The organism is Cyanobacterium sp. uoEpiScrs1 (assembly GCF_947331815.1).
Taxonomy (GTDB): domain Bacteria; phylum Cyanobacteriota; class Cyanobacteriia; order Cyanobacteriales; family Microcystaceae; genus Rippkaea.
The window spans coordinates 1,672,468-2,133,840 of record NZ_OX373462.1; the positions used below are offsets into that span (position 1 = coordinate 1,672,468).

Annotated in this window: 291 protein-coding genes, 9 tRNA genes, 3 rRNA genes, 2 other RNA genes, 4 pseudogenes and 1 riboswitch (2 of these 310 cut by a window edge); of the genes and pseudogenes, 146 read left to right on the plus strand and 163 right to left on the minus strand. The window is 33.3% G+C overall.

Translation table 11 applies throughout. The features are described 5' to 3' along the window. From OXU93_RS05835 to OXU93_RS05855, 5 genes are all read left to right on the plus strand, one after another. A protein-coding gene (locus tag OXU93_RS05835) for a GNAT family N-acetyltransferase (protein WP_267383208.1) crosses the window boundary here: on the plus strand, window positions 1-1,053 show its 3' portion. 120 nt of this gene lie to the left of the window's left edge; the window shows 1,053 of its 1,173 coding nt (coding positions 121-1,173); the start codon falls outside the window, past its left edge; the stop codon is at window positions 1,051-1,053. Between the two features lie 1,752 nt (window positions 1,054-2,805). Then, complete coding sequence (locus OXU93_RS05840) at window positions 2,806-3,147, plus strand: histidine triad nucleotide-binding protein (RefSeq protein WP_267383209.1); 342 nt, start codon at window positions 2,806-2,808, stop codon at window positions 3,145-3,147. 979 nt (window positions 3,148-4,126) lie between these two features. Continuing rightward, window positions 4,127-4,483, plus strand: coding sequence for a HesB/IscA family protein (locus OXU93_RS05845; protein ID WP_267383211.1), 357 nt, complete (start codon window positions 4,127-4,129; stop codon window positions 4,481-4,483). A 124-nt stretch (window positions 4,484-4,607) separates the two neighbouring features. After that, window positions 4,608-5,030 (plus strand): tetratricopeptide repeat protein, encoded by a 423-nt coding sequence (locus tag OXU93_RS05850; RefSeq protein ID WP_267383213.1) that lies wholly within the window; start codon window positions 4,608-4,610, stop codon window positions 5,028-5,030. Between the two features lie 802 nt (window positions 5,031-5,832). Beyond that, a tRNA-Leu gene (locus OXU93_RS05855) sits at window positions 5,833-5,914 on the plus strand. A gap of 130 nt (window positions 5,915-6,044) precedes the next feature. Here OXU93_RS05855 and OXU93_RS05860 read toward each other — a convergent pair. The 4 genes from OXU93_RS05860 to OXU93_RS05875 form a co-directional block, all read right to left on the minus strand. Further along, complete coding sequence (locus OXU93_RS05860) at window positions 6,045-7,253, minus strand: class I SAM-dependent methyltransferase (RefSeq protein WP_267383215.1); 1,209 nt, start codon at window positions 7,251-7,253, stop codon at window positions 6,045-6,047. Window positions 7,254-8,060: 807 nt separating this feature from the next. Then, entirely contained in the window at window positions 8,061-9,755 is a 1,695-nt protein-coding gene (locus OXU93_RS05865; RefSeq protein WP_267383217.1) for a hypothetical protein, read from the minus strand. A gap of 273 nt (window positions 9,756-10,028) precedes the next feature. Then, on the minus strand, window positions 10,029-11,411 hold the full coding sequence (locus tag OXU93_RS05870; RefSeq protein WP_267383218.1) for an NAD(P)/FAD-dependent oxidoreductase: 1,383 nt from the start codon (window positions 11,409-11,411) through the stop codon (window positions 10,029-10,031). A 260-nt stretch (window positions 11,412-11,671) separates the two neighbouring features. After that, window positions 11,672-12,604 (minus strand): glycosyltransferase family 2 protein, encoded by a 933-nt coding sequence (locus OXU93_RS05875; protein WP_267383219.1) that lies wholly within the window; start codon window positions 12,602-12,604, stop codon window positions 11,672-11,674. A 322-nt stretch (window positions 12,605-12,926) separates the two neighbouring features. Here OXU93_RS05875 and OXU93_RS05880 point away from each other — a divergent pair, with 322 nt between their 5' ends. The 4 genes from OXU93_RS05880 to OXU93_RS05895 are packed head-to-tail and all read left to right on the plus strand — an operon-like array spanning window position 12,927 to window position 19,823. After that, window positions 12,927-14,723, plus strand: coding sequence for a hypothetical protein (locus OXU93_RS05880; RefSeq protein WP_267383221.1), 1,797 nt, complete (start codon window positions 12,927-12,929; stop codon window positions 14,721-14,723). Window positions 14,724-14,726: 3 nt separating this feature from the next. Beyond that, window positions 14,727-16,931: a hypothetical protein gene (locus OXU93_RS05885; RefSeq protein ID WP_267383223.1), complete on the plus strand. Its 2,205-nt coding sequence runs from the start codon at window positions 14,727-14,729 to the stop codon at window positions 16,929-16,931. 21 nt (window positions 16,932-16,952) lie between these two features. Then, on the plus strand, window positions 16,953-17,684 hold the full coding sequence (locus OXU93_RS05890) for a class I SAM-dependent methyltransferase (RefSeq protein ID WP_267383225.1): 732 nt from the start codon (window positions 16,953-16,955) through the stop codon (window positions 17,682-17,684). A gap of 12 nt (window positions 17,685-17,696) precedes the next feature. Continuing rightward, on the plus strand, window positions 17,697-19,823 hold the full coding sequence (locus OXU93_RS05895; protein WP_267383226.1) for a hypothetical protein: 2,127 nt from the start codon (window positions 17,697-17,699) through the stop codon (window positions 19,821-19,823). A gap of 66 nt (window positions 19,824-19,889) precedes the next feature. On the opposite strand, the gene OXU93_RS05900 is transcribed toward OXU93_RS05895, so the two are convergent. The 7 genes from OXU93_RS05900 to OXU93_RS05930 all read right to left on the minus strand — a co-directional run bounded on the left by OXU93_RS05900 (window position 19,890) and on the right by OXU93_RS05930 (window position 30,392). Then, window positions 19,890-21,458 carry an ArnT family glycosyltransferase gene (locus OXU93_RS05900; protein WP_267383228.1) on the minus strand — a complete coding sequence of 523 codons (1,569 nt, stop codon included), beginning with the start codon at window positions 21,456-21,458 and terminating at the stop codon, window positions 19,890-19,892. Window positions 21,459-21,615: 157 nt separating this feature from the next. Next, window positions 21,616-23,451 (minus strand): hypothetical protein, encoded by a 1,836-nt coding sequence (locus tag OXU93_RS05905; protein ID WP_267383229.1) that lies wholly within the window; start codon window positions 23,449-23,451, stop codon window positions 21,616-21,618. Window positions 23,452-23,497: 46 nt separating this feature from the next. After that, window positions 23,498-24,661, minus strand: coding sequence for an FkbM family methyltransferase (locus OXU93_RS05910; protein WP_267383230.1), 1,164 nt, complete (start codon window positions 24,659-24,661; stop codon window positions 23,498-23,500). After that, complete coding sequence (locus OXU93_RS05915; protein ID WP_267383232.1) at window positions 24,661-27,666, minus strand: glycosyltransferase; 3,006 nt, start codon at window positions 27,664-27,666, stop codon at window positions 24,661-24,663. The genes OXU93_RS05910 and OXU93_RS05915 overlap by 1 nt, the downstream gene beginning before the upstream one ends. 447 nt (window positions 27,667-28,113) lie before the next feature. Then, window positions 28,114-28,389 carry a hypothetical protein gene (locus OXU93_RS05920; protein WP_267383233.1) on the minus strand — a complete coding sequence of 92 codons (276 nt, stop codon included), beginning with the start codon at window positions 28,387-28,389 and terminating at the stop codon, window positions 28,114-28,116. Between the two features lie 611 nt (window positions 28,390-29,000). After that, window positions 29,001-29,240 (minus strand): hypothetical protein, encoded by a 240-nt coding sequence (locus OXU93_RS05925; protein ID WP_267383234.1) that lies wholly within the window; start codon window positions 29,238-29,240, stop codon window positions 29,001-29,003. A 993-nt stretch (window positions 29,241-30,233) separates the two neighbouring features. Beyond that, window positions 30,234-30,392, minus strand: a complete 159-nt coding sequence (locus OXU93_RS05930; protein ID WP_267383235.1) for a hypothetical protein — start codon at window positions 30,390-30,392, stop codon at window positions 30,234-30,236. A gap of 1,866 nt (window positions 30,393-32,258) precedes the next feature. Between OXU93_RS05930 and OXU93_RS05935 the strand changes: the two genes are divergently transcribed. Further along, window positions 32,259-32,522, plus strand: a complete 264-nt coding sequence (locus OXU93_RS05935; RefSeq protein ID WP_267383237.1) for a DUF3146 family protein — start codon at window positions 32,259-32,261, stop codon at window positions 32,520-32,522. 555 nt (window positions 32,523-33,077) lie between these two features. Here OXU93_RS05935 and OXU93_RS05940 read toward each other — a convergent pair. Then, window positions 33,078-34,073: a Gfo/Idh/MocA family protein gene (locus OXU93_RS05940; protein ID WP_267383238.1), complete on the minus strand. Its 996-nt coding sequence runs from the start codon at window positions 34,071-34,073 to the stop codon at window positions 33,078-33,080. 352 nt (window positions 34,074-34,425) lie between these two features. Here OXU93_RS05940 and OXU93_RS05945 point away from each other — a divergent pair, with 352 nt between their 5' ends. Beyond that, window positions 34,426-34,725, plus strand: a complete 300-nt coding sequence (locus OXU93_RS05945; RefSeq protein WP_267383240.1) for a ferredoxin — start codon at window positions 34,426-34,428, stop codon at window positions 34,723-34,725. Window positions 34,726-35,375: 650 nt separating this feature from the next. Here OXU93_RS05945 and OXU93_RS05950 read toward each other — a convergent pair. Continuing rightward, the gene (locus OXU93_RS05950; protein ID WP_267383241.1) at window positions 35,376-36,875 is read right to left on the minus strand and encodes a helicase C-terminal domain-containing protein; all 1,500 of its coding nucleotides are present in this window, start codon (window positions 36,873-36,875) and stop codon (window positions 35,376-35,378) included. An 855-nt stretch (window positions 36,876-37,730) separates the two neighbouring features. Here OXU93_RS05950 and OXU93_RS05955 point away from each other — a divergent pair. Together OXU93_RS05955 and OXU93_RS05960 are read left to right on the plus strand one after the other, a co-directional pair. Next, window positions 37,731-37,916, plus strand: a complete 186-nt coding sequence (locus OXU93_RS05955; protein ID WP_267383243.1) for a PCP reductase family protein — start codon at window positions 37,731-37,733, stop codon at window positions 37,914-37,916. 863 nt (window positions 37,917-38,779) lie between these two features. Then, window positions 38,780-39,514, plus strand: a pseudogene (locus tag OXU93_RS05960) (2-phosphosulfolactate phosphatase family protein). Between the two features lie 646 nt (window positions 39,515-40,160). Here the strand turns inward: OXU93_RS05960 and OXU93_RS05965 are convergent. After that, window positions 40,161-41,390: an acetate kinase gene (locus tag OXU93_RS05965; protein ID WP_267383244.1), complete on the minus strand. Its 1,230-nt coding sequence runs from the start codon at window positions 41,388-41,390 to the stop codon at window positions 40,161-40,163. Window positions 41,391-42,138: 748 nt separating this feature from the next. Next, window positions 42,139-42,435, minus strand: coding sequence for a hypothetical protein (locus OXU93_RS05970; RefSeq protein WP_267383246.1), 297 nt, complete (start codon window positions 42,433-42,435; stop codon window positions 42,139-42,141). Window positions 42,436-43,176: 741 nt separating this feature from the next. On the opposite strand from OXU93_RS05970, the gene OXU93_RS05975 reads away from it, so the two are divergent. Next, window positions 43,177-44,226, plus strand: a complete 1,050-nt coding sequence (locus tag OXU93_RS05975) for a helix-turn-helix domain-containing protein (RefSeq protein ID WP_267383248.1) — start codon at window positions 43,177-43,179, stop codon at window positions 44,224-44,226. Window positions 44,227-44,281: 55 nt separating this feature from the next. Here the strand turns inward: OXU93_RS05975 and OXU93_RS05980 are convergent, their stop codons facing one another. The 3 genes from OXU93_RS05980 to OXU93_RS05990 form a co-directional block, all read right to left on the minus strand. Beyond that, complete coding sequence (locus OXU93_RS05980; RefSeq protein ID WP_267383249.1) at window positions 44,282-44,608, minus strand: MgPME-cyclase complex family protein; 327 nt, start codon at window positions 44,606-44,608, stop codon at window positions 44,282-44,284. 82 nt (window positions 44,609-44,690) lie between these two features. Beyond that, window positions 44,691-45,413: a pyridoxine 5'-phosphate synthase gene (locus OXU93_RS05985; protein WP_267383253.1), complete on the minus strand. Its 723-nt coding sequence runs from the start codon at window positions 45,411-45,413 to the stop codon at window positions 44,691-44,693. Between the two features lie 1,216 nt (window positions 45,414-46,629). Next, window positions 46,630-47,364: an ABC transporter ATP-binding protein gene (locus OXU93_RS05990; protein WP_267383254.1), complete on the minus strand. Its 735-nt coding sequence runs from the start codon at window positions 47,362-47,364 to the stop codon at window positions 46,630-46,632. Window positions 47,365-47,862: 498 nt separating this feature from the next. Between OXU93_RS05990 and ruvB the strand changes: the two genes are divergently transcribed. Next, entirely contained in the window at window positions 47,863-48,939 is a 1,077-nt protein-coding gene (gene ruvB / locus OXU93_RS05995; RefSeq protein ID WP_324126994.1) for a Holliday junction branch migration DNA helicase RuvB, read from the plus strand. Window positions 48,940-49,230: 291 nt separating this feature from the next. On the opposite strand, the gene OXU93_RS06000 is transcribed toward ruvB, so the two are convergent. The 3 genes from OXU93_RS06000 to OXU93_RS06010 form a co-directional block, all read right to left on the minus strand. Further along, window positions 49,231-50,043: a phytoene/squalene synthase family protein gene (locus OXU93_RS06000; protein ID WP_267383255.1), complete on the minus strand. Its 813-nt coding sequence runs from the start codon at window positions 50,041-50,043 to the stop codon at window positions 49,231-49,233. 962 nt (window positions 50,044-51,005) lie between these two features. Further along, window positions 51,006-51,878 carry a glycine--tRNA ligase subunit alpha gene (gene glyQ, locus OXU93_RS06005; protein WP_267383256.1) on the minus strand — a complete coding sequence of 291 codons (873 nt, stop codon included), beginning with the start codon at window positions 51,876-51,878 and terminating at the stop codon, window positions 51,006-51,008. A 777-nt stretch (window positions 51,879-52,655) separates the two neighbouring features. Then, window positions 52,656-53,798 carry a CO2 hydration protein gene (locus tag OXU93_RS06010; RefSeq protein ID WP_267383257.1) on the minus strand — a complete coding sequence of 381 codons (1,143 nt, stop codon included), beginning with the start codon at window positions 53,796-53,798 and terminating at the stop codon, window positions 52,656-52,658. 151 nt (window positions 53,799-53,949) lie between these two features. On the opposite strand from OXU93_RS06010, the gene trmH reads away from it, so the two are divergent. Continuing rightward, the gene (trmH, locus tag OXU93_RS06015) at window positions 53,950-54,624 is read left to right on the plus strand and encodes a tRNA (guanosine(18)-2'-O)-methyltransferase TrmH (protein WP_416378763.1); all 675 of its coding nucleotides are present in this window, start codon (window positions 53,950-53,952) and stop codon (window positions 54,622-54,624) included. A 387-nt stretch (window positions 54,625-55,011) separates the two neighbouring features. Here the strand turns inward: trmH and selD are convergent, their stop codons facing one another. Continuing rightward, window positions 55,012-57,276, minus strand: coding sequence for a selenide, water dikinase SelD (gene selD / locus OXU93_RS06020; RefSeq protein WP_267383261.1), 2,265 nt, complete (start codon window positions 57,274-57,276; stop codon window positions 55,012-55,014). A gap of 395 nt (window positions 57,277-57,671) precedes the next feature. Here selD and OXU93_RS06025 point away from each other — a divergent pair, with 395 nt between their 5' ends. Both OXU93_RS06025 and gatA read left to right on the plus strand, forming a co-directional pair. Continuing rightward, window positions 57,672-59,066: a TldD/PmbA family protein gene (locus OXU93_RS06025; RefSeq protein WP_267383262.1), complete on the plus strand. Its 1,395-nt coding sequence runs from the start codon at window positions 57,672-57,674 to the stop codon at window positions 59,064-59,066. 1,173 nt (window positions 59,067-60,239) lie between these two features. Then, window positions 60,240-61,688, plus strand: coding sequence for an Asp-tRNA(Asn)/Glu-tRNA(Gln) amidotransferase subunit GatA (gatA, locus tag OXU93_RS06030; RefSeq protein ID WP_267383264.1), 1,449 nt, complete (start codon window positions 60,240-60,242; stop codon window positions 61,686-61,688). 601 nt (window positions 61,689-62,289) lie between these two features. Here the strand turns inward: gatA and OXU93_RS06035 are convergent. Then, entirely contained in the window at window positions 62,290-64,011 is a 1,722-nt protein-coding gene (locus tag OXU93_RS06035; protein ID WP_267383265.1) for an iron uptake porin, read from the minus strand. A 1,176-nt stretch (window positions 64,012-65,187) separates the two neighbouring features. Here OXU93_RS06035 and OXU93_RS06040 point away from each other — a divergent pair. The 3 genes from OXU93_RS06040 to obgE all read left to right on the plus strand — a co-directional run bounded on the left by OXU93_RS06040 (window position 65,188) and on the right by obgE (window position 67,690). Then, window positions 65,188-65,787, plus strand: a complete 600-nt coding sequence (locus OXU93_RS06040; RefSeq protein WP_416378764.1) for a L,D-transpeptidase — start codon at window positions 65,188-65,190, stop codon at window positions 65,785-65,787. Between the two features lie 111 nt (window positions 65,788-65,898). Beyond that, window positions 65,899-66,600, plus strand: a complete 702-nt coding sequence (locus OXU93_RS06045; RefSeq protein WP_267383266.1) for a Mo-dependent nitrogenase C-terminal domain-containing protein — start codon at window positions 65,899-65,901, stop codon at window positions 66,598-66,600. Between the two features lie 88 nt (window positions 66,601-66,688). After that, window positions 66,689-67,690: a GTPase ObgE gene (gene obgE, locus OXU93_RS06050; protein WP_267383267.1), complete on the plus strand. Its 1,002-nt coding sequence runs from the start codon at window positions 66,689-66,691 to the stop codon at window positions 67,688-67,690. Between the two features lie 13 nt (window positions 67,691-67,703). Here the strand turns inward: obgE and modA are convergent, their stop codons facing one another. After that, entirely contained in the window at window positions 67,704-68,501 is a 798-nt protein-coding gene (modA, locus tag OXU93_RS06055; RefSeq protein ID WP_267383269.1) for a molybdate ABC transporter substrate-binding protein, read from the minus strand. A gap of 372 nt (window positions 68,502-68,873) precedes the next feature. Between modA and OXU93_RS06060 the strand changes: the two genes are divergently transcribed. The 8 genes from OXU93_RS06060 (at window position 68,874) to OXU93_RS06095 (ending at window position 78,689) form a co-directional block, all read left to right on the plus strand. Then, window positions 68,874-69,011 carry a hypothetical protein gene (locus tag OXU93_RS06060; protein ID WP_267383270.1) on the plus strand — a complete coding sequence of 46 codons (138 nt, stop codon included), beginning with the start codon at window positions 68,874-68,876 and terminating at the stop codon, window positions 69,009-69,011. A gap of 19 nt (window positions 69,012-69,030) precedes the next feature. Further along, on the plus strand, window positions 69,031-70,188 hold the full coding sequence (locus OXU93_RS06065; RefSeq protein ID WP_267383272.1) for a Re/Si-specific NAD(P)(+) transhydrogenase subunit alpha: 1,158 nt from the start codon (window positions 69,031-69,033) through the stop codon (window positions 70,186-70,188). 99 nt (window positions 70,189-70,287) lie between these two features. Next, window positions 70,288-70,575, plus strand: coding sequence for an NAD(P) transhydrogenase subunit alpha (locus tag OXU93_RS06070; protein ID WP_267383273.1), 288 nt, complete (start codon window positions 70,288-70,290; stop codon window positions 70,573-70,575). 57 nt (window positions 70,576-70,632) lie between these two features. Further along, entirely contained in the window at window positions 70,633-72,012 is a 1,380-nt protein-coding gene (locus tag OXU93_RS06075) for an NAD(P)(+) transhydrogenase (Re/Si-specific) subunit beta (RefSeq protein WP_416378795.1), read from the plus strand. 326 nt (window positions 72,013-72,338) lie between these two features. After that, window positions 72,339-73,730, plus strand: coding sequence for a malic enzyme-like NAD(P)-binding protein (locus OXU93_RS06080; protein ID WP_267383274.1), 1,392 nt, complete (start codon window positions 72,339-72,341; stop codon window positions 73,728-73,730). A 1,054-nt stretch (window positions 73,731-74,784) separates the two neighbouring features. Beyond that, window positions 74,785-75,558: a M15 family metallopeptidase gene (locus OXU93_RS06085; RefSeq protein ID WP_267383275.1), complete on the plus strand. Its 774-nt coding sequence runs from the start codon at window positions 74,785-74,787 to the stop codon at window positions 75,556-75,558. A 12-nt stretch (window positions 75,559-75,570) separates the two neighbouring features. Beyond that, window positions 75,571-76,434: an SWIM zinc finger family protein gene (locus OXU93_RS06090; protein WP_267383277.1), complete on the plus strand. Its 864-nt coding sequence runs from the start codon at window positions 75,571-75,573 to the stop codon at window positions 76,432-76,434. A 971-nt stretch (window positions 76,435-77,405) separates the two neighbouring features. Beyond that, window positions 77,406-78,689, plus strand: a complete 1,284-nt coding sequence (locus tag OXU93_RS06095; RefSeq protein WP_267383278.1) for an ATP-binding protein — start codon at window positions 77,406-77,408, stop codon at window positions 78,687-78,689. A 2,026-nt stretch (window positions 78,690-80,715) separates the two neighbouring features. On the opposite strand, the gene argH is transcribed toward OXU93_RS06095, so the two are convergent. The 4 genes from argH to OXU93_RS06115 form a co-directional block, all read right to left on the minus strand. Next, window positions 80,716-82,104, minus strand: coding sequence for an argininosuccinate lyase (argH, locus tag OXU93_RS06100; protein WP_267383279.1), 1,389 nt, complete (start codon window positions 82,102-82,104; stop codon window positions 80,716-80,718). Between the two features lie 865 nt (window positions 82,105-82,969). After that, complete coding sequence (locus OXU93_RS06105) at window positions 82,970-84,388, minus strand: PP2C family protein-serine/threonine phosphatase (RefSeq protein WP_267383281.1); 1,419 nt, start codon at window positions 84,386-84,388, stop codon at window positions 82,970-82,972. 392 nt (window positions 84,389-84,780) lie between these two features. Continuing rightward, window positions 84,781-85,836, minus strand: a complete 1,056-nt coding sequence (locus tag OXU93_RS06110) for a hypothetical protein (protein WP_267383282.1) — start codon at window positions 85,834-85,836, stop codon at window positions 84,781-84,783. 340 nt (window positions 85,837-86,176) lie between these two features. Further along, the gene (locus OXU93_RS06115) at window positions 86,177-87,109 is read right to left on the minus strand and encodes a glycosyltransferase family 2 protein (RefSeq protein WP_267384827.1); all 933 of its coding nucleotides are present in this window, start codon (window positions 87,107-87,109) and stop codon (window positions 86,177-86,179) included. 783 nt (window positions 87,110-87,892) lie between these two features. Between OXU93_RS06115 and mrdA the strand changes: the two genes are divergently transcribed. Beyond that, window positions 87,893-89,719 (plus strand): penicillin-binding protein 2, encoded by a 1,827-nt coding sequence (gene mrdA / locus OXU93_RS06120; RefSeq protein WP_267383283.1) that lies wholly within the window; start codon window positions 87,893-87,895, stop codon window positions 89,717-89,719. Window positions 89,720-90,829: 1,110 nt separating this feature from the next. Here mrdA and OXU93_RS06125 read toward each other — a convergent pair. Beyond that, window positions 90,830-91,816: a methyltransferase domain-containing protein gene (locus OXU93_RS06125; protein ID WP_267383284.1), complete on the minus strand. Its 987-nt coding sequence runs from the start codon at window positions 91,814-91,816 to the stop codon at window positions 90,830-90,832. 1,934 nt (window positions 91,817-93,750) lie between these two features. Between OXU93_RS06125 and ssrA the strand changes: the two genes are divergently transcribed. Further along, window positions 93,751-94,138: a transfer-messenger RNA gene (gene ssrA, locus OXU93_RS06130) on the plus strand. A gap of 207 nt (window positions 94,139-94,345) precedes the next feature. On the opposite strand, the gene OXU93_RS06135 is transcribed toward ssrA, so the two are convergent. The 7 genes from OXU93_RS06135 to OXU93_RS06165 form a co-directional block, all read right to left on the minus strand. Continuing rightward, window positions 94,346-95,767, minus strand: coding sequence for a protein adenylyltransferase SelO (locus OXU93_RS06135; protein WP_267383285.1), 1,422 nt, complete (start codon window positions 95,765-95,767; stop codon window positions 94,346-94,348). Between the two features lie 111 nt (window positions 95,768-95,878). Further along, window positions 95,879-96,952 carry a phosphotransacetylase family protein gene (locus OXU93_RS06140; protein ID WP_267383286.1) on the minus strand — a complete coding sequence of 358 codons (1,074 nt, stop codon included), beginning with the start codon at window positions 96,950-96,952 and terminating at the stop codon, window positions 95,879-95,881. 507 nt (window positions 96,953-97,459) lie between these two features. Next, window positions 97,460-98,962 carry a glycerol kinase GlpK gene (gene glpK, locus OXU93_RS06145; RefSeq protein WP_267383287.1) on the minus strand — a complete coding sequence of 501 codons (1,503 nt, stop codon included), beginning with the start codon at window positions 98,960-98,962 and terminating at the stop codon, window positions 97,460-97,462. Between the two features lie 759 nt (window positions 98,963-99,721). Beyond that, window positions 99,722-103,408, minus strand: coding sequence for a chromosome segregation protein SMC (gene smc, locus OXU93_RS06150; RefSeq protein ID WP_267383288.1), 3,687 nt, complete (start codon window positions 103,406-103,408; stop codon window positions 99,722-99,724). 1,472 nt (window positions 103,409-104,880) lie between these two features. Continuing rightward, window positions 104,881-105,288: a hypothetical protein gene (locus OXU93_RS06155; RefSeq protein WP_267384829.1), complete on the minus strand. Its 408-nt coding sequence runs from the start codon at window positions 105,286-105,288 to the stop codon at window positions 104,881-104,883. 657 nt (window positions 105,289-105,945) lie between these two features. Then, window positions 105,946-106,584 (minus strand): DUF4335 domain-containing protein, encoded by a 639-nt coding sequence (locus OXU93_RS06160; protein WP_267383289.1) that lies wholly within the window; start codon window positions 106,582-106,584, stop codon window positions 105,946-105,948. Further along, window positions 106,581-107,210 (minus strand): DUF3038 domain-containing protein, encoded by a 630-nt coding sequence (locus OXU93_RS06165; protein WP_267383290.1) that lies wholly within the window; start codon window positions 107,208-107,210, stop codon window positions 106,581-106,583. The genes OXU93_RS06160 and OXU93_RS06165 overlap by 4 nt, the downstream gene beginning before the upstream one ends. Before the next feature lie 528 nt (window positions 107,211-107,738). On the opposite strand from OXU93_RS06165, the gene OXU93_RS06170 reads away from it, so the two are divergent. The 5 genes from OXU93_RS06170 (at window position 107,739) to OXU93_RS06190 (ending at window position 112,615) form a co-directional block, all read left to right on the plus strand. After that, a complete protein-coding gene (locus OXU93_RS06170) occupies window positions 107,739-108,257 on the plus strand; it encodes an adenine phosphoribosyltransferase (RefSeq protein WP_267383291.1) in 519 nt (172 codons plus the stop codon). Between the two features lie 156 nt (window positions 108,258-108,413). Then, on the plus strand, window positions 108,414-109,463 hold the full coding sequence (locus OXU93_RS06175) for an ABC transporter permease (RefSeq protein ID WP_267383292.1): 1,050 nt from the start codon (window positions 108,414-108,416) through the stop codon (window positions 109,461-109,463). Between the two features lie 1,205 nt (window positions 109,464-110,668). Continuing rightward, complete coding sequence (locus OXU93_RS06180; protein WP_267383294.1) at window positions 110,669-111,247, plus strand: glyoxalase-like domain protein; 579 nt, start codon at window positions 110,669-110,671, stop codon at window positions 111,245-111,247. Between the two features lie 683 nt (window positions 111,248-111,930). Next, window positions 111,931-112,437 carry an NAD(P)H-quinone oxidoreductase subunit N gene (locus OXU93_RS06185; RefSeq protein WP_267383295.1) on the plus strand — a complete coding sequence of 169 codons (507 nt, stop codon included), beginning with the start codon at window positions 111,931-111,933 and terminating at the stop codon, window positions 112,435-112,437. Between the two features lie 107 nt (window positions 112,438-112,544). Continuing rightward, a tRNA-Gly gene (locus OXU93_RS06190) sits at window positions 112,545-112,615 on the plus strand. Window positions 112,616-114,003: 1,388 nt separating this feature from the next. Here OXU93_RS06190 and OXU93_RS06195 read toward each other — a convergent pair. The 5 genes from OXU93_RS06195 to OXU93_RS06215 form a co-directional block, all read right to left on the minus strand. Continuing rightward, a complete protein-coding gene (locus tag OXU93_RS06195) occupies window positions 114,004-114,378 on the minus strand; it encodes a hypothetical protein (protein ID WP_267383296.1) in 375 nt (124 codons plus the stop codon). Window positions 114,379-114,801: 423 nt separating this feature from the next. Continuing rightward, complete coding sequence (locus OXU93_RS06200) at window positions 114,802-116,292, minus strand: TolB family protein (protein WP_267383297.1); 1,491 nt, start codon at window positions 116,290-116,292, stop codon at window positions 114,802-114,804. A 1,286-nt stretch (window positions 116,293-117,578) separates the two neighbouring features. Beyond that, window positions 117,579-118,712 (minus strand): threonine synthase, encoded by a 1,134-nt coding sequence (thrC, locus tag OXU93_RS06205; protein WP_267383298.1) that lies wholly within the window; start codon window positions 118,710-118,712, stop codon window positions 117,579-117,581. A gap of 313 nt (window positions 118,713-119,025) precedes the next feature. Beyond that, window positions 119,026-119,099 (minus strand) — tRNA-Arg (locus OXU93_RS06210). Between the two features lie 148 nt (window positions 119,100-119,247). Beyond that, a complete protein-coding gene (locus OXU93_RS06215; protein ID WP_267384830.1) occupies window positions 119,248-119,616 on the minus strand; it encodes an EamA family transporter in 369 nt (122 codons plus the stop codon). A 126-nt stretch (window positions 119,617-119,742) separates the two neighbouring features. On the opposite strand from OXU93_RS06215, the gene cobJ reads away from it, so the two are divergent. The 5 genes from cobJ (at window position 119,743) to OXU93_RS06240 (ending at window position 128,825) form a co-directional block, all read left to right on the plus strand. Then, window positions 119,743-121,587, plus strand: coding sequence for a precorrin-3B C(17)-methyltransferase (gene cobJ / locus OXU93_RS06220; protein WP_267383299.1), 1,845 nt, complete (start codon window positions 119,743-119,745; stop codon window positions 121,585-121,587). A gap of 1,905 nt (window positions 121,588-123,492) precedes the next feature. Continuing rightward, on the plus strand, window positions 123,493-124,797 hold the full coding sequence (gene proA / locus OXU93_RS06225) for a glutamate-5-semialdehyde dehydrogenase (RefSeq protein WP_267383303.1): 1,305 nt from the start codon (window positions 123,493-123,495) through the stop codon (window positions 124,795-124,797). A 625-nt stretch (window positions 124,798-125,422) separates the two neighbouring features. Then, window positions 125,423-126,184, plus strand: a complete 762-nt coding sequence (locus tag OXU93_RS06230) for a YebC/PmpR family DNA-binding transcriptional regulator (RefSeq protein ID WP_267383304.1) — start codon at window positions 125,423-125,425, stop codon at window positions 126,182-126,184. Between the two features lie 647 nt (window positions 126,185-126,831). Beyond that, window positions 126,832-127,818: a hopanoid-associated sugar epimerase gene (hpnA, locus tag OXU93_RS06235; protein WP_267383307.1), complete on the plus strand. Its 987-nt coding sequence runs from the start codon at window positions 126,832-126,834 to the stop codon at window positions 127,816-127,818. Window positions 127,819-127,847: 29 nt separating this feature from the next. Beyond that, window positions 127,848-128,825, plus strand: coding sequence for an ABC transporter ATP-binding protein (locus OXU93_RS06240; protein ID WP_267383308.1), 978 nt, complete (start codon window positions 127,848-127,850; stop codon window positions 128,823-128,825). Window positions 128,826-129,376: 551 nt separating this feature from the next. Here the strand turns inward: OXU93_RS06240 and OXU93_RS06245 are convergent. The 4 genes from OXU93_RS06245 to wecB form a co-directional block, all read right to left on the minus strand. Further along, the gene (locus OXU93_RS06245) at window positions 129,377-130,555 is read right to left on the minus strand and encodes an LptF/LptG family permease (RefSeq protein ID WP_267383310.1); all 1,179 of its coding nucleotides are present in this window, start codon (window positions 130,553-130,555) and stop codon (window positions 129,377-129,379) included. Between the two features lie 21 nt (window positions 130,556-130,576). Then, window positions 130,577-131,305 carry an LPS export ABC transporter ATP-binding protein gene (gene lptB, locus OXU93_RS06250; RefSeq protein WP_267383312.1) on the minus strand — a complete coding sequence of 243 codons (729 nt, stop codon included), beginning with the start codon at window positions 131,303-131,305 and terminating at the stop codon, window positions 130,577-130,579. Window positions 131,306-131,383: 78 nt separating this feature from the next. After that, a complete protein-coding gene (locus OXU93_RS06255; protein ID WP_267383314.1) occupies window positions 131,384-131,887 on the minus strand; it encodes an LptA/OstA family protein in 504 nt (167 codons plus the stop codon). Window positions 131,888-132,527: 640 nt separating this feature from the next. Continuing rightward, window positions 132,528-133,670: a non-hydrolyzing UDP-N-acetylglucosamine 2-epimerase gene (wecB, locus tag OXU93_RS06260; protein WP_267384831.1), complete on the minus strand. Its 1,143-nt coding sequence runs from the start codon at window positions 133,668-133,670 to the stop codon at window positions 132,528-132,530. A 923-nt stretch (window positions 133,671-134,593) separates the two neighbouring features. Between wecB and OXU93_RS06265 the strand changes: the two genes are divergently transcribed. Beyond that, window positions 134,594-135,514, plus strand: a complete 921-nt coding sequence (locus OXU93_RS06265) for an NAD(+) kinase (protein WP_267383316.1) — start codon at window positions 134,594-134,596, stop codon at window positions 135,512-135,514. A 405-nt stretch (window positions 135,515-135,919) separates the two neighbouring features. Here the strand turns inward: OXU93_RS06265 and OXU93_RS06270 are convergent, their stop codons facing one another. Both OXU93_RS06270 and OXU93_RS06275 read right to left on the minus strand, forming a co-directional pair. Continuing rightward, complete coding sequence (locus OXU93_RS06270) at window positions 135,920-138,562, minus strand: chloride channel protein (RefSeq protein ID WP_267383317.1); 2,643 nt, start codon at window positions 138,560-138,562, stop codon at window positions 135,920-135,922. A 1,585-nt stretch (window positions 138,563-140,147) separates the two neighbouring features. Continuing rightward, a complete protein-coding gene (locus OXU93_RS06275) occupies window positions 140,148-140,345 on the minus strand; it encodes a hypothetical protein (protein WP_267383318.1) in 198 nt (65 codons plus the stop codon). A gap of 333 nt (window positions 140,346-140,678) precedes the next feature. Between OXU93_RS06275 and OXU93_RS06280 the strand changes: the two genes are divergently transcribed. Continuing rightward, entirely contained in the window at window positions 140,679-141,488 is an 810-nt protein-coding gene (locus OXU93_RS06280) for an inositol monophosphatase family protein (protein WP_267383319.1), read from the plus strand. 1,133 nt (window positions 141,489-142,621) lie between these two features. Here OXU93_RS06280 and OXU93_RS06285 read toward each other — a convergent pair. After that, complete coding sequence (locus OXU93_RS06285; RefSeq protein ID WP_267383320.1) at window positions 142,622-144,310, minus strand: TolC family protein; 1,689 nt, start codon at window positions 144,308-144,310, stop codon at window positions 142,622-142,624. Between the two features lie 1,184 nt (window positions 144,311-145,494). On the opposite strand from OXU93_RS06285, the gene dusB reads away from it, so the two are divergent. Continuing rightward, on the plus strand, window positions 145,495-146,502 hold the full coding sequence (gene dusB / locus OXU93_RS06290; RefSeq protein ID WP_267383321.1) for a tRNA dihydrouridine synthase DusB: 1,008 nt from the start codon (window positions 145,495-145,497) through the stop codon (window positions 146,500-146,502). Window positions 146,503-147,814: 1,312 nt separating this feature from the next. On the opposite strand, the gene OXU93_RS06295 is transcribed toward dusB, so the two are convergent. After that, window positions 147,815-148,600 carry an alpha/beta fold hydrolase gene (locus tag OXU93_RS06295; RefSeq protein ID WP_267383322.1) on the minus strand — a complete coding sequence of 262 codons (786 nt, stop codon included), beginning with the start codon at window positions 148,598-148,600 and terminating at the stop codon, window positions 147,815-147,817. Window positions 148,601-149,836: 1,236 nt separating this feature from the next. On the opposite strand from OXU93_RS06295, the gene OXU93_RS06300 reads away from it, so the two are divergent. Then, window positions 149,837-151,201: a UDP-N-acetylmuramoyl-tripeptide--D-alanyl-D-alanine ligase gene (locus tag OXU93_RS06300; RefSeq protein ID WP_267383325.1), complete on the plus strand. Its 1,365-nt coding sequence runs from the start codon at window positions 149,837-149,839 to the stop codon at window positions 151,199-151,201. Between the two features lie 132 nt (window positions 151,202-151,333). Here the strand turns inward: OXU93_RS06300 and ppk1 are convergent, their stop codons facing one another. The 6 genes from ppk1 to priA all read right to left on the minus strand — a co-directional run bounded on the left by ppk1 (window position 151,334) and on the right by priA (window position 164,568). Then, entirely contained in the window at window positions 151,334-153,517 is a 2,184-nt protein-coding gene (ppk1, locus tag OXU93_RS06305) for a polyphosphate kinase 1 (RefSeq protein WP_267383327.1), read from the minus strand. A 1,137-nt stretch (window positions 153,518-154,654) separates the two neighbouring features. After that, window positions 154,655-155,398 (minus strand): peptidylprolyl isomerase, encoded by a 744-nt coding sequence (locus OXU93_RS06310; RefSeq protein WP_267383328.1) that lies wholly within the window; start codon window positions 155,396-155,398, stop codon window positions 154,655-154,657. A 543-nt stretch (window positions 155,399-155,941) separates the two neighbouring features. Further along, window positions 155,942-157,612 carry an acetolactate synthase large subunit gene (locus OXU93_RS06315; protein ID WP_267383329.1) on the minus strand — a complete coding sequence of 557 codons (1,671 nt, stop codon included), beginning with the start codon at window positions 157,610-157,612 and terminating at the stop codon, window positions 155,942-155,944. Between the two features lie 171 nt (window positions 157,613-157,783). Further along, window positions 157,784-159,151, minus strand: coding sequence for an NAD-dependent succinate-semialdehyde dehydrogenase (locus tag OXU93_RS06320; RefSeq protein WP_267383330.1), 1,368 nt, complete (start codon window positions 159,149-159,151; stop codon window positions 157,784-157,786). 1,056 nt (window positions 159,152-160,207) lie between these two features. Further along, entirely contained in the window at window positions 160,208-161,164 is a 957-nt protein-coding gene (locus tag OXU93_RS06325; protein ID WP_267383332.1) for an RluA family pseudouridine synthase, read from the minus strand. Between the two features lie 881 nt (window positions 161,165-162,045). Further along, window positions 162,046-164,568 (minus strand): primosomal protein N', encoded by a 2,523-nt coding sequence (gene priA, locus OXU93_RS06330; RefSeq protein ID WP_267383334.1) that lies wholly within the window; start codon window positions 164,566-164,568, stop codon window positions 162,046-162,048. Window positions 164,569-165,363: 795 nt separating this feature from the next. Between priA and OXU93_RS06335 the strand changes: the two genes are divergently transcribed. After that, complete coding sequence (locus OXU93_RS06335) at window positions 165,364-166,491, plus strand: RNA polymerase sigma factor, RpoD/SigA family (RefSeq protein ID WP_267383335.1); 1,128 nt, start codon at window positions 165,364-165,366, stop codon at window positions 166,489-166,491. Window positions 166,492-167,791: 1,300 nt separating this feature from the next. Here the strand turns inward: OXU93_RS06335 and OXU93_RS06340 are convergent. From OXU93_RS06340 to OXU93_RS06350, 3 genes are all read right to left on the minus strand, one after another. Continuing rightward, window positions 167,792-168,538, minus strand: a complete 747-nt coding sequence (locus tag OXU93_RS06340) for a Stp1/IreP family PP2C-type Ser/Thr phosphatase (RefSeq protein ID WP_267383337.1) — start codon at window positions 168,536-168,538, stop codon at window positions 167,792-167,794. A gap of 45 nt (window positions 168,539-168,583) precedes the next feature. After that, window positions 168,584-170,215, minus strand: coding sequence for an ABC1 kinase family protein (locus OXU93_RS06345; protein WP_267384832.1), 1,632 nt, complete (start codon window positions 170,213-170,215; stop codon window positions 168,584-168,586). Window positions 170,216-170,399: 184 nt separating this feature from the next. After that, window positions 170,400-170,714: a DUF6825 family protein gene (locus OXU93_RS06350; RefSeq protein ID WP_267384833.1), complete on the minus strand. Its 315-nt coding sequence runs from the start codon at window positions 170,712-170,714 to the stop codon at window positions 170,400-170,402. Window positions 170,715-171,304: 590 nt separating this feature from the next. Here OXU93_RS06350 and OXU93_RS06355 point away from each other — a divergent pair. After that, window positions 171,305-172,843, plus strand: coding sequence for a M16 family metallopeptidase (locus tag OXU93_RS06355; protein ID WP_267383338.1), 1,539 nt, complete (start codon window positions 171,305-171,307; stop codon window positions 172,841-172,843). A 66-nt stretch (window positions 172,844-172,909) separates the two neighbouring features. On the opposite strand, the gene patD is transcribed toward OXU93_RS06355, so the two are convergent. After that, the gene (patD, locus tag OXU93_RS06360) at window positions 172,910-173,266 is read right to left on the minus strand and encodes a heterocyst frequency control protein PatD (RefSeq protein WP_267383339.1); all 357 of its coding nucleotides are present in this window, start codon (window positions 173,264-173,266) and stop codon (window positions 172,910-172,912) included. 274 nt (window positions 173,267-173,540) lie between these two features. Between patD and OXU93_RS06365 the strand changes: the two genes are divergently transcribed. The 3 genes from OXU93_RS06365 (at window position 173,541) to OXU93_RS06375 (ending at window position 176,434) form a co-directional block, all read left to right on the plus strand. After that, window positions 173,541-175,781 carry a RelA/SpoT family protein gene (locus OXU93_RS06365; protein WP_267383341.1) on the plus strand — a complete coding sequence of 747 codons (2,241 nt, stop codon included), beginning with the start codon at window positions 173,541-173,543 and terminating at the stop codon, window positions 175,779-175,781. A 36-nt stretch (window positions 175,782-175,817) separates the two neighbouring features. Further along, a complete protein-coding gene (crcB, locus tag OXU93_RS06370; protein WP_267383342.1) occupies window positions 175,818-176,201 on the plus strand; it encodes a fluoride efflux transporter CrcB in 384 nt (127 codons plus the stop codon). 110 nt (window positions 176,202-176,311) lie between these two features. After that, window positions 176,312-176,434, plus strand: coding sequence for a hypothetical protein (locus tag OXU93_RS06375; RefSeq protein ID WP_267383343.1), 123 nt, complete (start codon window positions 176,312-176,314; stop codon window positions 176,432-176,434). A gap of 16 nt (window positions 176,435-176,450) precedes the next feature. On the opposite strand, the gene def is transcribed toward OXU93_RS06375, so the two are convergent. The 3 genes from def to OXU93_RS06390 form a co-directional block, all read right to left on the minus strand. Further along, complete coding sequence (gene def, locus OXU93_RS06380) at window positions 176,451-177,014, minus strand: peptide deformylase (RefSeq protein WP_267383345.1); 564 nt, start codon at window positions 177,012-177,014, stop codon at window positions 176,451-176,453. Window positions 177,015-177,330: 316 nt separating this feature from the next. Then, window positions 177,331-178,407, minus strand: coding sequence for a magnesium chelatase ATPase subunit I (bchI, locus tag OXU93_RS06385; protein WP_267383346.1), 1,077 nt, complete (start codon window positions 178,405-178,407; stop codon window positions 177,331-177,333). 1,111 nt (window positions 178,408-179,518) lie between these two features. Next, window positions 179,519-179,881, minus strand: a complete 363-nt coding sequence (locus OXU93_RS06390) for a hypothetical protein (protein WP_267383347.1) — start codon at window positions 179,879-179,881, stop codon at window positions 179,519-179,521. 882 nt (window positions 179,882-180,763) lie between these two features. Here OXU93_RS06390 and OXU93_RS06395 point away from each other — a divergent pair. The 3 genes from OXU93_RS06395 to cysS all read left to right on the plus strand — a co-directional run bounded on the left by OXU93_RS06395 (window position 180,764) and on the right by cysS (window position 186,508). Then, the gene (locus tag OXU93_RS06395) at window positions 180,764-181,543 is read left to right on the plus strand and encodes an amino acid ABC transporter ATP-binding protein (protein WP_267383348.1); all 780 of its coding nucleotides are present in this window, start codon (window positions 180,764-180,766) and stop codon (window positions 181,541-181,543) included. 645 nt (window positions 181,544-182,188) lie between these two features. Next, window positions 182,189-184,021 (plus strand): threonine--tRNA ligase, encoded by a 1,833-nt coding sequence (gene thrS / locus OXU93_RS06400; RefSeq protein ID WP_267383349.1) that lies wholly within the window; start codon window positions 182,189-182,191, stop codon window positions 184,019-184,021. Window positions 184,022-185,065: 1,044 nt separating this feature from the next. Beyond that, window positions 185,066-186,508 (plus strand): cysteine--tRNA ligase, encoded by a 1,443-nt coding sequence (gene cysS, locus OXU93_RS06405; RefSeq protein WP_267383351.1) that lies wholly within the window; start codon window positions 185,066-185,068, stop codon window positions 186,506-186,508. A 1,427-nt stretch (window positions 186,509-187,935) separates the two neighbouring features. On the opposite strand, the gene OXU93_RS06410 is transcribed toward cysS, so the two are convergent. The 3 genes from OXU93_RS06410 to OXU93_RS06420 all read right to left on the minus strand — a co-directional run bounded on the left by OXU93_RS06410 (window position 187,936) and on the right by OXU93_RS06420 (window position 190,442). Further along, window positions 187,936-188,166: a riboflavin synthase subunit alpha gene (locus OXU93_RS06410; protein WP_267383352.1), complete on the minus strand. Its 231-nt coding sequence runs from the start codon at window positions 188,164-188,166 to the stop codon at window positions 187,936-187,938. Between the two features lie 37 nt (window positions 188,167-188,203). Further along, a riboswitch (Glutamine riboswitch) is annotated at window positions 188,204-188,281 on the minus strand. 458 nt (window positions 188,282-188,739) lie between these two features. Next, the gene (locus OXU93_RS06415; RefSeq protein ID WP_267383353.1) at window positions 188,740-189,429 is read right to left on the minus strand and encodes a riboflavin synthase; all 690 of its coding nucleotides are present in this window, start codon (window positions 189,427-189,429) and stop codon (window positions 188,740-188,742) included. A gap of 707 nt (window positions 189,430-190,136) precedes the next feature. Further along, entirely contained in the window at window positions 190,137-190,442 is a 306-nt protein-coding gene (locus OXU93_RS06420) for a hypothetical protein (protein ID WP_267383354.1), read from the minus strand. 323 nt (window positions 190,443-190,765) lie between these two features. On the opposite strand from OXU93_RS06420, the gene acsF reads away from it, so the two are divergent. From acsF to OXU93_RS06445, 5 genes and pseudogenes are all read left to right on the plus strand, one after another. Beyond that, window positions 190,766-191,845, plus strand: a complete 1,080-nt coding sequence (acsF, locus tag OXU93_RS06425; RefSeq protein WP_267383356.1) for a magnesium-protoporphyrin IX monomethyl ester (oxidative) cyclase — start codon at window positions 190,766-190,768, stop codon at window positions 191,843-191,845. Between the two features lie 187 nt (window positions 191,846-192,032). Continuing rightward, a complete protein-coding gene (gene hisA, locus OXU93_RS06430; RefSeq protein ID WP_267383357.1) occupies window positions 192,033-192,806 on the plus strand; it encodes a 1-(5-phosphoribosyl)-5-[(5-phosphoribosylamino)methylideneamino]imidazole-4-carboxamide isomerase in 774 nt (257 codons plus the stop codon). Window positions 192,807-192,950: 144 nt separating this feature from the next. Beyond that, entirely contained in the window at window positions 192,951-193,343 is a 393-nt protein-coding gene (rbfA, locus tag OXU93_RS06435) for a 30S ribosome-binding factor RbfA (RefSeq protein ID WP_267383358.1), read from the plus strand. A 5-nt stretch (window positions 193,344-193,348) separates the two neighbouring features. Next, window positions 193,349-194,971: a glycoside hydrolase family 3 N-terminal domain-containing protein gene (locus tag OXU93_RS06440; RefSeq protein WP_267383359.1), complete on the plus strand. Its 1,623-nt coding sequence runs from the start codon at window positions 193,349-193,351 to the stop codon at window positions 194,969-194,971. A gap of 268 nt (window positions 194,972-195,239) precedes the next feature. Further along, window positions 195,240-196,303 (plus strand): annotated as a pseudogene (locus OXU93_RS06445) (S-(hydroxymethyl)glutathione dehydrogenase/class III alcohol dehydrogenase). 74 nt (window positions 196,304-196,377) lie between these two features. Here OXU93_RS06445 and OXU93_RS06450 read toward each other — a convergent pair. Together OXU93_RS06450 and rlmN are read right to left on the minus strand one after the other, a co-directional pair. Continuing rightward, window positions 196,378-197,145 (minus strand): hypothetical protein, encoded by a 768-nt coding sequence (locus OXU93_RS06450; RefSeq protein WP_267383360.1) that lies wholly within the window; start codon window positions 197,143-197,145, stop codon window positions 196,378-196,380. Between the two features lie 840 nt (window positions 197,146-197,985). Beyond that, window positions 197,986-199,011: a 23S rRNA (adenine(2503)-C(2))-methyltransferase RlmN gene (gene rlmN, locus OXU93_RS06455; protein ID WP_267383361.1), complete on the minus strand. Its 1,026-nt coding sequence runs from the start codon at window positions 199,009-199,011 to the stop codon at window positions 197,986-197,988. 629 nt (window positions 199,012-199,640) lie between these two features. Here rlmN and remA point away from each other — a divergent pair. After that, window positions 199,641-199,910 (plus strand): extracellular matrix/biofilm regulator RemA, encoded by a 270-nt coding sequence (gene remA, locus OXU93_RS06460; protein WP_267383362.1) that lies wholly within the window; start codon window positions 199,641-199,643, stop codon window positions 199,908-199,910. Window positions 199,911-199,924: 14 nt separating this feature from the next. Beyond that, window positions 199,925-200,488, plus strand: a complete 564-nt coding sequence (gene gmk / locus OXU93_RS06465) for a guanylate kinase (RefSeq protein ID WP_267383364.1) — start codon at window positions 199,925-199,927, stop codon at window positions 200,486-200,488. A gap of 922 nt (window positions 200,489-201,410) precedes the next feature. Here the strand turns inward: gmk and OXU93_RS06470 are convergent. After that, entirely contained in the window at window positions 201,411-202,658 is a 1,248-nt protein-coding gene (locus OXU93_RS06470; protein WP_267383366.1) for an HhoA/HhoB/HtrA family serine endopeptidase, read from the minus strand. Between the two features lie 683 nt (window positions 202,659-203,341). On the opposite strand from OXU93_RS06470, the gene glgA reads away from it, so the two are divergent. Next, window positions 203,342-204,775 carry a glycogen synthase GlgA gene (gene glgA, locus OXU93_RS06475; RefSeq protein WP_267384835.1) on the plus strand — a complete coding sequence of 478 codons (1,434 nt, stop codon included), beginning with the start codon at window positions 203,342-203,344 and terminating at the stop codon, window positions 204,773-204,775. A gap of 49 nt (window positions 204,776-204,824) precedes the next feature. On the opposite strand, the gene trxA is transcribed toward glgA, so the two are convergent. Further along, window positions 204,825-205,142 carry a thioredoxin gene (trxA, locus tag OXU93_RS06480; protein WP_267383367.1) on the minus strand — a complete coding sequence of 106 codons (318 nt, stop codon included), beginning with the start codon at window positions 205,140-205,142 and terminating at the stop codon, window positions 204,825-204,827. 589 nt (window positions 205,143-205,731) lie between these two features. Between trxA and ggpS the strand changes: the two genes are divergently transcribed. The 5 genes from ggpS (at window position 205,732) to OXU93_RS06505 (ending at window position 213,209) form a co-directional block, all read left to right on the plus strand. Next, on the plus strand, window positions 205,732-207,225 hold the full coding sequence (gene ggpS, locus OXU93_RS06485) for a glucosylglycerol-phosphate synthase (protein WP_267383368.1): 1,494 nt from the start codon (window positions 205,732-205,734) through the stop codon (window positions 207,223-207,225). Window positions 207,226-207,379: 154 nt separating this feature from the next. Next, window positions 207,380-209,053 (plus strand): glycerol-3-phosphate dehydrogenase, encoded by a 1,674-nt coding sequence (gene glpD, locus OXU93_RS06490; protein WP_267383369.1) that lies wholly within the window; start codon window positions 207,380-207,382, stop codon window positions 209,051-209,053. A gap of 828 nt (window positions 209,054-209,881) precedes the next feature. Next, window positions 209,882-210,790 carry an acetylglutamate kinase gene (gene argB / locus OXU93_RS06495; RefSeq protein WP_267383370.1) on the plus strand — a complete coding sequence of 303 codons (909 nt, stop codon included), beginning with the start codon at window positions 209,882-209,884 and terminating at the stop codon, window positions 210,788-210,790. Window positions 210,791-211,019: 229 nt separating this feature from the next. Continuing rightward, entirely contained in the window at window positions 211,020-211,238 is a 219-nt protein-coding gene (locus OXU93_RS06500) for a DUF4327 family protein (protein WP_267383371.1), read from the plus strand. A gap of 42 nt (window positions 211,239-211,280) precedes the next feature. Continuing rightward, a complete protein-coding gene (locus tag OXU93_RS06505; RefSeq protein WP_267383372.1) occupies window positions 211,281-213,209 on the plus strand; it encodes an ABC-F family ATP-binding cassette domain-containing protein in 1,929 nt (642 codons plus the stop codon). A 1,285-nt stretch (window positions 213,210-214,494) separates the two neighbouring features. Here the strand turns inward: OXU93_RS06505 and OXU93_RS06510 are convergent. The 3 genes from OXU93_RS06510 to OXU93_RS06520 all read right to left on the minus strand — a co-directional run bounded on the left by OXU93_RS06510 (window position 214,495) and on the right by OXU93_RS06520 (window position 216,665). After that, entirely contained in the window at window positions 214,495-215,307 is an 813-nt protein-coding gene (locus tag OXU93_RS06510) for a tetratricopeptide repeat protein (protein ID WP_267383374.1), read from the minus strand. 152 nt (window positions 215,308-215,459) lie between these two features. Further along, window positions 215,460-215,921 carry a CBS domain-containing protein gene (locus OXU93_RS06515; RefSeq protein WP_267383375.1) on the minus strand — a complete coding sequence of 154 codons (462 nt, stop codon included), beginning with the start codon at window positions 215,919-215,921 and terminating at the stop codon, window positions 215,460-215,462. 231 nt (window positions 215,922-216,152) lie between these two features. Continuing rightward, on the minus strand, window positions 216,153-216,665 hold the full coding sequence (locus tag OXU93_RS06520; protein ID WP_267383376.1) for a DUF2062 domain-containing protein: 513 nt from the start codon (window positions 216,663-216,665) through the stop codon (window positions 216,153-216,155). A 503-nt stretch (window positions 216,666-217,168) separates the two neighbouring features. On the opposite strand from OXU93_RS06520, the gene crtR reads away from it, so the two are divergent. After that, window positions 217,169-218,053 carry a beta-carotene hydroxylase gene (gene crtR, locus OXU93_RS06525; RefSeq protein ID WP_267383377.1) on the plus strand — a complete coding sequence of 295 codons (885 nt, stop codon included), beginning with the start codon at window positions 217,169-217,171 and terminating at the stop codon, window positions 218,051-218,053. A gap of 156 nt (window positions 218,054-218,209) precedes the next feature. Here the strand turns inward: crtR and OXU93_RS06530 are convergent, their stop codons facing one another. The 3 genes from OXU93_RS06530 to OXU93_RS06540 all read right to left on the minus strand — a co-directional run bounded on the left by OXU93_RS06530 (window position 218,210) and on the right by OXU93_RS06540 (window position 220,753). Beyond that, window positions 218,210-218,980 (minus strand): carbonic anhydrase, encoded by a 771-nt coding sequence (locus OXU93_RS06530; RefSeq protein WP_267383378.1) that lies wholly within the window; start codon window positions 218,978-218,980, stop codon window positions 218,210-218,212. Between the two features lie 121 nt (window positions 218,981-219,101). Continuing rightward, window positions 219,102-220,253, minus strand: coding sequence for a hypothetical protein (locus OXU93_RS06535; protein WP_267383380.1), 1,152 nt, complete (start codon window positions 220,251-220,253; stop codon window positions 219,102-219,104). Between the two features lie 110 nt (window positions 220,254-220,363). Further along, a complete protein-coding gene (locus OXU93_RS06540) occupies window positions 220,364-220,753 on the minus strand; it encodes a hypothetical protein (RefSeq protein ID WP_267383381.1) in 390 nt (129 codons plus the stop codon). 926 nt (window positions 220,754-221,679) lie between these two features. On the opposite strand from OXU93_RS06540, the gene OXU93_RS06545 reads away from it, so the two are divergent. The 7 genes from OXU93_RS06545 to OXU93_RS06575 all read left to right on the plus strand — a co-directional run bounded on the left by OXU93_RS06545 (window position 221,680) and on the right by OXU93_RS06575 (window position 232,791). Continuing rightward, window positions 221,680-224,088, plus strand: a complete 2,409-nt coding sequence (locus OXU93_RS06545; RefSeq protein WP_267383382.1) for a GH116 family glycosyl hydrolase — start codon at window positions 221,680-221,682, stop codon at window positions 224,086-224,088. A 461-nt stretch (window positions 224,089-224,549) separates the two neighbouring features. Further along, the gene (locus OXU93_RS06550) at window positions 224,550-225,074 is read left to right on the plus strand and encodes a DUF4168 domain-containing protein (protein ID WP_267383383.1); all 525 of its coding nucleotides are present in this window, start codon (window positions 224,550-224,552) and stop codon (window positions 225,072-225,074) included. Between the two features lie 275 nt (window positions 225,075-225,349). Then, window positions 225,350-227,839 carry a glycogen/starch/alpha-glucan phosphorylase gene (locus tag OXU93_RS06555; RefSeq protein WP_267383384.1) on the plus strand — a complete coding sequence of 830 codons (2,490 nt, stop codon included), beginning with the start codon at window positions 225,350-225,352 and terminating at the stop codon, window positions 227,837-227,839. Between the two features lie 1,537 nt (window positions 227,840-229,376). Then, the gene (locus OXU93_RS06560; RefSeq protein ID WP_267383385.1) at window positions 229,377-229,865 is read left to right on the plus strand and encodes a DUF4168 domain-containing protein; all 489 of its coding nucleotides are present in this window, start codon (window positions 229,377-229,379) and stop codon (window positions 229,863-229,865) included. A 524-nt stretch (window positions 229,866-230,389) separates the two neighbouring features. After that, a complete protein-coding gene (petN, locus tag OXU93_RS06565; protein WP_044105772.1) occupies window positions 230,390-230,479 on the plus strand; it encodes a cytochrome b6-f complex subunit PetN in 90 nt (29 codons plus the stop codon). Window positions 230,480-230,827: 348 nt separating this feature from the next. After that, window positions 230,828-231,838 carry a tryptophan--tRNA ligase gene (gene trpS / locus OXU93_RS06570; protein WP_267383387.1) on the plus strand — a complete coding sequence of 337 codons (1,011 nt, stop codon included), beginning with the start codon at window positions 230,828-230,830 and terminating at the stop codon, window positions 231,836-231,838. A 41-nt stretch (window positions 231,839-231,879) separates the two neighbouring features. Further along, the gene (locus OXU93_RS06575; protein ID WP_267383388.1) at window positions 231,880-232,791 is read left to right on the plus strand and encodes a methylenetetrahydrofolate reductase; all 912 of its coding nucleotides are present in this window, start codon (window positions 231,880-231,882) and stop codon (window positions 232,789-232,791) included. A gap of 701 nt (window positions 232,792-233,492) precedes the next feature. Here the strand turns inward: OXU93_RS06575 and tyrS are convergent. Continuing rightward, window positions 233,493-234,707, minus strand: a complete 1,215-nt coding sequence (tyrS, locus tag OXU93_RS06580; RefSeq protein WP_267384837.1) for a tyrosine--tRNA ligase — start codon at window positions 234,705-234,707, stop codon at window positions 233,493-233,495. 147 nt (window positions 234,708-234,854) lie between these two features. Continuing rightward, window positions 234,855-236,264 (minus strand): hypothetical protein, encoded by a 1,410-nt coding sequence (locus tag OXU93_RS06585; protein ID WP_267383389.1) that lies wholly within the window; start codon window positions 236,262-236,264, stop codon window positions 234,855-234,857. Between the two features lie 1,249 nt (window positions 236,265-237,513). Between OXU93_RS06585 and OXU93_RS06590 the strand changes: the two genes are divergently transcribed. Further along, a complete protein-coding gene (locus tag OXU93_RS06590; RefSeq protein WP_267383391.1) occupies window positions 237,514-238,110 on the plus strand; it encodes an L-threonylcarbamoyladenylate synthase in 597 nt (198 codons plus the stop codon). 828 nt (window positions 238,111-238,938) lie between these two features. On the opposite strand, the gene OXU93_RS06595 is transcribed toward OXU93_RS06590, so the two are convergent. Next, window positions 238,939-239,430 (minus strand): GNAT family N-acetyltransferase, encoded by a 492-nt coding sequence (locus tag OXU93_RS06595; protein ID WP_267383392.1) that lies wholly within the window; start codon window positions 239,428-239,430, stop codon window positions 238,939-238,941. Between the two features lie 302 nt (window positions 239,431-239,732). On the opposite strand from OXU93_RS06595, the gene OXU93_RS06600 reads away from it, so the two are divergent. After that, the gene (locus OXU93_RS06600) at window positions 239,733-240,434 is read left to right on the plus strand and encodes a C40 family peptidase (protein WP_267383393.1); all 702 of its coding nucleotides are present in this window, start codon (window positions 239,733-239,735) and stop codon (window positions 240,432-240,434) included. A gap of 67 nt (window positions 240,435-240,501) precedes the next feature. Here OXU93_RS06600 and OXU93_RS06605 read toward each other — a convergent pair whose 3' ends face one another. After that, entirely contained in the window at window positions 240,502-241,905 is a 1,404-nt protein-coding gene (locus OXU93_RS06605) for an amidase (RefSeq protein WP_267383394.1), read from the minus strand. A 271-nt stretch (window positions 241,906-242,176) separates the two neighbouring features. On the opposite strand from OXU93_RS06605, the gene petC reads away from it, so the two are divergent. Both petC and petA read left to right on the plus strand, forming a co-directional pair. Continuing rightward, window positions 242,177-242,719 carry a cytochrome b6-f complex iron-sulfur subunit gene (gene petC / locus OXU93_RS06610; RefSeq protein ID WP_267383396.1) on the plus strand — a complete coding sequence of 181 codons (543 nt, stop codon included), beginning with the start codon at window positions 242,177-242,179 and terminating at the stop codon, window positions 242,717-242,719. A gap of 64 nt (window positions 242,720-242,783) precedes the next feature. Then, window positions 242,784-243,770, plus strand: a complete 987-nt coding sequence (petA, locus tag OXU93_RS06615) for a cytochrome f (RefSeq protein ID WP_267383397.1) — start codon at window positions 242,784-242,786, stop codon at window positions 243,768-243,770. A 227-nt stretch (window positions 243,771-243,997) separates the two neighbouring features. Here petA and OXU93_RS06620 read toward each other — a convergent pair whose 3' ends face one another. The 8 genes from OXU93_RS06620 to OXU93_RS06655 form a co-directional block, all read right to left on the minus strand. After that, a complete protein-coding gene (locus tag OXU93_RS06620; RefSeq protein ID WP_267383398.1) occupies window positions 243,998-245,347 on the minus strand; it encodes a TIGR03279 family radical SAM protein in 1,350 nt (449 codons plus the stop codon). A gap of 47 nt (window positions 245,348-245,394) precedes the next feature. After that, window positions 245,395-246,018 (minus strand): exopolysaccharide biosynthesis protein, encoded by a 624-nt coding sequence (locus OXU93_RS06625; RefSeq protein ID WP_267383399.1) that lies wholly within the window; start codon window positions 246,016-246,018, stop codon window positions 245,395-245,397. A gap of 98 nt (window positions 246,019-246,116) precedes the next feature. Then, window positions 246,117-247,394: an adenosylhomocysteinase gene (gene ahcY, locus OXU93_RS06630; protein WP_267383401.1), complete on the minus strand. Its 1,278-nt coding sequence runs from the start codon at window positions 247,392-247,394 to the stop codon at window positions 246,117-246,119. A gap of 223 nt (window positions 247,395-247,617) precedes the next feature. Continuing rightward, window positions 247,618-248,739: a TIGR00341 family protein gene (locus tag OXU93_RS06635; protein ID WP_267383403.1), complete on the minus strand. Its 1,122-nt coding sequence runs from the start codon at window positions 248,737-248,739 to the stop codon at window positions 247,618-247,620. A gap of 1,176 nt (window positions 248,740-249,915) precedes the next feature. Then, window positions 249,916-253,089: a DEAD/DEAH box helicase gene (locus OXU93_RS06640; RefSeq protein WP_267383404.1), complete on the minus strand. Its 3,174-nt coding sequence runs from the start codon at window positions 253,087-253,089 to the stop codon at window positions 249,916-249,918. Between the two features lie 307 nt (window positions 253,090-253,396). Continuing rightward, window positions 253,397-254,788 (minus strand): collagen-like protein, encoded by a 1,392-nt coding sequence (locus OXU93_RS06645; protein ID WP_267383405.1) that lies wholly within the window; start codon window positions 254,786-254,788, stop codon window positions 253,397-253,399. Between the two features lie 99 nt (window positions 254,789-254,887). Next, window positions 254,888-255,145 (minus strand): chlororespiratory reduction protein 7, encoded by a 258-nt coding sequence (locus OXU93_RS06650; protein ID WP_267383406.1) that lies wholly within the window; start codon window positions 255,143-255,145, stop codon window positions 254,888-254,890. Window positions 255,146-255,203: 58 nt separating this feature from the next. Beyond that, a complete protein-coding gene (locus OXU93_RS06655; protein ID WP_267383407.1) occupies window positions 255,204-256,094 on the minus strand; it encodes a hypothetical protein in 891 nt (296 codons plus the stop codon). A gap of 706 nt (window positions 256,095-256,800) precedes the next feature. Here OXU93_RS06655 and OXU93_RS06660 point away from each other — a divergent pair. Beyond that, window positions 256,801-257,106, plus strand: a complete 306-nt coding sequence (locus tag OXU93_RS06660; RefSeq protein WP_267384889.1) for a hypothetical protein — start codon at window positions 256,801-256,803, stop codon at window positions 257,104-257,106. Window positions 257,107-257,340: 234 nt separating this feature from the next. On the opposite strand, the gene murJ is transcribed toward OXU93_RS06660, so the two are convergent. Both murJ and OXU93_RS06670 read right to left on the minus strand, forming a co-directional pair. Beyond that, the gene (gene murJ / locus OXU93_RS06665; protein WP_267383408.1) at window positions 257,341-258,942 is read right to left on the minus strand and encodes a murein biosynthesis integral membrane protein MurJ; all 1,602 of its coding nucleotides are present in this window, start codon (window positions 258,940-258,942) and stop codon (window positions 257,341-257,343) included. Between the two features lie 719 nt (window positions 258,943-259,661). Next, window positions 259,662-259,826 carry a hypothetical protein gene (locus OXU93_RS06670; protein ID WP_267383409.1) on the minus strand — a complete coding sequence of 55 codons (165 nt, stop codon included), beginning with the start codon at window positions 259,824-259,826 and terminating at the stop codon, window positions 259,662-259,664. Window positions 259,827-260,509: 683 nt separating this feature from the next. Here OXU93_RS06670 and OXU93_RS06675 point away from each other — a divergent pair. The 3 genes from OXU93_RS06675 to OXU93_RS06685 all read left to right on the plus strand — a co-directional run bounded on the left by OXU93_RS06675 (window position 260,510) and on the right by OXU93_RS06685 (window position 264,282). Beyond that, a complete protein-coding gene (locus tag OXU93_RS06675; RefSeq protein WP_267383411.1) occupies window positions 260,510-261,529 on the plus strand; it encodes a long-chain acyl-[acyl-carrier-protein] reductase in 1,020 nt (339 codons plus the stop codon). 329 nt (window positions 261,530-261,858) lie between these two features. After that, the gene (dacB, locus tag OXU93_RS06680; RefSeq protein WP_267383412.1) at window positions 261,859-262,737 is read left to right on the plus strand and encodes a D-alanyl-D-alanine carboxypeptidase/D-alanyl-D-alanine-endopeptidase; all 879 of its coding nucleotides are present in this window, start codon (window positions 261,859-261,861) and stop codon (window positions 262,735-262,737) included. A gap of 255 nt (window positions 262,738-262,992) precedes the next feature. Then, the gene (locus OXU93_RS06685; protein ID WP_267383413.1) at window positions 262,993-264,282 is read left to right on the plus strand and encodes a glucose-1-phosphate adenylyltransferase; all 1,290 of its coding nucleotides are present in this window, start codon (window positions 262,993-262,995) and stop codon (window positions 264,280-264,282) included. A 139-nt stretch (window positions 264,283-264,421) separates the two neighbouring features. Here the strand turns inward: OXU93_RS06685 and OXU93_RS06690 are convergent, their stop codons facing one another. Next, window positions 264,422-265,681 (minus strand): DUF3747 domain-containing protein, encoded by a 1,260-nt coding sequence (locus OXU93_RS06690; RefSeq protein WP_267383414.1) that lies wholly within the window; start codon window positions 265,679-265,681, stop codon window positions 264,422-264,424. A gap of 290 nt (window positions 265,682-265,971) precedes the next feature. On the opposite strand from OXU93_RS06690, the gene OXU93_RS06695 reads away from it, so the two are divergent. Continuing rightward, on the plus strand, window positions 265,972-268,038 hold the full coding sequence (locus OXU93_RS06695) for a thioredoxin domain-containing protein (protein WP_267383415.1): 2,067 nt from the start codon (window positions 265,972-265,974) through the stop codon (window positions 268,036-268,038). Between the two features lie 939 nt (window positions 268,039-268,977). Continuing rightward, window positions 268,978-270,171, plus strand: a complete 1,194-nt coding sequence (locus OXU93_RS06700) for a glycosyltransferase (protein ID WP_267383416.1) — start codon at window positions 268,978-268,980, stop codon at window positions 270,169-270,171. Between the two features lie 100 nt (window positions 270,172-270,271). Here the strand turns inward: OXU93_RS06700 and OXU93_RS06705 are convergent. The 6 genes and pseudogenes from OXU93_RS06705 to OXU93_RS06730 form a co-directional block, all read right to left on the minus strand. Then, a pseudogene (locus OXU93_RS06705) lies at window positions 270,272-271,999 on the minus strand (succinate dehydrogenase/fumarate reductase flavoprotein subunit). A 255-nt stretch (window positions 272,000-272,254) separates the two neighbouring features. Then, window positions 272,255-272,326, minus strand: a tRNA-Asn gene (locus tag OXU93_RS06710). Window positions 272,327-272,545: 219 nt separating this feature from the next. Next, window positions 272,546-274,552, minus strand: coding sequence for a transketolase (gene tkt / locus OXU93_RS06715; protein WP_267383417.1), 2,007 nt, complete (start codon window positions 274,550-274,552; stop codon window positions 272,546-272,548). Then, on the minus strand, window positions 274,512-274,775 hold the full coding sequence (locus OXU93_RS06720) for a hypothetical protein (RefSeq protein ID WP_267383418.1): 264 nt from the start codon (window positions 274,773-274,775) through the stop codon (window positions 274,512-274,514). Before OXU93_RS06720 ends, tkt begins: the two co-directional genes overlap by 41 nt. Before the next feature lie 140 nt (window positions 274,776-274,915). Then, complete coding sequence (gene cysC, locus OXU93_RS06725; RefSeq protein ID WP_267383419.1) at window positions 274,916-275,452, minus strand: adenylyl-sulfate kinase; 537 nt, start codon at window positions 275,450-275,452, stop codon at window positions 274,916-274,918. Window positions 275,453-275,574: 122 nt separating this feature from the next. Then, entirely contained in the window at window positions 275,575-276,780 is a 1,206-nt protein-coding gene (locus tag OXU93_RS06730) for a lipid-A-disaccharide synthase-related protein (protein WP_267383421.1), read from the minus strand. 421 nt (window positions 276,781-277,201) lie between these two features. Here OXU93_RS06730 and thrC (OXU93_RS06735) point away from each other — a divergent pair, with 421 nt between their 5' ends. Beyond that, on the plus strand, window positions 277,202-278,506 hold the full coding sequence (gene thrC / locus OXU93_RS06735) for a threonine synthase (RefSeq protein WP_267383422.1): 1,305 nt from the start codon (window positions 277,202-277,204) through the stop codon (window positions 278,504-278,506). 105 nt (window positions 278,507-278,611) lie between these two features. Then, a complete protein-coding gene (locus OXU93_RS06740) occupies window positions 278,612-278,887 on the plus strand; it encodes a MoaD/ThiS family protein (protein ID WP_267383423.1) in 276 nt (91 codons plus the stop codon). A gap of 261 nt (window positions 278,888-279,148) precedes the next feature. On the opposite strand, the gene OXU93_RS06745 is transcribed toward OXU93_RS06740, so the two are convergent. The 3 genes from OXU93_RS06745 to OXU93_RS06755 all read right to left on the minus strand — a co-directional run bounded on the left by OXU93_RS06745 (window position 279,149) and on the right by OXU93_RS06755 (window position 280,503). Then, window positions 279,149-279,517, minus strand: coding sequence for a DUF1818 family protein (locus OXU93_RS06745; protein ID WP_267383424.1), 369 nt, complete (start codon window positions 279,515-279,517; stop codon window positions 279,149-279,151). After that, window positions 279,514-280,161, minus strand: a complete 648-nt coding sequence (locus OXU93_RS06750) for a hypothetical protein (protein ID WP_267383425.1) — start codon at window positions 280,159-280,161, stop codon at window positions 279,514-279,516. Before OXU93_RS06750 ends, OXU93_RS06745 begins: the two co-directional genes overlap by 4 nt. Before the next feature lie 111 nt (window positions 280,162-280,272). Next, the gene (locus OXU93_RS06755; protein WP_267383426.1) at window positions 280,273-280,503 is read right to left on the minus strand and encodes a DNA-directed RNA polymerase subunit omega; all 231 of its coding nucleotides are present in this window, start codon (window positions 280,501-280,503) and stop codon (window positions 280,273-280,275) included. A gap of 171 nt (window positions 280,504-280,674) precedes the next feature. Here OXU93_RS06755 and OXU93_RS06760 point away from each other — a divergent pair, with 171 nt between their 5' ends. The 4 genes from OXU93_RS06760 (at window position 280,675) to OXU93_RS06775 (ending at window position 285,961) form a co-directional block, all read left to right on the plus strand. Beyond that, window positions 280,675-281,373: a GDSL-type esterase/lipase family protein gene (locus tag OXU93_RS06760; RefSeq protein ID WP_267383427.1), complete on the plus strand. Its 699-nt coding sequence runs from the start codon at window positions 280,675-280,677 to the stop codon at window positions 281,371-281,373. 416 nt (window positions 281,374-281,789) lie between these two features. Next, the gene (locus OXU93_RS06765) at window positions 281,790-283,403 is read left to right on the plus strand and encodes a SpoIID/LytB domain-containing protein (protein WP_267383429.1); all 1,614 of its coding nucleotides are present in this window, start codon (window positions 281,790-281,792) and stop codon (window positions 283,401-283,403) included. Window positions 283,404-283,808: 405 nt separating this feature from the next. Continuing rightward, on the plus strand, window positions 283,809-285,173 hold the full coding sequence (locus OXU93_RS06770; protein WP_267383430.1) for a TrkH family potassium uptake protein: 1,365 nt from the start codon (window positions 283,809-283,811) through the stop codon (window positions 285,171-285,173). A gap of 98 nt (window positions 285,174-285,271) precedes the next feature. Next, on the plus strand, window positions 285,272-285,961 hold the full coding sequence (locus OXU93_RS06775) for a potassium channel family protein (RefSeq protein ID WP_267383431.1): 690 nt from the start codon (window positions 285,272-285,274) through the stop codon (window positions 285,959-285,961). Window positions 285,962-286,239: 278 nt separating this feature from the next. Here the strand turns inward: OXU93_RS06775 and OXU93_RS06780 are convergent, their stop codons facing one another. The 3 genes from OXU93_RS06780 to leuB form a co-directional block, all read right to left on the minus strand. Further along, entirely contained in the window at window positions 286,240-287,910 is a 1,671-nt protein-coding gene (locus OXU93_RS06780; protein WP_267383432.1) for an alpha-glucosidase family protein, read from the minus strand. 863 nt (window positions 287,911-288,773) lie between these two features. Next, a complete protein-coding gene (locus OXU93_RS06785) occupies window positions 288,774-289,034 on the minus strand; it encodes a hypothetical protein (RefSeq protein ID WP_267383433.1) in 261 nt (86 codons plus the stop codon). A gap of 66 nt (window positions 289,035-289,100) precedes the next feature. Further along, a complete protein-coding gene (gene leuB / locus OXU93_RS06790) occupies window positions 289,101-290,186 on the minus strand; it encodes a 3-isopropylmalate dehydrogenase (protein ID WP_267383434.1) in 1,086 nt (361 codons plus the stop codon). A gap of 984 nt (window positions 290,187-291,170) precedes the next feature. Here leuB and OXU93_RS06795 point away from each other — a divergent pair. Then, a complete protein-coding gene (locus tag OXU93_RS06795; RefSeq protein WP_267383436.1) occupies window positions 291,171-292,796 on the plus strand; it encodes an NADP-dependent glyceraldehyde-3-phosphate dehydrogenase in 1,626 nt (541 codons plus the stop codon). A gap of 278 nt (window positions 292,797-293,074) precedes the next feature. Here OXU93_RS06795 and aspS read toward each other — a convergent pair whose 3' ends face one another. After that, window positions 293,075-294,871: an aspartate--tRNA ligase gene (gene aspS / locus OXU93_RS06800; protein WP_267383437.1), complete on the minus strand. Its 1,797-nt coding sequence runs from the start codon at window positions 294,869-294,871 to the stop codon at window positions 293,075-293,077. Window positions 294,872-295,090: 219 nt separating this feature from the next. Then, a complete protein-coding gene (locus OXU93_RS06805; RefSeq protein WP_267383438.1) occupies window positions 295,091-295,489 on the minus strand; it encodes a tyrosine-type recombinase/integrase in 399 nt (132 codons plus the stop codon). Window positions 295,490-295,789: 300 nt separating this feature from the next. Here OXU93_RS06805 and OXU93_RS06810 point away from each other — a divergent pair, with 300 nt between their 5' ends. Together OXU93_RS06810 and OXU93_RS06815 are read left to right on the plus strand one after the other, a co-directional pair. After that, window positions 295,790-296,083 (plus strand): RNA recognition motif domain-containing protein, encoded by a 294-nt coding sequence (locus OXU93_RS06810; RefSeq protein ID WP_119259368.1) that lies wholly within the window; start codon window positions 295,790-295,792, stop codon window positions 296,081-296,083. A gap of 589 nt (window positions 296,084-296,672) precedes the next feature. Then, window positions 296,673-297,296 (plus strand): TIGR04282 family arsenosugar biosynthesis glycosyltransferase, encoded by a 624-nt coding sequence (locus OXU93_RS06815; protein WP_267383440.1) that lies wholly within the window; start codon window positions 296,673-296,675, stop codon window positions 297,294-297,296. 75 nt (window positions 297,297-297,371) lie between these two features. Here the strand turns inward: OXU93_RS06815 and OXU93_RS06820 are convergent, their stop codons facing one another. Further along, window positions 297,372-298,496, minus strand: coding sequence for an aldo/keto reductase (locus OXU93_RS06820; RefSeq protein ID WP_267383442.1), 1,125 nt, complete (start codon window positions 298,494-298,496; stop codon window positions 297,372-297,374). Window positions 298,497-298,546: 50 nt separating this feature from the next. Then, entirely contained in the window at window positions 298,547-299,062 is a 516-nt protein-coding gene (locus OXU93_RS06825; protein WP_267383443.1) for a bifunctional nuclease family protein, read from the minus strand. A gap of 1,086 nt (window positions 299,063-300,148) precedes the next feature. Between OXU93_RS06825 and hemN the strand changes: the two genes are divergently transcribed. Together hemN and OXU93_RS06835 are read left to right on the plus strand one after the other, a co-directional pair. Next, window positions 300,149-301,546, plus strand: coding sequence for an oxygen-independent coproporphyrinogen III oxidase (gene hemN, locus OXU93_RS06830; RefSeq protein ID WP_267383444.1), 1,398 nt, complete (start codon window positions 300,149-300,151; stop codon window positions 301,544-301,546). Between the two features lie 524 nt (window positions 301,547-302,070). Next, window positions 302,071-303,579, plus strand: coding sequence for a SulP family inorganic anion transporter (locus OXU93_RS06835; protein WP_267383446.1), 1,509 nt, complete (start codon window positions 302,071-302,073; stop codon window positions 303,577-303,579). Window positions 303,580-304,090: 511 nt separating this feature from the next. Here OXU93_RS06835 and OXU93_RS06840 read toward each other — a convergent pair. The 6 genes from OXU93_RS06840 to nadA all read right to left on the minus strand — a co-directional run bounded on the left by OXU93_RS06840 (window position 304,091) and on the right by nadA (window position 309,921). After that, the gene (locus OXU93_RS06840) at window positions 304,091-304,378 is read right to left on the minus strand and encodes a cell division protein SepF (RefSeq protein WP_267383447.1); all 288 of its coding nucleotides are present in this window, start codon (window positions 304,376-304,378) and stop codon (window positions 304,091-304,093) included. Between the two features lie 551 nt (window positions 304,379-304,929). After that, entirely contained in the window at window positions 304,930-305,319 is a 390-nt protein-coding gene (locus OXU93_RS06845; RefSeq protein WP_267384838.1) for a Mini-ribonuclease 3, read from the minus strand. 141 nt (window positions 305,320-305,460) lie between these two features. Continuing rightward, window positions 305,461-305,808 carry an STAS domain-containing protein gene (locus OXU93_RS06850; RefSeq protein ID WP_267383448.1) on the minus strand — a complete coding sequence of 116 codons (348 nt, stop codon included), beginning with the start codon at window positions 305,806-305,808 and terminating at the stop codon, window positions 305,461-305,463. Window positions 305,809-306,550: 742 nt separating this feature from the next. Then, entirely contained in the window at window positions 306,551-306,673 is a 123-nt protein-coding gene (locus tag OXU93_RS06855; protein ID WP_267383449.1) for a hypothetical protein, read from the minus strand. A gap of 28 nt (window positions 306,674-306,701) precedes the next feature. Then, window positions 306,702-307,487: an MBL fold metallo-hydrolase gene (locus OXU93_RS06860; protein ID WP_267383450.1), complete on the minus strand. Its 786-nt coding sequence runs from the start codon at window positions 307,485-307,487 to the stop codon at window positions 306,702-306,704. A gap of 1,462 nt (window positions 307,488-308,949) precedes the next feature. After that, the gene (nadA, locus tag OXU93_RS06865; protein ID WP_267383451.1) at window positions 308,950-309,921 is read right to left on the minus strand and encodes a quinolinate synthase NadA; all 972 of its coding nucleotides are present in this window, start codon (window positions 309,919-309,921) and stop codon (window positions 308,950-308,952) included. Window positions 309,922-311,137: 1,216 nt separating this feature from the next. Between nadA and secA the strand changes: the two genes are divergently transcribed. Both secA and OXU93_RS06875 read left to right on the plus strand, forming a co-directional pair. Beyond that, entirely contained in the window at window positions 311,138-313,948 is a 2,811-nt protein-coding gene (gene secA / locus OXU93_RS06870) for a preprotein translocase subunit SecA (RefSeq protein WP_267383453.1), read from the plus strand. 1,317 nt (window positions 313,949-315,265) lie between these two features. After that, window positions 315,266-316,450, plus strand: coding sequence for a M20 family metallopeptidase (locus OXU93_RS06875; protein ID WP_267383454.1), 1,185 nt, complete (start codon window positions 315,266-315,268; stop codon window positions 316,448-316,450). 54 nt (window positions 316,451-316,504) lie between these two features. Here the strand turns inward: OXU93_RS06875 and OXU93_RS06880 are convergent, their stop codons facing one another. Next, window positions 316,505-317,266 carry a hypothetical protein gene (locus OXU93_RS06880; protein ID WP_267383456.1) on the minus strand — a complete coding sequence of 254 codons (762 nt, stop codon included), beginning with the start codon at window positions 317,264-317,266 and terminating at the stop codon, window positions 316,505-316,507. Between the two features lie 1,142 nt (window positions 317,267-318,408). Continuing rightward, on the minus strand, window positions 318,409-320,421 hold the full coding sequence (locus OXU93_RS06885; RefSeq protein ID WP_267383457.1) for an NAD(P)H-quinone oxidoreductase subunit 5: 2,013 nt from the start codon (window positions 320,419-320,421) through the stop codon (window positions 318,409-318,411). A gap of 375 nt (window positions 320,422-320,796) precedes the next feature. On the opposite strand from OXU93_RS06885, the gene OXU93_RS06890 reads away from it, so the two are divergent. Then, on the plus strand, window positions 320,797-321,240 hold the full coding sequence (locus tag OXU93_RS06890; protein WP_267383458.1) for an Hsp20/alpha crystallin family protein: 444 nt from the start codon (window positions 320,797-320,799) through the stop codon (window positions 321,238-321,240). Window positions 321,241-321,417: 177 nt separating this feature from the next. Here OXU93_RS06890 and OXU93_RS06895 read toward each other — a convergent pair whose 3' ends face one another. Further along, complete coding sequence (locus OXU93_RS06895; protein WP_267383459.1) at window positions 321,418-322,380, minus strand: lysylphosphatidylglycerol synthase domain-containing protein; 963 nt, start codon at window positions 322,378-322,380, stop codon at window positions 321,418-321,420. 921 nt (window positions 322,381-323,301) lie between these two features. Here OXU93_RS06895 and OXU93_RS06900 point away from each other — a divergent pair. Continuing rightward, window positions 323,302-323,799, plus strand: coding sequence for an SH3 domain-containing protein (locus tag OXU93_RS06900; RefSeq protein WP_267383460.1), 498 nt, complete (start codon window positions 323,302-323,304; stop codon window positions 323,797-323,799). 963 nt (window positions 323,800-324,762) lie between these two features. On the opposite strand, the gene arsS is transcribed toward OXU93_RS06900, so the two are convergent. Together arsS and OXU93_RS06910 are read right to left on the minus strand one after the other, a co-directional pair. After that, on the minus strand, window positions 324,763-325,752 hold the full coding sequence (gene arsS, locus OXU93_RS06905; protein WP_267383462.1) for an arsenosugar biosynthesis radical SAM (seleno)protein ArsS: 990 nt from the start codon (window positions 325,750-325,752) through the stop codon (window positions 324,763-324,765). Window positions 325,753-326,420: 668 nt separating this feature from the next. Next, the gene (locus OXU93_RS06910) at window positions 326,421-327,470 is read right to left on the minus strand and encodes a Rieske 2Fe-2S domain-containing protein (protein ID WP_267383463.1); all 1,050 of its coding nucleotides are present in this window, start codon (window positions 327,468-327,470) and stop codon (window positions 326,421-326,423) included. A 3,202-nt stretch (window positions 327,471-330,672) separates the two neighbouring features. Between OXU93_RS06910 and OXU93_RS06915 the strand changes: the two genes are divergently transcribed. The 4 genes from OXU93_RS06915 (at window position 330,673) to mfd (ending at window position 338,425) form a co-directional block, all read left to right on the plus strand. Further along, window positions 330,673-332,256 carry an NAD(P)H-quinone oxidoreductase subunit 4 gene (locus OXU93_RS06915; protein WP_267384839.1) on the plus strand — a complete coding sequence of 528 codons (1,584 nt, stop codon included), beginning with the start codon at window positions 330,673-330,675 and terminating at the stop codon, window positions 332,254-332,256. Window positions 332,257-333,127: 871 nt separating this feature from the next. Continuing rightward, a complete protein-coding gene (gene rpsP / locus OXU93_RS06920) occupies window positions 333,128-333,382 on the plus strand; it encodes a 30S ribosomal protein S16 (protein ID WP_267383464.1) in 255 nt (84 codons plus the stop codon). Further along, window positions 333,369-333,785 (plus strand): KH domain-containing protein, encoded by a 417-nt coding sequence (locus OXU93_RS06925; protein WP_267383465.1) that lies wholly within the window; start codon window positions 333,369-333,371, stop codon window positions 333,783-333,785. Before rpsP ends, OXU93_RS06925 begins: the two co-directional genes overlap by 14 nt. Before the next feature lie 1,160 nt (window positions 333,786-334,945). After that, the gene (gene mfd, locus OXU93_RS06930) at window positions 334,946-338,425 is read left to right on the plus strand and encodes a transcription-repair coupling factor (RefSeq protein WP_267383466.1); all 3,480 of its coding nucleotides are present in this window, start codon (window positions 334,946-334,948) and stop codon (window positions 338,423-338,425) included. Window positions 338,426-338,519: 94 nt separating this feature from the next. On the opposite strand, the gene rnpB is transcribed toward mfd, so the two are convergent. The 6 genes from rnpB to OXU93_RS06960 form a co-directional block, all read right to left on the minus strand. After that, an RNA gene (gene rnpB, locus OXU93_RS06935) (RNase P RNA component class A) lies at window positions 338,520-338,901 on the minus strand. Between the two features lie 692 nt (window positions 338,902-339,593). Next, complete coding sequence (corA, locus tag OXU93_RS06940; protein WP_267383468.1) at window positions 339,594-340,736, minus strand: magnesium/cobalt transporter CorA; 1,143 nt, start codon at window positions 340,734-340,736, stop codon at window positions 339,594-339,596. A gap of 1,190 nt (window positions 340,737-341,926) precedes the next feature. After that, window positions 341,927-342,340 carry a TerB family tellurite resistance protein gene (locus OXU93_RS06945; RefSeq protein WP_267383469.1) on the minus strand — a complete coding sequence of 138 codons (414 nt, stop codon included), beginning with the start codon at window positions 342,338-342,340 and terminating at the stop codon, window positions 341,927-341,929. A 76-nt stretch (window positions 342,341-342,416) separates the two neighbouring features. Continuing rightward, a complete protein-coding gene (locus tag OXU93_RS06950; protein WP_267383471.1) occupies window positions 342,417-343,778 on the minus strand; it encodes a 16S rRNA (cytosine(967)-C(5))-methyltransferase in 1,362 nt (453 codons plus the stop codon). A 1,237-nt stretch (window positions 343,779-345,015) separates the two neighbouring features. Then, window positions 345,016-346,281, minus strand: a complete 1,266-nt coding sequence (ftsZ, locus tag OXU93_RS06955) for a cell division protein FtsZ (protein WP_267383472.1) — start codon at window positions 346,279-346,281, stop codon at window positions 345,016-345,018. Between the two features lie 296 nt (window positions 346,282-346,577). Continuing rightward, entirely contained in the window at window positions 346,578-347,357 is a 780-nt protein-coding gene (locus tag OXU93_RS06960) for a cell division protein FtsQ/DivIB (protein ID WP_267383473.1), read from the minus strand. 212 nt (window positions 347,358-347,569) lie between these two features. Here OXU93_RS06960 and ctpC point away from each other — a divergent pair, with 212 nt between their 5' ends. Both ctpC and OXU93_RS06970 read left to right on the plus strand, forming a co-directional pair. After that, entirely contained in the window at window positions 347,570-348,862 is a 1,293-nt protein-coding gene (gene ctpC / locus OXU93_RS06965; RefSeq protein ID WP_267383475.1) for a carboxyl-terminal processing protease CtpC, read from the plus strand. Between the two features lie 587 nt (window positions 348,863-349,449). Continuing rightward, window positions 349,450-350,439 carry an adenosine kinase gene (locus tag OXU93_RS06970; RefSeq protein WP_267383476.1) on the plus strand — a complete coding sequence of 330 codons (990 nt, stop codon included), beginning with the start codon at window positions 349,450-349,452 and terminating at the stop codon, window positions 350,437-350,439. 335 nt (window positions 350,440-350,774) lie between these two features. Here OXU93_RS06970 and OXU93_RS06975 read toward each other — a convergent pair whose 3' ends face one another. After that, on the minus strand, window positions 350,775-351,284 hold the full coding sequence (locus OXU93_RS06975; protein ID WP_267383477.1) for a YqeG family HAD IIIA-type phosphatase: 510 nt from the start codon (window positions 351,282-351,284) through the stop codon (window positions 350,775-350,777). Between the two features lie 774 nt (window positions 351,285-352,058). Between OXU93_RS06975 and hemH the strand changes: the two genes are divergently transcribed. The 3 genes from hemH to OXU93_RS06990 all read left to right on the plus strand — a co-directional run bounded on the left by hemH (window position 352,059) and on the right by OXU93_RS06990 (window position 356,867). Next, window positions 352,059-353,222, plus strand: coding sequence for a ferrochelatase (gene hemH / locus OXU93_RS06980; protein WP_267383479.1), 1,164 nt, complete (start codon window positions 352,059-352,061; stop codon window positions 353,220-353,222). A 1,074-nt stretch (window positions 353,223-354,296) separates the two neighbouring features. Continuing rightward, complete coding sequence (locus OXU93_RS06985) at window positions 354,297-354,941, plus strand: phosphatase PAP2 family protein (RefSeq protein ID WP_267383480.1); 645 nt, start codon at window positions 354,297-354,299, stop codon at window positions 354,939-354,941. Window positions 354,942-354,980: 39 nt separating this feature from the next. Further along, window positions 354,981-356,867, plus strand: coding sequence for an ArnT family glycosyltransferase (locus tag OXU93_RS06990; protein WP_267383481.1), 1,887 nt, complete (start codon window positions 354,981-354,983; stop codon window positions 356,865-356,867). Here OXU93_RS06990 and prmC read toward each other — a convergent pair. The 5 genes from prmC to OXU93_RS07015 form a co-directional block, all read right to left on the minus strand. Then, window positions 356,864-357,796, minus strand: a complete 933-nt coding sequence (prmC, locus tag OXU93_RS06995; RefSeq protein ID WP_267384841.1) for a peptide chain release factor N(5)-glutamine methyltransferase — start codon at window positions 357,794-357,796, stop codon at window positions 356,864-356,866. The two genes, OXU93_RS06990 and prmC, sit on opposite strands and share 4 nt — an antisense overlap. Then, complete coding sequence (locus OXU93_RS07000) at window positions 357,793-358,524, minus strand: Tic22 family protein (RefSeq protein ID WP_267383483.1); 732 nt, start codon at window positions 358,522-358,524, stop codon at window positions 357,793-357,795. Before OXU93_RS07000 ends, prmC begins: the two co-directional genes overlap by 4 nt. A gap of 99 nt (window positions 358,525-358,623) precedes the next feature. Further along, window positions 358,624-359,379, minus strand: a complete 756-nt coding sequence (locus OXU93_RS07005) for a Tic22 family protein (RefSeq protein ID WP_267383484.1) — start codon at window positions 359,377-359,379, stop codon at window positions 358,624-358,626. Between the two features lie 315 nt (window positions 359,380-359,694). Beyond that, window positions 359,695-359,768: transfer RNA gene (locus OXU93_RS07010), tRNA-Pro, on the minus strand. Window positions 359,769-359,868: 100 nt separating this feature from the next. Beyond that, window positions 359,869-360,396: a GNAT family N-acetyltransferase gene (locus tag OXU93_RS07015; RefSeq protein WP_267383485.1), complete on the minus strand. Its 528-nt coding sequence runs from the start codon at window positions 360,394-360,396 to the stop codon at window positions 359,869-359,871. Between the two features lie 147 nt (window positions 360,397-360,543). Here OXU93_RS07015 and OXU93_RS07020 point away from each other — a divergent pair, with 147 nt between their 5' ends. The 4 genes from OXU93_RS07020 to rsmD all read left to right on the plus strand — a co-directional run bounded on the left by OXU93_RS07020 (window position 360,544) and on the right by rsmD (window position 365,645). Then, a complete protein-coding gene (locus tag OXU93_RS07020) occupies window positions 360,544-361,458 on the plus strand; it encodes an alpha/beta fold hydrolase (RefSeq protein ID WP_267383486.1) in 915 nt (304 codons plus the stop codon). Between the two features lie 1,064 nt (window positions 361,459-362,522). Continuing rightward, complete coding sequence (locus OXU93_RS07025; RefSeq protein WP_267383487.1) at window positions 362,523-363,764, plus strand: FAD-dependent hydroxylase; 1,242 nt, start codon at window positions 362,523-362,525, stop codon at window positions 363,762-363,764. A gap of 495 nt (window positions 363,765-364,259) precedes the next feature. After that, complete coding sequence (gene hisH, locus OXU93_RS07030; RefSeq protein WP_267383489.1) at window positions 364,260-364,880, plus strand: imidazole glycerol phosphate synthase subunit HisH; 621 nt, start codon at window positions 364,260-364,262, stop codon at window positions 364,878-364,880. Window positions 364,881-365,093: 213 nt separating this feature from the next. After that, window positions 365,094-365,645, plus strand: a complete 552-nt coding sequence (rsmD, locus tag OXU93_RS07035; protein WP_267383490.1) for a 16S rRNA (guanine(966)-N(2))-methyltransferase RsmD — start codon at window positions 365,094-365,096, stop codon at window positions 365,643-365,645. 734 nt (window positions 365,646-366,379) lie between these two features. Here the strand turns inward: rsmD and OXU93_RS07040 are convergent. The 7 genes from OXU93_RS07040 to OXU93_RS07070 form a co-directional block, all read right to left on the minus strand. Further along, a complete protein-coding gene (locus OXU93_RS07040; protein WP_267383492.1) occupies window positions 366,380-366,634 on the minus strand; it encodes a DUF1049 domain-containing protein in 255 nt (84 codons plus the stop codon). Between the two features lie 57 nt (window positions 366,635-366,691). Continuing rightward, entirely contained in the window at window positions 366,692-369,025 is a 2,334-nt protein-coding gene (gene recJ / locus OXU93_RS07045; protein WP_267383493.1) for a single-stranded-DNA-specific exonuclease RecJ, read from the minus strand. 1,434 nt (window positions 369,026-370,459) lie between these two features. After that, window positions 370,460-372,205, minus strand: coding sequence for an ABC transporter ATP-binding protein (locus OXU93_RS07050; RefSeq protein ID WP_267383494.1), 1,746 nt, complete (start codon window positions 372,203-372,205; stop codon window positions 370,460-370,462). A gap of 234 nt (window positions 372,206-372,439) precedes the next feature. After that, window positions 372,440-372,886: a DUF3531 family protein gene (locus OXU93_RS07055; RefSeq protein ID WP_267383495.1), complete on the minus strand. Its 447-nt coding sequence runs from the start codon at window positions 372,884-372,886 to the stop codon at window positions 372,440-372,442. An 18-nt stretch (window positions 372,887-372,904) separates the two neighbouring features. Next, window positions 372,905-373,498, minus strand: coding sequence for a CPBP family intramembrane glutamic endopeptidase (locus tag OXU93_RS07060; RefSeq protein WP_267383497.1), 594 nt, complete (start codon window positions 373,496-373,498; stop codon window positions 372,905-372,907). Further along, window positions 373,491-374,576 carry a DUF3326 domain-containing protein gene (locus OXU93_RS07065; protein ID WP_267383499.1) on the minus strand — a complete coding sequence of 362 codons (1,086 nt, stop codon included), beginning with the start codon at window positions 374,574-374,576 and terminating at the stop codon, window positions 373,491-373,493. Before OXU93_RS07065 ends, OXU93_RS07060 begins: the two co-directional genes overlap by 8 nt. Before the next feature lie 21 nt (window positions 374,577-374,597). After that, window positions 374,598-374,768 (minus strand): hypothetical protein, encoded by a 171-nt coding sequence (locus OXU93_RS07070; RefSeq protein ID WP_267383500.1) that lies wholly within the window; start codon window positions 374,766-374,768, stop codon window positions 374,598-374,600. A gap of 621 nt (window positions 374,769-375,389) precedes the next feature. Here OXU93_RS07070 and OXU93_RS07075 point away from each other — a divergent pair. Next, on the plus strand, window positions 375,390-375,797 hold the full coding sequence (locus OXU93_RS07075) for an ArsR/SmtB family transcription factor (RefSeq protein ID WP_416378765.1): 408 nt from the start codon (window positions 375,390-375,392) through the stop codon (window positions 375,795-375,797). Window positions 375,798-376,133: 336 nt separating this feature from the next. Here OXU93_RS07075 and OXU93_RS07080 read toward each other — a convergent pair whose 3' ends face one another. The 3 genes from OXU93_RS07080 to OXU93_RS07090 all read right to left on the minus strand — a co-directional run bounded on the left by OXU93_RS07080 (window position 376,134) and on the right by OXU93_RS07090 (window position 380,097). After that, window positions 376,134-376,763, minus strand: a complete 630-nt coding sequence (locus tag OXU93_RS07080) for a DUF3177 family protein (RefSeq protein WP_267383502.1) — start codon at window positions 376,761-376,763, stop codon at window positions 376,134-376,136. 150 nt (window positions 376,764-376,913) lie between these two features. Next, window positions 376,914-377,138: a Calvin cycle protein CP12 gene (locus OXU93_RS07085; protein WP_267383503.1), complete on the minus strand. Its 225-nt coding sequence runs from the start codon at window positions 377,136-377,138 to the stop codon at window positions 376,914-376,916. Window positions 377,139-378,330: 1,192 nt separating this feature from the next. Then, window positions 378,331-380,097 carry a S8 family peptidase gene (locus OXU93_RS07090; RefSeq protein WP_267383504.1) on the minus strand — a complete coding sequence of 589 codons (1,767 nt, stop codon included), beginning with the start codon at window positions 380,095-380,097 and terminating at the stop codon, window positions 378,331-378,333. A 192-nt stretch (window positions 380,098-380,289) separates the two neighbouring features. Between OXU93_RS07090 and grxC the strand changes: the two genes are divergently transcribed. Then, window positions 380,290-380,556 (plus strand): glutaredoxin 3, encoded by a 267-nt coding sequence (grxC, locus tag OXU93_RS07095; RefSeq protein WP_267383505.1) that lies wholly within the window; start codon window positions 380,290-380,292, stop codon window positions 380,554-380,556. A 1,162-nt stretch (window positions 380,557-381,718) separates the two neighbouring features. On the opposite strand, the gene dxs is transcribed toward grxC, so the two are convergent. Next, window positions 381,719-383,629, minus strand: a complete 1,911-nt coding sequence (dxs, locus tag OXU93_RS07100; protein WP_267383507.1) for a 1-deoxy-D-xylulose-5-phosphate synthase — start codon at window positions 383,627-383,629, stop codon at window positions 381,719-381,721. 719 nt (window positions 383,630-384,348) lie between these two features. Between dxs and OXU93_RS07105 the strand changes: the two genes are divergently transcribed. Then, window positions 384,349-385,311 (plus strand): undecaprenyl-diphosphate phosphatase, encoded by a 963-nt coding sequence (locus OXU93_RS07105; protein ID WP_416378766.1) that lies wholly within the window; start codon window positions 384,349-384,351, stop codon window positions 385,309-385,311. A 147-nt stretch (window positions 385,312-385,458) separates the two neighbouring features. After that, on the plus strand, window positions 385,459-386,490 hold the full coding sequence (gene cobW, locus OXU93_RS07110) for a cobalamin biosynthesis protein CobW (RefSeq protein ID WP_267383509.1): 1,032 nt from the start codon (window positions 385,459-385,461) through the stop codon (window positions 386,488-386,490). Window positions 386,491-386,574: 84 nt separating this feature from the next. On the opposite strand, the gene OXU93_RS07115 is transcribed toward cobW, so the two are convergent. The 3 genes from OXU93_RS07115 to fghA form a co-directional block, all read right to left on the minus strand. Then, window positions 386,575-387,126 carry a Dps family protein gene (locus OXU93_RS07115; protein WP_267383510.1) on the minus strand — a complete coding sequence of 184 codons (552 nt, stop codon included), beginning with the start codon at window positions 387,124-387,126 and terminating at the stop codon, window positions 386,575-386,577. Between the two features lie 832 nt (window positions 387,127-387,958). Beyond that, a complete protein-coding gene (locus tag OXU93_RS07120; RefSeq protein ID WP_267383512.1) occupies window positions 387,959-388,420 on the minus strand; it encodes a hydrogenase maturation protease in 462 nt (153 codons plus the stop codon). Between the two features lie 531 nt (window positions 388,421-388,951). Further along, window positions 388,952-389,803 carry an S-formylglutathione hydrolase gene (gene fghA / locus OXU93_RS07125; RefSeq protein ID WP_267383513.1) on the minus strand — a complete coding sequence of 284 codons (852 nt, stop codon included), beginning with the start codon at window positions 389,801-389,803 and terminating at the stop codon, window positions 388,952-388,954. Between the two features lie 852 nt (window positions 389,804-390,655). Between fghA and OXU93_RS07130 the strand changes: the two genes are divergently transcribed. From OXU93_RS07130 to OXU93_RS07145, 4 genes are all read left to right on the plus strand, one after another. Continuing rightward, the gene (locus OXU93_RS07130) at window positions 390,656-391,519 is read left to right on the plus strand and encodes a tetratricopeptide repeat protein (protein ID WP_267383515.1); all 864 of its coding nucleotides are present in this window, start codon (window positions 390,656-390,658) and stop codon (window positions 391,517-391,519) included. Between the two features lie 1,191 nt (window positions 391,520-392,710). Then, window positions 392,711-393,952: a nickel pincer cofactor biosynthesis protein LarC gene (larC, locus tag OXU93_RS07135; protein ID WP_267383516.1), complete on the plus strand. Its 1,242-nt coding sequence runs from the start codon at window positions 392,711-392,713 to the stop codon at window positions 393,950-393,952. A gap of 63 nt (window positions 393,953-394,015) precedes the next feature. Then, a complete protein-coding gene (locus tag OXU93_RS07140) occupies window positions 394,016-394,939 on the plus strand; it encodes a lysylphosphatidylglycerol synthase transmembrane domain-containing protein (protein WP_267383518.1) in 924 nt (307 codons plus the stop codon). A gap of 507 nt (window positions 394,940-395,446) precedes the next feature. Then, window positions 395,447-396,157, plus strand: coding sequence for a lysophospholipid acyltransferase family protein (locus tag OXU93_RS07145; RefSeq protein ID WP_267383520.1), 711 nt, complete (start codon window positions 395,447-395,449; stop codon window positions 396,155-396,157). A 142-nt stretch (window positions 396,158-396,299) separates the two neighbouring features. Here the strand turns inward: OXU93_RS07145 and OXU93_RS07150 are convergent, their stop codons facing one another. Continuing rightward, window positions 396,300-396,671, minus strand: coding sequence for a YkgJ family cysteine cluster protein (locus tag OXU93_RS07150; protein ID WP_267383521.1), 372 nt, complete (start codon window positions 396,669-396,671; stop codon window positions 396,300-396,302). Between the two features lie 1,362 nt (window positions 396,672-398,033). On the opposite strand from OXU93_RS07150, the gene OXU93_RS07155 reads away from it, so the two are divergent. Together OXU93_RS07155 and OXU93_RS07160 are read left to right on the plus strand one after the other, a co-directional pair. Beyond that, complete coding sequence (locus OXU93_RS07155) at window positions 398,034-398,810, plus strand: cobalt-precorrin-6A reductase (protein WP_267383523.1); 777 nt, start codon at window positions 398,034-398,036, stop codon at window positions 398,808-398,810. A 1,144-nt stretch (window positions 398,811-399,954) separates the two neighbouring features. Then, a tRNA-Ser gene (locus tag OXU93_RS07160) sits at window positions 399,955-400,041 on the plus strand. A gap of 394 nt (window positions 400,042-400,435) precedes the next feature. On the opposite strand, the gene OXU93_RS07165 is transcribed toward OXU93_RS07160, so the two are convergent. The 3 genes from OXU93_RS07165 to OXU93_RS07175 all read right to left on the minus strand — a co-directional run bounded on the left by OXU93_RS07165 (window position 400,436) and on the right by OXU93_RS07175 (window position 402,684). Next, entirely contained in the window at window positions 400,436-400,675 is a 240-nt protein-coding gene (locus OXU93_RS07165) for a 2Fe-2S iron-sulfur cluster-binding protein (protein ID WP_267383525.1), read from the minus strand. Window positions 400,676-400,710: 35 nt separating this feature from the next. Next, entirely contained in the window at window positions 400,711-402,195 is a 1,485-nt protein-coding gene (gene cobQ / locus OXU93_RS07170) for a cobyric acid synthase CobQ (RefSeq protein ID WP_267383526.1), read from the minus strand. Between the two features lie 69 nt (window positions 402,196-402,264). Then, window positions 402,265-402,684 (minus strand): Npun_F0494 family protein, encoded by a 420-nt coding sequence (locus OXU93_RS07175; protein ID WP_267383527.1) that lies wholly within the window; start codon window positions 402,682-402,684, stop codon window positions 402,265-402,267. A 106-nt stretch (window positions 402,685-402,790) separates the two neighbouring features. Here OXU93_RS07175 and OXU93_RS07180 point away from each other — a divergent pair, with 106 nt between their 5' ends. Then, window positions 402,791-403,225, plus strand: coding sequence for a peroxiredoxin (locus OXU93_RS07180; protein ID WP_267383528.1), 435 nt, complete (start codon window positions 402,791-402,793; stop codon window positions 403,223-403,225). 53 nt (window positions 403,226-403,278) lie between these two features. Here OXU93_RS07180 and OXU93_RS07185 read toward each other — a convergent pair. From OXU93_RS07185 to mnmE, 3 genes are all read right to left on the minus strand, one after another. After that, a tRNA-Ser gene (locus OXU93_RS07185) sits at window positions 403,279-403,365 on the minus strand. A gap of 479 nt (window positions 403,366-403,844) precedes the next feature. After that, a complete protein-coding gene (locus OXU93_RS07190) occupies window positions 403,845-406,757 on the minus strand; it encodes a DEAD/DEAH box helicase (protein WP_267383530.1) in 2,913 nt (970 codons plus the stop codon). Window positions 406,758-407,147: 390 nt separating this feature from the next. Next, window positions 407,148-408,521, minus strand: coding sequence for a tRNA uridine-5-carboxymethylaminomethyl(34) synthesis GTPase MnmE (mnmE, locus tag OXU93_RS07195; protein WP_267384845.1), 1,374 nt, complete (start codon window positions 408,519-408,521; stop codon window positions 407,148-407,150). A gap of 332 nt (window positions 408,522-408,853) precedes the next feature. On the opposite strand from mnmE, the gene rimI reads away from it, so the two are divergent. Further along, a complete protein-coding gene (gene rimI, locus OXU93_RS07200; protein WP_267383532.1) occupies window positions 408,854-409,396 on the plus strand; it encodes a ribosomal protein S18-alanine N-acetyltransferase in 543 nt (180 codons plus the stop codon). Between the two features lie 206 nt (window positions 409,397-409,602). Next, the gene (locus tag OXU93_RS07205) at window positions 409,603-412,071 is read left to right on the plus strand and encodes an ATP-dependent Clp protease ATP-binding subunit (RefSeq protein ID WP_267383534.1); all 2,469 of its coding nucleotides are present in this window, start codon (window positions 409,603-409,605) and stop codon (window positions 412,069-412,071) included. A 260-nt stretch (window positions 412,072-412,331) separates the two neighbouring features. On the opposite strand, the gene OXU93_RS07210 is transcribed toward OXU93_RS07205, so the two are convergent. Beyond that, window positions 412,332-413,930, minus strand: a complete 1,599-nt coding sequence (locus OXU93_RS07210) for a S8 family serine peptidase (RefSeq protein WP_267383535.1) — start codon at window positions 413,928-413,930, stop codon at window positions 412,332-412,334. A gap of 928 nt (window positions 413,931-414,858) precedes the next feature. Here OXU93_RS07210 and OXU93_RS07215 point away from each other — a divergent pair. The 5 genes from OXU93_RS07215 (at window position 414,859) to OXU93_RS07235 (ending at window position 418,375) form a co-directional block, all read left to right on the plus strand. Continuing rightward, window positions 414,859-415,359, plus strand: a complete 501-nt coding sequence (locus OXU93_RS07215; RefSeq protein WP_267383536.1) for a tetratricopeptide repeat protein — start codon at window positions 414,859-414,861, stop codon at window positions 415,357-415,359. Window positions 415,360-416,289: 930 nt separating this feature from the next. After that, entirely contained in the window at window positions 416,290-416,712 is a 423-nt protein-coding gene (rsfS, locus tag OXU93_RS07220) for a ribosome silencing factor (RefSeq protein ID WP_267383537.1), read from the plus strand. Between the two features lie 26 nt (window positions 416,713-416,738). Then, a complete protein-coding gene (locus OXU93_RS07225; protein ID WP_267383538.1) occupies window positions 416,739-417,239 on the plus strand; it encodes a CGLD27 family protein in 501 nt (166 codons plus the stop codon). A gap of 49 nt (window positions 417,240-417,288) precedes the next feature. After that, window positions 417,289-418,242 (plus strand): asparaginase, encoded by a 954-nt coding sequence (locus OXU93_RS07230; RefSeq protein WP_267383539.1) that lies wholly within the window; start codon window positions 417,289-417,291, stop codon window positions 418,240-418,242. Between the two features lie 59 nt (window positions 418,243-418,301). After that, window positions 418,302-418,375 (plus strand) — tRNA-Met (locus OXU93_RS07235). Window positions 418,376-419,203: 828 nt separating this feature from the next. Here the strand turns inward: OXU93_RS07235 and OXU93_RS07240 are convergent. Further along, entirely contained in the window at window positions 419,204-420,079 is an 876-nt protein-coding gene (locus OXU93_RS07240; RefSeq protein ID WP_267383540.1) for a 4-hydroxybenzoate solanesyltransferase, read from the minus strand. A 495-nt stretch (window positions 420,080-420,574) separates the two neighbouring features. On the opposite strand from OXU93_RS07240, the gene OXU93_RS07245 reads away from it, so the two are divergent. The 3 genes from OXU93_RS07245 (at window position 420,575) to atpC (ending at window position 425,200) form a co-directional block, all read left to right on the plus strand. Continuing rightward, entirely contained in the window at window positions 420,575-422,191 is a 1,617-nt protein-coding gene (locus tag OXU93_RS07245) for a Ppx/GppA phosphatase family protein (RefSeq protein ID WP_267383541.1), read from the plus strand. A 1,054-nt stretch (window positions 422,192-423,245) separates the two neighbouring features. After that, on the plus strand, window positions 423,246-424,697 hold the full coding sequence (atpD, locus tag OXU93_RS07250; protein ID WP_267383542.1) for a F0F1 ATP synthase subunit beta: 1,452 nt from the start codon (window positions 423,246-423,248) through the stop codon (window positions 424,695-424,697). A gap of 92 nt (window positions 424,698-424,789) precedes the next feature. Continuing rightward, window positions 424,790-425,200 carry an ATP synthase F1 subunit epsilon gene (gene atpC / locus OXU93_RS07255; RefSeq protein ID WP_267383543.1) on the plus strand — a complete coding sequence of 137 codons (411 nt, stop codon included), beginning with the start codon at window positions 424,790-424,792 and terminating at the stop codon, window positions 425,198-425,200. A 75-nt stretch (window positions 425,201-425,275) separates the two neighbouring features. Here atpC and OXU93_RS07260 read toward each other — a convergent pair whose 3' ends face one another. Together OXU93_RS07260 and pth are read right to left on the minus strand one after the other, a co-directional pair. Then, window positions 425,276-425,605: a 30S ribosomal protein PSRP-3 gene (locus OXU93_RS07260; protein WP_267383544.1), complete on the minus strand. Its 330-nt coding sequence runs from the start codon at window positions 425,603-425,605 to the stop codon at window positions 425,276-425,278. A 48-nt stretch (window positions 425,606-425,653) separates the two neighbouring features. Continuing rightward, on the minus strand, window positions 425,654-426,268 hold the full coding sequence (gene pth / locus OXU93_RS07265; protein ID WP_267383545.1) for an aminoacyl-tRNA hydrolase: 615 nt from the start codon (window positions 426,266-426,268) through the stop codon (window positions 425,654-425,656). A 194-nt stretch (window positions 426,269-426,462) separates the two neighbouring features. Between pth and OXU93_RS07270 the strand changes: the two genes are divergently transcribed. After that, the gene (locus OXU93_RS07270) at window positions 426,463-428,097 is read left to right on the plus strand and encodes an alpha-D-glucose phosphate-specific phosphoglucomutase (protein ID WP_267383546.1); all 1,635 of its coding nucleotides are present in this window, start codon (window positions 426,463-426,465) and stop codon (window positions 428,095-428,097) included. Window positions 428,098-428,537: 440 nt separating this feature from the next. On the opposite strand, the gene OXU93_RS07275 is transcribed toward OXU93_RS07270, so the two are convergent. Beyond that, window positions 428,538-429,380 (minus strand): tetratricopeptide repeat protein, encoded by an 843-nt coding sequence (locus OXU93_RS07275; protein WP_267383547.1) that lies wholly within the window; start codon window positions 429,378-429,380, stop codon window positions 428,538-428,540. Between the two features lie 1,083 nt (window positions 429,381-430,463). Between OXU93_RS07275 and OXU93_RS07280 the strand changes: the two genes are divergently transcribed. From OXU93_RS07280 to OXU93_RS07300, 5 genes are all read left to right on the plus strand, one after another. Beyond that, a 16S ribosomal RNA gene (locus OXU93_RS07280) occupies window positions 430,464-431,950 on the plus strand. Between the two features lie 153 nt (window positions 431,951-432,103). After that, window positions 432,104-432,177: transfer RNA gene (locus OXU93_RS07285), tRNA-Ile, on the plus strand. A gap of 179 nt (window positions 432,178-432,356) precedes the next feature. Then, window positions 432,357-435,231 (plus strand): 23S ribosomal RNA (locus tag OXU93_RS07290). Window positions 435,232-435,308: 77 nt separating this feature from the next. Next, window positions 435,309-435,426 (plus strand): 5S ribosomal RNA (gene rrf / locus OXU93_RS07295). Together the 16S, 23S and 5S rRNA genes with 1 tRNA gene alongside form the textbook arrangement of a ribosomal RNA operon. Before the next feature lie 156 nt (window positions 435,427-435,582). Then, a complete protein-coding gene (locus OXU93_RS07300) occupies window positions 435,583-436,818 on the plus strand; it encodes an LL-diaminopimelate aminotransferase (protein ID WP_267383548.1) in 1,236 nt (411 codons plus the stop codon). Between the two features lie 105 nt (window positions 436,819-436,923). Here OXU93_RS07300 and gnd read toward each other — a convergent pair whose 3' ends face one another. After that, window positions 436,924-438,345 carry a decarboxylating NADP(+)-dependent phosphogluconate dehydrogenase gene (gnd, locus tag OXU93_RS07305; protein WP_267383549.1) on the minus strand — a complete coding sequence of 474 codons (1,422 nt, stop codon included), beginning with the start codon at window positions 438,343-438,345 and terminating at the stop codon, window positions 436,924-436,926. A gap of 787 nt (window positions 438,346-439,132) precedes the next feature. On the opposite strand from gnd, the gene cobU reads away from it, so the two are divergent. Both cobU and OXU93_RS07315 read left to right on the plus strand, forming a co-directional pair. Further along, window positions 439,133-439,708 carry a bifunctional adenosylcobinamide kinase/adenosylcobinamide-phosphate guanylyltransferase gene (cobU, locus tag OXU93_RS07310; protein WP_267383550.1) on the plus strand — a complete coding sequence of 192 codons (576 nt, stop codon included), beginning with the start codon at window positions 439,133-439,135 and terminating at the stop codon, window positions 439,706-439,708. A gap of 82 nt (window positions 439,709-439,790) precedes the next feature. Further along, window positions 439,791-440,210 (plus strand): hypothetical protein, encoded by a 420-nt coding sequence (locus OXU93_RS07315; RefSeq protein ID WP_267383551.1) that lies wholly within the window; start codon window positions 439,791-439,793, stop codon window positions 440,208-440,210. Between the two features lie 34 nt (window positions 440,211-440,244). On the opposite strand, the pseudogene OXU93_RS07320 reads toward OXU93_RS07315, so the two are convergent. The 3 genes and pseudogenes from OXU93_RS07320 to OXU93_RS07330 all read right to left on the minus strand — a co-directional run bounded on the left by OXU93_RS07320 (window position 440,245) and on the right by OXU93_RS07330 (window position 443,057). Beyond that, a pseudogene (locus tag OXU93_RS07320) lies at window positions 440,245-440,729 on the minus strand (SRPBCC family protein). A gap of 847 nt (window positions 440,730-441,576) precedes the next feature. Continuing rightward, complete coding sequence (locus tag OXU93_RS07325) at window positions 441,577-442,359, minus strand: ABC transporter permease (RefSeq protein ID WP_267383552.1); 783 nt, start codon at window positions 442,357-442,359, stop codon at window positions 441,577-441,579. Between the two features lie 32 nt (window positions 442,360-442,391). After that, window positions 442,392-443,057, minus strand: a complete 666-nt coding sequence (locus tag OXU93_RS07330) for a hypothetical protein (RefSeq protein WP_416378796.1) — start codon at window positions 443,055-443,057, stop codon at window positions 442,392-442,394. 556 nt (window positions 443,058-443,613) lie between these two features. Here OXU93_RS07330 and OXU93_RS07335 point away from each other — a divergent pair. Then, the gene (locus OXU93_RS07335) at window positions 443,614-444,663 is read left to right on the plus strand and encodes a YgfZ/GcvT domain-containing protein (RefSeq protein WP_267383554.1); all 1,050 of its coding nucleotides are present in this window, start codon (window positions 443,614-443,616) and stop codon (window positions 444,661-444,663) included. A gap of 479 nt (window positions 444,664-445,142) precedes the next feature. On the opposite strand, the gene OXU93_RS07340 is transcribed toward OXU93_RS07335, so the two are convergent. Both OXU93_RS07340 and gap read right to left on the minus strand, forming a co-directional pair. Then, the gene (locus OXU93_RS07340; RefSeq protein WP_267383555.1) at window positions 445,143-447,464 is read right to left on the minus strand and encodes a putative PEP-binding protein; all 2,322 of its coding nucleotides are present in this window, start codon (window positions 447,462-447,464) and stop codon (window positions 445,143-445,145) included. Between the two features lie 934 nt (window positions 447,465-448,398). Beyond that, window positions 448,399-449,415 carry a type I glyceraldehyde-3-phosphate dehydrogenase gene (gap, locus tag OXU93_RS07345; protein ID WP_267383556.1) on the minus strand — a complete coding sequence of 339 codons (1,017 nt, stop codon included), beginning with the start codon at window positions 449,413-449,415 and terminating at the stop codon, window positions 448,399-448,401. Window positions 449,416-449,972: 557 nt separating this feature from the next. Between gap and OXU93_RS07350 the strand changes: the two genes are divergently transcribed. Both OXU93_RS07350 and OXU93_RS07355 read left to right on the plus strand, forming a co-directional pair. After that, window positions 449,973-452,354 carry a phosphoketolase gene (locus OXU93_RS07350; protein ID WP_267384846.1) on the plus strand — a complete coding sequence of 794 codons (2,382 nt, stop codon included), beginning with the start codon at window positions 449,973-449,975 and terminating at the stop codon, window positions 452,352-452,354. Between the two features lie 114 nt (window positions 452,355-452,468). Then, window positions 452,469-452,813, plus strand: coding sequence for a phage holin family protein (locus OXU93_RS07355; RefSeq protein ID WP_267383557.1), 345 nt, complete (start codon window positions 452,469-452,471; stop codon window positions 452,811-452,813). Window positions 452,814-453,016: 203 nt separating this feature from the next. Here OXU93_RS07355 and OXU93_RS07360 read toward each other — a convergent pair whose 3' ends face one another. Then, entirely contained in the window at window positions 453,017-454,099 is a 1,083-nt protein-coding gene (locus OXU93_RS07360; RefSeq protein WP_267383558.1) for a calcium/sodium antiporter, read from the minus strand. A gap of 1,035 nt (window positions 454,100-455,134) precedes the next feature. On the opposite strand from OXU93_RS07360, the gene OXU93_RS07365 reads away from it, so the two are divergent. Continuing rightward, complete coding sequence (locus tag OXU93_RS07365) at window positions 455,135-456,199, plus strand: LOG family protein (RefSeq protein ID WP_267383559.1); 1,065 nt, start codon at window positions 455,135-455,137, stop codon at window positions 456,197-456,199. A gap of 151 nt (window positions 456,200-456,350) precedes the next feature. Next, window positions 456,351-457,202, plus strand: a complete 852-nt coding sequence (lgt, locus tag OXU93_RS07370) for a prolipoprotein diacylglyceryl transferase (RefSeq protein ID WP_267383560.1) — start codon at window positions 456,351-456,353, stop codon at window positions 457,200-457,202. Window positions 457,203-457,727: 525 nt separating this feature from the next. Here the strand turns inward: lgt and OXU93_RS07375 are convergent. Beyond that, window positions 457,728-461,373, minus strand: the 3' portion of a protein-coding gene (locus tag OXU93_RS07375; protein WP_267383561.1) for a translocation/assembly module TamB domain-containing protein. Its footprint extends 2,045 nt past the window's final position; the window shows 3,646 of its 5,691 coding nt (coding positions 2,046-5,691); the start codon falls outside the window, past its right edge — the gene reads right to left on this strand; the stop codon is at window positions 457,728-457,730.

Here is a 461,373-nt window from a genome sequence, read left to right on the forward strand (position 1 = left end):
TGGCTTAATAATATTGAAGTATCCCGAAGTGTCATTGCCGGTACTGGATGGCAACCTAATCATCTTACAATATGGAAAGATGAACAACTTATTGGCGCGGCACCTCTCTACATTAAAAGTCATAGTTATGGAGAGTTCGTCTTTGATCACAAATGGGCAGATTTGTCCTATCGATTAGGTATTTCTTATTATCCTAAATTATTAGGAATGACTCCTTTTACCCCAGTAGTGGGATATCGTTTTTTAATTACACCTAAGGAAAACGAAGTAGAGATCACCCAATTAATGATAACTGCGATTGACCATTTTTGTAATCGCAATCGACTATCAGGATGTCATTTCTTGTTTGTTGATCCTGACTGGCAGCACTTGATGGAAAATAATGGGTTTAGTTCGTGGCTTCATCATAATTATATTTGGTCTAATAAAGAATTCAATAGTTTTGACGATTATCTAGCCGTTTTTAACGCTAATCAGCGCCGTAACATTAAGCGGGAACGAAAGGCAATTACTAAAGCAGGTTTAAATGTTAGAGTCTTTGTAGGAAAAAATATCCCCCATGATCTTTTTCCTTTAATTTATAAATTTTATAGTAGTACTTGTGGAAAATTTTCTTGGGGAAGTCAGTATTTAACTAGTAAGTTTTTTGAACAACTCTATCCACATTATTCGCATCGAATAGTTTTGATAGCTGCTTATACCAAAGATAATAATAAATCTCCTGTGGGAATGTCTTTTTGTATTAGAAAGGGAGAAAAATTATATGGGCGTTATTGGGGTTGTTTAGAGGAATATAACTATCTTCATTTTGAAGCTTGTTATTACAAACCTATTCAATGGGCAATTCAACAGGGAATCTCTACATTTGATCCCGGGGCAGGAGGGTTACATAAACAACGCAGAGGTTTTATAGCGACTCCTAACAATAGTTTACACCGTTTTTACAATCAAAAAATGAATGGGATTTTTAGACACTATATTGGGGAGGTAAACGAGATAGAAAAGGAAGAAATTTGTAGTACTAACCTAAACTTACCCTTCAGTAAACACTAAATTGAGAGTCTTATCAGATTGCTAGTGCTTCAATCTGTACTTTTGGTTGAGGTAAACCTCATAAGTTTACAATCTGTGTACCACTATTACTTTATGGTAAAAGTTAACTTTTATTTGTATCTTTTTCTTTTGTTAGATATCTTTTTCATGGATTTTAATTGATAAAGTAAAGAAGTTTTTAAATAAAAAAAGTCAGAGATTTTTGATACGTAGTCTTTAGATCCAATCATACAAAAAATCGCTATGATTAGAAAGAGTAAGATGTATCTAACATTAGATGCTTAAATAAGCATCTAATGTTAGATCGAAATATATAGATTCACAGTATATACTTTTATGATTAAATCATTTGTTACTATTCTTGAGGAAATACAGTTAACCAATGAAAACGAATTATCGAAATTGAAAATCTCTAATAGGAGATTACCTAATTACTGGCTCGGCTAATGGATATTAATGCTAGTGCAGTAACCAGTTGAAGTGAACATTGGTCTTGGTGCAACTGGATAACATCACGAGTAAGAAGAGAAGGGAATCAGATTCTTTGAAAACTTGAACGAATTAATTTAAAGTAGAGACAGATAGACCTTACTCCACATTTAGAACTTAAAAGTAATTTGATTATTATCTATCCTTCCATTATATTTGATAATATCCCTATATAAAAAGTGAAATAACTACATTTTTATATTAACTATTGAACTAAGATTTGAGAAACTATTACTGTCAATTATTTATTTATAACTTCTTATATATTTATTATAATACGAATTAGTTATCTTTGTTGAAGATAGTTAATAAATTAATACTTAAAGCATTTATTAACTAATATAGAATCTTTATAATTGCGGTAGCTATTTTTTTACATGGGAAATATTTTATATAAATTTTTACTAAAAAATGCTCGCTAATTTTACTGTATAGCTATCCAATATATTTCGAAATACTATAAAAGTAAATACTTATAAATTACTAGATATAAAATAACTAGAAGTAATTACAGTAGTCTCTACTGTAATTACCGATTTTTTATTTGAAATAATTATATGTAGTCTTATTGATTATCATTAAAAACTATGTATTTTTTTTAATTAAAGTTTCGTTAATAAGAAACGATAATTAGCTAGTAATGGTTTTAAACAGTTGGCTTTAACTTCTTAATTGATTGTTAATAATCTATATTATAAATTACAAATATTTACATCTTCTGGAGAAAGGATAAATAATTTTACTTTTGGTAAAGAGAAATATAAATGTCATAAAAAAATCTGTATAAGATAGAGAGTTAATTTTAATTTTGATTAAACTAACGCTTAAAATTATAAACTTGTATCTAATCACTTCAGAACTTTTAGAACAGCGATTCCTGTTATGTTAGACTATCTTAAGATTCGCCCTAATAAGGATCGTAAGAATTAGAGAAAAAGAGTAATGGTATAATTCATCATCTAAGATTGTTTTAATTAATGAAAGCTGCTATTTAATCGTACTATTTCCTTTTTTGGATTGCTGGGAGGAGAACCGAGAATAGCAAGTAAAAACCATGTAGTCAGGGAAAAAGAAAAAATTGCAGAATCAGCCAGAAACAAGCATAACCTACATTAAACTAGAAAATATTTTTGTTATTAAAATTACCGAAAGAGATGGATATAGAAATTCATAATTGAGTATATATAATGATGAAATTTAAAAATTAAAATGATTTAAGCAAGTACAATAATAGTATTCTAGGTAAATTTAGTTAGTTTTGTTATGAGTGAAACAGTTTTTGCCAAAATTATTCGTAAAGAAATTCCTGTGGATATTGTTTATGAAGATGATGTGTCCTTAGCATTTAAAGATATTAATCCTCAAGCACCTGTTCATATTCTAGTTATTCCTAAAAAGTCAATTACTAAATTAGAGATAGTAACTGAAGAGGATATAACTTTATTAGGGCATTTGTTACTAATAGTTAAAAAAATAGCCCAAGAAGTAGGATTAGATAATGGCTATCGGGTTGTTATTAATAATGGTAATGATGGGGGACAAACAGTAAACCATCTACACTTGCATATTTTAGGAAAACGTAAGATGACTTGGCCACCAGGTTAATGCTAACTTTATTAATTAATAAAGTTAGCATTATTCGTTAAATTGCTCATTAGCCGTAAATAATAACAATTGTATTTTCTAATTGCTGTCATTTGTATTGGTTATTATCAAAAAGTAATTTCCTAAAATCACAATGTAGTTGATTATATTACTAATAGTCTTCAGGGAGCATAAATACAAGCAAACCCTAATAATTTTACAATTAGACTCAAGATTTTAGCCTAACTTTTCGGGATAATTAGAAATTGAATAATAAAGGTAAATTCATTAAAAAATAAAAAGAGGTATTTACATGTTAATGTAAAAAATATTAATAATAATTTTGAAGTTAAACCTCCCACAATCTAACTAATGAGATTGTCTAAGATTTTTTCAAAGTTAGTATAAATAACACAATGTCTATATTTTAAGCCAAATATGTCAGAAAAACAAATGATTTTACTAAAGTTGAATGCTAAATTTGTCAACAATTTATTTGAGATATGATTTAATTTAAAAGGTTGATTTTTAATAAAATCCACGTGCACTCATCGCTTCATAAAAAACTACTGATAAATGTAGAGTAGGAGTTAGTCTATTTCACTTTTAAGGTTACTTATTCTGAACTAGCTATAACCATAGTTTAAAATAAAAATAGCAATCATGTAAAAAAATATAAATGGGGTAATGACAATATAACTCTATAAAAACAATTTTTTCAAGCTTAAAATTATTAGCTTGTGGTCAAGAAAACCCTATAAAGATTGTGGCTACAATGGTATCATATGAATGATAATCAAGATAAATAATGGTAAATTTCAAATACTGAGTTTGTTTGAGATGAGTTTTGCTGTTAGTATAATTAATTATGAATTTAACTGGTAATTAGTTAATTAATTTAAAAGTTATCGAAACTAGTATCAAACTCAGGACAATAACTCGCTATTATAGAGACTGGAAAGCTTGTATAGTTTATAGCTTTTAGGAGTCACCATCACTGATGACACAAGTTACTCAAACTCAGTTTAAAGGAATTCAACTTACAGAAAATGCCCTGAAGCATGTTCTGATGTTACGCGAACAACAAGGGACAGATCTCTGTCTGCGTGTCGGTGTCCGTCAAGGAGGATGTTCCGGAATGTCTTATACAATGGACTTTGAAGACGAATGTAAAATTACTGAGCACGATCAGGTGTTTGATTACGAAGGATTTAAAATTGTTTGCGATTGCAAAAGCATTCTCTACTTATACGGACTTATTTTAGACTACAGTGATGCTATGATCGGTGGTGGTTTTCAATTTACTAACCCCAATGCTAGTCAGACCTGTGGTTGCGGCACCTCGTTTGCAGTTTAAAAACATCGCTTTTTAGAAGTTGTATTGTACTTTTGACAAGGAAAGGATCGGGATAGGCTAATTGACTAAAATGTCTGTCTCGGTTGTTTCCTGATATGTATAAATTTATCTGCCATAAATTTTTATGACTGACTCTCTTGAAACTGTTTTCGAACAGGGATTAAAACGTTATAAACAAGGGGAATCTCCCGAAACACTAATCCCTCATTTTAAGGATATTTGTGATCGCGCGCCAAAAAATAGCACTGCTTGGACCTGTTTAGCCTGGCTTTACCTTCTTATCGATAAACCTGAAAGTGCCCTCAAAGCTGCTAATAAAAGTATTAAAATCAATGATAGGCCTCCCCAAGCAAGGATAAACTTAGCTCTCGCCATGCTAGATATTGGAGCTAAGGGAGTTCGTGACCATATTGAAGCAGCTGAACGAATGATGTCTCTTGATGACGGAATTCGTCAAGATATTAAAGAAAATATTGAAGATGGCTTAGCCCGTAAACCAGACTGGAAGAATCTCCAGCGAGTTAAACAATGGTTATTCCCTATATAATGACAATGGCGTGGATTTCTAAAAGAATTTTGCATTACCCCAAAAAATGACGATTTTTATAGTCCCCTCGATATACAAATTACTACTGCTCTCAAACAACTTTCTGGGCTCGACATAGTAGTACATAATTTGCTATGATCAATAATTTTTTACGTAAGTAACATCGCTTGAAGTATTTGCGTAAGTGACAGGTAACTTCCCAAGGTCCACATTCTATAGAAGCTTCTCCTCTCTTGGTTTTTGAGCAATCTCAACTTCTCTTATCCCAAAGAACTATCTGTTATATGTAAAAAACAGATTTTCATTATAATCAATACTTTTTTGATGGAAATTTTGATTACTAAATAAATTTAAGAGATGATGACCAATAAATTAGAATGCTTCAAATGCGACCATGAGGTTTATTTGGTATGGTCCCATATTATGGGTGTTGGCGACAAGATTTTGACTTATTTAGGGAGTGCCTATTGCTTGATTATTCACAAAGTAAAATTCTAAATAGTTCTGTTGGTATCGTTTTGTTAGTAAACAAAAACCGTAAAATAATAATGTCGATGTTAATCAAATGAGTTAGTATTTTTTTAACTATTTTTCCTCAACTAAGTTTGAATGAATTTATCCAACAGGGAGAAGACGAAGAAAATATTAATAATACCTTCTTAGGAAGAAGAACAAAAACAGTACAAACTGAGCAACTAATGAGATTGCCAAGAACTTGTATAATGATCGAGTTCTTGGCAATCTCATTAGTTGCTAAAAACTGGAAAAACAAAGTATAATCGAAAGCGCGTACCAAAGCTGAGGGCGGATGGCGAAATTGGTAGACGCACCACACTCAAAATGTGGCGGCTTCGGTCATGGGGGTTCGAGTCCCCCTCTGCCCACTCAAGAGTTAAGGGGTTGTAAGTTTTAACTTTTAGAGAGATAGCTACGAAATCAATTGAGAGAAAGAGCTAGAAAAGCACTAAAAATTTCCTTTCTCCATACTATGGTCTACTGAACTATACTTTTTGATTAAATTTCAGAAGGATTTACGGGAAAATAAAACTCCGTTCCCTGCTCAACAAGATGTTGATTGTTAGCTAAAATTTCTTTTTTGAAATTCCAGGCTAATACGTAGTAAATATCAGGAAGTTCTTTTAATTCCTTTTCTATAAGGATGGGAATGTGCATTCCAGGTGAGTAGAGTCCTCGTCGTAGCTCGTTCTTTTCGACCAAATAATCGAGATATTGGGTTCCAATTCCAAAATAATTCAACATAGTATTCCCTTTAACCGGTGCACCAAACCCCCAAATTTGCTTACCGTCTTTTTTCGCTTTTTCAAGATAGACTAAATTATCTACTTTCATTTGTTCGATACGCTCAGCGAAATCTAAATAGGTAGATAATTCATTACTTTTTTCATCTACTTCTGCTTTTCTCATTTTAAGAAGACGATCACTGGGTTTTTTAGTCCCTTTATGAGTAACAAATCCGATAATTGAACCTCCGTGAATAGGAGATAAATAGGCATCAAACATGGAGAGTCCATGACGGTTAAGTAATATTTCAATGGTTTTGAGATTATAGTAAAGTAAATGTTCGTGATAAATCTGATCAAAAGCTAGATTATCAACAATACGTTTCATATAAAGAAACTGTACTATAAATACTCCATCTTTATGTAATGCTTCTCTAATTCCTTCAGTAACTGAGTGGAGTTCCTCAAGATGAAAAAATACACCGGCTGCATTGATAACGTGAAACTTACGGTCAATATGTTTAACTACTGTTAAGTTAAAGAAATCATTGAGAGTAGGAATACCCACATCATTAGCAATTTTAGCTGTAGTTTTTGATGATTCCACTCCTAGAACATCATAACCAAGAGTTTGAAAATGTTTTAATTGTGTTCCATCATTAGAGCCAATATCTAAGACAGATTTGTTAGGGGTTTTTTTGAAAAAACGATCATCAATTTCATAAGCAACTTGTTTAAAATGTTCACTTAAAGACTTTGTTACGCCAGATAAATAAGTATGATTTCCAAACATGATTTCTTTTTTAACAGTATAATCAAGTTGAACAGTTCCACAGTCGTGGCAGTAAAGCACTCGTAAGGGGTAGAAAGGTTCTGTTCCGACTTCTTCAGATTTTAAAAAATGATTACACCAAGGTTGAGTTCCTAAGTCAATCGCTAATTCTAAATTACTAGAGTCACAGACACGACAGATAGTATTCAAGTTGATTTTCTCTCCTAAGTTAATTTAGTAAACTATGATAGTTCATCTTAAGAACTGATAATTAATTTAATCGATAACCAAATTTATTATTTTTGTAGATTTATTTTGTTCATTTTTACTGACTATCATCTATCTATACAAGAGAACTGTAAAGAGCTTCCTCCTAGCTAAATATTTTCATCTGTTTTCTAGTTTTGAATAATTGAGAAAAATATTGTTTCTAGTTAGGGGAGATAAGGGTATCAATAGGTCTTAAGCTAAGATTTTAACTTGATTGTCAGTCGCTAATAAATAGACTCCTAACATATATTGTTCGTTCCAATACTAGTTTTTAAACTTATCAGGATAACCATAAGGAGACATAATATCATAGATTTTAATAACAAGATCATACTTTAGCATAAGGACAACGTTTGTTGTAAATACAATAGCATTAAAGATCAATGATAAAAAAATATGTTTATTCCAATTTTAAAAAATACATAAATTCCATATTTATAATTATCTAGCTAACTGCAAATAATTATAAATATCCACTCAGAATAGTTTTCAAAATTCGTTTATTAAGTTTTTAAATTGTATTAATTAATAATAAAAACGAGTAGTGTTAGTGCTGATAAATTAATTTAAATATAAAGTAATTAATTATAGAAGTTGGGCTTTAATTGATAACATGACTCAACAATCTAATATCTACAAAACTGAATATAGTACAAAGTGTAGTTTTTAAGGTATTCTGATTCAGAATAATAATAGTTAAAACGGTGTATAATCTACTAGGGGTATAAATAATTTATAAATTATACTCTAATATGTTGATGTAATTTTGTCTAGAGAATTATAAAAATCACCAAAAAATTTTTTTAATACTTGAGGATCTTTACTGCTTATGTAAGGAACCTTAATTATGGCAGTTTTTTCACGATTAATATCTAAGTATTTTTCATATTCTTCTTCATTAACTTTTTTCATAGTTACTGTTTTTTCCGCAGATGATAAGACTATTTTATTATTTCGATCATAATGTTTAACTTGATATCCTTCAAGCTCAAGATAAAAAGTAGTAAATGTCCAAATCCATACTTCTTTAGCAAAATTATCAGATTTATCTGAATAAATTACAGTAACATTTTTGTCTATTTCTTGGATAATCTGTGCCATTTTACGAGACAGCTTAATAGGTATATGATGACTATTAAGCTGTGCTTTTCTTACTTCATTATATCCTTGTAAGTATCCTCCAGGTACTCTAGTTCCATCATGAGTATATATATAGTTTGGATTAGCTGTAATTTCTATAAAAGGAATTCTAGGAACCCATTGTATAGCGACACTTTGCAGAAAAAAACTTAGAATTATAAAACCAAAAACTAAAGATCTAAATTTATTTTGATCCAGCCTAAATTTTATTTTTAAAGTAATTACAGCACATAAAAAAGGCAAAAAAATAATTCCAGGCATCAAATATTTAGGACTAGTCAAAGTTGGTAAAGGAGACAATAATGGCAAAATGCATAAAATAAGTAAAATTAGTCTATAGTCTTTATTCTTTGCCTTTGTTAGTATAAAACAAATTGAGCTTATTATTAAAATAATCCAGATTACTAAATTAGTAATACTAAATAAGTTAACTAATGATTTTTGAATTGTCCAAGTATTAACTCCTTCATGATGACTAGTAGCAATATAAATAATTTTATCTAAGTTAAAAATATCAGTAACTAGGAAGACTAGCAATAAACTAAAACTAGTTAAAATATAAATAAAATAAACTTTTAATCTTTGTTCTAATTTCTGTCCTAGAGACTTGTCAAATAACATTAAATACCACAATAGTGGTAGAGAAAGTAAAAAATCAATTCTAAAAAATATTGAAAAAACTGAGGTTATACCAATTGTAAAATAGCGAAAATTATTCCATATCTTTTTTGTTTTAATAGGATTATCTGTCCAAAATAAAAGCAAAATAGTTATAGACATAGGAAACATGGCAAAAACAGTTGAATTATAATATAAACTACAAAATAAAATTTCTGGAAAAATAATTAAAAAGCAAAAACATAAAACTAAATTTAGATTTTTCTTGGCAAAAATATAGATAGCTATCAATAAAATAGAAATATTCGCTGCACCAATTATTTGAGGAATTAAAAAAAGATGTTTAGGATTATTTAGCCAAGAATTAAGCCAGAGATTGAATTGATAAGTTAAAGGTTGCCAATAATAACGATAAACTAAATCTTTACCCTTGTGAGAAAAATTTATAATCCCATCAAGCTGATCAATGTCATCTCCCTCCCATCCGACGCGATCACCAAAAAATAAAAAGAACAGCAAAATTGTAATATAAAAAATAATAATTCCTAAAAAAGGATAAATTTTTGAAAATAATTTTTTATCTATTATAAAAATTGTAGAAAAATAAGATACAAAAAATATTTTTTTTATATATTGAAAGCTCTGGACTACAAATAAGCTGATATAATACCAACTTCCAGTCAACAAAAGGAATCGTATTGTTCTTAAAAGAGAGGGGTGAATGTAATTCAGCTGTCCAATTATACTTAATATTAGACTTAAGGAAAGACAACTAAAACTAATAAGAAATAAATTATCTCTTCTTAGTTTTAAAAATAAATGAATGCCATGGAAAATAGAATGACCTTTATATATTAGAATAGTAAAAACTAATACTAGTATTCCAAGAATTAAACTTGCTATGGGAATTAGCATAATATATAGAAAAATTAATAAAAGTTGTCAGTAGCTAATGACCTAATTACCTAATTTAGTTAATTTTATTTGATTGTCAACAAAATTACCTATTTTTCGTCCTTCACGAATTGCATAATTAGTCCCCCTATCTTCGGGATAAATTTGGGACATTGTACAAATATAGAAATTATTCAATGGAGTTGTTGTCTCAGGAATTAGTTGACTATAGTTATTTAAAACAATTGGTTGTGAGTACCGTGCTTTCCATAAATGATAATCAACAATCCAGTCACGATTAAATTCAGGAAACATTTTTATTAAATAAGGAATTGAGTAATCCAAAGCTTCTTCCTTACTTCTTTGATAAAGATCTTCTGTTTCTAATAGATATTTAGACAAGTAGATAATATGTCGTCCACCATAAATTTTCTCAGATTCAAAGTTAGTATGTTCAATTACTCCTACAAAAGGAAAATTAGGGTCATTAACATTAAGCCAATAGGTTTTAGATAAACTTCGATTTAATTCTAAGACCAAACAAACATTGGCTAAGTATTTAATTTGTCGAAGTCGCTCGACATATTCAGCATTAACGTGAGGAGCCATCAGATCAGCAATAATAGGTAAAGCAGGAGTTGCAATTACTGCATCAGCATTAACACGTCCTTGTGAGGTTTCAATAGCTATTACGTGGTTATCTTCTACTATTAATTCTTTCACAATTACATTAGTTTTTATTTCACCACCACTGATATCAATTTTAGTCTTTAAACATTCAGCTAAAGCTGCAAATCCTCCACGATAATAAGCCAACATTTCCTCCCCATTTTTATTACGACTTCCTCCTCTCAACTTAACTTTATTCCAAAACCAAACAGCAGATATACTTTCGGCAAATATGCCAAATTTTCCTCTTAATAAAGGTTCCCAAACCACCTGATAAACTTGTCTTCCACAAACTTTTGATAACCATTCTTTAGCATAAATTGATTCTAATTTTTTCCAATTTTTAATACGGCGAACCCAGAGAACAAAAAGTCCTAAACGAATCCTGTTTAATAAGTGTAAAGGCTTAAAATTTAATAAATCAAAGGGTGAACTAAGTTTAAAAAAATTCTTGGAATAATAAACTCCTGTACGAGTTGGTCTATAGGTAACTTGATCTTCAACATTTAGTTCTTTAACTAATTCCATGATATATTTATCATTGGTAAACCAATGGTGGTAGAATTTCTCTAATTTTTCTCCGTTAACATTAAAACTACCTGCTAATCCGCCTACCTCTTCTTCTTTTTCTAAAATAGTTACCCTATATCCTTGACGAGTTAATTGGTAAGCGGCAGTTAATCCAGTAAATCCTCCACCAATAATAACAATGTGAGGAGCAATTTTATTACGATTTTTTGAAAAATGATGATGATCAATAGATGAGTTTTTTAACATAAAAAATTAAAATAATTATAAATTAGTTATTTTACTGTTTTTATATAGCGTCTTTTTCCTGTTAGCTAATACTGAAAACTAATGCATTCTACAGATGTAGCACCTGTTATATGAAACTTAAGCATTAAAACTATAAATAGTAGTATAAATTGTAAAAATCTTATAGCAAAATAATTATAGCTTTTACGATAAAATAATTACCTATTTTTCAGATTTTACTAAACTAAAGATAGTTAATATCCGTATTTTTTACGACTTAGTCATTTTTTATCAAAACCCAATCGTTCTCGAATTAAATATAAAGGACGTTGTTTATTTTCTCGATAAATACGTCCAGTATATTCACCAATCACTCCTAAAAAAACTAGTTGAATTCCTCCAATAAATAACACAGAAATAAAAAGTAATGTCCACCCTGGCACCCAAATTGAAGTAAACAAACGGAGAACTAAAGCATAGATAATACCAATTAAAGAGAATCCGAAGGTAAAAATACCAATCCAAATAGCCATTCTTAACGGAATTAATGAAAAAGAAAGAATACCATCGGCAGCAAAACGAAGCATTTTCCATAAAGAATACTTACTTACACCTGCAAGTCGAGGAGATCTTTGGTAGGGAATAGCAATTTGTCGAAAACCAACCCAACTAACCATTCCCCTCAAAAAGCGATCACGTTCAGGCATGATTTTCAAAGCTTCAACTACTTGACGGTCCATTAAGCGGAAATCTCCAGTATCAAGGGGAATTTGAACATCAGATAAGCAATTAATTAACCGGTAAAAAACTTTTGCAGTCCAACGTTTAAAAGCGGTTTCTCCTGTCCTCTCTGTTCGAACTCCATAGGCAACATGATACCCTTGACTCCATTGGTAGACCATTTCTTTAATTACTTCAGGAGGATCTTGTAAATCCGCATCGATTAAAACAATAGCATCTCCAGCTGCATAGTCTAAACCTGCAGTTACAGCCATTTGGTGCCCAAAATTGCGGGATAATAAAATAGCATGAACTCTTGGATCCGCTTGTTGTAATTGGCGTAGCAAATGGGGAGTTTGATCATAGCTACCATCATCAACGTAAATTAGTTCAAATTGAGGAGTGAGATTTTCTATAACATTTACTAAGCGATGATTAGTTTCGTTGATAACTTCTTCTTCGTTGTAGCAGGGAATAATTACTGAAATAAACAAATCTAGTTCCTCCTTGAGGTGATAAGGGGTTAAGTTTTAAATAAAAAGGTTCAACTCCAAACAACACTGATTTTCTACTTCTAATGTTTTCATCAATATTAAGAGCCTTTCAGTTGGCTAAATTCATTAAGTATTCCTCTAACAGTTTTTCGGGATGGAATTAGCTAACTAGTATGTCAGTCTACTGTCAATTGCTTTAATTGACTATCCGTTCAGTATTAATGTACAAAATAATTGAGACAATGGGCAACACAAACTAATATTTTATGATTATTTTTGAGTTTTTAGCTAATTCGTCATTCTTAACTTACTTATTACTTTTATGAATTTAAAAAAAATAAACTTATATGCTTTGCCAAATAGATTAATTTTTACGGTATTTATATTAGTATATTTTATATTAGGAATTTACTTAATTAATCAAACTTCTATTACTTCTGACGAGTCTGCTTATATTGGAGCCGCTTATTCTTATACTCAAGGACTGGGGTTGAACCAGGAACATCCTCTCTTTTTTAAGTTAGTTAATTCTCTAATTATTAACCTTTTTTTTTCTGATTATCAGATAGTAGTTCCTCCTGTAAATATTATCAGTGGCGAAGAAAATAGAGAGGTGCGTCTAGCCGCTTTTAATCTTGGTTATAGTTTTTTACTGGAACATCCAGAAAATTTCAAAAAAATAGTTTTTATCTTAAGATATTGTTATCTATTTATCAATAGTATATTTTTAATTTGGATATATTTTTTTACTTTTATATTTCCACAGATACCTTTTAAACTCTCTATATGTCTAGAAATATTGTATGTATTTTCTCCTAGTTTTTATAGCCATAATTTTTTAATATCTTTTGATGTTCCTGTTAGTATTTATGCTTTATTATCTATCTGGACAGTTATTATTATAATTCATAAATCAGAATTATTTAAAATGACTGAGCTAATAATTTGCTTCTTTATTCTGAATCTTGTTTTTTTTCTTGCAATTAATGCTAAATTTAGTAATCTTATTTTGACTCCTATAATTCTATCTGCCTATTTAATTAATCTAATTTATTTAGCAAGAAAAAATCTTAAAATTTTAGCAATTAAATTCGGTATTTTAGGCTTTGTTAGTTTGTTGATACAACCGATATTAATTGTTTTGATGTATGGCTATGCTTTTCGCAATTTACCAAATCAATCAATTATCGATAATCTGCTACGTTATATACAGGGAATACAAATGAACTTAAGTACAGTAGGAGGAATTCGTAAACCTTTTTGGGACAAAAATTTTGTATCTATAACTTCCTTTGAATATCTAAACAAAATATTTTGGTTCAAAGAAAATCCTGCTCTTTTTGTGCTTATTATATTTGTCATTATTATGATTGTTTATCAACTGATCATAAAGTATCGTCATATTCCACGTATTTATCAAAAATTAGTAAATACAAAAAAATATATCGTTCGTCTATCTTTTTTTGTATTATGTATCTCTTATCCGTTAACTTATTTTCTTTTAATCTATAAAAGTCGTTTTATTATTGGCTATCGATATTTTTATCCTTTGATTATTTTTATTTATTCTGGTATTGCCTATCTTACAATTTTTTTTAATAAAAAATGGCAACAGTATATTTTAATAGGTAGTTTTAGTTTGTATATATATTTTGGATTATTAGGAATTCCTCAATCTTTGAGTTATGTTAATCCTCTATGGACCCTAGAAAAATGGCGCTTAACAGATGATTCAACTATTAACTGGGGACAAGAAACTCAACATGCTGTTGAATATTTACTGAATAATCATCTTTTACCAGAAAAAAATGTTGATGCTATTGTTCATAAGACTTTTGGTGTTAACATCAACTTTGTCCAATATTTATATATATTAAGCCAGCAAAAAAAATATACAATTGACATTCAATCCTATCATAGTTATGATAATTTCAATCCAGAAACTACAAACATTACTGAATTAAACGCAAAGTATTTATTAATTGATAGTACTGTCAAACAACAAATTGTTTCCCAATCTTTTAATAATTATATAGCGACTAATAACCGGAATTTTTTAGATAATCACGTCCCTATTTACTCACGAAATGACATAATTTTTATTTACCAACTTAGATAGCAAATGAATTTTAAATTAAATTTACATATATCGCAATTTATCTCATTACTTAAATTGTTGGTTATTCGTTACCGCAAGAATTTATTAGTAATTTTTCTTTATAGTATAATTGCTGTTGGATTAATGGGACCAATGGCTTCAGATTCTGTTATTTTCTCTACAGGAGAAACTCAGTCCCATTTAGCATATCTTATTCAGGGTAGAATGGCGTTAGAAAATGGACAATTTCCATTACGAATCGCTCCCTATGAAAATAATGGTTTGCGTTATGCTAGCTTTCAATTTTATAGTCAAATACCCTATACTTTAGGGGGATTAATTTATAAGTTTATCACCCCAAATAATCCTTATATAGCATATAAAATTATGCTCTGGGGGGCTTTATTTCTTGGAGGTATATTTATATACCGTCTAAGTCATTGGTTAACTGGGGATAGAATCGCCGCCGTTTTGGCGGGACTATCTTATATGTCGGCTCCCTATTTTCTCAACACAGTACATGCCCGTGGAGCCTTTCCTGAAGCGATTGCCCAAGGTATTTTACCTATCGTTTTATACTACACTATTTGCGCCTATAATAGTCCAAAAGTTTACTACATTTTACTTAGCAGCATAGCTTGGTTTGCTCTAGCAACAACCCACATTATTACTTTTGTTTATGGATCTTTATTCTTTGGTATTTTTGGACTATTACTTGTTTTAAAAACTCCTAAAAATATTACTTTAATAAATCAGTTAGTCCGAGTTACTATAAGTTATATTTCAGGATGGCTTCTAGGAATGTATTTTCTAATGCCTGTTGTCCTGGAATCTAAGTACGTTAGTATGAGATTTTATGTTGATCAAATTAGTCCTTATTTCACTAATTGGATGACTCCCTTGGTCAACTTATTTTCTCCTACTGCTCTTCCACCTATCCCTACAGGAGAAGGAATTACCTACGGGTTGACTCCTGCCGTTGGGTGGATTTTTTTAACTGCTTGGATAGTCGTTTTTTATTACTATTCTCCCTTAAAAACTTTGCCCTCTCGTTTAAGTGCCACTCGTCCTTATATATTTGCACTACTTTGTATTTTTCCTCTGGTTTTATTTATTGCCTGGAGCCCCATCAATTTTTGGCATTTCTTACCAAGATCATTGTGGGTAACACAATTTACTTTTCGTTTTTTAATTCATGTTATGTGGAGTGGATCCTTATTAATAGGGTTTGCTTCAGTTGTACTATGTAAATGGCGTTTAAATAGCCGTCATTTACTAATAGGTATTTTAGTAATTATCATAGCTAATCGTTCTTGGTTACCAACTCCTAAAGGCAATATCACTGTCAATGAAGTACTTGAAGATCCTAAATTTGGTTATTCAGGTGCTGTCGATTATCTAAATCGTAGTTCTGTAGATACCTTATATGGTAACGCCCAATTACCTTTATTGGCTAATACTTGGGTTCCTAGTCATGGAAGTTGGGATCATATCACTCGTAGGCTTTTACCAGTGGTTTTAGAAGATGAACCCAGTTGGCGTGTTTTACCTATGTGGAAAGAAACAGACAATCCTGTTCTCGTCTTAGAAGGAAAAATAGTTCAAGATACTGTACCCAATTCAAGCACTTTATTAGTGACAGTATTAGAGTTACATTCGGACGAAAATAAAGAAATTCTTGGAAAAATTTCTTTAAATCAATCCAGAATAAGTGCGCGAATTCCTTTTACTTCAAAGAAACTAAAAAATTTGAAATTTCATGAAGGGTTGTTCCGTCTCAAATTCATTGTTCAAGGAGATATTGAACAAGGTCAACGCCCTAGAATTGAACTAGACAATTTCGCTTTTGAAGGAATGTCTGTTGAAGATACTATCATTCCCCTTGATATGACTAAAGATAAATGTGTGTCACAAGGAACGAAAACTAGTTGCGAAGTATCTGTAGGAGCACAAGCAGGAGTAGTTCAACTCCCAGCAATATACTATCCTAGAATGCAACGTGTGACAATTAATGGCAGACTAGTCGAATATTTTCCTGTAAACTATTACGATTATAATCTAGTTGGTTTACGTCTAAAACCTGGCAATCATAATATTCAAGTTACCTTTACTGGATTGGACTGGGCTAACTCAATCAGTTTTATTGCTTGGCTTAGTGTTATTGTAATTGCAGTAACTTTAAATACAAACAATATCAAGAAAATGTCTAATAAAATTAGAGAAAATTAATCAAGTAATTTTGAGAGTTATATGGGTGAGTGTCTGTCAAATAATCGCTATCAGTATGTAGGGTCAGAACTGGAAATTGCCCGCGAAGCAAAAAACTGGAAAACTTACTTTTGTAATCTAATTGAGCAGTATCTAGGCAACGAGGTTTTAGAAGTGGGTGCTGGAATGGGAGGGACAACTAAAGTTCTTTGTAAGACTGACCATAAACACTGGATTTGTTTAGAGCCAGATCCTCAATTAGCATCCGTAATTCAAGGTTTAATTTCTCGAGGAGAATTGCCAAATTTTTGTTTAGTCAAAAATGGAACTTTAATTGATTTAAAAGATTCAGATCAATTTGACTCTCTAATTTATATAGACGTTTTAGAGCATATTGAAGATGACAAAAATGAAGTTTATTTAGCGACTAATTATCTAAAAACAGGAGGATATTTAATTATTCTTTGTCCGGCTCATCAATGGCTTTTTACTCCTTTTGATCTAGCCCTTGGACATTATCGTCGTTATGATAAACAAACCTTGTTATCAATAATGCCTGATAATTTAGACTGTCAAAAACTAAACTATTTAGATTCTGTCGGAGTTTTAGCTTCTTTAGGGAATCGTTTACTTTTGAAAAGTTCTAGTCCAACCCCCAAACAAATTAAATTTTGGGATACTTTGATGGTGCCATTATCAAAAAAGATAGATCCTTTGATTAGCTATTCTTTAGGTAAATCAATTCTAGGGATTTGGAAAAAGGTTAATAATTAGGGATAGTTTTTAATGAAAATTAGAAAAATTTATCACACAGTAACTACATTTTTACAACCGTATAAAACTAATTTGTTAATCATTTTTCTTTATGGTGTGATTGCTATTGGATTGATGGGACCGATGGCTTCATCAGAAATTATTTTTCCCCATCCTGACCCTCAGTCTCATATTGGCTATGTTCACCAAGCACGTCTGGCTTTAGAAGAAGGCCAATTTCCCTTGAGAGTTGCTCCTATTGAAAATCATGGCTTGCGTTATCCAGGGTTTCAATTCTACAGCCAGATTCCCTATCTTTTCGGTGCATTACTCTATAAATTTATTACTCCATCAAACCCATATGATGCCTATAAGTTAGTCATTTGGACATCATTTTTAGTAGGAGGTCTTTATATCTACCGCCTTAGCCTCTGGTTAATTGACTCTCGAATTGGAGCAATTTTGTCCGGGGTATCTTATATCTCAGCTCCTTATTTCCTTAATAATATCCATGCCAGAGGGGCTTTTACTGAAGCGATTGCCCAAGGTATTTTACCCGTTGTTCTTTATTACACTATTCAATGCTACGCAACGGGAAAAAGACGTTATCTCCTTATGAGTAGTTTGAGTTGGTTTTTATTAGCAACCACCCATATTATCACCTTTATCTATACTACTCTAGCGGTAGGAGTATTAAGTTTCATTGTTTTTTTCAAAACCCGTAAAACAGAGTTTAAATGGTCCCAACTATTTCCTCCTCTGTCCGCTTATGGACTAGGGTGGCTATTAGCCTTCTATTTTCTTATTCCCGTAGTTTTTATGTCAGGCAACCTAGCTGTTGGTCAGCAAGTAGGAGGTTCTAATCCCTTTCATAGTCGTTGGTACACCCCCTTATCTACTCTAATTTCCCCTACTTCTTTACCTCCTGCACCTTCGGAAACTGGGTTTGCACCTACCTATGGATTACACCCCGCCGTTGGATGGATTTTTCTAGCTGCTTGGGGAGTAGTGATTTACTATTGCTACTTCTTCCGTCGAGTCCCTTCTAAATTACAGTCAACCCAACCCTATCTTATCGGGTTACTATGGGTCTTTTTAATTGCCTTGTTTGCGACTTGGAGTCCAATCGATTTCTGGAAAGTTCTACCTCGTCAATTGTGGGTAACTCAATTCACCTTCCGTATTTTGACTCATGTTATGTGGTCAGGGGCATTATTAACAGGTTACGCAGCAGTGTTGATATTTCGCCAACGGTTAGATCGTCGCCATTTAGTTATCGGTATTTTAATTATCGTTATTGCAAGTCGTCCTTGGCTTCCTATTCCTCGCAGTACAGCTACAGTTACAGACTTGATTAAAGAACCTCTATTTCGGTATTCTGGCGCACTTGATTATTTATATCGCACCCCTATTACTACATTGTACGGAGGAGCAGAATTACCTTTACTTCCACAGGACTGGCTTCCTGGATATGCCACTTGGGATGTTTTTGTCAACCATCCGTTATTATTAGATGCTGAGTTTCGTTACCCTTTATGGCAAGACAATGAAAAACCAATTCTCCACCTTCAAGGAGAGGTTGATATAAATAATATTAAGGGAACAGCCTCGCTTGAGATTCAGTCTGATGGTAGACCATTTGATACGGTTCCTTTAACTTCCCGTACATTGAATTGGGCAATTCCCTTTGATAAAGCTCCCGTTTTTGGGAAAGATTTTGGACTTAAATTTGTACTTAAAGGATCAACTAATGATGATCAAATGTTGAAAATACGGGTTAATCGACTCTCTTTTGAAGGAATGTCTCCAGAACATATGGTCGTCCCTGTTTTTGTTACCAACAGTAACTGTTCCCAACAAGGCATAAGCACTTTTTGTGAAATTACTGTTAACCAAGATGCTCAGATCATTCAACTTCCTATTTTATATTATCCCCAAATGTTGAGAGTTTTGGTTGATGATCAGTCAGTACAATACTTCCCTGTAAATCATAGAGATTATAATTTAGTTGGATTAAATTTAAAGCCAGGAATTCATAAGATTCATGTAACCTTTCATGGTTTGGCTTGGACTAATTGGATTAGTTGTCTGGCTTGGTTATATTTTACTTTTATAAGTATCACTCTTTTTGTCCGAAATAAACTAAACATAGAGGCTTAGTTTTTCCACAAAAGATTTGAATAAAAAACTTAAAAAGTAGTTTAAATATACAGCAATTAATGGTGATCAATCTTTAATTAATTTAACTAATCGGTAATATTGTTCACCATTAATTGTCTTGAACGTCTTAATATCCTGCCAATGATATCCTTCTTTGTCTAAAACATTTTGATCACGATAAAAATGCAATAAATAAAGACAATTATTGTTTAAATTATGCTTAATTTTTGGTAAGTTTCCTTGATTATAAGGTTCAAAATCTATGATTTTCCATCGTTTCATATCTAGTCTATCAGCAGTAACGTCAATATTAAGTTTTTGATATTCTGCTGCTGGCATTTTTGTATAAAATGGAATCAATATATAAACATACTTACTCTCAATATTATCACTAATAAGTATACAATCAGTTTTACTATTATCTGCCTCAGAAATAACCTCCTGAAAAGTTGGTAACCAAGCATCAGACTTTAACTTAGGATAGTCAACAAAATAATGTTTAGTAAATATAGTGAAATTAGCGAAAATAATCAATAAACTTGTCCATCTTAATATAGGCTTGAACGTACCATTTAACTCATCTAACAAAAAGACCATTCCATAGCCAGATATTATTGCAAAGAGAGGTGCCCCGACACAAGTTCTAACAGCACTATACGGACTAACTAATGCTGCTGGAATAGGATATAAAAATAACCATAGAATAAGTATTGGTCTATAGTTAATTTGATTTCTAATTAATCCTACTACTCCTAAGATCAAAGTCACTATTTCAAATAAATATAACTCTCCCATGTTATTAATAGTGTGTCTAGGAATAGTATCTCCTTTAAAAAATAAATAGTTAGGACTAAAATAGGAAAAGTATTGACCAACAATTTGAGGAATATTGTTTAAAATCCCCACTTCGTTAGCTCTAGCCATTCCTTGAGGTGAAAGTTGATATATAAATTGAGGAATAAATAAAATAGCAAAAAGTATCAATGCAAGAATCGTTTGATTTGTATGTTTAATGAAGTATTGTCTATAAACGATTACTGAGCCGATCATAAAAAGAGGAACAAATACCCTGGCGGAGTAAAAAGTATAGATGCTGATTGCAAATAATAAACCTGATACAGAAATTAATTTAGGGGTTTTTAGACTTTTCAAAAAAATCAGTAACGTAATACAAAATAATAAAGGAAATAAGATAGCTCTAAAAGTAATCCTACTAAATTGAATATGCCAAGGAGAAATCGCTAAAAATAAAGCAGAAAATAAGGCAATACGTTGAGAAAAGATTTCTTTAGTTAAATAGTATAAAACGAAAACAGTCAAAGTTCCGATAACAGCCGAAGTTATTCTGGACCCAAATATATTAAGTCCAAAAATTTTAATAAAAGGGATTATAAGATATATATATAATCCTTCACGATAATCGTTAGCTGACCTAAAATATGCTGGGAGAAATTCTCCGTACTGATCTCTTAAGGTGTTAATTATAGAATAGGCATCATAGGCATTAGAGGCCTCATCAGGAAAAAATCCATTGGGAATACTTCCCAAAAATACTACTCTCAATAAGAATCCTAAAATAATAATTCCCAAGAGGTAAAAAATACTGAGATTTTTAATCTTAGTATATTTAAACATATTAAAAATTAAGCTCCAGAATACATACTACATACTTATATTTTAATAACCTAATTTATATTAAATCCCATCTAATAATTTACTTATCTTTATAAGCTATATGGATAAAGTTTTTATCTATATAAACAACTAGGCGAAATAATGTAATCAATAGCAGTTATCGAACGATTCTTTTCCCTTTACATTTCTCTTCTATATACTCTGGTGACATATCAAATTCTGCCTTAATTGAATAATTAGAGTAAGGGTGGAAATAAGAATTATAAAGAAAAGAATGGGGAACTTTTGCTACTAGACAGATCTGCTCCCCATCTTCAAAACTTTTTAGTAGATCTTGATTAATAATATCAGTTCTTTGAACCTGATCATAAAATGATGAAAATTCTGGCATTGTAAAAAAGTATCGAGTTTTAGTAACAAAAATTATCATAAAACCAGCAGCAATCAAAGCTAAATTTTTAGGATTAATCCATGGTATTTTTGGAGAATGACTTTCTGCCAAATGGCAAATCAGATAACAATTTAAGGAAACAAAAACAATTATCCAGTACATATAATACCGAAGTTCGTAAGACTGAGGCATAATTGATGTAAGTAGGGTCATAACAACCATCAATGCAGTAGCCACTTTTGACTCAATATTGTTACCTTTCCAAGAAAGATAGATGAATAATAATATGTTAAAAACTACATATCCACCAAAATATCCCCCCATTCCAAATCTTTCTTCATTCCAGGAAATAAAGTCCATTCCTAGAGTCCATTGCCAGGGTCTTCTTGAATCAAAAGCATCAATTTCTAGAACTGACTTTGCCCAACGAAAAGTAGGAGGAAGTTTTTTAATATTTTCATGCATAAAGTCTGGTGCCGCTTCATTGTGGTTAAGAACCACTCCAGCAATTTCCACTTTAACGGGATAAAATGGATTTTGATACAAAACTAAATTTTTAATCGGTGTAGCAAAAATTATTAGACCAGCAACAAAGCTAATTAATAATGGTTTTGTTAAACCGATTATCCTATGTTTTCTTTGGGTATTATTCTTCCAAAATTGAATTAGGACTTTAGCTAAAGTGAAACAGAGTATTATAAAAGTAACAGGAATAAGTTGAAACTTTATATTTGCTGCTAAAGTGGCAGACAAGAATATAACCAATAAGTTTTTAAAGTTAATATTAATTCTATTCACATAGAAAAGATAAGTTGTCAAGATAAGAATTGAAACGGCAACATTTCCAGGTAGATCAATATAACTTCTAGCTGCATGCATATGAATCATAGGAACTGCTAAAAGAGCAATTGTTCCTAAATAGAAAGGAATTTTTAAATAAAAAATTAGATAAACGATGAAACCTATCAAGCTGACATAACACAATAAGTTAGTAGCTTCTGGTCTTTGGAAAATAAACCAAAAGAAACCTTGTAGAAAGTTAGCTAATAAAGGAAATCCTAGAAAACGGTGTTCTGTGTTGTATTCAAAAGCATATTGCTCTACTGGAATAATGCCCCAAATTCTAGCTGCAAAGGGGATGTGGTACATAAAGGCATCGCCACCATAATTAGCATCGAAGAAACTAATTAAAAATATAGAAAATAAGATCAAACTTGAAACAATTGTCAGAAGGATCTTGACATTAAAATATTTTAAAAATGTTGTGGCTGCATTAATAATTTTATCTGATCGATTATATTGGTTAAATACTTTAGAATCCTTAATATTTTCTAGAAAACTTAAACCAATAAAACCTAACCCCAATCCCCCTAAGCAAATCCTCATTATTCTGAGAATCGAAGCATCAGCATAATTTAAGTAACCAGCAATTCCTAAGATTAAAGCTAAGGAAACTAAACTAATACCTCCGGCAAAACGTGGCTCATTCTTTAACTTCAATAGCCAGGAGATACTTTGAGGGATAGGAAATCCTAAATAAACTAGTACAGTTATGCTCAACAAAGCAATACCTAAGATAAGGCTCAATAATGGGACTAGCATAATTTTAAATTTTAAAGTAATTCCTGAAAAAACTTGACTATATTTTTTATATATAAAGGTTGGTTGATTGATGGTAAAAATTAGTTACTTTTCTAATTTTGGCTCCTTGCACCGACAGAGTGTGGTCTTTTGTCCCATTAAGAAATTCAAAATAAAAATTAACTTTTGAAGTTTCGGACAAATGTATTACCCAGTCACGATAACTAGAAGCTAGTAAATTGCTATAAGCATGATAACGAAAAATAGTCTTTTTCCCTACTCTAACACCACAGGTTAGGTCATTATCTTTACCCTGAGCCACAAAATCAATATCAATCAGATAACGTCCTTTATCTAGTATCAAAGGTGTTTTTAGATAAATTGAGCCGCCAGTTGTGGATTCAAAATCTGTTGCTTCTAAGAAAGCATATTGCTCAAAATTAAAGGGGGGATTATAAACTACTTCAGACAACCTATCTTTATGAATATAAAGGTTATTCCTAATTCCCACCCCTTTGGGATAGTCTTGTGGACTCTCAATGATTTGATAGGTGTTTAAATCAATAGAAATGTAACCAGCTTCTTTCAAAAAATTAAGACAGTTAGTATCCTCTGGTTGAGTTTCTAAAATAAGATGAGGTTTAGCTAATTTTATAGTTTTGTTCATTCCTTTTATTGCATCAAATTCAGCTCCCTCAATATCCATTTTTACTAGTTCAGGAACTAGCTTAGTGTGTTCCACAAAATCATCTAAGGCAATAGTTGAAACCTGATAAGTAGCAGACTCATCTTGTTTATCTGTATAGATACTATCGTTAAGATGACTACCTAAATAAATGGGAACAGTCCCATAGGATTTAGAATAAACTGCAGTGTGAAAAAGTTGTACATTACTACAGCCACTCAAAACTATGTTACGTTGACATTTATCAACAATTCGAGGACTAGCTTCAAAAGAACACACCACTCCCTTTGGTCCCACCATACGAGACATAATAGTGGTTAACCCCCCAAAATTAGCTCCTACATCAAACACTACATGTCCAGGACGACATAGGTCTCGTAATGCTAGTTGGACAGGCGGTTCCCAGAAGTTCTCTTTATACCAAGGAGCAACACCATAGAGTCTGACCTCTTCTAATTTTTGATTAACTCCCAATTGTTGATCAATTTCTGGAGCTAATGCTCTACTTAGACGAACTTTTAACCAGTCTTTAAATTGATTAATCATTAACTTTTTTCTACCTCAGTGAACCAAAGAAAAGCGTGTTGTTCATGACGATTGTCATTGAAGATTTTATAGTTTGGCTGTAATCCAAAACTTTTATCTGAATTCCAATATTTTAGATGTTCTTGCTCAACTTTATGAGCAATATTTCTAGTTTGTAACATACTCCCTAGAGGAGAAAGATGAGAAAGTTTAGGCATCCAATCTAACTCTCGATATGCATTAAGTAAAGTTTTTATTCCAGGTGAATATTTGAGAGCTTGAGATTCTGGAGCAATCTCTTTTAGATATAAACTTAAGTTGTAAGCATACTCTAAATCGGTACTGGTATGACGACAGTAAGATTTGCGATAACCTAAGCATAGATGAAGTAATTGCTCTATTTCCTGAGGTTTTCGATTAACAAAAGCATAGCGTACACCCGCTAAGGTTCGATGAATATACCAGGCTCGCAAATCTTCAATTTCTGCTTGAGGACTTTGAGTAGTTCGTTCATCAGGATAGTTCCAAAAAACTCCTAAAGTTCGATCAATGACTTTGCTTTTGATAAAGGGCAAAACTCTACTCTTAAACTCTGTATCTCCTGCTCCTCGAAATGTTCCATCATAGTATCCAAAACGATCATGAATTGAACGACGATATAATGCCCCTACCCAAGATAAATAACAAGTTTCTAGATAAACTAAATCTTGTTTATATTTACTTCGATGATAGGGCATTATATCCTCAATCCAACTGCCTTGTTTATCCACATTTGTAACTAGACTGTTACCAATTACCCAGTCAAGTTTAGGATCTTTATCTAGTTCTTCTGCTAGAACTTCTAAACACTCAGGAAGAATGGTTTCATCTACTCCTAAAAAAGACAAATAAGGAGCTCTAGAAAGAGATATGCCACGATTCCAAGCGGACTGGATAGTTTCTCGTTTGTGCGATCTTACATAAATAATTGGTAGATTAAGTTTAGGTACTAACTGTTGAAAAATCGCGTATTCATCCCCTGGAGAGCCACTATCCACTAGAATAACTTCCCCACATCCTGATTGTATCAAAGTCTGATGATGTAAGGTTTTCAGGAATAATGGTAGTTTTTCTGCCGCATTATAGAGAGAAACAATAACACTTACACGATAGTTAGACTTTTCTCGACGATCATCAATAATTTCATAATTACCGTCAGGATTATTGTGTTTATTGTCGTTAAAAGCCTCCTCGATTAGAGTTTTACACCGACTATCTCGTTCAGCTAAGTTGCCATACATTGCTTGTAAAACTTGTGCTTCACGAGTTAACCCTTTATTTTCTAATGTTTGTAGGACAAAGGGGAGATCGCCAAAGTTATCGCTATCTAATAAACGCATTCCCCGAACTTTATAAGTAGCAGCAACAAAGTCATTACCCCGCAATTCTTCAAGTCTAGCAATTTCTCTCCACAAACGCACTCTATCAATACGATAGCCATTCTCTAATCGAGAGCGCCAATTTTGAATATCTGCTTCAAAAGCTGATCCTAATTTCCAGCATTCTTTAACTTTATTAGCCAAATCTTTCTGGGTTAATTCTGATGTATTAAATAGGTGTTTGTAACGTCTGGTTAATTTAGAAGCTTTTAATACTTGAGCGTTACTTGTTTCCTCTAACGGTTTTCTTAGTTGTTCTTTTACCTCTCCAATAGTTTGTTTAAGTTGCTTATAGGCAGGTTTAATTTTAGACTTAACCTTAGATTTTGTCACTTTAATAATTGAAAGATTGGAGAAGCTAAAACTAGATTGACCTGACTCCCAATAATCAATAAGTTTAGAATACCATTGGTCTAATTCATCTCCAATTTGTACATCAGCTACAGAAGATTGATTATAAATTTCTTCTAGGGTAGGATCATTGATTTCTAAATTAGTATTGAAAATCGTGTCTACTAAGTTTTGGCGGTATTCTTCATAGTTTTCTAATACCTGAGTAATTGCGGGCAGACTTGAATAAATATCGTTAATGTCAATGATTATAAAAGGTATTTTGGGAAACTGTTCTTTTAAGAAGTGACAGACTCCGGCTCCATTACCTACTACTGTTGGGCAACCAGAAAATAAAGATTCTAAAGCGACTAAATTAAAAGTATCATATCTTGACGGTACAAAAGTAATAGATTTACTTGCAAATAATTCTAGCAATCCCCCCTTGCTAACTGGAGGACTAATACAGAGATCCTTAAGTCGGTTTTTCAACATCTTTTCAAGATAAAATTGAGAAGATATTGTATTGTTGTAGTTATAACTATGAGGTCCAATGATTTGAGCTTTAGTATAGCTAGATCGGGGTAACCACCATACTAAATCAATAAAAATATCGGGTCCTTTTCTCTTTTCTGTTCGTCCAATAAAATTTAAGTTTGGGGCAGTTTCTGATGTTAAACATTGGGTGGGCTTAGGAAGATCAAAAAAGTGGAGAGGATTATAATAATGTGATGGTAGTTCGGAAATTTCTCTCCATTCATCTAGATAACTTTTACTAATACCATAGCGAATATCTACAGCTTTGTACTGCATTACTTCTTGAATATTTAGGGGTATATTATCTCTTCCAAAATCAAACCAATCTAACCGTAAGGTCTTAGATATTTTTCCATGCATTGATAGAGCAATACTTTTGAAATTGACTTTATAACGATTTAGTGCTGGTCGTAAAAAAATCCCCCATTGTTCATAATCTGGGACGTCAACAATATCAAATTGTTGGCCAGCAATAGAAGCAGCAATATTGCTAGCCATAACACAAGATCTTTCAACCCATTTAGGAGGAGTTACTTCAAAAAAATTTTTAAAGTCAGTAACTAGAAATTTCTCCTGATACTCAAAAACGTTAGCATTATGCGGACGATCAGTATTTAAAGGTTCTTTTGCAATAAGATAATAAAATTCAATCTGAGGATTTTTTCTAATGATACTTTTGTAAAAGGTTTGTCCACCTCCTACTTTACTGAATAGGTCAAAATCTGCAATCAAAACTTTCATAATATTTCTGTTAATAACGCTCTTCTAGTTTAAACATATTTTTTTATTTGTAATAAATCTCCAAGGGGCTTATTCCATAGGGCTAAAACATTTAGGGCAAATTTTATAAGAAAAAAACAGCTAATTTTGCTTTGGAACTGATTTAGTGGATTAAAATCATTGCACTCGTAAAATCTTAGGCACAAGAGTCAAGTAAGTCAACTCATAACTGGTCAATAAGATTAATGTCTGACCTAATTTAGCTTTAAAATGCTTAATCATTCATATTGATCAAATTTACATCCCTAAAAAGTAACAAATTCAATAACTATCAGACTTTTTACTAGTCGACCTAGTCGACGCGTTAGTTTCAAAGTAGGTTCCTTCTGAAGGAGAAAGAGAGTGATACAAATAACTAATTAGATATAAACGAAATTTACATTCCTCGAATGCTCCCGAAAGTAATTGTTAAAGTTCAATCAATTCTTTATATAAAGAATATAAAGTGCGGTAATCGTAATCTTGAGCAAATTCTCTAGTATTACACCCAATTCCTTGTTTTTTTTGTTCATCATGTAGTAAATTAGCTATATGCGAAAGAAAATTATCCAAGCAGTCACATATAATAACTTCATGTTGTGATTTTACGGGATAACCTCTAAATGCAACAGTAGTCCCTAAAATAACTTTTCCATAGTCCGTCCCCTCTATGATTTTTAAGGAAGTTCCCGTTCCCGACATCATGGGTGAAATAATTAAATAGACTTTCTGATAGAGTAGTGATAATACTTGATTTTCAACTTTTCCCAAGGAAAAAAGTTATCTTGATGTTCCCGTTTCCAGCAACTTCCAACTACGACAAAATTACAATCAATATCGGGATATTCTTGAGCGAAAGATTGCGCTATTTGATTGATTTTTTTACTCCTTCTATATTAGGTGGATGCTGACTATCTACGAATAAACAAAATGGTTTGGTAAACAATTTTAGACATTTTTTATCTAACTCTTGAATTATCTTTTCCTGATTATCTACAAATTTATTCAAATCTAAATCAACAGGATTAGGAATTATCTGAGCATCTAATTTATACTTTTTAAGAAAATCCTTATCATCTTGGGAAACACAAACTAAATGTTCAGCCTGTTTAAGTCCTTCAATTTCTTCAACTAAAGCAATTCTCCCTGAAAGAGTTGAACTATCTAATTGTTGTGAAATAACGTCATGGGCTGCTATGATTAGTTTTGTCTTATATTGACGACAAATATTAGTAACTATTGAAGACTAAAAAGGATATTCTAAGATAACTACATCGGCCCATTCTACTATGGTTTCTACTTGGCTAATAAAATTACTATCGAAACGATACTAATAATAAGTATAGCAGGTCGAAAATCTTTTTTTCTCCCGTTGTAAATAACCAAACTTGATATGATTCTGATTTAAGATAATCTGTTAATAGTCCTACTCGTTTACTCGCTCCACTTTTACGTTCTAAAATATATCCCCAAGGATATAAAATAGCAATTTTTTTATAGTTATTTTGCAAGGATAGAGCTTGTCTTTTAAGTAATGAAGATAATACATCATCCATTAAATTATAATATTTTTCATTTAGACAATAGTTGTCTTCTTTTGTTTTACTAGAAGGTAAAATATAGACGGAAGAATCTTTTATCTTTTCTTTGGTTTTTTATAAATCATAATCATAGTGAAATACTAGTGAACTACACTTATTAAGTAATTCGTATTCTAGTTCATATTCAGTGATATTAATATCTCTATGATTGTTTAAAGCATACTGATAAAACAAAATATCATAAACTTAACAAACAATTGGAATTTTATCTAAAAAATATCTTTTAATAATACTCAAATTAGTAATGGAGTTCATAAAAATAAGATCAAATTGATTATCTCTTAATAAGAACTGAATATCTAAATTATATTTTTTGACTAGATCTCGTTCTAAGCTTGTTTGTTTTGTATAAAAATATTGAGCGTATTTACGAGCATTAATATTTTCAGGAAATAAATCAGGAGTTCTATAATTAATAATGTTACTTTGAGCTAGAAAAAATTTTTAATTAATTTGGGTAATTACTTGATTTAATTTATTCTTAAAACTCTCAAACTCATCTTGTATTTCATTTTGATAGTTAGGAAAAAACAATCCATATATTTTGTAGCCGCAACGAGATAAGTATTCAATTTATTTTAATATCAATTTTGTCTTATTACTCTGTTCTAATAAACAGTCACTGTCTATAAAAAGAATTAAACAAAGGAATAAATTGTAAAAGCCTAATATCTTTTTTGAAGGAATTCCACATTCTCAAGGTGCTTCCTTGAACTTTTTCTAGAAAAAACGTAATTTAGGTTTAATCAAACTTCAATAAATTAAGTTGACTTTTAAGGTTGATTCTACTTTTTGATAAAATTTATATAATAGTTTATATTTGAATATTTCTCTTAATTTATGTAAATATAGTTTCCACCCTCGAAATATTTGAATATAAACATAGTTGTTAAACCAATCTACTTCAAAAATAGGAAGTATCTTAATATGGGGATGATATAGTTTTTCTTAAAAATTACGATTAGCAATAATAATTGGTTGATAACCCTGTCTCGCAGCCGCCTCAGCAATAGACATACTATATTCATAGTGATGTCCTTGAAGATTAGATAGTGAATGGTCAATAATCAAAAATTTTTTCATAAAAAATCTAGGATAAAAATCCATAATGATAAACTCCCTATATGTTATAAACGACTAGAGGAGTAATATTTTAATTGATAATCAGTAATTAGTGAGTATGACTTAAAATAACAGCTTGACAAAGTCTGTAACGGTGAGATTAATTAGAGTAGTATTTAACACTCTAAGAATCATACTCTATCAGCATCATTACTTATTTTACCTAATCTTAGTTACAGTATCAAAATTAATACTTTTAGATAAACTAGTATGATATTCAACATCATTAATAGTGTCAAACTTATCTGAACTTATAAGAGTTAACAAGATAAAAATATTTTATTTATCACCACTAATTAGTTTGTATGATTCACTGTTACTAGCCTTAATATCATGGTCGATACATTTACTAACACTATTATTTCCTTTAAAATATCTGTCTCTTAATTACCGATAGGTAATCCATTATCTCTGTATTTATTAGTATAACTATTCCCATGGGAGTCAATCAAGAGGTCATTATTATTTTTTCTAGAGACAAGCTTAATATCGTCACTTTTATACATTTTATCGATATCAGTATTAAAGTCTTAATTTATCAAATTTATCGATGATGTTGTTCTACTGTCACTCACAAAAAAATTGTCGCTAATACTCGCTAAGAACAAGTCTGCACTACCATCTTTCCTGGAAGTATCATCTTCTTGATAACCATTCAAGGAGTCCTAACCTTGTATTCATTTAAATTAATCACTTTCATTGTTTTTCATTAAAAGATTATGGCTAACTACACCAATGAGCAAGTCTTTATCCTTTGAAATCTAACTTATATTGTTCGATTGCACGTTAGTTAGGATAACATTTTTAATAGTTATAAAAAAATCAGCCATAATTTGTAAAATAATTAACTCGTATGTTTAATTGTCAACTTTAAAATCATGAGCCCTCTTTATAAAGAGGGCTAAGTAAGTAGTTCTCAATAAATTACATAAAATATAAAAATATTATACCTTGTGTAAACAGTCTATATTAAAGTTCATATTATTTTGATTTAGTCTTGTAATATTATTACAGTAATAATATGGAGATTAATTCTATCTAATTTTTTTTATCTCAGCTATTTTTCAAATTTATCTTTTGATTTGTAAAACTGCTTTTATAATTATTTCTCTTGGATGAATAAATAATTTTACCACTATTATAGTTATTGATTATTTCTAATGTCAAAAAAATATAAGTATTTTAATCGTTTTCTTTTTTTAAACTATATCTCAGACATAAATAAACACCTAAATATTATTTCATAAGTATGTTTTTTTGAGCTTTATATACTTTAAAGTAAAAAGTAATATTTTTTACCTTAGTTTTTTCTCATTCTGTAAGCTATTTTTAGTACAGGTAAACTTAAATAGTTTTTGTATTTATATCAAGCACTTTCCTGTTTCACTCTTCTTGAAACTTGTCTAACTATATATTTTTAAATTATTGTGAGTATATAGTGATTGCTTTAATTATTTTAGCCAAAACATTATATTTTGAGCATTATAGTTTACTTTATACAATTTTTGTATTAGGGAAAATAGATTAGTTAACTTGACCTTGTAATTTGATATTTTCCCTCAATGTTTTTTGTAAAAGTTACTAGAGTTACAGTAACAATACTGATTTACTATCCAATACATTCAATTATTACTCGATAAATGGCTTTTGAATAAGCTAGGACAATCATCCAGTATTTTTGGGGAAGATTTTTATCACACAGAAAAACTAAGTCTAGAATCATCTGTAGAATGGTAGTAACTGAAGAAGTTTCAACTAAATTACAGATAGCATAATTAAATTTCTTTTAAATAATCCCTGTATCTTTTAGCATGGAGAGGATATCAAAGCCAATTATAGATTGACGTTATTGTGAATTCTCAACATCGGTTAGAAACCATTGCTTATGTATGCATAGTCCAGCAGTCTTGGACGCATGGACAAATTGAAGGAGAAGTTAGGGCATCTCAGTATAAATGGCGATTCAAGTGGCATTTTAAGCGGGGTCGTTTATGGGTTCATCCAGCCTTAGGACGAGCTTTAATTTATGAACCGTTAGAACGTTTTTTAGAACACTGCGACTATCAGCTAGAACCAGGAGGAAATTATCAGTTTACAATGAGAGCTGAACTTTAATCCTAATAACAGTTAAACAAATTGTCAAAGAAATTTCTAATTAGTTTGAATTAAGACTATTTTTTATGTTATAAGGTAGGATACTTATACTTAATTTCAAAATCAAAATAAATAGTTCCCAATTAATTTAGGAGTAGTGTACAGCGAGTTTTATAAATATTAAATAAAAACAAGTCCAAAATAGTTTCCTAAGACCAACTAGTCTAGATCTCTTAAAACAGGACAAGTTACTTTTACCCAGTTTACTGATAATCTTAGTCAAGACAAAATAGAAAATCTATTGCTATGCTTTATTACGTGCAGATTAATATAAATGAACTGTTGGATAAACATTGCCACTGCAGTATTGTCTAGTATTTAACGATGTTAATGACACTGTAGTCGAGTTATTAGGTGCGGATACACCATTTTTTAAAAGGAACAGAGTTCTTTACTTCTCAGAATTAAATAATGATTAAGGTATCTTTGATTGCTCCTATTAAGTTTTTAGTATTGTAGATGATGGTTTGTTTATTATGGTTGAATATGAAGTGGCATAGTAACCCTATGTTAATCTCACTTAACATTCAATTTAAGGCCTAACTGAGAAGACTGGTAAGCAAGATCAGCGACTTGAAGTGCATAAAGACTTGATTGCGGCTTAACATAAAGAGGATGTTCTTCGAACAGATGATCTAAAATCTGCTTAGTATCTCGAGCAAATAAACCGCGACGACTGCCTAATTCGATAGTTTTAGTACCTTCTTCCGTAATTAACGTTCCTAAATTACCATCAAAACTTAAAGTTCCACAACTGCCATATAACTTAAAGGTTCGTTCACTTTTCCAAAACACCTCTCCTTTTCCATATACCACATCAACCTTTAACTGATTATTAAATTCTAATTGAGCACTGCATAAACAAGCTGTAAAATATCCCTTTTCCGGAGCATCCCAATAGCGAATATTAGAGTACACACTATAAACTGTGCCAAATAAGTCGGTAAAACGATGAATACGGGGTAAGGCAGCTATCAGAGGAAAACCAAACATTTCTCGATGGTAAGTCCAACGGCGTGGGGCCAACTTTTGAGAGGTAATCGTTTTATAACGACCATAGAAGACTTGACCTAATTGAGGAAGATATTGATAAATTTTTTGATGCATTTGCCCCAAAAGTTCAATATGTTCAATGTGTAAAAGTGTTTTTTGTTGAATGGCTAAGGATAGTAATTCAGCTCCTTCAGTAAAATTGAGGGCTAATGGATATTCTAAAACTACGTGTTTTCCAGCTTTAAGAGCTGCGCGAGCGATCAAAGCATGATCTTGATTAATGGTACAAATAACTACTAAATCAACTTCTCGATTGTTAATCATTGTTTCCCAAGACTTACAAGTAGAAATACTGTAGGTCTGTCCAAAATCAGCTGTTTTGTTTGGGGTATTTCCTGTAACACAACACAATTTTGCTCGATCATCTTGGAGAAACGCCTCTACTCGTCTCTGGGCTACATATCCTGTGCCAATAATGCCGACTTTTATGGGTTGTGGGAGGGAATATATTTTCCTCATTGAATTTATTATCTATTGATTAGTATCTTATTTGTACAGTACAGGTAATTAATTATAGTCATAACTATAATTAATAGTATTGGAGCATAACTTTTTGAAAGATAGTTTTCCGATATAAAATCAATCAAATCACCTTGAATACAAGACAATGGAAATTTTTATTAAACTAAATTATGGTAGCTTTGCCTTGAATCAAACATAAGAAAAACTTATTTTAAGTGTATTTAAAAATCTCATTACTAATCCTTTCCTAACTCTGGTTGTTTTTCCCTTAGTATCAAATATGGGACTTGCAATCAAGTTTTGCTCAATAACAGTTAATAGCTGCCTTACTTAAAAAGAGGAATTACACATGGCAACCTACAAAGTAACCTTGAAAAACGAAGCAGAAGGAATCAACACCACCCTCGAAGTACCTGATGATGAGTACATCCTAGACGTGGCAGAAGAGCAAGGGTTAGATCTTCCATTCTCTTGCCGTGCAGGTGCCTGCTCTACTTGTGCTGGTACAATCGTTTCAGGCACTATTGATCAGTCTGACCAGTCTTTCTTAGATGATGACCAAATTGAGGCAGGGTTTGTTCTTACCTGTGTTTCTTATCCAACTTCTGATTGTGTTATCGAGACTCACCAAGAAGAATCTCTATACTAACTCTTTAACAAGAGTTTGATCTCCATTAATTTTGACTATAATTGAATGCGGTTCAGCAGGGCTAGATTAAACTATAATTCCTGCTGTATCATTTTGTTCGACATTTACTGTTAATTTTTTATTAGAGTCAGGACAAATAATTTTAACTATAAGACTAGTTAAAATTATTTGTCCTGACTCTAATAAAAAATTAAACTCTCTTGAAAGAAAAGAAAATTGAACTATATTCCGTTGCTATCAAGCATATATTTAGGTTGTCATCCGTATTTGCCATTTAACTTTAGGATAGTAATTTAAAAATAAAAGTTGAGGTTAAATTTGGATGGTCGCACTTTTATTAATCTTTGAAGATTTTTTAAGTTAATTGAATAAAATAGCTTAAGATGTATAAAATATTTTCTATACTTCCATTTACAAAACAAATTTCGAGGTTTAGAGAAAACAGATTTTTAAGTTGTTTCAGTAATTTAATAGGTAGGTATTGAGTTAGTATTATATTCTATTGCTTTTTATAAAAAGTATTTTAAGAGAGTATGTCACCTAAGAAAATAATTTCTAAAATTACGTTAATTATTGAGAATATAAGCCTAATAAAAATTTCAATAGAAAAAATAACAACAAACACTTAACAAGTATACAATAGTAAGTGTTTAATGTTGGAACCAACTAACATCAAGATAGTTTATTTTTGCGAAAGGTTCCAAAGCTGTTAATATTCGACTGCCATAACTTCTATAATTAACCCGGTTATCTAATATAGCTACCACGCCTTGAGGTTCTCTTAACGGCATTACTACCCGTTGAATTATCTTGATAGCTGTTGGTAAAAGATAAAAGCGAAACCAATCTTTATGTTGTTTTTTATAAAAGCTAACACGAGCAGCTACTAAAGGATTTTCTAAGGAAGGAATTGGTAAAGTTGCTATTACCAATAATTGAGGTATGGGCAATGTTTCATTATTATGATACCAAAAGTCCCAGCCACTAATTAAAATTCCATTATTAGGAATTTGAGTTTTTTCTACTTGTACTCGCGAGCCAAATTCAGCGGCTAAAGCCGTTCCAATTCGTGCTTTTAAAGGTACATCGTCAGTTAGAATAATAATTAGTTGTGAACGATGACAACATAAGGTGACAAGACGATGCACTTGGTCGAGCATTACTCCCTGGAATTCGGGGGTGTTTGGCATGGGCAGGCGGTCACGAATATACAATTTAATAAATTCATTTTGTCTATTAGGAGAGAATCTAAGACACAGAATATTATTTGTAAATCCGATGCTATCACGATAAGTCGCTGCAATTTTATCACTATCAAGGACTCCTCCCATTAAAACAACGGGGGATCTTTGCCAAATTGGCTGTAGCAGAGAACCTACTTCTAAGGGACTACTATGAAGAGAAAAATCTTTAGCATCATCATCTATAGAAGCCCAAAGCAATTGACTTTGCATTGACATTTTTCCCCAGAATTGTTTAAAAGATGATTCTCCTGTAAGTACTTCTCCTAAATGTTGTAGAGTCTTATGTTCCTCTTGACTTAAAAGATAACATCGATAAGGATTAATGGAACGGCTTAAAATTTTTTTTGTCAAGTAAAGACGTACTTCTTGAATTAAATTGCCATACGCAGAGTATTTTTTTTGTAACTGTTGCCAATGATGTGGTCTAAGAGTGTTAGTATAATACTCTCTTGTCCAATGTTCTAATTCATCAGCATTATCGATTAAAGTAGGAATTTTAAGGAGAGAATAACTGTTTTTTTTCAGGCGAGTACTTAACCAAGTTTGAGGCGATACCATTAATATTCCTTCAAAATTATCCCAGGTTAATTTTTCATCTTCTGTATGGATAACTTGGTCAGTTTTTAACCACTCTTGCAGCCGGGGAATAATTCCTGTTAATAATTTTTTTTGAAGTGTGGAAGAGGCAACCAACAAAACAGGGTGAGCGCTCAATAATGCTGGCATTAAGTAACTATATCCATAACAAGATACAGTACTTCCAGTTTGAATAATTGCTGAACGTCCCAAACGCAAACCCCTTGAGACTAATCTTGCCATACTGAGATGGTGATCCCATGAAGGCAATCCTTGCTGGCGTAAAAACGCTCGCAGTGAGGCATGGACTTCTGCTTCAAGTATGGTCATTGATAATTGTTTTTTCTACCAAAATATATCCTAGCATTTTTATAAAAAAACATACAATTTATTTTTAGTATCAAACTAAATTTATTTTTAAGTTTTGTTATTTCTATTTTATTTATTTGTTTTATCTTAATTAGTTAAAAAATAATTTTAGCAATTTTTTTGTATACAATATTTATCTTGATGTACTTAAAAAGCACTCATGAATATTATTAAATAAATATAATTTTATGACTATTTTAGTTCATAAAATATAAAATTATAGCTAACAAAAGTTTAGTTTTTTAATAAATGCTTCGAAAAAAGATCTCTGGAAGTTATTGTCTATAAAATTATCACATTTAGTCTGAAAAGATCAGTTGATACTGTATGTTGCTTGAACAATATTTATCGATACATTTTTTTTACTGAAATTTTATTCGACTGCGTTGTTTAAATCGTATTCATATACAAACACATTTTTGATAGTTTTATAGACTTTTATTTTAAATTATTTTTTATATTGATATTTAGCTGTTATTTAACAAAAATACATATTGCTTATTATAATACTATAGTTTTGATTCTTACTTTTGATAGTATCCCTCAATTATTTTATAGCTTTTGCCTTTATTTATTATTATTTAAATTTACAGAGTAAGTAGTAAGTTACTTTATTTTTACCTGCTGGCTTTAACAGATAAATATACCAACAGAAGTAAAAGTTAAGACATAAATAATCGTATATAATTTTTTATTCATTTTAAACTTATCTAAATTAATAAGCATCTTGAAAGTTAAATTTGTATTAAGAAGACAGTTTTTGTGAAAGTAGTTGATAAGATGCCTGTTTAGATGAATAAATTTTTGGAGACTAACATGGAAGAAATAGATTTAGATGATGTTCTACATTGGACTCCTGAGGCCAAGAGAAAATTAGAAAATATTCCTTTTTTTGTACGCACTCAAGCTCGCCAGCGGATTGAAGCATTTGCTAGAAAAGCAGGTTCTCATGATGTTACAGTTGAGATCGTCGAACAAACTCGGTTAGAATTTGGACAGTAATTCTTCTAAAAAACTTAAATATTTTCTTTTTGCGAATATTGTTTATCTGGTTAATCTTAAAATAGTTGCCGAATATTTCAAGTTGCGTTGAGCAGATAAACTTAAGGTAGTGTTGCATCTAAAAATGCTTAAATAAAAAAAGTAGTCGTTAGATATTAGTCATACTAAAAACCTAACTAATGTGATTGAAGTAATTAGTAACTATCAAAGTTTGTTCGTGACTAACAGACTTCTTATTATATAAAAATTAAAATATAAATTTTATATTCACAGGAGAATACAAACTTGCAAAAGTAGAAACTGTAGACTACGTATCCTCATCATAAAAAATAATTTTCAGATCAATTATTTAAGAATTAAAATGATTATAGATAAAATCTATAAAAATAACAAATAACTCATAAGGAGGAAGCTATTAAATCTTATTCAAAATTCTCAAAAAAAATGAAGTGAGCTAATAATAGTCAACCATTATTTAAGATAATAAAAAAAGGAGTCAAAAACAACAACAAAATAAAGAAAGTATAAGATAATAATTAGGCTATATCGTAAGAATATAAAATAATTTGTTAAAAAATTTTACTAGAATTGATGTATAGAATTAACTAATAATACGCTAGGTAAAGATAGTTCGGAGTTAAAAGTCTATTATTGTTTAATCCATAGACTTCTATTTTAATTAATTGATATTTTTTAAGTTATTGAATGTGAAAAAGTTTAAACTATTATTTAATAATTTTTTGAACTCTTTTGAATTAAATTAATTACCTAAAACTCATGCATAATACTTTATTTTTAGAGAAGTATATCCATATTATGTCTATTCATATGCCCTAAAACTTAACTCCTTTTATCTTCATAAAATGAAGCTTTTCGTCTATCGTACTCCTGAACTAACTCCACTCAATAATTTGCTGGAATGTACTGTAGTAATTGACGTTTTGCGAGCCACAACTACAATAGCCACTGCCTTAGACGCCGGTGCAGAAGCAGTACAAGTGTTCAGTGACATTGATAATTGGATAATTTGAGAGAAACAAACGATCTACTGGCTCCCAGAAAAAAGTCTTCGGGCTGGTGAGAGAGGAGGAGTCAAAATAGAAGGGTTCGATTTAGATAATTAGCTACTTAATTGTAGCCCTGAAATAGTGGGAAATAAACAATTATTTTTGACTACCACTAATGGTACTCGTGCTTTACAAAAAGTAGAAAACTCTACTACGGTGATCACCGCTGATATGGTTAATCGTCAGGCAACTGTGCGCTATTTGTTAGGTGCGCAATCAGCAGCCATTGCTTTAGTTGGATCGGGATAGCAGGAAGGCTATTCTATCGAAGATACAATATGTGCAGGAGCAATTGCCCCTGCTTTACTATTAACTAATACCCTAACTGTAGGAAACGATGAAGTAATCGCTTCAGTTGCTCTTTATACCCAATGGCAAGAAAATTTACTTGAACTGTTTTGTCAAGCAAGTCATGGACAACGATTGCTAAGATCGAAACATGAAAAAGATTTAATATACTGTGCCAAAATCGATATCATAGAGGTGTTTCCAATTCAAAAAGAACCAGGGATTTTAGTAAAATTCTCCTAGTTGCTTCTATGGAATTGAGTAATTAATAAAATAAATTTTTAAAAAATTAGTGACTTTACGTTAAGCTCAAGTCAATGTGGTTGAGTTTAAGAATATTATAAAATATAAATTAGTGAAAAAATTGATGTTTATTGCATTACTCTTGCTAAGATAGATGATTTTCCCATTTGGTTGCCAAAATAAACGATAATATTATTTATAGAATAAAAATTTTATTCTAAGTGTCTATTATTGTTTTGAAAAAGATAATGGCGAGAATATTGATCATATAAATAAAATCAAATAACTTCTCTTAACAAATTTTTTGTTTCATTAAAAAATATAGTTAATCAATAATACTTACAAAAACATTGAATAGTATTTTGTTTATATGAGATTGAAACATTACGTCTAAATAGACTATTGTTTAGTGTATAAAATAAAAGTTATTACTTGCCGGAATATAACTGAAAAGATTATTAGGTAAATACAATCACCCTTCTCAATCTAATTAAGTAATTTAAAATATTTCCATAAAATGGAGTTATGTGTTATAAACGAGAGGCATGCATAATTTATAACCATAATGTATATAAGGAATATAATATGATATTTATTTTGCCTAACTAACTAAATGTTCTAGTCCTAGAATATTGAATTTATACACCTATAAATGTAAATCTTTTTGATTAAATATACTCCAACATTCCTGAGCAATTGCCAAGTCTTCTTCGGTATGAATAACAATAATTCTGACAGTTGAATCATCGGTTGCAATATCAGTATTGACTGGAGAATTATTATTTTTTTTTCTGTCTAATTTTAATCCTAAGAATCTAAATGCTTCACAAGTTTTCTCACGTACAATTGCCGAATTTTCTCCTACTCCTGCAGTAAAAACCAGTGTATCTAATCCACCTAAACTACCTAGCATTGCGCCTAGATGTAATCGTAGACGATGAATATACATGTCAAAAGCTAATTGTGCGCGAGAATTTCCTTCATTAACTGCTTGAATAATGGATCGTAGATCAGAAGAAATCCCTGAAATTCCTTGAAACCCTGATTTTGTGTTTAACATTGTATTTAATTGATTGGCCGTAAAATCATATTTATGTATTAAGTGAATTAAAATAGCAGGATCAATGGAACCACTACGGGTTCCCATCATTAAACCTTCAAGGGGAGTAAATCCCATCGTTGTATCAATACTAATTCCATTTTTGATCGCGGCTAAAGAACAGCCGTTGCCTAAATGACAGGTAACTAATTTCAAAGATGTTAGAGGTCTATTTAAAATTTGAGATGCTTTTTCAGCACAATACTTATGACTTATTCCATGAAAACCATAGCGACGAATCCCTTTTTCTAACCATTCATAAGGAATGGGATAAGCTGCTGATTTCAGCGGGATGTGACAATGAAAAGCTGTGTCAAACACTGCTACTTGTGGAATCTTTCCTAAGATCTGTTCAATAGCTTGTATTCCCTGTAGGTTCAATGAATTATGGGTTGGAGCTAACGGAATTAAACTAGCTATTGCTGCCTTAACATCCGGAGTAATTAAGGTTGCTGCAGAATAATCTTTACCTCCATAAACTATTCTATGTCCGACAATATCAATCTCTGAAAAATTTTTAAGTACTCGTGTTTTTCCTTGAATTAAGGTATTAAGTATTTTTGATATCTGTTGACAATAATTATCATAGTTTATGATATCGTTTGTTATAGTTCCATTGGCTTTAACTGTTAAAATTCCTTGATGTTTAGCTTCTGTCCAATCAATATCAGCTATCCAGATGGGTTCTATAGAATGTTTAGATAAATGATTATCAGTCAAATCATATAGGCAACTTTTTTGACTGCTTGAACCTGCATTAATGACTAGTATTTTCACAGCTAGTTTGTTAGTAAAAATTAATATTTTTTCTCTGTAAAAATTTTACTGAATTTAACTAAGTCGATAGCAAATCAAGAGTAATATCTTTACAGTCAATGTAGAATCAATATATATTTATTGTATTGATTCTACATGATAAAAAATATTAAAAAAATCAAATATCCTAATGATCATATAATTGAAAGTGATTATAAATATCATAAGCCATTAACTAGCCTAAACCAATTGCATTAGCTTAATATTGTTTGTTATTAGTTTTTTAAATATTTAAATCGCCTATTTTATAATTAATTTATATTGTTTTATTTGAGAATTAATCTTGCTCTTCATCTCTTTTCTTTTTGTAAAAAAATAATTGCTAGCTATATTCATGGCTAGGGTAAAAATGTACTATTAGGCAAATAATATCTTATATTGAAACTAAAAATTATTCTTATCTTTTTTACTAAAAAAAATTAAATATACATTCTAAACTATCAATTTATCTATATTTTAGCCACGGGTATCATTGTTATAAGTATTATGCTATTAATGATTAATATTCTAATTTTGTACTTTAAACACTTAGCTTATATAATTATTACTCAGTAATATAAAAATCATTACTGCTATTTTTTATACTCTATTTATTTTACTAACTATATAAACTCATCAGCCAATTTTGTGTAGTTTACATAGAGTAATGATTTTTATATTCCCTATGAGCAAATACTTACATTTTGTATTTTATTGATTTATTTTTGGTCTATAAATCATTACTATTTTTTAGCTTAGCATGAACTATTTTAAGTTTTAAAAAACCCCCTAATCCTGCCATTATCAAGAAAAAAATAACAGTGATAGATTGAGGAATAGCTAAAGACATAATTGGATTTTGCACCTCTATAACAGTCTTCGTCCCTGACAGTGTAGAATGTCTTCGAATCAACTTTGTAGAAGGAGATTGTAAATTATCTTTAGTTTTATCCTGGCTTAAATTAGTGTAACTTTCAGTTAAAAAACTTCCTATAGTCGAAGTAAAAGTAGTGGTGGAAGTAACCATAATAAACCTATCGATTATAACTATTTACATAAATATAACTATTTATATAAAAATTTTAATAAAAAAAAAGTATCTTGGCGAAGATTATAAATGATTGTTTATATACAATTATATTTCTTCATATTTTTTTTATCTTTAAATCAATTCAGCAAGTATTAATCGTTACAATATCTGAAAGACATTTCCTCAATACAGAATAATATAGAGACTTTGTCTTTATATACGACTAAAATTTTTAGTGCTTAAAGCCTATTAAGTCCTTTTAACTTTACAAGAAAGATAGTGTTTATCTTAAAAAGAAGTAAACAAATTGTCAGTTGACCTGTGTGTACTTCAAAAAACTTAATTTGTTGTGGACAAAAAATAGCACCGAGAGGAGTAATCTGTCCATTGCCAGTGAAGAAAGAAGAATTAGGCTTAGTCAAATATTACGTCTATTAACAAATTTCTCAAAACAGAATCGATATCGATATAGGAGTAATTTGGGAGATTAGCATCGGAATCAGACAGAGTATCAAATTTAGAAAATTGGTTAATATTTTTGATGCCTCAGATAATCAAGAAAAGGTAAAAAGAAAAGAAATGCTACCTTGTCGAAATGTTTGAAACAACGTCAGGTTAATTACACATGCACTATCAATACTCGTCAAGTGACCATAACTGACGCTACGATACAATGACTGAGAGCAAACTGTACTCTAAAATTCTTATCCTGTCCTATCTTAGATATAAAGAAGGCTAATGAGTAACTATAATTCCAGCCAAATTCAACAACTCCGAGAACTGGGGGCTTATTTATGCCAACAGCGATTAGATCAATCTTTAACTCTAGAACAAATATCGACAAGTACCTTCATTAATTTATCTGTTTTACAAGCCCTCGAGCAAGGGCTGGTGGATCAGTTACCTGAACTAATCTATGTGCAGGGCTTTGTACGCCGTTATGGAGAAACTTTAAGTCTCGACGGACACAGCTTAGCTAATCAACTTCTCCCCCAGCGAATCGAGGAGTCTTCTCCTAAAATATCTTCTGAATTAGCGATACTGTCGCCCATTAAATCTTTAAGAGAAAATTTTTTATTTCTCCCCTTAGTAGGTATACAGACAACTGTAAACATACCTAAAAAAGCATTTTACTTCCTAAAAAATTTAATCTCTATAACCTCTATAACCTCTGAAAAAGCATTGACTATTCCTATCTTATTACCGCATAAACTTAGAGTTTATGGATTTATTTTAGTATCGCTAGGAGCTATAACGGGGCTTTTTCATCTTTTCTCTGTCTCTCAATCATCTAAATCTTTTTCCCAAAAAAATATCTCTGAAGTGGTAACAAGACTTTCAATAAAGGCTAAAAACTTAGAAAATCAAAAACCAAAGACTGTTTCCACTTCTAACCCTAATGCCACTTCAGAGGCTAAAAAGATCAGTCAAAAGTCAGTTAGGGATAAAAAGGAAAAATCATCAGCTCCTACTGTGGTAAACACAAACACGAAAGAGAATAATGCCCTCAATAAGAATAATTCTACCTCTAATCTTGAGTTAGATGCCCCCGTAGCCGCTGCCATCATCTTAGAAGGTGATTCTTGGATAAGGGTTAAGATAGATGGTAAGATTGAATACGAAGGTATTTTAAGAAAAGGCACTCAGCAAACTTGGACTGCCCAAAAGAGTTTAACTATCCGGGCTGGTAATGCGGGGGCAATCGGTCTTGCTGTTAATAACCAGCCCAGCCAGAAGCTAGGAAATATTGGCGAAGTACAAGAAGTAACTTTAACTGCCAATAATTGAACGTTAGTTTTTGGTCCAGACTAAATCGCTTTTTACTTCTGTTTTACAATTTTTCTTAAACTGTCTCAAGGGAAGCTAAAGGATTGGGAATAGAGCCCGATGGGGCTTCAAATTCACCCTTAATAACATATTCTAAACGTAACTTTAGCCAAGTAATAAACTCAGAATTTAGGGATATTATAGCAACAGATGGTTGGGGGCATTTACTCTTAATTTCTGCAAATTCTAGGATTTCTATAAAAGCAGGTTGTCTAATCAACCAAAAATCAATTTTTTTATTTGTCTCTTTATAGTTCCGCGTTCTTTCCCGAAAAACCTCATCAAGGGGCTCTTCGTCCAAGAGAAAGTGTTGACTGGCTAAAATGTAATAGTAGGTCGTCATTAGTTAGTAATTAATTTCTAAATTTATTCAAGATTAATTATTAATCTTGAATAAATTTTCTAAGTTAAGGATTATTAATGATTTAGAATTCTCCTCTCATGGCTAGTTTCATTTCTCGGACTGCTCGTTCCATCCCCACTAAAACTGCACGACTAACAATAGTATGGCCGATATTCAATTCCTCTATACCTGGTAAACAAGTAATAGGGTAAATATTCCAGTAGGTTAAACCATGACCAGCATTTATCCGTAATCCTAAGTCTAACGCTTGTTCACATCCTTGTCTTAAAAATTCTAACTCTCTTTCGCGTATCCTAGCATTAGGAGCATCTGCATATTTACCAGTATGAAGTTCAATAAATTGAGCTTTGATATCAGCTGATGCCTGAATCTGGTTTTCTTGTGCATCTATGAACAAGCTCACCGGAATGTCTGCACTTTGCAGATGGGCAACAATTTCTTTTAGACGATAATAATTTCTTACAATATCTAACCCTCCTTCGGTAGTTACTTCTTCTCTCTTCTCGGGCACTAAAGTCACGTAATCTGGTTTAATATCGAGAGCTATGACAATCATTTCATCAGTGGGAGCCATTTCTAAATTTAGATGAGTGCGGACGGTTTTACGTAATAACCGTACGTCCATCTCTTGAATATGACGACGATCTTCTCGAAGATGTGTAGTAATACCATTTGCCCCTCCTAATTCTGCCAAAATGGCAGCAGCGACGGGATTAGGTTCTACAGTACGTCTTGCTTGGCGAATAGTGGCTATATGATCGATATTTACACCGAGAGTCAGCAATTAATTTAACCTCGTCTTTAAAACTTATGCGTATCCTAATATCTACCATCCTAACTGAACTTCTTATCATTATTACTGTTAATGATATAATCAAATCAATTTATTTTTTATGTAAAATATTGTAATAAAAATAGGACATCAGTATAGTAAGTAAATGACCATAATTTTTTGGGAAACAATACGACAATAGAACTTAGAATTATTTCAATATAAATTAGTAAACTATCTGATTAATATCATATGAGTTTAAAATTTAAAAATAGATAAGTAAATTATTTTTTGCTTTTGGTCGTTTTGTAAAAAACAGTAGAGCTAAGCAGCAATAAAAAATAAATATTGACCTATTTATATACTCAAACACTAGACTCAAGCCATACTTTTTTAGTATGTAGCTATAAGTTATTTATTTTATAACTTTATAAAGATTTATATAACTAATGTAATAAAAAAACTCAATTTTTAATGGCAGACTTATAAAAAAACGATAAAAGTTAACAATTCATCTAATTAAAGCAATAAAGCTTGAATTTTGCAAAAACTATTATATGCTATCCAGCTTAGAAATAAATAAAGCTAGTTAGTGTTTAAAAACTATACTTCAAAGTAACTTATATATCGTATAATACAACTACAGAAACAACGAATTAATTATGATAATATTTATATTATAGTTAAAAACTAGTATGTTTGGTATTGACTATTATCATATTTCTTATAAATTGGATAAAAAAGATAAACAAAAAATATGTACTTAAAGAATTGATATCGAATCTTGATAAAATTAATATTTCGAATTACTAAAGTTAAATATTGTTCTTAAAAACTCATTTTTTATTTATAAAGTATATAAAGTAGACGACAAATTTTATACTATTTTTATATTTAAATAGTATAAAATTACTTAAATATATAGCATTTAATAGTCATTGAAATAATGTATTTTTTTATAAAAAAGCTTATCATTACTGCTAAGTTATTGTAAATAAAATTCTTAACACTATGTAATTAAACGAATAAACGAAATTATATAAATTAATTTTGGAATCGATTAATTATCCATTTAGTGAACTTAGTTTGACTATTTTTGTATGATTATTTTTATGGGTATATAACTGAATCGTTATTTATTAACTTTCGTAGAAACTATGAAACTATCCTTACTTAATTATCAAATTTTGTTGTAGACAGAAATGTTTCCTGCATTCTACTAATAATTTTAACAAATTTGCCCATCCCGAAACCAAATAGTCCGTTGACAGTGACTAGCTACTTCAGACTCGTGAGTCACCATTACTAGAGTAATACCAGTATCATTGAGTTCTTGAAAAAGTTTCAGAATTTCTTGAGTAGTTTGGGAATCGAGAGCTCCTGTCGGTTCATCGGCCAGAAGTAACAAAGGATTATTAACAATAGCTCGAGCTATAGCTACCCGTTGTTGCTGTCCTCCAGATAGTTGATTAGGCTTATTGTGAAGGCGATTTTTCAGTCCTACTTTTTCTAAAGCTACAATAGCGCGCTCGCGCCGCTTTCGAGTAGCAATTCCCGCATAAATCATTGGCAGGATGACATTTTCCAAGGCTGTCATCTGGGTTAAAAGGTGAAATTGCTGAAAAACAAAACCAATTTTGCTATTACGAATGGCAGCTAATTGTGTTTCTCCCAGTCCCGATATATTCACACTATCGAGATAATAATAACCTGAAGTAGGACGATCCAGACAGCCAATAATATTCATTAAAGTCGACTTTCCTGAGCCTGATGCACCCATAATAGCACAAGATTCTCCTTTTTTTATAGTTAGACTAACGTTTGTGAGGGCATGGACAGCGGCACCGCCACTACCATAAATTTTAGAAATTTTTTCTAAGTAGATAATGGTAGAGTTCTGTTCATTAATCTTATTGGAGTACCTCAATACTTTCCGGGGAAACGATAGATTATTAGAGTCCATTGTTAAGTAAGCTTTAATCTAAAATTATGTTTGTCTTGTATTATGGCGTACATCAGAAGAATGAGACATTTTTTGATAGATAGTTACCAATCACTGTGTTGAGATAATTTTCATCAAGTAAAAACTTGTAGCAAATTCGAGTATTTCTGTTAGATATTGATTATGACATTTTTGATTTATTTAGCAATTTATTTTGTATACTTAACAAATAAATTGCCATTTATCTTATACTATATATTTTAATTATTTAGTTCATATACATAGTTTTTACTACTAATAAACGACTATTGATTTAAGTTATTTAAAATGTCTTTTCTTATTAAATATCATTCAAATCCAGTCTTTAGATAAATATGTCGTTAGATTATAATAAATTAAAATCTTTTTTATTTCCATACCTAACTAATTGGTTTACCATAAGCGAAAAGAAACTTATCATTATTTTATTTTCAATAGCCATATAGTAAGAATAATTCATTGACAACTTAACTAGTTCAAATGACAGTCCAACGCCTAGCTAATTCTCAGTTATCTGTTTCTCAATCATCATCTAGACAGAGGAAATCTTCCACATCTTCTACAATCGCACTGTCAGGTAAAGCCACAAACCAAGAAAAACAAAGCATAGACGAGATACTTCGTCCTAGTTGTTTAGCTGACTATATCGGACAAGAAAACCTTAAAAAGATTTTATCTATTGCAATAGGAGCCGCTAAAACTAGACAAGACGTTCTTGACCACTTGCTCTTGTATGGACCCCCCGGACTAGGAAAAACAACTATTTCTTTGATTATAGCTAGAGAAATGGGAGTTGACTGTAAAATCACATCTGCTCCTGCTTTAGAGCGTCCTAGGGATATTACAGGACTGCTAGTTAACCTTAAACCAGGGGATATTCTCTTTGTTGATGAAATTCATCGTCTTAACCGATTGACTGAAGAATTACTTTACCCAGCAATGGAAGATTATCGCCTTGATATTACTCTTGGAAAGGGACAAGCTGCTAGAATTCGCTCTATCCCTCTGCCCAAGTTTACTTTAGTTGGAGCAACGACTAAGATCGGGGCACTAACATTTCCCTTACGTGATCGCTTTGGGCTCATCCAACGATTACAATTCTACAAAACACATGAATTGACGTTAATAGTATCACGGACTGCCAAAATTCTGAACACGGAAATTACCACGGATGGAGCGGCAGAAATAGCTCATCGTTCGCGAGGCACTCCTAGAATTGCCAATCGTTTATTACGACGAGTTAGAGATTATATGCAAGTTAAAAAACTCGATTGTATTAGTAAACAATTAGCAGCAGAAGCCTTAGATATTTATCAAGTCGATATTCAAGGACTTGATTGGACGGATCGCTTAATCTTAGAAACTATGATTAATCAATTTCAGGGAGGTCCAATTGGGCTAGAAGCGATAGCGGCTGCTACAGGAGAAGATTCAAAAACTATTGAAGAAGTTCATGAACCCTATTTACTACAAATTGGTTATCTTCGTCGCACCCTGAGAGGGAGAGTCGTTACAGACCGAGCCTACCGACATTTAGGACAAACAACTGAGGTATAGTTACCTATTTTTAATAAATAGTTAATAAAAACTTCTGAATTAGTCAGTTTTTCTATAATAGGCATAGTAAAGTAATACAATAAAAAATTGAGAATCTTGCTTTATGAAGATTATAAGATTCAAAGATCTTTGTATGTGTAAGGATAAAGCTTTTGGAGTTACTGTTAACTTATCTATCATCAGTTGATTTAAAAGCTGAAATAGATTGTCGATTTAATCACTAAAAAAATAATCTCTCTTCGGAGAGAGATTATTTTTTCAACTTAATCACTACTTTTTAAATTAATGATTCTAACCTGTTACTTGTTGGACTAAAGCAATCACATCACTACGGCTTAGTTTTCTTTTGCCTAAAGCCATTACTTCTAAAGTTCCATAGGCTAATGCCAACGGGATTTTACAGAAATCTAAAGCTGGGCCTGGAGGCAAGGACTTAGTGTAATAGTCAGCTAATGTAAGGTTATAACGAGCATATTGATGAATATCTTGTTCCAACCATCCTTGGGGCAGAAAATTAACTCCACGTTGCAAATCTTCGCGGTGATTACGAATAATATTAACTGCTTGTAACCCTCTACCAAATCCAATAGCATAGGTTCGATTAGTTTGAGTCCCATCATACCAAGTCCACAAGTCAGATAAAAGCAACCCTACTGCTCCAGCTACACTAAAAGTATATTGATCTAAGTTAGCTTTCGTATGGATTGTCCAATTATTTTCAGCCCAATAGGCCATACGATCAGCCATTGCTGCTGTAGCATCCCAAATACGAGGAGCAATAGAGTTAGGAGCTAATAAAGCCCATTCCCCTACCCGTAAGCTGACATCAGGCAAAATAGCATTGTGGGAGATTAATCCGGCTGAAAAATCCTCAATCTTAGTGTTTTCTGTTCCTGACTGTAAATTGAGACTCATGCGGCGTAATAGTTTAGCCTTCGTAAAATTATCAAGTTGAGGATGATCTTCTACTTCATCAATAGCCCGCATACATAAATAAGCAGAGGAGACGGCCTCCTGTAATCTATCTGGGAGACGACTAATAGGGATGTAAAATGTTCTACTGGTTTCTTTGAGAGTTTTTAGGGCATTATTTCGTAAAGTCATTTATTCAACTCCTCACATCGATTTAGGCAATGGCATAGACTTACTTATTTGAGAGATCTAACTAAACTATTATGAAGTTCCTAACTAAAGGAAAATTTACTATCTATACATGTCGGATATTTTAAAGACGGTCTCTATTGTATTATGCCTAAGTAAAATTTGCCTTAATACAGATGTTTGTTTTGAATAAATTGCATCTGATTTGAGTAGACAATGGCTCTTCATTCTAAATCAAACAAAAAGTCAATGAGCCCTAAAGATTTAGTCGTCACTCACGGCACAAATAAATCTTATCTAAGATGAGACGAACTATTAAGGGGTTCTCGATATTAAAACTATTCTCCGACTTAATCAAAATATAATTGTGGTTTCTATAGAAATATATCTCCTGAATTGGTGCAGTTGAGCAGAGTGTCATCGTTGATTTTTATTTAGAATTGCAATAACAGGACTAACGATAATTACAGTTCAAATAATATTTCGGTTAAACTCTTGCCAATTTGTTCTTCTAATTACCTCAGCTATTATTATTATAATTAGTCTGATTAGTTATTAATTTGTGCTGCTCAAAGAGCCATACCCCACAGATAATTCTACCTAAGATGGTCAAGTCAATTATCGGGTCCTATTAATTTTTATTCCTTTGATGAAGCAGTAACTAGCATTAATCCTTGAAGGTCACCTATTGTTAGTTTGTGAGTTTGCACAAAATTCCATGACTGTACTAAAAAATAAAAATCTACCTCATAGATATATTCATCATTTTTTTCTAGTCACACGTAAAAGTTTTCCCGTTAAGGTAACAGATAGAAATTGAACCATCCTAATCACTACTTTTAACATGACATCGTTAACGCTTTCTTTCATCAATATCCAACTTGAGCCTTGCTAAGTTATCCTGATCTGATGTGTTTACATCGTAAATGATCTTTCATATTAGAAACTAGAAATTGTTATCTATCCTATTTAGCTAGAGGAAATCCTAATTCCTTTCTTTGTTGTAAGTATAATTTGGCAACTTCTCTAGCTAAATAGCGAATGCGTCCAATATAACGAGTTCTTTCAGTTACTGAGATAACTCCCCGTGAGTCCAATAGATTAAAGCTATGGGAGCATTTAAGAATATAATCTAAACTCGGTGACACTAAACTTCGTTCAAGGAGTTGTTTTGCTTCCTGTTCGTATAGTTCAAATAATTTGAATAATAATTCCGGATCGGAGGCTTCAAAATTGTATGTACACTGCTCTACTTCACTTTTGAGAAAAATATCACCATAACTTATCTGATCGTTCCATTTAATTTTGATGATGGCTTCTACATCTTGAAGATACATGGCTAACCGTTCTAACCCATAGGTAATTTCGATAGAGACAGGACGACAATCAATCCCTCCACATTGTTGAAAATAGGTAAACTGGGTAATTTCCATACCGTCCAACCAAACTTCCCAACCCACGCCCCAGGCTCCTAGAGTAGGAGACTCCCAATTATCCTCGACAAAACGAATATCATGATCTTCAGGATAAATTCCTAACTTTCTGAGGGAATCAAGATAAATTTCTTGAATATTGTCGGGTGATGGTTTAATAATTACTTGATATTGAAAATAGTGCTGAAAACGATTAGGATTTTCTCCATAGCGTCCATCTGTAGGTCGACGACAAGGTTCTACATAGGCTACTGCCCAAGGTTCTGGTCCTATTGTCCGTAAGAAAGTATAAGGACTCATAGTTCCTGCTCCTTTCTCTGTGTCGTAGGGTTGAGTTATCAAGCATCCGTAATCGCCCCAAAACTCGTGTAATTTAGTAATGATTTTTTGAAAGTTAATCGACACCTAAATATCCTCGCGCCCCAAAGTAAATTTCAATAAATCGCCCAATGTCTATTCTGACATCCTAACCATTACATTTTCAAGAGCGCTCTTGAGTTATGTTAATTACTATTCGTAATAGTAAAGTACTGAAGCAAGTATGATAAACCCAAAATGGGTAATGTTTCTTCCTTTTTTGTGGGGTGGGATGTGAGGCGACTTAATTAGCATCTATTGAACCTGTTCAAGTTAATTGTCAGTTACCTTGATAGGTTATTTATCCAACGTACTAATAAGTTACTTAAAAACTTTAATCAGTGGATATATTGCTGATTTTAATCTTTTGGTAAAAATTTCCAGCTGATGTAATTGTTCATACATTTATCTCAATTAAATTGAAGATAAAAAATATATAAATATGAAACAAACTAATGTAAGAAAGTAAATCAATAAATATTAAATATTATAAGGAACCATTTCCATAATTGGCTTCGAATTTAACGACAGTCTTGTTGCTTATCATTATCATATCATATTAAGAACTTGTCATAAACAACATATTAATAAAATGGATTAAACTGATTGTTATTAGTCTCAAGATAATAACCAATATAAAATCACAGTTTAATGTTTTAAAATTAATTGATTTAAAGTATTATATATAACTTGCTATAATTAGTAATATTTATTAAAATAAAAGCCTTTTATAAAAATCAAATTGTTGATAGTATTTAGCAATCAATACTTAGGAAAGTTGACTTATGGTGTTATTGGGAATAGGATATATTTTGATATAAAAATTTAAGGTTCTAATTCTTGATTAGCTATTACTAAGCGAGAGGTTAACAGCCTATCCATCCATGCTTCTAAATAAACTCTATTCTCTTTTTTTTGCTCAACTTTAGTTGTATTTAAGGAATGGGGTGCTAACTCTTTTATAGCAGCTGTCATTACACAAAACATAGATTTTTGAAAAGTATTACAAATTTTTACTAATAAGTCATCTTCTTGACGAACACTTTTTTGGTAAAATTGATAGAGGTAGTTTGGCAAGTAATGTATCATATCCTGCATAAGTAAAGTTGGTGGTATTCCTGCACATCCCACGGAGAGGGGATCTGCGTATAAAGCACCGTAAGTAAATAAACTTTGTTCTTGGGGGATTTGATAAGCTTGTGCATTGTAGGAAATAGTCCCTAAAAAGGGAGTCCCTCGAAGGAAAATGGCTTCTATGTAGGGAACTGCCGTGTCAGATAAAAAGGTTAATCCAACAGATTTAGGAATAATATCGTAGCTCTTATTAAAGATAATTACTTGGTAAATAATCGGTTTATTAGCATTTTCAACTAACTTATCTGAGATATGTTTAACTACTTGTGAAATTGACTTAATTTTGTCTTTATCATAGCTCTCAGAAAGAGATAAAAATATACCAGCCATGACCTGCCAAAATTGTCCAAGAGCAATATGATAGGCCATCATTCTTATCTGTTCAGGAAAAAATTGAGGGAAAACTTTATCTAGAGCTAACATTAAAAAATTATTTTTAAGCTTAGCTTGAATAATCCGTTGAACAGTCTTTTTAAACTCCAGTGTATCTAAATATCTATCTAATTCTCCTCCTCCATGCCACATCATAGATTTCATACAATATTCAGCATACTCGAAATTAATCCGAGCATGACCCCAATGGTGAAATAATTTCTGGAACGAAATCTCACCATTAAAATACTTAAAAAAGGGAAATATAATGAAAAGTTGCTTTTCAGCAATGTAAATTAAATTACGGGAATAAATATCTAATATCATGCCATAACTCTTTAAAATACCTACCACTTCAAGGACATTGTTAGGAGAGTTTTTGATAAGCGCTTCCCCTTGTTCTAGACGATAGATATACTCAGCAAGAGGATGGAAAGAAGGTTCTAGTTGGTTAACGACCATAATACACTTATCAACTTTTTATTGAGCATTTACTTGAGTATTTAATTTAATAATCACAGAAAAGTAATTACCCTCTATAGTTATATATAAAAAAGTTCAGGTATCTCACCTTGCGTATTAATTTATCCGCATCAATGGTACATATTGTTATATGATCGGAGATGTGATTCCTAAACGATACCATCGATTAAAACAAGTTTTAGACCGACGGCAACCGGATTTGACCGTCCTGACCGAGGATGTCCATAAGCCTCATAATTTATCTGCTATTATACGCACTTGCGACGCCGTAGGGATTTTAGAAGTACATAGTGTTAATGTTACGGCAAAATTACCCACTTTTTCTCAGGTATCTCAAGGGAGCGAAAAATGGATTTTTTTAAACACTCATCCTGATATCAAAACAGCAATAAGTCACCTTAAAAAACGAAATTTTAAGGTCTATGCCGCTCATTTTAGTTCCAAATCCATAGACTATCGCCAGATAGACTATACTCGGCCTAGTGCCATTGTTTTTGGATCAGAAAAATGGGGAGTTACTCAAGAAGCAGCCCAACTGGCCGATGAGCATATTATTATACCCATGTTGGGAATGGTGCAATCTTTAAACGTGTCTGTGGCCGCTGCAGTAATTTTATTTGAAGCTCAACGTCAACGATTAGCAGCAAGAATATATGACAGTATCCGTCTAGATTCTAGAAGATATGATCAGATTTTATTTGAATGGGGTTATCCTGAGATGGCACGAGTCTGCCGCCAAGAAGGGAAATCCTATCCTACTTTGGGAGAAAATGGAGAAATTAAAGAAAATTATCCTAAGAAATAGTATATCAACGAATTCTAATTATTATTTTACCGTTAAAATAATTCTTGTTATGGATAGCTAGCAAAATTATTATCTCTAGATATATCCTCAAAAATAAGAATACTTAAAAAACTAAATTACCTTGACATAGATAATAAAAAAATGTTCTGATTAGAGTTTAGACATTTTTTATTTCAGTAGAATAATTAATCTTTTAAAATCTAATAATTTTCATTTTTCTACAAATAGAGTTAGAAAATTTAGTAATTTCAGAAAAAATTTTATGGTTATTGTGATGTTAATCTTAAAAAAGATTTCATTAAAATTAACTAATTATTTTTGTCGTAAATTATTCCCAGACACAAAAAATATCAACACCTCAAGAGTATAAGTATAATAACTGTTATCTTAATTGACTATAACAAAAGGATGAGTGACATTTTCTTCTAAAACTTTGCCTATAATACAGCTATCTTTAAATCCTGATTGAATTAGATCAGATAGGCATTTATCAGCCTTATCTGAGGGGATTGAAGCAAGTAGTCCTCCGGAAGTTTGGGGATCAAACAGTAATGGAAATTTATTTTTATGCTTAGCTTCTTCTTCATTAAAAATATAACAACTTGCTTGTAAATTTTGAGGGTATAAAGAGCTAGTAGTTCCCTGTTTTGTTGTTTGTAATGCCCCTTCTAGTAATGCAATATTTTCTAAGTCTAGACTAACCGAGACTTTAGAGGCTTTAATCATTTCTACTATATGTCCTAGCAATCCAAAACCAGTTATATCTGTACATGCTGTTGCTCCAAATTTTAAGAAAATTTTTACTGCTTTTTCGTTTGAAAGTAACATAGACTCGACAGCATTATCGATCCATCGTCCTTTGACTTGATAATTCATCTCAGCTGCAAATAAAGTACCTGTCCCAATCCCTTTAGTTAAAATTAATTTATTTTCTGAACTCATACCACTTTTTTTTAGGCTACTATCTGAAGATATAAAACCATTACATGATAATCCCAAGGCAAGTTCTGACGATTCTATCGTATGACCACCAATCAAAGAAATTTGAGATTTATTTAAAACTTTAATAATTCCAGAAAGTAATTGATATAGAGTTTCTTCTAGTTTTTTTTCTAATCCATAAGGAAGAGTAACAACTGCTAAAACACTATGAGGAATCGCACCCATCGCAAAAATATCACTTAGACAATGATGAGCAGTAATCTGTCCAAATATAAAAGGGTCATTAATTAGTGTTGAAAAAAAATCAATAGTTTGCACTAGTAAATTTTTATTTTTTAAAAGTATTATTGCTGCATCATCAGGCTTACTTAACCCAATTAAAATATTTTCATTTTGTCTTATTTCCAAACGAGCTAAAACTTTTTCTAAAATAGAATTTCCTACTTTTGATCCACATCCAGAACAAGGGCTAAAACTACTTCTTGTTGAGTCTATTTTATTAAAAGGAATAACTTGATTATTATTCTGTAAAGAATATTGTTGAAACTGTCGTATAAATCGCTGATCAATATAATTTTTCCAATGCCATAAAATAGGAGATTCCCATCCTAAATAACCCCAAGAGGCGATCGCTCTTTTATTTCCCATTCCAATTAGACTTAAAAAATGTTTTTGAGGTCTATAAGATATTAAAGGTTTTCTTAAAATAGCTTTCTGTAAGTTTGTAAATAAAGGTTTTCCTTGTCGAACGGCAAAAACCCCCGCTTTGGGATAAGAGGTATCTTGAATTGTAGCAATATCACCAGCTGCAAATATATTGGTGTGGGAAACGGATTGTAAGTTCTTATTAACTAAGATAAATCCTCTATCATCAGTTTTTAATCCACAATTTTTAACCCAACTAGGTGCTGATGCCTGAGTTACACAGAAGATAAAATCACAGTCAACAGTTAAACCTTTATTACAATGAACTTTATAATTATTAGAATTGTCGGATGTTACTTCTACTACCTTCTCATTAAGAAATAATTTTATTTTTCTTTTTTGTAAAATAGTTTTTGATCTCTGACTAACCCAATAATTATGATTAATCAGTAAAGTTTCTCCTTGATGAAATAGATTAATTCTTATTTTAGATAAAGGTTGATTGAATTTTTGTAAAATTTTAGTTAAACGACTGTGTATATTCAAAGCTAACTCAACGCCTCCTGCACCACCACCAATAATACCGATAGAATATTGTTTGTGAGGCTCGCTGGTAACCATTTTAACTAATTTATTCCAAACTATTAAAAACTTTTGAACAGGTTTAACAGCAATTACATGTTGAGAAGCACCAGGAATATTAACTGTTTTTGGGGTACTTCCAATATCGATAGATAAGTAGTCAAAATCTACTGGTGGATGATTAGCACAAATTACTTTATTATTAACTAAATCTAAATTGATTGCTTTATCAAGATAAAATTGAGCTCGAGAAAACCGAGCAAGACAACGCAGATCAATATGAGTTTCATCAAAACTGTAAAAGCCAGCTATATGACCTGGTAACATTCCTGAATAGGGGGCATGAGAGGTATCTGAAATTAAAGTGAGTCGTACTCCAGGAATTGGTTTCATTCCCCATAATTTTAATGTTATTGCATGACTGTGCCCCCCCCCAATTAGGACTAAATCATGAGTAATTGGGATTGGTTTTGATTGCATCATTCTGTTTTGGATAAAAACTAATTTATATAAAAATTTTGGTAACTATATCTATCTAACTTATCTTATTTTTTCTCTAAAAGAGAATATCTAGTATGTGTTAGAGGATAAGTAGGCTAACTTAAACATATATAGGTTAGAAGATTTGCTAAAAAGAGAAACTAATACATATCACTGTAATATAACAAGGAATAGTATTTCATTTCTATCCTTATAATTTAAATTATTGTTAAACTATTAATTAGTCTGTAAGTCTACATTTTTTATTATTATAAAATAATTCTAAAAAAACTAAAGTTTAATGATATTGTAAGTTAACACTTATAAAAAAGCGGAGCTATAGTATATATATTTTAAATTACAATAAACATGATTTAGAATTAACTACAGCTTCTCCTATGACTGAGATTGCCACTTACAAAAATCTACTAACAGAAATTATCTACCGTTACCGCAATTGCGTTGATTTTTTAGCAATTCGAGTTGAATACTCCGAAGAGACGAATATTACATTGCGAGGGCATAAAATAGATACTCTGAGTGAAGGTATTATCAGTGGAGGTCAAGTCAGAGCTTGTTACAGAGGGGGATGGGGTTTCGCTACTTTTAATGAATTATCAACTCTAAGCCAGCAAGTAGAAGAGGTGGTCACCTTAGCACGTTTTGTGGGCTGTGGAGCAACTCAGTTAGCTTCTATTGAACCAGTCCAAGTTAATTGCCAATTACCTTTAACCGGCACTGACCCTCGTCAGGTCCCTTTAGTACAAAAAAAAGTTCTGTGTGATCATTACAATACCATCCTCCTTAGTTTGAGTGACAAAATTACGACCACCTCAGTTCGCTATAAGGACAATACCCAACATATTCTCCTAGCTACTTCTGAAGGAACATTAATTGAACAGTCTTGGGCAGATTTAGAAATGCGGTTTTCAGCAACGGCTAGAAATGGTGAAATCTTACAAACAGGACGGGAGACTATAGGGTCCCGTCAGGGATATGAAGATTTGATAGGCTTAGAAAAACAGATAGAGGGAGCAGCTCAACGTGCATTAAATGCTTTAGTTTTGCCCTCTGTGAAAGGAAATAACTATACAGTTGTGATAGACCCAGTTCTTACAGGTTTGTTTGTTCATGAGGCATTTGGCCACCTTTCTGAGGCAGACATGTTATACGACAATCCCAAGCTCTTAGAGTTAATGAGTATGGGTAGACAATTTGGACCTGAAATTTTACAAATTTTTGATGGGGCTGCGCCTCAAGGACACAGGGGGAGTTATTTCTATGATGATGAAGGAGTTCCCTCAACTAGCACTCAATTAATTCACAATGGGGTTTTAGTAGGACGATTACACTCACGGGAAACTGCTGGAAAATTAAATGAACGGCCTACTGGAAATGCTCGTTGTTTGAACTATCGTTATCCTCCTTTAGTACGAATGACAAATACTTGGATCGAACGAGGAGAAACTCCGGTAGAAGATTTATTTATGGATATTCGAGAGGGAATTTATGCCAAAAATTGGTTAGGGGGAATGACAAATGGAGAAATGTTTACTTTTAGTGCAGGGGAAGCTTGGATGATCCGGAATGGAAAGCTGGCTGAACCTATCAGAGATGTAACTTTATCAGGGAATGTATTCAAAACATTAAGTAGTATCGAAGCGATCGGGGATGATTTTTATTGGGATGAATCAGGAGGTTGTGGGAAAGGAGGACAAAGTGGGCTAGCTGTTGGTTGTGGTGGACCAAGTCTACGGATTAAAGAAGTTATGGTAGGGGGAGAAATAACTTGATATTTATCATATTAATTCATCTAAGACTATAATGTCTTGAAAATATTCCACAGAGATAATTTAAACATGTGTTATTGTCAAATGGTTTTATAGCTAATTCTATGTGGGGTATTAGCATTTTATTCGTTTATTTTTTCAATGAAGATTAATTACTATAAGTTTTATTTGTGCTTTCTAGTATGATTTTCATAAATTATTAACTATTATCAGTATACTACTAGCAAGAGTCTAAATTTTAATTGATAATAATCTAACAAATCAAACTCAAGAAAAAATAATAATTGGATATATATTCTATAGACAAAGTAATTATATAAGTATGGACCTATGATTTCTATATATTTGTTCAAAAAATATGTTGTATAGATAATTTCCAAATTTTAAATATGAAATTTTTGGATAATAAATACATCAAATACATTGCTTGTTTTTACCAAAATAAGCAATGTGGATAAAGCCAATACAAAAATTTAATAGCTATCTATTATTTTAATCTGAAACTAAGGCAAGCAATAATTTAAAATTTCAAAAGAATATAGTTTCATATTTTTTTAAAATTTTATAAAGATTATGATAGTTAATCAACTATCATATGTTCGCTCTGGTAAAAGACTTATATTTTAAGATTATTCATTATTAAATGAGAAGTAATCAATATGCTGTAAAAACTAAGGCAGCAGTAGATATCCTCTAAGTAAATAAAGTTTCTCTAAGTGGGGTCTTGAAGAGCTTAAAAATTAATTATGTATACAAAGTTATGTCGTTGTTAAACAAAAGTAAGTATATCTAATTTAAAATGCTAAAATAACAGCCAGGTAGAAAATTTTAAGTCGTAGTATAAAAAAGATAGCAATTAGTTTTTTTAGATAATTGAAAGGCGAAGTGTATCATACTACAATTCAAAATAAAAAATTAAGAAAGAAAGAAAACAGAATTCTCCATAGAGAATTCTGTTTGCCATAAACTAGTCTGAGTCGTGTTACCTTAAAATACCATTTGTTATAATATAAACTTAGCTAGACTTATTGAATAATCTAGACTTATCATTAATCTATTCTTTTAAATATAAATTGTTAATGACTCACTCTCTAAAAGGTGATAGCATAAGATGCTATCATCATCTGGACTATGGGAGTGTTTAGTTATCCCATCCAAAGCACACAGGTTATATCTATGGCATCTATCCGCGAATTACATAAACAATTAATTAACAAAGAACGTTCTGCTGTCGAAATTACCATAGAAGTATTAGAACATATCAAGGTAGTAGAACCTAAGATCAAAAGTTTTCTCTGTATTACTACCAAGCGCGCTTTAGAAACTGCTAAGGAAGTAGATAGGAGAATCGCTGCCAAAGAAGAAATAGGACTGTTAGCAGGTATCCCTATAGGCATTAAGGATAATCTTTGCACTATAGGTGTTCCTACTACTTGTGCTTCAAGAATATTAGAAAATTTTATTCCTCCATACGAATCTACTGTTACCCGAAAATTACAGAAAATTGGGGCAGTTATGGTAGGGAAAACTAACTTAGATGAGTTTGCTATGGGAAGTTCTACAGAAAACTCCAGTTATCAAGTAACTGCTAACCCCTGGGATCTCGAGCGGGTCCCAGGAGGGTCCTCTGGCGGGTCCGCAGCGGCAGTAGCGGCTAATGAGTGCGTTGTTGCTTTGGGCTCGGATACGGGAGGATCTATTCGCCAGCCAGCCTCTTTTTGTGGTGTCGTCGGATTAAAGCCAACTTATGGATTAGTCTCAAGGTTTGGTTTAGTTGCCTATGGATCATCCTTAGATCAAATCGGTCCATTGTCGAGAAGCGTTGAAGATGCTGCAATTTTATTAGGGGCGATCGCCGGACACGATGCTAACGATTCTACTAGTCTTAATGTTCCTATTCCGGATTACACTACTTTTCTGAAGACTAGTTTAAAAGGGTTGACAGTTGGTATTATCGAAGAAACTCTTGAAGAAGGGTTAGATCCTGTAGTTACTCAAACCTTTAATAACGCTATTGATCAATTAAAAGTATTAGGTGCAAAAGTTAACATAGTTTCCTGTCCTCATTTTCGTTATGGTCTACCTGCCTATTATATTATTGCACCTTCGGAAGCGTCAGCTAATTTAGCCCGTTACGATGCAGTTAGATACGGTATTCGAGAACAAGCAGAAAATCTTTTAGAAATGTATACTAAAACCCGTGCCAAAGGCTTGGGTCCCGAAGTTAAAAGACGCATTATGATTGGGACTTATGCATTGTCTGCAGGTTACTATGATGATTTTTATTTGAAAGCACAAAAAGTTCGTACTTTAATTAAACGCGATTTTGATAAAGCTTTTGAAACTGTTGATGTTTTAGTCTGTCCTACGTCTCCTACTACAGCATTTAAAGCAGGTGAAAAAATTGATGATCCCCTGAGTATGTATCTGTCTGATTTAATGACAATTCCTGTTAATCTAGCCGGACTTCCAGGAATGAGTATTCCTTGCGGGTTCGACAAGAGTGGTTTACCAGTTGGATTACAGTTAATTGGAAATGTCTTAGAAGAGGGAAAACTGTTCAAAGTCGGTTATGCTTATGAACAAGCCACTAGTTGGTATAGTCAAAAAACAACATTGAGATAATAAATAATTGATTTTTTATAAAAACATAGAATACGTATTATTAATTTATTGCCTTAATCGATAAATATAAAAATAGTTATTTAGAAAATACTTTCTCTTGGATAAGTATTTTGTGGACTTAATAAGCAAAATTTAATTTTTAAAGATTGTGATTAAGTTATTAGGATATTTTGCTAGTTATATTGATAGTAGGTTGTGAAAATTGATTCTAGAATGATATCCTAAGAAAATACATAAGTTAAAAAACTTAAAAAGCAGAATAATTTCGAACAAAAAGAGATATAAAATATAACATCCGGTTAGCAAAAAAGAACAGGTATGGTGATTATTTTGAATCTAATAAATTTAGAATAACAAAAAGTTACTTGATATTAGCTGAGCTTAATTCGGTATTATTAATATTAATACTAGATTAGTTGTTAAGAACTCAAAGTTCATAGTTGTTCTAAGATAAGACTTTGAAAATGCCAGTAACAATTATTACACTGAGCTAGCTCAGTGTAATAATTGTTACTGGCTGTAAGATGACAATTCAATTTTTAATTTTACTTGGAGTTTTTATTTGCAATAAAAATTAGTGTGAAGAGACGATTTTCATTAATTAGAAAGTGAAAGTTGTGCGAATTGTTCCAATGACCAGGGTATTGTTACTATTATCATAATCTGGGGAGGTTATAATAGTGAGCCCAGGAGTAATTGCAATGTTGTCACTAATGGGATATTTATAAATTGCTTCCAGGTGAAAAGAACTATCGCGGTCATTATTTCTTAACCCGTTAGGCAATACAATATTAGATTTAGAAACCCAGGGTTCCATTCCAATAATAATTCCAGCGGTATCTCCCTCAACAATAGCATCAGGAAAAGCTAAAGTTACTGCCCAATTCCAAATATCTATATTTCCTCTATTTATAGGCTCTAAATCTCCCCCTAAATCAATTGATCCTAAAGTTTTAGTTGTAGTAAAACCTCCCCAGCCGCCTAGGACAAATTGATCAAAAACATGCCAACTAAACTCCATCCTGTAGGAATTGTTAATTGTCTTAACAGAGGCATCAAACTCTTCTTCAATAAAGCTTTGGAAATTGGCACGACGACTACCAGTTCCTGAATCAAGATTGTTATATCCATGTAAATAGGTAAAGGCTATTTTAAAATTGTCATTTGGTTCATAGGCTAATTGTCCCATCACACCATAAGGACCATTAAACATCCCCGCACCTAAATCAGGATTAGCACCTTTGTCAGCTAAATAACCTCCACTCCATTCAAATACTTCAAAAAGCTGCCCTCGTAAACCAATACCTGGTCCCCCAGGCATATAATAAAGGGGGTTACGAGTACCGAATGCAGATAGTGCACCAGATGCCGCATCTCCATCAAGGAAGTTTACCGTGGGAACGAAGTCATCGAAAGCCCCTCCAACGGGTTCAACAAACATTCGTACATTTTCTGCGATTGCAAAATCATAAATAATTAATTGTATAGCTAAATCACTCTCATAAGGGTGTGTAAAACTTAATTTTCCCTCAAATGTATCTGTAATGTCAGAATAAGATGGTGTAGTCCCTGCAGTGAAACGGATATAGAGTGAGTCATTGCCATCAAAAGTGGTGTTTAATTTGATTCGTCCCCGATACCCTATGTTATTCACCTTAAAGATATCTTTAGTCCCTTCCTCTTTTTCTCCACTGGTGATCCCAGCTAATCCCATAATCATTTCTCCAGTGAGACTTGTAGTGGTGGAGAATTGATGATTTTCAGAAAATGCTACCCGTGACTCTAAATTGCCAGCTCGTGATCCCAGGGATTTTATTTCTCCTTCAAACTCGTACGCTATTTTTTTGAGTTTTTCTATATCTTCTCGTAGAATCCCAGCATTTTCCTGTAATAACCTTTCCATGGTACTTAAACAGGTATTGAGCGCAGCACTAAATTCATGACGGGATAGAGTGCGGTCTCCTCTAAAAGTGCGATCCGGAAATCCGGCAATGCAACCATAGCGCTCCACTAAACTCCGTAATCCTTCATAAGACCATTCTGTGGGAGAAATATCTTGCAAACTTGAAACATTGACTATATTTTGTGATTGATGATGATCACTAGTTTCATCTAAAAGTCCATTTTTTAGCTCTGAAACATTGATTATTTGTGATTGCCGACGGCTGCCAATTCTATCTAAAAAACCATCTCTTGATTGTTGTAGTCTCAAGTTATTGTCAGGCAACTTAGGGAAAGATAAAGCTCGGGAATTAGATGAGACAATCATCATGATTCCTAGGATAAATAGAGGAAATTGAAGTATATATCGGACTTTTAACATTGTTTAAATTAACTCTCACACCAAATTTATTAACAATGGCCGTTATTGTACTATGTTTTATCGAAAATAGTGAATATATTATATGTATCTAGTTGGATAAACTCTATGGTTTTGTTGTCTGTTCTGACTACATACTCCTTGAAAAACTAAATTCAACTAGAATAGAAGTGATAGTAGACATGTCTCTATACGGGGATCAGAGGCTGTTTTAATTGAACTGGCAGTACTAATATTGACGCATACTCTTTACCTATTTCACGGAATTTTTATAATCTACTAACTGAGTCGGCTAAATAATAACTATCGGCTAGAGTTACATCAGAAACCAGAGAGTTAATGTTAATGATTAGTTATTTATATTATTTTTCTGTTGCTCATTTTCTATTTATACCCAAAAAATAATCATCAAGATAATGACGATGAATATCTACTAAGCAGTAAATATTCACTATTTTTGGTAGAGTTGATATTAGTTTGGTGAAAAAAAATTTACATAAATGAACATCAGCACTTACGGTAATGAGTTTACCACAGGATAGCTTATTAATTCTTGTTAAATACTTTGATATAAGTCGATATATTAACCGACTCCTAAGAACTTCAAATGTTGAACTTTATTCAAAAAATAATACTGATTAATTGTTAACAGATAAATATTATAAATGTTACTTCTATATAGTAATAATTAAAATGTCAAACACAGTTTTTTTGGCAACTAATTTTAAATTCTCTATATCAATAAAAAATATTTTTTACTTTTATTATTAGTTAGTCATCGACAACATATATTTTTGTTTTATGCCAAACAGCTAAGTTGTTACAAATAATATTTATCTTGATAAAGTCTGTTTAAATTAATGTTCTATGAAGCAAATACAACCCAAATTCTGCAATTATAACTTTACTTCAAAAAACTTATTATAATTTTTGTAAAGTTTATATACGGTAACAGTCTACAAAACAAAGAGATTAGGATGCTAGAAATTACTGTGATTATCAAAATAAGTTTGAAAAGGATTTAGATAAAGTAGAGTTGGAAATATAAAGAAGGAACTACGGAGAAAATAATATTTAATTTATATCTTACCTTCCGAGATATCTTCTAAAATGTTGGTGAGACGGGATAATTCTTGCTTATAAACCAACTATTGGCGGTTCACGTAGAACTATAAGACAATGAAATTCAGACAACTTTTAATATCATTGACCTTGGCTGGTGGGAGTCTTTTTTTTCCCATCTCCCTGATCAATAAGCGGGTTGATGCAGGGGGAATGGCCATACTATCAAAGATAGAAATAACAAAAAATATCACTTCTCTCATCACGCCGGCAATTTCAGAAAAAGTTAGTTTGACGGATAAAATATCTTGGGCAGAAAGCAGGGTATTAGCAACACGTTTAGTGCTAAAACTGAAAGAGCGTAGAGTCTATGCCTATCAAGATGATAGGCTGTTAGCTAGTTACCGGGTAGCAATTGGGAAAAAAGGTTGGGAAACTCCACAAGGAAAATTCGAGATTACTCAAATGGTGAAAAACCCAAAATGGGAAAATCCTTGGAACGGAAGAATAAGTGCACCAGGTCCGAACAGTCCTCTCGGAGAGCGTTGGATAGGCTTCTGGACGGACGGAAAGGATTCTATTGGGTTCCATGGAACTCCGGGAGAACATTTGATGGGTCAGGCAGTTTCTCATGGTTGTGTTCGAATGAAAAATGCTGATGTGAGAGCTTTATTTGAATTAGTAGATAAGGGAATTCTAGTTATTGTTCAACCATAGAGTAACGCACAAAGTTAAACTCGTAAGATAGAGAGACAGAAAAAACTGATCATTTATCGTACGAAAAGCTGTCTCCATTTTTTACTTAATGCGTTTGGTTAGAATATTATTATGGCTAGCGTCGCTCAATCTCCTTATACTGAAATTCAGATTTCTGCTTGGTTACGAGGTTTGTTGACTATTGCTTGGGCTGATGGGCATTATGATGTCGAAGAACAAGATTTAATCGCTCAACTTACTCAAGATTTAGCCCTAGAAAATACAATGGATGTAGCCTTTGAGGCGATCACTCCTAAACAGTTATCTAGATCGCTCGGGTCTGACAGGGATACTGCAGAAAATTTTTTAAGAACTGCTGTTTTAGTGGCAATTGCTGATGGGATTTACTCCCCTTCTGAAGCGGAATTGTTATATCAGTTTAGCAGTGCTTTAGGACTCGATATAGAAGCTCTAAAATCTCTAGAACACACCTTGTGCAATACTTCAAACAAACAACACCCACAAGCACAAGCGAACGAGGCAGTCGTCTCTTTATCCAGTCCTCCTTATTCCAATCCCGATCTCTTGCATCCTCTCAAGGACTGGCTTGATGCAATGGATATTCACGACCCTCGTCTTGCTAGATTTATTTGTAAGATGGTTCCCCCCCAATGTCCCTTTGAACGAGATATTAAACTTTTTGGCCATAAAATAGTTCATATTCCTGCCCTATGTAAACTTAATCCCCTTTATGAGCAATTAGTTGGGTTACGTTTTCGCGCTCTATGTTATCTATCTGATGATTGTAAAGAAGACATTTCAGAGTACATTTAGAATTGAGTAAACAATAAACCCAGGTAGGGGTCGACGGGTGTTGACCCTTTATAAAGACAAATTTAGAAACTTATAATGATAATTTTTTATGCAATTTATTGATTACGCTGAAATTGAAGTTGAAGCAGGTACAGGAGGAGATGGGATAGTCGCCTTCCGACGGGAAAAATATGTTCCAGCTGGAGGACCTGCGGGGGGTAATGGAGGATGGGGAGGCTCAGTGATTTTCGTAGCGAATAAAAACCTACAAACTTTACTGGACTTCCGCTATGCGCGTTGTTTTAAAGCTGATGATGGCAAACGAGGGGGACCTAGTAACCGGACAGGGGCTAACGGGCAAAACCGTGTTATAGAAGTCCCCTGTGGAACTCTTATCTACGACAGGGAAACCGGAGAAATTTTGGGAGACTTAGTAGAAAAGGGACAAACTCTTTGTGTAGCAGCTGGAGGTAAAGGAGGACTCGGCAATAAACACTTTCTCAGTAATCAAAATCGTGCCCCCGACTATGCCCTCAATGGGCTCCCAGGGGAACATCGTTCGTTACGTCTCGAACTAAAATTACTAGCCGAGGTGGGAATTATTGGATTACCTAACGCGGGTAAATCTACCTTAATAGCTGCACTGTCGGACGCTCGTCCTAAAATTGCTAACTATCCTTTTACTACTCTAATTCCCAACCTAGGAGTAGTACGCAAACCAACAGGAGATGGTACAGTTTTTGCAGATATTCCAGGATTAGTTAAGGGAGCTCATGAGGGAATTGGGTTAGGTCACGAATTTCTGCGTCATATTGAACGAACTCGTCTACTACTGCATTTGGTAGATATAACTTCTATTGATCCGATCACTGATTATCAGACTATTCAAGAAGAACTAGAGGCTTATGGTAGAGGGTTAAGCAACCGTCCCCAGATTATTGCTCTTAATAAAGTTGATGCGGCAGATGAAGAAACTATTCAATTTATTAAAACAGAGTTAGGTAATTTTAATTCGTATCCAATTATCACTATTTCTGCAGTAACAAAAATGAGATTAGAAGAACTTCTCCAAATTATTTGGCAAACCCTAGAATTAAGTAGAGAAAGTTGATTAGTTTCCCTTCTTAATCTTTTATTAAGCCAAATCCACAATCCTTAAAAATATCCTTCGCTTTTCTACTGAACAGAAATGCTGTAAACTCTTTAGCTTCTTTTGGATGCTTGCTCCGTTTAATGACAGAAATAGGATAAATGATTGGGGAATGATAATTCTCGGGAGCCATATCTACTATTCTAACTTTTTCAGAAACTATTACATCAGTTTTATAAACTAATCCTGCATCAACATTACCTGTTTCCACATATAACACAATCTGACGAGTGTTCTTTGCGAAAATCAACTTATGGTCAACTTTTTCATACAGTCCGATGGAAATTAAAACTTCTTTCCCATACTGTCCCGCAGGAACACTGGCTGGGTCTCCTAAAGAAATTTTTCGAAGATCAGCCTTATTTAGGTTGTTAAAAGTCATGCCATCACCCACCCTTTTGGGAACAATTAATACAACTCTATTTTTAAGTAAATTTTGTCTAGTTTCTATTAGTAGTAGTTCTTTTTTTTGTAAGTTATTCATTTGTTTGGGAGCAGCAGAAATAAAAATATCAGTTGGAGCTCCCTGTTCAATTTGTTGTTGTAAAGAACCAGAAGAACCAAAATTATAATTAATATTAACATTGGGGTTTTCCTGTTGATAAAGAACTAGAATATCCTTCATTGCATCTTGGAGACTTGATGCAGCTGAGACAGTTAAAGTTATTTTTTTTTGCTTTTTATATAAATTAAAATTTGTACAAGCAGTCGCCAAAAAAGCTATATTAAAAGCTACAAAACTTCTCCTGTTTATGGGCATAGTTTGTTTCATAAACCCTTAAGATAATTATTTTAAAAAGTAATTGACTGGAAGTTAGAATAACTATTGTCTATTACTAATAGTATCTTATTTTAGTAATTCTGGGCTGTCAACTCTACAGTTATTGAATATTTAGTAGATCACGCCTATAAATTGTGTTATTGGATAGCTATAGAATATATAGCTCTTACTTATAAAATAAACTGATTATCTTACGTATTATAAATCAAATAACACGTTTTTTATAAGTCAAGTGATGGCAAAAATATTTACTTAAACATAAATAATTAAACAACTAGCTATAAGAATTTGTGTAGCTAGTTGTTTATAGAATAGAACTATAATTTAAATTTGTTTATGGTTCAATGTATGATTACTTAATTAATGGGTAAACGCGAATCAAGTTTTGCTAGACTTTATAAAGCAAACATTCTCAAAAACGAAGAAGGGTTTAAGGTTTACTCTCAACCAAGAGATAACCCTCAAAATACTAGCAATACCCTTTGTAACCAAAATAAATAGTATGGAAGGAAGGTTGAGCATGATTAAAATTGCTGTTCCGAAGGAAAGTGAAATAGGAGAATTGCGAGTAGCTCTAGTACCCGATACTGTCGCCCGTTGTATTAAGTTAGGGTTTGAGGTGTCAGTTCAATCAGGAGCGGGACTCGGAGGTCATTTTACCGATACTGAGTACGCAGAAGCCGGAGCACAAATCGTTAGTTCTCCAAAACAATTGTGGGGAGAGTCCGATATTCTCCTCAAAGTTGCTCCTCCAGGAGAACAGCATGGAGAAATGGAAATGGACTGGCTTAAATCAGGATCTAAGATTATAAGTTTTCTTGATCCACTGGGAAACCCAAGTAAAATCCAAGAATTAGCACAACGTAAAATCACTGCCTTTAGTATGGAGTTGATACCTCGTACCAGTCGCGCTCAAAGTATGGATGCTCTTTCATCTCAAGCCAATATTGCTGGTTATAAGGCTGCTCTAATCGCTTCGGCTTCTCTCCCTCGATTATTTCCAATGATGACAACGGCAGCTGGAACTATTCCTCCTGCTAAGGTTTTAGTGATTGGAGCAGGAGTTGCTGGATTACAAGCAATTGCCACTGCACGTCGTTTGGGAGCCGTAGTAGAAGCGTTTGATATTCGTCCTACTGTTAAGGAGGAAGTACAAAGTGTTGGAGCTAAATTTGTGGAAATTCCTATACAGGAAAGTACTGCCACTACAGGGGGCTATGCTAAAGAAGTTACAGAAAATACCCAAGAACTTATCCGTAAGGTATTGACCGAGCATGTTAAAAAGTCCAATGTAGTGATTACTACCGCTCAAGTTCAAGGCAAACGAGCTCCTGTTATTGTTTCCGAAGAAATGGTCGCAGAAATGAAAGTAGGCTCGGTAATTGTCGATATTGCAGCTGATCGTGGAGGCAACTGTGCCTGTACTGAACCTGGAAAAAATATATGTTACAACGGAGTTCATGTAATTGGACCCTTGAACTTACCATCTAGTCTTCCTGTTGATGCCAGCCAAGTTTATGCAAAGAATCTTTTAACATTGGTGAAATACTTAGTTAAGGACGGAGTGATGCAGCTTAATTTTGACGATGATATCATCGATGGAGCTTGTGTCACCCATGAAGGACAACTGCGTCATCCCAAAGTCAAAGAAGCCCTATTACATTTTGCAAAAGCCTAAGGTCAGTCTGCAAGAAAAGCAAAAGTCTAGACATATCAAGTTTTGAGTCTTTTGTCCCAACATTATAATCCTTAATTCTGATTAGGAGTGAAATCGTTTATGACAACCGGACTGTTGGTTGGTTTAGTAGTATTCGTTTTGGCCTCGTTTGTGGGGTTCGAGGTAATTAATAAAGTTCCCCCCACTTTGCATACTCCTCTAATGTCAGGAGCCAATGCAATTTCAGGTATTGCCGTTGTTGGAGCATTATTAATTGCTGGACCTAAGGAATGGAATCTTACCGTTATTTTGGGTTTGATTGCAGTTGTCCTCGCTATCATTAACGTTGTGGGTGGTTTTTTGGTGACTGATCGTATGTTGCAGATGTTTAAAAAAAAGGGAGCATAGATAACTGTGAACAATACCACCTTATGTAAGGATATTCTGTCAGGATTAACTACTGACATGGAATTGACTTATTTAACTGCCGCCGCCCTATTTATTATTGGGTTGAAACAACTGGGATCTCCGGCAACTGCCCGTCGGGGCAATATTATTGCTTCTGTGGGAATGCTTCTGGCTATTGTTGCTACCATGATCAATCAATCAGTGGTTAACTATCAAATGATTTTGAGCAGTATGGTAATTGGTGCCCTTATTGGAGGGATTACTGCCCAGAAAGTTGCTATGACAGCTATGCCCCAAATGGTAGGTATTTTTAACGGGTTAGGGGGGGCAGCAAGCGCCTTAGTTGCCGTTGGAGAATTTTGGCGTTTGTTAGAAAATGGAGAAAATATACCTATCGATGCGACTATTGTAGCAATTCTAGGGGTTTTTATTGGCGGTATTACCCTAACTGGAAGTCTGCTAGCTTTTGGTAAACTACAAGGGCTGGTTAGTGGTTCTCCTATTACTTTCCCATTACAACAGCCATTTAATATTCTGTTGTTTCTTGGCTTTATCGTCGGTAGTGTTTATCTATTCTTAGAGCCCACCAATATTCCTATTTTCTTGGGACTAGTAATAGTTTCGCTTATTTTTGGCGTATTATTTGTTCTCCCCATTGGTGGCGGTGATATGCCTGTGGTTATTTCTCTCTTAAACTCCTTTTCTGGTTTAGCTGCAAGTGCTGCGGGGTTTATTTTAATAAACAATATGCTAATCATTGCGGGGGCATTAGTGGGAGCATCAGGGATTATTTTAACGGAAATTATGTGTAAAGCCATGAATCGTTCTCTGTTAAGCGTTCTTTTCGGTGCATTTGGTGGTAATACAACTACTTTCAGTGGAAATTCGGAGGAAATAACTGATAAGACTGTTCACTCCATCGATCCTGAAGAGGGAGCAATGATGTTAGGATACGCTCGTTCAGTAGTTATTGTTCCTGGCTATGGAATGGCAGTAGCGCAAGCACAACATACTGTGCGCGAATTGGCTAATCAACTTGAAAAAATGGGTGTAGAGGTTAAATATGCTATTCATCCTGTTGCCGGAAGAATGCCTGGTCATATGAACGTGTTGTTAGCTGAAGCAAATGTCCCCTACAATCAACTTTATGACATGGAAGACATTAATCCTGAATTTGATACCACCGATGTTGCCTTGGTAATTGGAGCAAATGATGTGGTTAATCCTGCTGCAAAAAGCGATCAAGACAGTCCTATCTTTGGAATGCCTATTCTTGAAGTGGATAAAGCTCATCATACTATCGTCATTAAGCGCGGTTTAAGCACTGGGTTTGCTGGAGTAGATAATCAACTTTTCTACGAAGATAAAACCATGATGCTTTTTGGCAACGCACAAGATATGCTATCCCAGTTAGTTGCTCAAGTAAAGCAACTATAAACTGTTTTCATTGTTCGGTGAACAGTTGTTAATTTTGAATTTTGGGACTGTTCACTGTATTTCTGAACCAAGAAATAGTTAATAGGGAACATTAAATAAGTTGAAGACAAATACTTAGTGGTAGTTTAACTTCAAGGAATATTAATTATTCCCCATATTTCTTAAAGTTACCAGTTAACTACATTCCCCCTTAAGGAAGAGGTCATCTTAATTAGTCTAAAATCTATAATTATTATCTTAAAATATATTTCCACAAACCACATTTAGTATGCTGGTTTATTTGACCCGTACCTCATAACTTGCAACTAATAATCTCTTCTGAGCATATGACAAATCTAAATCCTAATTCAAGTTATAGTCTATCTTTAACCATTGAACTTCCAAACATACCAGGAACTCTTTCCAATGTTACTCAGGCAATTGCTGGAGCGGGAGGAAGTTTTGAACAAATTTTTTTAATTAAACATACTCGTACAATCACCCAAAGAGAAATTACGGTAGATGCTTCAAGTGAAGGACACGCTGAGGAAATCGTGGCAGCAGTTCGAGAAATTCCTAACGTTAAAATCCTCAAAGTTTCTGATCGCACATTTGATCTTCATAGCAAAGGAAAAATTACAGTCACAAGTCGTATTTCTATAAAGTCCAAAGCTGAATTGGCTATGGCATATACTCCAGGAGTCGGACGTATCTGTAACGCTATTACCCGTGATTACTCTCAAGTGTTTAATCTAACTATTAAGCAGAACACCGTGGCAGTTGTCACTGATGGGAGCGCTGTCCTAGGATTAGGAAATTTAGGTCCAGAAGCTGCTCTTCCTGTCATGGAAGGAAAAGCAATGTTATTTAAAGAATTTGCTGACATTAATGCTTTCCCCATCTGTTTAGCTACACAGGATACTGAAGAAATTATTGAAACCGTTAAACGTATTATTCCAGTGTTTGGGGGAGTCAATTTAGAAGATATTGCTGCCCCTCGTTGTTTTGAAATTGAACGAAGGCTGCGACAAGAATTGGAGGTTCCAATCTTCCATGATGATCAGCATGGAACTGCTATCGTTAGTCTAGCGGCATTAATCAATGCTCTCAAAATAGTCAAGAAGTCCCTAGAAACAGTACGAATTGTAATTAATGGGGCCGGAGCGGCAGGGATAGCAATCGCAGCTTTATTACGCACTGCCGGAGCTACAACTATTTTATTATGTGATTCTAAAGGACTTATTTCTCATTCTCGTACTGATTTAACTCCTCAAAAACAGGAATTTGCAGTTGATATCAGTGGTTCTTTAGTAGATGCTATGCAAGGGGCTGATGTATTCTTGGGCGTGAGTGCACCAGGGGTAGTGACGCCAGAAATGATCAAATCTATGTCCAGTGAACCCATTGTATTTGCTATGGCGAACCCCATTCCAGAAATTCAACCAGAATTAGTAAATGATGATGTAGCAGTAATGGCTACTGGACGCAGTGATTACCCCAATCAAATTAACAACGTATTAGCTTTCCCTGGAATTTTTCGTGGAGCCTTAGATTCTCACGCTAAAACTATTACTGAGTATATGTGTTTAGAAGCAGCTAAAGCAATTGCATCCCTAGTAAATACTAGTCAACTTGAGCGTGAATATATTATTCCCTCGGTGTTTGATGAAAGAGTTTGCCAAGCAGTTGCAAAGGCAGTTTGTCGTGCAGCTCGTCAGGATAAGATAATTTCTGAATAATTATTGAAAAATGTAGGGGATAATTACAATATTCGGTTTCCCCTATAGCTTAGGGTTGTTTTGCTTCATTTTAGTAGTTATTTTTATAAAATTACCGAAATTATGGAAATTTAATATATTAAAAGCATAGGCAAACCCTATTGGACTTAATTGAAGAACTTGCTGCAGATATAACTGTCATCATTAGATATAACTGTTATCATTATATTCTTGATAATGACTCTTATTGTATATTTATTTTTATTATCTTTTAAGATACTATTTATATTTTAGTGCAACTATATTTAAAACATAAGTGTTGGGTATTTTAAGCTAAATTAAGGGTAGTGAATAGTTACTATCCTAGGTAACTATTAGAATCAAGACTAAAAGAATTATTTATAATCAAATATATAGAATATTAACTTACTTTTTTAACTAATACTTTAATCACCCTAATGTTCAATATTAAGAGTTTTATTAAGTTGATCATAAACTGTTTTAATAGAAATATACTAGATTAATTAATCTTGTTGATTTAAATCTAGAATGCCGATATTTTTTGATATTTAAAACACATAGCAATCTATTTAAAAACTGTTAAATTATTGAGTGTACTGTTTTATTTTAAAAAATGTTAATATATAGTTGTATAGACTAACTTAGTAGTAAACATGCTAATTTTTCTAAATATTTATTAGGAAGTATAGATTTAATTATAAAAGTTTTTAATTACTCAGCAATGATTATTATTTCAATAAAATCATAAATATATTTATAGATCGAAATTAACTATAAAGAAATATAAACAGTAATAGTTTTTATCGTTTTTATAGTTTATGTTTATTAACATAAAGTTCTTTATATCTAAATAAATAACACAAAACTCAATTGAATGTGAGATAAAGTCATCTATCATTCATTGTGGGGATAAAATAAAATACAATTAGAGATTAACTTATTACTGTCGATATACTAGTCCGTATTAAGAATTCTTATAAAATTGATAAATATGAGAGTAGACAAAAAACGATAATACATCAACAATGTTCAATAAACCATTAAGCATACGATTATGACATGTCATGATATTCCAGAGGCTTTGAGAGAAACTTCTACCAGTAAAGTCAAGATACGATCAAAACAAAAACTTTTAACACAAGGTATCCTGGGGACAGGAATTGCCCTAATTTTAGGAGGAGTTTTCTTTATGCGTCTAATATTATCGCCATCAACTACATCCTCGCCCTCTTTAACTTCTGTTAAGATTTCTTCTTCTCCTACATCGATTCCGGTAGTCAATTCTTCTTCCGAGCCATTAGAAAATGTTTTTGGACATTTAGAATATAAACAGGCTCCTATATCAACATTAAAAGCAGTTACTTCTGATGGACGTATTAGATTACGCCGTAATGCAGCCGAGCGATTTATGGAGATGCAAAAGGCAGCGCAATATCAAGGAGTTATTTTGATTCCTATTTCAGGATTTAGAACAATTTCTGAACAAAATCACTTATTTTTTGAAATTCAACGACAAAGGAACCAAAATCCTAGTAAACGTGCTGAAGTAAGTGCACCCCCCAACTATAGTGAGCATCATACTGGATATGCAGTAGATATTGGCGATGCTAAAACTCCTGCTACCCATTTAAGCCTCAATTTTGAGGAAACAACCGCTTTTAGCTGGCTAAAAAATAATGCTGCTAAGTACAGTTTTGAGTTATCTTTTCCACCAAATAATCCCCAAGGTATTAGTTATGAACCCTGGCACTGGCGGTATGTGGGAGATCAGGAAAGTCTAGAGACTTTTTACAAAGCTAGAAAGTTACAAAAAATTCCTTCTAACTAAAAGATAAAAAATATGAATAATCGTAGTTTATCAGACAATAATACTGATTTTTATAGAAAAGAATGGTGGGTAGAACGTTGGTTAGAATTGCTAGATTCTTATAGATTTAAAAAGCGATTAGAACGGGCAAGAATTTATGCAAGAGAAGGAAATATTTTAAGTATTAAATTTCAAAATACTAAAGTATTTGCAAAAGTGCAGGGTAGTGATATTAATCCATATCAAGTGTCACTTTCATTGGTTCCTTTTACTGACAAAGATTGGGATTATATTGTTGAAAGTTTATCTGAAAAAGCAATTTTTTCAGCCCAATTATTAGCCGGAAAAATGCCAGAAGATATCGAGGAAGTTTTTATTAAAAATGGACTTAGCATCTTTCCTTTTGCCTTATCTGATATTAATTCTTCTTGTAGTTGTCCAGACAAAGCCAATCCTTGTAAACATATTGGGGCAGTTTATTATCAATTAGCTGAATATCTTAGTGAAGATCCTTTTACCATCTTTAAATTAAGAGGACGAACACAAGAGCAAATTCTTGACGCTTTACGTCAATTACGTATTCAGAAACTTAGTCAACAAAAATTTAAAAACCTAACGCAAAATCAAAATAACTTAGTGGGAATCATAGACAAATCAAATCGTCAAGTAGAAGAATCTAAAACCTTAGATCTTACTAAATTTTGGCGGTATAAAGAAGGATTAGATCCATCGCTAATCGTTATTACTCCTCCATCTGATGATCAAACAGTGTTAGATATCTTAGGAAGAATTACATTAACTTATGAAGAAGCACGAATTGCACAACAGTATCTACAGCAAGTTTATAGAAAAATAAGTCAATATGCAGTAATGGAAGCATTGAATAGGGAAAGCTGAATATAGATAGCAGTTTACAAACTGATCAGGTAAAATACTTGTTTTTTAACATAAACAACTAATAATATATAGTACTTATCACAAAAATAAAAAAATTACTCAAACTATTCAAAATAGTTTGAGTAAAATATTTTAAATGTTTATAATTTATAGATAATCTAGAATAGAAAAATAATTGAATATAGTAAAAAAATATTAAATTATAATTTATAGGCGCTTCTTAGATTTATGACGGTTAATAACCAAGAGAGCCGGTAGGTTTAGTCTAATATTTTAATGATAAAAATACTGTATTTTTTTGATTTTAATGATCAATAATATATTCTAATCTATTCAATGTATGCAGAAAATGTACAAAATATTACTAATATTATTTTATTTAGCTTAAATACAAAAATAATAAAATATAAAAATTTAGCAAATGTCATTGTAACTTAAGCTAAAGACAATCAGATAAAAACTAGATATCAGCTTAACTTGAATATCTCCCGATAATGAGAATCTTACGAAAAATCTGTAACTATACATTAGTTTAACTTTATCAGAATCTTCTGTTTTATCCTAATGCTCAGATAATAAGTATTATTTATGAAGAAAGTTACAGCAAAAAACTTAAATAATTTGTTTTAATTAATAGCGTAATAGTCTAAGAAGATTTTTATTTATTTACCTGAGATTTAGGGTTAAGTATTTTTTAGTTGTCATTCTTAATAGTTTTATGGATAAGGATATTATCAAAAGTAGGTGCATTAAATAGTTAGTCTAAATTTGGATACTAATATATTTCTATCTTAGTATTACCAGCAATTCTATTATACTTACTATGTAAACATATTATGTTTTTATAAAATTTACTATATCTTTAATCAAAGTAAATTAGAATAGAAAGAAATCAAAAACTATTACTTATTAGTAAAATTTAATCCATAGATATTTTTTGTTTTTTTTTAAAAAAGTTTATAATCAACTCAATGAATCAATTTAACTCGCTTAATTATTTTCTCTACACAAAAATATCGTCTCTACTTCTTTATCAATCAGTTTTTGAAAGTGAAGTTAGTCAAACTTTTATTTCCCTGTTAGATACCTTATGTGTTAAAAATAAAAACACCTTAGGTCTAGAGCCTTTAAAATCCTATGGATTTTTTTTTAAAGCTTTAGCAAAAACTGGTAAAAGCTGGCAAGATTACTTAATTAATGAAATTTTACTTAATGAAAATCCTTTCAGCAAGCAGGTACAATCAATTGCTTTTAAGGAACTACCTCAATCTCTGATTAATGCAGTTAAACATGATCTAAAGATTTTGCAGATTATTTCCGATTGTACAACTAAACAAATTGCTGAATTGGTAAAAAGCTCTACATTAATAGACTATCTTCCTTTGGATTGGGAAGTAAAAAGTATTGATAACACTTTCTTACATCGATCTAATGATTGGCAAAATACAATAGAAGAATTAGCTAATTATTATTGCCAACAAGGAACAGGTATTCATACTAAATATAAGGCGTTAAAATGGAAAGAAAAACAATTAATAGGAATTAAAAATCCAGATCCGATTAACTTAACTGAAATCGTTGGCTATGATCTACAAAAAGAGACGCTAATTAAAAATACAGAAATTCTACTAGCTGGACATACTGCTCTTAATATTTTATTATATGGAAGTCGAGGATCTGGTAAGTCATCCTTGGTTAAAGGATTACTTACCAGATATAGTGATCAGGGGTTGAGATTAGTAGAAGTAAGTAAACATCAATTAAGTAACTTACCTTTAATATCTAATAAATTACGAGATTGTCCTCAGAAATTTATTATTTTTGTCGATGATTTATCTTTTGAAGAACACGACGATTCTTTCAAATCATTAAAGGTTGTCTTAGAAGGAAGTTTAACTGCTAGAGCAAACAATGTTGTAGTTTATGCTACTTCTAATAGGAAACACTTAATCAAAGAATTCTTTAGTGATCGTCCCCAACCTAGTGAATATGACGAAGTCCATGTTTGGGATACTATGCAAGAGAAATTATCTTTTAGTGATCGCTTTGGTTTAACCTTAACTTTTCAACCGGCAAATCAAGAGAAGTATCTTATGATTGTTAACCATCTAGCCCAACAAGTACAACTAAACTTACCTCAAAAAGAATTGGAATTTAGGGCAAAACAATGGGCAATTAAGCACAATGGACTTTCAGGAAGGACTGCCCGACAATTTATCTATTTTTTACAAGGAGAATTAAAGATTAATAATTAATGTCATTAAACAAGTAATTGCCAATTTACATAGTGTCTAAATCCATTTTTCTAGTTTTAATAAAAACTGTGGTAGCAATCTTCAAATTTGTATATAGTGCTCTATGTACTATCTAGTTAGCATAAAAATCAATACTAATTTATTAAACGAGAAAATATAATTTTTACTTAAATAATCTTATTGTTTGTTAAATTGCTTATTAGGAGTAACCCCAATTTAAATTTAATCAACGATTAGAGAAACTGTTTACTAACTGGTTTGTATTAGAATTAAATGTATCTAATTACGATTTTATAAAACTGGAAGTAATATATTATGGTCTATCCTAATGTTAGGTATAGACCTATTTTGAGAATAAATAGTATAATTTTGATATTATAAATATATATTGACTATGTTAGTTCTTGACAAAGAATATAGTGTACTGAATTTATTAGTCAATTTAATAGTTATTTCAGGGTTAAGCTAATATTATATATACTTTATACTTTAAATCTAAAATCAATAGTTGAGTTTAATTTAGTTTCTGTACAAGCTTTCCCTCTGAAAAGAAAATGATATTCCTATTAAGAGATAAATTATTATAATTATGTTAATAATATGTAATTAGTTTTAATAAACTAAAGAATTCAATCAAAATAGATACTTGTAATTTTTGTCAAAACTTTTAATAATGTAATTATACTTAAGTATAAATTTATGGATATAAAAAAGAAAAAAATTACAATATTTTTTATGTAAAAAACACAAAAACAAATAATAGTTTATGATTTTAACAAACTATTGTTATGGTAGCTATGTTGTCTCAATAGTCTATTTAAATACATAAAAATAGTATATATTGATATTTAACAAAGGATGCTAGTAAATAATAAATAAGAGATTACTTATAGAAAAATAGTTTTACTTAACAAAAAATATGTTATACTTTAAAAGTTTATGTAGATAGAGTACAAAACTTGAGGAACTGATAATATTAAAGCCTACTTAGATATACCACACTTTTATATCTAATTTTTATTGAAACGATTTGAATTATTTATATATGATTCATCACTGTGTTAGAATAACTAAATAAAAATTAAATCCTGGAAAATTTAGCAACAATTAAGAGGAATATTTTATTCATTTAGACACTTGCTACATCATATCTAATCTATTTTTACTTTTCTATAATAGATAAATTAATAATTTTTCTTACTTATTAAGTATGAAATATAAGTATTAACACCATAATTATTTCTAAATACTTATATATTTATAGATTATCTACAAACTAATAGAATAATAAATAACTATATAAATACATTGTATTTATATAGTTATTTATGTTTAAACTTTATTGAAATCAACTAACTAAAAATTAAAAGATTTACAAACTTTAAGACTAGTTTATTTTAGAGGTTTAAACAAAATAATTGACTTAATAATTGACAAAAATATACTATCAAGATAATAAATAATAAACAATACATACTAATCAACAAAGATAGGAAATAAAAAAGTTACAACAGACTATAATTACCACTTAAATTTTGATTGTAGTCTGTTCTCTATTCTATTTTCTAAGGGAAAATTATAACATATGCTTCTGTAAATTATATTTTCTATAGTTTGTAAATCAGTGTACTATTCTCTAGTAAATATCTTTTAAAATATCTTGAATTATAATAAATTATTAATCCCTAAAGTTATGATCCTATCTACTAAAATAGATAGGATCATATAAAAACAAATTTTATAGTTTTGATCAGGGAAAGAATCAATACCAACTAAACAACAAATATGCAACAATTTGATCTAACACAATTATCATTTATTGTTGTTAAAGCCAATTTTTTTTAGTCTACAAGTACTCTATATTTTATCGCCTAGTGACATAAAGACAATATATTTACCAGGGAGAATAGTTGCCGTTCAAGGAATATATAAAGAGATAAGAAAAGAGTATTATGAACATTTAAATATATTGCCATAACTAATCTTATTAGAACAAAAAATAAGACTAAAATATTAGTTAATGTCGTTAGGAAGATTCCATTTGTACTTTTGCTCTTGCAATAGCTTGGCTAATTTGGTTAAAACCAGTTCCACCATAGCTGTTGCGAACTGCTACAACCTGTTTAGGGGTAATTACCTCGTAAATATCAGCTTCAAATAAAGGATGTAAATCTTGCCATTCCTCTAGAGGTAAATCTTTAAGAAGCCTACCCGATGCCAGACTAGTTTTAACCAACTTTCCTACTAAGTTATAAGCCTCCCGAAAAGGAACTCCGCGGACAGCTAAATAATCGGCTACGTCTGTCGCACTGGAAAAGTCCTCAGTTACTGCCTGGTTTAAACGTTCTTGACGAAACTCAATTCCCTCTTCCAAAAAGATTATCATAGCTTCTAAACAGCTTTTAATCGTTGCTACTCCGTCAAAAATAGCTTCTTTATCTTCTTGAAGATCCTTATTATAGGCTAGCGGTAACCCTTTCATTAAAACTAGCATTCCTTGTAGATGTCCAAAGACCCGTCCAGCTTTTCCTCGGACTAATTCAGGGACATCAGGATTTTTCTTTTGGGGCATAATACTTGACCCCGTGGCACAGCTATCAGTGAGGCTTATGAACTTAAATTCATCGGAAGCCCAAAGGATCATTTCTTCACTTATACGGCTAAGATGAACCATAATCAAACTAGCAGCATTAAGAAACTCGACAGCAAAATCGCGATCACTAACTCCATCTAAACTATTGCGAGACACTCCTTCAAATCCTAATAATTTGGCACTATAATGGCGATCAATGGGAAACGTTGTTCCTGCTAATGCACCACAGCCTAAAGGAGAAATATTTGTCCTAGCATAAATTTCTCCCAACCGTTCCCAGTCTCTCTGTGCCATTTCGAAATAGGCTAGTAGATAGTGAGCTAAACTGATTGGTTGCGCACGTTGTAGATGAGTATAAGCCGGAATAATAGTTTTTACATGATTTTGAGCATGATCAAGTAATACTTGTTGAAAACTCCGCAATTGTCTCCGAATTTGATCAATCTGCTCTCTTAGGTAAAGACGAATATCAGTTCCTACTTGGTCATTGCGAGATCTTGCTGTGTGGAGTTTTTTGCCGACATCTCCCACAATTTCTATTAAACGTCTTTCTACCGCTAAATGAATATCTTCTTGGTCAATTCCAGGAGTAAATTCTCCATTATGATATTCCTGACGGATTTGTTCTAATCCTTGTATTAATTGTTGTGCCTCACCCTCGGTAATAATTTCTGTATAGGCCAACATTTTGGCATGAGCAATAGAACCTGTTAAATCATATTCAAGTAATTTGATATCAAAGCCAATACTGGCATTAAATCGAGCAATGGAAGGGTGAAGATTACTTTCAAAACGCTCACTCCATTTTTTCTGTTTGGTCATAATAACCCCCTAGGTAAAATAAATAAAAAATTATCATCAGAAGTAATTAGGTTAAACTTCAATAGGTCATAAATTTTGAACCTAATATGTTGTACTTTATAAATTAAATATTGTTCAATTTTTGATAGCAAATATCAGCATTTTTAAAATTTTTAATAACCGAACAGTTTAATTTAACGTGGACCAGATAAAATATAAAAATATGGTTGTTTTCTCAATATCTTAATTAGGATGGTAGTTATCCAGAATAATGACCATCAATAACTAAGACTACAATGATTGTGTAAAAACAGCAAGAGGTGAAGGCATATTTACATTTTGACTCTTTACATAGAGAGAATGTTTTCATGATGACTGGCAATCAATCTATCAGTCAAGTTTGAGTTAACTAAACAACAAACACTTTGACTTATTAAATGTATAATTAGAGAGGTATTTTTGAGTTAATCGTTAGTTATTTAAATGCAAAAATACTGATAAAATAGAATCTTATTAATCATATAAACTGATTTCTACTTCACGTTCTATAGAATAGAATGTAGTAGGATACTAAGAGTCTAAATAATTTACTAATTAAATTTCATTCAAAATTTTATAGTCATATGTATTATCTATAATTAACTTAAAAACTAACGGTTAACGGCTTGCCGGTGTAAATGGATACAAAAAGTCCCAACAAAAATTAATATATATTGTCGAGCTATTATTTATTTAACAATATATTTCTACCTAACTTACATTAGTTTAAGTAGTTGGTATATGGACGGATACAGATTATTATGCAAGTAACATTACATTGAAGATATTATCTCTTAATCGTAGTAGTTTTAAACAGCATTGCTAAAAAATGTCCTATAAATGGAACCTACTCCAATAATTTAACTTGCATAACTATCAAAGTCATATCATCACTGTTGTTATTTTCTATCCCAATAAACTGCTCAACCGCTTCAAACAAATAATTAAGAATGGTTTGGGGACTATCACACTTGTGGCAAGCCGATTGAAAAGCAGCAATTAAATTGTCTTCATCAAAGCGCTCACCCTTTAGGTTAACTGCGTCAGTTAGTCCATCGGTGTAATAAAGAACAATATCTCCTGGAGTTAACTGAACTCGTCCATCCCCATACTCAGAAGTAGGATCTAATCCAATTAACATTCCTTCAGTATCAAGTCGTTCAATCTCTTGTGTAGCGAACTGCCATCTTAGAGGTGGATTATGGGCTGCATTACTAAAAGAGAGAACACAAGTTTTAGGATCATATTCTGAATAAAAAAGTGTGACAAACCGATGAGAGTTCTCTAAATCAGCATACATTACTCTGTTGAGATGTTGGAGAATTTGTCCAGGGGAGTTACGGTTTAATACTTCTGCCCTAAGCATTCCTCTTGTCATGGTCATGATTAACCCTGCTGGAACTCCTTTTCCCATCACATCACCAATGACAATACTCCAAGGGACGCAATGAGCTGATGTTTGCCCTTTGCTGTCTTGATCCTGAAGGAGTTGATCATAGTTGGTAGGGATAAAATCATAATAGTCACCCCCAACCCGATTAGCAGTTTGACAATGGGCAGCTAACTTTACGCCATGAATGTTTGGGTATTTACGTGGCAGTAAACGTAATTGAATTTCAGAAGCAATTTCCAGTTCACGATCCTGTCTTTCTTTAGAGCGTAATTCTACTGTTAGTTCATTATTTGCAATAGCAACAGCTGTTTGATCAGCCACCAATTGGAGTAATTTCCGTCGGGTTTGAGTCCAAATATATTGAGGATTAGCACTGAAGACATAAAGTCGCCCCCGTTCCATATTTTTGATTAAAATTGGCGTATTATACAGACGAATTTTTGTTCCCACTCCATGACGAATTTGTTCGTCTAAGGAAACCGCAAGGGTACGAGTAACTGAGGCATTACTGTTGGCTTGACGAATGACACGCGTCAGTACTTCTTGAATTTCTAACTCGATTTGATGGTTTTGACAATGTAACTGTTCTAAAGAGACTTGACCATTTGCTTTATAGAGAATCAAAGCACCTGCATCAGCATCAGTCACCCGTGCTGTCATCAACGGGGTAAGTTCTAAAAATTGATTGAGATTATTAAAACTTCGTAGGGCAAATCCTAGGGAGCTTAATAAATTTTGAATTCTATTTTGCTCCCGATAAAGACTAGCAACGAGCTCTTTCAGTGCGAAAACAGGAGTGGTATCAGTTTTGAGACCACAGTTTGGTGTATTTTGAGCAAAAGGAGGCTGGCGGTGAATAGGCACAGCAGTCATGACATCAGATGGTAAAGGGAACAAGTTTTTTAATCCTAGACCCTAAGCGTTGAGGAAGAGTAATTGTCTAGTAAGGCAGTCTATCTTGAATGCGCTAGGCTTGAAATATTAATTTTGTGAGTTGAGGACAACTTTAACCATAATTATGACTGGTTAATCATAACCTTAATCCGTTAGATTGCCAATCAATATATTAAAAAGATTTTATTATAAGTTTCTCCATGAACAAAAAATCCCAGAAACTTTCTCCTGGGACTTAAATATAGAGAATAAATATTTAGAAACCGGAGTAGGTTATTGAAAATTTTAGTATTTCTTCAAGATTAAAATTTTGCTCCGATTTCTCATCTATTGTCAGGTTATTATCATTTAATTAGATTGTTGTCATTAGCCTACGGAGACAAATCATTTTGTTCAGACTGATTTCTGTCATCAGTTTGTAGTAGGTTCATTAAGTTTTCTTCAGGTCCCTCTGCATCTATAAAACTGGAAAATAGTTCATTAGAGTCGTAGGATTTCTCTTTAGTTTCCGACTCAAAGAAATCGACAAGAGGACTTTGGCTATCTTTCGAGAAAGCCTCTGATAAATCTTCGGTTATATCTTCATCAGTGGGTAACATCTCAAAAAAGTCTAAATCATCCGATTTTTTTTGTTGAAACAAGTTAGAAGCCTTTTTTTTAGTTCCTGTTTCGCTCTTATCTAATGACAGAGTTTCAGATGTTTCATGGATAAAAGTTTCTGATTTAGATTTGTTATCATGACTTATCTCAGTAAAGTCTGACAGTTCTTTTGTTGACTGCAATTCCTCTGTATTAGAGATTGATGTGACTTCTTCCAATAAATTTTCTGAATCTAGCTCCTCAGAAGTTTCATAGTCTTTCCACCTATCGAAATCAAAATCTTGTTCATCATGAGCTCTTTCTAACTCATTAATGGCCTGCTGATGAGCTTGCTGTTGTTCTTGTAGTTGCGTTTGATAAGTTTGCTCAATTTGTTGAATATGTGCTTGATTGGTTTCCGAAACCGGAGCAAATTTTTGCACTTGTTGCAATGTCTGTTCCAGTTGAACTTTATAAGTTTGTTCTAGTTCCTCAAATTGAGTTTGATAAGTTTGTCTAATATCTTGAATTCGTTGTTCATTTTGCTCTAATTCAGTCAATTTAATTTTAGCCTGAGATAATTCTTCCGATTGTTCTTGATAGGATTGTTCGATTGCTTGTATTTGAATTTGATAGGATTGTTCAATCTCTTGCATCTGCAATGGAGATTTTCTTAGTTGTTGGATTTCTTGTTCTTGTTGTTGCTGAAGTACTTCAGCTTCCTTTAAGGCTTTTGTACTTCTGTCCAACTGAGCTTCAAGTTTGCGCTCTTTAGAGGAGGTTGACAGAAAAACACCGACAACTCCTCCGACAATTAAACCTACAATAATACCAATCGCAATACTCATTGTTGTCTCCAAAATAAGGGGGATTAATTTCTAATATGCCCAGAAATTTTATCTAAATCAATAAGTTACTACTTCTGGAACAGCCTAGTTTTCAATAAACTTTGACAATAGCTCCTAATATTTCCATAATCTCGGATATTAAACTTTCCATTAGCCTATCTGTAATGAAAGTTTTCATATTAACTTTAAAACTATTGATTATGAAATGAAGCAAGTAGAAAATACAAAAGTAAATCAGTTTATGATAAGCTTTTAACAATTAGCTGTGTTCAAATTTCTATTTTAATGACTATATTTTAGATAAAGAATTAGGCTGAAACTAACAAGATATGTACACCACTCAGGTTTTTAGTTCTCGATAAGCAGTGTAAACACCACACACATTATACCAATTTAAAAATATTCGAGCGATTTCTAAAGCGAGTTGAGGTTTTCCTTGATTAATTAACCACTGTAAAATAGGTGCAAGTGTACGTTCATTAAGACTACCTCCTAAAGATAAAGATCCCCATAATAAACAATGTAACCAGGTCATTTGGATCATCAATCTAACCTCCCAAGTGGGATGTTTTTGGTAAAAAAGAATTCCCATCTTTCCTCGTTGAATTTCTTTGTCGATTAGTTCAGGTATTTGATCTAAATTAAAAGATGGATGCCAATGATAACCAACAGCTTCGGGACACTTAATTAACTTTAGTCCTATTTTTTTTAGTCTTACTCCTAATTCTAAATCCTCCCATCCGTAGAGCTGAAATCTTGTATCAAAAACTCCTACTTTTTCTAACCATTTACGGGCAATTGCTACATTGCCCGTAGCAAAATATGCTGCAGAGAAATCAGTGATTTTATGAGGTTCTGAGGTAGGGTAATCAAAGTTACAAGTGTTAATCACCGCACCGTAAGTAAAAAATTTATTGTTTCCTAATTTTTTTTCTCCTTTAGTTAAGGCATTTGCATGCGATTGAATAAATGTTTCAGTTACAACAAGATCACTATCAATGAAAATAATTGTATCACCTCTAGCTTTTTCTACTCCTAAATTTCTTGCTGCAGCAGGACCTAGATGATTTTGAGTAAAAAGACGCACATGAGGAAATTCTATGGTGCTTTTTGTTAGCCATTCTAGGGTATTATCTGTCGAGCCATCGTCAACTAATATAACTTCATAGCCACTTACTATATCATCAATTAATTGTTGATTTTCTAAAGCTCTTAGACATTTTTCTAAGATAGGTTTGCGATTATAGGTGGGGACAACAATGCTAAAAAACACGGTTTTTCCTGGAGAATAAGGTTTAATCAATAGTCTAACGGATTTTCTTTAACAGTTGCTCAATTTATTCAGCACCTATGCCATAGCTTAGTAACACTAAGGGAATTTTGGATCGTAGATAGCTGATTGGCATAGTTTAAATTAATAATAATACAAGTATAACTTAGTTTGAACTATCTATTTTATGTATTAATTTCTTGTTTCATTAGATCCAATTATTTTATGTATAAAATTTATATCTTGTTATCTTTGATTTTTATAAATAAATATTTGTGTATTTGATATAATTATTTGATAGAAAATACAAGATTTATACCAAATAATTAGTTTTATATTTAAAAATATAAAACTATAAAAAAATATTTGTTTTTTAATTTTTTATCTATTTTGATTTAGTTCTTCAAATACAGACTGACATAGTAGTTACAAATAATTGCCTATAAAATAGTAGACTTAAGCGCTGATTATTTAATTTAAACAATAGCTTTATATGAGTTGATAATTTTCAAATTAAATTGACTATATTTTTTAATTATAGAAAACTAAATTAAACTTATTTTCTAGCTGATTTATTCCCCTAAATTAGTTAGAAAATAAGTTTATGGATTATTATTAGTAACTTTTAACCTGTTAGAAAAGTTTTATAGTAAACGATAAAATAGAGAATCTGTATCAATTGTAGATTAGGGTTCAAAGGTTTTTAATCACCCTCAACGCTTCTATACTAAAAATAATAGTGTTAAAAAACTATCCTAGTACGTTAATAATTCTTTAATAGACAACATGCGATTTACTGATAATTCCCACTCCCAGTCCAGATGGCAAACCCCCTCGTTTGGCGATAGTTATGGTTTTTACTATACAAGACAAAAACAAACTAATCGTACTATTGGACAAAAACGTCAACCTTGGCTAATCATGATTTTGATTAGTTTAATTTTATTAGGGGGAATTGGCTCACGCCTTGTTTATCTACAACTTTTAAAAGGGGAAGTTTACCGAGAAAAAGCTGAAAATAATCGTATTCGTATTATACCTAAACCTCCTGTAAGAGGTAATATTTTTGACCGTAAAGGTAGAATCTTAGCCTCAACCCGCTTAACCCATGCTGCCTATCTTTGGCCTATTGTTATAAGAGAATCTAACTGGGAAAAAAATTTACGTTACCTATCCCAACTTTTATCTATTTCAGAAGATGATATTGAACAAAAGATTAAACAAGCAGGCTATAATTCCCCTACTCTTATCCGTATTGCCCGTAGTCTTAACCCTGCTCAAATTACTGCTCTAGAAGAGTTTAAAAGTGAACTTAATGGACTTGAAGTCGATATTGAAAGTGTACGAGACTATCCTAATCAAGACCTGGCAGCTCACGTCTTAGGATACACTGGAGAACTTAATGCTGAGCAGTTATCTAAACGTCGTTCTGAGGGATACCGCTTAGGAGATATTGTAGGCAAAACGGGAGTGGAAGCAGCTTATGAACAACAGCTACGAGGGGAATGGGGAGGCTTACAGCTAGAAGTAGACGGCGCAGGAAAAGTTGTGAAAGTCTTGGGGCAAAAAATTAGAAAGACAGGAAAAGATGTTACTCTTACTCTGGATATAGACGTACAGAAAGCAGCAGAAGACGCTCTAGGCAAACGGAAAGGGGCTATTGTAGCTATAGATCCAAGAGACGGGGGCATCTTAGCAATGGTTAGTTATCCGCGTTTTAACCCCAATGTTTTCTCTAGCCAAATTACTCCTGAAACTTGGGAAAAATGGCGTCGTCAAGGAGATCCTTTTGTTAATCGCGCCTTACGAGGGTTTCCTCCTGCTTCTCTTTTTAAGATAGTTACAGCGACTGCTGGAATGGAAACAGAGAAATATCCCCCTGATACAGTTCTAAATACTTTTGCTTATCTCAATGTTGGGGGAACGGCCTTTGGGGAATGGAACCGGGCTGGATTCGGACCTATAGGCTATGTTCGTGCGATGGCTTGGAGTAGTAATACCTTTCATGGACAGATTGCCCGTGGAGTAGGAGGTCCAACCTTAATTAAATGGGCGCGCAACTATGGTTTTGGAAATAAAACTGGCATTGAGTTAAAAGAGGAGGCACGAGGATTAATTGCGGATGATACCTGGAAACGAAATAATTACAGCTGGGGATGGACTGATGGGGATACAGTGAATATGTCTATTGGACAAGGATTCACCCAGGCGACCCCTTTACAAGTAGCTATCATGTTTGCTGTTCCCGCTAATGATGGCTACCGAGTTAAACCCCATTTCCTAATGGCAGACGGAGATGTTAGTAAATGGCGAACATCTATGAATCTTAAAGCTAGTACCATTAAAACCCTAAAACAAGGATTAAGAGCAGTCGTTTTAAGTGGAACTGGAAAAGCTTTAAATTCACCAAACTTACCACCTGTGGCCGGAAAAACTGGTACTGCAGAGGCTCCTCCGGGAAAAGTTCATGCCTGGTTTGGAGGATATGCCCCCTATGATCAACCAGAAATTGTAGTAGTGGCTTTTGCTGAGCATTCCGGTGGAGGTGGAGGATCGGTAGCTGCTCCCATGGTGCGTCAGGTCATGGAAGCTCACTTTAAAAATAAAAAATAATTGTTGTCAAGATTATCTCCTAAGAAGTGAAATCAATATTAAATTTTTCAAGGTGTTTCCTATTTAGTCTATTTATTAGTTTCTTTTTAATAAACAATATATATTTTATTGTTTATTCCAAAAATTATATTCACCCTAAACTGGTGGCTGATTCATTATGACTAAGTTCAGAAAATACAAAATTTTTCCTTAAAAAAGTATTATTTATTGAAAATTTAGTCTAGTTAATTTTAGTAACTTTATAATTTATGCACAGTATAATAGTATTTATTTTTAAGTATAAATAACTAAAATTAACTAAGGAGTAACTCATATTTATATTGGACTAAACTCATTTATAAATAAGTATATATTTAAATCAAATTAATATAGATTTGTACTAGATTTTTATAAACAAATATGATTTGAGAAAAAGATTTATTTAGGGTTCTAAATACGATCCAAACTCGAACAGTAAACGGACAATCTCCATCATTTTAATTTCATAACAGTGAACGTTAATGATAAGCTTTTACCACTCAACTCAATGATCATGGTTTCTATAGTAAACACGAAAGTCAATCTATTGACTCCTAAGTTTAAAGTTGCCCTTGGCTTTCTATTATTTGAAAATAACTTGTTAAATAGTACTGAATATTAATAAATTCTTATACCAGAGCCGGAATATTTCGCAAAAATGATGTGATTATTAATTACAAAAATAATATGAATCTTTCCTCATTCTTGGATTAAGTTAAATAAACAAGTATTATTGATACTTTCATACTTGATATTTTTTTTTAACTCTGATATTTAAGGAGTAATTCCTTACTCAGAACGTTGAAAAATTTATCTCATAATTAAAAGTTAAGTTTAATAGTATTAATTACTAAAAATTAATGATTATAAATTAAACAAGAGACAATTAATTAAAAATCTATATATGGTTGAGTAGTTTTTGGTTTTTTAAATAATTGACATTAAATAGGCTTGATACAGTTTAGATCAAGCCTATTTAATGCCAATTATTAACAGGTATTCCTGCTCGCCACAAACCTAATAGTATTTTAGCTAACTTACTTAAAATTGATTTTTACCATCTATCTATTGATATTGATGACAATAAATTACTTAAGCTTTAACTATTTCCTCTGTGTTAGTTTCAGTTAATTTTTGTGCTAAATTAACTTTTACTGCTCGGAACATCCCAAATCGACAAAGGCTACTACCAAAAGCAAGACGCATCAATAACAAAGTAGGGACTTCCCTCAGGGATTTAATAAACCCTGATAAACCAAAACGGATTAACCCTTTAGGTCGAACAACTCCTTGCCTAATAGAATCAAACCAAGAAGGAAGAGTTTCTTGTGTCCAATCTGCTGTCATCACTTGTCCTTTTACTAATCCTGTTTCCATTAATAGTTCCGAAAATTCTTCAATACTACAAAACGCGGGATGAGACCATTGATCTAAAAGTTGACGCATTACAAGTTTTTCCCAAAAATTCAGGGACTTTTGACGATCATCTCTTTTATTCCAATCAGCTATAATCAACAAGCCATCAGGTTTCAATACTCTCATCATTTCCTGGGCATATTTAGCTTTATCTACCATATGTGGACCTGCTTCAATAGACCACACCACATCGAAACTATTATCAGGGAAAGAGAGGGCTAAGGCATCGTCTACTTGGAATTTAACATTGATGCCCTCAGGAGTTAATTCCTGGGCGCGTTTAACTTGTTGGGAACTGATAGTAATCCCTGTTACATCAAACCCATAATCTTTAGAGAGAATAAAACTGCTTCCGCCAATACCACAGCCTACATCCAAAATGGTAGTGCCATGAGGTAATTTGTCTATGCCCCCCCATTTGATCATTTCATTAACAAAGTCAGATTTGGCCGTCAAGAAATTTTTCTTTCGAGGCGGCGAACCATAATACCCTAAATGGATATGTTTACCCCAATAAAACTCTAAGATACCGTCTTGAGTCCATTCATCGTAGGAGTTAGCAACTGTGTCGGAGGACTGATAACGACGAGGGGTCATTAAATAGAGTAAAATCCCTATCGCTAGCAAAATCAGTAGAAATACCAAAAGGTAATATAGGTCCATTAGTTCTAATACCATAACTCCATTTAAATTAGTGGTCCTACTATATCAAGTTATAAAATTTACTGTTATTTTTTGCTAAAATTCCTAATGATCGTACATAAATTGAGAATAATCATATCAACTTATATTCCAGAGCTTCAAGTAATCATTACGAAAAGTACGTCAATAGAATTAGGCAGAATAAACTTATCCAACTAATTTTATACTCCTATTTTAGGAAAATAATCTATTTAAGTTTAACAAAGTTAAAATAGATTATCAAAAGATAAAAAAATGAATTAGTAAAAATCAATTATTAGTTATGCCATAAGAAATAGAGGTAATTAGTATTTATTTAAAACCAGATTGAACATCTATATGAATAAAACCTTAATCTTTTAAAAGAAGTAAATGTAATCGAATATATTTGAGCTAAAAAGGGAATATATTACATATGGAGTATTTTAAGATAATTTTAAAAAAAGGTTAGTCCGAAAAAAATACTGAACTAATAAATAGCCACAATAAAAATAATTAATTGCACTTACTACATATTTTAGTTCTTGTTTTGATAATAGACAAAATTCAGTTAACAAATAATAAATGTAACTAACCAGCACAATAAAAACATATACATACTAAAAATATGTTAATTCTTTTTATATTATATTATAATATATTATTTACTTATACATAACTACTTAAAGTGATATTTTTTCTGTAAATCAAATAAACAATATTGACAATAAGTTATTATCAATAATATTATTGATAATAACTTAACCCATTAGTAGTTTTAGGTTGTTTTTTTAGAAAACAACCTCTAAAATTTTTTTTAATGGTATAAATTTTACTTTTTTATAGTTAGTGTCTCTAGCAATAATAATTATGTATAATGACTAAGAAATAATAAGCTGTAGAATCTATAAAATATCTAAATTACAGTATTAAATAGCCTACTCATCTAAAAACAAGTTACACTAAAATATTAGTTCAATTTAATTTAAAAAAAGAAAGATTTTAAATTATTTTTATAAATCAGTAAATCATACTGGTCGATAAATATTTCAAAATATCGAATAAAAAATTTTAAAAAATAGCGATTATTCTGAGATATTAATATATTTTAAAACTAATTTATTTACTTATATCAATAAAATTGTTAAGATTTACTGACGAATTAAAAATTTGATTTAGGATAATAACAATAAAAAATTGTAAAAATTACTGCAAAGTAAAAGATAAATAATTTAAGCAAAGATTTAAATCATCTTAAAAAAAGGGAAATAAGTTACCAGTAATCAAGAATTATTTTATATTAAAAATTGCTATAAAAATAAAATAAATTTTTAGGGTAATTAGTAGGTTTTTTAAAACAAAAAATTAACAAGTGTATATACTATAATTTGCGTAGATTATTCCAGTAAATAAATTTTTATAAAATAGATTGTTTTCTATTTACATAATGTAATAAAAAAATGAAAAATATCATGGTTATTTTAATATTAAATTACTATATAAAATAGCTTAATTGTTGTTAAGATTAAATAATTTATGGAGATGTATATTTTTCAAAAAAGTTTTTACTACAATCCAAAATATGATATAAAATTAATTCCATAACACATATTTTATTAAACTGTCAAAATTGTATTTAATATAAATTAATTCAACCCAAACACTAAAAACTTGATTTAGATACTCTACAATATATGTAGATAATCATAGCTAAATTTATATTGCCATAATTAATTATTGAAAATATTTTTCAAGCTGTTTACATACAATGTTGTCATAGGTAATAATTCAGTCTCAATAAGTGAGTAGCTAGTGATAACTCGATAAAAATTGTTTATACTATTGCTCTAAGATAAGAAGTAGTTAGATGAATTGGACAATTGTTAGGTTGTCAATATCCTAAGCTAGGATTTATAATTATGAGTCAAGACTAACAGGGGGCCGTAACGGTTTTGACAGGTTGGCGAAATCTCCCCCGTGATTCAGGTCGAGAGTGAGTCTCCTCTCGTAAATCCAAGGCTCAAACAAAAAAGTAACTGCGAATAAAATCGTTAAGTTTGAGCGCGCAGCAGTAGCTGCATAACTGAACTCCTTAAGAGTCCGCTCGCTTCCAGGATGACTCCGTTAAGTTCTAGAGGCCTAACCCCAACGGATGCACTCACTAGCCATCTCTGATTAGCTATTGGGTAAAGACTTAGTCAGAGTATCCCACCATTCGGGATAAGGAATGGTTCCTGTTCTGCGGATTAAAAGAACTAAACCTGTGAATGAGCGGACAGTCAATACCCAGTCTGGACAGCAGTTCGACTCTGCTCGGCTCCATATACAATATTTGTTTTAGAAAGGCTCAGTTAACTTATCGTTATAGCTGGGTCTTTTTAGTAAAGAAACATATCTAAACTAGTTGATTATCTTAGGGTAATCGGCTAGTTTAGATATATTGCCAATATTAAATTATTAGACTTCTTTCTTTTAAAAGTCATATAGAATGTAGAAAGATATTGTCAAAAACTACAGCTGAGAGTACACAAATTATTCTTTAAACTGCAGTTTTTTAATCAGATCATAAAAAGGTTGCCAGTCATCTTTATTAGCAATCTCCTCCCAAACCGTTTCAATAGTTTCTTTTACTAAGCTAATTTTTGGATTATAAACTTGTAAACAACTGTAGATAGTTTCCATTTTTTCTATAGGCAACTGGTTTAGAATCCTATGATATATCCTGCACCAACCTTGCCAATCAGCAAAGGGGAGTTTTTGGTTCTCTAAAATACTTAAACCGTCTTCGCGCCATCTATAATTAAACTGTTGAGATAAAGTTTCAAAAAATCCAAAATAACTTATTTGAGTTTCTTGTAAAACTTCTAATGTTTTCTCTACTAAATCCCGTCCTTCAGCAATCACTAAATTATTAAATCCTAATTTTTGTAGAATTAATTCTCGATAAAATTGGTGATAATAATCATCAAACTTTACTAAAGTTTCTTCTAGCCTATACAAAGAAATTACCGCCATCAAAGGGAGATGTAACATCTCTAAATTTGCACGACAGATAGATGATTGGTTTCCATAGCTGTAGCGTCCGCCATCATCAAAATAAGCAGCAACAAATTTTGGATCATAGGTAGGAATAAAAGCATAGGGTCCGTAGTCAAAACTTTCCCCTGTGATCGACATATTATCTGTATTTAACACTCCATGACAAAATCCTGCTGCCATCCACTGTGCTGCTAATTTGGCAACCCGTTGAACTAATTTTTGGTAAAAGAGGGGGTAACGATCTGGAGATTGACAAATTTCAGGATAGTAAGTATCTATTACATGATCTAACAATTTTTGGATTAAATCAGGACGTTTTAGGTAATATAATCGTTCAAAAGTACCAAAACGAATATGGGAACGATTAACACGAATCATAACTGATGAACGAGTAGGGGATGGTTCATCAACACGCCATAATTTTTCTCCAGTTTCAATTAAACTTAAACAACGTGACGTCCGTACTCCCGAAGAATGTAATGCTTCGGCAGCTAATACTTCTCGAATTCCCCCTTTTAAGGTTAATCTACCATCGCCACCGCGAGAATAAGGAGTTTGACCTGATCCTTTCGTTCCAAAATCATATAATTGATTGTCTGTTCCCTGTATTTGTCCGTAAAGAAAACCTCTCCCATCTCCTAAAAGGGGATTATACTGCCCAAATTGATAACCATGATAACGTAAGGCTAAAAAAGGACGAATTCCTTGTAATTTACCAAATGCTTCAACAAAATGATCATCATATACAGCCTCAGAGGATAACCCGAACAAGGGTAATAACTCATTATTACGGAAACGAAGAATCTGTTTGGGAAATTTAGCAGCAACAACTTGGTCGTAATAATCATCACCCAGATTTTCTAGAATGGGTTCGTAATTGAGCTTGAAAAAGGGATTATCTGGGATTTCTACCATTTCATTCAAAAAGGGGTTTCTATCATGTTAGCCAAAAAAAATTTCAATCTAATAATCTTTGATTGCTAAATATAGGATTCAACACACGTTAACTTATAAATTCGTATCAATTTAACTAAGTCCTAGAGTTTGGAGGGATCTGTCAAAATCAAAATACTCACTCATTAATTGTTCAATGCAATCTATTTTAATTTGTTCTTGAAGTCTGACATTTCCAAAAGCACTATCAACAATTTCTACCGTTTGCAATGTATCAAGATCAACCGAAAGAATTGGTACTTCTAAATCTTCGGCTCGGTTAATAATTAAGGGTTGGGGGGTAATGTGTCCAGTTAAAATTAGACAACTGGTGGAGGTTTCTAATGCTGCTAATTGTAAGTCTGTGCGATCTCCCCCTGTAACTACTGCCTTATGTTGTCCTTGGCGAAAATATTCCAACGCCGAGTTAACATTCATCGCTCCGATAGTGAGACTTTCCACCATTAAATCTAATCGGTCACCACGACATAATACATCTGCCCCTAACTGATAAGCAATTTCACGAACACTAACACTATTAAGTAAGCTACTTGACGGCAACATTCCTAAAACCTTAATCCCCTCACCTTCAAGATAGGGTTTAATTAGAGTTTGGGTAGATTCCAATTTGTCGATAGGAATATGATTAATAATTACTCCTATAAGGTGACCACCCAATTGCTGTTTAGCCTTGACAAGACTATCAACAACTAAGGAGGAATGATAACGTGCAACTAGTATTATCGACGCGCTTAACGTATGGGCAACGTCTATTACCGACAAGTTAAATGAACTTCCTTTCCATAGGGTACCGGCTCCCTCAAGAATTACCACATCAGCTTCTACATCATCATAGGACTGACGCAATAATTGAGTATAGTTTTTAGTATCTTTACCTTCAAGACGTTTCTCAATTGTCTTTGTTTCCAAAAATAATAAAGGGGACCGTACTTGGGTTGACTTTAAGTCCAAGATATCAGCAATAAACTGTACATCAGCTTCCTCCTTTAGAAAAGAGCCATCTTCCAAATAGGTTCCGATAGGTTTACCGTAGGCCACAGAAAATCCTTTTTGTCTTAACCGATGAGCGAGCCCGATAATTGTCCCGGACTTGCCACTGCATGCTTCAATCGATCCGACTAGTAAATATTTTGCTGACAGTGCCACGAGGTTACTCCTTAAATGTGTAATTCAACGGCAGTTTTTTAGAAAATAGTATAGACGTCGCATCTATCAAACTTTACCTTTGAACTTTTTTGCCCTCACTTAATGCTCTTACACAGTTTCCATAATTAAAAATGGTTGTAGGAGTGTAAGGAATAAAATTGTTTGAAATGCAGTAATTTGCGATAAGATACTTGGGAAGAATCTGCGAACTTAACTTCTATTGTACTATTTTCAATTTTATGACTTAGATTTTTTTAATCTCTCTTAATTGATTGGATCGCTTTGACGAGAAACAAAGGACAGCTAAGCTGTAGTATCCTACTATAGAGAAAATAGATACGTGTATAACGAAAATAAAAAATTTACTTAATTAAATAGTTTTATAGAAAAATCCCAATTTATATTTACCTATTATAATTAGTAGATATTTATAATGCAGTTTTGTAATACTCAGCCACCCCCCACTGTATGATTTCCTGAGAGGTGGTCATATTCCACAAGAATGGACTACTGGATCCAATTTTTAGCACGGTCTACTGCCCGTCGCCAAGGAGTGAAGTTAGCTTGAACTTTAGAAGCATTATTTCCAGGATTGAAAACCCGATCAATCTTACGGGTAGCAATTAGGTCCTCGTAACTATCCCAAAAACCAATGGTTAATCCTGCTCCAAAAGCAGCCCCTTGGGCGGTAGCATCTAATATAACAGGGCGTTCTACGGGAATTCCCAAAGCATCAGATTGAAATTGCATTAAGAAGTTGTTCTGGGAAGCCCCTCCATCAACTTTAAGACGGGCTACTTTCATATCTGACCCTTTATTTATAGCCTCGACTACTTCCTTAACTTGATAGGCAATTGCTTCTAACACTGCCCTTACCATATGTTCTCGTCGAACTCCCCCGGTTATTCCTAAAAATGCTCCCCGGGCTGACATATCCCAATGAGGAGCACCTAGTCCACTCAACGCAGGTACAAAGTAAATTCCATTGGTATCAGAAACTTGACGGGCCACGGACTCAGTTTCAGCTGCACTATTGATTAAATTTATCCCATCACGTAACCATTGAATTGACGCTCCAGAAGTAAATATTGCCCCTTCTAGTGCATAGTTGGCAGAGTTATTTCTCGTCCAAGCAACGGTAGAAAGAAGTTGATTTTTTGAACGCATGACTTCTTTTCCCGCCTGTAAAATCAGGAAAGAGCCTGTCCCATAAGTACATTTAAGTAATCCTGGACGATCACAACCGTGAGCAAATAAGGCTGCTTGTTGATCGCCAAAAATGGCGGTAATAGGAATTTTTGCTCCTAATATGTCAGCATCGGTTTCACCAAAATAACTCATACTTTCTTGAATTTTTGGCATGATAGTTGGTGGAATGCCAAATAATTCTAATAAGTCTGAATCCCAAGTTAGTCCATCGAGGTTCATTAACATAGTACGACAGGCATTACTATGGTCAGTAGCGTGAACCTTTCCCCCTGTTAAGTTCCATAACATCCAAGTGTCAATAGTTCCAGCAATGACATTCTCAAAGTCTACTGAGGGCTTATTCTCTTTTACCCAATTAATCAACCAGGCGAGTTTAGTCGCAGAGAAGTAGGGATCTAGGACTAACCCAGTTTTTCGGGTAATTTCTCGTGACTTTCCTTTTCTGCGTAGTTCGCTACACATATCAGATGTACGACGATCTTGCCAGACAATGGCCTTATGTAGTGGTTTTCCTGTGGTCTTATCCCATAAGAGACAGGTTTCCCGTTGCACAGTTAAACCAATAGCCTCTATCGCTGTGATATCTATTTGTTTTTTCCCTAAAACTTGATCGATGACGCTACGCGTATCTTGCCAAATTTCTGTTGCATCGTGTTCCAACCAGCCCGGGTAAGGATAATGCTGAGTTAGTTCTTTATATGCTTGACCAGCAATTGCTCCATCTTTATCAAAGATGATGGCACGGTTCCCCGTAGTCCCCAAATCTATTGCCAGGATGTACTTATCGTGTTTTGTTGTCATTAGCTATCATTTCAGTAATGAGTTGCCTAAAGCATTTTCAACCAAAATACTTTGACTGTATATATACAATCTCAGCTCTACCGAGATCGTACCAATAATATTCATCTCAACTAGACAAGTACTTAGAGTTCTCGCGATGTTTCGACTCTAAATGCTGCTCTATATTATTTTTCCTACACCACAATTTACTGACTTAGTATCAAACCTAGATGAATTGTATCATTGTTATTTTTAATTAGCAAAAGATACAGAACAGTTTGAAGATTGTCACTTATTAACTAAATTTAGAATAAAAAATATTTTTTGAAGATAGAATAGCAACAATAATATATGAATACCAGTCTTGATTTTAATCTTATATCGATACATCTACTAAGTTAACTTATTTATTGTTTATATACTTTTTAAGATAACAGTAGGCAAGTATTTATATGGAAAACAGGATAAATAAAATAAATAGTAATTTTTAAGTTATCACCCACCTATTAAGGTAGCTACCTTATTCGAACAAACTGTATTTGTAGTTAAGCTATTTACAATAAATACAATTCTTAGTATATTTGACTGTATAAAATACACTTAATATAAATATTTTAAACGTAAATAATACTTGAAAGAGGTCAAAAATAAATCTAACTATCATTAAATACAATAATATTAAATAAGTAAAATTATTTATTAACATCAGACTAAGTCTGGATAATTTACAGATTTCATATATATTAGAAATATATCATTGAGAAAATACTAAATTGTTATTCATAGTTTAATTCCTAATACTTGAGTGTAAGCGCCCCTTGCTTGAGTTACTCCGATGGTTCTTTCCGAAGCTTCAATCATAGGACGACGTAAACTAACCACAATAAATTGGGCTTGTTGTGCCTGTTTTCTGATCATTTGCGATAATCTTTCCACGTTTGCTCCGTCTAAAAACATATCTACTTCATCGAAGGCATAGAAAGGAGAAGGACGATATCTTTGCAGTGAGAAGATAAAGCTTAAAGCTGTTAAAGATTTCTCTCCTCCTGACATAGAACTTAATCTTTGGACTGGTTTTCCTTTAGGATGAGCAACTAGATTTAATCCACCCTCAAAAGGGTTATCTTCATTATCTAATTGCAAATAGCCATCTCCATCAGATAAAGCAGCAAATATAGTTTTAAAGTTTTTATTAACTGCATCAAATGCTTCTTTAAAGGAACGGTATCTTAGGGTTGTAAAATTTTCTATTCTCAATAGTAATTCCGTTCTTTCTTCTTCTATAGTTGAGATCTTTTCAGTTAGTTCGGTTAATCTATTCCGAGTTTTTTCATGTTCTTCTAGAGCCAACATGTTGACCGGTTCCATTTCTTTAATACATTTTCTTTCAATACAAATATCGTTTTGTATTTGTTCAATATAAGGTGTCAAATCCGTAGTTTCTAAGTTAATTGCTTTAAGCAAAGGAATTTCAGGTAAGGGGTCAGGTAACTCAGTTTGTTTATTCTTTAACTGTTCTTTTAATTTTGTTAATTTTTTTTCTTGTTCCTGTTTGGTGATCTCTAGTTTATCTAACTGCCATGTAGTTTGTTGATACTTTTCTTGCAAGGAGTGTAGAGTACGTTCATAAAGATCGCGTTCTTTTTTAGTTTCCCCTAATTTAAGGTTAAGTTGTCCCAGTGAACTTTCTAATTCCTGGCTTCTATTCATAATTTCATTGAGTTTATTGGCAAGTTTTTTTTGCTCAGTAATAATAGATATTTTTTGATTCTTGTTCCATTCTATAAACTGCTTTTTTTTATTTATTTTTTCCCTTATTTGTTGGGCTTTAACTTTAATATCTCTTAGTTTCTCTTCTTCTTGCCTGAGGTCTTTCTCTCCTTTGTTTAGCTGATCTTCTTGAGTTTTGAGCAATGCTTGAATTTTTTGCCATTCGCTATTTATTTGAGACTTTTCTAACTCAGATAACTGTTTTTGTTCAGCGATTAATTTACTTTCAATGGCAGGAATTTCAGTCTCTAGAATAACTAGTTTACTAACAATAGTCTCTAATTCTTTTTTGTCAGTAAGTAGGTACAAGTGTAATTTATCTTTATTTTCAGTTAGTTTCTTGATTTCTTTGCCAAGTTGTTGGTGTTTTAATTCTTGTTCTCTTTTATTATGTTTAGTTTCCAATAGAGTCTCAGATAATTCTTTAACTTTAGTTTCTTTCTGCGTAATTTTACTTTTATTTATAGATAATAAACTATCCAAATCTACCAGTCTATTCCTGATAGATTTTGTTTCTTCTGACTCTTCTTTAAGAAAAGTTCCAAAATGAATATTTGACCGTTTTGGCTGACTTCCCCCCGTCATTGCCCCACTGGTTTCAAGAAGTTCTCCCTCTAGCGTGACAATACGTTGTTTTCCAATATAGGAACGAGCATCATTAAGGGTCTCAAAGATAACTGTATTGCCAAAAATATATGCAAATATTTTAGAATATTTTGGCTCACAAATTACTAAATTAACTGCTAGATCGATAAACCCTGAGGACTGGTGTAATAAGGGATCACATTGCACTTTAGAAGAACGAATTTTACTCAAAGGTAAAAAAGTTGCTCGTCCTGCTTTAGATTGTTTTAATAAATTAATTCCTGTTGCCGCAACGGTGTCATCTTTCACTACTATATATCCTAACCTTGCGCCGGCAGAAATTTCCAGAGCTAGTTGATAGCGAGGATCTACTTGTCCAAGTTGAGAAACTAACCCATAAACTCCAGGAATAGTAGAAGTTAATATCAACTGGGCAGCATAAGTTCCTTGCGCTTCCCGTTGTGCCTGTTGAGATGCTTCAAGACGATCAAGTCGACGTTGTTTTTCCCGATGTTCTTTGATAAGACGCTCTTGAGTTTCCTGTAAAACACTTTGGGCAGTTCCTATTATTGCTAATTGTTGAGCAATAGTTTGTACTTGTTCTGTTAATGTTATGATCTGGTTAGATAAAGTTGTTGATTCTTTTTGCTGATTGTAAAGTTCTTCTTTTGTGATTTGCAATTGTTGACTTTCATCTGTAATTTTATTTTTTAATTGATAGTGACGTTCTTCTAGTCGTGCCTGTTGATTTTTTTGAGGATTAAGGACTTTTTGAAGGTCAGCAATTTTGTGATTTAGGGAAGTTTGTTCTCGAACCCAAGTATCAGAAGCCTCTGCAATTGAGTTAGCTTGTTCTCTTCCCATTTCTAGTGTTTGACAAATGCGATCTCGTTTGTGTTTAAGAAAGGGAATAGTATTGGTTTCAAACTCCAAACTGTCTTGAGTTAATTGAGTGAATGTTTGTTCAAATTGATCGATTTCAATTTGAGTTTTTTCGAGATATTGTTGCTTTTCTTCAATTTGACTAATTAATTCTTGTTGACGTTGCTGAAGTTCAGCTTTTTGAGCGTTTTGGGTAGCTAATTTGGAAATAATAGTTAGTTGTTCATCTTCACCCAAAGCTTTAACTTGATGATTGAGTTGTTGGAGTTTATTACTAGTTTGTTCAATTTGTTGGGTGAGGTTAGTTATAGTTTTTTTTAATTGACTAACTTCTTGCTCATGTATGATACTTTGAGAAGTTAAATATGTTATTTTTTGTTGTAAAGATGACCACAAGAGAACTAATTCCCATTGTTCTTTTTCATGAATTTTGATTCTTAATTTTTGATATTTTTCAGCTTTAATGCAATCTATTGCCAATTTCTCTAGTGCTCGTTTCAGTTCCGTTTCAATAATACGACAGCGTTCTTCTCTTCCCTTCACCTCTTCGAGAGTCTCTTTTGTTTTTTGTATTTTGCGATCAAATTCTGCTATCCCTGCTAACTCATCAATAATCTGTCGCCTTTCCTTAGAATTCATAGAGATGATTCGAGTAACATCTCCCTGTAACACAACATTATATCCTTCGGGATAGATCCGCAGATGATTCAACTGTTCATGAAGTTCACTAACATTACAGAGTTTTCCATTAATATAGTAATTTGAAGAATAATTACCGCCTTGTGTAACCCGTAACCGCCTAGTTACTGTCCATTCATCACTACTACTATTTATCAGATATTTATTATTAATCTGTTCAGACTTATTTAAAGGGGGATTTTCATTTTTATTTTCATTGGTTACCACAACCTTACTAAGGGGAGAGACATTTTGTTTAAACTCCTGTAAATCTACAACACCAGATATATCAAAGGTTACAGAAACACTAGCTTCTTGGGTCTTACAGTTCTTGGTATTAGTACGATTATGATTAACCAAGTCAGGCAAACGTTCAGCCCTCATTCCTTTTGAAGTAGCTAGCCCTAAACAAAATAGCAATGCATCGAGAATGTTTGATTTACCTGACCCATTGGGACCAGAAACCACAGTAAACCCTGTCATAAAAGGAATAGAAGTAGTTCCACCAAAAGATTTGAAGTGAGAGAGTTTAATGTGCTTGATATGAACCATGGGGCGCCAAGCCTCAGCCTAAATAATTGCTAAGGTGCTAGTTTACCCTAGTCTAGCAACTCTTAGACATTTTAGATATACAATGGTTTTTTTCGTTGAGGAACAGTAAATAGTGATAATAAAATCTGTGTTATAGGCTTGATTAAAGCGGCAACTAACTTTAATAAACAATCAATAGCTTTAATTTTTACTTAGCTCGTTAACTTAAGTATTGTTTTTAAAGTGTTTAATGAGTTTAATATAAAATGTCATAGGCGGTTAAAAAAGATAGTTTTATAAATTATTTACTGTCAAAAATTAAATTTACAATTATAGCAAGTACCACTTATTTAAAAGAAACAATAAATAATCTATCCATCTTGTATTAAATTGAAAATAAAAACGCTTTAAGACAAGTAGTACTTAAAAGCTATTTTACTAAAAAAATCAGAATAACTGGTTAACTATCCATTAAATTAAATATTATTTGATATATACTTTAAAGCATATCAAACTATGCTATGTTTTAACACTCATAAAGTTTCAGGGGTGTATCTATAATTGATGGTTAGTATTGTAGCTTTAAATTAATTTATAATTACCGATTATATAATTTAAAATAAAATAGAATAGAATAGAATAGTAATGCTTGAAATATAAACTTATATCTATAATTATTAATATGTAGTACATAATTAGTATGTAAAATCTAATCATTAATATAAAAAGTTATTGGTATAATAGTATGCTTGTATATAAGACATTAACAGTAAAAATTTATAGATAAAATCATAAATACAACCAAATAAATAAAAAAAATTTTATATAGAAACTCACTTTATTAAATGCTTTTACTGAATAGCCAAAACTGATAGCAATGATTACATAGATAAAAAAATATAAGGAATAATAGCGTAGCTTAAAATTCATCAAGATAGCGATTCTATACTTTAAATATTTTGCTAAAAAAATGTAAACTAGATGATACCATTGACTATAATAGTACTATATGTTGTATACCACTATTATAGTCAATTCGTAGTTAAGTGATTTTAAAAAGTTATCATTGTAACAGCACAATAGAAAAACTATAAAAAATTAAATTTAATTTAAATCAGGCATGTAAAGTACTAGTAGTATTTTTAAAAAAATATTAATAAAAGAATACATTATAAAACAGTTTTTAGTAACTTTATAGTCTGATATATAAACGATCTAATCCTAAGATATTTACATCAAAAAATATTAAAATTTACGAAAAAAAAGTTTGCAAATTTGATGTTTTTATTAGACACTTAGTTAAGCATTTAATGTTTTGCCTTAATTATTTCAATTATAGTCGGCTATTTTAACAGCCCCAATTTTGACTTGTTAATGTAAGTATTTATTGTGCTACTCTACTATAGATAAATTAGATCAAAATTTATTTTTTATTATGTTATGATGCCTTGTTTATAAATGTATTATTAGAATAATTTAACAATTGACACTAATTATTTTCTAATATTTTCTAAAAAAGTCAGCCACTTAGCTGCTAAGTCGATTTCTGTAAAAGGAATTTGTATAGGAGCCTTGCTATCTATAAAACTAAACTCTATAGTTGGATTACCTTTTTTAGGTAGTGTATTGATATCTACTGGATAACCATTGACTAACAGGCGAATATCGGTCACATCTTCTAAAGAAAATGAAGGTAAATTTTGTGGAAATGAAGGTGTCGGCTCTCCCCAGGTAATTTGTTTTTGTTTAACCCCAATAATGGAATAAATATCATATTTTGTCTGATCAAAATCCTCTGCCCATTGACGATATATTTCTAGTTTTTGATATTCATTTTTTCCATTCCAAGCTAACCAGAAGAAAATAACTAGTAAAGGTAACCATAAAAGACCATGTTCCATATTCATTGTTTTTATTTTAGACTAAGTCTATTATATCTAAATTAAGTACAAAAATAGCTGTCGTTGTCGTTTTGGTACAACTATATACTAAGTTAGCCACTTATTATGATATTTATTAATAAATTGACATATATACAAAAAATTATCTAAATTATAGTTTAATATTAAATTAAATTAAATTAAATAATTTTTATCTAAACTTTTAGACTAGTACAAATTATAAATTCATTTAAATACCATTTAACTCAAATACTTTATTATCTTTATCAAGATAATAAAGTATCAATTTTTTATACAGATGTAATCCATTCTATAGAAATGTATACTAATGTTTTTTAAACAAAAAAACATTAGTATACACAGTCAATAACAGATGACAGTTAAATATCATTTAAATTTATTAAAATTATTATTACCAATAGTATATAAGTTTCGTAAAAAATTTAGGGGAAAGAAAAGGGACAATATCTCTAGGCTTTTCTTTGACCCAATTGGACAGAAAGATTCCTTATTAATTTATACCAAATAATTTGGGGCTATTTCTTAATTATTTGCGATTATGTACGATAATAATCGCAAATCTTATTATGCTTTAACTTAGATGTTGAGAATAACAACCGTATTTTGAAATTTCATAAAATTTATTAGAAAGAAAGATCAAAAGTTTTTTTGAGAAATAGTTTTCGTAGGTGTTTCAGAGGGCTGAGGTTCTGGTTCACGTATTTCGGGAATAGGAAAGAAAAATAAAATTAAGGCCATCAAGGCAATACTACCTATTCCCAACGTAGCCGGGACTGCTCGCTGTCCTAATGGTTCATCAGGAGGACGATATCGTCGTGATATTGGGTGTAATTGTAAACTAAGGTCAGGGAGTGTCCGACTATCAGCAAAAAATTGATCAAGACTTTCAACCAAATCAAATAACTGAACGGTGTTTAATTCCAATTCCACAGAAGATTGACTTATCTGTATACTAGGTCGCCATTTCAATCGATGAAGGTTGGTGTTTTCAATTTTTTCAAGATGAATAGTATCTTCATCTCCTTGATCATCTTGAAAGTGAGAAATCCCACTGAGATATTCTTGAGCATAGGCACTAGCTGCTTGAGCTAAGTTTTCTAGAAATGTTCGTCCCCCCTGGAGTTTTTGAGACGTTCCTACAAAACGACATTCAGCATTAATTAAAATTGATAAAAGAGGACGATTATCTTGGGAATCACCTACAGTCAAGCAATCACCCAATCCTTCTAGTATTAAGGTACAATTTGGCAAGCTATATTGTCGTTTAATATTCATGCGACTTCTCCATCAAACAAACTAATCCAAAACCTTTGCATTCCAGTAGTTCCTGTACAAAACAAAAGTTGTTTTAATAAAAATAAAGCTAACTCGTTCAATTTATCATTAGAAGTTGAATAAACTGAAACTTTAGCACGACGAGGATTCATCCGACTTTGGAAGTGAGCGCGAAATTGGTCTAAATATTCCGCCAAGAGAAAATGACAATTGACTGGTAGTCCTTTTTGTCTCATCTGTTGTTCGGCTAATAAAAGTTGTCTAATCTGAACGGTTAAAGGCTTGGCTAGACAACTGACAATGATTACCAATGCTTTGGCTTGAATAAGAGTTAGATTTCCACGGGTATAGGAGCGCCGCAAAGGATTAGTACATCGCAACCGCCATAAAACAATTCGATTTTTAATAATTTCCTGAAATTGCAATTGTTTTATGGTTTTGAGCATCTGTTCTGACGCTCCCATTTCCAATGCTTCGAGCGCCAACAACGATAGATCAATCCGTTGTTGAAGTCGTACAGCACATCGCTGGCCAGAGATAGGAAAATCTGGCAGAATATCTAAAATCACAGGTTTAAACTTAGTGGAAGAACTCGAATCAGGCATTATACTAATAGTGGAATTCATCTTACAGAATAACTTAGTGTTTTGATAATTGGTCCATTGTCTGCGTTAACTATACCTAGCAAAAGAGACAATTAACTGACTACTTATCTAATGATTAGAATGGCACGAAGATAAAAGGGAAGAAGAATGAAACTTGATTCCAATAAAGAGCATTTATCCTAGGTTTAACGCTCTCAATCTATATTTAGACAAAGAAATACAACTATCTCTCAGAAACTAGGTAAGTTTTTTTTGATCAAGTCAGAATTTGTCGTTTATTAAGATAATAAGTTTTTGTACAAAAAATATTGAATGGTATGGAACAACAACAAAAGATATTAGAGAGTTAATCAGAAATAATTGTTGATTATTTAGGTTATATCAACTCTTAATAAGATGGATATTGTTCTACTAAGTTCTTCAAAACTAACCCCCCCACTATCACAAAAATTAATCAATGAAAAAAACATAAACTTTAGGTGAGAACTTATACTGACAGTCTGTTAGAGTAGTTTTCAACTTCTTGTGAAGAATTTCAAAATATAAACCATGGATCTTAAAGCGTTAATTAGAGATATTCCCGACTTTCCTAAATCTGGAATTATGTTTCGAGATATTACAACTTTGCTTAGCAATCAGAAAGGGTTGCACTATGCCATTGATACCTTATGCGAAAAATGTCAATATCAAGATTTATTGCCTGATTATGTGGTAGGAATGGAGTCTCGTGGTTTTTTGTTCGGAGTACCTTTAGCTTATCAACTTGGAGCTGGTTTTGTCCCTGTTCGTAAACCGGGTAAGCTTCCGGCAGCAGTCCATCAAATTGAGTACGATTTGGAGTATGGAACCGATAAACTTGAAATTCATCAAGATGTCTTAGCCGATCATCATAAAGTACTCATTGTTGATGATTTGATTGCTACGGGAGGAACCGCTAAGGCAACAGTAGATTTGTTGGAGAAAGTTGGTTGTAAGGTATTGGGATTTGTTTTTGTAATCGAATTAAAAGCTTTGAAAGGTCGCCAAAAACTTCCTGATCTACCGATTGTTACCTTAGTAGATTATTAAGAAAATAACTAAGTACTAATTATATTTTTCTTAATTCAAGATTTAGATTATTTATTCTACACGGAATAGTGATAAAAATTAGGTCATTTGCTATTGCTATAATATGTTTATAATCAACAAGAATTTAAAATTCACAGTGTATAAAATTATTAACTTATGAAGTTTCTCTTATCCTCTCAATCTAACCAACTATTAATAGGATTAAAAAACTGGTTAACAAATGAAACTATGCTTTATATTATAAAGCGAGTTTTACAGGGAGTTTTGACTTTATTGTTGGCTTCTTTTCTAAGTTTTCTTATCATTCAAATTGCTCCGGGCAATTACCTTGATACCCTCAAACAGAATCCTAACATATCTGCTGATACTCTAATCAGTTTAACCCAACGTTTTGGATTAGATAAACCTTGGTATGAACAGTATAGTAAATGGTTGTTTCAGGTTGTTACTCATCTTGATTTTGGAGAAAGTTTTGTTTTTAATCGCTCAGTTATTTCTCTGTTAAGTGAAAGAATTATAGCAACATTACTATTGAGTATTACTTCAATCACTTTAACTTGGATAATTGCACTACCTCTTGGGGTACTAAGTGCAGTAAAAAAGAACAGTTTTATTGATAAAATTCTGCGGGTGATTAGTTATCTAGGACAGGGATTTCCTAGTTTTATTACGGCATTATTGTTATTAATTTTCGCTCAACAAATTTCTCCTATTTTACCTGTGGGAGACATGATCAGTATAAATCATCGAGAATTATCTTTTCTCGGTAAAATATTTGATATTGGATGGCATATGATACTACCAACTGTTGCCTTAAGTATTACTAGTTTTGCAGGTTTAATGCGTTTGACGCGAGGACAAATGTTAGATGTGATGCGACAAGATTATATTCAAACTGCACGTGCAAAAGGATTATCTGAAGACAAAGTTATTTATGTTCATGGATTGCGTAATGCCATTAATCCCTTGATTACTTTGCTAGGATTCGAGTTTGCTAGTTTGTTAGGGGGATCATTCATTGCAGAATTTTTCTTTAATTGGCCGGGGTTAGGAACTTTAATTTTAGGGGCAGTTCAAGCACAAGACCTTTACCTAGTTATGGGGAGTTTAACTATGGGAGCGACTATGTTAATAGTGGGCAATCTGTTAGCAGATTTATTACTCAAAGTAGCTGATCCTCGTATCAAATTAGAAAACCTAAAATAATGAAAGATTTTAAATCCAAGTAAATAATTATTAGTTGTAGTTACTTATTCTTTTGTAAAAATAGTCTAAGTTAGTGGTATTACTCCACAGTAGATTGTCCAGACTATTACTCATTTAACCAATCTTGCTCTATAAAACTGAATTAAGTTGTTAATAATAACTATGATAAAGTCCAATAATACAAAAATTACTATAACTAAAGTATCTTAAATTTCTGTCTCTGTTTATACTTATTTTCCATCTCAACCCTCGCAATCTTAATAATGATAAAAGAAATAATATCACTAGCATAAACCTATATATGCTATCGTTTCTCTCAAAAATTGAAAAAAGGAAAGTAAGGCGCTATTATCAAAACAATTTATAGTTGGCCATAATGTTTCTATACAAATTCAATTACCTCAATGGTTTAGGTTACATAAAGTAGCTCAAAATTATTAAAATCAGCAAAGATATCATAAATTAATTAATCTAAGAAAGTCAAGAATAACTATTATTGATTTATGATTACAATAGTAGTCTACTAGTGTGTAGACTTATTTAGTCATTAAATAGATTTTAATTGTAATTATTTTAGTCACGTTCTTAAGAATTAATTCTTAATTGGGGTAAGTATTCATCTTCATAGAATATCTATTAGTCACCTTAAATTTCCCTTTTAGAGTCAACTTTATTTTGAATGACACTGAGATTTTTCTCTAATGCTTAATTATATCAAGCAACAACACTAAGATTAATTTAAAAGTACAGATTTTTTTATCTTAAAATAATGATAAATTATCAACTATTATAGGTCTCTATAGAGAGCATAACCTTATCGAGAAAAGTTTGAAATATAAAATTATCTTCCAAGCTTATATGACTAAGTTTAAAGAATCTGAGAAGTTTTTAAGCTGCCTATGGGCTACTCCACACAATCAGTAAACAAGAGGAGTTAAAACCCTCCTACCTTATGGGCACTAAAATGGTGGTGGATAATTAACAATTTCGTATAATACCCCGTCCATAAAAAATAGAAAAAATAGTCTAATCATACGGATAAGAAACTTATCTACTGATAATCGCCTATGTGTACAGCTTAACTCAACCTATAGAGAGTCTTGCTATAGTTGAATAGATAACCTTTAGTTGTTATTCTTGACATTTAGCTTTTTTAGTTACTTAATCAAGATAAAAGCCTGATATATATATATCAATTATTTTCTATGGATCTTGGGACCAATTTTTCTCTACACTACTATCATTTAGGGATGTTTCTGCCAGTTGATAGTCTTTTTTCAACCCAGGGCATTATGGTTATGCTACTGGCGTCCTATGGTTTAGCAATGTGGATGTTTCTAACTAGCGCACCGAAGGTTTATACTATTATGGTTTGTGATCTAGAAATAGCCCAACAATTTTATCAAGGTTTGCTGGAATTACCTGTCGCGGAAGTTCCCTTACATTACTATTACAATTACGAGCGGAGTTTAGGGGCGGAAGCATTTGATCCCTTGTATGTTTCTACTACCCCTACTCCAACAACGGCAGCGGCTTTTAGACATTCTGATGGACTTTGGTATCAATTAAAAAGAAATGCTCAGTTACATATTATTGCTGGAGCTAGTTATGGACATAAAAACCGTCAGCGTCATGTTTGTTTTGACCATGAGTGCTTAGAGAATATTTTAATGCGAGTCCAATTAAGACGCTTAAAATATAAAATACGTCGTAATCAACCTCTCAATTTTTTAGTTAAAGATCTTGAAGAAAGGATAATTGAAATGACTGAAGTCAATAATTAGTGGTCAATGCTGTTGATGACTATACGAAGATAAGTGTATTGATCAAAAAATGATCTTCTGGTGATTGTTGAATACCTCACTTTAATTGCCTGTTGCTCATAATCTGTGATTAAGCAATCCATAAATAATTATTTTTTATATAAATCTACTCGATTCTTACTAAATTATTAATTTGATTTGTGTAACAGATCTGTTTTTTAATTATTTAATCAAAGAAACTTCTGATGTCAAATAATTTATGCTTAATGTATCTACCATACATTGTTTAAAAGTAATTAATGTCATTCTCCTTTAACTTACTATGTATAACATATAAAGCTTAGAATGCAAAATTAATTCGATTTGGTGTGGAGTTTAATGTAAATAATTTTATACACAATCTTAACTTGTAAGTAATTTTTCCTGGAATAAGTCAAATATCAATGCCCTAAGGGCTATTACTTATAGTCGATTCTATCGTGGGGCTTATACATTTTATTTCTCTTTTCCAAGAAAAAAATCATTTTCATGAAAGTAACTAGGACAACAAGTGGTGTTAAATACCTCTAGAACGTGGTTAGTTGGGGGAATTGGTTATTAACATTTGTAGCAAAATTACTTGGACTTTGAAGTTAAGGTTTAAATCTTTTTCTCAATGGGAAGGATTCCCTTATAATCAGTAAAGGAACTTTTTTAGGACTGTAATGGCACTGCTAACCATCGGAAAAGGATTGCTACGCGCTTTAGAGACTGGAAGAGGATTACTCTACGCTTTAGAAAAATCAGGCGCATTAGCAGTATATGCTCCCCTAGAGGGAGGCTTTGAAGGGCGTTATCAACGACGTTTACGAGCCAATGGCTATAATAGCCTTTCTTTGACGGCTAAAGGACTTGGCGATGTTAGTGCCTATTTGATGGGCATTCATGGAGTTCGCCCCCCCCATTTGGGTAAAAAGAATATTGGACAAGATGCGGCCGTTGGCCCTGTCTATTTTGTTCCTCCCATTGCCGCGTATCAACTAGAAAACCTACCATCTAAATCGAAAGGACTAATATTATGGATTTTAGAGGGGCATGTTCTATCTAAAACCGAACTAGAATATCTTGCTAATTTACCTTCTATTGAACCTCGGATTAAGGTTATTGTGGAGATGGGCGGGGAGCGCTATTTTCGTTGGAAAACCTTGTCGGATGTAATTCAAACGACTTAGTCAAGGACTTGTTTTTCAAGGTCTGGAAAATTCTAACCAAGACCTTGACAAGTATTTAAAATTTATGTTAGCCTTATCCAGGCAAGTAAGTTTTTGATAGCTAATTTGCGGGTGTAGTTTAGTGGTAAAACCTTAGCCTTCCAAGCTAATGATAGGGGTTCGATTCCCCTCACCCGCTTCATCTAAGATGGTGTACTAGAATCTAGACATGAGTCTTGATGTTTTCTCAATTGGATTGAATGAAAAAATTTACGACAGTCATCTAAGTTCAAATACTTAACAACGACTTAAACATGAATTAATCTGTAATTTGTAATCCAGTATTTTTTAACAAAATTTTTTATAACTTAATTCAAACTACTCTCTTGTAAAATAAGATAAATTGCTGTGTATATGCAATGATATCTATTGGGTATCTTACTCTTTAAAGATCAATGTCAACAATTTCTTATATAAACATTTTGTTTTTAGACTCTTTAACTAACTATTTTTATTAGTTAATATTAACCGAGCATTATCTCAGTCAAGATATTTAAGAATTTAAGAGTTATAGATAAATAAATAGATATAAATACATACAATAAGCAAGTTATATTGTTGTATTTAAGTAATTAAATGTAAATCAAGACAATCTAATTTTAGATTATTTATGATTGTTATATAGATTGTTACTTAATAATATTTTTTTATTAGATTTATTTAGAGATAATAAGTTCTTATAAAAAACAAATAAAATTTTTGTAACGATAATAACTTCAGTTTAAATACGACACAATTCCTAATCTTTACCGAAATATTATTGATAATAATCTCTTTCTCTGTTAAATACTTTTAAAATTTCTTAACTCTTTATTTTTAAGTATTTTAATAATTGTCGTTCTTATTTTTGCTATCTTCTACTTTTAGTCATTTTTATAAAAGTTATATAGATTCTTTTGTCAATTGATTTTACTTTTTATTTATTTAATTTTTAGGTAACTATTTGCTGTTATAAATAGTTTTGCTATGCTTCAATATACTTTTTAAAAAACATTTAATATATTTTAAATTTTTTATTGTTCAGGAAAAATTACAATTCTTGTTTTTCTTGAATAATTAATATAGAGATTACCCTTATTATTATACTTTGTAACTAATATCACAAAAATTTTATTATTTAGACCTTCTATTTTCTTTAACTTTTAAAATCACTTTTACTCTTTTTGTCTGTCTATAAATAACCTATTAAATGTAAATTAACTTTATGGTTACTACCAGCTAAATTATATTAGCTAAATTTTTAGATAGACTACTTCCCATCAATTACTATTGTTAACGATTTTTCTTATGTATACTCATTTAAGCTTATTAATCTAGACATATCAACAACATTTAAGCTGGCTTTTACAACTGATACCTTAGAAAAGAGAAGTACTCTGATACAGAATTTATATCATATCAGAGTACTTCTCTTTTCTATAAAAATTATTCCATTGTAATTTTGTCTTTAATTATTACAGTATATTAATTAATATCAACTATTCTGAGAAGTTGCTTAGTGATTAAATGTTTATAATTTTAGACAACTTATTTCCAATATATCTGTCGCTTATTGGGGTCAGTTAAAGAACTATTTTCCTGCATCATCTGTTTGACTTGATGTGGATCGAAACTACGACTAAAATCTTTTCTCAATACCGCCACACGTCTTTCTGTTTCTTGAACTTGAGTTGTAACTTCCTTCAGTTTTTCCTGTTGTAAAAACTGATAGGGAAGCAATTTAAACAAAGTGAAAGCTGCAAGAATTGACAAAGTTCCATTAATGAACAGTTTAACTTTAATTTCAGTGGCTATCCATTGACGTCGAATATAAATTTCTTGTTGATTAGGTTTGCGACGACGTCGGCGAACAGATGGGGAAGTAGGACTTTGATAAGTTTCTAAGATATGAGATGCGGCCATAAGCGTCTATTTATGTGATGGAAAATCATCAAAAAAAACTCTGGATGCTAATCAGTCAATAACTATCCTGATAATTTGGTTTATAGACTATCTACCAGATTTCTTAGAGAAGAAGAATAATTCTTAAATTTAAATATCAAGATAAATAATCAACTATTCTATAAAACGAACATTCTACTTATAAAGTTCCTTAGATAAATGAAAAGCTAGAAATTTAGGAACTCAATTAATCATTAAAGAGAGAATAGCCTAGAGATATGATGTTAAGCTGGGAAATAAACCCTTTTTAACTACTATTTACATACTTTTATGTATTGATATCTGGTTTTAAACTAAGTTTAGTTATCCCTACACAAAAGACTTTTCTTACAAGAACTTGTTATAAATTTTAATCACATTAACGGATGACCAACCAAGAAAACTTTAAGGTAACCATTGTGGCTTGAAACCGATTTCTAGTTCTTCTGGCTTAATTTTAAGAGTTTTGTCTGATCCTTTTAATTCAGGCAAAGGAAGTAACCAGACCTGTCCATTAGCGATTCCCTGTTGTTCTGAAGTTATTAAATCATTGGTTGAGCTAGGGACCGCTGTTACTACTTGATCAAACAATAAAGCGACTCCATCAGGGGACATACTTAGTTGGACATCTCGATAGTTAGGTAAAGCAAGTAAGGGAAAATCCATTGTTTTTTCTATATCAATCACAGAAAGAAATGGTTCTTCACGATATTTACCTTTTTTTTCCTCAACTAAGTCAGTTTTAAGGCAATAAAGTAATTTTTTTTCTCTAGGTTCAAACTCGCAGTCAATAATTGGATAAAGAGTACGAAATAACTCTTGTTTTTGTTTGTTTTGATTGATAAGTACCAGTGATCTCGTATAGTCCCGATTATCTCTAACCAGAAGCATCTGCTTCCCATCGGCAGAAAATCCTAGACTTTTTTCATACCCGGTCAAGAATTCTGATGCTTCCCCATCAGAATTCAAAGAAACTATTCCCACCCCACCTCGTTGAGAGATAACTACATATTTACCATCAGGGGAAATGACAAAATCTCCTCCAGGAACTCCTAATGGTCTTGGATTTTGCTCCTCAGAAACCGTCCATAATCCTGAATCAGCTGGATTTTTACGATTAATTCGCCAAATAACGATACTTTGTCCATTATGCGATAGATCAAAAGTCAAATTTCGATAATTTTTTGTATCAAGAATACGTTTTAATCTCCCTGCCCGTGGCATTTCAACAGCATTAGGAGAAACTTGTAAACCCGTAGTAACTGTATATAATTGTTGATTAACTAATGTTTGGCTATTGAGGCTAGGTTCATAAGCACTAAATAAAATTTTACTGCCATTAGGATAAATTTTAAAATTAGTGACGATTAGATCTAAAGGAGTTAAGATTGTTTTTTTGGGTTGATTAGCATCAGTAATATTACATATGATTAGTCGTCCACGTTCTTCTGCAGTAATACCGATATAGGCAAAGGTACGATCACGAGTGCTAAATAAACTGACAAATGGTTCGATAAATTTATGATCATAAATTCTGTGAGCATTTTGTAATTTAATTTGATAATTTGTCCCGTAAATTGGTGGATCATCTAACGTATAGATTAATTGACGTCCTCGCCAGCTAATTTTCCCAGAAAGGGGAGGATCAATGGATAGATGTTTTTCAACACTATACTTATCTACGGGACGGTTAAAAGTGATTCTAAAGGCTTTATCTTGTAACCCTATTTTTTTGCCATTCCAACTAAAATAACTGACTCGTAAAGGAATTTGTTCTCCTCTCACGAGTACTACCCCTAGTATCAGACTGAGAATAACAATACACCCTAGGGCAATCCAATCAAACAACTTTAGTTTTTTCAGTAAAGATTGATTTCTTTGTGATGAATTTGTCATGATAGTTAATAGATATCGTTACAAGTACAGAATTAGATATAAAACTTTTTCAATATAATCTTCATTAGAAAAACTCTAGTTATTGGAAATTTATATAATACCTCGTTAATCATCAATTATCCTTCGTTGTTTATCTTTTAAAAGCTGAATGACAGAAAAAATATCTATGGTTGCCGAGACTAAATGATTATTGAATAAATTTTTCTATTAAGATAAAGCTCATCCTACTTATGAAATGATAACATTAGCATAAGATAGTCAAGAATACTATTCCAAATCAATAAAAATGACTACCATAATTATATTGAAATTAATAACAAGAAAATATCGTGTTTATTTCAGTATTTTAAGTCATTTTTTTGTTTTCAAAAAAGTAGTATTAATGTCATATAATGGCTATTCAATTCCGACTATCAAAACTTAAATATAAAATAATATTTTTTTATATGAACTAAATTGTAGAGATTAGTTTGTTTGAAAAGTATTCTAGTGTAGAAGTAATTTGTTAAGATTAAGTAAAAAAATAAGAATAAATAACAAGCGTCTTTTCTTGAAATTAAAACAACTTTGATTTATTTTTGTATTTTTAATTTAATTATATTGATTGAGAAATATATTAGAATGTCGGTTTATCTAATTCTTGTGGAGAAAGAGTTCCTATAGTATAAAAGTTATAAAATTATCTGGCAAGAATCTTAAAATTTGTTTATTTTAATCCTAAACTTAAATAGACAATAGCCTACAATAAATGGAGATTAATTAGCTAGTTTTCTAAAAAAGACTAGAAATTTTATGACGGTCTTTACAAAAATATTTATATAAACTCTATTATTTGTTAACATAGCGTAATAAATCCAGAGTGTCTTAGACATAGATGTTAACTATCGGTAAGAAGTCTCCTTTATCGAAAAAGCCCTCAGAAACATATTTGTTGATAATATAAAGCAGCTATGTAACTGAGATACAACTGTTTAATGATTTTTTCTTAATGCTCACCTGACCACTTTTTACTATTGTTACTTCTCTTTATATACTAGGTGATGACATGACATAAACTATCATATCTATTTGAATAGGGTTATAATCTCTTCGGAAGAATAATTTAGGATATTCCTAGGAGATTTATCTAGTAAATTTTATCTAATCCACATTTTGTAGGGGACAATAGTTATCAATCTCTATAAAATATTTAGCTAAGTCCTTAGAAAATTAGTATCAAATTTTTTAGACTCCTTTTAAACTTTCTATAAATAGGAAAATGAAAAAATTAAGTCCGATCCAGAGGATTAAAACCCAATTGCCTCAGCGACAAAAGGTAATGTTGGCTTAATTCCTTCTTTGACTTGATTGTTACTATAGTTAATCGCGCAGTCAGGATCTTTAAGTCCATTACCTGTCAATACACAGACTACTGTTGCTTCATTAGGGACTTGATCTTTGATTTTTAATAGTCCTGCCACAGAAGCAGCACTAGCCGGTTCACAAAAAATTCCCTCTTGAAAGGCCAATAAACGATAAGCCTCTAGAATTTCCTGATCAGTGACAGCATTAAACTCTCCAAGACTAGCTTCTTTAACTTTCCAAGCTTTATCCCAATTAGCAGGGTTCCCAATCCGAATAGCTGTTGCTAAAGTTTCAGGAGTTCCAATTGGTTGACCACTAATAAATGGTGCAGACCCTGCAGCTTGAAACCCCATCATTTTTGGTAGGTGATCGCATTTTCCTAAATTATGATATTGACAAAATCCCATCCAATAAGCACTAATGTTGCCTGCATTTCCCACAGGAATACACAACCAATCGGGAGCATTTCCTAAACAATCTACCACCTCAAAAGCCGCTGTTTTTTGCCCTTCTAAACGATATGGGTTAATAGAATTAACCAGGGTCACAGGATAATTTGCAGTTATTTCTTGAACAATACTTAGAGCGTCATCAAAATTACCTTTAATAGCGATTATTTTTGCCCCATAAAGCAATGCCTGTGCCAATTTTCCTAGTGCAACATAGCCATCAGGAATAATGACAAATGCTTGCATATTACCCCGTCTAGCATATGCAGCTGCTGCTGCTGAAGTATTCCCTGTACTAGCGCAGACCACCGCTTTGGCTCCACTTTCAGCAGCCTTGGAAATCGCCATGGTCATCCCCCTATCTTTAAAGCTCCCTGTAGGATTTAAGCCATCATATTTAACCCACACTTTGACTCCACGCCCAATTTGTTGGGAAATACGAGGAACTTGAATTAAAGGAGTATTTCCTTCTAGAAGGGTAATAACTGGAGTCGTTTCACTCACAGGTAGATAGGGGCGATATGTCTCAATTAACCCCGGCCAGGGCTGACAGCTTGTGGGAGGAAGAGTTGGAACTTCCAAAAATTGAGTTTGAGTAGTTTGTGGCGTTGGATAATCAACTTTCATGGATAAGTTAACTTTGAGGGTTAGTTGCCTTTACTAGTTTCTAGAAGAATTACTCCTCACAATTGTATATCGATAAGACTGATTAGAACGTCCTTCTTTTATCCTATCTACGATAAATCTCGATTGATCTAGATAAGTAGTTAGACCCTATTTATACCATTTATTTGGTCAGGGGAGTTAACTAGATTATAGATATGGTAAGCATATCAACTCAGTTCTCTACACTGAGAACGATAAATCAATAATTAAAAACCTCTAATAGTCTAGAGGAAGAGGAGTTGTCAATTCCTACTTCATTAGTTTTTAATTTAAACGGGACTGGAGGGACTTGAACCCCCGACCTCGTGGTTCGTAGCCACGCGCTCTAATCCACTAAGCTACAGTCCCCTATTTCTCTCAACAGTTAAAGACTATAACACAATTTTTATCAATTGCACAAGAGGGTGATATTAAAAGCTATAATTTCTGAGGAGACAAAAGCCGTTGAAACCCAATAGATTAGGATATTTCATGTAATAGTCAATAAAAATTAATCTTAAGGTTTCCAAACGACTAAAATTACTCCACAGATAATAAATCCTAGCCCACAGGCACGATAAATGGGAATTGACTCTTGGAAAAAGAAATACCCAATTAAAACTGAAAAAATATAAATTAACGCCGCAGAAGGACCAGCGATACTCAGTTGGACACGGGTTAATAAGAGAATATAAGCAATTGCCCCTAACCCATAACAAGATAATCCAGCCAATAATTCTGGAGTCATGACAATATTTAGAATATGACTGACCGCATTATCTGTGTTGACTTTGCCTAGCTTAGTTGCTCCTAACTTGAGTAGCAATTGCCCCATGGTACTCGTTAGCACCGAAAATAACAATAAACACAATTCCTTATATGTCACAACGGTGGTTCCATCCGGATTATATAATTTTAAGTCAGTATACAGCATATATATGGTTCTAACGAAACTGAAAAAGTAATCTCTAATAGCTAATAAATCTTAATTAATCATTAATTCGTATTTAAAATGTCTCTATTTAAACTGTTTTATCCCATTGCCGTTATCGCAACGACGCCTCAGGCTATTAAGACTCTACACCCATTATGTCAACAAATTGGGGCAACTCTTCACATTCCAAGTCATCAAACTAGCTTAGATAATGCTCAAGTTTATCAAGGTTCTCTTAAAGACTATCTAGCCTCTATTTGGAGTCAAAACAAAGTATTTATTTTTGGATTGGCAACAGGAGCAGTAGTTCGGTTAATTTCTCATTTACTACAAGACAAATCTAGTGATCCAGCCGTTCTTGTCATTGATTCAACGGGTAATTTTGTAATTAGCTTATGCGGTGGACATCAAGGAAGAGCAGATCACTTAACCCAGTTAATTGCTCATCAGCTTGATATAACTCCTGTTATTACAGGAGCAACTAATAATTTAGATTTACCAGGAATTGATATTTTAGGATTACCTTTTGGCTGGCGCAAAGGAGAGGGAAATTGGACAGCTGTTAGTAGTATTATTTCCCGTGGGGAAACAATACAAGTTATCCAAGAAGTTGGCTCAACTCTATGGCAAAAATATTTACCTTCTAATCATCCATTTTCTTTTGAATTTTCTAAATTCAATGGAGATGTTAAATGCCAAGGACTAATTTTAATTAGTGCCACTAAAACACAATTTTACTCTGACTTACATTTCCCTAAGGTGCAATGGCATCCTCGCATTTTATGGGTTGGAATTGGTTGTGTTAAGGGCACCTCTGAAAGCTTGATTGAGAAGGCAATTTTTGAAGTATTTCAACAGAATAATTTAGCAATTGAAGCTATAGCAGGAATAGCAACAATTGATATAAAATCTAATGAAATTGGATTAGTAGAATATTGTAAAAAAAGACAATTACCTTTAAAGATTTTTTCTGCTAATTTTTTAAAAAAAATAAAAGTTCCTAACCCTTCGATAATTGTTCAACAAGAGGTAGATACTCCCAGTGTTGCTGAAGCATCTGCTATTTCTGCAGCTGATTCTTACCCCAATTCTCTTTTAGTGTCTAAAAAAATTATTAAGTCAAAAGATGAAGGTGCAGTAACGATAGCAGTGGCTCAATCTAGTTTAGAATATACTGGAAGGATAGGAAAATTATATTTAATCGGAACTGGTCCTGGTAGCTTAGCTCAGATTACGCCGGCAGCAAAGACGGCTATCACTCAAGCGGATGTAATTATTGGTTATTCTTTATATTTAGACTTAATTAAACCTTTACGACGTCCTGGACAAGTGGTCGAAGCATCACCAATTACTCGAGAAAAACAACGAGCTATTAGGGCAATAGAATTAGCAAAATGGGGTTTGACAGTAGCGGTAGTATCTTCAGGAGATTCTGGTATTTATGGGATGGCAGGATTAGTACTAGAAGAACTACAAAAAAAGGATTGGGATGGGAAAATACCTCAAGTAGAAGTATTTCCAGGAATTACTGCTGTACAAGCATCAGCATCAAGGGTAGGAGCGCCTTTAATGCACGATTTTTGCGCTATTAGTTTGAGTGATTTATTAACCCCTTGGGAAGTAATTGAAAAACGATTGGTAGCAGCAGCTAAGGAGGACTTTGTAACAGCTATTTATAATCCACAATCACGAACAAGAACTCAGCAAATTATTTACACTCAAGAAGTTTTTTTAAAATACCGCAATCCTAAAACTCCAGTGGCTTTAGTCCGTGCCGCTTACCGTCCAGATGAAAAAATAATTTTAACTTCCCTTAAGGAAATGCTTAACTTTACTATTGACATGCTAACTACAGTTATTATTGGTAATTCTAGTACTCATAGCCATGGAGGTTGGATGATTACACCCAGAGGATATGATTAAAATTTAAAATCAATAATTAACATATACTTTACCATTAAACTTAAAACTAATTAGACTGAAAACAATAATTAAATATGAGATATGAGTGTTTAAAAAACTTAATCAAAAAATAATAATCTAAATCTTATAACAAAGAAATTAGATTTATAGCATTTAGAGTAAGATAAAGTTTCAAGCATCGAGATAATAATTTATTAAAAACTTACTTAAGAATAACTAACCAATTAACTATAAGAATATTAATATTTTTAGTGGTTTACAAATTGTTAACAAAAATTTTATTAAGTACAATATTTAATGCTTAGTTTTTACTAAAATTAAATGTAGATAATAAATTTTTATTTATTAAAATAAGGATCAAAGTAATATATCTAATTCTTTAGATGTACAATCCAAAATTTTTAAAATATCGTCAATTATTGAAGCAGTTTTAGTATATTTAAAAGAAATATTTTTAACAAGCAGTAAACCTCTATTAGGCGACATAAACTATGTATTATTAATATGTTTTTATCATGAAGTTTCCAAAAAATTTCTATTCCTTTTTGTAGGAATTAATATTTTTCACAAAATATACTTTCGATAATATCAATTATATAATCTAGAGTTAAATATTGCCAAATATTATTATATGAATTTATATTATAACAATATTTTTATGAATATATATATTTAGATAAACGCCATTGATTCCAGAAAATTATTCTTTAATTTGAAAATAAAAAATTATTGATTTATCCTTAACAACAAATAATATAGAGGTAACAATAATCTTAACTTTTAATCTATTTGATTTTTGACTTGTATTTTTTGTGATTTATTGTATAAACAATCTTAGCAAATCATTTTTATAAATAAACTGTGATTTAATTATTTTATTTGAATTTATTTAGTTATTACATTCTAAAAAATTAGAAGACATTAATTGATAGCTTCTATTTATATTAGAAATTAATTAAAAATAATACTACTTTCCATTATTTTTTAAGTATCTCTTGTCTATTTTTGTTTTACATACTTTTTCTATGAGAAGATATCTACCTACTACTCTTTGAGTATCAAAAGTATTTTTTATATTCCTTTCATGAATTGTCTACAAAAATAAGATTATCATGTCTTATTCATAAGAAGATGAATTACTCGTATTCTAATACGGCTAAAATAAGGAATAAATCAATTAAATCTTTGAAACATAAAGTAGCTCATGAATTATATTTTTGATCTTTTAATATTAAAATAGTTTTGCTTTTTTTATACTTATTAGGTAGTAATGATTATCTTTATTGCTAAGTAAATATACTTTTATAGTAAAAACTGTATGATTTATATCTCTATTTATATTTATTTAATTTTTATGTTTGGCAATATCTAATTTAAGAAAACTATATTTTTCATTTATAAGTTATTTTTTACGAAAAGTATCAATTAATTAATTGTGTTAATGATATACATCATAAATTTATATTACAAAAAAAGTTTATATTAATATAATAGTTGTTAGTGTTTAATATATGGATATATGAATATATATTATAAATACGGAGTCGTAGTCATTTGTTAAAAAAAATTTTCTAATATTTGATATCTATTTTATTTAGTTAATAACATAAGTGGGATAATGATGTACTAGTTTTGTAATAACTATTCTAAAGTATTCATAATATTTTTATTTCAAATTATTATAAATATACAACTTAATTTATAAGTCAATTGTAACAGTTGATAGTTATAATATATAAGTTAATTAATATTTCTAATCTATATATTCACTATTGCTGTGTTCTCTTCTTTATCCTTAAGAGTATAAAAAAATATTAAGTATGTAAATAAAAAACATAATAGTTAGTTTTTTTTACGTAAAATAGTAGTCTAGAATAAGCTATAAATTCTTTTACTATAAAACCTATGGTTTCGAATTCAATCAAAGCCTCATCTTTAGTAGAAATTGCCCGAAAAACCCGTGAAGCTGCACGCCAGTTAGGAGCATTATCTATAGATGAACGTAATAGTGCCATTGAAGCTATTGTGCAAACTTTAGAAGATGGAATCTCTGATATTATCAGATCAAACAAAGCTGACTGTGAAATTGCCAAGAATAGAGGAATCTCTAAACCTTTATATAATCGTTTAAAACTTAGTGAAACTAAACTAAGAACTACAATTCAGGGAGTTAGAAATATTAAAATGATGCCAGATCCTTTAGGGGTCACTCAAATACATAGAGAATTAGATGATGGTTTAATTTTAAAGAGAAAAACTTGTCCTTTGGGGGTATTAGGTGTTATTTTTGAAGCTCGACCTGAAGTCTTAATTCAAATCATCAGCTTAGCTATAAAATCTGGTAATGGAGTAATTCTTAAAGGTGGAATAGAAGCGATTAAGTCTTGTCAAACTATGTTTGCGTTAATACAAAAAGCACTCTTAAAGACTAGTGTTGATCATAATAGTGTTAAGTTACTAACTACCCGCGAAGAAATTCGAGAATTATTAACTTTAGAAAACGATGTTGATTTGATTATTCCTAGAGGATCTAATGATTTTGTTCGTTACGTTCAACATAATACTAATATTCCTGTATTAGGCCATGCTGATGGAATTTGCCATCTTTATGTCGACAAACAAGCCGATTTAAATAAAGCAGTTGCCATAACAGTAGATTCTAAAACTCAATATCCTGCAGCTTGTAATGCGATTGAAACTCTATTAGTTCATCATGATATTGCACCTCAATTCTTACCTAAGATAGCTCAAGTTTTAAAAAAGAATAATGTTGAGTTAAGAGGAGATAAAACATGTCAAAAATTAATCAATATAACACCTGCAACAGAAGAAGATTGGAAAACAGAATATAGCGATCTTATCCTCTCAATTAAAATTGAGACTTCTTTAGAAGATGCAATTGCGCATATTAATACTTATGGATCAAAACATACTGACGCAATTATTACGGAAAATAAAATTTCTGCTGCAAAATTTTTAAATCAAGTAGATGCAGCCGGAGTATTCCATAATTGTTCGACTCGCTTTTCTGATGGATTTCGTTACGGTTTTGGAGCTGAAGTTGGCATTAGTACTCAAAAAATACCTCCTAGGGGACCAGTAGGGTTGGAGGGACTAATCACCTATAAATATCAGGTAGCCGGAGATGCCCACATTGTAGCAACTTATTCAGGTGATAATGCTAAGTCTTTTCAATATCGAGATATATAAGAGACTTTATACAAAAAATATTAAGTCTGTAGAGTGGACAAATACGATAGTTATCTTAATGGGTGAGATATCATTTTATAAAAGTAAAAATTAATTTTATAAAATGATATCTCACCCATTAAGATTAATTATTATTTACTTAAATATATAAGTATTAAATACTATTTAGTTTATCGATTATTGTTTGATTACTAATTATGATAATAATTTTAAATTTTTAAAAAGTATTTATAGCTGTCACTATCATTGACACACTAATGATATTAAGAATATAGGTCATTTTTTTTACTGTTAATACAGTATTTTCTCAGATGGAAGCAGATTTTGTTAAAAGATTTAAATTAAAATATAAATTTTATGGTATACATTTTTATTTATTTTATTAGTATCTTGAATGTTAGCCAAAAATATACTTGAATATGTTTACTATTAGTTAAATTTACATATTAATAACTAATACTCAATGTTAATAATATACTCTAACTGTAGCTAATAGTGTAATTAGATACAGTGTATTATACTACTAGCTACAGTTAAGTTAACATTCTATTATCAATACTAATTGTATATAATTCAATTAAAAACGTATTAGAATAGAACGGCGATATATAATTTTTTACAAATTATGGCAGGTCATAGTAAGTGGGCAAATATCAAACGCCAAAAAGAAAGAGTTGATGCAAGAAAAGGTAAAACTTTTACTCAATTATCTCGTGCTATTATTGTCGCGACAAAACATGGGCTTCCTGAGCCAGCAGCTAATTTTCAACTTCGGACTGCAATTGAAAAAGCTAAAGCTGCCGGAATTCCCAATGAAAATATAGAGCGAGCGATTGCTAAAGGGGCGGGAGTTTACGAGAATAACGATACTATATATGAAGAAATCCGTTATGAAGGTTACGGCTCAGGAGGCGTAGCTATCCTCATTGAAGCCCTGACTGACAACCGCAACCGTACGGCTGCTGATCTAAGGAAAACTTTTAGTAAAAATGATGGTAATTTAGGAGAAATGGGTTGTGTTAGTTGGATGTTCGACCAAAAAGGAGTTGTTATTCTTAAAGGAGAAGTTAATGAAGATTCTCTTCTTGAAGCTTCTGTCGAGGGAGGAGCAGATACTTATCAATTATTTGAAGAAGAAATGAGGGCTGAAATTTTGAGTGAAGTTACTAATTTAGATATCCTTACTCAAACTTTAAAAGAGAAAAAAATTAATTTTTTTGATGTAGAGTTACGATGGATTCCAAAAAACATTATAGAAGTTAATGATCAAGATCAATGTAAATTACTTTTAAAATTAATTGATGCATTAGAAATACTTGAAGATGTACAAAATGTAACTACAAATTTTAAAATAGCTGAAGAATCAACTAAAAATAATGCTGATTAAATAAGCTTATAGATTTAATCAAATAATAACATAGTTCTCTTATGAAAAGTCGAGTATTTTAAACTGAGTTGATGGATAGATCCCTTTCTATAATAATTTTACGGTTAAGCACCTAGTAAAGTCATTAAATTTTTTTTCAAAAAATAACTGATTTTTAGCAAAAATGATCAAGAGTAATTTATTTAAATGACATAATAATAGACATTAAAGTTATTAGCTATTAGATAAGTAATATTGAGTTATTAAATAAATAGAACATTAAAACTTATATATTTTGTTTTCTGTTCGGATGTCTATTGTAAAGATGTAAATTTCTTTTTGAGTCATATCTCCAAAAATTGCTTAAACATTTAGGGACTAAAGGTAATTATTTTAATCACTCAATAGTAAATTTATATTTTTTTTACAAGGACTATTTAGCATGATTTGATATTATTGGTAACTAACTTTTATGATCTATATTTTGCAAAGTTAATTTCAAGATAAAGATATGTTAGCTTTAGGGATATATATCAAAGTTTTTTGCATAAGGTATCTCATGAGATAATAAAAACTCTATTTTGTTTAAAAACTGTCTATTCCTGATTACATTTATCTGAGTAATTAGAAGTCAACATACATTTAATTACAGAAAATTTACTTCAAAAATGACAATTAAGGCATTTATTACAGGAGGAACCGGGTTTGTTGGCACAAACTTAGTTCGGTTGTTATTACAACAAGGTCATCAAGTACGAGTATTAGTGCGTCCCAAAAGTTGTTTAGATAATCTTAAAGGATTAGATATTGAACAAGTGGAAGGAAATATAAATGATCCTGACTTAGCTGCTAAAATACGAGGAACTCACATACTTTTTCATGTTGCAGCTCATTATTCTCTCTATCAACAGGATCGCCAGCAACTGTATCAAAGTAACGTTTTAGGCACTCGTTCAGTACTAGCAGCAGCCCGTCAAGCTAAAATTGAACGCACGGTCTATACAAGCTCTGTCGCAGCCATTGGTGTAGGAGAGTTCGGTAAAACAATTGATGAAACTCATCAAAGTCCAGTAGAAAAATTAGTTGGTCATTACAAAAAATCAAAATATTGGGCTGAACAAGAAGCTTACAAAGCCATCCAAAAAGGCCAAGATATAGTAATTGTCAACCCAAGTACCCCAATCGGTCCGTGGGACATTAAACCTACCCCCACAGGAAAAATTATATTGAGATTTTTGCGCCGCCAAATGCCCGCCTATATAGAAACTGGGTTGAACTTAATTGACGTGAGAGATGTGGCCTGGGGCCACTTATTAGCCTTAGAAAAAGGGAAATCGGGGGAGCGCTATCTCTTGGGAAATAAAAATGTAAGCCTTAAAGTTCTATTAGAAGAATTAGCCACTATTACTCGATTAAATGGTCCTCGGCAAACTGTTCCTCTTTGGCTGCCTCTGATTGTTGCTTGGGCTGAAGAATCTTTGTTAGTCCCCTTAGGCAGATCTCCATCCCTATCCCTAGATGAGGTACGTATGTCACGGACCCCAATGTATTACGATGGAACCAAAGCAGTCAAGGAGTTAGGACTACCTCAATCATCAATTAAACAGGCCTTACAAGATGCTGTGACTTGGTTTGTTAATCATGGATATTCTTAGCAGTTCAACCGTCATTGATTCTAACTATAATGTCAATTATTGTAAAAAATCTTGGTAAAACGTATTCTATTCCCGTAAAAAAATCTGGGATTAAAGGAACATTATCTCATTTTTTTAATCGGAATTACCGACAAGTGGAAGCTGTAAAAAATATCTCATTTATCATTGAACCAGGGGAAATAGTTGGGTTTCTTGGAGCTAATGGGGCAGGTAAAACTACCACTCTAAAAATGCTCTCTGGACTAATTTATCCCTCAGAAGGAGAGGTAAGAATTGCGGGGTATACCCCTTTTCGTCGTCAACCTCAGTTTCTACAGAAAACCAGTTTGGTGATGGGACAAAAACAGCAACTATTATGGGATTTACCTACACTAGATTCGTTAAGAATTAATGGAGCAGTCTATAAAATTCCAGACAAAATATTCAAACAACGACTACAAGAATTGTCTCAAATGTTATCAATTGAGGACAAATTAACTCAACCTGTTCGTAAATTGTCTTTAGGGGAACGGATGAAAGCTGAATTATTGGCAGCTCTTTTACATAATCCCCAAGTATTATTTTTAGATGAACCTACTTTAGGATTAGATATTAATGCTCAAGTTGCAGTTAGAAAATTTTTACAAGATTATAATCAACGCTATCAATCAACAATTCTATTAACCAGTCATTATATGGCTGATATTACAGCTTTATGCAAACGAGTTTTATTGATTCATCAAGGACAATTAATCTACGATGGAGATTTGGAAAAAATATTTGCAAAATTTTCTCCTTATCGACAAGTAAATGTGGAGTTGGCTAACTCCATTTCTGCTGATAGATTAGCTAATTATGGAAATGTTGAAACTATTGATGGACAAGCTGTTCGGTTTTTAGTGAAACAAGAAAATTTAATCGCTATGATAAATTGTATTTTAGATCAATTAGAAGTTATTGACCTTAATATAACTGACCCTTCCATAGAAGAAATTATTGGTCATATTTTTAAAACCAATAGTATTTAACCGTAAATATAGTTTTTACTTCTTGGCTATTAATTTAAATTTATCTAGATAAATATCTATAAATAAGTCAAATTAAATTGCTAGTTTTTTATAAAAAGTTTTTAGAAAAATTGACTAGCAATAACGAATTACATTTTAAGCTTCTTGTTTCATTTTATCAATAACTTTAGAAAAGTTGTTTAGTCAAGACTAAAAACATTATTTACTTAAAAAGTAAATAGGGTAGATTATAAAATCTAATCTAGTGATTTATAAAAGAACTACTTCTTGTACTTTCATAACATTATTATATACAATAATACTTTTCTGTAGTTTTATATTTTAGTTTCTCTCTGTTCATTTTTAATAAAAAGCTATAATTTGATGCTTTTATATTGACTATATTTAGGTTGATAAACTAATAAATTATTATTAGCAGTTAAAATTAGAATTTTTATTTGTATGTATTTAGACAATCTATATTGTTTTTTCTGGATTTTCTTATTCTACAGTAAAAAACTTTTTAGATTTTACTACTTTTTTAAAAGTAATCTAAATATAATACTTCTTAACTATCTCAAATGAGCTGATTGTACTAGCAATAATACTCCAGCACCCAGTCCTAAAAGGTTGGGAGTCCAAGCTGCTAGAAACGGTGTAAAAACCCCCCAAATCCCTAAAGAACTAGTGACGAAGGAAAGAATATAATAGCCAAAAATTAATCCAACACAAATTCCAAAACTGGTAGCTCTATTCGTATTTTGTGGTCTAACCCCTATCGCTGCTCCCACTAGCCCAAAAACTAAACAAACAAAAGGAAGAGCGTACTTTTCTTGGATACGAACTTGTACTTTACGAACTCGTTTCTCATTCCCACTAAGTTTCATAACTTTTAAATATTTTTTAGTTTCGCGAATACTCATTTCTGTAAAGTTTTGACGACGATTTGCTAAATCTAAAGGAGCGCGTGGTAGAGCTAATTGCTGATGTTGAAACCGGACAATATTACGATAGGAACCATCAGGGGCAATTAAATAAATTGTTCCGTTGAAAAAATCCCAGGTATTAGTCAAAATATTCCACGTTGCAGACTGAGATGTGACGATTTGATTTACCCCCTCTTGAGTACGATCAAGGATCGTCAATCCCCGCATTTGTTTTCCATTAAATTCCTCCGCATAGAATAGACGGCTTAAAATTGTTGTTTCATTTCCATCTTCCTTTTGAATAGTGCGGTATTCCGGATAAACAATATTTCTTTCTGTAAAATTAGGGCGTTCTTGGTTAACAGCCTTTTCTAGGATGACAGCCGCTTCGTGAGTAGCTGCTGGGGCAATCCAGTCATTCACTATAAAAGCACAACCTGTCACTATTAAACTAAATAACACTGAAGGAATTACTAAGCGGTAAACACTAATTCCTAAACTTCTCATTGCAATCAGTTCACTATCGCTAGATAGACGACTATAAGCCATCAAAGCTGCTAACAACATGGCCATTGGAAATGCTAAAACAATGAATCCAGGCATTTTCAATGCCAGAATCTTTAGAGCTACAGTAAGTAATAAACCCGATTCTGTGACACGGCGTACTAGATCAAATAAAGTTCCAATCGCAATACCTAATGAGGTAAAAATCCCCATACCAAAGAGAAAAGGTAATAAAATCTCAATAAAAAGATAGCGATCCATAATGGACAAGCTAGGAAGTTCTAAATTAACCTTTTTTAATTTAAATTGCCCCATATCCATGGTGATTTTAAGTTATTTTCGTTAAAATTGGAAGTTTTCCCCCAGATAGTACTGACGTACTAAGTTGTTGGTATAAAGTTCTTCAGCACTACCAGAAGCTAGAATCTGACCGTCACGCATGATATAAGCACGATTAGTGATAGCAAGAGTTTCTCGGACATTATGGTCGGTAATCAAAATCCCCATATTGCGATCACGTAATTGGGCGATTAAAGTTTGGATTTCCGACACCGCAATTGGATCAACCCCAGCAAAAGGTTCATCTAATAACAGAAATTCGGGACCATTGAGTCCTACAGCTAAAGCTCTAGCAAGTTCTGTGCGCCGGCGTTCTCCCCCAGAGACTTGAGATCCTTGAGTATCGGCAATCTTTTCTAGACGAAATTCCTCCATAAGTTGATGGAGACGGTCCGCTCGTTGGCGAAAGGGAACTTCAGTTTGTTCTAGAGCCAAGTGAATGTTTTCACGAACACTCAGGTGTCGGAAAATACTAGCCTGTTGTGTCATGTAACCAATTCCTAACCGTGCTCTTCTATTAAGAGGCAAAGTAGTTACGTCTTGTTGATGAAGCCATATTCTACCCGTATTGGGTCTAATTAATCCTGTCGCAATGTAAAAAGTAGTAGTCTTACCGGCTCCATTAGGACCGAGAAGTCCCACAATTTCCCCAGGAGCTACTTGTAGGTTGACTCGATTAACGACAAAACGTTTTCCGTAGGATTTATGAATGTTATCTAGAACAAGTGTCATTATGTCAAATTCAGAAGTCGCTAATTTATAAATCTCAAAAAGACACCCTATCAAAAATCGTAACTCTTCAATTACTAATTAGGGATTGAAGAGAGAAGGTAAAGGGGCTGAATTTAAAGGAGAAGTAGGGGCTACAGATGCAGGAGGACTTTCTTGGTTTTCAGTTACAAGATAAATAGATTCGACTTGCTCACTAGACTCTGGTGTAGCAATAAATCTTCCCTCATCAATTAGATAGGTCATGATTTCTGCTCGCATACTATTACCCTCTTGTAGGACATAAACGTTACCCGTTAAAACCAGACGACGTTCTCGACTGAAATATTGTGCTTGGGCGGCAGTGCCTTGAATTTGGCGGGCAGGATAAAAAATTTGCACATTACCTCTAGCGGTAACAACACCTGTTTCTGAGTTAGCTTCTTGAATATCCGCACGAACGGTTAAGGGACTGTCGGAGGGTGAGGTTTGGGCAATCGCGTTCAGAGATGTCCCCTTAAGAGTCAAGACTCCTATTATTAGGACGAGAACACTCTCTAGAACTTTTAAGTAATATTTGGGCGCTAATACCGGAACGGATAACATTGCTCTTCTAGTCTAGTCAAGATTATTGATTCGATTATAGAGATAAAAATAACGAGTTGGTCTGAAAGTTGAAAAAACATTAGGCTAGCTTAAATCATTAAATATCCTGTAGCGTCCTATTTTATTGAAATATCTTTACTTTTGGTACCCCTTTTAGAATAAAAATGTCCACAGTGCTTACTATTTTGCATTAGAAATAAATATTTAAACAAATAAAGTTTGTTATTAATTAAATATATTAAAATTAATAACAAACTTTATTTGAAGTATTTTTAACATTTTATCGTATTTTTTAATCAAATTACAGGTTATGCTTAGGCAGCTACACAAGGCAATTGAATTGTTTTTATTAAAGTTCAAATTATATCAAGTGTAATTCATATTTTTAATATTAAATAATTTATTATACTTTATTGTTATAAATCTTAACTAAGTAAAAAACCTTTCGTACTCACTCAATAGATATACAACATAGACAATAACTATACTTATAATACTTTATCAACAATTAAATTAGTTATCTTCTGATAAAAACGCTATTCCAATATTTAATATAATGTCATTTTTAGCATTTAATATTCAGTTATAGTGTTGTTAATATTGCCTGTACCTTTATTAACCAATAAATACTTAATAAAAACTATAAATATTTTTTCCCTTCCTTTTCTACTAAATAGTGTTGAACAATTTTTAAGATACGATCACTTGCTTTTCCATCGCCGAAAGGATTGATTGCGTTAGCCATTTTTTCATAAGTATTTTTATTGCTCAACAATTCACCAGTTTCTTTTAAAATATTTTGAGAATTAGTTCCCACTAATTTAGCGGTTCCTGCCTCAATAGCTTCAGGACGTTCAGTAGTATCTCTTAATACTAAAACTGGCTTGCCCAAACTAGGGGCTTCTTCTTGTAATCCACCTGAATCCGTCAATAACAAGTAACAATTTTGAATTGCAATAACTAATTCTCTATAACTTAAAGGTTCAGTAAGGAAAACTCTTGGATGATTCTTTAATACTTTTTGAATTGGTTCCCTAACTATTGGATTACGATGCATTGGTAATAATAAAATTGTATCAGGATACTTGTCCAAAATAAGACGAAAACTAGTGAGGATATCTTGCAGAGGTTGACCCCAATTTTCACGTCGGTGCACTGTTGCAAGTAACAGTCGACGATTGTTTATATCCAAGCCTTTAATGTCAAAGGCTTGCTGTTTCTTGGCCACTGTTAGCAAGGCATCAATTACTGTATTGCCTGTGAGATGGATTTCGCCTGTGACTCCTGAACGCTTAAGATTTTCTACAGCCAACTGAGTAGGAGCAAAATGTAATTGAGCAAGTTGAGAAACCAGACGACGGTTGGCTTCTTCAGGAAAAGGGTTATAAATGTTATCAGTACGTAATCCCGCTTCAACATGGCCAATGGGGATTTGTTGATAAAATGCTGCTAGGGCGGCTGCAAAAGTAGTGGTCGTATCTCCCTGAACTATAATTAATTGTGGTTGGATTTTGTTAAAAATAGCTTCTAAACCTTGCAAACTACGATAGGTAATATCAGTAAGGGTTTGATGGGGCTGCATAATTTTAAGATTGTGATCGCCCTCCAATTCAAATTCAAACAATTTCATTACCTGTTCTACCATTTCCCTATGTTGTCCAGTTAGTACAACATGGGTCTCAAAGACCGACAATTGACGAAATTTTTTGATTACGGGAGCAAGTTTAATTGCTTCAGGACGAGTTCCTAGGGTAATACAGATGGAGTAAGGCACCGAAGTTATTATTCTATAATGTTGGCTTATTGATTTTATAATATTAGAGGTCGGTAATGAAGTCGCCTCTACTTTCACAAGTTGTTCTCAAATAATACCTTAGCATTATAAAGATTTTTGCATGTATAAATGAAAGCAAATAAACGAAAAAATAAAATTATACTCTATATATATTTTAGTTAGGATTATGGGGCTAAACAATAAGACTAATTCAATTGTCCCTTAAACCAGCAGGGACTGTTTAAGTTCGTTATCGTTTTGTGAATTATATGTTAAGATCTTTTGAAGCAATAAAAAGTATAAAATAATTGCTACAACCAATAAACAATGTCACTCCAAAGGATATGTAAGGTATTAGTACTTACTTGAATTTAAAAAGTTATTAGATATAATTGTTACTAATGTAGAAAATATAATAAAAGTCAAAGTCAAGGCACGAATATTATATGTACTTAGTATATATATTTCAAATGAACTTTTTAATCAATTTTACTTTTAAAATACAGACAAATAAAGAAGCTTTTTATAACTATAAAATAGTATAGAAATACTGACATAGTACCGCTGAGAGCTTATGTAAGCATAGATAATTTACTAGTGTATAGAACAAAGAACACTTGATTATTAACATAATCTATATGGAGTAATTCCTTATTTCCATTCATCTATTCCCTTGACTTCAATTCCATTAGATATCAGTCGGAAATCAAAAAATATTTTATAAGTCTAAAAATTATTGAACTATAGAGATAGAGGTTGAAACCAAGTTATCAATCTAGTAACAATCGATCAAGACACAAATCGACTGTCAGTCAAGTCTAATGGACTTAGTGATCTCATAGACAACTTGATTCGATACAATAATAGGGAAAGAAAGGTTTAGGAATCCCTCGGCAAGTTGAGGGAAAAAGTAGTAATTAAACTCAACTAACGTGGAACTTAAACAGGTAATTATTGCTCATAAAGCTGAAGATGCTCAAAGTAGATCATGGGCTCAAATCTGCGCTCGACAACTCGAAGCTCGTAACTGTAAGGTCTTAATGGGACCTAGTGGTATTAAGGACAATCCCTATCCCGTGTTTTTATCCTCTGTCACCGAAAAGATTGATCTAGCTATTATTTTGGGAGGAGATGGAACCATACTAGCTGCAGCACGACAATTAGCACCAGAAAATATCCCTATCTTGGCAGTGAATGTGGGGGGACATTTAGGGTTTCTCACCGAACCTTTTGAGTTATTTCAGGATATAGAAAATGTTTGGGCTCGTTTGTTAGGTGACCGCTATGCGGTACAACAACGGATGATGTTAGAAGCTCGTCTATTTGAAGGAAATAAGACAAACCCAATCCCCAGTAGTGAACAGTTTTATTGTCTAAATGAAATGTGTGTCAAACCTGCTAGCATTGATCGGATGCCCACGGCAGTTTTAGAAATGGAACTTGATGGAGAAGTAGTGGACCAATATCAGGGAGATGGATTATTGGTTGCAACTCCTACTGGATCAACCTGTTATACTGCTTCAGCCAATGGACCTATTGTTCATCCGGGCATGGATGCGATCGCTGTTACTCCCATTTGCCCCTTGAGTTTAGCTAGTCGTCCCATTATTATTCCTCCTCGGTCAGTAGTAGATATTTGGTCTTTGGGAGATTTTGAATTAAATACTAAATTATGGACAGATGGGGCTCTAGCGACGTCTATTTGGCCAGGACAATGGGTAAGAGTTCATATGGCTGAATGTGTTGCTAAATTTATTATTCTTCAAAAGAATTATTCTTTTTATCAGACTTTACGGGAAAAATTACAATGGGCTGGAACCAGAATTCATTATGACAACAATCGTAGAGGATAAGATATAGATAACGTCATCGTTTAATAATAAACTAAGACATATCAACATAGTACACTACGCATGAAATTTGCCAGGGTAAGTGAGTTACTTCGTAGTTCGAGCTAAGTATAAAAATTTTTTATACCTCATAATTCTTCTGAAAAAATAATCTACCAGGGTATATTTTATCCGAAATTTTTTGATATTTAATTTAAATATCAAGTTTATTATGTTAAGTAATTATTTGCACAATCTAAAATCAAATATTACTTCCTCGTAAGATAACTTTCTTTATCTACTTAATTCTTTCCATATTAAGTAGGTGAAGAAACTACACGAACTTAAGGCAGATAGATAATATATATCTATTTACTCAACTGGTTTTGCTGTTCCTCCAGTTTTATGTTTTATTGTAATAGACTAATCCTACAATGCATCTCGAACTAAAATAACAGTACTGCGAACTTGCCGAGCAATTGTTTTAGGAAGATTTCCATACATCACTTGTTCTAACAGACCCTCACGACTAACCCCTAACATCACTACATCACAGTTTTCAGCCGTTGCTAAATGAACTACTGCATCAGCCACCGACTGGGAACGAATGGGTAAAGGAATAACAAGACGCTCAAGAGTTCGTTTCAATTCTTGAGCAGTTTGTTCTAAAGCTTGGTATTGTGGGAAATCTCCATCGGGGGAGAATACCTTACACAACCAAATAATTGGTGATCGGGAACGATTATATAACCCAGTTAGTCCAGGAAGTAACTCCATAGCTCGTTGTGCATTTGGTCCTCCAGCGATAGGAATTAACCAGGTGGCATCTTTGTCTAAATTATGAGGGTAAACATCATGATTATCACCCAATTTTACTAAAACTAACTCACAAGGCGCTTTACGAATCAAAAAATCAACTACATGTCCAAAAACTGCACCAGGAGTTCGACTATCTTCAGTCCATTCCAAAATCATTAAATTAATATGGCGATCACGGATTGTCTCTAAAATAGCTTGAGAGATATCATGGGCAACCCGGATTTGGGTATGAACTGGAAGACCTTTATTTTTTCCTAATTTTTCCAGGTGTTGGAGTAATTGGCGATAAGGTTGATTTGCCAGAGAAGTTTGGGCTGGATTACTGTGTTTTGGAACTTTAACTATCCGTAAACATTCTAATTCTGATTGTTTCTGACTTGCGATCGCAGCTCCAATTTTGAACAAAGCCGTTGCACTATCTAAGTTAGCTAACGGTAATAGAATACGTCCTTCCCCAATAGCTGGGGCGCGGGTTTGATAGACAACATAAGAAGGTTCTTGCAAGGATTCATTTCCTTGAGCATCATTACCTTCGAGTTTATTAGCCTCTACACGAATAATATCAGTTCTTGTAATAATTCCTACTAATTTTGTCCCTTCTGTCACTGGCAGACGAGATAATAGATATCGATTTAGTATATAAAGAACATCACTTAGGACAGCATCGGCTGGAACTGTAATCGGGCGTGGAGTCATGAAATCTCTGAGATATTTGTCTGGCGAATATTGAGCCGAATTAGCCAAATCAGTTTGAGTAACAATTCCCACTAACTTGCCCTTCTCCATTACTGGGAAACCACGATGACTTGACACGGACATTGCTTGAAAAACTTCTTCAAGGGTTAAATGACTAGGTAAACTTTCTACCTTAGACTGCATAACGTCGGCGGCAGTTAATCGAGATAAAAAATCTTGCGCTGTTGCTGCTTCATTAATGCAAATACCCTTAGTTTTAAGCATGTCTTCGTATAAGGATCCTCGTGATGCACTTTCAGCTACCACATAAGAAACTGCACAAGTCACCATTAAAGGAAGAACAATATTAAAATCTGTATTTAATTCAAAGACAATGACAATGGCTGTCACCGGAACCCGGACTACCGCAGTAAAAAAGCCCCCCATTCCTGCCAGGGCATAAGTAGATTCAGCTCCCGTCCCTGTCAGAAATTCCTCAAAATCTCCTACCAGATAGCCTAAGGCAGATCCCAAAACCAATGCAGGGGCAAAAAGTCCCCCTGGAGCATTAGAACTATAAGCTAATATAGTCAGGAAAAAATGAGCAATAAAAGCCAAAAGAATTTTGTCTCCACTCAATTCTCCCGTTACTAAAAAAGTTCTTAATCCTGCATTATCTTGAAAAAAAGGAGGTAGAATAGCAACAATCATCCCAGAAATCATGCCGACCAGCCCCATCCGCCAGGGTAAAGGTAAATTAAGACGGCTTTGTACGGTTAGACTAAATAGCAATCCCCGTTTAAACAGTGTGCCCAATATCCCGGCTAAAATTCCCAGTAATAGGTAAAAAGGAATTTCGGAAGCTGAAAAGCTAATATTTGGCAGATCTAAAAGGGAAGATGAAAATGACAAAGATGCTGACTGGAGTATTAAGGAGACGACAGCCCCCACAAATGAAGCAACAATAGCAGTTTGTAGAGTTAGACCAGAAACATCGCGCATCAACTCTTCAACCACAAATAGAACCCCAGCAATAGGAGTGCTAAATCCAGCAGCTAGTCCGGCAGCTGCTCCAGCAGCGATCATTTGTCGTCGATGTTCAGGTGAGGTTGGAACCCAACTACTTAATTGTGCCGCTAAAGCTGCTCCAATATGGACTGTAGGAGCACGACGACCTAGGGTTAACCCACCTCCTAGGACCATAATCGTACCGATTAATTTGACCAGAACAACTTGTAGAGATAATGGAACAGGGTAGCGTGCCAACGATGCTTTAACCTGGGTAATACCACCTCCTGCAGCACTGAGAGAAACTTGTTCAATCAACCATCCCGATATTAATCCTAAAGTTAAGCCTCCCAGGGGAAGGATCCAGATCGCTCCAAATTGATTGGCTAGACTTACTCGCAATCCTCCCAACCAACCGACGCCTACTTTAAGAATAAGAGCGGCTAAAGCTGAAAGAAATCCAATCAAACAAGCTTCTAATAAGGCATAGCGAGGATCGGTGGTACTAAGCCCAAAGTTGCTGGAAGTGAGCCATTGGTAGAGACGTTTGGGATAGAAATGAGGCTGCATGCTTCACTAAATTGAGGCCAAGTGTATTAATCATAGATTATTCTTAGAGCTTTAGCTAATAATCCTTTAGATCTCTTTGTAATTTGAATAATTTGATGGTAAGAAGATGGTGTTGCTATTAAGTATTTCCTAGTCTTTCTAAGCTAGAAAATATTACCCTATATACTTTAATAGTACTAGCCAAAGTCTTTACGTGCAATTGCTCTCTATAGAGTCTAAATTTAAACTATTTTCAAATACGTTTTTGATTATTTAAAGTCAACTTCCAGAATATTATTTATTCTGCAAACTAATAATATATATTTATTTAACATATTTTACTCTATTATTTACGTATTTATTAAATGGATATTCAAGAATATTTACAAACAAATAATTTACTATTAAGTTTGATAACTTAATCTTTTTATAGATACTTCGTTGTAATTTAATGTTTTGTAAATAAAAATCTAAGTATTTTATTATGTTGTGTTTAAATATAAAGTAGTTAAATTATATTATTAAATATAGACAAACAAGACAGAAAAGATTTTGTCAGAAAAATAGCTAAAATTATATTAATTAATATAGATAATAAATTATTTTTTAAGTTAATTAAAATTGCATAAATTATCTATAAATAATAAGTTTAAGAACTATTTCTTTCTCATTGTTGTCGAAAGAATTCCTATTATATAGCAATTATATTTTCTTGCACAAACTAAATACTTAATTATATAAACAAAAGATGTAAAAGTTACTCTACTACGCTAGAGATTAGTTAAAATAAATAAAGAATAAAGAATAAATATTTTATATATTAGTCGCTCACATAGATATAGATTTTATCTAAGATCTATATCTATGTATTATTAAGTGATTTAGATTTTTAGATTTATTTTTGCTAATTTAGCTGCAGGACAAACAACTATATTCAATTGAATATACATTCATATTACAAATTAATAGTAAATAATATTATTTTTATTGCTTATCAGATATAAATTATAAAGCTGACATGATGTATCAGGTTATGTATAGTATTTAGTTATTGTTATTTTTATTCAAAAATATTCGATAATTTTATATGTTTATATTTTGACGACAAGAGAAATTAGAACTATATAAACACAGATTAAAATGCCAACAAAATCATAGATCTAATTACTGATTAAATTATTATTTACTAATAAGTTTATTTTTTTAAAAAACTTATTAGTAAATAATTTACTTTTCAATAAAACACTCAAGTAAAATAATTAATTGCTAGATGTTATCTTCTTTAGGAAGTTAAGTTGACATAATAATAACTATAACTATTATTGAATTTAATCTGTAACTATAAAACAAAAAAATTGATTGTTATCATCATACAGACAAGAAAAAGCTCAACTAAATAACTTATAAATATCAACAATATAAATACATTGAGCTAAGATATATTACCTTAGTTTTAATAATAAAATATTAATGCTATTTGTACAGTTAATAAAATACTGATAGAGATGACTTAATAATTATAATTTAATTTAGTTTGTTGAATTAATCTAGGAGTCAATATAGTAAAGATACTTTTTCCACAAGATGGAAAGCTTACAATGAGGTTTCAACGTCCTAGTTTTTGTGTTTGAGCAACAAAACCAGCATTGACGTAGCGAATATAATTATTAATACGATCTTTTTGACCAATACGACCAGGATTTTTAAAAATATCCGTCAATCCCACACCCAAAACCATAACAACTAGAGAAAGAATAATATAATTACGGATAATAGTAACTTTGTTAGTTGAAGTTGATAACATCTTGCTATATGATGAGCATTTTAAAGTTAAATTCATGACAAATATAACGAAAATTTTATAGATATAACCGTACCTAAAAGTATTGGTAATTATGAATTTAAATAAATTTAAATTTATTTAAATTCCTTGCCTTTTGTATAAAAACTGTCTAAGAAGATCTGAGCGCTCACTAGCATAACACTTTTGTCAAAATTATATCCGAGGACAACCTATTAAATTTTACTAACTGTGATTGTGTGTATTCTGAAATTAAAGCACTTGCTTTATTGAATTATTCTCCTATATCTTTTAAGGACGGTATCCTGTTGTTACCCTCTCATTCTTCAGTTGAACATGGAACAATTTTGGCACGAGGTCTTAACTTTTTGTCGTACGACAACTCAAAAACTTGGACATTACTTAGTGACTGATGTAGGTAAAATATCCCCGACACAGAAGGAGGATGGTTCTTTAGTTACTCAAGCTGATCATTGGGCTGATCAAACTATTAGGGTAGCAATTGCTACGAAATTCCCTGAACATGGGGTTCTTACTGAGGAAACCACTCATATATTTCCTGAGACAGACTGGTGTTGGATCATTGACCCGATTGATGGAACCACTAACTTCACTCGAGGTATTCCAATTTGGGGCATTTCTCTAGGATTATTATATCGAGGAACACCTGTGTTTGGCTTTGTTTATTTTCCTCAACTTCAGCAGTCTTTTCATGGATATTGGTATGGAAACACTGGAATAACTGGACCTGATGGGGCTTATTTAAATGGGGTGAAAATTCATACTAGTTCTGATCAGCCTAGCAAAAGTCATCTTTTCAATTTGTGCACCCGTAGTATTGAAATTCTTAGACAACCCTTTCCTTGTAAAATTCGTATGGTTGGAGTCGCTACTTATAATATGTTATTAGTGGCTTGTGGAGCAGCGTTAGGAGGAATAGAAGCTACTCCGAAAATTTGGGATATTGCAGCGGTTTGGGTTATTGTCAATAGTGCTGGCGGAGTTTTTGTTTCCTTAAATAATGACCCCATTTTTCCTCTTAAAATCGGTCATGACTATGGAAACAAGTCTTTTCCTTGTTTAGTGACTAGTAGACCTGAACTAATTTCTTTTTTTAGTCCTCTAGTACAAAGTATCCTGTCTTAAATTATTATTTAACAATCCTAAACTGTGAATCTATCAGGGATTCATCTATCTACTTTATTTGGAATAGGATCTAGTAAAATAATCACTTTTACTACTGCATGGTTCGGCTAACAACGACTCAGTATAGTTAAGTTTAGGAGACTATTTATCCAGAGATTATCCGAGCCATGTTTAATTGGCTATATTAATTATAGTAAGATTTAAACCTGCTATAAGTTTACGGGCTAATTATCTTATAGCTAGATTGACGAAGTGTTTAGGATAAACTGACTTGACTGTATGATAAAGTGTATTTTTAAAATACTTGCTCATAATAAAAAGTTTTACGATTAGGAATTAAAGACAAAATCAGAGAAGATAAGACAGTAAATTTGCAATACAGTCCTACAAATTGGTTGTCTAATATTTTAAAAAATATGTAAGATTAGCCAAGTCTATTTAGATTTACACTTTGTTTATTTTTATTGATAAAAATTATTTAAATAACTTATCTTTACAAAAAGTCCCAGGAATTATTAAACTTTTTTAATATAAATTAAACTTTTAATCAATCGCTTAAAATATATTTATTAAACAAAAAATAGCAAATATAATTCAAAATCTCTTGTACTATCTGTTCTCGATCTATTTTTAGTATTGCTAACATTTTTGTAAATATTCAGATACTTGTCCTGATAATAAAATACAACATAGAATATTAGTAGCAGCCAAAGTCAATAATATTTTATAAAAAAATTAATTACAGCTTCTGAGTTAATAATAGATCTCAAAAAAATAACAATTTAAAAGTACAACAACTGGATACTCCGAAAACATAAGCCCAATATTTTTTCCTATAAAAACACAAAGTAATTACTCCTAAAAAAGTCAATAAACTTATAAATCCGGCTAAAATGAAAGAAATATGATTGATTATTTAACAAAAAGCTGGTGTTATTAAAGTTAAATCACTGATAGCTACTTTAACCATATGATTAATATATTTCTATCATTGTAATAACCAATACTGTTAAATTACAGAGAATCACCGTATCAACAAATGTACCTGAGATGACAATAATCCCGTATTAAATGTTTTAAGTCAGGTAACGCACAATAGAGAATTACTTTTAATTACAGAGAATTATGTTAGACTAACGTGCCTCAAATAATCCATTATCAGGCAAGTTACTGACTGATCGTTGTAAGGCATTAAGTGATTGATTGTAGCCAATAACTGCCTGTAGAAAACGCCCCCGTGCATCAGTGAGATCTCGTTGGGCATCAATGACATCAGTTTGAGTTCCAACCCCTGCCTGAAATCTTAAGCGAGCTAATCTGAGAGCTTCTGAAAAAGTTTCAACGTTCTTACGAGTACTGTTGATGTTTTCCCTATTTGCAATAAAGTCATAATAAGCTTCTTCCACCTCAAAACGAATGGCATTACGTTTTTTAGCAAAATTGGTATTGGCTAAATCTATATTTCGTTCAGCTCGTCTGGCTCCCGCAAAGGCTCTTCCCCCATCAAAAATTCGCCAGCGTACCCGTGCTTCAAATGTCCAGTCCATGAGAACAGGGACTCCATCGTCTAAGTTGTCTCGTGCATCATATTCTGCGAACAAACTAACCTTGGGCCTAATTTCTGACAAGGCAATGTCACGGTCTTGTTGGCTAATCTCTCGTTGTACCAGTTGTTGTTCTAACTCAGCACGATTTTTATAAGCTCGAACAATAGTTTCATCAAGGGTCATTGCCCAAGTTCCGGCTTCCGAGATCTCATCCACAGCTGTTAGTTGAACGTGCTGTCCCACACTTAAAAATTCAGCTAAACTGCGTCTTGCAGTTCTTTGTTCAGCGATTGCACGAGTTAACCCTTGATTAGCCGTAGCTAAGTCTCCTTCAGCTCGCAAAACATCAAATCGAGTTCCTAACCCTGCTTGTTCTAATAATCTAGCATCCCGTAAACTTTGATTTGCATCTTCTACAGCTGCTTGAGCAATAGCCACTTGAGCATCGGCGTTTTGTAGTCGATAATAACGATCAGTAGATTCAAAGCGGGTTTGCTCAGAAATCCGTTCCACTTCTAATTCTTGATTACGAACTGCTCGTCGAGCACGCGTGATTTGAGCTGACCGTTCACCCCCACTGTAAATCACGTAATTTAGGGTTGCTAAAGCTCGAAGATCTGTAAAAGTTTCAGCACTGGTTTCTTCGGGAATTAAATCTCCAAGTTGATTTGTCCCACCACCAAATACCCTATCATTCCTAAATCTTACAGTACTACCTCCAATATCTATTGTAGGAAACAAGTCAGCTTGTTCAATCTTTAAACTGGCTTGACGCTCTTCTAATTCAATGCGAGAAGCTTGGAGCTCCCTATTATTATGCAAGGCCAGAGCAATGGCTTGATTTAAGGTAATTGGTTGACTAATGGCAGTTTCCACTTCTGAGGATTTAGTAGGAAACAATAAGGGGTTGCCACTGGGGTTAAGCCTGTTAGGCAGTAAGTTTTTTAGTATTGGAGAAGAAAGATCAACAGCATTTGGTACATTTAGCGAGTCTGTTGATTTAATATTGACCTGAGTATAAAACTCCTTGACGGTTGATGATGTTTGTTTTGGAATGGATTGTTTTACTTGCTTTGTATCCACCACATGAGGGTTCATCTCCTCCCTCTGCACTTGTCTATTGGAGGATAAAAGAGAAGTCTTCTGAGAGGTTGCAAAAGTTTTATCGTGAGTTTTGACAGAAGATGACGACACTTGTGTAGCCATCGATACTTCCCAGATTAAGGCTAGAAAAATACTAACACTCACACTCACACACAAACGGAAAACAAACATAAGATTTATCGAAAATTTGAGTAGAACCGAGGATGATCTCGTCAGTCTAATTAAACTAAGGGAATCATGATGTTTTTTTGATCTTGACTCTTTAGCTATATAAGTTACAGTATCTTAATAAGAAAGAAAATTGTCTGAGGACAGAAAATCACTCATTACTGTTTCAGCGTAGTCTAACAAAAATGTCAGTAGAAGTTTTTACCCTAAGTTTAGTATCATAATTTATTGTTGGCTAGACGAACAGTTAGTTCAATCATAAACAACTCCAAATTGTCGGGGATACCGATAGTTACTACTATGCTGTTGTGTTGTGTCCAGTTTATTGACACTCACAAACTTTCCTGAAAAATACATTCTCGTTTTATTAATTGAATGATTTATATACTTTCTTCTATGACTAATTATTTTGAGTTCTCGGATTGATATAATAGTTCAATACTGCAAACAGTATTTATGTCTGGTGTTAGACTCTGGATAAGTTATTGTCTTATTTAGAGAATATCTAAGTGTAAGAACAATAGTATGAAATACTATTAAGGAGATTACAGTTATTAAAATATCATAAGTAAAATACACTCAAGCTTCAGTCTTCTTCTCATAAACGTATTATTTAAGAAATCATTTAGGATTGTACTCCTTTATATAATTTAGAAACACTAACGGCATCAATATTGTTGTTATTGATAGTAATATTTATGCTTCTCTCTCATTAATTTTTTAAATTATCAATTAATAATTAATTTATTTTTCTGATTTAAGGTATTTAATGTTTTATTACTAATAATATAGCTATTATGACTTTTGTATTTTTGTTGTTAGCATTAAATGTTTTAATATATTTATATACAATTACTTGATGAGAATTTTAATTTTTTGTATATAAAAAATAATTATGCAAACCAATTTTTATACTTGAGGCTATAAAAACTTATCATAAATAAATACCTCAGGATCATCTTAGATATTTATTTTTTTATTTCTCTATCTAAAACAGGATGATTATCAACAAAGTAAACTATAAGATATAGATATAATTATCATTTGTGTTCCCATACTAACTGTGACAAGATCATAATAACTACAATCTACAAATATTGCTATGTAAAAGTTGTGTAGATCATGAGTTACTTATCTACGATTTTTAGCCGATAAATTTTTCTCCTTCAAATTTACTTAACCTTTACATGCTATCTAATTATCTAAGACAAAAATTATCATCTCCTTTGCAAATAGGATCATTAAAAATAAAAAGTCGTGTATTTCAGTCGCCTTTATCTGGAGTTACAGATTTTACCTTTCGTCGTTTAGTTAGGCGGTATGCACCACAATCTATGATATATACTGAAATGATTAACGCAACAGATGTCTACCATTTAAAACATGTACCAAAACTAATAACAATTGATATAGATGAACAGCCAATTAGTATTCAATTGTTTGGCTGTCGGCCCTATCCAATGGTAAAAGCTGCTCAAAAGTCTGTAAAAAAAGGAGCAAAAACTATTGACATAAACATGGGATGTCCTGTGAGTAAAATCACTAAAAAAGGAGGTGGCTCTCACCTACTTCGTCAACCAAATATTGCCCAGGAAATTGTAAAAGAAGTAGTAAAATCTATTGGAGTTCCTGTTACTGTTAAAACTCGTATTGGTTGGAGCGATCAAGAAATTAACATCATTGACTTTGCAAAAAGGATGGAAGATTCAGGCGCAGCAATGCTTACTATTCATGGCAGGACTCGCGCCCAAGGATATAATGGAAAAGCAAGATGGGAATGGATTGCTAAAGTAAAAGAAACATTAAGTATTCCTATTATTGCTAATGGTGATATTTTTTCAGTGGAATCAGCCCTGAAGTGTTTAGAAATTACAGGTGCAGATGGAGTAATGTGTTCACGAGGAACATTAGGTTATCCTTTTTTAGTCGGAGAAATTGATTATTTTTTACGAACAGGAATTCGAAAATCTGCCCCAACTCCAAAACAACGGCTAGAATGTGCTAAAGAACATCTTAATGGTCTATGGGAACATAAAGGACAGCGGGGAATTTATCAATCACGAAAGCACCTAGCGTGGTATTGTAAGGCATTTCCAGGAGCATCTGAGTTACGCGACCATGTCTCTCGTATTGAAACTGTTGAGCAAGGAAATCGGTTATTAGATGAAGCTCTTGAATTTTGTAAAAACATTTAATTTAGTTCGGCAAGTTCAGTGTAATTGAAGATTTATCTAGTAAAGAATAAATACAATTTATATTAGTAATATAAATATTTAAGTATTGCCAAATTTATTGTTCTAGTAATTTTTACTATTTATAAAACTAGTCAATATTTGTATCCTTATTCAAATTAGTAATACTTACTACAAAGAGAATAAATCAATAATAGAAAATTACTGATAATTAAGAATGTTAAAGATTGGATGATATTAATTATTCTATCGACATAGTATACAATTTTAATATCGCTACTGTTAATATAAGCTCAAAAGTGCTAGTAGCACTAAAATTTACAGACCCTTTATTAAAGTCGTGTATGGCTTAGTGTTATTATATTATGTAGAATATATTACATATGCAATACTTGTTAAGTAAAAGCCTTTTTTGTCAAGAGCTTTTTTGGTGTAATCCCCTACCTGAAATAAAATTACAGATACCATGGTTTCGTAGATAGTAAAAATAATTTATTTATTTATTAATAACTTCGTATAAACTATTAAACTATTTAAAACTAATAATCAATATATTAAGCATGATACTTTTACTAGTACTGGACATAGAAGAATATGTCTTCCAAATAGAGAGGGTTTTTGTCGGCTTTATAGAAAACTAATAAAAGAACTATAAACAGTTCATTTATATTGTTGTTAAATTAATAATAATATAAATGTATGATATAAAAAAACTACAATAGTGAATACAATGATTTATATAGATTAGAAGCTTTTTATGGTAATTATCTTAGTATAAATAAAGACTTTAAATAAAACTAATAGATGAACCTATTTCTAGTTATTAAATATGTTCGTACAGTATAGAAAATTCTCATAAATTTGCTATACTGTCTCTACCAGTTATAAACAAGTAATTATTCAATGATAATCTACTCCCTCGTAAAGTTAATCTGGACTGTCTTCTACTAAAAGAAGATTGACTATACTTACCTAGAAGTTTTAAGATAGGTATCAGAAATAATTTATTCCAGGTATTTGTTCTCCTTTTTTTGAAAGTTAATTCTTAATTACAATTGTCTCCTTATTATTGGATTTTGATTAATTCAATAGCGCCATAGCAGCTTATGCAAGGAGCAAACGTCTATTATCTTATTACTATTAGTAGTAATAAGATAATAGACGTTGTAAAAACTGTATTTCTTAAAATCTATTTTAGGAATGTGAAAGTACTAAAATGTTGTTGAGCTTTTGTATGTCTCTCCTCCCTAATATTCTCCGATTATTACTATATTTGATAGTGGCTATTAGTTGACCAATCTTGCTGACTTTAATATCAATAGGCTATAGTCTTGAAAGGTAAAAAATTATACTTTTGAAGTACATTAGTTAAATCGACTTCAGTTTCTAATAAACAGGCATGTCCACTACCGTGTAAGACTACTAAATGACTATTAGGTAAACAAGTAACTAATCGTTTTCCCTCAGCGAGGGAAGGTAAAAGATAATCGCTATCACTAGCTACAGTTAAAATAGGTTGAGTTAACTGTTTTAATTGTGCTTCGTCAACATTAAAATTCCTCAGTAACCTCAGTCGGTAACTAACTACTAATGGAGGAACTGACTGCATCGCCTTTAATAAAGTGTGATAGTCTTTTCTTTCTATTCTTCCTAAAGCTACTAAAAATGGTAGAAAACCTAATGTTGAAGTTTGATGTAAAATATCTGGTACCCACTGAATTAATTCACTCCCCCAACTTAATAAAGGACGTTGTGTAAAAGATGAAGCAGGATTGATTAGAATCATTTTTTTGACTAACTCAGGAGACTTAAGAGCAAGTTTGATCGCTAAACACCCTCCAAAAGATTCTCCACATAAATAAACAGAGGAGGCTTGAGAATAATGCTTGAGTTCTTTCTTAATTAAGTTAATAGTTTTAGAAACTAAAGTATTCCAGTTGCTGCAGTCATCTTTGGGAATTGATAAGCAACAAACTCTAAAAAAACAACTTAATTTGTTTATTTGTCTATGTAGTAACTCGCCCGTTCCATCCATTCCTGGTAGATAGATAAATAAAGGACTGTCTGGTAATGACAAGGATTTTGGACAAACTAACCTCATTTTCGGTTATACAGAATTGATAATTTAGTTAAAAGTTGCTAAATAGAAAACTTTCAAATCATAACAAACTTTTATTTCTACTATTTAAAAAAGAGATTAGACTTTTTATAAAAGTTTGTTATGATTTGATCTTGCCATAATTTAGGTAAATTGTGTTAAGATACTATTTTATTTAGCTTTAGACTAGCTTTAAACAAAATGCTAATAACTTGAATAACTTTTTGTAAACTATTTACTATCTGTAAAGACATAGTGTTCCTATTTTTATTGCTAACTATTTTTGATATCTAGTCAATTTAATAGCTTAAGTCTATACCATATTATTAAAGATTTATTTAATAGCTATATTATTTTGAAATAGTATCTTATGCTACTTTAGAGAAAAAAAATTTAATAAACTATTATTATCATGCAGATTATAGAGGAATGAACTAATATAAATCCTATTTAAACCTTTCAAAAATCTAGGTACAGACAATTTTAGTATAAAAATTTGCGGATACAAGTATAATAACCGTTCATTGTTTTTACATAAAGTTATTAAAAATGATACTTGTACCCTACCGAGAGTGTAATATTTCGAATTTAATAAAATACTATGTTATTGCCATCGACCTAAATTTGAAGAAGGTTATCAGTTTGACTATCTCAGTCTTATAAATGAATTTTTGTGTATTACTTAACTCATAAAATAGTTTTTTTACATTGAATACTATTATCGATTACTAATAAACAGTAAATCTAGAAATATTAATAATTAATAAATTGTTTTTACTAATCATTGAGGTTTAATAAATTTATTTGATCTATTGATATTTGTAGTACATTCAATTGATAATTATATAAAAATACGATAAAATTTTAATAAATTCTTCAGCAAAGTAAGGAAGCAAGTAATATAATCTTGTAGCTAAAACTTAATTTACTAATAGTTAATTAAAATATGACGATAAAAAACAAAAAAATAATTGATATTATATTCAATATTGTAGAATTTGACAGTAGCTTTTTACCCAGCATAAACATCGGTTTGTCTAAACTTACTTTATTGGATGAACGGGTAGGTAAGAAAATGTTCAATTAACCACTCACAAGAATTAAGGTAATACAACTTATTTATTTAAATTTACCTAGCCTATTATACTAAAAAAAACTATGCAATTAATGCTCAATATTTTTGTTGAGTATTAATTGTATGGTTTTGTTGATTTCACTAATATAGTTTTATTAAAACATATGTCATTGCAAATTTCTCTCAGTAACCTTTTTGATTTATTTGAAAGTAATTTAGATAAAGTTTTTGACTTTACTTTTTCAAAAAATATTCAAGGAATTAATACAGATACCCGCTTCCTTAAACAAGGAGAAGTGTTCTTAGCATTAAGAGGTAGCAATTTTGATGGACATAAATTTGCAGAGGATGCAATAGAAAAAGGAGCAGCAGCTCTGATTGTAGATCATTATTTATCACTAAATTTAGATAAGAAAATACCACAGTTTAAAGTAAAAGATACTTTGGTTGCTTATCAGCAAATTGCTCATTGGTGGCGTAATCAGGTTAACATTCCTGTGATAGCTGTCACAGGCTCGGTTGGTAAAACGACTACAAAAGAACTAATTGCAGCTGTCTTGACAACACAAGGAAAAGTACATAAGACTCAAAACAACTTCAATAATGAAATTGGTGTTCCTAAAACTTTATTGGATATAACAACCAATCAAAATTATGTGGTAATTGAAATGGGCATGCGGGCTCTGGGGGAAATTGCTTTACTCACTCAAATAGCCAGTCCCACTATTGGACTGATTACAAATGTAGGAACAGCCCATATTGGGCGACTAGGCTCAAGAGAAGCAATCGCTCAAGCTAAGTGTGAATTACTAGCTCACATGCCCCGCGAAGGAATTGCTATTCTCAATCACGATAATCCTCTTTTAATTCAAACAGCAAAGGAAATCTGGTCAGGAGAAACCATTACTTATGGGCTTAAAGGAGGAAATATAATTGGAAAGTTAATTGATTCTCAAATTCTGCAGGTAGAAGGAATAAACTTTCCAGTGCCGTTACCAGGTGAGCATAATGCTTTAAATTATTTAGGAGCTTTAGCTGTAGCTAAATGTTTAAGTTTGGATTGGGCTCCTTTAACTCAAGGAATTAAAGTTCATTTACCTAAAGGACGTTCTCGGCAATATCAATTAGCAGGCGATATTATTATTCTTGATGAGACCTATAATGCTGGATTAGAGTCTACGAAAGCGGCTCTAAATTCGTTGAAAGAAATTCCTGGAAAACGACATTTAGCAATTTTAGGAGCTATGAAAGAACTAGGAAAAAAATCAGCCAAATTCCACCATGAAGTTGGTAGAACAGTAAAACAAGTCGGAGTTGATTATTTGTTAGTCTTAGTTAATGATCCTGAGGCAAAGGAAATTACTCAAGGTGCACTAGGCATAGTTACAGATTGTGTATCCACTCATCACGAGCTCATTGAACGATTAAAAGAAATTGTCAAACCAGGTGATCGTTTACTTTTTAAGGCTTCTAATTCTGTTGGGTTGAATCTAGTGGTAAAAGAGCTTCGGGAGCAATTAATAGTTTGATTTTTGACTGGCTAACAGACTATCTACGGCCTTTTTTGTACTTCATTAACTAGTTTGTATTTTTACTTAATTGGAGGATTTATATCTTGGGACAAAAGACAGTAAATATTAACTTTTATATTCAATTATTGTTTATATCAACTGTTGACTGTCTAATGCCATTTTCATAAAAATACTGTGAGCACTTTGTTCTCGACAATTTTTTCCAGGGTGTCTTTGAACATAACTACCATCAGGCTGTAACTCCCAAGCTTGACGATTATCAGCTAGCATAATCCCTAAAATTTCTTGTAACTCCTGCATAATTGATGGCTCCTCGATAGGAGTTACAGCTTCAACCCGACGAGAAAGATTACGAGTCATCCAGTCAGCACTCCCAATATAAATTTTTTCTTTTCCACTATTTTGAAAATAAAAAATTCGTGAATGTTCTAAAAATCGACCTACAATGCTAATAACATTAATATTTTCACTTATTCCTTTAATCCCTGGACGTAAGCAACAAATTCCCCGTATAATCAAGTCAATCTTAACTCCTGCTTGAGAAGCTTCATAGAGAGTTTTAATCATCTGGGGATCAACTAAGGCGTTCATTTTAGCTACAATACGACTACTCTCTCCATTTTTACAATTTTCCGCTTCGCGATAAATCATCTCTATCACACGATCACGCATATTAACGGGAGCAACTAACAGTTTTCGGTAATATTTCTGACGAGAATATCCTGTAAGAAAATTAAATAAATCTGTTAAATCAGCTCCTAATTCTTCCCGACAACTTAATAAACCTAGATCAGTATACAATTTGGCTGTTTTAGAGTTATAGTTTCCTGTTCCAATATGGACGTAACGCCGGATTCTATTATCCTCTTGTCGCACTACTAAGACTACCTTAGTATGAGTTTTGAGTCCCGCCAACCCATAAACAACATGAACTCCAGATTGTTCTAAACGCCGAGCCCAAAGAATATTATTTTCTTCATCAAATCTCGCTTTTAATTCCACCAAGGCTGCCACTTGCTTACCATTCTCTGCTGCCGCCATTAAGGCATTGACAATAGGAGAATCTCCGGAAGTACGATACAGAGTTATTTTAATTGTTAAAACATTAGGGTCATAAGCAGCTTGGGTAATAAATTCTTCAACAGAAGCACTAAAAGAATCATAGGGGTGATGAACTAACAAATCGGAATTGCGAATTAGAGAAAAAATATTTTCTCCTTCCTGTTGAATTATGCTATTTTCATTGTTACTAACAACTTGTTTGATTCGTTGTAAAGGATTAGGAATGACTGCACTCCAAGGTTCATCTTTAAGATCAGAACGGGGAATAAACATAAAATAAAATAAGTCTTTGAGACTTAACAACCCGTCAATATGGTAAACATCAATCTCATCCAAAATTAAATCTGTCATCAGTCTTTCCCGAATGTTACTGGGCGTAGAAGAGTGAATTTCTAAACGAACTGCCGATTTACCTACATGACGTTTGCGGAGTTCCTGTTCTATGGCTAATAGGAGATCATCAGCTTCATCCTCTTCTACCGATAAATCCGCATTGCGGGTTACACGAAAGGGATGACATTCTTGCACAATCATTCCTGGAAACAAAGCCTCCAAATTATGGGCGATCACTTGTTCAAGAGGTACTCCTGTCCAAGTGGCAATTTGATCATCTTCTTGATGGCGTAATTCTTTGGGCAGTGCGACAAAACGGGGTAGAACTTGAGGAACTTTAACCCTTGCAAAGTGTTCTGTTGCGATGTTAGGCTCACGAACTACAACCGCTAGGTTTAAGCTTAGGTTGGAAATATAAGGGAAAGGATGACTTGGATCAACTGCTAATGGTGTTAATACCGGAAAAATATAATTGTTAAAATATTGATGAAGATAACTACGTTGTTCTTGATCAAGATCGACATAATTAATTAAGTAAATTCCTTTAGAAATTAAAAGATTTTTAAGTATATATTCAAATAGATGATCCTGCTGTTTTACTAGAGAACGAAGGCGATTGCTAATATCAATTAACTGTTGAGAAGGGGTACGACCATCAGGAGTTAGTTTACTTACATTAGCAGCTACTTGCTGTTTTAATCCTGCCACGCGAACCATAAAGAATTCATCGAGGTTAGAGCTAAAAATTGCAGTAAATTTGAGGCGTTCCAGAAGTGGAGTTCTTTCATCTAATGCTTCGTGTAAGACTCGATAGTTGAATTCTAACCAGCTTAATTCTCGGTTGAAATAATATTGAGGATCTTTAAGGTTAAAGATCTCATTAACTACATCGACTTGAGATTCAATTTTTGAAAGCATATAATATGATTTTGAGATAGAAGTTATTGCCTTTGATTGTATATTTAATCTGTTCTTTCAGAATAAGAATATAGATAAAATTAGTTAAATAATTTTAAAAAAATGATTGTTATTATTAACATAATAAGTTTAAACATAATAAATTTAACTATTAATATTAGGAGGAAGGTTAGCTTATTTTGTTCTTCTAAATCAAGAGAATATTTATCGGACATATAAATATAAGCAGTTAGTCAAGAAAAAAGTTGATCGATCCATTCTAAACACTTGATTGTTTTTGATATATATTAAATATTTTTAGTTTATTATTAACTACTTCCATTAAATAATACCTATAAACTAAGAATTAATTGGATTTGTTTACTTTTATTTTGTATGTTATTAACAGTAATTAATTGTTTTAAGTCGTTATTTATATAGTTTCTATAAAAATCAAAGAAAATATATTCAGTATTTAACTACCTATTTTGAATAAAAATATCTTATCTAATGACATAAATTTAACTTTATAGCTAATATATACTTCATTTGTTAATACTATTTAATGAAAATCAGTCTATTAAAGTAGAAAAATTTAATAAACAAAATTTATTTACTTGATATATTTTTTATAGATTTATAAAAAATATATCAAGATGATTATCTAGGGTATAAATCTGCGGAAAAATTTTAATAAATTAAATTAGGAAAGATTTTCTCTTAATGGAATAGGTGATAAGATATATAAAGTTTTTAGAAGTTTAATATCCCAACTTAGTAAAAATAACCTTAATAGTCGTTAATTCATATTTTATGAAATGAAATACCGTCTTTTTCTCTAAATAAGTTATCAACACTATAAAATACTTTTGTGATATTAATATGAGATTTTATCTGCACAGCACTTATATTTTAACAAATGCTGATTTTTGTATAAATTTACTGTTTTCTTTTTTATCTATGGTTTTTTATTATGTTAATGTACAAAAACACAAAATTCCTGCGGCTTAGCAGCAGCATAGTCGCAGGCTTTCAGTAAATCCAGTTTATTGAATAAGCCGACAGACTCAAATCTTAGAACTGTATCACTCCCAGTCTCACTAAAGCTATCATCAATAAGTCATCTAGATTACTATTTTAGTATTAAATATCTATGAGTTATAGTTTTAGATTTTCTAAACCAAAAATAACTTTAGCTGAGTCAATATGATCGCCCTGTTCAATATTATCAATGGTATCCATTCCTTGAGTTACATAAGCAAACACAGCATAGTCTCCATCGAGAAAAGCTAAGTCTGACAGAGCAAAATAGAATTGGGAAGAAGCACTATCAGGCATTTGGGAACGAGCCATAGCCACTGCGCCACGGGTATGGGGCAGAACTACTGTTTTTTTTACAGAAGCCCCTTGTCGACCTAAAGCTCTACCATAGATAGGTTTTTCGTCCCCATCTAACTTAATTTCAAGGGGAACATAACGAGTTTTCTTGCTATCAGGATCAACAAAACTCCCAGTTCCAGTTCCTTGGGGATCCCCCCCCTGGGCTACAAAAGGTTGAGGATCTTTAACTACTCTATGGAAAGTCAATCCATTGTAAAAGCCACGGTCAACTAAATCAATAAAATTTCCAGCTGTGACGGGAGCATCTTCTCCATTGACTTCAATCGTGACAGGGGAGCCTTTGATGATCATTTCTACTATTGCTTTGCCCTCAAGTCTGGGAACATAGTTGTCCATATCTAATTGATTATCTTGATCATTCAGTATTGATTGAATCGAGTTTTCACTAGTATTGGCATCAGAAGAAGTCGCTGATGGACTGGAACATCCTGTTAAAAACAAACCGCTAACTAAAATTAAACAAGCCAAGATAGTTGACCAACGCTGTAGTAATTTTTTCATTTTGATTCTCTAATATTATGGTTGGCAATCATTATAAGCCCTCGAGGTAGCTTCAAAAAACAAGCTAATTTAGTCCTTTGGTCTTCTAATTCTGATAGAAAGATAAGTCCTTCCCACATAAGTTAAAAGAATTCCCTTACATTGCTTAATCAGTAGATAGAAAGAGTTTGTCTGTCATTTAATCTTTTTTGAATACCAGTCTATATAGCTTAGACATTTTTAAGAACATCTATAAACTTCGATAGGGTTGAGTTCCAATAGTGGACTTTTTCCTTTTCCTTCTTGAATCTATTCTGGATTTCTCTAATGTTTAAAATAAAATCAGACTGGAAATAGAATCTATAAGTTAGGCTAGCAGTTCGATGGTATGGAAGATTTCCTGATGAGTAAATTGAATTACTTTTTTATCGTTAACAAAGAAAATGCAAAGTTTAAGATAACTAAATATCCAACTTAAAGAATAAAAGTATTCTTATTCAACCCACTATTTTGTGGTTATTTTATGACAATGGCTCGGGGCGTAAACTAGCAAGATTGCATTTTTCAATTTACTTTTGGGTTAGCTATGCTTAGTCTACATTTTAAATTTCCTGACTTTTTGGAAAAACGGATATTTTCGCCATAATCAACGGGGCAATCAATAACTGCGGGAACGTCTTGTTCTAAAGCAGTCTTTAAAGTAGGAATTAGGTCCGCAGCTGACTCAACTCGATATCCTTTTAATCCCATACTTTCAGCAAATTTAACAAAGTCAGGATTGCTAAATCTAATAAATGCTGATTCTCCGAACTGATTAAGTTGTTTCCATTCAATCAACCCATAACCATTGTCGTTAAAAATCAAAGTAACAAAAGAGGTTCCGACCCGTAAAGCAGTTTCTAATTCCTGACAATTCATCATAAACCCGCCATCTCCTGTGACGGCTACCACCTTCTTATCAGGGTGAACCAACTTAGCAGCTATCGCTCCTGGAATAGCAATTCCCATGGCAGCAAACCCGTTAGATATCAGACAGGTATTGGGAGTATCACAATGATAATGACGAGCGATCCACATTTTATGCGCTCCTACATCAGAAATCACAATGTCTTCTGGACCCATTACCTGACGTAAATCATAAATAATCTTTTGGGGTTTAATAGGATACTCTTTATCATGGGCGTATTGTTTATAATCAGCGACAATTTCTTTTCTTAAACTTGTCACAACCTCTGTTAATTGTCCCTGGCGATCAGCTCTTTTCAGTATATCTATCAAGGAATCAGAAATGTCACCAACTACTTCTACTAAAGGAATATAACTACTATCAATTTCAGCCGCTTCCATGCCTATATGAATAATAGGTGTTGTTCCCTCAGGATTCCATTTTTTAGGAGAATATTCAATTAAATCGTACCCTACTGCGATCACTAAACTACATTTTTCGAAGGCATAGCTAATCAAATCCCGTTGCTGTAATCCCAAAGTCCATAAAGCTAAAGGATGAGTGTAAGGCACTATCCCTTTGCCCATAAAAGTATTGACTACTGGAATATTCAAGGTAGTGGCAAATTTTGTTAATGCTTCACTGGCTTGAGCGCGAATGGTTCCATTACCTACCAAGATCAGGGGGTTTTTTGCCTTTGAAATGGCCATAGCCGCTGCATTTAAACTACGATAGGAAGCGTACGTTTTTTCTTGTTCATCTTGTTTAAGAGGATGCCCAAAAGCGGGCATAGCGGCAATATTTTCTGGTAAATCAATATGAACTGCCCCTGGCTTCTCACTTTTTGCTATTTTAAATGCTTTTCTAGTAATTTCAGGGGTAATACTTGGACGGACAATTTGCTTGTTCCATTTAGTTACTGGAGCAAACATGGCTACTAAATCTAGATATTGATGAGATTCAATATGCATGCGATCAGTTCCCACCTGTCCTGTGATAGCTACTAATGGCGCACCATCGAGGTTAGCGTCAGCTACTCCTGTCATCAAATTAGTTGCCCCTGGACCAAGAGTAGACAAACATACTCCTGGATTTCCCGTCAGTCGCCCATAAACGTCAGCCATAAAAGCTGCCCCTTGTTCATGACGAGTAGTGATAAATTTGATAGAAGAATGCTTTAATGCCTCAAGGACATGGAGATTTTCTTCTCCAGGAAGTCCGAAGATGTACTCCACTCCTTCATTTTCTAGACATTCAACTAGTAATTCAGCTGTTGTTGGCGCCCCCATAATTACTATCCCTAAGATTGATAAATCATTTTAGTCTGTACTGATCTCTAGACAATCTTTACCGAAGGGAAGACGTATTTTAGTAACTTCCTTCGGACTTTTAATTGTGAAATATTTATCCAAACTAACCAAAAATACTTGAATATAATCTGCTCAGTATGGCAACATTAATCACTTGATCCAAATAGTTTTTACGTTGACAAATTCTTGAATGCCTTGAATACCTAATTCTCGTCCGTAACCTGATCTCTTGATCCCGCCAAACGGTAAGCGAGGATCAGATTTGACTAGCCCATTGATAAAGACGCATCCAGCTTCAAGCTCTTCCACCAATTGTTCTTGTTCCATAGGATTATTAGTCCAACCGCTAGCTCCTAACCCAAAGGTGGTACTATTAGCTAATTCAATAGCTTCATCGAGATCTGCAACCTGAAAGAGTAATGCAACAGGACCAAAGAATTCATCACTATAACCAGGAGAATCTACAGGAATATTTTTTAAGATAGTTGGAGGATAGAAATTTCCAACACGATCACGGTCAGGTTGACCACCGACTAAGATTTTAGCCCCTTTGGTTACAGTTTCTTGAACTTGTTTATCAATATCTTGAAGAATTTTAGGCGTAGCCAAGGGTCCAATATCTATCTCTTCTAACATGGGATCACCCATTTTCAGAGTTTGAAATTTTTTTACTAAAAGTCGCTCGAAACGTTCAGCGACTGATTTGACTAAGATAAACCGTTTTGCGGCAATACAAGATTGCCCATTATTATGCATTCGGGCAGTAACGGCAGTAGTAGCAGCAGCTTCAATATTGGCACTATCTAAGATGATGAAAGGGTCACTCCCTCCTAATTCTAAGACCGTTTTTTTTATATTTTTTCCCGCTGTAGATAAAAAACTAATCCCAGCCGGTTCACTCCCAGTTAAGGTTCCTGCTTTTATGCGCTTATCAGTCATTACGGCCTCAACCTGCGGGGCACTTATTAAGAAAGTTTGAAATGCCCCTTCCGGCAATTTAGCAGAGTTAAAAATTATTTCAATGGCTAGAGCGCATTGAGGGACATTAGAAGCATGTTTAAGAATACATACATTCCCAGCCATTAAAGTGGGGGCTGCAAAACGAAAAACTTGCCAAAATGGAAAATTCCATGGCATGACAGCTAAAATTATTCCCAAAGGTTGATAGCGAATAAAACTGCGATTGGCCTCAGTGACTACTGGAATATCCTTAAGAAATTCAGAAGCATTTTCGGCATAAAAACGGCAAACAAGAGCACATTTTTTGATTTCGTCCATTGCCTCTTTAATAGGTTTTCCCATTTCCAAGGTTATCAGCTTAGCAAATTTGCAATAGTCTTCCTCTAAAATGTCGGCAGTATTGTTTAACCATCGACTTCGTTGTGCCATTGTCGTTTTACGATATTTTTTAAAAGTTTTATCTGCCAGGGCAAGCTTGGTCTCAATTTCTGAGTCTGTTAGTGGTTCAAAAGTCTTTAAAATTTTGCCTGTTGTTGGGTTTACTGTAGCAATACTCATAATATTTGTTTTCCCTATTGACTAGGGTTACTTTAAATTTATATCCTTGTTTCAGTGTGCTGTTCATTTGTTGACCAAAACGGTATTCTTTGTAAATTTTTAACTTCTATGCTTTTAAAAAACTTTCTATATCTAGTTTTAGAATTCAAATTCTATATGTTACGCGTACTTGCCGACTCGAAAGTTTATATTTAAAACTTTAGTCTCGTTAGAGAGAGAGCTTAATCACTTACTAAAGATATTAAGTATTTTTGCAGCTACTTAATATCTTTAGTAACTAATGTGGCTAAGTCGTATTTTTGGAGAATAGTGTACCTAATTTACCCCCGTACAGATGCTGTTCTAACATAATAGTATTTCAATATTTTTTTTACACAATCAATAATAGTTTCAGTTATAAGAAAATTAACTTACTATTAAGTTAATACCATTTTTAATTGTTTTTTTAACGAAATAATATTAAACTCGAAAATAACTAAATATCTAGTATACAGACTTTTTAGCTTGACTAAAATAAAATTATATAAATGGTTAAATAGAATTACTAGATAATCTTTGAAGCAACTTTAGACAATAAGAACAGAATAATAATTCTTTAAAATAAAAGTCTGATAAATCTCAATAAATAGTTTTAAAAATCAATTTTGTATCAGTTTCTTAACATGAGACATTATAGTTTCCGTAAGTTAATACATTTTATCCTACAATAACTGCATAATAGTTAACTTATTACTTTAAAATTACGGCAGTTTCCATAAATTGTATGGTAAAATAATTGATGAGATCCTATATACAAATAACGAATTAAAGATATTATTTTACAGTAAATCCGAATTAATATTTTTATTTGTTAAACTTAATTGAATTAAAAGTTTAGGTCTAAAAGAACTAAGTATCAGCTCTATACAAGTTTTTGTTTACATCATCACAAGCATATCATTTTATCAAAAGTAGATACCATAAAATAATTAAAAAAAGTATGCATTTTCTGTTTTAAGCCAGACAGTTAGAGTGTAGACAAATCCTACTTAGAAAATCAACTCCTTGTTGATTTTTCTAACATCGTTTACGCAATATAGATAAAAGTTTAGTAAAAGCTTCTTGAAGAGGAGCAATTACTTCGATTGGTTTTCCTGTCACTGGATGTTCTAAACTTAACTTGTGAGCGTGTAAAACCTGACCCGTTAAATTTACTCCGACTGATCCTTTAAAAGAATATAGTGGATCGCCTACAATAGGATGACCAATATAACTACTATGAACCCTTATCTGATGAGTGCGTCCAGTTTCCAGGCGAAATTTAACGAGAGTATAGTTCCCTAGCCTTTCCAATATTTCCCAATGAGTTACCGCCTCACGTCCCCCCTTTTCCACGGGGACTACTGCCATTTTTTTGCGGTCGACCCTATGACGGCCAATTGGCAAATTGATTGTACCATTGTTCTCCTGGTTGTGAGTAAGACTACTCCCCTGTTCCTTAAAATGAGGAATACCGTAAACTATACCTAAATACTCTCGTCTCGCTGTTTTTGTTTTCAACTGACTTTGTAGGTGCTGGTGAGCATGATCAGTTTTTGCTACCATTAAAGCTCCTGTTGTATCCTTGTCAAGACGATGAACAATCCCTGGTCGTTGTACTCCTGCAATTCCTGCTAATTTAGGAAAATGGTACAATAGTCCATGGACTATTGTATTAGTGGAATGGCCAGGAGCAGGGTGAACTACTAAGCCTGCAGGTTTATTGATAATGATGAGAGAGTCATCTTCGTAAAGAATATCAAGAGGAATAGGTTCTGGTTTCAGATCCAACTGTCGAGGAGGAGGAAAAGAGATAAGAAGATGATCTCCTGAACGAACCTTAGTTTTCTTATTGGTACAAATTTGACGGTTAATTTGAACGTTCCCTTGTTTAATGAGCTTTTGAAGATGTGATCGGGAAACATCTTTTAAATTTTGAGACAACCAAAGATCAAGGCGATCACTTGTTTTCATTACGGTTAACTCTATTTTCATTCTCTAATATCAAATAGTAAACTAGGTTTTATTGTCAGTTATAGTAACCTAACTAAGATCTAAAATAGATTAATTTATTCTTATTTTTACTTAGAATTTAGTCATCAAGTCTTTAGTTGATTTACTCATATATTAATAGTTGTTTATTGTACTTTAATTTAAACTATTAAAGTGCTACTCTATAGTACCTTAATAGTTTAAATATTTTAGCACATAGTTATTATTAATAGAATAGATTATATCTAGATATTTAATATAATAATCGTCAATTTAATTGAGTAAGGTTAATACCAAAAATACAGATAGAATATTTCTACATAAAAAATTTGTATCTTGACGGTATTTATTTATATGAGGCTAAACTTAAATTATATAAATTAGAATAGATTAATTTTTTAAATTATTGTATGATGTATGCGAGATCTGTATGATAGACAATTATTAAAAAACACTTTCATATTTACTTATTCTAAAGGAGAGAAGATGGTAAGTAATTAATTGATTAAATATTGTTGACTGACTCCTAGCGATACTAATTTTTAAAATAGATATATTGAACATTAGTAATAGTGGTATCTATTTTTTATTAAGTTTAGTCACAATATAATTTTATATTTTTATCTATTAAATAGAAAATAAGACTTGATATTATAAAATATTCAATGTTTTATTAAACTTATAGGTGATTGCCTAACAAGGTATTACTTAGATTATATAATTATATAATTTTGTATTTGAATATATTACTCTCATTGTAGCCTATGAAAATTTATGCAAAAAGCTATCTTAAATAGCCGTTATTTTAAACATATATTTATCGTATTGCTTGATTTAATCAAATAAATATAGAGATAATAGAAAAATTTTACATATTTTATTGATTAATCAATTCTTAATGGATCGATATCAATGGTTAAATTTACTGATTGAGGACAAGCCATTTTTAAATCATTAAAATCTGGAATAACCACCTTAGTATTATAATCAAATTTCAATAAAATATGCCAACGATAACGCTTAGCTATTCGCATAATATTGGCTGGTACAGGACCTAAAATATCACAATTTTTTCCTATTTTTTTACGGCAAATATCTCCTAATACTTGAGAAGTTTGTTCAACTTCTACTTTATTAGTTCCACTCAATCTAATTAAAATTAATCGTCCATAAGGAGGATAATTTAATACCTCTCTTTGAAGTAATTCTGTTTCAGCAAAACTTTGATAATCATGGGAACTAGCTGATTTTATAACAGGATGTTCCGGAGAATAAGTCTGGATAATTACCCGGCCAGGATCATTTCCTCTTCCTGCTCTTCCTGCCACTTGAGTTAAGGTTTGAAAAGCTCGTTCTGCTGCTCTATAGTCAGACAAGTGTAGTAGTTCATCTGCCGTCACTACTCCTACTAGTGTGATTTGAGGAAAATCTAACCCTTTAGTCAACATTTGAGTTCCTACTAATAGATCTGCTTTTCCCTGAAAAAATTTAGTTAGTAAACTACGATGAGCACCTTTCGTTCTTGTCGTATCACTGTCAAAACGTAAAGGACGTAGAGAAGGAAATAGTTTGGTTAATTCCTGGATTACTTTTTGGGTTCCACTACCAAAAAATTTTAAATAAGGAGAACTACATTGAGGACATTTACTTGGTTGACTTTGACTATAATTACAATAATGACACCTCAATAGTTTCATTGCTCCTTCATGAGTATAATGGTAAGACAAAGATACATCACAATGGGGACATTCTAAAACGTAACCACAACTTCGGCAGGAAACAAAAGTGCTATGACCACGATGGTTGATAAATAGAATGCCCTGTTTCTTTGAATTTTCTAACTCAGCTAAAGCGTTCTGTAAAGAACGACTGAAGATAGAACGATTTCCTAATTTTAATTCTCGTCTCATATCTATAATTTCTACTGGGGGTAAAGGACGAGATTGAACTCTTTCCGGTAAAGATAGGTAGTGAAAATTAGGGGATGAGAAGAGAGATAAAGGAAGGGAGTTATCTGGATCTGTGTTTGCTGTTTTTAGCCAAGTTTCTAACGAAGGGGTAGCTGATCCTAAAATTATTGGACAGTTATCTATTTCTCCCCGCCATAAAGCAACATTACGGACATGATAAGTAGGTGAAATTTGAGTTTGTTTAAAACTAGAATCATGTTCTTCATCAAGGATAATTAATCCTAAATTTGGTAAGGGTGAAAAGATTGCTGATCTAGTTCCAATAATAACTTGAGGTTGTCCTGTCAACATTTGTCGCCAAGTATCGTACCTTTCTCCCCTGGATAAACCACTGTGGTATACATAAACTTTATTTCCAAAACGAGATCGAAATCGATCAGTTAATTGAGGAGTTAAACCAATTTCGGGAACTAAAATTAAAGCAGATTTTTTTTTTTCTAATAAAGGGGCAATCGCTTGCAAATAGACTTCTGTTTTTCCTGAACCTGTTACTCCATGTAATAGAATTTCTGCGAAACCTTCTATAGATTTAATAGTATTTAAGGCTTTTGTTTGAAATACAGTTAGTGATTTAGGGTAATCTCTATTTACTTGAGGTTGTTCTAATAACCTTAATTTTTCTTGATATTGAATGGTAACGCATCCTTTTTCTTCTAAATTTTTCACTACTTGAGAACTTCTGTTACAAAGTTTAACTAATTCTGTTAACCAACATTTTCCACCTTGCTGATGCAATACCTTTAAAACTTCTAACTGTTGTTTAGTCAAATTTGTGGGGAAGTCATCTACTAGTAAAGTAACAGCTTTTTGTTGTTTTGCTTGGTTAATCCTAGGTGGTTCAAGATAACTTTCAATCAAACCCTGTTGACTCAATTCTCGTATTCCCTGACTTGCTCCTCTAACTTCTCTATGTAAATACTGACTACTATAGTTTCCATATTTTTGCAACAGCAATAAATTTAAAATTTTTCTAGCTACTGGACTACAACAAGTTTCAGCTTCAGGAGGTAAAACCTTAGATTTTAAACGAATACGACGTTGTGATCGCCCTAGTAATCCTGGTGGTAACGCCCCTCGAATTACCGTCATCAAGTCCGTACAATAATACTGGGCAACTCGACTAAGTAATTTCCAATATCCAGGGGAAAAAAATTCTGTTGTAATTACATCTTCAACATTCCGAACTCGTTGTATGTCGAGATTATGAGGAAGAGAAGTGACTAGACGGATAGCAATCCCTCCTATCATTTGAGAACCAAAGGGGACATTGAGAATATCTCCTGGTTTTAGATTTAATCTAGGAGGAATACTGTATGTATATAATCCTTGTGTCCCTGGACAATCAACCATCACCTCAACCCATTGTTTGGAAGATGCTCTTACCTCATAGTGAGAGTGTGATTTAGCTGCAATAAAAGTTTCTGTGTGATGGTCCATAGTCCTTGATACTTTTTTAAAGTAAATTATAGTGATCCTAATAGAATTGCATCAACGAGTTGACTTATTGTTTTAGAACCCAAGGCATACCAACAAAGCTGAAGTCACTAATAACACTCGCTAGTGAACTGTGCCCTATTTATCAAAATATCTTTGCTCACACAGAGAAGAATTTTAATAAAAATTTATTTACACTTACACTAAAACTTTATCTAATACATTTAAAGTATAAATATATACCATTATTATTTTTTTTAAAGGTTAATTATCGTTAATTTAATTTTTTTTGTAATAAAACTTTATTATAAAATCATAAAATAACTGTTTTAAAATCAGAAAAATTCAGTATTATCATTTTTCTTGATATCCTTGATTGTCACTTAGGTTAAAGATGTTATATATTTAGACAATTGAGGATTTACTCTCCATAAAATAAAACAAAACAAAACTTCATCAACTTATTTGTTATTTTGTAATTAGACAAACAAAAACTTTAAATAATTCTGGTAGCTTAGTAGACATGACCGTTCACAAAAGAACAATTTTGACACAGGCAAAATTGTAGTCTACTAGGAAACACTAATGACTTAGTCCCTCTATTTCCTTGTTGAGAGGCTATAACTTTTCTTTATTTTGATAGCTGTTTATTTGGGGTTATTACTTAATAAAACATTAAATATTTTCTCCAAATTGCATTCGATAACTACAGTTCAGCTTCATAAAACACTTGACATTGTACCTAGCTCTATTGTTCCCGATTTTATTGATCTTTTTACCCCCCATTCTCATTTATTTATGAACATGACTAAGATGATCCAAGACCATTCCTTGACTGCTCCATTAGATCAAGAGACTTTTGATCCAAATAGTATCGAGCAAGTTAATGCCGATCTTCACGCGGTTGAAGTAGAGTTTTCGTCATTATCTAATGCATTAAGCAATCAGCACTCTGATGAATACCGCAAGGCCGTTTCGGATGATACTGTTGGAGCATTTTTTAAGGAAATGTCACGTTATCCTTTGTTAGAACCTGAAGAAGAGATTGAATTAGCTAAAAATGTTCAATTTTTAGTAAAAACAGAAGAACAACGTCAGCAACTAAAAGAAGAATTGCAGCGTTTTCCGACAAAAGGGGAGTTAGCCGAAGCAATGGGATTTGATATCCAACGGCAGTTTGAAAGTCGTCTTTATCGAGGACGTACTGCCAAACGAAAAATGATTCGCTCGAATTTAAGGTTAGTTGTTTCAATTGCAAAACGGTACCTAAATCGGGGGGTTCCCTTTCTAGATTTAATTCAAGAAGGAGCTATTGGTTTAAATCGGGCAGCTGAAAAATTTGATCCGAATAAAGGCTATAAGTTTTCTACCTATGCCTATTGGTGGATTCGTCAAGCCATTACTCGTACTATTGCAAATGACGCACGGACAATTCGCTTGCCAATTCATATTGTTGAAAAACTTAATAAATTGAAAAAAGCACAACGCATTTTGAAACAAAATTTGCAACGCAACCCTAATGAAAAGGAACTAGCTATAGAGTTAGAAATGACACCTTCTCAACTACGTCAGTTGCTGCAGTTGCGCAGGCAATCTCTTTCGTTAAACCATCGCGTTGGAAAAGGAGAAGATACAGAATTAGTGGACTTATTGGAAGATCAGGAACTACAACTTCCTGAAGAACAAATGAGTGAAGGAATGTTGCGTAATGAAATATCAGCAGTGTTAAGTGATGTCCTTACTGAACGGGAAAAAGATGTAATCTCTCTACGCTATGGATTGTCCACTAGTCAACCTCACACTTTAGAAGAAGTAGGAGGAATGTTTAACCTCTCCCGTGAACGAGTTCGTCAAATTCAGAGTAAAGCCATGCGAAAATTGCGTCGTCCTCAAGTTGCTCGTCGCTTAAAGGGATGGTTACACTAGTTATTTTATTAGATGATTGACAGTGAATTAGTAGGTTGTTGTGGTCGAGTCAGTAGTTAAAGCTAACTGTACAGAATGGTCTTAAGGTGCTGCTATTTACTGTTAATCAAAAAAAGATTTATGGAAAAAGTCTCGGAATACGTTCTGCTTAATCATTGGATGTTATATTGTTTTTGTTAATTCAATCCTTAGCTAGATATAAAAATATCTCTCATCAAGTAATAGGAGATGCAAGGAAATTGCGGTGATGTTTATTCAGAGAAAGACCCTATATGGGGTCTTTCTCTTTGTTAAACTAGTCCAGAAATCCATGTCAAATATTTATTTATATTACTTAATTATCATTGTCAGATAGTCTGGAAATATTTATTAATTTACTTAGTTCAATTAACGGTTAAACAGGGGAAACGACGAGTAAGATAGTTGGAGTGGAATATTTGAGATTAGAATAATCTTATACTTAAATTTTATCAAAAAATTATGATGATATATTACTTAATCAACGTATATATTCAGATAACTGAGAATACTTTATCTAAATTAGTTAACGATAACTAATTTAGCTGCCAATGACAAAGGATATTTTACATTAACTAATTAAAGATAGTAGTTAATGTCAGTCTTTCTAAAAACTAGATAAGTCATTTAAAAGAAGTATAAAATAGAAGACTAATAAAAAAATAGGGATAGTAAAATACTTAGTATTTCGATAGACTCAAGAGAGTAAAAATCGTCAATATTATTGATTTGATACATAAAATTTTGTAGAGACTGTGATTGCATTCACTGTTTATAATTGTGTTACTCAAAGATGGTGTGAATACTTATTTATTGAAGAAAAAAGCAAGAAAACAGTTTAGAAAAAAAGTTAATGAAATACTAGGAGTATATTTAACTGTGAATATTAATACATTTTAGCTAAAATGCTTATACTAAGTATTTACATAAAAAGCATTACAAAAATATGGGTAAATAAATTAAAATTTAACTTCTTGAATATAGGTGTGTAATTTGTTAATATTTATATGTAGTTTGCTATTTACTATAATCTGTGAACAATGTTTAGACAAAGATTATAAAAATATTGAGTCGTTATAAATCACAAAAACATCCAACTTATTAACAGATAGATTGCACCCATACCTATTTTAGGGGATAAGTTAGATAACTAATAACATAAATAATTAAAAATTACTGCCCTGGTCTTTTCAGAGTGAAATTATGAAGCAGTAATTTATATAAATTTAAGTCTGTTTTAATTAGCTATGCTTATTTTGTTAATCATATTATTAAGCTCATTCTATTCAATATCATGAATTTCTTTTCCTTCAACAACAATAACTACCGTAATATTATCCGATCCTCCAGCCTCTTTAGCCATTTCTATGAGATTATTGGCAACTACCTTACAAGCTTTTTCTTGTTCAAAAAGCTGCTGAATGGTTTCATCGGAGACTTCTTCAGTTAATCCATCACTACATAACAATAAACGATCACCAGGTTGAATATCCAGATGGGCAACCTCAATGGTATTAATATCCTTACGCCCTAAACATTGGAATAGAACATGTCGCCAAGGATGAGTTGTCGCTTGTTCTCGGGTAATATCCCCCATTTTCAACGCCCGTGCCACCCAAGTATGATCCTCTGTAATTTGCTCAAGATCAGTGTCACGGAAGCGATAAAGACGAGAATCTCCAATATATGCATACCAAGGTTGATTATTTCGGAAAATAACTGCCAAAGCTGTTGTCCCCATATCTCCCCGTTCAGGATAATTTTGTTGATCAGTAAGAATTCCTTGATTAGCTTTTAAAAAGGCTTCTTCAAGGAGAATATGAGAAGGAGTATTAGAATCCCAGTGAGTCTCAAGATAAGATTGAATCTCCCGAGTAGCAATCAAACTGGCTTCTTCCCCTCCAGCATGACCTCCCATACCGTCAGCCACAATAAAAAACCGACCTCCAGGGTCGATGTGGAAATTATCTTGGTTAACTGATCGCACAATGCCCGTATCAGTTAACCCCGTGAAGCTACGATTCATCATTGGTGAGTTAGCTACTAATAATTTACTATAATGATAGACAAAAACCTAAAACATTGGATCTAGACGATTGAGACGAAATAGCAAGCGAAATAAAGCCCGTGCTGGAACTAATGCAATTATGGCACTGATGATTGCCAAAAGAAATGAACCGTCGACAAATAAAATGACCGCAGATATGACTAAAGCACTGGTGAGGATAGTATAGTTAGTCCCCATCTGCATCATACTTAACCGACGTAATAGACGATCAGTTGAATCTGATCGTACTCCTATGCGAATATCCCCGCGATCCAACTTATCCATTGTATCGTTAATTCGCCGAGGTAATCCTAACGCTGTGTTGCTTACTTGAAGCGCTTGTTGTCCCAATTTATCGATAATGTTGACTTCAGTATTTTTATTAATGTCAGTCATAAGTTTTATCGCAAACGGTTGTGCCACCTCCATGAAGTTAAATTCTGAATCTAACCCTTTTCCTACTCCTTCTATAGTTAATAATGCCCGTACAACAAAGGTAAAAACTGCTGGGAAGCGAAAAGGTTTATCATAAGCAAGTGCATACAAATCATCACTAATTTGAGTAACTGACTGTTCCTCAAAAGGTTTTTCCATAAAATTATCGATCATAAATTGAATGGAACGACGAACTGGTCCCATATCATCTGCAGGATTTAAGATATCAAGAGCTACTAAAGACGAGACCACTATAGCAGCATCTTTTTGAATGATACCAAATAAGATATCTATTAACTTTTCACGAATATTGACGTTGATACGTCCCATCATGCCAAAATCATAAAAAATCAAGTCTCCATCTGTATTCACAGCAATATTTCCTGGATGAGGATCTGCATGGAAAAACCCACTATTAAGCAATTGGGACAAATAAGCTTTCGCTCCTAGTTTGGCTAAGATTTTACGGTTTAACCCGGCTGCTTCAAGTGCTTTATAATGACTAATTTTAATCCCAGGTAGATATTCAAGAGTTAAAATGCGAGGAGAGGTGTAACGCCAGTATACTCGGGGCACTTTAACCCAATCTTCATCTCGAAAATTACGACGAAAGGTATCGGCATTTTGTCCCTCGTTCAGGTAGTTAATTTCCAACCAGAGAATACGGCAGCATTCTTCATATATACCGGACCAGTCTCGTCCTTTACCCCAATGAGGATGGTTTTGAAAATAATGGGCGATGTGTTTAAGAATCACCAGATCAATAGTAAACAGTTGTTTTAACCCTGGCCGTTGCACCTTTACTACAACGTCTTCCCCTGAATGGAGTCGAGCTTTATGAACTTGACCTAAACTAGCTGCTGCAATAGGAACTGGAACAAAATCATGGAACAGTTCGGGAAGGGGCTTACTAAAATCCTCTTCAAGGATAGCTGCAACTTGCTCGTAGGTAAAAGCCGGAACTTCATCTTGAAGTTTCGATAGTTCCGCAATATACTCAATGGGAAACAAATCGGCGCGGGTAGATAACAATTGACCTACTTTAATAAAAGTAGGTCCAAGATTGAGTAAATTTTCTCTAATCCACACTGCATCTTTTTGTCGCCGGGCAGCCCTTTTTTCTTCGCTATAGCCTCCTCGATAGCTCCATTTTTTTCCGTTGAGCCAAAATTTGGTAAATAAGATCAGCACAAAACACCAAATATCCAGACGACGACGATTAATAGAATATTTTCCATAATTCCAACGGTAATTTGCATTTTCTAATTTGGGAACATGATTAGAAACTACAGTAGTTTTTCTGGAATAGAAATGGTTGACATTAAAGGGTAGAAGAGACACTCGATTTTTAGTGCTTAGGGTAACGTGGGTTAATAAGGGGAGGACAATGAGAGTAGTAAAAGAATAATTACGTTTTTTGATCGCGATAAATTTTTAATTCTGCTTTAAGACGGGCAATTTCAGCACGTAAGTTGTCTATAGTCTCTTGTAGATCAATGGGAGAACTTTCACTAGGAGTAGTATTAACAGGGTCTTCTGAGGCAACACTGATTTTGGCTCTTGCTTGTACCTCTTCGATAAATTTTCTCAGTTCTTCACGTTGTTCTGTATCAAATCTGCCCAATTCACTGAGGGCATTGGTAAAATTTTCTTCTATTTTCTCGCTGAGGACTTCGGCAAGAGCTCGACCTAAGAAAAAAGCATGAAGTACTGGATTGTTCATCATAAAATTTTTTTGAATCTATTTTGTAACAAATTATATCTTGCTTCTCTAAGACTTACCCAGTAAACCAAAAAATTTTTTCAGGGTTGTAAAATACTTGAAAAAAGTAGAAAAAATAATACAAATTTAAGTTTTACTTGTACACAGTAGTCAAAACGATTATTCTAGATACTGGCAGGAAAGACTGTCTAAAAATGTGAATTAGACATAAACTTAAGAGAAAAGTCAATAATGTATTCACCATAGAAGTGGTATTCTATTGAAGTCTAATAGTCTAAATATAGAACAAAAATTTGAGTTTGATCTAACAGAAGTATTTTTTAATATAGACATTGCTATCAAATATTTGAACGGTACTGTTATTTCACTCTTAAGACGTATTAAGACTTGGATATTGAGGATAACAAAGGTGTTTTTAAGTTACCTCGATTTCGCATTGTAACAAATAATTCGCTTTGATAAAGATGGACTAATTGTCATATGATTCCCTGCTATCATTTCTAAATCTCGATATCCTGGAAAGGAGATTCTAGACGTCGTTTTTTTCGATGACATCAATGATAACAAACTCTTTAACTAGATCGCTTCCTATGCGCTATTCTTTTGCAACTCTCAGCTTATTATTCTTTCTTTGGAGCAGTGTTCCAGTTATTGCTCAACCAGTTCCTAATCCTTCTTCTACTCTAGTGGCTAGCCAAGCGATTACACCTTATCTTCATCGAGCGATCAAACAAATAACGGAATTTAAACTTGATAATGGAATGAAATTCATTGTCATGGAAAATCATGAAGCACCTGTGGTATCTTTTGTTACTTACGCCGATGTGGGAGCCGTAGATGAACCTGATGGCAAAACAGGGGTTGCCCATTTTCTAGAACATTTAGCCTTTAAAGGCACTAAAGACATTGGGACCATTAACTACACAGCAGAAAAGCCTCTTTTAGATCAATTAGATACCTTGTCGTCCCAAATTAAAGCGGCTAAAGATGCGGGAAAAATACAAGAAGTCGAAAGATTAACTCAAGAATTCCAAAAAGTGCAGATAGAAGCTAATCAATATGTTAAACAAAATGCCTTTGGTCAAATTGTAGAAACAGCCGGAGGAGTTGGGCTAAACGCAGCGACTTCAAGTGATTGGACAACTTATTTTTATAGTTTTCCGTCGAATAAGTTAGAACTTTGGATGTCGTTAGAATCGGAGCGATTTCTGGAGCCTGTTTTCCGAGAGTTTTATAAAGAACAGGACGTTATTTTAGAAGAACGCCGCCTCAGAACTGAAAATAGTCCTATTGGTACAATGGTAGAAACATTTCTTGACGTCGCCTTCACTAAACATCCTTATAAACGCCCTGTTATTGGTTATAACGAAGATATTCTTAGCCTTACCCGTAAAGATGTACAGCATTTTTTTGAGACTTACTATGGACCTAACAATTTAACTTTCGCTATTGTAGGGGACGTGAGTCCTAAACAAGTTAAACAATTAGCTCAGGTTTATTTTGGTCGTTATTTGACTAAGCCTAAACCGCTTAAAGTGGCCAGCGTAGAACCTCGACAAACTGAAACAAAAGAAATTACTCTAGAGTTACTATCCCAACCTTGGTATCTTGAAGGATATCATCGTCCAGCGATTACCCATCCCGACCATGCTGTCTATGAGGTAATTGCAACCTTGTTAAGTTCAGGGCGTACCTCACGTCTCTATAAAACTTTGGTTGAAGAGAAAAAATTAGCTTTAGTCGCTCAAGGTTTTAATGGATTTCCGGGGGACAAATATCCTAATTTAATGTTGTTTTATGCTCAGACTGCCCCTAATAGTACAGTTGTTCAGGTAGGTAAGGCCTTGGAGCAAGAAATTGAGCGATTGAAGAAAGAACTTGTTGCCAATAAAGAGTTACAAAGGGTAAAAACCCAACTTAGGGCAACATTGGTGCGGTCTCTCGATTCTAATTTAGGTATGGCTCGATCCTTAATTGAATATGAAGTAAAAACTGGAAGTTGGCGTAATCTTTTTGATCAATTAACAGCTATTGAAGCAGTGAGTGCAGAAGATATTAAACGGGTAGCTAAAAAAACGTTTGTTCCTGAAAATCGAACTATTGGTCGTATTTTATCTAAAACTAAATAACATCGATTATGGGGAATAAATACTGTTTTTATTCCCCGATAATTTTTTTTAGAAACCACCAATCACTTAGTCTAGAATAATTTGACAATAACCTATCAGTTTTTCGATGTGATCGAGTACGATTTTTAATCGTTGTTCTTCTGTTCTCTGCCTGTAGGAGGACTGTAAAAACAATAAATCGGTACTCAATAAACGCAACGTTCTATGGATTTCAGTCTGGATGGATTGTAAAGAATAGGTAGCAGAATTCTCTAGGTTCCCAGTCATTGACTCCAAAATTTGATCTTGAAAAGTTCCTTGTACTATTTGAAAATTATTGGATAATCGCTTTAGGTCTACATCTTTCATCATGACCTGAGCTCTGAGTTTGGTTAAAGAAGTAAAAAATTTTTGATAAAGTTTTTGATGAGATTTCGGTAGCATAGACGACAAGACTCCGTTAATATATATTAAATAATATTAAACTCTAGAAATTAGTTTTATCAGTCCTAAACTGCAATCGTTCAAACAAGTATTGGATTTATTCGAACTAGTTCCTCTATGAAATGATATCAACAGGGAATATAAGTTCAAATTTTTGGGTATTTTTAGTTAATTTTGTTATTTAACAATAATTTCTCATCAATCCGCACAGTAATTATGCTTTCAGTCACTACAACTATCTTATTTTGTATCTTATCGCTCTATTAATTCTTCTATGAACCTAGTTAGCTATACTGACCCCAAGCCTGTTGAACTGTCTCTTCCTGATTGGTTAAATCAAGGTCTCATCCTCTGTCAATCTGATCAAGACAGTGAAGGCATTGATCTTGTCTGTCAGGCATTCAGTTTTGCCTATCAACTACATGAAGGGCAATATCGTAAATCGGGAGATCCGTATATTGCACACCCTATCGCCGTAGCAGAGATATTACGTGATTTAGGCGGGGATAAGTCCATGATTGCGGCTGGATTTCTCCATGATGTAGTGGAAGATACAGATGTCACCTTAGAACAAATTGAGGAACAATTTGGGAAAGAAATACGACACTTAGTGGAGGGAGTGACTAAGCTATCTAAATTCAATTTTTCGAGTAAGACAGAACACCAGGCCGAAAATTTTCGTCGAATGTTCTTGGCAATGGCTAAGGATATCCGGGTGATTGTGGTGAAGCTAGCTGATCGCTTACACAACATGCGAACTTTGGAACACCTAAAACCAGACAAACAAAAACGTATTGCTCTGGAAACTAGAGAAATTTTTGCTCCTTTAGCTAATCGTTTAGGAATTTGGCGGTTGAAGTGGGATCTGGAAGATCTTTCCTTTAAATATTTAGAACCAGAAGCCTATCGAGAAATTCAGTCCCTAGTAGCTGAAAAACGTAGTGATCGAGAAAACCGTTTAGAAAAAGTAAAGGAAATTCTACGTAAACGGTTAGAAAGTCTTGAAATTCGAATTTTAGACTTACAAGCTCGTCCTAAACATCTCTACGGGATTTATAGTAAAATGCAGCGGCAGCAAAAAGGATTTAATCAAATTTACGATATTGCTGCTCTGAGGATTATTGTTCAAAATAATGAAGAATGTTATCGTGCTTTAGCAGTAGTTCATGATGCGTTTAAACCAATTCCTGGGCGTTTTAAGGATTATATTGGCTTGCCAAAGCCCAACCGTTATCAATCTCTTCATACAACAGTAGTAGGCTTAACAGGTCGTCCCCTAGAAGTACAAATTCGTACCCTAGAGATGCATCATATTGCTGAATATGGGATTGCTGCTCATTGGAAATACAAAGAAACAGGAGGATCTGACTATATAACTCTTTCTGACGAGGATGAAAAATTTACTTGGCTACGTCAACTTCTAGAATGGCAAAAAGATCTCCAGGATGCCCAGGAATATGTAGATACTCTTAAAGATAATCTATTTGATGATGATGTTTATGTATTTACTCCACAAGGGGATGTAGTCGTCCTGGCACGAGGGGCTACGCCTGTGGATTTTGCATATAGTATCCATACAGAAGTTGGAAATCATATGAAAGGGGCAAGAGTAAATGAAAAGTGGTCAGTTTTAGATATTCCCCTTAACAATGGAGATATTGTAGAAATTATCACGCAGAAAAATGCCCATCCTAGTTTAGACTGGCTTAATTTTGTAGTAACTCCCAGTGCCCGAAATCGTATTCGTCAGTGGTATAAACGATCACACAGAGACGAAAATTTTGCTCGAGGACGCGAGATGTTAGAAAAAGAATTAGGTAAAAGTGGACTGGATGCTTTATTGAAATCTGATCCCATGCAAAGTGTCGCTGAACGCTGTAATTACCAGTCAGTTGAAGACTTACTAGCAGCCTTAGGATATGGAGAAATTACTCTTAATCAAGTCGCTAACAGACTCAGAGAAATTACTGTTAAGACTCAAGAAGAAAAAGTATCCGATGATAAAACTCAATTTTCTAATTCTTTTCCACTTGCTTTTTGTCCGGTTAAACAAAATAAATCTCCAATTATGGGCGTTGAAGGTTTAGTTTACAATATTGCTGGGTGCTGTCATCCTTTGCCTGGAGAACCCATTATCGGTATAGTAACAAGGGGAGCTAGAGGCATTTCAATTCACTGTCAAGGGTGTCCTAACGTAAATGATATACTCGGAGATCGCCTAATTCCAGTGCGTTGGAATTCTACGGAAAACAGTGGACATACCCAAACTTACCCAGTGGATATTTTTATTGAAGCCCTTGATCGTGTAGGAATACTCAAAGATATCTTATCCCGTCTTAGTGACAACAACATTAATGTTCGAAATGCTGGGGTACAGACCAGGCGTAGCCGGACTGCAATGATTAACTTACGAATTGATATCCGTGACCGTCAACAACTAGAATATGTCATCACTCAAATTCGGAATCTGAGTGATATCGTCAATGTTCACCGTGTCAATAATATGAAATCTTGACAATAAGTACTCTAAATACAATGGTTGATGAAAAAAATGCAATTCTTACAATTTTTGATAGTATTTCTAGGGGGTGGCTTAGGTAGTTGTTCTCGGTATCTTGTAGTCCAAATTGTTAGTAGTGAGCTGGGACTCAAATATACCTTTCCCCTAGCGACACTTACCGTTAACATTGTGGGATGTTTTATTATTGGAATTTCTATCGGATTAACTGAAAGATTTCAACTTCACTCTAATTGGACATTGTTGTTAGCAACGGGATTTTGTGGGGGGTTCACAACCTTTTCTTCTTTCTCTTATGAGAACCATCTCTTGTTAAGGAACAAAGAATATCTATTAGGATTAAGCTATATATTAATTAGTTTACTTTGGGGGGGGACAGCAACTTTTTTTGCAATCTCTCTTGTGAGGAAAATTTAGAAAATAATTTCTAGATCGCTACATACAAGATAAAAAGTATTCATAAAATCAATAAAGGGTAGATATGTCTTATATAACGCACAAAACAAAGAATTGTTGAGGAAATGCTGATGTTTGAAATAATACTTCAGTCAGAGGTTTATGATGAAAGAGAGATTCCTAGTAGCTACAATAAGGACAATTTTTGTGATCAAAATAGCCCTGTTGGGTCACAAAAATTGTCCCTCGTCTGATGTGTTAGTCAACTAGTTATTTTACTGGCTTGATAGCCTGCGGAGAAAATCCATTTTTTTGTAGAGCTTCTGTTAACGCTAGACTATTGTCAACTCGATCAACAAACATTACCCCATTGAGATGATCTATTTCATGTTGAATAACCCGTGCTAATAAATCAGTTACTTGTCGCTTACATGGTTTGCCTTGTTCATCTTTAAAGGACACTTCAATTACTTCAGGACGAGTCACATCTAAATAAACTCCAGGAATACTTAAACAACCTTCTTCAACCAGGGATAAATCTTTAGAAAAACTAGTGATTTTAGGATTAATTAAGACCATAGGTTGATTTGTGGAATCATTAGGGGCACAGTCTATAACAATTAATTGTTTATGAACCCCCACTTGAGGTGCAGCTAAACCGATTCCATAAGAACTATACATAGTTTGCAACATTTCTTTGACTAGTTTGCGAACAGAACTGTCCACTCTCGTAATACGTTTGGCGGATTGACGTAGAATGCGATCACCTAAATAGTGAATATCCAACGGAGGATTTTCTAATTTTTCTTTTTCTACAGCGATTACAGAAGTCATAGGACTTTTAGCAGAGCAGTGGTTGGGCGATTCCCTAATTAACCTTGATCTTAACGAATTTTTTTAAGTTTAGCTCGACTATGCTCCTAGATAGATAACGAGAAATAACAATAGATAATTTATGACACAAACACAGAACTTGCAAATCTTTAATTCATCTAATTTTATTGTAAGAGAGAATATCTTCAAAAGAGATTCAGGACCTTTTTGCTAATTTCCATTTAAACTAGATTTATGTTATAAACTTTAAACTTACTTGACAGTTCTTAAAACTAATCTCGACTCGAGGCTACTTTTTGTATAATTTTATCCTATTTTAATATTCTTCCGTTTCTAAGCCAAACACTTGGTTAAAAACCTTGTTAACTTTGCAACCAGAATCAATAGTTTCAAGGGGATCTTTACGAAGTCGGTGACGTAAACATAATACAATGGTACGACGAATATCACTTATAGTGACATCTGTCCGTGCCTCTAGAGCGGCTAACGCTTTAGAGGCACGGTTAGCAACAATATCTCCCCTCAGTCCATCTACATCTAGTATCGAGCAAACTTCAGAAACTTTAATCCGCAAATCATAGTCGATATTAACTTGTTTGAGAAGTTTTTGGGCTCTAACTAAGTTATTCTGAAGTTCTTCTTGCTGTAATCGACATTCATGATGAAATTTTTGTGGATCTTGGTCGAATTCCGAGCGTTGCTCTACAATTTTTACTCTCAGCTCTGGTTCCTTAATGGTATGAATTTCTGCATGCATTCCGAAACGATCAAGCAATTGAGGTCGCAATTCTCCTTCTTCTGGGTTTCCTGAGCCAATTAGGACAAACCGCGCAGGATGACGCACAGAAATCCCTTCCCGTTCTACTGTATTCCAACCACTAGCTGCTGAATCAAGAAGAACATCTACAAGGTGATCATCGAGGAGGTTAACCTCATCTACGTAGATGATACCACGATTGGCTGTAGCCAAGAGTCCAGGTTCAAAAGCTTTTACCCCTTCTGTGAGGGCTTTTTCAATATCGATTGAACCACAGACTCTATCTTCGGTAGCGCCTAAAGGAAGATCCACCATCGTAACTTTTTTCTTAACGACTTGAAGAGAAATATTTTCTTTCAGTTGTTGACGGACATAATCACTCATTAAGTCAGGGTCATCGGGGTCAGAGTTAAAGGGATCATCAGCTACCACATTAATTTCGGGAAGTAAATCTGCTAATGCACGAATAGTAGTAGATTTTCCGGTTCCACGATCACCCATAATCATTACACCACCGATTTTAGGGTCAATGATATTGAGCAGCAAAGCCAATTTCATCTCTCCCTGACCGACAATGGCAGTGAAAGGAAAAACAATGCGATGAGTTCTTGTAGGTGCCTCAAGGATTGAAGTCATGAGAGTTACCTAAAGTTTTGTTTGATGCAGTTTGACATAACCATCATTTAGTCAACACTCTCTATTGTGCCATATCGTCATAAGTATCAGGGAAATGGAAGATATCAAAAATAAACTAATAATATTTTTTATTTCAGTCCAATTTAATAAATTGTCATATTTCAATGTCCCAAAAATTTAAAAATTATTACATATAAAATTAAGGAAGTTGTAGAGTAAAAATGTACTCAATGTAGAATATATTGCTTAGTTTATGACAATATGTTCTAGAGTTATTTATATCATGACTACTATCCAGCTAATTCCAGACCTAATGGTCTTCGCCCATTTTGTATGTAATATCATTGAGATTATGATCACAGAAATAAGAAAAATATATAGCTAAAGTAATTAGTTTTGTTTTTTGCAAGACTAATTACTTTTATTCGTGCCTTTTATTACATAAAAATTATGTTTTTTGTTACTAAGCTTAGTTAACAAGTATAGAGTTTTAATCGTGTGCTATTTTTTCTAGGTACTGGTAATGCAGCAAGATAAAATATTGAAGTTCTATCATTTATATTTATCCATATAAGACTATTTACTAATTATAATTCTATTTTTATCTCTTCAGATTAGTCATAATTATTCAAGACTTTAGGTCTATCAAGATAGATATTTGTTTGTATTGAATGAACTTGGTAGTTATATATATGTAATTACAATAGAAGTTTACTGATTACAGCAAGAAATAGATATATTAGCTAGCTTTAATTAATAGTTAAAAATTTACAGTTAATATCCAAATAAACAAATATTTATCATTATCATGGTTATTTTTTTGTATAACTTTAAACTAGGTCAGTTTCAATAAAATTATTGGTACAGTATTTGCTATCCAAATTATAAACAAACACTACATTAATATCAATATATTTCATGAGGAATTCAAATATTATTGGATACTTTATAGTTGAATTTGACCATACTATGACAAACTACTCTTCAAAGTTATGGTACTTATAATCTTAATGAAATTATTTTTCTCAGTTGTCTGAATTATATTTAGCAAACTCTTAGAAATGATAAAACCTAAGTAAGATAGACAAAGTCTATCTTACTTAGGTTTTATTTAAAGAGAATCTTGATATATTTGTCGTTTTCTAACAGGAATTATTAAGGAAGTTCCTTCCCCGACAGGAGGATAGATCTGTATTTTTCCGCGCTCAGTAAAATTTTGTAAATAATACCCTAGAATTGCAACACGTTTAAGAATACGTAAATTAGTTGAATGATCAGGACAGGTAATTACTAAAGTTAATACATTAAGGGAACTGGTAAGATACCATCCACACTGGGACAATAAGGTTTGGAGTGAGCAATCGCAAGATTCATAGAAATGTTGACCGATGATTTCATCAAGTCTCCGTTGCAGTCCGAAGTCCGTCGTACTTTGCATAGGTAAGTCTTCGGGGGGAAGGAAGGGAGTGTTCATGAGAAGTATGAGTTAGATATCGGTTATCTTCTCTATTATCTAATGTTGATGGACACTTATGAAAAATAATATAGAAAAAGATATAAAAAAAGTTATTTTTATTTAATATATTTCTTTAAATTTAATGTGATGATTTTATTATTTTCAGAAAAAATATCAATAAGTTAAGTATAAACCCATAAAATTACCGATATTTATGAAATCTAAATATAACCGTCTATATAAAATTAATTATATTGGTAATTAATTTTATATAGCTAGCTTTTAAAATATTTAACTTAATTAAGTTGTTTTTTAATGGTAAATATCACAAATACCTTGATTATTAATTCTGTCACGACAATGACAATTCAAATATTGCTCTAAGAACACTATTTTCTAATAATAAAAAAAATAAAATTTTTACTCAGTCTTTTATAAAAATATTCTTCACTTTAGACATGTTTGTGATTTGTTTACTATTTTGTTATTTGCCAACTAATTATATACATAACTAGACTTATTTTAAAATAAATTGATACTTATAAGTTCAAAAGTAAGTAGCTATAGGTTAAAATCTTATTGAGTTAAAGTTTGTGTCTAAATAACAATTATAATATTTATTTATATCCACTTCTTAGAGGAAAAACAAATCAGAACTGTTGTGAATATAGATAAAAAATTTTTTATTGCATGTAATGATTTGAATTTTTATCTATTAGCTATTGTTTTCTTTCACTGTTGAAATATAAGGTTAATCTATAATTGACAATATTTCTCTTGTGGGTCTAGCACTTTATCTCCTTTTGCCTTCTTAAATGAGTTTAGGTGATAGTTCATCGTGAAAGTTTGAGAGTTTTGCAATACAGTGGTAAGAGTTCAAATAATTACTGCTTAAAATCTATGACTCAATCTATCAAAAATAAAAATTTATATTCCCGTTCTGAAAAGAACCCTATTATCATTGCTCAAGACGTGGAAAAATGGTACGACAATAACTTTCATGTGTTGCGGGGAGTCAGTCTTCGGGTTAATCCTCAAGAAGTAGTGGTCATTATGGGACCATCAGGGTCAGGTAAATCTACTTTTATTCGCACTTTTAATGCCTTAGAGTCTTATCAAAGGGGTAATGTCATCGTTGATGGCGTAGAACTTTCTCATGACCTTAAAAATATTGAAACTATTCGTCGGGAAGTAGGTATGGTGTTTCAGCAATTTAATCTATTTCCCCATCTAACAGTACTTAATAATGTTACTCTGGCTCCTATCTGGGTTCGTCGCCAAAAAAAAGAAAAAGCAGAGGTGATAGCAATGCAGTTACTTGAGAAGGTAGGTATCCTCAAACAGGCACACAAATATCCAGGTCAACTATCAGGAGGACAACAACAACGAGTAGCGATTGCCCGCGCACTAGCTATGCAACCCAAGATTATGTTATTTGATGAACCAACTTCAGCCTTGGATCCAGAAATGATTAAAGAAGTGTTAGATACTATGCGAACTTTAGCCAAATCTGGGATGACTATGGTCTGCGTCACCCATGAAGTAGGGTTTGCAAGGGAAGTTGCTGATCGTGTAGTTTTTATGGATGGAGGGAAAATTGTTGAAGTGGCGACTCCTGAAGAATTTTTTAATAACCCTAAAGCAGAAAGATCCCAACAATTCTTATCTCAGATTTTATGATTTTAATAGCATTATTTTGCTCTAACAACCAACCAAATAATAATTAAGTGGATAACCTATAAAGTTGAGCAAATTTTTATAATGTGACCTCAATTAAATTCAAAAATATAGTTATTGTTGCTAATGTCTGCACAAAAGATTTAATGGAATTACAGTATTAACTTAAATAGTTATTACTAATAGTTTAGATTATAATATTTTTAACAGCATCTAGAGACAAAGTAAATTTATATTTCTTTATAGATTGAGGATGGATACTAGCAAGTATATAGTCATATATTTTTGCCCCTAGTTTATAAATTTATTTAATATGAACATCACTTTAATTTTGATTAGTTATTTAAGAACATATTTGTATTACCCTACCATAGGGAATAGAAAATAACTAATCAAAATGTTACTAAATGGCACTGTATATAAACACTACTAAATATTAGACTAAGAAGTTATTATTTATGCCCATTGCAGCATAATTCAAATAATAATTGATTAAAAGAATAATTTGTAGATTGATAACCTTTACCAATTAAATCTAAATTATCAGTTCCATATAAATAAGATAATTAACGTAAGGTTATTCTCGTGTTCTCTGTCTCCTAATAAACAATAAACTAGATAAAGAATTATAGAAAGAGTGTAAAGTGAATGGTTAACCAGTCTACTACTGACCTTGAAGTATCCCCGGAAATCAATCCGATTAAACTCCCCCGTACCAGCGAGTCTGATAAAGTCAAGCGTATTCGCCATACAACTTCCCACATTATGGCTATGGCAGTTCAGAAACTTTTCCCTAAAGCCCAAGTGACCATTGGACCTTGGACTGAAACGGGGTTTTACTATGACTTTGATATTCCTGAACCTTTCACTGAACAGAATCTCAAGGCCATTAAAAAAGAAATGGTTAAAATCATAAAACGTAAACTTCCAATCATCTGTGAAGAAGTAACTCCAGAGGAAGCGAAAAAACGTATTACTGAGCTTAAAGAACCCTATAAACTCGAAATACTTGAAGGACTTAAACCCCCTATTACCCTTTATTATTTGGGAGATCAATGGTGGGATCTTTGCGCAGGACCCCATGTAGAAACTACTGGAGATATTAATCCCAGAGCATTTGATCTCGAAAGTGTAGCCGGAGCTTATTGGAGAGGAGATGAAACAAAAGCACAACTACAACGTATTTATGGAACTGCGTGGGAAACCCCCGAACAATTAGCTGAATATAAACGACGCAAGGAAGAAGCGCTAAAACGAGATCATCGTAAATTAGGTAAAGAATTAGGGTTATTTATCTTCTCTGACTCCGTAGGACCAGGTTTACCACTATGGACTCCGAAAGGGACTATAGTTCGGTTTACTTTAGAAGATTTTCTAAGAAAAGAACAAATTAAACGAGGTTATCTTGGAGTAGTAACCCCTCATATTGGTCGGATTGATCTCTTTAAGACTTCAGGTCATTGGCAAAATTACAAAAATGATATGTTTCCTATGATGGCAGAAAATGCTGAGGAAGCAGCACAAGAAACGGGGTTTGTTCTTAAACCAATGAATTGTCCTTTCCATATCCAAATTTATAAAAGTGAGTTGCGCTCTTACCGTGATTTACCAATTAGGTTTGCAGAATTTGGCACAGTTTATAGATATGAACAGTCGGGCGAATTAGGAGGATTAACTCGCGTTCGTGGGTTTACTGTTGACGACTCTCATTTATTCGTCACTCCTGATCAATTAGATACAGAATTTTTGAATGTGGTCGACTTGATTCTTACTGTTTTTAAAAGTTTGCAACTAAATAATTTTAAGGCTAGATTAAGTTTCAGAGGTGAGGAGTTAGATAAATATATTGGGTCTAACGAAGTTTGGGAAAAATCTCAGAATGCTATTCGTCGCGCAGTACAAACTTTAGAAATGGACTATTTTGAAGCGCCGGGAGAAGCAGCTTTTTACGGTCCTAAATTAGACTTTATCTTTCAAGATGCTTTAGAAAGAGAATGGCAATTAGGAACAGTTCAAGTTGACTATAACTTACCTCAACGATTTGGATTAGAATATATAGCAGAAAATGGAACTCGTCAACGTCCAGTTATGATTCACAGAGCCCCATTTGGCTCTTTAGAAAGATTAATTGGTATTCTAATTGAAGAGTATGCTGGAGATTTTCCTTTATGGTTATCTCCTATCCAGATACGTATTTTACCTGTCAGTGATGTTCAATTAGATTTTACTAAAGAAATAGTAAATAAAATGCAAAAATTAGGCATTCGCGCAGAAGCAGACACTTCTAGAGAAAGGTTAAGTAAAATGATTCGTAATTCTGAAAAACAGAAAATACCTGTGATGGCAATTGCAGGCGCAAAAGAAGTGGAGTCTAACAGTTTAAGTATTCGGACTCGTACATCGGGTGAATTGGGAGTAATGGAAGTTTATGAAGTTATAGAAAAGTTAACTGAAGCTATCACTAATTGTACTAATTTTTAAATTTATGGGTGAGTAATACTCACCCTATATTAACCAACTCAATCATTAACTAGTTTAAAAATTTTTAAAATTTAAAAATCTGTAATGTAAGCACAAAAAATATAATAATAAAATTTAGTCGCAAATCATAGGTTTGCAAGAAGCTGTTACATTAGAAGAATATATTTTTTATTTATAACTTTAGATGTATAGATAATTTTTTCTATTATCAAATCTTACTTGATCTAGATAAATTATTTTTTTATTTTTTTTAAAACACTTTTTATCTTAGTTTATTTATATTCTAATATTTATCAACATTGTCTCATATAATTTTTGTCTTTTACAAGCATATAATCTAGTTTTTTAAAAAAGTTATTGTTGTTCTTTATAAGAACTTTGATTGTTATCTATTTTTATTTTTATTATATGTTTAGTATTAATAATTACAGTATCGTTTCTTTGCTATTTTTAACCGTAAATTTAAAATATCACGACTAATTTAGAGGAATTGTATATTTTGATTTTTTATATATACTTTATACTACTCACATAACAAATAACACCATATTTAAACTCATGAAGTAAGCAAGTAAATAAGCTATAAATTAATGATCAAATCACAACGATTATTTCGTTTAAATGATATAAAAATATAGATAAGTATATAGCTTGATTTTAAACGGCAATATCTATAATTTAATACAATCTTTCTAGAGTTTATTAAATTAATTTTCTGTGCAATTATCATAATAATATGAGTATTGTCTTCTTTTCTAGTCTTTTTTCTTATCTCTTAAGCTATCTTGATATCTTTTATTGTATGTTTAAACTATAAGTTTATGAGTCCGTCTATACAAAGTTAGTTTTATAGAAAGCAGTCGTTCTTATTTACCTTATAGTTGCATATATATTCTATCTCTAGAACTTATAAATTAAACTATCATGTATATCTTCATCATTGTATGTAAAAAGACAATGATCTTGAACTCAGTGCAATGATAGGATTGTAAGTAGTTAGATATCTCTAACCGTAATCATTAACTATTTAGTATAGAATTACCAATGACATTAACTATATATAATACTCTAACTCGTAAAAAAGAAATCTTTAAAACTATTGAAGACAAAAAAGTACGAATGTATTGTTGCGGGATCACTGTTTATGATTATTGTCATTTGGGTCATGCCAGGACCTGTATGGTATGGGATGTAGTTCGGAGTTATTTACAATGGCGGGGTTATGATGTAACTTATATCCAAAATTTTACGGATATTGATGATAAAATTCTTAATCGGGCGGATAAAGAGCGATCATCAATGGAATCAGTTTCTAAAAAGTTTATTGAAGCCTATTTTGAGGATATGGAACGTCTTCATGTCAAACAGGCAGATGCTTACCCTCGTGCAACTCATACCCTCAATGGTATTCAAAACTTAGTGTCCCAACTCAAACGAAAAGGCTATGTTTATGAATCAGGTGGAGATGTTTACTACTCGGTACGACGTTTTCAAAATTATGGGAAACTCTCAGGGCGCAAATTAGAAGATTTGCAAGTAGGTGCCAGTGGCAGAGTGGATTTAGAAGAGACCGAAACAGCCAAAAAGAAAGATCCATTCGATTTTGCAGTCTGGAAAAGTGCGAAGCCAGGGGAACCTTCTTGGGAATCTCCATGGGGAAAAGGCCGTCCAGGATGGCATATTGAATGTTCTGCAATGGTTTTAGAATATCTAGGGGAAACTATCGATATTCATGTGGGAGGAAGTGATCTAATTTTTCCTCATCATGAAAATGAAATTGCGCAGTCAGAAGCAGTAACAGGAAAACCCTTAGCTCGTTATTGGATGCACAATGGCATGGTGAAAGTGGAGGGAGAAAAAATGTCTAAATCATTAGGGAATTTCATCACTATTCGGGATTTATTAAGTGAAATAGATCCAATGGCAATACGATTGTTTATCCTGCAGGCACATTACCGCAAACCTGTAGACTTTACTGATGAAGCATTGAAAGCAGCAACCAATGGTTGGTTTTCTCTTAAAGAAGGGTTACTTTTTGGATATCAATACGGAACTCAACTAGGCTTTTCCTCTGCAATGTCTTCTCCTATCTTAAAACAAAAATTCCAAGAAGTAGTTGATGATGACTTCAACTTCGCAGGTGGGTTGGCGATATTATTTCAAATTGCTAAAGAATTACGCAGAGCAGGAAACATTTTAGTACACCAAGGAAACATAGATACTCCATCTCAAATATTAGAAGAAAAATGGAAAACTTTATTAGAATTAGCACAAGTTTTAGGACTAGAAGTTAATAAAAATGAGTATAAAAAACAGTCACAAAATATGTTAAGTAATACAGAAATTGAAGATTTGATAGAACAAAGAAAAAAAGCTCGTAATAACAAGGACTATGACCAAAGTGACCGTATTAGAGATAAGTTAAAGGATCAAGGTATTATCTTAGTTGATAAAACTGAAGGTTTCACAAATTGGTATCGTAGATAGGCTAAAGATATTGATAACATTTGAAAAACAAATTATCAATTAATAACAAATATTAAATATTACTAGATAATTTGAGAGGGTATAATTATGAAAAAAAATCAATGTTATTATGAATAGTATGAGCTGATAGACAAATTAATAACGTAAAAAAATAATAGTTTTATTTGTAGTAGCTTAAAGAAAAACAAAGTTTCTGGGTAAAAAGAGCTAGTATTCTATCTACTATAGAATCAAAATAGCGACCTTATACCATTTAATCGCAGATGTTTTAATTTATTCAAATTTTATTTAGGTAGATGTTATAGGAATTAAGATAGATAAATTATCTTTTTTGGTAAAGAAATGTTATAAAAAAACTATTTTACTAACGAGAAGAGTAAGTACTACATTAGTTGAATAATCTTAAACTTATCAAATGTATAAATAAAGTCTATAGTTTAACTATAATTTATAAAAAATATGGACTGTTTAAAGAACAAAGATTGTCAACTATTATCGCATTGTCTCTATTTTGTTTGCTTAATAGCTTCACTTAATTTTTGGAAATATCGTTTGTTGATTAATTATTATTGTTACCAAACATGCTGATGTAAGCCTAAATCAAATAAAGACTTACAACTTTTAGAATTTTAAAAAAAATAAGGCAAAGACTCAGTTCTTATAGGGATTAAGCTTTTGCTATAATTATGTTTTAAATTCAGATCACATAAAAATGTTGATCACTAATATTGACCTTGACTATAGAGTATATCCATTGTTCTATTGGCAATTATTACTTTTTAACTCTGTTATTAGTCCATTTTAGGATACCTGATATCATCAACATTATCTATACAAGAATTTATAGTTAATTATATATGGGTGAAGTAAATATCAACTGTCACACTAATTTTATTGAGTCAATAAAAGCTCAGTACACCTGTATAAACTACAGTCTATTTACTATGATTTTGGAATGACTGTGAGCACATCTATGGATCTTCTTTACAGATGAAATGATATGTCTAATAAATCATGATGAGCATCAACTTTTTTGTAGCAAAGTTGAAGAAATAATCTATTGGTTCTCAAGTAATAAGTCAAGTCTCTATAATTATAGGGTATAGTAATAGTATTTGATAGAAAGAGTTGATCTGTAAAAAACTAGAAATTACAAAGTAAAGAAGATTTCGATCTATATAACACATCTCTAATAAAAGAATAGCAATCTAGTTCAACGACTGGAAGTTTTATTTTGTAACTCTCTGTAGTTAAAAATTTTATTTTTTATAAAAGTTAAGCTTTCACAGGAATAAAACACTATCAAAATAAAATTATCGGAAGTTGTTGACTCCTAACCTATCAAATCTAGTCTAGAAGAGCTCTAAGTTTTTAGAGATTTTATTCTTAGCCTTTATTCAGTCGAGATGATATCGTGATTGAAATTTTTAGCCGTGGGTTGATTCTTTAGTAGTTTTATTGTTGAGTCTATCAATTATAAAAATAGGAATTGCTAAGATAGCGAGCTTAAGAATCCAAGGTGCAACAATTAAAGTTAAGAGAGTAGACACAGTAGCAGTGCATCCCATGGCTGCCCTAAAAACATCTTCTTTAGCATTAAAGCTGAGAAAAACAGACACTGAAGCAATCGTCAAAGTAATTAAAGCAAATATAAGCATCTACGTGTTTTTACCTCATTAATGTTCTATAGGTTGTCTTGCGTTCCTTCAGTTTCCCTAACTTACTTCCGTCTCTTCACAACCTCTTTCTGTTAGCTATGTCGAGATGAACGATGATGTGCCGAATTTCATCTCTTACTAAGCTACATAAGTTTCAACACAAATGTCAACTCCTGGTAAAAATTTATTATTTTTTTTCAGTTTAGTTAGATTTTTATTGAGAATAATAGTCAAAAAGCGAATCTGAAAGCAGACTATTTGAAGACGCAATATTAAAATCTATCTATTAATAAGTACATAAATTTAAAATAAGGTCAAAAATCCAAAGTAGAAAGGGTTTTATATGAAGGGTGATTGTCAATAGATTGGATAGTCTATAAATTCAGCTATTAATAACACTTGAGTAATAATTGTTTGGGAATATTATTAATAGACAATTGTAAGATTCCCAAGGAGTGGAAGATAGCAAAAAAATTATGATTTTTAAATTTAAAAGATGCTCTATAGGTAATACACTAATTGCCAGACTATAACTACAATCTCATATTTATAATTAGAATCTTGTTTGGATAACTAGATATAACCATGTTTTGAAAGAAAGATTGGATTAATATCTTGATCAGTTGGATAAGAATTTGAAGATTGTCCTAATAATCTGGCAACGTATTTACCTAATATATCTCCTTCAATATTTACCCAGTCCCCGCTCTTAAGATAAGAGAGATTAGTTTGACTATAAGTATGGGGAATAACTGCAACTTTAAACCAATGCTCTTTAGAATTATATTCAGCAATTGTTAAACTGATACCATCGACTGCCACACTGCCTTTAGGCAAAAGATACCGTTCAATATTTTCTTGCCAATGTCTTAGAAGAGAAGGAGGGGCGGCAAAGAACATCTCCCAAGATTTTTCAGTAGTGATCATCTCTACAAAACAACCTACTCCATCAACATGTCCAGTAACAAAATGTCCACCTAGTTTGCTACCAACGCGTAAAGAAGATTCTACATTGACATAACTGGCAGTTTGAACTTGTTTACCTAGAGTTGTTCTCTGTAGAGTTTCTGGAGAAGCAGTAGCTATAAATCCATCAGAGGTTATCTCTTCAACAGTCAAACAAACTCCATTAATAGCTACACTATCTCCCAGGGCGAGGTCCATCCAGGTATCGGTTGTCCTACCATCTTTTAGAGAAAGAATAAAGCGATCAGCTCCATGTGGACGCATTGTACCAAGGCCTTGAATTAATCCAGTGAACACGACTCTTCAAAAATAACTTTTAGATCTGTTTGTATCTTTTCTTGAGATCATTATAATCGATCTAAGCGGTTGGTAAATTTTAGTTAAAGTAAATCTACAAAATCAAGTCCAGTTAAAACTTTAATTTTATAGCGAAGATACGCAAGTCAATATACTTTATAAAACTTAAAAACATTCAGGACACTTTTAACCTGATATTTATAAAATATTACTTAGTTCTGAACTGTATTTTGATATTGAGCTATATAATCACTATACTTTATTTATAAATTTTTTAATAAATTTAAGAAAAATTTAAGAAAAGTAAACTACTTTAAGTAAGAACATTTATTTAACTGTTGTTTATCGACTGATTGGAATGTAAGATAAATTTATAATGTTACTAGTAATATATTTACTAAGGACTCAATTTAAAATAGTCTTCTCTTAGTTTATCTTATTACAATCTACTATGATCTTTTTAAAATAAACACATAACATTAAGATAGCAATACTCTGTAAATTACCTTTAATTACTTAATCATACTCGATAAAGGTAACTTTACTAGATTAGGAATATACTACTCGAGAATAGATCAAATGACAATAGAAAGAATTAGTGTTGACTAAGTTAATGCAGAACATTTATTCGAACAATGAGATTAGAATAATTACAAAATACCGAAGAACAATAACAGGGTTAAAATACAAAACCCTATCTATTTAGATTAAAATTCAGCAAAAGGAAGACGACGAGTTGGCCTTTGAACATCTCCTAATCGACTATCATTGATTTCTAAGGTATTGTTCAGTTTTTCAATCTTAGTTTGATAAGCATCTAAACCCAGTCCATTGGAATTGTAGGGTTCTGCTTGCGTGTAATCTGCATACCTACCCCCAACAGACCAATTCCAATCGCTAAGAATTCTAGGTTCAACTTTGCCAAGATCCTTAGCTGAAGGCTCTGTTTCAGAGGCGATTACAGTTGCTATCAGAGAAAAAATTAAGCTAATCGATAACAAAATAATTTTCATGGCTATGTAGTCATTTTCTTTATTTTTAATGTGAAATAATTTACTTTTACCTCTAGAAAGTTTAAGACGAACGGCAAAATGTCTACTTCCCCTAAACGGGTGAGATTAAGGAACGCTCTTAACTGGTTTTTATTACTTTTGTCTTAAAAAGTTCTCAATTGATTAAAATAGCCATTAAATTTTAGTTAACATCCAGTATTAATTACATTTATTTACGAGATTAAAAATAGCGCTAAATATTAGCATTCTGTAACACTTCATATAGCCAAAGAGGTGCCTTTGGCTATATATTTTTATATGACTATTCAGTTGTATAAAGGGTCATGGTCAATACATTAGGTAAAGTTACTCCAACACAAGTAGGATCAACAACTAAAGTCCCTGTCAAAGAAACTCTTCTCACCCCGCGTTTTTACACAACAGATTTTGAAACTGCTGCAAATCTATCTCTGACAGAACAAGAAAGAGAATTAAACGCGATGTTGACGGAGATGAGAAAAGACTACAATCGTCAACATTTTGTCCGCGATGAAGAATTCAATACAGGTTCTTGGGACCATTTAGACGAAGTAGTAAAAAAAGGATTTATCGAATATCTTGAACGATCTTGTCTCTCGGAATTTTCTGGGTTCCTTTTGTTTAAAGAACTTTCCCGAAAACTGAAAGGACGTAGCCATGTCTTATCAGAAATATTTCACTTGATGGCGCGGGATGAGGCGCGTCATGCTGGATTTTTAAATAAGGCAATGGCTGACTTTAACTCATCTCTAGATTTAGGGAAAATAACGAAAACCCGTACCTATACCTTTTTCCCTTTAGAATGGGTCATTTATACTGTCTATCTATCTGAAAAAATTGGATATTGGCGTTATATTATTATTTTTAATCATCTAGAAAAACATCCTGAAAAGAAATTTTATCCTATTTTTAAAAAGTTTGAGAATTGGTGTCAAGATGAAAATCGTCACGGGGACATTTTTGCCGCATTGTTACGCTCTCAACCTAAACTGTGGAACACTTGGCAATCCAGATTATGGAGTCGTTTTTTCCTCTTATCTGTCTTTGTGACTCATACCTTGACCGTTCATGAAAGAACTGATTTTTATGAGTCTTTAGGATTAAACGCCACAGAATTTGATCAAGAAGTGATTCGTAAGACGAATCAAACATCAGCACGAGCATTCCCCAGTATTCTTGATGTGGATAGTCCTGAATTTTATCCTCGTTTACAACGATGTTCTGAGCGTAACTTAAAGATGAAAGCTATCGGAGAAAGTGATGCTCCTAGAATTGTAAAGTTTTTAAGTAAATTGCCGTTAATTATTGGAATCATTGGAGATTTGTTGCGAATTTATTTGCTTAAACCTATAGATGCAGAAGCCTTACGAGGAACAATTTATTGATTTTTTATCCTAATAGGCTTAATTTTCTCTAGATACGTTTCCTACTGCGTATCTAGAGATGTCAGTGAAAGAACTAGAAGTAATCAAACTAGTTTTATGATCAGATTTTTGTCTCTAATATCTAATTGTGGAACTCTAAGGGATAATAAAAATTAAAGTAAATTAATCTGGCAATATAAATCAAAAAATGGATATTATCCCTGCAATCGACATTCTTGATGGACGTTGTGTCCGTCTTTATCAAGGTGATTACAAACAATCCCAAATCTACAGTGAAAATCCAGTGGAAATAGCCCACCGATGGGCAGATCTTGGGGCAACATGTCTTCACCTAGTAGACCTCGATGGGGCTAAACAAGGAACCCCTGTTAATCTAACTACTATTGAAAGTATTGTGAAATCTGTTGCTATCCCTGTTCAAGTAGGAGGAGGATTACGCAGTAGTCCTAGTATTGCTCAACTCTTAGCTTTAGGAGCTTCTACTGCGATTGTGGGAACTATTGCAGTAGAAGCTCCCACTTTAGTCCAAGAATTATGTCAAGAATTTCCTGGAAAAATTGCTGTAGGTATCGATGCACGTAATGGAAAAGTAGCTACACGAGGATGGTTAAAAACCTCAGAAATATTAGCAACAGATCTTGCCCAACAAATGGTAGGATTCGGGGCTACATCTATTATTTATACCGATATTCATCGGGATGGAACTCTAGTTGGTCCTAACTGCAAAGCCCTACGAGAATTGGCAAGTCACGTTGAGATTCCAGTTATTGCATCGGGGGGAGTAAGTTCTTTGACTGATTTATTAGGGTTACTTTCTTTGGAAGCTTTGGGAGTAAAGGGTGTAATCATAGGAAAGGCCTTATACACAGGGAATCTCAATTTGGCAGAGGCCCTTCGGGCTGTTGGTCCTGGACGTTGGCAAGATATTCCTCCTAATTTGGAATCTTCGGCTTTAGGATAATCCTTCAATTGAGTAAAATCAATAAGAATTATCTTGCCTAATCAGAACAGTAATATGTTGATATCTTTAGAGACAATAGAGTTGTCAACTTGGGACATTCTGCCTAGATTTTGTCCCATAATTTCAGAATAGTAGAGGACAATAATGGCTACCAGTCGTCGAGTTTCTCGCGTTTCCTCATTGATAAAACGTGAAGTTAGTCAAATGTTACTCCACGATATCAAAGATGACCGCGTGGGGATGGGAATGGTTAGTGTTACATCAGTTGATGTATCAGGAGACTTACAATATGCCAGAATCTTCGTCAGTATTTACGGGAGCGAACATGCTCAACTGGAAACCATGGCTGGACTACAATCGTCCGTAGGATTTGTTCGTCGAGAATTGGGACAGCGAATGCGACTACGACGCACTCCGGAAGTGATCTTCCTTCAAGATCTTTCCTTAGAAAGAGGAAATCAAATGGTTCATCTGCTCGATCAAATTAAGGAAACTCTTCCTGAGGAAAATGAACTCGACCAAGAGGAGAATAATTAACCACTGTGACTAACTTATCATCCCATTGGACCAACGAAACCCTTAAACAACAAATTGGACAAATGATAGTGGTTCGTGCATCTGGTCATCTATTTGATCAGCAAATTCGTTATCCTACTTGGGAGGCTCCTAATGCTCAATTACACCATTGGTTACAAACCTTGAATTTAGGAGGAGTTATATTATTGGGGGGTACTGGGGCCGAATTGTCTCTAAGGACCCAACAGCTACAACAGTGGTCAAAGACTCCCCTGTTGATAGCTGCTGATATTGAAGAGGGCGTGGGACAAAGATTTTCAGGAGCTACCTGGTTTCCTCCCCCAATGGCGCTAGGGTCTATTGCCAAACGAGACTTAGGTCAAGCGATCAGATGTGCGACTCAAATGGGTGTAACTACCGCTCAAGAAGCTCTCTCTATTGGGATTAATTGGATCTTGGCTCCCATAGTCGATGTTAATAATAACTCAGAAAATCCGGTAATCAATATACGGTCTTTTAGTAATGATCCTGAAATTGTTAGTCACTTAGCAACAGCGTTTATAGACGGGGCTAAAACCTATAAAGTTTTAACTACTGTTAAGCATTTTCCCGGACACGGAGATACTAGTACAGATTCTCATCTAGATTTACCAATCATACCTCATAAAATGAGTCGACTGGCTGAGGTGGAATTAGTTCCTTTTAAAAAAGCAATAGAGGCTGGTATCGATAGTGTTATGACCGCTCACTTGTTGATTAAGGCTTGGGATGAACAAAAGCCCGCAACTCTTTCTAAAAAGATCCTAACAGGTCAACTACGAGAAAAGTTGGGTTTTGAAGGGCTAATTGTTACTGATGCTTTAGTAATGGGAGGAGTAGCTAATTATGCTTCTTCTGAAGAAGTGGCGGTGATGGCGGTGGAAGCAGGTGCTGATATTTTATTAATGCCTAATAATCCTGAAAAAACTATTGAAGCAATTTATCAAGCGGTAGAGTCAGGGCGCATTACTTCTGAGAGAATTGAAGCCTCTCTAGCTAGAATTTGGCATGCTAAACAAAAAACATCGACTACTTTTTATTCTTTCGATAATCAGCCTCTATCTTCCTTAAATCAATTATCTCAACCTAGGGCTAAACAAACAGTTACTCATGTTCTCCAATATTCAGGGGAGAAAGGAGGAAACTTACCTCTAAAGAGTAAATACAGACGACGCAATTTAATTGTAGTGGATGATCTACTTAATTGTAATTTTTTAGATCGTCAGACCCCTGCTGTCATTATCCCTGAACGGCTAGGATATAATTTACAATTAGTTGACGAAAATACTCTCAATTTTGTCTTAGAGGATAATCGTAAAACTCTATTACAAGTATTTGTTAGAGGAAATCCATTTCGGGGAAATGCAGGATTAACTGATAGAGCACAGAAGACTTATAAAAAATTATTAAAGTACAAGATAGTTAAGGGATTAATTGTTTATGGGAGCCCTTATGTTAAGGATTGGTTTCTTAGCGAGACTAAGGTTGTCAAAGAGAATTTACCTTGGGTATTTTCTTATGGACAAATGACAGAAGCCCAGAATATATCTTGTAATACATTATTTGGGCTATCGGAGATTTCATGCAATCTAAAGGACACTTTTCTTTAATTAACAACTATTTTAAAAAATTGGCTGCATAATATATTTAATTTATGAAAAACAACTAGAATTTATCTGAACGGACACATTTTTTACTTTGTTCACAAACAGTTTTGTTAGTTATAGCGCTCAAGTGTACAATTTGTTATCCCGGTGCTGTATCAACGAATCAAATGAATTACTGTTAGGAAGCAATAGTCCCTTTAAAGAATTGGGAGTCTTCTCTTCAGCATTGCCATACCACTAACCAAAAATTGGCAACCGTAATTATAACATTATGGATGTCAAAGCATCTGTTACCTTTGAGGCTGGTAAACCTCTCAGTATCGAAACAGTACAAGTCTAAGGACCAAAAAAAGGGGAGATTTTAGTAGAAGTTAAAGCTACTGGAGTTTGTCACACTGATGCCTATACCTTATCCGGGAAAGATCTTGAAGGTCTCTTTCCCGTCATTCTCGGACATGAAGGGGTAGGAGTTGTGGTTGAGTTAGGGGAGGGGGTAACCAGCCTCAAACCAGGCGATCATGTTATACTACTCTGTGTCCCTGAATGTCGTCAGTGTAAATACTGTTTAAGCCTTAAAACTAATCTATGTCAGGCAATTCGTTCAACTCAGGGACGGGGAGTTATGCCTGACGGTACCAGCCGTTTCTCCATAGGCAAAAAGTCCATCTACCACTATATGGGAACTTCTACTTTTGCTAACTACACTATAGTTCCAGAAATTTCGCTAGCAAAAATTCGTAAAGATGCCCCTTTCGAGAAGATTTGTTACATTGGCTGTGGGGTAACAACGGAAATTAGTGTAGTAGTCAATACAGCTAAGATTGAGCCTGGTTCTAATGTAGTAGTGTTTGGGCTAGGATGCGTTGGCTTGAATGTGATCCAAGGAGCGAAAATAGTTGGAGCTAATGGACGTTTGGCATACCCCATTTCGTTAATCCCACGGAAATTGATGGTGATTTAGTAGGACACTTAGTAGAGTTAACTAAAGGAGGAGCAGATTATAGTTTTGAATGCATTGGTAATGTTAAAGTTATGCGACAAGCTTTGGAATGTTCCCATAAAGGTTGGGGCGTTTCTGCCGTTGTGGGAGTAGCCGGTGCAGATGAAGAGATTAGTACTCGTCCATTTCAATTGGCCACCGGACGAGTCTGGAAAGGAAGCGCATTTGGTGGTGCAAGAGGACGTACAGATGTTCCTAAAATTGTTGATTGGTATATGGATGGTAGAATTAACATTGATGATTTAATCACCAATATCATGCCTTTGGAAGAGATTAACAAGGCGTTTGATCTAATGCAAAGGGGTGAATCTATCCGAAGTGTTATTACATTCTAAAAATTAATGAGTCAATAAGTTAAAGTCTCGAAATTAAATTCCCAAAAAATTGATTACACCAAGAATACATATAATTAACTGTCTTTTGACTCCTGTTTTTTTAACTCATCTTCAGGAATATGTTCTAACATTCTCTCTATCAGATCTTGCATGACAAAGTTTTCATTTCCATTCCAACGTTCTAAAGTTTCAATGTGTTTCATTTTCAGGGCAAGGTTGAGAACCTCTATACCTCCACCGTGTATATTAATACTCAATTCCTCAGTTTCAGGTAAAGGAAGTTTGCTCTTTTCTTTGAAATAAGTATCAATTGCTGCACTTCTCTTTTCAGGATCATCATGTTGATTTTCAATTTCCATTAACTCTTTTTCTAAAAGTTCAGCATTACGGATACAAACATCATCTCGCTCAAAGAAATCATCATAATTAGGTATAGAAAGTTGAGTATGAGGGGGGGTAGTAAACAATTTATTAACAATTCGTAGTCGAGTAGGTTCGGCTACCCGCCAGTTAATTCTTTTAGTAAAAAAATTAAGAGCCTTAATCACTCGTTCAAAAGAACGCAATTCTAATAACATTTCTCGATCAGTCTTAAAAATAAAATAGCCTATAATAATTGGATGTTTTTCTTTAGGGATTTTGTTATATGAAATTTCAAACTTTATTTTTTCTGCTTCAGCTTTATAGAACCAAACCCAGCACTTACGTGCTGGGTCATACTCCACACATTTCAGTTTCTTAAAAACTCCTAAAATAGTTTTTTTATTAGTAACTTTGTAGTAAATTCTTACTGGTTGAAAAGGTTCTCCGGTGATGTTTGTGACTAGCAATTCTTCTGACATAAATCAATTCAAAGTTGATTGTTGATAATTAATAGTTGGTGCTTGATTTGTTACCGTATTCTGATGATATCAGGTTGTATCCATATACGTCAACAATGATACGATTTGGATTATATACAACATTGATAGGTATTTAGTTTTAGAACAACTATTTTAGAATAATCAATAGTCTTTATCTTTTTTTATAGTATTCAGTAGAATATGTTATACTAATTTACATCTATCTAACTGTATTCATGTCTATTCTAAGACAAATGTTTTTTGTATTAGTTTTTTAATATATTCCATCTCTTTTATTACTATATATAAACTGAAAAAATATTCTTAGACAAAATAGCAACATTTCATTAATTTATTTTATGTTAAGCTACATTTAGCTAGAATTTTATTCTATTAATTTATAAATTTGTTTACTGCTAGATTCTTATTTATTTTATTTTAATCAATGAATTTAATATCTTCTACTGTGTTATGTTGCTTAAACAGCATACAACTATATCACTGTAGTAATATAGTTGTATTATATGTCTATTTTGTTAATATATTTATCTAAAACTGAGTTAAGTTAATTACAAATAAACTTATACAAAAATTAATTAAACTCTTTATATTTTTATAGTACAAAAAGTATTTACAATTTTAAATACTTCTATTTGATTGTTTGTTACAAGTTTCAAGAAAGTTTTTACCTCAAGACAAACCATTATAAATAAAATCAAAAAAAATTAGAGTTATAATTTTTTTTGATTTTATTTATAATGGTTTGTCTTGAAATTAATTTAATGCCTATTATTCTCTTGGTAAATTAGTAGCAGTATTAAATGCTGCTACTAATTTATTTTAAAACGAGTCTGAATATCGTAACTGTCCACAAGCAGCGTTAGCTTCTAATCCTCGTGAATAGCGAATACTAACAGCGATTTTTTGTTGTTTAAGAATATTGACAAAAGTTTGAGTTTTATCCTGACTAGGACGTTGATAGTTAGCTCCTTCAATAGGATTATAAGGTATCAAATTAACATGACTTTGAAATCCCCGTAATTTATTAGCTAATTCAATAGCATGATAAGAAAAATTATTAACTCCCTCTAACAAGATATATTCAAAAGTTATTCGCCGTCGAGTGATTTCAACATATTTCCTGCAATCTTCTAATAATTGCTTTATGGGATAAGAGCTCGCACTGGGGATTAATTTTTCTCGCAAGGCTTGGTTAGAAGCATGAAGACTGATAGCAAAAGTAACTTGCAGGTGCTGGTTAGCTAATTTAATAATCTTTTGAGGCAGTCCTACAGTAGAAATAGTCAATGATCGCTGACTAATCTGCATATCTTGATTAAGAATTTTTATAGCGGAGATTACCGCTTCGAAGTTAAGTAACGGTTCTCCCATTCCCATGAAGACAACATGACTTACTCTCCGCTGAAAATCTTTTTGAACTGTTAAAACTTGATCCACGATTTCATGAGCTTTAAGATTACGATCATAGCCTCCCTTTCCCGTAGCACAAAAGTTGCAAGCCATGGGGCACCCTACCTGAGAAGAAACACAAACAGTTAGACGTTTAGTGGTGGGAATGCCAACAACTTCAATAATTAAGCCATCATCAAGAGATAATAAATATTTTCGAGTATTATCTTGAGAAATAGTACGATATTTGATTTTTGAACGACCAACAGGATAATTTTTCAGTTTTTCACGCCAAGTCTTTGGAAAAATATGGATTTCCTCTAGAGATCGTGCCCCTTTTTGATACAACCACTGATGAAGTTGTTTGCCTCGATAAGCTGGTTGTCCCTGTTGTTGTGCCCAATAGGTCAACTCTTCTAAAGATTTACCTAGAAGAGTTTCTTCTGTTGAAATCATTGGCTAATATCTATGAATTATAAATCTATGAATTGTAAAAATTACACCCTTTGAGTGTATCGTGCCATTCTGTAAGCTTTTTACTCACCACGAAAAAATAATCTAAGTAATTGTACAATGTGACGGATAAAACAATTTTATACTCAAAAACTGTTTATAAAAGAATTAAAGTCACATTTCATCGATATAAAGTAAGATTTGTACAATTCTGTCCTAGAATAAAGTAATTATTTGTTGATAACAAAGACAATCACTTTATTGTATTTGTATTTCTAGCAAAAATTTCTCTTGACTACAATTATCTTTCCGATACTGATATAAATTTTACAAAAACAAAGTTATCGTTAAGAGAATATTGATATCAAGACAACAATATATAATCCTATATATATGTTGAATATAGTAATTTTTAGAAAAAAATGACGGTTATAGGGAATCATAGCCACCATATTTATGGCATAACACAGAGATTACCTAAGACAATTAGGGAAAAAATTATGAGAAAAAGGTAAAAAAACTGAAAAATAAATGGTTATATAGGTTTTGACGTTGTAAGTCTTGATTTTTATCGATACCATTAGTAATGGTGGTTTATCAATTACTTCTCACACGGTACGTCCGTTAAAATTATGGAAAATATACAACTGATCAACATTGGGTTTGGGAACATCGTTTCTGCTAATCGAGTGATCGCAATTGTTAGCCCTGAATCAGCACCTATTAAGCGTATTATTACCGATGCGCGTGATCGAGGACAACTTATCGACGCTACTTATGGACGCCGAACCCGCGCAGTAATTATGACTGATTCAAGTCATGTGGTACTTTCAGCTATTCAGCCAGAAACCGTTGCCCATCGATTCGTCGTCAGCAAAGACACTCATGTTAACGGTAATTAAAGGTAAAATTCCCCATGCCATCAGGACAGCTTATAGTACTGACGGGGCCTAGTGGAGTTGGTAAAGGGACGCTCGTTCGTTCCTTACTAGCACGCCATAATGACCTTTATTTGTCTATCTCTGCTACTACCCGTTCTCCTCGTAGAGGAGAGATAGATGGAAAAGATTACTATTTTGTTACACGTTCCCAATTTAAAAAGATGATCGACCAGGGAGAATTATTAGAGTGGGCAGAATATGCTAACAATTGCTATGGTACTCCTCGTTTTGATATAGAAAAAAAACTTAACTCAGGGATAAAAGTATTATTAGAAATTGATGTAGTAGGAGCAAGAAATATTAAACAAACTTTTCCTGATGCTCTCAGAATTTTCGTTCTACCTCCATCTTTAGAGGAATTAGAGCGCCGTCTGAGGGGACGAGACAAGGACTCACAAGAAGCTATTACTTGTCGTCTAGAACAAGCTAAAAAAGAATTGATAGCTAGCAGAGAATTTAACCACATCATTGTTAATGATAACCTAAGTCAATCATTGCAAAAGTTTGAAAATATTATTTTTGCTATTGAGTTAAATTGAGGGTAAGTCAATTGTATATTCCTAACATTATGGACTTAATTTGTTTGTCGGTTTTATTTAAAGAATAAAGTCTCTACCTCAATATCGTCGTTTTTCAGCATTCAGTGTTTGCTAGGGATTTAGTAGCTAAATTCTTAGTGATAGTGGAAGTGTAATATTGATTTCACTGCATAGTGATAATTATCACGCCAAAATCTAAGACTTTAGCAATCAAAGAACTATTAACTTTACTACCTTATTATGTTTATAGTTGAATAATATAATTTCTTTTCTTTCATAAGAATTATCTTGTTTGTACGAAGAAATTATTATCATATACGGTTAATATATAAAAATATTTAAGAAGATATTATGAAATCTAGTCCATAATAATTTCTATCTGCTATCAAGGATATTAATCAATAATATTGATACAAACCAACAATGTAGTTTACAAAAATTTCTAAATTTTTTTATAAAATTTAATACTTACAGAATAAACTTTATAAAGTCAAAAATATAAACATACATTCTAGTCGATACTTAGTTATTGACTGTAAAGTTCGTGATAGTACAAAATGTATAAAAATTTTGATAAGTTAATTATTATCAGGTGATTATCTGATTAATGGAATGTTGTCACAGACTAAGAAAGTATCTCTCTAACACAAAAAGAAAAGCAATACTAATTAACATAAAATAAACTTTGCACCTCCTAGCAAACTTTTTTAGATAATTCTTAATCTTTTACAAAATTGATGAAAGTAATAAGTCACCCCTGCAAAAAACAAATCCACCGATAACTTTTTCTGTATTTTAAATTATCTGAGGTGGTTTACTACTGGAATTACCAATGATTAGTACTACTTTTCGATATTAGAATGTAATAGCATACCAGATTAGCTAATTACCAATAATGAGAGTATTCATTATTGGTAATTAGCTAATCTGGCAATATTCCAACTTTAATATTTAAATTTAGCAAGTTTCCATTTCGTTCAATTTGTAATTGTAACGTCTCCCCAACTTTGGCTTTTTCCACAGTTTTTTGCACTTCCCCAGGATTATTTAGGAGATGTTCCCCAATCCCTTGAAGAACATCTCCTGCTTTTAATCCTGCTTGCTCAGCAGGGGAATCGGACACAACTTTGGTAATCAACACCCCTTGATCTGTTGTGAGATTCAATCCTTGGCTTTCTTGTAGTTTTCTTTTAATCTCAGGTGTGATTTCTACCATTTGAATTCCTAAGAATGGGTGTTCTACTTTCCCATGTTCAATTAATTCATTAGCAATTCTTTTTGCTTTATTAATAGGAATTGCAAACCCAATCCCTTGCGCATTTTGAATAATAGCGGTATTTATGCCAATGACTTGTCCGTCAGAATTAAGTAAAGGTCCCCCTGAATTACCAGGATTAATTGCTGCATCGGTTTGGATAAATTCAATTCGTTTATCACGTACTCCAACTTGAGAACTCAATCGTCTTGTTGCACTAATAATTCCAGTTGTGACTGTATTATCCAGTCCTAGAGGATTGCCAATCGCAATCGCCCATTCTCCTACCTGAAGATCATCGGAATTTCCTTGTTGTACTTTAGGTAAATCATTGGCCTCAATTTGAATGACAGCTACATCTGTTAAAGTATCAGTTCCTAACACTGCACCTTCAAACGTGCGACCGTCTTTTAAAGTAACAGTTACCTCTTTTGTACCTGCAACAACGTGGGCATTAGTAAGAATTTTTCCATCCTTGCTTAATATAAAGCCCGACCCTGTCCCCCTTTCAATTTTTTCCTGCGGAACTCCGGGAATTTCAGATCTAAAAAAGCGGCGAAAAAATGGATCATCAAAAACCAGAGGAATCTCATTTGTGACTGTTCTAGAGGCATCAATACGAACAACAGCAGGCCCTACTTTATTAACAACATCAGTTACAAAATTTCCGTTATTTTGAGAGAGAATAAATTGCTCAGAAGATTCATCAATCTGAGATTTTTCAATCTGAGATTTTTCTGTTAGTTCACTATTTTTTGCTAAGAACTTAGTTTTACTTATAGTAAAAGTTCCCCCAGCACCTATTATAATTCCTAATAAGATTAAAGAAAGATAGGTTAAAGATGTTCTTAAAATATAATTTTTATATTTATTAGTAGGGTGTGAATGATCGATGTCCAGTGTATCGTTTTTCATAATAAATTTGACCCCTGATAGTTCGATAGTTATATAGTCCAATATTGTAAATAGTTTATTGTTTAAATAATCGCAAACAAAATAAGGACTGCTTACTGTCTAAGTATAGTAAGAACTATCTCAAGAATGTAACTCAATTCTAACAGATAATATATAGAGTGCAACTTAAAACATATATACAGCACCATAGCAATATATATATGTACTACTATTATGCCAATTTTAAAAAGATTTTAAGACTATAAGTATCAAAATTTGACAATACTAAGAATAGATTCACATTTGTTAAATAGAAAACATTTTTATAATAAAAATAGATGCTTATACTTTTATTATTTTTATATCGCCCAATCATTTTTTAAAAACTATATTTAACTTAGCTATTCAACAGTTTAAAATATTATTGTTTTTAGATTTAAGCAAAAATTATACTAAAAATACATGAATTAACTTATCTTGTAAATATTAATCTATATAATAGAGTAGCTTTCTAATAAGTTAGCTAATTTTTGGGAAAATTAAATAACTAAAAAATAGTGTTAATTTAGAAATTAGAGTTCTTATACTCACAATAATAAAAAGTCAATAATTTACTTCTACGTGTTCAACTTTTAACGATGTCAAGATTAATCAACTCTCGTATAATCGATCAGAAAGCTAACACCAAGACACACGGAGCAAAGATGCGGATTTTATTTGTTGCGGCAGAAGTCGCTCCTCTCGCAAAAGCTGGAGGTATGGGAGATGTAGTCGGTGCTTTACCAAAAGTTTTACATAAATTAGGATATGATGTACGAATTTTTATCCCCTATTATGGCTTTCTAGCTGATAAATTAGGAATTCCTCCGGCTCCTATTTGGCAAGGAAATGCCATGTTTCAAAATTTTGTTATCTATGAAACTACCTTGCCGAATAGCGATGTTCCATTATATCTATTTGGACATCCCGCTTTCACCCCCCGTCGTATTTATCATGGAGATGATGAATTTTGGCGATTTACTCTTTTTGCCAACGGAGCAGCTGAATTTGCTTGGAATTTTTGGAAGCCAAATGTTATCCACTGTCATGACTGGCATACTGGGATGATTCCCGTTTGGATGCACCAAACTCCTGATATTAATACAGTTTTTACTATTCATAATTTAGCTTATCAAGGTCCATGGCGCGGTTATTTAGAACAGATAACATGGTGTCCTTGGTATATGCAAGGAAACAACGTTATGGCTTCGGCCTTACAATTTGCTGGACGGGTTACCACCGTTTCTCCAACTTATGCTCAACAAATTCAAACAGCAGAATATGGAGAAAAATTAGAAAGTTTACTTTCCCATATTCATGAAAATATGGCAGGAATTCTAAACGGTATTGATGTGGAAAACTATAACCCAGCCACCGATAAGCTTCTGTATAAAACCTTCACAAAAGATACTCTAGAAAGACGACAAGCTAATAAGATTGGACTACAAGAAGAAACAGGTCTAGAAGTGAATGGGAATATTTTATTGATGGGGATGGTGACTCGTCTAGTTGAACAAAAGGGAATTGATCTCGTAATACAGATTCTAGATCGATTTATGGCCTACACCGATGCTCAATTAGTCATTGTGGGGACTGGAGACCGCTATTATGAAAACCGACTATGGCAAATGGCCTCTCGCTTTCGCGGTAGAATGTCGGTACAACTTCTCTACAATGATGCTCTCTCCCGACGAGTTTATTCTGGTTCAGATGTTTTTTTAATGCCTTCTCGTTTTGAACCTTGCGGTATTAGTCAATTGTTGGCTATGCGTTATGGCTGTGTCCCCATAGTTCGTCGTACTGGTGGATTGGTGGATACGGTACCATTTTATGATCCTATTAAAAACACAGGCACTGGATACTGTTTCGACCGTTATGAACCCTTAGATTTTTTAACTTGTATGATACGAGCTTGGGAAGGATTTCGCTTTAAAAAAGATTGGCAAAAACTTCAACAACGATGCATGTCCCAAAACTTTAGTTGGTATAAGTCTACCGCCGAATATATTCGGATATATAAATCAGTTGTGGGACAGCCCCCTGAATTAAGCAAAGCTGAATACAATAAACTCAATTTCTTTAACGAGTCTATAAATTAAAATCAAATAATTGATAGCGATTAAGTAATCATAATTTGCTATCAACAATTTAAATGAGATCTTGTAAATGCTGAATCAGTTGAGATGCTTGAACCACTCCTTCAATACGCTCAACTGGATTACCATTTTTAAACAAAACTAAAGTAGGTAGAGCTTGAATTCCGTATTGAGAAGATATTTCCGGATATTTATCGCTATCAATCTTTATAATCTGTAGACGATCTCTAAAATGAGTCCCGACCTGTTCTAAGATAGGACTCATCATTTTACACGGACCACACCAAGTCGCATAAAAATCAACCAACACAGGAACTTTGGAAGTGGCTAGCAGGTTTTTAAAACTAGAAAATTGCTTTTTAACTACCATAACTTTCCATTCTCTGATGACTAATGTGAAGATGTCCTTGTTTGAAAGTTCGAGCCCGGACCATTCCCCCAGATGGTAAGAGAGTTTACCATAATCATGTTAATTCTTTATGGTTTATTAACTATTTGCCCTTGTTGCAGGATTAGGAATGCTCCTAATTTATGCCTAAATATTTCATCCCCAACACTGTGAATTTATGTTAAAATACATCGCATAGATCTATGCAAAACAAATAAACAAATTAGGTTCAGGGTGTTTATTCTTCTGATTCATTATGAGGGTGAAGTAATAGAAAATCCTAAACCGAGTGAGTGAGTTGAGTCAATCAAAAGCTGTCCCTTACGTCAGGATTCATTAGTAACAAGAGTAGACCAAAACGACAAGCTTTAAATTCAATGTATGCGAGTATGCGACCGACTAATAAACTCAAGGAATACCTATTCAGGCGCATTTAGCCACAAAATATATTCTCTTTCTCCTGTAGGAGATGTAGGAGAAACAAACGCAAAAGTCTATATATCATTCATTGAGAGTCTGGAAAGCCAACAACTCGCGACAAACACTGACTAGTAAAGATTAAAGATAGATTATGAAGTCATCTCTCGTCATTCTATACCACCGCGAACCTTACGATGAAGTGGTGGAAAATGGAAAGATCCACTACCGACCGAAGAAAAGTCCCAATGGAATTGTACCAACCCTAAAAAACTTTTTTACTGATGTCCGTCAGGGGACTTGGATTGCATGGAAGCAGGTTAATCCTAAACAAAGAGCTAAGTTTATAGAACAGGTTACTGTAGAAGAAGACGCAAGTTACACTGTTCATCGTATTCCCCTAAATGCTAATCAAGTTAAACACTTCTATCACATTACTTCGAAAGAGGCTTTTTGGCCGATTCTCCATTCTTTCCCATCTCATTTTACAAGCGAGTCATCAGATTGGGAAAACTTTATGGAGATTAACCGTCTCTTTGCAGATGCTGCCTGCAAAGAAGCGGCTGATGATGCCTTAATTTGGGTCCATGATTATAATCTTTGGTTGGTTCCCTATTACATCCGACAGAAAATGCCGAATGTTAGGATAGCATTCTTTCACCATACACCCTTTCCGGCAGTGGATATATTCAACATTCTGCCTTGGCGCGAAGCTATTGTGGATAGTTTGCTATGCTGTGACGTTGTCGGATTTCATATTCCTCGATATTCAGAAAATTTTGTAAATGTAGCTCGCAGTTTGCGAGCAGTGGAAACTGTCCAGAGAGAAAAAGTGGCTGGACACATGACTCCTGTGGGTATTGCTTTAGCTGAACCTGAACGAACTACAAAGCTGTCCTATAAAGGACAAATCGTTAATATTGATGCCTTTCCTGTGGGGACTAGCCCCAAAAATATTCTTGAAGTTCTGAACAAACCAGAAATTAGGATCAGACTTGAGCAGATCAAAGAAGAACTACAAGGGCGCAAGTTATTAGTTGCTGCTGGCAGAGTAGACTATGTCAAAGGAAATAGTGAGAAATTAGAAGCTTTTGGACGTTTATTAGAACGTCGTCCTGACTTACATGGTAAGATTAATCTTGTCATGACTTGTGTGCAACCTGCTACCGGAATGCGAGTGTATGAAACAGCTCAAAAGCAGATTGAACAGCTAGTAGGAAAAATCAATGGACGATATGCCAAGTTTGATTGGACCCCCATCCGACTGTTTACTCAACCTCTGCCATTAGAAGAGCTTTTCTGCTACTATCGTGTCGCCGACATTTGTTGGACAACTCCTCTGCGAGATGGCTTAAACCTAGTAGCAAAGGAATATATTGTTGCTCATGAAGGTAAAGATGGGGTGTTAATTCTCTCTGAATTTGTTGGAGCTGCCATTGAACTTCCTCAAGCGATTTTGACTAATCCATACTCAATTGATCGCATGGATCAAGCAATGGAAGAAGCTTTAGCCATGTCTCCTGAAGAACAAAAGGAACGAATGACTAAGATGTACGAAACTGTGACAACCTATGATGTCGGCTATTGGGCAGACCGTCTGTTTAAGTTGTTTAGGGACATGAAACACGAAACTGTCCCAGAAAAGTGACGTTTATTGAATGGAGGATCACTAAAAAAAGTCATTTAGTTTTAGCTGGAGGACTTTTTCTTATTTTGACTTCTCTTCAATCTAACTAAGAATTGCTCTAATCTAATCAAGTAAGAATTGCTCTTGATGAGCTTAAACAAAAGGAATGATGGTCATGCGAAATTTTAATGAGATTCAACAAGCGACTTATGATCTGATTGTTATCGGTGGTGGTGTAAACGGTGCTGGCGTAGCTCGAGATGCCGCTTTACGAGGATTAAAAACGATCCTTATTGAGAAAGGCGATTTTGCCTGTGGAACTTCGAGTTGGTCAACTCGTTTGATTCACGGAGGGTTACGCTATCTAGAATATTTTGAATTTCCTTTAGTACGAGAATCTCTAAGAGAAAGAGAAATTCTTCTCCATACCGCTCCTCATTTAGTTAAACCTTTACTACTAACTATTCCTATATATCGTGAACGCTCTCGTCCCTATTGGAAAATTTGGGCGGGCATGATACTTTATGATATTTTCAGTGCGGATAAAACACTTCCTCCACATCGAATGTTGCCCCCCGCCCAATTTAAACAACTTTTTCCTTCTATCGATTCAGATGGTTTGACTGGAGGAGCACAATATTATGATGGTCAAGTAACTTACGCAGAGAGATTATGTTTAGAAAATATTCTCTCTGCTAAAGCAGCTGGAGCGACAGTTCTCAGTTACGTTAAAGTAACTCAATTGCACCGTCAAAATAATAGAATTTCTTCTCTGACTTGTAAAGACTTTTGGACAGACCAGGAATTTATAGTCAATGGCCATGATAAGTCAATAGTAATTAACATGGCAGGACCTTGGGTAGATTATGTATGCCAGTTGGGGATGAAAGATAATAAAGAAGCCCCCATAGGTAAAACAAAGAAAATTGGTGGAACAAAAGGTAGTCATATTATCGTTAATCCCTTTGTTGGAGCGCCTAGCACCAGTCTTTATGTAGAGGCTAAGTCTGATGGTCGTCCTTTCTTTATTGTACCTTGGGATGGAATGTATTTAATTGGAACCACAGATCAATCATTTAAAGGCAATCTTGATCAACTTAAAGCTGATGATGATGAAATTGACTATTTATTGAGAGAAACTAACTACATTATTCCTAATGCTCAACTTTCCCGTAAGGACATAAAATTCACCTATTCAGGAGTACGTCCTCTTCCTAATGCTGAAGGGAAAAAGCCTGGCAGTATAACTCGCAAACATATTTTCTTCGATCATACTAAAGAGGGAGTAACTAATCTAATTTCTTTGATTGGAGGTAAACTGACCACTTATCGCCAAGTAGGCGAAGAAATAGTTGACTTGGTCTTCAAGCGACAAGGAAAACCTATTCCTCCTTGTCCAACAGAAAATAAACCTCTTCCGGGTTGTATTTTACCAGGTGATCCTCGTATGCAAGAAGTGCTAACGAAATACCATGATTGTGTTTCTAGCCATACTATTGATCATTTGTTTTCAATGTATGGATCTAAAACTATAGATATTTTAGCATTGACAGATTCAGAACCGGATTTAGCTACGGTCATCGCCCCTGAACTCCCCGATATTAAAGCTCAAATCGTTTATGCAGTTCGTAATGAGCTAGCTTACACTTTAGTAGACATTATGCGTCGCCGTACCACTCTTGCTATGCATTCTGATTATGGAATAGATTTACTACCAAGTCTAACGGAAGTTCTAAGTCTACATTGTGGCTGGGATGAACATAAATGTAATCAGGAAAAAGAGAGATATATTGACTACATAAACAACAATTGTCTTCCTGATTTTGACTCTTTAAAGACATCTCTGTAATCAACGCCGATGTTCCAGGGAAGGGGAAGGCTTCTTAAAAACTAACTATGCAACCTAGGTTTGGTTAGTAAATTTTATTGACAAAGTTCTTCCCCCAACAGTTATCATCACAAACTAAAAAATAAGCTGACTGAATACAGAATTTGGATTAGAGACGGTAAAATCGGCCCATGCTCTTCGGGAGTCTGGCAGAGACGAGCCCTCAAGTGTTACATACCCAAAGGGTCGATTAGTCTGTGTCGGACTAACCGAAGAGCGACCTACTTGAACTGAAAAGTATAATAAACACGTTACTGTGCTAGCCAGTAGCAAACGTTCTAACATCTCACACCACCTAAAATCAATCGAGAAAAACACTTGGTTTTACGTTCTTGTCCTTAACTATCTAAAAGAAACTACCCTAGAATACTAACTGAACGCATCACGAGATAATAGACCAAGATGTTCTTATTATAAAGGCTGATGTCAGAAATTTAGTTTAAAATTATAGATTTTTATGACAATTTCTGTTGTGTCCTATGTTTTTACGATAGTACTATCACTGTAGACCTTTTTAAGGCTAATTTGTATTGTTTTGTAATCAAAATAAATTTCGTCTTCCGAGGGAAACACCCGGGTGAAGACGCATATTATTAACAATAATGTTCCCTAAAAAAATTATTGTTAATAGAAATGACTAGGTAAAGTTCTTCCATAAAATCTATAACACTAAATATCAACAATATTATTTAAGTAAAAAAATTTACGACTCACTGTTAAAACATTTGGGGTTAGTTGCTTTTTACTCTAAACTATTAATCTGGCTACGTTAACAAATGAGTATCGAAAATGAGTATCGAAAATGAGTATGTTGGACAAGTGGAAGCCACCCGCGTCCGAGTTCTTAGTGAAGCTCTCCCCTATATTCAACAATTTGCCGGACGGACTGTTGTTGTCAAATATGGTGGTTCTGCTATGAAAGACAGTTATCTTAAAGATAAAATTATCCGCGATATTGTTTTTTTAGCTTGTGTTGGTGTCCGTCCCGTTGTTGTCCACGGTGGTGGACCTGAGATTAATACTTGGCTAGGAAAGTTAGGCATTGAACCTCAATTTAAAGACGGATTGCGTGTGACAGATGCAGCTACTATGGATGTAGTAGAAATGGTATTGGTTGGTCGAGTCAATAAAGAACTGGTTGCCCTAATTAATCAGGCTGGTGGTCAAGCGGTAGGATTGTGTGGCAAGGATGGTAACTTAATTAAGGCGCGTAACCTCGGCACAGAAGGTGTTGGTTTTGTCGGTGAAGTTAATCAAATAGATATAAGAATTGTCAATGCTTTGATCAATAGTGGTTATATTCCAGTGATTTCAAGTGTGGCTGCCGATCAAAAAGGACAGGCGCATAATATTAATGCCGATACGGTAGCTGGAGAGATAGCTGCATCTTTAGGAGCAGAAAAATTGATTTTAATTACCGATACCCGGGGAATTCTCCAAGATTGCAAAGATTACTCTACTTTATTGACTAAATTGGATATTCAACAGGCTAGGGAATTAATTAATCAAGGTATTGTAGTAGGTGGTATGATTCCCAAAGTCAATTGTTGTATACGAGCACTTGCCCAAGGAGTGAGAGCTGCTCATATTATTGACGGGCGGTTCCCTCACGCTCTACTGTTAGAAATATTCACCGATAAAGGGATTGGTTCAATGTTAGTTGCTTCGCACTCTAAGATTGGATCTGTTTTTGATTAGTAAATCTTGATCGTAGTAACCCTTATATATTAGCCTAGGGGCTCTTGCAAAAACTGAATAGATAAGCTACAATGAAGAATATGGGAATGCTTCTCTATTAATCTGTCTGTTAATTTAAGTCTATACAGCAACACTAATTTATAATCGTATATAAATTTATAATCACATATTAAGAAGCACAACCCGACGAGTATTTGTAAAATTTAGTAAACGCAAATTAATTGAGTCTATGACGCAACAAGTGGCCCATCCTATGGTGAAGTTTCAGCGTAAAGTCGCCTCACTCGTGGAATCCAAAGTACTTAAGCCGAACGATAGTCTATGGAAACTAGCCCTCCTGTATGGAGATCAATGGGGTTATTGGAAAGGAGAACTTTTAGAATTCGAATTTACCATGAGAGATACTGTCAGCGACGTATTGAACGTAGAGGAGTGGGATGAAGAATAATCATAAGAGGGAGTGTACTTCCTCTTCTAAGATATTATTTACATGACGATTTTTACACTGCGAGAGCTTAAGAAAAGCTTTGGTATCAAAACAATCCTTAATAATATTAGTTTTAGTCTCAATGAAGGAGATAAGGTTGGATTGATTGGAACAAATGGTTCCGGTAAGTCCACTTTGCTTAAAATCATTGCTCAACTAGAATTAGCTGATGGAGGAGATATATGGGTCAATACCGGAGCGAAGATCGTCTATCTGCCCCAACAACCTGATCTAGATGAACAACTCACAGTCTTAGAGCAAGTCTTTACTAACTGTGGAGAACAAATGAAGTTAGTTCAGGAGTATGAGCGGCTCTCGAACCAAATAGCACGCGAACCAAAAGAGATAGACACCTTAATGGCTCAGTTATCAACTGTTAGCCAACGCATTGATGCACTGGGAGCTTGGGAGGTGGAGACTAACGCTAAAATCATTCTAAGTAGACTGGGCATTGAAGATTTTGAATCCAAAATTGCCGATCTGTCTGGAGGATACCGCAAACGTATCGCTTTAGCATCAGCTTTATTATCTAACCCTGATGTTTTGCTGATGGATGAACCGACCAACCATCTCGATGTTCTGTCGGTAGAATGGTTGCAGAGTTATTTAAATCATTATCAAGGAGCGTTATTATTGATTACCCATGATCGTTATTTTCTTGATAAGGTAACCCATCGTATCTTAGAAATTGATCAGGGAGATCTTCATAGTTATTCTGGTAATTATAGCTATTATCTGCAAAAAAAAGTTGAAGATCAAGTATCTCAATTAAGCAGTCAGCGTAAACAGGCAGGAATCTTGCAAAGGGAATTAGAGTGGCTTAAGCGAGGACCAAAAGCTAGAAGTACTAAACAAAAAGCGAGGATTGATCGTATTAGAGATATGCAGGAGGTAGAATATAAGCAAGATCAAGATAAAATAGACATTTCTACAATTAGTCGTCGAATCGGTAAGAAAGTTATTGAATTAAAGGAAGTTAATAAATCTTACGGTAAACGAACTTTAATTAAAGATTTCACTTATATTTTTAATCCAGAAGATAGGGTAGGGATTATTGGACCCAATGGAGCAGGAAAATCAACTTTAATGAATATTATTATGAATCAGGTTACTCCTGATTCAGGAATAGTAGATATTGGAGCTACTATTCATCTTGGTTATTTCGATCAACATTCCAAAGATCTAATTGTTAATCAAAATGAACGAGTAATTGATCATCTCAAAAGTATAGCTGAGTTAGTTAAAACCACGGATGGAAATGTGATTACCGCTTCTCAAATGTTGGAACGATTTTTATTTCCACCGGATCAACAATATGTACCTATCTGTAAACTTTCTGGAGGAGAGAAACGACGGTTATTTTTGCTACAAGTTTTGATGAGTTCACCCAATGTTTTAATTTTAGATGAACCCACAAATGATTTTGACGTACAAACGTTAGCAGTTTTAGAAGAATATTTAGATAAGTTTAATGGTTGTGTAATTGTTGTCTCTCATGATCGCTATTTTCTGGACCGCACTGTTGGGACTATCTTTTCTCTAGAATCTGACGGAACTATTAGTAAGTATCCGGGTAATTATTCTATTTACTTAGATTATAAAAGAGCTAAGGAGGAACAAGAAAAAGAAGAAGATAAAAAAAGAAAAAAACAAGAAGTTAAAACCAAAAAGGAGAAAGTTTATACTTTAAAAAAATTAAGTTTTAGTCAACCTCGTAAACTATCTTTCAGTGAGAAACATGAATATAAAAAACTTGAGGAAAAAATTTCAGAATTAGAAGCTAAAAAAGAAAATATTGAACAAATATTGTATGATAATCCTCCTAGTGACTTTACCAAAATGCAGAAATTAACAAAGGAATTAGCTCAATTAATTGAATCTATTGAAGTAGCTACTAGAAGATGGCTAGAATTGGCAGAGTTAGATAGCTAAATATTAGTGATTGTCTAGAAGATCATTATAAAAATGATATTAAAGATACTTATAGTTTTTAATTGTTATTTGTCAAAACAACTGTTACAGTCATAAGACAATATAAGAATATTAAGATGGTTTTATATTTAAATAATAACTGTGATTTATTCTAATCTGTTATACTTTAAACTTGTACTAAAAAATAATTTAAATACTATAAAGATAGTATAACAAAATCAGATACTAGAATTTGTTTGTAATCATTAATAGTACTTTAAATAAAAACTAAACAATAACAAAAGACTATGAATCATATAATAAACAAAAAAGATAGAGTAAAATTAAACAATAAAAATTTAGTTATCTATTTATTAAAACAATGCTGAGACTTCAGTAAAATTTGATAGTCTATAAGCAGGTAATGTCACTAAAAAAGATGTGAATTCTATGTCTCATGAACTGGAAATAATATTAGAATATAGTCGCTATTAAATAGATAAATTATAATTAAACTTATTTTAAAAAATCATTAAATAAAAAGACAAAATCAGAAAATAAATAATAACTTACCTATAAAATATTATTTAACTATTAATAGAAAGTAATAGAGATTTATTTACACCTTAATTATCTCAAATTTTAATTTATAAACAGGAACTAGGTATAGAAAAACTTGGATCCTCTGTTGCCTTAAATAATACTACTGCTGTAAAGAAAAACCTTGTATTAACAATAGAATATTTTTTATCAACATATGAATTTAAACAAACTTGAAAATTGGTAATTGTTGTAAATAATTACCCTAAATAATATTTATTTATCTAGTTACACAAACTAATCATCATTTTATAAGTTAAAAATTTTTTATCTGTGCTAACTTTTAAAAAAGTAGGTTTTGCTTTTATCAAATAACTTCAAATAAGTATATTAAACATAATTAATTATCTCGACAATACACTAGCTAAAATAGAAATCAAAAATGATTTTTTATCATACTAGATATCATGACTATGATAGTTATCTTTTTTTATGTAAAAAACGTACTTATTCTTCAAAAGAACTATAAGATGATTAGATATTAAATTTTAGGTTAAAAAAATATAATTCGTCTTTCAATTTTTTAGACTGTTTTTATATGCTAACTAGACTTGTCTTATTTTAGCTATCCTAACTTTATTAGTAGACTTTGAGATATTTTTTATCTCGACAATAAAATGTTATGACAGTTATTTCCCAAAAGTCTAATATATTCTGCTCCTTTATGGTGTAGGAGTCCTACTATGGAAACGGAGAAATATTAGACTTAGGGAATTGTAATGTAAGGAAAAGATTTAGGAGTTAATTTATTCGATTGAGATTTTTCTATTTTAAGTACTTTTCGTTGCATAGTTGCTAATTGCCGTTCTAATCTATTTATACGACTGTGAAGCTGACTGACATCAGTTTGATAACGTTGCTTATTACGTTTTTGTAAAGTGACAATTTTTTCTTTGAAGATTGTTTGTTCTTTTTGTAACTTATTCATGTCTCGGATAACAATTCTTTCTAACTGTTGAAGCCGTGACTTTTTTTCCCACAGACTAGATAATGTACCACTTAACCAGAAAAAACTGCTAATACCCAGCAATAATCCTCCTAAACTAACAATAATCCCAATTGATATCCGTTTACGCAATTTTAAGTCCTTAGAAAACTGCTCTAATAAATTTAACGCTTCTTTACAATCAGGTTTAATAACAAGACATTGACGAATTCTAAAACGAACATTATTCTCATCTTCATAAGAATGTTTTTCTTGCCAACGTCCAATGTAGGAACCAGCAAGACTAATTAACATCTCTAAATTAGAGGGATTAAAAACTACTGCTTCTTGAAGTTCTAATATGGCATCATCCCAGTGCTTCAGACTCATATAACCTTGAGCGCGAACATAGTGATCATGAGATTGTTTTTGGGCAGCCTCAATTTCGTCAGGTTCAATACCAAGCTCTGCCGCAATTTTTTCTACTTCTCCTGTAGTAGGAATACGTTGACTCGACTGACTTAATTCAGTAACTCGTTGAATGTAGTTTTCAATGACACTACTGGAAACATTTTCAGAAAAAGTAGTCTTCATTTAAAGTTTCTCTCTTAAATTTTAGTTAGCTCGAGTCATTCGACACCAGGTGGGAAATCAAACCTGTGGGTAATGGTTTTCTATGTTGGTCGATTGAATGTAATTTCGTATCAATGTAAGATACCCGTTGTTGTCCGAGTTAATTGATTAATTTAATCTGTGGCCATTGAGCGAATAATATCTCCTTGAGTTAATAGACCAATAACTTTATTTCCTTGTTTGTTAACTACTGGTAAACGGCTAATATTCTTTTTGTGCATGATGTGGGCAGCTTCGCGCAGAGATTGAGAGGATTGAACTGATATAGGTTGACTAGTCATCACTTCTCCTACTGTTTGTCCTAATACTTTATGAATCTCTTTTTCATAGCGTGCGGGATTTTGCAGATAGATAACACTATCTAAAATTACAATATAAGGAGATGCTTCGACTCCTGATTGTTGCCACATTAAATCAGTTTCAGAGATTATTCCAACAAGTTTACCTGCATCATTAACTACAGGTAGTCCACTGATATGTTTTTCCGCTAATAATTTGATCGCTTCTTTTAATGGTGTTTGTGGAGTCACCATTATAGGATTGGGAGTCATTACGTCTGCAACAGTTTTTCTCATACTTTCATCTGGGAGATCATTTGGCTGGTTGACTATCAACTTTACTTTATTGTAGGCATTTTCTAGGTATATCTTCAGATCTGGTTATCAGATTGTTGCTTCTTGTTAGAAACGTTTTACCAGAAAAATAGAATTAACTCTAAACATTTATTATGAAAATCAGTAACAATTTCCAAATAAATGTTTAGAGTTAATCTAATCTATGATTACTTATCTTGGGTTCTATAGTTATCATTTTTGGTTAGCAATTTTACATGTTTTTTTCCAATCAAAAAACAATTTTAAACCCAAAAAATAACTAATAAAAGAGCAAAAAATACCAACTATAAAACATCCTAAAAATAGGGTAACAATGTAATTTAACCCTGATTCAATTAACATTGACCAGGATTGCCAACCTTGCTGGAAATTTATTGGTAAAATTTTATCTTTAAATCCTAGCAATAAAAATTCACCTACTTTATAATTCAAGGTAAAAATAGGAATATAAGTCAAAGGATTACTAATCCAAGTTCCAATAGCCGCAGCAAACTTATTTCCACGACAAATAATTGCTAGCAAAACTCCTATAACAGTTTGGAGTCCAAATAAAGGAAAACACCCAGCAAATACTCCACAAGCTAATCCTCTAGCCATAAAATGTGGAGTTACTCGTAACCGACGAAACCGCAAATATAAGTAACGATAATGTTTTCTTAAACGACAAAGCGGCAAAATTGTAAATCTATCTTCTTCCATTACCATCGACTTAATAGAGTAGCCATAATAGGTTTTTAAACACATTTACAAGCAATAATTGAATCACTATTTTCATGGTACTATCAATCTCTTTAATTAATCATAACAATCTTACAATATATAAGCTTAATTTTAAAAATCAATTAAGTCTCTGTATATTTAAAAAAAGTTAGATAAATATCTTTATTGATTATTCTTTAATATTATCAAATTGAGTATTGATGAAAGAAAAATCTATCGAAATAACTTACCTTATATTTAATCTATTCTATAAGTACAAATTAAACTATATAGAATATTTTTTCATTGATAATGATAAATTTTTAGCAAAATATGATTAAATTGTGTTTCACATAATATTAGGCCTTGTACTAGGTTTTATGACTAACGTGTTGTTTGTTTTCTATTCTATAAAGATGCCATAATATTATAGATCTTTATTCAGAATGAGATAGTCTTATGGACTACCCAAAGATAGATATTACGTTGGCAAAGGAGTAAGCGAAAAAATGCAGTCGGACCGGACCTCGCTGACAGTCCCCGAAGAATATCTTAAAACACCAGGTGGCTTCAATCCTAATGTCTCGATGTTTTTTAGCTCACTCTTACTGATTAGTCTTTCAACTTGCGGTTATTGGTTATGGAAATGGCCCAATTGGATTTGTTTTTTTTCTAATGTTCTAGCTCTTCATTTATCAGGAACAGTTGTTCACGACGCTTCCCATAATGCAGCCCATAATAATCGTATTTTCAATGTCATTCTAGGTCATGGTAGTGCACTAATACTGGGCTTCGCTTTTCCCGTATTTACACGGGTACATTTGCAACACCACGCTCATGTCAATGATCCTTACAATGATCCTGATCATTTTGTCTCCACCGGAGGTCCTCTATGGATGATTGCTGCTCGTTTTTTCTATCACGAAGTTTTTTTCTTTAAACGTCGTCTTTGGCACAAGTATGAGTTATTTGAATGGTTTTTGAATCGACTGTTTATATTGACGGTAGTTTTTTGGAGTATTCATTACGGATTTATCGATTATTTAATGCATTTTTGGTTTGTTCCTGCTCTGGTGGTCGGGATTGCTTTGGGATTATTTTTTGATTACCTTCCCCATCGTCCTTTCAAGGAACGTAATCGTTGGAAAAATGCGAGGGTTTACCCCAGTCCTATTTTAAACTTAATGATTTTTGGACAGAATTACCACTTAGTTCATCACTTATGGCCATCTATTCCTTGGTATAAGTACGAGCAGGCCTATAACGCGACCAAACTTCTCTTAGATGCTAAAGGATGTTATCAGTCTTTAGGACTGTTGAAGGGAAAAAACTTTCGTAGTTTTCTATATGACGTCTTTTTAGGAATTCACTTTCATAACTTTCAGAATAAGTAAGTAGTCATAGTAAAGCCAATCGCACCGGATGACAACTCATAAACGGCCAGTCCAATAAACAACTAAAATATAAGCAACTTACATGCATAACTGATATACTCCTAAGTATGACCTATATAGGTATTTTGGAAAGTTTATCTGATAGGTGATAGGTCTCTAGATAGAAGTAAGAATAAAACGACGATTAATCGGTTGAACTGGGCGCGCGTTTAAGGGAAAAATTTGTTTAAATTGCTGAATTTGCATTAGAGAAACTTCTAGTGGTTCCCGAAATACTATCCAATAGACAATCTCAGAACAAGGGGGAGTAGTCAGAGATCCAAAATACCGGTAGCTATCAAAGCTAGTTGGCAACAATTTATCTAGAGAAATATAACGATCAGAAATTAATCTTTCGGTGCTTTTTCGAGATGGCATATTATCCCAGACCGACTGAAGAGTTTGATGTTCTTGTCCTTGTTTAAGAGGAACTCCTAAAACTGCAAGAGAACCTTGTTCATTGCGATGGACAAAATGAATTTCCATCGGGTAGTTTTTTCCATTGACAGTATGTTCACTAGGATGATGGAAATGAAATTGCAAAAGCTCAAATTTTTGGTTATCAACACTAATAAAATTACCTGGTCCACTATTAACTTGAATTGTGTGACCATTATTGATAATGCGCAGGGGAATCTCCTGATAAGAAACTTCTATGCGGCTAAGTTGAGATTCAATAGGAGACTGTAGATCAATAGGTGATTGTTGTTTTCCCGTTTTACAAACTCGGTATTCTTCAGAAATATCTCCCCATTGTTCAGGATGCCGGTAATCCCATTCAGTATGATTTTCTTTGCCAATAACTGCCAACAGAGAAGGAAAACTCAAACTAAAAGTCGTTCCTGCTAATCCCACGGGAATTGATTTGAGAAAAGAGCGTCGATCCATAATCTAAATTGGTCTATCGGGACTATTCAGTCCTAATTATAGCGTCAATTACCCGATTGGTTAAATTTTAAAATAGTTCCCAACTAAAAATTAATAATTTTAACATTAGGACTGACAATCACTACTTGTGTCGTCTGGATAAAAATGAAGGCAGGTCAATCTTACCTTGATCATGTGGTTTGTTGCAATTAATATCAAAACTAAAAGTAACAGAAGGCTGTACTGTCAATTCTTGAGACATTGAAGTAACCATCTTATGAGAGTGAACATCATGGTTAGCAACACTTTTGGGATCAACATTAGCTGATATAGCTTTTGGATTTTCTTTGTTGAGTGATTCTTCCCCCTCAATCATTATCTGTTTAACAACTTCGGGTTTTTCTAAGGCTAAGGTGGGGAGCGTCTCAGTTGCTTTATCGAGATCTTCTAAAGAGGATAAAAGTTCAGACTGTCTTGGAGAGTTAGACGTAACTATCTGCTTAAGCAAAGTCTTCGGTTCTACTACAGTTGAAACTGACTCTGACACTTTTTGGGCTTTGGCTTTCTCTGACCAGCTGTTAATGGAAGTTATCTTAGGGGGAGAAATTTTAGTTGAACTAAGAGAATGAGAATTTATTGAAGGTTGAACTTGCTTTTTTGTCGACTTACCCAAGCATTCATCCAAAGCTGCCTTATACTGTAGAGAATATCTCTGTTGTCGTTGCAACCTGGCTTGTAATTCTTCGACCTGTTTTTGACTATGCTCTAGTCGATTAGCCTTTTCCTGATAACGTTGCTTAAGTAAGGTACACTGACGTTCTACGTGAGCCAATTGGGACTGAGTCGTTGCCAATTTTTCTTGAAGGGTAGTTAATTCCTGTTGTTGTTGTTGAAACTGCTTTTGAGCAGTCTGAAATTGTGCTTTTATAGTATCGACTTGAGTGGTTTGTTGGGTAAGAAGGAAATCATTTCGACGCGCTTGTTGTCCCTGTTCTTGTAGCTGTTGTTGGGATTCAGCCAAGGATTGTTCTAATTGTACGATGCTCTCAAGTAGTTCCCTATTTTGTCCCCGTAGTTTTCGCGCAAGATTAAACCAATCCCGACTAGTGACAGGGTCGTTCTCAGGAGTGACCGAAATTTCTATAGTAGAGGGAGGAGAATCATTGACTTCGATGGGGGTAGTAGTCGGGGTGATTTGGGCACTGATAGTCTCAGACTGATTCAGTTGATCAGAAGTATTCTTTGGATCTGGATTACCGTCCAAGGGCATCTGAGGATGATTAAAGTTACTCATTAGAAATGGCGATATGGGCTGGCTCTGAATATATGGATAGATGGTCTAGAGCCAGATTTAGTTTCCTTAATCGATTTAGTTGATTTTTGGCTTCTAGAGTCTCTATAAAACTAACGGTTCATCTCGAATATATGAGACTTTGACTCTTTAGTCCTCGAATGATCATGGCCTTTGTAAGTATTGTGATTGTGAGGTTTAGACCTAATTTCTATAGATCCTAATTTTGACCGTTCTAAACTTAAGAGAGACATAGTTTCAACTCCAAAAGCAGCTATTCCCATGGAAACGGCTCCTGTCGCAATAGTTCCCATAGCTACTGCCCCAAATGAAATGAGCCCCATCGGGACAATTCCAATAGCAATAATGCCCATGGGCGCAATGCCAATTGAGATATAACCTGTCGGGGTGATACCAATAGAGATAAGAGCAGTTTTTTGTTGATTACAAAAGCCTGTGGGTTGAACAGAAACGAGCTTTTTTTCTTCGACTGTTGAATCCATAGGTAACACTATTATAGTTGGATGTATTAGCGAGATTTATCTTAGCAAATGATCACCAATATTCGTCAAAAGACAATATGTCAAACTTAAAGAGTATAGGACGTTTATTTTTTCGTATAAATATCAATACAGCAAAAGATATTTTGACCTTATTTAAAGGCTGTTACAATGTGTATTTTAAATTTCAACTAAAACAATATAAAAGCATTTTCTAATCTTTTACATTGTTTTGTAATTTCAACAAATCTTGAAGTACAGAATAAATAGTCAATAAATAAAGATCTTAGGTCAAAATAGATGTTTGTTGTCTATGTTTAGACTTGCTAAATAAATTAGTTTTTTACTACTAAAATAGTAAAAAACTAATTTATGCTTGTTTCATTAGTTGCCGTCAATCAGCTTTATCTAAATAAATAACTTATTAATAGTACTCGTAACAGTTAACCTGTAAATTTTAAATTTTTTACTCTAACAGAAAAGTAATTTAATATTAGTTAATCTAATATTATTAGAATTTATTTAAAATAGACTAAGAATAGAGATAAACATTCTACAATTATGATAATATTCTGGTTTTTTAGGTAGGTATTTTAAGATAAGAGAAATATTTTTTATTATTGATAATATTGCAATAAACAATGTTGTCAATAATAAACTTAGTCATTTTATATAAGAAATAAAAGTCATATAATTTATTTTGCAAACTATTCATTATCTAAATAACTAGTTAAGATCCTTTTGTCAGAAAAAATTGAGAATTTCGGATCAAATAATCCAGACTTAGTTTCACTTTTTTTGAATAAAAAAATAGTATTTCTAGTTTTTTTTCTTAGTTTATATGTAAACTACAGATGTTAGATTTTGTTGATTTTGCGACTGACCATATCATACTAATGATATAACTGTAACAGGTTAAGATGAGCCCTATGAACATACCATTTTCTTTTCCTAATATTCCTCATTGCACTTGGAAACGTCCTATCGGAAAAGGATGGGATAAGCCCTATACAGTACGAAAAGCTAGTAATTTAGACGATGGACCCAACCATGGAATGCCTCTCGGTGGATTTGGGGCAGGTTGTATTGGACGTTCCCCTTCTGGTGACTTCAACCTCTGGCACCTTGATGGAGGTGAACATACATTTGGGGACATTCCCGCCTGTCAGTTCAGTATTTTTGAACAGTGCGAAGGAAAAAATGCTAAAGCTTATGCTCTTTGTACGCAACCTCCTGAAGATGGAACTCTATCAACTTGGAATTGGTATCCCACAGAAAAAGGGACTTATTACGCTCTTTATCCTCGCAGTTGGTATGAATATAGAGATGTATTTGATAGTAAATTGATTTGTGAGCAATTTTCTCCAATTATTCCGAATAATTACCAGGATACTAGCTATCCTCTTGCTATATTCGAATGGACCGCTCATAACCCTACGGACAAACCTATTACTCTCAGTATTATGGTAACGTGGCAAAATATTGTGGGATGGTTTACTAATGCGATTAAATCTCCTGAAATTATCGTTAGGGATGATGGTAGCCCCGAATATAGGTATCAACCCCGATGGAGGCAAAGTACGGGGAATTTTAATCAATGGATGCGAGATAACTCTAATGTCGGGTTTATACTTAACCATATTCAGCCTCAAACTCAAGCGCAAGAAGGAGAAGGACAAATTTGTCTTGCTAGCATGATTGATCCCGATGTTGAGTTTTTTTATTTAGGGAAATGGGACCCCGAGGGGGATGGTTCAGAAGTTTGGGATAATTTTGCCACAAATGGATCATTACCGAATACTGAAGACGAAACACCGGCTAAACATAGGGAACAAATTGCTGCAGCTATGACCATTCGGTTTACCATTCATCCCGGGAGAACTAAAAAAATTCCTTTTGTTTTAGCCTGGGATTTTCCTATTACAGAATTTGCTCAGGGAGTGAAATATTATCGTCGCTATACTGACTTTTTTGGTCGTAATGGTAAGAATAGTTGGGCGATGATTAGAATCGCTTTAAAAGATTTTAATATTTGGCATAAAAAAATAGAAGAGTGGCAGTCTCCTATTATCACAAGAAGTGACTTTCCTGACTGGTTTAAAATGGCTTTATTGAACGAGTTATATCTACTCACTGATGGAGGAACTTTATGGACAGCCGCCTCAGAAAATGATCCCATTGGACAGTTTGGTGTTCTTGAATGTATAGACTATCGTTGGTATGAAAGTCTAGATGTTCGATTATATGGTTCCTTTGGGTTAATGATGCTTTGGCCAAGAATAGAAAAGTCAGTCATAGAAGCATTTGCCAGAGCAATTCCAACCTATGATGATACATCTAGAATTATTGGCTATAACCAAGCAAAGGCAATTAGAAAAATCAAAGGGGCAACTCCTCATGATTTAGGTGCTCCCAATGAACATCCCTGGAAAAAGACTAATTATACTAGCTATCAAGACTGTAATCTATGGAAAGATTTAAGTAGTGATTTTGTTCTACAAGTGTATCGAGATTATCTACTAACACCAGGTAAAGATAAAAATTTTTTGGAGAAATGTTGGCCGGCAATTGTAGAAACTTTAGCTTATCTAAAGACTTTTGATTTAGATAATGATGGTATTCCGGAAAATTCTGGTGCACCTGATCAAACTTTTGATGATTGGCAATTACAAGGGATAAGTGCTTATTGTGGTGGATTGTGGATAGCAGCCCTAGAGTCCGCTATTAAAATTGGCGAAATTCTTTTAGAAAATCCTCCAACTAATTTAAAATCGAAAATGAAATTAGTTAGTGACCATATCAAAGACTATAATCATTGGTTGCAACAATCTCGGTCAGTTTATCACAAGGCTTTATGGAATGGAGAATATTATCAACTAGATAGTGAAAGTGGTTCTAATGTAGTGATGGCAGATCAATTATGTGGTCAATTCTATGCTCGTTTGTTGAGATTACCTGATATCGTTGAGGATAAGTATATCCAGTTAACTTTAAGCAAGGTTTATGATGCTTGTTTTCTAAAGTTTCAAGGGGGACAATATGGAGCAGCAAATGGGATGAAACCAGATGGAACACCCGAAGATCCTGATTCAACTCATCCTCAGGAAGTTTGGACAGGAATTAATTTTGGTTTAGCGGCATTCCTTATACAAATGGGACGTAAAGATGAAGCATTTAAGTTAATTGAAGTAGTGGTTAAACAAGTGTATGAAAATGGCCTACAGTTTCGTACTCCTGAAGCAATAACGGCTGTTGGAACTTTCCGTGTGTGTCATTATCTACGTGCAATGGCTATTTGGGGAGTTTATGGTGTTTTATCTGATTTTAGTACTTTGTAGTTCTTTTTTTTATGTAAAAAACTTAAATTCTATTAAATTAGTATTAACTATTTTCAATTAAGGTTAGTTAATACTAATCTCTGTAATCAGAATTGTATTTTTACGTCGAAAATGTAAAGATTTATTCTAAAACAGAAAATCTATTTTATGTCACTTTTTTGGACAAATAAAAAATCAATTCAGTTATAAGAATGAAACTTACTTTTATAGCTAGATTAGAGGAGAAACTAAAAGAGAAATTTTTACTTAACAGAAGAATAATCTGAATTAGTCTATATTTAAATCAATAAGGCAAAGCTGAGAAAAAATATTTTGATGTTCTTAAGCTAGATATTTTTTCTTTTTAAACCAAGACTTGTTAGAATCGACAGAACTCTTTCATTATCCGTCAATAGAGTATAAAAGAACTATTGGAAAGGAATAGATAACCATAAATTTATGTTTGCGAGGAAATCATAACAATGTTTAAAAAACTACTCTTAGGAGAATATATCGGAGTATTACCTTTACTATTAGGAGCAGGAGGACTTCCAACGTGGAGTCAAACTGAGTTTCCTCTATTAGGAAGTACATTGAAACAGATGACTCAGGAGTATACTATTGTTCAGACTTTTAATAATCCTACCGCAAAAGACTTAGAAAAATTTGCTCAAACTGTCAAAAAACAACGAAATTTAGCTCAAGATACTAAAGAAAAAATACTTGAAGTTCTTGATGGGGAAGGATTAAGTAGACAACGTTTTCGAGAAATAGCTCAACGAAAGAGTACTCTAGGAGTATCTATAGAAGACTTTTCAGATGAAGATTTTGAAAAGTTCAAGAATGTTTTCCCCAAAGTTAAAAAAATTGCTCAAGAAGATCTGCTTAAGCAAAAAAGATTAATAAGATCTCAAGGATTTACCATTCAGGAGTTTAATGCGATCGCTACTGAAGTTCAAAATAATCCTTCTCTACAACGAGAAGTCCTTAGACTCATAAGAGACTAGATCTTGTATGAGTCTAAGGACTTCTCTATACCATTGCTATTTTTAATTTAACTGGAAAATATGTAAGAAATATTTCAGTATATTTATTGATAACACAAATTTCTAATTATTAATTTAGAAAAAAATATTCGATACTCTAACTTTCTCTCATTTAACTTCAATTTAGACTTGAACAAATCTTAACAATCTCAAGATTTGTTCAAAATAATTACAAGGACAACTCATTTTAAACTTAGAATCATATATCGTTTAATTAAGAAAGTAATACACAGCTTATGAATGCATCTTTGTCCAAAAAATTTGCCACAGAAAATAATCCAACTAAATCAGAGATAGAAACTCTCCAACGAGCAATATTCGATAATCTTTTTCACATTCAAGGAAAGTCTCCCGCTATTGCGACAAAAAATGATTTCTACATGGCTGTAGCTTATACTGTTCGCGATCACCTTCTTCAAAATTGGTTAAATACCATACAAACTAATTTTAAAGAAAATGTCAAGATAGTCTGTTACTTGTCAGCAGAGTTTCTAGTCGGTCCCCATTTAAGTAACAATTTAATCAACCTAGACATTGAAAACTCTATCTATAAAGCGGTAAAAGAATCGGGGCTTGATATTCAAGAATTAATAGATACTGAAAAGGAACCTGGATTAGGTAGTGGAGGATTAGGCAGATTAGCTGCTTGTTATATGGACTCTTTGTCGAGCCTAGAAATCCCGGCTATTGGCTATGGAATTCGCTACGAATTCGGTATTTTTAACCAAAAAATACGTGACGGTTGGCAAGTTGAAATTACTGACAAATGGCTACAACAGGGGAATCCCTGGGAGGTAGCTCGTCCTGAAGCTTCAGTTACTGTTAATTTCGGGGGGCATACAGAACCATATACTGATGAGTATGGAGTTTACCGAGTCCGTTGGGTTCCTGAGTATGTGGTTAAAGGAATTCCCTACGATACCCCCGTGTTAGGGTACAAGGTTAATATTATCAACACCCTACGGTTGTGGAAATCGGAAGCATGTGAATCCTTTGATTTTCAACGTTTTGATTTGGGAGATTACTATGAAGCAGTCAATAGTAAGGTTAATTTAGAAAATATTAGCGCAGTTCTTTATCCTAATGATGAACCGATTCAAGGGAAAAAATTACGGTTACAACAGCAATATTTTTTCGTCTCCTGTTCTCTACAGGATATGATTCGCACTCATTTGGGGAAAAATCCTAACCTAGATAATTTTCATGAACAATGGGCTGCCCAAATGAATGATACCCATCCTGCTGTGGGAGTAGCTGAGTTGATGCGGTTATTAGTAGATATTCATCATTACGAATGGGACCAAGCTTGGAAGATTGTTCAAAATACCTTTAGTTATACTAACCATAGTCTATTGCCTGAGGCATTAGAAAAATGGCCTTTGAGTGTATTTATTCAACTACTTCCTCGAATTGTAGAAATTATCTATGAAATCAATCAACGATTCCTTGAGCGTGTCCACATTAAATTTTTAGGGAATACAGAAAAACTTTCTAACCTTTCTCTTATCGATGAAAGTGGGGCAAAATATGTCCGTATGGCTAATTTAGCCTGCGTTGGCTCTCATACAATTAATAGTGTTTCATCTCTACATTCAAAATTACTTAAAGAAACCGTATTGCGCGATTTTTATGAATTGTTCCCCGAAAAATTTATCAATGTTACCAACGGGGTTACTCCTCGTCGCTGGATAGTTCAAAGTAATCCTAGATTAACTCAATTAATTAAAGAAAAAATTGGGGATGATTGGATTAAACGTCTCGACAAATTACAGAAGTTAGAAGATTTTATAGATGATTCGTCTTTTCGTCATCAATGGCGCATAGTCAAACGAGCAGTTAAGCAGGATTTAGCTGATTACATTCAAATAAACGGAGGTATTCAAGTTGACCCCACTTCTTTGTTTGATGTCCAAGTAAAGCGAATCCATGAATCTAAACGCCAACATTTGAATATCTTACATATCATCACCCTTTATAATCGTCTTAAGCACGATCCCAATTTGGATATTGTTCCTCGTACTTTTATTTTCAGTGGTAAAGCTGCTCCGGGGTATTTTATGGCTAAGAGGATTATAAAGTTAATTACATCGGTGGGAGATGTAGTGAATAATGATCCTGAGATCGGTAACAATTTAAAAGTCATCTTTCTTCCTAACTATAATGTCAGTCTAGGACAGCGGGTCTATCCAGCAGCTGATCTGTCAGAACAAATTGCTACTGCGGGGAAGGAAGTATCAGGAACAAGTAATATGAAATTTTCTCTCAACGGTGCGTTAACTATTGGAACTTTTGACGGTACTAATGCAGAAATTCAAGAGGCAGTAGCAAAAGAAAACTTTTTCCTGTTTGGGTTAACCAGTTCAGAAGTAAGCAAAGTTAAGTCCCAACAATATGTTCCGCGTCATTATTATGAGAAAAATGAGGAATTAAGAGGAGTTATTGATCTAATCAGTTCAGGATTCTTTTCCTACGGAGATTGTGACCTATTTAAACCAATTATAGATAATCTATTGTATGATGACCCCTATCTTTTATTAGCAGATTACCAATCCTATATTGACTGTCAAGAAAAAGTAGATGAGGCATACAAGAACCAAGACTATTGGAGTCGAATGTCTATTTTAAACGTGGCACGAATGGGTAAGTTTTCTAGTGATCGCTCTATTCAAGAATATTGTGATCATATTTGGAATGCCAAACCTATTACTATCGAATTACAATCCTAATCCCAAAACAATACTAGTATTAAATACTTAAACCCTAAATGGGAGTAACCTAACCGCTATTTACCATTATTCTCATAAGTTGTTAAGGGAATGAAGGAAACCTCGGAGAGGTATAAAAATGAACTTATCTTCAACAGTTAAAATAAATACTAATTTTAGCTGTTGACTTTTGCTATATCTAAAGTTTCTTTTAACAGAGAACTTTAGATATAAATAATCGATTGCGGAATACTATTCAATGCTCTCTAGATTTAGTTTCACTATCTTAAACTAGCTCTTAAGTATACTTGACTGTGATCCAACGGAATAACTGGAATGATTAACGACCATAATAAGAAGCTTTCAAAGCTTCCACTAACAAATTAGATATTTTTGACAAAAAATATCTAGTTTAAATCTTATGTAAGATAATTTTAATATATTTAAAAAATATTAAAAAAATTATAATTGAGTCGAGTTGAATCTATCATAACAAATTTTTTATTAGTCTATTTTAGGACAATATTGTAATTTTTGTGTGTAAAAATATGCATAGTGTTTAGATTCCATGAAATATAACTAGATATTAAAAATATTTAATAAATTATTAATGTTAAAGTCAAGAGACATAAAGAGACTAATCAATAGACAATTATATTCGAATTAGATAAACTAACAATAAAGTGAGCTAACTGATTAAATTATTATCAGAATATTCAAAATAAATTACAGTTTAATTAATTATTTAGTACAAAAATGATACTGACAATATATTTGTGTTATCTTAACATATAAGATTGATTAAAGTAGTATTATCTTTTAAGATTCATACCTAGGAAGTAAAAACTATTCTTTATTACATTATTTTCAACCTTTACTAGTATATTTTGTTGTTATTTGCATGTCAAATTTAATTATTATCTTAGTTGTTTAAATTACTTTTATAAAAACAATCAGTTTAAACACTATTTGTTTATTATATCATAACTATATTATGTTTATCATATTAAACATAATATAGCAAGAGTAAACCAATCTAGATAAAGACTATTTTTAGAACAAATTATAAAATAAAAATTATATAAATATAAGAAAATAGCATCTACGTTCTAATTTTTCTAGAAAATAAGCATTAAAAGAATCTAAATAAACTAAAAAATATTATATAGAGTGATTTAGTCTCAAATCAAAGGTATTTTTACTTAGTTCCTATCTGTGTAAATTAAAATATATAAATTACTTTAAATAAATTTAAGTTAAATATAAATAATATTTTTCTTAATTGTTTTCAAGTAATGGCGTTATTAAGATAGACTATACAGCTAATTATAGATAAATAAATTTTCATGACACATTATGGCAGAAACCTAATTTGCAAAAGTTATTATCCTACTATAGATACCAAACCAAACAAAGTTAAGACGCATAATTATAACAACTCTACAATATTATTGATTACAAGCTAGAGACTTGCAATTTTTAAGTTAATTATGTTAGTCTCTGAAAAAAGTGGATACTTTTATATATTCATCAATAATCAATAAAATAAACTTGCCTAATGTTTAAATTACTTTTGGCTGGAGGAATTACAGGGATTTTATATTTATCTATATCCTTGCCTGTCTATGGTCAAATCGAAGCTAGAACTACTCAATTTTTTGAAGCTGATCATTCAGAAATTAGTCCTTTAGAACTGAGACAATTTGCTCAAATACTACAGCAATTTCAAGGAATTGATTATAGAACCCAACAGAGAATAGCAATGACAATAAAAAAAGGAGGACTAAGTTACGAACGATTCATGGAAATTGGACAAAGTCATAACAACTATAATTATACGACTGGCCTTCAGGCTTCGTCAGAAGAACTAGATAAATTCCAGAAAACCGTAAGTAAAGTTGAAGAGGTTATCGTTAGTACAGAACAAAAAAAAGAACGCGTTATTCAATCTCAGGGGTTAGAAGTAAAGCGTTTTCGACAAATTGAAACTATCATAGCTAAAGATTCTAAACTACAAAAAAAAGTACAACAGATGGTAGGTAACTAAATATTTCTGAGTTACAAGTAACATTTTTACATATTTAGTATATACTAATGAATATCTTTTGTTAGGCAAAAATAATTAATCATAAAATTAACAACACTATTGAAAGCTGACAGACTTGATCACATTAATTAATTAAATTTGCAGATGGATTATGTGCTAATTAGTTTAAAGTCTATAGAGACTCAATCTTTTAGTTAATAACTATCACTGCTGTGAATAATGTAAAGGTAAATATTAATAAATAATTCTCCACTCAATAGAGTAATCTCTAACTTTAACTATATTATTCATAATCTTAAAATAGATGAGCTTTAAAGGAATAATTTTATGATGAATTAATTAATTATCCTGACAATCAGGTAATTGTATTAAAAACAATTAACTCTAAACTTTTTCCGTTAAACGATTTAAGATATTACGAGTTTGATACTTCCTCTCCCAGTACTTCCATAACCCTACCTAAGATGAAGTATCATAGAATCTGTAATTTTGAACAAGTACATCAGTCACAGACATAAACAACTATGGATATTTTGGCTCTCGGTTGGGTTGGTATTTTAGCTTTATTTACCTGGTCTCTAGCAATGGTTGTTTGGGGCCGTAATGGTTTCTAAAGAGTAGAAACAACGCCTATTTTCAATATATAGTCGCCCCAAGGTTATTAAACTTGGTTGATAGCGGTATTCTCTAGTTAATTAGTGTAAAGTAGCATAATTACTACCGTTAAGACTAAGATAAAAAACAAGGCGATCAATCACTTACATAAGGGGAACAAATTTTTGTTCCCCTAATCTGTTAAACACAAAGCAATCTTTGTTTAATCTATGTATTTTTTGTCTTCGATGATTAAAGTACCCAATAATAGGAACAGATTTTCAGTTTAAAAATTTAGGTACACTTTCGGCTTGTCGATAATTACTATGATGAAGGATAAGCCATAATCATTAACAGTATAATCAAGAATGTGCAAACAACGAGTATTATCAGGGGTTCAACCCACAGGAAATCTACATTTAGGTAATTATTTAGGAGCAATTAACAATTGGGTAAAGATTCAGCAAAATTATGATAATTTCTTTTGTGTAGTAGACTTACATGCCATTACAGTTCCCCACAACCCTCAAATTTTAGCCCAGGATACCTACACAATTGCCGCTCTTTACTTAGCCTGTGGCATCGATTTGGAGCATGCAACCATCTTTGTCCAGTCTCATGTAACAGCTCATAGTCAACTAGCTTGGCTACTAAACTGTATCACTCCTCTCAGTTGGCTAGAACGAATGATACAGTTCAAGGAAAAGGCGCTTAAACAAGGAGAGAATGTCAGTGTCGGTCTACTCGACTATCCTGTGCTGATGGCTGCCGACATTCTTCTGTACAATGCTGATTGCGTTCCCGTAGGAGAAGATCAAAAACAACATTTAGAATTGACTCGCAATATTGCTACCCGTTTAAATGATCAATTTGCGACTCCTGAGAGCCCAGTTGTGAAAATTCCTGAGCCTTTAATAAGAACTGAAGGTGCAAGGATTATGAGTCTAACTGATGGTACACGTAAGATGTCTAAATCTGATCTTTCGGATATGAGTCGTATCAATTTATTAGATCCTCCTGAATTAATCATTAAAAAGATCAAACGCTGTAAAACTGATTCTATTCGAGGTCTAGAATTTGATAATCTAGAACGTCCTGAATGTAACAACTTATTAAAGTTATACGGTTTACTATCAGGTAAAACAAAAGAAGAAGTAATCTTTGAATGTCAAGGAATGGGATGGGGAAAATTTAAACCATTATTAAGTGAAACAACAGTAGAAGCGCTTAAACCTATTCAAATGAAATATAAAGACATCATGGGTAATAAGGACTATTTAGAATCAGTTTTGAAAAAGGGAAAAGAAAAAGCTGAAGCTGTTGCCAACCAAACTTTAGAACGAATTAAATTAGTTTTGGGCTATTTAGTACCTTTTTAAAAACTACCTAAAAATCTTTAATCTTATCTATCATCATTCTTATGATCAATCGTTTTCGACAAGCTATTCAAGACAAAGAATTTTTAATTACTGCGGAAGTGACTCCCCCCAAAGGAGGAAATCCTGTCCGTATGGTAGAGATGGCCCAACAACTCAAAGGGAGAGTTCATGGGGTTAATGTAACTGATGGAAGTCGGGCTGTCTTGCGAATGTCTTCTATCGCGGCTTCAGCCTTGTTGTTGCAATATGGGATAGAGCCTATCTGTCAAATGGCTTGCCGTGATCGTAATGTGATTGGACTACAAGCTGACCTAATGGGGGCTTATGCCCTAGGATTACGTAATGTTCTGGCGTTAACTGGTGATCCGGTTAACGCAGGTGATCATAAAAAAGCAAAGGCAATATTTGAGTTGGAATCTGTTAGGCTGCTCAAAATGATTGACAATCTTAACCGTGGGGTTGATTTTAACAATAAATTTCTTCCTGATGATCCTCTGGATCTATTTGCTGGGGCAGCAGTTGATCCTCAATGTCCTAGTTGGTCTGGGTTACAGCGAAGATTCGAACGAAAATTAGCAGCGGGTGCACAATTTTTTCAGAGTCAATTGATTACAGATTTTGATCAATTAGATAAGTTTATGCATCAAATTGCTGCAGGAACAAACAAACCAATCTTAGCGGGGATCTTTCTTTTGAAATCGGCTAAAAATGCTAATTTTATTAATCGTAACGTTCCCGGCGTTAAAATTCCTGAAACAATTATTCAACGATTGGCTAATGCAGAGGATGCTTTACAAGAAGGAGTTAAGATTGCTGCAGAACAAGTAAAACTGGCTAGAGAATTATGCCAAGGAGTTCATGTTATGGCTATTAAACGCGAAGACTTGATTCCTAATATTTTAAATTTAGCAGGAGTTTCTCCTATTTCTTTTGAACAAGCTGTGATTAACTAACTTAATATAAATTCTGGAGAAATAATGAATCTCTAGAATTTTTTAAAACCCTGTATTTATTCCTGAAAATTATTAAGTGTCCAGAGAAATAAATAAAATGTATCGTACTGTTTAACTGTAAAAATTTCTATTTTGATGCAAAATATATATGTTTAACAAATAAACACAAACAAATATAAGAATTATTTTATGAATTTAAGCTTTGCAACTGCTAAAGAACTTTTTGTTATGACATAAATCAATTTATATTATAACAAGAAGACAATATTTTTATTTGTCCTTTTCTAAAATTTAAATATTCCTGAAGCTATAGTATTTTTTCAAACAAAACTACCTTAGAGATGAACTGAAGAATACTGATGCACAAAATGTTGTTTTCTGAGAGAAAAAGCAAAAAATGTATATTAACCATTTATTTTGTTTGTATACTTTTGAACTTTTTTCTGTGTTGACTATAGGGGTTATTCTATAGAATAATAGTGAAGTGTAAATAAACAGAAAACTAGATGAGAAGTTTTATATATGTCTGATCAGTTTTTTTCTGTTTAAACTGTTTTTTATATTATTTTATCTAAAAAATTTGTAGTAGTTTTTGAAAAGAAAATATGCTACACTAACTTTTGATTTAGCCCTAGAAATCTATTCATATTAAAGAGTCTTGGAATGAAAAAGCTATAATAATTATATTCGGTGTTAATAATTTAAACTAATCTTACAAATCTTTTCTTTCCCACTTGCAATACCTTACCTTGAAGTTCTTCAGCACTTTTAAAACTTAAGTTAACGTCGGTAATACGATCACCATCTAGACGAACTGCACCTCCTTGAAGTTGTCGTCTTCCTTCTCCACTACTGTTACATAATCCACTGGCGTTCAAAACATAAAATAGTTTTGCAGGAAACTCTACCTTAGAGAGATCATATTCAGCTACGACATCTATCGAGGTTACACTTCTTTTTTTCACTAATTCTTCAGCGGTTTTTTGGGCAGTCACAGCGGACTCAGTTCCATGGAACTGAGAGACAATTTCAATACCCAATTGTTTTTGACAGTCTCTCGGATTTTTAGATAAATTCTCTAGAGAAACATTAGTTAGTAACTCAAAATAACTTTTGATCACAGTGTCTGGAACTTTTTCTAACTTTGAATACATTGACAATGCATTTTCTTTCAATCCAACATAATTATTGAGAGACTTAGACATTTTTTGATGACCATCTGTTCCTATTAAAATAGGTAATAATAAACCGAATTGAGGAGATTTTCCAAAATGTCTTTGCAAGTCTCTTCCTACAGCAATATTAAATTTTTGATCCGTTCCCCCTAATTCTATATCTGCATCAACCATCACTGAATCGTAACCCTGCATTAAAGGATATAAAAACTCATGGAGAAAAATAGGATTTTCTTGTTTGAATCTTTCTGTAAATCCCTCTTTAGCTAACATCTGTCCCACAGTCATCGTTGCTAATAATTCTTGTATTTTAACTAAGTTTAATTCTTGCAACCATTCAGAATTATAGCGAATTTCTAATCTTCCTGGAGTATCGAAATCAAGGATAGGAGGCAATTGTTCTAAATAGTTTTTGGCATTCTCCTTAACCTGTTTGTATGTTAATTGTTTCCTAACTTCTGATTTTCCTGTTGGATCGCCAATCTGTGCAGTGAAATCCCCTATAATTACTACAGCAGTATGGCCTGCATCCTGAAATGCTCTTAACTTTCGAAAAGGTATGCTATGGCCTAGATGAATGTCTGAACCTGTGGGGTCAATCCCTAGTTTAACTCTGAGAGGACGATCACATTTTTTCAAGTATTGTTCAAGATTTTCTTCAAGATTATATGAATCGGGTTGATGAGGAAAAATCTCATGAGTCCCTCGATACAACCAGGCTAAATTTTTAGAAGGGATAATAAAAGACATGCTGCGATTAAAAGTTACTAAAATTTCACCCTACATGATAGCCGACTATCAACTCATTAAGTTTAAAATTTACTGTTACGACCAACAACTTAGGATAAATAATCACAACTTTTAAATTAAAAAATAATCAATTAACGATCAACGATTGAAAATATGATCTATAAAGTAAGGAATGGAAAACAATTGATTGTGTAAAATTTCTTTAATAGTAACAGCCTCCTCTGAAGGAATCATCCCTGATTCATACTGTAAAATTAATAAAACATTCCATCCCATTAAAAATAGAGTCACACCCACTCCGATTAGTAGTGTTCTCTTGCAGGATAAATTATCCCAAAAAGCTGCTAATCCCCAGACAAAAATCAAACTACAATTTATAAACATTCTTCCCCCAAAACTTGAGCCTTGCCACCAACACCACCAAGAAGCAACTAAATAAACTTGTAATCCAAAAGCTAGTAAAAAACTTGTCACTAATATCGGTAATTTTTTATAAACTAAAATCAAGCCAATAATGCTCAAAAATAACACAGGATGCCAAAAGAATAGCCCTCGATGTCCAGAAAATAACACATTGCCAATTTGAGGTCTAATCCAGTCAAAACTAGACTCATACCCTTCAGCTCCCCCTTCTTCTAGATAAGGGATTTTAAAAAAACTACTATACTGCCATTGATAAATAAAAATTTGGGGAAGCTGCATTAAACAAGCTACTAATCCTATAACGGCTAATGGAGTAATGTCTGAAAATTGAATAATCCCTTTCCAGGAACTATTTCTACCAATTGTGTTAACTTTAACAAATCTATCAATTATTTTCCAAACAATCATAGTAACAGGAATGACAGCAAACAAAATATTTTGAGGACGAACGAATGCTCCTAATCCTAAAACTAATCCTAATAAAATTTGTTGACGACGTTGTTTTACCCAAACTGTAGAAATACAAATATAAAGAAATAAAGAAATTAAAAATTGAGAAACAGCATGAGACATAGAAACTTCTAGAGTAAGGTAAAAGCTCAAAGGAGAGGCAAACCAAATCCCTGCTATGGCTAAAATAGAAGCAGTTTGACTAAAAAATAACCGAGTGGCTTTATAGCAAACAATTAACCCCACAATGCCCAAGATAATGCTGCCTAGACAATAGAATAATTCATAGCTCCAAGTCAGTCCATTCGGCTCAATTTCTGCTCCACAAGCATTAGCAATTAAGGTTACAATATGTCCTAAAACAAAAAAAGGGGATAGAATCAATCCCAAACCCAAGGTATATTTGCTGTATTGAGGAATAGCTTTATCTACACGAACACCCCCACCAAAATTAGACATAGAATGAGATAAATATTCATATTCATCGTAAATCCGAAGATCGCCATCAAAAATTAAGGAACGTAGAGGTGTATAGTATCCTATTCCATCTCCGTATACACCAAACCCTATTAAGGCAAAATTCAATATAAAAATTACTAGAGTAATAATAACTCCTATCCAAAATAATTTTTTTACCCAACCTTGCCCTATATTTTGATCGGTCCAGTCAATCATCTTTATATCCTAGTTAAATTTTTTGTGGTTCAGTTATAGATGATACCTGTTAAGGACACCATAAAAAAAATAATTCTACTGAACTTATTATGTGACAATAACCTATAAAGAGAAGAGAATAAAGAATATATTCCGAACTTATAGTTTCATGATACAGCTGATGACTTGTCCCCTTTTTAATTTAATTAGGTAATAATTATTTATACTGATTTTATTTAGTCAAGTATTGTTTTTTATGTCTAATTAAGATAGATTTTGACTTTTATAAACTTAACTATATCTTAGAGTCGACAAGTTTGATATATTTTTTTATACATAAAAAGATAATTAATTGTATTTTTCTTGATTTTAATTAAAATAGCATTACCTTATCACACATATAACATCATCAACTAATATTATATTTATTTCTTATTTATTAAAAAAATTATGAATAAAAACTGAATTACTTATTCATATAAAACATATAATAACGTAATATTGACAGAACAAACTGAAAAGAATTAAATAGAAATACAGCTAACTCAACAAAGTTATCCAAATGACATCTCTCAAATATTATTTGAATATATAACAGCTAATCACCTTATTTTTTGCTAAATATAGAGTAAAAATATTTAATAAACAAAAATAAAAATTTTTACTTAGAAAAGTTTTTAATAGTTCTAAAACTTTTCTTATAAAAACAAATAAATTTAATTGTAAACTAATTGGATTAAAAAAATTATAAGTTGTCGATTCTCGTTAATTATATTCAGTTTAAAAGAGTAATTGTTGGTTGTATTAATATGCTAAATGTTTTCCTGGATAGGTTAATTTTTACATTGCAAAGCAAAAAATATTACGCCCACTTTTATGATTATCATCATAGAACTTATATACTTATATTTACAACAATCATGAATTTTATTTCATATTTAAATTTGATTGTCTTAACGTTCTTATTTTCTTACTTCAATAGATTTTATTTATAGAATATAAGTTAAAAAGAAACTGATTTATTAAGATGTAAATTAATATATATAAATTTGAACCACATATATTATAATAATGCATCTCTTTCAAAGTAAATTTATTTATAATTAATATTGGAGAGTGTTTATGATATTCAAAAATAAGTATAAAAGTTACTGTTATTATTAAATCAACATTGATATTGTTGCTCATAACAATCTAAACTAATGAGATAGTTAATAGTTAAATCTTTTTAGAACTCTAACAGACTTATAGTAATTACTTTCGTAAAACAATGCCTAAGGTTTGCCAATCTCAATTAATTAAAGTCGCACAAGCTGGTAAGGTGGTTAGTTTTCCTACAGATACTGTCCCAGCTCTGGGAGTTATACCTAAATGTGCTTCCTTGATATTCTCTCTTAAAAAACGTTCTCTTAATAAGCCCTTAATTCTAATGGGAGCATCTACAAAAGATATCTGGCAGTATGTAAAAGGAACTCCCCAAGAGTTAGCTACTTGGCAACAAATAGCTAAACGTTATTGGCCTGGCTCGTTAACTTTAGTATTACCTGCTTCATCTTTAGCCCCAGCAACGATTAATTCTATTGATTCAAATACTATTGGCATTCGTATTCCTAAGCATAAAATTGCCCAAGAAATTTTAGCAAAAACGGGATGTTTGGCTACTACAAGTTCTAATTTATCAGGATATCCTCCCTTAAAAACAATGACAGCTATTGCAACAACTTTCCTTGATGTCTACACTTTAGATGATAGCAAGCTGGCTTTTAAAGAAAAACATGCAAGTGGAATCCCCTCAACTGTTGTAAAATGGACAGAAAATGGATGGATAACTTTGCGACAAGGAAAAGTTGTGATTAATGAATTATAAGTAGTAGAATAGATTCTAGATTTATCTAAAGATATTATTACTGTTCATAATTTTCTAAACTGAAATATTAGCATATACACTTTGTCTATCTAACTATAATAATTAAATAAAGAGACAAATAACTTATAAAAACTAATCAATAATAAAAAACAATAAATATGTTGTTTTTAATACAAAATGACGTTGAGGCAAATAGAGTAAAAAACATCAAATTTATTAATAAAAATAGTTAAAAGATAGTTTTAAACTATTTATAAAAAAGTTAGCAGTAAGTACAATTTAAATTTAAATAAAATAATATATTTTTACTTTTCAGTTATCTTTACTTTTAATATTGAACTACAATCTTGCTCTTTATTGTCAAATTTATATGAGTTTTTTGTGATTATATTCTCTTACACATCCACCCAAATTTTAAGTAATTAAAATTTGAAGTTATATTTTCTTTTGTTTTAATATTGTCTTTCTATTCTCCTTATCGCTATGGATACAATTTGAAGTGGACAGTTAAAGTCAATAGTTTTTACTACTCTAATTCTACTAACCTAGTTTTTTAAAAATTTAATATTCAGCAATCACTCTGTTTCAACTACTTGTTTATACTATACTCGTGTGAGTTTATCTCCTTAGTAGCTAACAAATATTATTTGTTGTAAACGAGCATTGATTATTAAAAGTAATATGTGAATTATGCATCGCTTTCCGATATTGATTCACATATTCTTCTATGTAAAGTTATCGAAAAATTGGCTCGATTAACCGTATAAATTACTTATCTTATAGAGTCCTAAAAGGAGAAAATCTCTACCTTATGGTCTTCATGAGAAATTACCTAAATACTTGTTCAGACTCTTTTAGTATCGGCTCAAAAGATTCTCCACTCAGAGGCAGAGAATTTATTTCATAAGTATTCTGCTGTAATACCATCGTAGTCGATTTATTTTCTTGAAAGCCAATGCGTTCATAAAACTTTCGTTGGTAAGTTGTCATTAAATAAACTCGTTCAACCCGACACATCGACGGATGACTTAGAGCTGTTTCTACCAATTTGCGTCCTAGACCTAATCCTTGGTATTTTGTGCCAACAAGCACATCCCAGATCGTTCCCCTATAAATTCCATCAGATGTCCCCCGACAAAAGCCAATCATCCTAGTTGTATCCCAAACAGTGACAATTGGATCACTGTTCATAAGTGCAATCTTTAAATCTTCAAGAGTTCTTTCTCTTGCCCAAAAGGCTACTTCGTTGAACAATGCTTGAAGTTGTATAAGATCAACCTTAGCTTTGTCTATAGAGAACTTTATGTGGCGACAATCCATTTTGAATAATTCCTAACGGGTATTTAGAGATTAATGTAAAGTCAAAGGTCATAGATGTGCTTAAATATACTTAACTCTTTGTTAAATCCTCACAATAAATCGTAGCGAATTTTAAAAAAAAATTCGCTACGATTTATCCTCATATCTTGACATTATTGTGAACACACAGTGTTGTGTTAGAAACATTTATCAAAAAATTAAAATTTTGACCATCGTTTAATTTCCTTATCTCATATCTCATTTCAATAATGTCTAAATCATTCTTTCCTTAGGTAAATCTCCTTCTTTGTTTATCTCAAATTATGACTTATCTCAATTCTCTACTTCCCTCACTATATGCTGAATATTGTAATGATACTCCTTTAGATCTGTTTAATTCTTCACAATGCGAAGAGCTAGCCACTCAGGCTGCTATTGGAAGAAATTTAACCGTTTTATCAAACACCGCCAGGAGGAAAGCAGTTCAAGTTTGTTTAAAGGAAGACAATTATTTAGCATGGTTACCCCTTACTCGACTACTAGCATTAAAACCTGTAAGTAAACCTTATACTCCCATCGTCTTTAATCGTAATGATATTGTATCTCGTTTAGAAAAAATTATTACTTTCACTAAAGTAGCTATGGAACAGCCTAATTATTACTTATGGGGAGGAACTATTGGACCCAATTATGATTGTTCCGGGTTAATACAAAGAGCTTTTGCTGTATCGGGGATTTGGTTACCAAGAGATTCTCATCAACAAGAAGCTTTTACAAAAAGAATTGAGATAAAAGATCTGTTAGCTGGAGATTTAATATTTTTTGGAGAAGAAAAAGTAAATCACGTAGCTCTTTATTTAGGAAATGGATACTATGTTCATAGTTCTTGTAAAGAGACGGGTAGAAATGGTATTGCAATAGATTCTTTTTCAGGAGAAGGCGATGAAATTAGCCAGAGATATTACAATAAGTTCTGGAGTTGTGGGCGCGTTATGAACAATTATAATAATTCTTTGACTACTTAAGCTATCGCTCCAAAAGTTAAATTTACTATTTTGTACTATAGATAAGTAAATTGAATTGATTGCTAATTTATAACTCAATCATTTTAAATAAAAGACGATCAGTCATCTTTTCTAACTCTGCTGCCACCCGAATCAATGTTAATTCATCGGCAGGTTTTCCAATTAATTGAACCCCTACTGGTAACCCGTTTTTGTCCTGTCCCATCGATAAGGTGATTCCCGGTAACCCGCTCGCATTGCAAGGAGGACAAGGAGCAATCCATTTAATAATATTTTCCACAGTTTCTTCTGGAGATAAATTAGACCATTCTCCTATCTTAATTGGCTGTTTTAGATAAACAGGTAAAACTAGCAAGTCAAAGCAATCAAAAAAAGCAACTATTTGCCGTGAAATAATTTGCATTTGGTGAACTGCTTGTAAATATTTTTCTGTTGTTTTTGCCTGTTCTCCTAACCACTGATTGATAGGACTCAATAGTTTTAATGGAACTCCGGTAGCTAAAATTCCTGCTTGCCAAATTTGCTTAAAAGGATTAGTTAATTTATGAAAATCAGGGCAACTATATTCTACTTCGTGCCCCATATCTGCTAATAACTTAGCTGTCTTATAAACTACTTCTTTAATTACTTGTTCAGGTTCAGGAAATGGATCTATTGTAGTAGAAAAGGCAACTCTAAGAGGTGCTGAAGACTGACGAGTAGCCTCTAAAAAAGAAATTTTTGGGGATGCTAACCAATAAGGGTCTCCTGTTGTATAGCCTGCCATCACGTCTAATAACGCTGCTGCATCGGCTACTGTTCGCCCTAATGGTCCATGGGTTGAAATCCCACTTTGAAAGTCCCCTACAGGAGCATTAGATACCCGACCTCTAGAAGGTTTAATCCCCACCAATCCGCAACAAGCAGCTGGGATACGAATTGATCCCCCCCCATCTGAACCCTGAGCAATAGGACATAATCCGGCAGCTACAGCAGCGGCTGCTCCACCACTCGATCCACCCGCCACATAATCCAGATGCCAAGGATTACGAGTAGGAGGAAATCCTGGAGGTTCTGTATAGGGAAAAGAACCCAATTGAGAAGTAGCTGTTTTACCTAGTATAATAAACCCTGCCTTTTTGATTCTCCTTACTACTTCGTCATCATAGTCGACAACCTTATCTTTAAAGACAGAAATTCCATAGCTTAAAGGCATTCGTGCAACAGCATTAAGATCCTTAATTGCCGTAGGGACTCCAAAAAAAGGAGGAAGAGTATTAGTATCTGAAGTCTGGATCAACTGTTCTGTTTTAGCTTTAGCCTCAGCTAAAGCCAGGTCCTCTGCTATAGCGAAAAAACTGCCTATTTGAGGATCATATTGTTTAATTCTATTAAGGTAAACATGAGTTAATTCTAAAGGTGAAATTTGATGATCACGAATTAATTGGGCTAATTCTAAAGCAGGGGCAAAAGCTAAATCAAGAGAATTCATCGTATTAATTCGTATTAGTGTTATTAATTTATAGACAAACTCACTAAGTTTTCTGGACAAATTTCTGCCATAATTTAAGACGGACTTGTGATCTGTTTTCAAGGCAAGGACACAACTGCATGGCCTGATGATGCAACTTGAGTTCTCTGTGAAAGTGTCCTCAACTTAGCTCAAGGTTGCTATTATACCCTTTCTAAGCAGCACAGACGAGTAACTACCTGACTCTTAGTGAGCAGAAGTATCAGCAAACGTAGACAAATAACAATTGGTTATGACTCAAGTATCTGGTTCGTCCGATGTCCCCGATATGGGGCGTCGCCAATTCATGAACTTATTGACTTTCGGAACAATTACCGGCGTAGCAGCTGGGGCATTGTATCCCGTGGTTAAATATTTTATTCCTTCTTCTAGTGGTGGGGCTAGTGGCGGTGTAACAGCTAAAGATGCTCTTGGTAATGACGTCATTGCTAGCGAATTTTTAGCGACTCACAATCCAGGTAATCGTGTTCTAGCTCAAGGTTTGAAAGGCGATCCTACTTATATCGTAGTTGAGGGAGATCACACTCTCGCTGATTATGGAATTAATGCTGTCTGCACCCATTTAGGTTGTGTTGTTCCTTGGAACACTAGTGAAGAAAAATTTATTTGTCCTTGTCATGGCTCTCAATATGATGCCGAGGGAAAGGTTACGCGCGGACCTGCTCCCTTATCATTAATGCTGGCTCATACTAATGTTGATGACAACGGCAAAGTAATTTTTAGCACTTGGACAGAAAAGGATTTTCGAACTGATGAAAACCCCTGGTGGGTATAATTCAGTCAATTGTCTCGATCCTAGGTAATGTTAACATTTAAGACTTGAGTGGTTTGACTTAGCAATGAGAACACCCGATTTCTCGGCAATTTGGCAAGTAAGTAAGCAGGTTACGATGCAAATAATCTTGATCGCTTGTGCTACTTTTGCCCTCTATATTTTTAATGATGTTGCTTTTCCCCAAGAGGCGGCTGCCTACCCTTTCTGGGCACAAGAAACAGCCCCAGAAACACCTAGAGAAGCAACTGGACGTATTGTTTGTGCAAACTGTCATTTAGCAGAAAAGGCTGTTGAAGTAGACGTTCCTCAATCAGTTCTACCAGATACGGTTTTTGAGGCAGTGGTAAAAATTCCTTATGATCTTAATTCTCAACAGCTGTTAGGAGACGGATCTAAAGGTGGTCTAAATGTGGGGGCTGTCCTCATGTTACCAGAAGGCTTTAAGATTGCTCCATCTGATCGCATTCCTGAAGAAATGCAAGAAAAGACTGGAGGGCTCTATTTCCAACCCTACCGTGAAGACCAAGAAAACGTAGTTCTTGTTGGTCCTTTACCTGGAGACCAATATCAAGAGATTGTTTTCCCCGTTTTATCCCCTGACCCTGCCACAGATAAAACTGTGAATTTTGGTAAATATCCTATTCACTTGGGAGCTAACCGCGGTCGAGGTCAAATATATCCTACCGGGCAATCTAGTAATAATAATGTTTTTAAAGCATCCGAAGCTGGAAAGGTTTCCACTATTAGTCTGAACGAGGATGGTGGATATACTGTTACCTTGTCAACAGCCGATGGTGATGTAGTAGAAACAATCCCTGCAGGTCCTCAGTTAATTGTTTCTGAAGGACAACAAGTGGTAGTAGGAGAAGCTCTCACTAGCGATCCTAATATTGGGGGTTTTGGGCAAAAAGATACAGAAATTGTTTTACAAAGTCCCATACGAGTTAAGTGGTTATTAATCTTCTTAGCAGGGATTATGTTAGCTCAAATCCTATTAGTTCTTAAGAAGAAACAAGTCGAAAGGGTGCAAGCGGCTGAAATGAAATTTTAAGGCTTTTTTGCAACTTTTTCAAAAATTTCATGATTTCAGATGGGCAGGGCACTATCCTGTCCATTTTTTTGTATTGTTTGTGATTAACTGTTATAAATAGTAAGTATAAACTTTAATGTAGCTAAATAAAAAAAGTATAGTGACTCATTAATTTAATCTAAAATATAGACTTTATCTTTTTAGAATACGGCTTCTTAGAATACGGCTTCGATACTCTATAAGTCTAATTATGTAGACAGAGTAGAATTATGTAAACACGTTTTAATAAGTTCTTCAGTTCCAGTGATAGGAAAAATTCTAACATTTAATTGTTGGGCTAGTTCTTCAACTGTCATATCATCCAGAAAATAAATATCATTGTATTTAAGCATAATCGAGGGTAATAATATTCCATTTCCTAAATCTTTTCCCTGTAATTGATTTAATAAATCTTCCCCTGTTAATAATCCAGTTACCGTTGTCTCTTGACCCCAATAATCGCTATGTAATGCTTCTAGAATAATTGTCAATCCATCCACTGCGTTTAACCGTTCAACAAGAGGTAGAAAAGCCTTTTCTACTGCGTTTCCAACTACCCAAGTAAAAGTTGCTGACCCATTAATTTTAGCAGGTAATAACTGTTTTGCCGTTGCTTCAAATTCCCTGATAAATTGACGAATTGAACCAACTCCATTATTACTTTGTGGATAGTCTTCATAGTGGGATTCCGGAGGCAATTCTTCTTGACCAATCAAAAACCATTCGTCAGCTAACCAAACAAAATTACTATTAAATCTATGAAAAAATTCTTTTTGTAAAGATTGAACTTGTTTAATCACTTCTTTTGCTTTAGTTCTGGTGACTGGAATTAATTCATCTTTTATAGGACGGAAGCGAGTTAATCCTACTGGAACTACTGCAGTAGAAATAATTGTTGGAATATCTTCTTGATGAAATAAAGCTAAATCAGTCAAGGTCTTTTCCAAATGAAAACTATCATTAATTCCTGGACAAACAACCACTTGAGCATGAATTTGCAACTGTCGTTCTTGAAACCATTTTAATTGTTCAATAATTTGTCCAGCACGGTGATTTTTTAATAGGCGAGTTCGTACATCAGCTTCTGTTGAGTGAACTGAAACATACAAAGGGGAAAGACGCATCCTTTCAATACGCTCCCATTCCTTTTGAGATAAATTAGTTAAAGTTAAATAACTGCCATAAAGAAAGCTCAAGCGATAGTCATCATCTTTTAAATAAAGGCTGTTTCGCTTTCCTAAAGGCTGTTGATCGATAAAACAAAAAGGACAATGATTATTACATTGAATCAATCCATCAAATAAGACTTTTTCAAACTCTAACCCTAGATCATCATCATAGTCTTTTTGAAGCTCTACGTAATAAATTTTCCCCTTGTTATCAACTACGTCCAATTTCAAGTATTCATCAGCACATAAAAACTGATAATCTATCAAATCACGCAACTGGACTCCATTAATATTTACTAAAGAGTCCCCTACTTCAAAACCAACTTCCTCAGCAATAGAATTAGGGATAACAAAGCTAATTTTGGCAGGCCGAATCGAAGAATAAGTCATGATCTAGGTATCTACAGTTGATCTATAATCATACAAAGTTTATAATTTTAACCACTTAAAGACCATTTTATAAGATCAACAATTCCCTCAATAACCTCTTTTCCTAAAAAGATAATTAGAGTTGACATACTGCCAGCAATCAAGCAAATAACTAGTCCTCCTAGGCTAATGAACCCATCATTTTCTTGTAACCCAAAAGCAGTTACAAAAATTCCGATTGCAGGCAGGGTATTAGTTCCAGGAATAGGAATCATCATAAAAATAGACATTAAAGCAATAGCCACACCTATCACAACTCTTCCTGGTAAACTTGTACAAATATAGGTCATACGAGGGTGAGTTAATGCTTCAAGTTTTCTTAACCAAGGGAGACCTTTTTCTAAAAATTTTTGTACTGTTTCTAGTTTGATTGACCCCTTCATTATCCTATGAGGAAACCAGAGCACTTTATAGCCTGCAATCAGTTGAATAGCTAAGAGAAATATTAAAATTCCAAAAGGAATAGAATAACCTGGAGCAGGAACTGGTAGAGCAGAAGGTAAAGCTAGAACAATAAATAAAAATCCAAAAATTCGCTCTCCAGCTAATGATAAAATATCAGTAATTTTAATATCTGAATATCTTTTCTCTTCAAAAAAATAGTGTTCTAATTCAACAGAAAGTTTTGCCATACCATATTGTACTAATTTTGTTTAAAGAATAACTAGTTAATAGTTATTTACCATTTAGCCTAAATCACTAGGGGTAAGCTCACCCCTAGTGATTTAGGCTAAGTTCCGACAGTCCAGGAATTGATGTACTGGGTCTGTTCTGCAGTTAAAGTATCAATAGTAATGCCCATTGCTTTTAATTTCAGCGTGGCAATATCTTGGTCAAGTTCTTTAGGAATTTTATAGATTCCTGGCTTTAATTTTTCCCGATTTTTCACTAAATATTCACAAGCTAAAGCCTGGTTAGCAAAACTCATATCCATTACTGCACTAGGATGACCTTCTGCCGCAGCCAAGTTAATCAAGCGACCTTCTCCTAGAACAATGATAGACTTACCATTGAGTAGAGCATATTTTTGAGTAAAGTTGCGAACTTCTTTAACCTCACGTGCTTTTGCCCTTAAAGATTGTAGGTCAATTTCAAGATCGAAGTGACCTGAATTACAAATCATCGCACCATCTTTCATAACATCGAAATGTTCAGTGCGAATAACATGCTTATTTCCAGTAACTGTTACAAATATATCTCCACAAGTAGCCGCTTCTGTCATAGGCATAACACGGAAACCATCCATAGCAGCTTCAATCCCTTTAACGGGATCGATTTCAGTGACAATAACATTGGCACCTAATCCACGAGCACGCATAGCAACACCTTTACCACACCAACCGTAGCCAGCTACCACAAGGACTTTACCCGCTAGAAGAACGTTGGTGGCGCGGATAATACCATCAAGGGTAGATTGTCCAGTTCCGTAGCGGTTATCAAAGAAATGTTTAGTATCAGCATCATTAACGTTCATCGCAGGGAAAGTGAGAACTCCATCATTCAACATTGCAATTAAACGAACAATGCCGGTAGTGGTCTCTTCTGTGGTTCCAATGATATCACTTATCTGATGTTGTCGTTCCTTAATCAGAGTAGCAACCACATCACTACCGTCATCGATGATGATATTAGGCTTATGATCAAGAGCTATTTGAACATGACGATTATAAGTTTCATTATCTTCCCCTTTAATTGCATAAACGGGGATAGCATAATTAGCTACTAAACAAGCTGCTACATCATCTTGGGTAGAAAGAGGATTACTAGCAATAAGGACAGCATCTGCTCCCCCGGCTTTTAGGGCAATCGCTAAGCTTGCAGTTTCAGTTGTAACGTGACAACAAGCAACTAAACGAATTCCATCAAATGGTTTCTCTTGAGCAAAACGTTTTTGGATTTGCTTAAGCACAGGCATTTCTCTTGCAGCCCATTCAATGCGCTGCTGTCCTTTAGAAGCCAGGGATATATCTTTAATATCGTATTTTTTTTTGATTGGGGTGGCTACCATATCTTTTGTTTCCTCGACGAAATGAAATGCTCATTTGTTAATCTAATAACTCAAGTTAACACTTTCCTAGAATTTGTCTAGCAAAAAAACTGTAATCTGGATAGTTAAAAACTGAATTATGCCTGATCTACTCTAATTATTTCAACCAATAGATTAAGGTTATGTGACACATTGCAGCTTGATAAGCTGACTAATCTGAAGGAAATAGAAGTGTTTTGAAATTTTAGTCAACCCGAAGTGAAGGAGAAAAAGAAGAGGATGATGAATCACGTTCATCTCGATGCATCAGTGGGGGAGGAAGAGGATCAAACAGTAAATAGGGGGAGAGTTTCTCTTCTTGATCCGCACGCACTTCTCGTAATTCACTCGCTAGAAAAACCAACTTAAATTTTTTTCCTAAGGAGCGTTCCAGCAAAGTTTCTACTAAGCGAATCTGATTTGGGGTAACAGGATTATCTGCATTTTCTTGAACAGTCAAAAATACTGTAGGACTTTTCTTACTCCAAGGAACTCGAGGCCATTGAACTTCAAATTTAATTAATTCCGTTTGTTGTCCAACAGTAATTGTTTTATTCTGGAGAATTTTTTTTATATCAGCTTCAAATCGTTCTTCTTGAATAAGATTCCAAAAGCTTATAAATAAAGGAAAAATCAGAAGTCCCGTCATTACAAAAAATCCTCCTAGTGCTTTTCCAGTGCGGCTGTAATTGAGATGATACCCCCCTAAAGTAAAAACAAATAGAGAAGACAGAGTAATCCCTAATAAATTAGTTAAATAGAGAAAGAAGGAGCCACTACTAAGTTGCCAATCTTGTTGAGAAAGAGCAATACCTACTACACACAGTGGGGGCATTAGGGCTACTGATATTGCGGTTCCCGCTAGCGCGTCGCTTATTTTGCGTTGAATTTTTGCAAACCCACTAATCCCTCCTGCCATTACCGCTACTCCCAAATCTGCCAGGTTTGGTTGGGTCCGTGCTAAGATTTCCCCTCCAAAAGAAGCCGCAGGAACACCGAAAAGCCCTCCCACTAGTCCTGATATAATGATAGATATTAGAGTGCCCATGCTCAGAGTTAATAAGCTGGTTTCTAAAAGTTTTCCATTTGTATCTAGTGCGCCGAGCGCTAACGCCCTCAAAGGTAACATTAATGGTGCGATTAACATTGCTCCTATAATCACAGCAGCACTGTCCATTAATAGTCCCAAACTGGCTATGATACAGGAACTAAAAGTTAAAATTAAAAAATTAGTCTCGAGCTTAGCTTCTTCTAGCAGTTCCTGGCGTAATTGATTTAAAGCTTCTGGTGAAACTTGAGGAATTTTGTCTTTAATCCAAGTTTTCATTGGTCAACTAGAACTCTCCCTAATTGAGTTTGATGAGAGATTAATCAATATATGTAGTATAATTTTAAATTTATAATAAAATAATCTTGTCAGGAAATAATGAATAGAATATTTTCCACCTAAAATTTTGTTTATTTTCTAAAAAATTAAAATTTATCTCAAATAAATCATGCTCCTTATATGATATTTAGTTGTCTACTTTATATTGTTAAGTCCAAATACGAGCTTAATGGTTATCCTAGTTTTTAAACCCTGTAATTTTTTTATGAATTAAATAAAATAGACACTGAATATAACATATTCAAATAAATAGTTTACTACATAGGAGAGTTACTATACTTGTATTTCTGTTTAGTTATCTCATTATATTAACTTGTTATGTTGTTGTATTTCAAGAATTACTTAGTCAGTTGACTAGCCGATAATTTAGTTTTTATTTATTAATAGATAACTTGTTTCGATAATCTAGGATTAAAGATGTCTGTATAAAATATTAAAAGTATTTTAACTTAATTAATATCAATCTTAGCTCTCTCCTTAAAAGATTATTTTTATCAAATATTTTAATTAATTCTGATCATCTCAGTCCATATAATTCATAACTATTTATATAATTTTTTATTTTAATATTTGGCTTGATTTGATTTTCTACAATATATTTAAATTTTTAATAACAAATAAATATATCTAGCTTGGTTTAAATAAAAATGGGAGTTAAACTATTGAGTTAGCATCCAAAAATTATCTATTATACTGAATATATATTACTGTTTACACAAAATGAAAGTTGCTATTATCTATCTATGACAAATATAGATATATCCATCAAATCATCAAACAATTATTTAAGAAAATTTTTATAAAGTCAAATTTAAAAACACGTGTGTACGAAAAATACAGATTTTATGAGTTCATATTTATCTAGAAATATAAAGTAATTTAAAATGATTTTTACTAAAAAAATAATATAGTAAATAGCATTTTAACAACAATAAAAAAATATTTCGATATTACTATAAGATATTAGATAAATTCAATAAGTTTTTCAGCAAAATAACGAAGTATGGAAAGAAGTTAAATTAGTTAGTTTAAAAAATACTAATAATTGATAATATAATTAGTATTTTTGTGAAAAAATTATGAAGTTAATATATCTAGTTTAGTTTAATTTCCTCTCTACTCTTCATCAATAATTGCTTTATGATCAAGTAATAGTAATTTTCTCAGTTGTTCAGTATCTAATTTAGTAAGCCAATTTTCTCCTACATCAACAGTTTGCTCTGCTAATTGTTTTTTACTTTCTAGTAAATCATTAATTTTTTCCTCTAATGTCCCAGTACAAATAAATTTATAAATTTGTACATTTTGTTTTTGTCCTATACGAAATGCTCTATCTGTTGCTTGGTTTTCTACTGCAGGATTCCACCATCGATCAATGTGAAAAACATGATTAGCACGAGTCAAATTTAATCCAGTTCCTCCCGCCTTTAAAGAGAGTATAAAAATAGTAGGTCCATTAGGATCATTTTGAAAGCGATCAACCATTTCTTGTCGTTTCTCTCGACTAGTTGCACCGTATAAAAAGAGAACATCTTGAGAGAATTTCTCTTGTAAGTAAGATTGTAAGAGTTTTCCCCATTCAGAAAATTGTGTAAAAATTAAGGAGCGATTACCTTCTTCTATCAACTCCTCTAACATCGCTTCCAATCTCATTAGTTTACCAGAATGCTCGGATGTTTTTATTTGTTTTTCTTTTAAAAAATGTGCTGGATGATTGCAAATTTGCTTGAGTTTTATTAATAATGAAATAATTATTCCCTGACGTTGAATTCCAGTTTTATCTTTTAGTCTCTGGAGCGAATTATCTACTAATTCTTGATATAGTTTACCTTGTTCAGAAGATAAGCCACAAAATACATTTATTTCTTGTTTTTCTGGAAAGTCTTGGATAATATTCTTATCGCTTTTTAAGCGTCTTAGGATAAAAGGACGCACTAGTGATCGCAATATTTCTAAAGACTCTCGATCTCCATATTTTTCAATGGGTTCAGCAAAACGACGCTGAAAAAATCGCTGGGTTCCTAAAAATCCTGGGTTTAAAAAATCTAAAATTGACCATAGTTCTAACAAACGGTTTTCTATAGGTGTTCCTGTTAAAGCAACTCGAAACTCTGTTTCTATTCTACGCACTGCTTGAGATTGTTTGGCTTGGGGATTTTTAATATTCTGAGCTTCATCTAAAACTAATCCTTTCCACTCAACTTTTTCTAAAGTTTCAGTATCTCGACAAACGAGAGAATAACTTGTAATTACTAACTGTTTATTTTTTACAGCCTTAGCAAATGTCTTTCCTTTTTTTCGGTTTTGTCCATGATGAATTAAACTTAATAAGGTAGGAGAAAATTTTTTAACTTCCCGTTCCCAGTTATTTAATACAGAGGTTGGGCAAACTACTAATATTGGTTTTGTTAACTTTTGTTCTGCCTTTAAGTGGAGCAAAAAAGCAAGTAATTGAGGTGTTTTTCCTAACCCCATATCGTCTGCTAAACAAGCTCCTAATCCCCATTTTTCAAGAAAAGCTAACCAGCTGACCCCTTTTCTTTGATAAGGGCGTAATTCTCCTTTAAATTCTGGAAAAGTATCAACTATTTTGATTGATTGATTATTCGTAAAATTATTAATTAGCTCTTTTAAAATTCCAGATGACTTAAAATTGATAACAGGGAGTCTAGCAATTATCTTACTATCTCCTACACTGAAGCGTAAAGCATCCTCAACTGATAATTCTAGAGAATCATAAGATTTGTCTAAAATTGTTTTTGCTGCTTGAATATCAGATGGTTGTAGCGTTATCCATTCTCCGTTAATTTCTACTAAAGGAGATTTCTGATCTAATAACTTTTTAAACTCTTCTTGAGAAATTACTTGTTGACCAATGGCTAATTTAAGTTGGTAGTTTAATAAACTTTTTAGGTTTAAATACCCCTTTTTTTCTAGTTTAACCTCAGCTTCAATACTAATTCCTAATCTTTTCTCTTCTTTTCCTCTCGCTAAACTAGAAGGTAAAATAACACCTAGTCCATTATCTTCTAATATTGTCGCACTTGATTTAATGAAGTCATAGACTTGAATAGAATTAAGTTTACAATATAAAGGTTGACTTTCTTGTAAATTTTCCGCAATAGGTGAATAGAGACGGGAAGCTAATCCTAATCCTTTTAATAATGTCTCTTGAGGCTTTTCAATAATTCTTCCTCTCCATAATAACTGTTCAACAGGATATTCCCAGATAGTTTGAGCACCTATTAAAGTTGTTCTATCATCTAAAGCCTGTAAATAATATTTTAATTTCCAGTAACTATCAGCTGAATTGACAGTTTGTGAGTCAGGAGCTTCTAGCCCAAAACATACTCTAAATTGATTAACTCCCAAAGCTATACTAGTCGAAGTAACCAAATATTCTTGAATAGATATAGTCCAATTATATAAGGCATTTTCTAGTCTTTCACAATCATTTACAGAAGCTGTAAAAACAGGGTTTATTTCAGTCAAAGATTTTAACCATCGTTGAACTAATAAATCTTGATTAAGGAGAGGACTAGATTGGGAAAATAAACGCAAATAATTATTAACAATATTATCGATGAAATTTAAGATTAATTTTTGTGATTCTAAATAATTTTTTTTGATATTAATCTCGGATTCAAACTCTTTTAAATAAGCCAAACATCCAGCAGGCATCAAGTTACTAAATTCAAAAAGTCTGGTTTGATCAAAAGTACTATCTAAAGTTAAAAACCATTTGCTATGAGGATTTTCTGTTTTTAAATAAGTGAGTCCTGGTAAAAACTTTCCTTTGGCTAATAAGTAAAGACTCCATCGGTAAATATGAGTCCAAAATATTAAATCCTCACCTAAATAATCTCCATTATTACCTGGCAAACCTAAAGGTAATTGTCTAAAAAAGTTTATAACTTCTATGTTTTTTAAACAAAATCCTTGTATTTCCCATTTTTTTAGAAAAAGAGGATTCTTTATTTTTTTTGATGTGTTATAAGTACTTGATTCTAACTGAGAAGATAAACAAGGAACATCGATATTTTTGCCATGGATCTTAGTACTGGGCAAATTAATAATTTGACTAGTCCATGTTTCTTCTATTTTATAGGATAAATCTAAATTATTACATTTTAAAAAATTAATTATCTCTAATTTATTTAAAAGAAAAGGATGTAAATTTATTGATTTTTCAGAAGATATGTTAGAATAGTTGCTTTGCCAAGCTTCTCCCCAAATAAATAAAAAACTTTTATCCGTTTGACTAATCCAATTTCCATGTAAAGTAGACATAAATATATTGTTGATAATCCAATAAAATTGAGTGAGTTCTAGTTTACTTGTAATGTACTATCCTAGTTATTAATTATTTTTACTATTTGCTCAAACTAAATTGAGTAATTAGATTAATCTGAAAATTTTTGCTGGTTACCGCTTTTATTTTACTTCTGTAAAGTATTTATGGCAATGAAATTTATATAAAAGTATTTGATAATTATTATTTTCTATCTTTTTATCTTGATCTTACTCTTTCTACTTTTAATAAAAATAGAAAGTACTTTTATGCAAAGTATATTATCTTAAATTTTATCTATTAAGACTATTTGAGTACATTTTTAACTGTAAGACTTTGTTTAGCAGAATAACCTGCAAACGAACGAATAGCTAAAATTTTAATTTCTACACCTAACCCTGACTTTAACTCGTTAGTTTTTATAGGTAACTTGCCAATTTTGAGCGTGAACTTATTTCCATCAAGTGTAACCAATTCCTCAGGGATGTTTCCATCATATCGAGTAATATAATCAGAAACAGAACGGAAACGAGCATCAGAACGAGTTGTTTTGTAAATTATTTTGAACTTAGTGGAAATCAAATCAGACTGTTGTCCTTTATCAATTAAAGTTAACTGAAGATTACTTTTACTACCAGATAATTGTGCACTACCTAGTTGTGTTGCATCTTCAGAACGAATTGCATTATAAACAATAAACTGAGTCAGTTTATTTTGCTGTTGGGTTGTTGCTTCAATCCAAAGATTGTCAGGAAGATCGATTTTAATTCTTTGGCTGTCTTCTAATCCTAGAGTTATCTTCTGATTGGCAAACTTAGAAAATTGTTGAGGGGCATTCCATACTAATAGGAATGATCTTTCTATACGCTCAGTAAGAGCTAAATATTGATCATCAATGATTGAACCGGGAGAAAATAAAGCTATTGCGCCTTTACGAGTTTCCCATTTATTTTTTGAGAGAAGGTAACCCTTTTTCTTGAGAGTAGCCATTGTTACAGTCGCGGCAGGCTCATCTGGTTTTAAAGGCTTATCAAGGTTAATTAATGTCAACTTTCCCACGACTCCATTGCGTCCCTTAAGTCCAGTCATACCATTAGACCCTTGTATTCCATCTTGACAATGAAATTCACCTGTTGTACAACGATAATCAGAATCACCAGGGTTTCCTGTACAGATTTCTAGATTCCAATAGGAATTACTACATTGACAAGCTTGACCCCCCTTACCCCCAAAGCCAGCTTGCCCTCCTTTCCCTCCCGCTGCATTGATATGAATCTGCTCAAGATTAGTAATATTAGTAGTGTAGATAACTAAAGATCCACCATTACCACCATCACCACCATTACCACCATTACCACCATTACCACCACTAGGTGCTTGAAGATTATAGGAAACGTCAATCGGTTGGGACTCACAGTTGGCAGCTTTCCCATCTTGACCATTTTTTCCCTTTTCTCCATCAAGACCAGTTAAGTCTAAGATGAGAGGAGAACCATCGGCAAATAGAGTTAGATCATCACTATTTTTATTATTTCGACCGGCTTGTCCAGATTGACCATTTTGTCCATCTGCACCAAAGGATTTAATATCAGCGGACCAAACCACGTCATAACATCTATTAGGAGTGACGACAGGAGGAACTACAAAAGAACTTGCAAAAAAGATTGTAAATAGTAAAAACTTATTCGTAACATGCATTGATTCGTTACTAATTAACGATGACTAAAATCTTAGGACTCGATTGGAGAGATTTTTGTTTCCTCATTATAAATTCACTCAAAAGGGCAACCGGCACAACTATTTTTCTAGGCGAATTGCATACCATTGCAAATAATTATCAGGTCCTACGTCAAGCTCGCAAAAATTATTTTTTAAAAACTCTGCTTGCTCATCAATTAAAGTCAATTTCTTCAAATCTCTAGGTAAATTATCTTGACAAGTTAATAAAACTTTCTTGAGTTTTTCCAACAATTCTTGTGTAGTAAAAATCTGTTCCGGCTGATCTGTTTCTAAGACAACAAAAGTATTTTCTTGATATAAAATTGAATCTACCATTAGTGTTTAACACTCCTCAATTGAATATAATTTTAGCAGATAAATTAAATAATCTGATTTATCTGCTAAAAATAATGACATCTTTTCCTACCACTGGACTACGAGCGATTAAATTACCTTGAAAATCAATTATATCTAACTTACGAAAGTTCAAACGTTGGGAATGTTTAAACATACTACCAGCTAATGTATCTTGTTTTTTTTGTGTTAGTTGATACCATTGATTTCCTAATGTTATTATTAAACGACTTGTTTTAAAATTAACTTTAATGAGCTCTATTAATCCTTCTGGATATTGATTTACTAGATCAATGGTATCATGTCGGATTGCTTCAACCAAATTTTGTTCCGGAGTCAATTTTTGCTCAGTAAGTAGTGATGTTTCTACAGGTTGAGATGTTTTAATAGATTGTGATGAGGAGAGAGTGTCTGCAACTTTGGGTTGAGATGTTACAGACGTATTTTCAGCTGAAGGGGTTAAGAGTAGAGGTAACAGTAAAGTCGAGGTAGATATAATTAAGATTGGTACGCTGACAATAATTATAGTAATTACTCCATTGGATAGATTTGTATTCCAACTAGAGGGTAAGATTAAACGAAATGTATTTAGAAAACTATTCCACCAAATTTTAAATTCATTAGCTTTTTCCAAATTAGCGACAGAAATTGATGATGGTTTAGGAACTTCAGGGTTAGTTAATTTGTCTCGTTCTGTAATGTTTTCTTTATATGAATTTGGGGAGACTACTTTGGGAGTTAGAGCAGATTCGAGATCTGCTGCAATTATCTGAGCCGTTTCTGCTAAAACTTCTACAGTAGTCACTAATTTTGTGTCTGGTAAATTGTCAGGAGATACTTTTTTGAGCATCTCAATGATGCTACTTAGTTGCCGAGCAGTCACTTCTAATAAAAAAATCAACTGTTCTTGAGATAATTTTTTTTCCGGCATTTACATCGTCTTTATTCTGGCTGCGGGTATTCTAGCATAAATCCTATTTTCACAAAGGGATAAAACTTTTATAGAAAAAATATTATTATTCGTTCATTGTAATATTTGTTATTTATTACAATTAGTCATTTAATTTTTATTTTTGCCAAAAAAGTAACCTAGTCAATATTCTTGGGTTTATTTGGTAATTTGCTAGTATATTTTAATATCTGTCATAGAATATGAAATAGTTCTAATAGCAAATAATAGATATTCCAATGACCCATGAAAAAGTATTATAAATTTGCGTCGAGTAAATGAGAAGTGCTAAGATGTAGAGCAGAAATAAAAATAATAGCTCAATAATTAAGTTCGTTATCATTAATTAGTTAGATTTATTCCAGATTAATCTGTGGCAGGCTGTCTTCCGAATTTTTGTCTTAATGCTTATGAAAAATACTTGGTTGAGAAAATTATCCTATGTTAGTCTTATTCAGAGACTAGTGGATAAGACTAACATAGTTGTTCTCTGAGTATAGAGCCGTGACATTGGTTTATGTTCGGAAAAATTCGTTGAACTCAGAGAATGCAGTAGTTGAGCTTGTTTAAAGAACTAATTGTAAGTTGAGAGAAGATGTTCTATCCACTTAGCTTTATCAAGCTAAGTGGATAGAACAAAAATTCAGGATTAATAACATTAGACCTGAATAAAACAGCAAAAGCTGATATGGTTAAGGATGTTACAGAAATTATTCGGATCGGATCTAAACTTTCTATCTTTAATCCGTCAAAATTTGCTCGAAGTCAACTCAAGTTAGTCTTGAGAATAACTTTATTTATGAGTATCTTATCTAAAATTACTGAGGAAATCATAGTGGCTAAACGTCGTAATCTAAAAAAAGAGAAAGCTGAACGAAATCAAGCTTACGCTCGTCAGTTCCGTCAGAAGTCTTCTCGGTTTTCATCTCGAGGTAGAAACCATGCCGGCAACCAGAATGGGAATAATAACGAAGGTCAAGACAAAGATGAGTAAATTAATGAATAGAACACCAAGTTCTCTTTTAATTTAGTAATTATTGGGTGGGCTGATACTTTTTGAAACTAGTGATTATTAAGTTGGTCATAAAGTTAATATAGCCTACCCTGGTTGTCAAAAACTTTTTAAGATATCTCTACTCTAGCTAGGCTCTTAAAATTACTCCTGTTTTAGAGAAATTTTTCAACTAATAAGAAAATATTAAATTTGTTAAGTTTTTATAGTTTGTTCTCAAGTTTTGTTAAATTTTTGGCTGATACGAGAGAGAAGGATCTCTACTTCAGGCAGTTTTAATTGCATAGACAGAACAATAAAGAGACCAAAAGCAACTCCCAAAGCTAGAGTTAATTGTAATAATTGCAGCAATAAATTATTACTTCCTAAGAGTTGTTCCCAAGCCAAACTAATTATCCAACTTCCTGTACCAGCTATGCCACTGATGGCTATTAATTTCAACAAAGATTGTCCCCATTCTTTTAATGGTAAACCATGAAGACGACGATTTAAGATCCATAAGAATATTATCATTGATGTGATATTTACTCCAATAGTAGCCAATACTAATCCTGAGGTAGCAAAGGACTTATATGATAAGAAATCAAGCAATCCATTGAGAAAAATATTAAAAACACTCACCTTAAAGGGAGTTTCTCCATCTCCTAAGGCATAAAATACCCTAACCAAAATGTCCCTACCCAAGTAAAAGAACATTCCTAATCCATAAGACATTAAAACCGGAACAACAATATCTACATCAGTTGATTTGAAAGCTCCTCGTTGGTAAATCACCTTAATAATTAACGGAGCAAGAGCCGTAAAAGTAGCTGTTAAAGGGAGCATTGTTAATGCGGCTAAGAATAGTCCTTGACGGATTCTTAATTTTAATTCTGGCCAATTATCTGGGGTTGTCAAACGAGAAAATATCGGTAGGAAGGGAACTAAAATCATATTAGAAATGATTCCCAAAGGTGTTAGGGCAACAAAATTTGCATACCGCATGGCAGCTGCTGCATTTTGAATAAATGACGCAAAAAAAAGATCAGTATAGACGTTAACATGTAACATTCCTGATGAGAGGGTAGCAGGTCCTATAACTCGTATCACATCTATCACTCCTGGAATACGCCAATTGAAACGCAAGCGCAATTTTCCCATTCCAGCACGACTTTGGGCAATTAATTGAACAATCCACTGTAAAGTTCCGCCGATAAGAGTTCCTCCAGCTAAAACCATTCCTCCTAGCTGAACATATTGAGGAGAGTTAATTTGATTCCCCACTGACCAAACGAAAATCCCAATACTGATCACAATTGCTAAACTAGAGAATAAAGGACTAATACTGGGGAGTAAATAATGATTAGCTACATTGAGAGTTCCAAAACCAATACCAATAAGTCCTGCTAGAAGAGCTAAGGGAGCCATAATTTGTAGTTGTTGAACTGCAATCACTCTAGTTGTCTCTTCTAATCCTGGGGCTAGGATGTCAATAAATATCCCAGCAAAGACAATTAGAATTATAGTAGTTACCAGCAAAATAATACTTACTAAAGTAGTGACTGTTTCCACAATGGACGCAGATTCGGACTTATTACGTTTAGCAAGAACACTAACTAAGGCACTATGAAAAGGTCCGTTAATTCCTCCTAAAAGAATTAAGAGAAACCCTGGAATTACGTAGGCATAAGCATAGGCATTAACTACTGAACTTACTCCAAAGGCTGCAGCAATCACTTGTTCTCTAATTAACCCAAAGACTTTACTAATTAGGGTAGCTATGGCAACAATGCTTGCAATACTAAATAGGGAACGAGAAACTTTTTTCTGATTAGACACGAGATTTTTTATAAAATACTGACTATCAATTATCAGTTATTTTGAGAAGATATACAAGAAATTAATCTAGTTAAAATTAGATGAGTTTATAAGTTAATTTAAATAGAATATACGTGATAATATATCATAATTAATTATCTATTGATTGTTATATACAATTTGGTAAAGTTCTTATGCATAAAAGTTTTTTATAAAATTGTACCAAGAATTATATTAAACAAAACTATTTTATATAGTTTATCTCTACGCTACTAATATTGAAGTATGTTCAGAGTTACATAATTCAATAAAAGAGTATCAACTTTATTTGAAAAAATACACTTTAATTAATATTTTATTAAAGTGTATTTTTTCTTAACTTAGATATAGCAAATCAACATTTGTAGTATTCTTAATGAGTCTTTAAAATTATAGTTTTAGTTATATAAATTTTAATCGTAATTTATTTTAAACAAAAGTTAATATTTTGTATTTCTAATATTTCTGCATATCATAATCTATAAATATCACCTAAAATATATACGAAAAAGCTATAGAGAAAGGTCAAACATAATATGAACTTATAAAAATTAGTTTTATAAAATCATTTTTTTTCTAAAAATATCAAACAGGTTAGTTTTAATTGCAACAAAAATCAACGCAAAATAATTAAACGGTAAAGTATTTATTCATAGTTTTATATACTTCAGCTTAACAAATAAGTATTAAACAAAATATAATCAAGATACTAAGTCTATAAAAACATCTTCAGGAAGTAACCTCTGTAAAAAATATTTTATTAAAGGAATATGATGAATAGTATCTTGGTCCATCAAGATAACATAATCTGCCTCAAAATCTAATCCACTAAAAGGTAGAACATAACTAAGAAGACTGAACTTCAATGAACTGTGCCTCTATTCTGTGAAATGTTATAATAATCAGCGGTTATATGATTTTTAGACAAATGTGATTAAGTACTATTATAATAGATGAACCAAAGACATTTTTTAGGAGGTATTATATTGATAATTATATGTTAAAAACACAGTATATTATTATCAGTATGACTAGTGATATATAGTTTGATTTTTCTATTTTTAAAAGAACTCCATAGTAGTTAACATTATCATTTTTTTGATAATGTTAACTACTATGGAGAAAATAAACAACTAACTCAATTTAGTTTGGAATAACTCTGATTTGATTGAGGGGTAGATATAGAGGTTTATTGAACAACATAAGTCAAACACTGAAGTATTTAACAAGTTGAGTTCCCTTATTGAATATCAAAAGGATAGATCGGATTATTTTGCCGTTTTTTTGATATAGACACTAATAATTATGGACCCGTCGGCATTAAAATTTCGGTTAAATGACTGATTAAACAGGCAATTAAGGAAATTTACATACTACCAAGTACAACACTTCATGAGCTTAATTTTTCTCCTCAAAAAATATTTCAATAAGTTATTTCTCTCCAAGAGGGGTGTTTTTATGTAATATTGTTAACAGTCTTAATACTATTTAAATCCTGTCCTCTTTATTTTCCGCTTCTTATAAGCATAGTCTAACTTAAAAACAATCAATGTTTGGTCTGATCGGTCATCTTACCAGTTTGGAACACGCCCAAGCCGTTGCCCATGCTCTCGGCTACCCTGAATACGCCAATCAAGGTCTTGATTTTTGGTGTTCAGCTCCACCACAAATTGTTGATAATTTCCATGTCACCAGTGTTACGAGACAAACCATAGAAGGAAGATATATAGAATCTTGTTTCTTACCAGAAATGCTTATGAATAGACGGATTAAGGCTGCTATTCGTAAGATCTTGAATGCCATGGCTTTAGCACAAAAGTCAGACATTAATATCACTGCATTGGGAGGATTTTCTTCAATTATTTTTGAAGAATTCAACCTCAAAGATAACAAGCAAGTTCGTAATGTAGAGTTAGAATTTGAACGCTTTACTACAGGTAATACTCACACTGCCTATATTGTCTGTCGCCAGCTTGAGCAAGCATCAGTCCAGCTTGGTATTGACTTATCTCGAGCAACGGTTGCCGTCTGTGGGGCAACAGGTGATATTGGAAGTGCGGTCTGTCGTTGGTTAGATAGAAAAACTGATGTAGCCGAATTGTTATTAATTGCTCGAAATCAAAAACGGCTACAAAAACTACAAGAAGAATTAGGACGAGGTAGAATTCTGGAGCTAGAAGAGGCATTACCCCAGGCTGACATCATTGTTTGGGTAGCCAGTATGCCTAAAGGGATGGAAATCAATTCCGAGATCTTGAAAAAGCCTGCTGTTATTATAGATGGCGGCTATCCTAAAAATTTAGATACTAAAATTCAGCATCCCGATGTTCATATCCTTAAGGGAGGAATTGTTGAGCATTCTCTGGATATCAACTGGAAAATAATGGAAATTGTCAACATGGATATTCCTTCTCGCCAAATGTTCGCCTGTTTTGCCGAAGGCATTTTACTGGAGTTTGAAGGCTGGCATACTAATTTTTCTTGGGGTCGTAATCAAATTACTGTTAGTAAAATGGAGCAAATCGGCCAAGCTTCTATTAAACATGGTTTTAGACCTTTTTTGGGCTAATCCAAGCTCAACAAGAGTCTAAAAATCTGAAATAGAAAAAAATACAGTAATCTAAGTGTTTTAAGAACTGACCTTAACTTAAATATGGCTAAAATTGTCTAGAATTTCGCCTATATTTCCTAAGTTAAGTGGAGTTCTTTATGTCTGTAGTTATTGGTATGAGAAGTATTTAAGTATTGTGGTTTACTCTACTCAGGCAATACTGACTGAATGCAAGACATCTTAATCTAAATCATATTTTGATTAACTTTTAATTTAAATTGATTAGTTAAATGATCAGTAGATATCAATTTTTATGTAACAGATAGTTGACAAAAAACGGTACAGTCATGAAACGAATTGCTTCTTACTCTCAGTCCCTCGCTATTTTGACAACAATTTCCCTTGCTTGGGGGAATTCGTCTATTGCTGGAGAAACTAACTCTATCACTACAATCGATTATTTCCAGGGGAGACAGTCCATTGAAATTTATGTTCCTAAATCTGAACCAAGAACGTCGGCAGGCTGTGCAACTTTAATTGAACCAGTTATCTCTAATATCATGGGCAGCTATCGGGATAACTGGGGAATTCTGGCGGAACAAATAGAAGAAGGGACTACTTTATACAGTCATAACGCCGATAAATTTTTTATTCCTGCCTCTAATATTAAATTATTTACTACTGCTGCTGCTCTACAAAAATTAGATCCTCAATCTAAGATTAAGTCTAAATCTCTACAAGATTGGATTAAAGTTACTAACGTTAGAAGTGATAACTATCATGCTGATATCCTTTTGAGTCATATCGGGGGAGCATCTGCTGCTAAATTAGCCTTAGCTCAAATGGGGGTTAATCCTAATAGTTTCCGTCAAGCCGATGGCTCAGGATTATCTCGACGCAATGTTGCCACTCCCAGATCATTAATAATGACCCTACGGGCAATGTATTATGCTCCGGATAGGGATGTCTTCTATTCCTCTTTACCTATTGCTGGAATAAGTGGAACCCTTAGAAATCGTATGAAAGGAACTCCTGCCCAAGGTAAAGTTTATGCTAAAACAGGGACATTGCGAGGAGTTCGGGCATTATCAGGGTACATGAACCATCCCAACTTTGGAAAGGTGGTCTTTAGTATTCTCGTCAATAATCCTCGGGTTTCTGGTTCTTCTCTAGTACGTGCTATTGATCGAATTATCCTTCAACTTAGTATTACACCACCTTGTTAGTAAATGGTTAAGTTTACGATATTTAATATAAGATTCTGGTTGCTATTTTTAGTTTCTATTTCTTAATAAAAATCATATAAAAACTATTACTTTTTACGAAAAATGGTGTCTTAATATTCTAGTTAGCTGGTGCTTTGAATAATAAGAGAGTGGATAGTCCATTATAGATAGATATCTGAAGTTTGCTTCCCAGATGTCCCCTACAGTCATACACTTGTCTAAAAGAGGTGTAACAGGCAATCGCGAGGTTTTATTGTGAAAAAAGTTTTAGCAATTATACTTGGTGGCGGAGCAGGTACGCGGCTTTATCCCCTAACTAAGCTGCGGGCTAAACCTGCTGTTCCTCTCGCAGGTAAATATCGTCTAATCGATATTCCAGTTAGTAATTGTATTAACTCAGAAATTCTCAAAATCTATGTTTTAACTCAATTCAATTCTGCTTCTCTTAATCGTCATATCACTCGAACTTACAGTTTTTCGGGGTTTAGTAGTGGATTTGTGGAAGTATTAGCGGCACAACAAACTCCGAAAAATCCTAAGTGGTTCCAAGGAACAGCTGATGCAGTACGCCAGTACCTTTGGGCATTTCAAGAATGGGATGTTGATGAGTATTTAATTCTATCTGGAGATCATCTGTATCGGATGGATTATAGTGATTTCATCCAACGGCATCGGGATACTAATGCTGATATTACACTTTCAGTAGTTCCTATTGATAAAAAGCGGGCCTCTAGTTTTGGATTAATGAAAATTAATGATCATGGCCGCGTAGTTGATTTTAGTGAAAAACCTACAGGGGAAGAACTGAAACAGATGGCAGTAAATACAACTGTCCTAGGTTTAAACGCAGCACAAGCCAAAGAAAGTCCTTATATTGCCTCTATGGGAATTTATGTCTTTAAAAAAGAGGTCTTAGCTACACTTTTGCAGAAAAATCCAGAACAAACAGATTTTGGGAAAGAAATTATTCCTTTCTCTGCTAAGGATTACAATTTACAAGCCTATTTATTTAAGGGGTATTGGGAAGATATTGGAACTATTGAGGCATTTTATGAAGCTAATTTATCCCTTAATCGCCAGCCAACACCATCTTTTAGCTTTTACCATGAAAAAGCCCCAATCTATACCCGTGGACGTTCTTTACCCCCAACAAAAATTCTTAACTCTAACATCACTGAATCAATGATTAGTGAAGGCTGTATTATTAAAGACTGTCGTATTCACAATTCTGTATTAGGAATTCGTTCAAGAATTGAATCTAATTGTACGGTGGAAGATACGATGATGATGGGAGCGGATTATTATGAATCTCCAGAAACGAGACAAACTCAAAAACAGCAGGGTAAAATTCCCATAGGGATTGGAGAAAACAGCACAATCAGACGAGCAATCGTAGATAAAAACGCGCGGATTGGCCTAAATGTTACTATTGTCAATAAAGAACAAGTCGAAGAATCTAATTGTGAAGATGAGGGCTTTTATATTCGTAATGGTATTGTAGTGATTCTTAAGAATGCTATTATTCCCAATGGAAAAATCATCTAGCAGTCAATAAATTTTCATCTTCAAAAGGCAGGAAGTTCCTTACCCTTTGGAGATGAAAATCTAGAGGTACTATATTGAAATTATCCCCTTTCTGAATTCAGAAAAAACAATCAAAGAAAAATAAAAGGAGAATCTTTTTTTATTTTTTAGTAGTATTGTTAGCTTGATTTGACTCTGACTGAATACATTTAACCGCCCTTACTAGAACTGCTGCTGTATAATCGCGAGTCGCCTTACGATTGGGGGCAAACTCGGTTCCTTCTTCGTTAAGAGGACTGGCAACACCACAATAACCAGACATTTGGCTAATTACATTTTCCGCCCAATTACCAGAAATGTCAGAAAACTGAATTGGTTTTTGGGTTTGTTGAGTCTTCTGTGGCAAATTGAGTTGTTTCTTTAGATGAATAGTTACACGATGTATAGTATCAATTAACTCAGCGCGGGTAATATACTCAGTTGGTTGAAGGGCATTATTGGGATTCCCACTATTTAGGAAGTTCCATTGTGCCCATTTTATTTTTTTTGCACTCCAGCGATCACCTGATACGTCTTTAAAAGCAACAACATCCCGTTTGGGTTGTGTCTCTAGATCTACATTAGAAACCTTACTAAGCGCGTCAACAGCCATGACAATCAATTCTTCACGGGTAATAGCCTCTCGAGGACGGAAAGTATTATCTTCAAAACCAGTTACAATTTTCATAACTGCCGCTTGTTCGACTTCAGATTTATAGACATTATTATTTATATCCGTAAATATACTTTCCAAATTGGTATTTACAGTTGAGGTAGTTTTTCGTTTAGGATTAATTGCTGTTTCAGTTACTTTTATTTCTCCGGTAATTGCTGCCTGAGATCCGCTCAAATAAAAGTGACCTAACATTTTCCCTTGATAAGCTCGTTTAGAAAATTGCCATCCAGGATTTAAAATCACTTTCATGAATCCAGAAGCCAATCCTTTTGTGCTGCCAACAACTATTTCTTGGTAATTACCACCTCTTGGAGTGCCTACTAATACTAACTCACCATCACGGGGAACTAAACGCAAAAGGTAATCTAATCCTAAGTCATTTCCGTCAACTCGAATAGAATAGCCGTTACTATCAGTGGCGCGGCGACAAATTCCCGTAAAGTCAAAAGTTAATAAAAGAGGTTCTACTAAAGTAGGATTGGCACCTTTTTCAGTCCAACAAGCTTGTTTATCAGGTATTTGTTCAATAATCAACAGGTCGTATTTACCCTGTCCATAAGGTCTAGCAATCGCAACAACGTTATTTTGTTGAATAGCTTGTTCCTCAAAAGTTGAAGCTTGGGCAGAGATATTAAAAGGCATTAGAGTAGGAAAAGCAACACTTGCTAAAGTTGCAAGTTTTAGAAATAAGTTCAATTTTTTCATATTTTTTATATAACTTAATTGTCATTATAGCTGTTAGAACGATTGAGCTATGCAATAAAACCCAACGTAGTTTGTTGACCTTATTAATGAGTATTGAGTTCCGTCCCTTATAGGAGTATTGCAAAGTTGGCATAAGCTGAGATTATAAAAGTAAATCCTGATCAATTTATATTTCTTTTTCTTTTACTTAATTTAGATTTAGTATATTTTAGCTAACTAGATATGGGAAAAGAACTGTCCTGATATTTTAGTTAAACTGTTGAGGAAAGCTTGTAACTATTATAATTTTCATGTCTAATCGTTTGGCTAAAGCTCAAAGTCTTTATTTATATAAACATGCTGATAACCCCATAGACTGGTGGTATTGGTGTGAAGAAGCCCTCTCGATAGCCAAAGAGAAAAACAAACCAATTTTTCTTTCCATAGGTTATTCTAGCTGTCACTGGTGTACAGTAATGGAAAGAGAAGCTTTTTGTGATAGAGAAATTGCAAATTATCTCAACGTCAACTTCCTGCCTATTAAATTAGATCGAGAAGAGCGTCCTGATCTTGATAGAGTTTATATGCAAGCAGTTCAGATGATGGGATTAAACGGAGGATGGCCACTCAATATATTTTTAACACCTGGAGATCTAGTTCCCTTCTACGGGGGGACTTATTTCCCTATAAAACCTCGTCATGGACGCCCCAGTTTATTGCAGGTTTTACAATCAGTTCATTATTTTTACAATATAGAAGTCGAAAAACTGAATAATTTTAAACAGGAAATTTTAACTACCCTACGACAGTCAATTATTCTTCCCTCAACGAAAACTGAATTACTCAATGACGAGCTTCTTTGTAAGGGAATTATCGTCAATACAGAGGCCATCAAAATTAACCACAAAAACGTAAACCATCCCTGTTTTCCTATGATTCCATATGCAAATGTCCCTTTACAAGGAAGTCGGTTTACCTGGTCTTTTCAAGAAGAGTGTAAAGCTTTTGTTAATCAACGGGGGGAAGACTTAGCCTTAGGAGGAATTTATGACCATGTAGGAGGTGGTTTCCATCGTTATACCATAGATCATACTTGGACAGTACCTCATTTTGAAAAAATGCTCTATGATAATGGGCAAATTATTGAGTATTTAGCCAATCTTTGGAGTCAAGGTCGAACCGAACCAGCATTTAAACGAACGATTACGCATACGGTGAAATGGTTACAACGGGAAATGGTAGCTCCCCAAGGATATTTTTATGCCTCCCAAGATGCAGATAGTTTCACTTATCCTCAAGAGAAAAAAACAGAAGAAGGGGCATTTTACGTCTGGAGCTATCAACAGTTACAAAACAGTTTAACTCCAAAAGAGTTAGAGACGTTAGTAAAAGCATTTTCTATTAATCCTCAGGGAAATTTTGAAGGAAAAAATGTTTTACAATTCTGTAAAGAAGAAGTATTTTCAGAATATATAGAAAAAATATTAGATAAACTGTTCGCATTACGTTATGGAAAATCCAGAGAAGAATTAACTATTTTTTCTCCAGCAAAAAATAACGAAGAAGTCAAACTCAAATCTTGGCCAGGACGTATTCCTCCTGTAACGGACACAAAAATGATTGTTTCCTGGAATAGTTTAATGATTTCAGGACTAGCTAGGGCCTATAGAGTTTTTAGAAAACCTCTATATTGGGAATTAGCTATCAGGGCTACTGAGTTCATCTTGAATAAACAATGGAAAAAACAACGGTTAAATCGTATTAACTATAGTGGTAAGCCCTCTGTATTAGCCCAATCAGAAGACTATGCTTTGTTTATTAAAGCATTATTGGATCTACAAACAGCAAATCCAAGTCAAACCAAATGGTTGGAAAAAGCAATCACTGTTCAACAAGAATTCGATGATTTTTTTTGGAGTGTAGAGATGGGAGGTTACTTTGATAACGCTTCTGATAATAGTAGAGATTTATTAGTTTGTGAACGAAATTATACTGATAATTCTACTCCCTCAGCTAACGGTGTTGCTTTAAGCAATTTAGTTCGCTTAGCCCTACTTACAGATAATTTAGAATATTTTGATCGTGCCGAACAAGGACTACAGGCATTTAGTTATGTTTTAAGTCAATCACCTAAAGTTTGCCCAAGTTTGTTTTTAGCCCTAGATTGGTATCGTTTTGGTAGTTTAGTAAGAGCTAATTCAGAGGTTTTAGAACAATTAAGTTCCCAATATTTTCCTACTACGGTTTATCTTCTTGATAATAATCTTCCGAGGGATTCTGTTGGGCTACTTTGTCAAGGTTTAGTTTGCTTAGAACCAGCTAGAACGCTAAAAGAATTACTACAACAAATACAAGCATGTAATTCACTTAGCTTATAGTGATCTTTTTAAGAAACAGAATTAAGTAGACTTTGATAAATAGTTTTTTCTATAGTTCCTTTTTATAAAGCTAAGGTACAATTAACAATTAGTTATCTCAGTCTTAATGTAAACATAATTAAAAAATAGGAATTTTAATTTGACATTTAAATGAATATTATCTACAGTTTATAAAAATTATAATTTCAAAATATAATACTATTATTTTGGACTAAGTCTAGCAGCAAAACTGTTACTTAACTGTAGAAACTATATTAAGTTAATTAGAAAAGATGACTTTCAATCAATTTGAATACATATTAATCACTTCTCTGCTAATTAAAACTCAAATAGATTAATAAATTCTAATTCATTGGTACTAGTAGTTAAACCAACAATTGGTATTAGCAATAAAACTCGAAACCTATCTATGATAGGAAAATAGGTTAAAATTTTGAATAAAAGAATTAATCAGCGCCATCATGCTGACTAATTCTAAAGTTAGTAGATAAGTCAGAATAGTATTGCCTCTAAAACGCGAAGTTTGACTTCTACCATAACCCGCTATTATTTAAACTACATACCCAACCTTTAGCCCCTTATTATATTATATGAATAATAAAAATCAGGTATTTTTTCAGAAAAAAACTGAATTATCTCTTTATAAAGTTTGGTTATATATGAATTTAGAGTTTTTATATGGATTAAGATGTATGATACAAACCTGAAACTACTTTGTCTGTAATTTATTTTCAGAATCCTTTCTGTTCTGAGTATCTGTGTCAACTAATCAGATTGTTAGAATTGAATACAAACAAATCAATTTTATTTTTTAAAGTGTATTTTGACTGTAAGTCGTCATATTTAATCAGTTTTTATTACTTAGTATACTGTCTGACCGATATTTAGTAATATTGTCAAGCCATTATGTAAATAACCTTTATTGAAAATTAACAACTAATGAATCAATCCCTTCTCTCGGCTCCCTCTGGGGCTTTAAAAATTCCTTACTCTCCTGCAACTAAAGTAGTTGTTTGTGATTATCCTCCAAAATTCTCTCTCATTCTCCCAACTTATAACGAAGCCGGAAATATTAAGAATATTATTGAAATTTTAAGTCAGTTGCTAGACCAATATATGCCAGGATGTTATGAAATCATAATTGTTGATGACAATAGTCCCGATTACACCTGGAAATTAGCTTTAGAATTAACTTCTAACTATCCACAACTACACGTAGTTCGTCGTGTTGATGAAAAAGGCTTATCAACAGCAGTTATTCGAGGGTGGCAAATAGCACAAGGAGAAATTTTGGGAGTTATTGATGCAGATTTACAGCATCCTCCAGAAGTATTAAAAAAATTATTAGAAGAAATGGACAGAGGAGCTGATTTAGCGGTGGCAAGTCGTCATATTGAAGGAGGAGGTGTCAGTGAATGGAGTATTTTGCGTCGCTTTCTCTCCCGTGGAGCACAAATACTAGGATTAATAATTCTTCCAGAAGTTATTAGCCGCCTCTCCGACCCTATGAGTGGTTATTTTATGGTGCGCCGTAGTGCAATAGCTTGTAAAACCTTAAGTCCAGTGGGATACAAAATTCTTATTGAGGTGGCTGCAAGAGGTTGTATTAGTTGGATTGCTGAAGTAGGTTATGTATTTAAGGAACGTCAGGACGGAGAGAGTAAAGTTACTTGGAAACAATATGTGGAATATATTCAACATTTATTGAGATTACGCTTATCAATTTCAGCCCGATTTATCCAGTTTGGTTTAGTCGGATTGACTGGTGTTGTTGTTGACATGGTATTTCTTTATTTATTAAGTGACGAGACAGGCTTAGGGTTACCTTTAACCCGCAGTAAGATTATTGCAGCTGAGTTGGCTGTAATTAATAATTTTCTCTGGAATGATTGTTGGACATTTGGAGATATTTCACGCCGACAACCGGGGAAAAGACAAAGATTAAAACGCTTAACTAAATTTAATTTAATTTGTATGTTAGGATTAATACTCAATGTATTGTTTTTAAATGTATTTGTTAGTATTTTAAACTACAGTAAGTATTCAGCTAACCTACTAGCAATTTCTTTAGTAACTGTCTGTAATTTCTGGTTTAATCTTAAATTAAGTTGGCGAGTTACAGAAATTGACTAGCTGTAAGTCCATCAAACCATGACATATCATTATTAGCAAACATAACAAAACTGACTAATTTGATGAACTTCAAATCGATGAGAAATACTAACTCTAAGGATCAATATTTTCTTTCTTTCAATTCAAACATATCAATCACCACAGGCATATATTGAATGTCAATTTCCACTGGAGAATAATAGGCTAAAGTATGTTTTAAGAAATTAATATCGTCTCTTTGTGGATAATCCTCCCGAGAATGCGCTCCCCGACTTTCTTGACGTCTTAGAGCAGAAGTAAGTATAATCTCTCCCACTATCATAACACTTTGCAATTCTAAGGACTCTATTAGTTCTGTATTCCACAGATAACCTTTGTCATCAAGATAAACTTTATTATATTGTCGCTTTAATTCCTGAATTTTCACCAATCCATCCTCCATTTTATTTTTGGTACGAAAAACTCCACAATAGTCACTCATACAATCTTGAAATTGCTTACGTAATACTTCTAACCTAACAGTTCCTTTTTTATTTAAAAGAGTTTGAATTCCTTTTTTTGCTGCGTTTAAGTAAGTATAATGGTCTATTTTAGAAAACTTGCGATTTTGGACATATTCAGCGATATTTCTACCTATAATGCGTCCATAAACCACACATTCCAATAAAGAATTACTGCCTAGCCGGTTTGCTCCATGAACTGAGATACAAGCACATTCTCCTGCTGCAAAAAAGCCTTCTGTTAATTGGGTTTTACTGAGGCGGACACGTCCCTGAGTATTAACAGGAATCCCTCCTATACAATAATGAGCAGTAGGGCGGACTGGGATGGGTTTATGGACTGCGTCAATTCCTATAAGTCGGTGTGCTTCTTCCCAACAAAACGGAACTCGACTCATTATCACCTCCTTTCCCATATGACGTAAGTCCAAATAAACACAAGGTCCACCAGGACTACCATCAGGATAGACTCCTCGTCCTGCCAAAATTTCGCGGTTAATAGCACGAGAAGTAATATCACGAGGAGCTAATTCCATGCGAGAGCTGGCATAATCCTCCATAAACCGTCTTCCTTCGCTATTAATTAGGTAGGCACCTTCCCCCCGTACAGCTTCAGAAATTAAAACCCCAACAGGATATAAACCGGTGGGATGAAATTGAACAAATTCCATATCTTCTAAGGGAATACCTGCCATTGCAGACATGGCTAAACCATCTCCTGTGGACGCATAATCATTAGAGGTTGTATTAAATACTCGTCCATACCCCCCTGTAGCAAACATGACTACTTTACTTTGGACAATTTCAATTTTGCCATCTTCGATGCGATACATGATAATCCCTTTCGCATCGCCTTCTTCAAGAATCAATTGCATCACATACCATTCATCATAGATAGTAACTTCATTACGATGAAGATTACTGACTAATTCATGGAGAATCGCATGCCCGGTTTTATCCGCAGCGTAACAAGTACGATTATAAGCATGACCGCCAAAAGCTCGTTGAGCAATTTTACCATCTTCTAAACGAGAAAATAGTACACCTAAATGTTCCAAATCGATAATCACATCAGGGGCTTCCTTTGTCAATAAAATAACTGCATCTTGGTCAGCAAGATAGTCTGAGCCTTTAACAGTATCAAAGGCATGAGACTCCTAACTGTCTTTAGGATCAGCATTTTTTAAACTGGCAGCTATTCCTCCTTGAGCCGCTACGGAATGCGAGCGAATAGGATGAGTTTTCGCTACAACAGCTACATCAACTGTGGGGGTAAGACTTTTAATTTCCAGGGCGGCACGACACCCAGCTAATCCACCGCCAACAATAATGACATCGTGTTTTAACATTTTGTATTAGATTAAAATTCTTTATCTTAATATAGTCACTTAAAATCAGTTTGATGAGAAAGAATTTATGATCAGTATTAAATTTGGATGTCAGAACGGAATAATAAAGCAAAGAAAGTTTTAGAGAAATAAGCTGTTTATCTTTAAATACACTAGATGCGGACAATATTTATACTGTTTATCCCAATTTCTAAATTTAATAACTAACTAAATCAATTTATCTATCAATGAAATATACTATAAACTCAAGAGAAACTCCCCAGGTAGGATTCGAACCTACGACCAATCGATTAACAGTCGACCGCTCTACCGCTGAGCTACTGAGGATTGCTTACCACGATTATTTATCTTAACAAGAAATATGTAAATTTAGCAACTCTTTGATTAATATTTCGTTACAATATTTACTATGTAGCTAATAAGCGCGCACTAGTTATTTATAACTTCTCATAAAATGTTGTATATAAATAATCATGAGTAACGACAGCAGCCCTCTAGAATTCTAGAAGGCTGTTGGTTATCTTTAAGGAAATATAGAAGGATGAATTAACTTAAAACTTCTTTTGCCTTAGCAACAACATTCTCGACAGTATAACCAAATTCCTTAAGGACAACATCACCAGGAGCAGAAGCACCGAAAGTATCAATGCTGACGCTAGCCCCTTCATCCCCGACATAACGATGCCAGCCAAAACTAGTTCCTGCTTCAACGGCAAGACGTTTTTTAACTGATTTGGGAAGAACAGACTCTTTATAAGCTATATCTTGTTCTTCAAATAATTCCCAGGTAGGCATAGAAACAACTCGAACTTTTTTGCCTTCACTAGTCAATACTTTTGCCGCATCAAGACAAAGTTCTACTTCGCTACCAGTTCCAATGAGGATGATATCAGGAGTACCATCACAATTGCTAACAATGTAAGCACCTTTTGCTACTGCATCAATGGAACTTCCAGCTAGATTGGGTAATCCTTGCCGAGATAACGCTAATAAGGTAGGACGATGACGGTTTTCTATTGCAATTTTGTAAGCACCAGAGGTTTCATTTCCATCTGCAGGACGAATTACAATTAAGTTAGGAATTAACCGTAAAGATGCAATATGCTCAACGGGTTGGTGAGTGGGTCCGTCTTCTCCTAAAGCTACAGAGTCATGAGTCATAACCCAAACTACTCCTGCTTCAGCTAGAGCAGAGATACGAATAGCGTTACGCATGTAGTCGGTAAAAACGAGAAAAGTAGCACCGTAGGGGATCAACCCGGATCCGTGTGCCGCTATCCCATTGCAAATAGCTCCCATACCGTGTTCACGCACCCCAAAACGAATATTACGATTTCCGTATTGCCCTTTTTGAAAATCTCCAAGACCCTTAAGTAAGGTTTTATTAGAGGGAGCTAAATCGGCTGATCCACCGATTAATTCAGGCAATACGCTAGCGATCGCATTCAAGGTTGCACCGGACTGGTTGCGAGTAGCGTCTTTTTTACTTTCGGGAGTATAAGTAGGAAGAGCTTTGTCCCATCCATCGGGCAAATCACCATTGGTCATCCGCTTTAGAAGAGCAGCATCTTCAGGATATTTAGTTTGGTACTGAGCAAACAATTTATTCCATTCTGCTTCATAGCTTGCACCACGAGCAACCGCTTTGCGAAGATGATCTAAGGCATCAGTAGGGAGGTCAAATGGAGCATATTTCCATCCCAAATGTTCACGAGTAGCCTTAACCTCATCAGCCCCTAAAGCTGCCCCATGGACATCGTGACTGTTAGCCTTGTTAGGAGAACCATAACCAATGGTAGTAGTAATTTTAATTAAAGAAGGCTTGTCGGTAACTGTTTTAGCTACTTCAATAGCATTAGCAATACCGTCTAAATCTGTATTACCATCTTTAACATGCTGAACATGCCAACCATAAGCTTCAAACCGTTTGGAGACATCTTCCGTGAAAGAAATATCCGTAGAACCATCAATGGAGATATGATTATCGTCATATAAGGCTATTAGCTTACCTAAACCCCAATGTCCCGCCAAAGAACAGGCCTCTCCGGAAATTCCCTCCATATTGCACCCATCGCCCAAAATCACATATGTATATTGGTCGATAATCTTACAATCTGGTTTATTAAATTTTGCAGCTAAATGAGCTTCAGCTAGGGCTAACCCCACTCCGTTGGCAATCCCCTGTCCTAAAGGTCCAGTAGTAACCTCAATTCCTTCAGTAACATGATTTTCAGGATGTCCAGGAGTCTTTGATCCCCATTGGCGGAATTGCTTAACGTCATCAATGGAAACACTGTCGTATCCAGTTAAACACAGCATCGCATAGTGAAGCATACAGCCATGTCCAGCCGAGAGGACAAAGCGATCACGATTTAACCATTTAGGATTTTTGGGGTTGTGCCGCATGAACTTATCCCAAAGGACAAATGCCATAGGAGCAGCTCCCATCGGCAATCCAGGGTGTCCGGACTTAGCTTTTTCAACAGCATCAATGGACAAAAAGCGAATAGAATTAATGCACAGTTCTTCGAGTGACTGGGTGGCAACGACCATAATTTTTCTTGGATAAATTACGACAATTAAGATAACAATGGGTACCGAGTTTTATAACTGCTAGCTGTAGGCTGCCCCAAGGTTTGTCTTTATCATCCCATTCTTGCGTAACGATGGGAAGAGATAGTCGAATAATTTCCTTTGTGGTTGTAGTCGCTATAGTTGCATTTTGAGCAAGACTGAATTTATATTCTCCATTTGATTTGAGATGAAAACTTTTCAATTTTTGAATTTTTTCGTAACTTAATTTTTTGCTATGAAATATATTTTTATTTATTGCAGACTCTAATGTTCTAAAGTATGCTCTCTAAAATTAAGGTCTAATTTTATCCACTTTGAGAGATAAAAGTTTGAATATATGATTCAACTTTTAGCTATATACCCCATTTCTCTAAGTTTTTGCCAGACTTTATCGACACTTTCCTCTAAAGTTTCTAAATCAGTCCGACATTCTATTTCCGGGTTTAAGGGATTTTCATACGGGTCGTCAATTCCGGTAAAAAACCTAATTTCTCCTGAACGAGCACGTTTGTACAATCCTTTTACATCACGGTTTTCACATACATCTAGGGGCGCATTGACAAAAACCTCTACAAAGTTCCCAATTTTAGCTCGAACTTCATTCCGAATATCACGATAGGGAGAAATAGCTGAGACAATAACGATCACCCCATGACGAGTTAATAAATCCGCCACAAAACCGATACGGCGAATATTTGTATCACGATCCTCCTTAGAAAAGCCTAGTCCCTTAGTCAAATTTGTTCTGACAACATCTCCATCAAGAACTTCAGTAGAATAGCCCCCATCACTCAATTTTTTTCCTAAAATCCTGGTAATACTGCTTTTTCCAGCACCACTTAATCCCGTTAACCAAATGGTTACACCTTGTTGTTTCATAGTGGCATTATAATCCTACTGATATATTGTTTTTTTTATATATAGTCTCGAAAAGGATAACCCGTAACGGGATAGATGACAATAGATGAGGTTATATTTTTGTCAGCTAATGTCAAATGCGGTTACAACAACTGAGCGATAGCATATGCTAGGCTGTCAGATCCTCCTTTTTGACCCACTCGTCGCCGTCCATTTTCTAAACATGCTTCTAAATATTGGGGATTTTTAAGGATACTTTGAATAGTGTGGGCAGCATCCGTGAATAGAGTAGGATTGTTTGGAGTTGTCCCAACAGTTTTTACGGAAATTCCTAACAGTCGCATTTGTGCATCAGCAAAACTATAAGTGAATTGAGGACCATAACCTGGAAGCTGTACAATAGGTTTGCCTAGACCCACTGCCTGTTCTACTGCTGTTCCTGCCATCCCCAAAACTAAATCGCACCGTTGTAATATATCGGCAAAGGCATTCCAATAACACTCTACAATGATCGTCTTATCCTGCTTAGTTTTACTAAATATTCCCGGTGATTGATATTGCCATCCCTGGTTTTTGGCGATGGTTTTTAGATCTTTTTCCATGACATCGGAGACTAAAGGCACTCGAAATTGCACTATTTCCAATTCACTGATTGCCTCACATACTTTTAATTGTAATGTTAAGTTATGAAGAGCTTCGGGAAGACGACTCCCAGGGAGTAGGGCGATTGTTGGTATTTTGGGATTTAGATTCAAATTGTTATCTGTAGGAGACAAAACATCTAGAATAGGATAACCAGCAAATGTGGCTTTAGTCATACCTTGTTGTTGTAAGTCTTCGGCGGTAAATGCGTCACGGGTAAACACTGCCAGACACCTATGTGATTGTAAACACCATAGAGTTAATTTAGGTAGCCGAAGTCTACCTTCATAATAACTAGAAGTAGACACGAGAAAGGCCACAAAGGGACGGTTAGTAAGGTAAGCCATGACAACGGGAAAAACATCACCTACAGCGACGCAAAAACTACAATGCTGGCGGTAGTTCAGCAATGATTTAATTTGACGTAATGTCAATCCTACTAAGCCTGATGATATATCTTTAACTAAATTTAAAAAATGGGTGTAGAAAATTCCCCCGGATGGTAAGGTTTGTCTCGGACCGATAAGAGAAATTCCCAAACGCTGGTAAGCATTTCCTGATCCTACTAACGCCATCGCCACTATATTAGTTTTGGGAGCAATTTTAATCAGTGACTGGAGTATGAGACTTGCATTAAGATCTTCTCCTGTGCCATTACTAATGAACAATACCTGCTTCTTGGGAATGATAGTCTTTTTATATACCATTTATTGTAATTTAAGGTATTTAGAAAATAAAATTTTATTGAAACGATATTATCGTCTGGTAGATTTTGTAATTTTAAATTTGATAGATTAATATAAACATTAAAAATCTAAGAGCCCTTAAATTTAAAGTTCTAATTCGACCGCTTGCTCTAATCAATAATATATTTTATCACTTTTAATAAAAGATAATAATTACACTTCAATTAATATGAATGTGTAATTATTATCTTTTATTAACTATATAGATGTATATTTTCATATCGAAAGTAATTTAGCACAAAAATATCTAGTATGTTAATGCCGACAAAAATAGTCGGGTATGTTTGACTCTATAAATCGACCATGATAGTATGCTTAAAAGCGAGTAAAAATTCACGGAAGATCTCAGTAAAAGATTCACGAGAAATCAGGATCAAGACCCATGACCCAGGCAACGAAAACTCAAACCACAACCAAACCTGCCACTTTCACTCATCTCGTTTCCAAGGAAGGTGGTGTTAAATATCCCCTGAAAGCTATTCATGTGTGCGAGGAGACCTTTTCTCCTCTGGAAGTAGCTTATGACTATGATGCTATTCGTACTCAAGTCAGCCGTGAAATCATTGAAGCAGGTCCTAACTCTATTTGGCGTTATAAAGCATTTTTGCCCGTGGAAAGCGAAAATCCTATTGACGTTGGCACTGGGATGACTCCGTTAGTGAAATCAAAACGTCTAGCTCGTCGCTTGGGTCTGAAAGCTCTCTATATTAAAAACGATGCTGTGAATATGCCGACTCTTAGCTTTAAAGATAGAGTGGTTTCTGTGGCTATGACTCGTGCTAAAGAATTAGGTTTTACAACAGTTTCTTGTGCCAGCACAGGAAATTTAGCTAACTCTACAGCAGCTATTGCTGCTCATGCTGGTTTAGACTGTTGTGTCTTTATTCCAGCTGATTTGGAATCGGGTAAAATTCTAGGAACTCTTATCTACAATCCTACAGTGATGGCAGTTAAAGGCAACTACGATCAAGTTAATCGTCTCTGTTGCGAAGTAGGTAATGGCTATGGGTGGGGATTCGTTAATATTAATCTACGTCCCTATTATTCTGAGGGGTCTAAAACTTTAGGATTCGAAGTAGCCGAACAACTTGGCTGGAAACTCCCTGATCATGTAGTGGCGCCTTTAGCTTCCGGCTCCCTCTACACTAAGATTTACAAAGGATTTCAAGAATTTGTCAAAACAGGATTAGTTGAAGATAAACTTGTTCGCTTTAGTGGTGCGCAAGCAGAAGGATGTTCCCCTATCGCTGCTGCCTTCAAAGAGGGACGAGACTTTATAGCTCCCGTTAAACCCAATACTATTGCCAAATCTATAGCTATTGGGAATCCAGCTGATGGTTGCTACGCTCTCGATGTCGCCCACAAAACTAACGGAAATATCGAAAGTGTCACTGATGCAGAAATTGTTGAAGGCATTAAACTTTTAGCGGAAACTGAAGGAATCTTTACTGAAACTGCTGGAGGAACAACCATTGCCGTCCTAAAGAAATTGGTAGAGAACGGCAAGATCGATCCTGAAGAAACTACTGTAGTCTATATCACCGGAAATGGACTAAAAACTCAAGAAGCAGTTCAAGGATATATAGGTGAACCTTTGACTATTGAACCAAAATTAGATAGTTTTGAACGTGCCCTGGAACGTTCTCGGACTCTAGAACGTCTTGAATGGCAACAAGTTTTGGTTTAGTTTATGTGTAGTCGTCGGGAAACTTTTATCCGTTATACTTGATGACTGCACTTCTTTGCCACGCTAATTATTAGATAATTGGTAATTATTTATCATTAAACAACTATGGCTGTTAAAGTATTAATTCCTACACCCCTGCAAAAGTTTACAAATAATCAAAAAGACTGTGAGTGTACAGCGAGTAATTTTAACGAATTACTTGACTCTCTCGAGGAAACTTTTCCCGGAATTAAAGCGCGTTTATGTGATGAAACTGGAGCTCCCCGTCGTTTTCTAAATTTTTATGTCAATAGTGAAGATATTCGCTTTTTAGACAATACGAACACTGTCCTTAGTGATGGGGATGAAGTAAGTATTGTTCCAGCAGTCGCAGGTGGTTAGAGTTAGGTATATATAAATTGAAAGCAGTGAACAGTGTTTTGTTTGTTCTGTTTGCTGTTTTTTCATTGACAGGTAAATCATATCAAGTTTCGATTGAAGTTACTGTTAAGTTTTTCTTTCCTAGGGTCTCTTAAAAAAGCTCTTGCGTCTACTCGTTATAATTTTTCTATTCTAATATATAAAAACTCGTAATTATTATGCTCTTTAAATAACTCACACTATATATCCTATCGTCATATTCTATCGTCTTTTCTGGAAAGATTAAAGTATTGTAAAAATTGTAACAGCTTGATACAATTCTTCTACTGTTTCCTCTGTCCAATTACCCTCGCAACAACGACCTTGATTAAGGATAAGACGCAAGGAGTAAGCGTGAGGATATCCTTCTACTCCTAACCATAATAGTTCGCTTTCTGCCTCACAGGCAATTCTTTCAGCTTCCATTAATTCCTTAGACATTATTTCCATTGTTTCAGTTAACTGTTTAAACAAGCGACAAAAATCTTTAAATTCGGCGCCCGTTAATTCCAAAGCCCAATCTTTGCCACCAATCAATCCTTGATAAGTAACAGCCTTGGGATTCCAACCAATACGCCATCCTATTCCTTTTTTAAGCAGGCTATCACTCATAACTTTAATAAATCAGCATCTCCCGGGTTGGAAAGCCTAGGTCCTGTAGCAGGAGCTACAGTAGAGGACTCAGGTATTAATTCGTTCTGAACTGTAGGTGGCTTTGTTTTTCTCTGTTCAGGAGTATAGATACTGACTAGCAAATCTACTAACTCTTGACGTTGATGGCGGTTTAAGTCCTGAATTGCTTCTACGTCAGTTTCCATAGGATTCTTTTTTAAGGTAGAATTCCCTGGATAACGATCTTTTTTTATTGACTCATTTACCCCCAAATAGTCAGCCAAAGTAATTTTCCAATCGAGGGAAACACTGGGGGCACGACGTTTTAAATCCCTATGATAACGAATTAAACGACTGATCAGAGTCTGAAAAGGGTCAACTTCTCCTGTATCCTGACGGATATATTGATTTTCTTTAGGCAGATAAGATAGTTTTTCGTAAACTATAGTAGCAACTTCTTCGGGTCGTAGAGTTTGGGCATTAATAGGTTGAACCCTAAAATTTCCGTTACAAGTCAGTTCAAGCTGTCCTATCCCCATGACTAAACCAGTGCTTAAAAGGGTAATAATCAGCAGTCTTATGTTCCGTCGATAGATAGGTAAGCAAAAAGTTTGAATTTGAAGCTGAGAGATTTTCCAAGTCATTACTTATTGAGATTAAATATAGTTAATATAGATTCTCTTTCCCGTTTAGTGGACCAATATAAAAATGGGACTAGCAAAGCAAGGTCGATATAGAACAGATGATTTTAGTCTTTAATTATCACTAATAATTTCAGGTTGAGTGAGCTCATCCGACATTTCGATAATGGCACGTATAGCCGGCTTCATTGAAGGATCATCAACACTATCAAATTCTTCGTAACGACGACGTTTAGCACGATTAGCTACTTGCACCGTAATTCGATACCGGTTAGCCGCAGCATCGAGTAGTTCTTGCGCGTGATATATAACTTCAGATGAATCAAAAGCAAGTCTGTTCTGCATAAATATTAAGTAGACCGTATACGTAAATAATGTAGTTGACTAAGATTTGTCTAGTTTAACAGTCGTTTCAAAGACTGTATAGTCCAATACGAAGAGCTGGTTGCCCTATAAGTTATAATCAAGTCTCGTAATATAAAGTCTTTGTAAATTTACTCAAGGAGATATACTCTAATGCCAACTGTTGGGCAACCAACTCAACTTGTCAGGTCATCTATTAAGTCTTACCCCTTAAAGATAGTAGCCTTGGGGGATAGTTTGGTTTATGGACACGGCGACCCAGTTGGCGGAGGTTGGACAGATAGACTACGTCGTAAGTGGATGGGAGATTTACAAACTGGTCATGTTTTGTACAATTTAGGTATTAGAGGAGATCGCGTTTCCCAGGTAGCTGAACGGTTAGAGGGAGAGTTTCGATACCGCGGGGAATTGCGTAATCAAGTACCCGACCTTATTATACTTTCAGTGGGAGTTAATGACTCCCCTAGATTAGGGCAACCTAACGGACGTCCGTTTACAGATTTTACAATATTTGAGCAACAAGTAGGTCATCTATTACACCGAGCTCAACAATTATGTCCTGTTATCTTTGTGGGAATGGTTCCAGTTGATGAAGTAAAAATGCCATTTTTAGGGTGTTTTTATTTCAACCATTTTGATCAGTATCGCTATAAAGAAGCTACAAAAAAAGCCTGCAATAGTTTGAATATTCCTTATCTGGATATCTTTGATTTGTGGCTAGAAAGAGGAGAAAGTTGGCTGCAATCAAGCTTGAGTCCCGATGGGCTTCACCCCAATGTTGTCGGCTATAAATCACTATTAAGGGATATCATTAATTGGCAATATATGTCAAGCTTAATAACTGATGTATAATCCTTCTAACAATTAAGAATATAAGTAACTTTAGAATCCATAAGTGTTTTAATGTACTAAGTATCAATTGTAGATTTTAAATTTTTATACTTTGGACATTATAAATTTTGGTATTAGGTATTATAAGTTGTTAACCTTTTAAGGATAAATAAATTTGGCAGTGAGCAATTATGGTCATTGTTTACATTATATAAATTCATTTTTTAGAGTCATAGTAAATTGTCCTAGGCGATTTATTATAACTAGTGTGATACTGTAAAATCTATTTATCCTTAAAGGCTCAGAAGTAATAATATTCTTTCTATGACCGTTAGCAACAATTTTTAGCTGACTTCGTCTAGCCAATGAGTCAGTTTATACATTCTAATAAGGAAATGACAACGAGTAAAATATAAAAACCATAAATTCAGCTTAATATGGAAATCACCAAGACTCATAACCCAGTCAGGCGCAAACATCTATGTATCAGTTTATTTTCTCTTCTTATTTTGATTGGAGCGGTTTGTGCTTTTCCTGTAACGGCAACAGATGTTGAGCTAGAAGTGGGGGTTGTTCAACGGTTTGGAAAAGAAGAAAAGGAAAAATTATTAATTGCAGCTACTGGAGAGGATACCCTAACCCTGAAATTTAACGATAATGAGGGTCAACAACAAATCGTTCAAACTGATCAATTTACTGTTGAGATAGTCAAACAAGCTCTATCAACACCTATTCTACGAGAAAAGGTTGTTTTAAGTGACCATGCTACTTTTGAAACTGCGGAAGATAGTGCGAATAAATGGAAAAAAAGAGGGATTAGAGTAGAAATTACCCAGCCTGGACAGTGGCAAGTTTGGGCAAAGCGTGATGTTTACAAAACTCCCTTATTACGTCGTTGGTTATTAGAAAATCTTAAAACTAAAGGCTTTAAAGATATCTATCTTGAATTAGAAATTTTAGCGGACACTCCTCAAGCAACTTTTACCGTAGCTGGTCAAATTTATAGCCCTGATTATTTAGAGATAATTTCAGAGAAAAATCCTATTCAAGTAAGTGTTAATCAAGAGAAAGTACGTCATTATGGGGGCAGTCTACGGCTACAACCCAACGCTTATGGAACTTATACTTTAGTTAACAATATTTCTCTTGAGCTCTATCTTAGAGGGGTTGTCCCTCATGAAATTGGACCTTCTGCCCCCCTTAATGCCGCGAAAGCTCAAACCATTATTGCCCGTACCTATGCTTTACGCAATATACGACGGTTTCAGGCAGATAACTACCAATTATGCGCTACAACCCATTGTCAAGTTTATTATGGGTTAAGTGACACTAGCGCTAAGGCTGATCAGGCAGTTGCGGCCACTAAAGGTTTAGTCTTAACTTACGAAAACGAGTTAGTAGATGCTCTCTATTCCTCTACCACAGGGGGAGTGACGGCTAAGTTTGGTGACGTTTGGAATGGAGAAGAAAGACCTTATCTCAAGGCAATTATCGACTCTCCTAAAAAGCTTTGGGATTTATCAGAAACATCCCTAGCGAAGGAAAAGGATTTCCGTAGTTTTATTAGCTTAAAGAATGATTTTAATGAAACAGGAAGAAATGTTTTTCGCTGGAATCGACAAGCGACCCTTGAAAGTTTAAGTCTAGATTTACAAAAGTATCTTGAAAAACGCAAACATCCCTTAGCTGATCTACAAATGATTCAATGGATGGAAGTCACTGAAAGATCGGAATCAGGGCGCATTCTAACAATGAAAGTAGAAACAGACAAAGGTTTGTTAGAGTTACATAAAAATGAAATTCGTAGCGCTTTTCATCCCCCTCGCAGTACATTATTCTATCTAAAACCTATCTACAATGGAGAGAAAAATTTAAAAGGGTTTGCTTTTATTGGAGGGGGATTTGGCCATGGCGTGGGGATGAGTCAATATGGATCTTACAATTTAGCCAAACTAGGTTGGAGTCCCGAAAAGATCCTTTCCTTTTATTATCCTGGAACAAAAGTTAAACATCTTAATGACTCGATTATTTTTTTACGACCACAACAATAAATAACCGAAATTATTTAAATCAAAAGTAAATAATTATAAAATTTTACTTTTCCTTGTTGATAATGTTACTGAATCAGCACTCGGATTTCAGTTGCCTATGGGAGATAGTGTGTTGCCCTTATTTAATATGCTTAATACTCAAATAGGGTTGAGACTCACCAGTAATATTCTTGGTTCTTCTAAACCTAGTATGATAGATTAATAATTGATAACTTTCAAAACTTGTGTTCTGACTGTGTTCTTTTACTCCACAAACTTAATATTGATCCTTTCTAAAAATCAAGTTTGTAGGATATTAGATATGTCGTAAAGTACGGCTTTCATGTTTTTTAGCATAAAGTTGTCATAGCCAATTTGAAAAAACCAATTTTTTTGGGTTTTTCGTTGTTATCTGCAATCTTTTTTATGACTATTGCTCGTACTATCTGTTTAGGGTTTCTATCTGTAATCGTAGTGGGAACTCTTTTATTGATTTTGCCATTCTCTACATATGATGATCATTGGAACAATCCGATTATCGCTTTATTTACAGCAACTTCTGCTGTCTGTGTAACTGGCTTGATTGTAGTTGACACAGGAAGCTATTTTTCTTTTTGGGGACAGTTGATTATTTTGCTATTAATTCAAATAGGAGGGTTGGGATATATGACAACGACAACCTTTTTGATATTATTAATTGGTAGGCGATTTGATCTTCGACAGAAATTGGCCATTCAAGAATCTCTAGACCGTCCCCTTCGCCGAGGAAATAGTAAGACAGTCATTAGTTCTATCATTGGAATGACTTTTGTTTTCGAAATTATAGGAGCTTTACTTTTATTTAACTTTTTTGAACCTAAATACGGAAAAAGTAGTGCATTATGGATATCTATATTTCATAGTATTAGTGCCTGGAATAATGCTGGATTCAGTTTATTTTTAGATAGCTTGGCTGGGTTTAAGGACTCTATTACGATTAACGTTGTTATCACTTCTTTGATTATTTTTGGAGGCATTGGTTATTCGGTTATTATTGAACTGTATCTTTGGATGTTATATAAAGTTACAAAGCAAAAAGAAAGGGTTTTTTTATCTCTCAACTTTAAGGTAGTTATTAGTACCACGGTATTCTTATTGATACTAGGAACAATTATGTTTTTATTGGTTGAGTATAAAAATAGAGCAACCCTAGCACCACTGGATTTTAAAAGTAAACTATTGGCAGCATGGTTTCAATCCGTAACAACTAGAACCGCAGGGTTTAATAGTATTGATATTGGGCAAATGACAATTTCTGGACTATTTTTAACTATGGGTTTTATGTTTGTTGGAGCGAGTCCTAGTGGAACAGGAGGAGGAATCAAAACTACAACACTTCGTATTTTAACTAATTGTACTCGTTCGGTTTTACGCGGTAACGATCAAGTTGTTATGTATAAACGTGAGATTCCAGTTTCTCTAATCTTAAAGGCGGTCGCAGTCGTTTTTGGTTCAACTATTATGGTGATTTCTATTACCTTTCTCATCTCTTTTATTGAGATTAGTTTTCACCCAGGTTTTTTTGATACTGAAGTCAGTTCATTTCAAGTTTTATTTGAGGTGATTTCAGCCTTCACTACAGTAGGTCTTTCTACCGGTATTACCGCTAGTCTTTCTTCTTTGTCACAACTTTTAATAATTCTAGCCATGTATACTGGGAGAGTGGGAATCCTTGTTTTTATGGCAGCCATTGTAGGGGAAACAAACCCTAGAGTCGTTCAATACCCTGAAGAACGTTTGTTAGTAGGGTAAAGAAATAGTCAAGTTATATTCTAATTTTTAAGTTAGAAAGGCAACATAGAGGATGAAGAGCAGCATCTTTTAAACAACAAGATCATAGGGAGTAAATATTGGGATCTTTAAATTTTTTGAATCATCTACGTCGAGAGACTCGTCAATTTGCAGTTATTGGTTTAGGCCGTTTTGGACGAGCTGTCTCTGGAACGCTTTATAAACTAGGATATGAAGTATTAGGAACCGATATTAAAGAATCTATAGTGGCACAGGTTTTAAATGATAAAATCGCTTCTAGTGCTATTCAGTTAGATTCTACCCAACCTAACGCCTTAAAAGAGGCTGGAATTTTTGAGTTTGATACGGTAATTGTGGCTATTGGAAACTATTTGGAAGAAAGTATTGTCACAACCCTCAACGTAAAAGAAGGTGGTGTTGAATGGGTTGTTGCTAAGGCCTCTTCTAAGGTCCATGGAAAGTTATTGGAACGAGTAGGAGCAGATTTAGTTGTCTTTCCTGAGTATCATGCTGGGTGTGAATTGGCTTATACTCTGACAAAACCAGCTATCCTTGAAAGGTTTGATCTTGATCCTGATCACAGTATTGTAGAAATTTGGGTTCCTGAGGAATTTCACGGAAAGACAATTGAGGAATTAAACCTTCGCAATCGTTATAAAATAAATGTTTTAGCTACTGGAAGAGAAGATCAATTCAAAATTAATCCGGCCCCTCAAGAAAAACTCGATAAAAATTTAGTTATGGTCGTCATCGGTTCTAATAAAGATATTCAACAATTACCAATTTAATGGTAGCAAACCTACTAATTAGCAGGTCCATCCGAGTTTTATTTATCACATAGATATGTGCGACAGAATAAGCCTTCTGGTTTACTGAAAACTTATCGTTGTGGCTGAATAATTGTCTTAGCTATGTCTGTTTTGGGAGAACTAGCTAAGTTGTTTTGATTGATTGACTATCCTTAAATAAGTTTAAGACTGGCTACTATGTAACCATCTTTCCAGAAATCAAAGTTAGACGCTTCTTCTAACTATTGTTAGGAGAAGCATCAAATAAGAAAACTTGATTATGATTCTCGTTCAAAAATTCCAAAGCCAAAAGGGTTCATTTCAACAGTTCTTTGCCCATTACCCAAATTGGTTGCGGGAAAACTTCTGATGTTAGACCCAATAATTTCCTTTCCATACCGAAAAGAAATAAGATGAGAGTTAGTTTGTTCGCTAATGTTAAAAACACAAAGAAGTTCTTGATCAGGAGTTTTTCGTAAGAAGGATAAGATACTATCTCCGGCTTCAATTAATTCCACCGACCCGTATTTTAAAGCCGGTTGACGATTGCGCCATTTGAGAAAAAATCTAAAATAATTCAGCATAGAATCCTCCCGTCCTTCTTGAGCTGAAACAGCAAGAGACTGATATCTTTCATCGACAGGGAGCCAAGGTTCTTCATTATCTGTAAATCCAAAGTTAACTGCATCTGATTCCCAAGGCATAGGAGTTCGACAGCCATCGCGTCCTGCAAAATAAGGATAAAAGAAAATCCCAAAGGGATCTTTCATTTTCTCTTTAGAGACATTGGTTTCTGTTAGCCCTAATTCTTCTCCTTGATAAAGACAAATGATGCCTCGTAGAGTAGGTAACAAAGAAATCAGCATTTTCTCAAAAGCCGGGACTAGGCAAGTATCTTCTGGTTGCCACCTTGACCTGGCACGAGGAAAGTCATGGGTACTCATAGTGATACAGATCATCTCTTCCTCATCTGCTTCAAGATGAAGAGATAAATCTTCAATCGCTTCGGCAATTAGTTTTGGGGTCAGTTTGTCATTAACCAATAAAGCACTGTTGTATGCTGTATGTAACCGATTTGCTCCTCTAATATACTCAACCGTTTGTCTCATGGGATCATCAGCTGCTACTATTTCTCCAATAGCGAAGGTTCCAGGGTATTTATTCAACGTTTTGCGAATACGTCTTAAAGATTTTATATTTTTAACCTCATTCATATTGTGGAGATTAATAAAATTGGAATAAGGATTAAGAGGAGAAACTCCATCTTGATTTGGCATTCCTTTGGTACGGGTCGGATTATCTAGTAAACTTTGATCATGCATATAATAATTACACGCATCAAGACGTACCCCATCAACCCCTTTTTCTAGCCAAAATTCCACTACTTTCATGATTTCTCTGACGACATCAGGATTATGCCAGTTTAGATCAGGTTGGCTATCGATAAAGTTGTGAAGGTAGTATTGTTGGCGGGATTCGCACCATTTCCAAGCAGTTCCTCCAAAAATTGACAACCAATTGTTAGGAACATCTCCCTGATTAGAATCGGACCAAATATACCAATCTGCCTTAGGATTGTATCGATTAGAACAACTTTCAAGGAACCAAGGGTGGATATCAGAGGTATGACTCCACACTTGATCAACAACGATTTTAAGATTACGAATGTGGGCTTCCTCAATCAATTTCTCAAAATCTTCTAGAGTTCCAAATAGAGGATCAACTGCATAATAGTCCGAAATATCATATCCGTAATCCTTCATAGGAGACTGGTAAAAAGGTGTTATCCAGAGAGCGTCAATTGGAAGAGATGCTAAATAATCAAGCTTTTTGATAATTCCTTGCAAATCTCCCACACCATCACCATTACTATCGTAAAAGCTACGGATATAAATTTCATAAATTACGCATCCATACCACCATGGATATTGTGATTGGAAACTAGACATCAGAGTAGTTACCTCAAAAAACGAATGTAAAAAATAAAGCTGAAATCCAAAGTTAAACTGTAAAGTCTTTGATGATAAAAGTTTTGACTTATGTTAATTACTTAACAACAAATAACTATTAATCAGATACCTGTTGTTTGTTGTATCGTCGCAATCAACTGCTATTTTACGACTGTATAGTACGTGATTGTATTATTGACATTAACTGATGATATCCTCTAAAAAGTTACTATAATCAATCTATACTTAATCAATAGGTATATCTAAGCAAGCATAAAATGAGAATATATTAGCAAATAGTACTCACTAGATATTAACCCGTACGAACATTAGATTAACATAATTCAAAAGAAAAAACTATCTGAGTATACTTAATCCTAAAAGATTTTATAAAGCAAGAACATAAATAGATATTTTATGTATAAATACAATAATCTAAAAAGATAGTAACAAAAACAGTTATTAAATGTATTTTTCAGTAATTGGTTGGAAATAAATTTGGAATCAATATTATATTAAATGACTATAAATAAAAATATTAAATATTTTACTGCAGCCTAGAATTATTTAATTTATGTCAAATAAAAAATACCAATTAAATTTAAAAACGATTAGTATTTTTCAGTAAACAGTTGAAAATAATAAAGAAGCAAAGACAAAAATAAAACTATTTCTAAAGACACTAACTCCAATAGGTAGATCAGAAAATATTTATAATTCTCAAAATTATGTTATAGGACTATTTTATTGAGAGACTATATTCATATATATCAATTAGAAGACTATATAAATGTACTTTATTAAAAATTAAATTTTAAAAAATATGAGAATTTAAAATTAACAAAAATATAATAATTGTTAAACTAATGGACTTCAATTTCAAGTTGATTGGTTGAGATAAAGCTCTCTCCTGGTAATAGAATAGGTTTTTTGCGAAAAATTATTTGTCCTTGTTTGTTTTTGCGGTTAATAGCGATGCCACAAGGTTGTCTATCGTTTTTTGGATATAAAACACAATAGCTTCTATAAATGCGCTGCGCTGCCCTTAAAACATCACAGTCAATAGTAATTGGGAGCTGTATTTCTTGCTGTTTGATGTCCCGTGTTTTATGTGTATATTTCACTGTTTTATTCTCCACAATTTTACCTTTGTTACATCTCATACTAATTAATACCGACTAGAAAACGGATTAAGATTCCACTACTTTAAGCAATACATCCCCCATCTCTTGACATCCTACTGATCTCATCTGAGAGGACATAATATCTCCTGTACGGTAGCCTTGGGCTAAAACTTCTAATACACTTTGTTCAATTTTGCTTGCCGCCTTGGGTTCATCCAATCCATAACGTAACATCATAGCTGCACTTAGTACCTGAGCAAGGGGGTTAGCTTTATCTTGTTTAGCAATATCAGGTGCTGAACCATGAACAGGTTCAAATAATCCTGGTTTTTCTGATCCTAAACTGGCTGAGGGTAACATCCCAATACTACCAGTTAGCATTGCTGCCGCATCAGATAGGATATCCCCAAATAAATTGCCCGTCAGAATAGTATCAAACTGTTTGGGAGCGCAAACTAGCTGCATAACTGCGTTATCAACATAAAGGTGAGAAAGTTCAACTTCAGGATACTGGCATGCTATATGATTGACACGATCGCGCCATAATTGAGACACATCTAAAACATTAGCTTTATCAACAGAACACAATTTGCCACTTCGTTTTTGGGCGATTTCAAAAGCAACTTTGGCAATACGATCAACTTCTGACTCCATATAAGCCATTGTGTTAATCCCTCGTTTCTCTCCCATTTCAGTCTCAAAAATGCCTTTGGGTTGTCCAAAATAAATACCTCCCGTCAATTCTCGAACTACCATGATATCAACTCCTCTTATTACTTCTCTTTTAAGGGAAGAAGCGTCAATTAGTTGAGGTAAAATAGTTGCAGGACGTAAGTTGGCAAAAAGATTAAGTCCAGCACGAATCGCTAACAGTCCAGTTTCGGGACGTTGATGACGAGGAAGATTATCCCATTTGTATCCCCCAATTGCAGCTAGTAAGACAGCATCACTATTACGACAGCAGGTTAAGGTTTCTTCAGGAAGTGGGTTTCCCGTTGCATCGATCGCTGACCCTCCAATGAGGGCTTCTTGAAAGTCAAACTTTATATCAAACTGTTTTCCAATAACGTGTAGGACTTTTACAGCAACCGCCAAAATTTCTGGACCAATGCCATCACCGGGAAGAAGGGTAATTGTGTATTGCCTCGTCATAAGGGACTCTTCTTTAATTCATGTGCCTGTTTTTCATTGTACATTGAACTATGCTTAATGCTTTGTCAAAACACTCTTCATTTAATATTGTTTAAATAGTAAATAGACAAAATCTGAAATGCTCAATCCTCCAAGTAATTTTTAATAACTTATTTAACTTTTTTATTATATTAAATGACAATTTTTGACTCACCAAGACACTTAATATATAGAATATAAAAGTTATTTATTATATCTGTTCCTAAAAATATTCTGAATGCAATTTTTTTCAAGAACAGTTTACTACTTAAATGAAGTGATATCAGTAATATAATATCAGCTAACCTAACTATAGAACACTCGTCTAACCCACTATAACTATAGTCCTTTATCTTCTTGATTTTAGAGACTGACTGTAAATTTCATATTAAAATAGTCTTGGCGTAAATTATTATTGTATAACTCCTCACAAGTTTTTAGTTCAAAGTGCATTAAGAAATAATAGAAGTTTCAATTTTTACCCAATAATAAAAGTTTATTTAATAAACTATTCTTGATGTTTTACATATGAAGGATGTCTGACTTTTTAAAATGTACTCAAATCCCTGTAAAACACATCATATTTAGTTTAGTTAAAGAATTAAGTTGTATTGTAGATTAACTTAATTCTTTGATCTTTACAAAAAAGTGATATATAATACATTCTTGAGATAAGCTTACAGCGAATCTTCTTTTTTGAGATAAACTCACAGCGAGTCTTCTTTAATTCAATTTAATCCTGACCTAGTATTTTACTATAATCTTTTAATCGATATTAAATTCTCCTCATAACTAACTATGTCTCAGCAATTTTTTATTTCTAGCCTCAATACAATAAAACCTGTTTCTATTCGTTACAGAAAAGAAATTTTTATTAAACTCAGCTAAAATTTTACTGAATATCTTTAAATAACTTGATATTTGATCTATCTTTAAAAAAGTTGTCAAACAATATAACAAAACATCATGAGTATTATTGCAAAAATCAACAATATTTTTCCTTCTCTTGAAAAAATTCCTCCAGAATTTCACCTTAAAAATCATATTGAACAACGAGAATATCTAATTGATGGAAATCTACAGATTTGGGACGGAGAAATGGAGGAATCCTTATCTCCTGTTTATTTGAAAACAGCTCAAGGATTGACTCGTAAAAAAATTGGTGACTTTCCTTCTTTAGGACAAGAAGCAGCCTTGTCTGCATTGGATGCAGCAGGAAAGGCTTATGATAATGGACGAGGAAAATGGCCGACTATGCCCGTTGGTCAACGAATTGAATGCCTTCAAGACTTTGCCTATCGAATGAAGGAAAAACGAGCAGAAGTAGTGAATCTTTTAATGTGGGAAATTGGGAAATCTTATACGGATTCCTGTAAAGAATTTGATAGAACCGTTAACTATATTGAAGACACTATTGATGCTCTAAAAAGTTTGGATAGAGTTTCCTCTCGTTTTGAGATTACTCAGGGAGTTATCGGACAAATTCGCCGTGCACCTTTGGGGATTGTTTTGAGTATGGGTCCTGCTAATTATCCCCTTAACGAAACATTTACTACTTTAATTCCTGCTTTAATCATGGGCAACACTGTTGTTGTTAAAACTCCCCGTCCAGGGGTGTTGTTGAACTATCCCTTGCTAGAAGCATTTAAAGAAGCTTTTCCTCCTGGAGTTGTTAACACTATTTATGGTAAAGGTAGAAATATTTCACCTGTATTAATGGAGTCAGGAAGGATAAACGCTTTAGCTTTTATTGGAAGTAGTAAAGCAGCTAATAATCTTAAAAAACAGCATCCAAAATCTTATCGTCTCAGATCAATTTTAGGATTAGAAGCTAAAAATCCGGGGATTGTTTTACCCCATGCCGATTTAGATTTGGCAGTCAAAGAATGCATTTTAGGTACCCTATCCTATAATGGACAAAGATGTACTGCAATTAAAATTCTTTTTATCCATACTGCTATTGTTGATAAGTTTTTGGATAAATTTATCGAAGCGATAAGTAATCTTAAATTTGGTATGCCTTGGGAAGAAGGAGTCTTCCTAACTCCCATTGCTGAGCCAGGAAAACCCCAGTATCTTCAAGACTTAGTGGAGGACGCCAAGAAACATGGGGCTGATGTGATTAATGAGGCAGGAGGAACAATTAACGAAACCTTCTTTTACCCGGCAGTTCTTTATCCCGTAAATGAACAAATGAAAATTTATTCCGTTGAACAATTTGGACCAGTTGTTCCTATTGTTCCTTTTGATGATATTGAGACTCCTATTGATTATTTAGTACAGTCAGACTACGGACAGCAGGTGAGTATTTTTGGACAGAATACAGAAGAGCTCGCTCAACTAGTCGATCCCCTAGTCAACCAAGTTTGTCGGGTTAATTTGAATAGTCAATGTCAACGGGGACCTGATACTTTTCCCTTTACCGGACGGAAAGACTCTGCGGAAGGAACCTTATCAGTTAATGATGCTCTAAGAGCTTTTTCTATTCGTACTCTAGTGGCAGCTAAAGAAATTGATCTAAACAAACAACTAATTTCTGAAATAGTCAGGGACCATAAGTCTAATTTCTTATCTACTGACTTCATTTTGTAAGTAAATTGTCTAATCGATCCTTTACATCCTTTCTGTTAAAAATTAATACTTATTTTTTAGGTTAACTAAAAAGTGATAAAAATTAAATTTTAGTTTTTCTTAATAGAAAGGATGTAGTTGGATTTTTACAGCTATTAGAATTCTAGATCTGACTATGATGAATTGTCTATTGTTTACTTTTAGAACTTAGATAGAACAAGGACTCTTGAGTAAGAGTCATATTATGGTTTTATAGATATAATCCTTATTAAGATGACCTCATCACTACTTTGTCTTAACTATTCGATTTTAGATTCAGGTTGATAAATAGATTTAACCTGCAATTCCTTTAATTGTTTTTCGTCAACAGTAGCCGGTGCTTGTGTTAGTAAACAACTTGCTTGTTGGGTTTTTGGAAAAGCAATAACATCTCTTATCGAATCCTCTCGAGCTAATAACATTACTAAGCGATCTAATCCGTATGCAATACCTCCGTGAGGAGGAGTTCCATACTCAAAAGCCTCTAATAAAAATCCAAATTTGTCGGATATTTCTGATTTAGACAAACCGATGGTTGCAAAAACTTTTTTCTGGATTTCTTTCTGATGAATTCTTAAACTTCCGCCTCCGATTTCTACTCCGTTATATACTAAATCATAAGCTTGCGCTCTAGCAGTTGTGAGATTATCTAAATCTTCTGGGTTAGGTGCGGTAAAGGGATGATGTAATGCTTCTAATCGATTTTCATTAGCATTCCATTCAAACATGGGAAATTCAGTAATCCAAAGTAAATTAACTTGCTCATGATCAATTAATCCTAATTGTTCTCCAATTACTAGTCGTAATCGGGACAAAGAACTATTAACTATATCTGTCTCTCCCGCTCCGAACAACAGTAAATCTCCTGGTTTAGCTTGTGTTCTAGCTAATAGTTCAGTTTTTTGCTGTTGGCTTAGATTATCTTTAATTGCCCCAATAGTATCGAGTTTATTGTTATTTTTAATCCGAATAAAAGCAATTCCTTTTGCTCCTACATCGGTAGCCTTTTTAAATAAATCTCCTCCAGGTTTAATACTTACATTAGAAATAGTTTCATTACCCCCAGGAATCGGTAGAACTTTTACTTTGCCACCATTTTTAACTGCTTCTGCAAAAACTTTAAATCCGCTATCTTTAACAATATCTGAAACATCTACTAAGGTTAAATTAAAACGAGTATCAGGACGATCTGTTCCATATTTTTCTAAGGCTTCTGTATAGGTTAAACGAGGAAAAGGGCGAGATATTTTAAGGTTCTTAACAGTCTCGAAAATATAGCAAATTAACTCTTCATTCAAATCTAGAATTTCTTCTTCCGACATGAAACTCATCTCCATATCTAGCTGAGTAAATTCTGGTTGTCTATCAGCTCGTAAGTCCTCATCTCGGAAACAACGGGCAATCTGGTAGTAGCGGTCACATCCTGATACCATTAATAATTGCTTAAATAATTGAGGCGACTGGGGTAAAGCGTACCATTGACTGGGGTTAACGCGGGAAGGAACCAAATAATCTCGTGCTCCTTCAGGAGTGGAGCGAGTAAGAATAGGAGTTTCTATTTCCATAAATTGCCGTTTATCTTCGAGATAACGACGTATTGCTTTAATAACCTTATGACGTAATTGCAAGTTTTTAGCCATGCGATCACGCCTTAAGTCCAAGTAACGATATTTGAGACGAACATCTTCTCGTACTGATTCTGTCTCTAAACTTGATATCATAAAGGGAAGTTGCTTATCTACCCTGTTTAGTAGTTCTATTGTATCAGCATATATTTCCACTTCTCCAGTAGATAATTTTGAGTTGAGAGATTCTAGAGGACGTCGACTGACACACCCTACTATTTTGACCACATATTCATTACGTAGGCTTTCTGCATCAGGATAAAAATCGGGAGTTCGCTGAGGATCACTAACAATCTGGATAATTCCTGTGCGATCACGTAGGTCAATGAAGATCACACCTCCATGATCCCGTCGGCGATCGACCCAACCAAATAGGGTAACAGTCTTATCAATATCAGTTGCTCGTAGGTCGCCGCAATAATGAGTTCGCATCAGAATTAAATTTTAGTTTTATCAAAAGTTACGTTTTTTTGTTCGGCCTTGCTGAATCAAAAGACGCATTGCCCATTATCACGTATTTAGTTACGTTCGAACGCCTTTTTTTAGATCGAGTTAAGATTCAATTATAAAATGTGAAAATTTGTCAAAGATAGAAATATTCTTTAATTCTTATTAAACTTAATACTTTTTGTAATTTAATAGCAATAAAAATTAACGAAGAATAAAAAAATAAATTTCTGGGAGATTAATTTGACGTGCCGTCATATTTAATACTTTAAAAACTACACAAGTTTTGAAAGGTTCTCCTTTAGAATTAACAAAAAGAAAAGCTGATTTCTGAGACTTAAGTCCATTGAGATAAATAGTTAAATAAGGTCTTAATAATGGAGTTATAGGAACTAGTTTGTAGGAATTGAATTCTGATCTTGCAATTTTTATTTGGTCAGGATAAATATCGTTAGTTTTTAAGAATAAAATGTCGCTAATTCTTGATGAAGTAAAATAGGAGATTGCTACCATTGTTTTATATGGAAGCGGCAGAGTTTCAAGAAATTCCTGAAGTAGAGATTCTTGAGCTAAATTAGGCAAAGAAGAATCCGACGGATACATTTTGTTGAGAATTGATAAAGGATATGGAGAGAAAATAAAAATATAAAGAAAAAATTAACACAATGTATACTAACAAGTTTTTTAAAGTCAAGCTTAGGTAATTATATTGGAAAAGACGTGTCGAGTTGACTGAAATGTTTCTTTCTCATTCTGAAAGTGCTATTATTAAACCAATGAGAATTTGAGTATCGGTTTTGAGTTTGTTATTAGCATTGACAGGTTTTTCCCGTTTTGTCTTGGCAAGATGCTCTCCGAAATCTAAATATCTCTACACACATTAGTCGTCAATGGAGACAATCTATGTCCATTTATGTAGGCAACCTTTCTTACGATGTTACGGAAGATGATCTTAATTCGGTTTTTGCCGAATATGGTTCTGTCAAAAGGGTTTATGTCCCAACTGACCGAGAAACCGGTCGTATGCGTGGCTTTGCATTTGTTGAAATGAACTCAGTCACTGAAGAAGACAAAGCTATCGAGACCCTCGATGGGGCTGAGTGGATGGGACGTACTCTTAAGGTCAATAAAGCTAGAGAGCGTGAACAGCGTGGTGGTGGTGGCTACGGTGGTGGACGCGGACGGAACCGCTTCTAAACTGCCTGACGTCATTTGCCACACATTAAAGCAGTGTGGCCTTTTTGTGGCTTAACATCTCTTCAGATCAATCCAAATTATATAATTCTATTTTCCTAGAGACTTTGTGCGCAACGTCTCTAGGCTATTCCTGAGATTTATCGCTTCACTATAGCAATCAAATAAAAATTCATGGGAAATCCTTTTTCTTTTTGACTGATATTTCTGTTTTATGAACAATTTTTAGTTGCCATAGATTTAGATACAATATGGTATTTTTGTAGTTGGTTTCAAATTAGAAAATCAAAAAGTAAAAATTTAAAAAAAACAATACCAATTAGCAAAATCTTGCTTTTAAATACCCGGTAAGCTAATAATTTAAGATAAAGTCTAGATATTAGTTACTTGTTATGTAATTCCTGATACTTTTATTTGCTAAAGTCTTTAAATTTATTCATTAATTGATTTAATTATTTATTATTATAAACTTACTTTTTGATGAGATTTTCTGTTTCCTATTTCTAGACAAATATTTTTTATTAAGGAATTTAACTCAACTTATAATACAGTGAAGGATTGAGATTTTGCTAACTGATGATCAATCAGTAAAATGATTAATAAAAACTATCACCGTTTAATTGTTTTCACCCGTTATCCTGAACCTACAAAAACCAAAACACGCTTGATTCCTACTTTAGGAGCAGATGGTGCAGCAAAGTTACAGGTTCAACTAACAGAGTACACTATAAAGAAGGTAAAAAAATTAACAAAAGAAATCTCTACCGCCGTTTACTATACAGGAGGTAGTCAGAAATTTATGGAGAATTGGTTAGGAGATAAATTCAGTTATTGTACTCAGCGTGGAGAAGATTTAGGAAGTAGGATGAGGTCGGCTTTTGAGGACTCCTTTAAGTTAAGATTTTCCAGAGTAGTCATTATTGGAACTGATTGTCCTGCTCTAAACATAGAAATTCTTGTAAATGCCTTTGAGTCATTAGATAAAAATGATTTAGTTTTAGGAGAAGCATCTGATGGTGGTTATTATTTAATTGGACTAAAAGAAATTATCCCTGAGTTATTTAAAAATATTCCTTGGGGAACGGATGAAGTTTTTTCTAAAACCAAAACTATTGCTCAACAACTTGGACTCAATATAGTTGTTCTACCTGTCTTGTCCGATATAGATCGTCCCAAAGATTTAGTAATTTGGGAGAGTCACAAGAATAATAGATAAAAATGACGCTTCTTCTAATTTCGGAACGGCTACAATAACAAGTAAAATGCTAGTAACAATAATTGGTATGAAGAATTACTCCCATAAACGCCGACGGGGTAGACCTTGTAGTCGTTGATGGGTATCTTGTAATAGTTTAGGGATGTTTAATTTTTCAGGACAACGAGGAAGACAATCACCGCATTCGTTACAGTAGCTGCATTGATTTCCTGGAAACCAATGAGCAGCATTTCCGAACATTTTATAACGATATTTAGCAAAATCAATCATATCATAAGCAACGGCAAGATTACGCAACCGTAATGCTTCAGGAATGTTAATGGTTTCAGGACAAGGAAGGCATTGATAACATTGACGACAATAATCGCTTCCTAAAGTTATTTCTATGTGAGTTTCTAAACGTTGAAAGACTTCAATTTCACTTAAAGTAAGAGGCACCACATCTGACTCTGGAAGACAAGCTAATTCTTTGGGGTTTGCTGCTCCTACACTTAAAGTGGTTATGCGGTGGTCACTCAATAAAAACCGGTAAGTTAATTCTAAAGGAGAAAACGGCTCACATAAACGTCGTAAGCGGCTTGGTGGGGTATAAAGACAACCCCCTTTGTCTCCAGGAGAAATGATAAATATTCCCAGATTCCTTTGAGCTGCTAAGATAATTGCGGGCGCATTGCGTTGAAAAAAATAATAATAATGAAGATTAACAAATTCAAATAAATCTGTTTCGATTGTTTCTAAAATCAAGTCTAAACTACCATGAGTTGAAAATCCAAGATGACGAACTCTTCCATCGTCCAATGCTTTTTCTAATGTCGTCCAACATCCATTAGGCTGGGTAAGCCAACGAAGATGTTCCCATGTGTTAATTCCATGAATTGCTAAACAGTCAAGGTAATCCACTTGAAGACATCTTAAAGACTCATCTAGCCACTGATCCATCTGGTCGGGGTCAGGAGTTGGTGGTAATTTTGTTGTGATATATAGTTTTTCCCTACAGATTAGAGATTGCTGGACTAGAAACTGTCCTAAGTAGCGTTCACTGTGTCCATAACCTTTTGCCGTTTCGAAATGATTAATGCCTAGGTAGATCGCCTGTTCAATAGTTTGTCTGAAGATAGTCTCAGAAGACAAACAGCGCATGGTCCCTAGGGAGAAAACAGATAAGAGTAAATTGGTTTTACCAAAACGTCGATAGAGCATACTAGTATTTGCCTACCAGGTAAAAAGCTAAGAGTAAATTATGTTTACTACTACCCATGCTCGTTATTATCTTCTGACACCTCTCCCCGTCGTTGAATTAAATCCTCTGGACATAGATTCTCTACAAATTCACGAAAGGCACGACGTTCCTCTTCATCTGCATCTCGGTTCACAGGAATCGACGCATTGGCAATTACTTCTTCTACTACCCAGATAGAACTCCCTGTGCGTAAGGCAATAGAAATAGCATCAGAGGGACGACAATCAATTTCTTTTTTAGTTTCCCCTTGGTGTAAACATAGCACAGAATAAAATGTTTTGTCTTGAAGAGAATGGATAATAATACGATCTAACTCCATTCCCCACGCTTGAAATAAATTGACAATTAGATCATGGGTTAAAGGACGAGGAGGAGTCTGGTTTTCCAAAGCCACAATAATGGATTTTGCCTGATTTTGCCCAATAAAAATAGGAAGAGCACGACGTTTAGAAGCATCTTGGAGTAATACGATGGGACTTCGGGTAACGGCATCTAAGGCGATTCCAGCAACGTTCATTTCAATCATTTGCCGATCCTCATTTAATCTTGAGCTTTAAGTATTTTTCCTACGTTATTCAACTTTAGAGGAAACCAGATTGCTTAAGTGAAGTTTTTAAGACTTCTGTCTAACTTGTTAAGCAATTGGGTACATTCACAGTATGCCCAAAAAAGAGAAGGATTAGAGCGTTCTCTTTTTCAGAGTTCTTAGTTGAATTGTAAAGTTTTGCCAAGGTTACCATTTATATCGAGATATGATTGTACAGCAATAAGCCAAAGAAACTGTTAATTACTGATTTTACTTTGTAGAGTAAGTTCTTCCATCCATAAGTGACGATTTAGCTGCAAAACTGTGCGAAGGAACTTGCAATGTTTAAACTATGGCTAAAAATACAGTAGTCACCAAATATTTTTGACAATCACAAAAAAAATCTTAAGAAAACTATCAGTTGATTTTGATTTTTTATACGGTTCGCTAGAATAAAGACAGTGAAATTGCTATCACTATCTAGTATTTAGTCAAGTAAAACAAACTTGACTGAGCCTTGGGAAAGACTTATAAATTGACCTATCACTTTATTACGGAAAAGATTTGTTCAGATACTTTGAGCTGATTAGATTTGTATCAACCGTGATTATAAAATACCTGATACTGAATCAATCTTATTAGTTTTCTGTCTATAAAATATGGTAAATAGTGAATTTATTAGAAAAATAAAGCTAAAAAAACATTATTAGTTAAACTATGCAATAAATTTCATGAATTTAAAGGAATTTATAACTCATAAATGAGGCGATACTTTCAAATTGCTACTTATTAACGATGAGTTGCCTAAATATATTGTTGGTGAAACTGATGTGGCTTTTACATTTAATAAAAATGCAGTTCATGAGTTAGGATATTAAACCAAAGCTGTTCTTGACAACTACGTCTTTTAGCTGATTACTTCTCAAGAATAGTTGGATAGTATAGGATATCATATATGGTTACAATATAAGGATTATGATGCTGTGTTTATAATAAGCAAAACTAAAAAATATCAACTATTTATTTGTTCTGTATATTCAAAATAGAAGACCTCTTTAAAGAACCTTTACAATGTAATTTATCTCTATGAAACTTTACTCACAAATTATAAAATTTAATGCTGATTTACTTAATAAGTATGATAAATCTGTACCTCGTTATACCAGTTATCCACCCGCGACAGAATTTAAAACAATAGTAAAAGAAACGGATTTTTTAGCAGGAATAGTGGCAGGGAACGAGAAAAAACAACCTATTTCTCTTTACTGTCATATTCCATTTTGTGAGAGTGCTTGTTATTTTTGTGGCTGCAATACAATTATTACTAATAATAAAAAAATTGCCATTCCTTATTTGGATTATTTAATTCAGAATATTCGCCAAACTTCTACTTTAATATCCTCTGATCGTCAAGTAAACCAAATTCATTTGGGAGGTGGAACTCCTAACTATCTAAATCAACTACAATTAGAGCAGTTATTTAGTAATTTAGTTAAAAATTTTAATATTGGTCACAAGGCAGAAATATCTATTGAAATCAATCCACTATATGTTGACAGAAATTATATATTTTTTTTAAAAGAGTTAGGATTTAATCGTATTAGCTTTGGTATTCAGGATTTCAACTCAAAAGTCCAAAAAGTAATCAATCGTGTTCAACCTGAGTCTATGCTATTTAACTTGATGAGCTGGATTAGAGAAGCAAAGTTTGAAGGCGCTAACGTTGACTTGATTTACGGACTACCTTTTCAAACTTTAGAAACCTTTAAAGAGACAGTTGAAAAAACTATCAGACTCAATCCTGATCGTATTGCACTATTTAACTTTGCTTATATGCCTTGGTTGAAAACAGTGCAGAAAAATATCACTGAAAAAGATCTACCAAAAGCACAAGAAAAATTAGCTATTTTCCAAATGACTATTGAAAAGTTAAATTACAATGGTTATATGTATATCGGTATGGACCACTTTGCTAAACCAAATGATGAATTAGCAATTGCTCAACAAGAGGGAAAATTACATCGTAACTTTCAAGGATATACTACGAAACCCGAATCTGATCTTTTTGGATTTGGCGTAACATCTATTAGCATGTTAAATGATATCTATATACAAAATTACAAAGGACTGAAAAGTTATTATAAGGCTCTAGATTCTGGAAATCTTCCTATTGAAAAAGGTGTTATTCTTCACCGAGATGATATTCTTAGACGAGCAATTATTATGGAACTTATGTGTCAATTCAAAATTAGTAAAAACTTTTTTAAAGAAGAGAACTATCTTCAATCTGATCTTGATTTTAATCAATACTTTACTAATGAATTAGTTGACTTAAAATTTTTAGAAGCTGATGGATTAGTTAAGTTATCTGATGATGATATTGAAATCACACCTCTTGGAAGGTTATTAATCCGTAATGTTGCTTCAGTCTTTGACACGTATCTTAAAGGGCGTAAAAAACAATCCTTTTCTAGGGCAATTTAACTATGACACAATTTTTATTACTTATCTCTCGCCATTTTGTACGGTATTGATTTCTAACTTCATTTTTGTTAAATCGAACTTTAAAATTAAATGGTTATTTGCACAATGCTAAATACTTGCGACAGACTAAACTTTTTATTATGATGAGTTACCTAAAATAAGTTAATTAAGATAAATATAGTCATTAATATCTTATTAACGCTAGATTTTATAATTAAATTTTGTCCTTAGTATCTTTTGCTTGATTAACAGTCATAGTCGAAGTATAAAGTGTTGTTAGTATATATTTTTAATGTAATTCTTTGATAATCTACTAGTGTTGCTTAATCATAAATAACTAGAGAAATGACAGTGACAGAGATAATAGACAGAAGGCGGGGTATCGCATCGGTTTGTTTGTTACTGTATGAAGTGATGCAGTGAATAATCAACTAATCAGCTAGTATAACCGAAGTTACCCACTTAGTCAGAAAATTCCTATTAAGCCTGTACACCCAAATTTAAAATCATCTTTCTTCGTTAATATGAGCGAAATTTTTACTAAAAAAGTCTGGTTTTCTAATATTAAAAATGATCTTCTTGCGGGGGCTGTGATAGCTTTAGCCTTAATTCCTGAGGCGATTGCTTTCTCTATTGTCGCAGGAGTTGATCCCCAGGTAGGATTATATTCCTCTTTTTGTATTGCTACTATTACCGCCTTTATTGGTGGTCGGCCTGGGATGATTTCGGCAACGACAGGGGCAATGGCCTTGTTAATGACTACTTTAGTTAAAGAGTATGGGCTGCAATACTTACTAGCTACAACAATCTTAACAGGAATTCTCCAGATCATTTTAGGTTGGATTAAACTCGGTCATCAAATGCGTTTTGTGCCAAGAGCAGTCATGATCGGATTTGTTAATGCTCTAGCTATTCTAATTTTTGACGCCCAACTGCCACAATTTCAGGGGGCTTCTTGGTTAGTTTACGGGATGGTTGCTATGGGGCTAGTTATCATTTACGGTTTACCTCGTCTTACAACTTCTATTCCTTCTCCATTAGTAGCTATTGTTAGCTTGACTACTATTTCTTTTGTCACAGGGATACAGGTGCCTACTGTTGGGGATATGGGAAGTCTTCCTCATGCTCTCCCCGTGTTTCTTGTGCCAGAAGTTCCTTGGAACTTTAAGACGTTGCAAATTATTCTGCCCTACGCTTTTACTCTTTCCTTAGTAGGATTATTGGAATCTTTCTTGACAGCGAATGTAATTGACGATTTAACCGATACATCTAGCAATAAAAACCAGGAGGCGATTGCTCAAGGAATAGCAAATATTGTGACAGGATTTTTTGGTGGGATGGCTGGATGTGCCATGATCGGTCAATCAGTAATTAACATTCGCTCTGGAGGACGAGCAAGACTTTCAACCTTAAGTGCTGGAATTTTTCTTTTGATTTTTATTCTATTTTTTGGTGATTGGATAGCACGGATTCCTATGGCAGCTTTAGTAACAATCATGATTATGGTGTCTATTAGTACCTTCAACTGGAATTCTATTCGTAACATTACCAAGTTTCCAAAAAATGAAACTGCAGTAATGATTACCACAGTGTTAATTACTGTATTAACCCATAATCTAGCTATTGGAGTACTCATTGGGGTTGCGATGAGTGCTATTTTCTTCAGTCGTAAAATTGCCTCTCTTATTTTTGTGGATTCTCTACTTAAAGGAGATGGAACTGAACGAGTTTATAGTGTTAATGGGCAGATATTTTTTGTTTCTGTTGATAACTTCATCAGTGCCTTTGATTTCCGTGAGAAACTGAAAAAAGTTACTATTGACTTGACTCACGCTCATTTATGGGATCACTCTGCCGTAGATGCTGTAGATAAAGTAGTCCTACGCTTTCGTAAACATGAAATTAAAGTTGAGCTGATCGGACTCAACGCAGCAAGTGCTACGTTAATAGAACGTTTGGCAATTCACGATAAACCTGCCGCTTTGGAAAATGATTATACATCAAAGGTCCACCCACAAAAAAAATCTTTGTAAGTTGGAATCAACCATGGGTCATGATAGCTGAATAATAAAAACTGTATCTGGTACCTAGGCAAAGTACAAAAGAACTATTATATAACTTTAATAACTCTTTTGCTGATTATTATTTACTTTCTGCTAAATTAGTTTCTAAGGCTATAAAACTATTCTGAATTAACAGTACTAATTGACTAATAATACGTCGAATCAATAATTCTTAGCACTAAAAATTGATGACTTCTTTTTTTTTATAAATTGAAGTTTTCATATCTTATTTACAATTTAATAGTGGAAATGATAATTACCTCTTAATTTAGGGGTTCATCCATTGAACTAAGTTTTACGCTTGAGACCATATAAATAAATTAATTAAAAATACTGTATCTGATAGGTTTGTATATCGATAATATATTTTTTATTTTTACATAACAACTTGGGAATTTTTTCTTTTGGGAACTTTTTTTAAGAAAAATAGCCCTTTATTTTTAGGGAAAGGTCAGTTGACAAAATTCCTTTAGAATACCCGTTAAATAATTTTAGTCAGATGCTCTGTGCCAATTTTAAGATTAGGAGCGAAATAAAAAATAGGAGAGTGATTAAACTTTACACTAACTTGCTTAGGAGCAAACATCAAAGTCCTTTTACCAACCCAGAAAGTTTGTCCGTTGGTAGTACAAACTCCTCCTGTAACCCAATCTGCTACTCGTTGAGCTTGGTCCACAGGTAACTTTTCTAGGATTAAAATTACAGTTTTACACTCTGGCAGATTTCCTGTATTGAAGATACTGTCTTTACCACTAATTAAGCTCGACAATTACCATTAATGAGCTAATTGAATGGATAAATATTAGTCATGATTTTTGTTTTAGCATTGTGTGTTAACTTAGAGGAGTGAAATACTCTCGATTACCTCAGACAAAGTAGTCTGTTGGACCTTTTTTCAAGAACTAGCCATATACACTAGTTATGAAGAGCTACAAATTAAGTGGTCTAAGTACCATTCAAGTCATTTTTCTTATAGCTTGAGTTATATATCTGAAGGAAGTTTAGCCATACTATCTTTCACTATTGCTGCCGCCATGTATGCTGTAACGTAGTTTATGTAAAAAACAGCACCTTGAACATTTGCATATCCCCTTATAGAAGTCTGCTTTGGATCGATAACAAACTACTCGTCTATTCTAATAATTAAATAATATACTTACAATAACAAATAGCATAAACCTCGCAGGGATAGTATAGCTTGTATAAATGTGAGTTAAACGGGATTTAAAAGACTGTTATTATCTTAAACACCAATAGAAAATGAATAATCTTTAGAAATCCTTATTTTTTGCCGTTAAGCCTATCTGAGGATTTTGTCACTTAAGTTAAATCCAAATTTAATTTTTTAAGTAATTGATTTAAACGTTGTGGATTATGTAAGTAGAGGTAACCAATCAAAGTTTCAAAACTCGTAGACTTTTGATATATTTTCGGTGATACACGTCGACGTCCCCCTGCCGTAGCATTACGTCCTCGACGAACAATTTCCTTCTCAAATTCCGTTAAATAAGGGTAAAGATTTGACAAAAAGGCTGCTTGACTTTCTGCGCGGACTAATGACACCACTTTATTGTGATACTCAGCCAGCCTTCGAGGGGGGAAAATATACTGAGTTCGAACATAAAGTTCATAAACTGCATCCCCCAAATAAGCCAGAAAACTAGGTGACAACTGCTGTGTCACACCAACTTTCTCCGATTCAACACCAATGGTATCAAAGAAGGGACTATCATAGTTTTGACCAATTTCATATGGAGTCGGAAAATGAGTCTGGTCAGAATTCGGTGAGTTCACAGCCTTAACCTCGTTTAAGTATCCCAAAGCAGTATTAGTGTCCCCGTCATGGGTTAACTACTTGGGGAGATTATTGACAGCATCTTCAACTGAAGTCTGCAAAGATAGAAACTTCTCTAAACGAACTAGTTTAACGGTTTGAGTTACTCTAGGATTAGTAACAATTTGTAAGCTACCTTTATTGGTTTGTGCTTTTTTGACAAGTTGAACCAATGCGCCTAGTCCAGAACTATCGATAAAGTCAATTTGAGATAAAACTAGAATTACATCAGCCGGACCCTCATCTATATAACCTCCAATCACCTTACGGAAAGTAGGTTCAGAAAAGGCGTCTAATAGACCGGTTAGCCTAAAAATTTGATATTTTTTTTGGACATCGCGAGTTCCTCGTAAACTCACGGTCAAGGTAAGTTGCTCAGGAATAGCTTCCTCCTCCGAGTCGATGATAATTTACAATTCTAGTAGGATATTATAGCGTCGTAAAACACAAAAAGTGAATTTTTTAATAATTTGAACTGATTGACATTTTTTTAGTTAGTCATTACCACACCTTTTAATTTAGTTTAGAAATAGAAAGTATGGTATATCATGAAATCTATAGTTTTCCAGAGATTTGGTTTATTTTTTATACCGTAGCATTCTGAAACTTAATAGGAGTATTAGCTAACTTAGTTCAGTTGACATGACATAAGTTGCCTCTTCCTGTGCTAACTAAAAACTATAAAAAATTAAAATAATTCTATATAATAATATATATTGCTTATCTTAAAAATACATAGAGAATTTTTCTGATTTTATTCTTTAACTACAAAAAATGATGAGTTAGTATTTCAGATTTATATTATTTTTTAGATATTTATTTATTTATATAACATATAATTTGTTAATATTTATTATTTATTTTTAAAAAATATGACGAGATTAATTGTTTAAGTTAAATTTATGATGTATTTAAAAAATACATCATAAATTTAACGAATAACTCAAGAGATAAGAATTATTTAGGTAGTGTCAATTAGGAAAATTATATTAAATAGATAGATGCTAGAAACTAATACAAGTATATTATAGGTTGATAGCTTCAATATATAAAACTTCAAGTTATTCAAACTCAAAAGCCTAGGGACAGTCAATAAACTCATCCTCTTCAGCATCCTGAAAGATCAGTTGATGATATCCGTTCAACACTAGCTATCAAAGAGATAGTAAATATCCCCCACACCTTAGACTCTATTGCTAGAATCATCGAGGTTCGCATTCTGTAAGCCATACTTGTATTAGTTGAGTTTAACTAAGGATTATTTTAGGACTGATTTTTCACTTAAAACTCGGATAACAGTCCCTACTTTGGGTAAGTCTTGATATCTGATCAGTAATTTGTTGTCATTAATCCGACGAATGTTCATATCTTTGACTAACTCTAAAAAGTTATCTATAGGAGATAAGTCACAGGCCGTTGTATCTGCAGCTTGTGTTAAATAATGGGTAGGAATCATTACTTTGGGTTTGAGAATTTCCATTGCCTGTTTTCCTTCATCGGGTTTATAAGCTTTTGATCCTCCTCCAACAGGAATCATAGCAACATCAGGAGTTCCCAGTAGGATTTTTTGTTCAATATCAATAGGGGCGGCTGCTCCTCCTAAATGGACAATTCGTAATCCTCCTTGAGTCCAACGCCAAGCGACGTTAGTCCCAAATTGTTTGCCCCCCTTACGATCATGGTCGATGCCAACCCCTTGAATTCTTAGCCCTTTAATTTCATATACTCCAGGTTCATACAAAACCTTGGGATTTCCAGGCAATTTTTCGGCTGCTCCTTCATCCCAGAGTTGACTGCTGATAATTACTAAATCTGCCTCTATTTTAGGATATTGATATCCTGCAGTACAGCCAATTGTACGGAAAGGGTTCGCTAAAATTCGTAGCCCCCCCCCTATATATAAAAAGGAAGTATGACCTAAATACTGTATCATCAACGAACCGTTACTCTCTGCTGAAGCCGGTTGAAGATGAGAAACTAGAGGAATTCCAGTGGCTGTAATGGCACCTGCACTAGCATAGTGGAGTAACTGTCGCCGTTTCATCTTTAGTCCAAGGGTTAGGTATTTGAGTCTTGTTCAGTATAACAAGTCAGTTAAGTGTTATCAGTTAACAATTATTTTTAGGGGTACATCATTTGTTCATTATATGTAGTTAATTATATTGAATTAGTGAACCTAAATAAGTATGAAATAGGAGAGTGACTTATCAAGAGATAATCAAATACCGGATTGCCTAAACACTTAGATATTCAAAAACTATAGAGGTTAACTAGCGCTCTAAAAAATTTAATTAGGACTTAGACAAAAGCATAAACTTTTTTCTAAAATATAAAGAAAATAACAAAGATGTAAAGTTTTATAAAAAGAAAATACTTTAGACAGTCAAACAGAATATTGGAAGATTTTTATATGATTGATTTGAATAAAAAAAAGTACTATAGCACTATACGCTAAGTGAAATAAAATGCTTTTTTAACAACTTTATAGAAAAAGAAAAAGAAAAAAAAATATCCTAATAACTAATAATTATTTAGCTTAATAAAAAACTAAATAAATTTTAAAAAACTTCAGCAAGACTATAGTATTACTCTGAATGTATGTGTTGGATATTTGAGTTGAGTTAAACTTATTTAGTTATAATTCTCTATCTTCTTCACCATTTATTTTGATCCTAATTATTTATATAGTTTATGAATTAATAAAAATTTTGAGTAGATCATATATCAAATTAGATAGAAGTTGACTGCGAATATTTCTAAGGATTTATTAAAATTAAAATTTGTTAAAAGTAATTTTCCATTTTTATATAAAAAATCTACTTCTATTATTAGAATTTTACATATTAATATTATCATTAATGCTATTAATATACATGGTTTAAATTGATAATATCTTCATTAATATTTAAAATAAAACTATGATGAAGCTCTTTTGATTTGAATAGTTTATTTTTTAGTATAATAGAATCTATGAAAACATCAAAAAATCTGAACCTACTACAGAAAGTAAAGGCTAAGACAACAATGCTTAAGTAAATTATAATTTTTGTCTGTGTGTATGGGAATAACCAATTCTTTGAGATACAATTCTATACTTCGAAATCATAAATTATATTTTACATAGTATATTTAATTGTCTATGGAAGGAATCAAATTTCACCTTCTTTTTTTAGATAATTAATATCCGAAGCTAATTTAAAAAATAATGAACATAATTTTCTTAGGTTTACAATCTAGTCTTTTGCTAGCAAAAACGGTGAATTGTTTAACCAATAGTCTTGATATCAAATTCTGCATTCATTGTCAGTACTACTATAATGTAACATATAAAAGTAGAGTTTATTATGTCAACTCTCGTTGTTAAATATAGAATACATATAAGATAATCTCGGTAACACCACAAAATACCTCTAGCAACAAGACTCAGTATACTAATAAAGGCTAACAGCCTGTATCTTGTTGTAGAGTATAGAAAATTTAGTTAATTATTATATATAAATCAATAACTAGCGAGATAGCTCCAACATCTTTTGAATAGGACGTAAAGCAGCAATCATAATGGATGTATCTAAAATAATTTCTGGTTGTTTAAATTTCATGGCTAAATACAATTTTTCTAGTGTATTTAACCTCATATGGGGACATTCGTTACAAGCACAATTATTCATTGCCGGTGCAGGAATAAAGTGTTTCGTAGATGCAACTTTTTCCATTTGATGAATAATTCCTGGCTCGGTTGCCACAATAAACTCATTACTAGAACTTTGTTGACAGTATTTTAACAAAGCTGTAGTTGAGCCAATATAATCAGCATGACGTAGAACAGCAGTTTCACATTCAGGATGAGCAATTATTTCCGCACGGGGATTTTCTATTTTTAATTGAATTAATTTCCTTTCTGAAAAGATTTCATGAACTATACAACTACCCTGCCATAGAATTAGCTCCCGTCCTGTTTGTTCCATTACATACTTTCCTAGGTTACGATCAGGAGCAAAAATAATAGGGCGATCCTTTGGGAGTTGCTTAACAATTTTGACGGCATTAGAACTTGTACAGATGATGTCACTCATCGCTTTAATAGCAGCACTGCAATTGATATAGGAAACCACGATACAATCTGGATATTGAGCTTTAAATTGAGCAAAAATATCCGGATGACAGCTATCAGCTAAAGAGCAACCAGCTTCTAAATCAGGCAGCAAGACTAGTTTATCAGGATTCAAAATTTTAGCTGTTTCCGCCATAAAATGAACCCCTGCAAAAACAATAACATCTGCATTTGTGCTAGCTGCTTGTTGAGAAAGACTTAAAGAATCACCTAAAAAATCTGCAATATCCTGAATATCAGGATATTGATAATAATGGGCTAGAATAACAGCATTCAACTCTTTTTTTAGTTGATTTATCGCTGTAAATAAATCATTAGGAATTTGATTAAATTGTGGAGATGGGTGTGATAGTGTAGTGGTAAACACAGTGGGATGTTACTCCTGGGGAGGTTATAGTTAATATTACCAAAACTATTATAGTGATTTCAACCAAATTAATGCAACATCATTATCCTAATTCTTGAGACAATAGTGCCCAAAATATTAAACTATCGACTATAAACTTTAAAGGAGTTATCAAAGCAATAGTAAAGCTAAAATTCATGAATTTTAGCTTTACTATTGCTTTGATAATTTTAATTGTGCTAATAAAAATACTTCAATAAGCAATAATAGCCGTAATATAGTTATGATTTACCCATCATCATATAATGAATAATATTAATAATTAAGCAATATTTTTAGAGATAGATTATATATAAAAAATAGCACTAATAACTCTTTTAAAACTCATATTTTTTACAGATTTAACACTTTAAATATTAGACCTAAAGCACTGAATATATAACACTATAGTGTTAATTGATATCGACTCTGTTTAAAGTATATATTATTACCAAGTTCAGGAAATATAATATGTATTTAATATTGTAAAAACTATTTTAGTCTTTATCGTTTGGATACAAGATAAATTATAGCTAAAATTATCTTCGTATAAACTTTACTTTTAATTTATTAAGTCTTATAGTATGTTTTATTACAAGTTATTTTTGTTTATACTGTACTTTGTATTTAATAAAATAAAAATGATACTTTTTGTTAAAAATATACCGTAATATTATGTACTTTACAGCTTAGATTATTAATATATAAAATTAGCTTATTAAAACTTTATATCTAATATTTGTTGGTTTTGAATCATTTTAACTTTTGTTTCAATAACTTGTAACTTTAAAGTTTTTATATAAAAAATCAGTAAAGATACTATTTATTTCGAATAGATTTAATATTATTAATCCAATCAACTATTTAATCAAATAAAATTTATAACAGTCGTATTTTGAGATTTATAATGTTTCTAAATATCTATAAACGAGAATTAAACACTTTTAGTTTATATAAGTCATATCAAAGCTGACTTAATATAATTTAAGTTATACATTTCTAATAATAAATTTTTTATACATCATTATTCATCTCCTCATTAGGATCAGGGGGAAAACTGGACTAAAACCTAGATGATACAATGACTCATAACGTCTTTATCAGTCTTTAATCTTTATAGTTCAAGACAAAAATCGTCATTTTAGACATCTTAGAGCCTTAATCCTCAAACAATTAGAATAAGTTCTAAAAGAAACCTATGCTTAAAACTCTATTTGGTGACCCAAACACCCGCAAACTCAAAAAATTTCAGTCTTTAGTCACAGAAGTGAATTTGCTTGAAGAAGACATTCAAAAATTATCTGATGAAGAACTCAAGCAAAAAACAGTCGAATTTAGAGAAGTAATAGACAAAGCAAAAGATGATGACGAGTTAGGGGATATCTTAGATGAGATATTACCTGAAGCCTTTGCTGTAGTGCGAGAAGCTGGGATCCGAGTCTTAGGAATGCGCCATTTTGACGTTCAGATTCTTGGTGGTATCGTTCTACACAAAGGGCAAGTTGCAGAAATGAAAACAGGAGAAGGAAAAACCTTAGTAGCAACTCTTCCTGCTTATCTTAATGGATTGACTGGAAGAGGAGTCCATGTTGTTACTGTTAATGACTACTTAGCCCGTAGGGATGCTGAATGGATGGGACAAGTTCATCGTTTTTTAGGACTTAGTGTCGGGCTAATTCAAGCAGGAATGAGCCCTGATGAACGAAAAAAGAATTATGCTTGTGATATTACATACACCACTAACAGCGAATTAGGGTTCGATTATCTACGAGACAATATGGCTACCGCTATGGCTGAAGTAGTTCAATTGCCTTTTAACTATTGTATCATTGATGAAGTAGATTCCATCCTAATTGATGAAGCTAGAACTCCTCTGATTATTTCAGGACAGATAGAACGTCCTACCGAAAAATATCTCAAGGCAGCTTCTATTGCTGCGCAACTTGTTACGCAAAAAAGTGAGGAAGAACCAGGAGATTATGAAGTAGATGAGAAAGCTCGGAATGTCTTGATGACTGATCAAGGTTTCGAGAAAGCAGAGGAGTTATTAGGAGTTAAAGATCTCTACGACCAAGAAAACCCCTGGGCACATTATATTTTCAACGCTATTAAAGCTAAGGAATTATTTGTTAAAGACATTAACTATATGATTCGCAATAAAGAAGTTGTAATTGTCGATGAATTTACCGGAAGGGTGTTACCTGGACGGCGGTGGAGTGACGGATTACATCAAGCCATTGAAGCAAAAGAAGGGGTAGATATTCAAAAAGAAACTCAAACTTTAGCCACCATTACATATCAAAATTTCTTTCTTCTCTACCCTAAACTCTCAGGGATGACAGGGACTGCAAAAACTGAAGAAACAGAACTTGAAAAAGTATATAATCTTCAAGTTACCATTATTCCTACAAACAGACCTTCTAAACGCTACGATTTTCCTGATGTTGTCTATAAAACTGAATCTGCTAAATGGCAAGCTGTAGCCGCTGAAGTGGAAAAATTACATCATCAAGGACGGCCTATTCTTGTAGGAACTACTAGTGTTGAAAAATCAGAAGTTCTTTCTCAACTCCTTCGGGCAAAAAAAATCCCTCATAATCTCCTCAATGCCCGTCCTGAAAACGTAGAAAGAGAATCCGAAATTGTCGCCCAAGCGGGACGAAAAGGTTCAGTTACTATCGCTACTAATATGGCAGGGCGAGGAACTGATATTATCTTAGGCGGAAATGCTGATTACATGGCACGGCTAAAAATACGGGAATTTCTTATGCCCCAAATTGTGATACCAGAAGACGATGGTGTTATGGTGGCGATGGCGGGAAACACTGGAAGTCGTCGGTCTCAAGGGTTTGGACAAGGAAAAAAGAAAGTCAAAAACTGGAGTCCTTCTGATTCAGACATTTTTCCTACCCAGCTCTCTCCTGTCATAGAAGAAATGCTAAAGGATATGCTTAAAATAGCCGTTAATAATTACGGACAACAAAGTTTATCAGAGCTTGAAGCCGAAGAAAAAATCGCAGTTGCTTCAGAAAAAGCTCCTACCAATGATCCTGTGATTAAAAAATTACGGGAGGTTTATAAGGCTATTCGCCAGTCTTATAAAACTGTTACTGATAACGAACAACATGAGGTAGTGGAACTGGGAGGTCTCAACGTCATGGGAACTGAACGTCATGAGTCCCGACGTATTGACAACCAATTACGGGGGAGGGCAGGACGACAAGGTGACCCAGGATCAACAAAATTTTTCTTGAGTTTAGAAGATAATCTATTGAGAATTTTTGGTGGTGATCGTGTAGCCGGTTTAATGAATGCTTTTCGTGTTGAGGAAGATATGCCCATTGAGTCCAAAATGCTCACTCGTTCCTTAGAAGGAGCACAGAAAAAGGTAGAAACCTTTTATTACGATACCCGTAAACAGGTGTTTGAATATGATGAAGTAATGAATAACCAACGTCGTGCCATCTACGCTGAACGTCGCCGAGTTCTCGAGGGATTAGATCTTAAGGAACAAGTTCTCCAATATGCTGAAAAGACTATGGATGAAATTGTAGATGCTTATGTGAACCCAGAATTACCTCCAGAAGAATGGGATGTAGATAACTTAGTGGGCAAAGTCAAGGAGTTCGTTTATCTTTTGCAAGACATTACTGCTCAAGACATGGGGGATATGACAGTTAGTGAAATGAAGGTATTTCTCCATGAAGAAGTACGTAAAGCCTACGACATAAAAGAAGATGAAGTGGATAAAATTCGTCCTGGATTGATGCGCGAGGCAGAACGGTTTTTTATTCTACAACAAATTGATACTCTATGGCGCGAACATCTCCAGGCAATGGATGCGTTACGGGAATCTGTTGGTTTACGAGGTTATGGGCAAAAAGATCCCTTAATTGAATATAAGCAAGAGGGGTATGAGATGTTTTTAGAAATGATGATTGATATTCGTCGAAATGTAGTGTACTCGTTATTTCAATTTCAACCTCAAGGACAATCCCAAACTGCTTAAATTTTAGTTATCTTATCGAGGATTAACATTATTAATTCTCGATAGTTTTTATAAAAAAAGCAATATTTAAATCTATATTTAATCTTAAATATACTGTAATTTACAACTTATTTGTTTTAAAAAAACAAGTATATATTGTTCAATAAAATATAATTTAATTTTTAGTAAGCTTATATTTATTCTTTATGCTATATTTAAAAATAAGTACTACAAGTCCAGTAACTTATACAAGTTCACACAAAGCCTTAAACTTTTTTAAAAATTAAATTATTATTATAATTGACTGCTAAATCTTATTAAGAATAGGTATTCTAAATCATGATATTGTTGTGCAAAATAATAAAGTAAATTTATATAAAATACTCAAACCCCAAAATATTTTTTATTTTGGTTTATAGATGTCGTAAAAATAGAAAACACAGTTATTATTTTAATATAATATATCTATTTAAAAGAAAGTAACTTATTGAAGTAACGTTGGTTTTTTTCTAAAGTCATAGTAGAATTAATATGGTAAAAAAGTATATTTATTCCAGACTATAAAAATTAATTTTACTACTTTATTAAATTAAACTATTTTAAATTTAGCTATTAGACACTTGGATAGATACAGTATGTATTAATGTACAATAAAGGTTGTTTATCTTGGTTTATATTATATAGCAATTAGACAAAATATCGAGGTTTATTTTGCTAAAAAATTGCAAAATAAATAATAAAATATTCCCAAACTAGGATATAATAGTTATTATAATATCCTAGTTACGTTATTAGATATATTAATTAGTGTGTTATATAAAAATTTATTTATATAGTAAAAAACTTATATTTAGTATGTAAAATTGTAATATACATTTTCAAGAATTTTATATAAACTCTACATTTGTAATAACTTAATAACGGTACAAGTTGAATTATAATTACATAATTTTATTGAGGTTTATATAATATTTGTTTATTATTAATACCAAACATAATTAATGACTATTTAATCTTAATCTAATTTAATGTATAAATTAGATTAAGATTAAATAAAAAACCACAAATGTTAACTGTTATTTCTTAGTATAATTTTATTACTTTAGTTATGCAAGTATAATTTTTATTTACTATAAATCGTTCCAATAGATATGAAGTTAATTCCACAAAAATTAACTAATTTGATGTTTGTTCTGAGTTATTCGCTTAATTGTGAATAACTCAGAACAATATGTGTATAAACTTAGTAGACTTTATTATTGGGTTGAAAAGTTCGTGTCGTAAGATTAGATTCAGTATATAAAATAACGTTATGAGCCCTCCAATTGATCAACTCTCATGTTGTCTGAAATTAAAGATATCACCGAGTCCCTGTTTCCAAGACTTATTAAAATACGTCGCCACCTTCATTCTCACCCTGAATTGAGTGGGCAAGAGTATCAAACTGCTGCTTATGTAGCTGATGTTCTTTCCTCCTGTGGTATTCAAGTTCAGGAAAATTTTGGAAAAACAGGAGTGGTGGGAAACTTGAACGGAAATGGGACAGATACACGCCTCCTTGCTATTCGTATCGATATGGATGCTCTACCGATAGATGAACTAACTGACTTAGAATTTGCCTCATGTAAACCTGGTATTATGCATGCTTGTGGACATGATGTCCATACAACGGTGGGGTTAGGAACTGCTATGGTTCTTTCTCAGTTGGCTGAACGATTACCAGGGAACATAAGATTTTTGTTTCAACCTGCAGAAGAAATTGCTCAAGGAGCAAGCTGGATGCTTCGAGATGGAGCAATGCACAATGTAAACGCTATTTTTGGGCTACACGTTTTTCCTTCTCTTCAAGCCCGTTCTGTAGGGATTCGCTACGGAACTTTAACTGCTGCAGCTGATGACATAGAGATTTTTATTCAAGGAGAGTCAGGTCATGGAGCCCGTCCACATAAGGCTATTGACGCAATTTGGATTGCTTCTCAGGTTATTACAACTCTTCAACAAGCTATTAGTAGAACTCAAAATCCCTTGCATCCCGTAGTATTAACCATTGGACAAATTAACGGTGGGCACGCTCCTAATATCATCGCAGATCAGGTAAGAATGTCTGGTACAGTACGATCCCTTCACCCTGATACCCACGCTAATTTACCTCAGTGGATTGAAGAGATAGTCGCTAATGTCTGTAATCCCTACCGAGCAAAATACGAGATTGATTATCGTCGGAGGGTTCCTTCCGTTCAGAATAACATAGAATTGACTCGGATTCTTGAATCTACTTGTCGGGAGGCCTGGGGAAACGAGTATCTGCACATTTTATCCGAACCATCTTTAGGAGCAGAGGATTTTTCTCTTTACCTTGAACATGCTCCAGGAAGTATGTTTCGTCTGGGAGTGGGCTTTCCTCCTGATAAGCCTAACTACCCGTTACATCACTCTCAATTCGAAATAGATGAGTCTGCTATCTTGACAGGAGTGATTACACTGGCTTATGCTGCTTATAAATATCATCAATACTTTATATAAAAAGTATAGCAATTGGAAATAAGTTACAACAAAGTTGTTTTTTTATGACTGAAATTAGTATTTCACAACTGATACTGTGAATGCTATAGCAAGATCCTTTGAAAGTTGTTTTAGTATTCCTAACCCTTTTAGGGAACTTTTAACTAAATGGATCGAATTTAAAGGCTTTTTTAACATTTGAAGTGTCAGCTGCCAAGGATTTAAGCTTCCATCCGCCCCTAATGCAGGATTTAAATCAGGTAAGTCCTGTTGAAAATTGTCACTAATAACTCTGATTACGGCAACAGGAATCTTTAAAAAGTTACAAAACTCTAAAAGGGGAATTCCTTCCATATCTACTACATCAGCTTGATAACGTTGGACTAACTGCCATTTTTCCTGGGCTGAAGTGATGATGTGGCTGCTTGTAACTGCTCTGCCTCGTAAAATTTTTTGATTAAGATGATGATATACTAAATTGCTCAAATTTATATCACATGTTTGCCACGATAAAGAAGAAGTATTATCTGAAATTAAACAACATTCTTGGTAAAGAATTTTATCACCTACCCTACAATAGGGAGATAAACCTCCGCCCAACCCCATTAGCAAGATCCCTTTTGGAGGATGACTAATAAAATCATGAGTGTTCTGCCATTGTTTAAGATAATATTTAAAAGGTAAAAATCCTGCAGGAATCTGAATTACTTTGATTGTGGTATTAAATTGGCGCATTATTTTGAGTCCGTCACAAACGGCTTTATATTCAGCTCCTTGAGGAACTAAAATTCTGTCAATACAGTTTGAGAGAGCAATACTATCTAAAGATGGAGACATTTATTTATAACTTTGCTTTATATAGATAACACTTTTATTTTAGTTTTTTTTTGAGTTTATACACAAAAAAGAGAAAAGTCTTTTATGGTTTTATATTATAATATTTTTAATAATTATTTGTCAGTCAGTATTTATATACTTATTTTAGTAATTCTAAATTATATAAATATAATTAAATTATTTTAGTTATGGTGATATTTATATTGTTTTAACTAACTATTTTTAGATCGATTTATTTGATAAAAACTTTATTTAGTTACTATTTATATTAGAATTTAAGCAACTATGTAAGTTTTTATCAAAAACTACTTTTTTATAGTGAAATACATTTTTTTAAAAAAAGTTTAGATAGTTGTTTAAAACAATCCTTATACATCTAAATATTATTGAGAAAATAAATGATATCTATTTTAAATAATTTACTGTAGTAAATTACTATTTTTTAATCTAGTTTATGTCTATAAACTAGTATAGAACATACAAGGTTTAGTGCCTAGCTTTACATGTTATTTTTCTATAGAAAAATAACATCTTTTGCTTGCTACAAATAAATTAAACTTTAAGATAATTAATAAAATATTTATTGCCATTTACCTCTTGTTAAAGGAGCTATATTGTTTTATTAACACAAAAGTATAAGTATTGTTATATTTAATTTATTTTTGTATTTTTTTATCAGTCACTCTTATTTCTATTGGGTGTCAATATATAATTGATACTATATATATCAATATAGTCTATCAATAATTTGACTATTTTTTAAAACCTATACTTTTGATTAATAATGAAATTAGATGTTATTTAATTTCATTATTAATATATTTTAAATTTATTTGTGGTTGTTATATTAATTTTTATTCTCTATATTATGAATACCGAATGTTATAATTTTAGAGAATAAAAATTATTTTTTAAACTTCAAATTATAATTGTTGCTATTTTCTTCGTGTGAAGTATAACTACAGCACTTTAGCTTCACTGATGGTTTTGTACTTAATTAGTATATTATTCCCTATCAACTAAATAACTTATTTAAATATTTTTATATTATAGTCTTTTTGATTATATTTTAATTTTCTATTTTAGAAACTAAAAAAGGGGTTTACCCCTTTTTTAGTTTCTAAATCAGATTTGAACTAACGTCAAGCTACACTAAAAATAATCACAAATCCCAACACTGCTCCAAAGACAATTAAAGCATAAAATTGGGCGCGACCATTTTCTAGATATTTCAGTCCTTCTCCACTTATAATGGTAGCCAATCCGGTTAGATTCACTGCTCCATCAAGGACACGATAATCCACTTCCATAACTTGACGAGCTAACCGACGACATTTCAGAACAAAGACGTTGTGATAAAAATCGTCAAAGTACCACTTATTGAGAGAAAATTGATACAAAGCAGGATATTTTTTAGCAATAGCTGCAGGATCAATTTTATGTTGCAGATACATAAAATAAGCAACTGTAATTCCAATAATAGCAATACCGACAGAATTTCCGGCCATAATTAGAAACTCAGTCCAATCAAAATGAGTAGCTCCTTCAATAACTTCCCCTGGAGCAAAAATAAATCCCTCAAAACTATTATCCCAAGGTTTTCCTAATAAACCGATAAAGGCTGAAGGAATTGCCAAAATTAACAAAGGGAGGGTCATAGTGAAAGGAGACTCATGAGGAGAATGACTATGATTGTGCTCATGATCGTCTTGAGGAAGGGAAGAAGATACATTCGAAGAAGCTAATAATTGATTTTTGATAGCTTGATCATTGCCGCGAAATTCTCCTTCAAAGGTCATGAAATACATACGGAACATATAAAATGCAGTAAGCCCTGCAGTCAACCAACCCACTAACCACAATGCAGGGTTAGCTCCAAACGCAAGACTTAGAATTTCATCTTTTGACCAAAAACCGGCAAAGGGAGGAATCCCACAAATAGCTAAAGTTCCTACTAAAAAGGCGAAGGAAGTCAGGGGCATATACTTACGTAATCCACCCATTAATCGCATATCTTGAGCCAAAATTGGTTCGTGACCTACAACTCCTTCCATCCCATGGATAACAGACCCAGAACAAAGGAATAACATGGCTTTAAAATAAGCATGGGTCATCAGATGAAATAATCCGGCACTATATGCCCCAATACCCATAGCCATTACCATGTAACCCAATTGAGAGATAGTAGAATAGGCTAAACCTTTCTTAATATCATTTTGAGTTAAAGCAATAGTTGCCCCTAAAAAGGAGGTCAACGCTCCAACCCAAGCAATAGTAGACATTGCTACTGGAATTTGTTCGAAGACAGGGTACATTCTTGCTACTAGGAAAACCCCGGCTGCTACCATTGTTGCTGCGTGAATTAAAGCAGAAATCGGAGTAGGTCCCTCCATTGCATCTGGTAACCAAACATGGAGCGGAAATTGGGCTGATTTAGCAATAGGTCCCAAAAATACTAAAATAGCAAATAAAGCTGCTAAAGCTGGTGCTATAGTTCCTACAGAAACTAATTCTTCGAGACGTTCACCCATGACGTGAAAGTCAAAGCTTCCAGTAGCCCAATATAGCCCCAACATTCCCAATAGTAGTCCAAAATCTCCTACTCGGTTGGTTACAAAGGCTTTTTGACAAGCATTTGCAGCAGCTTTGCGATCAAACCAAAATCCAATTAACAGATAGGAACACATTCCCACCAATTCCCAGAAAATATAAACCTGGACTAGATTGGGACTAATAACCAACCCCAGCATTGATGCGCTGAAAATACTTAAATAAGCATAGAATCGGACGTATCCAGGATCATGTGCCATATAACCATCAGTGTACACCATCACTAAAAAAGCAACAGTGGTGACGATGACATTCATTAAGGCACTGAGATGGTCAATAGTGTAACCCATGTTAAGGTGGAAATTGCCGGCTGCAGCCCATTCAATCATGTGAGTATACTCAGCATGTCCTTGAATTTGACTCCACAACAGAGCGAGGGACATTATCATCGATGCGCCTAAGAAGGAGATGATGAAGACTGCGTTTATTTGTCGTAGGCGGTTAGTTCCTTCATTAAAGGAAATAAGTCCTAACCCAACTAGCATCGCCCCAACTAAAGGTAAGACGGGTATTAGCCAGGCGTATTCATAAAGAGGTTCACTCATGTACTTTGCTAAACACTAGAGATTACAAGACAATTAGAACATGGACTGATGACTATGGCGAGTTGACGAAAAGTTAACGTTAATTCATGTTCAGCCATATTTTACCAACCTATTCTTTAGTGTACGTCAGTCCCTTTGTCTAAATTCCGAATTATCAATTAAAAATCTCAAAGAGTGAGGACTTGGAAGTCATAAATTGAAAGTAGGTAAATAACTCAACTTCAGTCTCTAGCTATTTACCTGTTTTTTTTGCATTAGTTATTCTAGGAAAACTACACCTTTTCTGTTGTATAAACCGTATTGATCTAATAGATAATTATATTTAGTATATAACTATAGATTAAAGCAACAAATTAAAGTTGATGGAGTTTTTATATGACACTTATTCGCTACAATAATAACCGTGAACTAGATACTCTTCAGCGTCAGATGAACCGTTTATTTAATGATGTTTTTCCGTCCACTTTTGAGCGGAATATAAGAGAGTTATCTTCTATACCTGCAGCCGAAATTTCGGAAACCAATGAGGCAGTTTTACTCAAATTAGAAGTGCCTGGGATGAAAGCAGAAGATCTCGATATTCATGTAACTAAAGAGGCTGTTTATATTAGAGGCGAACGCAAGCAAGAAATGGTTTCTGATGATAAAGGAATGACCCAAAGTGAATTCCGTTATGGTAAGCTTGAACGGAAGATTGCACTTCCTTCATTAGTTGATAACACTAACGTTGCTGCCGAATACAAAGATGGTATTATTCACTTAACTATTCCTAAAGCTGAAGATGAAAAAAATAAAGTAGTTAAGGTTAATTTTGGTTAGCTGTTAGTGGTAGTTAATTAGCATAGCTTATGATTTTAATAACTTCTCTAATAATTGTTAGAGAGGTTATTATTTATATTATTCAAATAATATAAATAATAACAAGATTTTTGTTGATTTTAATTATCAAATAGCATGGTTATCACCAAGTTAGTTTTATATAGTTAATGTATAAAGTCAAAAAAATTTTTTTAAAGACATAGAATTAGATTGTAGAATAATATGTTTTAACTCATATGCCCCAAGCAATACAACGGATATTATTAAAGGAATAAAATAATAAATTAACCTATAAATAAAGAGAAATAAAAGTATATTTTCTGTAGAAATATAAGGAGATAAAAATACAAGTATAATTGCTTCAAAAACACCTAAACCTCCTGGAATATTACTTGTTAACCCCACTATTTGTGCTAATATATATATTTCCAAAAAAGTTGAATAAGATAAATAAACAGATGAACTGAAAACAGAGTAAAAAACTGATGCCGCTAACAACCAATCTAATGTAGATACAATTAATTGACCTAGAATTAGTTTGACTGAAAGATGAGGTAAAGTCCATTGACCAATTTTAACTTGTTTTTTAGAAAAAATTGTTACTAACAAATAACCTAAAATTAAAAAAAGAAAAATCACTCCTAATAGCTGTACAGAGACAAATGGAAAATTTAATATATTAGTATTTTCTAAAGGATTTGTTATAAAAACAATTGCTCCTACAATAAATAGTCCTAAAATAAAAGTTAAATTACAAAAAGTAGAAATTTGAGTGATGCTAGTAAGAGATAGTCCCCAATTAGAATAGAGACGATAACGAATAATACAACTACTCACGAGGGTAAAACCTACACTATTACTTATACCTGAACAAATAATGCTTGCTAAAGCTTTTTTATAAAAGGAAAGAGTGTGACGAATATAATTCACTGCTAGACAATCATATCCAGTCATAATTGTATAATTTAGACCTGTTAAAGCAATTGCTTTAATAATATTAGATAAAGGAATAGTTGATAAGATATTCCAGATATTTTGAGCATTATAGTGGTGAAAATTTTTATGAATTGTCCAAAGAGACAAAATAAAAATTGCTAAACTAGAACAAGGTATAAGTAGACGGAGAAAACTATTAAACATATAGAAAACAACGATATAATCTTTATTATATAGATATATAACAGGTAAATTTATTTAAGTACCAAATAGTTGTATCTGATGAAATTATAATTCACCTGTTAGCATATAGTATATATATACTATATGCCTGGATTTTAAAAGTAGAAATTAAATTTAACAACCACTAAAGACAATTTGATTAATTAAAAGAAAAGATCGTATTATTTATTTATATTTATTTGTCCCCATTACATCTGAATATAAGGCAGTTGTTTGGATAATTAGTCGAAGATTATTGTACTCATGAATGATTGGTCTTGCAAAAGGATTAGTCTCTTTGTATCACAGATTTATAAAACTTATAAAGTATTTGAGGAGTTGATGGTAAAGTATATCGCATGACTATCGGTCATATTTTTGGAACTCTTACCGCCTAGTTTACGGAGAATATTCTTTAACTTTTGCGGTAGCGATGACTGATAATATTCAGCTCTATTACTTATAAAGGGTATATAAAAGTATCTTTGATAAAATCTTTTTATGAGTTTGCCTGTGTAAGAGGAACGTGAAATCGTTTTTAACGTCTCTCCACATAGAACCTAACTTCACAACCTGAAAAATTATAATATCAAGTGGTCAGCCTATGAAACATCTGACTTTTCTAGGACAGAAATTGAATAAATTTTAATTGAGGCAATGCATATTGACTTTAATGCGAATCAGAATTTTGTCTATAAGGGTATTTAAGAGGCTTGCCAGTTAGATAACTTTTTGGGCAAGATATGTCTGAGAACAAAGCAAGTTTATACAAAACTGGACCACTATAGAGAAGCCTCTTTGTGCGTCTTATATAAATTGTTTGCTGTAATATCGTTTACGATTGGCTCGGGATTTGGAGTTGCTATCTTATGTCGGATTTTGAAGTATTATTTTGAAGCAATCATGAAATATTTCTCTGTTTTCTTACAATTTATTTTAGGATTTTTTGTTGGTATTCTTTTACTCGTTAGCGGAACTACAGCTCTAGCATATGTAGTGTTTTATCGTTTAAATACCTCACCTCCAAAACCTATTTTTGCTGAAGAAAAACAAGAAAAAGCGGCGGAGCCATCTACTCTTGAATCTAATGCCCAAGAAAAGGCTAAAAAATCTAAAGAAAAAATGGCAGCCCGAGAGTCTGAACTTTTTTCCGAAATCCAAAAAAAAGAGAAAAAAGGAGATTTACCATCTGGAGCTTATAGAGCATCCGTTATTTGGCCTAGTGGACTAAGTTTACGGTCTGAACCTGACCAAGATGCCCAAAGAATTGGGGGTATTGACTATAAAGCTGAACTGATTATTTTGAAAACAAGTTCTGATGGAGACTGGCAAAACGTTCGTATCTCCAGAAGTGGTCAAGAAGGTTGGGTTAAAGCGGGAAATATCCAAAAAATAGAATAATGATAAGGTGGGCAATACCCACCTTATCATTGAAAAAAACTAGATTGTATAAACATCAATAAAATTTTTTTTACAAAAAGTTTCTGTACAATACGATGTTTTAGCAAAAATTATAAAAACAGACTAACTTAACTATCTTATAAAAAACTATACAAGCAAATCTAATTACCATTAAATTTTAATGTTTTAGCTATAGTCTTTTTATAAGATGCTTTGTTAATACTGTATAAAGTTTATAAGCTTTTGTCATTAGTATATACTTTCACAGTAAATTATATTTTTTAGATAGATCGACAAACAAACAATGTAAAACATTGTGTTATGTAATATAATAATTAAAACAGATGTTAATTGAACAACAAACTTATTGATATAAATGGAAAAATAATTGCAACTTAGATAATATTGCTATAATTTTAGTAAATTAAATTTAATTGTAGTTTTTGTATTTTAATTAGTATTTTATTGATAAGTTTTTTTAATAATTAGTTTATTTCCTAGATAAGGTGTCTATTCTATAAGAGAATTTCGTTGATTCCTAAACTATAAATATAGCAATATTATTAATTAATCAACTAATACAAATACATATTCTCCTTGTATTATTTATCCCTAAAAATGTGACTATATAGCTTTCTAAAAATATTTAGGTTATATAAAAATTTAATATAAAAAATAAAGTCTAGAAAATTGTAATATAATCTTCTCTAGTAACTAGATTACTAATGATTAAAAATAGAAGATTAAAATAAACTACAAATGGCAAAAATATAAATTAATTTTCTGATTTTATCGATTATAAAACTAGTTTATACAGTGAATTTAGAAAGCTATTACTGATATGTCAATCAAAAATATATATATTGCCTTTAACTTTTCTAGGCTTTTTGTTGTAAAATATTTTGTCAATCGTTACTGACAATTGTGGTAGTTGCGAATAATTTTTGCAATTATATCATTTTTTTAAACAACTAATGATCCTCCACAACTTGAACCACTTCCGGCTGTACATCCATAACAATGAGGTCCAGTTTTTATAGTTTTAATTATATCTAAATCCCCTAACTCTAGGAGTTTATTTATAGTAAGTCTTTCTCCTTCTTTGTTCATTGCAGGAATATTCTCCATTTGGTTAAAATCACAATCGTAAACATTTCCAGTATAATCAATTGACAGTTGATTTAAACACATTAAATTAGGTACTGTAAGGTTATTATAATGAAACTCTAAAAACTTAAGATAAGGAACATATAAATATCGATTTTGTAAAAACATTTTAGTTCTACCAATAGGAAAATTAATAATGGCAAAAAGATTGTTAAAATCAATATTAAAATTTTTTTTCAAAAAAACTTTATATTCTTGCTCTAATTGGTTTTGATTAGGAATTAAAGTAAAATTATTATCTCTCGGCATAGGAGGATTATAAACTAAATCTAAAATCAGACTAGAATCATTTCCATATCCTATTTGATTTAAAATTTGTAAGGCTTTAATTGAATTATTATAAACTCCATCTCCCCTTTGGGCGTCAACATTTTTTTCTAGGTAACAGGGAAAAGAAGCAATAATCCTTACTTTATGTTTAGCATAATACTCGGGTAAATCTTCACAATTAGGTTCAAAGTAGATTGTTAAATTTGAACGAACAATTACTTGTTTTCCTGCATTTCTAGCTGCTTTTACAAGAGGACGAAATCCATAATTTATTTCTGGTGCACCTCCTGTTAAATCTACTACCTTTATTTGATGAAAACGATTTATTAAATCAATTAATTGCTGACAAACTTCAGGTGATAATTCTTCAGTTTGCTTGGGTCCTGCTTCTACGTGACAATGACTACAAGTAAGATTACATCGTCTTCCTAAATTAATTTGCAGTACTGTTATTTCTTTTTTACTAAGATTGGTATCTATTTTATTCTTGAAAGAAGTAAGTTTAGATAGATTCATAAGTATTATTTGTGTCTGATGTCCACATACAGCTAAGTTATCTCTATACTATATGTTATATATAAAATATATTAGATTTAAGTAATCTTATTATGTAAAAATAGTTGATTAAATAAAAATTACATATAATTTTTAAAAATAAAAAAACATAAAGATTACAGAATTCAATCACAACTTTTAAGTCCTTTATAAGAAGAGAAATGTATTTATATCAATACTACTGACTCCTTTTCTGGAAAGTTAAATTAACTGAAGTCACTTTATTACTTTAATTTTAAAAGACAAATAAATAATAAATATAAAACAAATCAAGCTTTTCAATAATATTTATTTCAAATAAGTGATTTAGAACTAGTGAAATATAAATATATTATAAATTAATTCTATATTTTTTGGGAGAATACTTAAAAAAGCAGAAGTTGTAAATCAACAAAGCCAATTTAAAACAATCTAATTATTTTAAACAAGATACTTTTTTTTTATTAAGAAGATTATTTAGAGTAAGAGTCCTGTAAGTCTTTGCTTGCCGGACTCAGTATATTTAATTTAGGGGAAACTATTTTAGTTAAAGGATATTCGAAATTGAAAAATGACATGTCAACATTTCTGGTTCTATTGAGAAAAATAGTTCCAAGAATATCCTTTAGTTTCTCTAATCTGTTTAGTTTTTAACTACGCCAGCGTAATATTCTCGGTTCTACTGGATTCTTAAAGAGTCTATTTTCTTCTCGAGATTTTTGATATTCTTGCTTTAGACGAAAATACCATTTTGCCTGAGTATCTGCGTCATCAATCAACATTAGTGTAGGATTATAGCTTAGCCCTTCTTGTTGTTGAATCACTGCATCACGATCTTGTCCTAAAAACTGACGAGTAAGGAATCCTAATAAAGGTTTAAAGACTCCTATCCAAGGAATAGTCCAGTAAATACTCTGGAAAGCCTCACATTCGTTTTCATCAATAGGAGTAATTGTAGTTAATAAACAAGCAGAGTAACGATCTCCTCTCAAAATTTCTGTTCGTATACTGGGTAATTTAAAGATAATTTCAATAGAAACATTATCCCCTAAAATTTTATAAGGGCGTGCACTTACCGGCATGTCATAGGGGACAAGACGAAATCCTTGAGTGACAGGTTCATACTGCTTTTCTTTAATTCGAAATTTTTGTGGACCACTGCGCCACCACCAAGAACTATGAATGTGGGGACCGTGTGCAGGATCCATCAGTCCAATAATAGCATGATCAATATTACAGGAAAAATGGATAACCTCAGAAATCCCAGGTTCAATCATACCAAAATCCGGAATCGTAGGTACTGGAGGAATATCGGCTAAGTTAGTTTGTTTGTCAGTATCTATTGGAAAATAGACCCAGATATTTCCTTGAACTTCTTGGCAAGCATAAGTAGGAATTCGAATACGACTAATATCTAAATCATCATGTTCAGTCAAAGAGGGGATCCCCCTACAACTTCCATTATGAGTACTAAATTTCCAACCATGGTAACGACAACATACATTATCTCCTTCCATCCATCCATATTGCATGGGTATACCCCGGTGGGGGCATATATCACGCATGGCAAAGACTTCTCCATTTCCACGCCGTCCAATTAAAATAGGTTCGCCAAGCATTTTCTTATGAACCATTTTACCTGGTTTTAATTGTTTGCCAGGTAAGGCGACATACCAACAATCACGTAATAAAGTGTTCATAAAGCTACTCTACTATTCTTAAAAAAGAAGACGCAGTTTTGTTAATTTTGTGCCATGTTAACAAGGTTAACGACGGCAATTCACTATTAATTGCAATAATTACCATTTATTTTTAAGTAGATTTGGTTACTTTTTATAAGGGATTTTTGTTATGTTTAATGGTGTAATTTAACTAGCAATTTTACTAGAATAGTTTAAAAACAGTTTAGAATAAAAAGTCATAACGATAACAAATTAGGTTATCACTAGTACGTTTCAAAAACGAATAAAAATAAGTTAGATTTTTAGAGGAGGTATCTATTTATTAAATTCTCTACAATTGTATTGTAGTTTTTGCTACTCTCGCACTATAGAAATTTATTCAATTGCTATTTTAGAGATAGTGATTAATAATTTTAGGGCTTGTATAATGTTTTCCAGAAAAACAATTTGACGTATTTGGATTAACGTTGATTTTTGTAATTAGTTTATTTGTATATACTTACAATACTATGATAGAGTTCATATTTTAAAAATTATTGTGGGTTCTTTTATTAACTGGCCAGATGTTTTACTGTTTGCTTTGTATAACAATTCTTTAATTGCGCGATACATTAATGGTCAGAAATATTTTCTGCTAATTGTTGGGATGTTTTTTGAATTAGTACATATCATCTATGTCAAATTTTTATTGTATCTTATTTTAACTAATCAGAAGAAAATTAATTATTTTTAGTTCTCATTATATTGTTAAAAAGTTAGTACATTCTTTGATAAAAATATTTATCAGTATTTGAGTTGTTTTTAGTTTATAGACTATTAGTCAAATGCAATTAAAACAAACTGTTTGTTAATTTTGAATAAAAAAAGTAAAATTCAACATATTTTTTAATTTGTCTATTACCTAGGATAACTATGGAATTAATTGCTGGTTTAAAAGATATATTATCTCTATTTTAATTTTTTAAACTAGTCTTCACGAATATTAAGCCAGACATTAATCAATGATAATTTATAAATATTATTGATAAAGCTAGTGCAGTAAAAACTACTATTTATCTAATCGCTAATGTTATTTAACTTTAAGGCAGCTTTTATTGATATTATTATTAGTTGCCTTTATCTCTTAGAATAAGAAATTAAAAACTCAACTAATGTCAATTTTAGTGAAATATAAAGTCTTCTTATTCCTAATGTATAATTAGATCAAATTATTACTTTTATTTTATATTTTTGGCGGTAGTTCGACTTGAAAGAAACTAAAATAAATATCCTTAATAAGGGAAGTAATACAGACATAGCTGAGCGATAATTGTAGCTTTATCTTTACAGATCAGAATATTAATCTCAGAATATTAATCCTAAATAAACTTGTTTTCTAGTTAAATTTTATTGATTTTTAAAATGTATTTATGACCGTTAAAAAATTAAATTAGCAATTATAAATTGTTATTATTATAGTGTCTCATGCTGCAGAAGAAATTGCTAAATTTAGTAAGTGTATTTTATTATTATCAGGAAGACAATATGCTCACTAATTATTCTCACTAAGTTAACTCATAAATTTAATTTATCTAAGTTTAAAATTTACATACCCTAGAAGTTACTCACATATTCTACTATGAATTTTTATCACACCTGCGGAACTTAACCATAAGTAAAATTATTTTTTAAATATATTTATTTGTCAAAACTAATTAAATAGTATAGGCATAATACCTTATAAAAACATTTCTAATTTATTATATCTAATATTTATTTCCTACCAAGAATATTAGAGCTTTTTATAAATAAAAATTTTTTAAAAATTAAATATAATTTAATTATAGCTGTCATAATTATTAAGAAAATAGTTAGTTTCTATATCTTGAAATAATTTTCAAGACTAGAATATTTTAAGTCGTTTAATTGTACTTGCTTACATAAAATATAGTTTGCTATAGTATATTACACTGCAATTATTTTATTAATAACAAAACCATTTATTAGGTTTGATTTTATGCTATTAAAATTGTTTAAATAATTTATTTTTAGTTATTAACTTATTTTTTATTTACTTAATCACTTATATATTAGTATATATAAGTGATTAAGTAAAGTGTATTTTAATAGAATGAGCTTAAGAGATAAAAGATTAAAATATTTAATAGTGAATTCTATTAAAACAACCAATAATTGAATTTTAAAAAAGATATACATACTCAAAGTGAATTTAGACAATATCAAATACAATTGGTATCCAAGCAATTTTATCTGTTAAGTTAATTTTGATTAAAACATACTAAAAAACACAAAATAAAAATATCAAGAAATACTTAATTCAATTACTTTTTAGAAAGTAACTAGAATTAGTCATATAAGTAAAAACAGATAAGATTAAAATAAATAATTATTTTATAAGTTACTAATATTTATCTTTGTTTATAGCTAATTATAGTTTTTTGTAAATTGCAGTAATTAATAAACAATTAATATAATGATAGTCTTTGTAAGAATTTGCTCTATTTTTAGATTATAGATTAAATTAATAATATTTTTATAAAAATATTATTAATTTAATCTATCTTGGTGTTAATATTGGAGTATTTATTTTAGCGGGTTGAGTTTAAATAATAATGGACTTCTAGATCTATATTCAATTGATTATTTCAACAATCAATTGAATATGCTATATTAACTTTTTTGTATTATTTTATAGTTCTAAATCTCTAGTTTAATCTTATTTAAGATAAATATAGTATTATTTAGAACTGCTTGTAATTTTGACATAAACAATACTTTAAGAATAACATTTATTTTCTTCTATAAATACACTACTATCTCTATAAGAAACAACTATGTTTCTTGAAATAGCCATATTCCTTAATTAAGTTTTTTATTTTTTTATTTCTCTTTTTTAGGTTGCCGTCATATCGTAGCTATTCCAAAAAAAGAAAAAATAGAAAAAGTTATAATATTTAGGTTGATTTTAGATCTATAGACTTTTTGAGTCCATGTTATGGTTAATTTTGATGCTCAGAAATTAACCATAACATGTTCAAAGATTAAAATATGAGATCTATTTTTAGAAGTCTAAAGAGAAAGTCGTTAGAATGGAGCGGGTATTTTTTGGAGACATTGAACTAGTGAACAGTCAGCAGTGAAAACACTGATAACTAAGAACTGAATAACTGTTTAATCTAACTCCAAGTATCACTGAGGACATTAGATAATCGTAATGGATATTGCCAATTTTCCCTGGTTAACTACCATAATTCTCTTTCCAATTATTGCCGCCTTGTTCATTCCTATAATTCCTGATAAGGACGGCAAAACAGTCAAATGGTATGCTTTGACTATTGGACTCATTAATTTTTCGGTGATTGTTTATGCTTTCTATACTGGATATGATTTAAACAATCCTGACCTTCAATTGTTTGAAAGCTATTCCTGGATTCCTCAACTGGACTTAAATTGGTCGGTGGGAGCTGATGGACTATCCATGCCCTTGATTTTGTTGACAGGGTTTATCACTACTTTAGCAACTATGGCTGCTTGGCCAGTGACATTTAAGCCAAAGCTGTTCTATTTCCTGATGTTGTTGATGTATGGGGGACAAATTGCTGTTTTTGCAGTACAGGATATGTTGCTTTTCTTTCTCGTTTGGGAGTTAGAATTAGTCCCCGTCTATCTTATTTTATCTATTTGGGGAGGAAAACGTCGTCTTTATGCAGCAACTAAGTTTATTCTCTACACCGCAGCAGGCTCATTATTTATCTTAGTAGCTGCTCTAACTATGGCCTTTTATGGAGGCAATACTACCTTTGACATGGTTACGATTGCAGGTAAGGATTTTCCTTTAAAACTGCAATTATTACTTTATGGAGGGTTTCTTATTGCCTATGGAGTTAAATTGCCGATTTTTCCTCTTCATACTTGGCTACCGGATGCCCATGGAGAAGCTACCGCACCTGCACATATGTTACTAGCGGGAATTCTTTTAAAAATGGGAGGATATGCACTACTGCGGATGAATGCAGGAATGTTACCGGATGCTCATGCCTTCTTTGCTCCTATGTTAGTTATTTTAGGAGTTGTCAATATTGTTTACGCGGCTTTAACCTCCTTTGCTCAACGCAACCTAAAAAGAAAGATTGCCTATTCTTCAATTTCCCATATGGGGTTTGTCTTAATTGGGATAGCCTCGTTTACCTCATTAGGGACTAGTGGAGCTATGTTGCAAATGATTTCCCACGGATTAATTGGAGCCAGTCTTTTCTTTATGGTAGGTTGCACTTATGATCGCACCCATACCCTAATGTTAGACGAAATGGGCGGGGTAGGGCAAAAGATGAAAAAAGTCTTTGCTATGTGGACTACTTGTTCGATGGCTTCTTTGGCGTTACCTGGAATGAGTGGTTTTGTAGCAGAATTGATGGTATTTGTAGGATTTGCAACTAGTGATGCCTACAGTTCAACCTTTAAGGTGGTTGTAGTCCTTTTAGCTGCTGTTGGAGTAATTTTAACTCCCATTTATCTCCTGTCAATGTTACGAGAAATGCTTTATGGACCTGAAAATGAAGAATTAATTTCCCACACCAAATTAATTGATGCTGAACCGAGAGAAGTATTTGTTATTGGGTGTTTATTAATTCCTATCATTGGTATTGGTTTATATCCGAAAATTGTTACCCAGATTTACGATTCTAGTATTAATCAACTCACCGCAGTATTACGTGATTCAGTGCCAACTTTAGGAGGGGAAATTAAAGAAGTACAGATCTCTTTAACCGAACAGATATCTTTAAAAGCTCCTACCATCAAATAGCCATGAGTAAGGTGGGAAACACCCACCTTACCTTCAACTATTAGTGTAAATACGATAATTATGATGGATGGATTTTATTAAGCTATAATCTAATTCGATTTATTTATTACATATCATAGAATCAATGAGTTTTTAATATATTATTGAAGTTTTTTGTAAATGAATAGTAACAGAGTTCGTTAAAATCATAATTAATTAATATCTTTTTTGAACAAAATAATTAATTATTCTTTTGGTTAGATACTAAAGAAAATTAAACATTGGGGGTGAAATACTTTTTATTAGAGTATTAACAGCACCAACTATATAAATAATTAACAGTATTTTGATGCTTGTAATTGAACTTAAAATTTTTTTCATTTGTTTTATACTTTTTAAGTATTAAGAATGTAATCCAAAATTAGATAATATTACCAATCCATCTAGTCACTAGACTAGGCTGAACTGACATGTGTCATGTTATCGGTAACAACAATTCTATAAATAACTTCAAGTATCTGCTTTTGCTTTCTTACAACATATAAAGCTGATTTAATTCTCTTAAAGTTTAATTATAAGTTCTAGTTTGGGATTTGTGTCTATAAAATAATAGCAATCTAATACAAGGAGATATATCTACAAAAGAACTAGACCAACACCATTACTGTCGTAAAGCAGGAAGGGATACATGACAAGTAAGTAATGTTTTTATTATATACATTATAGTGATCTGGTTTAAATATAAAAATTGTTCTAATAATTGACTAAAGTTGATATTAAAATGGTATAATAATAAGTTCGTAAATAGTTTAGTTAATTTAAAATAAAAGTCAGTCTCTGGTTGGAGAAGGACTAACAACCGTTGATGAGTTAAGGAGTCTCAGTAAATAATATGGTCAAACTACGCTTGAAACGATACGGCAAAAAGCGCGAGGCTAGTTATAGAATTATCGCTATAAATAACAATAGTCGTCGTGATGGTCGCCCCTTAGAAGAATTAGGATTTTACAATCCTAGAACTGATGAAACTCACTTAAATGTTCCAGGAATTGTTAAAAAACTTCGAGAAGGAGCCCAGCCTACTGATACTGTCCGTAGTATTCTTCAGAAAGCGCAAGTATTTGAACAAGTAAATGCCCAAACCTGATTGTTGGTCTAATTCATCAAATTTTACTAGCCCAGATTATTTGGGACTAGTAGAGTTTTTAATAGAACCGTTGCTAGAATCGCCTGATTCCCTAAGTGTAGATTGTGAACAGGTAAATAATAATCAACGAGTTTGGATTCGTTTAGCCTTTGAAGGCAATGATAAAGGAAGAGTTTTGGGACGAAGTGGTCGCAATCTTCAGGCTATTCGTGTGGTCCTACAAATAGCCGCTACTGCTGCTGGTCAATCTGTATATCTTGATATTTATGATACTTCAGAAAAAAATTTTCAGTTTAGCCATCGAACTGGTTATAGGACTGAACGAAAATTTGTACGAAAAAAGGCCAGGACTCATCGTCCTTCTCTGCCAAAAATTTCTGTAAAATCTCACTGGGAACATTAGAGTAAGTACGAGAAGTATGAAAGGTCTAAACTTTTTAGATCTTTCATACTTCTCGTACTTCTAAAATAGTTATCGAGTATTATGCTTACGATTAATTTCGTGAAATATAACTAACAATACTATCAAATCATTTGTTATCAATATCGAACTCTACAATTATTTAGTACAACAATAGTTTGAAGTGAACTATTATAGATAGAATATCAAGATTCTACTATATTAGTCACACCTAAACAAGTTATCCAGAGTATCAAGAAAAGACTAAATAGAATTTCAAAATTCAGGACCATCTAACTACTTCTACAATAATAAGATTCCAGTTGCTGGGAGATCCATTATTTATTACATCTTAAAAATATTCAGCTTACAATCACAGGAATTATTTAAATAAATAATATTAAAGAGATATATCAACACAGTCTTTTGTTGTAGAATTGGAAGTATTCATAATATATTACAGCTAAAATTTTTAAATTAGTTAGGGAAATAATAAGTTGATAATTTATCAGGTATAAGAGTCAAATTAATTGCAATCTCTAACTTAAGATATTTTTTGTAAATAGAAAATGTTTTAAATTGTATACTAAATTTATTATTTTAGTAACTAAAATTTAGTTATTATAGACTTCAATATAAATAATTAAGTTATAGTCTTTGTTATCAAGTATTAATAATAAATACAATAAATAATTATAATAGTTATCATCAAAATTAATACCTTAAATACTATCTATAAATAAATTATATTTAAAATAACAAAAAACTAGATATAAATATATTTTTTTAGCAAAAATATTGATTTTAAAATAAAAATACTTCAGCTAGTATAAGTAGTTTAATTTCAAAATATTAAATCAATAATCAACAAAAAACATATTTACTTTTTGTTCTATAATTTTGTATTTTCATGACATAAATAACATGAAATTTATTTTTACTGTTAAACTTCTTAAACAATAAACAAATAGAGAGATATATGACTATTTATATCTCTGTCATTAATTAAAAACTACATACAAAATATTAAAACAGTTTCTGTATAAAAAATAACTAATACCACATTATCTTGCAACAAATGTATATAAGGATTATGATACAATTAAAGTTGCTTTTATTAGTTTTATAATTTAAAAGAATAAAATACATTTATCAATAGGATTATGACTTTTTCTTCTCTAATTCGTACTCTGCAAAAATCACCTCTAAGTCAAGAATTATTAGAGAAACTAAAAAAAGTAGGCTATTTGGGATTAAAAGGAATTCCTCGACTTCCTAAGGGTTTAGTTGTTTCAGCATTAGCACAAGCAGAGAATCGAAGTCTATTAGTAATTTGTGCAACTTTAGAAGAAGCAGGAAGGTGGGCTACTCAATTGGAGATTATGGGATGGAAAACTGTTAATTTTTATCCTACCTCAGAAGCATCTCCATATGAGTTATTTAATCCTGAATCAGAAATGATTTGGGGACAAATGCAAGTTTTATCAAATATACATAGTTCATTATCTGTCGATAACAAGTTAGCAATTGTTACCACAGAAAAAGCTTTACAACCTCATCTACCACCTCCTAATATTTTTCGACATTTCTGTTTAAATTTACAAGTAGGGACAACTCAATTATTCCAAGAAATTGATAAATTATTAACTAAGTTAGGTTATAAAAGAGTTTCTTTGGTAGAAACAGAGGGGCAATGGAGTAGAAGAGGGAATATTGTTGATATATTTCCAGTTTCCTCAGAATTACCAATTCGATTAGAATGGTGTGGGGATAGATTAGAAACAATTAGAGAATTAGATATAGCAACTCAACGTTCTTTGGATAAACTTTATAAAATTTGTTTAACTCCTACAAGCTTTAATTCTATTATTGTAGATATTCTTAATCAAAGAAATCAATCTTTAGACACCTATTTATCTATTGAAGAAGTAGAGGCATTTAAAAACTATAATTGCCCAGAAGGAGTAGGACGTTTTTTAGGAATAGCTTTTGAAAAACCTGCCTCATTAATAGATTATTTAGAAGATAATACTCTTTGTGTTTTTGATGAATTAGAACAGTGCAAGTCCCATAGTAAACGATGGGTAGAATATATAGAAGATAACTGGAAAGAATTAGACTTACTTTTACCAAAAATCCATCGTTCTTTTGAAACTTCTGTAAATTTAGCAAAAAAATTTCCTGTTATTTATCTTTCAGAATTATCAAAAAATCCAGATTTAACTGCGTTAGATTTATCAAGTCGTCCAATTCCCAGCATTCCTCACCAGTTCTCTAAACTAGCAGAAATATTACGGGGAAAACGAGAGATTTATAGTGGTATTTCTCTAAATAAATATTCAACTTGGTTAGTTTCTGCTCAACCTTCTAGGACAGTTTCTTTACTGGAAGAACATGACTGTCCAGCTCAATTTATTCCTAATTATCGTGATTATCCAGGAGTTGAAAAATATCATATTCAAGGAATAGCAGTAGCCTTAAAGTATTCAGGATTAGCCGAACTAAAAGGATTCATTTTACCTACATTTCGAGTTGTTGTTATTACCGATAAGGAGTTTTTTGGGCAACACGTCTTAGCCCCAACAGGTTACATACGAAAACGTCGTCAGGCTACTTCTAAACAAATCAACTTAGAACGATTACGTCCTGGAGATTATGTTGTCCATAAAAGTAATGGAGTCGGTAAATTTTTAAAGTTAGAAAGCTTAGGCACTCGTGAGTATTTAGTTGTTCAATACTATGACGGTTTATTAAGAATACCAGCCGACTCTGTCGACAGTTTATCTCGCTATTATCAAACCGAAAATATGAATCCAGAACTACACAAAATGACAGGTAAAACTTGGGATAAAACTAAACAAAAAGTTCGTAAAATAATTAAAAAACTAGCAGTTGATTTATTAAATCTTTATGCTAAGCGCTCTGAAAAATCAGGGTTTATTTACCCTCCTGATACACGTTGGCAGGAGGAATTAGAAGGTTCTTTTCCCTATCAACCGACACCAGATCAATTAAAAGCAGTTCAAGAGGTAAAAGTCGATTTAGAAAGTAATCGTCCTATGGATCGATTAATTTGTGGAGATGTAGGTTTTGGTAAAACAGAAGTTGCTATTAGAGCAATCTTTAAAGCCGTTACTAGTGGACATAAACAAGTTGCATTGCTTGCACCGACTACAATTCTAACGCAACAACATTATCATACCTTAAAAGAAAGATTTGCTCCCTATCCAATCAATATTGGATTATTAAACCGTTTTCGCACCACTTCAGAAAAAAAAGATATTGTACAACGGTTAGCTACAGGAGAATTAGATATTGTTGTAGGAACCCATAAAATTTTAGGTAAAACTGTTAAATTCAAAGACTTAGGATTATTGGTTATTGATGAAGAACAACGATTTGGGGTCAATCAAAAAGAAAAAATTAAAGAGTTAAAAACTCAAGTTGATGTCCTTACCTTAAGTGCTACTCCTATTCCTCGAACCTTATACATGTCTCTGTCAGGTATTCGAGAAATGAGTTTAATAACAACTCCTCCACCTTCTCGTCGTCCCATTAAAACACACTTATCTAAGTATAATTCTGATGTTGTTAGAACTGCTATTCGTAACGAATTGGATCGAGGCGGACAAATCTTCTATGTTGTTCCTAGAGTAGAAGGAATTGAAGAAGTTGCTAGAAAATTACAACAAATGATTTCCAGTGCAAGAATTATGGTTGCTCATGGACAAATGGATGTTAATGAATTAGAAATAACCATGTTGGAATTCAACAATGGGGGAGGAGATATTTTAGTCTGTACAACAATCATTGAATCAGGGTTAGATATACCAAGAGTTAATACAATTATTGTTGAGGATTCCCAAAAGTTTGGATTATCCCAACTCTATCAATTGAGAGGAAGAGTCGGGCGATCTGGAATACAGGCTCATGCCTGGTTACTATATCCAAATAAAGGAGAATTAACAGAAACGGCTCGGAAAAGATTAATGGCTTTACAAGAATTCAGCCAACTTGGTTCAGGGTATCAATTAGCGACCCGTGATATGGAAATTCGGGGAGTTGGGAATCTATTAGGGACTGAACAGTCGGGTCAAATGACAGCTATCGGGTTTGAATTGTATATGGAAATGTTACAAGAAGCGATTAAAGAGATTCAAGGTCAGGAAATACCTAAAGTTGATGAAACTCAAATAGATTTGCCGTTAACAGCTTTTATTCCTACTAACTATATTGCCGACACTCAACAAAAAATGGATGCTTATCGAGCAATAGCAAAGGCTAATTCTAAAGAAGATTTAGAGCAAATAGTAGTTGCTTGGACAGACCGTTATGGAGAGATACCAGCCTCTGTAAAACAACTACTGCAAGTAATAGAATTAAAACAAATTGGCAAGTTTTTAGGTTTTTCTCGTATTAAAACTGATGGTAAACAACACATTATTTTAGAAACTCCAATGAAAGAACCTGCCTGGAAATTATTACAAGAAAATCTACCAGATTATTTACAATCACGGTTTGTTTATAGTCCTAAAAAAGTGACTGTCAGGGGTTTGGGAGTATTAAAACCCCAAAAACAATTAGAGAGTTTAATTGAATGGTTGGGAAAGATGAAAGGAGCATTACCTCAAAAAGGGATATAAATTGTGGACTGATACTCTCAAGTACTTTTTTATAGCTGCAATGCTTTGCCATGTCATTTATTTAGGATGCGCAGCTAACGAAGACTAAAAAAAAGGAAAGAGTTAGGCATAAGCCGGGTTCTGTTCCTATAGGATTAAAATCTTATAGGGGGAATTATCTATCTGGGATATTTGTTACCAAACTCCTCAAGCGGTTCTCCAATAACGGAACGGGGAAAAGACTAACCCTAGTTCCTCCGACCTTGCTTCCAACTGGGGTTTACCTAGCCAGCATTTCACAATGCTGCTGGTGCGCTCTTACCGCACCTTTGCACCCTTACATTTTTTGGTATTACCCAAAAAATGCGGTATTTTTCTGTGGCACTATCCTCACGCTCACGCGCACTGGGGATTACCCAGCAAGTTTAGTCTTTAGGAAGCCCGGACTTTCCTCGAATTCGTCTCAAGGACGAATCCGCAACTCCCTCGCTAACTCTTACCTATATTCTAGTGTACTATTTTTTAGTTATAAAGTTTTTGTTGTCAGTGAATAGCTAAGCAACTTTAAATAGATATTAAGAACGTGAACTATTTTACATCTCTGCATTTAAAAATATAGAACTAACCTTATATTGTCTTGATTAATATTTTTAAATAAAATTTTGTTTAATTACTTTAGCCTAATATCGGTGTTTTTATATATTTGTACGATGCCTTTAAAAATCATTATTTAATAATATGTTTTATGATAACTGTTTAAAACTATGATTTTCTTGCAAAAAATAAAAAAGTTTTTCATTGCTTGGCTAACTTATAATATACTCTTAAAATATTTAATTTCTTTGTTCATTATTTTTGACGTTACTAACCACTATTAGTTTTTTATATCCTATATAAGGAGGTTCAATAGTGGTTAAACTAAAACTGTATTATTTTAAATTTTCCATTCATTTAAATAATGTATTTCTATTTTTATCCCATCATAGAAATAATTTTTATATTACATATAAATTAACTGTTATACTCTGGTATGATCTAGGAATTATTTTTTAATAACCTTTTATTTTACACTTATTTGAGTTTGTTTAATTTAATTTAATCTAAATGCATACACAAATTATAAATATTTAGCAAGGAAACATAGCAATAAAAACTAAATATACTTTATTGTCTCTTTTTATTGAATAACTTAGTCTCTCTTAAGAGTATAAAATGATTCAAACCACCCCCGTCGCCAAAAGAAAAAGACTAAGCTTGCTGCAACAATTATCATCATACCTATACAAGTAACATAACTCCAACGCCAATGGAGTTCTGGCATATATTCAAAGTTCATGCCATAAACTCCTACAATAAAAGTTAGAGGAATAAAAATTGTAGAAATTACTGTTAAAAATTGCATTATTTCATTCATTTTATTGCTCATAGCGGACAAATAAACATCCATCAAGCTTGAAGCAAGTTCCCGATAAGTTTCTACAATATCAAGCAGTTGAATAACATGATCATAACAATCGCGGAAATGAATTTTTACTTCTGGTTTAATTAAACAACTCTCTCCTCTTACTAACAAATCGGTAACATTGCGTAGAGGCCAAATAGCTCTTCGTAACGCTAATAATTCCCGTCGTATGGCATAAATTTCTTCAAGATAACTACTTTGGGGTTGCACAACTAATTTATCTTCTAAAGCTTCAATACGATCACCATATTTTTCTAATACAGGGAAATAACTATCTATAATTGAATCTAACAACAAATAGGTTAAATAATCAGCTCCGGTTTGACGAACTTTTCCTTGATTGGCATAAATACGATTACGGACTATATTAAAACGATCTTCAATGTGCCTTTCTTGGAAAGTTAAAAGATAACCTTGCCCTAAAACAAATCCTACTTGTTCACTTGAAAATTCTTCTTCACTAGATTGAAAAAATACTATCTGGACTATAATCATTAATTGTTCATTATAGTCTTCTACTTTGGGACGTTGGGGAACATTGACCATATCCTTAAGCAGCAGAGGATGAAGTTTGAAAATTGTTCCAACCTGTTTCAGAATTATCTCACTACCTAATCCTTGAACATCCATCCAAGAGACAGTATTTTTACTTAAATAAGGAATTAAAGCTTTGGGGATAATATCTACCCTACGGATAGCCTTAATTTCATCATAGTCTATTAAAACAATGCGTGACGGTTTTGCATTTGGTTTAATCTTAAGAGTACTTGGTTCACTGCCCAGTTTATCATGAAAGCATTCCAAATAATTTTCCTCTTCCAAATTAAGTTTTTGCAGTAGTTCTGGGTCAGATGGATAAAGCTCAGTCATATGGAATTTAGTCCAAATTAGTTTTTTAAATATCTTTAGCCTAAGAATAACAGGGATAGTGAAATGGTTAATAATTACAACGGCTAATCATGATTTTTATAAATGAGAGATGGCAAAATAACAACAATAGAAACAACTTAACCCTAAGCTGTTCTTTGCAATACTACTATCCTAAATACTTTTCTTACAAAATAAACTATCGTTTTGTTACAAAAAAGAATATATTTTAACTAAGATATCCTGAACAACTTGTTACTCTAATTCATTGTTCGGTATCTAATATCATAAATACACTAGAATGTAGTCAATGTATATACATAATATAAAAGTGTACTATTGTATACTCTTATTGTAGACAAAACTGATAGTATTTAATCAAATATCTTTTGCTTTCTGCTTAAAAAGAAAGCTATTTTAATATTCTTATTTCAGGCTATATATATGAACTTAAATACTCATTTCCTTCAAATAAATGAAATGAGAAGATAATAGTTTATTTTTTTATTTTAATTTAGAGATAATAATCAATATATCTATAGATATATTGATTATACTTATTAAGTACTTAAATATAGGAAGTACTTAGTGAACACACTATAGAATATAAAAAAGCTCAAAAAAATTATAGAAGTTAACCTCTTTTAGTTATAAATAACCATAGTTAATTATTAATTTTTAAGTTAACCACAAAGAATATAGATACTTATTAAATTTGTCCTAGTTTGACAGGGTAATGTACTTAGTAAATTATTTATAAATTTAGTATTAGTTACTTAATAACTCCTGTATAAATTCTATCAACAAGAATTTAAAGTAAGTATTTACCTTTAATAGAATGAGAAACGCTAGTATTAGTTGAATTCGCCGATACAATATTAACCTATAAAGTTAAATTTTATCTCTGTAACCATTTCTAGCGTAGAATAGTTAATGACTAAAATATTAATAATAATAACTAATTTTTTACATCCAGCTGAGCCCATTTTTTAAGAAGACATAAATAGAAAAATAAGCAAAGTAAAATAAAATAAGTAGTTTCTAAAAATAGATTTGGGAAAATGAGTATCTAAATCACCCCAAATATTGAATTGTATTTACATTTCAAATGAATATACTTTTGTTTTTAGTTAATAAATTAATCCCACGATCAATTATAAGGTTACTGATTAATATTTTTGTTATTAATTTTTTTAGCTAATGGCTTTTTTATATAATTTTTGAATAGTTTTTAGTATCTTCTCAAAAGAAGATTTAGAAGAATCTTTAGACGGATCAAGTAACTGTAGTTTAGTTAACAATTGAGCTTCTTGTATTTGCACATCACCATCACTATAAATTAAACCACTAATAGATTCAAGTAATTTTTGATAATCCTTAGTGGTAGGATTACTACCTAAATATTCTTCCAACCATTGGTAACATTGGCCAGGTTGAACTGGCTTAAGTTCAGATAAAAGAGTAGTAATTTCTTGATCATCGGCAAGATCTTGGCTAGCTATCGTTTTATTTAAATAATTCCGTTCCTCTTGCTGGATTAGTCCATCGATCCAAGCAGCACCAATCAAAATCTTGAGGAGTTGTTTCGTTTTCTGAGAACTTTTCATGATTAATTTCAATTGTTTTTAGCTTCCGCTATCTTTAATATATAATGAAATGCTTTGTCAGCAAATTGAGCTTCTATCAACCTTTCTTTAACTTCACTAGAAAAAAGCCATCCATTTGACGCTGATGGGGCAAGATCTGGATCCATCCCGACGGAGTTACCCAATTGAACAAAGATAAATGGGGTAATGGGGGTTCAATATGCCAAGTTGTATGGGTATCGAGAAACTGTTTGATAATCAATTCATTTTCTAAATAATTAAGAGTACAAGTAGAATATACTAATACCCCCCGAGGTTTTACCCAGGTTGCCGTTTTTTCTAATAATTCTTGTTGTAATTTTGATAGCTGTCGGACTCTTTCAGAATTATATCGCCAACGAATATCAGGATGTCGATGTAAGGTTCCTAGTCCTGAACAAGGAGCATCTAGTAAAACTCGATCAGCTATTGCAGTGAATTGGTCAAATTGACGGCTGTCTCCTTTTACAATCTGAATAGATTTTAGATTTAACCTTTGTACATTAGCTTGTAGTTTGTTTAATCTTGATGAAGTACAATCACAAGCAAAAATTATCCCTTTATCTTGCATTAATTCGGCAATATGAGTAGTTTTTCCTCCTGGAGCAGCACAAGCATCAATAATGACTTCCGAAGGTTGAGGGGCAAGCAAATGGGCTACTAACTGTGAGCTGCTGTCCTGTACAGTCCACCATCCTTCCTGAAATCCTGGTAATTGTTTAATAGAGCCTATTTTTCCACTTAATCGTAATCCTTGACAGACATATTCTAGATCTACTACTTTAACATCAGCTTGCTTCAAATGGGTTTCAACGGTTTCTATAGTAGTTGTTAAAGGGTTAATACGCAGATCAAGATGGGGCGGTCGATTAAACCAGTCACATAACTGTGCAGTGGTATCTTCCCCGAATTGCTGCAGCCAGATTTCGATAATCTCATCAGGAAAGCTATAAAAAATACCTAATTTTTTAACAGGGTTATCAGGTAGTACCAAAGGGTCAATCTTAGTCCTGCTTAGACGGATGTAGTGGCGTAAGATCCCATTTACTACGCCTGAAAGGGCTAGCAATTGATTTTCTTTGGCTAGCTCAACACTGGTGTTGACCGCTGCTGACAAGGGAATATTGCTAAGATAGCGTAATTGGTAAAGCCCAAGGTGTAATATTAAACGAAGATTGGGAGGTTGTTGATGCGCATTTTTTTTACCTAGTTGATTAATTAAAGCATCCAAAGTGCGCCGTCGTCGGATAATACCATATACTAATTCTGTGACTAGGGCGCGATTATTCGAGTCCAAATTAGTTTTATTGAAGGCTCGGTCAAGAGCAATATCAGTGTAAGCTCCCTGCTGTTCAATTTCCTTAAGAATCAATAGCACTAATTGACGAGGATTTACGCTTCCTGCTGCTGGTATTTTCATAAATTTTACAAGGATATCTTTTTATTGAATAGAATACTTAAGCTAATATAGGCTAACTTAACGTTTTCCGGCTAACAATTTATTGGCTAGTACATACTAAATATTACGATAAATAATTTTTAAAAATAGTTTTTTGGTACAATGTAACAATACTGATAAATGTATTTTTATTTATAAATAATTAAAGTTACTATGTTAATAGTAACTTTCTTCTCTTATTACATAACAATATTGCGATAGGCTTTTGTAGAGATAGTTAGTAAAAAACTTTTAGATAAATATGTAACTTATATTTAATTTTAAAAATAGACAACTTTAATAGTTACTATTTATAGTATAGTTTTACTGATAAATATTTTTTTAATTTCTATTAAACTTATATGCTATTCATGATTATTTCTTGAATATTTATCCTGTTTTTACTAATTTACATAATTAGCATATTTTTAGGATAGAGTTAAAGTCTTAACTTTTCACATATATCTAAACTTTTTACAACTTTTTATTAAATTTAAAATTACATAATAAACACTAAATATAAGGTGGACTTAATGATAATAGCAATACAAAATAAACTATTTAGGAATTATTATAAGTGACTTATTTATATATATTATTTTTAGTTTTCATAGTACCGTTTATTGCTTTTAGAGCAAAATAGTATCTTCGTATATTTTCTCCCAAAGCTATCTATATTTAGTAATTTATACAATTTAACAATATTTGTAAAAATTGATATTTTAGTTTTAGCTTTTATTCAATGCAAATAAATTTATTCTTAAAAGAATCAATTTTCATAAATTAAAATAATTTGGTATTGTCATCAGTTTTATATTTAAAAAATTAAATATTTCTATATTTTTTATTAATATGTAATTTATCTACAAGCTGCAGATTTAAAAAATCTTGTCGTTAAAGTTTGATAAAATTTCTCAAATTATCAAGTTGCTCTATTAATCGAATTTAATTTATTAATTATCCTCTTTTTTTCGTCCTTTTAGCTCAGTCTGATAGATTTTAAAATAAAGATAATTCAGACTACTAGGTTAGTAAATTTGAATAGTATTGTTCTTTTAGAACAAGATCTTCTCGAAAAAATTTTCTAAGTTAATTTTCCGCATAAATGCTCAGGTGAAGCTACAAAAAATTGTTAAGGACCTAGCCTCATTGAGGTTGACTTTAAAAGATGATTATGCTGTTTTTAATAAAAATCATTTAAAGTACATTTATTGACTAATTAACGCTTCGGAAAACGACGTTGTTGAAGAAAGTCTGGAATATCTAACCCCATGTATTTAGGAGGTTCTGTTTCAGTAGCTTTGGTAGTTGAAGTATTATTTACTTTTTGTGTAGAAGAACTTTTTACTGTTTTTGAAGCCGTACTTTCAGACTCTCCACTAAAGCCCGTCGCAATGACTGTGATTACTACTTCTCCTTGTAACATAGAATCAATAACTGCTCCAAAAATAATATTCGCATCTGGATCAACTACATCAAAAATAGTTTCAGCCGCTGTTGTTACTTCATGAAGAGTGAGATCGTTCCCCCCAGTAATGTTAAAGACCACTCCTTTAGCTCCCTTAATTGAGTGTTCTAATAGAGGGGAAGAAATTGCCTGTACCGCTGCATCATTGGCACGAGATTTTCCTGAACCTGTGCCCAGTCCCATTAATGCCGATCCTGCATCAGCCATCACCGCCCTAACGTCCGCGAAGTCTACATTAACCAAACCAGGAATTGTAATAATGTCCGAAATCCCTTGTACCCCCTGTCGTAGAATATTATCTGCTGTCAAAAATGCTTCCTGTAAGGGAGTATCTGGAGGAATAACTTGTAGTAACTGGTTATTAGGAATAACAATCAGAGTATCGACGTTATTTTGTAGATTATTGACTCCATCTGTTGCCTGAGTTGTACGCCTTCGTCCCTCAAAGGTAAAAGGACGGGTAACAACTCCTACAGTCAGACAGCCCATTTCCTTTGCAACCTCAGCAACGATGGGAGCTGCTCCTGTTCCAGTTCCTCCACCCATACCAGCTGTAATAAAGACAAGGTCGGTGTTTTCCAAAGCGTGAGCGATTTCATCTCGAGACTCTTCAGCAGCTTGAGTCCCAATAGATGGGTTTCCTCCGGCTCCCAGACCTCTAGTCAATTTTTGTCCAATTTGCAAACGTTGAGGAGCAGCTGATTGAGAAAGAGCCTGGGCGTCGGTATTGATGGCCCAAAATTCAATTCCAGTTAAGGAACTTTCAATCATACGGTTAACCGCATTACATCCGCCGCCCCCAACACCAACTACTTTGATTCTAGCAACGTTATTTGGCACTATCCTATTTCTCCCAGTCTCTTCTGTAAGGGACTCTGAAGGATCTTTCAATTGAGGCAAGAATGGATTGTTATTGTGAACATGAGTATCTCCCATTGCACTTGATATTTCCGAAGATTGAGTATTATTAAGATTAAAACTTGAATTATTGGAAATCAATTTTTCACTAGATGCCATTGTTATTGACGATTAACTAAGAGTGGTTGAAAAACAATTAGACGATAATGCGTATGATTAAACTTATAATATAGCTAATCAGTTTTTAATTTAGTAGTATTATATAATACATAGAGCACTTATCTATAAATGGAATAGTAAACTTCTCTATGCGGACTCGTCTCATCTTATACACTAAAAATCTAGTGGTAGTTTGTCAATCTTTATTACTCGATAAATATGCTTATTTTTGTTAAACGTGCAGTTAGAAGTCACCAATCAATGATTAAATTTAGCTTATAAATTTAAAAATTAGACTAAGGATTCAGATTAATTGAAGGAAACTGTGGATTAGTGACATCTAAGTAAAAAATACGGTCTGGAGGAACACTAGAAGAAAGTTTACTCATTCTAGCTAAAACTTGCAACTGTTCCTGAAAACGATCACCATAAGGACCACAATGTATAGTTCCTAATTCAGTTTTTAATATAAGATTGCTTGGATCCTGCCAATCTACTGTTGTAATCTTGATTGGAGACTGAAGAATTAAATGATATATCTCAAGCCAATGAGAACGATACCGGGGATTAAAACCATGTACGATGATATCTTGTTCCGTCTCAACTTTTACATCTTCTCCGTAAAATTTCTTAGAGATCCAGACTCCAGTGGCATCAAGATAGCCATCGCCTTGGGAAGAAGTACCCATAACAACCGGTTGTCGTTCTTTGACAGTAACAGTTATCTGAGTTGGAAAAAGCTGACGAGTTAGATGAACATCCTTAAATGGCGGTTCTTTCTTCAACTGTTGAGTCAATTGATGAAGGGGAAGTTGCCAGATAGACTGAGGATAGGATACATTGAGGAGCTGTCGTATTTTATTTGAAGACAATAGCCTATTTCCTACAATTTTAATTTGTGATTGATCTTTAATTACCCAATGAGGCCAACTAATTATCCAGATCAATCCTCCTACCATTCCCAAAAGAGCTAAAAAGCGCCAAACCCCTTGCCATACTTTTAATTGTCGTTGAGTACGCAAAGTTTGTCGTTTACTTTTTAACGAATCAGCACCAACTAATATATTATCTCCCATAGGATGAGTGTACTCACTTTCAAAAAATGTTATAACTAGAGAAAAGTACTCCAGTTAAAAAATAACTAATTGACCGATTGTCTGTTTTGGTGAACTGAATGACTTAATAGTAAAAGATATATCAAGTCGCGTTATCAGGTTCGAGTGTTACAGTTAACACGTAATTAGAAAGAAATCTACTTGTCCTTTTATCTTTGCATAAATTTAGGCTTATGGTTAATCAAAAACGTGGGCTCATTCTCGGCGCGACTGCGGCTATCTTGACTGTAGTTGCAGTAACAGGTGGAGGACTCCGCTTTTCTCAGAGTCAAGCTTTTTTTCAAAATAGTCCAAAAGAATTAATTGACGAAGTATGGCAGATTATTAATCGTACCTATGTTGATGAAACATTTAATCAATCGGATTGGCAAGCTATTCGTGTAGAATATCTAAACCGTCCTTATGTTAACAAGGAAGAGGCTTATAAAGCGATTAGAGAAATGCTCGCAGTACTTGAAGATCCATACACCCGCTTTATGGATCCCGAAGAATTTAAAAATATGCAAATTGACACTTCGGGAGAATTGACTGGAGTGGGTATTCAACTTACCAAGGACGAAGAGACTGGTGAACTAATGGTAGTTTCTCCCATTGAAGATACTCCAGCATTTGATGCTGGAATTTTATCTAAAGATATTATTACAAAAATTAATGGCAAAATTACTAAAGGGATGGAGGTCGGAGATGCCGTTAAGTTGATTCGAGGCAAACCAGGCAGTAAAGTAATTTTAACAATTCGCCGTAGTACTGAAGAAGCTGATTATCCCCTCATTAGAGCACGTATTGAGCTACATCCCGTTCGCTCTCGTTCTCAACAAACTCCTATTGGATTGATTGGCTATATTCGTTTAACTCAATTCAGTAGTCAAGCTGGTCAAGAAATGCGGGATGCTATTAAAAAACTAGAAGCTAAACAAGTTAACGGCTATATTTTAGATCTCCGTTCTAATCCTGGAGGCTTGCTATATTCAAGCATTGAAATTGCTAGAATGTGGCTTGATGAAGGAAAAATTGTTTCAACAGTTAATCGTCTTGGACAAGAGGAGCAACAACGAGCCAGTAACCGTGCCTTAACAGATAAACCGCTGGTGGTATTAGTTGATGGAGGTTCGGCGAGTGCTAGTGAAATTTTATCAGGAGCTTTACAAGATCATAGACGCGCCATAATTGTAGGAACTCAGACCTTTGGTAAAGGCTTAGTTCAGTCTGTCCGAGGATTAGGGGACGGTTCTGGTTTAGCCGTTACCGTCGCTAAGTATCTTACCCCTAATGGACGAGATATCAATAAACAAGGTATTGGACCTGATATCATATTTGAACTGAGTGACGATGAACGTAAAGCTCTCCAACAGGATAGTGAACGGATTGGAAGTTTTGGTGATCCTCAGTTTGATAAAGCGTTTGAAGTACTCAAACAGCAAATAACACAGTCAAAAGTAACCAACACCCATGCCGTAGTCTATTGACATAGTGCAAGCATCTGGTAGCAAAAATCTATTAGTGTTTAGCCTAAAGTTATTTAAGACCTATAATAAGGGAGAGGCAGAGGTCAGAATATCCGTTTTCTCTCCTTTATTTCTGAGTTATCAACAAGTAAGAGAAGTTATTATTTAGTCGATTAAATAACCATGGTTAACGAATATTTTTAATTATAAAAAATACTATAGATTAAGTTAAGGTCAAAATTATTATTATTTCAAGATTACTTTTACTCAAAACAAAGATTAATACCAGAATATAATTGCGCTTCAAATAATAATTTTGCTTTAGTTATTCAACCTCGATGATTATTTTTATTTATGTTTCTAGCAACTTCATTCTAAAATAGACTTTATCGAACAAAATAAAAATTATAAACCAAATAGAAACAACAAAATATCTTCAAATTTTCAAGTAGATTCGAATGATCAAAAGTGTATTTTTATATTGACTATTGGCTTATTGTAGATTTTATCTATTGCTAAACTAACTAACGTTATTATGTAAAAGCTCTATACTACCATAAGGTATGATTAAATATTTTGGAGGTTTGTCGTAAGACAAAAAAACATTAATGAGAAAAAAGTACCATGTTTATGGTGTTGGTAATGCTTTGGTAGACATAGAATTTAAAGTTTCACAAGAATTACTCCAACTATTAAATGTTGATAAAGGTGTGATGACTCTTGTTGATGAAGTTCGTCAAGAGAAGTTATTAAAAGAACTTAATGGACAGCCATGTAAGCAAAGTGGAGGGGGTTCTGCTGCCAACACTATGATAGCCCTTAGTCAATTAGGTGGTAATGGGTTTTATTCTTGTAAAGTAGCAGCGGATGAAGCAGGAAAATTTTATTTAGAAGACTTACGCAGATGTGGGTTAGATACCAATGAACACAACGGTGATGGGAAAGGAGGAACTACCGGAAAATGTCTAGTTATGGTTACCCCTGATGCTGATCGCACCATGAATACATTTTTAGGTATTTCGAGTAGTTTATCCGGACAAGAATTAGTCCTCGAAGCAATTTCTGATTCTGAATATCTTTACTTAGAAGGGTATTTGGTCACATCCCCAAGTGCTCAAGCAGCAGCTATTAAAGCTAGGGAAATTGCTGAAAATTCAGCGGTAAAAACTACTGTTTCTTTATCTGATCCAAACATAGTAGAGTTTTTTAAAAATGGGTTATTAAAGATTATTGGTTCAGGATTAGATTTTATTTTTGCTAATGAAGCAGAAGCTCTAAAAATATCCAACACGAAAGACTTTTCCGAGGCGATCTCCTATTTAAAAACTTTGGCAAAAGGATTTGCTATAACCCGTGGTCCGAAGGGCTCATTAGTTTTTGATGGTCGAGAATTGATTGAAATTGCTCCTTGTCCTGTCCGAGCCATTGATACCGTAGGTGCAGGAGATATGTATGCCGGAGCATTTCTTTACGGAATCACCCATGGAATGACTTATCGCCAAGCTGGATATCTCGCTTCACAGGCTTCTTCTCGAATTGTTACTAGTTATGGACCTCGTTTAACTAGTAAAGAATTAAAATCTTTACTAGCAAATTAAGAGTTTTTTCATAGAAAACTCCGTGTAGAGACGTTTAAGAACATATCTCTACATTTTCTTGATCTAACGAAATATAAAGAGCTCTCTTACACAGAACTAAACATTAGCTTTTATCATTATGTTAAATACATATTCAACAAGATGGATTTAGATAATTATCAATCAATCAACTTTTTTAATGTTCTCCAATAAATAAAAATTGCTCTTTATCCATCTTACGTAATGGACAAAATAAAAATGTATAAAAGAAGGTGCTGGCAGGAACAATCAATCCAATATTAGGTAATCAAGTACTCAAGACTTAGTCTCTTAAAAATTCATTATTTTTAGTAAACTTATAGAGATACCCCTAAAATTCGAGATAACCAGATCTCAAAATTGTGGATTGGATGGTAATGAGTAGTCAAAGTAGTATCCGCCATGGGTTTAACAAGAATTGTAAACATTCCCAAACGATTGCCAGCCAGAACATCGGTAAACAAGCGATCACCAACCATTGCTACACCGCTTACGGGAAGTTTCATGGACTGGACAGCTTGTCGTAGTTTGCGTCGGGAAGGTTTTACTGCTCCCAACAGATAGGGGAGAGTCAAGGTATTAGCGATTCTACTAATGCGACCTTCACTTAAGTTATTACTAACTAACCAAATGGGAGTTACTTGTTTAATAGTTTCTATCCATTGCTCAAGTTCTTGAGAAACTTGGCTTTGTTTTAAAGGGACTAGGGTTTCATCTACATCTAAGACTAATCCTTTAATATTATAATGAATGAGAATTTCTGGTGTTAAACCAAGAATAGTATCTCCTAAAACTAAATCAGGTTGTAATAATTTGGTATTGGACATTCGTTGGCTTGCCTCAATAAATAATGGAGAAAGTATTTTTAATCTTATTTCTTAGTTTGAATTGCTCGCAAACTTTTTTCTCTATGGAATTATTCTTGCTGGTCGAAAAAACTGACTGAAGTTAACTTTGTCACTAAGCGGGTGTTGAGTGATTTATAGCCTGTCTTTATTCTAAGCATTCATGTAAAAATAATTAAAAGTGGATAAAATAAACGATTAGTTGACTTCTATGAATCAGTTAGAGAAAAACTCTCTCAAGATTAAGAACCTAATATATCTCTTTGAGAATTTACTCAGGTTGCTTGAGTTCCATTTCGTGAGGAGCAATACTAGTATTGACTAAACTAAATTTTAATTAAGCAACAGTCTTTTTAGCTAATCACTTAATCTAATCGGCTTTGAAAACCGCTCCAACTATTTTGGAAAAAGCAGTTAATAAGATGTCGAGTCTTATCGTTCCAGTAAAAGGTCAATAATTTTACTTTTACTAAACAACATGCCCAAAACTTCAGCTTCAGACTCCGGAAGGATATTCTCAATGGCTGGGTAACAGCACTTTCTCATCCTCAGCATTTAGAGGTACTGAACGAGAAATACTATTGCATAACCAAGGTCATTGATAACCCTAAGTTATTAAATTATATTTAACCTATCACCTCTTGACTCTTATAATCTACTAGATTATGAGCATTTTATTATTAAACTCTAAATGCTTAGTCTAGATATTGCTAAACTTGACGAAGAGTCTGAAGTGTTATTCATCTACATAAATTTATGGATCGCGTTGGGGTTTTATTACTGAATTTAGGGGGACCAGAACAATTAGAAGATGTTCGCCCCTTTTTATTTAATCTATTTTCTGACCCAGAAATTATTCGGTTACCAGTCCCCTGGTTACAAAGGCCTTTAGCTTGGTTCATTTCCCAGGTAAGAAGTGGAAAGTCCAAGAAAAATTATGAACAAATTGGAGGAGGTTCTCCTCTGAGGAGGATTACTGAGGCTCAAGGAAAAGCTCTAGAAAGAAGATTAGCAGAAATAGGTCATAACGCCAAAATATACGTTGGAATGCGTTATTGGCACCCCTTTATTGAAGAAGTGATGAATCACATTAAACAAGATGGAATAGAACATCTAGTGATTTTTCCTCTGTATCCTCAATTTTCCATTAGTACCAGTGGCTCTAGTTTCCGAGTACTTGAGAAAATGTGGCAAGCTGATAGTGATCTTGCACGAATTAACTATACTTTAATTCCTTCTTGGTATGATCATCCTGATTATTTAAAGGCAATGGCTGACCTAATTACCCAAGAATTAGATAAACATGAGAATTCTTGTCATACTCATATCTTTTTTAGTGCTCATGGAGTCCCTAAAAGTTATGTTGATAAAGCTGGAGATCCCTATCAAGTAGAAATTGAGGCTTGTACTCACTTAATCATGAAAACCTTAAATCGGCCAAATGATTTTACCCTAGCTTATCAAAGTAGAGTTGGTCCAGTGGAGTGGCTTAGACCTTACACGGAGGATTCTTTAAAAGAATTGGGAAAAAAAGGAGTTAAAGATTTGTTAGTAGTTCCCGTTAGTTTTGTTTCGGAACATATTGAAACTCTTCAAGAAATTGATATAGAATACCGGGAAGTTGCTAAGAGGGCTGGAATTGAAAATTTTTATCGAGTGCCCGCATTAAATACCCACCCCATTTTTATTGATTCTCTCGCACAATTAGTCACTAAATCTCTTCAAGAATCTCCTTATACCTTTGACAAAGTTATTCGTCCCAAAGAAAACAGAATAATATGCTCTCAAGAATATTGGAGGCGTAGTATCACCACAACAATTGAGGTGTGGAATACTAGATTAGCGATAATAGGATTTATAGCTCTTTTATTTGAGTTAATTAGCGGTCATGGTTTATTACATCTTGCTGGGTTACTTTGACTTCTTTTTTAATTTAACGTAGCGGGGTTGAAAGATTATTCCTTAATAGTTCTCGCTTGGCTGTTCTGATGGTTTTCTACGACAGAACAACTCTGAGGAAATATTTCATCTATGGATTATCTAAGTTACGACTAAACCTAAATTTGTTATATGTTTAAGGTTTAAAGACTCATGAATCCTAGTATATAGATTGATGGCTATAAATAAACTGTTTAAAATTAACTTCTTATTTTAAATTCTGATATTTAAGTGTTTAGAGTTTGATTTGTGGTAGTTCAATTTTAATTATCTTTGTTAAGTTGTAATCTTGTCTCTTCTTTTTTTTTAAATATTTACTTAAACAATGTATTTATTGATAAATAATTAATCTATAGAAAAAATTTGTTTATAAATTATTTTTAGTCTTAAACTATTATTTATACTGTATAGTTATTACAAATTTATATGCTTTTGTCTAAAATTTGTTTTAGTTTTTTTTATTTTACTTAAATTAGTGTAGTACACTATTTGATATTTAAATATCATTAAATAAACACAAAACTTTAAGCTAATTAATTAATTACCTAAAATAATCCAATTTTATTTTTTTCTATGCCTTTTTAGTTGTATAAATAAAACGTAAATTTAATTTTAGTTAGTTAACTTTATTAATGTCTTTGCAGATAACTGGTTCTTCCTTAATTTCTTCAAACTTTAACCACTAGGGACTAGTGTATAACAAAATTTTGATATCTTAGAGATTAAAATAGAGAATTGATAAGGACATCCACTTTTTTAAGTATATTACACAACATAAGTTCTATCTTGTCACACTCATTCGATTATTAATGATTGACTTAATGATTTTTCTCTGGGTCAATGGCAGAGATAATCTATGCTATTGACTTAGGGTATTTCACGTCTTTAGGATAGCTTATTTTAGTAGAGTTATTGATAGTTCCTCCTTAGAAAGCAACGTAATGATCTAAGATTAAGTTGAAGTGAAGTCGTTTATAAGTCCGAGTGCTATTATATGATGATACCTACTTAAATGTTAACCTCTAACTAGATATGAAGCTAAAGTTAAGAAAGAGTATGATGGAGAAGGTTCGCAGGGCGATACAAAATAAGACTTTAGCCTCATTCGTGACTGTCTTATTATTATTGTTATGGCTAAACCAAGGAGTTATTCAGGGTAATTTTGATACTTTAGACGCGAATTTTTTACATTGGGTTCGACACTTTCGTCAACCTGGTTTATTTGAATTTGCGCGAGTCTCTTATCTATTAGGAGAAGCTGAAGTTGTTATTTTTTTTATTTTAGGCGGGTTAAGTTTTCTGCTATGGAAACGTTATTTAAAAGAAGCCCAAGTTTTAGCAATTTCTTCTCTAGGGATCCTTGTATTAATTGATAAGATATTAAAACCTTTATTTAGCAGAATACGTCCGGCTCCAGGATTAATTGATGTTCATGGAAATAGCTACCCTAGTGGTCATATTTCTGGTAACTTTATGCTGTATTTATACATCTCTTATTTGATTGCATTTCAGTTCCCCAAACTAACTGTTTATGTTTATAGTGTATCAACTGTCCTAGTTTTTTCTATGGGGTGGGCAAGTCTTTATTTGAATATTCATTGGGCAACAGATATTATTGCTGGTTTGTGTGTTGGCTATCTTTCCTTTCTCCTATCTATTTCTCTTTTAAAAACTATTGATATAAAATATCGAGGTTTCTAGTAGACAGAACGACTAGAAATATTTATATTGGATATTCTTATGAATAAAGTAGATACTTATAAACAGATCGTAAATAAATACAACTTATCAATAAAATCTCCTAAGGCACTCTGGATTTTTTCTATTCTATGGTTGATGCTAGTTAGCTGGATTGCTTTTTTATGGGATTTAGGAACTATTGGTTTAGTAGATAAAACGGAACCCATGTTTGTTGAAGCATCCCGTCATATGTATATGACGGGAGATTGGGTAACTCCTTATTGGAACGGTGAAACTCGCTTCGATAAACCGCCTTTGACTTATTGGCTAATCTCTTTATCTTTTAAACTATTTGGAGTTAATGAGTGGGCGGCTCGTTTTCCTTCCGCTTTATTTGCAATTGCTTTAGTATGTTTAAGTTTTTATACCTTATACAATTTTGGACTTTTTGGACTTGAATATTCTCGAGCTTCCACAAGTGATACAGTACAGTGTGAGCCATATAAATTATGGTTTTCGGCTATTTTAGGAACGGCTATTATTACTTTTAATCCTTTCTGGATTGCATGGGGAAGAACAGCAGTTTCTGATATGTTTTTATCTAGCAGTATTGGGCTAGCATTACTATCATTTTTCGTTGGCTACGCCCATCCTCAAAATGATTGTACTACGCGATTAGGATTATCCATTAAAAATTGGTGGTATATGGGGTACTGGGTCTTTATGTCCGTAGGTGTTTTGGCTAAAGGTCCTGTAGCTATTGTCCTTCCAGGAATTATAGTAATTGTCTTTCTTTTATTTGTTGGCCGCTTAGTTGAAGTAGTGAAGGAAACTCCTTGGTTATTAGGTATTGGCAGTATCATTACTATTACTATTCCTTGGTTTCTTATTATTACTCTAAAACATGGAAAAGAATATATTAATACTTTTTTTGGATTACATAATATACAAAGATTTACTAGTGTTGTTAGCCGTCATCCTGGAGCATGGTATTATTACTTTTTTGTAGTTTTAGTTGGATTGATTCCTTGGTCAATTTTTTTACCATTAGCCATTGCTCGTTTACGCTTTTGGAAACGAAGACTTTGGATATCCTCCCAGCGTTCAACTCACTTAGGTCTGTTTGCTTTAGTTTGGTTTATTGTTGTACTTTTATTTTTTTCGAGTTCAGTCACTAAGCTAGCGGGTTATGTTCTTCCTTTAATGCCAGCTGCTGCCATTATAGTTGCACTATTTTGGAATGAACAAATATTCAAAAAAGAAGGAGATTGGTCAGGTTTTTGGACTATTCTATTTTGGCTGAGTGGATTAGCCAATGTAGGGGTTTTAAGTGGATTAGCTATTGCCAGTTTTATCAGTCCTAAACTGATTAGTTATGATCCAATGATGCCCCAGTTTAGAGAACTATTACAGACATCAGGTATACCCATCCGTAGCGGAATCATCTTATCATTTTCTGCCTTAAGTATATTGATTTTGCTATTCTGTAAACATCATCGACGTTGGATTTGGTCTGCAAATTTATTAGGGTTTGTCGCTTTTTTTAGTTGGATCGTACTTCCTCTTGCTCCAATTATTGATAGTCAACGGCAACTTCCTTTAAGGGAGCTTGGAACTTTAGTAAGACAAGAACAAAAGTTGGGAGAAAAACTAGTTTTTATTGGTTTTATGCGTCCAAGTATGGTTTATTATGCTCAACAAACTATTGATTCCATTACTGAAACTGATATCTATAATGGTAGAGCAATTCAATATTTCAATGAGCAAGCTAATAAACAAAATGTGTCTTCGACTATTCTGATAATAGCCAAACCTAAATATTTTAAACAATTAACCTTAAGACCATCTGACTATCAAGTTATAGGGGAAGGTATCGCTTATCAATTAATTCGGATAAAAATACAAACAATTTTGAATAAAAAGGTATTAATTAAACAATCTAGTTAAGTCCGATAAGCTAAAGCAAAACGTTGAATGCCTTCTAGATCTGGCAATATTTTTATAGAGTGATAATCAGAAGAGTCTTCTAAGAGTCGAGCTACATTATTTCCTTGCCCTGCCATCATTTCAATTAATAAAATTCCTCCAGGCTGAAGATAATTAGGGGCGCTATTTACTAAATAGCGGATTATCTCTAGTCCATCTTTACCCCCATCTAAAGCTAAATAAGGTTCATGTTTTTTTACTTCGGGTTGAAGTTGAGATAGTAGCCTTGTGGGAATATAAGGGGGATTAGATACCAACCCACTAATTTCACCTTTCAAGTATTCTAAAGGGCTCCACCACGATCCTTCATAAAATTGGATTTTTGAAGAAAGTCCTAAGTTTTTAGCATTTTCTCTCGCAATAGATAAGGCAATCTCACTATAGTCAACAGCATGGATTTTTGCTTGTGGAAATACCATGCTTAATCCAATTGAAATCGCCCCACTACCAGTCCCTAAATCTACCCAATGTCCTAAATTTAAATCAGGAAGAGGACTCTTTTGGACTGCTTGAACAGCAAAATCAATGATTAACTCAGTTTCAGGACGAGGAATGAGAACTCCAGTAGCAACTTTCAGTGAGAAGTTACGCCAATGAGTTACACCAATAATATATTGGAGAGGAACCCTATCTTTTAGACGATGCCACCATAATTGACTCAATTGGGATAGTGAAAATTTCAAGTTAATTTTTGATAGCTCCCGAAATGACTCTAATTTCAATGAAAGTCGATCTAAGTCTGCCACTTCTTGAAGTAACCAGTCTACTTCTTGAGAGGAAATATTAGCAGCGATTGACTCACGTTTAGCCCAATTACGCCAAATTGCTAAGTCAGATCCCGATATAGGGTTTTCATGATTATCTTCAGTTAATTGTTTCACTACCGTCATTGATTTTGACGATTTTCTTGAATGATTCTCATCATTTCCTCGGATGGCCATAATCGAATTTTCCTGAAAAACTCATTATCTTCTTTTTCCAAAGTCCCAATTAAATTTCCTAGCAAAATTATTTCTATTTTAATGTCAGAAACCTGATCAGGTGCCTGTTCCTTTAAGTTATTAATAACTTGTTGAATTGTCTTTTTTTCAAAAAATATAGGAACAATAGTTTCCCCATCTTGTTTGATTGTTAAATAATTTTGTTCAGGTCCTCCTTTAAGGATATAAAGAGGAACACCACCTCTATATTCTTTTCCATCTTCAGTCAAAATAAGTTTAGCCGATTCAACTTCAGTTTTTGTGGGAATGTATTGAAGTGCTAATCGTTGGGACTCATTAGAGTTTTTTTTAGAAACTTCGTATATTGCTCCCAAAGAAATAAGCTCTACTTTATATTGATTAGCAATATTGGGTTTATCCTTTCCAAGTTGAAGCAAAAATTCATGAGCATTCTGTTTACTCATAAAAACATTAGTAAATATCGTTTTTTCATCTACTTTTCCTCCTAAAGGTATATTCTTATCGTCAACCAACATAAAGACAGGGATTCCACGGAGTAACTTAAAAATTTCCTCTTGAGGCAATGAAAAAACTGGGCGTGGCTGATTAAAGGCAGAGTACAAAATTGCGCCAGTAACTAACCCTAAAGTAACACCCCAACGAATTAAAGTTTTCATATTTGTACAATAATTTGATACTTCTTAAAAACTGATAAAAAATTGCTTTTTATGTTAAGACATTAATTAGATAACTTTTCTTTTTATTTCTGAATCTGCCTACTTATCTTCTTTTAATATTTCTAATAACTTTTTTGCTGAGTCCTCCGAAGGAACGAGAACCACACTTTTTGCGAATCGTTCTTGCTCTTTGTCATTTTTTTCAAAAGCAGAAAGAATTCCCTCTAATTGGGTTACTTTAACCTCTATAGATGAAGCTAATTCAGGCTGTTGTTTTTTAATAGTTTCAATTAATTTCTGCAGAGATTCTCTCTCGAAGTAAAAAGGAGTAAAACTTTCCTTGTCATAGTTTATAGATAGAAAAGTTTTCTTTTTATCAACTGTTACCATTCCATAAAATAAAGGAATTCCAGGAAACGTGTCAGCAGTGGGATCCTCTTTTTTAAGAATCGATAGAGCAGATGTAAGTTGTTTTTTTCCAGGAACGAAGGTAAATAGATCGGGAGGTCCTTGGGATTCACTTTTTTGCTTATCTTTTAGTAATTGATATACTTTGCCCAAGGGAATGGTGATTACTTTAACTTGACGTTCAGGATTTTCTTTCGTAATGTTTTCGACAACTTGCTGAGCATCTTGATGATTTAGATAAGTCACAAATATTTTTTTATTGTCATTGTCAGACAATAATATTTCTTTACTATTACCAATAGTAAAGACAGGAATTTGATTGAGTTTTTGCATAATTTGTTCTGGGGTTAATGCCAAAGCGTTAAACTTATTATCTAACAAAGAAGAAATTATAATAGAACTTACAATTAACCCAATAGTTATACTGCGATGTATAAATAATTTCATAGAAGTTAACCTCATATTTTACAATTAATTTATATGTACTTAATTACAGACTAGTGACAGACAAAAATAAACTATGCTTTATAGCAGAAGTTAAAAAGATTTATCTCTCACAAATTTGTTGTTTTCATAGTATCTTTGTTGCTTGAGGTACTTGAGATTTAAAAGTTTTTTAATACACTATTAGATCTACCCTAAGAATAGGACTAGCCTGCCCAAAACCAAGTTCCGACCTAGTTCCATCTCATCATAACAAACCTATATTCATAGGGGCGATGAAACATTGGGGCAATGTAGTTACGGACAGTCTAATCAAAGTCGGGATGACAGGATTTGAACCTGCGACATCCTGCTCCCAAAGCAGGCGCGCTACCAAGCTGCGCTACATCCCGTATCGCGCTCACTTATTATATCCCAAATACTAGAGAATCATCAACAGATATTCCTGGTGATTAATCTAAGATACTTATGCTCCCTAATCTTTAGAAATATCTAATTAGGATACCAAAACATTCCTTTAATGCCTTCAGGGTCTAAAACAAATCCTAGACGACGATAAAAGTCTATTACCTGAGGATCAGCAAACAAAGTAATATTACTAATATCCTCATTCCTAAGTTGGTGAATCATGTATTTAACTAAAGCTTTCCCAAGACCTTTGTTTTGGCAACTTGGGTGAATAACCACGTCCCAAACCGTGGCATTAAAGGCGTGATCGGAAGTTGCACGTGCAAATCCAACTAAACGCCTCTGATTTTTCTCAATTTCCCACATAGAGACTACGATAAAACTATGATTCAGAGCTTGCTTCACTTTCCCTAGAGGACGACGAGCCCAACCAACAGCATTGCATAATTCTTCTAGTTCGTAGAGATTAATGTCCCGTTCAGTACTTAAGAAAATGCGCCGTTGACCGTTTGTCTCACCTTTTATATCTAGAAGTTCTTCGTTGAACTCCGAAGTTAAATCAGAGGTGACTGAATCAGAAGGTTTACTAAACAATCGTTTCCAAAAGACCATGCCGACAAGGCTAAGCTTTGATGTTCTCTTTAATTTATACTGGATTTAGTCCATTCGGGTAGTTTTTAAATAGACATCAAATCGTAAATTTTTTCTCAAGTCATTTTATCGACCAATAGGGCCTTCTCACAAGGTTAGGATAACAATATGCCAACCATCGACATTTTGGGAGTTCCTCACGCCTATGAGCTAACATCCCCGTCTTTTCAAGTATCTACTCCCGTACTTATTTTTATTCATGGATGGTTATTGAGCCGTCAATATTGGCTTCCGTTAATTGAGCAATTAGCACCTAACTATCCTTGTCTAATTTATGATCTTAGGGGATTTGGTGACTCTCAAAAGGTTCGAGAAGCTTTAAATCTAGATATAGACTGGGAAATTTCATTGCAACGGGCTCATTCTAATTTGACTAATGGTAGCTCTCCTTTCGGATTAGGGGCTTATGCTCAAGATTTGAGGATTTTACTGCAAAAATTTGCTATTAAAAGAGCTTGGCTTATTGGACATTCGTTGGGAGGTGGTATTGCATTATGGGGAGCTGATTCCTGCCCTGAAACTGTTCAGGGAGTTATTTGTTTAAATTCAGGAGGAGGGATTTATCTTAAGGAAGAATTTGAACGGTTTCGCCTAGCAGGAGAACAGTTAATAAAACGCAGACCAAGTTGGTCATCCTATATGCCCTTGATTGATGTGCTTTTCTCTCATCTTATGATGGCTCGTCCTCTGGAAAAGCGTTGGGGACGACAACGGATTTTAGACTTACTTAAGGCAGATCCTCAAGCGGCTTTGGGATCTTTACTTGATTCGACAACGGAGACCGAGGTCCACCTACTACCCCAAATAGTATCCCGTTTACAACAACCTGTTTATTTTTTAGCTGGGGACAAAGATACAGTAATGGAACCTAAATATGTTCGCTATTTAGCTAGTTTCCATCCTCTTTTTGAGGTTCAGGGGAACAATGTTATTGAGCTAGCTAATTGCGGACATATGTCTATGGTAGAACAACCGGAAATATTAGGAGAGAAGATGTTAAAGATTCTTATGAGCCATAGTTAAAGCTTTAAAGACTAATTATTTTACAATTTTAGTGTCTATTTCTTGATAATTTATTTTTTATATAGCTAAAGTGTAGAATTTTATTCATTAAATAGTATGATTACTTAATCACTTGGTATTAATTTAAAGGTAAAGTTGAGCACTGTGATTGTAATTATTTCTGTATGCAGTTATTCCCTTCTTTTTGCTATTTAATATTTGAGAATAATGAAGCTTTAAGTATTCGATAGTGTTATCTATTCCGAGCTTAGTATATAAAAAATTTTATTCATAGATTTACAATAGATAATACTCATTAAGTTCATATTTGTTCAACAAACATAATAATTATAACCAACACATAATTGGGAATAAATATTTAAATAGTATGTAAAATTTTTAACAAAAGTAATATTTTCTTAAAAATAGAGATTAAAGAGTAAAAAATATAATATTTTGGAGGTAATCATTTTAAAAAATTATGACTTAGAGTATTATATTCTAGTTTAGACAAAGCAAACTTTACTAAAAATTTTAAATTCAACAATAACTAATATTATAGGGAAATATAACCCCATGATATAGAAGTAACTTTCTAATATTAAGTGTTTTCAAAAAAATGTCTTTATCTCAGCTAGCTTAATGAAACTCTATATTAATTAGAGCAATAACATATGAAAATATCTAAGTTAATTAATAAATAATCAAACTTATAAATATCAAAATTTGTCATTAAGTAAGAAAATAAGTAAAAGTAGTCCAGTTTTATATAACTTTATAAAAGGGTATGATATTATCTTCTCTAATCAATAAATAATTTTTTAGTTGTTGATTATTTCTGTTTAAATAGAAAAGACTTCCACTGTTCTATAATTTAGTATGAAACGTCAGTCTAGTAGTTTTCTTAGAGCTATTTTTATAAGTTGTATTAGCTAGTTTGGTTAAAATTTAATTTAATAGATATCAATACACAAATACCTTGTCTTTACTTAAGATATAGACTAGTGAGCTTGCATCTTTAAAAAATTCACGTCACAATTGAAAGGTATATGTTTTTAAATGTTTTTCTGAATAAATACTTAAAAATGAACTTCGATCAGCTAAGCTTCCCTCTCTCACTTTCTAACCATATTGAAGATTACGACCTTACTATTGTAGGAGGAGGAATTGTTGGTATTACTTTAGCTACGGCACTCAAAGCATCCGGGTTAAAAATAGTTATCATCGAAGCTCACTCTCAAGTTAATTCTGCTAGCAAACCTCAAGCTTACGCTCTTTCACTAATGTCTGTGCGTATTTTAGATGCAATTGGTGTCTGGAAGAAAATATCTTCCCAAGTCGGTAAATTTAATTCTATTCGTGTTTCTGATGCTGATCATCCACAGGTGGTCGAGTTCAAAACTGCTGATCTTGGAACCGATTATCTAGGCTATGTGGTTGAACATCAAGTAATTTTAGAAACACTAAAAACAATTATTGCTGATTCCCCTGAGATTAAATGGTTATGTCCAGCGGAAGTGATGTCCGTAGATTATCAAAGTACGAAGGCGACAGTAAAGATTAAAGTGGAAGGAAGGTTGCAGCAAATCCGTAGTAAATTAGTGATAGGAGCTGACGGAGCACAATCACAAATACGTTCAGAAGCAGGTATTAAGACTCAAGGATGGAAATATTGGCAGTCTTGTGTCACTTTTACTGTTAAACATAACGCCCCAAGCAATAATATGGCTTTTGAACGGTTTTGGTATTCGGGTCCTATGGGGATTTTGCCCCTTCCTGGAAATCGTTGCCAAATTGTTTGGACAGCCTCTCATTCTCAAGCAAGAGTAATTAAAGAGTTAGATGAAACTGAGTTTTTGAGACAGCTACAACAACGGACTGGGGGACTCTTAGGAGAACTAAAATTAGTTAGTGATCGCTTTATTTTTCCGGTTCAGTTAATGCAGAGTAGACGCTATACAGATCATAGACTTGCCTTAGTTGGAGACGCAGCACATTGTTGTCATCCTTTGGGAGGACAGGGATTGAACTTAGGTATTCGGGATGTAGCAGCTTTAGTAGAAACCTTGCAAAAATCCTATCAACGAGGAGAAGATATTGGAAGTTTAAAAGTATTAAAACGTTATGAGAACTGGCGTAGAAATGAGAATTGGGTGATTTTGGGATTTACTGATTTTTTAAATCGTTTATTTTCTAACCAGTGGTGGCTATCAATGAAGATGCGTCGGTTGGGATTATGGTTAACTAATACTTTTCCTTTAATTAGACGTTTGTCTTTGCAATTGATGACGGGATTATTAGGAAAAATCCCCCAATTGCTTAAATGACTAATGAATAAGATTAATTATCCTAATCTTCTAGCCTTAATTAAATTTTTTATAGATTTGGGAAGAGTGACAATATCGAAAAACTGTTCAAATTAGTCCTAATTTAAGAAAATCAAAAAAGACTATTTACAACATACATCTTCAAACAAATGTCTGACTGATTGTATTAAACTAATTTTCTGGAGAAATATTTATATGAATTTTAATAAAGAGAGAAAGAAATGAATTGAAAGTTTTTATTTTTTATTTTTTTAGAATTTGTTTATTTATTAATAGTAAAATTTAATTATTATGATAGTGATTTTTATCTAAAAGTTTAATTTATTGAAATATATATTTTTGAATAAATATATATTTATCTTTTTTACAAAAAATACCGAAGCACTATATCCTAGATAAGATACTCAAGTTTTAAATGAAGTTAAAATCGCCTTGATCTTGATTTATTGTATTATAAAATAAAGTAAAAATACTGGTTTTATAAAAGATTGCCATATGAGCTTTATCGCAGTTATTGACTATGGTATGGGAAACTTACATTCTGTTTGTAAAGGAGTAGAAAAACTAGGAATAACTCCAAAAATAACTGATTCTCCTAAGGAAATTGCTAAAGCTACTGGAATCATTTTGCCTGGAGTAGGGTCCTTTGATCCAGCAGTTCAAAGCCTACGAGCACGGCATTTAGTTAAACCCATTAACCAAGCAATTGCTGATGAAAAACCTTTTTTAGGGATTTGTTTAGGATTACAAATTCTCTTTGACGCTTCTGAAGAAGGAAAAGAACCAGGATTAGGAATTATTTCCGGAAAAGTACGTCGTTTTCGTTCTGAATCCAATCTTACGATTCCTCACATGGGTTGGAATCAATTGGAATTTACTCAGCCTAATCTAAGTTTATGGCAAGGCTTGCCCCCTAACCCTTATGTGTATTTTGTTCATTCTTATTATGTTGATCCAGTCGATCCGACTGTGACCGCAGCAACGGTTACTCATGGCAGTCAAAGGGTAACAGCGGCAATTGCTCTGGATAATTTGATGGCGGTACAATTTCACCCTGAAAAATCTTCAGATTATGGCTTAAAAAGCTTATCTAATTTTGTTAGTTTAACTAAGTAAATATGTTGCCAAATAATAATTTAATATAGTTAAGCATGAATTATACTAAACTAGTAAAGAGATACTAACTTGAAGGTATCAAAAAAAGACTAAAAAACAATAACCAGGTTTAGGTAAATTAGTAGATAGCCTAAAATCTATTGATAGTAAGGCATTAATTTTTGATCATTGTATTTTATTGATATCTATATTATTAACTATGAACTAGATAGAATGCGAATTTATGGAAATCGGTCATTAACTACTTTACCTGGAAAATTGACGCGCCCTACATCTTCCAAAGTCAGAGAAGCTTTATTTAATATTTGGCAAGATTCAATTATCGAATGTCATTGGTTAGATTTATGTGCAGGAAATGGTTCAATGGGTGCAGAAGCCTTATGCCGTGGTGCAAAGGAAGTGATAGGGATTGAGATATATGGAAAAGCATGTAGCCTTATTAGGCAAAATTGGCAGAAATGTGCTGTAAAAAATCAAGAGTTCAAAGTTATTAAAGGTGATGTCCTTAAGGTACTAAAAACTCTAGAAGGACGTCAATTTAATCATATTTATTTTGATCCCCCTTATGCTAGTAAATTATACCAACCTGTTTTAGAAAAAATAGTAACTTATAAACTTTTAAGAAAAGATGGGGAAATTGCAGTAGAACATAATCCTAAATTATGGCAGGCAATAGAGATAAATGGGTTAAAAATTCGTCAAAAAAAAATATATGGTAATAACGCCATAACATTCTATGTATTTAAGCTATTTTATAATATATAAATGTATTGGTATTAAATAAAAATTTAAGTTTAAACAAAAAAAGCTAATTTTTATTGTTAAAATCCTATAATTATCTTGTTAAAATTACAAATATACTGGTATTGTTAACTGTTCATAATTATTCTTTAGTTGTCGTTAATAAATATATTAAATGACCAATAAGTTAACCGTAAACAGTATTTGTGACAAAAAAACTTTCTAGCGATTTATTTTCATGATCATACTTGCCTAAGTATAAATCATAATAACTATTTATATAATAAAAATATGTTGACTATATTTAAACAGATAAAATAGCTTTATAAAAGCTGATTTTAGTTATAAATTTCAAATAATTTAACTTTTCTAGGATTCTACCATATGTTAACAAAAAACTTTAAATATAGTATCTAATTTGTTTTTGAATATTTAAGTTTATTGACTGTTTTTATTAGAATTAACATCTTATATTTACTATGTTATTTCAAGCTAATTTCTCTAATTATAAAAAGTCATCACAAAAAAATACTTAACTAAACTTAAAGCTTAAAATATTATAGTTATTTTATTTCCAATTAGTAATTCAAGTCAATATAAAATTACTTGTGTTTTAACTATAACTCTCATTTACCATCATTTGTAGTATTAATAATAATCTATACTATGTCTAGCATAGTTTATTATTAATACTATCTTATATAATTCTTTGATTTTTAATTAAACTAATATCTGATATATTTATTTATTAATAAAAATTAAAAATCATCAGCTACATCATAATTTATTTTAGTTGAATATTTTGGTAGTTTCCATAATAGAATAGCTAATGATCCTAAAATTATCCCCCCCCCTACACAAAAAGATAATAAAACTCCAATTGGGAGTTTTATAGATTTAAAAATTAGAAATTTCAAATAAATCTCTGCAGTATTTTGAATAGAAAAAATAGCGATTATTATTAACCAAAAAGCGACTATTGTCATACTAATTAAATATGTAAAAGATTTCATTATTTTATGCCTAATACTTGTCTAGATATACTATATTTTTTTGTTGATAGCAACAATTTATTGGTATTTTTCTATGTATTTATTTTGAATACATTCGATAGAAATATTAGAAAAAAATTGATGCTGAAATCGTTCCTCTTCAATTACTTCCATAAATTCATTTACTTTTTGTTGAGCATCATTAGCAATTTTCTTTGTCCATCTAAATTTTAAATTTTCATTTATTTGATTACATTCAAATCCTAATTTAGATAGCATTTCTAATCCAAGCCTCATACTACCATTACTTAGTTCTAGTCCTGTCTTTATTTGTACTATATTAATAGTTTTACCAGTACGACTATAGTATTTTGCAATCCCTAATAATTGTTGCCAGATTTGTAAATTATTGAGATATTTAGGTGAATTATAAGCAAGAGCAAGTTTAAATTTTTTTTGTGTAGTTTGATCATATATTTTCAATAATTCTTCCCAACTATTAGGAGGCTCTCGTAATATTTTAAGCTGGGTATTCATTTCTTGAGAATATTTTTTATCACGCCAATCTAATAAGTAATTATAGTTACTATTATTATTATAAATTTTAGTGTCAGTTACATGATCTCTAATAGCAATCAATCTAATTTCATAACGTTTGCAGTAAGAATTAAAGTATAATTCAGCAATAATGTCTTGAGGTTTATTCAAAGGTAATTCATCCTTGTGATGTTCCCACCAAACTCCAGGAAACCCTTTTGGAGTGGAAGAATCATGGATTTCAAAAGTTGTTTTTATATACTGTATTTTTTTTCTTGTTATATCTTCAATATTTTTGTTCCAAATATTATTAAACCAGCATTTTTTTAATAAAAGTTTAGGAATAGGATTACCTATGCCACAAGGTTCTAATAATTTTAGTTCTCGAAATAAATCCTGTCCTAGATCAATAACAGTAACAATTAAATCTACTTCAATTGCTGTTTTTAAATAACTAATAGTGTTGATTTTTTGCCGCAATTGCTGATTAATACCTTCCTTAAATAAGGTTAAATTTTTTAACGGTAAACTCAATCCCGCAGCAAAAGGATGTCCTCCAAAACGATGCAATAAATTTTGCTGAGAATTCAGTAATTCATATAAATCTATTTGCTTATTTGAACGTGCTGAACCTCTAGCCATTTTGATGGCTTTAACTTGATTATTATCATTTGTTTCCGTTATGGTTAATAAAATTGTTGGACGATTATATTCTTGAGCAATTTGTCCGGCAACTAATCCTAAAACTCCACTGTCCCATTGAGCATCTTCTAAAACAATAACTAGCACAGTTGATAGGTCAATTTGAGATAGCGTTTTTTTAACGTCTTTATAAACTCTTTGTTGTATCTCTTTTCGTCTTGTATTAGCTAATTCGGCCTTTAAAGCTAATTTACTACAAAGTTTTATGTCACGACTGGTTAATAAGTTGACTCCAAATTTAGCATCTCCATAAATACGACTGATAGCATTAATTCTGGGTCCAATACCAAAAGAAATATCAGTAGGGCGATCCCCGTTTCGCTTACATAATTCCAGTAATTTAGCAACCCCTGGGCGGGTATTAAATTGCTGTTGTCTTTGTAGATATTGAATACCTTTCTGTGCAAGATAACGACAGTCTCCTTTTAACTCAACTAAGTCAGCAATTAATCCAATAGCAACTAAATCTAGTAATTTTTCTAACGATTTTTGGGCTATATCAGGTAATTCTTGATAAAATGCCTCTATTAATTTATAGGCTACTGCTACTCCTGATAAATGAAAGAGAGGATGATTAATATTGAGATAACGAGGGTTGATAATAGCAACAACAGGAGGACGGTTATCTGGCAAAGTATGATGATCTGTGACAATAACATCGATACCTAATGTTTTAGCATAGTCAATTTCAGTCAGGTTGGTACTCCCTGTATCACATGTCACAATTAACTGAGTTCCTGATGTTGCCAAGTTCTTAATTCCTTGGTAATTTAGTCCGTGGGATTCTGTGATGCGATTAGGAATATAATAATCAAGTTGAGAGTAAGGAAGAAAAAATTGTCCTAGTCCTTCCCAAAGAACGCTAGTTGAGGTTATCCCGTCAGCATCAAAATCTCCCCATATAGTTACTTTTTCTTGATTTTGATAAGCTGTTTTAAGGCGTTCAACTGCCCATTTCATTTCTTTTCCAAAAGCGAACGGACTAGTGGGATGATAAAAGTTAGTGTCAATGAAAGAAATAAGTTGATCCTTGTTTTGAATTCCTCGTTGCCATAATATTTTAGCAACATGTCTTCCTTCGGAATTAGGAGTATAAGAGCTAACGATTTTTAGAAACCATTGGGGAATTGAGAAAGAGGGTGGTGTTTGCCATGTAGATTGTAGTTTCTTCATTTTAAACAAAAATTAAATTCTTTAATATTTTAAGACTAATTTTTAGTTAAATAACTTTAAGCCTCATGGAATGAGATAAAATTAACCTTAGTATATTATTATTGTTCAACTGTCAGGCAATAATAGTTCAAGGAATAAATAAAAAGATAGTAGAGATTAAAGCTATCTTATATAAGATATTTTCTTCAGCTAGTTTTCAAAAATACATAAAATAAAATCAATATAATCGAAACTTAATACTAGTACAAACTAATAAATGCAAAGAATTAAGAGAAAACATATTTCTTGATGATTGGTTTTTAAAATAAATAACTGCCTATTTTTGCAGAGAAAGTAAATCTTGTTTGGCTATTTTTATTTAAAGTTACCTACTACAGATTTAGTAACAAAGATAAGTTTATAAATTGAATATATCGCTATTGAGTAGTCAAAGTTTTTTTAAGCACTTAGGTTAAGCTGTTTATTAATTTTAGTTACCTCTGATAATTTAATCTATTTGAGTACGGCTCTAAATCCTGTAACTGTTATCAAAATTTAACTTATAAAAATTATCAAGCCTTCATCACCACTTTCCAAGTCCTAAGGTACGATGAATAGGTAATGAAAAACAATATTAGCTCCATTACCTGTAATTGACATCAATAAAACTTTCTAACTGTGTTCTTATCAAACAAAATAACTAATTTTATTGATGTCAAAATCAAGAAAAACTACCGTAGATCTAAAATTAATGCGTCATAGTAGGCTTGTGCAGATACTTTAACCATTAGATCTATATTTAATGGAGAAAAACCTAATATTTTTAAGGGATATTGTAAAAAAATTCTTAACTCCAAAACGAAGGAAAATAATCTATTTCGCAGAAAAATTAACAACATATTATGTTGAGTGTTGCATTCTACAGTTTACGTATTCAACCGGGTTGTCCCCATACTAGTAAATAGTAAGGTATAACAGAGACAATTAAAAATAACTATAGATAAAATGCAGTAAGCTAAATAATGAGAGAGTTTTATAAAAAATCCATGGAGATTATTTATTTTAAAAAACGAGAATATATACAAATAAAAAATATATTTTAGTGATTAAAAATATATTTTAAAGATCTAATTTTGTCAAAAGAGTTTATTGTTTCTCATTAATTTTTTGTATACGTATCCATAATAATAAAGTAACTATGCTTTATAGTACATAATAATTTTGTTAACAAACTATATACTTGGGAAATAATTTTAAAATTAGTTATAGTATTGTCGATATTTTTTCTAGACATCAAGAAATAACAATAAGGAATAAAATAATTTATTTACTATAAAAACAATTTTTAATCTAGGACAACTAATATTAAATATCATAATAATATAGCTAAATAATCTATGTTTAAGTAAGTTAGAAGTAAATTTTATTCTTTTTTTTATCTAAATATTTATGATTTTAATTGTACACTTCCTCTAATTGATGTTGATCCCAAAGAGACTTATACAATCCTGATTGTTGCAATAAGGTTTCATGAGTTCCCCTCTGAACAATTTTTCCTTTATCCATTACTAAAATACAATCCGCTTGTGCTGCAGCTGACAAATGATGAGAAATAAAAATAACGGTTTTACCCTGTTTCTTAGAAAGACTATCTAAAATTTGGGTTGCAGTTTTATTATCAACACTTGATAGAGCATCGTCTAAGATTAATATCGAAGCGTCCATTAATAAAGCTCTAGCTAGAGCAGTACGTTGTCGTTGACCACCTGAAAGGGTAATTCCTCTCTCCCCAACGATAGTGTCGTACTTTTGGGGAAAGTTCATGATTTCTTGATGAATATGACTTTGTTTTGCTGCCCATTCTACCTTAGATCGGTCCTTAAAATGGTCTCCGTAACGAATATTATTTTCAATGGAAGTATTAAATAAAAAGCTATCTTGAGGAACATAGGCAATTGCTCCCCGTAATTGAGCTAAAGGTAACTCAGTAACATCATGATCATCTAAAAATAATTGTCCTGGGGTAATTTCGAGTAAACGGGGCAAGGTATTTGCGAAGGTAGATTTCCCACAACCAATTGGACCAACAATGGCTATTGTTTCTCCAGAATTAATTGTTACATTGACTTTGTTCAAAGCTGGAGTCTTGGACCCAGGGTAAGTATAACTGAGGTCAAGGGCAACTAGTTTCCCCTTAATTTCTGATGAAGAGATAGATTTAAGTTGATCTTGATCACGTACTCTTGGTTTTACTTGAAAGATAGACTCTATCCTATCAATACTCACTTCCCCCCTTTGATAAATAGTAATGGTAAATCCTAGTAAAGTTGTGGGAAAAACTAACTGTTCTACTAGAATGAATAGGGCAATAAAATCTCCAATGCTGATATTTCCTTCAGTAATTGCTTTAGCCCCAAAAATTAATAGTAATAATAGACTGATATATGATAGTCCCTCAATGAGAGGAAAGAGAAAATTACGAATTTGAGCTAATTTTAAGTTAGCTCTCAATAGTTTGTTATTCAGGTAGTCAAAAGTACGAGTTTCGTTAGCTTCTTGGGCATAAATTTTAATTAAAGCCATACCCCCAATATCTTCTTGGATTAATTCACTGATCTCAGACAATCCTTCTTGTACATTAAACTGTTGACCTTGCAATCGTTCACTAAAAATCTTTACTGTAAATATTATCATTGGATAAATAGAAATAGCCAATAAACTCAAGGGAATGTGAATTGCCAACATCGCTGGAAGAGTCAGGGCGTAAGCAAAAACTATATTAATTAAGCTCAACACTGCAAAGCCAACTAAACGGCGAATATTATCTACATCGCTAGTAGCACGGCTAATCAAATCACCGCAGGTATTAGTAGAAAAATAGGCAGGTTCTAAAGTAAGTAGATGCTCAAATATTCTTTGTTTTAGGTTAAATTCTACTTGGCGACCCACCCCAAAAATTATAAGGCGTGAAATCATGCGAATTCCCCACATGATAGTCGCCAGTACTAAAATCAAAATAACATATGACAAAACTTGATTAAAACTAAATGCTTGACGCAAATCGTCAATAATATCTCTAATTAGTAAAGGAATATAAACCCCTAGAGCATTAACAACAAATAATGTACCCGTTCCCAATAAAACTTGTTTCCAGTGAGGATATAAATATCGACCTAGTCGTCGAAGTCGTGAAGTTCTCATCTGCTTATCTTTAAATCCCTCTTTTATATGATTTGTGAGAAGTTTTCTAGAATCCTCTGTATAACTATTTCATAGCAAAACCAACCGATTAAACTTATGAAAATTGATAAAAAAGTTATTCTTATAATAAGAATAACAACAACATTCATATAGTTTTTTGATTTCAAACCTTCAATAAGTCTACGGTTTAAAAAATGTTATTGACTTTTAATAAAAAAGGATAAATTATAAAATTCAGTTTGCAGTAAACATTGATTGACTTTTATCATCAACTCTCCAGTTTTCATTTTCACCACCAACAATTAACCGATTAATAGTGACATATTCTCTACTTAATTGCTCTAAAGCATTAATCAGGATATCTAAAGCAATTAAATCACTGGTTCCCAAATCAAACCAACAACGGCCCCAAACTTCTTTATATTGAAATTCGGTCATATTATGCATAGGAGACATCATAACATTGTCAACTATACTCGTTTCATATTCCATGTAACTTACATCAACTCCCTGGTCTTGTACTTGTAAGTTTTCTGCATTAAATGCTCCTAATTTACCTAAATAAAACCAGGAATCAAAGACTTCCTCTATATACTGCCGTTCCATGGATGAAGGAGTAGTTTTAAACTCTAACCAAATCCATAGATCAAAAGGATTAAACTCTCGAAATTCAATTTTCATTTTTAAGTGTATTAACTATTAGTTAGAGGGCAGTCTCTCCGACTTACCAATTTTCCACAAGCCACTAGATACTACATTAGTAATGATATGAGCTACAATAGGGATTGCTAAATTCCCAGTCGACAAAGCACTATAACCTAATGCCAGTCCCACTACTGTTGCCCAAACTACATACGGCCACTGTTGTGTTCCACTTGAATGAAGTACTCCAAAAATAATACTTGAGATAATCAATGCCGGTAAATTTGCTCCAAGTGCCGGTAACATTACTCCACGAAACAAGAGTTCTTCACTTAATCCCGGGAGTAATCCTAACCAAATTAAATCTGGCCAAATTAATGGTTTAATTACCAATTTGAAGTAGATATCTGCACTTTGACGATACGATGGCCAAAGACGATAAAGAATCATACTGGCAATAATAATCCCCACTGCTACTCCCAAACCACCTAAAAGAGCATTGGAGGTTAATTGTACACCTAGTAGAGTAACGGACCATACTTTTTGTAAAACTTTAGCAATAATCAAGAGAATAACAGACGTTACCCCTATTACTGCTAAAATTTGCTCACGAGTTAACAGTTCCATATCAGACAAATTGGGATCAGTCACAAATTTTAGAGAAACAATTAAGGGATGGGACAGTAGAATGCAAGGCACTAATACTGATTCCAGCACGATGAGCGACCAAAACACCTAGTGCCTCTAAATATGAGTTTACCTTAATCGCTTGAATTCCGAGAGACTCTGGAGTAACTTGCAATTGGGTTTGATTCTCTGTGACTGTAATAATACAGGTATTGTGTTGACTAAAACTAAGAACAGCACTTCCTCCACAAGCAGTATCTGGAATAATGACTGCATCGACCTGATTTGCCCAAATTCCATATTCCACAGGTATTGAGGTAAAATCTATTCCCCCTTTGTGAACAAATCGAGGTGCACGACTCAACCCCACTAAAACACAAGGTAAAAAAGTATAACCAAGTTCTTCCGCTGCAGCACGGGGAGAAAGATTAGGCTCAAGAGGTAAAGGACTTAAAGCAGGTGCATGAGCGGCCGGAATACCAAACTGACGAACAATTAGGTGAGAAATAACTGCTTCTGCTCCCGCTACAGGGTCAACTCCTTGACCATGACGGTAGTTATCTAAAGCCAAACTGTCAATGTCATCAGGAAAACGAGCAACAATTGCGATTGCTTGAACTTTAGCTTGGGTAATTAATTTCTCTGCTGCTCTGAGCAAACTATCTGGGTTGCCGATAGTTCCCCAACTTGTTCCGGAAGTAGCAGTATGTAGTTCAACATTGAGAGAGGTATCTGTGAGTATGTAATCGGTTATGTCTAACCCTAAAGTAGCTCTAGTGGCATCAACAGCTTGTAAATGACGTATTTGTAATTCCTGCTCAATACCTTTATCTAAAATCAAACCAACTCGATTTTGATGAACTGCTTGCAGTCCCCAATCTCCTTGCGCGAAACGATCAAGTCCATAGCCTTCAACATAAAAGATGTTGGGATGATTCCAATAAAGTTGTGCTCCATTGAGAACATTGGGATGTGTGATTAGTAGGTCACACACTTGGGAAACAGCCCGGGCAATAGGAAGAGCGTCTCCCGCATACCCTCCAATAGTAGCCCCAATTCCGGTGGGAACAATTAAGACGACGGTATAAGGAGAATGAATCACTATGGTGAATTTTACTGATTACTATTTTGTAACAATTCCCTCTACATAAACGGTTTGTTTTTCAGTGTCTACTTCAGTAATTGCCCAGCGAAGAGGTTCTCCTTGTTTTTCAAGTACAGCTTCAATCTCTTTTTGTAACCTTAACGGATTCTCTTGAAGGCTGACTTCGGTGGTAATGAAATGGGTTGTCATTGTTGTTCAACTCACACAAATGCTCTCATCATTATTACCATAACAGATATTTTTCTAAACAATACCCATTGACGTGGAGCAACAGTAGTTGATTAGTGTCACTTAAATGTTGATCAAAAACTATTTTATATAACATAACAGTCTTCTTAACCTCAGATTAGATCAATGTGAATACACCTCAGTTAAGATAAGTTTTCGTAAAATTATCTTAATTAGACCTATTTTTTACAGTAGTTTGACTTTGAGTACTTGCCCTAAATATAATTTAATATACATATCTATTAACTATTTAAATCAGCTTCTATAAAGTTAATTTAAGCTGAATTTATTGCTCATTTATTATAAATATTCTTTTTTGTTTATTGATTTTGTTTTTTATGAAAAGTATTTAGGAATATTTCTATAATTTTTTTATCAACTCTAATGTTTCAATAACATTTGTATATAAACTTATTGAACTAATTATTTTTATAAAATATTGGGTTCATAATCCTTTGAATTTTTACTGTTTTAATTTGATATTTATTTAAAGCTACTACTATTTAGTAATATGGCAAATTAGCTATAAAATAAGTTATACTGCAAACAGTTAATATGACTATTCAGTTAGTATGTCGTAATATGATTCAAAGCTCTAACCCACGATCAGCAATAGGGATAACATTATCAGTGAATTCTGGGACATCTAACCTATCCCCAACTGTTTTGGGAATGATTGCAGATTTTTTTAAAGTTTTATCCGAAGTTAGTCGGTTACAAATCGTCTGTACTCTTAAAGGAGGAAAAAAAAATGTCTCTGAAATTATTGAACTTACAGGCTTAGGACAGGCAAATGTATCTAAACACTTAAAACTTCTCGCTCAGGCAGGAATCGTGACACGAACCCAACAGGGGGTAAATGTAGTTTATGCAATCGCCAACCCTTTAGTGTTTTCTTTGTGTGACTTAGTTTGTAACTCAATTGTTACTCAATTACAACAAAAAAATCAACATTTAGAGTCTCTAAAAATATTTCAAAGATCGTTCTAGTTACTGTATTATAAATTTTAGCCAAATCTATGCTGTAAGTTTATATAATTTATTTTAAACAAATATTGTAAAAATCAGTTTTTATAATAAAGCTCAGAAAAGTATTTTTAGTTAACAACTGAAACTAGTGTCTTCTAATCTTTTTAATCTCTGCTAAAAAGACTCCTTATAGACTTCAAAAAATATAAAGTTATAATTGCGTAACTTTGCAAAATAGTATAATTTAGAATTATAAATAAAGAATAAAGTTTTAGATTTTCTATTGACAAATAGAAATATCAAGTGATCATTTTTTCTAAATTTATAATTCTAAATTTATCTTGCTTCCACTCTTTTTTACTGTTCAAGAGCTAAACGTCCTTGCTTACCAAGTCGAATTAATAGGAAATAACTAAAATAGAGGACATAAACCGACAATCCTGAAAGTCCTAAGAACCCAATAAATCCTTGAGTAGCATCACCATGAATAATAGAACGGTATCCTAGAGGGGCTTCAATCCAAACTTGGCAAAAGGGACTTGAAAGTAATTCTAGGGAAAATGCACAGGATAAGAAAGGAACACTAGCGATAACTCCTAAACTGCAATAAACTGTCATTGCCCAACGCCAGGAGACAACTATCAATTTCAGAAGACTCGGAGGTAAATCCTTAATTTCATCATTAAGATCTACCCAAAACCAAAGAGAAATAGGAATAAGAATACGAGCAACTAGGGCAGTAATAAAGCCAATTTGCCCGCAAAGATTTTCAAAAGCAGAATTTTCGACTCCCCAAGCTGGTACCAGCAAATAAATTGTGATCATTAATAGACTTGCAACCCGCCAGTAAATAATTAAAAGACGGCTAATGGCTTCTGTTTGTCGAAATAGAGACCAGATAATTAAGATTGTAGGAATGATAACGATGAATAATACCGCTAATCGGTAATCAGTCCAAACTAAAGGCCGAAACCATAGTTCTTCCATTTTATTTTAAGTTCCTCAAAAAATACTCAAACCCTTATTAAAGGGATATTTTCGTTAGTGATACTTTGCATAATACTGTCACTGCCGTCGAGTTATGATACCGATAATGGACGATAGAATAGTATCTATTCTACTCAATGTCTTGATTTCTTAGTTTTCATAAACTCGACATTCAACTGCATCAGGATTATTATCACAATAGGTCTCAAAAGAGGTTTTAGTGAATTGTCTTTGTCTTTGGTGAGAGGCCTCTGCTTGCAACTCTTCGACAGCATCCCAGGCAGCTGCACACCCTCCCGAGCTATTTCCCTCAATGTTGCAAACAATTTTAGCATTTTGTCTCTCTTGTTCAATTCTATCTTCAATGTTGCCCATAATTCCTCTTTAGCTTCCTTAACTTTAACTTTATAAGTATTAAGATTCCAGTTTATCTTAATGTATTTGTCTATGTCATGACTTATGTCACAATATGGATAGATATTACACTTATACTAAAATTAATTCAGATTTTTCTGAAAAACGTGCATCTCAATAGTTGGCAAAAAAATAAACTTGTTTATATGATTGTACTTATACTCTTAAAATTTTTGTTATTTGACTTGAGTAAAAAAAATTTATTTATTTCCTATTTTTTTTTCTAAAACAAAATAGCATAGAAATATTATCTCTCGATAAATCAATTATATTCTTTTTCTATAGATTGTGTTCTTCTTAATAAGAAAATTTTCCAAAATAATGAATCAGCTATTAGGGATTTATTTTACAATAGACTCTCGTCAAATTAAATCTAGTCCATTTGGACATTAATTTGTAGAAATATTAAGTAAAAAAAATTTTGTCTAAGTATTTGGCACACAAGTTGTTGAATCACTCTTGAATGATTACATATAAAAGTATATCAAAAAATAAGTATTTAAAAACTTAAATAGTAAAATCACTACAACTAACAAGTAGTATAATCATGAATATATCAATATTAAAAATTGTAATTTAAAATAGTAACAATGAACATCTGTGATAAAGTTAGCTAGTACTAAAATATAAAAATTTTTAAATAAAAATACAAAATTCAGAAATAAGTTTTTTAAAGTAAGTAAAATCAAATATTGTTTGTCTTTATACAACAATGTTTAGGTATAGAAAAGAAAATTTAAATATAGAAGAAACATGAACTAAACAAAAAGTATTTTTAATTATCCTTAATGTTTTAAGGGTCAAGTCTTTTAATACAATAACTGTTTAAATGAATTAATTTTTGTAAGAAAACTTATTTGCTATACAAAAAACTGCAGAATAAATTGGGGCTTATATTAAATAGAACATTTTTTATTTTAACAAAAAAGATAAACTAAATAATAACAATAGTGGTAGTGATTTTAAAAAGAATCTATAGACTCAAAAATATTATTAATTTTCAAGTTCTAAAGTATCTTGACTTCTCATGATACTAGTCAGCTCTACATCATCTAACCCTATAACATATGAACAATCAACTAAAAAGTATATAAATACTAATCTAAAATATATAGACTGCTACTATTGTTTATTTACTTCTTTAGTATTGTAATTACATAGTTTTATTTTTTTTAGCCATTAACCAAGCCAAACCAAAACATAGGGTAGAATTAACTGCTAGAAAAAATCTAGAAATGTTTACTGATGGCATCCCCCAAACTATAGGACTTATGACAACATGAACTATTAAACAAGATGCAATTCCTAAAGAAATTCCAATTGTAAATAATCTACCTTGCTCATGGCTAAATAACAAAGATATCAAGGTAAAAGGCACTAAAACACTAGCTAGAAATGGATTTAGTAAAAAAGTTCCCTGAATAGAATTAGTCAATTCCGGAATAGAACTTCCCATAACTCGAAATGGCCATTGGGGTAAATCGAAAATATAAATTCCTTGAATAAAAAACAAGCCCGAACTCCCTAAAATTAACCCCCAATTCAGGGGGCTAGTCCAAGTAAAAGGATAATAAATTCTCAAAAACCAAGCTAACAAATAAGATACCAGAACCATTAATAGTTTAGGAACTAGTTTCATTACACTTTCATCAATCCAAAAGCGAGAGTGAAGGTAGCCATCATCGCGTATCCACCGGAAGAAATCATGGAAAGTAATTTGACCTTTTATAGTTAAGGAAACTGCCTCCCCTGCATCTAATTGTCCTGCCCCATAATAATTAAAAGGATCTTCTCGAATTGTTCGAGAAGACCGTTGGAGGATAAATAACACCTTAGATGGTTCTTTAATACCAGAAGCCTTAATTAGAGCTGCTACACCTGCAACGTGAGAGGCAGCTATACTGGTTCCCTGGAACCCAACAAAAACTGACTTCCCCGTTTTAGGGTTAACGGTTTCCTGAATAATCTTTCCTGTTTCACTACCACCAGGGGCAGAAATATCAATCCCAGCTCCATAATTGGAATAATTTGCTTTTTGTCCGGTCGCATCTAAAGCAGAAACACTAATCACTTTAGGATTACGGGCAGGATAGAAAGCCGCATTTTGATTAGAATTACCTGCAGCAGCAATAATAACGACATCTTTTGAGTAAGCATAGTCAATAGCTTCTTTCATAATTTGACTTTCACCACCACCTCCAAGACTTAGATTAATTACATCGGCACTATGATCAGCAGCAAAACGAATGGCTTCGGCAATATCAGCAACTGTTCCCTCTCCCTTACCAGCAAGAACCTTAAGAGGCATGATTTTGGCATGATAAGCAATACCAGCCACTCCATATTCATTGTTCGTAGATTGGGCGATAGTTCCGGCTATATGGGTTCCATGACCATTATCATCAGAGGTATCGGTATTATCGTTAACAAAATTGTACCCTTCGACAAATTCTGTTTCTTGTAAATCAGGGATTCTACTGATCCCTGTGTCAATAACAGCAACAATGATCCCTTCCCCTTTGCTATCTTTCCAAGCTTTCTCAATGTTAATATTGTGTAAATTCCATTGTTTGCTATAGTCAGGATCGTTGGGAGTTTTTAAGGTACGATAAACATAATTGGGTTCAAAGTATTCGACATATTTTTTGATAGGAGACCGTTTGATAATATTAAAAAATATTCTATCTCCTGATAAAGTATAGATGTGCTCATCAGCAGAAAAAATACTATTGAGGCTTACAGTTTTTTCGTATTGTTTAGTAATAGCTCCTAATTGTTCACTGATGACTGAAGTAGGGACATCTTCACGAAAATTAATTATTATTGAGTCGAATTCTCCCTGATTTGCAAGTCCTTTAAAGTTATGTAAGGCTAACCAAAGTCCAACAACAAATAAACTGAGTAATAATAACTTTTTCATAAATCTGATTCATAAGTCTGAGTCAAGTTTAAGGTACGCACTAGTCTAAAATCTTAGAATAACCCATTCAGAACCTTCAATTTTTGAATAAGAACGTTCTTATTATTTAGTTCTTAGGTAATTGTTGAGTGATTTAGCGTATATTTTTAGTACTATATTAAGTAAGATTTAAAATCTAGATTTAGGAGCGGAATGAGTACGAAGGTTGAAATTTACACTTGGGGTTCCTGTCCTTTCTGTATTCGAGCCAAAGCTTTACTTGATAAAAAAGGGGTAAAGTATACTGAATACTGTATTGATGGAGATTATGAGGCAAGAGAAAATATGAGACAAAGAGCTGAGGGTCGTAGTAGTCTTCCTCAAATTTTTATCAACAATCAGCCTATTGGTGGATGTGATAAGTTATATTTTTTGGAATCAATAAATAAATTAGATTATCTCTTGACCACAACGGCTTGAGAAAGCGTACTGTCTTATATAACTCCGAGAACAATTGTAACTTATTTTAAAGATCTAAACATTTAAGGTCCCACAAGAATTAAGCTTAGTGTCGACCGTAAGTTTAATATCTAGTCAAATAAGATTTCTAGAATAACTAGTAAGTCTAATATTTTTAGACAAAAAATAGGATAGAAGCACTTAAATTATATCTTTAGAAAGTTTTCTTTCCTTTAAATGTTATTATCTTTATTGGAGTTAAATGTTAGATGCATAATTGAGTATATTCCATTAAGTAATTGCCAAACTTAGCTATTATTTCTTTAAGTAAAAGTTTTTATACAGACTACAAATGCTCATTTTTGTCTAACTTTAGAAAGTCAAATTTAGATATACTGTTCTGGTAAGATTTTTTAGATAACTTTTTATTTGTAAAAATCGTATTATCCAATCAAATAATATTTACTAACTTTCTTTTGACAATTGAGTTTTGCGAAAACTAAATTGTCCTAGGTATCTACACATTCATATTATTATATATAATATGTCATAAGCTTAAGTAATAGTAAATTTCTTTTATTTAATGAGATAGACTACTATTTAATTGAATAGTTATAGTTATGGAGAAAGTAAAATTATAAAAAAATAGATGTTATATAAAACAAATTGCCATTAACTTTAAATATGTAGTTCACAAAAAATAACAGAAGTAATTATTAATTAATTACTATTGAATGGTATAGTGCTCTGCTTGTTATAAACAATAAAGAATATTAAATTGAATATGTGTAATCAATCCATTGTTACGATAAATTTTTTAATAAAAACAGTTAAACTAATAACTTGACTTACTTCGATAATTTTAAAAATATAGTCTGATTAAATTAATAATTTTTAATTGATTTATTGCATCAAATCTAGGAATATCCAAAAGTGAAAGATATACTATTTCATGGACTGACATCTTTAATAAATATTTAATAATCAAATAATATCTAGCTAATAACAAACAGTTCATAGAAAATCAATAACAATCTTCTATAAACTGTTAACCTAAGTAAGTAGATATAAATACGTTAAAAACAACTGGTTCTTATACTTTAGCATTTTGTTAAAAACTCAAGTATAACGATAGATTTATCTACTGTTTATTTAATAGAGACTATTTATCCACTTAATTATTTTAATTCATTAAGGAAAGTTGGACACTTTTAAAAAAAATCTGTATGATGTTTTCAACAATCTGGGGACTGGTTAACCCTAAATCTGCTTTAGATTGATCTGGAGTGGCATGATCCACTAAATTATCGTTCACCCCAAATCGTTTTAAGGGAACTAAAATACCGTTATCAGACAAAGCTTCAGCTACTGCTGAACCGAAGCCACCCATAAGACAACCTTCTTCCAGGGTAACTACCTTTCCAATACGTTGAGCGAGAGGCAAGATTAACTCTATATCTAAGGGCTTGACAAAACGGGCATTAACTACTGTTGCTTCAATGCCATATTCTCTAAGAATTTCTGCCACTTGTAAGGATGTATTCACCATAGAACCATAAGCTAAAAGCAAGACATCATCACCAGTGCGGAGAATTTCTCCTTTACCAATAACCAATGGTTCCCAACCTTCTTCCATTAAGGGAACTCCAATACCGCTTCCACGAGGATAACGCATTGCAATCGGTCCCTCAGTATAATTAACTCCCGTTATCACCATGCGTTGTAATTCCGCTTCATCCTTAGGAGCCATGATAATTAGGTTAGGAATACATCTTAGATAGGCTATGTCGTACATTCCTTGGTGAGTAGGTCCATCTGCACCAACAATCCCAGCACGATCAAGACATAAGAAAACAGGAAGGTTTTGAATACAAACGTCATGAAGAACTTGGTCATAAGCTCTTTGTAGAAAAGTAGAGTAGATTGCGACAACAGGACTCATTCCCTCACAAGCAAGACCAGCCGCTAAGGTAACAGCATGTTGTTCAGCGATACCCACATCGATGTATTGTTTAGGAAGTTTGGCATAAAGTTTGGCTAGTCCCGTTCCCGTAGCCATAGCTGCAGTGATACCAACAATTTTAGGATTATTTTCAGCTAATTTAGTGAGAGTATGCGCAAAAACTTTAGAATAGCTAGGAGGTTTAGGTTTATTAGACGGGTGAGCTTTGCCAGTAGCTAGGTTAAATGGACTTTGGGCATGATAGCTCACCTGGTCCTTTTCAGCTAGCTCATAGCCCTTTCCTTTAACGGTAGCAACATGAACAAGGACGGGTCCGGGAACCTTATGGGCTTGTTTAAAGGTTCCGATCAATTCTTCTAGATTATGCCCGTCAATCGGACCGAAGTATTTAAAGCCCAATTCTTCAATTACTGCACCTACTTTAGGAACTGCTAAGCGTTTCATTCCTTCTTTGACCCTTTCCATCTCAGGAGTGAAAGACTCTCCAAAGAAAGGAAGCTGTTTAAATTGTTCTTCTAGATTGTCTGAGAGAAATTGGACGGGATCACTCAAACGTACTTTATTGAGGTAGCGAGAAATAGCCCCCACATTTGGAGAGATAGACATTTCATTATCGTTGAGGACAACCATAAGATTTGTGTTTGGCAGATGCCCTGCATGGTTAATAGCTTCCAAAGCCATTCCTCCAGTTAATGCTCCATCTCCAATCACCGCTACAACTTTATAGTCTTCCTTTTGAGCATCTCTTGCCAATGCCATTCCTAAGGCGGCAGAAATGCTTGTAGATGCGTGTCCAGCCCCAAAATGATCAAAACTACTTTCGCAACGTTTTAGATACCCAGCAACACCACCTTTTTGCCGTAAAGTATGAAAACGACTGTAACGACCAGTCAAAATTTTATGAGGGTAGGCCTGGTGTCCTACGTCCCAAACTACTTTATCTCGATCTAAATCTAGGGTCTGATAAAGAGCGACGGTTAATTCTACTACTCCTAATCCAGGACCTAAATGTCCCCCACTAGCGGCAATTGTTTGTAAATGCTTTTCTCGAATTTGACGACTAATGTCTTCTAATTGTCGAAGAGATAAACCATGCAATTGATTGGGATGAGTAATTTCACTTATATGCATACTATATTTTTCTCTACCATTTTGATTAATACGCTATATCACACTTTAATTGATTTTCTGATTTTGGTTTAATATTTACTTATTATTCGTCAAGAAAATTTTTAGTATTAATTGTTAAATTATCTTCATAATAAATTCTTCTAAGTTAAATATAGATAAATTAAAATCTTTAATATATTTCGTTCCTATGTCAATTTACATGTATGGTAATCCTATTATGAGTTAACTAAATTATTGATGATAACTGAATGTTGAATCTTTTTATATATTTATGTTTTAAAATTAGTAATAAATGATTTAAGAAAAAATTTTCCATAATAATCTTTACTAGATTTAATACGAGTCTATTTATTAAGTTACAATTCTAATATTAGTCTTGATCTAGAGAATAGACTTTTTAGTTAGGTTTTATCAAAAATAATCTACTTAAACGTGAGTTTTTCAAAAGAAAGCGAAAATATGTCAAAACTATACTGTTTTCGACTTCAAAAAATAGAGAACTATTATTGTTATAATACTTAGATAGAACACTAACATACGAGTATTTACTTGTAATTAGAATCTATTTTTTGATAAGTAATTGTATTTTAAATTATGGACTATTAGAATATATATTTCTAGCTTATTTATTTTTTTAGAAAAGTTTTAAATATTAAGTATTTATTGATAAAATTACTGAAACTTTTACCTCCTCAGATTACCTAAATTTATTAATACTCATGACCTACAAAAAAAATAAATTCTTAATATTTGCCATTTTTTTTACCATCAGTAGTGGATTAAGTCTATTTTTAGGTTGTACTACAATGGTCCAATCGACTCCCCTAAAAGCTTCTGATACTTCTATCTTTCAATTTAACTGGTTTCAGTCCATCGTGTTAGGAATGATACAAGGATTGACAGAATTTTTACCAATCAGTAGTACAGCTCATTTAAAAATTGTCCCCTTAGTTTTAGGATGGGGTGATCCTGGGGTATCTTTTACAGCAGTGATTCAACTAGGAAGTATTGCCGCAGTAATATGGTACTTCTGGTCAGATTTAACAAAAATTATTGGAGGAATGTTTACAGCTATTTGTATCTCTGACTATAAATCTTATGATTTTCGACTTGCGATGGGTATTGGATTGGGAACTTTACCAATTGTCTCTTTTGGATTGCTGTGGAAACTCTTGGTTTCTGATTTAGATAATTCTCCATTACGTAGCGTTGAAGCAATAGCAATCGCTTCAATCGTGATGGCTGCATTATTAGCCTTGTCAGAAAAACTGGGAAGCCATAAGCGAGATTTCAAACAATTAACATTACAAGATGGAGTATTAATAGGATTAGCCCAGACTCTAGCTTTAATCCCAGGAGTTTCTCGTTCAGGTTCCACTATGACGGCCGGGTTATTTATAAATTTAGAACGGGCAACGGCAGCTAGATTCTCTTTCTTATTAGGAATTCCAGCCATTACTATGGCAGGAGTTGCAGAATTTAAGGAAGTTTTAGTTTTAGGTTTTTCTAAAGAAATATTATTCCCTATTATCATTGGTGTCATATCTTCAGCTATTTTTTCCTATTTAGCTATCACTTGGCTGACTAACTATTTGCAAAGCCGTAATACTTGGATTTTTGTATGGTACCGTTTAGGATTTGGATTATTTATTTTATGCTCTCATGTATTAAATATTAATTGAATTAAAACACATTGCTGTTATTATTAAGGTAGGATAATTATATAAAAAATGACATTAGAAATCAATTGATTTTTAATGTTGTTTTTTAGCTATTTTAAAGATAATTGTTTATAACAATATAATTTGATGGTACGTTAAATTTTAACTATGCATAAAATTCCTGTTACGGTTATCACTGGCTTTCTTGGCGTAGGTAAAACAACATTAGTTCGCCATCTATTACAGCATAATCAACAACGACGTATTGCTGTTTTAGTTAATGAATTTGGGGAAATAGGAATAGATGGAGAACTTTTACGGGATTGTCAGATTTGTGATGAAGATGAAAATCCAAATACTAACATTGTTGAATTAACCAATGGTTGTTTGTGTTGTACTGTCCAAGAAGAATTTTTTCCAACTATGCAAAAATTATTGGAAAGACGTGAGAAGATTGATTGTGTGCTAATCGAAACTTCTGGGCTAGCGTTACCCAAACCTTTAGTTCAAGCTTTTCAGTGGCCAGAAATCCGTAACAGTGCCACTGTAGATGGAATTGTAACAGTGGTGGATTCTCAAACTTTAGTTTCAGGAACCCTAATAGGGGATTCAGCTACCTTAGAAGTGCAACGACAGGCTGATCCTAACCTAGAACATGAAACTCCGATTGAGGAATTGTTTAAAAACCAGTTAGCGTATGCGGATTTAGTATTATTAACTAAAACCGATTTAATTGAACCGTTTCAACTTCATAAAGTCAAAAAATGGTTAAAACAAGAATTACGGCCGGGAGTTAAAATTATTCCCTGTGATAATGGGGAAGTCAATCCTAATATTTTATTAGGATTTAACGCCGCTGTTGAAGACAACTTAAAAAGTCGCTACAGTCATCATGAGCACGAAGAAAATCATGAGCACGATGATGATATTAATGCAGTCCAAATAATTTCAAACCAGGAGTTTGAGCCGAGAAGTTTGATTAATCAACTTAAGAAAATAGTTAAGACTCAAGAAATTTATAGGATTAAAGGGTTTGTGAATGTTCCCTCTAAACCCATGCGGTTAGTTTTACAAGGAGTCGGTAATCGCTTTGATACTTTCTATGATCGCCCTTGGAAATATAATGAGTCTCGTGAAACTCGACTAGTATTTATTGGTCGCCAATTAACATTGAAAGAGATTGAGTCTGAACTAGTATAAAAATATGAAAACTCCCATTTTAAAGATGGGAGTTTGTTCAATTAGCTAAGACTTGTCTATTTTTAGAGAAGTCTTAGATCGGTTCTAGTTTCCATCCTTAACAAAAGCTAGAGTTAAGCTATCACTAACCAAAAAATGATCCAAATGATAAGCTCGTTCTTCTGTTTTAAGAAGAATTTGCTCATAAAGGTAACGAGTTGCTCTATCCCCTAAACTTTCGGCTTGAGTTGCTTGTTTACGGAGTAGTTTTATTACTTCCTGTTCTGCTTTTAAATCATGTTCTACCATCTCCCGACAGCCGTAAGAACCATCAGCTTCAGGCTCAAAACAACATAGTTCAGCCAATTTATTGAAACTAGCAGCAGGAATTCCACCAAGCCCATTTAACCGTTCAGCGAGATTGTGAACATGGCCACGAACATCATCGTAGCTTTCATTAAAAAATTCGTGTAAAGAGTAAAATTCTGAACCTTCTACAACAAAATGATGCTTTTCATATTGAAGGTATAGCCCTTGAAAACTAGCTATTAATATATTTAATCCTTCACAAACAGGAAGGGTAACACTCTTGTCTAATAAGACGGAGTTTTCTCCTACTTCCCCAAAAGCACGGACTAAACCCTGAACAGTTGTCATTTTCGTTGTCCTCTTTTTTTATTAAACTTCACAAATCTAAAATACCTCATTTCAAGAATAATTTAACAATTTTCCTAAAGAAAGTTTTGAAAATTAAGCTTAAAACAAAAAATAATAAACTTAGGTTTGATCTAATTCTTAAGTGTATTTAATACTAATTTATTTTTTGGGAATATTAAATAATATGAATATATGTTTGATTTTATCTGTAAAATTATAATGATATCTATTTACAGATAAAAATCTAAAAAATACTTAAGGCTGAGTAACTAATTGAATGTTATGAATTTGAGCTGTAGCTTACAGGCAAGCAATGCTTAGATACTTATTAACAACTAAACAATGAATCTATTAGTTCAATCAGTATTGCTCTAACTAGTAGATTGAAATTACTAGTTACTTTATTGATGAATAAAAAATATCAATTTTTTTATTCATTCTATTATAGAATATAGAGTAAATATTAAATAAAAATTCATTAATGTAGTTTCAATATATAAGGAAATGAAATGTAAAATGAGAGCTCTTAAACTTCAACTAGAAATTATTAAGTTTTTAGTTAAGCTTTAATACTTTGTCTAATAATTAAACCGGACAAAATAATTGTAGTATGTGAACTAATTGGCATCTAGAGAAATAAGAAAAAACCTTGTATCAACACATAAAAGCAAGATTACTAAATCTTAATTTAAAGATTTAGATATAAATTGAACTAATGAAAGGTATTAAAAAGTTCAAAAAAAGACTAATAATAGTAATTTATTGACTGAAAATTATTATTAATCTATTGATATATAAAATTTACTTGAGTGAAATTATATTTCAGTTGTCACTAGTTTAAAATTTGCTTTTTTAACTTCTCCAAAACTACCGCCGCAGCTTTTTCTACTGAGGGAGTTAATTCTAATCCTAACTCTAAATTCTCTGCCTCAATTAAGTAGATAGTTACCTGTTTAGGAAAATCATTTTTGAAAATCTTACGCCCGGCTGCTAGTGCATGATCCCATCGGAAATCATGTAAATTATAACTGGGCTCTGGCAAGCTTTCTAGCTCCTCTCCAGGAACTTCAAAAATAGTTCCTGGAGGAGAGTCAGTAGAACATGCATCAATAATAATTAATTTATGACTGCCCCTAGATTGAAACATAACTTCCATTCCAGCTGTACCACAATCATATATACGAACATTAGGACATGGATGTTTCTCCAGAAATTTCTGAAGATTTTGGGAAACGATGACCCCTACAGCATCATCAGATCTATTTAGATTACCACAACCAATAATAGTTAACATAGAAAGTATAATAAAGTTTTAAAAAGATGACTCTCTAATCTTAGAATAATCGATTTTAGAGATAATTTCGAGTAGTTAAGCAAGTGGACAGCGTTTGCTTCTCTGCTTAAAGGATAGGACGTTATTATTTAATTAATCTTTATTTTAATAGACAATATTTTTATCTATATATTATGATTCAGAATCCTCTAGAACTAACACAACCTATCCTCTATCAACTGTTAATATATTGTTTTTTGATTATTAGAGAAACTTTTATAGTTATTTTGGGGGTTCCTTCATTATTAATTGTTCTATGAAATATAGATAAACTTATTTTGCCTGGATTAAAAAAATAGAATTTATTTCCTGATATATTAAACTTTTTTCGTAATCTAATCAGATTTGGTTTTCTATGATTAAATAAAAATAATTGCAAAATTTATTAATATTATTTATTTTACATAGACCATCATAATAAATTTTTCTTGTAACATAGGAATATTGTCTCTGTTGGATAAGATAAAAATTGTTGGTTACACTTAAGCTAGATTAACTATTTAGGTACATAGCATGATAGCTGATATGATCCTCAATAAAGCTAGAAATCATAAAATAACTGTGATCATATTTTTCATGAAATCTTAAAATTAAAGATTGCCCCACACACTCACAGACCTCTTTAAATTTTTCAGGCAATAATTGTTTTTGAAAATAAAAAGGATCAGCTAACCCTTGATCAATTAAGATTGGATATTTAAGCTGAGTTTTTTTGATTAATTCACTCGCATCATATTGATACCAATTATTCTTATCATCTCCTAAATAAGCTGTAAATACTTTTTGTCCAAGAGGACAATGGCTTGGCGATGTAACAGGAGCAAAGGCAGAAACTGAAGTATATTGTTGAGGATTTTTTAATGCAAAAATTAATGCACCATGACCTCCCATCGAATGACCAAAGATACTAACCTTAGTATCTTTTATATTAAAATTATCTTGTATTAAATTGTGTAATTCTTTTACAACATAACTATACATTTGATAATGACTTTTCCATGGTTCAATAACGGCATCAATATAAAATCCGGCTCCACTTCCTAAGTCCCAGGCTGTATCCTCTTCTGCGATGCCCGTACCACGAGGACTAGTATCAGGAACCACCAGGATAATGCCATATTTGGCAGCAAACTGATGTGCTCCAGCTTTAATAATAAAATTTTCCTCTGTACAAGTTAGTCCTGGTAGGTAATACAAAACTGGAGTAGGTTTAGTCGCTGCTTGAGGAGGACAATAAACAGCAAAATTCATCGGATGATTACAACATTGAGACTGATGACTATAATAGGAAACGGTTCCACCAAAACATTGGTATTTTGACTTTAGCGTTAGACTATAAGACATAACAAAACTATTTTAGATAGAAATATAGTTAAGCATACAACATAAGAATCTTATTTTGTTTCAGTTGTAAATGACTACGATTGTACTGACAGCATAAATTATACTTACAATAATTCAAAACTATTTTAGTTATACTTGACTCATTACATAGAATTTACTAGTTAAATAAGAAATCAAGAGAGGTAGGAGTTAAATATTGATATAGTATATAAGTGTATAGTTTACTCTTTTAATTAATCTGAATTTGTTGTTAAAGTATCTCAGTATTTTCCACTGTACATAAATACAGCATATTTTGTTGTTATTTAAATGTTATAGTTTTGTTAATTATTGTATTTTTTATAATTGATAAAATCTAAATCATGACATAAGATTATTACTTTGCTTATACTATATTTCTTGTATTTAGCATCTTTTTATGCGTTTAATCATTAATTGCCGCTATTTTCTTTCATCACTAACTTAATTATTTTACTTATTAAAGTTTAATAAGTAAAATAATTAAAATATTAAATTTAAAATCTACAAACCAGGTAAATATAATTATGGGTTTTATTTGACTCCATTTACCAAAGAAATAAATATAATATGATTCATATTTATTGACAGCTCTATCCATTGAGACTAGGAGTTTATCTTTGCATTTACATTCTAGTTTTTACCATAATAGCTTGGGTAGAATTTATACCTTTTTAGTTTAAACTCAAGTAAAATCAACTCTATCTTGATATAATTCACACATTCCACGATTTCTAAATTTATTAAAACTATTCTCTAACCAAATTGGAACGAGACAGATTACAATGGTTGAGATAACTAACTAGCTATTTTAAAAATAAAAACAAAAACACCGTGCCTAAACGTAACTGGTTGCTTTCCCTACTTGCTTTGACAGGCTTTTGGACGTTGACGACTCCCGTTATGGGGCAGTCTCTCCTTCCTTATACTCCCCAATTTAATTTAGAACAATTGGAACAATGGGGCTTAGAATTGGCCGAAGATGCGGTGCAGTTAGTCCACTTTAAACAATACGAGTTAGCCTTGTCAAGAGCTAAACTAGCGACTCAACTTGCCCCAACTCAACATCAACCTTGGTTTGTTTTAGGAACCTTATATATCCAAAAACAAGAAGTAGATCAAGCAATTGAAGTATTACAAAAGGCATCATCTATAGCACCAGAAGAGGCAGGAATTAGATTCACATTAGGGAATGCTTATTTTCAACAAGGAAATTATCAAGCGGCAGTTACGGAGTTAAAACAGGGACTTGTTTTTAAACCACATGTAATAACTGCTTTGTTTGATCTAGGTAATTCCTATCTAAAATTAAGAAAAACGACAAAAGCAATTAAAATTTATGAAAGAGCAATTGTCCAAGAAAAAAGTTTTTGGCCCGCAATTAATAATATAGGTTTAATTAAGTATGAGCAAGGGGATGCTAAAACTGCAATTGAAAATTGGCGTTCAGCATCAATCATTGATCCCGCACAAGCAGAACCTAGACTAGCTTTAGCAGTAGTTTTGTATGCCCAAGGAAAGGTAGAGGAGGGACTTAGGTTAGGAGAGTCTGCCCTAGAATTAGATAGTCGCTATGGCGAATTGCAGTTTTTGAAAGATAATCTATGGGGAACTAAATTATTAGAAGATGCTAAAATATTTTTAGCTGTTCCTAAAATAAAATCTCTTCTAAAAAATCTTGACAAAACATCTTTATAGTTCACTTAAGTAAGTCAATGTAAATTAGCCAACTAAAGACTTATATGTTTTTGGGATATAATTTAGTCCGCTTTAGTTTTGACATTATTAGCCTCTTATTTGATTTTTGATAGCCACCAGTACAGAGAGTATCTTAAGGTTTTTGAAGAGAGACTCTACCCCATTTGATTAAATAATAAGTTAATGATCAAACCCCTTGATAGTCTAAAACGTACGCTCGTTTTTATATTGGGAATATAGTCTATGTATTTATCAAAAGTATGGAGAATTCTATTTATATTAAAGGTAATATAAAAAATATATCATATTAATTTTTACTTATATTCTTCAATGTAATTGAATAAATATTGTAGGACATTTTTAAGATATTTAGAGTACTTATTTAAGATTTTTATGGAAATAACCTAAACCAAAGATAGAAACATGATATTTGTTAAATTATTTAGAATAAACTATTCTAGTGATAGCTTTTATACCTGAAACTAATCAAAATTAAGGATAGATAGTGTACTAGTATAATTAAACAATTGAGGTAATTTAATTTCGTAACTCATCCTAGCTTAATTTTTTTCTAAGTAAATATAAGCTGATAAGCAATCATATTTACTTAGAAAAATAGATATTTTCAAACATAGATTTAGATTTGTTGTCAATAATTAAATTTATTTTACTGCCTAAAGTACCTAAAGATTTTGCTTTTCAAAATCAAACTAAAGAAAACCTTTATTTATAGAGTAAATTCGTTAAACCAGATCGAATAAGATCATCTAATTTTTTTAGGATTATCCTGTAACTTTTACTGTGATTCTAAAAAATATAAGAGACAGTAACACTCACTTCATTACCTAATGAACTTTATTATAGACAAGAGTGTAATCTACAATATTAGATTAGGAGTAACAGAAGTAGATTAATAGTTCTTGTTAGATAGTTTTTCTGATTTTTCAACTATTGTAGGACTGATTTGTGATTGAGATGATAATCGACAGTATAAACAGCATTAGTGGGTTGTAAAAAAATAGATTGTTTTTTTACGACCACTTTGATTGCCTGAAGTTAGTGATTGTTAGGGTGAAAATATTATTATCTTGGCTATATGAATAATTCAAAATAAATCTAATTTTAAGTATTAGAGTAAACTCAAGATAATAATGTCTTTTTTTATAGTCAGACAAAGAGTTTACAGAAAGTATGCACAAAATAGGGTATTTAGACTGTCAGACAGGGATTGCTGGAGATATGTGCTTGGGAGCATTGGTTAATAGCGGTGTTCCTTTAAAATATTTAATGAAAGAACTTCAAAAATTAGATATTACAACAGAATATCGTCTGTGGGAAGAACAAGTCTACCGTCAAGGACAATTAGCTACCAGGGTTCATGTCGATTTATTAAAGAATCATCAATCAATTGATCGTCATCATAGTCATGATTATCGTACACGTCGCTTACCCGAAATTGAATTAATGATTCAACAAGCTAATTTATCTTCTCGGGCAACTCGATGGAGCCTAGATACATTTCGTCAATTAGCTATAGCAGAAGGAACTGTACATGGGGTAGAACCTGACAAAGTACACTTTCATGAGGTGGGGTCCACTGATGCTATTGTGGATATTGTAGGAACTTGTTTAGGATTAGATTGGTTAGGAATAGAAACCTTATATTGTTCACCCATGCCAATGGGGGGTGGAACTGTTTGGACATCCCACGGGTGTTTAGCAGTCCCTGTCCCAGCAGTAATTAAGTTATGGGAATTTCGTCAAGTCCCTATCTATAGCAATTCTATTAACAAAGAATTAGTAACGCCTACAGGAGCAGCTATTGCAGTCACTTTAGTAAAAGGGTTTTGTTCTCATCCCCCTATGAAGTTACAAAAAGTAGGCTTAGGCGCAGGTTTGCAAGAATTAACTATTCCCAATATTTTGAAGTTATGGATTGGAGAATCTACTAATGAAGATACTATTAATAGTTCAGAAAAAATTGCTGTATTGGAAACACAAATTGATGATCTTAATCCACAAATAATTGGCTATATTTTTGAGAAGTTATTTTTAGTAGGAGCTGTGGACGTATTTACACAAGCTGTTAATATGAAAAAGTCTCGTCCAGGAATTTTATTGACTGTAATTTGTCCTCTAGAAAGAATAGTAGACTGTGAAAAAATTATTTTTACAGAAACCACAACATTAGGAATACGTTCTCTTATTCAAGATCGTTCTATATTAGATAGAGAAATACAAGAAATAGATACAGATTATGGCATAGTTAAAGTTAAAATTGCTAGTCAACAAATTAATGGGCAGAAAACAATTATTAATGTTCAAGCTGAATATGAAGACTGTGTACTTCTAGCTCAAAATACTAATAAACCATTACAATATATTCAACAGATGGTTATAGGTACTTGGTACAAAAAATATAAAGAATATTAGTAATTATTTTAAGTTTATATTTTATTCTTAGTAAGATATTTTTAAAAAAAATTAAAATTTTGTATGAAAACAATTGTTACTTTTTTTAGAGTATATTTAAGGTGGTTTATTTTTGGAATTTCTTTATTGTTTATAATTAATACTTTTCAAAATAACTGGAATAGCATAACAACAATAACCTTTGATGATCAAAGTAAATATTTCCTGATTTTAGCTTTTTTTGTTACTTTTTTTTCCCATGTTTGGTCTGCATTAGTTTGGTCTAAAATATTAGAAATACTTAAACAGCCAATGAAAACAAGATGGGTGTTAAAACTTTATTTGATAACTAATATTTTTAAGTATATTCCTGGAAATGTAGGACATTTTTATGCCCGTATTGTGTCAATTTACCAACAAGGAGTATCTTGGAAAATTGCTAGCTTTAGTGTATTGTTAGAGCCTTTATTAATGGCCATTTCAGCTTCTGTAATCAGTTTATTAGCTTGTCTTTTATCTGGTTGCAAAACTACTTATAATACCTGGCTACTTTTCATACAAATAGTGACAACACTAATAGGGCTATTAGTTATTCATCCTTTTTTTATTAATAAAATAACATCATTTCTTAAAAAGAATGTTTTAGAAAATATACAGGATGATATTTATTTAAGGGAATATCCTAAAATTATTGTATTAGGAGAATTGGGGTTTATTTTATTAAGGGGATTAGGGTTTATATTAACTTGGATGGCATTTATTCCAATATCAATTTTTCAAATTCCTTTATTATTAAGTGTCTTTAGTTTAGCTTGGTTGTTAGGTTTAGTAATTCCTGGTGCACCTAGTGGCATAGGAATATTTGAAGCTGCAATTATTATTTTACTAAAAACGGAAAATTTTCCAATACAAATAATTATCAGTACTATTGCAATTTTTCGATTACTTAGTATAATGGCAGAAGTTGTAGGTGCAGGATTAGGACTTTTAGATAAAAAGACAATTTAGTTAAATATATTGTGTAAAATTTTAATCAATTTTTTGCGCAGAAAATATTTAACTTGGCATTTTAAAAAATCTATTATTTATATTTTAATTTTATCAATATAAAAAAGCAAAAAATGAATATTTTTTTTTTTAAAATATCAACATATCTAATATACAGTTTTTATGTATTCCAGCCCAAGAAAGCCAGTTGAGTTATCAAAATAATTGGGATTAGCTTTACTATCACCCTTACTTAAAGGTACTATGACTACTAAAACATAGTTCAGAGAACAGTTTAATTACTTATCTCAACTATTCTACAGTATAACTTTCGAGTTTCAATCCTTAATTTTTATCGTCGATTTTAGAGAATTACCAACTATGTAAGTTTTATGTGAGTGACACTCAGCTAACTGTCCTCTACTTTTAAGGCATTAACTCAAAAAAACTATTAGAGTGAAGCTGAGACTAGCTTTAATTATAAAAAATTATTTAAAAAAATTTTTCAGTTGCGTATTGCCTAATTTTATGAATTCGTCTACTTTATCTAGTAACTCAGTTGAATCGTATATTAATCCCTGGTTAGTTGAGTTGGTATATCATCTAGGGTGTTGGTTTGTGTTGCCTTCATTTTTTGGTCGGATTACAATTACCGGACAGGAAAATATCCCAATCACTGAGCCAACAATTGTTGCGCCAACTCATCGTTCCCGATGGGATGCTTTAATTATTCCTAAAGCGGTGGGAAGACTCGTTAGCAACCGAGATGTACGCTTTATGGTAACATCAACTGAGATGACGGGTATTCAAGGCTGTTTAATTCACCACTTGGGAGGATTCCCTATTGATGTTAAGAATCCAGGGTTAAGTAGTTTAGAATATAGTATTGCACTCTTAAAAGCAGGGGAAATGTTAGTTATTTTCCCAGAAGGAGGAATTTTTCGGGATGATAAAGTACATCCGCTTAAGCGGGGAGTTGCGCGTATTGCTCTGGGAGTAGAATCAGAAAAACCAGGATCTCAAATAAAAATCCTTCCAGTTGGAATTCGATATATTCAACCTTATCCTAGTTGGGGAACCGATGTAACTGTGACTATTGGGGAACCCATAGAGGTAGCACAATATAATTCAAAGAGAATGAGAAGTAGTTCTGAAAAGCTTACTGATGATTTAGAAGCAATTCTAAGAGAATTGTATCAAAAACAGGATTCTTCGGAAGAAATTGTGATCGCTTCTTAAAATATCATTTTTTTTATAAAAAGATAATAATTTAGGATGATGACATCAGCACTTGCAGAAAAAATGATATTTTAAGGCAATTGTTAATGCCACTATTTAATTATTTAACCAATACTCAGACAAATTAATTAAATCAACTCATTTATTCACCTTTTATCTTTCCATCTATTATCACTTCTTGATTATAATGCTTCATTTCGAGGCTATTTTCTCCGTATATACCTGCAATTTGTTGCTGGCAACATTCGATGGCAAAACCATTAAACTCTGATTCTTTAATCTTATACATTTTCTCAAATATTTTTGGTGTTACCCTACAAAAATTAGGACGTTCTTTATAGATACGGCATTTACGAGTGTCATGATTAAAGTTAATACACCACCCCCCTTTTCCCACCAAATTATGATAATGAGTAAGTTCTTCTATAGTCAAATAATTCTCTAAGTCTGGGCGATCTGTTGGATCAAGATTGCAACAAGCTCCACACCCCATTACACATTGCCAAATTGTCATAATGTAAAAAATTTTCCTTTGAGTCTATAGTAATGTTCATGTGTTTTTATATTATTATATTACTTCGCAATGCATAAATATTTTTCAACATTAAGATCTGTAATTTTCTACAAATTTAACCTATGATTAATAATAAAATATAGAGTTATTAATAGCCTCAAATTTAGAATTTATTTCTTAATTAGCTTTTGTAGGACTAATTAAAGTTTATTGTTCCATAATTGCTTTTTATTGATATTTGACAGTAGGTTTTTATAAAGGTTAGTGAAATTAGTAAAATTAGTAAAGGCCGTTAATCATTAATTCTCCTCGTCTTTTATAGTTTATTCTCTATTCTAAAATATTTTATTAGCTATTATAGTCTATGAGTTATGTTAGTTTCTATCCTAAAGTATTCTCTATAATAAAATATAATAAGCAACAGGATTTTTTTGTAGATTTTAACTATATGATAATCTACTCTTGATCTAAGAACAAATATGCATAGTTTCTTCATAGTTGATCTTATATTTTTGTATTGCATAAAGCATATCCCTTCAACTATTTACCTAAATGACAGTCTCATTACTAAGCGTTTATTAATGATATCTTCTCTTACTCTAACATAACTTCCATACCACAAGAAGTTAGCATCTTTCTTAGTCAATATTGCCAAGTTACTCAATGATTTTATCCTTATTAAGTATAAATATCCACAATGATACGAGTTAGCTATCTAGGTAATAGATATAACGGATTAATTACTTTTTTATACAGAGAACAATTAATTGTCTTATCTTAATATTATGAAGTTATATTTATACTTTTTAATGCATTAAAAAGTATAAACTTCTTTAAAGTGAGTATAGATAGTAGTTATGAGTTTATAAGCTAATTTAATTAAACTAAAATTTAGCAGACATTTAACTATTTTAAATCAATGATATTCAGTTAATCAAGTAATATTTTAAACATAAAATATGTTGATTATTAATCAAACAAAAAACTCATAGAAAAGCGTAAGAAAATAAGAGAGAATAGATGCTAACTATATACGAAACAAAAGATACAATTTATTTGGTTAGTCATATAGACTGTTACGGAGTAAACTGTAGATATCTTGTGTTAGATCAATTAGAATATAATTAAATTTGAAGAGAACTTAGGCAAAAAATAAATGTATTCTTGACCAATTTTCTTGAGATGCATAACACATATCACATTAGCCACTTATAAAGTGGCTGTATGAACTATAGCTATCAATTATATAGTGAGTTAATATCAAATCTATTAAATTTACTTATAGTTATTGTAAATACTTACTATAGTCCTAATTTTCAGAAATATTTAATATTTAGAAGCAAGTCTCATTAGTTATTAACTATGAAAAAAATTTGGTTAATTGGAGGAACAAAAGATAGTGTCAAGATTGCTGAGTCCATAGTTTCAGAAGAACTAACTTGTATCATAACTTTGGCGGCAAAAAATACCAATATTTCTTACCCCATAAGCTCTTATTTAACTATCAAAAGAGGTATTCTAAATCTAGAAAAAATTCGTCTCTTATGTCAACAAGAAAAGATTATTGCTATCGTAGATGCTTCTCATCCCTATGCAGTACAAATTTCTCAGCAAGCAATTACTATTTCTCGAGAAAATCATATACCCTATCTCCGTTATGAACGAGCATCCCTTTCTCCCTCTTCTGAAATTATTACTCTCGATAATTTTGAAACTTTGGTCAGGGGAAATTATCTTCGAGGAGAAAGAACTTTATTAACCATTGGCTATAAAGCATTACCATTATTTAAAATGTGGCAAAATGACGCTATTTTATTTGCTCGTATTCTTCCTAAAAGAGAATCATTAGAAGTGGCCATAAAAGCAGGGTTTAGTCATAAGCGTTTAATTGCTTTGCGCCCTCCTATTAGTGCAGAGTTAGAGGAAGCATTATGGCGGCAATGGAATATTTCTTTAGTTGTTTCTAAAGCGTCAGGAAAACAGGGAGGGGAATCAATAAAAAGATTAGTAGCTATCAAGTTAGGGGTAAAAATAATTATTATTAAAAGACCCTTAATTAATTATCCTAAACAGACAAATAAAATGTCTGATATAATGAAGTTTTGTTGTCAATCATTACTGAATAATATTGATATATAAAAATACTACATTAAGTATCAATATTAATATATATATACAATAAATATATTATTACAGCTATTTTATTTCTTAAAGACTTAAATATTTTTAACGAATAAATTGTTTATAAAGTAAATATTGAGTTAGTAAATATTGAGTTAGTAAGTATTAAATATACTAGTTGAATCGTGTACTTTATTAACTGAATAGTACTAAAAAGGCTAATATTCTTTTTTGGAAAAATAACTATAGTAAAAATACTCAAAATCATTTGCCCATCCTACTTTAAATTGATTTGACAAAATTTAAAGTAGGATGGGCTGATTGAAGTAACCTGAATAAATAATTTTCCCAAACAGAAGCTGATATTATTGACAATAAGTAAGAATACATAATTAAGCAGTAGAATACAAGTATAAGTTAAGTTTATTCAACTAATATAAATGATCCTTAATAAACTTTAGTATATAAAAATGTCGTAAATTTATGTATATAATTTATAGCTAAATTAAACTTTTTATAAATAAAATTTTTGTATTTTCTTACAGAAAAACTATTTAAAGTTAAATATGGTTATTAAGATACTTGATTAATATTTATGATTATTTCCTGAACTACCAATAATAGTATTTATCCCCTTATACTATTGTTGGTAACAAACAGCAAATATTTATATGGAACATAAAATATTTGCTATATCAGCTCTTTTTGAATTAGAGAAATGCTGATACTGATACTATTTAAATTTTAAACTAACTATATATTCATTGTAGAATTTTATCAATAATTATTTTAAGAATAAATTTATTCTTAAATATGTACTGGTTTTTATTGCCCAAAAAGTGACTTCTAAAAATAATAAAACAGTATAATATAAATTGTTTAGTACAACAAATTATTAAAAAATAAATTTATTTTTTCAGAAAAAAGGATATTTTATATATCTACAATATTGTTTATCTGTAGGTAAAGACCTTAGGAAATTGCCAACAAGTCTTATTGTTTACTAAAGATTTATCATTGATGAATGACAAACGTTAAAGACCCAATAATATTTTCCCTAACTACCAAAAATCACTTCACTTTGTTCTTCGCTAAAATTTTTTGCAATAAGACTTGATCTAATAGAGCATTTTGTCCTATAATCGTTAGCTGTAGACTACCTGGAGAGGTGGCCGAGTGGTTGAAGGCGCAGCACTGGAAATGCTGTTTAGGGGTAACCCTAACGAGGGTTCGAATCCCTCCCTCTCCGTAGATAGATTTAGCAACTAAAGAATTAGCTAAGGTTACTGTTTTAATATTCTATTCTCTGGAGGATAGTTAGCCTCGTCCCTATCCTAAATTGTGACCGACGTTATCGTAACTTACGATAACGTCGCAGAATGAGTGTCTTTATAGCCAAATACTATCCATTAGGAGCATAAACAAGAATGACTTTCTCTCTACTAAAGTTGCTCATCACCTCTTTTCGGAGCCCTCTAATTCAAAAAAGAAAAACTCTTGTAGGGAGGTTATTGCCCATACTTATCCATTTTCTAAAAGTGTTAGATTGTTAAATAGCAAATTTTAGAAAATAAAATGAATTTGAATGTCCTTAAAAAATTGTGTAACAAAAGGGACTTTACTTACTTATTATTTTTTAATAATCACCAAATAGGATCGGAATAAATATAAATTTTTAAATGATCACTGCCAGCTGGAATCACATTAACACAAGAACAAACAGGACTTCCATTCTCTAATTCTACCTCACAAGCATGGCAAGACCCCATTAAACATCCTGTGGGAATAAATACTCCCGCTCGTTGCGCTACGTCTAATATAAGTTCACCTGGTTTGGCTTCAACAATAATTTCATTGGGAATAAATCTTACTTTAACTATCATAGTTTTTTAAAGTTTAAAGATTAGCAATCCATCAACTAATGTAACACGGGTTTTAAGTCAACAAATTCCTCCACTAAATCAGCTAGTGAGTCAATATGAGCATCCCGTTGTTCACAGTAATTACTAATCTCTATAGGCAAGGTAGATAAACCACGGCGTTGACACAAAAAATTCAACCAAGTTCGTCGCCAGACTCCATTATTGAATAGTCCATGCAAATAACATCCCCAAACAGAATAGGTATCATTAACAAACCCTAAACTATAATCATCAAATAAAGAATGTAAAGTTGTAGTTTGCCCTCTGTTTTGAGACTTAATTAAATAAGTAATTCCTTGATGAATTTCATATCCTGCTACGGCTAAACCAGATTTGGGGTAATTAGATATTACTTGCCGTTGACGAGAGATTTTTTTAGGGGTAATGATTGTTTCTGTAGGAAGTAGATTTAAACCTAAGCAGGAATCTTTATCCCCCTCTAACCGATCGGGATCGAATATATGTTTGCCTAGCATTTGAAATCCGCCACAAATCCCCAAAATAATGCCTCCTAACTCTATATAATCTTGTAGTTGTTTAGCCATCCCACTTTGATGAAGTGTAATCAAGTCAGCGATAGTAGTTTTAGAACCTGGAATAATTACCGCGTCGGGACAGTTTAAAGGGTCTTGGATATTAAGATAGTTTAAAGTAACTGTCGGTTCTGCATCCAGAGGCTCAAAATCTGTAAAATTTGCAATATGAGGTAAGCGGATAATATTAATAGTTAACTCCCCTTTTGTATCCGAAGATCGCCTATCTAATAAATTCAAAGAATCTTCTGAAGGAAACACAATATCCTGCCAGGGAATAACTCCCAAAACAGGAATTCTAGTGTAATTTTCTAACCACTTAATTCCTGAATCTAATAATGAACGTTGTCCCCGAAACTTATTGATGATAATACCTTTAATTAAAGCTCTTTCTTCAAGCTCAAGAAGTTGTAAAGTTCCCACAACATGGGCAAATGCTCCTCCGCGATCAATATCTACTACTAAAATAGTTGCTGCATTTAAATAGCGGGCAATCCTCATATTTGTTAAATCTCGGTGTTTCAGATTTATTTCAGCAGGACTTCCAGCACCTTCACAAATGATAAAATCATATCTTGTTCTTAGATGCTCAAGACATGATGTAATAGTATTCCATCCCTTATCAAAATATTTTTCATAATATTCGGCCGCATGGGTTGTCCCTACCATATCCCCCTTTATGATGACTTGCGCAGTCATATTTCCTTGGGGTTTAAGTAAAATAGGATTTATTTCTACTGTAGGAGTGATTTTGGCCGCCCACGCCTGTACTGCCTGGGCATGTCCAATTTCTCCACCCTCAGGAGTGACATAGGCATTCAACGCCATATTTTGTCCTTTAAATGGGGTTACATGCCATCCCTGGCGAACTAAAATTCGACAAATGGCTGTAGTTAGAAAAGATTTTCCGGCATGGGATGTAGTTCCTACCACCATAATAGATTTCATAAATTTAGCTAAACCTATAATTGAAAATGTAAGTTTTCTGCCCGGCTACGTCCACTATTTTTTATCTTTTCAAAATAAGAAAAGACGAAACCAACGAGTTAATCTATTTAATAAACAATTCCAGTATGAAGGTTGAGATATTTGTTTCTCTTGGCTTTCCCACTTAGCGATAACCATTCGCCCTAAGGGGGTTAAACGAAAACTATCGGTGATTCCTTGTCCATCAACTTCCCTTCGTAAGATACCAACATTAATTAACCATATTAAATCTCTTTCGATTTTTTGTTCCGAAAGAAATTTCTGAGTATATTTTTCTTGAAGACTAGTAGATTGAGCAATTTTAGATAAAGAAACACTATTTGCTCTCATTGCAATGAATAGGGATAACTTAAATGGAGTGCAAGACAAAGCTCGTTCAGCTCGCTTTAGAGTCTTGCTAGAATATTTGATATCTGAGGAAGTCAGGGGTCGAGTTGAAGAAACAGTCATGAATAATTTGTAAAAATCCAACACTTTTATTATTAAGTATGTTCAAGGGGCATGAAAAATTTTATGATCAAAACTAATAAACTTTCACTCTAAGGATTTAGAAACTATGGTTTTATCTATTGGAAGCATTGCACCAAACTTTACCACTATAGATGATGAGGGTAGAACTATTTCCCTATCCGACTTTAAAGGTAAGGTTGTTGTTATATATTTTTATCCTAAGGACGATACTCCTGGTTGTACCAAGGAAGCGAAAGGTTTCCGAGATAATTACAATCATTATCAGAGTAGGGAAATAGTTATTTTTGGAGTTAGTATGGACAACCGAGTCTCTCATCAAAAGTTTAAGGAGAAGTATGGATTACCTTTTCAACTCTTAGTTGACTATGATGGAAAAATTACTAAAGCCTACGATGTAGATGGGGGTGGGTATTCTAAGCGTACCACTTATATCATAGATGCTGAAGGGAAAATTAACTACGTAGATGAAAAAGTAAAAACTGATAGCCACGCCCAAGATATTTTGACAACACTTAAGTAGATAAACCGTTGAGATGTGGGTTATACCCACCTTAAAAAATTATATAATCGTAACGGAGAGAGAGGGATTCGAACCCTCGTCTGAGTCGCCCCAGAAGCGGTTTTCGAGACCGCCGCATTCAACCACTCTGCCATCTCTCCAGAGTTGAGGTTTCTCGTTCCTATTATATAATGAAAGGGAAGAGCAAAACTCTGTCCATAATTAATAAAATTTTGTGTAGCTAAGAGGCCAGTTTTTGGTGTGTATTTTTAGCGATTTACTAATCTAATAACATATTAGACAATTTTCTCATATGATTACATTATGTTTCTTTGCAGTAATGGTCGACTTATAGTTGATAATGCTCGACGATTGCTACCTGTAGTCAGGAGAAAAGGTAATAAAGAAATAAACGGATGTATCACTAATGTTGTGTGAATACTTGACCTCCTGCACTATTACAGTAGTGTCATGATTTAGTGATTATAAATATTATCACCTACAAAAGTATTATATTTTTTAGATTTATAACATTGAAAAGATTACTCCCTGTAATTAAATAAATAAGAATAACTGACAAGTAGAGCTCAGCAGAAAAGCATGCTTACTTAACACATGCCACTTATTAAAATTTATAAAACTAAATTGGAAACCTTTTGAGTTTAGTTACTGCATTTTTAGCTAGTCTATTAAGATAGTCAGAAGTATTTGGGATTTGGGGAATTTGCAAAAGAATATCAATAGTTCGTCGCAATAAACGCACTAAATCTCCTTCGTCAAGACTCGTATTTTTACATAGTTCCTGCCAATCTGTTCCTAAGGCCCATTGTTCAATTACTCCTGTTAATCCTAACTCCAACCACACTGGGATAGTAATATCATACTGAGACTGAGATTGAAAGAGAAGACGACGAATTTGCTTTAAACTCACCCCTTTTTCATTCGAATAGTCAAAAAGATCTAAAACTTCTGGAGAGGGTGAGTAATTAGTCCAGGTGTCAGGACGTAAGTTTTCAGTAATTAATGCACTGACTACAGCACCTAAGTGATGAGGTTCTAAACGTTCAAGAGATCCCGACATAACTACCAATCCTAACCACAGTTCATTTTCTCCCCGAATGGCAGCACAGGCTTGGCCTAGAGGCGTGGGTTCATAACCATCGAATGCCTTGAACTCCCGTAAAATATCAATTAAATTAAGAAATTCTTCCCAATAATAAGATTGACGAGATTGAAGTTTGTGAAATTTGACATGGCTAATATGGAGTTGTTCTCGTAATTTTAATCGTTGGCGGTGCAGTTTCAACAAACGGGTCGGATTTTTCTGTTGAGAGAGGGGATGAATATTTAGTTTTTTTTGAATGTTATCAATACGTTGCTGTTGTTCGATAACTTCTGGGGCGATATTTAAAGAAAAAGCATAATTACTTATCTGACTACGTATCTTTACAGAAGACTCATCGCTTTTATAACTTTTCCCAACGGGAAGAGTATCAATATCTGGCAAATTTAGTTCCTTAACTGCGTTCAGGGATAGAGAGAAACCGCTAATGTCAACTACGTCACTACGTTTTACTCTATACCAATAGTTATCTTCCCCTAAACATAGATAATCATAGGATTTTCCTGATCCAGGAACTATTGCTACTAAGACGGCTAAGTGAGGACTACTTAATTTTAGCTGTTTTCCTTTTAGATAAAGAATGTCCCCTAAATTTAACTGATCTAATTTAGAAGAGATCTCCTGTTTACGGGTTCTCTCTGCTTGCTGCTGTAAAGTTTTTAGTAATCGCTGTTCTTCTTTAAGATGGGCTTTAAGTTTTTCATAAGTAAAGAGTTCGGTTTCTGTTAGTCCTGCTAAATCAACATCCACTTTTGTTAATTTAGTAGTTAAATTAACAATATTCCGTTGTTCAGGTTCCAATTTTAATTGGGCTAAATATTCTGCAAAACTTCTTTCTAGTAAATGTTTAGCTTCATCTAAAGTGTGTTTTTGTAAGAGATTTAAAACCATACCATAAGATGGAGTAAAACAACTCTGTAGAGGATCAGAATCAGCTATTGCCAAGTAAGCAGCTTCTTTTGCCCCCTCAAAAGGAGTTTGTACTGTGATTACATGACCAACTTCATCCATTCCTCGTCGTCCTGCTCGGCCTGCAATTTGCAAAAATTCGGATGGAGTTAACATACTATGCCCATTGTCAGTCCGTTTAGAAAGAGCGGAGATCACTGTAGTTCGCGCCGGCATATTAATTCCTGCTGAGAGAGTTGCAGTAGCAAATACTACTTTAACTAAACCTGCCTCAAACAATTGCTCCACCAATTCCTTCCAAACGGGAAGAATTCCTGCATGGTGAGCGGCAATGCCTCTAGTCAAAGGTTCAAGTTGCTCACCTCTGACTAATTGACAATTCTTAGCTAATAATTGAAATAGATAGATTTTAGCTTCCTCATCTTTTCTTAAATAGTCAAACAACTCTGCATTAGAGGACGGATTAGATAAAAAATCTAGTAAAGGTTGGTACAAGAGATAATTTTTAACTTTAATTAACTGAAGTAAGTTTTCTTGAAGGGGAGTGTTTTTGGAGAGAAAAAATGTTAATAGATTGTATTGTAGAGCACGAGCTTCTTCTGGTGAAACTAAAGTTAAACTATCAAGTCTTTGTACTGATTGATCACACCCTCGACGACTAAAAATGACATAGATAGCAGGAAATAAGTTCTGTTTATGAAGTTGCCTAATGACTGTCATTAGGTTAGGACAATCTTCACGTTTAAGTCGCCGCTTTTTGTTTGGTTGTCCCTTTGATTTTAAACAAGGATTGAGGGCATTTTGTTTATGATTTAGTAGTGGATAAAGTCCTGTTTTACTACTGAAATAAAATCGTAGGGGAACCGGACGAAAATCAGAATTTATCAACTTACATAAACTAACTGCATCAGTCTTTAGTTTGATACCGGGAGCAGTTTTTCTCACTTGGTTTATCCAACTAGTTAAATCTTTCGGGTTGCCGATAGTAGCTGACAAGGCAACTAATTGGATATTGGGAGGACAATAAATAATCGATTCTTCCCAGACTGTTCCACGATCTCGATTACTGATGTAATGGCATTCGTCTAAAATTACAGTGGCTACATTTTCTAGAGATGTTCCCACTCGCCCTATAGGAGTTTCGTAAAGCATATTACGGAAAATCTCAGTAGTCATAATGACAATAGAGGCATCAGCATTAATTACAATGTCTCCTGTGATCAATCCCACGAGGTTTTGCTTATATGGGTCTAACCCAAGACAAAATTTATCTTGAAAATCGCGAAATTTCTGATTTGAAAGAGCTTTCAAAGGGGTAGTATAGAAAACACGCTTACCCCTTTCTAGGGCATGATAAATCGCATACTCCCCAATAACGGTCTTTCCTGAACCTGTAGGAGCACAAACAACAACAGATTTTTTCTCTGTCAGAGCTATGATCGCTTCTTTTTGAAACCTATCTAGTTCAAAAGGGAAAAGCTTATCTAAATTTAATGGATACGAATCTAATGGTTGTTTCACTCAAGTTATAGAATTAAATATCAAAGGCTCATACTTCTTTCTCCATTCTATTACGGTGGTTGGGGAATAAATACAAGAATGACACTTGTACAAACATATTATTGGTGAACTGCTGCTTAATGATTTAGTAGATAGCCATGACTGTCGCTTTAACCTATTAAACTAAGCAGCAGGCAGGTTTCCCCGGACTGTTATTTTGTTATGAAAACCTTATGGCTAAATAAAGATTTGAGGATAAAACTGAGGTAACATGTACAGGATGTATTTTAAACTTAACTATTCTTAGTTTAACTCTAACTCTTTGTATTTTTACTTATTTAAATATTCGTTATTTATATTTTCTTAAAACCATCAATTTTCCAGAATTTATAACTAAAGCACATTAGTCTACTACTTGCCGATACAAAAGTTGCTAAATATTTTCTCTAAGACTGATTCTGTAACGTCTTTTCCAATAACTTCCCCCAATACTTGAACTGCGATACGTAGATCAATTGTTAAAAAGTCTAAGGGCAATTGATTAGAGATAGTCTCTTGTACTTGTTCTAAGGCAAGTTTAGCACGTGTCAATGCTGCTGCTTGTCGTTTATTAATAGCTAAATCTAAATTATTAGCTATTATTTTCTGAGACTTAACTGATGTTAATACAGCTTGTTCTAAAGCTTCAATACCTTGATTATCTACGGCAATTGTTTTAACAATATTTTTGATTTTTGAAGGAAACTGTATTGATTTTGATTCTCCTAAATCAATTTTATTAATGACTAAAATTAACGGACGATGATTTACCTGTTGATAAATTTTCTGGTCTTCGGCGGTCCATCCTACTTGGGCATCAATAGTCAACAAAATAAGATCAGCTTGATCAGCCGCATGACGTGATCGTTCAACTCCTATTTTTTCAATTATGTTTACAGTATCTCTAATTCCGGCAGTATCCAAGACCTGAATAGGAATTCCTCCCACTACTAATTGCGACTCTATTAAATCTCTAGTAGTTCCTGGTAAGTTAGTGACAATAGCGCGATCACATTGACTCCAAGCATTAAACAAACTCGATTTCCCCACGTTTGGACGACCTACAATAGCTACTTTAATTCCACTGCGAAGTAACTCACCTTGATCTGCTGTCATTAAAACATTCTTTAATTTTGCTACAATTTCCCCTAAACTTTCAATGATTGATATTTCGTCTAAAGGGGGCAAATCATCTTCAAAATCGATTCTAGCTTCTATTTCCATGAGGATATTTAAACAACTATCATGGAGCTGATATATGGTTTTTGCTAGTTTTCCTTGTAACCCAGCTAATGCTATTTGAGATGCTTGAGATGAACGTGCATCTACCAATTCTGCTATACTTTCAGCTTGGGTTAAATCGATTCTGCCGTTAAGAAACGCCCGTAGGGTGAATTCACCAGGTTCTGCCAGTCTTGCTCCCAATTCCAAACATAATTGTAGAACCTGCTGTACAGGAATTATACCTCCATGACAGTGAAACTCAATAACATCCTCACAAGTATAAGAACGGGGAGCTAGCATTAATAGTAAAAGGGCTTCATCTATCATCTGTTGGGTTTGAGGATGACGAATATAACCGTAGAGAATACGATGGGTTTCCCAAATTTGCTTTCCTGGAAGATTAAATAAAGTTTTGGCAATGACTAGAGACTGACTTCCCGATAAACGCACAATCCCGATACTACCTTGTTGGGGGACAATGGCTGTGGCAATCGCAGCTATAGTTTCTCCTTGATCAATTATCATAGTTGTATAGTAACTAGGTTTTTTAAAATCAATTTATTATTTGTTACAACCAGCCAATTATTTTTGTTTTTAATAAAATTATCTTCAGAGAGTATTGTATTTTGTAGAGCATATTGTTATTTATGATACTTTATTGTAAATAACAATATGTTGCAAACAAGTTCGTATGTTGATATCAATAACTTAAACATAACTTATGATTTGATAATAGGTCATGTTTAAGTTCTTTTGAAATGGTAAGTTATTTTCATTCATTATATAAAGTTTAACTTTAGATATTTAAAGTTAGCTATTGATTTTACTTAGCCTGCATTTACGCTATTAATGTAATGTTCTTCCCACGTCTTATCCTAAGCACACCTAATAATACCCAACTCCCCCAATTAGTTGAGTTAGATCGTATGTGTCTGGGGGGATTATGGACAAAAAAAGGTTATCAGCGAGAATTATATAGCCAGAACAGTAGTTTGTTAGTTTTATCCATGGAGTTCGGCTCTATTATTGGTTGTGGCTGTTTTTGGTCGATTTTAGAGGAGGCCCATATAACATTGTTCATGATTCACCCTGATTATCAAGGACAAGGATTGGGACAATTGTTGTTGCATAGTTTGTTAAAAGAGGCTGCTAACTGTGAGCTTGAACGTGTTACTTTGGAAGTGGGAGTTTATAACAGTTCAGCCATTGCTATCTATCAAAAATTTGGCTTTAAATTGGCAGGAAGACGTAAAGGCTATTATCAAGAGACTGGGGAGGATGCTTTAATTTTGTGGCGGAGGGGTTTGAACTGTCCCCAGTTTCAAGAAAGTCTGTCCCATTGGTGGTTGTGTATTAGTCGTCGTCTTAGTCAATATGATTTACAACTAATAGAGTAACAATATTTAGAGAGTTAGAGAGGGGGTGACGGGCAAGTGGAAAAGTAGAGTAAATATAATCACTCTTCACTTAGGGTGATTTAAGATAATTAACTAATAATTAATTAGTCGGTATAAATTTAAGAAAGTTTTTAGATTATTCCTTGGGATGTTGAGTGCTAGAATCAGCTTATCAAGGGAAAGCGCAGGTGATGGACAAATAAATCATGTTTGAACGCTTTACAGAAAAAGCTATCAAGGTCATAATGCTGGCTCAAGAAGAAGCCCGCCGTCTTGGGCACAACTTTGTGGGGACGGAACAGATTCTTCTGGGGCTGATTGGTGAAGGAACTGGAGTGGCGGCCAAAGTTCTCAAATCTATGGGTGTCAATCTTAAAGATGCTCGTGTTGAGGTGGAAAAAATTATTGGCCGTGGTTCAGGGTTTGTCGCTGTCGAAATTCCCTTTACCCCGAGAGCTAAAAGAGTTCTCGAACTTTCATTAGAAGAGGCTCGACAACTTGGACACAACTATATCGGAACTGAACATCTCCTCCTGGGGTTAATTCGTGAAGGAGAAGGGGTAGCTGCACGGGTTCTTGAAAATTTAGGAGTAGATTTATCCAAAGTTCGGACTCAAGTTATTCGACAACTTGGAGAAACAGCCGAAGTAGCTGCTGGAGGAGGTCCATCTGGACGAACAAAAACTCCAACTCTCGACGAATTTGGTTCTAATCTAACCAACATGGCTGGGGAAGGGAAACTCGATCCGGTTGTAGGACGACAAAAGGAAATTGAACGGGTTATCCAGATTCTCGGTCGTAGAACCAAGAACAACCCTGTTTTAATTGGAGAACCAGGGGTAGGGAAGACTGCAATTGCTGAAGGTTTAGCTCAACGCATTGCTACCAAGGATGTTCCTGATATCCTCGAAGAAAAACGGGTAGTAACTCTCGATATCGGCTTATTGGTAGCCGGAACTAAATATCGTGGGGAATTTGAAGAGCGTCTTAAAAAGATTATGGACGAAATTCGTCAGGCTGGAAATGTAATTTTAGTAATTGACGAAGTACATACTCTTATCGGTGCAGGGGCAGCTGAAGGGGCAATTGATGCAGCCAACATTCTAAAACCAGCTCTAGCACGAGGAGAATTACAGTGTGTCGGGGCGACCACTCTCGATGAGTACCGCAAGCATATAGAACGAGATGCAGCTCTAGAACGCCGTTTTCAGCCAGTTATGGTGGGTGAACCGTCTGTTGAAGAAACCATTGAGATTCTCTACGGTTTACGAGAACGTTATGAACAACATCATAAGTTGAAGATCCTTGATGAAGCCTTAGAAGCTGCAGCAAAACTCTCTGACCGTTATATTTCAGATCGCTATCTTCCTGATAAGGCGATCGATCTCATTGATGAAGCGGGATCGCGAGTAAGATTGATTAATTCTCAATTACCTCCGGCAGCCAAGGAACTCGATAAAGAGCTTCGTTCTATTCTTAAACAGAAGGATGATGCAGTCCGAGCTCAGGATTTTGATAAAGCTGGAGAACTGCGTGATCGTGAAATGGAAATTAAAGAAGAAATTCGGACAATCTCCTCCGCAAAAAAATCAGAGGAGAATAGTGATGAACCCTTTGTTGACTCGGAAGAGATTGCTCATATCGTTGCTTCTTGGACTGGTGTTCCAGTGAATAAGCTTACAGAAACTGAGTCTGAAAAGTTACTTCACATGGAAGATACTTTACACCAGCGTTTGATCGGTCAAGAAGATGCGGTAAAAGCAGTATCACGAGCAATTCGTAGGGCACGAGTAGGTCTTAAAAACCCTAATCGTCCTATTGCAAGTTTTGTATTTTCTGGTCCCACTGGAGTAGGAAAAACTGAGTTAACTAAAGCGTTAGCAGCTTATTTCTTTGGTTCAGAAGATGCCATGATCCGTTTGGACATGTCAGAATACATGGAACGCCATACAGTATCTAAGTTAATAGGATCTCCTCCTGGATATGTGGGCTACAATGAAGGAGGCCAGCTAACCGAAGCAGTACGCCGTCGTCCTTATACAGTGGTTCTCTTCGACGAAATTGAGAAAGCACATCCTGACGTCTTCAATATGCTTTTGCAAATCCTAGAAGACGGTCGTCTTACTGATGCTAAAGGACGTACAGTAGATTTTAAAAATACTTTATTAATCATGACCTCCAATATCGGGTCTAAGGTGATTGAAAAAGGTGGCGGTGGACTAGGATTTGAGTTTGAAGACAATGAAACAGAAGCTCAATATAACCGGATTCGGTCATTAGTTAATGAGGAATTGAAGAATTACTTTCGTCCTGAATTTCTCAACCGTCTTGATGAAATTATTGTCTTCCGTCAGTTAGAAAAGAATGAGGTTAAGGAAATCTCTGAAATTCTTCTTAAGGAGGTCTTTGCTCGGTTAACTGAAAAAACTATTACTCTGAATGTTACCGAAAAGTTTAAAGAACGTTTAGTTGAAGAAGGATACAATCCTGCTTATGGGGCACGACCTTTACGTCGTGCCATTATGCGTCTTCTTGAAGATGTCCTAGCAGAGGAGATTCTTTCAGGCCGAGTTGGTGAGGGGGATACCGCGTTAGTAGATATTGATGAAGATGGCAAGGTCAAAGTTACACCAAGTGAACAGAAGCAAGATTTGTTAGCTAAGGCTACAGATTGATAACGAGTTATTGGATAATTGTCTGAATTATTAATCTAAGCTTATGGCGGTGGTAGCTTGCTTCTACTACCGCTTTTTAAGTTAAAAATAAATTTCTAAAATATAGATTGTTTTTTCATTCAAACAGACAGTGACTATCTGTGCCCAGATAGATAGAGGATATGAACTAAAACAATACTTAAAAAAGAATAATTTTAAAGGAATAGAACTATTCTAATTCCACTACATCAACCAAAGTTGACTTAACAGCAAAATAGATTTCACTGTAGAAAGGACGCCAAAGAAGCAGTCCACCAAGCTAATCCATAAGTCTGTTTTTGTTGATTAAGGGGTTGTGGATACTGAACTCTGACCTTATATAGTCCTGTGCTGGGGACTGGACAAAAAATGTGTTCAATGTTGTCAACCTTACTAATAGAAGAACAGATGCTCTTAGCAGTATTTTTATCTGTTGCTGACATTAAATATAAATCTAAATTATTTAAGCCGCGATCACGGAACGTCTCGCCTAGATTATATCGTTGATTTCTGTTAGTATCATTCAACTCAACATGGCGATCCCAGACCAAGGTAACAGCAACGTAACTTCCTTGACCTAAGGGGTTTTTTATCACATAATCATGATGCTGATTATAAGTAATCGTATCGTAATTCCAACCTAAAGAAGAAACTGCTTTATCTGGTTTCCATTGACCAGCACTAAATTGTTGATAAGCCCGAAATGCGTTGAGATGCCCCGTTCCCATCTCCATATCTAAAGGAGTTTTTGGGTCACGGTAGGCGTCGGATTTTAACCAGTTTTGATTTTTTTTACTTAAAACTGTACGGACCATTCCCAATAATAAACCATCGCCGTGGTCTTGTAATTTATCAGCAGAATTAAGCAATACAGCTTTCATTACCTGATGGCGACGGGAATCTAAACTCCAATTAGTTTGCTTTTCTCGTAACTGGCGATCACCAAATTCTTGGAGTAAAGCCACTGAGGCCGTAATATGGGGAGCAGCGAAACTCGTTCCACTGACTTCATTGATTTTTCCTGACAGATCATATAGAGCAATTTTATTTCCTGGGGCAACTAGACTTACTGCTCGCCTTAGTCCCGTATTAATTTCACGTTTAATCAAACGTCGACCAATTCCCACAGGAAACGCACTTAAGTTTGCAAAATCAACTTTAGTAAATTTTCCTTTTTGTTTAGTTGTATAAGCAGTGGTAATCCCATTGTAATGATCTGTCGGAATAGGAATTCCCCCCCCTCCCTGATTGCCAGCAATTACATAGAGAACATCATGAACCCTTGCCGACCAATCAATACATTGAGTTAACAAAGCATTCCCATCAAGCCTGGCATTTTTTCTAGGATCTTGTTGTAAAGATTCCCCAAAACTAAAATTAATCGCTCTAACATCACCACTATTCTGCTGAGCTATGTGTTGACTAGCTAAACACTCTTCAGGTTGTCCCCCTCGTTTGAGTGCTCCAACAGCTGAGGCGTATAATCTAGCTCTCGGAGCAACTCCAGGTAGCCGTTTATCCCGACTCACCATCACCGTTGCTACCATTGCTGCATGATTATCTAAATTGCTATTAGGTTTAACAATACTGTTGCGAAAATAGACTCCTGCTAAATTAACTTTCGGATTCCAAGCAGCAATTTTATCAAAACCAAATCGTCCAGGCCGGCCAATTTCTACTTGACCAATGGCAATTTTATGTCCTGTTAGATTATAAGGGTCTTGATGTAACTTTTCTGCATTAATTCCTGCCTCGCCTATAGAGTTTCCTAAGGCTCTAACAGAAACCATGACCTCTATGATACTTAAACTCCCTACTAACCACGTAATACTCTTTTTCATGTATTGTGAATCTATGTCACTGCTATCATCTATATTAATGAGAGTTCTAAACTCTGGGTAGACTTGTTAAATAAAAATTTCTCTCTTGAGTAATCAGTAGAGTACGAAATCTATGGTTAAAATATTGTACAGTTTACTATTATGAGAATAATTCTTTCTGAAATTATCTCTTAAATTATAGATTGACTAGACAACTGATTCTATTAAGTTTAAGCTGGAGGTTAAAAAATTAACAACGGACTAAATTTTAAGGATAGACCGTAGTATTAATTGACTAAATATTTTTAGTTTTATGAAGAAAAGAGCACTATTATAATAGGTAAATTTCATAAAAGAGGTGTTAAAAATACAAGCTATTCATCTTTCTAGATATAGAAAATTACAGTTAAATTTCTGAAACTTTAAATTATTCAGCTTAATTTATTACTTTGTAAATAACAACTTATTTTTTGAGCTAAATTATATGTTTTTTTGTATCTTCAATATTTTTCGTGTTTCTTATGAATTAAATTAGCTACTATTTTTCGTGTTTTTTATGGTGATGTATTCATATTTATAACTGAAACAATAGTCTAATACGTTTAGTATACAAGATATATAAACTAATTCTACTAAGACAATCACTAATATTTTATCTTTATCTTATTCAGCAAATAGGTTAAAGAGACATATCCATATTTATTTTATTTTTGTCAGCTATTATTTAAGATAGATTACTCAGTTTTACTATAAATAGGCTATAATTAATCTTCTATCTTTAGTAATTATGATCATGATATCTTGTAATAAGGTGGTTAAAATATTGCATATTTAAACTTCAATTATTAATAACTATCTATAGTTTATACTTTTATTTAGTTGCCCTGTTGACTATAATTATACAACTTATTAAGTTTGTAATTGTTTTTCTTATTTAACTATTGATATTGTGACTACCTTAAATCAAGAACAATTCCAATTTAAATCTCAAGTAGGACGAGATTTATTAGAAAGAGGACAATATCATTTGAGTGTTCAAGTTTTTGAAGAAATAACTGAATCAATTGACTTATCATCTCGATTAGGAGGAGAAGTTCAAATATGGCTAGTTACTGCTTACCAAGCTGCAGGAAGACTACAAGATGCGATCGTCTTATGTCAAACTTTAACTTGCCACCCCTATTCCGACATTAAGAAACGAGGTCAAGAAATTCTTTATATTCTTCGGGCACCAAAACTTAAACGACCTAAAGAATGGATGATAAAAATACCTACTTTAGAGGTACCAATTAAAAGAGATTCTAAGTATGTTTCTACTAAGTCTATGTATCAATTACAAAAAGAAAGTGTAATAATTTCCGAAGATCTAAGTCAAATGAACACTAAAGATAATTATTTTTTAGGAATAGCATTAGTATTTTTAATTCTAGTTTTATGTATAAATTTTTAATTGCCTATTAAAAAAATAAAAATATAATATATCTTAGTACAAAAGAGAAGAGAATTACTTATAAACAGCTATTCTTATTCTTTTTTAGTTTTTGACATATGTTAAAAATATATAGAAGTTAGTAATATATATTTTATGGATTTTTATTAAAATACTTGATTTTATATGTTTATCATTATATTTATATAAGAATTTTTAATAAATAAAGTTTATCGAATACATTCTATTGGCAACATATCATAGTCTATATTGGAATCTTTACTGAATTAACAAATTATTTTGCTAAATATTTTATCTGAGATATTAATCTATTAAGATTTTATACTGGGATTAACTATTAACAAAAAAATCACACCTTTTTTTATTGTAGTAAACAAGTATATTGCTATTAATGGTTAATTTCTTTTATAGTAAGTAGACATGTAAGTCTAATGTGTTGTTCTACTATATTCATTTAACTAAACTATCAACTATTTACTTTTTGTAAGGGCTAATAATTTGGTATATCTATCGATATAACCTCTACCCACTGTAAGTAATAGCAAATATGATTATAGCTGAAACAGAATGAGATTGAAAGATTAAAAAATGTTGATAGCTATAAGTAACTCTATTTTTAAGTAGTTCTTAGGTAGGTATTATAATTTATAGCTGATATCCTAGAGTATAATTAAGAAAATATATCAGAACTGAGAACTGTACATTGTACTCAGTTAGAAAAACTTTGATGATAGTGTATAGCTTGTCTATATTTTGTTCTTAAAATGCTTGATTTTAGATGTCTATCATCATATTCATTCAAAAACCTTTTGCTTTGGATTGGGATATCGTCTAAAACAGAAATAGTTTGCTAAAGTTATCAAAGATGATTGATATTTTCACACTGCTTAAACGATAAATCATTAAAGAGCTAAGATAAAACGACGCCGAATGCTTAATTACAAACAATCTTCTTCAGAAAATTCTTCAACCTTAACGGTGACAGATAATTCAACTAATTCAACTGATTTCAATACTCAAACCCTTGTCTGGGCGATTATTCAAGCAGCCAACGATCGTAAAGCCGATAATATTGTTGTCTTGAAAGTGGCAGAGGTTTCTTACTTAAGTGACTACTTCATCATTGCTACTGGGTTTTCTACTACTCAAGTCAGGGCAATTGCCGAGTCCATAGAGAAAGAAGTAGACCAGACATGCAGACGATTTCCTCTGCATGTCGAAGGCAAACGACAAGGGACTTGGGTACTCCAAGATTATGGAGATGTAATAGTTCATATTCTTTTACCCGAAGAACGAGAATTTTACAACTTAGAAGCGTTTTGGGGTCATGCTGAACGTGTTGAATTATCCTAATTAAAAGCCATACCATTGTAATTATCATGAAGGAATTGCCCATAGGTATTTGCCCTGTTCCTAACGAACAACAACCAGTTAACGAATACGAAGACTTGAAAAAGTCGTGTTTTTTTCGATGGGCAACCCTAGAAAATAAAATTTACTGGCGTAGAATTACCTATGTAGGACTAGTTGGATGGATATTAACTAGTCCTATTGCTGCGGTTAGTTTCTCTCCCCGTCAGTCTACTTTGTTGTTTATATTATGTAATAACCTAGGAGCAGGGTTAATGGTTTCCTTCATCGTCATTCAACTGGGATTGGGTTGGTGTTATGTGGGTGATCGCTTAAGAAAAAAAATAGTCTTTTATGAAGAGTCAGGGTGGTATGACGGTCAAACATGGTTAAAGCCACCAGAAATATTAGCCCGCGATCGCCTAATCGTTTCCTATCAGATAGATCCAATTTTACAACGTCTGGCTCGTACAGAAGTAATTATTGGGGGCATTATCATTGCCGATCTTATAATATGGCTGTCTCAATAACATTTCGATGCACTCAATACTAACCCATAATCTTAAACTTTAGAATCGAATGACTAGAGGAATACGCGCCCATACTCCCAAAATAGAAGTTTATTTATTACGTGAAGGAATTGTTGAGTCAATCCATCAAGTTGAAGCAACTGTTTGTGATGCTCGTGGACGACTTTTATTAGTCGCCGGGAATTCCGAAACTACTGCTTTTGTGCGCTCAGCTCTAAAACCTTTTCAGTCCTTAGCTATAACTACTACTGGAACCTTAGAACGCTATGAGCTAAATGATAAAGATTTGGCCGTTATTTGTAGCTCTCATCAAGGGATGCTTGAACAAACGCGACAGGTCTTTAATATACTATGGCGAGCTAATATTGACCCTAGTGTATTGCAATGCCCAATTCCTGAAGGATACCAAAGTCCTTTACAGCACAATTGTTCAGGGAAACATGCTGCAATGTTAGCTATCTGTCAACAACGCAACTGGCCTCTCGATACCTATACAAAAAAATCTTCCCCTGTACAACACTTAATCCTAGACAAGATCGGCGAGTTATTAGCCATGCCAGGGGAAGAATTAATCAGTGCTCATGATGATTGTGGAGCTCCTACCTACTCTATGAAGCTTAGTCAAATGGCTCATTTATACGCCCAGTTGGCATCGGGAAATAATCTAGATCTAGAAAGAATTGTCCGAGCAATGACCTATTACCCGACAATGATAGCTGGAGTAGGAGCTTTCGATACGGAGTTAATGCGTTTAACTGAAGGGGAACTCGTCAGTAAATCTGGGGCTGAAGGCATTCAATGCGTTGGACATTTGAGACAAGGAATGGGATTGTCTATTAAAGTAACTGACGGTTCAAAACGGGCTAAATATGCTACAGCACTTAATATATTACGAAATATGGGATGGATAACCCCCAATGTAGCCGAGCTCTTAGCCGAAAAATTTATGAGTATTGGTAATTATAAACGCCTTGAAGTCGTTGGAGAATTATCAATGCTTTAAAATTATTTAGTAAATAACTTGCCATATGCTTATGATTTTTGTTATACTCATGAAGTCGGCGCGGGATAGAGCAGTCTGGTAGCTCGTCGGGCTCATAACCCGAAAGTCGGTGGTTCAAATCCGCCTCCCGCCATTATGTTAATTCTAGTTAGGACTTGTACCGAGGCGTTAGAGTCTATTGCAGATTTATAGTTGTCGGGATTGTTACCTATCTTTCTAATCAGAGTATTATTATAAATTGGAGAAAATTTTGGGAAGTGTGCTGTCATATACTAGTTGTTAAAAACAATCATCTTGGATGACATCAAAGATATAGTATTAAATTTGCCACACTATCGTTGAAAAATTAGTTTTGTTAGAGTTCAACCTCTTATTACTAAGCTGATATTAGCTAAGCAATTATGTGTACAGACAAACACTAAAAATATTTAAGTAAAAGTTAATAAATTACTGAATTCCTTGTTTATATATTTAAATTTATATTTAAAGGAGCAGAATTAATGCTAAAACTAACTTTTTTAATACATAGTTGGTTGCATATCAGTATAGTTTAAGATAAAACAAGTATAAGGTTAAGACTAATGTTAATTTCTATAGATTTTATCCTTGCTATCTTCAGTCCCTGACAAACTTCATTAGAGCAGGGTCTGAATTTGTATGAAATATAGAAAATTTACCATAGTTTAATAGCGAGATCGAATATATTTTTATATAACTTTGATAAAATAATTTTAGCAATTAAGGACAGAGAACTTTGGAATATTTATATTGTAGACCTCAAAACAAATAGCCAAGGATAAATTATGAAAAAGATAGAAGGAGATTAAAATGGTATTATTGAGTTTATTTAGTAGGTATCCATAGATAGTTACTAATAGAGAAGTGAAAGAATTATTTAAATTTGATGAAACTTAAATAATTTAAAAGCGGTCACTATTTAAACTTTATTTAACAATAAATATTAAGCAAATATCATACCTATTAATAATAAAAATCCCAACAAAACATTCTGACAAAAAATTTCTCCATAGATAGACTTAGGGACCTTTGTTGAACGTAGATAAAAATATTGAACTATCCAACCTATTAGTGCAATAGTTACAGTAATCCAAAATCCTACTTTAAGCTTTAAAACTATTCCTAAAGAGGTTAAAAAAACAGCAGTTATTGCAAAAAATACTCCTACGGCATCAGCAGCATAAGAACCAAAAAATAAAGCACTAGAATTAATTCCAATTTTTTTATCATCTTCTCGATCTGACATGGCATAAACTGTATCAAATCCTAATGTCCAAAATACTGTTGCTCCCCATAAGAGCCAAGCAGAAAGTTCTAATTGAGCTGTCACTGCTGTCCAACTTATTAAAACGGCAAATCCCCATGCCAAGGATAAGACTAATTGGGGAAGAGGAAAAATTCGCTTAGCCAAAGGATAACAAATAATCACTGGAAGCGCAGCAACACAGAGCCAAAAACTTAAATCATTGAGGTAAAAGGCTAAACTTCCTGCGCATCCTAGAGCAATAAAAGCAATAACAATACCTACTTTTACGGATAAAGACTTTTCTGCTAAAGGACGAGTACGAGTTCTTTGTACTTGAGGATCAATATCTCTATCCCACAAATCGTTGATAACACAGCCTGCAGCACTAGTAGCTAGGGTTCCCAAGATTATTATTACCATCAATGCTAAGGGGGGTTTTCCGTCAGACGCTAAAGTAACTGCCCATAATGCAGGAATCATTAAAATAAACCTTCCAGCAGGTTTATTCCAGCGTAAGAGTCTAATGACTGTTAGCCAGGTAGGTTCAGGATTTAATCGAGAAGGAGTAACCATAAAATAAACCACACTAAATTGTTTATGACTTTTTCATCACAGAAGTTACCATATAACTTGCAGAAAATACATTAAAAGATAATTTTATCATCCGCATACTAATACGAACCAAGTAGAAGGAATACCAAGAGTAACAGTAGTAATAAAAGTGGAGTATTTTATTACTACTGCTACTCTTAGTTTAAGAGATTACTTACTTAATAAAATTATTTTTTATCAAATAAATAAACCATTTTTATTTTCTTTTTTTTAACAGTTGTTTTTCTTTCTTTAAATTATAAGATGTAATCTTATATAGTTTATTTTGTTAGTAGTTAAAAATTGTCAATCAGGTTATCATTAATATGACTAAATTGCAAATCATTTCACTTCTCTTGTATATTTATCATAATAATTAAATACTGTTTATCTTACTTGATATTGATCAATTAATGAGAGTAGATAAATAAATAATCCAAAAGCTTTACTCTATAAAAGAATCCAGGAATTAATTCTATGATGGTATTCCCCAATTCTAATTTTACCAATAATGACAGCCGTAATACTTGTCTATTAGCAGCTATTGATATCGGTACAAATTCGATACATATGGTGGTAGTAGAAATTGATAAAACCCTACTCACCTTTACAATTATTAACCGAGAAAAAGATACAGTGCGGTTAGGAGAAAGGGGAAGAAAAGATACAAAGTTAACTGAAGACGCTATAAAACGGGCGATATCATCTTTAAAACGTTGTAAAGACGTAGCTACCAGTTTAAAGGTAGATCACATTGTCGCCATTGCCACCAGTGCTACTAGAGAAGCTTCTAATAGACAGGATTTTATTCAACGAATTTCATCAGAAGTTGATATTCAAGTTAACCTCATTTCTGGATATGAAGAAGCACGTCGTATCTATCTAGGGGTTTTATCAGGGATGAATTTTCAAGATCGGCCTCATGTTATTGTCGATATTGGAGGAGGTTCAACAGAAATTATCCTTGCCGATGTTCGTGAGCCCCGTTTTCTTAGTAGTACTAAAGTTGGAGCCGTGCGACTTACAGAAAAATTTATCACTACTGATCCCGTCAGCGAGAAGGAATTTTCTAATTTACGGAATTATGTGAGGGGCATGCTTAAGCATTCAATTGATGAATTGCGTCACAAACTAGGTGACAATGAACAGCTTCGGCTAGTGGGTACCTCTGGGACGATTGCAACTCTATCGACGATTAATGCATTACAAAAATTAGGAGAAGTTCCTAGTCCTCTTCAAGGTTATCAAATTGGGCGTAAAGAAGTTAAAGATTTAGTTAAAAAACTTGCTTCAATGACTTATGAAGAACGGTTAAAAACTTCAGGAATATCCGACAAACGTGCTGGAATTATTGTTGCAGGTGGAGTAATTTTAATGGAGGTAATGTCCATGCTAATGCTAGATAACATTACTATTTGTGAACGAGCATTACGTGAAGGAATAATTGTTGACTGGATGTTAACTCATAAATTAATTCAAGATCGATTATGTTATCAGGGACAAGTACGTCATCGCAGTGTTTATAAAATTGCTAGAAAGTATCAGGTAGATATAGAACATAGTGAGAAAGTAGCACAATTTTCCAAAAGTTTATTTGAACAATTAAAGGGAATATTTCATAATTGGGGGCAAGAGGAATGGGAGCTACTTTGGACAGCAACTATATTACATAAATGTGGATTATATATCAGTCATTCTGCTTACCATAAACATTCTTATTATTTAATTCGCAATGCAGAATTATTAAGTTTTACAGAGCTTGAGTTAGAAACTATTGCTAATTTGGCTCGTTATCATCGTAAAAGTATCCCTAAAAGAAAACATGATTCTTATAATAAGTTACCGGAAATTAACCAAAAAATGGTTAAGCAATTAAGTGCAATTTTGCGCTTAGCTATTGCTATGAATAGCCGAAAAATAGGTGCCATTCAAACTGTTGACTGCAAATACTATGCTAAAGAAAAAATTCTTTACTTAAATTTACTTTCGGCTGATCCTAATGATGATTGTGATCTAGAGTTATGGAACTTGAACTTTAATAAAATAATTTTTGAGGATGAATTTGAAGTAAAAGTTACTGTTAAATTAAACTAGGCTTATATCTGCTAGTAATAATATTAGCATTGGCAATATTAGTATTGGCAATATTAACTTCAAAATTATTTGTATTCAAATACTTATTCACTAATCATTATAATGAGAAATTTTTAGTCATCTTCAGCGTTATAAAATTGGGCGCAAATAAGTTAAATATTTAATTAAAAACTTTATAAATATCCGACAAATATGCAGCAATTATTGTTGCAGGTTAGGTAATTTTATTAGGCAAATATTGTATGCAAAATAAATTATGCATCTTAATAAAACAAATTATCATAAATAGATATTATAAAAAATAAAGATTAGGATTATAAATATATTAAAAAACTGTATTTAGGACAATCAGATATAACAACCTTAAATACAGATTAAATCAATATCAATATTGACTAAAAGTATAGTGTCTTTTAAGAGTAAAGATTGTTTATAAACAAATAATAGAGAATATTCTGCTATTTTACAGTTTTAGAATAAAATTCATGAATCTGAATAGATAAGACACTCACTATATTTAGTTTTTGGTATTTGCAGTATTTCAATAATTTTTATTATATTTTTTGTATTATAAATTTATAGCTACAATTCTGATTCTGAATATTTTTGTCCTGAGTATTTAAATAGTTGGCTTAACTGTTACTAATATTTAATTTTAAAGACAATTAACAAGCAAATAAAGTAAATACGTGTTTTCGCAAAGTTATATTCTGATTTATTTAGTTTAGTTAAGTATTTTTGTGTTATAAGTATATATTTCAAGAAAAATATTGAATTTAGCCTAATCCAGTTTAGAAACAAAACCTAATTATGAGATTAGCTGTAACTAGAACCATAATTGTTGACAAGAAGCTTATTGTTTATAATCTTTTATCTTTAAACTTTGATTTTTACATAACAGGTTCTGATAAAAACGTTTTTCTCTAAACAATCTTATAGACATTCCCCGTGTTACCTAGAAGTGGTACTCTATAGGGTGGCGAAACAAGATCAATGAGAGTAGGTTTTCCCTTAGCCAAACTCTAAGCTAATCCCTTAAACAGATAGAATAAGTATGGTAGCCGTAACAGAACAAACCAACATTGGTAAAATCACTCAAATAATTGGGCCGGTTGTTGATGCCGAATTTCCCAGTGGCAAATTACCTCGGATTTATAACGCACTCACAATTGAGGGCACAAACTCTGCCGGAGCAAGCGTTTCCGTTACTTGTGAAGTACAACAATTGTTAGGAGACAACCAAGTTCGCGCTGTTGCTATGAGTGGAACAGACGGATTAGTTCGCGGTATGGACATTGTTGATACTGGCGCACCTATCAGTGTTCCTGTCGGTAAAGTGACTCTGGGTCGCATCTTTAACGTCTTAGGAAAACCCGTGGATGAGAAAGGTGATGTAGACATGAGTGAGACTTCTCCTATTCATCGTCCCGCACCTAAATTAACTGAATTAGAAACCAAACCTAAAGTCTTTGAAACTGGAATTAAAGTCATTGACCTCTTAACCCCCTACCGTCAAGGGGGAAAGATTGGTCTGTTTGGTGGTGCAGGTGTTGGTAAAACTGTCATTATGATGGAGTTGATTAACAACATCGCTATTAACCACGGAGGGGTTTCCGTGTTTGCTGGTGTAGGAGAACGTACCCGTGAAGGAAATGACCTCTATAACGAAATGATCGAATCTAAGGTCATTAACCCTGATAAACCTGAGGAATCGAAAATTGCTCTAGTTTATGGTCAGATGAACGAACCTCCAGGAGCCAGGATGAGAGTTGGTTTATCCGGTTTGACCATGGCGGAATATTTCCGCGATGTCAATAAACAGGATGTATTATTGTTTGTTGATAATATATTTCGATTTGTCCAAGCAGGTTCTGAAGTGTCTGCATTGTTAGGACGAATGCCCTCTGCGGTCGGATATCAGCCTACTTTAGGGACTGATGTCGGAGATCTACAAGAACGGATTACTTCCACCAAAGAAGGTTCTATTACCTCTGTTCAGGCAGTTTATGTCCCTGCGGATGACTTAACCGACCCTGCCCCTGCAACCACCTTTGCTCATCTCGATGGGACTACTGTATTATCCCGTGGATTAGCTTCTAAAGGTATTTATCCTGCAGTTGATCCTTTAGATTCTACCAGCACTATGTTACAGCCTTCTGTTGTTGGACAAGAACACTACGATACGGCCCGTGCAGTGCAATCAACCCTACAGCGTTATAAAGAATTACAGGATATTATAGCTATCCTAGGGTTAGATGAATTATCTGAAGATGACCGTCGCACTGTAGACCGTGCTCGAAAAATGGAGCGATTCTTATCTCAACCTTTCTTTGTGGCTGAGGTTTTTACCGGTGCACCTGGTAAGTATGTAACTCTTGAGGATACTATTAAGGGATTCCAAATGATTCTTAATGGAGAATTGGATGATTTGCCTGAACAAGCATTTTATCTAGTAGGAAATATCGACGAAGCTAAAGCCAAAGCTGAAAAATTGCAAGAAGGCTGATTCTTTCCCAGTCAACAGTCTCTTAGATAAACACCTTTCTAATTGCTGTTGACTGATAACTCATAGTTGATAGTTAATAACGAATAACTGATATGACATTACAAGTTCGTGTAATAACTCCAGACAAAATAGTTTGGGATAATGCTGTAGAAGAAGTAATCTTACCAAGCACGTCTGGACAGTTAGGAATTTTACCCGGCCACGCTCCTCTCTTAACTGCTCTTAATATCGGGGTTATGCGAGTTCGCCCTGATAAAAATTGGAAAAACTTAGTAGTTATGGGCGGCTTTGCTGAGGTAGAACACAATATCCTCAAAGTCTTGGTAAATTCAGCAGAGATTGATGATGATATCAACACAGAAGAGGCACAGTCTGAGTTCAGTAGAGCCCAAACCCGTTTAGAGAAAGCAAACAAGGGACATGATTGTCTGGAACAAGTCAAAGCCTCCCAAGATTTCAAACGAGCTAGAGCACGTCTCCAAGCATCTGGTGGACTGGTTTAAAGATTTAATTCCAAGAAAAAACTAGGTGAGGGCAAAGGGTCATGGACTTGGCCCTCATCTGTCAATATCATCAGATCAATTACTACCGCTGAAGACAACTTCTGGAAATTTAGCTTGAGCATCAGCCATGGAAACACGCCTACCTTGGTTGCGAAGATCTTGCCAATAATTAATAACTTCTGTGGCTTTATTAAGAATTTCAATCCTTTCGGTTTCAGAAATCCAATGTTTGGCTTCTAATTCATCTTTCAACTGTTGCCAAGCATCATTTCTTGGCCAAAAGAAATAGTCAGTTAGGGGACTAGTTCCTTTTCCCACTATCTGATCTACGGTAATTGCCACATTAGCATCTAACCAAAGTACTTTTAAAAGAAATCTTGACTCTAACTCTAATGACTCCTGCAACAGATAAACCTCATCTATTTTAGTTACACTACGGCACTGTATTATACCTTATTTGGTAACTGTACAGTTATTGTAAAGATTCATGGCTTTTTCGACTCCTTCTTCAACACTTAGGGATAAGGCATTCACTACTAAGGGTAAGACATTCTCCATGACGTTATTTTCATCAGGGGTAAACTTTCCCAAAACATGGGAGATTGTCTCTTCAGAGGAGTAAGATTTACCGATTCCAATACGCAATCGAGGGAAGTCCTGGCTTCCTAAGTGAGAAATAACTGACCTCATGCCATTATGTCCTCCTGCTGATCCTCCTAATCTGATCCGTATTCGTCCAACAGGTAAATCCATATCATCATAAATTACTAATATGGAAGTAAGTGATAGATTGTACCAGTCGCTGACGGCGCGAACTGATTGACCTGAACGGTTCATATACGTAAGGGGCTTAAGTAAGTAAACTTTCTGATTTCCTCGAACTATTCCCTTAGTAAATAGACCTTGAAAACGGTGATTTTCTTTAAAGGATAATTGCCAGGTTTTAGCCAAAACATCGAGAGCTTTAAACCCTATATTATGGCGAGTTTTATCGTATTTAGCTTCGCAGTTTCCTAACCCGATAATTAGTTGAGGAATAACCGGATAAGATAATGAAGATTTGGACATTGGAAATACCGTTTTAGTTTAAGTGTAAATAAACAAAATAAATCTTATAGGATCACATAACAAGTAAGTATTTAAATGACTCCAAGATTTTTATCTTGTCTATCGACTATAAAATAAGGCAAAGTCGATCTACTATATTGAAGTTATCTAAATCCTTCAAACGCTTATATTATCGAGGTTAGAGCTGGATTAATATGACCATTCGTACTGTTTCGACCACCCCGTTTTTTGATCAAAAACCAGGAACTTCTGGACTACGGAAAGCTGTTCCGGTCTTTCAACAACCTAATTATCTTGAAAACTTTATCCAGTCTATTTTAGACTCTCTTAATGAGATTGAAGGACAAACTATCGTCTTGGGGGGAGATGGTCGTTATTACAATCGCCAGTCTATCCAAATTATACTTAAAATGGCCGCTGCAAATGGGATTGGACGAGTTTTAGTTGGATGTAATGGGATTTTCTCCACTCCAGCAGCTTCAGCCGTTATTCGCAAGTTTAACGCGCTAGGAGGTATTATTCTTTCGGCTAGTCACAACCCTGGAGGACCTAACGGTGATTTTGGAGTTAAATACAATGTAACTAACGGTGGACCAGCCCCTGAAAAATTTACCAGTGCTATTTTTGAGCGAACTAAAACTATTAGCGAATATAAAATACTTGATGCAGCAGATATAAACCTTGATAATCCTGGATCTTTTAACTTGGGAACAATGGAGGTCGAAATCATAGACTCTATTGCTCCTTACGTTAAATTAATGCAGACATTATTTGATTTTGATAAAATCAAAGCTTTATTAAGTTCAAGAAACTTTAAAATGTGCGTAGACTCCCTCCATGCCGTCACTGGTCCTTATGCCCATACTTTGTTTGAGAAATATTTAGGAGCTCCAAAAGGAACTGTAAAAAATGGTACTCCTTTAGAAGACTTCGGAGGTTGTCACCCTGACCCTAATCTAGTCTATGCTCATGATTTAGTAGAAATCCTTTTTGGAGAAAATGCGCCAGATTTTGGAGCAGCCTCTGACGGAGATGGTGATCGCAATATGATTTTGGGACGTAACTTTTTTGTGACGCCCAGTGACAGTTTAGCAATATTGACTGCTAATGCAAAATTAGTTCCTGGATACAGAGGCGGTTTAGCAGGAGTTGCTCGATCCATGCCTACTAGTACAGCTGTAGATAAAGTAGCTGAAAAGCTTGGTATTGATTGTTATGAAACCCCTACTGGTTGGAAATTCTTTGGTAATCTATTAGATGCAGGGAAAGCAACCCTATGCGGAGAAGAAAGTTTTGGCACTGGTTCAAATCATATTCGGGAAAAGGATGGCCTATGGGCAGTACTTTTCTGGCTTAACATTCTAGCAGTTCGAGGTAAGTCAGTTCAGGAAATTGTACAGGAACACTGGGAGGAATACGGACGAAACTATTATTCCCGTCATGACTATGAAGAAGTAAAATCGAAACCTGCTAATGATTTGATGGAACAACTCCGATTAATGGTAGGAAGTTTGAAAGGGAAAAAATATGGTAACTATGAAGTTGCCTATGCTGATGACTTTTCCTATTTTGATCCTATCGACGGTAGTATTAGCAAAAAACAAGGTGTTCGTATTGGTTTTAGCGATAGTTCTCGCATTGTTTTTCGTTTGTCGGGAACAGGAACAAAAGGAGCAACTTTACGAGTTTATATTGAAAGTTATGAACCAGATGCTAGTAAGCATAATATTGAAACCCAAAAAGTTTTAAAGCCTTTAATTAAATTAGCTGATGAAATAGCTAAAATCAAAGAGTTTACGGGACGGAGTGAACCAACTGTTATTACTTAATTGATTACAACATAAAACTGTCAGAGTAGATAATATCTACTCTGACAGTTTTATGTTGTAATCAAAACTAATGATTCAACAGTTTACTTAAAAACTACTTATCTTGTTGCTAAAATTTATTCTTTTTAATTTGTCTACAGATATATAATTCATAAAAAATCTCAGTAGCTATCTTTACTAGCTTCTAATGATAAAATGCGAAAACTAGTTTATTGAATAAACTGTCGACTTGAGGAAATAAACAAGAAAGAGTATGAGGATAAAATACCAGCAAATTTTAAGATCTATAGTAGCTTACGTAATAATTGTTGAGAATAGAAAGACAATCTATTGTATTCGAAATCCAAAGTTGAATAAATGATTGCTATATATCTTTATCTAAAATATATACGGTAGTAATTAGATTTTGCTGCTTGTTAACTGAAGCTAGAAATTAAAATTTAAGTGTCATTTTGGGTTTGCAACTTCTCAATAGTATCACGAGCTTGCTTGGCATGATCTGAATTGCCTTGAACCTTGAATAATTCTGCTGCTTTATGTAGATCGATAAAAGCTTCTGTTTGATGTCCTATTAAAAACTTAGTTACCCCCCGGTTGTAATAGGCATCAGCCAAATTAGGGTTTAATTCCAGACATTTAGTATAATCCGTGATTGCTGCCTCTGATTCCCCAGCATGATTGTAAGCCAAACCACGATTATAATAAGCCTTGGCATAGTTGGCATTAAGGCTAATAGCTTTATTATAGTCATCAATAGCTTCTTGATAATTACCCAGGTAATCCTTTGCATTACCTCTATATATGTAAAAATCAGCGTATTCGGAATTAAGATTAATTGCCTTAGAACAATCAGCTAAAGCTTTTTGATATTCTTTTAATTGAAAAAAGGCATAACAACGATTACCGTAAGCATAAGCAAAATCATGATTGACTTCTATGGCTTGATTATAATCATTTAGAGCTTCGTTGAGCTTCCCCAAAATATGTTGAGCATAGCCACGATTGTAATAGGCATCAGAATCTTGGGGGTTCAATTCAATGGCCTTAGTAAAGTCAGTTATTGCTCCTTGATAATCTCCCTCATTAATTTTGTCTACTCCCTGGTTGTACCATTCAATAGCATCTAATTCTTGAGATAATTTTGTTGGGAAAGGACTATTAGGAACTAACCCGGTTGAAGTGTTACTTGATTCTTGAGACAGTAGCAATGGTGGAGTAGATACTAAAAAATTAACTATGAGAATATTGGTTAAAATTCCTGAAATATTAAGATTGTTAGTCATTAGTCTAGATTAAGGTCAAGAAACAACTTTTAAATATTTTAATATGTTAATTGATCTCTAGACTTTGAGTATTCCATCTATTTAGTGATATTCTCACACATATACTATGTTACAAATTATTCGAAACACCTTGATTTGTCTTTAAAAACAAAAAATTTTATATCTTAAATAAGAAGGATAATTGATGTAAATGCATTTTTTACAAGTTTCTTGATCAAAAAATCAGTTTTATTCTTTGTGAGAATATCTATAGATATACAGATTGTTTTAAATTAAAAGAACAGAGTTGTAACTCTACATTAACATTAGCCATATAGATACAGGAAAATATACTACTTAATCAAAGATATCAACAAACTATTTTCAATAAATCTTTGATTTATCCAATACTTAAAAAATCTGCAAAATAGATAGAATATACCAAGACTAGACTGGTTAAAAAATTTCTATTCATTATAAGTCAAAGCGAAGTCTCTAAGCTTCGTTCTGAGCAAATATACTGTTCACCCCTATTATTTTATTTAAATATCTGTACTTAACGACACATTATCTATTTTGTATAGCTTTCTTTATTATCATTTAAGTATCAATTTAGTAAGTCCCTAAGTTCCTCGTGTGACTTAGATAACGCTTTAAACACCTCACTCGCGACTAGAATTTTTAGCGTAATTTCTGGCTGACCCATTTTATAGAATGGAATAAATAGCAAATACCCTAACATGTATCCAGGGTTACCCTTCTAATAAAAAAAGGATCTATATAAATAGATGTGTTCCTTGTATAGAGCCACTTTTGGGAGAATAAATAAAAAATTTTTGAGAAAGGGTTGACATTTTCTAAGACATTGAGTACATTGGTAGATGCGCGGTTGAGAGCAACACGCTCCCTACAGCGCACCGAACCTTGAAAAGATCATAGTTTAGAAGCTAACAACAGTAAGCCCCTTGTCATTTAAGACAATTGTACATCTTATTAGTCTGCTTGTCTAGTAGATAAGCAATAAAGACATAATTTTTAAGATGAAGTAAGAAGTCGAAGAACCAGTTATCTGGGATGTATCGGCATGAGCCAAATCAAACAAACACTATGGAGAGTTTGATCCTGGCTCAGGATGAACGCTGGCGGTATGCCTAACACATGCAAGTCGAACGGGCTCTTCGGAGCTAGTGGCGGACGGGTGAGTAACGCGTGAGAATCTACCTCTTGGTTGGGGACAACAGTTGGAAACGACTGCTAATACCCAATGTGCCGCAAGGTGAAAGATTTATTGCCGGGAGAAGAGCTCGCGTCTGATTAGCTAGTTGGTGGGGTAAAAGCCTACCAAGGCGTCGATCAGTAGCTGGTCTGAGAGGATGAGCAGCCACACTGGGACTGAGACACGGCCCAGACTCCTACGGGAGGCAGCAGTGGGGAATTTTCCGCAATGGGCGAAAGCCTGACGGAGCAATACCGCGTGAGGGAGGAAGGCTCTTGGGTTGTAAACCTCTTTTCTCAGGGAAGAAGTTCTGACGGTACCTGAGGAATAAGCATCGGCTAACTCCGTGCCAGCAGCCGCGGTAATACGGAGGATGCAAGCGTTATCCGGAATTATTGGGCGTAAAGCGTCCGCAGGTGGTTACTCAAGTCTGCTGTCAAAGACCGGAGCTTAACTCTGGAAAGGCGGTGGAAACTGAGAAACTAGAGTTCGGTAGGGGTAGCGGGAATTCCCAGTGTAGCGGTGAAATGCGTAGATATTGGGAAGAACATCGGTGGCGAAGGCGCGCTACTGGGCCGGAACTGACACTCAGGGACGAAAGCTAGGGGAGCGAAAGGGATTAGATACCCCTGTAGTCCTAGCTGTAAACGATGGAAACTAGGTGTGGCTTGTATCGACCCAAGCCGTGCCGAAGCTAACGCGTTAAGTTTCCCGCCTGGGGAGTACGCACGCAAGTGTGAAACTCAAAGGAATTGACGGGGGCCCGCACAAGCGGTGGAGTATGTGGTTTAATTCGATGCAACGCGAAGAACCTTACCAGGGCTTGACATGTCGCGAACCTCGACGAAATTTGAGGGTGCCTTCGGGAACGCGAACACAGGTGGTGCATGGCTGTCGTCAGCTCGTGTCGTGAGATGTTGGGTTAAGTCCCGCAACGAGCGCAACCCTCGTCCTTAGTTGCCATCATTAAGTTGGGAACTCTAGGGAGACTGCCGGTGACAAACCGGAGGAAGGTGAGGATGACGTCAAGTCAGCATGCCCCTTACGCCCTGGGCGACACACGTACTACAATGGTTGGGACAACGAGCAGCGACCCCGCGAGGGAGAGCGAATCTCATCAAACCCAGCCTCAGTTCAGATTGCAGGCTGCAACTCGCCTGCATGAAGGAGGAATCGCTAGTAATCGCAGGTCAGCATACTGCGGTGAATTCGTTCCCGGGCCTTGTACACACCGCCCGTCACACCATGGAAGCTGGTCACGCCCGAAGTAGTTACCCTAACCTTTTGGAGGGGGACTCCTAAGGCAGGGCTGGTGACTGGGGTGAAGTCGTAACAAGGTAGCCGTACCGGAAGGTGTGGCTGGATCACCTCCTTATAGGGAGACCTCAGTTCAAGGAAAAAGGCAAAGAGTCGAAAGCAAAGTCTTAAAACTCATGTTAAAAATAAGCCTTTCCTTAGAACTAATCCCAAGGTCGTGCAAGGGAAATTATTTGGAGTAGCTTCTAAACTAAGACTAGGTTCAGGACAAGGGCTATTAGCTCAGGTGGTTAGAGCGCACCCCTGATAAGGGTGAGGTCCCTGGTTCAAGTCCAGGATGGCCCACCTAATTAATATGAAAACCGAGTTCAGCACCGAGTCTTACTTTTTTAGGGTAAGACAGACTGCTGGATGGTTAAAGTCCAGTAAAGTACCTTGAAAACTGCATAAAAATGAGAAAGCGGTTATGACTCTACGTTATACGTAAGGTTATGACCAAAAGTCCAAGTGATGATCAATTATATGGTCAAGCTACAAAGGGCTAACGGTGGATACCTAGGCACACAGAGGCGATGAAGGACGTAGTTACCGACGAAACGCTCCGGGGAGCTGGAAACAAGCATTGAGCCGGAGGTCTCCGAATAGGGCAACCTTTAAACACGACCACCTGAATATATAGGGTGATACGAGCCAACCGGGCCAACTGAAACATCTTAGTAACCCGAGGAAAAGAAAGCAAAAGCGATTCCCCTAGTAGCGGCGAGCGAAAAGGGAACAGCCTAAACCATCAGCTTAGGCCGATGGGGTTGTGGGACAGCAATGTGGACTGTAGCGGTTAAATGAAACAGCTGAATACTGTACCAAAGAAGGTGAAAGTCCTGTAGTTGAAAACTCAAACAGCCTAGCTGGATCCCGAGTAGCACGGGGCACGTGGAATCCCGTGTGAATCAGCGAAGACCACTTCGTAAGGCTAAATACTCCTGTGTGACCGATAGTGAAATAGTACCGCGAGGGAAAGGTGAAAAGAACCCCAGTAAGGGGAGTGAAATAGAACATGAAACCGTTAGCCTACAAGCAATGGGAGGACGATTCAACGTCTGACCGTGTGCCTGTTGAAGAATGAGCCGGCGACTTACAGGTTGTGGCAGGTTAAAGGGAAATACCTGAAGCCAAAGTGAAAGCGAGTCCGAATAGGGCGTTAGTCACAATTTGTAGACCCGAACCCGGGTGATCTAACCATGGCCAGGATGAAGCTTGGGTAATACCAAGTGAAGGTCCGAACCGACTGATGTTGAAAAATCAGCGGATGAGCTGTGGTTAGGGGTGAAATGCCAATCGAACCCGGAGCTAGCTGGTTCTCCCCGAAATGCGTTTAGGCGCAGCGGTTGTGTACCATAGTGGGGGGTAAAGCACTATTTCGCTGCGGGCTGCGAGAGCGGTACCAAAGTGAGATAAACTCAGAATACCCATTATGCATCAACCAGTGAGACGGTGGGGGATAAGCTTCATCGTCGAAAGGGAAACAGCCCAGACCACCAGCTAAGGTCCCCAAATGAATACTAAGTGATAAAGGAGGTGGGAGTGCACAGACAACCAGGAGGTTTGCCTAGAAGCAGCAACCCTTAAAAGAGTGCGTAATAGCTCACTGGTCAAGCGCTCCTGCGCCGAAAATGAACGGGGCTAAGTATTCTACCGAAGCTGTGGACAGGAAACTGTGGTAGGGGAGCGTTCTATGTAGGGTGAAGCACTAGCGGCAAGCAGGTGTGGACAGCATAGAAGTGAGAATGTCGGCTTGAGTAGCGAAAATATATGTGAGAATCATATACCCCGAAACCCTAAGGGTTCCTCCGGAAGGCTCGTCCGCGGAGGGTTAGTCAGGACCTAAGGCGAGGCTGAAGAGCGTAGTCGATGGACAACGGGTTAACATTCCCGTACTGGTTAGAAATTGTGGCGGGGGACGGAGAAGGCTAAGTCAGCCGGATGATGGTTCCCGGTGTAAGTATACGAGGTGTTGAGGGATGGAGAAAACGTCCTGAGCTGAGTTGCGAGTCCGACTCTCTACGGAGAGGAAGTGACTGATGTCAGGCTTCCCAGAAAAGCCCGAACCACGTTAATTTCTAATTACCTGTACCCGAAACCGACACAGGTAGGGAGGTTGAGAATACTAAGGGGCGCGAGATAACTCTCTCTAAGGAACTCGGCAAAATTACCCCGTAACTTTGGGAGAAGGGGTGCCACCGAGAGGTGGTCGCAGTGAAGAGGCCCAGGCGACTGTTTACCAAAAACACAGGTCTCCGCCAAGTCGTAAGACGCAGTATGGGGGCTGACGCCTGCCCAGTGCCGGAAGGTTAAGGAAGTTGGTTAGGGTAACCGAAGCTAACGACTGAAGCCCCGGTGAACGGCGGCCGTAACTATAACGGTCCTAAGGTAGCGAAATTCCTTGTCGGGTAAGTTCCGACCCGCACGAAAGGCGTAACGATCTGGGCACTGTCTCGGAGAGAGGCTCGGCGAAATAGGATTGTCTGTGAAGATACGGACTACCTGCACTTGGACAGAAAGACCCTATGAAGCTTTACTGTAGCCTGGAATTGGGTTCGGGCTTTTCTTGCGCAGGATAGGTGGGAGGCTTTGAGATCTGGCTTGTGGGTCAGATGGAGCCAATGGTGAGATACCACTCTAGGAAGGCTAGAATTCTAACTTTAACCCGTTAACCGGGGAAAGAACAGTTTCAGGTGGGCAGTTTGACTGGGGCGGTCGCCTCCTAAAAGATAACGGAGGCGCGCAAAGGTTCCCTCAGGCTGGTTGGAAATCAGCCGAAGAGTGCAAAGGCATAAGGGAGCTTGACTGCGAGACCTACAAGTCAAGCAGAGACGAAAGTCGGCCTTAGTGATCCGACGGCACCGAGTGGAAGGGCCGTCGCTCAACGGATAAAAGTTACTCTAGGGATAACAGGCTGATCTCCCCCAAGAGTTCACATCGACGGGGAGGTTTGGCACCTCGATGTCGGCTCATCGCAACCTGGGGCGGAAGTACGTCCCAAGGGTTGGGCTGTTCGCCCATTAAAGCGGTACGTGAGCTGGGTTCAGAACGTCGTGAGACAGTTCGGTCCATATCCGGTGTAGGCGTAAGAGCATTGAGAGGAGCCTTCCTTAGTACGAGAGGACCGGGAAGGACGCACCGCTGGTGTACCTGTTATCGTGCCAACGGTAAACGCAGGGTAGCCAAGTGCGGAGCGGATAACCGCTGAAAGCATCTAAGTGGGAAGCCCACCTCAAGATGAGTGCTCTCACAGGGTAAACCTGGTAAGATCACGGGAAGACTACCCGTTTATTAGGTGTTAGGTGGAAGTTCAGTAATGAATGAAGCCGAGACATACTAACAGATCGAGGGCTTGACCTTAATACATCAATGTATCATCACTTAACTCTTTCTCATTTTTTGCAGTCTTGAAGGTATTTGTTTTATCTGAATCACTTCCTGGTGTCTCTAGCACCGTGGTACCACTGCGATTCCATCCCGAACTCGTCTGTGAAACGCGGCAGCGGCCAAGATACTTGTGGGGTAGCCCACCGGGACAATAGCTCGATGCCAGGATTTGTTTTTGCAAAAAAATCCCTTTCCTTTAAGGAAAGGGATTTTTTGCATCAAGTTATGTTTTATCTTTAAAGACGAAACAGCAGACTTTTCTATTGGCACAGTGTAAGCTAATAAAAAGCATTTTTTATAGAAGAATAAAAAAGAAGAATAAACATGACAACTATCAACGAAAATTATCTCAAACTCAAGACAGGATACCTCTTTCCAGAAATCGCTAGACGAGTTAAAACTTTCGCCGAAATCAATCCTGATACTGATATCATTAAACTAGGTATCGGAGATGTTACCGAACCTCTGCCTGAAGCTTGTCGCACCGCCATGATTCAAGCTGTGAAGGATATGGGTGATCATGCAACTTTCAAAGGCTATGGACCAGAACAGGGTTATAGTTGGTTACGAGAAAAAATTGCTGTTAATGACTTTCAATTAAGGGGTTGTGATATAGATGACTCAGAAATATTCATCTCAGATGGTGCTAAATGCGACACAGGCAACATTCTTGACATTTTTAGCAAGGAAAACAAAATTGCTGTTACTGATCCCGTATATCCTGTTTATGTCGATACAAGTGTTATGGCTGGTCATACGGGGGAAGCCAATGAAAAAGGAGAATACGAGGGCTTAGTTTATCTTCCCATAAATGCAGAGAATAATTTTATTGCAGATATCCCTAGTCAAAAAGTTGATCTAATCTATCTTTGCTTTCCGAATAACCCCACAGGAGCAATCGCTACTAAAGACTACCTCAAAACCTGGGTAGACTATGCCAAAGCTGAAGGATCGATTATTTTTTTTGATGCTGCTTATGAAGCTTTTATCACTGATGATAGTCTTCCTCATTCTATATACGAAATTGAAGGTGCTAAAGACTGTGCAATTGAATTTCGATCTTTTTCCAAAAATGCAGGATTCACGGGCACTCGTTGTGCCTTAACAGTAGTTCCCAAAACTCTTGTTACCAAAGTCTCTGATGGGTCGAACATAGAGTTGTGGAAACTATGGAGTCGTCGTCAGTGTACTAAATTTAACGGGGCATCTTACATCGTACAACGAGGAGCAGAGGCAGTATATTCTGACAGAGGAAAAGCTCAAGTTAAGAAATTAGTTAATTTTTACCTAGAAAATGCTCATATAATACGTTATAAATTGAAAATGGCTGGTTTTGAAGTATATGGCGGTGTAAATTCCCCTTATATCTGGCTAAAGACTCCCTATAATCTCTCAAGTTGGGATTTTTTCGATAAATTATTACAAACTACTCATGTGGTCGGAACTCCAGGATCCGGGTTTGGTGCTGCAGGAGAAGGATATTTCAGAATTTCTGCTTTTAATAGTCGCGAGAAAATAGAAGAAGCCATGAGACGTATCACAACACAGTTTTCAATTTAATTTTAGGTAAGGTGGGCTATGCCCACTCAATAAGTTTAACCAATTTCACTAAAAAAACTCTCCCGAAAGAGAGAGTTTATATGCTTAATGAGCGAGGGAAAACTTTTATTGAGCAGCCCATTCAGTATGAATAAATTCGCCTCTGGGTTTATCAATACGTTCGTAAGTATGAGCCCCGAAATAATCTCTTTGTGCTTGAGTTAGATTCTGAGGCAAACCAGCACGACGATAACTATCAAAATAGTCTAAAGAGCCACTAAACGCAGGAACAGCAATCCCCATTTTACTAGCCAATATTAATACCTCACGCCATGCCCCTTGACGATCTAAGATACTTTGCTTAAATTCAGGAGCTAACAATAAATTTGGCAAAGTTGGGTTATCGACAAATGCTTTTTTAATCTTGTCAAGAAAACCAGCACGAATGATACAACCGCCTTTCCAAATACGAGCAGATTCAGGTAGACTGACCCCGTAATTGTACTCTGCTGAGGCTTTAGCAATTAAAGCCATCCCTTGAGCGTACGAACACATTTTAGAACAATACAAAGCATCTCGTACTTTGTTAACAAATGCCTTGGCATCTCCTTCAAATTTAGCTGCAGGTCCGGGTAGTTCTTTTGAGGCAGCCACTCGTTCATCTTTGTATGAAGACATGACCCGTGCGTTGACCGCAGCGTATATAGTAGGAATAGGAACTCCTAGCTCTAAAGAAGTCATAACTGTCCAGCGTCCAGTTCCTTTTTGTCCTGCGGAGTCGAGAATGAGGTCTACCAGGTGTTTTTTAGTTTCTGGGTCTTTATATTTGAAAATGTCGGTGGTAATTTCAATTAGAAAAGAATTAAGTTCATCAGTAGTATTCCATTCTTTGAAGACCTCGTGCAACTCTTCATTACTCAACCCTAAGCCATTTTTCATTATGTCATAGGCTTCAGCGATCAATTGCATATCACCATACTCAATACCATTATGCACCATTTTTACATAGTGACCGGCTCCACCGCGCCCCACAAAGGTTACACAAGGTCCATCATCGACTTGAGCGGCAATTTTGGTTAGAATAGGTTCAAGTTCTCTATAGGCAGCTTCTGTACCTCCGGGCATTAAGCTAGGTCCATTTAATGCACCCTCTTCTCCACCACTAACACCCATTCCTACAAAACCAAGTCCGGTGGCTTCTAATTCTTGAGTACGTCTTTCGGTATCCTCATAAAGAGAGTTACCGCCATCAATGATCATATCTCCTTCTTCAAGGAGAGGCTTTAAGTCTTGAATGACGTAATCAACAGGTTTTCCGGCTTGAACCATCACCAGAAGTTTACGAGGCCGTTCTAGGGTTTTGACTAATTCTTCTAAGGAGTAGGCCGCTTTTATATCTTTGCCGGCGGCCCGGGTACTCATGAATCTGTCTGTTTTCTCTCGGCTACGGTTGTAAACAGCAATAGGATAACCACGACTCTCTACATTAAGAGCTAGGTTTTCCCCCATCACGGCTAAACCGATTACAGCAAAGGTACGTTTCGTCATATAATTGCTACCAAATCTACTTGGTTCTTATCAAAAAGGGTTCTTGCCATTGCATAAGGAATCGGCTTATTTGACACTAGTAAAAGCTGAGGCTTTGTTATGGTCAACTTTTGCCTTATGCCTATTTACCTTTTGCCTTCCGCGTAGCGGTACACCCCGATTAGTCTAACGTTCTTTAGTCTAACGTTGAATTTTTAGTTTCCCCTATTCTTTAAACAGTATCTTAACAAGGCAGTGACTAAAAGTCAGAAGCCCAAAGTTAGAAATCAGCAATTAAGTCTCTTTTTCCCTTTAACTTTGCCTACAATTGGTATTTTATTAAAATGGATTATCATATGACAATTTGTAGATTATCCTTTATCAATTAGTATTTTTAGTTACACTTTAGTTTTTTCTTAACATGTATCTACAAGTTCTTCAATCAATGAAAGTAAACAATACTATGTTGAGGCTGGATAAACTTTTATTCAGAACGAAGATAGAAAAAATAAGTATATAAAAAAAATATATATCTGCCATAATGAATTAATAAAATCTTAATCTCATTGAATTCAAGATAAATTTCCAAAACAGAATATCCTATAGTGTTATTGATGTTAATAGTGTCATTAGTTATTGTTGTATTTTATATCAAGAATAGATAAAAATTATTATTTCATAATTGATTTCTTTGTAAAATCAATAATAATTAAGTTATTAGATTTAATAATTTAATTATTATTAAACTTGAATTTGAATAAAATGACAATTGTTCTCTCTTCTTTGTAACAACTTCTAGATAATTATAATGATCAATGATTCTGAAAAGTTTCAAAACAAAAAAATTATTTTAGTAACTGGTCCCACTCGTTCAGGTAAAAGTGAATGGGCTGAAACCCTAGCTAAAAAATCTGGAAAACCCGTTATTTATATAGCAACAGCCTTAGAAAATACTCAGGATCAAGAATGGCAAGAAAGGATTACTCGTCATCAAGAACGTCGTCCTTCCTATTGGGAAGTTCAATGGATTCCCTATAACTTATCAGTGATCTTGGAAACAATTACACCGCCTTATTGTCTTTTGATTGATTCCGTAGGCACCTGGGTTGCCAATTGTCTAGAACAAGATAATTCAACCTGGATAGAAACGGTGGATCAATTCTTAGTCCGTCTAGAAACAACTACTGTCGATGTAATTTTAGTAGCTGAAGAGGCAGGATGGGGAATTGTTCCGGCTTTTCCCTTAGGACGTAAATTTCGTGATCGCTTAGGGGACTTAACTCGAAACCTGGGTTTGATCTCTAATCCAGTGTATTTGGTGTCTGGAGGTCACGCTCTTAACCTAAGTTCACTTGGTGAACCTCTGACGAGAAAACAATTGTGAATTTTCAATTACAAAGAAAGGTGAAAACTAATGCAGATGTTAGCATGAGGGCATATCGCTGACCATGGAAAGGTTTATAAGTATGGCTTCGAAAGCACAGGTGAAACATTATCTTGCTTATTGGTTCCAACTGGGCAAACAGGTTGTACTTCCCAACCGTCAACAAAAATTGTGTCCTAGCCAGATATTTCGGGGCAATACCTATTCTTACGAATTCGAAAGCTACTGGCAATATATCTTTACCGCTAGTAATGATTGTTATCTAGAGGGCGCTGAACAGTCCATTCAACAATTATTAAGTCCTGAGTGGAAGGTTGTCGAGTGCACAAAGTGTCGGATGCCTTGCCCCATTGCTATTTCTGAAAATGCTTCTCCTATATGTCTTTGTCTTGATTTGCCTGGTTGGCCAAATACTAAATTACCTTCTCCAAGATCTGCTGTTGATAATCAAACCCATTTGGCTCGCATTCAACAACGACTTGCACAATTAAACTATGACTAGTTGAATCTCTATCTATTTAGCTAGGCAAAAGTAATTACATTAATCTTTCGGCTGCATTGGCTAAGTCTGAAGCAACACGAGTGGAATAGGGTTTGATAAGCCACCAAATTAGTGAGGATAGCCATCCGTGTAAATCTACTGAACAGGAAATGTAAGGACCTCACGGAGTGGACTCTATCTGATAAGTGGTTTTCTGTTCAATTTCTGGAATGACTATAACCCGTATACTTGACAACTCTCCTGTTCTGATATTTTCTATAAATAGGCGAATGGGAATGGGAATGAGGCGTGTTGCTGCTTAGTAAATTAACCCCAGTTTTGTTATTAATCCTGACGGAACATTCGTTATTGAAAATAAAGGATGCCAATAAACATTAGCCAGATTAATTAATTGTTACAAAAAAAATCATACGAGTGGTACTGACGATACTCTACCTTTTGTAGAGAGAAAGCGCATATATAATTACCTTTGATGGTCATTAAAGAGAAATAAAGCATAATAATCTCCTCTACTGTCATAACTCTATGGCAAATTTATTAGACTATAACACTTAACTTTTGCAACACTCATAGTTAATTCAAAGTATCAACATTCAGGTAATATGCAATGGCAGTGTGGAAATATATCCTTTAGGGTAATTAATTACTATTTTTGAGAATATACTCTACTCTTATTTAATTTTTTACACATACAAAATATAAAATTTATACTCATAATATGAGAACTACAGGGTGAAAAAGATAAGATAGATATTTTTTAAAAAACATAGAAAGAAACTTAGCATTGAAGAAAAATAATAAAGTTCGATCACAGGTTTCTGCCATGAATCAAGGTCGTGGGTGAACGTTAATGAGGTTTAGATAAAAAAGCAAGTTAATCAGATGACAACTGGAACACAGATAAAGTCTATTCGAAAGAATGGACGATCACTAAGCACTTTTTTTTACTTTTAATAAATTACCAGGTGTCCTTAGACTTATAAATTTTTAGATCTATTTTTATCACTCCCATAGCCTCTAAAATTTTTAATTACAGTTCTTTTAGCTTGACATCACTATTCGTGTTTTTCTAGGGGCTATATAGCTATGAATAGTTAATTACCGGTGTTCTAAAAAACAAGCTAATAAAATTTATGACTTTGATAAAATATTGAGGCAAAAAATAATATTAAGATTAAATTGCAAGGTGCAATTACTTGATATATTTACTCTAATCAGATTAACTCTTTATTCTTTAAAGTAATAAGTTGATTCTATTTAGAATATAAGTCCTATTAGGATAATTATGCTTTAGATATTTAATAGGAGCATCACTAATTTTTGCTAACGTAAAAATTATAAATAAATACTTTTACATTAGCAAAAATTAACTAGAGGCACTAGTATAAAAACGGAGGGCAAATTGCCAGAAATAGTGAGAAATTAGTAAAATAGATAATGCAACTAGTATTGCACATAAAATCCATAAAACTTCTATCTTTCCTAAAAGTACTTCTGCTGGAACAGTGGTTAAAAAAGTAACTGGAACCACAAAAGTGAAGAAAAAACGATATACTGCAGGATAAGCACTTATTGGGTACCTACCTGCTTCTAGTAATCCCCTAAGGACTTCAGTGACATTATAAATCTTAACAAACCATACACTAGTTGCTCCTAAGATAAACCAAATACCATATAGTATGATGATACCTAACATTGTTGTTATGCAACTGAGTATATAGTCTCCCATATGTAAAGATAGTTTAGAACTAAAATAGGAAATTATAATTATTCCAAAAACTAAATCTGAAAATCCCCAAGGAGATATAATTCTACAAGATAACCAAAATTGACTACTAATTGGTTTCAATAGTACAAAATCTAAGGTTCCTCTTTCCACTTGTTCAACAATTCTGTTCAGATTAGGGACTAAGAAAGTAGTAGAAATACCTTGTAAGAAGGTAAACATTCCTACTACTATCATTGCTTCGTCCCAAGTCCATCCCTGAAAAGTATAACCATTTCCATAGAAGAGGGATAAGCTAAATAAACTCCCAATTAAATTAGCAAAACCGCTAACTATAGCAATTACAAAGTTAAAACGATATTCTAATTCTGCTGTTAATGCTGTCGCCCAAAATAATCGTAAAACTTGTAAATAGGTTTTCATTGTAGTTTATTGCTTACTATTGTTGTTCAAAACTATGGCATCCATTCAAATATGATGCTGATCATACTATCTTTTTTTACTTGTGAGTTTTGTTTTTCAATCTTAGTAGCTAAGCGAATATTTTTAATAATTGCATAGCCAAAATGAAAAGTTGTAATTCCTATTTCATTATCTTTCCCAGGAGAAATAAAACTATGAGACAATGAAACATCTGATGCACCGTTACGTGATAAAGAAAATACTAATTTACCTCCAATGTTGATTCCATTTTCAGAATAGTTTCTTGTATGAATTGAACGATATCCAACTACGGGAGCAATATTAAAGTAATTTCCTAAAGGCAATACGTAATATTGTAAATTAGCCCCTACCGTATCTCGTCTTCCAAAAGAACTCTGATAGTCCCCACTAATAGTTAAACCAGTTTTACCAATAAAGATATCATCAACCTCAATATTAATTCCTCCATCATGTCTAGTAGAAGGGAATTCCACATATCCTATTCCTACACGTGTTCGAAAACTCGGATCAGTGTAAATATCGTATAAGATATTAGGGATGTTATTTAACCATCTTTTTAATACAGAGCTATCTTCAATGATTTCTGCTGGTAAATCAATAGTATTTTCAGTCAAACTTTCTCGTGTAGGACTAATCTCTAATGGGGATAATTGACTATTAGCTGGAATTCTCAACATAAAAATTAGTAAAATATTAGAAACAATAATATTTAACCAATGAAATCTTATATTTAATCGTTGTTTAGGCATTTTTTTCAAAATAAACACCACTAGACTGGCATTATACTATTTTTTAACATTTTGCCAGTAGTATTAATGCACTGACTTTTTAAATTGTTTTTAACAACTTAAATTAAGAATACTAATTATGATGATGTAGAAAGTATAGATTTTAACTCTATTAATGCTTAAGTGATAAGTATCAGTTATTATTAACCTTTTTTTTAAAAAATAGATGATTCATAGAAAACTTTAAATTATCTATCTCATTTATTTTCTATACTTAAATGGTTAAAGTTTTTTTATAAAAATGGTGACAAAACAATAGACTTTAAAGTCCATCGTTTTGTTTGTGATACACTTCTCATTAGAAGTAATAATTTTCTTGGACAGTCAAGTAGTATATGCTACTATTCATATAACTGATAAACAAAGAGAAATTAATCACTAATAGTAGAAAAAGTCTAAACCCCAACATTATAAGTTAATTAACTATAAAGTGATATTATCAATTATGATACAAAAATTACGTCAAATTCAACATCAGTCTGGATCGGTTCCAACAAAAGATCAGACAGTAATCGATAGTTTTGGCAATGATGTTGAAGGACTTAAAATGGCTTATGAGCAGGCAGTTATTTGTGATTTAAGTCATTGGGGACTCCTAAAACTTACAGGAGATGATCGTTTACGTTTTCTTCATAATCAGACTACCAATAGTATCAATAAATTGAGTCCAGGATTAGCTTGTGAGACCATTTTTATAAATTCTATTGGTAGAATCATAGATTTAGTCACAGCTTATATCACAAACGACTCAATTTTGATTTTAGTTTCCCCAAATCGCCGCTACTTCTTGATGGAATGGATAGATCGTTATATTTTTCCTATGGATAAGGTAAAAATTACAGATATTTCTGAAGAAAATGCTGTTTTTAGTCTAATTGGTCCTAAATGTACTTCCTTCCTAAAAGAAGGAGGGATCAACGATTTGGCTGAACTTCCACCAAAAAATCATCGTTTAATGACTGTGGGAGGGGTTTCTATGAGGGTAGCCGAGGGAAGTGGATTAGATATTTCCGGCTATACTTTAATTATTCCAATTAACCAGGCTAAAACTGTTTGGGGACAATTAACACAATTAGGGATTGTTCCCATTGGTAATCGCGTATGGGAACAATTAAGGATACGACAAGGAAGACCAGTTTGTAATAAAGAACTAACAGAAGATTATAATCCCCTAGAAGCGGGATTATGGAGGGCTATATCTTTTAATAAAGGTTGTTATATTGGACAAGAAACTATTGCCCGTCTAAATACATACAAAGGAGTTCGACAAAAATTATGGGGAGTTAAGTTAAGTCAAGAAGTTTCTCCAGGAACTCTAATTGTTTCAGGTGGGAGAAAAGTAGGAATTTTGACCAGTTGTACTAATATTGATCAAGATTTTTTAGGTTTGGCTTATATTCGCACAAAAGCAGGAGGAGTTGGATTAAACATTCAAGTAGGAAAAGCGACAGGACAAGTAATAGAAATACCTTTTGTAAACCATGAATATCATTAACATCCTATCGCTTAATATTGTTTGACCCAAAATAGTGAAACACATTAGGTGGACTTTTAATTAATAATAGGCTAGGCTAGAAAGCTCTTGCTTTACATATTTTACAAATTTTATGCTAATTTTTAGTTATCTCTAATCCCTTCTTAAGACTTTGTAATTTATAGAAATTTTAATTTTTATCGTTTTTCTATCAATAATATATAAAGAAATATTATTGATAAGTTATAGAGTTAAAATAAAAGACCATGACAATTTTATTGGTTAATAATCTGTGACAATGTAAAATTAAAATAACTAATTAGTCAAAAATAAAAAGAAACTAACATAGACTAGGATGAATATTTGCGTTCTTGTTTTAGAAAAAGCTTTCAGGTTACTCATTAACATCATTCTTATATTTCTGATTTAATCTAACTCCAGAGTAGTTTATTATCTATGTTTGGCTATACAATTTATATATGAATAGGGAGGCTTCTAAATTAGTTTTTTCTTTGTTGTCTGATAAATTCTAAAAGTAGTTTTTGTTCAGCCCTAGCAATTGCTTGATAAGTCCGTTCTACCGCTTCTGGTTCTACCGAAATTTTAGTAATTCCCCACTGGACTAAATCTTCAATAAGATCGGGATACTGACTAGCTGCCTGTCCACATAAGCTGCATTGAATTCCCAAATGGTGAGACTTTTCGATGAACTGTTTCAGAACTATTTTTAAAACAGTAGGACAAGGTTGAGAAACATTACTGAAATCAGGATTATCTCGTCCAACTCCAAATAGTAATGGAATCAAATCATTGGTTCCAATTGCAATCCCTTGGACCCCCATGCTAACATATTCCTCTAATTCAAAAAGAATCGAGGGTACTTCTGCCATAATCCATAGTTTAAAAGCTTTAGATTCCATTAATCCTGCTTGTTTCACGTGATTACGGCAAAAGCTAAATTCTGCTATACTGCGAACGAACGGCAGAATCAAATGGATGTTATGGAACCCCTGTGCTTGAACTTGAGCTAACGCCTCCAATTCCCAGTCAAAAAGAGTGGGGTTAATTAAATAACCAGCCGTTCCTTGACAATCGCCTTGGACTGTGGAGTCAGTTCCTTTGCCTGATTGACTATTACTATTAAAAGATCTATAAAATACGGGATGAGGGGCAACACTGATCGCAAACTTCCGAAGACATTCGCAAATTTGTTCAATAATCTGTGTAGGTTTAGATTCATTAAGCCATTGCTCTAAAGACTTAGGAGAACATAAATTTGATAGCATTAATTCTGACCGCACCAATCCGATACCATCAATGGGCAAATCTAAGGTCTTGAATAAGGAACTTGGTTGACTAACATTGACCATTAATTGAGTGGCAATAGGATAGAATAAATCTGAAGATATTTTCTGGTAGTTTGAAGGAACAGTAAAGGAAATATCATTTTGATATGGTGCCTCATAGTAAATTATTCCACTGTTGCCATCTAAAACTATAAAATCACCAGTTTTTAGTAATTCTGTTGCTCTCGATACCCCAACTACTGCAGGAATATTTAATTCTCTAGCTAAAATAGCTGCATGGCTAGTCATTCCTCCTTGTTCGGTTATTACTCCTACTGCCTGTTTTAATAAAGGTAATTGAGAGGGATGAATTTCTTTAGAGACAATGATACTCCGCTGAGAGGATGGGGGGCAGGGATAAATTTCTCCGGTTATCACTTGAATTAACCCTTGTGTACAGCCAGAGGCTGCTCCAATTCCTTGTAATATGGGTTTCTTGTCCACAATTTTCCGTTGTTCTTGAAAAGATAGTGAATGAACTTGAGTACTTAAAACACTGGATCTAATCTCAGTGATGGCCAAAGTAGGAAGTTGAGAATACTTAGATTCAAGCCATACTAATTCTAAAAAGTCCCAAGATAACTCATCTTGACTTAGCTCTTCTACTAGCAAGTAAATTTTACTTAAAATGGATTCATCGAGACAATGTTGCTCTTGTTGAGAAGAACTCAACACATAAGCTTCTAGAAGGCTTTTAACATGGTTGATATCACAGGACACATCTTTATCTGGAATCTTAAGTCGATAAGCAAGGGTTTTCTTTCCTAGTTCTTTATCAATCATTAAGCCAGTAGTACGATCACAGATAATACGATCAGGCAAAACTTCTCCTTGCCATAAACTTTGGGGTAAACCCCACGTAGCTTGGATTTCAAAAGTTGTGGGAGAGACGGAAATAATACTTGAGATGATCACATTGGTTAATGGCTGAACCAGAACTCCCAGGTTTAAGTTCTCAATTGAAATACCCATTCGTTGTCCATAAAATAAGCTTTGCGCGCTTAATAATTGACTCCAAATATGCTTAATCGCTAATTCTAAATCTTGAGGTGACTTTTCACAAACTTGAGGCACGATTAATTTAGCAAACTCTTGTTTGATACCCAAAGAAGTTCCTAGAGAACCTTGCACTATTAAGGAAACACCAGGAATTTGCTCAATGGCTTGTGCAATAATCTCTCTCCATTGAGCAGGGAAATCAGCATGAAAAATAGCTCGACGACTTTGTTGTGCTGCCAACTGTAAAGATTGAAAGTTATCTACGTCAAAATGCAGAGATGATGTGGGGAAATCTGTTAACAAAGAAGTGGAATCATCTAACCTTTCCAAAAATTCCCCCCAAGTTTCTGAGCCAATAACAAATCCAGAGACAACTGGATAGCCTTTTTTTGTGAGTTGACTTAGCCTCCAGGCTTTTTCCCCAACCCAAAGGCGATCAGCCAGTTTAATCTGAGATAGCCAGTAGAGAGTTATCACTGTCGGAAGGATGACTTAACCACGATCACTAAAGTACGCATGTTCTGCTCTACGTTTTTCATTCAATTTATTTTAGAGAGATATTCCATGAACTATTTTTACAATAGTCAAGAGCATCTATACGATAATTAATTCACTTCCTTAACTAGGATAACCTATTATTGATTGTCTTAAGTCTTTAGTCTCGCTACAACTTATTAAGGTTTACTGACTGAGTCAACTACTTTTTTTAGAAAATTTTTCATAGTCAAAGTCAACTAATGCCTATTTATACATTAAAGATTGGAAAAGAGACAATATGATCCATTATTTATAATTTAGACTAGCTGTAAAAAAATTAAAATCAAGACGAGCTAAAAGTTTTTCTTTACAAGGTTCTTAGTCTAGAATAGTTACTGTTATTTTTTTGCTAAATAATTAAAGTTAAGACTATCTAATTAACCTAGTATTAGTATACCTTCAGTAGATAAATCCAAGCAAAAAAAACATTTATAAGGGATAGTTAAATAACGGTAAAGTTTTATTCTAAACACTTTAGTTTTAGTATGATTTTTTAACTCAAACTTATCATTACTACTCATAAGTTCTTAAAAACATATATCCTAATTAAAGTTTAAATTAGAACTGAAATTTAGTAGGCATGTAACATAAAGAGAAAGTCATATCTACTAGTTTTAAATAAAAACTCTAAAGCCATTCCATCAAGTTGAGAGTAGTTTAATAAAGAGTATTTATCAATACTTCTGAATGGTGATTAAATTTACAGCTTCTCTAGACTGAGCCTAACAAATCAACAACTAAGTTAATTCCAAAAATTTTTCTTATAGACATAAAGTTCTTGGAATCTTATAAACTGTCGCAAACGTTTAGTTTATTCTGTTTTTTTATAGCTAGTCTAGAAGAGCCAAAACAATTAAACAGTAGTCATTACTTCTTATTCTTTAGCGGACATCATTGTCATTAAATCTAATATCCGAGAAGAATAACCCCATTCGTTGTCATACCAAGATATGATTTTAAAGAAATTAGAGTTAAGTTCAATTCCTGCCTTAGCGTCAAAAATACTTGAATGATGATCTCCATTAAAGTCCATAGATACCACATCCTCCTCAGTATAATTTAAAATACCTTTCAAGTGACCTTCAGCAGCCGCTTTCATCGCTGCACAAATATCTTTGTAACTCGTAGACTGGATGGTCTTAAAAGTTAGATCAACAACAGAAACATCGGGTGTGGGCACTCGTAACGCCATCCCCGTTAATCTTCCTTGTAGTGTTGGAATAACTAAAGTAACGGCTTTAGCTGCTCCGGTAGAAGTTGGAATAATATTTTGGCTTGCTCCTCGTCCTTCCCGAAAAGCTTTTTTGCTAGGACCATCTACGCTGGGCTGGGTGGCAGTCATTGCATGAACTGTAGTCATTAACCCTTCCGCTAAGCCGAAGCTATCATTAATCACTTTAGCAATGGGAGCTAAACAATTGGTAGTACAACTGGCGTTAGACACAACATAGTCTTTAGCAGAATCATATTCACTATCGTTAACTCCCATCACAATTGTCCGAACCTTCTTGGGATCTTTGGTGGGAGCAGAAATAACTACCCGTTTGGCTCCCGCCTGAAGGTGTTTGCTAGCCGCGTCATAGGTGGTGAACAGCCCAGTGGACTCCACTACATAATCGATACCTTGTTTTCCCCAAAATAATTGTTCAGGATCTCTAACAGAAGAACAAGGAATAAATTTACTATTAACAACAATACCATCTTCTTTGGCTTCCACCGTCCCATTAAAGCGCCCATGGGTAGAGTCATATTTAAGTAGATAAGCAATGTTAGCTGGAGAAATTAAATCATTAATGCCGAGAAATTCAAAGTTAGGATTATAGACACCAGCCCGAAATACTAATCTTCCGATTCGGCCAAAACCGTTAATACCAACTTTGACAGTTGCCATTGGATAAACTCCTAAACTTAATATAATGTGCAATCTTCATTCTGAAAGAAATCGAACAAAACTATTTGTTTTTACAAAAATGTACTCCCCATAACTTATAGCTTAAGTGAGTCCTAATTTCAATATTCTATGATTTTTAAGCAGATTTTTATGAATTTTATAGACTTTTCCCTTTTTTAAAGTCTTTTATCATTCTTATTGAATTCTATAATTATCAGAGATCTCAGTTAATCGTATTATTTGTTTTAAATTGTTAGACTTTCTTGAACCGGTAAACAATTGTAGATATTCTGGAATACAAATGATAAACTAACAGCTAATAATCTATTAAAAAGCCCATTTTTGTAAAATCTTGAAACATTAAAAACTTATTCCTTACAAGGAGAAGTTATGGTAGGTCTAGAAGCTTTTTAAAGCAATACTTTCATCTTATTGTGGCAATACTGTCATGGAAAGACTAAATGAATAGTAGCCACTGTTCTATGTATGTAGAATGATTAACTTAAAATAAATTTTGGAAAATATAGCTTATGATAGCCAAATAAGAGGAAAAAACTCTGGAATTGACCCCTCTTTCTAGCAATGAGTTACGGAAAATTCATGCTTATTGGCGGGCTTGCAACTATCTTGCTGTTGGGATGATTTATTTACAGGATAATCCTTTACTCAAAGATTCTTTGAAGGAAGAACATATTAAAAAACGTTTATTAGGACATTGGGGATCAAGTCCTGGCTTAAGCTTTATTTATATTCACCTCAATCGCCTGATTAAAAAATATGATTTAAATGTAATTTATATGGCTGGTCCTGGTCATGGTGCACCAGGGATACTCGGACCAGTGTATCTTGAAGGAACTTATTCGGAAATTTATCCTGATAAAAGCCGAGATGAGGAAGGAATGAAAAAGTTTTTCAAACAGTTTTCCTTTCCAGGCGGAATCGGTAGTCATTGCACTCCAGAAATTCCCGGATCAATTCATGAAGGAGGAGAACTAGGCTATTGTCTTTCCCATGCCTATGGTGCTGCCTTAGATAACCCGGATCTTATCGTTACTGCTGTAGTGGGAGATGGAGAAGCAGAGACTGGACCGTTAGCTGCTGCCTGGCATTCCAATAAATTTCTTAACCCAATCCGAGATGGTGCGGTACTACCTATACTACACCTCAACGGCTATAAAATTGCTAATCCAACAATTTTTGCCCGTATTAGTCATGAAGAACTAGAATGTCTTTTTAAAGGGTATGGTTATAAACCTTACTTTGTAGAAGGGTCTGATCCTCAAGTGATGCACCAGAAAATGGCCGCTATGCTAGAAACAGCAATCACAGAGATTAAACGAATCAAACAAGAAGCATACTCTAGTGGGATTGCTAAACGCCCCATGTGGCCAATGATTATATTACGTTCTCCAAAGGGATGGACAGGTCCCAAAGAAGTAGATGGCAAAAAGACAGAAAATTTCTGGAGATCACATCAAGTTCCCCTATCAGGAATACAGAATAATTTTGCTCACTTAAAAGTTCTCGAGGACTGGATGAGAAGTTACAAACCTGAAGAACTTTTTGATGATAATGGCACACTAATTCCTGAATTACAGGAACTTGCCCCCTCGGGACATCGCCGCATTAGTTCTAATCCTCATGCTAATGGAGGAGTACTTCGCAAAGACCTTGAAATGCCTGATTTCCGTGATTATAAGGTTAAAGTGACTAAACCTGGAGCAATAGAAGCTGGAAATACTGCCCTATTTGGTAACTTCTTACGGGATATCATGGCCAATAACATGACTAATTTCCGTATTTTTGGTCCTGATGAAACTGCATCTAATCGTCTCAGTACCGTTTATGAAGTAAGTAAAAAAGTCTGGATGGCTAACATTCTCCCTGAAGATGCCGACGGCACCGAAATTGCTACTAATGGACGGGTAATGGAAATACTGAGTGAACATACCCTACAAGGATGGTTAGAAGGTTATTTATTAACAGGTCGTCACGGATTCTTCCACACTTACGAAGCGTTTGCTCACGTGGTTGACTCTATGTTTAACCAATACGCTAAATGGCTTGATATTTGTAAAAATAAAGTCTCTTGGCGGGCGTCAATTTCTTCTTTAAATATTATGCTATCTTCCACTGTTTGGCGGCAAGATCATAACGGGTTCAGCCACCAAGATCCCGGGTATGTTGATCTTGTTGCTAATAAGAGTGCAGACGTAGTCCGGGTATATTTTCCCCCTGATGCTAACTGTTTACTGTCTGTTGGAGATCATTGTTTGCGAAGTAAAAATTACGTTAACGTTATCGTTTCCGATAAACAAAAACACCTCCAATATCTAAGCATAGAGAAAGCCGTTGAACATTGTACCAAGGGCATTGGCATTTGGGATTGGGCTAGTAATGATGATTGTGGCACAGAACTTGATATCCCTGATGTGGTTATGGCTTGTTGTGGTGACGTTGCTACAAAAGAAGCTTTAGCTGCTACTGCTATTTTACATGAAGAATTTCCTAAGTTAAAAGTACGGTTTGTTAATGTAGTTGATTTATTCAAACTACAACCGAAACGGGAACACCCCCATGGACTTTCAGATTGGGATTTTGATAACTTGTTTACTAAAAATAAGCCTATTATTTTTAACTTTCACGGTTACCCTTGGTTAATTCATAAATTAACTTATCGTCGTACCAATCATGCCAACCTTCATGTTCGCGGTTATAAAGAAAAGGGGAATATTAATACTCCAATCGAATTAGCTATAAATAATCAAATTGATCGCTTTAATTTAGTGATTGATGTCATTAACCGTGTTCCTAAACTAGGATCAGCTGCCGCTCATGTACATGAACGCATGAAGAATGCTATCATAGAACATAGAGCTTATGCTTGCGAGAATGGTGTCGATAAACCGGAAATAACTAACTGGAAATGGACTTACTGAGCTTAGTCAATAACTATTAGAGAAAGTTTTGGGCGCACTGTAGTCGTTGTGTGCCCTCTCCTCGGAAAAACAGAGTTGGTCTACTTTTTGTGCAAATGAGGTTCAATAACTAACATGCCATTTTTTTTAACGTGGCTTATCACGGCTATCTCACTATTGATTACGGCTTATGTAATCCCAGGTATTTTTCTTAAGTCTTTTATTGCTGCAGCTTTTGCTGCTGTTGTAATGGGAATAATAAATGCTGTTGTTCGGCCTATTCTAATTTTATTTACACTTCCCTTAACTTTTTTGAGTTTAGGGTTATTCTTATTTGTGGTTAATGCTATTGCTTTTTCTCTCGTCAGTTATTTTACCCCAGGGTTTAACATTAACACCTTTTGGGATGCTCTATTTGGTTCGATTATTTTGTCTATTGTTTCTGGATTTTTAGGTGAAATATTAGAGACTAGAGAGTAATTTTTCTATCTAAACTATTGCTAATATTTTTTAGAAAAGAGTATCATTCTCATATTTTTTATCCTTTAAATCAGTTGCTAAGTTTATTTTTTAGTTAATCTTCTGTTACTTATTATGGTCTACAGTTTAGAATAGAAGTTTTGATTTAGAATATTTTCCGCTGAAGTCTTGATAGAAATCATTAAAATAACAGATATCCCCCATCATTTTAGTCTTTGTTTCCATAAACTATAGATAGTAGCTACAATCAAGGACAACACGGTAATAGGTATAACAAAAAAGAACATGATGTCACTAAATATCTGTAGGCTATCGTGTTCCGTTGAACGCAGAATTAAATAAGTTGTGTAGGCAATATAATAACTAACAAACAGTAACCCTTCCCAACGAGCAATGACATTACCTGCAAGGAAAATAGGTAGACAAGAAATGGTAATTGCAATCATTACTGGTAAATCAAACCCAATTGCAGCACTAGGGACAGGAATGCCTTGAGGGGAAACAATGGCTCCTATGCCTAATACAGCCAAAATATTAAATATATTACTCCCAATTACATTCCCAACTGCAATATCTCGCTCTCCCTTTAAAGTAGCCATGATAGAGGTAGCCAATTCCGGTAATGACGTTCCTACTGCAACAATTGTTAAACCAATAACTAATTCACTAACTCCAATCGTGAGGGCGATACTAGTAGAACTTTCTACCAACCAACGAGAACCTAAAATCAGTAGTCCTGTTCCTCCTAACATTAAACCTAAATTCTTTACCCATTGAAAAATGGAAACATCTCCTGAAACGGCATATTTATCATATTCCTTTCCTTCAGAAGGTTGTTTTGACCCCTGATAAATGAGAAATATGGTATAGATAATTCCACCAATTGCTAAAATTGTTCCATCTGAGCGGTTAATCGAGCCATCAAATCCAAACAATAAAGTTAGTAGCGAAATCCCAATCATGATAGGAACGTCAAGTCTAATTAGCTGTTGTGCCACTATTAGAGGCATTGCTAAGGCGGATAAACCTAAAATAACCAAGACGTTAAAAATATTACTACCAACTACATTCCCCAACGCAATATCAGCCTGTTCGGTAAAACTTGATTGAATAGCCACAGCCATTTCGGGTGAACTTGTCCCATAAGCAACAATAGTTAACCCAATAACTAACGGAGAAATCCCTAAACTAGCTGCAAGGAAAGACGCACCGTTGACTAATCCTTCTGCACCAATAACTAATAATACTAATCCAGCTAAGAGTTTACCTAGCACGAAAAAATCCATACGTTGCACTCTCTTGACGTGAGGGGAGTAAATGGTCTTGGTTTAGCTGTTGAAGTTCTTTAAAAGAATTGAGATGATTGATTTGATTAGTTGACTGTCCAAGTGTATTAATCGATCATCAAAATCTCAACCCTATTTTTAATAGATCAACAGTTGGGTAATGTATCTGACCATATCATATCCCTTATGCACTGTGCGCTATGGCGGGATTGATCAGACCGGCTATGTTCTAAGTATTTATGTATTGTCCCGCTCTTTTTAAAGAGTTAAACACTTAATTTCGCCTGTTACATGTTAACGTTTTTTGTCAGTCACAACATCAAGAATTTTCTGAAAAACTAAAACATGAGTAAAGTCAGGGACCTTTTCATAGACATGAAGACAATACCAGTAGATTTTGTGATGATTGATATGCTGTAGAATTTGACTGGAATAAACAGGACAATTATCTATATTATTACTCAAATAGTATTTGAGTAATAATATTAATCTACTATAAAATAACATTTTTATAGTAGATTAATATCGAAAGTATACAAAACGAAAGCCGTAAAAATACTTAGCAATTAAATCAAACTTCTAATATTCATAATAAGTACAAAAAATCAATATCTATTATTACTTTGTGTGGCTTTTAATGTCAACACAGAAACAACAAATTCTAACTTTTTATAGAAAAATATATCATTGTTAATTGATTAAACTAAAGACTTCTATTTGTTATTTTTTAGGTTTTTAAAAATTTAATAGTCAAGTCTTATCTAGGCTAGATATTACAAATATTTAACAAACAAAAGCTAAAGAAACAATTAGAAGAAAAGTTTTGATAACCCAGCATGTTTTTTTATTATATTTAGTATGAAAGAGCTATAATCATTGATTAATAGACCTCAAAAAAAGAAAAAATAATACAAAACTTAAAATAATGAAAAAAATTATATATTCTTGCATCTCCTGTGTTTTTAACTATAGAGAGAGATTACTCGGAATAAATAGAATGTTCGATACAAAAAAGGTAGCCTTCAATACAAAACTATGACTTTATCAAAAGACAATATAGATTCTTCCTTAGCTGAAGACATAGAAGAATTAATAGAAAAACTGTCAACACATCAACATGGCATTCTAGTAAAAAGGGCATTATCTGTTTTATTAAGAATAACAGGAGAGAAAATAGACCGCCTCGACTGGAAAATTTTAACTGCTGCCCTAGAAGATTTAGAGCAAGGGTTTCAGACATTTTATCCTTACCGTCACATACGTAAAGTTACTATCTTTGGCTCATCTCGTCTGTCTTCCCAAAGTTCGGAGTATCGTTTAGCCGTTGAGTTTGCCCGTTATATTACTCAGTTTGGATTTATGGTCCTCACAGGAGGAGGAGGAGGGATAATGCAGGCAGGAAACGAAGGAGCAGGATCAGAGCACTCTTTTGGACTTAATATTCAATTACCATTTGAGCAAAGTACCAACTCTTTCATTGCTGATGATCCTAAACTGATTAATTTTAAATATTTTTTTACTAGAAAACTCTTTTTTCTGAGAGAGAGTGATGCAGTAGCTTTATTTGCTGGAGGGTTTGGTACCCAAGATGAAGTTTTTGAAACTCTTACTCTTTCTCAGACAGGAAAATATGGTCCCTGTCCTTTAGTATTAATTGATGAACCTGGAGGCGACTATTGGAAAACTTGGAACGAGCATAACAGGAAAAATTTGTTACAGCGGGGGTTAATTAATGCAGAAGATTTTAGTCTCTACACTGTAACAGATAGTTTGATCCATGCTTGTAACGTGATACGTAATTTTTATTGTGTGTACCATTCAAGTCGCTATGTAGGAGATTTATTTGTAATGCGTCTTAATTCGGAATTGTCTGATGAACAAGTAGCTCAGCTTAATGATGATTATTCAGATATTCTTATCAAAAAAACGATTTGCAAAAGTGCTGCCTTACCTAATGAAAAAGGAGACGAAACAGAAAGCTTACCTCGCTTAGTTTTCTATTTTGACCAGCGCAACCTTGGTCGTTTATACCAAATGATTAATCAGATTAATCAATATAGTCCTTGTTTACCAGTAGAACCTCACCCTGAATGGAAGTAAGTGATTGTGAGAAATATGAGAAAATAATAAAAAGAAAAATATTTAACTACTTACTTAGTAGATAGTAAGGGCTATTGCTCCGTACAATCACACTTAGTTTGTTTGATGCTGGCACTTTCTTTTCCTGATGTCTCAACTACTAATTTGGATAATGAATAGTCTATTTGGGTTTCAGTTTCAGTCTCCTGGGCCAATTGTCTTTGAAATTGGTTTTTTTGCTATTCGTTGGTATGGTTTATTGATCTCTTCTTCTGTCTTAATTGGTGTTGCTTTATCCCAATGGTTAGCAACTAAACGTCGAGTTAATCCCCATTTAGTTGCTGATCTAGTGATTTGGTTAGTCATTTTCGCTATTCCCTGTGCTCGACTTTATTATGTCATTTTTGAATGGCAACAATACGCTCAAAATCCAGGGGATATTATTGCTATTTGGAAAGGGGGAATTGCCATTCATGGAGCTATTATCGGGGGAACCTTAGCAACTATTATTTTTGCTCGTTTGAATAGAGTTTCTGTCTGGCAGCTGACGGATTTAATTGTGCCATCCCTAACTTTAGGGCAAGCTATTGGACGATGGGGGAATTTTTTTAACTCAGAGGCTTTTGGTCCTCCAACTAATTTACCCTGGAAACTGTATATTCCCGTAAACCACCGTCCTTTAATCTATATTAACCAGACACATTTTCATCCAACTTTTTTATATGAATCTATTTGGAATATATTGGTATTTATTTTATTATTGATTCTATTCTTTGTAGGATTAAAACATGTAAATAAAATAGAAATAGGCACATTATCCCTAGTCTATTTGATAGCCTATGGGTTTGGAAGATTTTGGATAGAAGGATTAAGAACAGATAGCCTAATGTTAGGCTCTATAAGAATTGCTCAATTAGTTAGCATAATGATGATAGGGTTAGGGACTTTGGGTTTAATTTGGCTCTATAAGGCGAAGCGAACACTACCAGACGTTCATTATCAATCAACAAAGAATATACATTGATATATTCTTACACTAACTTAGCTCGGAACATCTTTTAAATATTATATTGTTGCTGGTTTCAATTAGATAATTTATGAAAAAATCGTTTTAGTTGTCATAAAGTGTTGTTATTTAACAAGAGATTGAAATTAATAGAAACTAATCTATCCTAATTGTAATATAAATTAATACATTGACTGTAATATCAAGTATATGAATATAGTAAAAATTTAAAAGTGTAAAGCTAAATTTTTTTCTATTTCATTTTCATTAATATGAAGCATGCTTGGATCAAAATAATTAAGGGGGTTTGCTTAATTATTTTATTACAATAAATGACAATAAAAAATAACTTTTAGATATCAATTATATTTTAAACAATTCAGTTGATATCATTATTATGATACTACACAAATAAAATTACTCTATAATTGTAATTGTCAAAGATTATTCTTGATAAACCGAGATAATACTCAACTTAATTATTAATATATTTTTGGTTTTTTTCTAAAACTATAATTAGTATCTCAGCTCATTAACAATTAACTAAAATCGTTTTTCGTAGCGAATTCTAAATTCATTAATACTGTAATCATAAGAGAATTTAACGAATCCTTTATCTTCCACTTCATAAATAGTTTCTAAGAACGGAACAAACCTAAAATCTGTACTCCTAATCATCTCACTAATAACGCTTTCCATATCATACATAATAGTCTGGAATATCATTGATAATCCTAACTGAACAATACCAAATTTAATTAACTGTTCTGTGTTTTGCCCTTGTAAAGTTTCGGACAAAATAAATATTTGTTTTCCTAGTAAGCGTACAATTTGTCCTTGACTCTGCGGAGGACTACTAGTTAAGTTAATTACTGGATTACTTAGGAGTTGTTCATCTAAATTTGCTTGACTTTGCTCAGCTAGAAACGTTAAACAGTTTTCTAAAACTGTTAGTTCTTCCTCAGCCCAGGTTGTTTCAGTACGAATTGGTTGTAGAAGGTTTTTAATCAAACACAATTCTGATTCATCTTTGTTTAAACTGGGAATTAACTGAGTTAAAGATCCTTTAATAGCCAAATTTATGTCAACCCGTTGTACCTTATTTAAACTATCATCAGTAATTTCAGTGGTATCGGCTGCACGTAAGTCTTTTGAGGTCTCAGCAACTTCTGAAACAATTGTCCGTAATTGCAGATCAAGATCGGGATTAAATAGTCCTTTATCTGGATAAAAAATAATTTGATTAGAGTTCCGTCGTTCAATAAAAAAGCGAGTGTCAAGAAAATTAATCAATCCTCGATTAAGAAGAATATTTCCTTGAGGTTTCAGATTATTTAAATTATTCAAAGAGCCATTAACAATTAAATCTCCCCCAAATTGAAACTGAAATAGTGGTAAAGTTTGCACCGATAAATTTTGAAAAATAACTCTAAAATCTCTCAATTTAGGGATAAAAAAAGTGTTTTTTTGATGTGAATCTACTTTACTACGAGTCTTGGACAATTGAGTTAAGGTAATATCAGGTATTCCTGTGGTTATTTCTGGGGTTTCGGGGATAAAGACTTGTCCATTAGTTAAACTAACTGTACCGCCAACAGAAGGTTGAAGGACATTTCCCATAACAAAAATATCTCCTTCTATTTCTCCACTATATAATCCTTCTAAATTAATATTTCCTTTCTCAATAGCAATGGTGAGAGGGTTTTCTATTTGAGGTTGAGACTCAAATAAGGGCAAAATTCCGGTAATACTCAAGTTACTTTGGGCAAAAGTTCCTTGTAGTCGGGTAATTTTTATTGCCTGATCATCGAGGTTAATTTCTCCGCTAATAGTTAAAGGTTCAGGCAAAGCAGCACTTTGAAAGATAGCTCCTTTTAGGAGTATTTTTCCCTGGACGTTTAAATTATTAACTGTCAGTCCATTGAAAAGATCAATGCGTCCTTGAACTTTTGCGTTAACTTGTCCATCTCCGTCAATTAAAATTACTTGCTTTCCAGTTAAAATACTTATTAAGCGCAGTGCATCTGTACCTAATTTTGTTTCTACATTAAATGTATCATTATTGGGGGTAATAGGAAAAGGAAGATTAACTGCTATGTACACGAAAGACGCATTAGTAGTAGCGAGTCGGAACTGAGCATCTTGATAGCTAAATTGTCCTTGCAGATTTTTTCCAAGTGATTGTCCTTGCAATGCTCCTTTTAGAAAGGCAAATTTTCCTTGTATTTTTGGTTGAGTGATAGTTCCACTCATAGTTCCTGAAATACTAATAAATCCACCAATATCAATAGGAAGTTGCACAAAGTTACCCATCGTATCGACGGATAAACGTTGCACTCGCCACTTAGAATCAATTGTTTTTGGAGAAAAATCGCCTTTTAAGCTAAATAAAGTTTCTTGTAACCGTATTTTAGCGATTTTAACTTTAATTTCTTTGTTTAGTAACTTAGCTTGAATTTTTACCGAGTTAATAGGAACAAATTGCTTATCTAATATCACCAACCCTAAAGGCTGCACAATGTCAGGGAAAGGTCGTTGAGGATGCCATTCCCACTTATTTCCTATAAAATCTAGGTTAACAGTAGGGTTTAATAATGTTCCCCCGAAAGCAATATCGGTGTCAAAGCGACCACGAATATCTAATATAGTAGGAATCCCTCCTACCTCACGGATAGCGGCTAATTGGCGAATTTTCTTATCAATAACTCCTAACAAGTTTACTTGTTCAGCAATAGTTGTTTGAGCATCTCCTACAGATTGTGGGGCGATACCTTCAGCCGTGGCATTGTCTAGAGGGTGAGATTTAATTATATCTAAGATATATTCAATATTTGTAACATTCAAGGCTGTCAACAGATCTTCTATGCGACCGTCATTAACTGTTAATTTTCCTTGTAAAGCTAATGATTTTAGGTCCAGCGATCCCTGCACATTGTAATTACTCTTCTCCAATTTTATGCTTGCATTTTCTAAAAAAGCCACATTATTTTTATAGTGTACCTTTGCAGTGAGTTGTCGTCCCTTAATAAATCCTAACCCTGGTTCATCAATAATAATAGTCCCTCTTCCTTCATAAGTAGAAGTATTGATATTCAATTGTCCGCTAACTGAACCAGAAAGGTAATCAGAGAATCCGTATTGTCTACCTAGAGCAATTTTGGCTGAGTTTAGAGGTAATACTTCAATTTTGGTGGTAAGTAGATCACCCTCCAACATTCCTCGGACGATAATAGGAGATTGTTCTCCGGCGGTTTTACGTAATTCAAAAGAAGTAGGGATATAGGGAGCAAAACAGTTTTTTAAGGTACAAGTGGTTAATATCGCAGCAATCTTGTCCTCTTTTCCTTCTAAATTTAGAGCAATTTTTTCTCTAATAGTTGCTTTGATAGTTCCTGTTAAAATTTCTTCAAAAACTTGATCGTTAAATACCAAATTTTTTAATTTTAAATTTCCCAATAATTGGAGATTGCCTGGATATATAGGAGAGGTTAAAAGGTGCTTTCCAACAAATTTTCCAATAAATTCTCCCTGACCTGCTACACTTAATTCCTCAAGGATAAATTTTTTATCTAGGGGCATAATGGAAGCTAATTGATTTAAATTAGAACGAACATTAACTGATAGGTTAACATTGGTAATATCAGGGTTTTTCCAAAAATCAGACAGTTGTAAATTGCCTTGAGCATTCAAAATTTGTTCATCAGCCCAAACGGCAATATTATTAACTTGTATAGGAATTATTTCATCTTTTTCCAGGAGATCTTCTATATTGCCAGACAATTTAATTTTTGCATTTACATTAGAAATTTTAACTGAGGATATTTTAGGGATTATTTTCTCTAAAATAAGAGCAGAATTGAGATTATATGCATTAATATTTATTGTCCAACGATGATTATGCAACCGAGTGGTGGTATTTATATAATCATTGTTTACAGAAAATTGCAAGTTAGCTATTAATTCTGCGCTACTTAGATTAATTTTATCTCCAAGGATAGATTTTATATTTCCTATCAAGGTAAAATTACTACTAATTAATTTAGTATTAACGGATAAATTAGGAAAAATTTTACTAAGAGAAATTTGACCACCTTTTGCTACTGTTCTTAGGATTCCATGTCCCAAATCTATGGTTGCAGTGACAGGACTACCATCAATAGTTAATTGGGAACTACCCTTAGCTTGGAGA

What these genes read in the sequence shown, in the direction of transcription:
- OXU93_RS05840 (WP_267383209.1), top strand. Translation starts at nt 2,806, where the DNA reads ATGAGTGAAACAGTTTTTGCCAAAATTATTCGTAAAGAAATTCCTGTG.
- OXU93_RS05845 (WP_267383211.1), top strand. Translation starts at nt 4,127, where the DNA reads ATGACACAAGTTACTCAAACTCAGTTTAAAGGAATTCAACTTACAGAA.
- OXU93_RS05850 (WP_267383213.1), top strand. Translation starts at nt 4,608, where the DNA reads ATGACTGACTCTCTTGAAACTGTTTTCGAACAGGGATTAAAACGTTAT.
- OXU93_RS05870 (WP_267383218.1), bottom strand. Translation starts at nt 11,411, where the DNA reads ATGTTAAAAAACTCATCTATTGATCATCATCATTTTTCAAAAAATCGT.
- OXU93_RS05880 (WP_267383221.1), top strand. Translation starts at nt 12,927, where the DNA reads ATGAATTTAAAAAAAATAAACTTATATGCTTTGCCAAATAGATTAATT.
- OXU93_RS05885 (WP_267383223.1), top strand. Translation starts at nt 14,727, where the DNA reads ATGAATTTTAAATTAAATTTACATATATCGCAATTTATCTCATTACTT.
- OXU93_RS05890 (WP_267383225.1), top strand. Translation starts at nt 16,953, where the DNA reads ATGGGTGAGTGTCTGTCAAATAATCGCTATCAGTATGTAGGGTCAGAA.
- OXU93_RS05895 (WP_267383226.1), top strand. Translation starts at nt 17,697, where the DNA reads ATGAAAATTAGAAAAATTTATCACACAGTAACTACATTTTTACAACCG.
- OXU93_RS05900 (WP_267383228.1), bottom strand. Translation starts at nt 21,458, where the DNA reads ATGTTTAAATATACTAAGATTAAAAATCTCAGTATTTTTTACCTCTTG.
- OXU93_RS05905 (WP_267383229.1), bottom strand. Translation starts at nt 23,451, where the DNA reads ATGCTAGTCCCATTATTGAGCCTTATCTTAGGTATTGCTTTGTTGAGC.
- OXU93_RS05910 (WP_267383230.1), bottom strand. Translation starts at nt 24,661, where the DNA reads ATGATTAATCAATTTAAAGACTGGTTAAAAGTTCGTCTAAGTAGAGCA.
- OXU93_RS05915 (WP_267383232.1), bottom strand. Translation starts at nt 27,666, where the DNA reads ATGAAAGTTTTGATTGCAGATTTTGACCTATTCAGTAAAGTAGGAGGT.
- OXU93_RS05920 (WP_267383233.1), bottom strand. Translation starts at nt 28,389, where the DNA reads ATGATGTCGGGAACGGGAACTTCCTTAAAAATCATAGAGGGGACGGAC.
- OXU93_RS05925 (WP_267383234.1), bottom strand. Translation starts at nt 29,240, where the DNA reads ATGGATGATGTATTATCTTCATTACTTAAAAGACAAGCTCTATCCTTG.
- OXU93_RS05930 (WP_267383235.1), bottom strand. Translation starts at nt 30,392, where the DNA reads ATGGATTTTTATCCTAGATTTTTTATGAAAAAATTTTTGATTATTGAC.
- OXU93_RS05940 (WP_267383238.1), bottom strand. Translation starts at nt 34,073, where the DNA reads ATGAGGAAAATATATTCCCTCCCACAACCCATAAAAGTCGGCATTATT.
- OXU93_RS05945 (WP_267383240.1), top strand. Translation starts at nt 34,426, where the DNA reads ATGGCAACCTACAAAGTAACCTTGAAAAACGAAGCAGAAGGAATCAAC.
- OXU93_RS05950 (WP_267383241.1), bottom strand. Translation starts at nt 36,875, where the DNA reads ATGACCATACTTGAAGCAGAAGTCCATGCCTCACTGCGAGCGTTTTTA.
- OXU93_RS05955 (WP_267383243.1), top strand. Translation starts at nt 37,731, where the DNA reads ATGGAAGAAATAGATTTAGATGATGTTCTACATTGGACTCCTGAGGCC.
- OXU93_RS05970 (WP_267383246.1), bottom strand. Translation starts at nt 42,435, where the DNA reads ATGGTTACTTCCACCACTACTTTTACTTCGACTATAGGAAGTTTTTTA.
- OXU93_RS05975 (WP_267383248.1), top strand. Translation starts at nt 43,177, where the DNA reads ATGAGTAACTATAATTCCAGCCAAATTCAACAACTCCGAGAACTGGGG.
- OXU93_RS05980 (WP_267383249.1), bottom strand. Translation starts at nt 44,608, where the DNA reads ATGACGACCTACTATTACATTTTAGCCAGTCAACACTTTCTCTTGGAC.
- OXU93_RS05990 (WP_267383254.1), bottom strand. Translation starts at nt 47,364, where the DNA reads ATGGACTCTAATAATCTATCGTTTCCCCGGAAAGTATTGAGGTACTCC.
- ruvB (WP_324126994.1), top strand. Translation starts at nt 47,863, where the DNA reads ATGACAGTCCAACGCCTAGCTAATTCTCAGTTATCTGTTTCTCAATCA.
- OXU93_RS06000 (WP_267383255.1), bottom strand. Translation starts at nt 50,043, where the DNA reads ATGACTTTACGAAATAATGCCCTAAAAACTCTCAAAGAAACCAGTAGA.
- OXU93_RS06010 (WP_267383257.1), bottom strand. Translation starts at nt 53,798, where the DNA reads ATGGTCGTTAACCAACTAGAACCTTCTTTCCATCCTCTTGCTGAGTAT.
- trmH (WP_416378763.1), top strand. Translation starts at nt 53,950, where the DNA reads ATGATCGGAGATGTGATTCCTAAACGATACCATCGATTAAAACAAGTT.
- selD (WP_267383261.1), bottom strand. Translation starts at nt 57,276, where the DNA reads ATGATGCAATCAAAACCAATCCCAATTACTCATGATTTAGTCCTAATT.
- OXU93_RS06025 (WP_267383262.1), top strand. Translation starts at nt 57,672, where the DNA reads ATGACTGAGATTGCCACTTACAAAAATCTACTAACAGAAATTATCTAC.
- gatA (WP_267383264.1), top strand. Translation starts at nt 60,240, where the DNA reads ATGGCATCTATCCGCGAATTACATAAACAATTAATTAACAAAGAACGT.
- OXU93_RS06035 (WP_267383265.1), bottom strand. Translation starts at nt 64,011, where the DNA reads ATGTTAAAAGTCCGATATATACTTCAATTTCCTCTATTTATCCTAGGA.
- OXU93_RS06040 (WP_416378764.1), top strand. Translation starts at nt 65,188, where the DNA reads ATGAAATTCAGACAACTTTTAATATCATTGACCTTGGCTGGTGGGAGT.
- OXU93_RS06045 (WP_267383266.1), top strand. Translation starts at nt 65,899, where the DNA reads ATGGCTAGCGTCGCTCAATCTCCTTATACTGAAATTCAGATTTCTGCT.
- obgE (WP_267383267.1), top strand. Translation starts at nt 66,689, where the DNA reads ATGCAATTTATTGATTACGCTGAAATTGAAGTTGAAGCAGGTACAGGA.
- modA (WP_267383269.1), bottom strand. Translation starts at nt 68,501, where the DNA reads ATGAAACAAACTATGCCCATAAACAGGAGAAGTTTTGTAGCTTTTAAT.
- OXU93_RS06060 (WP_267383270.1), top strand. Translation starts at nt 68,874, where the DNA reads ATGGGTAAACGCGAATCAAGTTTTGCTAGACTTTATAAAGCAAACATT.
- OXU93_RS06065 (WP_267383272.1), top strand. Translation starts at nt 69,031, where the DNA reads ATGATTAAAATTGCTGTTCCGAAGGAAAGTGAAATAGGAGAATTGCGA.
- OXU93_RS06070 (WP_267383273.1), top strand. Translation starts at nt 70,288, where the DNA reads ATGACAACCGGACTGTTGGTTGGTTTAGTAGTATTCGTTTTGGCCTCG.
- OXU93_RS06075 (WP_416378795.1), top strand. Translation starts at nt 70,633, where the DNA reads ATGGAATTGACTTATTTAACTGCCGCCGCCCTATTTATTATTGGGTTG.
- OXU93_RS06080 (WP_267383274.1), top strand. Translation starts at nt 72,339, where the DNA reads ATGACAAATCTAAATCCTAATTCAAGTTATAGTCTATCTTTAACCATT.
- OXU93_RS06085 (WP_267383275.1), top strand. Translation starts at nt 74,785, where the DNA reads ATGACATGTCATGATATTCCAGAGGCTTTGAGAGAAACTTCTACCAGT.
- OXU93_RS06090 (WP_267383277.1), top strand. Translation starts at nt 75,571, where the DNA reads ATGAATAATCGTAGTTTATCAGACAATAATACTGATTTTTATAGAAAA.
- OXU93_RS06095 (WP_267383278.1), top strand. Translation starts at nt 77,406, where the DNA reads ATGAATCAATTTAACTCGCTTAATTATTTTCTCTACACAAAAATATCG.
- argH (WP_267383279.1), bottom strand. Translation starts at nt 82,104, where the DNA reads ATGACCAAACAGAAAAAATGGAGTGAGCGTTTTGAAAGTAATCTTCAC.
- OXU93_RS06105 (WP_267383281.1), bottom strand. Translation starts at nt 84,388, where the DNA reads ATGACTGCTGTGCCTATTCACCGCCAGCCTCCTTTTGCTCAAAATACA.
- OXU93_RS06110 (WP_267383282.1), bottom strand. Translation starts at nt 85,836, where the DNA reads ATGAGTATTGCGATTGGTATTATTGTAGGTTTAATTGTCGGAGGAGTT.
- mrdA (WP_267383283.1), top strand. Translation starts at nt 87,893, where the DNA reads ATGCGATTTACTGATAATTCCCACTCCCAGTCCAGATGGCAAACCCCC.
- OXU93_RS06125 (WP_267383284.1), bottom strand. Translation starts at nt 91,816, where the DNA reads ATGGACCTATATTACCTTTTGGTATTTCTACTGATTTTGCTAGCGATA.
- OXU93_RS06135 (WP_267383285.1), bottom strand. Translation starts at nt 95,767, where the DNA reads ATGGTAGAAATCCCAGATAATCCCTTTTTCAAGCTCAATTACGAACCC.
- glpK (WP_267383287.1), bottom strand. Translation starts at nt 98,962, where the DNA reads ATGACAACAAAACACGATAAGTACATCCTGGCAATAGATTTGGGGACT.
- smc (WP_267383288.1), bottom strand. Translation starts at nt 103,408, where the DNA reads ATGGTTCATATCAAGCACATTAAACTCTCTCACTTCAAATCTTTTGGT.
- OXU93_RS06155 (WP_267384829.1), bottom strand. Translation starts at nt 105,288, where the DNA reads ATGGAACATGGTCTTTTATGGTTACCTTTACTAGTTATTTTCTTCTGG.
- OXU93_RS06160 (WP_267383289.1), bottom strand. Translation starts at nt 106,584, where the DNA reads ATGAATATTAAACGACAATATAGCTTGCCAAATTGTACCTTAATACTA.
- OXU93_RS06165 (WP_267383290.1), bottom strand. Translation starts at nt 107,210, where the DNA reads ATGAATTCCACTATTAGTATAATGCCTGATTCGAGTTCTTCCACTAAG.
- OXU93_RS06170 (WP_267383291.1), top strand. Translation starts at nt 107,739, where the DNA reads ATGGATCTTAAAGCGTTAATTAGAGATATTCCCGACTTTCCTAAATCT.
- OXU93_RS06175 (WP_267383292.1), top strand. Translation starts at nt 108,414, where the DNA reads ATGAAGTTTCTCTTATCCTCTCAATCTAACCAACTATTAATAGGATTA.
- OXU93_RS06180 (WP_267383294.1), top strand. Translation starts at nt 110,669, where the DNA reads ATGGATCTTGGGACCAATTTTTCTCTACACTACTATCATTTAGGGATG.
- OXU93_RS06185 (WP_267383295.1), top strand. Translation starts at nt 111,931, where the DNA reads ATGGCACTGCTAACCATCGGAAAAGGATTGCTACGCGCTTTAGAGACT.
- OXU93_RS06195 (WP_267383296.1), bottom strand. Translation starts at nt 114,378, where the DNA reads ATGGCCGCATCTCATATCTTAGAAACTTATCAAAGTCCTACTTCCCCA.
- OXU93_RS06200 (WP_267383297.1), bottom strand. Translation starts at nt 116,292, where the DNA reads ATGACAAATTCATCACAAAGAAATCAATCTTTACTGAAAAAACTAAAG.
- thrC (WP_267383298.1), bottom strand. Translation starts at nt 118,712, where the DNA reads ATGAAAGTTGATTATCCAACGCCACAAACTACTCAAACTCAATTTTTG.
- cobJ (WP_267383299.1), top strand. Translation starts at nt 119,743, where the DNA reads ATGTCTCTATTTAAACTGTTTTATCCCATTGCCGTTATCGCAACGACG.
- proA (WP_267383303.1), top strand. Translation starts at nt 123,493, where the DNA reads ATGGTTTCGAATTCAATCAAAGCCTCATCTTTAGTAGAAATTGCCCGA.
- OXU93_RS06230 (WP_267383304.1), top strand. Translation starts at nt 125,423, where the DNA reads ATGGCAGGTCATAGTAAGTGGGCAAATATCAAACGCCAAAAAGAAAGA.
- hpnA (WP_267383307.1), top strand. Translation starts at nt 126,832, where the DNA reads ATGACAATTAAGGCATTTATTACAGGAGGAACCGGGTTTGTTGGCACA.
- OXU93_RS06240 (WP_267383308.1), top strand. Translation starts at nt 127,848, where the DNA reads ATGTCAATTATTGTAAAAAATCTTGGTAAAACGTATTCTATTCCCGTA.
- OXU93_RS06245 (WP_267383310.1), bottom strand. Translation starts at nt 130,555, where the DNA reads ATGGATATGGGGCAATTTAAATTAAAAAAGGTTAATTTAGAACTTCCT.
- lptB (WP_267383312.1), bottom strand. Translation starts at nt 131,305, where the DNA reads ATGACACTTGTTCTAGATAACATTCATAAATCCTACGGAAAACGTTTT.
- OXU93_RS06255 (WP_267383314.1), bottom strand. Translation starts at nt 131,887, where the DNA reads ATGTTATCCGTTCCGGTATTAGCGCCCAAATATTACTTAAAAGTTCTA.
- OXU93_RS06270 (WP_267383317.1), bottom strand. Translation starts at nt 138,562, where the DNA reads ATGCAGCCTCATTTCTATCCCAAACGTCTCTACCAATGGCTCACTTCC.
- OXU93_RS06275 (WP_267383318.1), bottom strand. Translation starts at nt 140,345, where the DNA reads ATGTTATCAACTTCAACTAACAAAGTTACTATTATCCGTAATTATATT.
- OXU93_RS06280 (WP_267383319.1), top strand. Translation starts at nt 140,679, where the DNA reads ATGGAACAATTTTGGCACGAGGTCTTAACTTTTTGTCGTACGACAACT.
- OXU93_RS06285 (WP_267383320.1), bottom strand. Translation starts at nt 144,310, where the DNA reads ATGTTTGTTTTCCGTTTGTGTGTGAGTGTGAGTGTTAGTATTTTTCTA.
- dusB (WP_267383321.1), top strand. Translation starts at nt 145,495, where the DNA reads ATGCTATCTAATTATCTAAGACAAAAATTATCATCTCCTTTGCAAATA.
- OXU93_RS06295 (WP_267383322.1), bottom strand. Translation starts at nt 148,600, where the DNA reads ATGAGGTTAGTTTGTCCAAAATCCTTGTCATTACCAGACAGTCCTTTA.
- OXU93_RS06300 (WP_267383325.1), top strand. Translation starts at nt 149,837, where the DNA reads ATGTCATTGCAAATTTCTCTCAGTAACCTTTTTGATTTATTTGAAAGT.
- ppk1 (WP_267383327.1), bottom strand. Translation starts at nt 153,517, where the DNA reads ATGCTTTCAAAAATTGAATCTCAAGTCGATGTAGTTAATGAGATCTTT.
- OXU93_RS06310 (WP_267383328.1), bottom strand. Translation starts at nt 155,398, where the DNA reads ATGAAAAAATTACTACAGCGTTGGTCAACTATCTTGGCTTGTTTAATT.
- OXU93_RS06315 (WP_267383329.1), bottom strand. Translation starts at nt 157,612, where the DNA reads ATGGGGGCGCCAACAACAGCTGAATTACTAGTTGAATGTCTAGAAAAT.
- OXU93_RS06320 (WP_267383330.1), bottom strand. Translation starts at nt 159,151, where the DNA reads ATGAGTATTGCTACAGTAAACCCAACAACAGGCAAAATTTTAAAGACT.
- OXU93_RS06325 (WP_267383332.1), bottom strand. Translation starts at nt 161,164, where the DNA reads ATGAAAATAGAGTTAACCGTAATGAAAACAAGTGATCGCCTTGATCTT.
- priA (WP_267383334.1), bottom strand. Translation starts at nt 164,568, where the DNA reads ATGGACCATCACACAGAAACTTTTATTGCAGCTAAATCACACTCTCAC.
- OXU93_RS06335 (WP_267383335.1), top strand. Translation starts at nt 165,364, where the DNA reads ATGAACATGACTAAGATGATCCAAGACCATTCCTTGACTGCTCCATTA.
- OXU93_RS06340 (WP_267383337.1), bottom strand. Translation starts at nt 168,538, where the DNA reads ATGATGAATCGTAGCTTCACGGGGTTAACTGATACGGGCATTGTGCGA.
- OXU93_RS06350 (WP_267384833.1), bottom strand. Translation starts at nt 170,714, where the DNA reads ATGAACAATCCAGTACTTCATGCTTTTTTCTTAGGTCGAGCTCTTGCC.
- OXU93_RS06355 (WP_267383338.1), top strand. Translation starts at nt 171,305, where the DNA reads ATGCGCTATTCTTTTGCAACTCTCAGCTTATTATTCTTTCTTTGGAGC.
- patD (WP_267383339.1), bottom strand. Translation starts at nt 173,266, where the DNA reads ATGCTACCGAAATCTCATCAAAAACTTTATCAAAAATTTTTTACTTCT.
- OXU93_RS06365 (WP_267383341.1), top strand. Translation starts at nt 173,541, where the DNA reads ATGAACCTAGTTAGCTATACTGACCCCAAGCCTGTTGAACTGTCTCTT.
- crcB (WP_267383342.1), top strand. Translation starts at nt 175,818, where the DNA reads ATGCAATTCTTACAATTTTTGATAGTATTTCTAGGGGGTGGCTTAGGT.
- OXU93_RS06375 (WP_267383343.1), top strand. Translation starts at nt 176,312, where the DNA reads ATGTTTGAAATAATACTTCAGTCAGAGGTTTATGATGAAAGAGAGATT.
- def (WP_267383345.1), bottom strand. Translation starts at nt 177,014, where the DNA reads ATGACTTCTGTAATCGCTGTAGAAAAAGAAAAATTAGAAAATCCTCCG.
- bchI (WP_267383346.1), bottom strand. Translation starts at nt 178,407, where the DNA reads ATGACTTCAATCCTTGAGGCACCTACAAGAACTCATCGCATTGTTTTT.
- OXU93_RS06390 (WP_267383347.1), bottom strand. Translation starts at nt 179,881, where the DNA reads ATGAACACTCCCTTCCTTCCCCCCGAAGACTTACCTATGCAAAGTACG.
- OXU93_RS06395 (WP_267383348.1), top strand. Translation starts at nt 180,764, where the DNA reads ATGACTCAATCTATCAAAAATAAAAATTTATATTCCCGTTCTGAAAAG.
- thrS (WP_267383349.1), top strand. Translation starts at nt 182,189, where the DNA reads ATGGTTAACCAGTCTACTACTGACCTTGAAGTATCCCCGGAAATCAAT.
- cysS (WP_267383351.1), top strand. Translation starts at nt 185,066, where the DNA reads ATGACATTAACTATATATAATACTCTAACTCGTAAAAAAGAAATCTTT.
- OXU93_RS06410 (WP_267383352.1), bottom strand. Translation starts at nt 188,166, where the DNA reads ATGCTTATATTTGCTTTAATTACTTTGACGATTGCTTCAGTGTCTGTT.
- OXU93_RS06420 (WP_267383354.1), bottom strand. Translation starts at nt 190,442, where the DNA reads ATGAAAATTATTTTGTTATCGATTAGCTTAATTTTTTCTCTGATAGCA.
- acsF (WP_267383356.1), top strand. Translation starts at nt 190,766, where the DNA reads ATGGTCAATACATTAGGTAAAGTTACTCCAACACAAGTAGGATCAACA.
- hisA (WP_267383357.1), top strand. Translation starts at nt 192,033, where the DNA reads ATGGATATTATCCCTGCAATCGACATTCTTGATGGACGTTGTGTCCGT.
- rbfA (WP_267383358.1), top strand. Translation starts at nt 192,951, where the DNA reads ATGGCTACCAGTCGTCGAGTTTCTCGCGTTTCCTCATTGATAAAACGT.
- OXU93_RS06450 (WP_267383360.1), bottom strand. Translation starts at nt 197,145, where the DNA reads ATGTCAGAAGAATTGCTAGTCACAAACATCACCGGAGAACCTTTTCAA.
- rlmN (WP_267383361.1), bottom strand. Translation starts at nt 199,011, where the DNA reads ATGATTTCAACAGAAGAAACTCTTCTAGGTAAATCTTTAGAAGAGTTG.
- remA (WP_267383362.1), top strand. Translation starts at nt 199,641, where the DNA reads ATGGAAAATATACAACTGATCAACATTGGGTTTGGGAACATCGTTTCT.
- gmk (WP_267383364.1), top strand. Translation starts at nt 199,925, where the DNA reads ATGCCATCAGGACAGCTTATAGTACTGACGGGGCCTAGTGGAGTTGGT.
- OXU93_RS06470 (WP_267383366.1), bottom strand. Translation starts at nt 202,658, where the DNA reads ATGAAAAACGATACACTGGACATCGATCATTCACACCCTACTAATAAA.
- glgA (WP_267384835.1), top strand. Translation starts at nt 203,342, where the DNA reads ATGCGGATTTTATTTGTTGCGGCAGAAGTCGCTCCTCTCGCAAAAGCT.
- trxA (WP_267383367.1), bottom strand. Translation starts at nt 205,142, where the DNA reads ATGGTAGTTAAAAAGCAATTTTCTAGTTTTAAAAACCTGCTAGCCACT.
- ggpS (WP_267383368.1), top strand. Translation starts at nt 205,732, where the DNA reads ATGAAGTCATCTCTCGTCATTCTATACCACCGCGAACCTTACGATGAA.
- glpD (WP_267383369.1), top strand. Translation starts at nt 207,380, where the DNA reads ATGCGAAATTTTAATGAGATTCAACAAGCGACTTATGATCTGATTGTT.
- argB (WP_267383370.1), top strand. Translation starts at nt 209,882, where the DNA reads ATGAGTATCGAAAATGAGTATGTTGGACAAGTGGAAGCCACCCGCGTC.
- OXU93_RS06500 (WP_267383371.1), top strand. Translation starts at nt 211,020, where the DNA reads ATGACGCAACAAGTGGCCCATCCTATGGTGAAGTTTCAGCGTAAAGTC.
- OXU93_RS06505 (WP_267383372.1), top strand. Translation starts at nt 211,281, where the DNA reads ATGACGATTTTTACACTGCGAGAGCTTAAGAAAAGCTTTGGTATCAAA.
- OXU93_RS06510 (WP_267383374.1), bottom strand. Translation starts at nt 215,307, where the DNA reads ATGAAGACTACTTTTTCTGAAAATGTTTCCAGTAGTGTCATTGAAAAC.
- OXU93_RS06515 (WP_267383375.1), bottom strand. Translation starts at nt 215,921, where the DNA reads ATGAGAAAAACTGTTGCAGACGTAATGACTCCCAATCCTATAATGGTG.
- OXU93_RS06520 (WP_267383376.1), bottom strand. Translation starts at nt 216,665, where the DNA reads ATGGTAATGGAAGAAGATAGATTTACAATTTTGCCGCTTTGTCGTTTA.
- crtR (WP_267383377.1), top strand. Translation starts at nt 217,169, where the DNA reads ATGCAGTCGGACCGGACCTCGCTGACAGTCCCCGAAGAATATCTTAAA.
- OXU93_RS06530 (WP_267383378.1), bottom strand. Translation starts at nt 218,980, where the DNA reads ATGGATCGACGCTCTTTTCTCAAATCAATTCCCGTGGGATTAGCAGGA.
- OXU93_RS06535 (WP_267383380.1), bottom strand. Translation starts at nt 220,253, where the DNA reads ATGAGTAACTTTAATCATCCTCAGATGCCCTTGGACGGTAATCCAGAT.
- OXU93_RS06540 (WP_267383381.1), bottom strand. Translation starts at nt 220,753, where the DNA reads ATGGATTCAACAGTCGAAGAAAAAAAGCTCGTTTCTGTTCAACCCACA.
- OXU93_RS06545 (WP_267383382.1), top strand. Translation starts at nt 221,680, where the DNA reads ATGAACATACCATTTTCTTTTCCTAATATTCCTCATTGCACTTGGAAA.
- OXU93_RS06550 (WP_267383383.1), top strand. Translation starts at nt 224,550, where the DNA reads ATGTTTAAAAAACTACTCTTAGGAGAATATATCGGAGTATTACCTTTA.
- OXU93_RS06555 (WP_267383384.1), top strand. Translation starts at nt 225,350, where the DNA reads ATGAATGCATCTTTGTCCAAAAAATTTGCCACAGAAAATAATCCAACT.
- OXU93_RS06560 (WP_267383385.1), top strand. Translation starts at nt 229,377, where the DNA reads ATGTTTAAATTACTTTTGGCTGGAGGAATTACAGGGATTTTATATTTA.
- petN (WP_044105772.1), top strand. Translation starts at nt 230,390, where the DNA reads ATGGATATTTTGGCTCTCGGTTGGGTTGGTATTTTAGCTTTATTTACC.
- trpS (WP_267383387.1), top strand. Translation starts at nt 230,828, where the DNA reads ATGTGCAAACAACGAGTATTATCAGGGGTTCAACCCACAGGAAATCTA.
- OXU93_RS06575 (WP_267383388.1), top strand. Translation starts at nt 231,880, where the DNA reads ATGATCAATCGTTTTCGACAAGCTATTCAAGACAAAGAATTTTTAATT.
- OXU93_RS06585 (WP_267383389.1), bottom strand. Translation starts at nt 236,264, where the DNA reads ATGATTGACTGGACCGATCAAAATATAGGGCAAGGTTGGGTAAAAAAA.
- OXU93_RS06590 (WP_267383391.1), top strand. Translation starts at nt 237,514, where the DNA reads ATGCCTAAGGTTTGCCAATCTCAATTAATTAAAGTCGCACAAGCTGGT.
- OXU93_RS06595 (WP_267383392.1), bottom strand. Translation starts at nt 239,430, where the DNA reads ATGGATTGTCGCCACATAAAGTTCTCTATAGACAAAGCTAAGGTTGAT.
- OXU93_RS06600 (WP_267383393.1), top strand. Translation starts at nt 239,733, where the DNA reads ATGACTTATCTCAATTCTCTACTTCCCTCACTATATGCTGAATATTGT.
- OXU93_RS06605 (WP_267383394.1), bottom strand. Translation starts at nt 241,905, where the DNA reads ATGAATTCTCTTGATTTAGCTTTTGCCCCTGCTTTAGAATTAGCCCAA.
- petC (WP_267383396.1), top strand. Translation starts at nt 242,177, where the DNA reads ATGACTCAAGTATCTGGTTCGTCCGATGTCCCCGATATGGGGCGTCGC.
- petA (WP_267383397.1), top strand. Translation starts at nt 242,784, where the DNA reads ATGAGAACACCCGATTTCTCGGCAATTTGGCAAGTAAGTAAGCAGGTT.
- OXU93_RS06620 (WP_267383398.1), bottom strand. Translation starts at nt 245,347, where the DNA reads ATGACTTATTCTTCGATTCGGCCTGCCAAAATTAGCTTTGTTATCCCT.
- OXU93_RS06625 (WP_267383399.1), bottom strand. Translation starts at nt 246,018, where the DNA reads ATGGCAAAACTTTCTGTTGAATTAGAACACTATTTTTTTGAAGAGAAA.
- ahcY (WP_267383401.1), bottom strand. Translation starts at nt 247,394, where the DNA reads ATGGTAGCCACCCCAATCAAAAAAAAATACGATATTAAAGATATATCC.
- OXU93_RS06635 (WP_267383403.1), bottom strand. Translation starts at nt 248,739, where the DNA reads ATGAAAACTTGGATTAAAGACAAAATTCCTCAAGTTTCACCAGAAGCT.
- OXU93_RS06640 (WP_267383404.1), bottom strand. Translation starts at nt 253,089, where the DNA reads ATGTCTACTTTACATGGAAATTGGATTAGTCAAACGGATAAAAGTTTT.
- OXU93_RS06645 (WP_267383405.1), bottom strand. Translation starts at nt 254,788, where the DNA reads ATGCATGTTACGAATAAGTTTTTACTATTTACAATCTTTTTTGCAAGT.
- OXU93_RS06650 (WP_267383406.1), bottom strand. Translation starts at nt 255,145, where the DNA reads ATGGTAGATTCAATTTTATATCAAGAAAATACTTTTGTTGTCTTAGAA.
- OXU93_RS06655 (WP_267383407.1), bottom strand. Translation starts at nt 256,094, where the DNA reads ATGCCGGAAAAAAAATTATCTCAAGAACAGTTGATTTTTTTATTAGAA.
- OXU93_RS06660 (WP_267384889.1), top strand. Translation starts at nt 256,801, where the DNA reads ATGGTTAAGGATGTTACAGAAATTATTCGGATCGGATCTAAACTTTCT.
- OXU93_RS06675 (WP_267383411.1), top strand. Translation starts at nt 260,510, where the DNA reads ATGTTTGGTCTGATCGGTCATCTTACCAGTTTGGAACACGCCCAAGCC.
- dacB (WP_267383412.1), top strand. Translation starts at nt 261,859, where the DNA reads ATGAAACGAATTGCTTCTTACTCTCAGTCCCTCGCTATTTTGACAACA.
- OXU93_RS06690 (WP_267383414.1), bottom strand. Translation starts at nt 265,681, where the DNA reads ATGAAAAAATTGAACTTATTTCTAAAACTTGCAACTTTAGCAAGTGTT.
- OXU93_RS06695 (WP_267383415.1), top strand. Translation starts at nt 265,972, where the DNA reads ATGTCTAATCGTTTGGCTAAAGCTCAAAGTCTTTATTTATATAAACAT.
- OXU93_RS06700 (WP_267383416.1), top strand. Translation starts at nt 268,978, where the DNA reads ATGAATCAATCCCTTCTCTCGGCTCCCTCTGGGGCTTTAAAAATTCCT.
- tkt (WP_267383417.1), bottom strand. Translation starts at nt 274,552, where the DNA reads ATGGTCGTTGCCACCCAGTCACTCGAAGAACTGTGCATTAATTCTATT.
- cysC (WP_267383419.1), bottom strand. Translation starts at nt 275,452, where the DNA reads ATGAAACAACAAGGTGTAACCATTTGGTTAACGGGATTAAGTGGTGCT.
- OXU93_RS06730 (WP_267383421.1), bottom strand. Translation starts at nt 276,780, where the DNA reads ATGGTATATAAAAAGACTATCATTCCCAAGAAGCAGGTATTGTTCATT.
- thrC (WP_267383422.1), top strand. Translation starts at nt 277,202, where the DNA reads ATGACCCAGGCAACGAAAACTCAAACCACAACCAAACCTGCCACTTTC.
- OXU93_RS06740 (WP_267383423.1), top strand. Translation starts at nt 278,612, where the DNA reads ATGGCTGTTAAAGTATTAATTCCTACACCCCTGCAAAAGTTTACAAAT.
- OXU93_RS06745 (WP_267383424.1), bottom strand. Translation starts at nt 279,517, where the DNA reads ATGAGTGATAGCCTGCTTAAAAAAGGAATAGGATGGCGTATTGGTTGG.
- OXU93_RS06750 (WP_267383425.1), bottom strand. Translation starts at nt 280,161, where the DNA reads ATGACTTGGAAAATCTCTCAGCTTCAAATTCAAACTTTTTGCTTACCT.
- OXU93_RS06755 (WP_267383426.1), bottom strand. Translation starts at nt 280,503, where the DNA reads ATGCAGAACAGACTTGCTTTTGATTCATCTGAAGTTATATATCACGCG.
- OXU93_RS06760 (WP_267383427.1), top strand. Translation starts at nt 280,675, where the DNA reads ATGCCAACTGTTGGGCAACCAACTCAACTTGTCAGGTCATCTATTAAG.
- OXU93_RS06765 (WP_267383429.1), top strand. Translation starts at nt 281,790, where the DNA reads ATGGAAATCACCAAGACTCATAACCCAGTCAGGCGCAAACATCTATGT.
- OXU93_RS06770 (WP_267383430.1), top strand. Translation starts at nt 283,809, where the DNA reads ATGACTATTGCTCGTACTATCTGTTTAGGGTTTCTATCTGTAATCGTA.
- OXU93_RS06780 (WP_267383432.1), bottom strand. Translation starts at nt 287,910, where the DNA reads ATGTCTAGTTTCCAATCACAATATCCATGGTGGTATGGATGCGTAATT.
- leuB (WP_267383434.1), bottom strand. Translation starts at nt 290,186, where the DNA reads ATGACGAGGCAATACACAATTACCCTTCTTCCCGGTGATGGCATTGGT.
- OXU93_RS06795 (WP_267383436.1), top strand. Translation starts at nt 291,171, where the DNA reads ATGAGTATTATTGCAAAAATCAACAATATTTTTCCTTCTCTTGAAAAA.
- aspS (WP_267383437.1), bottom strand. Translation starts at nt 294,871, where the DNA reads ATGCGAACTCATTATTGCGGCGACCTACGAGCAACTGATATTGATAAG.
- OXU93_RS06805 (WP_267383438.1), bottom strand. Translation starts at nt 295,489, where the DNA reads ATGTATCCGTCGGATTCTTCTTTGCCTAATTTAGCTCAAGAATCTCTA.
- OXU93_RS06810 (WP_119259368.1), top strand. Translation starts at nt 295,790, where the DNA reads ATGTCCATTTATGTAGGCAACCTTTCTTACGATGTTACGGAAGATGAT.
- OXU93_RS06815 (WP_267383440.1), top strand. Translation starts at nt 296,673, where the DNA reads ATGATTAATAAAAACTATCACCGTTTAATTGTTTTCACCCGTTATCCT.
- OXU93_RS06820 (WP_267383442.1), bottom strand. Translation starts at nt 298,496, where the DNA reads ATGCTCTATCGACGTTTTGGTAAAACCAATTTACTCTTATCTGTTTTC.
- OXU93_RS06825 (WP_267383443.1), bottom strand. Translation starts at nt 299,062, where the DNA reads ATGATTGAAATGAACGTTGCTGGAATCGCCTTAGATGCCGTTACCCGA.
- hemN (WP_267383444.1), top strand. Translation starts at nt 300,149, where the DNA reads ATGAAACTTTACTCACAAATTATAAAATTTAATGCTGATTTACTTAAT.
- OXU93_RS06835 (WP_267383446.1), top strand. Translation starts at nt 302,071, where the DNA reads ATGAGCGAAATTTTTACTAAAAAAGTCTGGTTTTCTAATATTAAAAAT.
- OXU93_RS06855 (WP_267383449.1), bottom strand. Translation starts at nt 306,673, where the DNA reads ATGGCTTACAGAATGCGAACCTCGATGATTCTAGCAATAGAGTCTAAG.
- OXU93_RS06860 (WP_267383450.1), bottom strand. Translation starts at nt 307,487, where the DNA reads ATGAAACGGCGACAGTTACTCCACTATGCTAGTGCAGGTGCCATTACA.
- secA (WP_267383453.1), top strand. Translation starts at nt 311,138, where the DNA reads ATGCTTAAAACTCTATTTGGTGACCCAAACACCCGCAAACTCAAAAAA.
- OXU93_RS06875 (WP_267383454.1), top strand. Translation starts at nt 315,266, where the DNA reads ATGTTGTCTGAAATTAAAGATATCACCGAGTCCCTGTTTCCAAGACTT.
- OXU93_RS06880 (WP_267383456.1), bottom strand. Translation starts at nt 317,266, where the DNA reads ATGTCTCCATCTTTAGATAGTATTGCTCTCTCAAACTGTATTGACAGA.
- OXU93_RS06885 (WP_267383457.1), bottom strand. Translation starts at nt 320,421, where the DNA reads ATGAGTGAACCTCTTTATGAATACGCCTGGCTAATACCCGTCTTACCT.
- OXU93_RS06890 (WP_267383458.1), top strand. Translation starts at nt 320,797, where the DNA reads ATGACACTTATTCGCTACAATAATAACCGTGAACTAGATACTCTTCAG.
- OXU93_RS06895 (WP_267383459.1), bottom strand. Translation starts at nt 322,380, where the DNA reads ATGTTTAATAGTTTTCTCCGTCTACTTATACCTTGTTCTAGTTTAGCA.
- OXU93_RS06900 (WP_267383460.1), top strand. Translation starts at nt 323,302, where the DNA reads ATGAAATATTTCTCTGTTTTCTTACAATTTATTTTAGGATTTTTTGTT.
- arsS (WP_267383462.1), bottom strand. Translation starts at nt 325,752, where the DNA reads ATGAATCTATCTAAACTTACTTCTTTCAAGAATAAAATAGATACCAAT.
- OXU93_RS06910 (WP_267383463.1), bottom strand. Translation starts at nt 327,470, where the DNA reads ATGAACACTTTATTACGTGATTGTTGGTATGTCGCCTTACCTGGCAAA.
- rpsP (WP_267383464.1), top strand. Translation starts at nt 333,128, where the DNA reads ATGGTCAAACTACGCTTGAAACGATACGGCAAAAAGCGCGAGGCTAGT.
- OXU93_RS06925 (WP_267383465.1), top strand. Translation starts at nt 333,369, where the DNA reads ATGCCCAAACCTGATTGTTGGTCTAATTCATCAAATTTTACTAGCCCA.
- mfd (WP_267383466.1), top strand. Translation starts at nt 334,946, where the DNA reads ATGACTTTTTCTTCTCTAATTCGTACTCTGCAAAAATCACCTCTAAGT.
- corA (WP_267383468.1), bottom strand. Translation starts at nt 340,736, where the DNA reads ATGACTGAGCTTTATCCATCTGACCCAGAACTACTGCAAAAACTTAAT.
- OXU93_RS06945 (WP_267383469.1), bottom strand. Translation starts at nt 342,340, where the DNA reads ATGAAAAGTTCTCAGAAAACGAAACAACTCCTCAAGATTTTGATTGGT.
- OXU93_RS06950 (WP_267383471.1), bottom strand. Translation starts at nt 343,778, where the DNA reads ATGAAAATACCAGCAGCAGGAAGCGTAAATCCTCGTCAATTAGTGCTA.
- ftsZ (WP_267383472.1), bottom strand. Translation starts at nt 346,281, where the DNA reads ATGGCATCTAGTGAAAAATTGATTTCCAATAATTCAAGTTTTAATCTT.
- OXU93_RS06960 (WP_267383473.1), bottom strand. Translation starts at nt 347,357, where the DNA reads ATGGGAGATAATATATTAGTTGGTGCTGATTCGTTAAAAAGTAAACGA.
- ctpC (WP_267383475.1), top strand. Translation starts at nt 347,570, where the DNA reads ATGGTTAATCAAAAACGTGGGCTCATTCTCGGCGCGACTGCGGCTATC.
- OXU93_RS06970 (WP_267383476.1), top strand. Translation starts at nt 349,450, where the DNA reads ATGAGAAAAAAGTACCATGTTTATGGTGTTGGTAATGCTTTGGTAGAC.
- OXU93_RS06975 (WP_267383477.1), bottom strand. Translation starts at nt 351,284, where the DNA reads ATGTCCAATACCAAATTATTACAACCTGATTTAGTTTTAGGAGATACT.
- hemH (WP_267383479.1), top strand. Translation starts at nt 352,059, where the DNA reads ATGGATCGCGTTGGGGTTTTATTACTGAATTTAGGGGGACCAGAACAA.
- OXU93_RS06985 (WP_267383480.1), top strand. Translation starts at nt 354,297, where the DNA reads ATGATGGAGAAGGTTCGCAGGGCGATACAAAATAAGACTTTAGCCTCA.
- OXU93_RS06990 (WP_267383481.1), top strand. Translation starts at nt 354,981, where the DNA reads ATGAATAAAGTAGATACTTATAAACAGATCGTAAATAAATACAACTTA.
- prmC (WP_267384841.1), bottom strand. Translation starts at nt 357,796, where the DNA reads ATGACGGTAGTGAAACAATTAACTGAAGATAATCATGAAAACCCTATA.
- OXU93_RS07000 (WP_267383483.1), bottom strand. Translation starts at nt 358,524, where the DNA reads ATGAAAACTTTAATTCGTTGGGGTGTTACTTTAGGGTTAGTTACTGGC.
- OXU93_RS07005 (WP_267383484.1), bottom strand. Translation starts at nt 359,379, where the DNA reads ATGAAATTATTTATACATCGCAGTATAACTATTGGGTTAATTGTAAGT.
- OXU93_RS07015 (WP_267383485.1), bottom strand. Translation starts at nt 360,396, where the DNA reads ATGGTCTTTTGGAAACGATTGTTTAGTAAACCTTCTGATTCAGTCACC.
- OXU93_RS07020 (WP_267383486.1), top strand. Translation starts at nt 360,544, where the DNA reads ATGCCAACCATCGACATTTTGGGAGTTCCTCACGCCTATGAGCTAACA.
- OXU93_RS07025 (WP_267383487.1), top strand. Translation starts at nt 362,523, where the DNA reads ATGAACTTCGATCAGCTAAGCTTCCCTCTCTCACTTTCTAACCATATT.
- hisH (WP_267383489.1), top strand. Translation starts at nt 364,260, where the DNA reads ATGAGCTTTATCGCAGTTATTGACTATGGTATGGGAAACTTACATTCT.
- rsmD (WP_267383490.1), top strand. Translation starts at nt 365,094, where the DNA reads ATGCGAATTTATGGAAATCGGTCATTAACTACTTTACCTGGAAAATTG.
- OXU93_RS07040 (WP_267383492.1), bottom strand. Translation starts at nt 366,634, where the DNA reads ATGAAATCTTTTACATATTTAATTAGTATGACAATAGTCGCTTTTTGG.
- recJ (WP_267383493.1), bottom strand. Translation starts at nt 369,025, where the DNA reads ATGAAGAAACTACAATCTACATGGCAAACACCACCCTCTTTCTCAATT.
- OXU93_RS07050 (WP_267383494.1), bottom strand. Translation starts at nt 372,205, where the DNA reads ATGAGAACTTCACGACTTCGACGACTAGGTCGATATTTATATCCTCAC.
- OXU93_RS07055 (WP_267383495.1), bottom strand. Translation starts at nt 372,886, where the DNA reads ATGAAAATTGAATTTCGAGAGTTTAATCCTTTTGATCTATGGATTTGG.
- OXU93_RS07070 (WP_267383500.1), bottom strand. Translation starts at nt 374,768, where the DNA reads ATGACAACCCATTTCATTACCACCGAAGTCAGCCTTCAAGAGAATCCG.
- OXU93_RS07075 (WP_416378765.1), top strand. Translation starts at nt 375,390, where the DNA reads ATGATTCAAAGCTCTAACCCACGATCAGCAATAGGGATAACATTATCA.
- OXU93_RS07080 (WP_267383502.1), bottom strand. Translation starts at nt 376,763, where the DNA reads ATGGAAGAACTATGGTTTCGGCCTTTAGTTTGGACTGATTACCGATTA.
- OXU93_RS07085 (WP_267383503.1), bottom strand. Translation starts at nt 377,138, where the DNA reads ATGGGCAACATTGAAGATAGAATTGAACAAGAGAGACAAAATGCTAAA.
- OXU93_RS07090 (WP_267383504.1), bottom strand. Translation starts at nt 380,097, where the DNA reads ATGAAAAAGTTATTATTACTCAGTTTATTTGTTGTTGGACTTTGGTTA.
- grxC (WP_267383505.1), top strand. Translation starts at nt 380,290, where the DNA reads ATGAGTACGAAGGTTGAAATTTACACTTGGGGTTCCTGTCCTTTCTGT.
- dxs (WP_267383507.1), bottom strand. Translation starts at nt 383,629, where the DNA reads ATGCATATAAGTGAAATTACTCATCCCAATCAATTGCATGGTTTATCT.
- OXU93_RS07105 (WP_416378766.1), top strand. Translation starts at nt 384,349, where the DNA reads ATGACCTACAAAAAAAATAAATTCTTAATATTTGCCATTTTTTTTACC.
- cobW (WP_267383509.1), top strand. Translation starts at nt 385,459, where the DNA reads ATGCATAAAATTCCTGTTACGGTTATCACTGGCTTTCTTGGCGTAGGT.
- OXU93_RS07115 (WP_267383510.1), bottom strand. Translation starts at nt 387,126, where the DNA reads ATGACAACTGTTCAGGGTTTAGTCCGTGCTTTTGGGGAAGTAGGAGAA.
- OXU93_RS07120 (WP_267383512.1), bottom strand. Translation starts at nt 388,420, where the DNA reads ATGTTAACTATTATTGGTTGTGGTAATCTAAATAGATCTGATGATGCT.
- fghA (WP_267383513.1), bottom strand. Translation starts at nt 389,803, where the DNA reads ATGTCTTATAGTCTAACGCTAAAGTCAAAATACCAATGTTTTGGTGGA.
- larC (WP_267383516.1), top strand. Translation starts at nt 392,711, where the DNA reads ATGCACAAAATAGGGTATTTAGACTGTCAGACAGGGATTGCTGGAGAT.
- OXU93_RS07140 (WP_267383518.1), top strand. Translation starts at nt 394,016, where the DNA reads ATGAAAACAATTGTTACTTTTTTTAGAGTATATTTAAGGTGGTTTATT.
- OXU93_RS07145 (WP_267383520.1), top strand. Translation starts at nt 395,447, where the DNA reads ATGAATTCGTCTACTTTATCTAGTAACTCAGTTGAATCGTATATTAAT.
- OXU93_RS07150 (WP_267383521.1), bottom strand. Translation starts at nt 396,671, where the DNA reads ATGACAATTTGGCAATGTGTAATGGGGTGTGGAGCTTGTTGCAATCTT.
- OXU93_RS07155 (WP_267383523.1), top strand. Translation starts at nt 398,034, where the DNA reads ATGAAAAAAATTTGGTTAATTGGAGGAACAAAAGATAGTGTCAAGATT.
- OXU93_RS07165 (WP_267383525.1), bottom strand. Translation starts at nt 400,675, where the DNA reads ATGATAGTTAAAGTAAGATTTATTCCCAATGAAATTATTGTTGAAGCC.
- cobQ (WP_267383526.1), bottom strand. Translation starts at nt 402,195, where the DNA reads ATGAAATCTATTATGGTGGTAGGAACTACATCCCATGCCGGAAAATCT.
- OXU93_RS07175 (WP_267383527.1), bottom strand. Translation starts at nt 402,684, where the DNA reads ATGACTGTTTCTTCAACTCGACCCCTGACTTCCTCAGATATCAAATAT.
- OXU93_RS07180 (WP_267383528.1), top strand. Translation starts at nt 402,791, where the DNA reads ATGGTTTTATCTATTGGAAGCATTGCACCAAACTTTACCACTATAGAT.
- rimI (WP_267383532.1), top strand. Translation starts at nt 408,854, where the DNA reads ATGTTCTTCCCACGTCTTATCCTAAGCACACCTAATAATACCCAACTC.
- OXU93_RS07205 (WP_267383534.1), top strand. Translation starts at nt 409,603, where the DNA reads ATGTTTGAACGCTTTACAGAAAAAGCTATCAAGGTCATAATGCTGGCT.
- OXU93_RS07210 (WP_267383535.1), bottom strand. Translation starts at nt 413,930, where the DNA reads ATGAAAAAGAGTATTACGTGGTTAGTAGGGAGTTTAAGTATCATAGAG.
- rsfS (WP_267383537.1), top strand. Translation starts at nt 416,290, where the DNA reads ATGCTTAATTACAAACAATCTTCTTCAGAAAATTCTTCAACCTTAACG.
- OXU93_RS07225 (WP_267383538.1), top strand. Translation starts at nt 416,739, where the DNA reads ATGAAGGAATTGCCCATAGGTATTTGCCCTGTTCCTAACGAACAACAA.
- OXU93_RS07230 (WP_267383539.1), top strand. Translation starts at nt 417,289, where the DNA reads ATGACTAGAGGAATACGCGCCCATACTCCCAAAATAGAAGTTTATTTA.
- OXU93_RS07240 (WP_267383540.1), bottom strand. Translation starts at nt 420,079, where the DNA reads ATGGTTACTCCTTCTCGATTAAATCCTGAACCTACCTGGCTAACAGTC.
- OXU93_RS07245 (WP_267383541.1), top strand. Translation starts at nt 420,575, where the DNA reads ATGATGGTATTCCCCAATTCTAATTTTACCAATAATGACAGCCGTAAT.
- atpD (WP_267383542.1), top strand. Translation starts at nt 423,246, where the DNA reads ATGGTAGCCGTAACAGAACAAACCAACATTGGTAAAATCACTCAAATA.
- atpC (WP_267383543.1), top strand. Translation starts at nt 424,790, where the DNA reads ATGACATTACAAGTTCGTGTAATAACTCCAGACAAAATAGTTTGGGAT.
- pth (WP_267383545.1), bottom strand. Translation starts at nt 426,268, where the DNA reads ATGTCCAAATCTTCATTATCTTATCCGGTTATTCCTCAACTAATTATC.
- OXU93_RS07270 (WP_267383546.1), top strand. Translation starts at nt 426,463, where the DNA reads ATGACCATTCGTACTGTTTCGACCACCCCGTTTTTTGATCAAAAACCA.
- OXU93_RS07275 (WP_267383547.1), bottom strand. Translation starts at nt 429,380, where the DNA reads ATGACTAACAATCTTAATATTTCAGGAATTTTAACCAATATTCTCATA.
- OXU93_RS07300 (WP_267383548.1), top strand. Translation starts at nt 435,583, where the DNA reads ATGACAACTATCAACGAAAATTATCTCAAACTCAAGACAGGATACCTC.
- gnd (WP_267383549.1), bottom strand. Translation starts at nt 438,345, where the DNA reads ATGACGAAACGTACCTTTGCTGTAATCGGTTTAGCCGTGATGGGGGAA.
- cobU (WP_267383550.1), top strand. Translation starts at nt 439,133, where the DNA reads ATGATCAATGATTCTGAAAAGTTTCAAAACAAAAAAATTATTTTAGTA.
- OXU93_RS07315 (WP_267383551.1), top strand. Translation starts at nt 439,791, where the DNA reads ATGGCTTCGAAAGCACAGGTGAAACATTATCTTGCTTATTGGTTCCAA.
- OXU93_RS07325 (WP_267383552.1), bottom strand. Translation starts at nt 442,359, where the DNA reads ATGAAAACCTATTTACAAGTTTTACGATTATTTTGGGCGACAGCATTA.
- OXU93_RS07330 (WP_416378796.1), bottom strand. Translation starts at nt 443,057, where the DNA reads ATGTTGAGAATTCCAGCTAATAGTCAATTATCCCCATTAGAGATTAGT.
- OXU93_RS07335 (WP_267383554.1), top strand. Translation starts at nt 443,614, where the DNA reads ATGATACAAAAATTACGTCAAATTCAACATCAGTCTGGATCGGTTCCA.
- gap (WP_267383556.1), bottom strand. Translation starts at nt 449,415, where the DNA reads ATGGCAACTGTCAAAGTTGGTATTAACGGTTTTGGCCGAATCGGAAGA.
- OXU93_RS07355 (WP_267383557.1), top strand. Translation starts at nt 452,469, where the DNA reads ATGCCATTTTTTTTAACGTGGCTTATCACGGCTATCTCACTATTGATT.
- OXU93_RS07360 (WP_267383558.1), bottom strand. Translation starts at nt 454,099, where the DNA reads ATGGATTTTTTCGTGCTAGGTAAACTCTTAGCTGGATTAGTATTATTA.
- OXU93_RS07365 (WP_267383559.1), top strand. Translation starts at nt 455,135, where the DNA reads ATGACTTTATCAAAAGACAATATAGATTCTTCCTTAGCTGAAGACATA.
- lgt (WP_267383560.1), top strand. Translation starts at nt 456,351, where the DNA reads ATGAATAGTCTATTTGGGTTTCAGTTTCAGTCTCCTGGGCCAATTGTC.